Here is a 461,373-nt window from a genome sequence, read left to right on the forward strand (position 1 = left end):
TGCACCGAAGAAGTCGCGCTGACCCTGAATCAGGGCAGCTGGCAGACGCTCAGCACGCAGGCTGTCGTAGTAAGACAGGGAGGAAGCAAATACTGGGATTGGCAGACCAAGCTGGGTTGCAGCAACTACCACGCGGCGCCAGGAATCAACCAGTCCGGTGAGTTCTTCCTTGAAGTAAGGGTCAAGCAGCAGGGACTCTAGCTCAGCGTTAGCGTCATAGGCCTCAACGATGCGGTTAAGGAACTTAGCGCGGATGATGCAGCCACCGCGCCAGATGGTAGCGAGGTCACGAGGGTCAACATTCCAGTTGTTCTCATCGGAACCAGCCTTGATCTCATCAAAGCCCTGTGCATATGCAACCAGCTTGGAGGCGTAGAGCGCACGGCGTACATCCTCAACAAACTGATCCTTATCCACGCCAAGAGCTTCCAGGGTGGTGAGCTCGCCGGTAGGCAGGTTGCCCTGAGCTGCAGCGCGCTGGCTTGCAGCACCAGATAGTGCACGTGCAAAAACAGCCTCGCCGATGCCGGTGGTGGCAATGCCCAGGTCCAAAGCAGCCTTGACGGTCCAGCGACCGGTGCCCTTTTGTCCTGCAGCGTCAACGATGACATCGATCAAAGGCTTGCCGGTTTCGGCATCTACCTGAGAGAGCACTTCAGCGGTGATTTCAATGAGGTAGGAATCCAGGTCGCCGGCGTTCCATTCCTTGAACACCTCTGTGATTGCGGCTGGCTCCATGCCTGCGGCATAACGCAGCAAGTGGTAGGCCTCGCCAATAACCTGCATATCGGCGTATTCGATGCCATTGTGAACCATCTTGACAAAGTGGCCAGCGCCATCAGGTCCGATGTGGGTTACGCAAGGGGTGCCATCAACGTTTGCTGCGATGGACTCCAAGAGTGGGCCCAAGGACTTGTAGGACTCAGCAGGACCACCAGGCATGATGGAAGGGCCGTTTAGTGCGCCTTCTTCGCCGCCGGAGATGCCAGCACCGACAAAGTGCAGACCGCGAGCAGCGATTTCCTTTTCGCGACGAATAGTGTCGGTGTAGAGAGCGTTACCACCATCGATGATGATGTCGCCTTCTTCCATGGCGTCTGCGAGCTGGTTGATGACGGCATCGGTAGCGTTACCTGCCTGGACCATGATGATCGCGCGACGTGGCTTTTCCAAAGATGCAACAAATTCCTCGACAGTTGCAGAAGGGATGAAATTTCCTTCAGAACCGTGATCGGCGATGAGCTTATCGGTTTTGTCGGTGCTGCGGTTGTAGACGGCGACGGTGTGGCCGTTGCGTGCGAAGTTACGTGCGAGGTTGGAGCCCATTACCGCGAGGCCCACAACGCCAATCTGAGCGAGGTTATCTGCATTAGTCATGCCCTAGATCGTACTTGACCATGAAGCTGACTGTCAGCCAGATCCCATTAAAAGGTGTGATCATTTGGATTGTGAAAGTGTTTGTCCAGATAAACACCTATTTATTGCTCAATAATTTTCGAAGGCTAAGGTTAAAAATATGAATGGACACCAGGAACCACCAATGGATCTCTTTTCCCTTGCCTCCCGTGCAGCCACCCGAGCCCTCACCAACGATGAATTGGAAGAACTCAACAACCTCAACGTTGGACTCGATAGAAACCTCGGGCTGCGCTACACCTCCATTGAACCAGGCAAGGTTATTAGCGAACTCCACGTTAACTCCAAGCACCTCCAAGTAGTAGGACTCGTCAATGGTGGCGTTTATGCCTCCATCGCAGAATCCACTGCCTCAGTTGCTGGCATGGTGGCAGCCCCTGGAAAAGTTGTAGTCGGCGTAAACAACAACACCGACTTCATCTCCTCAGTCCGCTCCGGTGTCATCGTTGCCGAAGCAACACCCATCCAAGTAGGCGGCCGCACCCAAGTCTGGCAAGTACTGTGCACCCACCGCGGTGAACTCGTCGCCCGAACCACCCTGCGCACCATGGTGCTCGAGCGCTAGCACCTATCTGCACTCCCGCGGCGGGAGGGCGTCGCAAAGCACCACGGCTTATACTCGGAACCTATGGCTACCTGGAAAGAAATAACCTCCAACAACCCCGCCCACTCCGAAAACTACGCCCAACGCTGGCGTGATATGAAGGATGCAGGCGAAGACATCTACGGCGAAGCACGCCTTATCGACGCCATGGCACAACGTGGCTCCAAAATCCTCGACGCCGGCTGTGGGCAGGGACGTATTGGCGGATACCTGGCCAACCAAGGACACCACGTCCTCGGTGTAGACATTGATCCCATCCTCATCAACCACGCACGAACCGAAAACCCGCAGGCCCAATGGATTGTTGGTGATCTCTCCACCGACCCCATTCCCGATGACAACTTTGACCTCATCGTCAGCGCCGGCAATGTGATGGGCTTTTTAGCACCAGAAGGGCGCACTCCAGCACTCAAAAACCTGCACAACGCACTATCAACCACCGGTCGCGCCGTTATCGGCTACGGCGCCGGACGTGGCTGGGCCTTTGGAGACTTCCTCACCCAAGCAGAAGAAGTAGGCCTCGAACTAGAAAACGCCTTTGAGTCCTGGGAACTTCATCCATTCACCCCAGATTCCACCTTCCTAGTGGCGGTTTTCACCAAGAAATAACCCTTGTTGCCCCTTTATCGGCAGCGTAGATTAACCACTATGACCACCTCAACAGGGGTAAGCCCGCGCGCAGTAACCGCGCGCGGGCTTAACGTTTCCCTGGGCACCAGACACCGCACTCACATCCTCCGCAACCTCAGCTTCCAGATCGCGCCGGGGGAGATCACCGGACTACTTGGCCCCTCAGGCTGCGGCAAAACCACCCTGATGCGCACCATCGTCGGTGTCCAACGCTTTAGAGGCGAACTAGAGGTTCTTGGTGCCACACCCGGAAGCTCTGCAATTCGCGGCAAAATTGGATACGTCACCCAAAACGCCAGCGTCTACCAAGACCTCAGCGTTAAAGCCAACCTCCGATACTTCGCACAACTCGCCCCACAAACCGCGCTGACCCCGGCACAGATCATGCACACCCTGGAGCTAGACAACTTTGCCAATCGCAAAGTTTCCGAGCTCTCCGGAGGCCAACAAAGCAGAGTCTCACTCGGCTGCGCACTAATCGCCGCACCACACCTATTGGTGATGGATGAACCCACCGTAGGACTAGACCCACTTACCAGAAGCGCCCTCTGGGAAGAATTCCATCACATTGCCCGCGCCGGGGCAGCCCTCATCATCTCCAGCCACGTCATGGAAGAAGCAGCACGCTGCGACAACCTCATCCTCATGCGGGCAGGGCAGATCATCTGGCAGGGAACACCCATCCAACTTCTGGAGAGCACCAAAGCAACCAGCTATGAAGACGCTTTTCGGATAGCAATTGCAGCCACCGCCACCCAGGATCTGCCATGAACCCCACCTACCTCAGGGCCACCATTATCAGGGTGCTAGCTCAACTATTCGCCGATAAACGCTCACTAGCACTCATTCTGCTGGCACCGGTGCTGCTTATGTCCTTATTTGCCTATATGTACTCAGCAGACCCCATCCGCAAACAAATGTTTAACTCCATAGCCACCGTGATGACAGCAGTCTTCCCACTCATGCTCATGTTCCTGGTCACTTCAGTAACCATGCAAAGGGAAAGAAACGCCGGCACCCTAGAAAGGCTCTGGACCACCAAAATCCACCGCTTTGACCTCATCGCCGGATACGCCATCGCCTTCGCAATAATGGCCAGCGCCCAATCACTGATCATGGTGCTCACCCTGCGCTATCTGCTCAACGTAGAAAGCCAAGCCCCCTGGTGGATCTCAACCCTCATCGCAGCCATAACCGGCATCACCGGTGTCGCCCTCGGCCTTCTCAGCTCAGCCTTCGCCAGCAGCGAATTCCAAGCCATCCAAACGCTGCCCTTACTAATCCTCCCGCAATTTTTACTCTGCGGACTATTAATACCTCGGAGTGAACTCCCAACCGCCTTATATTGGATCTCCAATATGCTCCCGCTGTCATATGCAGTAGACGCCGCATTAGGGGCAGCCGATAATGGCGCCGGCACCGACGTTAGTAAAAACATCCTTATTTGCTTCAGCTTTGCCCTGGTCTTCCTCCTGATCGCAGCGTTGTCCATGCCTCGTCAAAGACGCTAGATCAAAGGCGCTAGCAACAGCCACCAGAAATGTGCCCACCAGAAAACCCGGCGCGCACTGCAGTTGTGGCGCGCCGGGTTATTTTAGTATCAGGACTTAAATCCAGCCCACGCGAGTGGCTTGATCAAAGAACTCCAGCTCGTACATAGAGGCGCTCAAAAAGGCGCGTGCAGCTGTTACTCGTTGTGCTGGCCCAGCTTGCTCCAGTGCTTGTTCCACGCGGTTGATTGCGGCTTGGGTGCCGGCAATAAATTCCTCACTGGAATAGGTATCCAACCATGCATGATAGGGGTGGTCAGGGTGATTTTGTGCGGCGAGATTAAGTCCGATCTCGGCATAGAGCCAATAACAAGGTAATACGGCTGCTGCACCGATGACATAATCCTGGTCCATCACGCGAGCCAGCAGGAAATCTGTATAGGCCATTGTGATAGGTGAAGGTGCTGAGCTTTCGGCGTCGTCCTTTCCGCCCAAGTAACTGCGGTGCAATTCAGCTTCCACAATGAGGCATTCCGCAGCGCCCTGTGCCCAGGCCACTTGAGCTGCAGCATCGGGTGCTTTAGCGGAAAGACCTGCTAGGGCGCGGGAATATTGGGAGAGATATTGGGCGTCTTGGTCAATATAAAAGCGGAAGTCACGGGCTGCAAGGGAGCCACTGCCCAAGCCTTTAATAAAGCCTGAGTCATTGATTTTGGCAATAATATCGCCACTTGCTTGCCACAAAGCTGCGGTATATGGACCTGCTGCAGCAATATGGGAGGTTGGGCTTTTAGTTTTAGCCGGTGCAACTAGGGCGTCTGGACCGTTGCCATTTAACCGCGGTTGGCGCAAATGCTCCCAGGGGGTGGTATCGGCAGCTGCAATTAGGCGTCGTTGGGCATGGAAGTGATCAACCGGGCCATTGCCTGATCCCACATGCAGGGCATCGGCACCACGTAGTGCCTCATTAAGCCAACGGGTAGCCCATTCCAAGGCAGACTCAACGGTGTGGCCAGCAGCAATGCGGGTAGCTAAGGCTGCAGAGAGCGAACACCCAGTGCCATGGGTGTTGTGAGTGTGTACTCGCCAATTTTCCACCTCAAAAACCTGGCCGTCGGGATGGACTACGGCATTATCTGCATTGCTGCCTTTAAGGTGACCGCCCTTGACAATGACGGTGGTGTTATAAGCAGCTGCAAATTCTTGTGCTTGGGCAATTGCTGCTTCCAAAGTAGTGGCCGCCGGTTTATCACACAGCACCGCGAGCTCTGGAATATTGGGGGTGATTACATCAACCTGGTGAGCTAATTCCCGCAAAGATTGCTCAGCAGCCGGGTCTAATAGCCGATCACCGCTGGTCGCGATCATGACAGGATCAAGAATCACTGGACCATGTTCCTGGCTTTCCAACCAGCGCGATACCACCGCGATGGTGGCAGCTGAGCCCAACATGCCAATCTTGATGGCATCAACTACAACGTCTGAAAAGACTGAATCAAACTGCTGCTCCAGAAAATCCAGAGGCGGAGTGTGGATCGCGCTGACACCGTGGTTGTTTTGGGCTACCAGGGAAGTAATTGCAGACATACCAAAACCGCCCGCGGCAGCAATGGACTTAAGATCTGCTTGTACTCCAGCTCCACCGGTGGGATCAGTTCCCGCAATGGTAAGAACCCGTGGCACAGCAGGGGAACGATGAGCCCGGAATGTGTGAAGAATTTCTGTTGCCGCCGCTGCCGGAGAAAGTGCTGTCATGATTTCAGAAACCACACAAAGCCCCGAGATGTCAGTTTCGGACAAGTCTGCAGCGTTGTCTAGCTTGACTCCGCCGATAGCCACAGAAGCAATACCAGCACGTTTAGCCAGCGCAGCAATTTCTGCTACTCCGGTTATCCCCAAAGCAGGAGCAGCATCCGGTTTAGTTGCTGTTGCGCGAACCGGGCCGATGCCAATGACATCTGGCAGAGCCACACCTGCGGCTTCACATTGTGCGATAACCTGCTGCAATTGGCTTATATTTTCAATGCTAAGACCCACCATGAGATCTGCTGCCAGGCGCTGACGGGCTTGTACATAGGACATATCTTCTTGTCCAATATGGAGGTGCAATCCAAGTTCTGCCGCGATGTCTACCCGATCATTAACAAATAGCGGCACCTGAAAACGGGAGCAGACTTCTTGAAGTTCTTGTGCATGGGTTCTAAAGAGGTTGTCGTCGACAAGCTTGTCTCTTAGCTGTACCACTGACACCCCGCCCTTAAGGGCGGATTCGACGATGCCGGCTACTTTGTCCGCGCCTCCGCCGAGGTCAGGGTCGGTAACTAGATATAGGGAAAAATCGGTCATTTTAGGCCTCTCGAATGCTGCACAGGGTGGCAATTGTTGCGAAATCTAGCTCATAAAGGGCATCAATAAATGCCACCGCAAAACTGCCTGGGCTAGAACTACGCTGCGCGGCAAGTTGGCCCGCCGCACCAATGTGGGCATGAGCTGCTAAAACAGCGTCGTGGGCGGAGATGTCCGTGCCACGGGTAGCGCCTAGATAAGCGGCGACCAGGGCGCCGAGGGAACAACCTGTGCCAATAACCAATTGCAACATCGGATCGCCGGATCGCAACCAGGTGGTGCGCTCGGTGGAAACAATGAGGTCCTCCGCGCCAGAAACTGCCACCACCGCACCGGTGCGCTGGGCAAGGAGCTGAGCTGCCTCCAGGGCGGCTTCGACGGTGTCGGTGGCATCAACTCCGCGCCCACCGGCGCCCAACCCTGCCAGTGCCACAACCTCGGAGGCGTTGCCACGGATTGCCGTGGGGTGCTTTTCGACGACACCCGCTGCAAATTCTGTACGTTGGGAAAGACCACCAACAGCAACAGGATCCAATACCCACGGTGTACCAGCAGCCTGCGCACCGGCAATGGCATTGTGCATACCTTGATATTGCTCAGTGGAGGGTGTGCCTGGATTAATCAGCACTGCATTGGCAATGCGGGCAAATTCTGCAGATTCTGCTGGAGTATCCACCATGGCTGGTGAGGCTCCCGCGGCAAGCAAAACATTGGCGCTAAATTGCATGACCACGGCGTTGGTCAAACATTGAACCAGGGGAGTGGTTTCTCTCAGGATATTAAGTGCAGATAGATATGAGTCAGCCATATGGGCCATCCCTTCGCTAGTACGAGCTAGAGCAGGTTCAACGGGTCTTATCTCAGCCGCGCTGCACAATGAGCTGCAGCCCGGCACCCCGTGCCTGATAGTTACCCTAGCAAAGGTCCTTGTGGGCGCTGTCACAAGGCACAAAAAAGCGCCTCCTAAGTAATCAGGAGGCGCTTATCTTAGGTCTTTAGAGCTTACTTGGCACCAAAACGGTGGGTGTCGCGCAGCTCGATTGGCTGATCATTATCAGTTGCGTGATCGTTTGCAAGCTTGGAAAGCGCAGTACGAGCGTGCAGCTGCTGGCGGGTGGTAGCCAGGTTCCAACGGTTGCGAGAAGTAGCGTTTAGGCCCCAGCTGATTGCGGAGACAAAACGGTTACGGAAGCCGACGAGGAACATAAGGTGAACTGCCAACCAAAGAACCCAACCGATGAAGCCGGTGACCTCGATCTTGCCCAGCTTCACCACTGCGGAGAAGCGGGAGACAGTTGCCATGGAGCCCTTGTCGAAGTATTCGAATGCTGGACGCTCGGTGTTGGAGCGACCCTCAACCTCAGCGGCGATCTGCTCTGCGACGTACTCGCCACCCTGGATTGCAACCTGTGCAACACCTGGAAGGTTGTTGTAGTTCATCATGTCGCCAACAACGAAGACGTTCTTCTCAGAACCAACGGAGAGGTCGTCGTTAACCATAACGCGGCCTGCGCGGTCGGTCTCAACACCGGTCTGCTCAGCAATGAGCTTGCCCAGTGGGGAAGCTGCCACACCAGCGGACCAGATCTTGCAGAAGGACTCGATGGTGTGCTCTTCGCCGTCCTTGGTCTTGTAGGTGACGGACTTAGCGTCAACATTGGTAACCATAGCGTTCAGGCGAACGTTAACGCCGATCTTCTCCAGGGTGCGCTGTGCATTGCGGCCCAGACGCTTACCGAATGGTGGCAGCACCTGAGGAGCACCATCAAGAAGGATGATCTTTGCGGAGTTGGTGTTGAAGTTCTTGTACTCACCAGCAAGGGTGCGGTGAGCCATTTCAGCCAACTGGCCAGCCAGCTCAACACCGGTAGGACCTGCACCGACAACAACGAAGGTCAGCAGGCGCTCGCGCTCAGCTGGATCTTCACAGATCTCTGCACGCTCAAAAGCGCCGACAATGCGAGCACGCAGCTCAAGTGCGTCATCGATGGACTTCATGCCTGGAGCGAACTCTGCGAAGTGATCGTTGCCGAAGTAAGACTGGCCAGCGCCAGCGCCCACGATAAGAGAGTCATATTCAAAGACGCGGGTGTACTCGCCGAGGGAAGCGGTCACAGTCTTGGACTCGGTGTTGATATCGGTAACTTCACCCTTGATAACGTTGACGTTTTCCTGCTTAGCAAGGATCTGTCGGGTGGAAGGTGCGATCTCACCGGAAGAAAGGATGCCGGTTGCCACCTGGTACAGCAAAGGCTGGAAGAGGTGGTGGTTGGTACGGTCAATCAGAGTGACATCGACGTCGGCCTTGGCTAGGTTTTTAGCAGCGAAAAGGCCACCGAAACCAGAACCGATGACGACGACGTGGTGACGGCCGCCTTCGGGGCGGGATGGGTTTACTGACATAGTTGTCAAAGTCTCCTGATCGTTTTGTACAGATGAGAGTCTGCGCTGAGTTTGCAGTTGTTTGGGCGCTGCCATAAAAAGAAGTGGCGCGTACCTGTTAAACAATAGTCCTTCCCACGGAAACAAACAGGATCGGGTCTAAATTCACTGTCTGTTAGGCAGAAATTGTGTGGTATTCGCACTCACTTTGAACCAGTATGCCCTTAAAGATGAGATATGTCACGTCTATTTTGAAGACTTCTAGAGATGTCTTTCTAATGTTTATTTCGACGCGCCTGCGCCGGAGTTTAGCTAAGCACAAGTACACTGCATGAGAGATAATTTTCTTAACTTTTGGTCTTGTGAATTTATGCCCTCGGAGGTGCACAAAACGTATGGTAGAGGCACGTTTGCGCCATCTGGAATCAATTGATATCGAACAGTGGCCGGGAGTGGCTACGGTACCGGCCTCCGCATTCATTGCAATACGTGCTCGCCAAGCCGAAGCGAGGTTCGCCAAAGCATGTGAAAACGCGGGTTTGGTATTAGTTGGAAATGCGCCCGATCTCACAATTGACCATGAAGAGTTATTTTCGCGTCTTGCCACCACTGGATGGCTCGGTCTTGCCGAAAGTTATATGGCAGGCGAGTGGCGTACAGAGAAGCTTTCCGATGTTTTGGTTGCGTTATTAAGCGTGGGTTATCGCCCGCGGGGCCGACTTAGTTCCGCCTTCCATCTGCCTGGTCAACAAGTAGATAATGGCGGCGCACTGCCACATGAACTAATCCGGCTCAGTTCTGGGGACGGCATGAGCGCCTTTGGCGGAATTTTTGCCTCAGGAGTGCCAACCACTTTAAGAACTGCGGTAAAGAGCTTTGTGCCAGGTGCTGGTCGTAATAGGGAACCCGGTACCCACTTTGTGGATATCACGCGGATCTCGGATCCTGTTGCGGTGGAAAGAGATGACCTTGGTGAAGCCCAGCGACGTGCAGTGGCCACCCTGCTTGATAGTGCCCGAGTTAAAGCTGGATCCCATGTACTGGAGTTTCCTAGCAGCGGCGGGGCAGTGGCAATCATGGCGGCGCGTCGACAAGCAACGGTTGATTCCCTCACTGCTGACCCCCAGCAGATTCGTGGACTGCAGGAAACCTTGGTTCTAGCCGGCGTGGAAAATGACGTCCAGGTGGAGGTTATCCCGCAGGCAATCCCTACCCAACGAGATTGGCAAGGGCACTATGACTCCATTGTGTCCATGGAAAAACTAGAGGTGGTTGGCGCATCCGGAGCCAAGCGATATGTGCGCAGCTTGGACCGCCTTTTGACCACAGGTGGTCACGTAGCATTGCAATCTTTGGTGGCTACCGAGCAATTAGGAGTGGTGGGTACTGAGGCAATTTCAATGCTTAAGGCCTATATTTGGCCAGCGTTGAAATACCCCACGGTGGAAGATGTCCATCAGCTGGTGGACCGTGAATCCTCCTTGCGAGTAGTAAAAGAAACCCATTTTGCAGGCCACTATTTAAGAAGTGTGCAATTGCAGCGGGAGGTTTTTGAGGGCCAATCGCGAGAAGCAGCAGCAGATGGCTTTGATGCCGTCTACCGCCGCATGTGGATTTATCACTATGCCTTGATTGAAGCCTTGTTAAGACTGGGCTGTCTAGATGCCGTGCAATTTGCTTTAACCACCCGGAATCGACGCGGGCGTCGCTAGTTTAAAAAACTAGCGACGCCCGGTGTTTAAGACTTTAGAGTTTAGACCTCGCGGAGATCGTTGCTCTTATTTTCCTTCATGGTCAATACTGCCACGAAGGTGATCGCAGTGACGATGATGAGGTAGATGCCCACCTGGGCAACACCATAGGAAGAAACCAACCAGGTAGCGATAAATGGAGCAATCGCAGCGCCCAGGATGGATGAAACATTGTAGGCAATTCCGGAGCCGGTATAACGCACATTGGTGGGGAAGAGCTCTGGAAGAATAGCCGACATTGGTCCAAAGATCAGACCCATGATGGACATTCCAACTGCTAAGAAGATAAACACAGAGGTATTGGAAGCAGTAGCTGGATCCAGGAACAGGCTAAATGAAGCGCCGAAGATCAGCAGCAAAATGGATGCCAGGATCAAGGTGTTGCGACGACCCCAAACGTCAGCTAACCAGCCAGAAATTGGGATCATGATGGCGAAGAAAACAATGGTGCCCAACTGCAACTGCAGGAACTCAAAATAAGGGATGGAAAGTCCAAGTCCCTTGCTGCGATCGCCAATGCCGTAGGAGAGAATCCACGTGGTCACCAGGTAGAACAAGGTGTAAGTGGACAACATGATGAAAGTTGCTTGAACCAGTGGTCCGGTTGACGTCTTAAACAGTTCCTTTAACGGAGACTTAACGCGCTTACCCTGATCAACAGCCTGCTTGAACACTGGAGTTTCCTCCAGGGAGAAACGAACCCACAGGCCAATGGCAATCATGATGGCAGATGCCAAGAATGGCAGGCGCCAGCCCCAAGACATAAAGGCACCTTCAGCATCGCCGGTCTCATGAGCCAGGACGGCTACCAGAATGAGGAAGAATCCATTGGCAATAAAGAAGCCGAATGGTGCACCTAGCTGAGGCCACATGGCGGCACGTGCGCGGTGGTTGTTCTCAGCATTTTCGCCAGCGAGCAGCGCGGCACCAGACCATTCACCACCAAGGCCCAAGCCCTGGCAAAAACGCATCAAGGCCAGCAGTGCTGGAGCGACGATGCCAACTTGTCCATAGGTTGGCAACAAGCCAATAAGAACGGTGGCGATGCCCATGGTCAACAAGGAGCCAATCAGCGTTGCTTTACGTCCAATGCGGTCACCAAAGTGTCCAAAAAGAATCGAGCCCAGCGGGCGTGCAATGAAGGCCAGACCGAAGGTGGCAAAAGAAGCCAGCAGGTTGACAGTGGGATCTTCGTTCTTTGGGAAGAACAAGGTGGGGAACACGGCAACTGCTGCGGTGGCATAGACGTAGAAGTCATAGAACTCAATGGTGGTGCCAATTGTGGACGCCGCTGCGACTTTACGCTTTGTCTTCTTATCGATGACAAATTTTTCTTGATTGCCATGATCAACTGCAACAGCTGATGATGGAGTGTTATCGGCTGGCAAAGCAGCCGATGAGTCCTGAGACATGATTTTTACTCGCCTAACACCTACTCATACGGATAAATACTCTTGTGATGTTTCCACAGCGTTTTCCGAGAGTCAATCTCACCATTTGGACTATTTAATCTCACGATCTCAGTAAGTGGGATATTCCTTGGTAAATCATGGAAAATTCCGGGGAAAATAGGCAAAAGAAACCTCCTTGCCGTAGCTACGGCAAGGAGGTTAAAAGGGGCGAGGATTTAATTGCTAGGCACTACTGGAGGCAAGCTTGACCAGGGGAAATTAATCCACTTTTCGGTTTCGCGCCATTTATAGTCAGGCTGGAAAGTGCTATTTGGCTTTTGGTAAATCACGGCAGTTCGAACTTCCTCAACGTGATCACCAAGGAAGTCCCGCACCAATTCCAGGGTCTTTCCGGTATCTGCAACATCATCGGCAACCAGGATGCGCATGCCGGTGAGATCAACAGCTTTGGGGGTTGGAGGGATCATCATTGGTTCTTCCAGATGCTCGCCAATATCGGTATAAAATTCCACATTCATCACTGAGACATTTTTGATGCCCAGTGCGTATCCTAAAGCTCCGCCAATGAGCAGTCCGCCGCGTGCAATCGACAACACACAATCGGGCTGATAATCATCAATAATTTCTTGGGCTAGCTCACGAATCGCAGTTCCAAATTGCTCATAGGTGAGAACCTCGCGTTCCTCTGTCATGCTTACTCATCTTAACCGTTTGTTAACCAACTGCGAGAACCAGGCTAAAAACCACGCTTTTCGACGAAAAACCGGACCAAATCTCACATGAAAGTTGATTTTCTCCCCGAGTTCATTAGAATGTCAAGGCAACAACTTCCAATCGAAGGGGAGTAGTTCCATACAAGGCCACAACACCTTGTGGGAGGCATGAACGACATACTGGTGTGTTTGAACCACACCCGGCATGCCACCTAATCTGCATACATCGGATTAGGCGAACGAGACCTTCGGCGTAATCATTCGCCGGGGTCTATTTTTTATGCCCAGGCACGGTCCCAAGGAGAACCATGCCCCTTGTTCAAGTCTTTTTGCTGTCTTTAGGCGTTTCCGCAGACGCCTTTGCCTGTTCTATTGTGCGCGGCACTGTCATTCGCGTAAACCTGCTTAAACGAGCTTTGGTGCTCGCTGCAGTCTTTGGCTTTTTTCAAGCAATCATGCCCCTTATTGGCTGGGTAATCGGCTATTTCTTTAGTGGAATTACCGTCATTGCAGCTATTGATCACTGGATTTCCTTCACTTTGTTGGCCGTTGTCGGAATCAAAATGCTGTGGGATGCTTTTCATGGCGAAGATGATGAAGAAGTCATTGACGATGGTCGGATCCAGCTACGTCCAGCCGTGATCATGGGTTTTGCCACTAGCATCGACGCTTTGGCGGTTGGCATGAGCTTGGCCTTTGTAGAAGTCTCAATTATTAACGTGGCCCTTGCTATGGGTGTGATTACTTTTATTATGTCTCTTGCTGGCGCTTGGATGGGCCATCATGGAGCTGGCAAATTAGGACGCTGGGCAACTGTTATTGGCGGACTAGTACTGATTGGAATTGGTGCCAATATCGTTGTCGAGCATGTTTTCGGCTAAAAACAAGGTCCTCAGCGCCACAGGCCGCGTCGAAAAGCGCCCTTAATCCCTACTTCTATCAGGAAACTTTCAGCAGTCGGGGAGACCCTGGGCAGTTCTATGGGATAGAGTAGAGCGGATACTAAATGGGATTAATGAATGTGGGAAGGTGGGAGACTGCACGTGAGTCTTTCAAATAAAGCTAAAGGAATTGTCGCAGCGATCATCGTGATCTGGATTGTGGCCATGGCAGGAATGGTGGCCATCGCGTCCAGCAACTCCGCAGAAAAGACCTTTGCCAACGCTGGAGCCTTGGAATCAACGGTTGCCGGCATTGATGCACAAGGCCTTAATGTCACTGCAGTTGCCTTGGCCGATATCTACGGTGAAGAGTATGTCTCTGCGGCAATTCTGTGTGAGGGAACTCCCACCGCAGACCTCGAGGCAGCTTATGGCGTAGACCTTTCCAGCCTCAACCTTGATGAGTCCGGCGTTGCCGCTGGTTCCTCTTATTTGGCCTTGCAGAAGCAAGATGGCCAGATCGACTACGACAAGATCGATCGCGCTAACGTTGATCTCTGTGCAACTCCTTTGAGCGGCGCTTTCAATGCTTATTCTTTGATGCCACTGGCAAAGGTTGGCGAGAACGCTTGGGCACTGGCTGCCTAAGAATTTCTTAGCGTCTTAGATTTAGAACCTCCGCATGGTGCGGCTCATAGCTTTTCAAAGTTATCGGCTGCACCGCGTGGAGGTTTTAGTTTTATTTTGTCAGTGTGACGTAAGGAGTGGGTTCAACAGTCGGGGCAAAACGGGGAGCTCAGAACCTCGCTGGGGATTTATCGCCAGTTTTATGAGAATCCCAGGCGCTGGACTGCCTAGGTGTCCAGCGCACTCAAAATGGCGTCTCCGATTTGGTCAATCAAATCTAAAGCCTTAGGGATTGGTAGGCGTTGATCTTGGAATTTCTAATGGATCCTGCATTCCTGAGTTCTCACATGGTTTAGGGGCGGTACAATACTCAACGTGCTGTAGGAAATTCTGGCAGGCGCCGATTATCCAGCAAGCGTGCCGAGCAGAAACCCCGGCAGTAAATGGGGCAATGTGTTGCAGGCCGGATATCAGAGCTCACTGGGCTTAAAGTGTCCGGCGGGGTATGAGTCCCCAAGAATAAAATGACATAATGTACATTATCGGACAATTACTGATAAAGCTGGGACTGGTAAATTGATGCCCATGACTGAACTCGCTGACTCCACCTTGGCAACTCTCCAAGAACTTGCCGATGACAAAATCTTGGCCGTCAATCAACGCCACGGCGACGAGCACGCCGTTAACCTCACCAAGCTGCGCGGCGTTGCCAAAGAACTTAAAAAGAATCAGCCACTAGCTATTGAGCTTTGGGATTCTAATGACTCTGCCGCCAGATTGCTCAGTCTGCTTATCTGCAAGCCGAAGGAATTTAACGCCGACGATCTAAACTCCATGCTGCATGAGGCGCGCACACCTAAGGTCACTGATTGGCTGATTAACTATGTGGTGAAAAAACATCCAGCCTGGGATGAACTCCGCCTGCGCTGGTTGGAAAATTCTAATCCCGATGTGGCCGCTGCCGGCTGGTCCCTAAACACTCACGCCATCCTTAAGAAGCCTGAGGCTTTGGATATTGATAACCTCTTAGAGGTCATTGAAGGTCAGATGCGAACTGCCGCGCCTCGCCTGCAATGGTCAATGAACGAATGCTTGGCGCAAATTGGTATCAAGTTGCCGGAATTTCGGGAACGTGCCATAGAAATCGGCGAACGCTTAGAGGTTCTCAAAGATTATCCGACACCGCCTAATTGCACCTCTCCATTTGCCCCAATTTGGATTAAAGAAATGGTCAAGCGCGAGACCTCCTAGCCACCTTTATTTTGTCACACTGACAAAATAATATGTACCCTCAGCTGCACTTATCTGAAACCTCTAAAAAGAAAAATGTGAGAAATCGTGACCCTAGCCCAATTGGAGAAGCCTGCTCCAACCGGCGTTTTAGCCTCCTTTAAATTTGCCTTTTCCACTCCCCAAAGGCTGCGCACTGAGGTGCTCGCAGGCCTTGTTGTTGGGCTTGCACTTATTCCTGAATCTATTGCCTTTTCAGTACTCGCCGGCGTCGATCCTCGAATGGGACTTTTTGCCTCCTGCATAATGGCAATGACCATAGCTTTTACTGGCGGTCGTCCTGCAATGATTTCAGCGGCCACCGGCGCTGTGGCGCTGGTGATTGCGCCCGTCGTCAAGCTCTATGGAGTTGATTATTTCCTTGCCACCATTATGCTGGCAGGAATTTTCCAAATCGCGCTTGCCATATTGGGCGTGGCAAAATTAATGCGGTTCATTCCGCGTTCTGTCATGCTCGGATTTGTAAATGCGCTGGCAGCGCTGGTTTTTATGGCACAACTCCCCCACCTTTTTAACGTTCCGTGGATGGTCTATCCGCTTTTTGCCGCCGGCATCTTGATCATGCTGGGCTGGCCGAAGCTCACCAAGGCAATTCCAGCACCGTTGATTGTGATCATTGCATTGACGGCGCTGGTGTGGATCTTTAATATCTCAATCCCAAATGTTGCTGACCAGGGAGAATTACCTCAAACACTGCCAGAATTTATACTGCCACAGGTTCCATTAAACCTAGAGACGCTGAGCATTATCACACCTTATGCATTGGGAATGGCCTTGGTGGGACTAATGGAATCATTGCTAACCGCAAAGCTTGTCGACGATATCACCGAAGTTCATTCCAATAAATCGCGCGAAGCTGCAGGTCAGGGCATTGCTAATATTCTCACGTCCCTTTTGGGAGGCATGGGTGGTTGCGCAATGATCGGCCAAACTATGATCAATGTGAAAAACTCTGGTGCACGCACTCGCCTCTCCACCTTCCTCGCCGGTGCATTTCTCTTGATTTTGGTGGTGGTGCTGGGAGATATCGTGGGGAAAATTCCGATGGCAGCGCTTGTCGCCGTGATGATCATTGTGGCCATAGATACCGCGGATTGGCACTCACTCAGCCCACGGACCTTGCGTCTTATGCCACTGAGCGAAACCTTGGTCATGGTGGTAACTATTGTGGCAACCTTGGGCACCAGTAATTTGGCCATCGGAGTTATCTCTGGAGTCCTAACCGCGATGGTCATGTTTGCGCGCCGTGTTGCTCATTTAGTAAGCGTTGAACACTCTTCATCTGGCGGCATAAGCACCTACGCAGTTAAAGGGCAGCTATTTTGGGCGTCTTCAAATGATCTGGTTTATAGCTTTAATTATTCAGATCCTGCTGCGGAGATCATCATTGATCTCAGTGCTGCAGAAATTTGGGATGCCTCCACGGTGGCCACCTTGGATAGCATTATTCAAAAATACAAAGCACGTGGCAAAAAAGTCGGCATAATTGGACTTGATGGTCCCAGCCTTGAGCGTTTGGAAAAGCTCACCGGAAAATTGGGCTAAAGCCACGACATAGAGAAAGGTCCTGTGAGACTGCACATTATTGCAGTCTCACAGGACCTTAAGCAATTTTTAGTTATGGAATTGGTAGAACTTCAGCGGTGAAGTTTCCGGATCCATCGCTGATCCAGTTGATTACAGCCTTAGTAAAGCTCTGGGTCCATCCATTATCGGTTTCTTTTTCAGGAGCAGTTGGAACACCAAACTCAGAACTAAAACCGCCACCGTTGATCCAGGTTTCAGCGATCTTACCAACCAAAGGCTGGGTGCTACCTTCCTCAGAGTTAACGATGTAGCCCTCTGGATAGGTCACCAAAAGCTCGCCATTAGGGCCTTCTTCAGACTTTTCTGGAACGGTGAATTCAGCATTCTCTGCTGCAATGACAACATCAGTTGGCAGCATCAACATTGAACCATCAGCTGCTTCAACCTCAGTGGTCTCGGCACCTGCGCCGGTTCCATCGCTAGCAGTTTCACTTGCAGCTTCGCTGCTGGAGGATTCGGAACCCATGCTGCTGGTTGCAGAGCTCACGGCAGATCCAGCGGCACTGGTTGCAGAGCCAGCCGCGCTGGTGGCTTCGCTTGCAGCGTCTTCCGCCTGGGAGCATGACGCGAGTCCAATAGACAAAGCAACAGCTGCAGTGCCGGCTAGGATTCGGTTGCGCAGTGGTTTATTGTTCAGGTTCATCTCGATCTGCCTTTCTTGTGGGCTATCTGATTTCCCCATTGTGCTTGGAAAAAATATCTAATTGCCACAAGTCGGCAAAATCTTATGCTTATGGTGACCCACTTGTTACCTTAATGAAATATAAGAAAAGTATAATAGACACTTATATTTTGTCTTTCAACAGCAAAAATGCGCCTTCTGCCTTTCTAAAGTGCAAAACACTAAAGGAAAAGCAAGAAGACGCATTAGCTATAAAAAAGACGAATCGCTATTTTTCGCTCTGGGCCTTTGTTTTATAGGCAGTCACCAATTGCCACACGGTAACCAATGTAAGAAGAAGGCCAATCACGGCCAGGATCCACATGGAATCCCACACCATAAAAGCGGTGAAACCAATAATTACGATCAACCGAAACCACAGGGCTGGGATCATTCGAGCAGCCATCATCAGTTATTTCTCCAAAGCAATTCGGACGTTAATCTGACCGGTCTCACTGATCTTTGCTGCTACAAACTCCGGTGTTTCTACGCCGTAGTCCAAGCGATTGATATCAATATCAGAGGCCACAATAGCCTGTTCACCGGTACGCAACACGTCAAAGGTCGGAGCAACGTCTTTGGTGACACCATGCACAGTTAATTTACCTGGAATAACTACCTGAGCGACCGTACCGGTATCTGGGATCTGGGAGAGATCTACTGCCTGGGTTACTTCAAAGGTGGCTTCGGGGAATTGTTCGGTGTGGAAAAGCTTCATGCGGACGTTAATATCGCGCTTTTCTTGATCGGTGGAAATGTTGGTCATATCCACAGTGATCAAACCAGAGCTAAGGGTATTATTTTCTACCACAACATTGCCGCTGACATCCGGGGTGGAACCAGAAGTAATCTTTTCTTCGCCAGGCAGAATTTCTGCAAAGGTAAAGCCCGCTGCTGAAGTGTTTGGAATGCTGCCGGGTACAACTTCCCACTCGCCGTTGAAATCAGTGGAGGCCGGAGCCGCGCCATCGGCGTGGATACCATCGGTATGCAGACCTGGACCCATGATGAGCTTATAAAGCACTGGGCCAACTGCAAGGGATGCTAGACCAACAATGGCGATCACAAAAACCGTGATAATCAAGGCGCGATACTTAATGAGTGGACTTTGCGCCTCTGGGTGGGAAGCGTTAGTTTGTGTGTTGCTCATGACCTCAACTTTTCAATATTTCGAGCCAATTCCACCATCTCCCGACAGAGGAAGGAGATTTCATGGGGGTCTTCCCCATCTTTAACGGCAGTAGCAATATCCTCGGCTGCACACCTTAGCTCAAAGAGTGAATCTTTAAGTTCACTGGCACGCTCGGGAGACATAATGACGGCCTCAGCGGGAATAGTCGTACCGGAGACATTGTTGCGCTGTTCATAGGCACGTTGTCTGCAAGCTTGGCTACAGTACTTCCGAGGTCGCCCACGACCTGTGGAGGCGAAGTCTTTACCGCACCAGGAACAGGTTGGTACCTGCTGGTTTGGAGTTAAATTCTGCACCCACATTAGCTTAGTCCATTGTTACGTATACAACGATTCTAGGGTTTTCGCTATACTTAAAGTCTGATCACATTTCAAGTGCACCTGCTGGGAGGCGGCGTGTAGTGTTTTTGACCCTCCGGGTAAACTATGTGAGAAATAATCTTTTGCGGCTTACTTGAAGGTCGCATTCTAAGGCAAAGGACTGATACCTAGATGGCAGATCGCGTTCTTCGTGGCAGCCGCATGGGCGCCGTGAGCTATGAGACGGACAGGGACCACGATTTGGCTCCACGCCAGCTCGTGAAGTACAGGACCGAAGACGGAGACATCTTTGAGGTTCCCTTCGCTGATGACGCGGAGATTCCTGAAGAGTGGATGTGCAAAAACGGTAAATTGGGCACCCTCATGGAGGGCGAAGGCGTTGAGTCTAAGCCAATTAAGCCTCCACGTACCCACTGGGATATGTTGCGCGAGCGTCGCACCATTGAAGAACTTGATGTGTTGCTAGAAGAGCGCATCGAGGCACTTCGTAAGCGTCGTCGCAATGCTGCAAAGCTACTCAAGGCTCAGCAAGAGGCTGAAGAAGCTGAAAAGGCTGCTGAATAAGCACAGCATTAAATAAAGCTAAAGCTCATCCCCACACCCTAAAGGTGTGGGGATGAGCTTTTTTAAACCCCGCCCCTAACCGTGAAGGCTGAGGGCGGCGTCGACAAGCGGTTTTTTAAAGCCAAGTGTTCTGCTTTTTGAAGTGATTCCACTCGTATTTAGCCAGGCCGGACATTTCTTTAAGCAATTCCTTGGCCTGCTCACCACGGTGGTTCAGACCCCACTTGGTGACCTCGAGGAGAGAATCCTTAACAAAGCTGCCATCCAACTTGGACTCACCGATTTCACGCTCGGTGAAGGTAATTGGCACCTCGCGGACATCAAAGCCCAGTTCAACCGCACGATAAGCAATTTCAACCTGGAAGATATAACCAGCGTTTGAAAGCTCATCAAGTGGCAAAGCCTCAAGCAGCTCACGACGGAACGCACGGTAGCCAGCGGTCATATCGGACAGACCAGCGCCGAGGGCAAGGTTGATATAAACATTGCCGCCCTTAGATAGCAGCCAGCGATTCTTTGGCCAGTTCACAACGCGGCCACCTGGTACGTAACGGGAACCGATGACCAAATCAGCGCCATTGGCAACTTCCTCGAGCAAAAGGTGCAACTGTTCTGGAGCGTGGGAGCCATCGGCATCCATCTCACAAAGCACGCTGTATTCGCGCTCTAGGCCCCATGCGAAGCCGGCCATATACGCAGCGCACAAGCCACCCTTGCCCTCACGGTGCATAACGTGAATCTGAGAATCAGCTGCAGAAAGCTCATCTGCGCGCGCGCCGGTGCCGTCCGGGGAATTGTCGTCAACGATCAAAATATCAACCTCAGGAGCGGAGGTACGTAGCCGATCGACGATCAAGGGCAGATTTTCCAGCTCGTTATACGTTGGAATAATCACCAGCGTTGAAGCATCTGCTGCCTGGTTACTCATCTAGGTTGGCCTCCTTGGCCCCAGAAGGGGCTGATAAATGAACAAAATACGCCTTTTAAGAAGCAATAAAAAAGCTTTTAAGCTTTTCGACGGCTCCCTGCCGCCTTCTTCGCACCAGTCCGCTGCGTCCGAGTTTGGGGTTTTTCGCTGTAGTGGATTTCTTTGAAGTAGAAATACCAGCGCGGGACGAGGAAAAAGCGGTGCTTCGAAGGGCAACAATTCCAGCTAGAACTCCAATGATAACCAAGACCAATTCAACATAGAAACCGGCCACCGCTGCAATGGTGACAGTTTGCTTTACCGGGATCTCTTGAGTCAGGGTTGCAGACTCAAAAATCTTGGTCTGTTGGGCCACCGAACCATCAGGGTTAATGATGGCCGAAACACCGGAAGTAGCTGCGACAACAACAGCACGATCAAATTCAATTGCGCGCATTCTGCTCATTGCCAATTGTTGGTATGTCATGTTGGTAAAGCCAAAGGTGGCGTTGTTGGTGGGTGTGGCCAAAAACTCGGCACCATTGGCAATAGCATCACGCCCTGCCCTATCAAAGGCAACTTCATAACAGGTTTGAATACCTACTGTGACTGCTCGCCCCAATTTGGCGGCATTCATACTTACCGTTCCGGTGCCATCTCCTGGCTGGAAGTTTCCAGCTGCATCAACATAGGAAGAAAAGATGCGAAAGAATTCGCGGAAAGGCATATATTCGCCAAAAGGCTGCAGGAATTTTTTATAGTGATAATCCCCTGCTCCAGATTCTGGATCAAAAACCTGCATAGTGTTACGCGGACCCACTTCGTCCTGGGTGATGGTACCCACCAAAATAGGGGCCTGCGCATGATCAACAGCCTTGTTAATCAGGGTTTGTGCTTGGGTATCCAAAAAAGGATTAACATCTGAAGAATTTTCCGGCCAAATCACCACATCAACCTGATGATCTAATTTGAGGGTTTCTCGGGTGTGATTAGCCAGGACTGCACGCCGCTGGGCATTAAAGTCCAATCCCATCCGTGGGACGTTGCCCTGGATAGCTGCAACCTCAATGTTCTCGGTGCTGGTTCCGGCACGGTCTACATATAGCGAACCCAATGCGCCAAATACAATGACCATGGCGCATACGAGCGCACCTTGAAGGCGCTTTTTGCTAATAAATACCAACGCCAATCCAACTGCAGCCAACACCGTCAGGCAAGTTACCAGCGCAACTCCGCCAAAGGCTGCCATATTGGCCAAGGGTCCATTAATTTGTCCCCACGCCAGACGACCCCAAGCAAACCCTCCAAAAGGCCAGTTAGAGCGCAAATATTCCACAGCTACAAACCAAGCGGGGAAAAGGTAGGCACCCCACTTTTTCCAGCGGCTTAGAGCTACGCCGCCAAGGCCCAGAGCAATGGAATACAAGGCCTCGACCACAGCGAGCGCGATATAGGGCAAATTGCCCACAAACTCCCCGATCCATGGCAAGAGGAAAAGGTAGGTCACCAAGCCATGGGCAAAGCCCAGCGACATACCCTGTTTGAGGGTGGGTGCTTGGGAGAGTCTTTCCAATAGAGGAATCGGGTCATTCTTTTTGCGGCGCTTTTTAGCAGAGGATATTTCCCAGGGTGCTAAAGATGCATAAAAAAGAGCTATTCCTATGATTCCGGCCCAAAACCAACCGATTGGCTCATAGGAGCCATAAACAAAAAGCCCGCCCAACATTGCGAGGGCGAGGCGAATAGCTAGAGTCACTTATCCCCACCGTGGTTTTTATCATCAGTGGAAGATCCTGGATTGCCAAAATCTTCTGGCTTAACATGCGAGGTCCATTCTTGGATTTCGTCCTCGTCAATAACGATGGGTCGTTGTGGGTTTTGGGAAGGGTGGTTGCTGGCATCAGGGAAGTTACCAAAGCTGCCATAGGAAGCGTGGGTCCGGTATCCATTAACAGCTTCGAAGCCTCGGACGCCGAGGTTTTCAATGGCACTGCGAAGCTTCTTGGCCAATAGCTTGCGGAATAGCGCACGGGTGGGCGGAAGAATAAACAGTAGGCCGATGATGGAGGTTACAAAACCGGGCATGGCTACCAAAATGGCACCGGCTGCGGTCAAGCCGATATTGCCCGCGATGGCACCGGCACTTCCGGCTCCGGAGGCTTGATGCTGGGCTGCGGCCTTACTAATGCGCTGCATTTCCAGGCCGGCCAAAAGAAGTCCGACAATAAAGAAAAGAGCTAGTAGACCAAAAGCCCAACCAAGACCGAGCCACATGACGACACCGATAAAGGCGAGGATTTCAACTATGAAATATGGGATTGCTATTACTGCTGGCACCCGCCCTACACTACCCTTTTGTCCTGACACGCTCAGTAGTAAGTAGCGCGAGCGGTGGTTTATCAGGGGGTGAAATTGCCCAGACGATCGATAAGCCATCCGGAATAGATATTGAGATGCCGGTAATAGGGGCCAAAGTGGTTAAGGCCAGTGCGTCCAGGGACCCGTGGAGCATGAGATTCATACCAGGTGATATCGCTACCGGCAGCTGCCCAATCATCTCTGAGTTGCCGAAGCGGTTCAATGGGGATCACATCATCGTGGATGGATCCCCAAAGCAACACGGGCATCGAGGGCGCAGTCTTGCCTAATTTTTGGCGTTCAAATTCAGCCAGCACGGTTGGGAGATCATCAAGGACGTCATCGAGTGCTTTGCCAGACGTCGTCCACTGATTTGAGCGCCGGTAGCCACTGTGCAGCAAAGTACCGCCCGCGCAGCTGGCTACATTGCTTAGAACCTCTTTAATTCCACGGGAATTGAGAGTGGGCATAATTTCTTCATAAAGTTCGGCGGAACTGGCGCACAGTCCGGCGACAGCATAGGCAATAACTCCGGAAAGCAGTCCCCCATCCACGGTGCGTAAAACTTCAAAGAGGTCAGTGGGTGGAGCACCAACGACTGCTGCGCGCGGAATGACATCGGGGGCATAATTCCTTAATTGGGTAGCCCAGCCAATCGCACCGCCGCCTTGGGAAAAGCCCCACAGCCCCAGCGGGGCCTCGGGTGAAATGCCGAGGGTACGCGCGGCGAGGACCGCGTCGAAAAGCGATTTAGCAGCGGCAATGGAATCGCAGTAGTACTGCACGCCGGCGCTGGGATCGCGAGGATAGTCGATAAAGACAATATCGATGCCTTGGGCGAGGAACCATAAAATAACAGGGAGTTCATAGGCAAAAATGGCGTCAAAAGGGCGGTCGTAAAAGATATTGAGGCCGATAGCGCAGGTATGGGAGGGATCGCAATGCGCGGCCACTCCCTGAGTGGAGGGTGCCATCGCAATCACCGGTCGTGGGCCGTGTGGCCATGGTTGTTGGGAAAAGAGCACGCCACCGGTCGCAGTAATGGATCTACCTGCGGAATCACCGCTGATATATTCGATGCGGTAGCAACTTGCGGGGTTTAACTCCCCCATGGTTCCCAAGACATTAAGCGGTGCGGCATTGACCAAGGTGCCGTGGTTAATGCCACCAGTGCGCACCGGAGCACCGAAATCCGGGACATCCTCCGGCGGACTTTGCCTGCCGGGACGGGTACTTTTACCAAGCACTCGTCGCATTACCGCGGTGCTGCCCTCAGCCAAGAGCGGGCTGAGGCTGCGGTGGAGGTTGCGTGTCACCCCGGCGCGAATGATGCGCCGGGGTTGCAGAATCTGATATCCACTTGCAGTCGCTGCCATGAGGACAGAATACTAATTTCCGATGCTAGCGGTCTAGGATTTAAGCCCATGTCTAGCAATGATGGTGCTTTTTCCTTTCAGCATGTTTATTCCGCAGCGGATGGTTTTGTCGGGCGGATGCATTTTCCAGGTGGTCTGGTTGCATCGTCTGTCTGGGCGGACTTGGCTGAGTTTGCCGAGCAGCACGGTGATGGTTTTGTGCACTTGACCTCGCGGGGCAATGTGCAGGTGCGTGGGCTGAAGCAAGCGCCTGAGGTGCGCGGCGGTGCTCAGGTCTTGGCAACTCCGGGGCATGCTGAGTTGGCGACGTTGGCCACCGAGCTTGCTGGCGCGGTGCGCCAGGATATTGTAATCGGGTTGGATGGCGGTCACGGTGAGATCTTAAGGTTGCGGCCTGATATTGGGCTGGTGCTTATCGACGAAACCCGCATGCAAGTGGTGGACGCAAGCTTGAATGCTGGCCCTATTGTGGATGTTGCGCAGGTCAATGAGGTGGTTTCTGGGATTGCTGCTGCTATGCCGCCTGAGTTTAGTGGTGCGGCGGTGGAGTTACCGGTGGCAGTTGGCCATTCAGCACCTATTGGATGGCTGGAGGATAAGTCTTCCGAGCTGGTGGCTTTGGGAGCGGGTGTGCCTTTAGGGCGCATGGACGCGCGTTTATCGCGGTTTTTGGCAGCCATCGAAGTTGATATCACGGTCACGCCGTGGCATTCCCTCTATATCCCGAATTTGCCAGCTGGGGTTGCTGAGCAAGTGGTAAAGGTTTTGGCTCCTATGGGGCTTATTTTTGACGCGCAGTCTCCGTGGCTGCGAGCTTCTGCATGTATTGGTGCCCCTGGTTGTTCCCATGCGTTGGCTGATGTGCGTGGAGATTTACTCTCTGCGGTTGCTAGTGGCCAGTTGGAGGTAAATTCTCCGGTGTATTTTGCTGGTTGTGCCAAACGTTGTGGTCATCCGCGCCGGGCCCATGTGGAATATCAGGCCACGGCTGAGGGGGACTATGAGATCTTCGAGCGATCTTAATTAGCTGTTGTTTAGATGCTGCTTGGGCTTAGTGGTTTGGTTGCGCGCCATTGAGTAACGCTTAAGGTTTCCGCCGTGTGGGAGCTACCCATAGTGAAGGATTTAAGTACTCCGCCATAGTGTGCGTGGAATTCCTCTAGCTTGGCTATTTCTTCCTTGTTTACGGCACTGGCCACCATGGTTCCGCCCGGTTTGAGCACCATCCACGCGGTTTCGGTAATCAACTCATTGAGGATCGCTTTGCCAAGGTAGATTGCATCCGGGCTAGCGGCGTCTGGTCCGGTGTTATAGCGAATGTCTTTAAGTGCCTTTGCATTGAGTGGCGTGGCATGGACAACTTTAAGCCATGGCACACCAGCTGCCGTGGCGGTGCGAGAAATTTGGGCAGCTCTATCTGCGGTTGCTTCAAAACAGATCGCACGTGCTCTTGTCCTGGTGCCGCCACTAGTACTTAGTCCGAGGACTCTTAGCCATTCAATGGCGATTGTGCCGGTGGGTTCGCCGACAGACCACAGGGTATCGCCTGGAATAGGTTTGAGTGCTGCGATGGTCATAGCCCGTAGGTCAGGATCGAGCAGGGTGGCTTCTTTGTCCACTTCCCCATAGTCGGCACCGGGTACGAGGGAGCGCTTGTGTTTTGGCGCATCGGGGGCTGGCTCGATGGCTATTACATTAAGGGCCGACACTGGTGCTGGAGGCTGTGCTGCTGTGCCGATAGAGATCTCTTCATCACTGCTGCCCAAGTCACTCAGCACCGTAATGCGCATGGTTCCTTGTCCCCTGGCGTTGAGCAATTCTGCAATTGCGGGTGCGCTAAATTCATCCTTGCCCAATACAAGAAAACGTGCGCCTGAATCGATAAAAGGAATAAGCGTTTCAACGGGGTCTGTTGCGAGCGAGGCGATAAGAGTGCGCTCTAATGGCCAACCAAGTCGTGCACATGCCAGGGAGGCTGAGGATGGTGCTGGGATTATTTCTAGGCGTTGCATTCCCAGGGCCTTGACTAAGGCGGGGCCAGCCCCAAAAAATAGTGGATCCCCAGATGCTAAAACTGCAACGTGGCGGCCATTAAACCCTTTGAAGAGGCTTTCCAAGTCTGGGTGTTGCGGTGCTGGCCAGGGATGACGTTCTGCATGGAGAGATTCCGGCAGAATATTAAGCTGACGCCAGGATCCAAGAATTACTTCGGCATTGCGCAGCGCGGTTTGAGCCTTAAGGCCTAGTTCTTCAAAGCCTCCAGCTCCAATGCCAATGAGCACGATGGTGTCCTGTGGGCCTTTGGGCTGGGTAGATGGTGCAACCTCAGGATTAAAATTTTCACCTACCACCCCGAACCGCGGTTGTGCGGTGGGGTGTGTAGGTTCTGGTGCAGACATCGGCTGGCTCATAAGTCCGATTCTATACGCGCAGGCTAGCGGGGCATTTTCCGCCATACCCCACGGGGTACAAGCTGCATAACCCAGGCTAAAACCTTTAGGCGCTGCGGAATCCAGATGGTGCTACTGGATTTCTTCTCACGGACTGCTTTGACAACCGCTCGTGCAACATCAATGGGATAAACCGACATCGGCGCCGGAGTCATACCCGTTGTCATAGATCCAATAACAAAACCTGGACGTGCGGTAATCAAACGCACCTGTGTGCCATGCAGCGCATCACTTAAACCTTGGCAGAACGCATCAAGGCCTGCTTTGGTAGAGCCATAGACATAGTTTGCCCGGCGCGCCCGCCATCCTGCGATGGAGGAGAAAGCAACAATGGCTGCTGGAGTGTCCTGTTTGTTCAGTTCATCTGCTAGCACCGTGAGCATGGAGATTTGTGCGGTGTAATCCAAGGTGGCGATTTCTGCCACATGCTTCTCGGAGGTTTCTGCCTTTTCTTGGTCTCCCAAGATTCCATAAGTCACTACAGCCAGAGTGATATCACCAGCAAGGTTTTGAGCTTGTTGGACTAGGGCACGGTGTTTATCTAGCTCGAGAGCATCAAAGGGCAGAATATGCACTGCCTTGGCTCCCAGGACCTCGAGTTTGGCAGCTAACTCCCCTGCTGCTTGCGGGCGTCGAGCTGCCAGCACGACGTTTTCACCAACGCAGCTGAGGCGGGCGATTTCTCCACCGATATCGGAAGTTGCGCCAAGGATCAAAATGCTCAACGCAAAGCCTTTGGTTCATTGTTGAGGGTTTCGCATCCGGTTTGGGTTACCACCACGATGTCTTCAATACGGGCGCCGAATTGTCCTGGGAAATAGATTCCGGGCTCGATGGAGAAGGCCATTCCTGCTTCGAGGATGAGCTCATTGCCTGCCATGATAAAAGGTTCTTCATGGGTGGATAGGCCAATGCCGTGTCCGGTGCGGTGAATGAAGTAATCACCGTATCCGGCAGCTGCAATCATGTTGCGTGCTGCAGCGTCGACGCTTTCTGCGGTTACACCCGGGCGGACTTGGGCGATTGCGGCGAGTTGAGCCTGGTGTAGGACTTCATAGAAGCGCTTAAATTCAGGATCTGCTTGGTTTTGATCGCCACTGACGATGTAGGTACGGGTGCAATCTGAGTGGTAGCCAGGACCATAGGTGCCTCCGATGTCTACAACAACGATCTCGCCGTTTTCGAGGACACGATCAGAGAAGCTGTGGTGGGGGTTTGCACCATTGGGGCCGGAGCCGACGATGATGAAGTCAACAGCTGAGTGCTCCTTGAGGATGAGCTCATTAAGGTCATCGGCTACTTCTTTTTCGGTGCGGCCAGCTTTTAACAAGCCCGGAACTGCAGCATGCACGCGGTCAATGGCACTGCCTGCACCGCGTAGTTGCTCAATTTCTGCTTCGTCTTTGGAGACAAACAATTCCTTGAGTACCTGCACCGCCAATTCCAAACGGCATTGTGCACCTAGCAGGTCGTGGAGTGGAATCAGGTGATCGGCAGTAATGGAGGATCCAATACCAACGGCCTTAAAACCTGCGGCGCTATCTACGTTAAGGGCTGCAACTGCTAGTTCATGGGCATCTTGGCTGTCTACCCAACCGACGGTGGTGATATCCAACTGCGGGATGGCAGATAGGGCGAGATCACCGCGGTCGACTGCCGGCAGAATGATGCTGGGAGTGCCGACTGCTGGGATTACTAGGGCGCTGAGACGCTCATGGCTAGAGATCCAAGATCCGGTGAGATATGCAAGTTCTGCGCCGGTTCCGATGATGAGGCCATCAAGTCCAGCGTTGGCTGCTCCTGCTTGAGCCTGGGCGAGGCGTTGGGCATAAACCTCGGGGGGAAAATTAGACGTTAAAGAATCACTCATAGTTCCCAACCCTAGTAGCCTAGGTTGGTGTGCGATCCACTCACACCGTCCGAATTTCATCTGGCCGTCACTATGCCAGTGGCATGTTGTTGACTAAGCGCCAGCTCATCGAGTCTTTTAAGCCTGCAGGTCTGGTTAATCACCTAAGTGATCGGGCAAGTTTTATCCTCACCGCCGATCACTTTTTACGCGATGTGGAAAAGGTCATTCGGGTGCGTGGACATAATTTCACGGCAACCGCTAGTACCTATCTTTCGGTCTTTGGCACTGATGTGGGAATCATTGCCCTTGATGTTAAGGCTCCAACAATGCAGCTTCCGCTGTTTTCCACGCAGGTACTTAAACCAGGCATGTTAACCACTACCTATGGTTTTGGAGGCAGACATGCGGGCCGTTTGCCCAGAGAAATCACAGGGCGAGTGATTACTCGGATTCCCTCCAGTTTGTCTAAGAACGGCATTACCAGAGTTACCCATGGAGCTTTGATTTATAACTCTCCTATTAAAGCCATCCGGGGTGATTCCGGTGGTCCACTCTTGGCTAATGGCCGCGTTTATGGTGTGCAATCCATGATTTTTGATCCTTTTAGGAAAACCACCCGGATTGCCACCATTGCCAGCACCGCAGAACACCTTGATTCCTTGGCGCGGGCTATCGATCAGCTTTCTTAGGAGCCGATTGCTACAACACCGCGTCGAATAGCATCAACAGCTTGACGGGCAGTGCGCGCCATTTCATCGTTATAGGCAGTTTTCGCTACTTGTTCTAAGAGGTCAATAACTTGACGACACCAGCGCACAAAGTCACCTGGGGTAAGTTCAGCACCATTTTCGGCAGCTGCTGCCATGCAATAACCCAAAGGGGCGCCGGCTGCCCATTGGTGGATTGCCATCGCAAAGCCAGCTTCTGGTTGTCGGGTTATTGGCAGCCTATGGCGGCGTTCGTTGTCGACAAGCTCCCCCCAGATACGCTCCACGTTGTTCATGGCTTCGGCCATGTTTTCGGTGACAGCCTCGGGTTCCCCGCCGGTCTCCCGGCGGTTTTCGAAGGTACACATACTCACCACGCCGGCCAGCTCTGCTGGATCCAAGCCATCCCAGATACCGCGCTTGAGGCATTGCGCCACCAGCAGGTCGGTTTCACTGTGGATCTTGGCCAGGCGCTCGCCTTCCTCGGTGATCACAGGATTGTCGGGATCGCTATAGTCCACATAATCCATCTCACTAAGCAGTGACAAAATGCGTTCAAAAGTGCGGCCCAGGGTTTCCCGTGCGCGGTCTACCTTGCCAGTCATCTTATGGAGATCGCGTTCTTTGCGGATGAGTCTTTCTGCGGTGCGAGCTAATTGCTCTCGGTCCGGCCAATTGTGGGCTTCGTGGTCGCGGATAAGGTGGCGCAACTCAGTGACCTTGGAGTTAGGACGTACACGAGCGAATTCGCGCATTTTAATGGGGCGCTTAAAGTGCTCTTTGCGCATCAGCTCTTGAACCCGGCGCGCATTGCGGCGCGGTTCTTCCACTGCTGCTCGTGGCAAGCGCATGGTGCCAATAACAATTGGTGGGTTGTTAAAAGATTCGGCGTCAATGCGTCCGGACCAGCCGGATTCGGTGGTTACCCAAGGGCGAGGGTCACGTGCCTGGTTTGCCGGGGTCATGACTACGGCAAGCACTGGGCGCTTGCGTCCAGGCATGGCGATAACATCACCGATTTGCAGTTTGGAGAGCACCCGCGTGGTTTCGAGGGTGCGTTCCTCGATGCTTTCCTTGCGGTTGAGTTTTTCTTCCTCATTAAGGGCGCGGCGCAGATCCATATATTCCACAAAGAGAGATACTGCATCCTGGTCTTCGCGAACAGCTGGATTAGTTGCCGAGATCTCCTTGTTAAGCTGCGCGCGCAGCTCTTCCACCTTTTTCTCCGCGCGTTCAATCTCGCGGATATCACCCACCACTGAACCATCGGCTTGGTACTGTGCAAAAGATTTTTCTAGCAAGCGCAGTGACGGTTCATAGCCAATGGTTTTCAGCAGGTTAACGGACATGTTGTAGCCCGGTTGGAAGGTAGAAATCAAAGGATAGGTACGAGTGGAGGCAAGACCTGCGACAAAGCGAGGATCCATAGCCGGTGCCCACTGCACCACGGCATTACCGATTGTGTCGATGCCACGGCGTCCAGCACGGCCAGTGAGCTGTGTGTATTGCCCTGGAGTGAGGTCTACATGGCCCTCGCCATCAAATTTCACCATCTTTTCCAGCACCACAGTGCGAGCTGGCATATTAATGCCCAAGGCGAGCGTTTCTGTAGCAAAAACGGCGCGCACCAATCCTTTAACAAAGAGTTCTTCCACAATGTGTCTAAAGGCAGGCAACATACCGGCGTGGTGAGCGGCAAAACCGCGCATCAAGGCAGCACGCCATTGTTTAAAGTTGAGGACCTGGAGATCTTCCTCCGGGATACCAACCACACCGGCGTCAATAATCCGAGCGATCTCCTCTGCCTCAGCTTGATCGGTGAGAATTAGGCGGGAGCGCAAACATTGATAAAGCGCTCCATCACAACCTGCGCGCGAGAAAATGAAGGTAATGGCGGGCAGCATATTCTGGCCCTGCAAGATGCTAATAACATCGGGGCGTCCCAAAGGACGGTGACGGTCTTGTTCGCGGTCTTTGCCAGATCGTCCCTGGGCACGTCGTTCTTCGCGGTTATTGCCACGATCGCGGGGGGAATCGCCCTTGGTTCGTGCTCTGAAACCGGCGCCGGAGCGATATTCGGAGCGTCCTTGTTCACTTTGTTTGCTGTTGAGGCGCTCGATTGTCTCCTCTAGATGCTTGTTCACACGACCATCGGTACCGGGTTCAAAAAGGGGCAGCACTTTGCGGTTGACCATCATCCACTGATCAAGTGGGATGGGCCGATGCTCACTGACGATCACACGGGTATCGCCACGCACGGTGCTCAGCCACTCACCAAATTCTTCAGAGTTGGACACTGTAGCGGAGAGTCCAATGATTTTAACGGACTCGTCGAGGTTGAGGATTACTTCCTCCCACACCGCACCACGGGAAGCATCGGCAAGGAAGTGAATTTCATCCATCACTACATGGCTGAGCCGCTCCAGAGCGAAGGAACCTGCGTAGATCATATTGCGCAGAACTTCAGTAGTCATGACGACAATTTCAGCGTCATGGTTGATAGAGACGTCTCCAGTAAGAAGTCCCACTGCATCGGCACCGTGTTTGGCAACCAGATCATGATATTTCTGGTTGCTTAGTGCCTTAATCGGAGTGGTATAAAAACATTTGGTCCCCCGCGAAAGTGCGAGGGACACTGCGAACTCACCAACAATGGTTTTGCCCGCTCCCGTAGGCGCACACACAAGTACGCCGTGATTATTTTCGACTGCCTGGCAGCCCTCGATTTGGAAATCATCCATCTCGAAACCCAGGTCTGCGATAAATTCTGACAGGTGGGTTCCTTGTTCGGCAGTAAAACTCATGCCCTAAGGCTACCCGGCGACGCGCTAGAGCACGTCACCGAAGTCCGAACCACCCTGTTTAAAGCTTGTCGACGGAGATGGTGTTACTGGTTCTGGAGCGGGAACAGGTGCCGGAGCATCCTCTCCACCAGCGGAAGTATCCAAAGGTGATGCAGTTAAATCATCTTGATCCAACCACTCTGGGCGCTTCTTATCGCGACGCTTGTCATTTAGACGACAGAACTGGATTGCAAGTTCCACCAACACAGTCAGAGACAGTGCCAGCACCATCATGGTGAAGGGATCCTGGCCCGGTGTCATAAACGCAGCAAAGAGGAAAAGCACCATGATAATAATGCGACGCTTACCCTTAATGGCCTCATAAGGCAGGATGCCTGCCACATTAAGCATGGCAATAACCAAGGGCACTTCAAAGCTCACGCCGAAGATAGCCAACAAAGCGAGCAAGAAGCCAAAGTAACGATCACCCGTCAAAGCTGCTGCTTGAGTATCGCCACCGATGGTGAGCAAGAATTCCAAGCCATAGGCAACAACGAAGTAAGCAAGCACTGCGCCGCCAACAAAAAGCAATACAGCAGTGGTCACGAATACTGCAGTGTAACGACGCTCATTTTTCATCAAACCTGGGGTAATAAAGCCCCACAGCTGGCTTAGCCACACTGGGGAGGCCAAGACCACACCAACCAGCGCAGATACCTTCAAACGCAGCATAAAGGGATCAAAAGGTCCGGTTGCTAGCAATCGACATTCATCACTATCACTGAAGGTATAGCGCGATTCTGCAGGCAGGGAACAATAAGGATCACGAAGAAGCTCGCCCAAGGTGGGAATATTCCAAAATGACTCTTGGTACCAAATAAAGCCGATGATGGTGCCGACCAGGACTGCAGCGAGAGCTATGAGCAATCGACGACGAAACTCTTTGATATGTTCGACAATCGACATATCGCCGGTGGGTGACTTCTTTTTTCTTTTGGTGATTCCGCGCCGGGGCACTTTAACGACCTCAGCGTTGTTAATATTTGACAATTTCTCAAACCTGCCGGCTACCGGGGTCTAGGTGTTGTTAGACCGAGTGAATAAACTGCGACGCACCGCAACGAATAGTTTAGTTGCGGTGCGCGGACATGATGAAACGAGTCTTCAATCACTTAGATGGTGCGGTTTGGATCCTCATAATTGGAACGGTAATCAGGCTGCTGTGGAGTTTGTGGCTGCACTGGCTGCACTGGCTGCTGAACCTGCTGGCCCTGGTAGTGCTGCTCAAAGTTTGGTTGCTGCACTGGCTGCTGCTGGATTGGCTGCGGTGCTGGAATCTGATTTGGTGCGATCTGCTGCTGTACGGGCTGCTGTGCTGGTACTTCGTCGTCCTTGTTCATCTCTTTAACTTCAGACTTGAAGATGCGCATGGAGCGGCCGATTGAACGAGCTGCATCTGGAAGCTTCTTAGCTCCAAAAAGCACGATGATCAGCAGGACGATGATTCCGATTTCCCATGGTCCTAGGGACATGTGGCTACTCCAAATTCACGTTGTACAAGCTAAGCCACAAACCACGGTGGTGGCTGGCCGTTTGTATGGATCGATAATTGTTGCTTTTACTGTACGTCAACATTATACGCTGACAAACCATGCGCAACCTTTTGGTTTATGGATTCCTGAAGATCAGCTGGCTCTATGCTTTTAATACTTTCGGCATGGCTTATGACAAAGCGAATAAACCATTCCCGAGAAAGCAAGGGGTAGCTAACTTTAAACCATTTTTTGCCGTCTGAATCCACCTGCACCGGGGTCTGCTCATCAATGGTCATTGCCATGTAATCGGCCAGCCAGATGGCATCTTCACACAAAAGGAAGGTTGCCACATCTGATTGTTTGGCTATATCAAAAGGATCATCAGCAGAGAACTTGAGGCGCATGGAATGTGGCTTGGATGCCACCTGCGTTAGCCCAATGTTGCTAATGCGATCGAGGCGAAAAGTACGGTGATCATTCACAGCATCTTCCCAGGCCGTAACGTAGGTTTCGCCCTCATTGGTAAAGATATGCGCTGCACTAACCACTCGCTGCGAGGTGTTATCCGAACTATAAGAGTGGTAGGTAAAAGCCACTTGGCGTTTTTGATCCATGGCATCACGAAGCACCGATAACACTCCGGCTGCGTCGCTATCCCCGGTGGAGTCAAATACCGCAGAGGAATAGTCCCCCATTATTGAGCGCAGTTTTGTCGCAGCGGAAATAGCTGCCTCTTGGTTGCTTAACCCGGGCAAAGATTCCAAGGATTCCAAGATAAGCAACAAAACACCAGCTTCGGTGGGTGTAAGCCGCAAAGGCTTATCCATTCCTTGGGCGTTATAGATCTTTACTTCTTTTAAAGAATGCTCTAATTCCACCATGTCGCCAGGAAGTAGACCTGGAAGTCCACATAACCACAGACGGTTAAGGTCAGCCATGATTTCTTGAGGTGGTTGCCCCAAATCACGAGCTGCTTCTATGACACTGCGTCCCTGATGCTTTTGGAAATAAGGCAACAGGTTAAGCTGGCGCGCGAGATCACTGACTTTTTGCGCGGATCGAGTCATTGTTAAACCACCTACCCTTGTGCTGCCTTAAGCAGTTCAATTACTTCATCAACAATCTCTGGTGGTTCTAAGACTATGGCCTCTGGAGCATGGGCTGCAGCGGTTTGCACCAACCAGGTTCTATCAACGTCTTTGAGGAACCACTGGTCTTTTTCTTTTTCTACCCCAGCGGCGCTGAGCTCCACTGCGCGGCCGTGTGTGATGCGCAGGGTGGCGTCGACAAGCTCACTTCTACGTCGAAGCTGCTGGCGCACCAACTCTTGGAGGTTGGTGCCAGCGGGCATCGGATGGGTGGCGGTGCCGATGGCGGTGACGTCGGTGATGCGAATGACGCGGAAACAGCGGGGCGCATTGCGGTCGATATCAAAACCTACCAGGTAGATGCGGTCGCGTTCGGGGACTAATCCCCACAAATCCATGGTGCGAGTAACTTTTTCGGCGGTGCGCGAGGACTCATAGCTAAAGCTAATGCGATAACCACGGTGCCGGGCCTTGAGGATGGTGTCGAAGGTTTTTGCAGAAAGGAACCTTAAATCCCCCGCATTAGTTACCGAGGCGGAACTGGAAAGATCTCTTTGGGCGCCACCGGCTGCTAATTTTGTCCAGCCAGAGCGGGCGAAGGCTCCAAGTTCTTGGCTTTGGCCCATTTCTCCCGCCATGCCCAGAACTGCGGCCTCTTCAGGGGTAAATTCTACTTCTTGGAGCTCATAGGTTTCAGAGCTCAAGCGATAGGCAAGTTGGCCCGCATCCATGCCGGTATTGAGGGTGAATTGCTCAATCGGTACTCCGACCCGGCGGAGATCTGCGAGGTCACGGGCGAGTTTTTTGCGGAATGCATCATCGGAAAGGTTTTGAAAACCACTAACATTTGTGCGAATCCAGGGTTGGGTGAGGAATTTCCTGGAATATGATTCCGCACTTAAAAATGCAAATGTGAGGTTGATCTGGCGCTCCAGATCTTCCTTGCGATCCGACATTCATCCTCCGATTAGTTGCGGTAAAACTCCGCGTTCTCCTCCATGTAGGCGATAAGCTGCTCCACCTCAGCATTGTGTACTTCGAAGGGATCACTTAGCTCAACCAACTGGGGTTCTGGCCTATTAACCTTGTGGCGCATCCAATCGATCGTCACAGCTGCACCTAGCTTATCGGCTGTAGCAAGGATCTGCCCACGTAAATGCGCACGAGTTGTCGCTGGAGCTTGCACAACGGCTAATTCGATAGCCTCATCGGTAGTCCAGCGCTTAATTAACCCCTTGGATTGCAATAGGCTAAAAAGGCCACGGCCGGGGCGAATATCGTGATAGGTGAGATCAATTTGGGCAAGACGCGGATCCCCTAATTCCATGCCACCACGCTGCTGATAACGCTCAATAAGCTTCTTTTTAATAACCCAGTCAATCTCGGTATCAACGGCAGAGAAGTCTTGGGTCTTAATAGCCTCAAGCATTCTGCCCCATAGATCAATAACCTGTGCCATTTCTGCATTGGAGGTGCCGGAGAACTCTGGTTCAGGACGAACCTCCAGCCACTTTTGGGCGTAGCTAAAAACCAACTGCTGGATTTCCAGCGCAGTAATAGTTGAGCCATCTTTAAGTGCAAGTGGAGTGCTGCCAGTGAAATCGCGGGAAACCTCTCGAATAGACGCAATATCATTGGCTAATTCCAAATTAGGCAGCCCAAATTCAGCCTCGATCATTTCCAATACCAATAGCGTTGAACCCATCTTGAGGGCAATTGTTGGCTCAGCCATGTTGGCATCACCAACAATCACATGCAGACGGCGGTAAGTATGGGAATCCGCATGTGGCTCATCACGGGTATTGATAATGGGGCGCGAGCGCGTGGTAGCACTAGATACTCCCTCCCATACGTGATCAGCACGTTGGGAAATGCAAAAACCTAGTGGGAAAGCCTCGCCCTTATGTAAAGGATTGGGATGATAAATTCGGCCCGCGCCGCAAATAAGTTGGCGGGTAATCAAAAATGGCATCAGCCTGCGGCCTAATGATTTAAGTGGCATACCGCGACCCACCAGGTAGTTTTCGTGGCAGCCATAGGAGTTGCCCACGGAATCTACATTGTTTTTAAAAAGATAAACTTGGCCGCCGATCCCCTCTTTTTCTAGGGTCTGCTCAGCGGCAACAGCCATGCGATCTGCGATAACATCGCCAGCTTTTTCATAATTGATCAGCTGGGTGAGGTTATCGCATTCTGCGGTGGCGTACTCGGGGTGGGAACCTACATCAAGATAAAGCCTGGAGCCATTGGAGATAAAGATATTGGAACTGGCATATTTGTCCACAACCGGCCGAAACATAATGCGGGCGATTTCATCGGGACGCAGTCGCCGTGCTTCCCCATCGGTACAGGTGATGCCAAATTCGGTTTCAACACCCATAATTCGACGGGTATAAACCTCCGGCTTGGTTGATGCGGTGTCCACGTCACTCACGAGACTTATTCGCCACCTTTTTGCACATAGGAACGCACAAATTCCTCGGCATTATTTTCCAGCAGTCCATCAATTTCGTCCAAGAGGTCATCAACACCGGTGGTATTGATTTGAACTTGGCCAGAGGTCTGGGTGAAATCCTCGTTATGGTCGTCTTCACGTCCGCCACCAGCAGAGACCTGGGTTTGCTTGGCACTCATTAGTTCACCTTCCTACGCATTAATGGGTGACTATGCACCTGTGGAGTCTCCACACCTACATAAACACCAACTGAGAGAACTTTAAACCTTGCTCTCCCCTATTTCACAATAATTGACCCCACGTTAGCGGAGTCACATCAGCTCCTCAAAGTGCTTTTCTGCACCATGGAGAAGTAATTGGGGAATACCCTGAGTCAGCATGCACCCTCAGGGCATTCACTAGGGATTCAGGTTACCCTAAGTAGTTTTGAGTTTTGCCAAGGAGGTCGCCCCGGCGCGCTCAAGTCCTGCAATAACCTCATCTATGGTGCTGGCCTTGTCCAGCAACTCCCCAATTACTTCTTGGGTCAGTCCATCTAATTCAGTAGTGGCAATACGGATGGGGTCTTCATGGCTGGCTTGGACAATGAGTGATTCCCAGTTGGCAGCAAGGACGGCCTCGCCAAATTTCTCCATCATCTGTCCACGGAAGAATGCTCGGGAATTGGTTGGCGGGGTTGCTGCAGCCTGTGCAATGGTTTCTTGGCTTACCAAGGTGCGCATTCTGCCCTTGTTCACTAACGCATGGTAGAGGCTGCGGGCTGGATCGATATCGCTATATTGCAGGTCAATAAGCTGCATTTTGGGGTTATCAATGCTTAAACCCCGGGTCTCAAAGGAACGAATCAGCGCGAGCTTTGCAGTCCAGTCCAAGATATGGGAGGTAGACAGTGGATCTGTGGCCAACAGCTGCATTACTTCATCCCATAGTTCAAGCAGCTCTCGCTCTTTGGCAGTGGTGGCGTATTTTGCCACCCGGTCTCGGTAAACCCCTAGCACTTCTAGTGCGCTGAGGCGGCGGCCGTCGACAAGCTCAAGTTTGTGGCTCAGTGTGAGGTCATGTGAGACGCGGGAGACTTCGGCCACCGCGTGGGCTAATCGCAGATCGCTGAAGTCTACGCCGGCTTCGATGGCGTCCAAGACCAGCGCGGTCATGCCAAATTTGAGGAAGTTGGAGCTGTGGGACATATTGGCGTCGCCGATGATCACGTGCAGGCGACCCCAGTTGTCGGCATTGGTGTGGGGCTCATCGCGGGTGTTGATAATGCCGCGGTTGAGGGTGGTTTCCAGCGAGATTTCTTGTTCGATATAGTCTGCGCGCTGGCTAATTTGGAAGCCTGGCTTATCGCCATGTTGGCCGAGCCCCACGCGGCCGGCCCCAATGATGACCTGGCGGCACACAAAAAATGGAATGAGTGCTTGGGCGAGGACATCAAAATCTAGGTCACGGGCGTATCGGTAGTTTTCATGTGCTCCGTAGCTAGCGCCCTTGCCATCAACGTTGTTTTTGTAGATTTTTAGCGGTGGGCACGGTGGGTGTCCATCCAAGACAGAGTGGTCTTGGCTGCTAAAACTGGCTACATCGGAGACTGCTTGCATGAGGATGTGATCGCCTGCGGCGTCATAAACCATGGCATCCCAGGCGTTGTTAACCTCGGGGGAAGAATATTCTGGGTGTGCGTGGTCTACATAAAAGCGTGCGCCATTGGAGACAAAAACATTTGCCACACCCATGGAGAAAGGATCAACTACCGGCGCTTGGTGGTAACGGCGCAGGTCAAAGCCACGGATATCGCGCAGTGGAGTTTCTTGTTCATAATCCCAGCGCACGCGGTGTTCGCCAAAGCCCCGGGCAATGGAGTACGCCACCACCGTATGTGTGGAGGTGACGATGGGGCTCAGCACTGGATTGCTGGGCGTGGAAATTCCATATTCTGTTTCTGCACCAATAAACCTATCCATGCCCACTAGCATATAGAGCCACCTTGCTGGGTGTGTGCTAAACACCCAGGACTAATTGGCGGCCTGCTCGCGGCGAAAGACTCGCAAGAGGCCAGCATGGGAGCGGCATGGAACCATCACAAGACCATGCACAAAACCGGCTGCTTAGGAGTTGACTACCTCAACTTCAACCACGCGCTTTCCTTGACGTCCAGTGATCCGAGACCACTCATCAGGGTTGGAGGTATTGGGCAGATCCTCACTTTGCTGATTTTCATCATCAATGGCAGCAATGAGCTGTGCAGCGCTTAGTCCTGCACCATCGCCATCAATATGGGTCTTAATAGCCAGCTTCTTGGCGCGGTCCACGATATTCGCGATCATCGCTCCAGAGACAAAGTCGTGGTAGTTCAAGGTGTCTTCTGAACCATCGGCGTAGCTCAGACGCACATAAGGACGCGGAGTAAATAGGTGTTTTACTGCCACATCAATAAGTTCTTCAGCTGGTTGCGCCAGCGGAATGGAATCGGTGATATACCGCGCAAAGATATCGCGAGCGCCACCCTGGTTAGGGCGATTGATGCGGATTTTAATGTCCAGGCGTCCGGGGCGCAGAATTGCTGGATCAATTAGTTCTTCGCGGTTGGTGGCGCCGATAACGATGACATTCGAGAGATCTTCCACACCATCGAGTTCTGCCAACAGCTGTGGCACCACGGTGGTTTCCATATCCGAGCTCACACCTGAGCCACGGGTACGGAAAATTGATTCCATCTCATCAAAGAAAATAATGACGGGACGGCCATCACCAGCAAGTTCGCGGGCGCGTTCAAAGATCACGCGGATTTGACGCTCGGTTTCACCCACATACTTATTTAGCAGCTCAGGGCCCTTGACATTAATAAAGTATGAGGTTCCAGCCTCACCAATTCGGGAAGACAGGGAGTTCGCCACTGCCTTTGCAATCAAGGTCTTGCCACAACCGGGCGGACCATAAAGTAATACGCCCTTAGGCGGGTGCAAGTTATAGGCCCGGTAGAGCTCAGGGTGCAAAAATGGCAGTTCAACGGCATCTTGGATCAATTCAATTTGATCATCCAAGCCGCCAATATCCTCATAGGACACATCGGGGGCTTCCTCCAAGGCCAACTTGGAAATCTCCGTCTTGGGGATTACCTCAAAGGCATAGCCCGCTTTGCGGTCTACCAAAAGGGTGTCACCGGGGCGCGGTAACTTTGCCGTGCGATCCATTAAAGGTCCGGCAAGCTTTACGACGCGTTCCTCCCCGGAACGATCCGACACTAGGGCTCGATCGCGACCGATCATTTCCATCAAGGTGGCTAATTCACCGGTTTGTTCATAATCGCAGGCTTCAATAACTTGGTTGCCCTCGCCCAGGCGCACCATTACACCTGGCATAAGATCTGCAGCGCACAGCATGGGAGAAACTGCTACTCGCATGCGCCGGCCACCGGCAAAGATCTCTGCGTTGGAGCCGTCTTTGGCGGTTTCTAAAAAGGTGCCATATACCGATGGTGGTTGCGCCATATCTTCCAGCTGCGCAAACATCATCGATAATTTGTCGCGAGAGGATTTCAGCATCTCCGCGAGCTTGGCATTGCGTGCCCCCAAATCTGAATTGGTGCGCTTTAGTTGACGCACCTCATCAGAAATTCGAGTTAATTCTTCCCGATTAAAATCCGAGAAAGAATTATTGGCAGCAGAATTAGTCGGTGAGCTCATGCCCACCACTTTAACCCTTCTGCGCTTGCTTCCTAAGAAACAGTATTAACGGCGTGCCTTACGCTGTGGACGAGGAGGCTCCACACCGTCAGCCAAGCGACGGGTAAGCACCAAAAACGCAGTGTGCGCATTCATGCGGTGCTCAGGTCGAGTAGCAAGGCCTTCGACTTTCCAATCGCGAACCAAGGATTCCCAAGCACGTGGCTCGGTGAAGCACTTTTGTTCGCGGATACCTTCCATAACCTTCATCAACTGTGGAACAGTCGCCACGTAGGTCATGAACACGCCGCCAGGGATCAGCAGATTCTTGCAGGTTTCAAGCATTTCCCAAGGCTCAAGCATGTCCAAGATGATGCGGTCTACAGGGCCACCAAGATCTTCGACGGTAACTTCCTTGAGGTCTCCCAAGCGTGGGTCCCAGGAATCTGGGCGCTTTCCGAAGTACTCCTCCACATTGGATACTGCATATTCCAGGTGGTCTTCACGGATCTCATAAGAGATGACATTGCCGTGCTCACCCACAGCTCGCAACAGAGCCATAGACAGTGCACCAGAGCCTGCGCCAGCCTCTAGAACACGCGCGCCGGGGAAGATATCTCCCTCGACCAGAATCTGTGCAGAGTCCTTAGGGTAGATCACCGCTGCACCACGAGGCATGGAAAGCACGTGGTCAACCATGAGGTGACGGAAACAAAGGAAATCTGATCCCATGGTGGACTGCACAACGGTGCCTTCATCGGAGCCGATGATGTCATCGTGAGCAATTTGGCCACGGTGGGTATGGAAGGTCGTACCAGGTTCCAAAATGATGGTGAAGTGGCGGCGTTTGGCGTCAGTTAGCTGGACGCGGTCGCCTGCCTGGAAGGGACCGGAGTAGGGCATGTGCCCTCACTTTCTCAAAATCTATGAATCGTGCGTGAACTCGGCGTTAATTTACCAGATAACTCTCCAAGGCTTTTTCAAACCATAGAAGATCCTTCACTCCCGCCATCTCACGGGCTGAATGCATGGACAACAACGGGATGCCCACATCGACAGTAGAAATACCCAAACCAGTGGCACTAATTGGCCCAATCGTGGAGCCACAGGGCACTTCATTATTACCTGCAAACACCTGGTGTGGCACTCCCGCCATTTGGCAGGCACGCAGCCAGACGCCAGAACTTAAAGCATCAGAGGCATAACGCTGATTGGCATTAACCTTCAGCACTGGTCCTCGGCCAATAACTGGATAATTCACGGGATCATGTTTCTGCGGGAAATTCGGGTGAATGGAGTGCGCCGCATCGGCAGAGACCATTGAAGAACGCTGGAACATTTGACGTCGAGTTTCTTCATCTGCACCTAATGCAGTGGCAGTGCGGATGAGGACATCCTCCAAAAGAGGACCTGCGGCACCAGTTGGAGAGTTACTTCCCACTTCCTCGTGATCAAATGCAGCCATGATCAAAATATCGGAGCTATTATCCTCACCGCTTGCGGCCTTAATAAGAGCCTTTAAAGAGGGATAAACACTGCTGAGATTATCCAGGCGGCCCGCAGCAAAGAAGTCTCCATGCGCACCAAAGACTTCAGCTTCTTGGACATCTACGGTGATCAGATCGTGGCTTAAGATATCAGCGCTTTCCACATCTGCTGCTTCCGCAATTACTTCCATGATGGAAACGTGAGGATCTCCAACCGCAAAGATGGGTTGCAGGTGATGCTGCGGATTAAGAGCAAAGGTGGAGTTGAGGGTGCGATCTAGGTGAATAGCCAAGTTCGGGATGCGCAAAATTGGGCCGGTGTTAAGCAGACGCACTGAACCATCTGCCAGTACAACCCGACCTGCCAGGCTGAGTTCGCGGTCCAACCAGCTATTAAAAATAGGGCCACCATAAACCTCAACGCCAGCCTGCTGGAAATGTGCATTGGGCAGATCTCCCTTGGGCTTTAGCTTAAAACCAGGGGAATCTGTATGAGAGCCAATAATCCTGAAGCCGGAATCTACCGAGGCATCTTCTGGAACCCACCAGGCAATAATTGCACCACCGCGGACCAGAAAATGTCCACCAGGGGTGGCATCCCAGGTTTTGGTTTCATCTTGACGAATAAACCCTACTGTTTCCAGCTCGGTGGCTACCGTGTCAGCTGCGTGATATGAGCTGGGACTATGGGCGATAAAACTCCGGAAATCGTCAGTTGCATGCATGGTTCAAGAGTAGCTAACTCCCCCACCGCTGCGCAGGAAGTCCACCCGAGCAATTAAGGTGTTGATCATTATGACCAGCCCTTCAGAAACGACTCCGAAAAAACCAAAACCACTTGCACTCTCCCCTTCGCGCGCCGGGGACTACCAACAATGTCCACTGCTTTACCGTTTCCGTGCTATTGATAGGCTGCCTGAGCCTAAAACTGTGGCACAGGTGAAGGGAACCTTGGTGCACGCAGTGTTGGAGCATATGCATAAGCTGCCCCGCGAGGACCGCCAATATCCGGCAATGGTGAAGCAGCTAAAGCCCACCTGGTCTCAGATGTGCCAAGAGGATGCAGAGCTAGAAGAACTCGTTCCCGCAGAGCAATTAAATGATTTTTTGGTGGAATGCCGCTCTTTGCTGCGGGGCTATTTTGAGATGGAAAATCCGCAGGGTTTTGATGCGACCGAGTGTGAAATGTACGTAGATACAGTACTTCCCAATGGTGTGCCGGTACGCGGATTTATTGACCGGGTGGACACTGCTCCAACTGGTGAAGTGCGAGTTGTCGACTATAAGACCGGCAAAAAGCCCAAACCACAATGGAGCCAGCAGGCTCAATTCCAAATGCTCTTTTATGCCTTGGTGTACTGGCGACTTTTTGATTCCATTCCAGCCCAGCTGCGCCTGATGTATTTGAAGGTTAATGATTCCATGTTCCTTAGCCCTTCCAAGGAACAACTGGAGTTTTTTGAGCGTGATTTAGCTGAGCTCTGGGCCAAAATTGAGATGGACGGCAAAGCCGGACACTTTAGGACCAAAACCTCGAAGTTGTGTGGCTGGTGTCCACATCAGGCTTTGTGTCCTGAATTTGGTGGAGTGCCACCGGAATACCCTGGTTGGCCTGGCAGCACTGCCGATTAAGAGGGGGGTATTCCAATTTGCGAGGGTGAAAAATAAGGCTATTCTTAAGTAGAACCTTTTTCAATTGAATTTTTGATAAGTTTTAGCCATATTACTAAATGAATTCCCCGAAAGGATTTTTTCGTGGACACCCCGCAGCACCCTGGTGAGATTTTGCACCAGCAATTTATGGAACCCCGCGGAATCAGCACCTACGCATTAGCCAAGTCTTTACATGTCGCAGAATCCAGCATCACCAATGTAGTAAATGGACAACGGCCTATAAGCCTGGAACTTGCCAAGAAATTGGAAAGGGCTTTTGGCTTAAGTGCTCAAGATTGGTTGGCTTTACAGCATAATTTTGAGCAATCACAGCGACTTTCTGCATAAAAGAGTGGCGCCTGGCCTTGAGGAAAAATTCTTAAAGCCAGGCGCCACCAGTTTTTCGTCGAAAAGCACTCTTTTAATGCTTGTGGGTTAACCAGTAAAATACGCCAGCAACCAGCACCAATGCAGCCAAGACGCTGTACATCACGCTATAACCAGTCGCGGTAACCAAAATGCCCAAGAGAATTGGGCCGAGGCCAATACCAAGATCCATAAATAGGAAAAGCGTGGAGATGCCAGAGCCCACCTGATGGCTGGGCACATTGCTGACCGCCACTGCCTGAGCTGCAGGCATCAGCGTGCCATATCCCAAACCGGTAAAAACGCCGGCGAGCACCACATGCCAATTTTCGCCTGCAAAAGCCATAATCGTCAGCGCGATCGCAAAGTTTGCCAGGCCAAAAAACATCACCGGATTAGCGCCGTGTTTATCCTGCACCTTGCCCAAGAATGAACGCATAATCAACATCGCAACTGCATAAGCAATAAAGAAGAGTCCCGCTCCGGTGCTAAGGCCACGTTCCTGCGCAAAACCGTTGATATAGGTAATAATGCCGGCATATGCCAGGCCAATCATGAGCATAAAGCAACCAATAGTCACCACATCTGGGTGCAACACAGACTTCAAGGACCATGCAACCTTAGGGCGATCCTCTTCAGCAGCGCGCAAATGCGCGGGCTTTTTCAAGAAAAAAGCCAGAACCAGGCCGGTACCGCTAGCAGCCACAGTCACCCAAAACAGGGCGTTATAACTAAAACTATCGACGACAAACAGTGCCAATGCTGGTCCAACAGCAGTAGCAAGAGTTGATCCCAGAGCGAAATAACCAGTTCCCTCTGCCCTACGTCCAGCAGGAATAACCGATTGCACCAGTGCCATGACGGCAGTTGAAGCCATGGAATAAGACAAACCGTGAATCAAACGGACCACAATCAGTGCAGTCAGTGAGTTAGCCGGAATATAAAACAATGCCGCGAAGGTGCCGAGGGCGACAAAACCGATAAGAATCTGCTTTTTGCCAAAACGGTCAGCTGCCCATCCGGCAAAAAGACGAGACACCGTTGCACCAATAACAAAGGCACTGGCAGCAAATCCACCAGCGGCCTCAGAAACGGAAAATTGTTGCATGGCATAAAGCGCCATGACGGTAATCAAAAAATAAAAGCAAAGGTACTGCGAAAGGTTAACCAACCAACCCAAAACGAAGGCTGGAGTAAATAAAGGGGCTTGTGCACTACTGTTTAGACCAGGCGCCGCGGCTGTGGGTGTTGCCACCAAATGACTCCTATTCAACTATGAGATTTTGTCTCCACGATATATGATGAAAACTTTAAACAAGCTTGACTTTTGTATTATACAAATGGCTGTTTATGAATACACATTCAGCCCGTAGAAAATTTTTTAAAGAAGGAAAATCGTGACTGACGCAGTACCGGAAAATACCTTTGCCCAAATTGCTTATGAGCAAATGTTAAATTCCAGGTATGCCTTACAAAATCACCCAGCGCATAGATTTTCTGCCGGTTTAGATCGCAGCGCGACTGTTCTTTTGGCACGATTGTCCGTCGCAGAACCCATGACCATTGCGGAGCTTGCCGAGGCTTTTGGCTTAGATATCTCCACTATTCACCGTCAGGTGGCTGCTGCTATTAAAGCGGGACTAATTGAGCGAATCGACGATCCAGCCGGTGGACAAGCTAAAAAGCATCAACCAACCGCCGAAGGCAGTCGCCTCTTGGCTGCAGAATTTGCCTACCGCGAAGCCACCACCCGTGAAATCATGCAAGGCTGGTCCGAGGAAGATACTGCCGACTACCTCCGCTTGGTGGAAAAATTTAATCGCGGAATTGAACATCTCCGTAATCAGCCTTGGCCACGCTAAAGGTTTTTGCCCTTTGCGATAGCAAAAGGAGCTCTCCCCTATTTTTGGGGGCGAGCTCCTTTTTGATCTTTGATTTATGAAACGGTGAATCTATGAGCCTTTATGGCTCAAGGTAGAGCTTGCCGCGGAAAATTGGGTGCATCAGGTTTTCCTTGGACAGCACGGTATCAAGGGTTTTTTCATCCATGAGTTTTCTTTCTAGCACGAGCTCGCGTACAGATCGGCCGGTTAGAGCTGCCTCTTTACCAATTTCATCTCCAATATCATGGCCCAGGAATGGGTTGAGGTAGGTGATGATTCCGATGGAGTTGTCTACATAGGCACGGCATACCTCTGGGTTTGCGGTGATACCCACAACACACTTTTCACGCAGAGTCTTTGCTGCATTGCCCAAAATGCGCAGGGACTGGAAGAGTGATTCACCGATGACTGGCTCCATAACGTTGAGCTGCAGCTGGCCAGCTTCAGCTGCCATGGTGACAGTGAGGTCATTGCCAAAAACTTTAAAGCAGACTTGGTTAACTACCTCAGGAATAACTGGGTTGACCTTTGCCGGCATGATGGAAGAACCAGCCTGACGTGGTGGCAAGTTGATCTCATTAAGACCAGCGCGTGGGCCAGAAGAAAGCAAGCGCAAATCATTACAGATCTTGGACAGCTTCATTGCTGCACGCTTTACCGCAGAGTGAGCGAGCACATAAGCTCCGGTATCAGACGTAGCCTCAATAAGGTCACGAGCGGACTTGATCTCTAGACCGGTGACCTCTGACAAGGCTGCGGTGACCTGGTGGCGATAACCCGCAGGGGTGTTCACGCCAGTTCCAATTGCGGTTGCACCAAGGTTGATCTCGAGCAAGCGATCAGCTGCAGAGCGCAGTACAGATTGCTCTTCAGCGAGGTTGTGAGCAAAGGCTTGGAATTCCTCACCTAAGCTCATTGGAACAGCATCTTGCAGCTGGGTGCGACCCATCTTGATGATGTCTACAAACTCATTGCCCTTTTCACGGAAAGCAACCTGAAGCTGTTCAATCTCACCAATGAGGGTTTGAATGCCGGCATACACACCAAGACGGAAGCCGGTTGGATAAGCATCATTAGTGGATTGGGACATATTGACATCATCCATGGGGTGCAAGATGTCATAGCGGCCTTTTTCATAGCCCAGGAATTCCAATGCCAGGTTTGCGATAACTTCATTGGTGTTCATGTTGAGGCTGGTGCCAGCACCGCCCTGGAAAACGTCAATTGGGAATTGGTCCATGCATCGACCTCCCACCAAAACCTGGTCACAGGCCCACACAATTGCTTCTGCTTTTTCAGCAGGCAGAGTGTGCAGGCGACGGTTGGCCAAAGCTGCAGCCTTCTTCACCTGCACCATGCCCCGAATGAAATCAGGAACGTGATTGATGGTGGTGCGAGAAATTTGGAAGTTATCTACTGCGCGCAGGGTGTGCACACCGTAGTATGCTTCACCTGGAACTTGGAGCTCTCCGAGGAGGTCAGACTCAACGCGGAATTTGGGCTTTGCAGCTGGGGTTGCGCTTTGTTTTTCTGAACTCTTAGCTGCAGGTGCTTGATCCTTTTTGGTAGCTGGGGTTGCGCTATCCGCTGAAACTTCCGATTTTGGTGTTTCGGAAGCCTTGTTGCTGGTCTTTGACATGAAAATGCCTCTCACAAGTAGGTGCTGAAAATCACGATTGTGTTTTCATAATCCTACGGACTTATGAGAGGCGAGGTGGCGAACCTAGTCCCTCAAATGGGGCTAGGTATCAAAATTAGATGCGGGCGATGCGGATTTCAGAAGCCAAAATAGCCTCTGCACCAATGCCAGCCAACTTATCCATGATGGAGTTAGCAGAACGGCGTGGAACCATTGCACGAACTGCAACCCAATTATCGCGAGCCAATGGAGAAACCGTGGGGCCGGAAAGACCTGGGGTCACAGCAGTGGCTGCAGCAAGATTGTCACGATCAACGTTGTAATCAAGCATGAGGAAATTCTGTGCGTGCAAAATGCCCTGGATACGACGGAGCAAAATCTGCTGCTCGGGGGTGACTTTTTCATTGCGGCGACCCACAATAACAGCCTCGGAGGTGCACAGTGGCTCACCAAAAGGCTCTAGGCCTTGTTGACGCAGGGTGCGACCGGTAGAAACAACGTCGGCGATGGCATCTGCCACACCCAACTTGATGGAAACCTCTACTGCTCCATCAAGACGCAACACGTCAGCGGTGATTCCGCGAGCAGCGAGGTGGTCACGCACCAAGTTAGGGTACGAGGTTGCAATACGCTTGCCATCAAGCTTTTCGACGGTCCACTCTTCGCCTGCTGGAGCGGCATAGCGGAAGGTGGAGGATCCAAAACCAAGAGACAAAACTTCATGCACGTCGGCGCGAGAATCCTTAGCTAGATCACGACCGGTAATACCGAGATCTAGCTGGCCACCCGCGACGTAAATAGCGATGTCTTTAGGACGCAGGAAGAAAAACTCAACCTTATTAGCCTCATCCAAGACGTTTAGGGACTTTGCGTCACCACGACCGGCATAACCTGCCTCGGAAAGGATTTCCATGGCGCGCTCGGATAAAGATCCCTTGTTAGGGACTGCAATTTTCAACATGATTGCTTAAATCTCCTACAGATTCTTGTAGATGTCTTCGGGCTTGAGGCCACGGGCAACCATGATGACCTGGGTCCAATAAATAAGCTGGGAGATTTCTCCTGCTAGCTCTTCATCGGTTTCATACTCGGCTGCGATCCAGACTTCTCCGGCTTCTTCGATGACCTTCTTGCCCACATGATGGATGCCCTTGTCCAAGGCAGCAACAGTTCCAGATCCCTCAGGGCGAGTCTGGGCGCGGTTAAGAAGTTCTTCATACAGCGAGTCAAATGTCTTCACTCGGTACATTCTTCCACATCACATCTGTGAATGCGCCTTCGGGGGAGCGATAAATTCGCTCCCCTACTTTTGATTGACTTAGGAGTTCACCTTGGCAGCACGAATTTCTGCAAACCACTGCTGCACCATCTCTGCATTAACTCCCTCAAAGGAGTTAGAACTATGAAGGTCCCGCAGTGCTACCACGCCTGCAGGTGGCTCCACATCTTCTGGATGCAGGCCAATAACGGTACAACCTGCTGCAATAGCGCCAGTCATGCCATTAAAAGAATCTTCAAAAACTAAGCATTCAGCTGGCTCAAAACCAACCCGGCGCGCTGCTTCCAGGTACATATCGGGGGCAGGTTTTGGCGAAGCTACTTCATCGCCGGTGATGGAATCGACAAAAAATTCTGTGCCCACTGCAGCAATTGAGCGATCAGCAAGTTCACGCTCGGTATTGGTGGTGACAACCATTGGCATATTTTGGGCTTTGAATTCCCGCAAGAGGTCCGTGACCCCGGGATTGGGCTCGAGGGTTTCGTCGAAAAGCTCATTAACCCGGGCGAACATCGCAGCGCGGTAGCGCTCGTAGTCGGCGGCTGAGACCTCGATGCCTGCGTGCTCCGCGCACAGGCGGATGGTGCGTGGCAGGCTCGAGCCCACAGTGAGCTCTCGGAGCTCAGGGGTGAGGCGGCGCCCCATGGATTCGCTGAGCTCGTAGGTTGCAATCCCCCACTGTGGCTCAGAGTCCACCATTGTTCCATCCATATCCCAGAAAATCGCCTTGATCATGCCGTCAACCTTAATGACATCTAAGCAAAGTGCAACGTTGTGGGTAAATGAACTTAAACGTTGAAGTACTTTGCTTCTGGGTGATAGAGCACAAAGGCGTCCGTCGATTGCTCTGGGTGAAGCTGCAATTCCTCAGACAAGGTGACACCAATGCGTTCTGGTTCCAGCAATTCCACCAGCTTGGCGCGATCTTCCAGGTCCGGGCAGGAGCCATAACCAAAGGAGAATCGTGCGCCTCGGTAATCCAGGTCAAAGAATTTCTTCTTATCATCTGGATCATCGTCCCCGGCGGTGCGGCCATCGCTGAGTTTTAGTTCGCTGCGGATACGTGAGTGCCAGTATTCGGCCAGTGCTTCAGTGAGCTGCACGCCCACTCCGTGAACCTCAAGGTACTCGCGGTATTCATTAGCCTCAAAGAGCTGATTGGCAAATTGAGCAATGGGATCGCCCATGGTGACCAATTGGAATGGGAAAACATCTACTTGGCCGTCTTTGATGGCCTGTTCACGAGGGCGGATGAAGTCTGCGATACACAGGAAGCGACCGCGCTGCTGGCGTGGGAATTTAAAGCGCATGCGAACTGGAGCATCTGGTTCTGGGGATTCCAAGATGAGAATCTCATCGCCTTCTGCCACAGCTGGGAAATAGCCATAAACCAGCGCAACGTGGTCCAAAATTCCCTCGGACTTCAGGCGATCCAGCCAGTAGCGCAAACGCGGGCGACCTTCAGTTTCCACCAGGTCTTCATAGGTAGGACCTTCTGCACCGCGGGTGGCTTTAAGTCCCCACTGGCCCATAAAGAGTGCGCGCTCATCCAGGTTTCCGAGGTACTCAGCTAGTGGCAGACCCTTAATAATGCGGGTTCCCCAGAATGGTGGCGCAGCAATGGGAGTCTCGAGGGAAACATCGGAACGTTCTGGCACTACAACAGGCTCAGCGTTGGCTTTACGTTCAGCTGCGATCCTGCGTGAGCGCTCATTTCGAGCCTTACGCTCCGCTTTCTTTTCAGCGGCTGCAATTGCTTCTGGGGAAGTCGGATCAATACCTCCTCCTCTCTTTTCTGCCATGATTTCATCCATGAGACGCAAGCCTTCAAAGGCGTCGCGGGCATAGTAAACATCGCCTTGATAAACCTCAGAGAGGTCATTTTCCACGTAGGTGCGAGTTAGTGCCGCACCACCAAGAATGACGGGATAGTCTGCGGCTTGAGCATTGTTGAGCTCTTGGAGGTTTTCTTTCATCACCACAGTGGACTTCACCAAAAGTCCAGACATACCGATAGCATCTGCGCGGTGGGTGCGCGCTGCTTCCAACATGGCAGATAGTGGCTGCTTAATGCCTAAGTTCACCACGTCATAGCCATTGTTGGACAAGATGATGTCCACCAAGTTCTTGCCGATGTCATGCACATCGCCCTTAACGGTGGCCAAAACAATACGGCCCTTACCATCGGATTTTTCTTCACCGTTGGCTGCAGCTTCCTCTTCCATAAAAGGCTCAAGATAAGCCACGGCAGCCTTCATGGTTTCCGCAGATTGCAGCACAAAAGGCAGCTGCATTTGGCCAGAACCAAATAGCTCGCCCACGGTCTTCATACCGTTGAGTAGGTCTTCATTGATGATTGCCAATGGAGACTTTTCCTTCATACCTGCTTCCAGGTCCTCATGCAGGCCCTTTTTGTCACCGTCGATAATGCGCTGAGATAGGCGCTCAAATAGTGGCATGGCAGCGAGTTGTTCTGCGCGAGCGTCTTTGGCGTCGGCGGCAGAAACACCTTCAAAAAGCTGCATAAATTCCTGGAGCGGATCATAACCTTCGCGTCGACGGTCATAAACCATGTCCAAAGCAACTTCGCGCTGGCGCTCGTCGATGCGGTTCATCGGCAAAATCTTGGAGCTGTGCGCAATTGCAGAATCTAGACCTGCCTGAATGCACTCATGCAGGAATACCGAGTTCAGCACCTGGCGTGCTGCTGGGTTAAGACCAAAGGAAATATTGGAGAGGCCAAGGGTGGTGTGGATATCTGGATAACGCTTCTTAAGCTCCCGAATCGCTTCAATGGTCTCGATACCATCGCGCCGGGTTTCTTCTTGACCGGTTGAGATTGGGAAGGTGAGGCAGTCCACCACAATGTCATTGATGCCAAGGCCATAGTTGGTGGTGATGTCTTCGATCAGCCTTTCCGCAATGCGGATTTTGTGTTCAGCAGTTCGTGCTTGGCCTTCTTCATCAATGGTCAAGGCAACTACTGCAGCACCATGCTGCTTCACCATTGCCATGATGCGACGATAACGAGATTCAGGTCCGTCACCATCTTCAAAGTTGACGGAGTTAACGATGCTACGGCCCCCCAGGTGTTCCAGGCCTGTTCGGATGACTTCCGGTTCAGTGGAGTCAATCATGATGGGCAAAGTAGAGCTAGTTGCCAAAAGTGATGCTAGCTGCGCCATATCAGCTGTGCCGTCACGTCCGACATAGTCCACACAAAGATCCAGCATGTGTGCACCGTCGCGGGTTTGCTGTTTTGCAATATCAACGCACTTTTCCCAGTCGCCCGCAAGCAATGCCTCGCGGAAGGCTTTGGAACCATTGGAGTTGGTGCGCTCACCGATCATGGAGATACCGGTTTCTTGGCTCAATGGCACGGAGGTATAAAGCGATGCTACCGCGTCTTCGACCTCAATGGTGCGCTCACCGCGAGCAACTGGTCCTTCCGGAACCTCGTGCAGGGAGTTGCTCTCAGTTTCGGGCACACCAACAACAGCGTCGCGAACAGCACGGATGTGTTCAGGGGTGGTACCACAGCAGCCACCAACCATGGACAAGCCGTATTCAGTTACAAAGCCAGCTAGTGCCTTAGCTAATTCTTCAGCCCCAAGCGGATATTCAGCACCGTTTTTACCTAATACTGGCAAGCCTGCGTTAGGCATAACAGAAACAGGAATATCTGCATGCTTGGATAGGTAACGCAGGTGTTCACTCATCTCATCTGGGCCGGTGGCACAGTTGAGGCCGATCATGTCAATGCCCAATGGCTGTAGTGCAGTTAATGCTGCACCGATCTCTGAGCCCATGAGCATGGTGCCGGTGGTTTCCACGGTGACGTGGCAAATAATTGGCAGGTAGGTGTCTAGTTCTACCATTGCTTCTTGGACGCCATGTACTGCGGCTTTAACCTGCAGCAAGTCCTGTGCGGTCTCAATAAGGAAGGCATCTCCGCCACCTTCAATGATTCCCAAGGCTGCTTCCTTGTAGTGGCCCTTGAGATCTGCATAAGGTGCATGTCCCAGGGAAGGCAATTTGGTGCCAGGTCCCAGGGAACCCACTACAAAGCGACGCATGCCATTGCGGCCTGGCCCCATTTCATCGGCTACTTCACGAGCGACGGCAGTACCTTTATAGGCAAGTTCACGGCAGCGATCTGCGATGTCATAATCTGCCAGGTTGGGCAGGTTACATCCAAAGGTATTGGTTTCTACGAGGTCAGCACCGGCCTCAAAATACGCGCGGTGGATTTGCCTCAGCACATCTGGACGAGTGTGGTTAAGGATTTCATTGCAACCCTCAAGGTTGAGAAAGTCGCTTTCAACATCAAGGTCAAAACCTTGCAATTGGGTGCCCATGGCACCGTCGCCGATCAAAACATGATTCTTTAGGGCTTCGAGAAATTCAGAGTTCGAAGGCGCAGTTGAGACTGGGGTAAAGGCTGAAGTAGACATTGGATAGACAGCTTAGTACGGATTGCTCATTTCCTTTAGTTTTTGGGCAATTTAACTCGCCCTCACCCCGATCACAACCCCTCAACCAGGACAGTGCTAACAGCAGAGTCATGGGCAATTGATCAAAAGCCTGCACACTCCCCCGAATCCATGCAGAGTTATTAAGCTGCACCTAAAAGCTCAACATCTCAGTTTTCCTGCATTGTGAAAGGCTAAACCACCATGTCCGACTCCACTCCTGCTGCTGATCCTGCAAAAACTCCAGGAATGTCTCCAGCGGCGATTCTCAAAGGCACCGGCAAATCATGGGCAGAGTGGCTTGAACTTTTGGATAAGGCACAAGGCACAACCATGACTCACACTGAACTTGCAGCATATATTGCCAAAAACTTCGAGGTCAGTGGCTGGTGGGCGCAAGGCATTGCCATTGGCTATGAATATGACCGCGGTATGCGAGATCGTGGCATGACCAGTGATGGTTATGCCACAAATGCCTCCAAGACATTCAATATTCCAGTCTCAACCTTGTGGCAGTTTTTTGCCGATGACCAGCTGCGATCCCAGTGGCTAGAACCGGACCTTTTAAGCCCCACCTCAGCTACAGAGCCCAAAACCTTTAACGCCAAATGGAATGCCGATAATTCGCGAATCAGCGTGAATTTCCAGGCCAAAGGCGAAAATAAAAGCAGTTTTGGTTTGCAGCATCGCCGGCTGCCAAGCCAGGAGCACATTGCACCCACCAAAGCGATGTGGAAATCCAAAATTGCCGTGTTGGCGGAGCTCATCAAAAACAGTGCTGGCTAAGTGCATCTGCGCATAAAAAAATGCGTTCCTGCAAGCCACTCGAAGCAGTTAGCAGGAACGCATTTTTAGTTTATTTACTCAAATTCAGGGAAAGCTTCCTCGGAGAGGTCGCTTGCACCGGTGAGCTTGGCGGCGTCAAACATCAGTTGGGAAATTTCTTCTTTTTCCTCTGGTTCAACCACTGCACCATGGTGCTTGGTGTTAAATTTTTCCAGCTCATCAAGGGTATTTTGGGCGATGGAGTTTACTGCATCAAGTTCTGGAGCTTCACCGACATTATCAAGTGAATCCAGGTAACTTTCCAAAATCTTGCGAAGATCTGGCAAGACCTTTGCATCAAAAGGCTCGTCCCAGAAATCTTTTTCATCATCTTTGAGGTAAGAACCAGTAGCAAATTCTTCGAGGGTGGAGATGAACTCATCAACTGAAGGCTGGAAAGTGGCGCGAATGCTCATAGCTGTTATTGTTCCTGAATTCTCTTAGAGGCGCACGCCAAGGAGTGCGTCAACGGCGGCTGCAATGATTTTTCCAGCCCCGGACCAATCTTGATTTTCGTCAATTTTATCGTCGTGAGCTGCAGTTACTTGTTCAGCCCAGGCATCAATTTCAGCCAAGGCCGCAGGCGTATCTAGATCATTAGAAAGATGAAAACGCAGCTTTTCGACGGTTGCCACTGCGACTCCCGCACGTTGTGCGGTACGTACAGCCTTGCGCCACAGAGCTAGGCGCTGCTCTGCAGCGCTGAGTACTTCATTGCTCCAGTCGCGGTTGCCACGATAATGGCTGGCATATACACCCAAACGGATTGCGGCTGGTTCATGGCCAGCTGCGGTGAGTCGTGAAACAAATTCCAGGTTGCCCAAAGATTTGGACATCTTCACGCCATCCTTAGAGATCATGCCAGCGTGCACATAGTGCTTGGCCATACGCTCAACACCATGTGCGGCCTCAGCGTGTGCTGCAGAAAACTCATGGTGCGGGAAGATCAGGTCAGAGCCGCCACCTTGAATATCAAAGGTGTGTCCCAAACGGTTGGTGGCAATTGCCGAACATTCAATGTGCCAACCAGGGCGTCCTGGACCAAAAGGTGAATCCCAGCTGGGCTCACCCTCACGAGCTGCACGCCATAAGAGTGCATCAAGTGGGTTGCGCTTGCCCGGACGCTGTGGATCTCCACCACGTTCTGCAAAAAGCTCTTCCATGGTGGCGCGATCATAATTGGATTCATAGCCAAAGTTCTCGGTGGCATTTACAGATGCGTAGACGTCTGGGAATTCAGCGTCATCAACCACATAGGCTGCACCCTCATCAAGCAAGGACTGCACCATCTCGATGACCTCGTCAACGGATTCAATCGCGCCAATATAATCCTGTGGCGGAATGATGCCGAGGGCCGTCATATCACTACGGAAAAGATCAATTTGGCTGCTGCCCAATTCGCGCCAGTCAACACCATCACGAGCTGCTCTTTCAAACAGTGGATCATCCACATCAGTGATGTTTTGAACATAATGAACCTGCTGGTCATTGTCCAAAAGCACGCGGTAAATCAAATCAAATGCGAGGTAGGTGGCAGCGTGACCCAAGTGGGTGGAGTCATAGGGAGTAATGCCACAGACATACATTCCTACGGGGTCTCCAGAGCCACTGGGTGGAGTTTCAACCGGGCGCACCTCCTGATTAGCGGTATCAAATAACCTCAAGGGCACTGGTGTGCCGTCTAGAGCAGGGATTTCAGGGGTGGGCCAAGATTGCATGGAGTTAACTCTATCTTCTTTCCGAGACTATTTCCGTGACAAGTGATTAGAAAGGCGCTTTAAATGCATAAACACTTAAAGCGCCACATCTCACTGCATCGTCCAACCTTTAAGACGTAGGCAATATTCCACTCTACAAAAGTTGATACAGCAATTATAAAAATTCTTAAGGGGTGAGGTACCCCAATGCCAGGAGCAACATAACGAGCAGACCAGCTGGAATGCGATAAGCAGCAAACCAGCTAAAGGAGTTATTAGCCACAAACTTCATCAACCATGCAATGGAAATATAACCCACCACAAAGGCCACCAAGGTACCTACTGTTAACTGCATTCCGGTTGCTGCTTGACCAGCCTGTGGAGCAAAAGCATCGGGCAATGAGTACAAGCCAGATCCAAGGACGGCGGGAATAGCCAGCAAGAAGGAGAACTTCGCTGCAACTTCGCGGTTAAGTCCCAAGAACAAACCTGCGGAAATGGTGCCGCCGGAACGAGAAACACCAGGGATCAAGGCCAAGCACTGTGCCAAGCCCATGACGATGGCATCTTTCATATTGAGCTCTTCATATCCGCGGTCTTTTTTGCCCATCTTCTCCGCCAAAATAAAGACGAAGGAGAATAGGACGAGCACAGTGGCGGTAATCCACATATTGCGCAGAGATTCTCGAATAAGGTCCTTGCCCAAAACGCCTAGGACCACAACAGGGATGGTGCCGACGATAATCATCCAGCCCATCTTGTATTCGCGGCCACGCTTTTCTTTATTAAGCAGACCTGCGATCCAGCCAGTGATAATTTGCCAGATTTCCTTGGCAAAAAACACCAGAACCGCTGCTTCAGTACCTAGCTGAATAACAGCGGTAAAAGAAGCACCGGCATCGGCACCCCAGAATAATTCTGAGATGATGCGAAGGTGACCACTCGAGCTGATGGGTAGGAATTCAGTGAGGCCTTGGATTATCGACAAGACAATTGTCTGAACCCAGCCCATACTTTCTGGCGTTGCAGGCTCCACTGCGGAAGCGAGAAGATTTATCTGTTCGTTCACCCGATCTACCGTACTATTATCTGCCGTCAGTAGTGTGGTTGGCGTGAAACAGCGCATGGTGGGATCAAGTGGCCTAAGGGTCTCCCGACTTGGTTTGGGAACCTCAACCTGGGGGTCGGGAACTGACCTTCAGGAAGCCGGGGATATCTTTAATTCCTTTATTACAGCTGGGGGGACGTTGATTGACGTCAGCCCTACCTATACTTCTGGCACCGCGGAATCGATGTTGGGGACTATTTTGCAGTCTCATGGGCATCGTTCCGAGGTCGTTATTTCCTCCAGTGCCGGTGTTAACCCTGCGTTGCCAATCGGCCGCCGCGTTGACTGTTCGCGTCGCAATCTTATTGCCCAGTTAGATGTCACCCTCGAAGCGCTGGGAACCGATTATTTAGATTTGTGGTCGGTGGGCTATTGGGATGAGGGAACTCCACCGCATGAGGTGGCCGATACCTTGGATTTTGCCGTTCGTACTGGTCGAGTGCGTTATGCCGGAGTGCGAGGTTATGCCGGGTGGCAACTAGCCGTAACCCATGCTGCGTCCAATCATGCTGCAGCTTCAGCACGTCCGATTGTGGTTGCACAAAATGAATATAGTTTGCTGGTGCGCCGCGCTGAGGAGGAATTATTGCCGGCCACCCAGCATTTGGGCGTGGGCTTTTTTGCCGGCGCTCCCCTGGGCCAAGGTGTATTAACGGCGAAGTATCGTTCGGAAATTCCGCAGGATTCTCGTGCTGCCTCTTCCGGCCGAGATGCTGAGGTGCAGGGTTATTTGGATTTGCGTTCCACCAAAATTGTGGAGGCTTTGGATACTGCCGCGACGGGTTTGGGGATTAGCCCAGCTGTGACAGCTACCACCTGGGTTCGCGATCGCCCGGGAGTCACAGCGGTTATTGTCGGTGCTCGTACCTCAGCACAACTGGCTCAACTGCTGAAAGCAGAGGACGTTACCTTGCCTGCGCCCATTACCCAGGCTTTGGATGATGTCTCCCTGTAACTTGGTATGTCTGGGTTGCCTGGTAACCTGAACAATTGTGAATATGCGCCGTCAATCCCGTGTTTACCGTCGACTTTCTGCCACTGCATTGCTGGCATCAGCTGGACTCTTAATCAGCTCTTGTTCCCAGCCAGTAGCGGATACTCCAGACATGGGTAAGGCAACTCCTTTCGCTTCCCCAGTATCAGAAAACCCCGATGGCAAGGTTATTGCGCTGCCTGCGGGCCAAGATGAGGTTATTGATATGGAGGTCGCCACCGGCGACATCCTGGGTCTGCGCACCGCGCAGACTTTAAGCATCGGTACGGTTACCCAAATTGAAAAGGGTGAGGCCCAGCAACTTGACGTCGATAAGCAATGTGGTGATCTGACTGCAACGGGTGACACTTTCCTGCTGCCTTGCGCGGATGGGGTCTATTTTATTGATGCGGCGCAGCCGAATCTGGATAATTTACATGCCACGGAAACTCCAGTCACTGTTGCAGCCTTGACTACTGATGGTGAGCTGTTGGTCGGCAATGACCAGGACGCTTCCTTGACGATTTATCGCGAGGGTGAGGATCCAGAAACCTTTAAGGTTGATGCTCCAAATACCCAGCTCATCGCCGTTCCGGTTAATGAACGCCACGATGCGGTAGTGCGTACCTGGAATGAAAACACCACCATCCAAGATATTGATTATCCCAATGACAAAATGGGTGCCACCCTGCGTGTTGGCCTTGGCGTTGGACAAATGGCTGGTGGCGAGGATGGATTGCTGGTGGTTTCAGATGAAATCGGCGGCCAAATTGCCATCTACAACGCCGATGATGTCATCCGTTTGCAAATGACCGCCCCCGTTGATGATCACCCATGGGCAGTTGCCTGGGATTCCACCAATGCTTTGGCGTGGATCACTTCCCTCGCTGAAAATTCCCTGGTTGGATACAAGATTTCCGCGGGTGTGCCAGAAGAACAGCAGCGTTTTAGCACCGTCTCCGATGCCCAAAACATTGTTGTGCTTAGCGACGCCACCCTGGTTGCAGCCTCCGCTACCGGCGCGGGCCTGCAGGTTATCAACACTCAAGCTTCATAAATAAGGACTAAAAACAATGAGCAAGCCCACCACAGCCCGCCGCCTTCGCCAAGTTGCCTATGACGCCAGCTTGAAAGCCATGTTCAAAATCCGCCCTGAACGCATCCACGGAATCATCAACAATGGCCTTGGCATTGTACATTCTGTAGCTCCGCTAAACCGTGGCATGGAAAAGTTCATCGCCGTGCACGATGACGTGCTTTCCCAAGAAGTTTTTGGCATCACCTTCCCACGCCCACTGGGTCTAGCTGCAGGTTTTGATAAGAATGCCTCCATGGCCGATGCCTGGGGCGCCGTTGGATTTGGTTATGCAGAACTTGGAACTGTTACCGCTTCCCCACAGCCTGGCAATCCCACCCCTCGCCTTTTCCGTTTGCCAGCCGATAAGGCAATTTTGAACCGCATGGGCTTTAACAACCTGGGCGCTGCAGAGGTGGCAACCAACCTGCGCAATAGGAAGTCCCAGGATGTCATTGGCATCAACATTGGCAAAACCAAGGTTGTTCCTGCCGATGAAGCTGTAGACGATTACCGCCGCTCTGCGTCCCTACTTGGTGACCTGGCTGACTACCTGGTGGTTAACGTCTCTTCCCCCAACACCCCAGGTTTGCGTGATCTCCAAGCCGTCGAGTCCCTGCGCCCCATTCTGGCTGCAGTGCAGGAATCCACCACTGTTCCTGTCTTGGTAAAGATTGCCCCTGATCTTTCCGATGAAGATATCGATGCCGTTGCTGACTTGGCTGTGGAATTGCAGCTAGCGGGCATCGTGGCCACCAACACCACTATCTCCCGCGAAGGACTAAAAACCCCAGCAGCGGAGGTTCAGGCCATGGCTGCAGGTGGAATCTCTGGTGCTCCAGTAGCTGCCCGCTCTTTGGAAGTGCTCAAGCGACTTTATGCACGCGTGGGCGATGAGATGGTGCTTATTTCTGTCGGTGGCATTAGTACACCTGAACAGGCCTGGGAGCGCATTACCTCGGGAGCTACCCTGCTGCAGGGTTACACTCCTTTCATTTATGGTGGCCCCGATTGGATTCGCGATATTCACCTCGGCATTGCCCAGCAGATTAAGGCGCATGGCCTTCGCAATATCACTGAGGCAATTGGCAGTGGCTTGGCTTGGAAGAACTAGCGGTGTTTTAGCCCGAACATATTAAAAGCACTACTCCTTATTTGGAGTAGTGCTTTTGTTTTTGGAACTGCTTTAGCTGGACTGCTTTTGCCGGACTGCTTTAGTTGGACTTGGGGATCTGGGAACGGCGAATAACCAAACCACAAATCAAGGCCGCCACGCCCCACGCGCTGAGCCAGAACTGCTCCACTACATAAAGCTCTGTGGTGGGCAACAAACGGCTTGCAATCACCATCAAAACCGCAATGCTCAAAGAAATAATCTGAGCTTTTGAACTCGGTTCATACTTACTGGTGGTGGCGAAGGCACCCAAGATAATAGCTGCACACAAAATAAGCAGGAATCCCGGAGTGACCACAAAAGGCTGCAAAAGGCCTGAAGTAAATAGCTCAATGGCAGCAAACACCAGAAGAACTAGCCCCAACGCCATAAAAGCACCGCCAACGCGAATACCAGTGGGAATTTTACGCCAGGTAGCTCGATCATCGAGGTTGCTGATATTTTTGAGAAATTTACCTTTTGCTGCACTCATAATGTGAGTTAGCCTACTAGTTCTCGTACCATCCCCACACAATAGAACGCCCAAGAGTATGGAAATAGAGGTTGAAACCAAGGACAGTGGGGGTAGCACTGGGGTCAATTTCCAACTTTTCTACGTCCAAGGCGTGGACTGCAAAGAGATAACGGTGTGGTCCATGGCCCTGTGGTGGCTCTGCGCCATAGTACCCACGCTTGCCGGAATCACCTTTCAACGTAACTACGCCCTCAATACCACCTAGGGTCTCATCACCTGCGCCGGTAGGGATTTCAGAAACGGTGGCTGGAATATTAAAAACAGCCCAGTGCCAAAATCCCGCAGCAGTTGGCGCGTCAGGATCAAAGCAGGTAATTGCTAAGGATTTGGTGCCGGCTGGGAGATCAGACCAGGCTAACTGGGGTGATACGTCATTTCCGCCCAGCTGTGGACTCTTAAGCTTTTCGCCATCGGAAAAATCTGTGGAGCTCAAAGGGAAGCTAGGGTGCTCGCCCAGGGGCGCATAGGGGTCGGGGCCAGGAAACTTGGGATCTAGGTAGTTAGTCATGCCATCGTTTCTACCTGACTTTTTCCGTGTGCGCCGTCACATTCCAAAATCATTTAGTTTAGAAAGTATCCAAGTCACACCAATGTAAGTTCTGCGGGCTTTGGCGACAGCTCTGCAATCCCGCTTTTAAGGAATTGACCTGCAGATTTGTAAACATTCGAGGCTTCGGGCTATTGTTTATCTCGTGCAAAGGGCAATACGCCCCTAAACACACACCCAGCCCGGGTGGCGGAATGGCAGACGCGCTAGCTTGAGGTGCTAGTGTCCTATTAACGGACGTGGGGGTTCAAGTCCCCCTCCGGGCACACTGTGTTGAGACAGTACCCAAAGCCCTGGTCTTACAGGTCAGGGCTTTACCTTATGCCTTTGAGTTAATTTTTTAACTTAAACACTCACACACCCAGCCCGGGTGGCGGAATGGCAGACGCGCTAGCTTGAGGTGCTAGTGTCCTATTAACGGACGTGGGGGTTCAAGTCCCCCTCCGGGCACAACTTTTAATCTCCGGTACTTTTTGTACCGGAGATTTTTTCGTTTAAGGGCACCGCTGGGTGCCCCATGTTAAACGCTTATCGACGCAACAACCAGCAACACAAAACCAACCAAAAATCCCAGTCCAGCCTCTTTATTAGTATGGTGCGCCAACTTAATGCGAGACCACCACACCAGTGGTGTTGCAGCTACCGCCAAAAACCACCACGACGACAGACTGATGGCCAAAAATCCATAAACACATACCCATAGTCCCACATGTACAGACAGTTTTATGCCAATCACCTTGGTTATAAAGGCATAGACGGCAATAAAAACTACTGCCGCGGCAAAAATCACCCAGATTTCTCGGGGAGTATCTACCAATGCCAGATAAAGGCATAAGATCCCAAGCAGAACTGCGATGATGAGGAAAACTCGGCTGCGTTGCTGTGCTTTAGTTACGTGATGATCGCTTACTTGCCCGCGACGCTGCATCCACACAATTGCCACCATGGGCAATACACCGCTAAAAAGTGCAGCACCGAGCCCTGCTGGCACCGCATCCAACGCCAACCCCAAGGTTAAGAACAAAACGATATTACTTAGCCATGGGGCACTGATTTCCGTAATAACCTTCGCGATCTGCAATCTTTTATCCAATCTTTACTGCGAAGTCCACCCACCTGGTGTGAGACCTCTAGCTATGGTGGGAAATATGAGTCCCATTATTATTCCAGCCACACCAGCTCACTACCCAAGGATTCTAGACATCTTGGTTGATGCCTTCGCTAAGGATCCAGCGTTTTTAAGAATGATCCCCCAACCAGATCCTGCCAATCATAAGCTGCGCGCGCTTTTCCAATTAGAGATTGAAAAACAGTTTGCTAACTCCGGACACATCGATATAGCCGTGGATGATCGAGGAAATGTTTGTGGTGTTGCGCTCTGGGACTTTTATCAAGGCCGTCCTTCATCCACCGACTTGCTGCCCATACTCCCCGATCTTTTGAGGATCTTTGGCACAGGAACCGCGCAAATAGTTAAAGCCGAAATTCATTCGGCGTCTTTTCACCCACATTTCCCTCACTGGTATCTCTATACGCTGGCAACCCCTGCATCTGCGCGAGGTCAAGGAGTTGGAAGCACACTACTAGAACATGGAATTACTCGCGCGGCGGAATCTGGAATTTATCTAGAGGCCACGACCACAAGAGCAGCTCAGCTTTATCACCGTTTGGGCTTTACTCCCCTGGGCTATATTCCTACCGAGGATGACAGCCAGCCAGAACTAGCCATGTGGAAACCACCCGCAATGCCCCAAGCGTAGAAACCTAGGTGTCTTAATGTCCGGTGGGAATCTAGTTGTAAGCTGTCAGGAATGGATCAAGAAAGTGGGCATCAAGAAGACCGCGCGGAAATTTCAGCTCGGCTAAATACTCGTTTGAGTACCTTTTTCCATTTTCTCTCCACAACTTTTATGGATGCGCTGCATCATATTCGTGCCTGGAGCCGGCTCAAAAAGGTCATCGTCGCAGTAGCTCTGATCGCGTTTGTGGCAGTAACTTTTTTGGTGGAATTACCCTCCATAACAGTGCTTAGAGATTGGGCCGCAGATGCCGGCGATGCCTTCATCTTCTTGTTCTTTGTCCTTTATATTGTGATCACCCAATTCCCCATACCTCGCACATTCCTTACCTTGGCCTCAGGCATCCTTTTTGGTCCTGTGCTTGGCAGTGTGTTGGCTTTAAGCGCCACCACTATTTCTGCACTTGTTTCGCTTTTGATCGTGCGTGGCCTACTTGGTGAATGGATGGCACCGCGACTCAAGCATCCAGCGGTAGAAAATATCAATGTTCGTTTGGAGCAACGGGGATGGTTGGCAATTGCTTCGCTTCGTATGATTGCAGCAGTGCCTTTTTCAGTACTTAATTATGCTGCCGCACTCACCAGCGTCCCGGTTCTAGCCTTTACTATTGCCACTTTTTTTGGATCTGCACCTGGCACAATTGCCACTGTAGTTTTGGGCGATGCCGTAACCGGATCAGGCAATTGGTTGGCGATTGTTTTTAGTGCACTTTTGGCCGGGTTGGGTCTGTTTGGAATCTATTTGGATCAAAGGTTGCCAGTCAAGTCTGGAAAATAGACAATTTGGGGTATCATGAAGATACTTAAAGGTAGTTCAAGTTTTTGAGGCAGCAAAAGTATTAAAGGGGGACGCCATCCATGTGGGCACTTCACGCCAGATACCGGGGCCGCGATACACGTCGGGCTGAATTAGTAAGGCGATTTGCCGAGGCCTTGTCCACGTTGGAAGGTGCTGGTGAATTTGAAATCATTGGCGTCGAGGAAATCCGCGCACACATTTCTTCTGCTGTAACCACCTGTGATGTGGTCATGGCATTGCTAGCAGCTGGCGATTGGGCAATCGGAATTGGAATTGTCCCCCGTGCGGAAAATCCCTTAAGTGATGTCGCGGCTACTCCCAAGGCAGCAGCCAAGCTTGAAGCTGCAAAAGAATCTGCCAAGAAGTCAGCTTCCGCAGCGCTGCGTCCCACCGCTAAGTCTGGAACCGTAAAGGTCCGGATTGCTGGCACCAAGCGCGATGATCCCCGCGCCTTTAATATCTCTGCAGCTTTTACCCTCATGGGTCAGGTTCTTTCCAAGCGCACCCAAGAAGGCCGCGAGGCTACTTCCCTAGTTCGTTCTGGGCTAAATCAAAATGAGGCAGCCGAGGAGCTAGGTATTTCCAAGCAGGCCATGTCTCAACGCCTCCAGGCTGCTGGTTGGCAGGCAGAAACCGCCGGTTGGCAACTAGCCGTTAACCTTATCGAAGAGGCCGGAAGGCCCTAAGACGAAAAGTGGGGCTCAGTGTCAAAAACACTGAGCCCCACTTTTTGCTATTTTTTACTGCTTATCCGTTGTTGGTATCCGGATAGTAATCGGCAGTGAGATGCTGCGACTGTGCCGGAGTTTCTGGTTGTGCTGAAATCTCTGGCTGCTTTTCGCGTCGCTTTCCAATCAACAACTCCGAGGGATCGGGATCTACGGGCTTATTTGCTACCGCATTTGCGGCAGCAACCGCTGCTGCGATCTCTGGATCAGACTCCGTGGAGAACCACTGGTCTACGTCATCGGAATTGGCTAGATCACGAGTCTCTTCATCAACACTTTGAGGCTCGTATCGGAAAACACCTTCAGCATCCTTGGAAGCAAATTGCTTGGCAAAGCCTTCCAGAGAATCAGTGAACTGGCTTGGAATAACCCACATCTTCGAGGCCTTACCCTCTGCAATCTGTGGTAGCTTTTCCAGGTATTGATAGGCTAAAACCTCAGGGGTCAGCTTTGCAGCCTTGATTGCAGCATTTACCTTTTGGATAGCACGAGCTTCACCCTGTGCTTCCAAATAACGCGCTGCTCTTTGACCTTCAGCACGTAGGATCATTGCTTGGCGTTCTGCCTCTGCATTCAAAATGGCGGCGTGCTTTTCACCCTCCGCCTGCAAAATCTTGGCCTGCTTTTCACCCTCTGCAGTTTTGATATCAGCTTCGCGCTGACCTTCTGCAGTCAAAATGGTGGCACGCTTCTCGCGGTCCGCCTTCATCTGCTTTTCCATGGACTGCTGAATGGAAGGTGGCGGATCAATCGCCTTTAGCTCCACGCGGCTAATACGCAGTCCCCACTTGGTAGTGGCGGCATCCAGCTCACCACGCAGGCGGCGGTTAATTACCTCGCGGGAAGTAAGGGTTTCTTCCAAGGTCATGCCACCAACAACATCGCGCAAAGTAGCCACAGAAATCTGCTCCACACCAACGATGTAATTGTCCACGCCATAAATGGCGCGTTCAGGTTCATTAATTTGGAAAGTGACCACAATATCGATTGCCACTGTCAGGTTGTCTTGGGTGATCACTGCCTGAGGTGGGAAAGACACCACACGCTCACGGGTATCAATTTTGGCGCGCACCCGGTCAATAAAAGGCACCAACAGTGTCAGGCCACCAGATACGGTGCGGGTATAACGTCCCAGTCTTTCAATAACTGCCGCTTCGCCCTGAGGAATCAAGGCTATGGACTTAATTACGACGATCGCTATGAATACTAGGAAAACTACGGCAAGGATTAGTCCTGTCATGGTTACTCCAATTTAGTTCGTTTAAGCTGCGTCAAACGTGGTTAAGGTAATGGCTATCACGCTTCTTTCCACACCACTGCGGTTGCGCCGTCAATGCTGATAACACTGACAAATTCACCTTGTTCAAAGGTGTGTGCTGGGTCGAGACTGCGCGCTGACCAGATTGAGCCATCTAGCCTAATCTGGCCCTTGTGTGCGGTGATATCTTCTAGAACTTCGGCGCGATGGCCAATGAGAGCCTTAATTGAAGTATCTAAGGCAGCAGGTTTATGGAGTCGCTTTTTTAAAGCTGGCCGCAAGAAAAGTAGCAGCGCCAATGAAGCAAGGGCGAAGCTTAAAAGCTCCGCCCATAATGGCACACCAATTAGGGAAACGCCGGCAGTAAAAAGTGCCGCTCCGCCGAGCATTAGCAGGGTAAATTCACCCACCGCTAATTCCAAGCCTGCGAGTACCAATGCGCCGATAAACCAAATTATTGCTCCCACGCAGGCCAGCCTACAGAAACTTAAATTTATCGGCAGCGTTATTTATTAAGCCAATACATCTTCTTTGCTTAAATCATGGTTGGTGACAAAATCCACCAGGCGTTCCACGGCACCAATGAGCGTGTAATCCAGATCCCTAAAGGAGTTCACTGCGTTATAGACGCGGTGCCACCCTTCCTTAGGGTCGGACCAGCCCACACGCTGGCAAATTCCGGTTTTCCAGTCTTCCCCATAGGGAACGTCGGGCCAGGCTTTAAGGCCTAAACGCTCAGGCTTCACTGCAGCCCAGATATCAATATAGGGGTGTCCGGTTACTGCCACATCGGCAGGCAGTGAGCGAGTCATGCGGGTTTCTTTGGAGCCTTCCACCAGGTGATCGGCAAGAACCCCGACGCGGCGTCCTGGACCGGGCTGAAATTCAGCGAGCCTTTCTGGCAGGTTGTCTAGACCTTCGAGGTATTCCACGACAATGCCCTCAACACGCAGGTCATGGCCCCATACCTTTTCCACGATGGCAGCATCGTGGATACCCTCCACCCAAATTCTGGAAGGGGCTGCAACTTTTGCTTGAACATTGGCCACGCGCCTAGATCCAGAATTGGATTTTTGGGGGGCTTGTTTTTCTACAAATCTGGTGAGGTTCACAATTTTTCCCTCCACCATAAAGGCACCTTTGCGCAGCTTATATAGCGCTTCCCTGCCACGTCGGTCCTCCAGGCGGACAAAATCCCCATCATAAGTGCGCTCAAATCCAACAACTGCACCAACAAAACCATCACCGCGAACTTCTACAACCAAGCCGGGTTCTGCTGGAATATTAGGGTATTCCGGAGCTCGGCTTCGAGAATGGCCACCAAGGATATCGCCTGCATAAGGATCAGAGAAACTCATAGTTGTTAACCCTAGCGAATTGCTGCGCTACACTACCCAATCACTATGGATATTCGTGCACAGGTCTACTCGCCTTTACAAAACACCGCCGTGTGGCTCGGCGCGTGGATTTATGAGTTAGTCCCCACCGAGGATGTTATCGATGCTTTTGTGGATCTCGGCGGACCTCACACCTTTGAAGGTGGTGGATTACTTGATTTATTAAGAACCATTAAAGAAACCACAAGAGAGCTTGTCGACGCCCCCTTCCGCGGGCCCGTCATCACTCTTGCGCTTAGCGGGCCTGGCGATGCGCCGGCTGTGCCGGCAGGTACGGAAGCTGCACGCCGGGTAAGCCTCTCACAAGAGGGTGCCCTGCTGCTACGTAGCGTCGACAAGCTTAAAAGTTTTGCCCTGATTCCTAGCCGCGGCAAAGATGCCACCGATTGGGCCTGGATTGAGGTTGAGGGTTTGTTGCCAGCGGGCGCGGAAGTCTCGCCTGGCGAGGCCGATCGTTTGCTGTCACAGGCAACTGCGGATGCAGCGAACATTATCGAGTCAAGTGCATATGCTTCACTTGCGCCGAAATCTTTGAAAAATCCGCGTTTGAAAGTGGGCTCTTTATCTGACTTTTATGACACACCGGGCCTGCCCTATGCCGTGCCGGATCGCAGTGCCAAGCTTTTTGCGCGTGCGGATCGAGTGGCGGCAATTATTGAAACGGTGCAAGACACCATTGGTGATCACAGCTTGGATCCACAATTAATCGCCCTGTGGAGGTATATCCGTACTGCGCGTATCGCCGGAGTTAGCTATGCCCTCGCAGAATTTGCGAGGGCATAGGATCCTAGTTAGCTGCGGGGACTGACTCCGCATTCGGGTTTACGCGCGAAGTTGGGCGCTTGGCAGCCGTACAGCAACCTTCCGCACATGGCACACCATTAACGGTGCAACCACGCGCGGGGAGCTTGCCAAGCTTTTCGATGGTGCGCTTAAGCTCCACCTCTTCAATCAAGTCAGCCACCATCGCGGCAAATTCTGGGGATGGGCCGACGGTGGCCACACGCTCGACCACCATATTGCGCTTCTGGGCTTCTTCCATAAGTTCTGAATCAAGATCCCAGATTACTTCCATATGGTCGGAAATAAAGCCCACAGGGCAGACTACGATGGCTTTCTGGCCGTTCTCATTGAGTTCGACAGCGTGATCGACAATATCTGGCTCAAGCCATGGAATGCTTGGGCTGCCCGAACGCGACTGCCACACTAGATCAAAATCTTCTATGCCTGCAGCTTGGGCGATAAGCTCTGAAGCCTCGCGCACCTGCTGAGAATAAAGTGAACCATCTTCCGGGGTGCCAGAGGCTTTATCAGCAGCCAGCGGAATGGAGTGCGCCGTAAAAACAAGGCGAGCCTCTGCTCGCAGTTCGGCTGGCATCTTCTCAAAAGATTCACGTACAGATTGCGCCATCTGACTAATAAAACGTGGGTGATCATAAAATTGGCGCAGCTTTGTAAAGGTGATTTCCTTATCCTGGGCGCCAAGGTGGGCAACCATTCCCTGAATATCTTCCTGGTACTGCTTACAACCAGAGAATCCACCCCAGGCGGAAGTTGCCAAAACTAGGGCATTTTTCACGCCATCGGCAGCCATAAGATCTGCTGCCTCATTGCCAAATGGAACCCAATTTCGATTGCCGAAATAAACTGGCAAGTCCATGCCTCGGTTAGCTAATTCACGCTCCACGTTGGCAATGATTTCACGGTTGAGCTCATTAATGGGGCTCACACCGCCGAAGTGGTGATAATGTACCGCTACCTCATCAAGGCGCTCTGGCGGGATGCCGCGGCCGCGGGTGACATTCTCCAAAAATGGACGAACCTCCTCATGTCCTTCGGGGCCACCGAAAGAAAGCACGAGGAGGGCGTCATAAGAATCCGAAGATCGAACATTCATGCCAAGCAGCTTACCAACTTTTGATTGATAGTGCACTTAGCATGTATCGACTATGAGATTTCTTGGATTTTAAAGTAGGCGAACCACATTAGGCGTCATGCCAGACCAGCGGACTGGGGAAACCATAACAGTTGAACCTGAGCTTGGAGCCTCCAGCATTTGACCGTCTCCGAGGTAGATCGCAACGTGCTGAGATGCGCCTGGACCATAGAAAATAAGGTCACCGCGTTCCATCTGTGCTGCTGGAATCTGAGTTCCATATTGGTACTGATATCCGGTGTAGTGCGGCAATGCAATTCCCACACCTGCAAAGGCATAAAGGGTTAGACCAGAGCAGTCGAATCCGACCTTGTTGTAATCGCCGTATGAGTCAGCGACACCACCATCGCGAATACCTAAGGTTGGACCATTAGCGTTACCGCCACCCCAGGCATATTGCACACCCAGCTGGCTCATACCGCGGGCAATAACTGCCTCAATCTTTGCTTCGCGATCCCCGGTGACAATGGTGGACGCTCCGGAGGTGACATCTTCTAGATCCTCGAGGGAACTGTCTTCACCTGCGTAAACGCTGTCATCATAATAATCATCTTCGGTGTAGAGAGCGTCACTTGAATCAGAAGTGGAGCCGGTAACCGGAAGCTCTGCAGCAGGGGTTGGAGTCGCGGTGGTGGAAGGTGCAGACTCAGCTTCTGTTACCTCTGTGTCTTCTGCAGATTCGGTGGATTCCGCAGGAGCTGCAGTGCGTGCGGTTGCAGGTCCCTGAATTGCTGCGATCTCTGCAGCTGCTTCATCCTCGCCTGTTGGATAAGGATTTTCCGTAGTTGCGTGATCAGCCTGGGAGGCTGCAATCACGGCGGCGGCAGCAACTGTTGCAGCTGCAAGTGCTTGGTTTTGCAGCTCCTTTGCGGCGGCATCATCTGCTGCAGCTGCATCGGCTGCGGCCTGTGCTTGTTCAGCGGCCGCCTGGGCTTCAGCGGCCTTTGCCTGTGCTGCGGCACGATCGTTTGCTTCTTGTTCTGCAGCTTGTGCAGCCTGGGCAGCTGCTGCTTCCTGAGCTGCCTTAGCCGCAGCTTCCTCAGCTTGGCGCTTTTGTTCAGCAGCTGCAGCAGCTTCCGCTTCAGCCTTCTTACGTTCTTCTTCAGCGCGCTGGAATTCCTGGTACTCCGCACGATCACTATTTAGTTGCTGTGCGGCAGTACGAGCCTCAGCGAGGCTTTGCTGAGCCTGATCACGCTGAGCAACCAAGGTGGTGCGACTGTTGTTGAGCTCATTAATTTGCGCAGAGTTAGTTTCAATAGCACTTTGGGTCTGCTGCTGCTTTTCAGTAGCTTCAGCTTCCCGCTTTTCTGCCAGGATGCGAGCCTCACGCAGCTCAGATTCCTTATTGGCATTTTCGGTGCGCAATTTATCAAGCTCCGCAACGGCAGCTTGTTCTTTTTCTGCGGTGGTACGCAGATAAGTCTGGCGATCTAGTGCATCTTCACTGGCCTCAGTACCTGCGAGTCCAGAAATGCCCTTGGTGGTGCCATTTTGGCGATAAGCAGCGCGTGAGATCTCATTTAGACGCTCTTGAGCTGCATCAATTTGGCGTTGGGACTCTTCCAATGCAGCTTTGGCAGCGCTGGCGTCTTGACGGGCCTTTTCCGCTTGAGCCTGGGCATCGTGGAGGTCGACAAGATCCTTGTTCACAGCTTCACGCAGAGCGCCCATCTCAAGTTCCAGGCGGTTAATTTCCGCCTCGGTTGCAGACAACGAACTTGCTAGGCGGGCGACTTCCCCATCGCCGGCCTGCACATTTTGCTCTGCTTGAGCAATAGTTTCATCGTCTGGATTAACAGGTTGTGCCACTGCTGGGGCAAGCCCAGAGATCAAGCTGCCACCAATTGCTACTACTAAAAGTGCCCTCGAGACGGCACCGATGCTTGCCACCTTTTGGGTACGGTTCAGCCCAGCTCGTGCGTCTCGAAGACTTGATTCTCGTTTGGCCACGTGATCTCCTGTTCAATCCAATTCTTTTCAAAGTCCAGTACCAAAACTTGATAATGCGGTTTAGACATTGAAAAGCCTGCAATCCATGCAAGCGCGAGTTACCCTTCCCAACTCCACACATATCCAATCTGCAGTGTGATCCACATTCCGCGGCAAGCTTCCCCGTTTGCCCGAAAAACGCAGTGGAATCTGCCCAAAAGTTAAAGTTTCAAGGCTTTAAACTTGAGAACCACTGTGACTGAACATGTCTAAAGTTTTAAAAGACGACCCGTGAGTCGATATCTGAACCTTAAGTCACCTAGATAACTTTTGATACATTATTAACATCAGTTACATAACAAAAGGCCAGCACGTGCAAGTGTTTGCATGTGCTGGCCTGCGGTTTTAATGATTTCACAAATTTATGTGAGCTTCATCACAAAGTTGGACTTAGTATTTTCTTATCAGATTTACAGCTTGAAGAATTTCCCGATTTATCCAGTTTTCACATATCAAGCCTAAAGGCTTGATAATTGCGCTTTTCGACGCAAACCCCACTGCGCTAGCGCTATCACCACCAATAGGACGGTTAGCACTACGAGTCCCATCACCGTGACGGCAGTCCAATCAATAGCACCCACACTTGATTGCGTTACATCTTCTATTAAAGCCTGGGCACCAGCTGCATAATCAGGAGTTGCCAGCATATCGCCTTGACCAATTTCCAACACTGCACGCGAATGAATATCACTTACCACCGCGCCAGATTCCGGCGAACGGACAACCACAGTTTCAAAGTCGGTTGTATTTAATAGCTCTTGCGCAATATCGCGCAGATCAGAGGTCATCGGCGGAGTCTTATCTAAATAGACCAACCCTACGGAGCCGAAGTCTCCCGCCTGCGCCTGCTTAGCCACTCCCACTAAGTCATGTTCAAGTTGAGGATATTCACTAGCAGTATGGGGCCCCACCATTACGGCGTCCTTATTAAGGTCCTGGGCCAAATCTGCAATATCAATATCTTCAGGAATCAAGGGTGAACCTTCCACGGAAAATTGGATCTTAAGAGGCGGGATACGACGGTCCCCAATATTGATTGGGGGTAATTCAGGGGGTGGAGAGAAGTCACATTCCGCCCCTGGGGGAAGCTTTAAATATTTGCATATCCCCAGCCTGGAGACAACTAACAATGTATCAGTCTGTCCTTGTGTGCCGACACTCAATTAATAAACTACCCATCTTGCACAACAGAACGCCCGTACTGTTAGGATAATTGAGACGTAGGGTTCTTTAATGGCATGTCCGCCGGAAGAATCTGAAGTTTTTCCCTTATCGACCCCGCCCACAGCAAGGCCGAGGGGAATCTCACCCTGGAAAAGTTAGAATTGGAGCTCACTGTGACTGAAAGCAAGAACTCCTTCAATGCTAAAAGCACCCTTGAAGTTGGCGACAAGTCCTATGACTACTTCGCCCTTTCTGCAGTGCCTGGCATGGAGAAGCTGCCATACTCCCTAAAGGTTCTTGGAGAGAACCTTTTGCGCACTGAGGATGGCGCAAACATCACCTCCGAACACATCGAAGCAATTGCTAACTGGGATGCCTCCGCTGAGCCAAGCGTTGAGATCCAGTTCACCCCTGCTCGCGTTCTTATGCAGGACTTCACCGGCGTTCCTTGCGTCGTTGACCTTGCTACCATGCGTGAAGCTGTTGCTACCTTGGGCGGCGACCCTAACGGCGTTAACCCACTTAACCCAGCGGAAATGGTCATCGACCACTCCGTTATCGTCGAGGCTTTCGGCCGTCCAGACGCTTTGGCTAAGAACGTTGAGATCGAGTACGAGCGCAACGAAGAGCGTTACCAGTTCCTTCGTTGGGGTTCCGAGTCCTTCTCCAACTTCCGCGTAGTTCCTCCAGGAACCGGCATCGTTCACCAGGTCAACATCGAGTACTTGGCACGCGTCGTCTTCGACAACGAGGGCCTTGCATACCCAGATACCTGTATCGGTACCGACTCCCACACCACCATGGAAAACGGCCTTGGCATCCTCGGCTGGGGCGTTGGCGGCATCGAGGCTGAAGCAGCAATGCTCGGCCAGCCTGTCTCCATGCTTATCCCACGCGTTGTTGGCTTCAAGCTGACCGGTGAGATCCCTGTTGGCGTAACCGCTACCGACGTTGTTTTGACCATCACCGAGATGCTTCGCGATCACGGCGTTGTTCAGAAGTTCGTTGAGTTCTACGGCTCCGGCGTGAAGGCTGTGCCTTTGGCTAACCGTGCAACCATCGGCAACATGTCCCCAGAGTTCGGTTCCACCTGTGCAATCTTCCCAATTGACGAAGAGACCACCAAGTACCTCCGCCTGACCGGCCGTCCAGAAGAGCAGATCGCTCGCTCTTGTTGAGGCTTATGCAAAGGCTCAGGGCATGTGGCTCGACGAAGACACCGTTGAGGCTGAGTACTCCGAGTACCTCGAGCTCGACCTGTCCACCGTTGTTCCTTCCATCGCAGGTCCAAAGCGTCCTCAGGACCGCATCCTGCTTTCTGAGGCTAAGGAGCAGTTCCGTAACGATCTGCCTACCTACACCTCCGATGCTGTTTCCACCGACAACTCCATCTCTGCAAAGCGCATGGACAACGAGGGTGGCGCACAGGATCAGGGCGAAGTTCTTGACAACTACAACTCTTCTTGGGCTGGACACGGCGAGTCCCTGTCCACCACTTCTGAGGGTCGTCCTTCCAACCCTGTAACTGTTACCTCCCCACAGGGTGGCGAGTTCACCATCGACCACGGCATGGTTGCAATTGCTTCCATCACCTCTTGCACCAACACCTCTAACCCTTCCGTTATGATCGGCGCTGGCCTGATCGCACGTAAGGCTGCAGAAAAGGGTCTGAAGTCCAAGCCTTGGGTTAAGACCATCTGTGCTCCAGGTTCTCAGGTTGTTGACGGCTACTACCAGCGTGCAGACCTCTGGAAGGACCTAGAGGCTATGGGCTTCTACCTTTCCGGCTTCGGCTGCACCTCCTGTATTGGTAACTCTGGCCCACTGCCAGAAGAGATCTCCGCTGCTATTAACGAGCACGATCTCGCTGCAACCGCCGTTTTGTCCGGTAACCGTAACTTCGAGGGACGTATCTCCCCTGACGTTAAGATGAACTACCTGGCTTCCCCAATCATGGTTATTGCTTACGCAATTGCCGGCACCATGGACTTCGACTTCGAAAACGATGCTCTGGGCCAGGACCAGGACGGCAACGACGTCTTCTTGAAGGACATCTGGCCATCCACCGAGGAAATCGAAGACACCATCCAGCAGGCTATTTCTCGTGAGCTTTACGAGGCTGGCTACGCTGACGTCTTCAAGGGTGACAAGCAGTGGCAGGAACTTCAGGTTCCTACCGGTGACACCTTCGATTGGGACGAGAACTCCACCTACATCCGTAAGGCACCTTACTTCGACGGCATGCCAGTCGAGCCTGAGGCTGTTACCGACATCAAGGGCGCTCGCGTTCTTGCAAAGCTCGGCGACTCTGTCACCACTGACCACATCTCCCCAGCTTCTTCCATCAAGCCAGGCACCCCTGCTGCGCAGTACTTGGATGAGCACGGCGTTGAGCGTCAGGACTACAACTCCCTCGGATCTAGGCGTGGTAACCACGAGGTCATGATGCGCGGCACCTTCGCCAACATCCGCCTCCAGAACCAGCTGGTTGACATCGCAGGTGGCTACACCCGCGACTTCACCCAGGAAGGTGCTCCACAGGCCTTCATCTACGACGCTTCCGTTAACTACAAGGCAGCTGGCATCCCACTGGTTGTTCTTGGTGGTAAGGAATACGGCACCGGTTCTTCCCGTGACTGGGCTGCAAAGGGCACCAACCTGCTTGGTGTTCGCGCAGTAATCACCGAGTCCTTCGAGCGTATTCACCGCTCCAACCTCATTGGTATGGGCGTCGTCCCACTGCAGTTCCCTGCAGGCGAGTCCCACGAGTCCCTCGGACTTGATGGCACCGAGACCTTCGACATCACCGGACTGACTGCTCTTAACGAGGGCACCACTCCTAAGACCGTCAAGGTTACCGCTACCAAGGACAACGGCGATGTTGTTGAGTTCGACGCAGTCGTTCGCATCGACACCCCCGGTGAGGCTGACTACTACCGCCACGGCGGCATCCTGCAGTACGTTCTGCGTCAGATGGCAGCTAGCTCTAAGTAATTAGAAGTTCGCCAAGTGTTGGTGCTGCAGGAAGTATTCCGTAAGCACCAACAACACAAGGGCCCCATCATTTACAGGCCATGATTGCTAAGTGGTCATGATCTCAAGTGGTGGGGTCCTTAGTGCTACGCCCATTTTCGCTGCCCATTTTCACCCAATCCCCCGTCCCAAGGAGTCAATCGTGACCGTTGCAAGCGGTGATAAGCCCACTAATAGTCGACAAGAAATTCTCGAAGGCGCCCGTCGGTGCTTTGCAGAACACGGCTATGAAGGCGCAACCGTTCGACGATTGGAAGAAGCAACGGGTAAATCCCGCGGCGCAATCTTCCATCACTTTGGAGATAAAGAAAAGCTCTTTTTGGCCTTAGCTCGTGAAGACGCAGCTCGAATGGCTGAGGTGGTATCGGAAAATGGTCTCGTTGAAGTAATGCGTGGCATGCTCGAGGATCCCCAACGTTATGACTGGATGTCTGTGCGTTTGGAGATTTCGAAACAATTGCGCACTGACCCGGTATTCCGTGCGAAGTGGGTGGATCACCAAAGTGTGCTTGATGAGGCCGTAAGGGTGCGCCTGGCCCGCAATGCAGACAAGGGACAAATGCGTACCGACGTCCCCATTGAAGTACTTCATACCTATTTGGAGACTGTAATGGACGGTTTTATTTCTCGTCTAGCCACCGGTGCTCCCACCGATGGGCTTTCTGAAGTCCTCGATTTGGTAGAAAATTCAGTTCGACGCACTGATTAAGAATAGCCCCAGTTCGGCAATTTGGTATATAGGAACTAGACTAAGCGGTATGGTTTCAGTTCTATTAGTCCAACCCCGTCAAGGTGAAGCAGTTGCGGCTGCTGAACGTAGAGACTTTCTCCAGGCAACTGGACTTAAGCCCACAGAACTAACCTCCCGAATGCTTGATAGCACGGACACTGTTATTGGAAGCCTTGCAGGCTTTGATGGCGTGATCGTGGGCGGTAGTCCACTAAACGCCACCAACTTTGAATACAGCCCCTGGCAGCGCCATGTCCATAAGGAACTTAGTTCCTTAATCGATCAACCTCTGCCCACCTTCTTTATCTGTTATGGCAATACCTTTCTCACCTATGTTGAAGGTGGAGAAATTGGTCGAACCCATCCCGAGCCATCCGGCCCGACCACGGTATTTCTTAGCGAAGCCGGCAAAAAAGATGTGCTCACCCGAGATCTCCCAGATAGCTTTACCTCTTTTACGGGACACACAGAAAACGCCATAAAAGCAGCTCCTGGGCACCGCGTACTAGCTACTGGACCAACCTGTCCGATTCAGATGATTCGCGCCAATAAATCCACCTGGTCAGTGCAATTTCACGCTGATATGGACGCAGTGGGAATGAAAAACCGAATGGACTTCTATGCCAATTACGGCTACTTCTCCCCTGCGGATTATGACGATATCATTGCAAGTTTGCCCAGTGTAGATTCAATTTATGCAAACCGAGTACTGCGCAATTTTGTCGAAGTTTGCGCTGGCACCCGTCCTGCTGATGGCGCAGAACACCAGGATTAGAAATTACTGGATGCTTTTTACATCTTCCACGCCATCGACAAATGGCAATACCCGCGCCTGTGGGAAGCTGTCACGAGCGGCAAGTTCTGCAAGAACTTGAGCCACCAAGATTCTTGAAGTGCTACGTCCAGCAGCAGCTTCTTGGGTATCGGCAACAACTTCTACGCCTGTGACTTCATCCATGGTCAACGCACTAGGACCAAGAATTAGGTAATCAAGGCCAGATGCAGCTAAGTGCTCATCTGCTGCCTTCTTCGCTTCTGCATAGGCATAGAAAGAGTTCTCAGGGGCAATAGTATGCTTTGTGGCTCCAACGTAGCTGACCATCATATAACGAGGGGCTTGCTCACCCAGGCTTGCTGCTCCGTCAATGGAGGCAATCGCTGCATCACGATCAATGGCATAGGTAGCATCTGCACCACCCTTGCCACCATTACCGGCACTCCACACCACTACATCGAAGTCTTTGAGCAGTTCCGCCCAGTCGTTTACAGATAGTGCAGTGACATCGCGCTCTAGGGGCGTAGCCCCGAGCGCCTCAATCTCGGAGCGGTGCTCCGGGTTGCGGTAGAGGGAGGTGACTTGCTGGGCCGCGTCGACAAGCAAAGGGGTTGCCAACAACGCAACCCTGCCGTGGCCGCCAATGATAAGGATTTTGGAAGATTTAGTCATAACTCCCCACCGTAGCGCCGACTATTTCTTTCTGCCGAAACTCCAGTACAAGGTGGGTCCGATGCCGTTGACAAACGTCAAAAGGAACCACATCCATTTAGGTCCACGGATCTTTTCGGCGGGGCGACGGTAGAGGGAAATCCAGGTGGCGATTTTTCCGCTGAGTTCCGCAACAACCGCGCCAATAATAGGAAAGCGCTGCTCAGTACTAAGATCTAGCCAATCAGCGCGCAGTGATCGAATGGTGCCAGGCAAGCTATCAAACTTTTTGCTCATGGGGTTGATGATACGCCCAAAGTTTCGTGTCCGCCTCAGGATGTAGCATGAACTTATGTTCGCAATCATGACTGTCACGGGACAGGATCACACCGGAATTATCGCTGCCGTTTCCACTGCTCTGGCTGAGCTTGAGGTTAATATTCACAACGTTTCTCAGACCATTATGGACCAATGGTTCACCATGATTTTGCATATCGCATTTGATGAAAATCAGGTTGATATTGCCACCTTGCAGGAAAAAATGAAGCCTGTTGAGGCAGCCCAGGGCTTGATTATTCGAATCCAGTCTGAGGCTTTGTTCTCCGCGGTCAACGAGATTTAGGAAACACCGATCTACATGGCAAATTTTATGACTTCCTCAAATTTTAATGATCGCTCCACCAAGGGCATTTTGGACACCATTGAGATGATTGAGAAATATCGTCTTGATATTCGCACCGTGACCATGGGTATTAGCCTGCTGGAATGCGCGCGCAACACCATGGAAGAAACCTGCCAGGCTGTTTATGATCGTGTAACCACCCAAGCTGCTCGCTTGGTTGAAGTCTGCGAAGGCATTGAGCGTGAGCTGGGCATTCCGATTGTCAATAAGCGCATCTCCGTTACTCCAATTTCTTTGGTTACCGCAGGTTGTAAGGGCAATCCTGCTGATGTTGCCCATGCGCTTGATAAAGCAGCAAAAGAAGTTGGCGTGAACTTTATCGGAGGTTATTCTGCACTGGTAGAAAAGGGTGGCACCACCTCTGATATTCGCCTCATCCGCTCCATTCCTGAGGCACTGAGTCAGACCGATGTGGTCTGCGGTTCGGTCAACGTGGCTTCCTCCCGCGCTGGTATCAATATGAATGCCGTTAAGGAAATGGGCAAGGTTGTTAAGGAAGCTGCTGCCTTGACCGCTGATTCTTCTGCCATTGCCTGCGCCAAGCTGGTGGTTTTTGCCAATTCCGTGGGAGATAACCCATTTATGGCAGGTGCTTTCCACGGCATTGAGGAACCAGACTGCGTGGTCAGCGTCGGCGTTTCTGGACCGGGCGTCGTCAGTCGCGCACTGGGCAACCTGGAAGGCGCAAGCCTTGACCAAGTTGCCGAGGAGATTAAAAAGGCTGCCTTCAAGATCACCCGCACCGGCCAGCTCGTCGGCGCAATGGCCTCTGAGCGCCTCGGCGTCCCCTTCGGCATCGTTGACCTCTCACTGGCCCCCACCGCCGAGGTCGGCGATTCAGTGGCCAATATTCTAGAGATCATGGGCCTCGACCAAGTAGGCACGCACGGCACCACTGCCGCCCTGGCTTTGCTTAACGACGCCGTGAAGAAGGGCGGAATGATGGCATGTTCCCGCGTCGGTGGCCTTTCCGGATCATTTATTCCCGTCTCTGAAGATAAGGGCATGATCGACGCAGTTCGTGCCGGCACAATTTCCATTGACAAACTTGAGGCCATGACTGCAATCTGCTCCGTGGGCCTCGATATGATCGCTATCCCCGGTGACACCCCAGCGGAAATCATCTCCGGCATGATTGCAGATGAAGCAGCCATCGGCGTGATGAACCATAAGACCACTGCAGTACGAGTCATCCCAGTTCCGGGCACCGTCCCTGGCGATGAGGTCGACTTCGGTGGACTCTTGGGCTACGCCCCAGTAATTCCAGTTAATACTGTTTCCAACCGAGACTTTATTAACCGTGGTGGCTTTATTCCGGCACCGGTTCATGGTTTTAGAAACTAGTTTTTCTGATCCGTGTTACCTGGGTTACCTGGCGGGATCATGCCCTCCAGGTAACGCTGGGTGATCCATAGCTGTATTGGCCGGACTACCCCATTTCCCAGCCAAGCCCACCACCGTGCAGGTTTAGAAAAGGCTACGATTCGCCCTTCTACCGTGTCATCATCATTAAGGGTGATTTCAAAGGCTTCTTCGCCCTTTTCTACATGCCCCGCCAAGGTGCCATAAACCAACACTGTTTTTGTTGGATGGTGGATGAATTCGAGGATCACGCACTTTGACGTGGTGCCGGCAAATTTCAGAGTAACGATCTCACCCTTTTCGATTTTCCCTAAAAGCTGCATCTTCGCATTGGCGTGGACTTCCCCACTGTGCAGCCGCCTCGCTGCTTCGGCATAACACTCATCACCCTGGCCGATATTGATGGAACGGTCGACCATCTGCCAACCTTTTAGTCCCAGCTCTTCAGGGGTTTCTCCGTCCAAAAGGCGCAGAGTTAGGCGACGTAAATTATGCGGATAAGACAACTGCAGGGGGTGCATGAGTTAAGGGTATATCACGGTAAAAGTATTGGAGCTTTATTGCTCGAGCAGTAAAAGCAAAACCGCGCCCCTTTTCGATTGAGAAAAGAGACGCGACTTCAAACCTAAAACTGTTTTCCGTGGGGGGATCCGGAAAACTATGCGGGATATTTGCGGGATAGAACGGTCAAAAATGGCCGTTTTTGACACATTTCCGCAGGTCGTGTTAGGCCAATTCCACGATTTCCATGAACGAGGTCAGGCGGTTTGGCCACCTGGGGAAACGTAAAACACCAGGTCAAGACCGTTCATGATGTTCGCTTTGTTTGCCCTATTGTTTGAGTTTGAGACCTGGGAAAAGATTTTTGTGGATTTGGTGCCCAGACTTTCGGGCTTGAGTCCACACCATCCACACTGGACAACCAGGCCTTATACCCTCGAACTCACTGCACGAAATCTGCTGTTTCTATATGGCCGCAAATCCGGACAAGGTTGGTTAGAACAAAGTTCCTAAAAGTAGTTTCGGAATCCAAGGAACCATTTGGGTGGGATTGCAGTCTAACCAGTTATGACTATTTTCCTCGACGCAGATGACAAACACTGGATCCTCGCCCGCGACCGCCGAGAGCTTGACAACGTCCTCCTGGAGCGCATCGACTCCGACGATGACGATCACCTTCTCCGGCTAGCCGTAGCATGCCTCGGATGTGAAGATGAGGACGTGATGTGGGTCGAGGGATGAAATATCCCCAAACTAATTAGGCCCGCTCTCTTCTTATTTAGAACAAAATTAAGAACAAGAAATGAAACCCCTCACTTTCGAAGTGAGGGGCCATATACTTCAAAGGAGTTTCATTTATTGAAAAATATTAACTATTTATCTGGGAATGTGATAACACCTCTAAATCGAGGCTTTCAGTCTGTTTGTACATTCGAAGATTCATTTCCGTATCAGCCAGGACAACAGCTTGAAATGAGTTCACTTCCCTACCTTCATCCATGATGAGCAAAGTCGACTGGAGCACGTCCTCAAACCGGTTCCATAGCTTGGTTAAAGCGTTCGGATCAGAATCCAAATTGTTAAGAATTAACTCACAGATCCGGTCGAGCGTAAGCTTATTGGTCTCATCATTAACTTGAGCCCCCTTTATAGCTTCAGCATTCCATTCCCACTCGTCGTCCAGATCTTCAATCGGACTGAGTAGCTCTTCCGAAACAATTACATATAGTGTCAAGTTTCTTCCTGGTCTCTCCCACTGATCGGCGGAGACGCGAATGTCTTGAACTAAATCAAGCACTCTGGAGAAATTTCCATTTTTACCTGACGAGGACTGGACTTTTTCTCTAAGCTTTCTGAAGGCTGGATAAACTTCATCTGGAAATGGAAACCGCCCGAAAGCGCGAGTAATTCTCCACGAAAGCTGCCTAGCGGCCTTACCGCTCGCTCCACCATCTATTCGAGAAGTAACAGGTTGACCTTCAAGCTGGACCTTGGGTATAGAAATCGCTTTCTCAAGATTCACCACCTGTTCTATACCGTCGCTATTTTTTAGATATAGATGAAGTGGCTTACGTCCTTTGTCTGCATCTTTCTTGGCTCTGTCGGAAAGATCTATTAAAACCGGGGCTACTAGACAATAAGATTTCGACGATTGCACGACATCGCAGGTTTGACTTATTATAGCAACGCCCTCGGGGGTTTCTAATTTTTCACTTCTCCCGATTTCTTCAGCAGGTATTAAGAGCTCGGGAAGAAGAATAATATCGCCCTGACGTAAGTTAGCGCACCCCTGTGTCACTTTTAAACCAGCGGATTGCTTCACAGCTGGATTAACTCTCTCGGACTAAGCGCGCTCACCTGCAGAGTGGCATTTTCATGTAATTGCGCGAGTAGTGCATGAAAGATGCTCTTCCCTTCACGTGAAGCTAAGAGGTGAGCCCGCCTCTCCTGGGGAGTAGTGCCAGGCAAAGTATTTATAATGCCCAAAACCAGTGATGCACGTTCTTCATGTTGTGGAGCCATGCTTTTGCCGTTAATCCAGTTATGAACTGACCTTCTCGAAACCCCGAAAAGTCGTCCAAGCTGATCAATGGTCAAACCTGAACGCTCACGAAGTTCTGATATCTGAGAAGCTGAGGTCAAAACACCGGCATTTGCGGTGGACTTATAAGTGGCTTGGGCACCAGTTGAGGAGAATTTTTCCACGGACATCCCCCCGTGCCCCTGATTGAATGTACGACTGGGACCAGCTGTAGTTGTCGCTGTATGCGTTAACAACGGCACACCGGATGTTGTAGTTGTTAGCATTAACGCGCCCGCAAGGAGCATGCCTGAAGCGCTCGCCGAGCCGTGGCGACGCTCAAGAACTGCACCTGAGGTGGTGACCATTATTGTTCACTCCCAAATTCTTTCAAAAAACCCTCACTGGTAACGTATTTAAAGAAATCATAATTGATATCTGCAAGCTTTCCGGCGGAAGCTAACACATTATTCACATCAAATGATGTCTGCTGATGGATTGTCGCATCAAGATCGAGGACCCAAGACTGTCCCGAATGAGGCGGAATCGCTGGATCAACTGTTTTCCCGGGAGGTAGAAGACCAGAGCGAACTTGCATTACAGCATCTTCCACTCGAATCACGACTTGGTTCTGATTCTCCTCCAATTGCGCTTGACCCGTAGCAAAATCGATTCCAGCAAAACCTAACACCTGCGGGTGGATGTATTCAGATAGATTTTCGATCAGATTGGATTCTATTACCTGATTCACATACCGGACACCGACTCTTTCGACTAGGGGAACTTTTACAACAGCCGCCAACTCTTTTAAGATTTTTTCGAGTGGGAGGCAGAAATCTTTAAAGGTGGAGTATGTAGTGCAATAGAAAGATAGAAAACGGTGACCTAGGATGACGTGCCAATTGTCATCGATAGACCGCCATTGGTAAACCTTTTCCGATGGCCCCTGGGACGCACCCTCTGGTGATATCACGACGTTAGCCTGGGTATATTCTGAAAAAATTGGATAATCAGCTATTGCTAAACCAAATTGTCTGGCTATTTCATCAATGTTGCCCTGAAGCTGAACCAGCTCTGGCCAGCCCAATTGACACAAAACAAGACGAAGTGGCGGGTTAGCTAGCTTTACCCGGTTTTTACCATCACCGGTGAAGGGACGCAGTCTTTCTCTTTCGCTCATGCTTCACACTGTACTTCACAGTTTGGCTCACCACACAACAAGTCACCCCCTTTTCTAGTCACAAATCTTTAACGCATCCTGCAGGGAAAGCCTCAAGTCTATTTTTCTCAGGGTCGTTAACGTTTCCTGGTCTCTATGGCTTACCGTCATAAAAAATGAGGATCCTGCAGAGTAGGGTGATCGAATTTAATATTTCTTCTTAGAGGGGCATTTTTAGGGGTAGCACTTTCGAAAACGCCTTCATCGACGCCGCACAAGTGTTAGCTTACGAGTAATTAGACTCACTTCTACTTATCGAGGCGCCATGACAACCCCATTTGAAGACCCCATTTCCCCTACCAGTGGACAATCAGGAGAGCGCAAATCAGGATGCGTTAAATGGGGCGCTATTCTTGGCGCTGGTTTCATCGCACTAATGATTGTCGTTCCATCCTGTGGATCAAACTCTGAAGAGGCGGAAGCCCCAGTTACGACCATTACTCAGACAGTGACTCAAACAATCACTTCTACTCCCCAAGCTAAAACAGTCACCCAAACCTCAACAATAACCGCAGCTGAGATAGCTTCTTCAGTGGAAACTTCGTCAGAAATCGCTGAACCTGTTGTCCAAGAAGATGACTCTTACCTGTCTACCAGTAATAGTGCACCCCAGAGGTTCGCTACGATACCGGATCCAGAACCAGCAACTGTTCCTCAATCCGCCAATTATGCAAGCTGTGCCGAGGCACGTGCGGCTGGAGTAGCTCCAATTTATGCAGGGTCACCTGGCTACCGGAGCGGCCTTGATCGTGATGGCGATGGCATCGCTTGTGATAAATAGCAAAACATAAAAATCGCCCCACCCGCCAATTAAGGAGGGTGGGGCTAAGGTTTAGGTAGGGTCTCGGATGCGGTTTTCCAACCACTCTGTGTAGCTCAAAAATGGTGGGGGTGGGAGTGACAGTCCGAGGTCAGCAGCCCAAATCTCAATCTTCCGCAGAGTGCTAGTGACCTCCACAATGTACTGGTGTTTTTGCTGCTCACTACGGCGCAACGCATCCACCTCCGCACGATGCTGAGCCAAAAGCTCTTCACGCTCCACTCGGCGGGCTTCACGCTCCCGGTCAAGATCAATACGCAGCTCCTCCACCCGCTCTTTCAGTCTCTCCATATCGGCATGGAATTCCTCCCACACAATGGAGGTGCGCTGCTTGACGGCTTCCTCGATCTGCGTATCCAAGCTTTTACGGCGCTTTACCGCGTTGATTTGGCGATTATTCCAGAACCTGGCGGGTGCACCCCACACGCCACCAAGCTTGGCGGCTTTCTCGGAAAATGTGAGGAATATCAGGACTATGGTGGCCACCGTGGTAAGCCAGATCGGTGTCCCCGGTGGCAAATTAGGGTCAATCAATAGGATCACCTCGGATTGGATCACACCCGGTAGCCATGATTTTTTCCTGACGTAGGCGACTAGCTGTGCCGATTCCCAGGAGGGTGTGGATCACGCATGAGGTGACCAGAGCAATGGCGCTGCGGATGCCGTCTAATTCTAGGCTGGCAATGATGATTGCCAAGACGATGCCCGCACCTAAGACTGCTCCGCCCATGTATTCCCAGTCGCTGATCTTGCGCGCTGCACAGCTCGCCAATATTGCGAGGGCGATTAATGCCGCTGGAATGTAGATGATTTCCAGCCCTACCCCCGTGCGAACAATGACATCGGTGGCCACCCCTACGCCTAGGCTGGCGTAGATCACAGCATCAATGAGGTGAGCTGCGAGCACTCCCCTGCCGAATCTAGTCACAATGGAGATTAGGCCTAGGAGGCTTCCGCTGAGTAGTACTGCGCCCCATAGCCACAGGGGTGCTGCTGCTTCCACAGTCGATAGTCTCCATGAGGTTTCGGGGCTATCTCCCACCAGGTAATCAATGCCACGGATCGCACCCGCGCCAAGGATTGTGATTTTGACAGCCATGGTTATTTCAGGTGGGAATCCTCCTGGCTGCCACCTGCCTGGCATTATCCCTGCTCAGGGTTGACGGTCACACCCGATACGCTCGCCCGCTCCAGGTGCGCGTCGCTCCCGGCCTGCTCCAAACGCTGCGCCATAGATGGGGTGATAGCCCCCTTAGTGCCAGCATGGATAGCAATCTGCGCAGCGCCGATAACCACAGCGACCAGAATATTTGCCCACTCAGGCAAGTCGGAGGAGGACGCCACAAGCACGTTTGCAAGCTGCAGGACAGTACCAGCTACGGCTGTGATGGAATCTTTACGGCGCATATACCACGGCTGATCAGCAATAGCTTGAGCTACCGTGGATTGAAAAAGACTAGCCATGATTTACACACTCTCTTTCTTGAAAAGTTCCTGAATTTTAGTGATGACACCAGGCAGCATGTGCGCGTGCATAGCCTCCACCTTTTTATCGACCTGCAGCATCATGCCCACCAAAGTGCCGCGCCATGTGGACTGCTTGCCGTTTTCATCAGTGACTAGTGATTGGAATTCATGAGTCAGCTCGTGATGGATAGCGTCAATCTTTGCCGCTAGTTCCTCTTGGCGTTCTGGTGATAGAGCCATGAAAAGCCCCTCCTCTTTTTGAGGCACCACATCGAGGGTGCCGTATTGGTTGAATTTGTCGATTCGTGCTTGCACTTCTGTGCGGAATGGCCCCATCGGCATTGGTTTGCCGTTTAATCCCGGGTCCCATTTCCCCTGAGCAGCCATGGAGTACTCCCAGTGGCTGATGCAGCGTGACGCTGGCAAACCTAAATACCAGAGGATTGCAGCGACTGTGCGGTAATAAGCTTCCATTTCCTCTGGTGGCCAGGTCTGACCATCGCCCTGTGCCTCAATACCAATGGTGAAGAAGTTGGCGTTATTGGTTGGTAGGCCTGGGTATGAGCCTTTTCCTGCGTGCCATGCGATACCGGCACCTACGAGGGTGACGACACCTTTTCGGGAAAGATGAATCTGACTTGAGAGCGCATATTCGAGGTTGGGATTCCAGCGGATAGTGTTTGTGCTCGTGTTATTTGCACCGGTATGGTGGGCGATGACACCCCAGATGGTGTCAAAGTCGCCCATGCCCCACTCGGTCCAGCCTTCATCCTCAATGACGGTCACACCGAATGCGCGCAGCACGTCCGGTAGCCAGGTGGGGTCTCCCCTACGTCCCGGACTTTTAGTAAAAGCCATAATGGCACCTCCTTTCAATAGGAAAACCCCAGCCATAATGACTGGGGTTTTAGTAAAAAATGCTTTCAATATAGTCGCGCCGGGAACACTTCGAACCTATGAGCGAAGTTTTAACGTCACACCGAGAGTCTGGGCGCCCCTGTTTACTGTGTGTATGGTGCCCTACCTGTGTGTGCGGTTAGGGCGGGGCTACTCGCTTAGCTGCTCTTTCAGCTCAGCGTTTTCCGCCTGCAAAGCCCTCACCTGACTGTTCAGATCAGCGATAAGTAGGGCGAGGGATTCCAATTCGTGCATGTGTTTCTCCTAAGTGGTCTGGAAAGCAATCTTTTTACGGACGTTGCCGATGGTGAAATACAGGTCAGTCCCGTCATATTCCATATTTCCGGATAAAGCCGTATCCATGAGCGGGCCGGGCGAGAACCGCAGCGGTGCGCTTCCCGGCGCACCGCTAGAGGCCATGATGTGCAGGTGCGCGGCAGGGTATTCCACACCAATGCCCACATTCTTCTCCGAGCGTCTGCCGTAAATGGTATTTGCGATATTCAGCCACCCCGTCACATCTGGATTCTCGGAGTACGGTACACCGCCGACGATGATGCAGTTATCTCCAGAAACCTTACCGCGTGCGACGTCATACCCGATGAGGACATTGTTGGCACCGCTGGCGAGGGTAGGTGCTGCTAGATTACCCATCACGATATTGGTGCTACCCGTGGTAATCTCTCTGCCTGCCTGGTGTCCGACGAGAGTATTCCTGCGTGCGGTGGTGATTGAGTATCCGGCACGGTAGCCAATAGCGATGGTCTCCGTGGCATTTGCCCCTACTGCACCATGCAGCGCCTCCGCGCCGACGGCGACGTTGTAGATACCCGAGTTTTCCCGCGCAGCGTAATTTCCCACAGCCACGTTGTGGTCGTAACCAGCGTTTTTGCTCAGCGTCCCCCGCCCGACAGCGACATTACCGCTACCTGGATTGGTGGCCTGCATAGTGTCGTCACCGATCGCGATATTCCACGCGCCGGAGGTGGCGAAAGAGGCAGCGCGGCGACCAATAGCAATCGTGTCATTAGCGCCGTCCGCCTTGTCCATGGCGTACATGCCAATGGCAATATTTCTCGACCCCTCGCCCTGCCACAGGCAGTCCACGCCCATGATCACGTTCTCACGGCCCGAGATAATGTTGTGCCCTGCGAATGGGCCGACGGCAACATTCCGGTCCCCTCCCCGGTTGCGCATGAGAGCCTGGTGGCCGATGGCCACATTTCTGGACACCCGCCTAGAGTCCCGCAGAGCCTCTGTACCTATGGCGACATTGAAAAATCCGCTTACGTCACGCATCATGACGGCCCGACCGATACCGATTGAATCGGAGCCGGAATGCTCCTCACCTGCCCGTCTGCCGACGAAAAGGGACGACCCGGCTGTACGCACATGAGTGTCGGTCTCGCCCTGCGCATCTTTGAGTGCCATGGTGGGGGGTAATGCCCCGACCACCTGATACAGTTTCACCCCGGTGACCTGCGTCTGATTTGAGGTCAGAGGGGTGATCTTGAGCGGGTCTGATGTTTTCGGAGTGAAGCCAATCTGGTAGGTCTGCGTGTCCAGGCGGAGCGATTTATAGATAGGATCGAGGCTAACGCCAGCAATCGACACGGAAATTTCCCCCGGGAATGTGTTATTTACACGATAGGGGGAGAGCGTAAACTCTAGTACGTATGTCTCGCCGGTGGTCAGGGCAGGTATTGCCCAGGTGAGTGATTCCCCGGATAGCGGTCCACTGTAACTAAATCCGGTATCGTACGTGCCAGACCAGCTCGCAGGAAGTGTCCATCCGGTAGCAGTAGCAAGATTTTGCCCGAGGATAGTGCCCGGTGGCGGCGCTGTAGTCGTTGCGTAGACCTCTCCGAGCCGCTCCTCCACCGCATCGGGCAGGCCGGTGCCGGGCTTTGTGTCGTCGTATGAGATAAGTTTCTTTGCCATTGTTTTAGGCTCCAATCAGGTAAGGGAATTTAGGCCACGTGGAAGACCACAGTCATACCCCTGAAAATGGGGTGCGGAAAAGCCCCGATCCAGGAGGGTCCTCCTGAAAAAGTTGATTGACAGCAGCACGGGTGAGCGTAGATGGCTGGGCGATCAGATTAGCAGTCTGCCCATCCACCGGGGACTCAGGAGACAATCCCTCACGCTCTTCTAGCGCAGCTACGCGATCATCAACATTCCCAGCCGTTGACAATGCGGTCGTAGCTTTCGTTTCAGCCCGCGTAGACTCGGAGCGTGCAGAATTAGCTATTGATAACGCCTGTGCCGCGGTGGTTTCCGTCGCCTGCAAGCCTGACTCAGCACCCCCCACCCGCGCCTCATGATCCTTTAGTGCTGCATGAATTACCTGGTGAGAATCTAGATGCCCGGTCTGACCATCACTGACATTGGTGGGAAGATTATTAATTTCGTCCATACTGATCTCCTAGTGATCGTCTACAAAAGTGTCTTTGAATTGGTCGAGCCATGACCAGCGGAATCCGTCGCCATCCCAGAGCAGCCCCATGCCCTCCCGGGCGGTTTCCACAGGGAACCAGGCGTGCATTTGGGCATCAAATTCGCCCTCCACGTCAGCCACAGCATCTGCACGCGCATCTTCGATATCTTCTAGGGCACGATTTACCACCGGGGGTGTGTAAATGAAAGCGCTTCCCAGCACATCGATGAGGGTAGCCGTCTCCGTATCTGGCACCGCACCCTGCTTTTCACCCGTGTCAGCAATGCCCTGACACTCAAAACGCACCATCACCGGCCCCGGCTCAAGCTCGACCGTGGCGATACCATTGACGAGCTGCACTGGCTCAGGCGATGTGGAAATCACAGTGCCTGTGGTGGACTCGCGAAAATGTGGCGCATAGAAAATGAGTCGGTCATCCGGCCCCGTAGAGCTAGCAATATTCGTAATGTCAATATTGATTGTGGTCATAGCGTCCTCTCAAAAGAAAAACCCCACACAGTGTGGGGTTAAGGCTGGTCGATGTCCATGTTTCCGGTAACTTCATCAGGGGCAGCGCCGGTGGCATCATCTGATGATTTAATGACGGTTAACCCCGACCATCGGGCACCGCCTGGCCACCATCGGGGGCGACCGGATTTACCGGCAAGGGTGACGTACCAGCCAGCCTCCGGGACCACAAACGGCTGGCTCAGGGACAAGCCCTGTTCCTTGGCGCCCGGTGAGGATCTTATGATCTTCTCAGACTGCAGCGCACCGTCAGCGTTGAATAGGCGCATGAACATTTGCAGTTCGTCCGATCCCGCACCATCCGAACCGTTGCCATTGAGCAGCCCGTGGACAGTCCACGTGCCGGGTTCCTCGAATACAATGCCGTCCTTCGCAACATCCACATAGGCACCTTTTGCGGGTCCGTTCTGGGTACGGAACGGCATAGTGATCGTCGCGCCTGTCCATCTCATTTGGACGTTATAGCTCATGACCGCCGAACAGTACGGCGGGATGAGATCAAGGCGATCAATCAGGGTGTTCTGGCTATCAGTGATCGCCTCAGTGATCGGGGCGAATGCCTCGGTGGTAAACACGCCCCGAATCGCGTCAGCGACGCCACTCAGCAAAGACGTGACACCATCAGCAACCCACGCTAAAGCCCCAATACCCAGCTCAACCGCGCCCCCAATGATCTTGCCGATGCTTTTCAACAACCCATTCATCAGCTGATCCCACGCCCCACCAAACGCGTCATCAATAGGCGCACGCATCGCCTGCTTCGCAGACTCCTCAGTCATAGACTGCAGCGTCGATACCGACGCAACATCACTCGGAGTATTCCGCCCCGGATCAATCGCCATGACTACCCACCTCCGCACTATCCTCAGCAGAATCCACCACAGCACCATCAGGAATAAAACCCTCAGCCTGCAGCTTCTTTACCAACGCTTGCTTCTCAAACCGCGTCAGATGGTCAATCGCTGGAGTTGCCTCCAGCTCAGACAATGGCTCACCCAAAGCCACCCACCTACCACTGCCTGCATACAAAATGCTCGACCCCTGCGCAGGTGGAATATATTTAATGGTTTGTTCTTCTGGGTGGAACCTTGCCCCTGCGTCGAACATCCTTTTCGACCACTTCCGCGCCCACGCAGGCGGCACTAACATCGGAGCCTGCTCCTCCATCCCCGGCAACGCAGTAAACATCCACAGGAACATCTCCTCCGGATCCGACAAATTACAGTCCTGCTGCAAAGGAATCCCACTCATCGCACACCCAATTGCTGAATCGCTGACGTCATCTTGCTGACCTCTCTCACAACTCTGTCCAACCCCGACTCTCCACTACGTGGATCACCAAGATCAATGTCCCACCCCATAGAATCTCGATCCCACGCATATGTCAGACCGTGTACCTGCTCCACGATCATCTCCCCCTCCGGCAAACCAATCACAGTCGACGCAATACGATCACCCAGAAAGAAATGCCCCTGACCGTTCTCACCGATGAACCACGGCGCACCATCCTGAACCGATAGTTGGTGGGAAACTTTTTCTCGGGTCTCCCAGAAACCAGCGCGCATCGCAATGATCCCCGCCAAGGTGTACGCCTGGTCAGATCCACGAGCAAAGAACTCTTCGTAGTGTGACCAGCCAGATTCCATCGACCTAATTGGGGATTTCACTGCCATAAATGCAGCTATCGTGTCCTCATAAATCGGCTTCAAAAACGTATCTGCGATGGTGCCAGCTGTTGGCACGAAAATTGCGGTACCCAAAATATTGCCAATAGCTTGAATACCCGCACTGATCGTCTCATTCACGCCAGGCGCCGAATGCCCACCACCTGTAACTTGCACAGCTTGCGATGGCTCCCACACGAACTCAGCTGCTTCAACACCAGTCACTGCCCCATCACGATAAGTCACATACGGACGCTGAGGGACAGTACCCAACCACCCCGCAACTCCGTACTCCGGGATCGTGTCAGGCACACTGACCATGGACTCCTCATTGTCGACACCATTCTCAGCAATCGACGTGACAGTGTTCCAAATGCCAGTCAATATATTTCCGCCAGCACCATGCCCATCAGGAGACCACCTGCCGGACTTATCCACAATGTCAATGACCAAGCACCCATTGCGGAGATCCGCTCCAGGCCACGGAGGAGGATCCCCGGTGAGCCATCTGCGGCACTCCACCATCAGCTCCGCATCTCCAAGAGTGTCCTCTGCCATTTCATGCCACGTCTTAAAGCGCGATGACGCAATCGTCCATGGTGTGCCATCCCCCAGGAGCGAGCTAGGCTTGATGACCTTCGACCAAGAATTCATATCCCACGTATCAGTCCATGAACCAAGGTCAAGAGGATCATCCGGCAGTGCCCACAGTGACCCTTCGGTGCGCCAAAGGTTCATCAGCAGCATTGTTTTCAGCACCCACCTAGATGGGCCCGCCAAGATAGACACTCTGGGGAACTGCACGACAGCGGGCAAGAACGCATTCGACCACATATAAATGCGTTTCACTTCTTCATAGTCATGCAAGAACGGCATAACTACAGTACGTTTCCCATCCTTGTCTTTGACAAGGCGAAATCGGCGCATGCGCCCACCCCACCTAGCACCGTCTTTATCGACGGTGACATGCACGTTCTTCTTCCGGTCTTTATACGCTACGACCCACTTGGAAATGTAATGATCCAAAGGCAGGACGAGCTCACCAGTCCCAGTGTCGTTCATTTTCCAAGAGAAGGTTCCTGAGATTTCACCATGGACAACGCCGATGAAATTCCAATCACCGTCCCAAATCCTCACCAAAGGTGGGGTGCGACGGGCACTTCGTCGAGCATCACGCTTTTCCTGCGCGTCATCCCAGGAAGCATTTAGTCTTTCTAGCACCGAGTTGCTCATGTGACATCACCGCCACGAGGCCGGCGCCAATTCCTCGGCATTCGCAGCATGCACGACGCACCAATAGTTCCGCCCTCCACTTTGACTGGGATTTGAGTCGGTGGGGTATGAGGAGGGATCGGATTGACGAACATCACGCCGCCAAACCGTCCAGCGATATTGCTTCCATCTGCTGCGACATAAGGTTCATTCGCAGGGTACGTATCAATCGTCAAAGTCTGCCCACTGCCAAGGGTAGGTGTGGAGATCACTCGGTCATGTTGGGCATCATCTCTCCAAGAAAAATCGGGCAATGTCCATTTACCGGGCGCTTCCACCACCCATTGAGGGTACAGCCAAGTATCAGTCGGATTCGACACTGTGACAAAACCCTGATCGTTAGGCCCAGCAGCCGTAAACACCGACTCCCCCGGCGCGCCAACCCACCGAGGCCACCCACCACGAGCCTGCACAATCAACCGCGTGTAATGATCCACCGAAGAATCCGTCTCACGAACATTCACCGGCGTATCCGTAATCTTCAACTCAAGCTCACGACGCCCCGACTCACTAACCGCAACAAGCGTGAACCCCGTGTCTGGATCACCCAAATCCTGACGAAACATCGAGTCATTCCTCGACCACGCCAAATACGAATCGCCCTTGATACCAATAGGCAAAATCACGTCCAGTGGCTCAGTCTTGAACCCCAGGTACGTCGCTCCCTCCTGAAAAGCACCCTGGAGCCACACGCTCTTTATCGGCGCCTCCCAAAAACCATCAGCACCAGTCAATAAAGCGACACCCTCAGCACCGGCCTGAAAGCCATGAATGTGCCACACTCGGCCACGAGAAGAGTGCAACTGCAAATCCATCATCGAGAATTACCCTCCCATCATTTGCATAGTTTTCGTCATCATTTCAACCTTCATTCGACGAATCACCTCACCTGGGTCAGCGCCTGAAATATTGAAGGTGTCCCCACCTGCAACAGCACCGGACAAACCCCCACCTGCGTTAATATGCTCAAGCAGACTTCGATTTCGGGACGCTGCGTCAGCATTGACCACAAACTCGGAATCACTCAGACGAGCAAGACCTAAATCATCCTGTGGCCCTCCTGGTGCGCTCACCCACCCACCATTACGGAAAGCAGGAATCATCGCGAGCATGTCAGCCACCGCAGGAGGTAACGCCGAAGGCGCTGGCCTGTCCCCCACCACAGCAAGAACAGCATCATTAATCGCATTGCCCAACCCCTGCAGATTAGGGTCATACTTTTGTGTGTTGTCAGGACCGACAATGGTCTCTTTAACCTCGGCACCCAGGGTGCCATCTTGGTTTATTTCGTAAAGTTTGCCCTTGCGGGTTTCCTCAATCTCGGCATTTAACTCGTCAATCTTCCGCTCCGCTTTCGATACTGCGAGATTCGCAGATTCACGAGACGACTCAGAAGCGTCGGGGCTCAACTCACCAACTTTCAAGTGCTTGATTCGAAGATCATCTTGCGCATCCTGCAGGTTTTTCTCAAGGTCGGCTAGTTTTTCCTCGTCGACTTTATTGATCCGGTTTTTAGCCTCGACTGTGGTTGCATCGACCCACTGGCCATAGGCATCGAGGAAACCTGGTGAGTCAGAAATTCCGAACACACCAAGGGCATTACTGACTTGGCCTGCCACCATAGTTTGCGCTGCGTTTCCTGCAAGCTCAGACCACGAGGTTGGGGTTTTGGACGAGCTGCTGGACTTTCCAGAAGAGGAGTAAATATTGCTTCCTGGTGTATTGTAGCTGGCTTCCCAACTCTCACCCGGATCATCAGCATTCCATACGTCACCCAAGGAAGAACCTAATGGTAGGTGTGCGTGGTTAGTGTATTGCGAGTGTGAAGCAGGTGCCGCTCCTCCCCCGATTTGCCCGTTGCCACGAGATCCACCCATCTCAACATTTACCCCGCCGATGGTGCCTGAGGTGTGTCCGCCCCATGCACCGCCGTTAAACCAACCGATGTTGAAATCATCAGGGCCGCCCAAGCCTGGCGAGAACCCGAGAGAAGCGAGAGATTCTTTTTGATTCATGGTGGCGAAACGCGCCGCGAATGGGGCAAGGCCCACTGCGAACCGCGCTAAAGCAGCGATGGCTCCTGAGCAGTCTCCCCAGTTAATGCCACCCCACACGTAGTCTGCGCCTTCAAGTGAGCGGGACGCTACCCACCCGTCGACGTTTTCGCCACGAGCAAACGCCAAAATGTCTTCAGCAGAACGCCCTCCCAATAGTTCGTCAGACTCACCACCTACCCTGCCACCGTCAGCAAACGCCGCCAAGTGGCGAACAGAAGGATCATCACGGTTGATCAATGACAACGCACGGTTGTACTTTTCCGAACTCTTCCCGTTAATTACCCATTCGTCCGTGTCCAGGCGAGCAATCGGCATACCCTGAGAATCCACGGCAAGGAAACCATCAGTCCGGTCAGTCCCAGGCCCCGTAGCAGGAAGCTGATACCCCCCGTGACGAGCACCGTCAGCATGCCCCGGGAGATACGCAAAACCATCCTTCGGATTAAACCGCCCACCCGTGGCACCACCAACATACGGCCCTTGAATCTGCGCAGCTTGAGATGCCGACAGGTTCGGATTAATCGACTGGAAATACTCCACACGATTCGTCCGAATGGTGACCGTCTTATCTTTCACATTGGCAATCTGGTTGATCACGTTCTGCAAATCGGTCATTGCGGCTTCAGTCGTAGCACTGACTAACACGTTGTCAGAATCAGGAATGTCATCAATCTTGAAGCCATAAGCCTCAAGCTTTGCAACCGCTTCCTCTGTCATTGCCGTCATCTCAACAGCTTGCCCCGGAGGAATAGCCTGCAACGCAGCCCACACATCACCTAGCTGCTGCTCAGCTTCGGTAGCGCCCTCCAACGCCAACAACGTATTAATCTCAGACGGCACATATCCCATCGACTGCGCCAACTGGTCAACCTCACCACGAGTCAACCCATATTGTGCCGCCAACGCATCAAGCGCTACAGACTGCTGCTCCACAGTGCCCTGCACATCACCGCCATTAACGGCAACATTTTGCAGATCTCCAGCCATGCCCTGCAGCGTCTCAGAAAGATCACGCCACCCCTGATGAGACCAATCACCTGCCTCAGCAGCAGCCATCAACCCAGCCCCCATATTCTCCAGGGGAACCTCAGCCTCAGTTGCCGACTGCACAATCTCATCGACAGCTTCCGCAGCATCACGCATCGCAAGATCAGCATCTTTCGGAGCCAACCCCATAGCCTGCAATGCAGACTGCAACGCCCCAAGCTTGTCATCAGCACCAGACGCAGAATCAGCCAAAATATCAATCGCAGCAGCGGTCTCAGCAACTGCAGGATCAAGCCTGCGCGCATCCTCAACAATCTGCTCAATCTTGGAGCGCGCACCCTCCAACTCACCGGCAGCTACAGCACCAGAATCACCCATGCCACGCAGTGAACTGATCAAAGATTGGTACTCCGGCCCACCCTCGGCAACAATCCGATTCAAGTCAGACATCGGCAAGCCGAGATCTTTCATCGCATCACCGAGAGTCTTGTAAGACTCACGCAGCGCACGAGTCGCCTCAACGTCTTCTCGATAATTCTCACTATCAAACATGCGCTCAAGCGCTGAAGCATCAGTCTGAACTTTGTAGATCATGCCGGAGACCGCTTCACCCTGACTGACAAAATCCGCCAAAGCATTCCCTGCAACCTCAGCAGCGGTAGCAATAGCCTGCTCATTCAACATGCCAGTCGTACCAGCAACTGCGACACGCAGTTCGCCCTGGGCACCCGCTGAATCACGCGCAGCTGCTGCCATCTCCTCCTGCGCAACCTTAGCTTTTTGGTTCGCCTGAACCACGGAAGTAATAGCAAAGCCAGCTGCAGCCAACGCCACACCCCACGGGCCACCAAGCAACCCCATCGCCCCAGATGCAGCACCCTTAAGCCCTGTGAACCCAGCAGACAACACTGAATTAGCGCGGTTGAGCTTACCTCCTTCAACCGACGCATTATTTAGCTTCGTGCCCATCTCCGCCAACGTCGCATTACTCGACATGCCAGCGGACTGCATCACAGCCTCAAATGTCGAAATCTCACGACCAGTAGACTTGTAATACTCCTTCAGATCACCTACCGTCGCACCCCACTCAGACACTGTCTTGCTCATCGGCAGCGACACCGCAGAGATCTTCTCAAGAACTTCAGGGATCGTCTTAAAACCCACGTAAGCCGCAACCGCAGCGGTCACAATGCCCGGATGTTCTTCCATCAACCCGGTAAGCATCTCCAGAGGAGGTGTCGCCAACTGCGCTGCAGCACCAATTCCCTCAAGCCCAACCAAAGCTAACTGCCACGACCCAACGCCTAATGCTGCAGCAGCTTGGGAGACCGCAGACCCCGCCTGCATCATCACAGGCGCAAGTTCAGAACCAGTATCAACTAGATCCCGAACCACCACACCAGTCTGAGCCATCAAGGACTGAACCCGCTCCGACCCACTAAATGACGCCCACGCTTCCTGCGCATTCTCACCAAACGCCACTAACCCAGGCACCGCAGTATCCTGCAGCCATTCAGACGTCGACGCAGCCAAAGGCTTTAGCTTCGCATTCAAGCCGTCAAGTGCAGTCGTTGCAGCGCCAAACCCATCTTTCGACAGATTAAAAAACGGTTCCAAAGCAGTCGCACCAACACGCCCCAGTGCAGCGCCCATATTCGACAGCGCACCATCAAACGTGTTACCAGCCTCAAGAGCTGCACCACCAACACCCTTTTCCAGAGCTGTTTGGAAAGTCTCAAAGCTAACCTTGCCATCAGATGCCAGCTTCCTCGCTTCTGCCGCGGTGACACCCATCTCGTCACCAACCATCTGCAAAATGGGAATACCCGCATCCATGAGCTGGTTCGCATCATCCATCTGCATCATGTCAGAAGTCGCAACCTGGTTGACGATACGGCCCATATCGGCCATGTCAACACCCGCAATCGTTGCAGCGTCACCCACAAGCTTCAAAGTGCGCTCAAGATCTTCACCAGGCTTAATACCAGCGGCAACAGTCGAAGCCGCAACGCCAGCAGCAGCATCCAACCCAAACGCGGTACCAGACACTGCAGCCAACGCATTATCCATGATCGACTGCACAGACTCCGCATCATGCCCCAGGCCCCGCAAAGAAGCCTGAGCATTCTCAATGCCCGTCAACCTGCCCATGCCCTTAGACAAAGCAGTCGCGATCACACCACCTGCAGCCAATCCAGCACCAGCGACAGAAGCCTTCAGCGTGGTGCCGAGTGCAGCAGATAGCTTCCCTCCCATTGACTGCCCAGATTTGTCTGCGACTGGATCCAACCCATTCAGGGCAGCTGCAACAGTCGGAGAAATCTTAGAAACCTCTGGGAGGATACTAATGTACCCAACGCCAAGTTCTGAAGCCATTGTGTGACCGCCTTTCAGACAGCAAAAAGCCCCGACCGGAATCCACATCCAATCGGGGCTAAAACATTCTTACCAACTAACCGCTTGCTTCACTCCTGAGCTTCTCAGCAACGCTGCGCGCCTGACCATCACGATCAACCACCTCCGGAACCGCCACAGACGCGCCACCTTCAATGCGCCCTAACAATTCCTGCAACAATCTTTGAGGGCGATGATCAGACCCAGCCGACGCATAAGCGGTATCCCATACAGCGTCATACACCATCATCAACAGCTGATTATCAATCTTCATCAGCTCGGCACGACGCCGAGCACGAGCAGTCACCTCAGGAGCAACTGCAGCCCAAAAATTAGACTCCACACCCAACGACCCTAAAAATGCCCGCAAGTCAGTCCATCGCAAAGACCTACCCAACTCCGACAGTGACCTACCAATATTCAGCAGGTCAACCCTCACCGCATCGGTTATTCGCTGATCTCGGAAGATGAGTCCGTGGAGTCGTCGGATTTTCCCGAATCAATGCCCGACTGTGACTCCCACTCACGCGCAATCTCATTGATGTAGCGAGATACCAACCCATCAATTGCTTCAGACTTAGCCTTAGCAGGATTAAAGAACTTGAGGAGGAAGCGGTTCAACTCAACGGGGTTATTGTTCGGGCTCAACGCAATACGCGCACGATGATCAGCTAACGCCTTAGCTGCACCATCAATAACAGCCTTATCTTCCTTACGGGAACGAAGAAGGTCAAGCTCATCAAGAAGTTCCTTCTCGATCTCAGCATCTTCTTCACGACGCTGCGCCAAAGTCGAGTTTATTTTCTCAATGTCCCCCGCAGTCCAGCAGTCCATTGGAGGTAGCTCAATCGTCTGAAACCTCCCCTTTCCTGTGGGGATTTCAAATTCGATCATCTCAAAAGCATCAATACGAATAGCCATGTGGACCAGACCCTTTCAAAAAAAATTTAGTTATCAGAAGTATCAGACCGAGCCATGAAGTTTAAGCCCGCCTCAGCAAAATAGGCGGCCCGGTCCAAAGGGAAAAACCCATTAAGCCAAGGCGAGAAAAGGTGGCAGAAAATTTTTAACCCCTGCTGCCACACCAGGGATTAGGAACTCTTAGCCACCAGAAGCAAGAACCGCACCATCATTGCGGTACTCCACAATGTGACCACCCTTTAGAGCAGTGTTCAAAGGCTTAAACGTCTTGATGGTCAAAGTGCGCTTAGTAGACGCACCATGCGCATCAGGAGTGGTTACGACGGTAGACACACGCCCACGCTCAATGACGTAAGTCTTCTTCTTGTCACCAGATGCCGTACGAATCACGAAAGAACGAATCGGAAGCTGCTCATCAGTGTGATAAATCGTGCGAGTAGTGCCAGATGAATCAGTTGCTGCAGTCTTCACGACATTCGCATCACCAAAAGAAGACTTCAGGACCGCGTCGTTATCATCTTCCATAAGGACAACTTCAACCGTCTCATCAAACTCGGTCTGGAGATCAACGAACACTCCACCGCCGAACATGCGCTCATCAGAAGTTGAACGGTTCTGGGTGACGTTGATGCCGTCAGGGCCAACCGCCCCATGATCTTCAAACTCCGCACCCGGCAAAGTAGTCGCATCGGTAGGGAGTGCAGCGCCGGCAGGGCCGGCATAAAACACGCCACCTTCAATAGGTGGGCGACCAACAAAGGCATTCATTACATTAACGGTCATGTGAACATTCCTTTCAAGAGTGTTGACCAGGTAAAACAAAAACGGCCTACAAAATAATTTGCAGACCGCCAGTGAATTGATATCGGACATGTGATGTATCCGGTGCTTCAAAAGGTTGAAGATTGAAATCGGACGTTGTGAAATTCACCCCATGGGTACGCAGCTCCAACCACACCTGCTGAACCTTTTCGGCCAGTCGCTCAGTGGCGAGCTCAGTCGCACCATAAACCTCAATCAAAAATCGAGGCATCGACGTCCCAAACTCAGGGCTACTACTACCAATACGAGACACAACAATGTGCTCGGCTGGCCTGTTCTGTGTTGGAATCTTTGTCGACACCAACACCGGAGACAGCGCCTGGGACAAGGCCTGCACAGCAACCAATTGCGCGGAAGGAGGAACAATCATCCAAGCACCCGCACTAACGTATTCTGCTTCGCATTCCGAGCTTTCGCAGACCACGTGTCAGCAAAAACAATCCCACGGAAACGCGACTTACCCTGCTGATAGTTTGCAACAAACCCATCACCAGCAGCAGCAGCCAAACGTTCCGTATGGTCCACGACAAGTTGCTTCGCGATTGAACCACGAGCAAGCTCCTCAAGCCCCGCACGATTAGACTTGTACGTCGCCATCCTCAGCCCACCTCGCTCTCAACCACCCACCAGGCCCAAACGCCACCTTCACCACACGCATATCCTCATCGTCAAAGCAGATCAACGACCCACCATCAAACGACAAACACACGCACTGCACAGCATCCTCAACGTTGCCGCCAGAATCAGCATCAACATAAGGACGTTCAACCAGAAGCCACCTCATGACACACCACCCAGATTGACAACCTCAAGGCCCGGATCCCACCCGAACGGCCCATGAGAATAATTTTCAGGCTCGCCAACGACCTCCAGCGTGTCTTCACGATCAGGGAGCTTTACCGCATCCTCCAACCGAAACACACCAACAGGGGCCAGCAACTCAACGTCGACAGTGCGACGATCATGCCCCGCAAGCTTCGGTTCATCAGCCGATGGCACAGACCACCCAGCAACCAACACCGCCTCCGGGAACTCCTCATCGACCCACACCTCATTGTTCAGCTCATCAAGCTCCATCTGCCGAACACGCCGGATCAACGTCACCTCATGAAGCAAAGGAAACTTATTTGAGCGGGATCGAAAACGCGCCACCACGCCACCTCCGCAGCATCTTCCGATCCACCTTCGTCAACCAAGCCCCACCATCAGTGGAACCCGACTGCATCTGCAGCGTTTGACCAAACGGGCCGGCACTGTTTTGCACACTGTCCAAACCCGTAGGCAACCCACTAGAACTCACATCCAGCGCACGCATCACCATTCGGCGGCACACAAGCTGAATAACATCAGGCACAGGGTTAGGAACCCCCCGGGTGCAAAAAGACTCAATCAGCGCAGAAGCGTCCTCAATCAAATCCCTGATGACAAGAGTTTCCCCCTCATCAATTGCCCCTACCCTGGCCTCAATGTCACTTAGCGGTATTAACATCCTCATCGTTTGCCTCCCCGACTAGATTCGGATCAGCCTCCCCGGAAGCTTCTGCAGCTTGCTCTGAATGAATCAAATGTGCGCCAACTTTCACACCACGCGGAATCACCTCACCAGCACGCAAAACAACAGTTCCACTCTTGGCATGGACATGAACCACACCCTCAAAATCTTCACGAATTTTCGCCATCTTATGCCAACACCTTCGCAACCATAGAAGCGTTCGGATTCTCCAGGACAGGAAGCGCAACAGCATTCGCACGCGCCCAAATGCCATAAGGATCATCCTGCTTCAAAGTGCCAGCAACAATACCCGGCGCCTCCCCAAGCGAATACGCAGGATCATTGGACTCCGCAGTACGACCCCAAACAGTCTTACCAAGCTCAGCAGTCTCAGCCTCAGGGAGGAAAAGAACATTGCTGGAATCAAGCAGCAACTGAGTCGTGCCACCAACATTGACACGACGGTCATAAGTGACGATGTTCTGCAGACCAGCAGCACGCAGAATCTCAAACAGAGTCGCATCAGAAATGATCGAAGGTGCTGCCAAAGTACCAACAACAGCTTCACGAATCTGCTTAGAACGCTTCAGCGTGGAGACAACATCACGAGTCAAAATAGTGGTAGCAGGAGCCGTACCATTCACAGCGATGTAATCATTCACCCACGCCTCAATATCCACCAAAGGAACGGACAGATCAGCATCAGACCACAAAACAGCAGCAGTCTTGGAATTCTCAGTACGACGCCCCATCGACGCATTCACAATGAACCCATTGTCATTGATCTGAATCCTGCCGGTCTGAATAACACGTGCACGCTCAAGCTCAACACGGTCAGACACAGAACGCACAACACGCTCAACAGTCTTCAGAATGCTCTTCTTCTGAGCAAGCTCAACACCAGGGTTAGACGCCGCAAAAATAGTATCAAGCTCACCAATGCGCTCCTTACGAGACACAGGAGGCAGATCAATGGTGACACGCTCACCCTTCACGCCACCACCAATGGAGGACTCAGCATCAAAAGCACGGTATTCCGCAACCTCAGGAAGACCATTATCCACACGAGTGAAACGCACAGACACAGAGTCCACAGTCTCATTCGGAAGGAAAGAAGTCAGGCTGCCCTTCGCATTCGCAGACTCAGTCTCTTCGAGAGTTTTACGGGCAAATTCAGTCAGATCCGCAGGATCAAAAACATCAGTCCAAAGCTGCATGATTACTCTCCACTCTCTACAAGATTAAACAAACCCTTAACACCAGCAGTCATCACTGGCGCCTGGTCAGGAAGACGATCAACACGCACACGACCATGATCAATCATCGGAGCAACAATGTCGTCACCTGCATTTGGCTGATCAGTCAAAAGGAAACCCGCAAGAGTATCCAACGCTGCATCAGTCAACGGAACAAACTTCCCGCCAGTACCTACCTTCAGCGGAATACCAGCCTTCACAATGCCTGCATACTTCACATCAGTGATAGACGCAGCATCAATGGTCACAGTGCGAGCATTCTCAACACCATGGCGAGAACCCAACCAGGACTGGTCACCAGACCCCAGGGTTTCAATCTTCGGAATAAAACTCATTTACTTTTCTCCATTCTTTTTCTCACCGTGCAAAAGCGCATAAAGCTCATCCCCACGGCTCGCTGGTTTCTTATCAGAAAATCCCTCGACCTTCGGACGGAAGTTTTGCAAGACCCCCACCGAGATCTTCCGCAACGCCTCACCAAACCCCTCATCAGAAGGATCAAGCTCAGCAACCGCAGCATCAAAAGACTTCGAATCCAAAAGAACCCCAATCTCCTTACTGTCAGCATCCAACGCCAACAGACCCCGGAAAACAGCATTCTCTTTCTGCATCTTTTGAAGACCCATCCGCGCCGCTTCAAATTCATCGACCTTTGGGCGGGAAGCAAGCTCCGCCTGAGCTGCCTCTAAATCCTTGAGGTTTTTACGGGCACGATCCTCCCACTTACGAGAATGCGCCTTCCACGCATCATCACCAGAGGCATCATCCCCATTACCTCGATCACCCTTACCACCATCAACATCCCCCTTAGGGGCATCAAGTGTTGGGTCTTCCTGCGGAGAAGCAATTTCTCCATCCCCCACCAGGCCACCATCAACGGCACCTTCAATGAAGCGGAGCCATGGGCGAGTGTGTGTAAACATGCAAAACTTCCTATTCTCACGCATTCCGCGCGTCAACCAAGCCCACCCCGTGCGGCATGGGCACAACAAAACCCCTCAAGGACAATCCCATGAGGGGCACAACAAAAAGCTCTAACTACTTCCGCAACTCACGCATGGCACGAGTCACCGCCTGCATCGTGATCGGCTCACCATCAGGAAGCATCTTCACCGCAGCTGCATACTCCTCCTGAAAACGCTCCGTGTAATCCGGCAAGCCCAGCTCCAAAGAACCACCAGCAGGAGCGACAACACACCTGCAATGATCGTGATATTTCTCCGCATGCTGCTGCTCACCCCGCACACGACCAGACTTCAACCGACGACCACGCAAGGTACCGGCATCACCCACATAATGGTTCTCCATGCCAGCCATACCCACGCGCAGCGCCCTCGACTCCGACCCATACACAGCTCCACGAGAAGCCAACACTCGGCAAAACTCACACGAATCAAGACGCGCGATCCGCCCCCACCGCAAACCAGTATCCACACTGAAAGCCTTCACAGTGTCACGCTGTGCACCAAAAACATGCTGCTGAACCACACTCGACAACCGCACCAACGAATTACCGACGCCGGTAAACATCGGAGCAGTCCCCCACCCCACCTGCGCAGTGATCTGCTCAATCGACGGGGCAGCAGGAATCGTCTGAGGAACATGCCCCGGTAACAAATCATCCAACCACCCCTCAGTCAACACCCGAGAATCCCCACCGAATGCAGCCACAATATCAGCCACGGCCTCCTCTAAATACCGCTGAGCAGCACGAGGATCCATCTCCAACGACCGATTAAACACAGCATACAAATCCTGCATAGCCATCGTGTTCAACCAATCAAGCTGACTCCGCAAAGTCTCCCAATCAACACGACGAGGAACATCAACAACCGGCGCAGTCATACCTAATCCTCAAGCCCCTCAGCAGCCGTCTCCGGCTGACGCAACGATGTTGGAACAGCACCAGTGAACTCAACATCACCCAAACCAACACGCGCTGCAGCATCCTCTGGCTCAACACCTGCACGAATCAACACACCAAGCGCATCAGCCTGCTTCTTCACATCATCAGCATTAATACTCACCGCACCAGACGCATCACCAGAAGCAGAAGCCAAAGCCACACTCTCCGCAGACACCGTCTGACCATTCGACGCTTGCTGCGCCAGCAGACGATAAGACAGCCGACGATCGTCAGCCTCAAGCCTCGCAATCTCAGCAGGAGCCAACCCCACACGCTCACGCGCAACACGAGACGTCGCACTGAAGAAACCAGCAGACGCAAGCTTCGTCGCAGCATCAGCATCAGCAGCCTTCGTCGGCGAAGAAGCATCACGCCACTGAGGAACAATCCCCGCAAAAGCCCGACGATCAACTTCAGACGAACCCACAGACCCCGCACCCTCAAACATCGAATGCAACAAAATACCAATGTTCATCAAATCCGGATTCGCCAACTCCTGCATGTTCTCCACAGAACGAACCAAACGCTCCTGCCACGCACGCAACGAATCACCCGAAGGCAAATTCGCAGTCTCAAAACCCAAATACGCAGCCGGAATACCAGTAGCAGAAGACAACATCTGCGAATACACACGCAACTGCTCAGCAAAAGGAGCAGGAGAAGCAGAACTAAACTCCCCCACCTTAATCTCAGGATCACCAGGCTCAGGAGGAGGAAACGCCAACATCTCACCAGCAGCAGCCTTCAACTGAGCAGCTTTCTTCTCCGCCTGAGAAGAATTTTCATCCAACCCAAAAAGCTCCATGTCAGCATTCATCGCCCACCGCTTCGGCATGATGTAATACTCACGATTCACCTCCATGCCAAGCATGGTGCGCACCGCAGCATGGGTGTAATACACCACAGCAGGAGTGATCTCAGAAGCCCCCGACCACTTCTTCGGAGACAGTCGATTCCGAATCCGCGAAATGCCCAACATCCCAGCAGGAAGCTTCAACCGAGCAATAGTCGCAGACTTCCCACCAGACGACTCAATGACCACCGTCTCACCAGGCAAATACAAAAACTCCCAAAAAGAACCATCCCAATTAGGATCAGTGCGTCGATACCCCGCAACCGGACGGTTCCTCCGGTTGTCCCACAGGATCGTCGCCATCGATGGGTGCGCAGCAGTCAACTCCGGAGACTCCAAATTATCCGCAGCAACAAACGCCACACCACAAGTCATTGAATCCAACGTCGCTTCCGAGATCGCCAAAGCAGCACGAGAATCAGTAAACACCTGATCCATGCCCAACTTGCCGTCATCCGCCCACCCACGGAACTGCATCCGTTCATGGCGAATATCAACAACAGTCTTCGGCCAATCCGACACCACCCCAATGTCAGCCAACGCAGGAGGAACCGCTATCTCAAGATTCCGCACCCGCGCCTTACCGTCGTACAAAGCAGACTTCAAACGATTCCGATAAGCATTCCGAGCAACCTGCATCCGCGCAGCCGCCAACAAATCATCCTCAGAAGCAGAACCCGAAGAAAAAAGATTCGTCAAACTCATATAAACGCCCCCTTCTTCCTCTTCGAACGACGCCTACCAACACCCGCTGAAATCGCATCAATACACGCCATATACGCCAACATCGACGCATACACAGCATCAATCTTGTCCGGCGAATCCGGATAATCCTTATAAAGCAAATAACCTGACCTGGTGGCACGACGACGCGCATTCAAAAAATGGCGCAGCAACGCAGCAGACGACGACATCGAAACCTCACCAGCCACAATCGCCTCCCTCAACTTCTCCACCATCTCACTCACACGCGAATCCTTACCACGAGGCCACGCAGCAATCGGCTCAGAGCGAGAAGCCCTCACCCGCAAAAACCGGTGATACTTCGCCTCCCACCCCGCAACCTGCCCAGTCCACCCCGAAGGATCAGCATAAAAACCAACAACATTAAAACGCTCAAAACAATCCGCAACACGAGCATCAACATCCAAAACATTCGGCTGCCAATCCTGCCCATCATTCGGACCAGCCTCCCACACACCAACCTCAAAAAGATGCTTATCCTCAACACGCATCCCGGTCAGTGCAGTCGCATCAGCCTTACCACGGACACGACCACGAGAACCATCAAAACCAAGCACAATCGTGTCACCATCATGAATCTTCTTCGACGGATCAATAATCCCCCTCAGCTCAGGCTGCGACACATAAGAATCAGCAGCATGCGTAATCTGATTCAGAAAATACTGCCGAGCATGCTGTGGATTCATACGAGGATTCAAAATATCGTCAATGATTGGCTCCAGATCACGCCACCCACCGTTCTCGATCGCAGAATCCCCATAGGCATACACCAACCCGGCGCGCAACGACTCACGATCAGAAAGATCAGTATCAGCAGGAGCCTCCCGATGATCAACCAAAATATTGGCGACCTGCGTCTTCCCCTCATCCATCATCTCGGCAACCTTAAAGGATTCCTCAGCAACCGAGTTGGAACCAGGAACATAAGAGTTAGGCGTTTCAAGAGACCGCCCACCAGTACCAGAAAGATTACGACGCACAACCTCAGCCAAATACCGGGACTGCGCATTGTCCCATGACTCCGTCTGATCCAACGCCACAAAAACCGGACGCTGCCCCTCTTTAGACCGACCAGCAGAAGTAATGTACTCAATCCGGCCACGAGGTAAAGCCACAAAAGAATCCATCGGATCCACATCGTAATAATCCATCACAGGCCCCAAGCGAATCATCTCCAACATCGGATTGAACGCATTCAACGCCTGCCCCTCCTCTGTCGCAGCGAACTGAACCAAAGGAGTCATCACATCCAACCAAGGCTTCCCCACTGGACGGCCTTTAGAATCCCATCCGTCAAACAACACCGGTCCCAAAGCTTCACCAATGCCAACAGCACCGGTCAGTGGAGACTTGCCCCACTTCTTAGCCCTCGACAAAATCGCCGAACGATAAACAAACCGCCCAGTCCGAGGATCAAGCCGATAAAAATCAAGAACAAACTTCGCCTGCTCAGGGGTCAACACCAATGGCTCATACTCACCACGGTCAGGCCGAGCAAGCATGTCTGTATACCAATCAAGCATTTCCCAACCCAACGTTGGAAACTCGCCCTCATATTCCGGTTTCCAGGGCACAAATATCTACCCCTTCCCGAAAATTAATCGACCGCCTTCAAACCCCCATACGGGCCACGACGATCAGCACCAGACTTAGAAGAACGACGACGCTCATCAGCCACATCAGCCTGAGCAAACACAATCTTCAAACGAGCACGATCCTCCGGAGTCGCACCAAACTTAGCCGCACGAATCCGAAGCTCCGCAGCAGCCTTCGAATCACCTGACCAATGACGCGCATGAACCAACGCAGTGTCCAAAAGCTCCGACCAGTCATTGTCCGTGAAATCCCTAGACAATGGGGACTCTGCCCACATTGCCCACCAACGCTTCGTTGCAGCAGGCCACACAAACTTTTTCTTCTTCACGTTGCCGTCATCATCAGTGACATCAACATAAAACGTTGGCAGCGCTGGCTGTTCCGTTGGATTGATTTGAATGATGCGAGTGCCGGCCTGGCGTTTCTTACGGTTACTAGGGCGAGAAGCTTTCTCAGCGTCACCGGGGGCGGGGCCTCTGCCTGCCATCTCCCACCTCCTGCGAAGTTCCATTTTTCGACGGGTTTAAAGCTCTATATTTAGTTATCTGCCTGGCCTATTAAAACGTGTGTATTGTTTGCTGCCTGAAACGCCAGACTGTTGCAGACTGCGAGCAACATTGCCTTCCGCGCCAACTTTGACCGCGCCAAGGGGGTCTCCCCCTGGGTGTTCAAAAAGTTTTCCCTATATGTTCGCTATGCGATCAAACCTGGGTGCTTCTCAACTGGATACAACCCACGCGCCCGACGAGCAGCACGCGCCTCCGTAGCCTCACGCTGAGTCTTCACCTTATGACACACCGGACACACAGCCTGCTTGTTGCTATCGCGCCAATAATTCGCATTCCGAGTGTTATCAATATGATCAACCTCGGACGCTTCGCCAAGACACCCAATACCTCTGATCTGGCACTGATATTCATCACGAGCAAGGATCCGATCACGCTCCGGCTTCGACGTATGCGCCTTATTCCCCTTCACCCAAGCCATAATCAGTCCCCCATTTCTCATGCGTCAACGCATACGTCGTGATGTACTTAATCCATGACAAACTTCAAACCTGCAGCAGCTACTGCCCTGGCCGTAGCTATGACACTCTCGGCCTGCTCTACCGAATCTCTCGATGGTGAGCTCACCTCGACAGGCGCCGACGCTGGCTTCCGGCTTGAAGCATGGTGTGATGATGCCAGTGCCCTCGCTCTCGGGGTGAAGTGGGGAGATAATGACAAGATGGAGGATGTGCTGATCTCGAGTGACCTTGGCGGCGCAATGGGCGATGTTGAAAGCTACAAGCATTCTTATGGCCTTGCGGACTTTCCCTCTGCCACATTGACTGTCTTTGCTGTACCTACTGATGGGACGTGCCACATCACCTTGCGTGATGATGTATCCGGGACGGCTCTTGAGCGTTCGTTTGATGAGGACGCTGAGGAGTTCACTCTGATTGGCTACGCCTCAAAGAGTTAAGTTGTGCGTGCCCAGGCCTTGCACCTGGGGGGATGCTTGTCACGCTCCGCCAGCACCGTGCCGGTTATGTAGTTGTCCTGCTCACTGGGCAGCGTGAAACCAGATGGAATGGCGGAATTGCCTAAAATGTGTCCACCCAGTGAGCAGAAGATAGAGCCCACACACCACGCTAATAAGCCCATTAGTCATTTGGCGGGATTGCCATGTGATGTGTGGAAGATCAGCTGGGCAGCATCACCAGCCCCATGTGCGGATGGGGCTACCCGAGGGTGACGCTTGTGGAAGAAGCGCGAAGACCATTTAACCCAGGCATAACAAAACCGCGCTGCCCGAATTGTTTTCGAGTGCGCGGTATCGTCGTCGTCGAGTATACCACACTTTCGGACAGTGCAGGTCAGGAAGTTTCCACAACTTCTCGCGCATACAAATACCCCATCACCTCAGTCAGCAAATAACCCCCACGCTTTGACGGCAGCTCCTGGCGAGTAATGTGCCCACGCTCCGCCCACTTCCTCACCTGATCCTCACTGATCACCCACCCACGGTTACTCATTCTCCGGACGATATGCGCGGCATCCTGACGCTTCTCCGGAAGCTTCGCCAACTCAGCAGCATCCTTGCCTCTACCCACAAGGTCTTCGACTTGGTGAATCCAATGCCGAAGATCACCAAAGAAAGCCTCACCATCGAAATACTCAGCGATGTAATACGGGTACATCAACAACCACTCCACAAGATGGACACAAGGCGAATCTTTAACCGGTATTGGTTTCGGGTCATCGACGCTATCAATGATGGTGAAACACCATGCCCGGATCTCTTTCTCCACCAACCAATTCAAATCCATGGCGTCGATGTTTCCTGGTGTCGATGGGCGGCCCCCAGTGTTGTGCATGTTCCTGATCTCAGGACTTGCCTTCGACAGATGCTTTGCTTCCTCCAGTTCGTAGAGGAGTTGCTCTAGCCAGGTGAGGTCTTTGCGAAGCGTGTTTTCATCAATCATTAATCATTACCTTTCTTGTGTGCGTTGGCGAGGGTGACTGCGTGATCCCAGTCGGTGGCATGGTCGCACCACCCGCAGGAGCAGTTGAGTTGGTAGTCGTCTGCTTCTGGGGTGAGAACAATCCAGTGCGCGAGAACGTTAGGTGTGGTCATGGTGAGATTCCTTCGAGTTGCGCTTTGACTGCTTTGATGAGTGCTGCTTGGGTGACGTCTTTCTTTTCCAAGGCTTGGGTGACATGTTCGTCGATGGTGTTTTTGGTGATGATGCGAATGATGGTGACTGGCTTGTCCTGCCCCTGTCGGAACAACCTCGCGTTGGCTTGTTCGTAGAGTTCCAGTGACCAGGGTGTGGTGAGCCAGACCATGATGTGCCCTCCGGATTGGAGGTTAAGGCCATGGCCTGCCGAGGCTGGGTGGATGAAGCCGAGGAGAATGTTTCCGGCTTTCCAGTCCGCCATGTCCTGATCGGTGTCGAGAAGCCTGCCCTGGGGGTATCTGGCTTTGAGTCGGGCGAGTTCATGTTTGAACCAGTACGCCAGGAGGATGTTGTCGCCTTGGGCTTCCTCGATGATGTCGTCGAGGACGTCGAGCTTCGCATCATGAATGATGGTGTGGCTGCCGTCGTCGTTGTAGATTGCGCCACTGGCGAGCTGGAGGAGTTTTCCAGATAGTACTCCTGCACTGTCGGCAATGATGGTGTCGTCGCCGATGTCGGTGACCATGTCGGTTTTGAGTTGGGTGTAAGTGGTGTGTGCTTTTTTGTCCATAGTTGCGACACGGTCGATGTGTGTGAGGGGTGGCATGGTGAGGTGGTCGAGTGCGGTCATGGACAGGGTGATGTCGGAGATGCGTTCGTGGATTGCTTTGTCGGCGCCTGGTCTGAGTGTCCATTCGAAGATGACGTGACCGTTTCTGCGTCCTGGTTTGAAGTAGGTGTCTCGGTAGGTGCCGATGGTTGTGCCGAGGCGTTTGCCTTCGTCGAGGATACGAAAAGGCGCCCATAGGTCGAGGAGACTGTTGGGCGCCGGGGTTCCTGTGAGGCCGATGATTCTTGTGATTTTGGGTCTGATTGCTTTGAGTGCTTTGAAGCGTTGGGATTGGTGGGATTTGAAGCTGGAGAGTTCGTCGATGATGACGGTGTCGAACGGCCAGTCAGTGCCCACTTCTTTGACTAGCCAGGGGATGTTTTCTCGGTTGATGACGTAGATGTCTGCTTTGGTGTTAAGCGCTTGGGCGCGTTGGGTGGGGGTTCCGACGATGGTGGACATGGTGAGGTGTTGGAGGTGGTCCCATTTGTGGAGTTCTTCTGGCCAGGTGTCTCGTGCGACGCGGAGTGGGGCGATGATGAGGGGGCGGACCACGGTGAAGTGGTTGTTCATCATGGTGTTGAGGGCGGTGAGGGTGATGATGGTTTTGCCGAGTCCCATTGATAGGAATAGTGCTGCTATGGGTTTTTCTTGGATGTAGTTGATGGCGTGTTGTTGGTAGTCATGTGGTTTGTATTTCATTGAGGACTTTCTCGATTTGGTGCGCACCATCGATGGTGTAGACGCGTTGGCCGAGTTGTTGGAGTTGTTTGTGGCGGGCTTGTTGGAGTGGGCGGGGTTTTTGTCCGGGGGCTTTGAGTTCGATGAATGCGAGGTGTCCTCCGGGGAGGCAGACCATGCGGTCGGGCATGCCTGCGGTTCCTGGGGAGGTGAGTTTGTAGGCTTTTCCGCCGCGTTTTCGTACTTGTTCGAATAGTTGTTTTTCGATCTTTTGTTCTAGCATTTTTCTTTCCAAAATGGGGTGTGGGACAGACAAGATCGAAAAAACCCTATAGAGGTCTCTGGATTAGGGACTGTCCTGGTGTTTTGTAATATGTACAGTCCCCTAAAACGCTCTACCAATTGTGCTAGTAAATTCTTGTCCGCTTGTCCCAAAAGGGTTATTTTTATAGGTTTAGCTGGGCTAACGCCTGGGACAAGCTCCTGGGACAAGCCTTGGACAAGATTTTGGGGTTTTATCTTGTCCAGGGGTGGACAAGATCTAAATCCATGTTGTCCCGCACTTTGTCCCAGGTTTTCACCCAGTCGCGAGTTTTCGGATATCGACGCCTACTTTGTCGAAGACTCGCTGCCGTCCGTAGGGGCCGACTCGCTTGCGTGTGCCGTTGTCTTGCCATCCGTCGATCTGCGCCATGATGGAACTAATTGCGTGGGAGTCTGCGCGTTCCATGTCTTCTGGTCTGCGTTTGAAGCACTCTGCCCAGATTTCAATTTTGGATACGCTGTCGCGGGCGATGACGCCTTTATTCCAGTCGATGCTGTTGTCGTACATTGATGGCAGGCTTTCTGAGTCAAGCCATTGGATTCGTGCCGCGAGTGGGAGTTCTTCCCATGAGGGTGGTAATGCTCTTGCGAGGTAGTCCATGACGAGTCCTACGCGATCGTCTGCTTCGATGGCTTCTTTTTGGTGGTGCATGGCTGTTTCTGCGATTTCGCCTTCGAGGTAGAGGACTTCTCCTTTCTTTTCATGGGTGATGGCTTCTGCCCAGATTTGGTCGATTGTGTAGGGATCCATGTCCCAGGTTTTTTGGATTCCGTTGCCTGTGACGTCTGCTACCCAAAATCTGCGGCCTCCGGTTGCGTCGCGGAGGAAGCCTTCTTTGGCGTTGGTGGAGCCGACGATGATTCCTTGGCGTGGGTGTTCTTCAACGGTGCGTCCGAATGCAGGGCGGTATTTATCGTCCGTGCGGGAGATGAAGCCTTTGAGTGTTTCGGCGTCCATTTTTCGCATGCCGGCGAGTTCGGCGAGTTCCATGATGAGGACTCCGGCGAGTTTTTCTGCGCCGGTTTTGTCTTTCATGTCGGTGATGGTGAGTGAGTCGGAAAACCATTCTCCGGCGAGTTTGGCGAAGATGGTTGATTTGCCTGCGCCTTGGGGGCCTGCGAGGACGAGGACTGTGTCGAATTTGGTTCCTGGTCGGAAGGTTCTTCGGATTGCTGCGATGAGGGTTTTTCTGGTGATTGCTCTGATGTAGGGGGTGTCTTGTGCTCCGAGGTAGTCGATGAGGAGGGTGTCGAGTCTGGGTATTCCGTCCCATGTGAGGAGGTTGTTGAAGTAGTCGCGGACGGGGTGGAATGATCTGTCGCTGGCGGTTGCGAGGAGGGCTGTTTCTACTTTTGTGGGTGCGTAGAGTCCTTTGTAGTTTTCTTCGATGCTTGTGTGGAGTTGAGCTAGGTCGTTGGTTGTCCATCCTGGTTTTGTTTGTTTCCAGGGCAGTGCTTGGGGGTCTTGGACTGTGAGTGTTTCTTTGTGTGCGTTCCAGCTGAGGTGGTTGTAGCGGGGGTCGTGGGTAAAGATGGTCGTGAAGTTTTTGAGGGTGTCGGCGAATCCTCCGTCGCGTTTGGTGTCGAGGGTGGTGAGCCAGTCGAAGGTGTCATTGGTTGGTTCTTCATCTTCTGCTGTCAGGGGTTCTGTGGGTGGCTCCTTCGCCCCTGCTGTTGGTGTTTGTTGCGGGATTGGGGTGAACATGCTGCGGATTTTTTGGGCGGTTTCTGCGGCGTTTTCTTGTTTTGTTTTGTGGTCTCCGAGTGCGTGGTCTGTCATGGCTTGGTATGAGGGGAGTTTGTTGATGGGAGTGTTTGGTTTGGTGTCAGTGTCGAGATGTCCGTGGAGGTGGATTCTGACGAGGTCGAAGGCGTTGACCATCTGCTCTGATGCGGGGTCGGTGGCGTGTTGGGAGTAGGCGTGGAGTCCGTTGTCGTAGATGATGAGGCCGTTGCTGCTTGAGCCACCGGTGTAGGTGTAGCGGTTTTTGGTGGTGCCTGGTTTGTAGATTTCGGGGAGGAATGTGTGGATTGCTTGGGTGATTGTGTAGGCGCGGTTGAAGGCTCCGATGATGCCGGGTTTGGTGCGTGGGTCTTCGACGTGGGTTCCGGCGTGTTGGATGCGCCTGGCTTCTTCTGTGGAGACTCCTGGCCAGGTGGTGAGGTCTTGCCAATTGTCGTAGGTGTTGAGGATGGTGTCTGGGTCGAGGTCGGCAGCTTCTTTTGGGCTGGTTGCTGTGAGGAATTCGCCGTCTGTGCAGGTGGCTGACCAGTACATGAATCGTTCTGCTTGGTAGGTGGTGGGGTCGATCCAGGTGAGGTCGGGGTTGATTTGTTGTGCGAGTTTGCGTGCGATTGCGCTGTATTCGTCGCTGGTGATGTCTCGGGTGAGCCAGATGATGATGCGCCAGCGTGGGTTTTGTGGGGTATGTGAGGCTGTGGTGGTGGCGAACCATGCGTGGCTCCAGGTTGTGTGGAGTTTGTCGATGAGGTCTAGGGGTGCTTCGTCGAGGTCGAGGGTGATGAAGCTGCGTGTGTAGGCGTGGCCTTTTCTGCGGATGCCTTCTTTGAGGTGTCCGCCGACGTATCCTCCGACGTCTTTTGCTTGGTCTTTCTCACCTTTGGGTAGCGAGTGGTATTGGTCAACGGTGTGGTTGATGGGTTGGGGTTGGCAGAGTTGGTTGATGAGGGCTTGTTTGTCGGTTGTTTTGTTGTTCCAGTGGGTGCTGGTGCGCCGTGGTGCGGTGCTGATTTTTAGTTCTCTTTGTTGGCGCATTGTGGTGCCTCTTTCTGGGTCGGTGGGTTGGGGTGTATTTAGTTGTGGGAAGTTTGGGTAAGGCCCCGCTGGTGGGAGTAGTCACTGGCGGGGCCTTAGATGTTTTAGAACTTTTAGAACTTAGGTACCGGTTTAGAAGCCGAGGTTTCCGGCAGCGGGTGGGGCTTGGCCGCCGAGGGTGGAGAACACATCGGTCGCTTCGAGTGCTGGCCCGCCGAGGCGTTCGCCGTCCTTGGCTTTTTGCACTCCGATTAAGGATGCGGAGATGCCTTTGTTGCCGGAGTTTTCGTAGCCGTAGAACTGGATGGCGAAGTTGCAGTATGCGCCGGAGTAGATTTCTGATTCGTCGATGATGGGCTGGAGTGCTCCGTCGACGACGAAGGGCTTGCGCTTGGTGGAGGCTTTCGCGGCGATGAAGTAGTGACCGGCGAATTCTGGGCCTCGTGCTTCCCCACTGTCGGTGAGTGAGTCTCCGTCGCGTAGCGGTGGGTATTTGGTGTGTGCTGGGTCGATGGGTTGTTTGAAGGTGCGTCGGTCGACGGCGTCGGTGACGGCTGCTTGGATCGCAGCTTGGATGCGTTGGATTGTTTCGGTGTCGGTTTTGGGGATGAGGATGGTTGCTGAGTATTTGGGTTCTGCTTGGTCATTGGGCGCTTGTGGGGTGAAGAGGTGTGCGAAGCTGAGGCGTCCGTAGATGGTGACGTCGCGGTTGGTGGTTGCCATGTGGGTGTGTCCTTTCGGGACGTTGAGGGTTGAGAAAAACCACCTCACGGGTGCGGGGTGGTTTCGGGGTGTGGTGCCGGTTAATCTTCATCGACCAGCGGCGTGGATTGTGATTATTTGTTGATGATTGTGTCCAGCAGGTGGTTCCAGGTCGGCTCATGCATTGAGCCTTGGTGTTGACTTGCTGCGTGTTCTGCTTGGATTTTTGCTTCTACCAGTAGGTAGGCAAGTCTCCCTGCTTCTTCTGGTGTGAGTTGTTGGACTCCATCTTCTTGGAATCCAAGCAAGATGTGGTCACCTGTCTGTTTGACGATGAAGGGGGTGGGCATTGAGTTCTCCTCCTGCTTGCCGTGAGGCATCGTAGATTTTTACGGCGAGGCGTTCCGCTGCTTCAGGTGTGAGCCGGTACGCCTTTTCTCCGAAGCGGACGTATACGCGCCCGAGTCTGGTGGTGATGGTGAATCCGGTCATGGTTAGCGCATTATTTTGTGGAGTGAGTCGACTTTTTGCCGCATTTGTTTGAGGGATTTTTGGTGGATGCGTGAGAGCTTGTGTTCGTCGAAGTTTTGGAGGAGTCGGTAGCCTCCGTTTTGTCGGATGATGGTGTAGTCGCCGCGGATGATGTTGCCGTTTGTGGTGAGTGTTTCTCCTTCTTGTAGGTCGTCTTCGGTGAATGAGTGTGCGATGGTCATGCTGGGGTATCTCCTGATGTGTCGGTGATATTGATTGCGTGGCTGTCTTGAATCATTGAGATGGCCAAGTCGTAGGCAGCGTCGTGTAGGTTCTCGTCGATGAAGAGGTTGATAGTGGCGTGGACGAGGTTGCAGACTCCCCTGAGGATGTCGATCTGGGCAAGGCCTGTGACGTCGCCGTTGAGGTTGAATTCTTCGGGGTTTTCGAGGTCGAAGGTGATGGTGAGATGTGCCATGTGAGGGTTCCTTTTATGCGGCTTCGATAGCGACGAAGTACGTTTCGGCATTGTCTGGGGTGAGTGCAGGCCTAGGGTCTGACTCTGGGACGAGGGTGGGTGCGCCTTCTGGTTTGATCAGGCAGTCCCCTAGCTGCTCAGTGAATTCTTTTTTGCCCATGAGTTTCGTCATGTCAGTGATACCGATGAGTTTTTTCTGCCATGGGTCAATGCCGTGAGCTTCGGCGATTTCGGCGACTTTGTGTTCGTCTTTCCACTTCCGCACCGACCTACCCTCGACCAATTTCAGGCCTGGGTAGGTGTGGCCGTTATGGGCTTGCGTGAGCGCGTGCTTTTCGACACTGGTGAGCCACTTCTTAATCGCAGCGGAGTGCTCAATGACCTGTGCTATTTGCTGGTCAGTGAGAGTGTCCGGTGCAGGTGTTGTTGGTTCCAGGCTGGTTGCGCTTGTGGTGGGGATTGCTTGGAAGTGCTGGGCAGCCAGTGCGGTGCATTGTGGTGCATGTTTGCAGAAGCCGCACCAGCTGCCCGGGGTAAGTTGCCCCTCCCCTGCCATGGCGAGCTCGGCGGTTGGTTTCACTACAGTTTCTGCCCAGGTGAGGAGGTCTGTGACGGTGGTTTCGAAGATGCTGGTGTTGTTTCTTCGTGGTTGGAAGATCACCATTTTGATTTTTTGGATGTTGTAGATCATGCCGTAGAGGTGCAGTGCGCCGAGTGCGTAGAGCTTCATCTGGGGATTCTCCACCGCTGAGACTTCGACGCCTTTGCCGTATTTCAAGTCGATGATGATGGCTGTGTCGTCAGCGATGATGACGGCGTCTCCGGTGCCGAAGCCATCTGGGACGATGTGGGAGAAGTCGAGACGTTCTTCAATGGAGAGGAACGCTGCGGGGCTGTTTTGCTTTGCTGCTTCGAGTTCTGCCATGACACAGTCGGCGTAGGCGTCGGTGTAGTCGTCCATTTCTTCGTCGTGCCACGGTGACTTTGGCCTTGTGGTGGGCAGGCCTTGGAGTTGGCGGAGTTTGTGTTCTGCGAGTTCGTGGGCTGCTGTTCCTTGATCGGCGGCGTCGCTGGTTGTGTCGGGGTGGTGTTCTTCGAGGCGTGCTGAGGGTGGGCAGTTGAGCCAACGTGATGCGCCACTGGCGGAGAGGATTGCGTGAGCCCGGCCCCCATGCTGTGGTGAACTATTCGGAGATTCCGAATCGTTGACCTGCTGGGTAGGGGCAACTTTTTCATGTTGTGCAACAGTTGCCTGCCCTGCTGCTGGCGTCTCAATAGGGCTGGCCCCTGTGACACGCTCAACCGAGTTGGCGACGGCTTGAGTGACCTCTCCTAGCGCTCGGTGTGAGCTGGGGCTGATAGTGATGGTTACCCCACTGTCAGTGAGGTCTTTGACGACATCGTCGAGAGCAGATTCCGCTTGTTTTTGTGTGATGCCGAAGGACTCCACCTGCTCATAAGTCACCCGGGTTTTACTGGGTGGTGCTGACGCATCATTGAGAGGGACTGATTTTTCATTCAGTGGAGTGCGGACTCGCCATACATCACCGGCTTTGGTGCGGACGTGGGTGAGGTGGTGGATGGCGATGTTGGTTTGGATTGTTTCGCGGTCTGCTGGGGTGAATGACCCCGACAGCTGAGGAAGATAGGTCATGGGTAGGTCTTTCTTTTATGCGGCTTGTGGGAGGTGACTGTCGGCCATGGTCACAACCTCGGAGAGTCGCTCTTCTGGGATGTCGTTGAGGGATTTCACTCCGAAGTGTGGGAAGAGCGTGTTGGTGATCCAGGTGGTGCCTTCGGTTTGTGCGATGGTGCGGAGGCTGGTTTGGGCTTGGGTGAGAAGCTTTTGTGTGTCGATGGCGTCGATGGCTTCTTGTTGTTCTTGTGCGATCTCTGGTGGGAGTGGTTGCACTGGTGTGGTGGGTGCTGCGGGGGTTGGTTCTGGAGCAGCAACCGCTGGTGCAGCTGCCGGTGCTGGGGCTTCGGTCTGTGCAGGCCACGGAGAAACACTGTCCGGCTCCGCGTTGATACGGTCAAAAACCTTCGTTAGACCGTCGATGGTGATGGCCAAGATATCAAGGGTGAGGCTTTTAGAAATCCAAGATGACATGGGTTAGTTTCCTTCGTGTTGTGTGAGGTGGAGAAGTCCTTCGGGGGTGACTTCGGCGTTGTTGATCAGGCCACTGTCTTTGAGTTCTTCTATTTGGCGGGGTTTGAGTTTCCCGCCGCGGGCATAGATCTGGAGAAGCTCAATGAGCATCGGTGAGAGCTGCCTCATAGGATGGTTCCGTAGATTGCCCAGCAGAAGAGCGTGAGTCCTGCGAGTGAGAGGATCCAGGGGGTGGCAATGGAAAAGACCCTCACCATGGTGTCGTGAGGGTCTTCATCGGAGTGTTCTAGCCGGTGTTTAGGAGGGGTCAAGTTTTGTGCTCCTGATTAGTTTGATTTTGGTTTCATCGACCGCGAGAATCTTCTTCCCTGAGGGGTGTGCGGTCATGGTCACTTCGGTGCGCTCAATACGATAAAGCGCCCCATCAACGTCGATGACCCCGGTTAAATACCGGGGCTTCTGTTCAATATCACGATGAGTACTCATACGTTTAGTCCTCGGGTAAATGGTCAATAGTGATGGCAGTGAGATCAGTCGCAGTCTCTGTATCAAGACCGTGCTGGGTGAAGAACGTGAACGCTGTGAGGACTTCCTGTGCGGTGTCCACGACGTATCCCATTTCTTCTGGCATAGGGGTGAGTTTGTTTCTCAGGCGGTACATGTCCAGTGGGGTGATTGTCATTGGCCATCACCGCCTCTGGTGTAGAGGAGTGTGTGGCGGGCTGCGCGTCGGCGTTCGAGGTGTTGGGCTTGGCTCATCATGTCTTTGATGAGGGCGCGGTCTTTGAATGTCCAGCCTCGCCAGCGGATGGAATTGGTGAGGGTGTTGATGATGGTGACGTAGCTGCTGTCTAGGTGTTGTCCTCCGGCGAGGGTGGGTGGTGTGGTGTGGGTGATGGCGGTTTCGAGTGCTGTGCGTGCGATGGTGCTGATGTCGCCCGTGTAGTGGTCGAGGAGGTATTTCAGGTCTGCGTGGAGTTCTTTGTCGCGGGTCAATTTATGCCGTCCAGAGGAGTAGGGTGCCGATGGTGCCGCCGAAGAGGAGGGCGGTGTTGTAGAGGGCGAGGGTGCGGTAGTGGTGTTTGGCTTTGAGGAGGTGGTCACGTTCGGTCGTGTCGAGGTGTGCGAACCGTGTGGCGTATTTCAAGTCATCATCAGAAAGAGTCAACATGATTCCTTTAGTTCTTCTAGGTATGTTTGGTCGTTCCTCGCTCATTTTTCTACGCCCCATTCGTATTGTTCATCGCAGTTACAGGGGTTGTTTTCGCAGCATGCACAGGGTTCCGCATCGTCGTCGTAAACCCCGGCGCGGTGTTCTGCTTCCCATACCGTGTAGTCGATCACCACGTTTTCTCCAGTGGTTCCTCAATCCCGACGATGGTGTCCACGGGAAGCTCAGTGATCTCTGCGTAGTGAGTAGTGTCGCGGTCGTGGGGTGCCACACCAATCGTCACAGTGTCGGAATTGAAGTAGATGCTGCGTAGCTCCGCAACGATCGTCGTGTGGATCAAATCATCGTCGCGGTAGGTGAAGCTGATGGTGTCGCCAATGTTTTTGTGGGTGAGTTCACCCAGCAGTGTGTATGTTGCGTTCATAGTGTCGTTCCTTCGGTGATGATGGCGGTGACCCACTGCCCCATGGCTGTGAGCTCATAAGGAACTGTCGGGGTTATTAGTCCGCGCGCGGTCAGTAATGCCAAGGGTATGGGGGTGAGAGTGTCGCAGCCGTAGGTTGCTGCGGTGAGGAGGTCTGCTCTGCACTCTGGTGTCATGTGGTACGCAATGACATGCGCGGTGGCCAGATCGTGGATGTCAGTTTTGATGCTCATGCGGCATCCTCGATCCCTAAATGTTCGTCAATATCCTTAGCTACGAAGCGAACCGCTCCACCAACACCACCGACGCGATGCCAACGAAACGGAGGTTCTAAGCTCCCCGCATACGCATGCTTCAACAAAGTTGATTTCGCAATCCCCAGTAGTTCTGCAGTTTCACCTGCGCTGTAGGTCAACTTCCTAGACACTGAGCTTCACTCCCCTAATGTCTGTGATGGCCACCAGATCGATGACTTCACGGCGAAGCTCGGTACTCCACACCTTGGCAATCGCATAGGCTTCGTCGCTCTCAGATTTCTTGCCGGCTCCAACTAGCTTCGCCATCTCGGATTCTCCCCATAGCTCTAGATCCACGGGTCCAACTTCGAGCAGATCCAGTAGCAGCTTTGGCGTTATTGTTTTCTTCATTTCCTGACCTCCTTTACTTGGAGAAGTGCTAATATTCACAATGATTTCCTTTCCTGAAATCATTAATGCCCGCCACCTGGTCAAGAGGTGACGGGCTTTACATATGTATGTGGTTTGATATTGGGTATGGCAAACCCAGCAGAACTACTCCACCAACAACTGTCCCTGTGGAATTCAAATCAAGACGCGAAAACTTCACGGAAGTTAAATCCTCCTGACTCGGATTCTCTGATGAAGCTTAGAATCTCAGTACTTCATCTTGAAGCCATTAGAGAAACCGTTCAGCGCATGGAACAGGCAGGACAAAATGTACAAACCTGGAAAGATGCTATTGATCGATGGACTAAAGGAATATTTCTGATCCCTAATGGCCCCGCAGCACCTCAAAGTTCTTCACTCGCCCCAACAGACCTTTTGCTGTTAGAAGCCTTTGGCCAGATCATGCAAAACTGGGTACGCGTTATCAAGCCCGAAGGTGTCGCTGATCTGAAAAAATTCGTTGCTGAAATCCGCTCAACTGCCAAAACTGGTGTCGATGATGCTCAACTGGCAATGCACCTTGATAACGTCCTTAACCATGTTGAGTGGTGTCTTAACAATTTCGCTCAGTTGGGTGAATTTGAGCTAGATAAGGCACTAACCCAGTTAGCTGCTACTGTCTCCTTGATTGACAGGAATGAATCCACGGAAGAACAACCTTCACGGTTCCGTCGGTTCATGGAGCACTGGGTTAACCCTTTCACAGTTGGGGCGCTCGCCGGAATGACGGGCAACCTAGCCTCAAATGTTCTCATTGCTAGCGTTAGCATGCCCATGCTTGGGCCAGGCCCCGGCAGCAGCTAGACACTCTTCAAGTGCTTGGTCAATGATTTGTCCTGACGGTTGTCCCGTCAGGATTTTTGTTTTCACAGCAGCTAAAACCCAATTAACTGCCGCTAATTCCATAAGGGATAGTCCCTCTGGGACAAGATGCTCTGACATCATTGCTCCTTTCTTAGTTATGTGTTTTTGGGTGGTGCAGCCTGACCAGCCCGCAGGGTGGACTTCACAGGGGTCAGGCTTTAGCGGGCGACTTCTCATGACGATTCCCGCTGTTCACACCACAGTGCCGGTGCCAGGTATCGAACCTGGGTATCCACCAAGACATAACCTTTTCCAAAAAATGATTACACCGGCAATCTGTCGTATCTTTTCCGCCTCAGCTGCATGTGGCAGCCGTGCCTAAATGGAGGGTTCGAGGCGGGGTTCCATTGGTCGAGCTCGCCACCCGCTGATACTCCGATACGACAACAAATTTTCTTCTATTTAGTTTTCATATATCGCGCTTCCGCCCCAGCTCCACACCGTTTTGCGGTGGCTAGTTCTTCGAAAGCTCAGTGCCCGCCAGGTGGCTCGCACACCTGCGCCTGCTAGTCGGGCATTTAAATTAAGCTGCGTTTTGCTCTGCGTAGTAGAGCTTGAAATAGGTATCAAAGGGGGTGCTAAATGCTGCGCTAACTTTGGCTACTGTGAGCGGACTAACAAGCCCTCCGGATACTGCGTTTCTCCATGTGAGCCGGTCACATTTGATGTGGTCAGCCATTTGCTGGTCGCTAAATTTGAGTGCTTTTTGGAGGGCTCTTAACTTTTCTGCCTTCGCTACGATTCCCGCTTGTGTCATGTGGGCTCCTTCCGTTTGTGGTGTGGCTTAATCTTGCGCCAAGTTGGCGCGTTTATCAACCATTTACACCCATGCGGGGGTGGCTTATTTATAATCCACGCTGGTAACCATTGTTTAGAGTGGCTTATTTCTGTACCATCAGAGACATGCAAAACATGAACGCGTTAAACAATTGGGTAGCGCAAGTGACCGGAGATGACTCCTGGAGAGTCGTAGCCGAAAAGCTCCGCACCACCCACTCGACAATCCAACGCCGGCTAAAAAACCACGACTCCGACGCCATCATCGAAATCGCACGCGCATATGACGTAAACCCGATCGAAGGCCTCATTGCCTCCGGAGCGCTCACCCCCCTTGATGCACGCGCATACTCTGCGGTCTGGTCAGTCTCAGACTTCAGCGATGTAGAGCTCGCCCAGATCATCGTCAGCCGACTAGAAGAGCGAGAAGCGTTCGAAAAAGAATCCGACGATGTCCACCCAGTGCGCTATGTTGCTGATGACACCGACACTGAGCCAGGGATGGGAGATGAGGGCTATCACGACGGACCCTAACTACTGGGTGATCAAAGAAAAGCTCATAGTCCTCACCCATGAGGGTGGGGAGAAAGGCCGCCGATACCCAGGAGGAATAATCACCCTCCGTTCAGATCTCACCCACATCAATCGACGCTGCACCCTCATGCACGAAATTGGTCACCACATCTATGGCGACATACCCACTCGAGACACTTGCCGTAGTGCTCGGCAGGAGCAAAGAGCCCACAAGTGGGCTGTAGAGCACCTAATATCAGAGCAGGCCTACCGAGCCGCCGAGCGCTTGGTAGGTGTGCACCCTGGAGCGTTAGCTGCAGAGCTGGAAGTCACCACAAATTACATAGAACTCTGGCGCGATATTTACCGTCGCGTCCCCTACTAGACAGGACACCTCATGACTGACCAGAGTGATAAAGACCGCAGGGCGAAGATTAAGATTCTGAAAATTCTCGGAATTATTATCGCCGTCATTTTTGCTTTTATTATTTTCGTTTCCGTTGTTGGCAGCTCAGGAAGTGACGATGAAGCCACCACCTCCGAAACCCCCACCTCCGAAACCCCCACCAGCGAAGCTGCCACCAGCGAGACTGTCGCAGCACAGGAAACCACGAGCGAAAACGTCATGCCGTGGACTCGCCACGAAATGTGCCAACCAGATGACGGCACCGCAGCCATGCTTACCGGTGTGCTTCATGATCAATCACTGACGCTTGCTAACGCTCAGCTGATCAAAGACGGCTCCGACACATGGATTGGTGCCTCACTCGTCCGTCCTGATGGTGAGTTTGAGTCCCGCTCCGATGTGTGGCTACTGCAAGACGGTGCGCTGTATTCAGTGTCCAGTGGTGCTCAGAGCAATTCATGGGCAGTGCAAAATCCAGATTCCACCTATGGCATGGCTAATGAGTACGCAGCAGGTGTGGATCGATGCGTAGTCGCTGAATCTATGGGCAAATAAAAAAGAACCCCCTCTTCACCCGAGGCCTAGGAACCAAGAGGGTGAAAAGGGGCAAAGGTTTAATCGCTGAGAGCAATACCATAAACCACCAAGGAGCCTACCATGGCCAGCATCAAGAAGTACGCCGCGAAATCCGCCAAAAACAGGCTACATGTGGCGCGTCCTCTACCGCGATGGACTGTCCCACGCCGAGCTCGTGTGTGCCGTCGCCCATGAGTTAGGCCACGCATACCACGAAGATGATTTTGTCGATGATCATATCCGTGATGCACGTCAAGAGGCCAGGGCTGACAGATGGGCAGTGAGGGCACTCATCACCGCAAAAGCCTACGAACAGGCAGAAGCCCTCGTAGGATCACATGCAGGTGCGTTAGCAACAGAGCTAAATGTCACTGTCGAATACGTGGATGTGTGGAAAGCTCTCCACGAAAAAGCACTAATCCAATAAACCCCAAAATGAAAGTAGGAAATCATGGCACTCTTTAGCCGAAAGTCAGACGAAGAAAAGATACAGAAGAAGCAACTCAAGGAGGCGCGCGACCGCAAGCGAAAAGCAATCGCCGCGATGGTGAGAGGATCTGAACGTCTCAGCTCCGCGTACCCTCTCAACGTGGTCTCGGATGAAGTCAGGCTCGATGAAGAAGCGCTCTTCGTGGCCACTGGAACCTTAGACTCTGAGGACGCCAATGCTGCACTAGTTGCCACGAATGAGCGAATCATCATCGGATGGATGAAGGGCATCTCCTTTGGGCACCTTGAAATCCGGTACAGCGACATTGATCAAATCGATGTGGGCATGAAGCTCTCTGGCTCATGGGTGACTCTGCACCACGGGTCGCATAAGAGGACTCTTGAAAAGTCCGTGACGAAGGATCTGGAAAACCTCAAGCAGGTTGTGCGTGAGCAGCAGGAAAAGCTTGCAGGAACCTCATCTGCACCTGTTGTCGAATCATCAGGCTTGGATGATCTCGCAAAGCTTGCTGACCTCCACCGGCAAGGAATCCTGACAGACGACGAGTTTGCAGCAGCTAAAGCCAAGGCGCTAGGCCTTTAAACAAATAAAAGCCCCTCCCCACCCAACAGTTTGGCGACCACGGGTGAAGAGGGGGACAGTATCTAAGAAAAAATTAATTCCCTAGACACAGGAGAAGTGTATCAAGATGGCACAGAAGCCACGTAAAAGAATCCTCAAATCAGGAAAAGTCTCATGGGAAGCTCGCTACATAGACCCATCAGGCAAGATCCGATCAAAGAGTTTCTCGACGAAAAAAGAAGCCGAGATTTGGATCGACGAAGAAAACCGAAGCGTCCGCCGCGGCGAATGGATTGACCCAAAGGATCAAGAAGTTACTATCGGGCAGCTTGTTCAAGCATGGGCTGATAGATCAAACCGTGAAGGCACGCGCCAAGCCTATCTCCTCACAAAGAAGAATCTCGGTCGGCTAGAGCACATGCCTGCTGGGCACCTTGTACGGACTGATGTTTTCGCTTGGCATCGCCAACTTCGTGACGGCCGGCCGTGGATGGGTAAAGATGACAAGGGCTTAGCAGCTTCCACAGCACGTGAGCACGTCGTCCGACTATCCGTGGTTATGAACGGCGCAGTCGAAGACGGCATCATCTTGCGCAACGTCGTTAAACTGCCAAAGCAAGATTCCACTGCCCAAGTACTTCGCTCTGATATTCCACCGATGGAATCAGTCCACAAGATTGTCGAGCAGCTCAATGCTGGCGGTGCCAGATTCCACACCAACCTCCGAGTGAAGGGCAGTCGAACCAAATGGGAACCAGGAGTAAGCGCCCAACTGCCCCAGCCGGTCATCGCAGCGATGGTGGGAGTCGCGCTAGGGTCGGGTATGAGACTGTCCGAATTATGCGCACTACGGCGGGAAGATATTGACTTCCTCCGAAGAGAGATCAGAGTGGACGCTCAGCTCTCCCCTGACGGGAAGTCACGCGTGCCGACTAAGACCAAGAGTTCCATTCGGGTCATTCCTATCGCGGATGACCTTTTGGAGCTGCTGGACTATCAAGTATCCCAGTCGGTGAACGGGTGGATCTTTGAGACCAATCGAGGGACACCGTACCGGGCCGCTTCCGCTGGAGCTGAATTAAGAAAGACCGTTAGGCATTTGACCTTTGAGGTCACATTCCACACTTTCAGACATATGTTCGCAACAACATTGATTTCGTCGGGCGTGTCTGTGAAGCAGGTTCAGACGCTAATGGGACATGCTTCGGCGGCTACAACATTGGATGTTTATTCGCACTTTTTCCCCGGCGATGATGACGTTTCGAGGAACGCTATTTTTGGTGTCGTAGAATCCCTGAAGATTTTGAGAAGATTTTCCGATAATTCTGGCGACACGGACGGCGATGACCTGCAGAAACAGGCCTAAATACTACGCTAGTTCCACGATTTCCATGTATTGGTCATTCCATAGATCCTCAGTGCCATCAGGAAGCACAATCACACGCTCTGGCTCCAAAGCCTTAACTGCACCAGGGTCGTGTGTCACCAGGACAACGGCACCGGTGTAGGTGCGTAGCGCATCCAAAACCTGTTCACGAGAAACCGGATCAAGGTTGTTGGTCGGTTCGTCGAGAAGCAAAACATTGGCGCGGGAGGAGACCAACGTTGCCAAGGCCAGGCGGGTCTTCTCACCACCGGACAGGGTGCCGGCTGGCTGGGAGAGCTGTTCACCAGTGAACATGAAGGCACCAAGGAGGCTGCGGAGGTCCTGTTCATCGGCATCTGGACAAGCGTCGATGGTGTTTTGCCAGACGGATTTATCCGGATCGATGGTGTCGTGCTCCTGCGCGAAGTAACCGATCTTCAGGCCGTGGCCGGTGACAATGCCACCTTCGCCGTCGGTGCGTTCCACACCGGCCAAAAGCTTGAGCAAAGTGGTCTTACCCGCACCGTTAAACCCAAGTACAACCACGCGGGAACCCTTGTCAATGGCGAGGTCAACACCTGCAAAGACTTCCAAAGAACCGTACATCTTGGTAAGGCCCGTGGCATTAAGCGGAGTCTTGCCACAAGGGGCGGGCTCTGGGAAGGAAATGTGCGCCACGCGGTCTGCCACGCGAATCTCATCCAAGCTGCCCATCATCTTCTCAGCACGAGCAATCATCTGCTTTGCAGCGGCTGCCTTGGTAGCCTTTGCGCCCAGACGCGCAGCCTGGTCCTTTAGGGCACCAGCCTTCTTCTCAGCATTGGCGCGCTCACGACGACGACGTGCTTCATCGGTTGCACGAGCATCTTTGTACTTGGCAAAGCCCATGTTGTACACATCGGCTTCAGCGCGGACTGCATCGAGGTACCAAATCTTGTTACAGACGGCCTCCAGCAATTCCACATCGTGGGAGATCATAATGAGTCCGCCCTCGTGCTTTGAGAGGAAACCACGCAACCAAGTGATGGAGTCAGCATCAAGGTGGTTGGTTGGTTCGTCGAGAAGCAAAGTGGTTTTGGACTTACCTGAGCCGTTGGTGGCGGCGAAGAGGATCTGCGCCAGCTCCACACGACGGCGCTGGCCACCGGACAAGGTCTTTAGCTTTTGATCCAAGATACGCGCTTCGAGGCCCAAGTTATCGCAGATCTGCGCAGCTTCGGAGTCAGCTTCATAACCACCAAGTGCTTGGTATTGCTCTTCCAGGCGGGAGTATTTGCGGATGGCGGCATCGCGCTTGCCGTCATCGCTGGTGGTTTCCATAATCTCTTGCTGACGCTCAATATCTGCACGCAGCTGATCAAGGCCACGTGCGGAAAGAACGCGGTCACGAGCAGTTTGCTCAATATTGCCCTCGCGGGAGTCCTGCGGGAGATAACCGATTTCACCTGAGGTGGTGACAGATCCTCCAAAAGGCTGGGTTTCGCCGGAAAGGATCCTCATGGTGGTGGTCTTGCCCGCACCATTTCTACCTACCAGACCGATACGGTCGCCAGGCTGCACCCGCAGCAGTTGGCCGGGGGCGTCGAGAAGGGTACGTGCGCCAACGCGCACCTCTAAATCATTGGTGACAATCACAACCTGTCAGTGTATCAACTAAGTTGGTGTGGTCAATAAACGGGCAATACTCCCCTCGGATATATCCGTTTTAGGCAGTACTTTATGCAGCTTTGCCCGTCCAAACCGCAAAACTTTGTCTATGGTGGGCTTATGGAGTTTCCACAGCGCAAGAAACCCAACCGCAAGGCACAAGCAGGCGATGTCACTGCTGGATCCGAACATGGCACCGACTTTCACGTTGCCTACCAATTAAATCAATTTCAAAAAGGCAGCTTTGTGATGCGCTTTCCGCATCAGCCCTCTAAGAACGAGTTGCTGACGCAGGTGGCAAAATACGGCCTTGTTGCTCGCGACATTAAAGAAATTACTGCGACTCCCCTGTCGCTCCACCCCGCCGCCCGCGCTCGTCCAGCAATCACTCCGCTTCCCGCAAGCACCCACTGGGCGAACCCTACTGTTTCGCCTGCAGAGCCCACAGCAGCGCCTAATGTGACCTATGAATTTGATGACGTAGACGGTCCTGAACCCTCCACCTGGTTGCCTGGCCCACCTCAAACCTATGACGCCAATCAGGCGTCGCTAGCTCGACAGCGGACATCCAAGAAGCGGATCGGCTGCCTGCGTCCGCTTTTGGGGTTAGCGATTGCCATCTACCTTGGCTTCGCATACCTATCTGACGCTACCTATTTTGACGGCCAGCTGAGCAATTACGCCGTTTCCAATGATGCGGGTTTTATCCAGAAGATCTCGGAATGTAATGATCTGCGGAGTGAACAAGCCTCCATCAATGAAGACATTTGGGGCGAGGCACCCGGTCTATTTGACGATCGTGCCTCCACCTTCGCCCTGCACCCCGCTAATTTAGCCTTTGTTGTTGGCTGCGTTAAAGGCTAAAAAGAGCGCTTTTCGACGAAAAAACCCACCACTTACCTTTAGCAGGTATGCGGTGGGTTTAAAGATTGCTTTACTTAGACAGCAAAGCCAAGAGCCTGCAACTGAGCACGGCCTTCTTCGGTGATCATATGTGGACCCCATGGTGGCATCCAGACCCAGTTGATAGATAGCTTCTCAGTGATGCCATTGCCAACAACTGCAGTACGAGCCTGATCTTCAATAACGTCAGTCAAAGGACACGCTGGTGAAGTCAGAGTCATATCAATATGTGCCTCATTGCCATTGATGATGTAGATATCATAAACCAGGCCGAGGTCAACAACATTGATTCCAAGCTCTGGGTCAATAACGTCGCGCATGTATTCCTCGACGTCACTAGCCTTTGCAAGATCTTCCTCAGACTGCTCTGGACGCTCAGCGCCTGGAGCCTCAAAAGTAGCAGAGTTCTGCTCTTCAGCCTCTACCTGATCTTGGCGATCTTCTTCGTACTCGCTCATTTTTCCTCCATTGCTTCAGCAGTAGCTGCTTGAAAAGCCTTCCAACCGAGCAATGCGCACTTCACGCGTGCCGGGTACTTTGACACACCGGAGAAAGCAACGCCGTCTCCAATAATGTCCTCATCGCCCTCGAGCTGGCCTCGAGAAACAATCATTTTCTCAAATTCTTGCAGCTTGACCATGGCTTCTTCAACCGGCTGGCCAACAATCTCCTCTGCCATCACTGAAGTTGAAGCCTGGCTGATGGAGCAACCGACTGCATCATAAGAGACGTCCTCGACGGTCTTGCCGTCTGCGGAGAGCTTGACGCGCAGCGTCAATTCATCACCACAGGAGGGGTTCACATGGTGGACCTCTGCATCAAAAGGATCGCGCAGACCCTTATGCTGGGGATTTTTATAATGATCCAGGATCACCTCCTGGTACATCTGCTCTAGTTTCATGATTCAACTCCAAAAAACTGCTTCGCCTTTGCGATTGCTGCCACCAGGGCATCAACCTCTTCAAAGGTGTTGTAGAGGTAGAAAGAAGCACGTGCCGTTGATTGAACATTCATGCAACGGTGTACTGGCCATGCACAGTGGTGTCCAACACGGATACAAACGCCCTGGTCATCGAGGACCTGGCCAAGATCATGGGGGTGGATACCATCAACGCTAAAGCTGATTGCAGCGCCACGCATTTCTGCTTCAAGTGGGCCTACAATGTGCAGGCCACTGATCTGCTGCAATTTCTCCAGCGCATACTCGGTGAGAGCATGCTCATGAGCGCTAATTGCGTCCATGCCGATTTCCTCAAGGAATTCCACTGCTGCACCCAAACCAACAACTTGGCTGGTCATCTGGGTACCTGCTTCAAAACGCTGCGGTGCCGCTGCGTAAGTGGAGCCTTCCATGGTGACAACCTCAATCATGGATCCACCAGTTAAGAATGGTGGAAGTTCATTCAAGATATTGCCCTTGCCATAAACCACACCAACACCGGCAGGGCCCAACATCTTGTGTCCTGAGAATGCGGCGAAATCTACATCAAGTTCATGGAAATCAATACCCATATGAGGCACAGACTGGCAAGCATCGAGCACAACAAGTGCGCCCACTGCCTTGGCACGACGTACCAATTCTGGAACGTCAGCCACAGCGCCGGTCACATTGGACTGGTGGGTGAAGGCAACAACTTTTACGGTGTCGTCTAGTTCCAAAGAATCCAGGTCAATGCGGCCGTCCTCGGTTACCTTGTACCACTTCAGGGTGGCGCCAGTACGGCGGCACAATTCCTGCCATGGGACGAGGTTTGCGTGGTGCTCAAGTTCGGTGACTACAACGGTGTCCCCAGCTTTAATCTGGTACTTACCCGAGCGGTCATCGCCAAGAGTGTAGGCAACAAGGTTTAGGGCTTCAGTTGCATTCTTAGTGAAGGCAATTTCTTCCTGGTTTGCGCCGACAAAAGCTGCGATCTTTTCCCGTGCACCTTCATATGCATCAGTAGCTTCCTCCGCAAGTTCGTAGGCTCCGCGGTGTACTGGTGCATTGGTGTGAAGGACAAAGCGTTCTTCTGCGCGCCACACTCGTTCAGGTCGCTGTGAGGTAGCACCTGAGTCCAAATAGACCAACGGTTGGCCTTCCCGCACAGTGCGGCTAAGGATGGGGAATTCTGCCACCACCTTAGCCACATTGAGGGTTCCATCTGCGTTGAGGAAATCGGACATATTACTTGATGAACTGGTCGTAGCCGTCAGCTTCGAGCTTGTCAGCGAGCTCAGCACCACCGGTGGTGATGATGTGGCCGTCGGCAAAAACATGGATGAAGTCTGGCTGAACGTAGTTAAGGATGCGCTTGTAGTGGGTGATCATCAAGATGCCACCGTTGGTCTCCTCCTTGTAGGAGTTGATTCCTTCGGAAACAATGCGCAATGCGTCAACGTCGAGGCCGGAGTCGGTCTCGTCCATGATGGCGAACTTAGGCTTAAGCAGGTTAAGCTGCAGCACCTCATGGCGCTTCTTTTCGCCACCGGAGAAACCTTCGTTAACAGAGCGGTTGGAGAACTCTGGGTCGATGGACAGTGCGTCCTGTGCAGAGCGAACTTCCTTGACCCACTCGCGCAGCTTTGGTGCCTCGCCGCGGGTTGCGGTTGCAGCAGAGCGCAGGAAGTTTGCCATAGAAACGCCAGGGATCTCGGTTGGGTACTGCATAGCCAGGAAGAGGCCAGCGCGGGCGCGCTCATCAACTTCCATGTCGAGAACGTTCTCGCCGTCGAGCAATACTTCACCGGAGGTTACTTTGTAGCGTGGGTGACCGCCGAGGGTATAAGCCAGGGTGGACTTTCCGGAACCGTTAGGGCCCATGATGGCGTGGATTTCACCGGAGTTAATGGTGAGGTTTACGCCCTTGAGGATTTCCTTTGGCTCTGCGGACTCGTCGGAGGGCAGGACCTGTGCGTGCAGGTTACGAATTTCAAGAGTGCTCATCTATGACAATCTTTCAGGTTTTAAGCGGACTTGTACTTTTATGAAGTGAATGTGCCAGGGCAGCTGCTCACATCGTGGCGACTGCCCCGCGGACTACATTCCGAGAACTGCGAGTTCCGAGGTAACGCGGTTTTCCAATTCTTCACGGATGGAAGCAACAGGAACCTTGTTGATGACCTCGTTGAAGAAGCCACGAACAATTAGGCGACGTGCTTCCTCAGCAGGGATGCCACGTGCTTGTAGGTAGAAAACGTGCTCGTCATCAAAGCGACCCACGGTTGCAGCGTGTCCTGCGCCAACGATCTGACCGGTTTCAATTTCCAGGTTTGGAATTGCATCGGCGCGAGCGCCTTCGGTAAGAACCAAGGAGCGGTTAGCTTCGTAGGTATCGGTGCCATGTGCATTGGAGCGGATGAGCACATCGCCCACCCAACAGGTGCGAGCATCTGGCTTATCAGAGGTCTTATCACCCTGCAGCGCACCCTTATAAAGGACGTTGGAGCGGCAATTTGGAACTGCGTGATCTACCAGCAGGCGCTGCTCAAAGTACTGTCCGTCATCTGCGAAGTACACACCGAGCATCTCAGCGTCGCCACCAGGAGCGGTGAAACGAACACGAGGAACGATGCGGACTACTTCGCCACCGAAGGTTGCCACAGTGTGGCGCAAAACAGCGTCGCGGCCGATCTTTGCAAGCTGGTTGCTCAGGTGAACTGCGTCATTGTTCCAGTGCGTATCGGTGATCACGGTGAGGCGAGCATTGTCACCCACGATGAACTCGACATTGTCAGCGTGTGTACCAGAGCCAACATATTGCAATGCGACGATGGCGTCGGCGTTGTCTTGTACCTCAATGGAGATAGCCCCGAAGGAGGTAACACCCTCGCCCTTACCAGTGACGGTGATGGTCACTGGTGAAGGGTTGTGGGAGTTCTTGGCGAAGGTGACAACGTCACCCTCCTCCATAGAAGTCCAAGCTTGAGCGGCCACACGATCTACTGGTGCACCAGCGCGGCCGAGGCGCTCGTCATCGCGGGAAACACGCTCGTGAGTTACTGCTTCTGCGTCTGCAGGAATATCTACAGAGACATCAGCGGCGGTTGCTGGTGCAAATTCGCCATTGTGGAGTCCACGCAGACGACGTAGAGAGATAAAACGCCATACTTCATCGCGTCCGCGAGGGATCTCAAAATCTTCCACGTTAAAGGAAGTAAAGAGATCTCCCTTGGTGTTGTGCGGGGTTGCGGCCTTAACAGTTGCTACTTCAGACATTGGGCTTAGCCCACCGATCCTTCCATCTGCAATTCGATCAGTCGGTTGAGCTCGAGGGCGTACTCCATTGGGAGTTCCTTCGCGATTGGCTCAACGAAGCCACGGACGATCATGGCCATAGCTTCTTCTTGGGCAAGTCCACGGCTCATGAGGTAGAACAGCTGCTCCTCAGAAACCTGGGACACGGTTGCCTCGTGACCAAGGGAAACGTGATCATTGCGGATGTCGTTGTATGGGTAGGTATCGGAACGAGAGATGTCGTCAACCAATAGCGCATCGCACTCAACGTTTGAGGTGGAGTGGTGTGCATTTGCGTTGATCTGCACCAAACCACGGTAGGCTGCACGTCCGCCGCCACGAGCGACAGACTTGGAGACAATGTTGGAGGAAGTATAAGGAGCCATGTGAGTCATCTTGGCGCCGGTGTCCTGGAACTGTCCCTCGCCTGCGAAAGCAACGGAAAGAACTTCGCCCTTAGCGTGAGGACCGGTCATCCACACAGCTGGGTACTTCATGGTGACCTTGGAACCGATGTTGCCATCGACCCATTCCATGGTGCCACCCTCTTCAACCTTGGTGCGCTTAGTCACCAGGTTGTAAACGTTGTTGGACCAGTTCTGAATGGTGGTGTATCGGCAACGTCCACCCTTCTTCACAATGATCTCAACTACTGCGGAGTGCAGGGAGTCAGACTTATAAATAGGAGCGGTACAACCCTCGACATAATGCACATAAGCATCTTCATCAACGATGATCAGGGTGCGTTCGAACTGACCCATGTTCTCGGTGTTGATGCGGAAGTATGCCTGCAGTGGGATGTCAACGTGAACACCCTTTGGCACGTAGATGAAAGAGCCACCGGACCATACTGCTGCGTTAAGTGCAGAGAACTTGTTATCGCCAGCAGGGATAACGGTGCCGAAGTATTCCTGGAAGATTTCCGGGTGTTCCTTCAGCGCGGAGTCGGTGTCAAGGAAGATAACGCCCTTTTCTTCCAGGTCTTCGCGGATCTGGTGGTAAACAACCTCAGATTCATACTGAGCTGCCACACCAGCAACGAGACGCTGCTTCTCAGCCTCAGGAATACCTAGTTTGTCATAGGTATTCTTGATGTCGTCTGGAAGGTCTTCCCAGCTCTGAGCCTGCTTCTCGGTGGAACGGACAAAGTACTTGATGTTGTCAAAGTCGATGCCGGAAAGGTCTGCGCCCCAGGTCGGTACTGGCTTCTTTTCAAAGATGCTCAGTGCCTTTAGACGCTGCTGGAGCATCCATTCTGGCTCGCTCTTCTTGGCAGAGATGTCGCGTACAACATGTTCGCTGAGGCCACGCTGGGCAGAAGCGCCCGCAGCATCAGAGTCGTGCCAACCGTAGTTGTAGGGACCAATGGACTCAATAATTTGGTCATCGGTCAAGGGCTCAGTAACCCCTGGGTTCGTAGTTGCCGAAGTCATGATCCGCTCCTTTCATCAGGAGTGTTTGATGGGTGTCAATGGGATATTTGTTGTGCAGATGCCGTGGCCATCAGCGATAGTGGCTAATGGCTGTGTGTGCTGTCCGAGAAGTTCAGAAACCGCCTGATGCTCTGCCTCACATAACTCGGGAAATTCCGAAGCCACGCTTGAAATTGGGCAGTGATGCTGACAGATTTGCAAACCATTTCCGACAGTTTCGACTGTTGCTGCATAACCATGCCGACTAAAAGCCTCAACTAAGGATTTGGCTGTGTCCTCAATTGATTGATCACTCTCGTGTCCAGGTGTTACCCCTTCCACGATCGTCGCGATCCGCTTTTGGGCAAATTTCCTTACAGCCATATCCCCGCCCACATCACGAAGGGTGTGGAGGGCTGCTACTGCAAGAAGGTCATATTCATGGCCAAAAATTGAGCGACCTTTATCGGTAAGCCGATAGGATTTTGCCGGCCTGCCACGGGTCTTAGGCTCATAAGGATTTTGACGAGGCGCTGCCGCTTCCGCCAGCTCCTCCTCAACCAGATTGTCTAAGTGTCTGCGCACTCCTACTGTTGAAAGCTGAAGCTCATCCGCAATCTCGGAAGCAGTAACAGGGGCGCGTTCCAGCAGGATGAGCAAAATTTTCCGACGTGTATCGCCATCAACGGCATGTACATCTCGATCATTTAAAACTCTTTCCACTGGGTGTCACCTCCTGCTTTCATTTCTTGAGATTGCTTATGGTGTTCCACTTACATCTTTAGACAACACAAGTGTTCCCTAATTCTATTCCCTTGTCCAATCTCTGCCCTTCAACCTGCGGAAATAGCACCCACCACAAGGTTATAAATAAAGCTTTAATTAACTCGGAATTAAGTTAAGGTTCCCTTATTTAGCCTGCGTATGGAATTAGATTCACAGCCAAGCTCAAACCTCCACAAAACTTAATAAATTTTGTGAAATAGCTCTCACCGCCATGCGAAACCGAGGCACCCTCTCCCATTGCGTAGAATATGGCGCGTGACTAAGGACGAGCAGATAATAAATGACACCGAGCACAAAGGAAATCAACCTCGATTTTCCCGGCTCCCCCGTCCTTTGCGCAGCATTGCCCAAGCATTTCCACGCATCGGAAGTGCTGGTTCGCGCTCCGCTAGCCTGCATATTGAAACGCTTTTCGACGTCGCGAACGATGCGAACCCCAGCACTCACCGCGCGCTCAGCGCCGCGGAGCTGCGCCGCTTTGCCTTCCTTAGATATATAGGAACAATTGGCACCTTAATGATTGCCTTTGGAGCCTTGGGCGCAGGCGCCCTGCCGGTAGTAAATAATCCTTATGCCACCTTCCCTGGCGGCAATCTCATGGCCCGGATGTTGCAGTCATCGTCCATGGTGGTGCTCATCGGCGTGGGATTATTGGTACTGGCCTGGGTGATGATGGCGCCTTTATTGGGTGATTTTTTTAAAGCCTCGGCAGACAATAGGCCCGCTTTAACTCTGTCCATGTTGCGCCGCACCTTTGCCGCTTGGGTAGCACCTTTAATGCTCACTGCCCCACTTTTTACTCAAGATATTTATTCTTACCTGGCTCAGGGCTCTATTGTTTCCCATGGCATGGACCCTTATTCCGGTGGACCTTTGGAGCTTTTGGGTCCCGATAATCACCTGGCACGTTCCGTGCCCTTTATTTGGGCCCAGTCACCCTCGCCCTACGGTCCGGTGGCGCTCGGCATCGCGTCGTCGATAAGCACTATTACTAATGACAGCATTGTGGGTGGAGTTTTTGCACACCGCATCGTGGCGCTGCTGGGTGTGCTGGCCGCGGGTTGGGCTGTGACGATGCTGGCGCGACGCTGCCGAGTGTCGGCGGAGGTGGCGTTTTGGCTCGGCATCCTCAATCCGCTGCTGATCCTGCACTTGATTGGCGGAATTCATAATGAATCCGTACTACTGGGCTTTATGCTGGTTGGACTCGAGCTTGGCTTGCGCGGCGCCGATCGGATCCGCACAGGCTGGTGGAAGCCTGCCGCAGTTTACCTGCTCGCCAGCGGGATGCTTATTAGCTGTGCGGGACTAGTCAAGGTAACAGGCTTTATTTGTTTGGGCTTCGTAGGCATGGCTGTGGCGCGAGAATTTCATGCCCGCGGGTTTAAGAATTACTCTTCGCTAGGCTTAGCCATTCTCATTCAAGTCTTCACACTTGTCTTCACGGTGGCCGTTATCAGTGCCCTTAGCGGAATTGGGCTCGGTTGGATTACCGGTCAAGGTGGTGCTGCCACCATTCGCAGTTGGATGTCTATCACCACAAACATTGGCGTTATCTTTGGATTTTTGGCCATGAATTTAGGGCTAGGCGATCACACCGCAGCAATGCTTTCAGTGACACGCGCGGCTGGAATCTTGGTGGCAGGTGCCTTTATGGTGCGCATGCTTTTAGCAACTTATCGTGGACGAATTCATGCTATCGGCGGTCTGGGAGTATCCACCTTTGTGCTAGTTATTCTCTTCCCGGTGGTGCACCCCTGGTACATGCTGTGGGCGATTGTTCCCCTAGCTCCCTGGGCAAACCGCCTGCTCTTCCAAATTGGTGTTATTGCCTATTCCACGGCCTTCAGCTTCTTTGTGCTGCCACGCGGCCTCGCGCTACCTCCCATGACTGTTTTTAATATTTATTTTGGTGCAGCCCTGGGTTTTGCAGCCTTGCTCACAGTTGGATGGTGGAGGTTGAAAAGAACTACAACCTTAGGTCTACACTGATCATTTGTGACTTCTGAGTTTTCCGCGGAAAATACCCCACTTGAGGTGCTACAAGGCAGCTCTGCAGCTCAAGCAACGATACCGCCCCGTGATCCGGCGATTGTCCTAAAAAACGTCATCAAACGTTATGGGCCAACTACTGCCGTGAATGGTTTATCTTTTAGCGTCGAACGTGGTTCAGTGCTCGCATTACTTGGGCCAAATGGTGCAGGCAAGACCACCACCATTGAAATGTGCGAGGGTTTTACCGCACCCACCGCTGGTGAAATTGAGGTGCTGGGCATAAATCCCACCACCCATCCAGACCAGGTCCGTCGCCGCATCGGCATCATGCTGCAAGGTGGCGGTTCCTATAGCGGAATTAGGGTGCTGGAAATGCTAAAACTTAGCGCCTCCTATAACGCCAATCCGCATGACCCAGAATGGCTACTGGACCTGGTGGGGTTACGCGAGCAGCGCAACACCACCTACCGCAGGCTCTCTGGCGGACAACAACAACGCCTATCTCTCGCACTTGCACTGATTGGCCGGCCTGAGGTGGTTTTCCTCGATGAACCCACCGCCGGCATGGATGCCCAATCACGCAATATGGTGTGGGAACTGGTCAGCAACCTCAAAAGGGATGGCGTCACTGTTATCTTGACCACCCACCTGATGGATGAGGCGGAGGCCTTGGCTGATCAAGTAATCATTATTGATAAAGGTCAGATTGTTGCCAGTGGCACTCCAGCGGAACTAACCAGCCAAAATAAGGAAAGAGGGGGAAATATCTCCCTGGAGACAACTACTCCCCTTGATCTAAACGCGCTCCTGGAAAAACTACGGACTGCAGGCATTGAGAATGTGCAGGTACGCGCCAGCAGGCCACTGTCTTATTCCATCAAAATTGATCCAACCCCGGTCTCAATTGCGCAAGTCACGCTGGCCATTGCAGAACAAGGTGTGTTGATCAATGCACTCAATACCGGACACCGTTCTTTGGAAGATGTCTTCCTGGAAATTACTGGCAAAGAACTAAGGAGTTAATCCCCCATGTCTAAAAAGCCTGCAGCTACCCATACCGCCAACTCGGCCCCGGTACAACAGAGTTATGCTCCTGGAACCTTTGCGCCGGCTCCGCAGCGCGCTACTCCAGCTCGTATGCTCGCTGCCCAAGGTAAGGTGGAGTCCCTTCTTTTCCTGCGCCACGGTGAACAACAACTGCTAAATATCATCATTCCTTTTATTGGATTGATTGCTCTAGCAAAATTTGATCTAGTACCCGGCGAACATTCCCTGGACAAGACCTTCCCCTTTGTATTGGCTGTGGCTTCAATGAGTTCCGGGTTCACGGGTCAAGCCATCAGCCTTGCTTTTGACCGTCGATATGGCGCTCTTAAAAGAACTGGCGCCAGTGGAGTTCCAGCCTGGACGATTATCTTTGGCAAGGTCATCGCCGTGGTGGCAGTAACGGTGGTTCAAGTCATCATCTTGGGCACCACCGCACTGCTCTTGGGTTGGAGTGCTCCACTGGGCGGTGTGATCTTTGGTCTTTTCACTCTCTTTGTGGGTGTTGCTACCTTTACCGCCATGGGCCTCTTAATGGGTGGCACCTTATCTTCAGAATTAGTGCTTGCACTTGCCAATCTCATTTGGATTACCTTGACCGGACTTGCCGCATGGGCTGTCTTTTCCCCCGAGGTTGATGCTGGTGGAATCCTCTCCATCATTCCTTCCATCGCACTGGGTCATGGGATGGTAGAGGCCTTTAATGGTCACCTGCCATGGATGCAATTAGGAATTTTACTGTTGTGGCTGCTTGGTACCTCCTTTGCTGCCAATAAGCTCTTTAGCTTTACCGCCAAGTAATTCCCGAACCTTTCCTGACCGGTCTCCGCAAGAGGCAGGCAGGTTGTCGGAAAAATCCCCCAAAAGTTCCCCAGTTTCTTAGTGGTTAATCCCACTGCCACTGGGGCTTTTCCAATTCCCAATATTGTCCTATGAAGGGATAAGGTTGTCGCTGTGTCTACTTCGATTGTGCCATCTGATCAGTCATTAAAGATGGGTCCGTTTGCCAAATGGGCTCCCACCATGAAGCTGCAGCGCTTGCTCGCACTTTTGCTGCTGATTTTCCAGGGTGGCATTACTGTCACCGGTTCCATTGTGCGTGTTACCGGCTCTGGCCTTGGTTGCGATACCTGGCCACTGTGCCACGAGGGCTCCCTGGTTCCAGTTGCAGGTGCAGCACCCTGGATTCACCAGGCCGTGGAATTTGGCAACCGCATGCTCACCTTTGTGCTGGTAGCTGCTGCCCTTGCAGTGTTCCTCTCAGTTTTGGCTGCTAAGAGGCGCAAAGAGATCGTGATCCACTCTTTCATCCAAGGTTTGGGCATCATCGCTCAGGCGGTAATTGGTGGTATCACTGTTTTGGTTGATCTGCACTGGTATGCCGTTGCGCTGCACTTCCTGCCGTCTATGATCTTGGTCTTTTTGGCCGCAGTGCTTTATACCCGCATCGGTGAACCAGATGATGGCACCGCGACTGTTGCTTTCCCAGGTTGGATTCGCGTAGTTGCGGTTATTGCAACTATTGCTATGGCAGTTGTCCTTATCACCGGCACCATGACCACTGGCGCTGGTGTGCACTCCGGAGATGATGGCGTGGGTATGCAAGGTCGTCTCAACGTAGATATTGATTGGATGGCACATGTGCATGGTTACAACATGTACGTCTACCTCTTCTTTACCCTCATTGTGGTCTTTGGCCTTTATCGGGCTAAAGCGGCAGCAAAGACCCAAAAGCTGGGCTTCGCGCTGATTATCTTTATTCTGATCCAAGCAGGCATCGGCATTATGCAATATCGCCTGGGTGTGCCGCGTTGGAGCATTCCTTTCCACATTGCGATGTCTGCCGTGGTCGTGGCCTTCACTTCCCTTTTGTGGGCGCAGGGCCGTCCCCGCTTGGGCGGACAAGCCCAGGTAACCGGTTCACCCGCAGGTGATCTCAAGCACCAAGCACTTAGTGCTGCATAAACTTCAGACTTCCTTAGTCTTCCAGCCCCCGGCGCAGAATTTACTTCTGTACCGGGGGCATTTTGGATATTTTTCCAACTCTGGCGAGGAGTCGGGTTAATCTGGGCTTTATGAAAGCAATTACTGTCTCACGCACCGGTGGACCCGAAGTCCTGGAACTCACTGAAGTTGAAGCTCCACAACCAACCGCTGATCAAGTGCTCGTCAGCGTAACTATGGCAGGTGTTAACTATATTGACACCTATTATCGCGAAGGCATCTACCATTCTCGGTTGCCTCTTATCCCTGGATTTGAAGGCACGGGCCGTGTGCTCCATGATCCCCAAGGTCTTATTGCTGAGGGCACCAAGGTGGCGTGGTGTGACGCGATGGGTTCCTATGCCCAGCAGGTCTGTGTGCCCCGTGACCGACTAGTTGCCGTCCCGGAGGGTGTGAGCCCAGAAATCGCCGCTTCAATGCTGATGCAGGGTATGACTGCCCATTTTCTCACCCATGGTGTGTATGAACTCAAAGAGGGCGATAGCTGCCTTATTACTGCCGGTGCAGGTGGTGTTGGTTTGCTCGCCACCCAAATGGCAGCGGCCCAGGGCGCGCGCGTTTATAGCGTGGTGTCCACCGACGAAAAGGCAGAACTGGCCTTTGATGCTGGTGCTACCGAAGTTTTCCGCTATTCCGATAATTTGGCTGAGCAGGTGCGTCGCCACAACGGCGGTCATGGCGTTGATGTAGTTTATGACGGCGTTGGCCAGGCAACGTTCATGGAGTCTTTGGAGGCAGTGCGCCCTCGCGGCACAGTTTGTCTCTTCGGCGCAGCCTCCGGCCCCGTTGAACCCTTTGATCCACAGTTGCTCAATTCCCACGGTTCCATCTTCTTAACGCGACCCTCACTTGGCGCCTGGACCTCCGAAGAGGGTGAATTTGCCAAGCGCGCGCAGGCAGTTACCCAGGCTATCGTCGAGGGCACCTTAAGGGTGCGAGTCACGGGTACTTATGAGCTTGTCGACGCCCCCTCGGCGCATCGCGATCTGCAGTCCCGGGCCACTAGCGGTTCAATTGTGTTAAGCATTCCACAAGATTAAAAAAGATCCTGGCCCTCACTGAAAACAGTGAGGGCCAGGATCTTTTCGTCGAAAAGCACTTTCTTTTTAGAAGAAAGTAGTGGTCCAACCGAGCATCTCGCCAACGGTCTGGAGACCCAGCACCGCATCCACAGACAATGCCACGAAGAGCACTGCCAAGTAGTTATTGGAGAGAATAAAGAGCTTGAGTGGCTTAACCTTGCCGCCATTCTTGATGCCAATGTGCAGCTTGATGGCCATAAAGAGGAAGGTCACGCCGGAGAGTACCGCGACCACGGAGTAAATCCAGCCGGTGGCTGGGATCAGCAAGAATGTGGTCAAAACGGTGGCTACGGAGTACCACACAATTTGTGAGGTGACCTGTACTGGTGTACGAACCACCGGCAACATTGGCACACCTGCAGCTTTGTAATCTTCGCGGTACTTCATTGCTAGCGCCCAAGTATGAGGTGGGGTCCAGAAGAAGATCACCATAAAGAGCACAATCGCCTGCCACCACTGCTGTGGCACACCAGCTGGGAAGCTATCAACAATAACTGCCCAACCGACGAGCACTGGCATACAGCCGGCGGCGCCACCCCACACAATATTCATATGGGTGCGACGCTTAAGCCACTTGGTATAAACAAAAATATAAAAGAAGATCGTGATCATCACGAAGATCGCCGCGGTGAGCGAATGACACAGCAGCCACAGCCACAAGAAGCTTGCAATAGTGAGCACCCAAGCAAAGATTGAGGCATCCCGATTACTTACTGTGTGGCGCACTAATGGTCGAGCCCTGGTACGTCCCATCTGCTGGTCGATATCAGAATCGGCAACCATATTAAAGGTATTGGCAGCAGCAGCTCCCATCCAGCCACCAAAAACGGTAAGCAAAATGAGAACAATATTATTCTCCCCACGCTCAGCTTGCAGCATGGTGGGAATTGTGGCGACTAATAGGAGTTCGATCACCCTGGGCTTCGTTAGCGCAATATAGGCCTTGATCGTCTCCAAGGATTTTCCTCCACAACGTTGCATTTTTAAATCATCATGTACTTAAGAAGCGCACCTAAACCATATTTGGTGCTTTCACATGCCTTGGATAAAGCACTGTGCCACCACACCTGCCTTAGGAAGTCAGGATGCGCATAGCTCAGTTGTCGGATGAGAGTGGAGAAAAGTTCCCAGAAAACATTTTTAAAGCGTTTTGCTCTCATGTGGCATGCAGATCGCAGCGTGAAATTTATTTAGATCTCCCACTTTGACCAGACTTTGCCATGCTATCTTTAAACGCTCTAGTTTGAGTAATCGTGATGAGGTATTTCACCTTTTCTCCCCCACCTGCTGCGCGGGACACTCCCACCTGGAAGACCAGCAAAAAGAGCGAGCAAAAACATTCGGGCCATGAAATTGGGAAAATTATTCTTGGCAGTCCCAAAAAATTTCCCAAAAACACCCGAAAAAGCCCTGCATATGCTTGAATTGGTCATATCTTATAGCTGTTAGGAACACACTCAGTTATAAAATGAGGGCGACATCACTAAGCTATAAGTGTTGAAAGCCCACAATTCATTATCGGTAGATCCGGGTCACATATTCGGAGCTACCACTTTGTTATGAATGTAGGCTGAATAACTAGACGCGGACCGAACCTCGGATCCACGTATATGAACTCCAACTTCATCCCGGTTTAACCCAGGAAGGATTGACCACCTTGACGCTGTCACCTGAACTTCAGGCGCTCACTGTACGCAATTACCCCTCCGATTGGTCCGACGTGGACACCAAGGCAGTAGACACCGTCCGTGTCCTCGCTGCCGATGCGGTAGAAAATTGTGGATCTGGCCACCCCGGCACGGCAATGAGCTTGGCTCCCCTTGCCTACACCTTGTACCAGCGTGTGATGAACGTTGATCCGCAGGACACCAACTGGGCTGGCCGTGACCGCTTTGTTCTTTCCTGTGGACACAGCTCCCTCACCCAGTACATCCAGCTTTACTTGGGTGGATTTGGCCTCGAGATGGACGATCTTAAGGCTCTTCGCACCTGGGATTCCCTCACCCCGGGTCACCCTGAATACCGCCACACCAAGGGCGTTGAAATTACCACTGGCCCACTTGGCCAGGGTCTTGCTTCTGCAGTTGGTATGGCCATGGCTTCCCGCCGTGAGCGCGGTCTTTTTGACCCCACCGCAGCAGCTGGCGAATCCCCATTCGATCACTACATCTACGTTGTAGCTTCCGATGGAGACCTGCAGGAAGGCGTTACCGCCGAGGCTTCCTCCCTTGCTGGCACCCAGCAACTGGGCAACCTCATTGTCTTCTGGGATGACAACCGCATCTCCATCGAAGATGACACCGAGATCGCCTTCAACGAAGACGTCATCGCACGTTATAAGGCATACGGCTGGCAGACCATCGAAATCGAGGGTGGCGAGGACGTAGCAGCTATTGAGGCTGCCGTTGCAGAGGCAAAGAAGGACACCCAGCGTCCTACCTTCGTCCGCGTTCGCACCATCATCGGCTTCCCTGCTCCAACCATGATGAACACCGGTTCCGTACACGGTGCTGCACTGGGTGCCGCAGAGGTTGCAGCAACCAAGCAGGAACTCGGATTCGACCCTGAGGTTAACTTCGCAATTGATGATGAAGTTATCGCACACACCCGCAAGCTTGCTGATCGTGCTGCTGAGAAGAAGGCAGTATGGCAGGAAAAGTTTGACAAGTGGACTGCTACAAACCCAGAGAACAAGGCTCTCTTTGACCGTCTGACCGCTCATGAGCTGCCTGCTGATTTCGCAGCTGAGCTACCAGTATGGGATGCAGATCCAAAGGGTGTTGCAACCCGTAAGGCTTCCGAGGCTGCACTGCAGGCCCTGGGCAAGACCTTGCCTGAGCTTTGGGGTGGCTCCGCTGACCTCGCAGGCTCCAACAACACCGTGATCAAGGGATCCCCTTCCTTCGGTCCAGAGACCATCTCCACCGACGCTTGGACCGCCGAGCCTTATGGCCGCAACCTGCACTTCGGTATCCGTGAGCACGCAATGGGCTCCATCCTGAACGGCATCGCACTACACGGTGGCACCCGTCCTTATGGCGGAACCTTCTTGATCTTCTCCGATTACATGCGTCCTGCAGTTCGTTTGGCAGCACTCATGGGCATCGACACCTACTACGTCTGGACACACGATTCCATCGGTCTGGGCGAAGACGGCCCAACCCACCAGCCAGTGGAAACCTTGGCAGCACTGCGCGCGATCCCAGGTTTGTCTGTCCTGCGCCCAGCTGATGCTAATGAGACTGCCCAGGCTTGGGCAGCTTCCCTGGAGCACAAGGAAGGTCCTAAGGGCCTTGCTTTGACTCGCCAGAACGTTCCTGTCCTTGAGGGCACCAAGGAAAAGGCCGCCGAGGGCGTCCGCCGCGGTGCTTACACTCTGGTTGAAGGTTCCAAGGAAACCCCAGACGTTATCCTCATGGGCTCCGGCTCCGAGGTTCAGCTTGCAGTTGAAGCAGCTCAGGCTCTGGAAAACGACGGCGTTGCAGCTCGCGTTGTATCCGTTCCTTGTATGGACTGGTTCCTCGAGCAAGATGCAGACTACATCGAGTCCGTGCTTCCAGCAGCTGTAACCGCTCGCGTTTCCGTTGAAGCTGGAATCGCAATGCCGTGGTACCGCCTCATCGGCACCCAGGGTCGCGCTGTCTCCCTCGAGCACTTCGGTGCTTCTGCTGATTACCAGACCCTGTACGAAAAGTTCGGCATCACCACCGAGGCAGTTATTGAAGCTGCCAAGGCTTCTATCGGTGCCTAAGCTTTTTTAAAAAACACCCGCTGTACAGCGCTTCGGCCCGGGGCTTGAAATTCTCCGGAATTTTTGGCCCCGGGCTTTGTTTTGTCAAGGGTATAAAGGACTGTTAGAACCTACCCTCCCAACGCTTTATTTGGCGGCACGCTTGGTGTCGCCGCGGTGGGAAAATAACTTAGAGGAAAATTAATACACATGTCACATATTGACGATCTTGCCCAACTTGGTACCTCCACCTGGCTCGATGACCTTTCCCGTGAACGCATCACCTCCGGAAACCTGCAGGAAGTAATTGATAAGAAGTCTGTCGTTGGTGTAACCACCAACCCAGCTATTTTCGCTGCCGCAATGTCCAAGGGCGATTCCTACGATGCTCAGATCGCTGAGCTCAAGGCCGCAGGCGCCTCTGTTGACCAGGCTGTTTACGCAATGAGCATCGACGATGTCCGCAATGCTTGTGACCTTTTCACCGGCATCTACGAGTCCAGCAATGGTTATGATGGACGCGTTTCCATCGAGGTTGATCCTCGTATCTCCGCTGATCGTGATGCTACCCTGGCTCAGGCCAAGGAGCTGTGGGCAAAGGTTGATCGACCTAATGTCATGATCAAGATTCCTGCTACCCCAGGTTCCCTGCCAGCAATCACCGATGCATTGGCTGAGGGCATCAGCGTTAACGTCACCTTGATCTTCTCCGTAGCACGCTACCGCGAGGTCATCGCTGCTTACGTCGAGGGCATTAAGCAGGCTGCAGGCAATGGCCACGATGTTTCCAAGATCCACTCTGTCGCTTCCTTCTTCGTGTCCCGCGTTGATGTTGAGATCGACAAGCGCCTCGAAGCAATCGGCACCGAAGAAGCACTTGCTCTCCGTGGCAAGGCAGGCGTTGCCAACGCTCAGCGCGCATACGCTGTATATAAGGAGCTTTTCGACGCTGCTGAGTTGCCAGTCGGCGCTAACACCCAGCGCCCACTGTGGGCGTCCACCGGCGTTAAGAACCCTGCTTACCCAGCAACCCTCTACGTTTCTGAGCTTGCTGGCCCACAGACCGTCAACACCATGCCAGAAGGCACCATCGACGCAGTTCTGGAATTGGGTAACCTACACGGCGATACCCTCTCCAACACCGGCGCTGAAGCTGAAGAGGTATTTGTTAAGCTCAACAACCTTGGTATCGATTTGGCTGATGTCTTTGACGTCCTCGAGACTGAAGGCGTTGAAAAGTTCGTGGCATCTTGGAGCGAACTCCTTGAGTCCATGGAATCCCGCCTGAAGTAGAATCAGGGAAAGCAAGCAGCAAGCTGCATTTGTAACGGCACCGAGAACCACTTAGAACCACCGTGGTCCTCGTGGCCGTTACACATATTTCACCAAAGAAAGGATCGTGACGCTTCCATCGTGAACACGACTCCCACCTGGACTAATCCACTTCGTGATCCCCAAGACAAGCGACTCCCCCGAATTGCTGGACCTTCCGGCATGGTTATTTTCGGTGTCACCGGCGACCTTGCCCGCAAGAAGCTCCTTCCTGCCATTTATGACCTCGCCAACCGTGGTTTGCTTCCTCCCGGATTCTCCCTCGTTGGTTATGGCCGCCGTGAGTGGTCCAAGGAAGATTTTGAAAAGTATGTGCGTGAAGCAGCTGTTGCTGGAGCACGAACTGAGTTCCGTGAAAATGTCTGGGAGCGTCTCGCCGAGGGCATGGAATTTGTCAGCGGCAACTTTGATGATGATGTAGCCTTCGACAACCTTGCTGACACCCTAAAGCGCCTCGACGAAACTCGTGGCACCGCCGGCAACTGGGCATTCTACCTGTCGATTCCACCAGATTCCTTCGCCGCAGTTTGTTATCAACTGGAACGCTCCGGCATGGCAGAATCCACCGATGATGTCTGGCGACGAGTCATCATCGAAAAGCCTTTTGGCCATGATCTTGAGTCCGCACATGAACTCAACCGCCTGGTCAATGCTGTTTTCCCAGAATCAAACGTGTTCCGCATCGACCACTACCTGGGCAAAGAAACAGTGCAAAATATTATGGCGCTGCGTTTTGCCAACCAGCTTTTTGAACCACTGTGGAACTCTAATTATGTGGACCACGTCCAGATCACCATGGCTGAAGACATCGGCCTAGGTGGCCGTGCTGGTTATTATGATGGCATCGGCGCTGCCCGCGATGTTATTCAAAACCACCTCATCCAGCTTTTGGCTTTGGTTGCCATGGAAGAGCCAATCTCCTTTACTCCAAAGCAGCTGCAGGCTGAAAAGATCAAGGTTTTGAGCGCCACCAAGCCTTGTTACCCCCTAAATAAGACCTCTGCTCGTGGCCAATACGCCTCCGGTTGGCAGGGCTCTGAATATGTAAAGGGCCTGCGTGAGGAAGAAGGATTTGATCCTAATTCCACCACCGAAACCTACGCTGCCTGCACCCTAGAAATTACTTCCCGCCGTTGGGCTGGAGTGCCTTTCTACCTGCGCACCGGCAAGCGTTTGGGACGTCGCGTAACCGAGATTGCAGTGGTCTTTAAAGACGCTCCACACCAGCCATTTGATGAGGGCATGACTGCTTCCTTGGGACAAAACGCCATTGTGATCCGTGTACAGCCTGATGAAGGTGTGCTAATCCGCTTTGGTTCTAAGGTCCCTGGTTCTGCCATGGAAGTCCGCGACGTCAACATGGACTTCTCCTACTCAGAATCCTTTACCGAGGAATCCCCTGAGGCCTATGAGCGACTCATCCTCGATGCTTTGTTGGATGAATCAAGCCTCTTCCCCACCAACAAAGAGGTGGAATTGAGCTGGGAGATTCTCGATCCAGTTCTCAAGGCCTGGGAAACCGCTGGTCAGCCTGAGGAATATGCAGCTGGCACCTGGGGTCCCAAGAGCGCCGATGACATGCTTGCCCGCAATGGCCACACTTGGCGCCGGCCATAATTTAGAGGAAGTTAGGTAATACACATGATCTTTGAGCTTCCAGATACCACTACTCATCAAATTTCCAAGACGCTTTCCAGGCTGCGCGAGTCCGGCACTCAGGTCACCACTGGCCGTGTGCTGACCCTAATTGTGGTCACCAATTCAGAAAGCGACGTGGCGGCAATTACCGAGTCCACCAATGAAGCTTCCCGCGAACATCCATCGCGTGTGCTCATCTTGGTGGTTGGTGACAAAGCTGCAGAAACCAAGGTTGATGCCGAGGTACGTATCGGTGGCGACGCCGGTGCATCAGAGATGATCATTATTCATCTCAACGGTCCAGTGGCCGATAACCTGCAGTCAGTAGTGACTCCCCTGTTGCTTCCTGATACCCCAATCGTTGCTTGGTGGCCAGGCCAATCCCCAGAAGATCCTTCCAAGGATCCCATTGGAAAAATTGCCCATCGCCGCATTACCGATGCTCTTTATGATCGCGAAACCGCACTGCAGGACCGTATCGAAAATTACCGTCCTGGAGATACTGATATGACCTGGGCGCGTATTACCCAATGGCGTGGCCTTGTGGCCTCCTCCCTGGACCACCCACCACACGGTGAAGTTACCGCGGTGCGGGTGCGGGGCTCGTCGACAAGCACTTCAGTTGACCTCGCTGCAGGTTGGCTGGCACGTCGCCTCAATGTCCCCGTTATTCGTGAATGCACCGATTCGCCCACTGTGGCCTGCGATGAAGCCGGAACTCCGCTGCTTTCCGTGGAACGTTTGGAAATTGAACGCGCTACTGGCTCTATCGTGATCAGTATTCAAGATGCCCACACCCTGCGTGTGGAGATGCCAGAGAAGGGCACTGCTCCAGCACTAGTTGCTATTGGACGCCGCAGCGAGGCCGATTGTTTGGCTGAGGAGCTACGTCATATGGACCCAGATTTGGGTTATCAGCATGCACTTGCTGGACTTTCCAGCGTTAATCGCATTGATGTCTAAGGAGTTTTTTTCGTGGTTGAAGTAGTTTCTGCAGTTGATACCACTGATTTGGTAGATCAGGCTGCTGCCCGTTTTATTGATGTTGTTACCGAGGCAACTCAGGATAATGGCACCGCTCGAGTTGTCCTCACCGGCGGTGGAGCTGGCATTAAGTTGCTGGAAAAACTCGCTGTTGATGGCGCTGACCTGGCATGGGACCGTATTCACGTTTTCTTTGGCGATGAGCGTAATGTCCCGGTAGATGATCCAGAGTCCAATGAAGGCCAGGCTCGTGCAGCTTTGCTTTCCAAGGTGGCAATTCCGGCCGAAAATATCCACGGTTATGGCCTCGGATCTGCTGATTTGGCGGAGGCTGCCGCAGCCTATGAAGCGGTGTTAGAGGAATTTGCCCCTAACGGCTTTGATTTGCACTTGCTGGGCATGGGTGGAGAAGGCCACATCAACTCTCTCTTCCCTCATACCGCAGCTGTTGCCGAGGCAGACCGCAAGGTTATCGCGGTTTTTGATTCTCCAAAGCCACCAGCTGAGCGTGCAACCCTGACTCTGCCAGCGGTACTCTCCGCAGATCGAGTTTGGTTGTTGGTTTCTGGTGCAGAAAAGGCTGAGGCTGCTGCTGCAATTGTGGCTGGCAAGCCTGCTGTAGAGTGGCCAGCTGCTGGCGCCAAGGGCAAGTCCGAGACTTTGCTATTCCTGGCTGCTGATGCTGCCACTGAACTTGCTTAGTTAATTTCCAAGTTCTAGCACTGCAAAAATCCGGGTGTAGTTTTCAAGCTTTTAAGAAGCTTGAAAACTACACCCGGATTTTTTACTAGCTGCGTGCTAGTTTGATGTCCGCCGAATGGCTGCCCTTACCCTGGAGAAGTGTGGCAGCATGTTCTGCAAAATTGGTGTCTATAACACCACCTCCTCTTTGATATTTTGGTGCGAGCTGATGCGGAAATCCTCACTATATAAAGGTGAGGTCTGACCCACTGCCAAATGTGCGGCTAGCTCGCCATAGGCAGGGGAAAGTTTGAAGGCGTGGCCGGAACCGCCGGTGAGAACAACGACATTGTCAATAGCATCAATCAGCGGAGCTTTATTGGCAGTGTAGGTATCGTAGTGCACGCTAAAGCGGTTCGGCTCTGGATTAACGCCGGGGAAAAGATCGTGGGTTTTGCGACCAAATTCAGAGATCGCTTCGCGGTCGAGGCGTAGATCCTCATCTTCCACATGTGCCCCCAGTGGCACTCCCCAATCGTCGAGACCAGAAATCTTAATGCTATAGCCATCAACACACGGTGCACCAAACACGTGGAAACCATCGCGGTCGCGGATAAAGCAAGGCAAGTTTTCTGGCTGGAAGTCCTCAAGCTTATAGGGCAGGAACCAGGTTAGTGCGAGGCGACGAACCTCTAGCAGTGGTGCAACCTGTGGAAGCAACTCACCCGTCCAGGCGCCGGTGGTGACAATAACGCGGTCAACCTGAGTGACTTCTTCACCTGCTTGAATGAGGACGTGATCGCCCTTGTCTTCAATATTGGTGATCTTTTGGTGCTCCCGGATTTCTGCACCGTTTGCGCGTGCTTCTTCAATGGCACTTAAGACTGCGAGCTCGGGGCGCAAGGCACCGCCTTGCTTATCAACAATGCCGGCCTCCTCATCACGGAAATCCAAGCCCGGGTAGCGCTGACGCATTTCTGCTGCAGTTAGGCGCTCATGAGGCAGATCATAACGTTCTACCGATTCCACCAGTCGCTGAAATGGTGCTTCATCTTCTTTACCAGTACTTAAGACGCCAAAATTATGGAAGAGTTCGCGGCCAGAGGTCTCACTAATCTCAGACCACAGATCCTTAGCGCGCTTGAGCAGTGGAACATAAGTGCTGCCCTCGTGATAAGCCATACGGAAAAGTCGGGACTCTCCGGTGAAGGCGCCATATCCGTGGGCGATACCAAATTGTTCAAATCCGATGGCTTCGACACCAGGAATTTTGCTCAAGTGCCATAAAGCCATAGAACCTGTGGCTCCAAGACCAATAACCGCTACCTTCATTATTTTGTGCTCCTTAGGCGAGTAAGAACGATGTGGCTAAAGTTGAAAAAAGGGCCGGTAGTCCGGGAGCGGGTTACCGGCCCGCTTAGCGTTTTTCAGGGGTTATGCAGGGGGGTAGATCTAGCTAGGGATTTGCCGAGCTTAGGCGAGGTCTGGCTTTTCCCACAGGTTAAGGGAGGTGCCGATACCCTTTTCCAGTGCGTTTTCATAAACCTGTGTAGCCCAAGCGACGTCTTCTACTGGCATGCCACCGACAGAATAAAGAATGATTTCTTCATCGTTGGTGCGGCCTGGCAGCTTGCCGGAGCAGATATCGCCAATCTGGGAAATCTTGGCTGGATCCAGCTGGCCGGAGCTAGCAAGGTCATGCCAGTGGGTGCCCGGAATGCCCAGCAACTGATAAGCCTGTGGGCCGTACTCCTCAGCCCACGCATCGTAGAGGCCCATGTAGTCAACGACGAGGCGGGCGTCGTCAAGCAAATAAGAATCATCAAAGCGAGCTGCAGCTGGAAGCAGGAGCAAAGCGCCTGGCTTGAGCCATTCCTTCTTGAAGTATGGGAATGCGGAGGAGCCGGCGGCATCGGTGGTGGTAGCTGCGATGATGATATCGGCATCTGCTGCTGCCTCTTCTTCTGAAGCAACGGCAATGACATCAACCTGTGGGAACTTCTCTAAAGCCCAAGAAGCAAAAGCTTGAATGCCGCGGTCGCTGCGGCCCTTAACCTTGATGGTGGTAATTCCGGGGCGCTGCGACAAAACAGCCTCAGTGATGGTCTTAGCCATCACACCTGGGCCAACTACGGCCAGGGTGGTTGCATCGGCAACGGCCAAGTGCTTGACACCAACACCAGGCACGGCACCGGTGCGGTAAGCGGAGAGCAAGTTAGCGGACATAATCGCCTTTGGCGCACCAGTGACGGTGTCATTCAGCACAAAGGTGTGGATGGAACGTGGCAGGCCAGAGGCCTTATTTTCAGCGTTGGAGCCGTACCACTTAACTCCGGTGTTCCTAAAACGACCACCCAGATACGCCGGCATTGCCATGAATCGACGGTCTGGACCATCCTTTGGCATACCTTCAAATTCCGGATTCTCCGGGAAGGTGATCATCGCACCGTGGGAGTTGGAATTTAGTCCAGCCATCTTATAGTCACCTTGTGCAAGCAGCACCAAGGTTTCTTCCATAACGTCTACACATTGTGCAACATCCTTAACACCTGCAGCGATCATGTCTGGCTCGCTCAGGAAAAGGAAATCAATGGCAGTTGCGGAGGTCTGAGTAGTGGTCATTTCTTATGCCTTTCGGTTTTCTACTACGTGCTTTTCAACTACGGGCTTTTCGACGCCCACCTGCTGGGCGCGGGGTGCGGGTTCTTCGGGGATGCTCGGACCGAAGTTGGAGCGGGAAGCCATGCCAATTCCTGCGGAATTGAGCTGGTAGGCAGATTCTGCGTGCTCAGCGTGGTCAATACCCTCATACTCAGCCTCAGGGCTAATACGGATTGGCATAACCTTGCTCAAGAGTGTTGCGATCAACCAGGTCATACAGAAGGCGTATGCCAAGGTGACGATGGAAGCCAGTGGTTCCCTCCACAGCAGTGACAGCTCTCCACCAGCAAAGATGCCGGCAAGTCCTGCAGGAGCGGCTGGATCAGCGAAGAAGATGATAAACAATGCGCCTGCGATTCCGGCCATACCGTGTACTGCAAAAACATCGAAGGAGTCATCAACGCGGTGGGTGGTCTTCCAGCTAATTGCCCAGAAAGCGATGATGGCACCAAAGGCACCAACTGCAAATGCTCCAAGTGGGTTAACTGCGTCCGCTGCAGGAGTAATAGCTACCAGACCGGCGATGGTACCGGTGATCAGACCGAAGAAAGTTGGCTTGCCACTGAAGATGCGCTCCACCAGAATGAAGCCCATCATGCCGCCACCAGCTGCAAGCAGTGAGGTAACAACTACATAGCTTGCAAGGAAGTTTGCGCCACCTGCGGTACCACCGTTAAATCCGAACCAACCAGCGATAATCATTCCGGAGCCGATAATGAGCAGTGGCAGGTTGTGTGGACGAACCGCCATTGTGTGGCGGCGTCCCAGCACCATTGCCAGAGCCAGGCCGGATGCACCAGCGTTCATGTGAACTGCAGTGCCACCGGCGAAGTCATGGAATTCAAGGATATTCTTCATCCAACCACCCACGTATCCAGATTCTGGATCAGAGATTGCGAAGACCCAGTGTCCTAGTGGAGCGTAAACGAGGGTGAACCACAAAACTCCGAATACCAGCCAAGCGCCAAAGCGCATGCGACCAGCAGCTCCAGATGAAACGAGGGCTAGTGAGATGGCGGCGAAAAGGATATAGAATCCTGCCCACATCATTCCACCCGAGCCATCGTCTGCCATGACGCTGCGGAATCCGAAGTATTCAAGGGGATTTCCGATAATTCCCCATCCCCCGATGGAGTTACCTACGACTAGACCGTGGCCATAAAGAATATAAACGAATGTGATGAGTCCAAGAGAGCTCATAACCATCATGAAGGTGTTAAGTACTTGGTGTCCGCCAAGCATGCCACCATAAAGGAGGGCCAAACCAGGGAACATCATGCTTACCAGCGCGAATGATGTGAGAATCCAGGCTAGATCTGAGGGGTCCATTTTAGAGGCCTTTCAGCTATGTGGAGCTACCGTGCGAAGTATTTTCTATTTCGCTATAGATAAACAAAGCCCAGTTTTTTAACTATCATTCAATAGAATTGCCTTTTATAATGAATGTCACTTTCTTTAGGTGTTGTGGCAGTTTCAAATTCACTTTTAACGCCAAAAAAACGGCCTCCGAAGAGGCCGTTTATTTGAGCGTGAAGAATCTTAGGAGTACGCCTGAATCAGATTGAGTGCAATGATGCACACGATCCAAATGAGAGCTACCAAGATGGTGACGCGGTCCAGGTTCTTCTCAACCACAGTGGAGCCCGAAAGATTGGACTGCACACCGCCGCCAAAAAGGCTTGAAAGTCCGCCACCCTTGCCCTTATGCAACAAGACGAAAACCGTCATGAGCAAGCTGGCGACGACGAGGATAATTTGAAGCGTCAATGCCATATGGAAACTTTTCCTAACCTGATTTTGAATAACTCTAGATAGTATACATGAGGCCACAAGGCCTAGCAGGCTAACCTGAGTTTCGCAGTGCCGTTGCCAGGCCATTCATAGTCAATTGAATATTGCGCGATACTCCCTTGCTTTCATCACCCGCGCGGTAGCGACGCATCATCTCTACCTGAATGACGTTAAGTGGCAAAAGATAAGGGAATCGACTGCGGACCGAACGCGCCAAAAGCGGATTTTCATCCAGCAAATCAGTGGATCCCGTGATGACACAGAACATTTCCTTAGTCAGGAAGTATTCATCAAAAATGACATCATAGATCCGCTGGGCTACTTCCCTATCAGGAATAAGCTCCGAATAAAGCTTGGCTAAGCGTAGTTCAGCCTTGGACATCACCTGTGCCATGTTATCGAGCACAGAGGTGAAGAATGGCCAAGTCTCATTAAGCTCCTGCAGCTCCTTAATGCGCTCGGTGGCCTGTTCCCCACTGCCAATCCATTGCTGCAACGCAGTGCCAACACCAAACCAACCTGGCAACATCACGCGAGATTGTGACCAGCTGAGAACCCAAGGAATAGCACGTAAATCTTCCACCGAAGATGTCTGCTTACGAGACGATGGTCGAGAACCAATATTGAGTGAGCCGATTTCACGCAGTGGTGTGGACTGGGTGAAGTAATCAATGAAGCCAGGATCCTCATGCACCAAAGAGGAATATTTCTGCAGGCTGAGCTCAGAAATCTCGCGCATAATCTCATAGGCGCGTTCTGGATCAGAAAGATCAGAAACATCCAACAAGGAAGCCTCAAGCGTTGCAGAAACCAATGCCTCCAAGTTGCGACGAGCTGTTTCTGGGCTGCCGTACTTGGCGGAAATAATTTCACCTTGCTCGGTGATTCGCAGCGATCCGCGCACAGCCCCCTTGGGCTGTGCCAGGATTGCGTCATAGGAAGGTCCGCCGCCACGGCCAACCGTACCTCCACGACCGTGGAATAAGCGCAACTTAACCCCGGCTGATCGGCAAAGATCTACCAGCTGCAGTTCCGCGTCGTAAAGCGCCCAGTTTGCCGAGAAATATCCGCCATCCTTATTGGAATCGGAATAGCCGAGCATGACTTCCTGGACATTGTCGCGCTGCTGGAGGTAGTTGCGATAAAGATCAATCTTCCAGAGATCTTCGAGGATTCCGGCGCCAGCTTGTAGATCATCGATGGTTTCAAATAGCGGAATCACGTCGATGCTTCCCACTGGAGTATCGCCCTTAGCCTTGATTAGGCCAAATTCCTTGAGCAATACCATGGGCTCGAGAACGTCAGTGACCGAAGACGCCATAGAAATAATGCAATGAGGCACCATGTTAGGGCCAAACTTCTCGACGGCATGCGCTGCCATCTTGAAAATGCCCAGCTCACGCTCGGTAGGCTCAGTGAAATCCCAGCCACCATTAGGGATCAATGGGCGCGGGCTGCGCAGCTCCTTGAGCAAAAGCTCAGTTTTAGCAGCCTCGTCGAGGTTGCGATAATCCGCGGTGACCTGCGCGTTTTGGAAGAGCTCAGTGAGCACATCCTCATAGCTCTCGGAGTTTTGGCGCAGGTCCAAAGAATAAAGGTTAAAGCCAAAGCTTTGAACCGCAGCGTAAATTGCCGCTAGACGATCATCTGCAATGAGCTCATCGTGAGAAGCTCGGAGAGAATCATCGACAATTTTTAGTTCGGCGGCAAATTCTTCAGGGGAGGAATATGGCTCAAAGATCTTAAACCAGGTGCCTTCGACGGCATGCTCACCAATGAGATGTGCAGTGGTTGCTAGGATGCGGCCACGAATTCCGTGTACAGCGCGACGATAAGGCTCATCCACGCGGCTTGGAACGTCGTTTTTGCCAGCGTCGGCCAGCTCACGCAGTTCTTCAGTAACCGAGCTCATACGGTCAGACAAGCTCAGCTCATGTTCGAGAGTGTGCAGCTGGCGGCCATAGTACTTCAGTACAGTCTCTGCAGCGCGGCTGGTGGAATAAGCCACGACGTCCGCGGTGACATATGGATTACCATCATGATCTCCACCAATCCAGGAACCTGGCTTGATTACAGCCTTCGCCGGAATGACCTTGCCATAACGTGAACGCAATTCCAAAACCACATCACGGTTAATACGTGGGATTTCTTCCAACAAGCTGAGCTTGTAATAACGCAAGCCCACCTCAATTTCATCTTCAATGCGAGGACGTGCCACACGAATCAACGCGGTCTGCCACAACACCGAGATACGACGATGAATATTCTTTTCAATCGCATCAAGCTTTGCCTGGGTACGTGCATTTTTTGGAGCAGCCAAAAGCAGCTGACGTTCCTGCATATATGCAGTGATCCACTTCTGAGCATCAAAAACTGTGCGACGGCGAGTTTCCGTGGGGTGCGCGGTAAGAACAGGCGCAACCTGGGCATTGCGTAAGACATCGGAAACATCCGAGGCCTTAACTTCTGCCTCATCCAATTTCAGCCAGGTTGATTCCAAGGTGCTCTCAGGTGGGGTTTCACCAGAATCAAGAGCTTGCTCTCGAGCCTCCGCATCATGGAGATCCTCTGCCAAGTTAGCCAGCAGCGCAAAGTGAGTAAAGGCGCGGGCAACTGGGGTAGCTTTTTCAGGGTCGATTCCCTTAAACACCTCTACTAGGGTGTCCATTTCCAGATTTCCCTTGGCAATTTGGAAAGAGGTTTGGCGAGCGCGCTCAACCAACTCATAAACTTCCGAGCCTTCTTGCTCGGAAATTACCTTTCCTAGGATGCGCCCGAGAAAGCGGATATCGTCTCGCAAAAGATCATTCACTGTACTTTTTACTCCTCGAAGAGTGTCTTGCAATGATGTCCTGAAAGCGCTTAAGAAGATGCGCTTAAAATAAAACAGTCGTCCAGCACTATAAAAGAGATACTGGGCGACTGTTGAGGTTTGAAGAAGCTCGAAAACCTTAGTTAAACGAGCACTCAAAGTGGCCGGGCACCTGGAGGTGTGCTTTTAAGAGCACTAAAACCTGGCAGCGATACCTAGCCGTGCCGAGCCAATTAAGGCTCAGCGTTGTTAAAGCTAGGTTTAGGCTACGGTTGCAGCATTGGCTGCCAGCTTGGCGAAAGCTTCACCATCGAGGGAAGCGCCACCTACAAGACAGCCATCAACGTCAGGCTGTCCGACGATCTCTGCAACGGTTTCTGCCTTTACGGAGCCGCCATAAAGGATGCGCAGACCGGAAGCGATGTCCTCGCCTGCCAGCTCAACGATAAGTCCGCGAATAGCTGCGCAAACTTCCTGAGCGTCAGCTGCAGATGCAACCTTTCCGGTGCCGATTGCCCACACTGGCTCATAAGCAATAACAGTGTTGGACAGTTCCTCAGCGCTAAGACCAGCCAAAGAAGCGCGGGTCTGCTCTACGACGTAATCAACGTGGGTGCCAGCTTCGCGGATTTCCAGTGGCTCGCCAACGCAGACGATTGGGCTAATGCCCTTGCTCAGAGCTGCCTTTGCCTTAGCAGCAACCAACTCATCAGATTCGTTGTGGTACTCACGACGCTCGGAGTGACCCACCACTACCCAAGAGCAATTTAGCTTTGCCAACATGGAAGCAGAAACTTCGCCGGTGTATGCGCCAGACTCGTGCTCGGAAACATCCTGAGCACCGAAGGTAACTTCCAATTTGTCGCCTTCAACCAAGGTCTGCACGGAGCGGATGTCGGTGAAAGGAACGGTAAGTGCGACGTCAACCTTCTCGTAGTATTCCTTTGGCAATGCAAAAGCGAGCTTCTGAACAGTACCAATGGCCTGCTGGTGATCGAGGTTCATCTTCCAGTTGCCGACGATAAGTGGCTTACGTGCCATGTGTGACACACCTTTCTAATGGGTAGTGCGTGGGGTGCAAGAATCTGCAAAGAATTGTTGTCTCAGTGCGCCTTGAGTCTTCGTGTTGTTTTCGAAAAGTCCAAGGCGCTTAATTGAAACTCAATTGTGAGTCCTGTGAGACGGTGACCTACTGCCCTATTGGTTTAGGGGCAAGCAGGTTGTCAACCAGTTTTAGCTGGCGAGAATTGCAACGCCTGGGAGTTCCTTGCCCTCAAGGTACTCCAGGGAAGCGCCACCACCGGTGGAGATGTGGGAGAAGCCGTCTTCGTTGAGGCCCAATACGCGAACGGAAGCTGCAGAGTCGCCACCGCCGACGACAGAGAATGCGCCGTTGTTTGCAGTTGCGTCAATGATTGCCTGAGCTAGGCCGCGGGTGCCCTCAGCGAATGCTTCGAACTCGAAGACGCCCATTGGACCATTCCAGAAAATGGTCTTTGCGGAAGCGAGAACCTCTGCAAACTTCTTGACGGACTCTGGTCCGATGTCAAGAGACATCCAGCCCTCTGGGATGGAATCGAGATCAACGATCTTCTTCTCTGCATCCTTGTTGAACTCGGAGGCTGCAACGAGGTCTACTGGCAATTCAATCTTGTCGCCAAAGCGCTCAAGAAGGTCAGAGCAGGTCTCCTTCATCTCTTCCTGCAACAGGGACTGCTGAACATTGTGGCCCTGAGCAGCGAGGAAGGTGTAGCACATGCCGCCACCGATAACGATCTTGTCTGCCTTTGCAGCAAGCGCCTCGATAACACCAATCTTGTCGGAGACCTTAGATCCACCGAGTACCACTACGTATGGAGCCTCTGGAGCATCTCCCACCTTTTGCAGGACGGAAATCTCAGTTTCAACAAGGCCACCTGCATAGTGAGGAAGACGCTTTGCAATGTCATAAACAGAAGCCTGAGCGCGGTGAACAACACCAAAACCATCAGAAACAAATGCGCCATTGTCAGCTGCAAGTGCTGCAAGCTGATCTGCGAACTCGCCACGCTCTGCTTCATCCTTAGAGGTTTCGCGAGGATCAAAACGAACGTTTTCCAGCAGCAAAATATCGCCCTCGGTTAGGCCATTTGCACGCTCGTGAGCATCTTCGCCGACAACGTCAGCTGCAAGTGCTACATACTGGCCAAGTTCCTCGGAGAGAGCTTCGGCAACAGGTGCAAGAGAGTACTTCTCGTTGACTTCACCCTTTGGGCGACCAAGGTGAGCCATAACGATGACCTTTGCGCCAGCTTCGCTGAGTGCCTTCAAAGTTGGAAGTGAGGCGATGATGCGGCCCTTGTCGGTGATCTCGCGGTCATCGTTGAGTGGAACATTGAAGTCGGATCGAACGATAACGTGGCGTCCGTCGACGCCTTCGTCGAGCAGGTCCTTGAGGGTCTTAACAGCCATGCCGTACTCCTTGGAGTTAGAAAGAGAAAGTTTGTATGTGCCAGCACTGTGAACAACATTGCATAGGCATTTGCCTAAAACTTTGAGAGTTACTCACTGTGATGCTGGACCGTATTCAATTGTATTGATTTAGAACAGAAATAGCCCGGAGTGCGCCGAGGCACACCCCGGGCTATTGGGATGTCACATCACCTGAATATGAAATTCAGGGCTTTGACGTGATCTTTTTTAGAGCTTGGAAGCTACGTGCTCGGTCAGGCGGAGCAACTGGCAGGTGTAACCCCACTCGTTGTCGTACCAAGAAACAACCTTGACGGTGTTGCCGGAGACTTTGGTCAGGCCAGCGTCAAAGATGGAGCCGTGGGAATCGGTGATGATGTCGGTGGAAACCAGTGGCTCTTCGGAGTAAGCCAGGGTGTCGCCGAACTCGCCGGTAGCAGCTTCCTTGATAGCAGCGTTAACTGCCTCAACGGTGACCTCAGACTTGGTGGTGAAGGTCAAGTCGGTTGCGGAGCCGGTGATGACTGGAACGCGAAGTGCGTAGCCATCAAGCTTGCCCTTGAGCTCTGGAAGAACCAAGGCGACAGCCTTAGCAGCACCGGTGGAGGTAGGAACGATGTTCACAGCTGCTGCACGTGCGCGACGCAGGTCCTTGTGAGGTGCATCGTGCAGACGCTGGTCACCGGTGTAAGCGTGGATGGTGGTCATCAGACCGTTTTCGATGCCGAACTTATCGTTAAGAACCTTAGCGATTGGAGCGAGGCAGTTGGTGGTGCAAGATGCGCCGGAGATGACGTTGTGGTTCTCAGCATCGTAGGTGTCGTGGTTAACGCCGTAAACGAAGGTCGCGTCCTCGTTGCTTGCAGGAGCGGAGATGATTACCTTCTTCGCGCCAGCTTCGATGTGAGCCTTTGCAGCCTGAGCATCGGTGAAGAAGCCGGTGGACTCAATCACGATGTCAACATTGTGAGCTGCCCAGTCAAGGTTCTTTGGATCGCGCTCTGCGTAAACTGCAATGCGCTTGCCACCGACGGTGATGGAATCATCATCGTATTCAACCTCTTGACCCAGACGACCCAAGATGGAGTCGAACTTCAGCAAGGTAGAAAGGGTCTTGTTATCGGTGAGGTCGTTAACTGCGACAACCTCAAGATCTTCGCTGCGCTGCAGAACTGCGCGGAAGAAGTTACGTCCGATGCGGCCAAATCCGTTAATGCCAACACGAATGGTCATGTTGTTGCTCCTCTAAAGATTGTGGGAAATCCAATGTATGAAGATGATGGGTCCGCGGGGGCATAACGCCCCAAATTGGCCAAAACTGCCAATCCACGGTCAGGTGCACTCAAAGTTGATTCGAGAATAAACCTGCTACCCAAACCTACCGACAAAGGTCATTTCGTCGAGTCAACTCGTTGTTAACCTGCTTTCGATTTTAGCGAGAAAACACAGATTCCGCACGAGTTGCCAAAAAGAATCAAACATAATCAAAAATTGAGGCTCAACCCCTATGGGGGTAATTCCCACACTGCCATGAAATACTTTTGAATATGAACGAATTTTTTCCGCAGCACAATTCCCCAAACACACCCTAATGGGGGTAATAATGAAGTGAACTACATTAAAGCAAGTCCAACGACCTTAGTCTCAAGGAAGCCGAGCATGTGATGTAACTCACATGCTCGGTTGAATAGATCTAAATGGATAAGGTTTACCAGGTGTCGTTTTAGGACCCTGCGAGCCTCTACATCTCTTCTAAAAGGTCTTCCGTTACCGCTGAATTGGTATCAGCAATTCCCAACTCCCCTGCCCGTTTGTCTGCCATTGTCAATAAGCGACGGATCCTGCCAGCAACTGCATCCTTGGTCATTTGTGGATCAGCCAGGCGGCCTAATTCTTCCAAGGACGCCTGCCGATGTTGCACGCGTAGCTGACCGGCCTCTGCCAAATGTTCTGGAACGTCATCACCGAGAATTTTCATGGCTAATTCAACTCGGGCTGCAGCAGCAACCGCAGCGCGCGCAGATCGTCGTAAATTGGCGTCATCAAAATTAGCTAAGCGGTTTGCTGGGGTGCGTACCTCGTGCTTAAGGCGTTTTTCCTCCCACAAGATTCGAGACTTTTGGGCACCAATTCTGCTAAGCAGTGCTCCAATTGCCTCTGCGTCCCTAATAATCACCCGGTCAGAGCCTCGTGAGTCCTTGGTTTTTGCCACCACCCCAATTCGGCGAGCACAGCCAACCAATGCCAAAGCTGCCTCTTGACATGGGCATACAACTTCCAAAGATGATGAGCGCCCCGGCTCGGACAACGTACCGCTTGCCAAAAACGCTCCGCGCCAAGCAGCTTCCGCATCACTAATCGTTCCTGAGACAACTTGTGGAGCAAGCCCGCGAACTGGATACCCTGAGCGCGTTACCAATCCCACCCTGCGCGCAACTTCATCGGCATTATCAATGATCCGAACCAGATAACGCGGAGTTTTTCTACTGACAGTGGGATTAACTGTATGCAACCCCACATCGGTTCCATACAAGGTATGAATAAACTCTTGAAGGCGCTGGCCAACTTTAAGGCTGTCTAAATTGGCCTCAATAACAAGGTGTCCATGCACCGCTTGCATTTCACCGGCAAAGCGCAGCATCGCTGAAACCTCAGCAGCTTTAGAACTTTGTCTGCTAACTGCCACCTTGGTCAGTTCTTCTTTAATGTCCTTGGTCAATGACATGAATAGTCCTCCTCAAAGCACCATGTGGTCGCAGGATTTGTCTCGCTGTGACACAACTTCTCAGTCGTGTCACAGCACCAAACATGCCAGCAAATAATAAATCGGTTTAGCCAGGTAAATACCGAAGCCAAGTTGGCCCACCTCTCCCCGCTTGATGGACTCAAAAACTGCCAAACCGGAAAAGACAACCAGAAAAGACTTAGCGCTGACGGGATTGCTTATAGCTCTCCAACAATGCAGCCCCCAGTTTTACGGGGTCGTGCACACTGGTAAATCGGCCCCGGCCATCTTCTGCACGAAGATCGAGAAAAGAGATCTCAGCACCTAAGTTTGCAGCTGCGCGCTCCAAGTGGGTGCGTTCAGAAGGCGTGGTAATGGTGCTGGAATCTACAATTACTTGATCCACCTGCAAATTGCGGGCATGTTGACGCAGCACATGAATATGACGTTCGGCGGAAAATCCAGCGGTTTCACCTGGCTCTGAAGTCAGGTTAAGAATTACTGCCTTAGTTGCCTTGGTTTCAGCCAGTGCTTGCACAACCTCTGGTACCAAAATATGAGGAATCACCGAGGAAAACCACGATCCTGGCCCCAAGGTCACTAAATCTGCGTTGTAAATTGCATCAATGGCAACAGGATTAGCAAGAGGAGCTTCTGGAATAACTCTCACTCTTCTCACCTGGCCAGGAGTGGCAGCCACTGCAACCTGGCCACGAACTTGGCGCATAACGCGTGGATCGGTGTCTAGGCCAGAAACCTCTGCTTCAATATCAAGTGGCTCGGAGCAGACTGGAATGACACGCCCTTTAGCGCCAATAATATTGGCAACTTTATCCAAGGCATTTTGAGAAGTTCCCAAGATATCGGTGAGCGCCACAATTACCAGATTGCCCAAGGCGTGGCCGGCAAGCGCGCCGTGCCCACCAAAGCGATGCTGCAAAAGCCTTTCCCACACTTCCCCAGCTTCATCATCAGAGGTCAACGCTGCGAGAGCCATGCGTAGATCTCCCGGGGGAATCTGTCCCAATTCGCGGCGAATACGTCCGGAGGATCCGCCGTCGTCAGCAACAGTAACGATGGCGTTAATTTGTTCGGCGGAACAGCTGCGGGCTGCTCTCAGCGTTTGGAAAAGACCATGCCCGCCACCCAGGCTCGTAATTGTGGCTGGTGTGTCACGAAGCACCGAATTATCAGAAACGTCAGTCAAAGCATCGGCCGAATTCACCGCATCAGCTAAGCCCCCCAATTCAAAATCGAAAGATTCAGGGTCACCAAAACCATCAATATCACGTGAAGTAGACATTGGTTTTCTCCTACTCCTCTAATGGCGGTTGATGTCGCGGTGTACCACGGAGACATCAAGATCGGTGGCTTCGCCAAGGCGACGTGCCAATTCTTCAGACACTGCTACAGAACGGTGGTGACCGCCGGTACAACCAATAGCGACGGTGATGAAGCTCTTGCCCTCGTGACGGTAGCCAGGAAGCATATCTTTCAGCATTTCCACAAAGTTCTTTAGAAACTCTTGGGCTCCACGTTGGGCTAGAACGTAGTCAGAAACTGGCTTGTCTACACCGCGGAAAGGCTTAAGCTCTGGAATCCAAAAAGGGTTAGGCAAAAAGCGCACATCCACCACAAAGTCCGCATCGCGTGGTGAGCCATGTTTAAAACCAAAGGACTCGATGGTGACATGCTGCACGCGGCTGGCAATGGATTTGAAGGAAGATTCAATTGCACGGCGCAGGTCATGGACCGAGAGTTCGGAGGTATCGATAACTACATCGGCATCCTCTCTGACCTGGGAAAGCATAATGCGCTCGCGTTCAATTCCTACCTGCAGGGTTTGGCTGCCCTGCAGCGGATGGGTGCGGCGGACGTTATCAAAACGCTTGATCAACACATCATCGCGGGCATCCAAAAAGAGCACAGTTGGTGGCAAATCTTTGCCAGTTAGTTCTGCAACCACCTGCGCTAATCCACCGTTAAATTCACGGGAGCGTACATCGCACACTACGGCGACTTTATCTACTGGAGAGGCCTCTACTGCGCAGAGATCTACGAGGTCCAGGATGAGCTGTGGCGGAATATTATGTGCCACATACCAACCGAGATCTTCCAGAACTCGAGCGGCAGTGCTCAAACCTGCACCTGACATTCCCGTGATGATCACTGGGGTGAAGTTTTCTTGGTACTTCAGCGGTTCAGCCGGGGCAGACTGTTCAGAAGGCGTTAACCCAACAGATTGAATCATGCCTATATACTAGCCAGCTTAAAAACTTCGCGTCGCAACAAGCGCCTAAAATCAAGACTCCGTCGGATGCAATCCCTCATAGATGGCCTCGGCGAGCTTGGGGCCAAAGCCTTTTAGCTCAGCGATCTCTGCCACGCTTGCCTCTTTAAGTTTGGCCACGGAGCCAAAGTGTTTGACCAATTCAGTGCGGCGATTTTGGCCTAGACCCTTGATATTGTCCAATTCCGATACTCGCATGCGCTTGGATCGTTGCTGGCGGTGATAGGTGATGGCAAAGCGGTGGGCCTCATCACGGATTTGCTGGAGCAAAAATAGGGCCTGGGAATTACGGGGCAAAATTACCGGATCGGGATCGCCTGGCACCCAAATTTCTTCGAGGCGCTTGGCCAAACCGACGAGCACCACGTCCACAATGCCGAGTTCATCAAAAACCTTTTGAGCAGCAGCAACCTGGGGCGCACCACCATCGACAATAAAAAGCTGAGGTGGATAGGCAAAGCGTTTATTATCAGTGCTCATCTCCTCAATATTTTCATCGGCAAAGGTAGATCCATCAAATTCTTCAGCTGCCGGAACCGCCAACTTATCCTTGTTATGACGCAAGAAGCGGCGGCGTGTAATTTCCGCTATTGAAGCCACGTCATCAGAATGGCCATCACCTGCTGCTTCTTTAACGCGGTAGCGTCGATAATCCGATTTACGAGGCAAACCATCTTCAAAAACCACCAAAGATGCCACCACATCCGTGCCTTGGATATGGGAAATATCGGTACATTCAATACGCAAAGGCGCCTGTTCCATATCCAGAGCCTCTTGCAACTCCTGCAAAGCCGCCGAACGCGCAGTGAGATCCCCAACGCGTTTTAGTTTGTGCTGTTTTAGCAGCTCCTTGGCGTTTCTTTCCACGGTTTCCATTAGGGCTCGTTTATCGCCTCGCTGGGGCACGCGCGCATCCACCGCTGCTCCGCGCAAATCGCTCAGCACCTGCAAGGTTTCCTCGGTCTCATTGGGCAGCACTTGCACCAAAATTTCGCGGGGTAAAACTAAAGGAGCAGGACGCTGTTGAGAGAGCTTGTCGACGCCCCGACGCTCGATTAACTCGGCGTCTTCACGGGCCTCAGAGTCCGCACGTTCCACTGCGTCTCCATAAAACTGCACCAAAAAGTTCTGCATCAGATAAGGCAGCGCGGGGTCGAGTTCGCCCTGCGTGGGGGCGTCGATAAGCGCCTCGTCCCAGTCCCCGGTCTTTTCTATAACCCAGCCGCGCTGACCGCGGATTCGGCCACCGCGGACGTGGAATACCTGGACGGCAGCTTCTAGGTCATCGCTGGCGAAGGCAATCACATCAGCATCGGTGCCATCACCGAGCACCACTGCTTGCTTTTCCATGACCTTGTTGATGGCTTGGAGGTCATCACGCAGCCGTGCAGCGCGTTCAAAGTCGAGGTTTTCCGCGGCTTCTTCCATGTCAGCGGTCAGTTTTTTGGTCACTTTATCGGTGTGACCGGACATGAAGGAGGTAAATCCCTCCACAATTTCGCGGTGTTCGGCTTCATTTACCCGGCCCACACAAGGTGCCGCACATTTATCGATATACCCCAAAAGGCATGGCCTGCCAAGGTTCTCGTGGCGGTTAAATACGCCCTTTGAACAGGTGCGCATGGGGAATACTCGGGTGAGCAGATCAAGGGTTTCGCGCACTGCCCAGGCATGCGAATAAGGCCCAAAATAACGCACGCCCTTACGACGAGGTCCACGATAAAAATAGGCGCGCGGAAAACGCTCGCCGGTAGAAACGGCAAGCATGGGATAGGTCTTATCATCGCGATACTTAACGTTGAAGCGTGGATCAAACTTCTTGATCCAGGTGTATTCCAGCTGGAGGGCTTCTACCTCACTGGATACTACGGTCCATTCCACCGATGAGGCGGCAAACACCATTTGGCGGGTGCGGGGGTGCAGCTGGGTGACATCTTGAAAATAATTGGACAGACGTGAACGCAGGTTTTTAGCCTTGCCCACGTAAACAACGCGGCGCGAATCATCGCGGAATTTATAAACACCCGGCTCCGTAGGAATAGTTCCAGGGGCCGGGCGGTAAGTGGTTGGATCAGCCATTAGCCGTTAATCCTCAGGCATATACTTGTTTTCGAGCTCGCGGAAGGCTTCCACAGCCTGAACTACATCCTGACCATCACGGGACTGATATGCCCACATGGGAACATACTCAAAATCCGGAAGTTCAAGGCGAGCTACTCGGCTGCCCTTGGGGAAAGACATGCCATAGATAACAACCCAAGGATAAAAGCGAGTTCCGATGAAGTTGCGGATCTCTACCCCATCCTCATTTGCACGGACTCGAGCACGAGTCAGGCCGAGGTATAGGAAGAAAGAAATCACCAAACCAATTCCAGGAAAAGCAAGCTTATCGATGGATGTCACGGCAGCACCGGTGAAATCCACACCCACCACAGCACCCATAAAAATATGAACTGCCATCACGACAACAACACTGATCCACGCCAGGCGTTTCATCGTCTTGGAGGTAACCACCAGTTCCCAGGGCTTTGCGGTAGTAGTGTCAGCAAAAGCTGCGGTGTATTCCTGCAGCTCTGCGTCGCTTAAGCCCCCGGTGGTGTGTGCGTTTCGCAGATCGTCCGGTGCTCCGTCGGGGGCGTTGATTGCCACGTTCTCACAAATCCTTCGGTCTTAAAATTTCGCTAAAAGTGTTCGGGAAACAGTTTAACCCTTGGTGCCACGAATGCGAGAAAGCACCAAGGCGGTATCAATCGCTGCAACCATAGCCTCAGCGCCCTTGTCCTCTACCGAACCCGGTCCACCGGAACGCTCAATAGCCTGTTCCTCGGTATTGGTGGTCAAAACACCATTGCCAATGGGAGTGGAGGTATCAAGCGCAATGCGGGTAAGTCCTTGGGTGACAGAATCACAGACATAATCAAAGTGTGGGGTGCCACCGCGAATAACGCAGCCAAGCGCCACAACTGCATCATGCGTGCGTGCAAGTTCTTGCACTACAAGGGGCAATTCCAAGGCACCCACCACACGATATTCATCCACGGTGGCACCTGCTTCACGGCCTGCGGTAACCGCGTGGTCATGGAGACGATCGCAGATCTCCGCATTCCAGGTAGCAGTAACAACAGCTACCTTGAGGCCACTAGCATCGGGCAGCTCGATTTGTGGCAAACCTTCTTTAGGCATTTTTATTCTCCTACTTTATGAGAGAGTTCCCACTCAGCTACGGCTGGGAGATCATGGCCCATGCGATCACGCTTGGTCTTGAGGTATTTCACATTATCCTCATGGACCTGCACTGGAATTGGAGTACGGCTGGCTACGGAAATGCCATGGCCCTCCAAACCAACCTTCTTGGCAGGGTTATTGCTGATGAGATTGAGGGAACGCACACCCAGGTCATAAAGAATCTGGGCACCGGTGCCAAATTCACGAGCGTCAGCAGGCAGCCCCAAAGCCAAGTTGGCATCGACGGTATCGGCGCCCTCGTCCTGGAGCTGATAAGCGCGCAGCTTTGCCAAAAGGCCAATTCCACGGCCTTCATGTCCGCGCATGTAGACCACAACACCACGGCCGGCCTCATTGATCATGCGTATCGATTCGTGGAGTTGTTGACCACAGTCGCAGCGTCGAGAAGCAAAAACGTCGCCGGTCAGGCACTCGGAGTGCACGCGAACCAGCACGTCCTCGCCACCGTTGGAGGCGACATCGCCGGCCACAATGGCAACCAATTCGGTGCCATCAACCTTGGAGCGGTAGCCCACTGCCTTGAAGGTGCCATAGTCGGTGGGCAGCTTGGTCTCTACCTGACGCTCCACCAGAATCTCGTTCTTGCGGCGCCATTCAATCAACTGTGCAATGGAGATGAGCTTAAGGCCATGCTCATCGCAGAAACGACGCAATTCCGGAACGCGAGCCATACCGGTTGGGTCTTCCTCACTGACAACCTCGCAAATCACGCCTGCTGGCTGCAATCCAGCAGCTCGTGATAGGTCAACGGCAGCTTCGGTGTGACCGGCGCGCACCAAAACGCCACCTTCGCGTGCCCGTAGTGGAACTACGTGGCCGGGGCGGGTGAAATCCTTAGGCTGCGCATCGGGATCTGCCAGCAGACGCAAGGTTTGTGCGCGGTCGGTGGCAGAAATACCGGTGGAGCCGGTGTTGGCATCAACCGTGACGGTATAAGCAGTGCCACGGGCATCCTGGTTTTGCGCGGTCATGGGAGGCAGGTCGAGACGATCTGCATCTTCTGCGGTTAAAGGAGCGCAAATATAACCGGAGGAATAACGCACCATAAAGGCCACGAGCTCAGGTGTAGCGAGCTCGGCGGCGAAGATAATATCGCCTTCGTTTTCGCGGTCTTCATCATCAACTACGACGACAGCCTTACCGTCGGCGATATCGGCGATGGCTTCCTCGACTGGATCGAGAGCGCTATTTTTAGTTTCTTGTGCAATCACAATGATTAAACCTAGTCCTTTGCCTGATCTTCGCCCGAATTGGTGCCCATCATGCGCTCGACATATTTGGCGATCACATCTACTTCGATGTTGACTTTGTCACCAACAGCGAGTTCACCGTGGGTGGTATCACGCAAGGTGGTGGGAATGAGTGAGACCTCAAACCAGTCCGCGCCCAGGTTAGAAACTGTTAATGAGGTGCCATTAAGTGCAATGGAGCCCTTCTCTACGACATAGCGCGCCAAGTTCTCTGGGAGGGAGAAACGCAGTACATCCCAGTGTTCGGAGCTCGTGCGGGCAAGTAATTCCGCAGTGGCGTCAACGTGGCCTTGCATAATGTGTCCGCCGAGGCGACCTGTTGCAGCCATGGCACGTTCCAAGTTCACATGGCTGCCCGCTTTGAGCACGCCTAAGGTGCTGCGGTCGAGGGTTTCCTGCATGAGGTCTGCGCTAAAGCTATTTTCTTTAAATTCCGCAACAGTCAAGCACACTCCATTGACTGCAATGGAATCTCCGAGGTGTACATCAGACAACACAGTATCCGCTGCGATTTCTAAGCGCACTGAATCGCCGAGGTTTTCCACCCCTGCAATTGTGCCTTTTTCCTCCACAATTCCGGTAAACATTTCTAAAGTCCTTTTCTTTGCATTTCTATTAATACGTCATTGTCCAGCTGCCGAATTGTGGTGATATCAAAGCGCATAATCTCATCCATACTGGTCGTTTCCCGCCAATTTAGAAGCGATTTTCCTGCTCCCAACAACGCTGGCGCAATGTAGGCCTGAATATTGTCAACCACTTCTAGGCGCAAGGCAGCTGCTGCTAGGGTCGGTCCGCCTTCAATAAGCACGTCACGGCATCCTGCTTCCCATAGCACAGCCAGCGCCTCCGGTATTCCCGAGTACTGTTCAAAGCCCAAATGGTGCAGGTTTGTGCCACTCGGCACGGAACGCTTTCCGACGACTACCCGCCGCGGTTGGCGGGGGTACAGCTGGTCACCGGAGCGGGCGGTGAGCGAGGGATTATCGCTTAAAGCAGTGCCCGTTCCCACCAGAATGGCATCGCGACGACTGCGGTCTTCATGAACATGGGCGCGTGCTGCTGCCCCAGTAATCCACTGACTGCTGCCATCTGTTGCTGCGGCAAATCCATCAATGGTGCTGGCAAATTTAAGAGTCACATTGGGCCGGGAACGACGTACCGCATTAAGCCAGGGCTGCAAAGTGGGAACGGTGGTATCCAAAAAGTGGGTTTCCACGCCTTTGAAGGCCAAGTATTCCGCTCCCCCAGCTGCTGCTGGGAACGGATCGGCTTGGGCATAAAAGACTCGCGCAATCGCGGCGTCGAAAAGCGCTTGGGAACACGGACCCGTGCGGCCAGTATGGTTGCAGGGTTCAAGGGTGACCACCGCGGTGCCGCCTCTGGCACGCGTACCGGCAGCCGCCAGCGCCATAACTTCGGCGTGGGGGCCGCCTGGTGGTTGGGTGGCGCCGATGCCGGCAATCTGACCTGCCGCGTCAAGGATGACGGCGCCTACTGCGGGATTGGGGCTGGTTGTGCCGCGGACTTCGGCAGAAGCAGCGATTGCTTGAGCCAGTGCCTCTGCGATTTCCCGAGGTGTCGTCATTTACTTGCTTGCGAGTGCTCTCAAAGTCTGGACTGCTGCGTTAGGATCTTCGGCGCCATACACAGCAGAACCTGCCACAAAAGCATCACAGCCAGCTTCAGCCGCTGCCGCAATGGTCTTCTCCCCAATGCCACCGTCGATTTCGATGATGGTGTTGAGGCCACGCTCATCAATGACGCGGCGGAGGGTACGGACCTTCTCCAATTGCTCTGGCATGAAGCTCTGTCCGCCAAAACCTGGCTCCACGCTCATGACGATAACCTCATCAAAATATTCCAGGTCATCAAGGTAGTCCTCGATGGGAGTGCCAGGGCGCAGGGAAAAACCAGCACGAACCCCCTGGGAACGAAGGTACTTAGCCAGTTCAACATGGTCGTCTGTGGCTTCCACATGGAACACAATGCAGTCTGCGCCAGCCTTGATGTAGTTGTCCACCCACTTTTCAGGGTTTTCAATCATGAGGTGCACATCCAGGTCCTTTTCTGTGACCCGGTTAATTGCCGCCGTAATATCAGCGCCAAAGCTGAGGTTTGGAACAAAATGTCCATCCATAATATCGACGTGGATCCAGTCCGCGTCGGGAACTGCTGCTACTTCTGCGCCGAGTTGGGAGAAATCTGCGGCCAAAACGGATGGGGCGATCTTTGGAGTATGTTGTGCCATGTCCTAGATCATAGCCCGCCATAAAAGGCGGGCTCCAACACTCTCCCCTTTGGTGGCTATTTTTTACGCAAAACCGCAAAGAACATAGCGTCCGTACCGTGGCGATGTGGCCACATCTGCACTGACTTCTCAGTTCCAGTGTCTTCCATGCCTGGCACAAATGGGCGTGCGTCTAGTTCCTCTACCTCGAGGGTTTCTAGCGCTTTATTAACCACACCGCGGGTTTCACGCAAATCAGGTGAACAGGTGGAATAAACCACAATGCCACCAGAACGTGCCTTCTTAATTGCTGATTCCAAAAGCTCAAATTGCAAAACGTTGAGCTCTGCAATGTCACTTTCTTGTTTACGCCAACGAGCTTCTGGACGGCGACGCAATGCGCCCAGACCAGAACAAGGTGCATCAACCAGCACGCGGTCATAATTATTCTCGAGGTTGATGGAACGGCCATCGCCCACATGAATTTTGACTGGCAGGCCGCGGACTGACTTCTCAATCAAGCGTGCACGGTGTTCAGAGATCTCCACCGCATCCAATTTGGCACTTTCCATACGTGCCAAAGAACCAACCAGCGCTGCCTTGCCACCTGGGCCTGCACAAAGATCAAGCCACTTGCCTTGATCATCGTTAACAGGAATCTCTGCGAGCGCGCGGGCAATCAGCTGGGAACCTTCATCTTGAACGGCTGCTAAGCCCTCCTTGATGGGTTCAATATCGGCAGGGTCGCCACCTTCCAAATAAACGGCATAAGGAGAATACTTTCCTTCTTCGCCGCCTACGATTAGTGCTAATTCTTCAGCGCTGATCTCACCTGGACGAGCCACCAGGTGGACAACTGGACGCTCGGAGTCTGCTTCTAGAGCAGCTTCCAATTCTGCCGCTGGCAAAAGCTGCGCAAAACTACGCGCAATCCACTCTGGGTGCGCGGTACGGAAAGCAACCTTGGCGATTTCCTCGCTTGGCTCCAACTTATCCAACCAAGCTTCAGGAGAGGTACGAGTGATATTGCGCAGGATGGCATTGGCAAAACCTGTGGCCTTGAACTTCTTCAGGCCACCCACCATCTTTACCGAGGTATCTACTGCGGCGTGATCCTCCACGCGCATAAAGAGCACCTGATAAGCGCCCAAACGCAAAATATCAAGGATTTCTGGGTCGATATCAGAAAGCTCACGGCCCGATGCTGCCTTGATAATAGAATCCAACAGCCCCTGCTTACGCAAGGTGCCATAGGTGATCTCCGTAGCAAATGCTGCGTCACGGCCACTGAGATTGTGCTTGCTCAACAGGCGTGGCAATACCAAGTTGGCATAAGCACCGCCGGTGCGCACACGGTCAAGCACCTCAAATGCGATTTCGCGCGGCTTATCTACACCCAGGGAACGTAAGTGGCGGATTTCTCCGGAGGCATCGCGGCCATAAAGCTGTTTCTTGGCAGGACGCCCAGGTCCCTGGGGTCGCTTATTTGGCATATTCTTATTTTGTGCGCCACGCTTAGGTGCACTACGACCGGGAGTCTGACGCTGCTGTCCGGACTTCTGAGCTTCAGGTTCTGGACCTTTGGCACTACGTGAGCGGAAGCCGCCCGATTTATCAAGGCTCATAGAAATTTCGCTTCCTGTTCAAGATGGACGCCACGCGCCCAGTCTGCTGCTTTCATCATTTTTTTACCTGGTGGCTGAATCTCCACCACTTCTACGGCAGTTGTGCCTGTTCCTACATAAACGGCAGATTTACCTGCGCTAATAACGCCCGGTTCTAGAACCGGTGCCTCGCCTGAGAGCTTGACTGGCGCAACCTTGAGGCGCGCGTCGGCAAGCGTGGTCCACGCGCCCGGGGCTGGAGTATGTGCCCTGATGTGGCGGTCGATGACCTCCGCAGGCTGTGTCCAATCAATGCGGGCATCCTCAGTGGAAATTTTTGAGGCATAGGACGCCTCGCCGACCTGTGGCTGCGGGGTGATGCTGCCATTTTCTAGGCCAGTCATGGTCTCAACCAACAAATCACCACCGCTATATGCCAAACGCTCAAGGAGATCGTCGGCGGTATCGGTGGGCAGAATTTGCTCTTCCAAGGTGGAGAGGATCACTCCGGTATCGAGGCCTTCATCAATACGGAAGGTTGTGGCACCAGTAACCTGATCACCCTCGCGAATCGCAGCCTGTACCGGCGCAGCCCCACGCCATGCTGGGAGCAGGGAAAAGTGCAGATTTACCCAACCGTGTGGTGCAATTTCCAGCAAATCTTTAGTGATCAACTGCCCAAAAGCAACCACCGGCAAACAATCGGGAGCCAGTTCTTGCAAGCGCTGGCGCACTGCTTTTCCATCTTCACTATCAGCTTTTAATGTTGCAGGCTTTAACACCTCGATGCCGTGCTGAGCGGCAAGTTCCGCAACTGCCGAAGGATGCAAAGTCCTTCCACGTCCGCGACGAGCATCGGGCTGTGTCAACACAGCCACCACCTCATGCTCTGAATCAATTAATTTTTGCAGCGCAACAACTGCGGGTTCGGGAGTTCCGGCAAATACCAGGCGCATATGGTTTCCTTCCTACTGGGACTGTCCTACAAGGGCTGTCCTACTGGGGGCGATCTTGGGGCTAGCTATTAAACCAGGTGGATGCACGGATTACACCCATTGCTGCCTTACGTTCCGCAGGCTCCAGTCGCTTGAGGAAAAGCACCCCATCAAGGTGGTCAGTTTCATGCTGAATGCAGCGCGCCAACAGTCCATTTGCCACAAATCCAATGGGATTGCCATCTTTATCTCGGCCGGAAAGTCGTACAGTCTCATATCGTGTGGTTTCCGCAGAAACCTCCGGGATGGACAAGCATCCCTCATTACCGGTCTGAGTTTCCTCATTTACTGGCTCCCACACCGGGTTGACTACATGGCCACGCATGCCACCAGGCTGGTGGGAAGTATCAAACACAAATACGCGGCGCAGCACTCCAACTTGGTTGGCAGCAAGGCCAACTCCCCCGGCGTCTTCCATGGTGTCAAACATGTCTGCAATCAGGGTTGCCAAAGATTCATCAAAATCGACAACCTCATCGGCGCGGCTCACTAGAACGGGGTCGCCAAACAATCTGACATCACGAACAGTCATAGTGGGTGAAAAGCTCCTTGCATAAAACGATGGAAATAAACTCTTACTCTTATCCTATCGTCACCGCTTGGAACTTCCCTACCCCGCGTCTGATCGGACATAAGTATCTGCAAGCATTAAAGCAAAAATCAGGGAGATCCAGGCTTCCGAGCGAATTCGAGGTGAACCTGAGGTCCTCACTTAACCGATGTGCAGCGGATCCATTTGTACCCGCAAAGGCAAATCATTTTTCCGTGCCGCCCGCGCCACCTGCGCTGCTCGTAGTGCATGGCCCAACTCAGCCCGCGGTCCCAAAGGTGTACGAATCAAAAGACGCTGCACCGGACCAAATTTTTGTTCATCATATTCGCCAGGCAAAGTCACACCCGGTGGCAGATCAACTGGCCCCAAAACTTCGGCTTGGGCTGGTAACTCCACCAATTCCAAGAAATTGTCCAAAGCAGCACTAGCACCATCAACTGCTGCCATATGCACTGAAGGCGGAAACATTACCTCCCGGCGGCTTTCCAACTCCGCAGCTGCTGCTCCCACAACATCCCAGCGGATCAGCGATTGCACCACCGGGAAGGCAGCGTCAGCAACCACAATTACCTGTCCCCCATGCAAATGGGAATGCACCATGGTGGCAGCTGCCGTCCACTTGCTCAAAGTATCTTCAGTGGCACGCAGATCTTGCCGCCCCATCAATGCCCAAGTATCTAGCAACAAACAGGCGCCATAATAACCATGGGATTCCGGGCCGGAGTATTGCTGGGAACCATTAAGAACCCGCGGTTCAGCACCAGGAGTTGCCACCACAATTGCTGGACGGTTGGGAATAGTATCCACGATCTTATTTCCGCCCGAGGTAATAATGCGCACTGCTGGAAAAGCGCGACCAAGCTCCTCAGCAGTTCTTTCCGTACCCAACACCACCGCGCGCAGCTTTGGAGAACCACAGCTTTGACAGCGGAAATTAGAATCCGGGCGTCCACACCACCGGCAGGTCGGCACTCCGGCGTGCGTGGGGCTGCCCTGTGGCAACCCCAGTGGCCCATTACAGTGCCGGCAGCGCGCCGGGGTTCGGCAATTTCCACAAGCCAGCGTGGGTACATATCCTTTGCGGGGCACCTGAATCAGCGCTGGTTGTTCGCGATCCAGAGCGTCTCGCAGTGCCTTAAACGCCACCGCAGGCAGGCGTGCCGAACGCGCCAAAGGATCACGTTCCAGCTCAAAATCGGAATCGGCCACCGCTTGAATTCGAGGCATGCGGGTGCGCAGCGTCTCACGCGGAGCCACCAAATTATGCATCCACCCAGATTCCACCAGCAGCTCAGTCTCTGCGGTACGCGCATGGCTGGCAATAATAAGCGAGCATTTTTCCAGCGCCGAACGTGTCGTCAAAACCTCCCTGGCGTGCACATAAGGCGCGCGCGGATCAACCAGGTTATCATCCCCATCACCGACAATGATGGCCAATTTAAGGTCTTTAACCGGCGCAAACGCCGCGCTGCGAGTACCGACCACCAGGCGCCCCTGCCCCTGCAGCACGGACAAAAACCGCCGATAGCGGGCCTGTGGCCCGAGACCAGAATTTAAAACGGTGATCTGCTTAGCGGCAACGAGGGTGCGTAGTGCGGCTTCAAGCTTATCGACGTCTCGTTGATCGGGAAGCACAATTAAGGCGCCAGCTCCATCAACCACAACTTTCACTGCCAATGATGCAAGTGCCAAAGCCCAATCATCACCTGGAGCAATCTGCCACGCAGCACGCGCAGTAGTGCCAGCTAAAACCGCATCGACAAAAGACTGTCCATGCTGATAAGCAGACCAGGAAGAAAGATCTGGTTCCAGGGCAGTGCCCAATTCTTCCCAGGTACTTTCCAATTGAGAGTCCTCTGCTCCCGCATGACGTGCTGGTATCGCTGACCGAATCAAATCCGAGCGCACCCCGCTATATCTTTCGGCAAGGGCTTCAATCAATTGAGAAAGCTGTGGTGGATAAACCACAAAGGGTGAAATTACGCGATCCAACCACGCCAAGTTTCCTTTATGTGTGGTGGAAGCAGTGCGTGAGATGAGTATTGCGTCGACAAGCCTGCCTGCAAACCGGATCCTGACCCGCACACCTGGTTGGGCATCGCGGTCTTGATCCGCGCTGATGCGATAATCAAAAAGGCGGTCCAGGTGGGGCAACCCTAGCAATGGAAGAACCCGCGCCACTGATAACTCTGGAGCGGGGACGCGGGTTGATGCCATAAATCCGAAGATACTACATAGCCGTTTTAGGCCAGATTGAGGGTGGAGCGAAGCGCCTCAACACGGTTGGTTGCTTCCCAAGGAAGATCCACATCGGTACGACCAAAGTGGCCGTATGCTGCAGTCTGCGCATAAATTGGGCGCAATAGATCAAGCTCGCGAATAATTGCTGCTGGACGCAGGTCGAATACCTCAAGCACTGCTGCCTGAATTTGCTCGTCGCTTAGTCCTTCTTTATTAGTGTCGAAGGTTTCAACATAAAGTCCAACTGGCTTTGCGCGACCAATTGCATAAGCAACCTGTACCTCAGCACGATCCGCCAGGCCTGCAGCCACAATGTTCTTGGCTACCCAACGCATTGCATACGCCGCGGAACGGTCAACCTTGCTGGGGTCCTTGCCGGAGAATGCTCCGCCACCGTGGCGAGCCATTCCACCATAGGTATCAACAATGATCTTGCGGCCAGTCAAGCCAGCATCGCCCATTGGTCCACCCAAGATAAAAGAACCTGAAGGGTTAATCAGCACATTGATTTCCTGGGTGGCAAGGTGCTTAATATTGGCATCCTTGATAACCCAATCGATAACATGCTCACGCAGCTGAGTTTCCAGCCAGCTACGGTCTACTTCTGGATCATGCTGCGTGGAAATGACCACGGTGTCCAGGTGAGATGGCTGATCCTGCGCGTCATATGCGAAGGTGACCTGGGTCTTTCCGTCTGGACGCAGGTGCGGAACGATGCCCTCTTTGCGAACCTGGGTGAGACGACGAGACAAGCGGTGCGCCAAAGCGATTGGCAGTGGCATAAATTCCGGGGTTTCGTTGGTGGCATAACCAAACATCAGGCCCTGATCGCCGGCACCTGCGCGGTCATCTTCATCCACGTCATCATTGGCGCGAGCCTCATCAGAATTATCCACGCCGTCAGCAATTTCCTGGGACTGCTCACCGATGGACACAGAAACGCCACAGGTGCGGCCATCAAAGCCAACCTCAGAGGAGTTAAAGCCGATCTCAATGAGCTTATTGCGGACCAGCTGTGGGATTTCCACATATTCACTGGTACGGACTTCTCCGACGACATGCACAATGCCGGTTGTCACCACGGTCTCTACGGCAACGCGAGATAGCGGATCTTTGCTGAGGAGAGCATCGAGGATTGTGTCTGAGATTGCGTCGCAGATTTTATCCGGATGCCCCTCGGTCACAGATTCACTGGTGAACAAACGGACGGCAGTTGGCTGAGCCACAAATACCCTTCTTTCGAAGAAAATTAACTAATAAGTTTTGAATACTTAAAACAATATAGACCAAGCTGTCTAATTGTGCAATTGGGCTAGTCTACTGCTGAAATGCAGTGGCCCTATCCCAGATCGCCGCAGCCACCTCAAGCTTGCTACCCTGCTTAACTTCTTCGACTCCCCCATGGGCATCCAAAATCCAGCCTTGGTTGTCATCATGGCCAAATACCTTGCACACCCCAACCTCATTACACATGAGCAAATCGCAGCCCTTTTTATGAAGTTTGGCCTGCGCATATTCCAAGGCACTGGTTTTTTCATCGCCAGTTTCCGCCGCAAAACCTACAATGACCGGGGTTTTTGACAATTCTCCTGCAGTACGGCGCTGCACCGTGGTGGCCAAAATATCTGGATTTTCAAGCAGATGAATAACACTTAAGGCATCTTCATCAGAACCCTTCTTTAGCTTTGAGCTGGCTTGGGTATCTGGACGAAAATCAGCCACTGCTGCAGCCATCACGATAAAATCAGCATCTGTAGCGCGGGCTTGTACTGCCTCAAACATGTCGCGCGTAGAGGTGACTTTAATAACCTCAGCTCCTGCTGGAGTGGATAGCTCTACCGTATTTCCCGCCACGATGGTGACCTTTGCACCGCGTTGAGCTGCGATCTCCGCAAGTGCAAAGCCTTGTTTGCCAGAGGAACTATTGCCAATAAAACGCACCGGATCAATATGTTCCTGGGTTCCACCAGCAGTAATGAGAACCTGTTTGCCCTCGAGGTCGCGTGGCAAGGTAACGCCAGAAGCGATGGCATTGGCGATATCTACAATTTGTTCTGGATCAGGCAAGCGGCCTGGACCAGTATCCTTGCCCGTCAGCCGGCCGTGTGCTGGTTCAATAACGGTAATGCCGCGTTCCCGCAGGGTGTTGACATTAGCCACAGTAGCTGGGTTAAACCACATCTCTGTATGCATGGCAGGGGCAATTACTACCGGACAAGTGGCAACCAAAATAGTGGCAGCCAAAAGATCATCTGCACGCCCCGCCGCCAAACGCGCCATCAAATCTGCGGTAGCCGGTGCAATCACAATGAGATCAGCTTCCTGGCCAATTTTGACATGTTGCACCCTGTCCACCTGGTCAAAAACGGTGGTGGACACTGGATTTCCAGATAATGCTTCAAAGGTTGCTTTACCTACAAAATTGAGGGCTGCTGCGGTGGGGACCACTCTTACGTCATCGCCGACCTCTTTAAATGCCCGAATGATCTGGCAAGCCTTATATGCTGCAATACCTCCGGCAACACCGACGACAATTTTGCGGGCTGGAGTGGTCTGTGAAGACATAGACAATGATCCTTAAAGGTCTGGAGAGATTTAATCCTCCACCACTCTAGTGCTGAGTCTTTTAAACTCGCACAGAAGCCTGCCCTCAGGCATGCCAAAAACACCCAACCGCAGCACAACGGTGCTCAGTGGGTGTTATTGGCGTGTGAAATTTTAGGCCACTTAAGAAGCTAAAAGCTTCTAAAAGTTTTAGCCTTCCTCGTGATCCAACAGACCTGCGTTGATTTCACGCAGTGCGATGGACAATGGCTTCTCACCTGGCTGTGGGGTTACGAGTGGTCCGATGAACTCGAACACTCCCTCATCAGCCTGCTGGTAGAAGCTGTTGATCTGACGCGCGCGCTTAGCGGCGAAGATCACGAGCGCATATTTGGAAGTGACCTTATCCAACAGCTCGTCGATCGGAGGGGCAGTAATGCCCACTGGCGGATCGAAGACGGCCTTGGTGGCGTTGGTCTCGTTGCTCACGTTGGTCACTGACACCTTTTCAAAAGTTTGTAGACAGTAGTTAAAGAGCGGAAAGGATGCTCAATCGACAAAGCATACCTTACCTCCCTGCTATTTGGCTAAGCGCCGAGGAGCACATCCTCAATTGCCTTCACGGCTTTTGCCACATCATCATTAATGATCACGTGCTTAAACTCGCTTTGTGCAGCCAATTCCTCGCGTGCGGTTTCCAGCCTGCGAGCAATGACGTCTTCACTTTCAGTACCTCGCCCAGTCAATCGATCGACCAAAACTTCCCATGACGGTGGTGCCAGGAAAACGGTTTCAGCCTCGGGCATGAGGCGTGCAATATTTCGAGCACCAGCGAGATCAACCTCAACTAGTACTGGACGACCAGCCTGCAGTGCCTCATTTACTGGCCCTGCGGGAGTGCCTGATCGTTGCAATCCACCATGAATATCTGCCCATTCGAGCATTTCACCACGGTCGATCTTCGCCTGAAATTGTTCAGCGCTGACATAGAAATAATCTTTGCCTTCTACTTCCCCAGGACGTGGAGCCCTGGTGGTCATAGAAACACTGAAATACAGGTTTGGAACGTCATTGCGGAGGCGATCAACCACAGTCGACTTTCCGACTGCCGAGGGGCCCGCAAGAATTACGAGCCGGCCTTGTTGGTTATCGCCCGACACTGAGAATTAGCCTTCGAAGCCGAAGCGCTCGAGTAGGGCGCGACGCTGACGGTCACCCAGGCCACGCAGACGGCGGGTCTGTGCAATTCCGAGCTCGTCCATGATCTCTTTTGCCTTGACCTTGCCAACCTTTGGAAGAGCCTCGAGAAGAGCGGAGACCTTGGTCTTGCCGATGATCTCATCGGACTCAGCCTTATCCAGAACGTCCTTGAGGTTGGTGTTGCCGCGCTTCAGGTTCTCCTTGAGCTCTGCGCGTGCCTTGCGTGCTTCTGCTGCCTTAGCAAGAGCTGCTTTGCGCTGCTCATCAGTCAACTGTGGAAGGGCCACGGGGTTCCTCCGTAATCGTAAGTTTCTAGTTACCAACGGACACTTTAAGTATCCGGAAATCGAGGGTACACGTGGTGAATGCCAAGCATGTCAGCCTGCGATTTTCGAATAGTCTAGCACTACTTGCACAAACACAAAGGTGGCACCGCCCCTTTCTTGTAAAACCGCTGGTCACAGCGTTACAAAGGAGGCGGTGCCATTTCTTTATGACCTGGGGAAACCTGGAAAGTCTGTTGCAGTTTTTGCTACAGAATTCCGCAAATTTTCCACATCTGGGCCTTGGGAGAGGACGGATCTGGACACATTTGGGAATGCCAGATGGTTCATATCTCCGGCAATTTCTGCAATGTCCGCAGCGGTGCCGCCTTGTGCTCCCACACCCGGCATGAGGATGGGTCCATTAAGCGCTGAGAGCTGTGGAGGATTGCTCAAGGTAGCTCCCACCACCACGCCCACGTTGCCAGCCTTGCCATGAGCTGCATGCCCGGCATTTACCTCTGCTACTGCGTCGATAATCTGCTGGGAAATGCTGCGTCCATCTGGCCCGACCTGGTCCTGCAACTCCCGTGCTTCAGGATTTGAGGTGGCAGCAAGGACAAATACTCCCCTGCCATGTTCCTCCGCAAGTTCCAAAACTGGAGCTAAAGAACCAAAGCCGAGATAAGGCGACACGGTTACAGCATCACTAACAAGCGGTGAGGCTGGATCAAGCCATGCAGTGGCATAACCGGCCATCGTGGAGCCGATATCGCCGCGTTTGGCGTCTGAGACCGCCAAACAGCCCTTTTCACGCAAGGTTCCGATGGTTTCTTCCAGCACGGCGAAACCTTGGGATCCAAATTGCTCATAAAAGGCAACCTGTGGTTTTACCAATGCCACCGTGTCTGCAAAAGCTTCCACGCAGATGCGTGAGAACTCCGCAAGACCAGCCACGTTCACGGGCAGCCCCCAGGCCTCCAGCAGGCTTGCGTGAGGATCAATTCCTACGCAGAGCCTGCCCTTCAGCGCAGCGGCGTCGAGAAGCTTCTCGCCGAATGTCAAGGCCCTAGGCCTTCTTTGCGTGGTCGAGCTCTTGGAGCGCGCGGACGCTGACGATGCCGTTCTTAACGGCCTCGATGCCCTGTACTGCAGCAGTTGCGCCCTGCACGGTGGTGATCAAAGGAACACCTACGGTGACAGCCGCTGCGCGGATGTCGTAGCCGTCGTGGCGGGCACCTGCAGAACCTGCAGGGGTGTTGAGGATCAAATCAACTTCACCCTCGCGGATGCGGTCGACGATGGAACGACCCTCCACACCGTCACGGATATCGGAAGCCTTGAGGACAACCTCGCAGTCGATGCCGTTACGACGCAGCATGCCGGCGGTTCCCTCGGTAGCCATGATCTTGAAGCCCAGGGAAGAAAGACGCTGGATTGGCAGGATCAGAGTGCGCTTGTCGCGGTTAGCAACAGAGACGAAGACGGTTCCCTCGGTGGGAAGTGCACCGAAAGCGCCAGCCTCAGCCTTGGCATAAGCCGCACCGAAGTTATCGGCCAAGCCCATAACTTCACCGGTGGACTTCATCTCTGGGGAGAGCAAGGTATCGAGGGTCTTGCCATCAGGACGACGGAAGCGGTTGAAAGGCAGGACTGCTTCCTTCACGGCGATTGGAGCGTCCATTGGGAGGGATCCACCGTCGTAATCGGTTGGGATCATGCCCTCAGCGCGCAGTTCAGCGATGGTAGCACCCACTGCAATGCGAGAGGCTGCCTTTGCCAGGTTCACGCCAGTTGCCTTGGATACGAAAGGCACGGTGCGGGATGCACGAGGGTTAGCCTCGATGACGTAGAGAATGTCATCCTTGAGGGCGAACTGCACGTTCATCAAGCCCTTAACGCCGATTCCCATTGCCAGCTTCTTGGTGGACTCACGAACGTTGGCGATATCCTGCACACCCAAGGTCATTGGAGGCAGTGCACATGCGGAGTCACCGGAGTGAATGCCGGCTTCCTCAATGTGTTCCATGACGCCAGCGAGGTAAACTTCTTCGCCATCGCAAAGTGCGTCGACGTCGATTTCAATGGCGTTGTCAAGGAAGCGGTCAACAAGCACTGGGTGCTCGGTGGAGAGCTCAGTTGCACGGTTGATGTAATCCTCAAGGGATGGCTCATCATAAACGATTTCCATGCCACGGCCGCCCAGCACATAAGAAGGACGAACCAGCACTGGGTAGCTGATCTCATTAGCTACGGTGCGCGCCTCTTCGAAAGAAGTTGCAGTACCGAATGCAGGTGCAGGGAGGTTCTCGCGCTTGAGCAAAGCACCAAATTCGCCACGGTCTTCAGCCATGTTGATAGCTTCTGGAGAGGTACCGATAACTGGGACGCCAGCTGCCTTGAGGCGCTCTGCCAAGCCCAGTGGGGTCTGGCCGCCAAGCTGGACAATAACACCAGCGACGGTGCCGGACTGAGACTCAGCGTGGTAGACCTCCATGACGTCTTCGAAGGTCAAAGGCTCAAAGTAGAGGCGGTCTGCGGTGTCGTAGTCAGTGGACACGGTCTCTGGGTTGCAGTTAACCATGACGGTTTCATAACCCACACGGGATAACTCCAGCGCAGCGTGGACACAGGAGTAGTCAAACTCGATGCCCTGGCCGATGCGGTTTGGACCGGAGCCAAGGATCAAGACCTTTTCACGCTCGGTCTGTGGTGCAACTTCAGACTCTGCAGCTGGATCTAGCTCATATGCGGAGTAGTGATAAGGAGTCTTAGCCTCAAACTCCGCTGCACAGGTATCAACGGTCTTGAATACTGGGCGGATACCCAGGGACAGGCGCAGACGACGCACGCCATCTTCGCCAGCAAACTCAGGGCGCAGCGCTGCGATTTGTAGGTCGGAAAGACCCATGAATTTAGCTTCGCGGAGCAGGTTCTCATCGAGGAATGGGGCGTCGACAAGCTTCTGGCGGAAGTTAACCAGGGACTCCAGCTCGGCGAGGAACCACGGATCAATGGAGGATGCCTCGTGGAGTTCTTCGACGCTGGCACCCAGGCGCATAGCTAGTTCGACGTCGTACATGCGGCCTTCGGTAGGACGCTTGAGGTCTTCTAGCACTGCGTTCTTATCAAGAGCGCGGTCGCCAGCAAAGAACTCGTCGGACTTGGTCCAGAAACCCTGCTGCTTGGTCTCGAGGGAACGCAATGCCTTGTTCAGGGCTGCGATGTAGTTACGGCCCAGGGACATAACCTCGCCCACGGACTTCATGGTGGTGGTCAGGGTGTCGTCAGCGCCGACAAACTTCTCAAAAGCAAAGCGTGGAGCCTTGACTACTACGTAGTCAATGGTGGGTTCGAACGCTGCTGGGGTCTCACCGGTGATGTCGTTGTTGATCTCATCAAGGGTGTAACCAATAGCTAGCTTCGCTGCCATCTTGGCAATTGGGAAGCCGGTTGCCTTGGATGCCAATGCAGAGGAACGGGACACGCGTGGGTTCATCTCAATGGTGATGATGCGGCCGTCGTCAGGGTTGATAGCGAACTGGATGTTACATCCACCGGTATCAACGCCAACTTCGCGGATAATGGCAATGCCCTGGTCGCGCATCTTCTGGAATTCGCGGTCAGTTAAGGTCAGTGCAGGAGCCACGGTAACGGAGTCGCCGGTGTGAACACCGAGCGCGTCAACGTTTTCGATGGAACAAACAACAACTACGTTGTCAGCGCTATCGCGCATCAGCTCAAGCTCAAATTCCTTCCAACCAAGGATGGATTCTTCGATGAGGACGTTTGCTTCTGGTGAGGCTGCAAGTCCGCCACCGGCGATGCGCTCCAGGTCTTCGGTGTTATAAGCCAGGCCAGAACCCAGGCCACCCATGGTGAAGGAAGGACGCACAACAACAGGCAAGCCAAGCTCTGCCACAGTCTCGTGTACTTCTTCCATGTTGTGGCAGACGCGGGAACGAGCTGACTCGCCGCCGATGGTTGCCACGATGTCCTTGAACTTCTGACGGTCTTCGCCACGCTCGATTGCTTCAATATCAGCACCGATGAGCTCTACGCCGTACTTGTCCAAGATGCCTAGACGATCAAGCTGGATAGCTGCGTTAAGTGCAGTCTGTCCACCCAGGGTTGCCAGGACAGCATCGATTGGGTGACCCTGCTCGATTTCCTTGGCGAAAATCTTGTCAATGTATTCCGGCTCGATTGGCTCCACATAGGTGTGGTCAGCCATCTCAGGGTCGGTCATGATGGTTGCTGGGTTGGAGTTGATCAGGGTAACGCGCAGGCCTTCTTCTTTAAGGATGCGGCAAGCCTGGGTTCCGGAGTAGTCAAATTCACAAGCCTGACCAATAACGATGGGGCCGGATCCGATAACGAGGACGTGGTTAATATCTGAACGCTTTGGCATTGTTTTTATGCGCCTTTCTTCTGAGCGTCGGCATCCATCAGTTCAACAAACTGATCAAATAGGGGGCTTGCATCGTTGGGGCCAGCTGCGGCCTCTGGGTGGTACTGGACGGAATATGCACGTCCGGACTTCAATGCCACACCTTCTACAACGCCATCGTTGAGGCAGGTGTGGGTAACAATTGCGGTGCCAAAGTCAGTCTCGAACTCTTGGCCAGCCTCACCCTTAAGTGCAAAGCCGTGGTTCTGCGCAGTGATATCAATCTTGCCGGTGACGTGGTTCTTCACTGGTACGTTGATGCCGCGGTGGCCGAACTTCAGCTTGTAGGTTTCCATTCCGAAAGCACGGCCCAGGATCTGGTTGCCGAAGCAGATGCCAAAGAAAGGAATATCTTCGGCCAGGATCTCACGGACAATGTTGACCATGGTGTCAGCGGTAGCAGGGTCACCAGGGCCGTTGGAGATAAACACACCCGATGGGTTGTACTGCTTAATCTCCTCATAAGGCGTCTCAGCAGGCACAATCACGGTGCGTACACCGCGAGCTGCAAATCGACGCGGGGTGTTCTGCTTAATGCCCAGATCATAGGCAACAACAGTGTGGCGAATTTCGCCTTCAGCCTCGATAATGTAGGTCTCCTTGGTGGACACCTCGGTTGCAAGATCTGCACCAGACATTGCAGGCTGGTTCTTTACGATCTCAATGAGTTCCGCTACTGGACGCTCTGCATCGGTGCCGGAGAAAATGCCTGCTGCGATGGAGCCTTCCTGGCGAATGTGGCGAACCAAGGCACGGGTATCAATGCCACCGATGCCGACAACACCCTGGTCGGCCATTTCCTGCTGCAAGGAGGTGGTGGCGCGCCAGTTGGATACGCGAGCGGAAAGATCTCTAATAACGAGGCCTGCAACCCAGATCTTGCCATCGCGGGATTCGTCATCTTCTTCATTCCAACCGGTGTTGCCGATTTGAGGAGCGGTAGAAATCACGATTTGGCGGTGATATGAGGGGTCAGTCATGGTCTCTTGGTAACCGGTCATGGCAGTGGTAAATACTGCCTCGCCCAGAGTGGTTCCCACGGCGCCGAAGCCGAAGCCGCGGAAAGTGCGTCCATCTGCAAGGACTAGGTAAGCCGGAACGGATCCGATCTCGGTTACTCCTTGGTAGCTGTTCTCATTGGTGTTAGTACTCACGGTGACTACTGTCGCCTTTCGTGTGTGTGCCCCTTTATCAGGGGCGGGTTGAGAATTCTCTGAATGAAGTTTATTCAATACTTTGCATGATATGCAATGCAGTGTGGAGTTGGTAAATACGCCCCCACAGAAGCGAAGCCCTAGGCGTTAACCGGCACTTCCCCATTCTCACAGGTAATCTTGCCGCGCAAAATGGTGTGGGTAACTTTGGCACTGAATTCCTGGCCTTCAAAAGGAGTGTTATCTGCCTTGGAAGCAAATTCCGCTCCATGAGCAGTCCAAGCGCGACCAGGATCAACAATAGTGAGGTTTGCAGGTTCACCGGCGGCAATTGGACGGCCGTGGCCTGGCAAGCGGGTGATTTCTGCAGGCTTCTCGCTCATTACGCGAGCCACAAAGCGCCAGTCAGCAAGGCCAGTGGCAATGAAAGTATCCACGATGATGGCCAAGGAGGTTTCCAAACCGAGCATGCCCGGCTTCGCATTTTCAAACTCACAGCACTTATCTTCGGAACCATGCGGAGCGTGGTCGGTGGCAACAACGTCGATGATGCCGTCGAGAAGCGCCTGCTTAAGTGCTTCGGTGTCGCGGCTTTCGCGCAACGGTGGGTTCACCTTATTAACCGCATCGTAGGTGGCCAGACGCTCATCGGTGAGGGTGAGGTGGTGCGGGGTTACCTCGGCGGTAATTGGAATTCCCTGGCCCTTAGCCCAGCGCAAAAGTTCCACGGTGCCCTCGGTGGAAGCGTGGCAAATATGCACGCGGTTGCCATAGTCGCGCGCCATAATGGCGTCGCGGACCACAATTGATTCCTCAGCAACACGTGGCCAACCACGTAGTCCCAGGCGAGCGGCGTTTTCACCCTCGTGAGCGGTTGCGCCCTGGGTAAGTCGGTGATCCTCGGCATGCTGCGCAATAAGCACATCCATACCCTTTGCATATTCCAAAGCGCGGCGCATAACTAGCGGATCGTCAACGCACTTTCCATCATCGGAGAACATGCGAACCTTAGCCTCGGAACGAGCCATCATGCCAAACTCGGTCAATTCCTTGCCACCAAGGCCCTTGGTTACAGAACCAACTGGGTGTACATCACAAAGGCCGATATTTTGGCCCTTAAACCACACAGACTCAGCAATAACTGGCTGATCCATCACTGGCTGGGTATTTGCCATGGTAAACACTGCGGTAAAACCACCCTTGGCAGCAGCCGCAGAGCCGGAGGCAATGGTTTCAGTATCCTCACGGCCAGGCTCTCGCAAATGCACGTGCATATCGACGAATCCAGGTAGCAGCACTCCGCCTTGCGCGTCAATCGCACGGTCTACAGAATCGCGGTCTGCGGCGGTGATCTCTGCAGCAATTTCCGCAATGACACCGTCTTTCACCAAAACGGAAGTGGGCTCGCCCTCTCCATATACCAAGGTGTTTTCAATAAGGAGGGTTCCTGCTGCAGCTGGTGCCAATGCACCGGTAGCTGGGTACTCGGCTGGGTTGTGAGCTTGATTTTCCATCACTCTTAAGTCCTTTTCACTAATTTTGCACTGTCATTTTTTGCTGGCCATTCCGGTCATACAGGCCAGCCTGGTCAGACCAGTGAGTGGATTAGATAGTGGCGTCTACGCCAGCAACGAGCGCAAAAAGTACTGCCATGCGCATATGAACACCGTTATTAACCTGCTGCAATACTGCAGTACGTGGAGCATCTGCCACCGCGAAATTGATTTCCATGCCGCGCAGCATTGGGCCGGGGTGCATAATGATCGCAGAATCTTTGAGGCGAGCTTCGCGGGCCTTGGACATGCCATAAAAAGTGGCGTATTCGCGGTGAGATGGGAAAAATCCGCCCTGCATACGTTCCTGCTGCACGCGCAACATCATGACTACATCGGCGTCAGCAATTTCCGCATCCATGTCATAGGAGAAGCGCACTGGCCAGTTTTCTACACCCATTGGCAGCAGAGTTGGAGGAGCCACCAGAACAACCTCAGCGCCCAGCTTGGACAGCAGATCCACATTGGAGCGCACTACGCGGGAGTGCAGACAGTCGCCAACGACGACAACTTTAAGACCTTCGATGCGACCCAAACGCTGGCGAATGGTCAGTGCGTCAAGCAAAGCCTGGGTTGGGTGCTGGTGTGCACCATCGCCGGCGTTGATCACACTGGGGCCATGTCCACCGGGAGCCACATACTCGGCTAATTGCTGGGCTGCACCTGATGCAGGGTGGCGCATAATAATGGCGTCTGCACCGATGGCGGTAAGGGTTAGGCCGGTGTCTTTAAGGGATTCGCCCTTTTTCACGCTGGAGGAAGAAGCGGAAATGTTGATCACATCTGCACTCATCCACTTGCCTGCGGTCTCAAAGGATGAGCGGGTGCGGGTGGAGTTTTCATAAAAAAGTGTGAAGATGGTGCGACCACGCAAGGTCGGCAGCTTCTTTACTTCCCTGCCCTCCAGCACCTCCTTAAAACGATCTGCCTCATCCAAAAGGCCAGTGATCTCATCGCGGGAAAGATCCGCAATAGAGAGGAGGTGCTTCATTTAGTTTTCCCCTTCGGTCAGACGGGTCAGGGTCACGGCATCGCGACCGTCAATTTCTTTAAGCAGCACAGAAACATCTTCAGCGCGCGCAGTTGGCAAGTTTTTGCCCACATAGTCGGCGCGAATAGGTAGTTGGCGGTGACCGCGATCAACCAGCACGGCTAGCTGCACATTGCTGGGGCGTCCGACATCGCGCAGTGCATCAAGAGCAGCGCGAATGGTACGGCCGGAGAAAAGTACATCATCAACCAGGATGACGGTGGCATTATCAATTCCACCTTGGGGAATTGAGGTAGCCTGCAGTGCGCGGTGTGGTTTATTGCGCAGATCATCACGATAAAGGGTGATGTCAATGGCGCCGGTGGCGATACGCACACCGGAGAACTCTTCGATTTTTTCGGCGAGCCTGAGGGCCAGCGGGACTCCACCTGAGGGGATTCCTAGCAGCATGACCCGATCCGCGCCTGCTGAATCAAGCGCGGTCTTTTCTATAATCTGGTGCGCGATGCGTGCGATTGTGCGACTGACGTCGTCTCCATTAAGGAGTTCCAACTCAGTGCTTAAACCTTCGCTCATCGTGACCTCCTTCCCCGCCTCTCTGTGCGGTCCTTTAAAGGATGTCGAAATTTGCATTAAATTCTGCAACAACCACCGAGATGGTTATTACCTAAAAATCATGGCACAAAGTGGTGCTTTCAAGCTACCCACTCTCTTTACACCTGCCACACCGCGTTCTCATAAGCTGACTATGATCTTTAACCAACGCCCTGAAAAACGTGATAGCAGTGGTGCAACGTGAAGTGGAAAACCCAGCGTCACCAAAATGCTAAAGCTGATGCTACATCATGGCAGCCAAAACTGTCATAATTGTTTGATGTAGGGCACCCCGGTTGTTCAAGCCGGAACCAAAATCCACCGATTGGGAGAAGCACCTGTGAGTCTTACCACCAGCCATTTTATCCCTTTTCCCCGCGAAGAGGTGTGGGATTGGCATACTCGCAAGGGTGCCGTCGCGCGTCTAACCCCTCCTTTTGTTCCGCTTACCCCCATCGCTCAGGCCTCGCGTCTAGCAGATGGCACCACCATCTTCAGTTTGCCGGCCGGGCTTAAATGGGTGGCGCGCCATGATCTCTCCGGTTATATGGCCGGCACCCGCTTTACCGACGTCTGCCTCACCGCTCCCGTCAAAGCACTTGCCAATTGGCGCCACGTCCATAACTTCATTGATCAAGACGGCGGCACTCTCATCACTGATTCGGTGAGCACTCGCCTACCAGCAAACACACTCACCGGTATGTTCGCCTACCGCCAAAATCAACTTCTTAAAGATCTCACCTTCCTTAACAGCACCAAAGCGCTTTTCGACGGCGCCCCCCGCAGGATTGCGCTGACGGGGTCACGCGGGCTGGTGGGCCGTGCCCTTATGGCACAGCTCCAGACTGGTGGCCATGAAGTCATTCAATTAGTGCGCAAAGATCCTAAACCTGGACAAAGACTCTGGAACCCCCAAAGCCCGGCAACAGATCTCCTTGAAGGTATTGACGTTCTCGTGCATCTTGCCGGCGAACCAATCTTTGGACGCTTTAACGAATCTCATAAAGAAGCCATCTCTCAGTCCCGCACCGAACCAACCAGGTTATTAGCGGAATTGGTAGCCACTTCCCCATCCTGCACCGCTCTAATCTCTGCCTCAGCAATTGGTTTTTATGGCCACGACCGCGGTGACGAGATTCTTGATGAATCCTCTACTTCCGGCGATGATTTCCTGGCGCAGGTATGCCGTGAATGGGAAGCAGCCACTACCCCTGCCAGCGCAGCTGGCAAGCGGGTGGCATTAATCCGCACCGGTGTCGCGCTCAGCGGCGGCGGGGGCATGTTGCCCTTGCTCAAAACCTTGTTCTCTACTGGACTGGGTGGCAAGTTTGGTGATGGAACCTCGTGGTTTAGCTGGATTGCCCTGGACGACCTCACTGATATCTACTACCGAGCCATCGTCGATAAGCAAATTAGTGGTCCGGTCAACGCGGTTGCGCCCAACCCGGTGTCCAATGCGGAGATGACCAAGGTTTTGGCCAGTAGTTTGCACCGTCCGGCGTTTTTGCAGATCCCTTCGCTGGGGCCGAAGATTTTGCTGGGCAGCCAGGGCGCGGAGGAATTGGCTTTGGCTGATCAGCGCACGGCGCCTGCAAAGTTGCAGGAACTTGGCCATAGCTTCCGTTATACCGATATTGCTGCTGCGATTGCCCATGAATTGGGCCTTGAAAAGCTTGCCGACGCCGCCCAGCAATTAGAGATCGAAGCCGAACGTAAACAGGAACGCGCCGATCAAAAGGCTGCCCGCAAAGCCTTAAAGCGTGCTGCTCCAACTGAGTCGAATCTGGTAGATCCCGAGCAGATTGAGCAAAGCATCCTGTCCTCAATCCTTAATTTCCGACGGAAGCGCAATGACTAAGTTCGGTATCTGTAGTGTGGTGGCAAGTAATAAAACCCGTTTTTGGAAGGACTGAAACTCCCAGTGCCTGATGCCACCTCATCTCAGCTTGTCGAGGACTTTAGCCTCGACATGGTGGTCACTATTCTTCAAGATGAAAAACTTGATTATCGAATTGAAGAAGTAAGTGACTCCACCGTTATTCGAACCGGCTTTGTCAACGCCGCGATTAGTTTTATCAACGTAGATGGCACCCTCACCATGGAAGCCATGTGGCGCGGCGCCCCCACCACCGAGCAAGCCGCAGCCGTGCTCGCCGCCACCAATGAGTGGAACCTCACCCAGTTTGCCCCCACCCTGCGCTTTTTTGAACTTGATGAAGGCACCCTAGCCATCAACGCGCTGCGCAATATCACCACCTCCCAGGGTCTTAGCCACAATCAGGTTGGCTCTTTTGTGATGAGCTCCATTGACGCCACCGTGCACTGCTTTGAGTGGTTGGAAGAGCAATTCCCTGACCTTGTTGACTGGAAGGACGACCACCATGAGCACTAATCACACCGCGCCTATTCCGGTAACTATCGACCGTGTTGCTTTGATCATGAAGGAATTCGGTATCGATCTTTTAGTCAACAATGATCACAGCTCTGGTGCGCAGGTTGCCAGCGCAAACCTCAACGGCACCAACGTCATGTTCGCCGTTATTGGATCCGTGCTCATCGTGCGCGCCGATCGCCCGACCGAAACCGCAGTCTCCGAGGGCAATCCCCTTTGGCACCTTGCCTGCAACCAGGTCAATTGCTTTAACTTTGCGGCCAAGGCCGTCGTGGTGGACCGCAGTGAAAAGGCCATCATCCGCGCGGAGAAGGACATTCTCATTGCTGCCGGCCTTAACAATGCGCAGCTGTCTGCGAGCCTGAAAACCGCCATCGACCATGTGTTGGCAATTCAAGACGCAGTAGCCAAAGCCGCCGGCGAACTGAGCCAGGCTTAGCCGATTCAAAAAGGAGGGGTTGCTACACCATGTGGTGTAGCAACCCCTCCTTTTAAACCCGATTCCTATGCTTGCTCAGGTGCATCCTCTGCAGCAACCTCAGTGACTTCAGTGACTTCATCAATGGAGTCATCCCATGGTGCAACAGGGGCATCCTCATCATCCATAAGTGCAGCAGCAGCCTGCGGATTTTGAGCGCGTTCGCGCAGTGCCTCTACCTTATGCGCCATGGAATCCAGCGTTGCATTGATATATGCGCTGGAATTGTCGGTTGAGTACTGGGAGGCAATCTCCACAGCTTCAACAACGGCGGTGGTAACAGGGACATCAGAGTTGTAGATCATTTCCCAACATGCCACACGCAAGATTGCGCGGTCCACAGAAGGCAAGCGTCCCAGCGTCCAAGTCTCAGCGATATGCTCTTCTAGAAGCTCATCAATGGTGTCCAATTCAACTGCCACACCATTGATAATTGCCTCGGTGTACTCCGCTACGGGGGCAACAACAGGCTCGATGGCGGTGGCTAGCTTGTGGCGGTCTTCAATAATTGCCACGGGATCAACATCACGGGATTCCGCTTCAAAAAGGATATCTACCGCACGCCTGCGTGCCTTATAGCGGGATCCATGGCGCTTGTAGTCGTGTTGACGCTCGCTCACGTTGAGTTCTCTTAGTTCCTGTCAGAATAGGTACAAGCCACACTAAAAAATGTGGCTCGTGGGTGTCGGGTGAATCTTTAAAAAGAATCTTAGCTGTTCACGCGGGAAAGGTATGAACCGTCGCGGGTATCAACCTTGAGAACGTTACCAGTTTCGATGAACAATGGGACCTGAATTTCAGCGCCGGTCTCCAAGGTTGCCGGCTTGGTGCCACCGGTGGAGCGGTCACCCTGCAGGCCTGGATCGGTGTGCTCAACACGCAGATCAACAGAAACTGGGAGCTCTCCGAAGAGTGCTTCACCCTCGTGGAAGGAAACCTGAACGCGCATGTTCTCCAAGAGGAAACGGCCTGCGTCACCAAAAGCATCTGGGCTGAGCTCATACTGCTCGAAGGTCTTATCGTCCATCACAATGTAGGAGGTTCCATCATTGTAAAGGTAGGTGACGTCGCGACGGTCAACAGTTGCGGTCTCAACCTTGACGCCCGCGTTCCAGGTCTTGTCAATGGTCTTGCCGGAGACAACGTCCTTCAGCTTGGTGCGTACGAATGCTGGGCCCTTGCCTGGCTTGACGTGCTGGAACTCGGTGATCTGCTGGAGCTTGCCATCGATCTTGAGCACAAGACCGTTCTTGAAATCAGCGGTGGTTGCCACGGATGTGATCTCCCTCATGGATAACGTGATGTGAGCGCTTTTCCCGCGGCCCAAATCGAGGGCTGGGCGGAAAAAGACTGTTTAGCTCACCCAGATTACACTATGCGAAGGTCCTTGCTTACTTTGGTAATGATTTCCGGCGCACCTTCGGTGATGATCAGCGTATCTTCGATGCGCACACCACCCTTTCCTGGAACATAAATTCCCGGCTCAATAGTCAAGGTAGAACCGGCATCCAAAACGCCAGGGGCATTTTTTGCAGCACCCGGAGCCTCATGAACTTCCAGACCAATTCCGTGTCCGGTGGAGTGCACAAAATACTCACCATATCCAGCATCTTCAATGATGGAACGGCACGCAGCATCAATATCAGCAAGCGGGGTGCCAGCATAAGCGGCCTCCACACCAGCCAGTTGGGCGCGCAGCACCACATCATAAATCTCAGCTTCAAAATCTCCCGCCGAACCCATTACCAAAGTACGGGTCATATCGGAGTTAAAACCACGAGAATGCGCACCAAAATCAATAGTCACCAAATCGCCGTGAGAAAGTACTCGGTCTCCAGCGCTGTGGTGAGGCTTTGCGGAATTCAGACCGGAAGCAACGATGGTGTCAAAGCTGGTGCGCTCGGCACCAAGCATGCGCATGCGATATTCCAAATCTGCTGCGACCTGACGCTCGGTGCGTCCCTCGGCCAACTCGCCGGCGGCCAACAAATCCTCAAAAGCTTGGGATGCCAAAGCTGCAACTTCACGCAGGCGATCTAACTCAAAATTGTCCTTGTGCAGGCGAATTGACTCCACCACACCAGTTACCGGCACCAAAGTGACATCTTCTTGCAACGCATCTTTGAGCGCATCAAGTTCCGCGATGGTGGTTTGCGAAGCTTCAAACGCTATACGACGCGGCCCTGCAACCTGGCTCAACAGCGCCACGGCCGAGTTACGTTCCATCAGTGCCTCAATATCAGGCACTTCTTCCGCAATTTGGGTGGTATAACGTCCATCGGTGCAAATCTGTGCGGAAAGATCCTTATTCACAATCAAGGCTCCATTGGAACCAGTGAATCCGCTGAGATAACGCACGTGGATGGGGCTGGTCACCAGAATTGAATCAATACGCTGGGCTGCCAGCTTTGCAGCAAGCGCACGCCTTCGAGTTGCAAATCGGGTATCTGCCAAAGCCATTTTCTCTCCTTTGTTTAAACCATTTATACCTATTTTGCGCTGATAGCCTCATATGAAGCAATCAACGCCTCGCGGGAAGGACCCTCAATGCGGGTTACCTGGGCAACATCAGTTAGCGCTACAAAGCGAATATTGCCATCGCGATTTTTCTTATCACGGGTCATGCCCTCATAAAGTTCTTCGAAGGCACCGCCTTCGTAGGTGGTGGGCAGCCCGATGGACTCCAGAATCGCACGGTGCCGCCCGAGCAGGGAGGTGTCGATAAGCCCCAGGTTGTGAGAAAGATTGGCGATAAACATCATGCCCACCGCAACGGCATTGCCGTGGCGCCACTGGAAATGCTCGCGCAATTCCACGGCATGGCCGAAGGTGTGTCCATAATTAAGAATTTCACGGAGGTTGGATTCTTTAAGATCTTGGCCCACCACGGAACCCTTGACTGCCACCGAACGCCAAATCAACTCAGGCAAATGTGAACCCTCAGTTTCTTTTTGCAGGCAGGCCTGGGGGTTTGATTCATAGAGCGCAAGGATTTCAGGATCGGCAATAAAGCCTGTCTTAATAATCTCCGCAGAACCAGCAATAAGTTCTGCATCAGGCAGGGTCTGCAGACGCTCAGTATCAATGAATACTGCATCTGGTTCGTGGAAAGCACCCACCAAGTTCTTGCCGGCTGCGGTATTAATGCCGGTCTTGCCACCGACGGCAGCATCAACCATTGCCAACAAAGTGGTTGGCACCTGAATAACCTTCACCCCGCGCATCCATGCGGCTGCCACAAAACCTGCAAGGTCCGTTGCTGCCCCGCCACCGAGTCCAATGACGATATCGCGGCGGCCGAATGCGGCGTCGCCAAGCTGATCCCAACAAGCACCGGCAACCTCTAAGGTCTTGGCAGCTTCTGCATCTGGCACATTGAGGTGCAAAACCTTAAGGCCACGCGCCAGCAACTCATGATCCAGCTGCTCAGCGATGCTATTGAGAGGCTCTTGGTGCACAATTGCGACCTGCTCGGCACCGGAGTTGCTAATGCGCTCGACGATGAGCGAACCCAAGTTAGCGCCAATGGTCACATCATAAGGTGAGGCGCTATTAACGTGGACGGTGTTGAAAATTTGCGGGGCATTCACAAGTGCACAACCTTTACTGTGTTTAAATTTCTTAGCAAAATCGGGCGGACGCACACCTCGCGACCACCCGATATTTATTAATGATTTTCAATATGATGCAATACCGCAGCTACTACCTGCTGCGGGCTGCGATCCTTGGTACGCAATCGAAAAGTTGCCACCTCTTCATACAAAGGCGTACGTACCTTCACCAGATTACGATAGTGCTCCGCAGGATCGGCTGCCTGTAAAACGGGACGAGTACGCTCACCTGCAGTTCGGCGAATGCCCTCCTCCACCGGTACGTCAATCCAGATCACCTCATGATCCTTTAATAACTCACGGGTAGAATCGGTCAACACTGCCCCACCGCCCAAGCTCACCACGCCGGTGGTCTCCAAAGCCTTGGCAACATATTCAGCTTCCATCACGCGGAAAGCTGGTTCGCCCAGTTCACTAAATACAGCACCACAAGCTTTGCCGGTTGCTTGCTCAATTAGCTCATCAGAATCCACCAGCTCGGTATTCAGGGCGCGCGCCAGGCGACGGCCAATGGTGGTCTTGCCAGCCCCCGGCAACCCAATCAGTACCACGATTGGGCGATCGCCACAGTTTTGGCTTGCAAACTCCGGTGCCTCCGGTGCCTCCGGTGCCCCTGGAGCCTCGGATACCTCTGGGAGTTCTGATTCTTTAGAGCTCATCAGAGAACTCCATACGCTCCTGAAGTCCCTTAACGTAGCTGGCAATATTATTTTTGGTTTCCGCGAGAGAATCGCCACCGAACTTTTGCAGTACAGCGCGCGCCAGCACCAGTGCAACCATGGCTTCAGCAACCACGCCAGCGGCTGGAACTGCGCACACATCAGAACGCTGGTGAATGCCAGTGGCCGCTTCACCGGTTGACATATCCACAGTCTTCAAAGCACGCGGCACAGTAGAAATTGGCTTCATCGCAGCACGAACACGCAGGGCTTCCCCATTGGTCATGCCACCTTCAAGGCCACCTGCACGGTTACTGCTACGGTGCACGCCGTCCTCATCGCGGTACATTTCATCGTGGGCTTCAGAACCACGACGACGCGCTTCCTCAAAGCCATCGCCGATTTCAACACCCTTAATTGCCTGAATGCCCATCAATGCAGCGGCAATCTGCGCATCCAAGCGATCTTCGCCAGAAATGTGGGATCCCAAACCGATAGGCAGGCCCTCGACGATTACCTCCACAATGCCACCGAGAGTATCGCCAGCTTTCTTAGCAGCTTCAATCTCCGCAATCATTGATTCCTCAGCTTCTTTGCCAAAGGCGCGCACTGGGGAGTTATCAATGTTTTCAATATCGGCAAAGCGTGGATTTGGGCCCTCATAAGGAGCAGAGCGCCCGATAGAAATGACATGAGAGAGCACCTCGACGCCGAGGGTCTCGCGCAGGAAGGAACGTGCCACGGTTGCAGCAGCTACGCGAGCTGCAGTTTCACGGGCAGAAGAACGCTCAAGCACATTGCGTGCGTCATCAAAGCCGTATTTCAGCATGCCAGCGTAATCAGCATGTCCAGGACGGGGGCGGGTGAGCTTGGCGCCGCGTCCCGAAGACATGGCAGCAACATTTTCTGGATCAGACATATCAAGCGCATCTGAAGACATGATGGTGGTCCACTTTGGCCACTCAGAGTTGCCGATCATAATGGCGATGGGACTACCCAAGGTGAGGCCATGGCGAATTCCGGTGAGGAAGGTGAGTTCATCCTGCTCAAACTTCATGCGCGCGCCACGTCCATATCCAAGTCGGCGGCGAGCCAATTGATAGGAAACCTCATCCTTGGTCACGGGCACGCCCGCAGGCATGTGCTCAACTGTGGCGATTAACGCCTGGCCATGGGATTCACCAGCTGTAGTCCATCGAAGCATGCCTAGCATTATCGCACGAAACCGCGATTGTGCCGCATACAGCCCGCGCTAACTCACATAAAAATCACATAAGCGCAGGTAGAGGCAATGGACATGCTTGGTCCGTGGGGAATATATACCACCCCTCGCCTACCCTTCATCACCCGAAGAATTCCACCCAGTAAGACAGAAATTAATGATGATCCCACAATTGCCAGCACTAAGGCCTCTGCCCCCAAGCTAAAAACGGCCGTCCCCAACCCTGCTGCAAATTTCACATCTCCCCCGCCGATCCCGCCAAAGAGCACCGCCGTTAGAAAATACAGCCCCGCCCACAACAATCCGCCGCCCATCCACAACGGATCCTGCAGCGCAGCCCACAGATTTATAAACAGCGCTCCGGATAATGTTAGCCAGTTCGGCAGCCGCCGCCACCGCAGATCCCAAAAGACCAAAAGCGCGCACCACAGTGCGAAAATAAAGTGCCCCATACCCTGTTTGACTGCGTTTTAGGCCCCCAGGTTCCCTGCTTTGCGACGCAACCCCAGCTTAAGAATGGGCGTGGGTGCCCCCAAGATGATGCAGCAACTTATGGGTGGCCTCATCTACTAAGCGATATCTAGTAACTCGGCCTTCTTTGAAAGATTCCACAATATTATTCTCTGCCAAATTCACCAACGCAGCCGAAGCCGTTGGAAGGGACACTCCAACAGTTTCTGCCAGCTCTGAGACCGTGGCTTCCCCAGGTCCGCGGTGGTGCATGGCAAGAAGCAGGCTGAGCCGAGTGCGATCACCCATGAGCTTAAAAAGTGGCGCCCATTGCTGCGCCAAACTCAAAAGTTCTTGTTCCTCCGCCATGTCCTACCCCATCGTTAATAGTCAATTACTTGTTTGAGTGTTAAGGTTTTTCCATGCTCCTCAAGGCACAACCCGATGTTTCAGCGCTTGGTCTTAATACTCAAAAACACCAAGCCCTTTGGTGGACACTGTGCCTCGGTGTAATTCTAGCTTTAAGCATGGGGCTCGGAATTCTTATCGGCGCCTCAGAAACTTCACTTTCCCAAGCTTTATCTATCTTGGGTCACCACCTATTTGGCATGCCGCTGACCAGGCTGGATAACGCTCAACTTCATGACGCCGTTGTCTGGGATATCCGCACCCCGCGAGTAGTTTTAGCAACCGCTATCGGTGCAGGCCTTGCACTGTCCGGCGTCATTCTGCAGGTACTTGTGCTTAATGTACTGGCAGATCCATATGTTTTGGGGGTGAATTCCGGTGCTAGTTGTGGGGCTGCTGCTGCCCTCCTATTTGGACTCGGTGCAGGTTTTGGCGATTATGCTCTCCAGGGCAGTGCCTTCCTGGGGGCGCTGGCCGCCAGCATCTTAATCTTTAGTGTTGCACGCGCCGCGGGGAGGTTGTCGTCGATACGCTTATTAATGTCCGGGATGGCCGTAGGTTATCTGCTTTCCGCAGCCACCAGCTTCCTGATTTTTTCTTCGAGCTCTGCCGAGGGCAGTCGCTCGGTGATGTTTTGGCTGCTGGGCTCGCTGGGGCTGGCCGCCTGGGATGGGCCTTTGGCCATAATCACCCTTGTGGTGGCTGGATCACTGGCCGCGGTGATGCTGCTTGGTCCGCACCTTGACGCGCTGAAGTCCGGGGATGAAACCGCACTTACCCTCGGCATCTCCCCTGACCGCCTGCGCCTTGGACTTTTGCTCATTGCCTGTTTATTGGTTGGCGCCATCGTTGCTATGGCGGGCAGCATTGGTTTTATTGGCCTTGTTGTACCACACCTGGCACGGCGAATTGTAGGCGGAACCCACCGCCTGCTTGCCCCTATCGCTGCACTTCTGGGCGCTATTTTGCTGATCTGGGCAGATATTTTGGCACGCACTTTACTTGCCCCGCAAGAAATCCCCATTGGTATTATCACTGCCCTAGTTGGAGCGCCTTTCCTGCTGATTCTGGTGCGCAAAATGGCTGCAGCCTAACCCTAGAAAGGATAAAACTCCGTGAAAAAATCTGTTCTCGCTACTGCACTTGCCGGTAGTTTGCTGCTCAGCGCATGTGCAAAGCCGGCAGAAACTAGCGATAAAGCAATCACTGTAGAAAACTGCGGGGCCACCGTTTCATTTGACAGCGCGCCAGAAAAAGTAGTGCTGATGGATAGCGCAGCTGTACCCACCCTTAATGGCCTCGGTGTGTTGGACCGAGTAGTTGCCAAAGCTGGGGCATTTCCGGCAGGTTATTATCAAGAGCCTCTGGCCAGCACGGTAGCTAATATTCCCAGCCTTAGTGAGCGAGTGGATGCTACCGGCCATGTGCTGATTTCCAAGGAGGTGGTGGTTGCCTCCCAACCGGATTTAGTTATCGGCGAAACCGACACCATTAATCGCGCCACGCTAGCCAGCAACGAAATCCCGGTGGTTGATGAGCCGGCCTTTTGCGGCAGCCTTAACCATGACGTCACTTTTGCAGATGTGTGGTCTCAAATTGATACCTATGGCACTATTTTTGACCGCAAAGACGAGGCCACAGCCTTGACTTCATCACTCCAGCAGCGTTTGGCAGAACTTGAATCCCAGGCCTTAACCGAAAATAAAACCGTGGCTATTGTTTATCCCACCCTCGGCGGAGGCGTGATGTATGCCTATGGGCGCGGCTCAATGTCCAATCCGCTGGTGGAAGCAGCTGGCCTAAATAATGTTTTTGGAGATCAATCGGAAAGAGTTTTTGAGATCACCGCCGAGGAGCTAATTTCCCGAAATCCGGACTATATTATTGTGCTCCACAGCGAAGGTGATCCGGCTGCACATATTCGAGAGGTAGCCAATCTCCAGGGATCAGATGCTCTCCAGGCCCTACACTCTGGCCACGTCCTCCCGCTTTTCCTTAACTTTGCCGAGCCTCCTTCCCCTCTAGCACTAGACGGCCTGGAAAAGATCCTGGATTTCCTAGCTGAGCACCCATGATCACTGCCACAAACCTGCACCACTCCTTTGACACTCACCCGGTAATCAATGGCGTCTCTGTTGAAGTCCCAAACCACGGCACTCTCGGACTCATCGGCCCCAATGGCAGCGGCAAAACAACCTTGCTACGCGCGCTTTATGGAGCTTTAAATACCGATGCTGGCCAGGTAACGCTAGATGGCACAGCCCTCCAGCAAATTCCCCGCAAGAAAATTGCGCAAACAATGGCAGTAGTGGTGCAAGAACATCACGCGGAGCTCGCCATGACCGTGGCCGAACTGGTTCTTCTCGGTCGCCTGCCCTATCAGCGATTCCTTGCCAGCGGCAAAGATGACCAACAAAAAGTGCAGGCAGCGCTAAAAAAGGTGGGCGCCCTCCACTTAGCCACCCGACAATTTGGCGAGCTGTCCGGTGGCGAACGCCAAAGAGTTCTCATCGCCCGCGCCTTAGTACAAGAAGCCAGCCATATCCTCCTTGACGAGCCCACCAACCACCTTGATATTCGTTATCAGCACGAGGTGCTTCATCTGGTACGCACGCTCGACACCAGCGCAGTTGTGGTGCTCCATGATCTAAACCTGGCGGCGGCTTATTGCGATCGGCTCATTTTGCTGGACCACGGCCACATCACAGCGCAGGGCACTCCCGCTGAGGTCTTTACAGCAAAAAACCTGGAGGCAGTCTATGGCGTCCAGGTTAAAGTGCATGAGGTAGATGGGGAAATTCTGCTACATTTCCGGCGTCAGGCCTAAGGATTCTTCCAAAGCCGCGCGCATGCTTTCCCGCGGCGCCCCGTGGCCGGTAAATTGCTCAAATTGTCCAAAAGATTGATAAGCCAACATCACATAGCCTCCGACTGCGGGAAATCCGGCCGCGCGCGCTGCCTGCACCAAAGGTGTGGGCCACGGATCATAGATCACATCAAGCACCGGCGCCTGCGCGATCGTCTTTTCTAAGCCGACAATTCCTGCCGAAGGAACCGTGGAAATAACCACTGCTGCCTGCGACACTGCCGCTGCAATATCGCCGTCAAAGCCAATAAATTCCAAAACCGTGGGTTTTTCGTCGAAAAGCGGGGCTAGTTCGGCACTGCGGTCTGAACGGTTGACCACCGCAATATGTGCCACGCCCGCCTCTAAAAGTGCCCAGATAGCTGGGCGGGCGGTGCCACCGCCGCCAATTACCACCGCATGCTTGTCGACGAGTTCCTGGCCGTCTAAGAGCTCACTAAGAGCTCCCTTAATACCGTCAACATCGGTATTGTCGGCCCGCCACCCATTATCGGTCCGCACCAAGGTATTCGCAGCCCCAATTGCACGAGCACGCTCTGTAACCTCATCTGCGAACTTCAGCGCCGCAAATTTCGCCGGCATCGTCACCGAAAAGCCTCGGTAGCTCCCATCCACGGCACCAACCAGCGCTGCCAGCTGCTCGCCCTCGCACTCAAAACGACCATATTCCCACTGGTCCAAACCAAGTGCGCGGTAACCGGAATTATGCAAAATGGGCGAACGAGAATGTTCAATGGGCAAACCGAGAACGGCGGCGCGGTGGGTGATCTCCAATTCTTGCTCCCTGCTGCGGTTGGAATCTAGCGTTTAGAATCTAGCGGTTGGAATCCAGCACGCCACTGTTTAGCGCGCGCTCGGTATCTGCCTGGTGCTGCTCAAAGGTCTCATTAAAGACAGTCGTGCCATCGGTATCAATGGTCACAAAGTAGAGCCAATTGCCCTCTGCAGGATTTTCCATTGCCTGCAAAGCCTCAGTGGAAACCGCAGCAATAGGAGTCTGCGGCAGACCATCCATCGCGTAGGTATTCCATGGGGTCACAGTTTGGCGATCCTCATCAGTGGTAGCAACTTCTTGCTCCGACAGGCCATAGTTCACCGTGGAATCGAACTGCAGCTGCATCGGTGCTGCCAAGCGGTTCAAAATAACGCGTGCGACCTTATCAAAATCGCCTGCAGGAGCCTCGCGCTCAATGAGGGAAGCAGCAGTCAGCAACTCATAAGGAGTCAGACCAATCGCCTGCGCACGGCCCGTAATATCAGTCTCCGCCAACTGTGCAGCAGAACGAGTGATCAAATCAGTCAAAATGCCCTGGGCATCATTAGAAGGATTAACTACATACTGACCCGGCATAATCAGGCCTTCGAGGCGCTTAGGATCATTACCGCGTGCTTCAACCCCAGCAATAGCCCACTCAGGAACACCCAGCACTGCTGGATCAACCGTGGAAGCTACCTGCTGTAGATCCTCGACGCTAATACAATTTTCCGAGCCCTCAGTACAGGTCACCGCGGAAATCTGAGAATAGATTCCCTGGCGGGTATCCCCACCAACCACCGTGACATCCATCAACGTTGCACCGCCGTGGATATCAAGCAAATCCACCTGGTTATCAGGGTTTAGCAAAGCCTCCACCGCAGCGGCAGCACTCATCTGCTCCTGCAAACGGAAGAATCCTGGCTGCACATTTCCGGCGTTGGCGTTATTACTAGCCGCGGTTTGGAAAGCCTCATTGGTGGCCACAATATCGCGTTCCACTAGCTCTGGACCAAGCTCAGAAATTGAGGAACCCTCAGGAATCTCCACCAGCTGAGTCACGCCATTCCCCTCGCCTTGATAATCCTGCCCACCCCTATTGGAGGTTGCAACACCGATATAAATGACGGCGCCGATAATCAAGATAAGCGCGGCAATAACCACAGCAATAAAACGCTGACGCCTCTTTACATATACAGGTTCCATCCGGCGGTTTCGGATATTTGTCATCCTGGGAGGTTTCCCTTCTCGTCAGAGCTATTTTCTAAATAAGTACTATCGGCTGGTTCTAATTTGGCTGTGCGTCCGTCCAGCCAGGTTTGTAAAATCTCAACCGCGGCAGCCTGGTCGATAACCTTGCGCCCCGCTTTTTCGCTGATTCCCGAAGACCGCAACGCTTGTGTGGCAACCACTGTGGTCAGGCGTTCATCACCGAGGCGAACGGGAATTTCTTTGCCTTCGGCGCTGAGAATGCCCTCGTTTTTTAAACGACGACGAACCCTAAAGGCAATTTCCTTAGCCTGCTTTACACTTGCCGAACCATTGCCCTTGAGATCTGTCGGCAAACCAACAACCACCTCGACTACAGAGTATTCCTTAATCAGCTGCAGGAGTCTGTCAACATCGGCCAGATCAGGTCCCTTTAATCCAGTTTCCCGCTTAATGGTTTCCACCGGCATTGCCAAACGAGCTTCACGATCAGATGCCGCTACACCAATCCGCACGGTGCCAACATCCACGCCAAGTCGCCGGCCGAGACCGGGGTCATCCACACCGGGAGTATCAGGATTCACCTTCATAAGGGTCCGGTTTACCTTTCTGGAAAACTCTGTTTTAAAAAAACCTTTTATTTATTAACTTGGTGCGAGCTAGGTTCGAGCTAGGTGCAATCTAGATGCAATCTAAAGGCGCCACCTTGTGTCCCAAGGCACATCATCAAATTTAGCCGGTCACAGCAGCAGAAAGTTTATTTCCGCATGTGTTGAGCCAAAGATTTGCTGAGAAACTCTCAGTTTACCCCGCAGCCGAGCCTTAACTTTTTTCACGCAACTGTGGCCTTTATCAAAACTATATAGAACCAATATCAAAACTATATAGAAAACCGGGGTCCTCTGGAAAGAGAACCCCGGTTTTAACCAGGCTCAAAGATGAGCTTAGAGGCCTTCAATTTCTGCGCGAACGGCAGCGAATCCGGCTTCCAGGCCAGCGATATTAGCGCCAGAGCCCTGTGCCAAATCAGCCTTTCCACCGCCACGGCCATCAATGTAGCCGCCAACCAGCTTGACCAAGTTGCCGGAATGAGCGCCACGCTCTACAGCAGCCTTGGTTGCAGCAACCACAAATGGAACCTTGTCGCCATCAGCGGAGGCCAAGACCAAAACGCCCTCACGAGCACCCAACTTATCCTTCAAGTTGGTTGCGATGGTGCGCAGATCGCCTGCGGAAGTACCATCCTTAACACGCAGCAACAAGGTGCTAACACCCTTAATATCCTGCGCATTATTCAACAGATCAGCGGTCTGAGCCATAAGCTGCTGACGGTGCAGTGCCTCAATTTCCTTCTCTGCTGCCTTGAGCTTGTCCACCAGCTGAGCAACGCGTTCTGGAAGTTCCTCGGAAGGAGCCTTCAGGGAGCTAGCCAAGCCTTCAGCCAGTGCACGTTCCTTGGAGAGGTAGTTGAAGGAGTTCAAACCGGAGTATGCCTCAATACGACGCACGCCTGAACCAACCGAAGCCTCACCAAGCAGCGCAACTGGGCCAATCTGAGAAGAATGTGACACGTGGGTACCACCACAAAGCTCCATGGAGAATGGTCCGCCGATTTCCACCATGCGCACAGTGCTGCCGTAGTTTTCACCGAAGAGCGCCATTGCACCCATAGCCTTAGCTTCCTCCAGGGAGGTCTCAATGGTGTGCACGGGCCAGTCGGTATCCACCGCTTCATTGGTGATGACCTGAATCTGCTCCAGTTGCGCAGGGGTGAGTGGCTCTGTGTAGTTAAAGTCGAAGCGCAGGTAGCCCGGCTTATTCATAGAACCTGCCTGCACTGCAGTCGGCCCCAGGACCTGACGCAGCGCCGCATGGATCAGGTGGGTTGCGGTGTGTGCCTGGCGTGCCGCATGGCGCCATTGCTTATCGACGGATGCAACGACCTTATCTCCAACTGCAAGGCCGCCATTCGCCACAACTGCCTTGTGGACCCACAGCTTCTTACCGATCTTCTGCACATCCTGGACATCCAACACAGTATCACCCATGAGGATCTGTCCGCGGTCACCCAGCTGTCCACCAGACTCTGCATAAAGTGGGGACTGATCCAAAATGACCTCAACCTCTTGGCCTTCTGCAGCCTCATTGATCTTGACGCCTTCAGAAAGCAAGCCCAATACCTTGGAATCCGACTCCAACTCGCTGAAACCGGTGAATACGGTTGGGTTATTGTCCACCCACTCGCGGTAGATAGACAGATCTGCGTGACCGTGCTTCTTAGCCTGGCTATCAGCCTTTGCGCGGGAGCGCTGTTCCGCCATGAGGGTTTCAAATCCCTCTACGTCAACCTTGAGGCCAGCTTCTGCCGCCATTTCCAGGGTCAAATCGATTGGGAATCCATAGGTATCGTGCAGCGCAAATGCCTGTGCACCTGCGACGGTGGCCGAACCTGCAGCCTTAATGCTCTCGGCAGCCTCTTCAAAGAGGTGAGTGCCGGAGACCAGAGTCTTCAAGAAAGCACGCTCTTCAGTGATAGCAACGCGGAGGATGCGCTCGCGGTTCTGCGCGATTTCGGGGTAAGAAGGAGTCATGGTGTCCATGATGGTGTTCATGAATTGCTCCATGGTCTCACCGGTTGCACCCAGCAGACGAGCAGAACGAATAATACGACGCAGCAAACGACGCAGGATGTAGCCACGGCCCTCATTGCCCGGGGTGACTCCATCAAGAATAAGCATCATGCCGGTACGGGAGTGATCAGCAATAACGCGGAAACGCACGTCAGCGGTGTTATCAGAACCGTAAGTAGTTCCGGTCAGAGCTTCTGCTACTTCGATAACTGGACGCAAAAGGTCAGTTTCATAGACGTTTTCCACGCCCTGCAGGATGCACGCTACGCGCTCGACACCCATACCGGTATCGATATTCTTCTTTGGCAGGTCGCCGACGATCTCGAAGTTATCCTTGCCGATACCAGCGCCGCGTTCCTTCTCCATGAAGACCAGGTTCCAGATCTCCAGGTAGCGGTTATCGTCTGCTTCTGGTCCGCCATCCTTACCGTACTTCTCACCACGGTCATAGTAGATCTCAGAGCAAGGTCCACAAGGCCCAGGGATACCCATGGACCAGTAGTTATCAGCCATTCCGAGGCGCTGAATGCGCTCTGCAGGAACACCAATCTTCTTTTCCCAGATCTCGGCTGCCTCATCATCGTCCAAGTAGACGGTAACCCAGAGTCGCTCCGGATCAAGGCCATAACCGCCATCTTCAACCTTGTCAGTCAACAAGGTCCAGGCGTGGGTAATTGCACCTTCCTTAAAGTACTGACCAAAGGAGAAGTTGCCGGCCATCTGGAAGAAGGTGTTGTGGCGGGTGGTGATGCCAACCTCTTCAATATCAAGAGTACGAACGCACTTCTGAATTGAGGTAGCGGTGCCATTTTCAAAAGGTGGGGTCTGCTGACCAAGGAAATATGGCTTGAATGGAACCATGCCTGCATTGACAAAGAGCAGGTTTGGGTCATCGAGAATCAACGACGCGCTTGGTACAGCCTGGTGACCGGCCTTAACGAAGTGATTAGTGAAGCGCTCCCTGATCTCATGGGTCTGCACAGCGGTATCCTGCCTTAGAACTTCTCGAATAGTTTCAGCGCACGCAAAATCGCACGCCGTTATTTGGACAAGAGTTAACTTTACCTGCCATGTCTACTTCATGAGCAACCCGGGCTATTTGCCACCCCGAATGATTCGTCGCAGCCTGCCAATAAACTCACTAATTCGCTTCTCACCACCATGTTCGCTGGGCTGATAATACACCCGGTCCCGCAGGTTTTCGGGCAGATAATCCTGGCGCACCACTCCCCTTGGATCATCATGCGGATAGACATATCCCACGGCATTCCCCAGCTTTTTTGCACCCTCATAATGCCCATCACGCAGGTGTGCTGGGACCGTACCGATATTTCCTTGTTTAATATCAGTCAAGGCGCTATCCATTGCCATTATCACCGCATTAGATTTTGGTGCCAACGCCAAATGAATGGTGGCCTGAGCCAGATTGATTCTTGCTTCTGGCATACCAATAAGTTGAACCGCTTGAGCTGCAGCAACAGCTACCTGTAGTGCCGTTGGGTCGGCCATCCCAATATCTTCACTGGAATGCACCACCAATCGTCGAGCGATAAACCGAGGATCCTCACCAGCATCGATCATGCGCGCTAGATAGTGCAGAGCGGCATCAACATCTGATCCTCTAATTGACTTAATCCAGGCGCTCACCACGTCATAGTGCTGATCACCATCACGGTCATAACGCACAATTGCGCGGTTAACGTTTTCTTTAACGGTGGTGAGATCAAGCTCTTCCCCATCAGCCACAGCTTCTGCTGCTGCTTCAATATAGGTAAGACCGCGCCGAGCATCTCCACCAGCAAGCAGTACCAGCTGATCGATTGCCTCCGCGCTGGCGGTGATGCGCCCTGCGAGCCCGCGCTCGTCGATAAGCGATCTTTCCAGCAGGGTCTTGATTGCCTCTTCAGTAAGTGGCTCCAACTGCAGGATCAGCGATCGTGACAGTAACGGCGCAACCACTGAGAATGAGGGATTTTCAGTGGTCGCCGCCAGTAGCAACACCGTCCGGTTTTCGACGGCAGAGAGCAGTGCATCCTGTTGAGTTTTGGAGAAACGGTGTACCTCATCGATAAATAGCACTGTTTTTTGACCCAATTGCAGGTCCGTGCGAGCCCGTTCAATCACCGAGCGAACTTCCTTCACCCCCGAGGACAGCGCGGACATCGCCACAAAGCGATCACCAGCTGCTGCAGAAATCAACGAAGCGATCGTAGTTTTTCCAGTTCCGGGTGGCCCATAAAGAATGACGGAGGCTTCTCCGCTACCTTCAATAAGTCTGCGCAGCGGCCGACCAGGTCCTAGAAGATGCTGCTGCCCGACAACTTCATCAAGGGTACGAGGCCGCATTCGCGCAGCTAATGGAGCATGCCCACCCGGATGGAAATATTGATCAGCTGCTTTTGGGCTTCGCCACCCTACCGAGCCGGAATTTCCCGCTTGTTCTGAGGTGTCTGAAGCTTCGGGTGTTTCAAAGAGCGAATCCTGGGCCATATTGGTCAGGTTAGTCCCTTCTTGCGTGTGACTTCGAACCAGGTACAACAGCCGCCCAGCCAAAAATTGTGGTGGGCATGGTTATAAGCCCAGTGCAGACCCCCACACCAGGCACCACCAACCACACACACCCACCTCCCCAAACAACCCCAACTGCCCCCCACCCGGCGGATCCGGCGGATCAGGAACATCCGACATACCCGGCGGATCAGGTGGATCAGGCAGATCCCCTTCCCTCAACTTCTGATGCTTCGCCCGCGCCCACGCACCACCCGACAACCCAGCTGCAACACCATCATTAAACACCACCCCACCACCAACAACCCGCCGCCCCACACGACCCGTCACCTCATCACGAACCATAAACCCCTTCCCATTAACCCCACCACGAGAATCATCATTACGCGGATGATCCCCAAAACACTGCGGCGTCAAATTCACCACATCCGTCAACCCACCACGCACCCACGGATCTACATGATGAATCTCACAATCAATCAACGCCCGCGAACACCCAGGAGCAGAACACACCAACTCCGACGCCAACAACGCCACCTTCTGCTCCAACGACGCCGACCGACTCATCCGACCCAAATGCAACGCCCGACCAGACTCACCATCCAACACCACCCCAAAGTCATACTTCGCAGCCCCCAACAACAACACCTCACCCAACGTCAACCCAAACCCCGTATTCGTCGGATACCGATGCCCCAACCCCCGCTTTTCCACCAACTCCACATCATCAGTAGTCATCGACACCACAATGCTGCCAATCCCACGACGCCCCTTGACCGTAAAACCCTGATGAAAACGCTCAAACACATAATGCACCGCATCAGCCAACCGCTGACCAGCACTACGACCATCCAACTCCACATCCCCACCAACCAAACTGCCCTTCGTCGACAACGGCGCACACGCAGCCTTCATCAACGCCGCCGTCGCAGATGGCACCAACCCCGAAATACGCACCAACCCATCAGCATCAGCCTTACTAAAAGCAACATAACGGTGAGCCATCGCCGCTACCGGATCAGGAGCTATCCCATTGGCTTTGACCACCTGATCACGCACCCACAACCCCAGATCATCCACCCCACGCCACTTCGCCTGACTAACAGCCTGCGCAAACAACACCTCACGAGAATCCACCGCCACCCCAGACAGTCTGTCTAACTCACGGTTAATCACCACCAACCGATCAGGACTGACCACCACCGATCCTGAACGATGAGAGCCGATAACCTCAGCCACCACATCCACCTCAGGAACAGACACCGCGGGCGCATCACCATCGGCCACCTCAGCCTCAGCATCAACCACCGGCAAAGCCTCTACGACAGCGGGTTTATCCTGCGGGAACAATGACTTACCCAACGCCACCCTGTTAAACGCCTCTACGCGTGACACTCCTAAACGCTCAACGAGATAATCAGTGGTTTTTGCAGACCCCACCCTCGTGCCGGCGTGGGCTAGTTCAGCCATCACAGCCACCGCAGCGTTAATCACCCCACGTTGGTTAAACACATGTTCCAACCGCACAAGGTCTGCTTCGTTGTCATTAAATACCTGTGCTGACAGGTCAGTGGATAAGGCGGTGATGATGGCTTTGATATGGGTGTCTAATGCATCAACGTGGTGTGTTAATGACGCCATCATCTCCCCCTTTGGTGTTTGTGTGTTCCCCGTGGTTTTCTGCTTCTTATTTTAGTGGCTCATGTGTTCGATAGCAATAGTGGTTGCGAACATTTTTTCGAACCTTAAACCAGAACTTTAGACACCACCCAAACCCTCAAAAAATAAGTAAACCCCTGGTCATTAGCCTAAACCAATAACCAGGGGCACATTCGCCATAAAACCAAACAGCTAATCCCGCGCAGCGATTGCTTTGATTACATCGTCAGCAAAGCGTGCAACTTCTGGAAAACGGGGATCCATGCCACGGGCTGCAAATCTCTGCAAGGCTTCAAAGGTTTCACCGAGGTCGCGACGACCCAACTGATCTCCATCCAGAGCATGAGGGGCGGTGTATTCTTCCAATTGCTCAAAATCCAAGGTCGTGATTCCGTCCTCGGAAGTGCGCAAAAAATTGACCACGGAAGAAATCGAACCCAGCTTCATCAAGGCAATGCTGGAAAGCGCCCAGCCAATCAATGCGGTGACAACTCGGGCCTGCAAACGCTCTTCATTGTTGACATTGGGCCAAATGCCTCGAACTTCTTGCACCCAAGAATCAATAAGCTCATCGGCTTCATCGTCAGTAATTGGATGACTGAAAATAAATTGCGGGAAACCGGCGATAACACTTGCAATATCAAAGGTCGCATCACGGAACCCAGCCACCTCATAGTCCAAAAAGTGGGTTTTTTCAGCGACGATAATATTGTCAGGTGAAAGATCAAAAGGCGTAAATGCGCGGTGACGGCCTGAGATGAGGCGTCGTTTAGCATCGCGCGCAAAGTCATTAACTACCGCCGGGATCTTAATTCCGGCATCTTCAAGAACCTTTGCTCCGACATCAATTGCTGCTGGCAGCAACCTATCGCGCTGTTTTTGCATGGTTGCGGTAGCTGGATAACGGGCCAGCATGCGCGCCATCAGCACATCAAAGTCGGCTTCACGGTCTGCGGTTGCAGCATGCAAACTACCCAAGGACTGGCCGAGGTTGCGCAAAATTTGCATGCGCTGATCGCCAGTGCGTTGCTCCAAAAGCTCGGCAAAGGTATCGCCATTGCCTGAATCTGAAAGCACGATAATCCGCTTATCAATGTCATAAGCCAAAATAACGGGTCCGGGCCGCACGTCTTCAGTTAATGAGGTGGTGAATTGATAAGAAACAACCTCGCGAACCAACGCGGAATCATCAAAAACATCGCCAGTTGCTGGCACATATTTCAAAATGACGGAGCGCTGTTGTAAAAAGGGAGAATTGGCCACGCGCGCCCGCAGGACGGTGGCAGTGCTCGACCCACCCAATTGCTCAATCTCAGAAAGCGTTTGGGTTCCGCCATAGCGTTTCGTCAACAGCATTTCGGCAATTCCAACGATTTCTTCGTGGCTTAGCATGGGTTTCGTCTCCTTCTATGTCCACTTAATACAGCTAGACCTTTTTCTATGGTACAGATCACCCAACAAAGCGGGGGTGATATAGGTTACTTCACCCCCGCTGGTTGGCCGGGTACCGTGGGTGCCAGGCGGCGTCGAAAAGCGCTTTTCGACGTCTTATTGCTCGGATTCAGCTGCCTTCTTAGGCTTCGCGTCAATTCCGGCTTCCTTACGCTGCTGCGGAGTAATCGCTGCAGGTGCGTCGGTCAGTGGATCAATTCCACCGCCGGACTTAGGGAAGGCAATGACGTCGCGGATGGATTCAAATCCACCTAGCAGAGACACAATGCGGTCCCAACCAAATGCGATTCCGCCGTGAGGAGGAGCGCCGAAGGCGAAGGCATCAAGCAAGAAGCCGAACTTTTCACGAGCTTCTTCACCGGTAATTCCCATTACTTCAAATACGCGCTCCTGAACAGCACGCTGGTGGATACGGATGGATCCACCACCAATCTCATTGCCGTTGCAGACGATGTCATAAGCATAAGCCAGAGCCTCACCTGGGTTCTTATCGAAAGTATCGAGGAACTCAGGCTTTGGAGAGGTGAATGCATGGTGCACTGCGGTCCACTTGGAGTGGCCCAACGCAACATCGCCGGAGGCAGTTGCATCTGCAGCAGGCTCGAACATTGGAGCATCAACGACCCAGGTGAAAGCCCAGTCGCCTTCCTTGATCAGGTCCAGCTTCTTAGCGATCTCGCCACGAGCTGCACCCAAAAGCGCACGGGAAGACTTGGTCTCACCAGCAGCGAAGAAGATGCAGTCGCCTGGCTTAGCGCCAACGTGCGCAGCAATGCCAGCGCGCTCTTCTTCGGTGATGTTCTTAGCAACTGGTCCGGACAGCTCGCCGTCTTCGCCAACAAGAATATATGCCAGGCCCTTAGCGCCGCGCTGCTTTGCCCATTCCTGCCAAGCATCCAGCTGGCGACGTGGCTGGGAAGCACCACCCTCCATGACAACTGCGCCAACATACTCATTCTTGAACACACGGAAAGAGGTGTCCTTGAAGAAGTCAGTGCACTCGGTGATCTCAATATCAAAGCGCAGGTCTGGCTTATCAGAGCCGAAACGGCGCATCGCATCTGCGTAGGTGATACGTGGGATGGGAGTCTTGATCTCATAGCCGATCAGCTTCCACACTGCAGAGATGACTTCTTCAGCCAGAGCGATAACATCATCCTGGTCAACGAAGGACATTTCCACATCCAGCTGAGTGAACTCAGGCTGGCGGTCTGCACGGAAATCCTCATCGCGGTAACAACGAGCGATCTGGTAGTAACGCTCCATGCCTGCAACCTGCAGCAACTGCTTAAAAAGCTGTGGAGACTGTGGCAAAGCGTAGAAGGTACCTGGACGCAAACGAGCGGGCACCAAGAAGTCACGTGCACCTTCTGGGGTCGAGCGAGTCAAGGTTGGGGTCTCGATTTCGGTGAAATCGTGGCTATCCAAGACAGTACGAGCTGCCTTGTTAGCTGCAGAACGCAAACGCAGAGCGTTGGCTTGCACTGGACGACGCAGATCCAGGTAGCGGTACTTTAGGCGAGTCTCTTCGCCGACCTCACCAGCAGAGGAAGAATCCTCAATCTGGAATGGCAGTGGAGCAGATTCGTTGAGGACCTCAAAGTCGGTAACGCTAACTTCAATATCACCGGAAGCGAGGTTAGGGTTCTGGGAACCTTCAGGACGCTCTTCGACAACGCCGGTAACCTTGAGAACAAACTCGCTGCGCAGTGCGTGTGCACGCTCAGCAACGTCCTCATTGCGGAAAACTACCTGGGCGATTCCGGTGCGGTCACGAAGATCGATGAAGATCACGCCACCGTGGTCACGGCGACGGTTAACCCAGCCAGTCAGGGTTACTGACTGGCCTGCGTTTTCTTTACGAAGCTCGCCAGAGAGATGAGTGCGCAGCACGTTGTTGGAAGTCCTTCCACTTGAGAATGTCAGTCGATGGTTTCTGATTCAGGCCCGGGCCGATCCATAGATCACCCACAGATTATCCACGGATCACCCAAGGATTTCTCCCGGGCGCACGCGACAAAAGGCATGCAAACTGCCCAGAAACAGGCAACACTGGCATTGTACCCGCCCGCGCCCGCCCCTAGAACTATTAGGACAACTAAAAGAACCCGCAGCTGTGGCCAAAATGTATAAGCTCTACCAATTTGTTATGCTCAATCCCCGCTATTCCCTGTTTATTGTGTAATGATTTCCTCATGACTTTTCGTGACGATGTAACCCGTTCCGGCGGAAATGCCCGCAAAGGTGGCGGCGGTAAAGGTATGGCCATGGGCGGCGGCATCGGTGGCCTATTGCTGGTAGGCCTCTTCATCCTGCTCGGTGGCGACCCCGGCCAGGTGGATGACCTGCTCGGCGGCAGCACGGATCAAAGCCAAGTTGAATCCGCTCCAGGCTCTGGCTTTACAGAATGCAAAACCGGAGCAGATGCCAATGCCAATGATGACTGTCGCCTCTATTACACCTCATTCTCAGTTAATGAGACCTGGGCGTCTATCCTGCCCGCCCAGGCAAATATTCAGTACGTCGAACCTACGTTGACCATTTTTGAAGGTGGCACAAACACTGGTTGTGGCGCTGCATCATCCGCAACTGGACCTTTCTACTGCCCAAGCGATCAAAATGCCTATTTTGACACCAGCTTCTTCCAGCAGATGGAACAATTCGGTGGCGAAAACGCTCCGCTTGCACAGATGTACATCGTGGCTCATGAGTATGGCCACCACATCCAAAACCTCGAAGGCACTCTGGGTCTGTCTGACTACAACAACCCCGGCGAGGATTCCAATGCGGTGAAGATTGAGCTGCAGGCTGACTGCTACGCCGGCGTGTGGGCAAGCTACGCCGACAAGGGCGAAAACGCCATGCTCGAGCCGATTAGTGATGCACAACTCGATGACGCTCTCACCACAGCGGCTGCCGTGGGCGATGACAATATCCAGAAGCAATCCGGTGGAGAGGTCAACCCTGAAAGCTGGACTCACGGTTCTTCTGAACAGCGCAAGGCATCCTTCTTGGACGGCTATAACACTGGCCAGATGAGTTCCTGCGATTACCTTGGCCGCAACGCCTACCAAAACAGCTAAGACGCTTTTTGACGAACCCCCGCCCCAACAATTTAGGTGAATAATGGGCTTATGACCTATGAAGCACTCATTGTTGGCGGCGGGCAATCTGGTTTAGCGACGGCCTACTATCTTTTAAGAGCTGGCGTAGACACCCTGGTTCTTGATGATCAGCCCGAACCCGGTGGTGCTTGGCTGCATGTATGGCCTTCAATAACTCTCTTTTCCACCGCGGAGTTTTCAAACCTTCCAGGCTGGCCCATGCCAGCCTTTGATGGCTTCCCCAACTCTGAGCACGTGGTTAATTACCTCACTGCCTATGAAATGCGCTATTCCATTCCTGTGGAAAGGCCTGTTCGAGTAACCAAAGTTAGCCAGGATGGTCAAGCTTTTAGAGTTGACTCCCCCACCAAAAGCTACAGCGCACAACATGTTATTGGCGCCACCGGAACCTGGTCTGCACCTTTTATCCCAAGCTTCCCCGGCACTTTCACAGGCACCCAATGGCATGCCTCCACTTACCGTGGCATCGCAGAATTTCGTGGCTCCTCAGTTGCCGTGGTGGGCGCCGCAAACTCCGCTGCCCAAATCGCTGCTGAGCTAAGCTCCGTTGCTGATGTCACCTGGTATACCCGCCATGAACCTCGTTGGATGCCCGATGATATTGATGGCCGAGAGCTTTTTAGACGCAACCGCTTACGCGCTCTCGCCATTCAGCGAGGCGAGGAAGATCCCGGTGCAGACTCCAACTTGGGCGATATTGTCATGCTGCCCGAGGTCTTAAAAGCTCGCGATTCCGGCCGACTTAAAGCAACCCCGCTTTTTAAATCCCTCAATGAAGTCCACACTGATCACCTCATTTGGTGCACTGGTTTTAGGCCAGCTCTTAAACCTTTTAGAGGCACTGAAGGCATCCACTACGTGGGTTATGGAGACTGGGTTGGGCCAGGCGCTGCCACCATCACCGGTGTTGGTCCTTATGCCAAAAGAGCGGCTGCAGCAATTGCCGCAACTGTGGGAAAACGGGTTAAGTAATGCCCAATCGCGCCCGCTCTGCGTCGATAATGCTGGCTGCCAATTGAGACTCGGTAATATCCACGGCATCGGGTACCTCGGCGGATTCTGAGAGTCGGGCATAAACGTCAAAGATTTCCTTTTTGCCAGCCAAGATCTCCAGCATTCTTTCATCGGCGGTTTCATCACCAATTAGGCGGTGTACCTGCACAGTCGCTGTTTGTCCCATGCGGTGCACACGAGCCACGGCCTGCTGTTCGATCGTGGGCTTAACCTGGGGTTCGCAAATAATGCACAAGGAAGCTGCTTGAATATTCAGCCCCACTCCACCGGCACTAATCTGCGCAATCAAAGCTGAACCCGCTGGAGCCTGGCTCAGTTCGTCGACAAGCTCTTGTCTTTTTAGGGCCGGCACCTCCCCAGAAATGCGGCCGACCACCCGGGCCCCGAGGTGTTTTTCCAGCTCGTCGAGGACATCGAGGAAGAAGGTGAAAATGAGCGCCTTGCGGCCGTGTTCTTCTGCCTCCTCTAGCAGTTCTTGGATGCGTGCCATTTTGGCGGATACGCCCTGTTCTGGTGGGCTAATCATGGCGACTCGGCGCATACCCATCCAATTTCCGGCGGCAACTTCTGCTTCATAAGCGGCGCGATCGGCTGGGGTTAGTTCAATCCAGTCGATTGAATCGGTGCGCTCTGGAAGTTCGTCAAGGACATCAGCTTGATTACGGCGCAAATAGGCTGGCGCAATGCGTCGCCTAAAATCCTCCGCACCCATGGTGGACATACCAGGCACGATGAGATCTGGCTGGATGTAATTGATGAGGTTAATAAACTCACCCACCCGATTCTCCAAGGGAGTGCCTGTCATCAAAAGCGCATATTCAGCATCCTTAACCAACTGAGCCAGCGCTTGGCTGCGTTTGGTGGCGGGATTCTTTATCAAATGCGCTTCATCAGCAATGATCAATCCCGGCGCGGGAATGTCCATGCTGCGGGCACCATCGTAGGTGCAGACCATAATTCCATTGCTTTTGCTCCAGGCACTAAGCGCCTCAGTTTTGGCATCACCATGGGCTACAAATACCGGCAAGTCACTAAAGCGGCGACATTCGCGCACCCAGTTAACAATCACAGAGGCCGGGACCACGACCAAAACTCGGAAATCATTTTTGGTGGCTACAAGGTGTGCCGCCACAGAAATTGCCTGCACCGTTTTACCCAGGCCCATGTCATCGCCAATTAAGACCTTTTCACGGACGAGGGCGAAACGTGCGCCATAAGACTGGTATCCACGCAGATGTAGATCTTTGATGTGGGTGGTATCCAATTTAAGCTCACGGATACGTTTGAGGGTATCCGCATCCAGCAGTTCCTCATCTGCCTCAAAATCGCGGCCCAAGAGGTTGGACAACAGAGCCTGGTAGTGCGCTGGGCGGGCGAGGTAGTCTTCCCACACGTCGGCAGCAGGTTCTGTGATGGATTGAGGATAGAAGAGATTGGGATTGGCATTGACCCAGTCCAGATCGGAACTAAATTGTTCCCAGATCCGAACTCCGCGGTCTGCTCCGCTGCCCACCACAATATAAGGCTGCGCGCTAGGAGTGATGTTTTGAACATAGTCAATAACCCGTGCCCGGCGCGCGCGTTCGTCTGGGCTTAGTGTTTCTGCCTGGCCAAATTTGCTCAAAATCTTGATGAGCTCCATGGCTGGAGGGGAAGGTTCGGTGCCGATAAAGGTGGTTTGCCTATTTAGTGCTTCGGTCTCCAGGGTTTGGGCTGCCGCTTTCATTCTTTGGGCAGTCTGTTCACCGATTCCAGAGACGGTGGTAAGCAAGGAAACATCGGCGCGCAGCACATCGGCCACGGTGGAAACCCGGATAGAATCTAAGGAACCAAAGCGCAATCGGTGGTCAGTTGCGGTGCGTAGCGCATCAACGGGCAGTTCTGCCATCAGGATCTGCACTCGACGCCTATTAAGTTCCTCGAGGCAGCGTTTGGCCTCGCCGTATAAGCGGAATTCTGAATTGGGATCTTGGGCATAGCGTTGGACTACCCGGCGCGCCTGCACAAGTGATTGTCCATCCCATTGTTGGAAGGCTGGATCAGATAACCCAAGGCTGGTGGCAAGAGCAGCGCGTGCGGATTCAAGATAGTGCTCGCCTAGTCCATGGACTCCGGGGAAAAGTTCCACGCCTTTTTGTTGGCGCTCACGCGCAAGGTCCGCCACTTCTAAAAGGCGTCCTACTTCCCTGCCAACTGGATCAGTTTCATCTAGTTTGACCATGAGGTCAAAGGCAGCCTGGTCACCAGCTTGAACCGCGGAAGGGCTAAAGAGCCTTTTAAGAAGTCCTCCTTGGCCAGCGCGTACCTGCTGTTGCAAACCAGGGATAACGGCAACTGATGCCACATAGGAGCTGAGTTTTTCCGGCGCTCCCAAGCCATCCAAAAAGAGTTGGATATAAAAATTTACCGGCCAGTTCACTGCTGTTGGCGCAAAAAGGTGCACAGCGGATTCCACATCACCAAAGGTGGTGGGGCTTTGCACACTGACTTGCCCCTGCGTCTGTAAAAGACGATGTAGCTGAGAGGCTGACTGTGCAGTGTTTAAAGCCTGCTGTGCACGACCAAGCAGGTTAGAAATCTGGGCGGTGTCCATGGCGTCGATTCTGCCATGTCCACCGCCCAGGTTTGCGTAATACCTAGGGAATACCTAGGGAATACCTAGATTTTCAGCTCTGGGTGATAATCCTTCATGCGAACCACCTTGTTCACGCGGTTGGCGATGGTGGAGATAATTAGCATCAAAGCCCAAATCAATGCCAAAACCCAAATTGCTTGCAGGAAGCGGGGATCGTCATTAGGGGTTTCATTGAAGATCATTTGGCGGATGAGGTTGACCGCATATGTGATGGGGTCATAGGTATGGAACCATTGGAAGAACTTTGCCTGAGTTTCCACGGGATATAGGCCACCAGATGCTACTAGCTGGAAAGACATCATCACGATGGAAAGCACACGCCCCACTGGTGCACCGCCCACGTTATTAAACATATGGGTGATGGAGATGAAGATCCAGGAGATAACCACCATGGCAATCCAGAGCCCGAGTGGGTGTGCTGGATTGAGGTCTAGCAGGTAGTTAAGAACTACCCACATGAGAGTTGCTTGTCCAAGTCCGAGCACCATTGCTGGCAGGTAGGTTGCCAAGGTGGCACGGAATCCACCGAGGCGGGAATCGATAGCGCGACGGCTATGTGGTCGCAGGATCATCCAGGATACTGTCGCTCCCATAAAGAGACCCACGCACATAAAGAATGGTGCCAGGCCAATGCCAAATAGTGGCAGAGTGTCACCTTGGTGCTCAGTTCCAACAGGGGTAGCAATAGTGGTTTCTGCTCCATCGGCGAAGGTTGGAAGTTTTTCCGCACCATCGCTGATTTTTAGGGCCAGCTCATTAGAGCCTTCATCGAGCTGCACGGTGCCATCACGGAGTGCTGTTGCACCGACAACAAGTTGTTCAGATCCGGCTGCTAGTTGGCTAGTGCCATCGGCAAGGGTGCGGGCACCTACGCTGAGCTGGCTGGAGCCATCTTTAAGTTGCTGCAGGCCGGAAGCAAGAGTCTGGGAGGCTGTTGCTGCATTATCAATGCCGGAGCGATAAGTGCTGGAAGGGTCTGAAAGCTGGGAAGCAATCGTGGCTGCTCCATCACGCAAGGTAATCAATTGGGTATTGATATCTGGTGCGAGAGCAGTCAGGGGTGCTACCTGGTCAACCAATTGGCTAACACCATCGGAAACTTGCGTGGCACCATTTCCCAATTCCTCGGTGCCGGCTTCTAGCTGGCTCATGCCATTAGCTAGGGTCTGGCTACCTGTAGCCGCCTCGCCGATCTTGCTATCGAGCTGGCTGACGCCGTCGGCAAGCGTTTGGGCTCCCTCGTTGGCCTGGTTGATGCCGTCATTGAGGGTGACTGCGCCGTCGGCAAGAGCAATGGCGCCATCATTGGCGGTGTTCATACCTTCGCTGAGCTGGGTGGCACCGTCGGCTGCCTGGGTCATGCCTTCATCGATGGTGGAAAATCCCACGAGCATATTGTCCACAATGCGCGCGCCGAACTCATTGTCCATGCTGTTGACAACGGTATTTACTACCTGGTTACCAAGCATGGAAGCAATAAAGCCATTGCTATTATCAAAAACAGCATTAACCGTGGCAGGTTGCGGGTTATCCGTTGCCACGCTGGCAATAGAATCGCTGAAGTTTTCCGGAATTTCGATACCAAAATAGTAGGTGCCATCATTGATGCCTGTGCGCGCTTCTTCGGCGCTGACTTCAATAAAGTTAATACTGTCCTGGTTGAGTAGGGTTTCAACTACCTGCGAGCCTGCATCAAGCTCACCCTTATCTTCATTGACCACTGCGACCGGCAACTTGGAGAGTCCGCCGATGGGGTCATAATATGCCCACACAAAAACGCCGCCAAAGAGCAGTGGCATCAACATGACCACCAAAAAGCCCAGGGGTGGCAGTTTTCCGCGGCCAAATCTTTTTAGTTCAGAACCAAAGTGAATGAGCGCCATTAGTTGGCCTCCTTGATGGACCTAGTTGATGCAGCGGAGTCGGTGATCGGCAGGTAGAAATCGGCGATGTCGTCAAAATCTGGGTTTGGCGAAACCACAACTACAGGCACACTTTCTGAAAGTTCTTTGAGGCTTTCCAAAATCTCGGCCCGCAAAGTCATGCTGCGTACCTGGTCAGGATCGTCCACAATCAAGGCTGCGGCCTGTGGTCGCGCCACCAAGCTCAGAGCAACGCGCAGCTTAAAACGCTCAACCACGCTCAACTCGCCCACCGCTTGGCTCGGATCAAGGTTTAAAGAAAGGTGCTTTGCGACGCTTACCCACTGCTCGTAGGTGTCAATGTTTCTGGGTGTGGGACGGTACCAGGGGCTGGCCCACGCGATTTGCTCGCGCACTACGGTGCGCACATTTACCAGACGTTCCAGGGAGTCAATCTCGGAGACTCCCGCGAGCGCAATATTTTTTGCAAGGGTGGATGTTTTTGCCGGCTGGCCAGCGAGTTCAATGCTTCCGGCTTTTGCCTTCATGCGTCCACTCAAAACCATGGAAAAGGAGCTGGCGTGGGATTCACGGCCAGTTTCTAGCAGAGTCAGCCCGCGGGCTGCTGGAATCTCAACATCGGCGAAGTCGGTATCGCGGATGGTGATTCCAAATGTTGTCAAAATTGGAGTGTTCATTTGTCTTCTTCCCTAAGTGGAGGGAACACTATCACTTAATGCTGTAATATCATACGGACTAACCAACCCCCGCTGTCAACCTGACATCGAAGTACCTGGAGGAGGCCCCAGTTTATGCGCACTGATGCACTTGTTCGGCGACAAAAAATCATCATGACCGCCTGCGAGCTTTATCGCAGCAAGCATCACGATTCATTGACCATGGAAAACATCGCGGAAAAGGCTGGAGTTGGCATTGCCACGCTTTATAGAAATTTCCCAGATCGCTTTTCTTTGGACATGGCCTGTGCGCAATTTCTTTTTGAGGGCGTCATTGGTTTAGAGGAAGAAGCCGTGGCTGCCTTTGACAACAATCCCCGCGAAGTCTGGATCTCCTTCAATAAGGCACTTATCGATAAAGGCCTAGGGTCCCTCGTGCCGGCCCTTGCACCTCGTAGCCTTGATGAACTTCCCCCCGAAGTTTCAGTGCTGCGTGAAAAAACTAAAGTGCTAACCGAGGCCCTTATTGAACATGGGAAAAAGCACAAGCTCGTACATGCAGACATCGATGCTCGCACTTATATTGTGGGCTTAATTACCGTCTCCCGAACTCCTTTGCCAGCACTTGCCGCTGTTACCGAGAACCTTTCCACCACCCTGCTTGGTATTTTCCTCGCGGGCCTAGAACACGGCGGCCAGCCGGTGTAGCCCAATCTCACTAAAGTCGGGCGTATGACTCCCAACATCGACCGAGCTACGCAATTCCTCGCAGCCTTTAACGATATTGAATCCCACCTAAGATTCCGCCTTAATGCCGATATCTCCGATTCTTTTCGGTGGATGGTGGGACAAGCTGCAAACCGGCGCCTCATCAATCCAGCCCAGGAAGAAGTCCTGAAGTCTTTTAGTGAGTTAAGAAACGCCATTAGCCACGGCACTTATCACAACAATAAGCCCATCGCGGACCCCCGACCAGACACCGTGGCCACCATTGAAAAGATCCGCGACGTACTACTTAATCCACCCCTAGCTTTAAAAGTTCTGCCAGCACAACAGGTAAAAATCTTCTATAGCAATAGCTCCATCGCCGAAGTCTTGGAGCTTATCCGCACCACTGAAATTTCCCAGTTCCCCATCTATCAAGATGGCGAATACCTCAGTTTGCTCACCACCAACACCATTGCCCGCTGGATTGCCGCTGACCTTAAAGACAACGCGAAGATCAACGCCAAGACAATCAAAGATGTATTGAGGTTTGCAGAAAGCTCAGATACTGCTGTCCTACTTCCTCGCTCCGCCACCGCCCAAGAGGTGGTAGATGCCCTAACTAGCCCCGAGCTGCCATGGTCAGTGATCATTACCGAAAACGGCACAAAGCACCAAAAGCCACTGCGTCTAATAACGGGTTGGGACCTCCGTCTCCTCCTTGAAAAGCTGGAAAACCCTTAATGTAATGCCTTTTTAATCATTTGTTGCACGCGTCAACAAAATGTTTTAGAATGGTGACATATCAACAAACTTTAGTTAGCAGCCTCCAGAAAGAAGCGCATATCATGCAATTCGGAATTTTCACCATCGGCGATGTCACCGTAGATCCCAACACCGGCAAGGCTCCCACTGAGGCCGAGCGCATTGAGGCAATGACTCAAATTGCCCTCAAGGCAGAAGAAGTTGGATTAGATGTTTTCGCCACCGGCGAGCACCACAACCCTCCCTTCGTTCCTTCTTCCCCAACCACTCACCTGGCTTATATCGCAGCAAAGACCGAAAAACTGCTGCTTTCCACCTCTACCACCCTGATCACCACCAATGACCCAGTGAAGATTGCCGAGGACTTCGCGTTCTTGCAGCACCTTTCCGGCGGCCGTGTTGATTTGATGATGGGACGCGGAAACACTGGCCCGGTTTACCCATGGTTTGGCAAGGATATCCGTCAGGGCATCCCACTAGCTATTGAGAACTACCACCTACTGCGTCGTTTGTGGCGTGAGGAAGTAGTGAACTGGCAGGGTAAGTTCCGCACTCCATTGCAGGGTTATACCTCTACCCCAGCTCCACTTGATGGTGTTGCGCCTTTCGTTTGGCACGGTTCCATCCGCTCCACCGAAATTGCAGAACAGGCAGCCTTCTACGGCGATGGCTTCTTCCACAACAACATTTTCTGGAACAAAGAGCACACCGCGCAAATGGTAAACCTCTACCGTCAGCGTTTTGAGTACTACGGCCATGGCCAAGCTGATCAGGCCATCGTTGGTCTGGGTGGACAGGCATTTATCGGCGACACCGAAGCAGAGGCCAAGAAGTTCTTCCGCCCTTACTTCGACAACGCTCCGGTTTATGGCCACGGCCCATCCATGGAGGACTTCACCCGCATGACACCACTGACCGTGGGTACTGCGGAACAAGTCATCGAGCGCACTATGGAATTTGCTGACTGGGTGGGCGATTACCAGCGCCAACTATTCTTGGTTGATCACGCCGGTCTGCCACTTGAGGTTGTCCTGGATCAGATCGAACGTCTGGGTCGCGATGTTGTTCCTGAGGTCCGCCGTCGCATGGAAGAGCGTCGCCCAGATCACGTTCCTTCCGATCCTCCAACCCACAGCTCCCTGTTGGCTAACCCAAATAGCCCACACTTCAAGGTAAACCCCGGCCAGCCATCCGATGAGAAATAAGGAGAGACAATGCGCAAGCTCACTGTAGTTACTGCAGGTCTATCCAATCCTTCAACCACTCGCTCTGTTGCTGATCAGCTCACCAAAGCAGTTAATGCTGCGGTGACTGCTCGTGGAGAAGCGCTAGACATCGAAGTTATTGAGATCCGCGATCTCATCTTTGATCTCTCTACCTCCTTCACCAGCGCCGGTATGAGCTCACCAGCACTTGACGCTGCCAAGGAACGCCTGGCTAACTCCGATGGTCTTATTGCGGTGACCCCAGTCTTCACCGCTAGCTATTCCGGCATCTTCAAGATGTTCTTTGATGTACTTGATCCCAAGACTATTGTGGGTCTGCCTACCATCATTGCGGCATCGGCTGGGTCAGCCCGTCACTCCCTCGTACTAGATCATGCCATTCGCCCGCTGTTTAACTACCTGCGAGCAGTGGTTGTCCCCACCGGTGTCTTTGCCGCCACCGAGGACTTTGGTACCGAAGCAGGTGCAGATTTTGAAAGGCGAGTTAATCGCGCAGCCGGCGAACTAGCAACCCTTATGCTGCAGGATTTCAGCAGCGTGGAGGGTCTAGGCGGCGCAACTGCCAATCAGGACGCGGATCTATCCTTCCGTCGCAATCGCCACACCGGCGTAACCCCTGGTGAGAACTTCAGCAGCTTCGCTGATCTTCTCAAAGGCCACGACGGCGCCAGCTAGAAACTGAACACAATGCCCGTCACCCCGTGTAAAAACACACAGGGTGGCGGGCATTTTTCACTTTCCGCGTGGGAAAACCACCTAAACAAAACTAGATGGCTAAAATCGGGCGAATCCTATTCAGTTCAAATTCTATTTTGCACCTAAAGTAAAGGCCCACCTTCAGCCATGGCAATTAGCGTTGTAGATCTTTTTAGTGTCGGTATCGGACCATCATCCTCCCATACCGTCGGCCCCATGCGAACGGCATTGGAGTTTATCAAGCACTCCCCCAGTGAGCATGTGGATATTGTGCTGCACGGTTCGCTGGCTGCAACAGGTAAAGGCCACAGCACAGATCGTGCGGTGTTATTGGGTCTGGTGGGATGGGAACCCACCACCGTGCCTATCGACGCGGCCCCCATCCCCGGCGCACCGATTCCAGCCGAGGGAACAGTCAGCGGTCCCCTCGGCACAATAAGTTATTCACTCACCTTTGATCCAACGCCTCTTAAAGAACATCCAAATGCAGTTACCTTCAAGGGCAGCAGCACCCGCACTTATCTTTCAGTGGGCGGTGGCTTCATTCTGAGCCTTGAGGAACTGCTAGATCGTGGACCGCTCGGCTCTGGTGCATCAACTGTTCACCCAGAAGTGGTTTTGACCAAACCTTTTAAAACTGCAGCCCAGTTACTCTCCTTTGAAGAAGACTTTGCAAAGGTCATGGAGGTTAATGAAACCGCCATTCATGGCGACATTAATAAGGTTTATGCGCACTTGGATCACGTATGGAAGATTATGCAGGACTGTGTGGCTCAAGGCATCGCAACTCCTGGCACCTTGCCTGGTGGGTTGAATGTCTCCCGGCGCGCGCCGATGGTGCATGACCTGGTCAAAGGTAAGCACAATATCGCATTGGGTTCTTCCCTCGACGCCATGGAGTGGGTCAACCTTTATGCCTTGGCTGTCAATGAGGAAAATGCTGCCGGTGGTCGCGTGGTTACCGCACCAACCAATGGTGCTGCCGGAATTATCCCGGCTGTCATGCATTATGCACGCGATTTCCTGGCCGGTTTTGATGGAGAAAAAGCTCGTATTTTCCTTATGACCGCAGGTGCAGTGGGCATTATCATCAAGGAAAATGCCTCAATTTCCGGCGCAGAAGTAGGATGCCAGGGTGAGGTTGGTTCTGCGTCCGCTATGGCAGCTGCCGGCCTTTGTGCGGTGCTAGGTGGAAATCCGCAGCAGGTGGAAAACGCCGCGGAGATCGCCTTGGAGCACAACTTGGGGCTTACCTGCGATCCAGTCGGCGGCTTGGTGCAGATTCCATGCATTGAGCGCAACGCTATTGGCGCGGTCAAAGCTATTAATGCCGCACGCCTGGCTCGTATCGGCGAGGGAAATAACCGCGTGAGCTTGGACGATGTAGTGGTGACCATGGCGGCTACGGGTCGCGACATGCTCACCAAATATAAGGAAACCTCCATGGGTGGTTTGGCAACCACCCTCGGTTTCCCCGTCAACTACACCGAGTGTTAGGGCGAGGGGCGCGTCGAAAAGCGCTTTTCGACGCAAACCTCTAGCTCTCTAGTTTGTCCTGCAAGAACTGCAAAACTCCATCAAGGGCAACATCGTACTGCTCATGCGCGCGCATGTTCTTGATAGCGATGGAGTCATTCTCCAGCTCCTGCTCGCCGAGCACGAGGGTGTAGAGCGCGCGGGAGCGATCAGCGCCCTTCATCGCGCCCTTTAGACCTCGGTCACCATAGGACATATCGGCAGAAATACCTGCCGCACGCAGCTGATTAATAACCACAGCTAGAACTTCCTTGGCTTCGGCGCCAAGTGCGACACCATAAACATCAACACGACGCTCAGCGCCTACGGTGACACCCTCGGCTTCCAAAGCAAGCAAAGTGCGATCCACACCGAGGCCGTAACCGATGCCGGAAAGGTCCTGTCCGCCAAGCTGTGCCATGAGGCCGTCATAACGACCACCACCACCGATGCCGGATTGTGCACCCAGGCCATCGTGAACAAACTCAAAACAGGTCTTGGTGTAGTAGTCAAGACCGCGCACCATGCGTGGGTTGACCTCATAAGGCACACCCATATCGTCCAGTAGACCGGTGACAGTCTCGAAGTGCTCGCGGCAATCCGCATCCAGGTGATCAAGCATCAATGGTGCATCCGCAGTCATTTCCTTGACCTCTGGGCGTTTATCATCAAGCACACGCAGTGGATTGAGCTCCGCACGCTTGCGAGTCTCCTCATCCAATGGCAAAGCAAAGAGGAAATCCTGCAGCTTCTGGCGGTAGGCCGGACGGCAGTTACGGTCACCAAGGCTGGTGAGCTCCAGACGGAAACCCTTTAGTCCGAGGCTGCGGTAGGAACGATCCGCCAAGGCAATGATCTCAGCATCTAGTGCTGGATCATCGATACCAATGGCCTCGACACCAACCTGCTGCAGCTGGCGGTAACGGCCAGCCTGTGGACGCTCATAACGGAAGAAAGGACCTGCATAGTTGAGCTTTACGGGAAGTTGACCGCGGTCCAAGCTGTGTTCAATAACTGCACGCATGACACCAGCGGTACCTTCTGGACGCAGGGTAACGGAACGATCACCGCGGTCAGCAAAGGTATACATTTCCTTGCTCACCACGTCGGTAGATTCACCAACGCCACGGGCAAAAAGTCCGGTGTCTTCAAAGATTGGCAGCTCAATGTGCTCAAAGCCAGCATTATGTGCCTGCTGAATAAAGTTATCGCGTACTGCTAGGAATGCAGCAGACTGTGGAGGGGTGTAATCAGGTACACCCTTAGGGGCAGTAAAGGGCTGAATCTTCTCGGACTTTTTCTGTTCACTCACGATTATTAACGATACCTATTCACTGTGTTGGTGTAGTACTTGCCTGGTTTTTTAAGAGTTTAGGGCGCGCAAATAAGGGTTGCTCATACGCTCGGCTCGCATCGTGGTGGTTGGACCATGTCCAGGCAGGATTTGTAAAGCATCATCAAGGCCCAAAACTACGGTGCGCAAGGATTCTTGCATGGCTGCGTCATCGGACCATTCCAAATCGGTGCGACCAATTGATCCCTTAAAGAGCACATCACCTGAGAAGCAATATTCCTTGCCAACCAACAAAGTACAACCAGGGGAATGTCCTGGTGCATGAGCCAAGCTAAATTCTTCGCCTGCCAGCGTGATGGTTTCTCCGTCGACAAGCTCCTGCAGTTCTTCTGGAGTTGGTGAGATCATATTGGCAGCGTCAAAAAGCAACGCGGACTTGGATCCCGAAGCTTTATAGGATTCCAGGAAGAAGGCATCTGCAGCGTGGATATAGACCTGTGCATTAAAGCGCTGTGCCACTGCACCAGCGTCCCTGATGTGGTCAATATGGCCGTGAGTCAGCACAACCTTATCTACCGTCAAATCATTACTGGTGATGTATTCCACCAGGTTGTCATATGAGTGCATACCCGGATCGATGATGGCTACTTCATTTCCACCGCGAACCACATAACAATTGGTCTTATAAGGACCTGCTGCAAAGCCGAGAATCTCCATAGGCCACTAGTCTAATGCTCCCCTTCCCAAAATTAAGAACACGCTGCAGCTTCCTCCAATCTTCACACGGTAGAGTGGCTCAAGTTAGTATGGTGAAGATTTTTGACTCAGGTTAAAAATGACCAAAGACACTGAATGAGGCAAGGGATCAAACTCTGTGAGTACAAATAAGGATCGCCGCCAAAAGGCGCTCTCCCAGCTTGAAAAAGAAATCAAGAGCCGGGATTTGAAAGAAAAAACGAAACCATTGACAGTTGTTTTTGCTTCTTTGGCTGTCATCCTCGTTGTCGTTGGCGGAATCTGGTACGCCTCAACTCGGGGAACCGAAGATGAGGCAATCACGGCAGAAGAAACTTCAGCTACCACCACTGAAGCACCAAGCTATGAGACCTTGTCTCTTGCCCGCACCACCCCACTTGCAGACACTGTCACTTGTGAATACACCGACGCTGGCGAGGCTTCCCGCACGGTTTCCAAGCCTGCTACCGAGAACATCCCAGCAACTGGCACTGTGACCGTCAATTTGGCTACTGCTCAGGGCAATATCGGTATGGAACTCGATCGCTCTGTATCCCCTTGTACCGTTAATGCCGTTGAGCACTTTGCAGCTGAGGGCTACTACAACGACACTGTCTGCCACCGCATCACCACTTCTGGCATCTACGTGCTCCAGTGTGGCGATCCTAGCGGCACCGGCGCTGGCGGACCTGGTTTCAACTTTGCCAATGAGTACCCCACCGATGAAGCAACTGATACCACCAATCCTGTGATCTACTCCCGCGGCACCATTGCAATGGCTAACGCCGGCGTTGGCACCAACGGTTCCCAGTTCTTCCTGAACTACCAGGATTCCCCACTGCAGCCTAACTACACCTACTTCGGCAAGATCACCGATGAAGGTCTAGCAACCTTGGACTCCATTGCAGCAGCCGGCGCTGCTGACGGTGCCAGCGATGGCGCCCCAGCTACCGAGGTTCGCATTAGCACTGCTACTGTGAGCTAGTTTTTCCCTTGAGCCGTGATCCCCTGCGGGGTATCACGGCTTTTTCATGTCTACAACAGGGTGTGCGACCTAGAGCTTTTAAAGAGCTTTTCGACGGGTGACTGCCAGGAAATTATTAGATAGCACTATCTTTTCGGAAAGTGAATATTTGTCTAGAAAAATACTGCAGTTGCGGCTCCCTTGCAGGGAAAATTGCAGTTGAATGCAATACATACCCACATACATAGCTAACCCCGAAAAGGGGTGTTAATTTCTTCCAATTCTAATGCAAAGGCATGAAAATCTCAGCTTTTACCTAATAAAGAGTGAACTTTGGCCTCTTTGGTTCACAGACTGAGAGTTTTCGTCATATTTCATCACGTAACCCTTGCACGTAGATAACACCACGGTTAAGGTGATCAGAGAAAATTATATTTCCCTGAAACGAAGGACCCAGGACATGAAGCTCTTCTCCCGTACCTCCCTGGTTGCACTTGGCACTGCAGCAGCAATTTCCGCCTCTGCACTCTCTGTTCCTGCTTTTGCTCAGGATGTCTCCACCACTGCAACCACCACCGAGACCACCTCTGCGGCACCAACCACTTCTCAGACCAGCACCCCTGCTGCTCCAATCACCGTGACCGAGACCAAGACCTCCGTTGTCACTGCTACCCCTACCAAGGAAGCAGAGTCCGGCTCTTCTGACACCAAGAACATCACCGCTTGGATCAGCATCATCACCGCAATCATCGGTGCGCTCTCCACCGTCTTGTCCTTCACCAGCAAGCTGGATACCTTCTTCAAGTAAGTCTTTACTTTAAGAACTCTAAAATCCCAGTGTGATTCTTGCTCACACTGGGATTTTTCCTATCTTCAGCACAAATGCCCGGGACCACTAATGGTCCCGGGCATTTGTCGTGTTTTACTTAACCGCCTGAGGTTACGCGGTATACATCAAAGACGCCTTCTGCATTTCTCAATTGAGTCATCAACGATCCCAACTGCTTCGTATCAGATACTGCAAAAGTAAAGCGCACGGTGGCTACTCTATCCTCCGATGAGTGCGAGTGCATCGCAGTAACAGAGACCTTTTGCTCACTGATCACCCGGGTGAGCTCAAAGAGCAGACCTTCACGATCAAGTGCCTCCAATTGCAGGGTGGCAGAAAATATGGAGCCCCTACCTTCGGAAGCCCAAGCCACTGAAACCATACGTTCTGGCTCTTCGCGGAGCTTTTCTGCGTTGGTGCAATCGGTACGGTGCACCGACACTCCACCACCACGGGTAACAAATCCAAAGATCTCGTCACCAGGTACTGGCATACAACACTTAGCGAGCTTAGCCAACACATCTTGGCTGCCCTCGACAAGGATTCCCGTCTCGCCATCGGTATTGGCACGAGAATTCACTAGCTCGCTAAATGGAGTGCGAGCAACCAGAGCATCTTCGGCATCTTCGAAATCGCCAAAAATAGCCATGAGACGATTGACCACGTGCTGCGCCGAGACCGAACCCGAGCCGATGGCGGTGTACAAGGCATCAACATCCGGATAGTGCAGCTCTGTTGCCACAGTCTTCATAGAGGTGGCGTTAAACAGGCGGTGCATTGGCAAGCCACCACGCTGAATAACTGCTGCGAGGGAATCTCGACCAGCCTCCAAGTATTCTTCGCGACGTTCCTTAGCAAACCATTGGCGAATCTTCGCCTTGGCACGTGGGGACACCACAAAGTCTTGCCAGCCACGGCTAGGTCCGGCGTTTTGATCCTTCGAGGTGAAGATCTCAACACGATCACCGGACTTCAGCTTGGTTTCCAAAGCAACCAGCTTGCCATTAATTTTGGCACCAATGCAGCGGTGACCAACCTCCGTGTGAACAGCATAAGCAAAGTCCACAGGGGTGGACTCAACCGGGAGGTTGACCACATCTCCCTTCGGAGTAAAGACGAAGATCTGCTTTGAGGTCAGGTCATAACGCAAGCTGTCAAGGAACTCATTAGGATCGGCAGCTTCTTTTTGCCAATCCAACAGCTGACGCATCCACGCCATCTGATCAACCTCAGCTTGCTCACCGTTGTGGCTGCCTTTGGTTTCCTTATAACGCCAGTGCGCAGCAATGCCGAACTCCGCGTTGTAGTGCATCTCATGAGTTCGAGCTTGCACTTCTAGTGGCTTACCACCAGGCCCCATGACCGTGGTGTGGAGAGACTGGTACACCCCAAAGCGAGGTGAGGAAATATAATCCTTAAAACGACCAGGCAAAGCGTTGAACAAGGAGTGCACCACGCCAATGGCTGCATAACAGTTATTAACGTTATCAACCAGGATGCGGATACCCACCAGGTCAAAGATGTCGTCAAAGTCGCGGCCTCGCACGATCATCTTTTGGTAAATCGACCAATAGTGCTTTGGTCGACCAAGAACCTCTGCGGTAATGCTATTTTCCCGCAGACCATCGGTTACTTGATCAATAATCTCTTTAAGGTAGCGATCACGGGATGGTGCACGATCTGCCACCAAACGCACGATCTCTTCATATTTCTTGGGATAAAGAATGGCGAAGGAAAGATCTTCCAACTCCCACTTCACGCTGGCCATACCCAAACGGTGGGCTAGCGGAGCAATTACTTCCAAAGTTTGGCGGGCCTTTTTGGCCTGCTTTTCTGGCGGCAGGAAGCGCATCGTACGCATATTGTGCAGACGATCAGCCACCTTGATAACCAATACGCGAGGGTCTTGGCTCATGGCAACGATCATTTTACGAATGGTTTCAGCCTCGGCGGCAGCACCCAATGCGACCTTGTCTAGCTTGGTCACGCCATCAACTAGCCGGGCCACTTCCCCACCAAAATCATTGGTGAGGTCGTCGAGGGAATAATCAGTATCCTCCACGGTGTCATGCAGCAGAGCTGCAACCAAGGTGGTGGTATCCATACCAATTTCAGCCGCGATGGTCGCTACAGCCAAAGGGTGAGTGATGTATGGGTCGCCCGATTTACGGACGACGCCCTCATGCAATTTCTCAGCAGTGTCATAGGCACGCTCAAGTACTGCAGCATCAGCTCGAGGGTGGAACTTGCGATGGATGCTTAGCAGCGGATCCAAAACTGGATTAGTTCTTACCCTGTTACCGGTAAGACTGCGGGCAAGCCTGGCTGACATGCTGCGCATGCCAATGGAAGATTTCTGCGGATTACGCTCCAGACTCATTTTCCTGCCGCCTTTCTTGATCCCTTATTTAGGATCTCTGACCACGATGACTGGCTTGTCACCAAGACGCTCACGTCCACCGAGGCCTTCGACCTCAATGGCAAGAACGTATCCGGAGACTTCGCCGCCACAGGATTCAATTAGTTTACGTGCTGCACCCAAGGTTCCGCCGGTAGCAAGCACATCATCTACCAGAACAACCTTTTTATCAGCTAGTTCAATACCTTCAGATGGCAGTTCCAAAGCTGCTTTTCCATACTCCAATTCATACTCTTGGGAATGCACTGGAGGTGGAAGCTTGCCCTTTTTGCGGATTGCCATAACACCGAGACCCAGCTTGTATGCCACAGCAGAGCCCAACAAGAAGCCACGAGCGTCAAGGCCACCAATGACATCGGCGCCCAGCTTTTCGGCTGCTTCTGCCATGGCATCAACAACTGCAGCAAATGCCTTTGCATCTGCCAACACCGGAGTGAGATCCTCAAAAAGCACGCCCGCCTCTGGGAAATCCTGGACATAGCGGGTCTTTTCTTCAAGAGCTTGGCGAGCCCTGTCGAAGGTGCTTTGAGTTGCTTCGGTCACTACTTAATCCTCACTTCTAGACCAACGGTCCATGTTCCATCCGATACCGGAAAGATCTGTATTTACAACAACGTTACCGACTGTGCGGTCTATCACAAACACTCGGGGCTGCGCGGCCAAAGGAATCGAGGGAACTTGCTCCCACAATTCTTCCTCGGTCTGCCTCGTAGCTGCTGGATCTGAGCCTAGAGAATTAGCACTTCCATATTCCCTATTAGGATCTACAGCTCGTAGTACTGCATCGAGCGTGCCCTCAAAACTCTGCTCATATCCCCACTCACTAACTACAGTTCGGCTGAGATCACTCAGGCTTACTTCGCCTTCAGAGGCATCTACCACGGTAATACCGGCAGGTTCACAACTAACTCTAATTGCTTCCACCATGGCAGCCTTGCGCTCATCAGGGCCGTCATATCCAATGCGAATGGTTTGACCTGCTAGCGCAGAAGCCGCATTAATATCTACGGCTAAATGCTGAGCTGGTAAGTCACCTAATTGTTGCGCAACAGGATTTTGATGGCGCACTGAATGCACCCCAACTGCGGGCACTTCAATTCCAGAGACCCTAGATGAAGCTTGTGCAACGGCTTGTTGGTCTACACAGGCTGCAAAAGCTTGACGAGCCTCAGGGGAATACAACACTCCTGCAGAAGCCAAGGTCAACTGCTCCGTGAGCACACCAACTTCTTCTTTAATGTCATAAGGATTAAGCGGATCGTCGCGATTAACCCACGCTTCACTTTCCCAGGCGCCTACATCTGCAATTTGCAGGTTGCCATTGGTGGCAATTGCGTTGAGATCAGAACCTTTAGGCCAGACAGTTACTTCTTCCTCGATGGCCTTATCACCGCTATAAAACTCATTGGGAATTAGTTTTACTTCCCCGAATTCGCCTACGGAATCGATTTTATAAGGGCCAAATGAAACCTGGAGAGCAGGGTTAAAGCTTTCGAGTTGGTATCCGTCATTCCAAATTTGAGCAACTGTTTCTAGCGCTACGGAATCTTTGTTATGCAAAGCCGTATTAAGCGCGTCCAAAGTTATACCAGCTTCTGCCGCGATAGCGTGGGCTGGCAACACTGTGCCCTGATCAAAGAGATAACGCCAGCGCTCCCCCTGATCTTCCTTGAATACCACGGTGGCAATATTGGAACCAGAGACGCAGTCGACTCTTTCGATTTGCTCTGCCAAAGGGACCTGAGATTTAAAGGTGCCAGGCATCTGAGCAGCAGTAGCTGCTAAGAGGAAGTCATCACAAACCACTGGCTGACCATCAGAGTATTTGGCATCGGGATTAATCGTGTAGATAACCTGACGGTTAATTCCAGGTAGCACCTGCGCAGAGGCGAGGTCAGTATTGGGAATCATTTGGCCAGATGGACCTTGGACATAAACGCCTGGGTAAAGACGTGCTGAAAGCAGGCCGGCTTCTGTTGCTACACCCCTTAAGGAAGCAGCATTTGTGGTGGAGAGCGATGAATTAACCGCGTAGCCAAATTGGCTGGTTTGGTGGCTTGTGGGTTGTTCCCCTGCCTCACCGCAGCTAGCCAGCAACAAGGATGTCGCTATAAGTGTCACTACACTGCGTGACTTAGCAAACCTCATGTGCGCAGTACCCAGCCTTTCCAAAATTCTATTAGATCCGCAATTATACGGATGTCGCCCCAGAAAGTGGCAAATCCCGCCGGCAGTGCTGAAACTGCTGACGGGATCTAAAAAAGAAAGATTAACTTCTACCAGGTCGCCACGTACCACCGGAACGGTGATCATCAATCACTGGCTTGGTGATGTTGCGCTTCTTTGGCGCTTCATCTGCAGCAGGGGCACTCTCATGCTCCCCAGTGACCGCGCCGAGTGGCACGGCAGGGGTGGCGTCGATAAGCGCGTTCTTTTCCTGCCTGGAAGCAACAACCTCAGCGGTGTGCTTCTTGGTTTTGGACAGGCGGGTCTTGAGGCTGACCAGCAATGGGGTCGCGAGGAATACGGAGGAGAAGGTGCCTTCGATAACGCCGATGAGCTGGATCAGCGCAAGGTCCTTCAAGGTGCCCACGCCCATCATCCATACTGCAACAACCATCAAGGCGATAATTGGCAGCGCGGAAATAATGGTGGTGGAAATAGAACGCATGAAGGTCTGGTTAACCGCCAGGTTTGCCTGTTCGGCATAGGTGCGACGGTGACTACCCTCGTAACCAGCAGTGTTTTCGCGGACTTTGTCAAAAACCACCACGGTGTCGTAGATGGAGAAGGTCAGCACCGTCAGCAAACCGATAACAGTTGCTGGAGAAACCTCAAGGCCAATCACTGCATAGGTGCCGGCGATAATAATGCCGTCAACTACCAAAGCGAGCATGGCCGCGATTGCCATTTCGCGCTCCAGGCGGAAAGCAATATAGATTGCTGCAACCACCAAGAAAGCGATGAGAGCAAGGACCATACGCTGAGTGATGGTGGAACCCCAGGACTCCGAAACAGTGGAGTTACCGATAGCATCGGGGCTGGGCTGGCCCTCAGCGTTGAGAGGTTGGAATTCCTCATAAATGGCCAGGCGAGCTTTTTCAATCTGCTCATCGCTAAGGCGCTCGGAATGGATTTCCAGAGTACGGGACTCGCCGGAGCCAACGATCTGCACGGTTTCCGGCTCAACGCCGGTAGCTTCGACGAAGGTTTCTTCAACTGCCGTGGTGGAATAATCCGCCGCTGGCATGTTCATCTTGGTGCCGCCCTCAAAGTCGATGCTCAGAGAGAATCCGCGCAACGCAATGAAAAGGATAGACACAATCAGCAGAGCTGCAGTGATCCAGTACCAAATTTTTGATTTTCCAATGAAGTCAATGCCACCGTCACCGGTGTAAAGACTATTAAAAAGGCCACCTTTAGACTTCACTTGTGGTTTCTCCTGAGAAACTTGGGAAGCTGATGATTCAGTCATTGCTCTTAATCCTCCTTCTTCTCAGAGTCCACTGATTCCACTGATTGCCCAGCGCTTGCAGAGCCCGCCGGCGCTGTGGCGCCCGCAGAGCCCGCAGTAGCAGAGCTTGCAGAAGCTGCCTCGCTAGCGTGGATCTTCTTCAAAAACTCTGGCTCGTCAAGTTCACCATTGGCACGGCGCTGCTCAACCAACTTATAAACCCGGCCCATGCCGTTGACTGATGCCTTTGCAAAGAATGGATTACGTGAAGCCAGAATAACCAAAGGAGCGGTGACAAAGAAGGTGACCACCAAGTCGAATACGGTGGTCAAACCGAGGGTGAAGGCAAAGCCCTTAACCTCGCCGACGGCCAGCAGGTAGATAACAATAGCGCCCAAAAGGGTGACCATGTTACCGGTGACAATGGTGCGCTTGGCGCTGTCCCATGCCCGCGGTGCGGCGGAACGGAAGGAACGGCCCTCGCGAATTTCATCCTTAATGCGCTCATAGAAGACCACAAAGGAGTCCGCGGTGGTACCAATACCAATGATCAAACCAGCGATGCCGGCTAGATCCAGGGAGTATCCAATCCAACGTCCCAGCAGAATCAGGGAGCCATAAACCAGCACGCCAGCTGCAAAGAGGGTGAAGAGGGAGATAAATCCGAAGAAGCGGTAGTAAGCAAAGACGAAGATAGCAACCAGTGCCAAGCCGACAAGACCTGCAATCAAACCAGCCTTCAGCGATGCCGCACCCAATGAAGGTGGCACGGTAGTGGTTGTACCGCCACGCTCGCCGTTTTCACCGGCAAAGCTCAATGGCAGAGCACCATAACGAAGGTTGTTAGCCAATTCCTGTGCTTCGGTTTGAGTGAAGTCACCAGTGATAGAGGTGGCAGAACCAACTGGAGTTGCGGACTGAATAACAGGCGCGGAAATTACCTCGGAGTCCAAGGTGATGGCAATCTGCTGCTGCAGGTACTGGTTGGTCAGTGCAGCCCAGGTAGCAGAGCCCTGCTCACCCTCGCCGGACTTGAAAGCAAAGCTGATTTCCATCTGGCCAGTCTGAGTATTAAAGCCACCGGTGATCGGACGATCGGTGTCAATCTCATTACCAGTGAGGCGGGCACCGTTTTCTTCGTCGGTTTCACCATTTAGCAGCGGCACTGGATCAAGAATGTAGACGCCACCCGCTGCTGGATCACAGGCCACCAAAGGCAGCTTGGGATCATCGGTACCAGCGATGGGATCAAGACCATCAGCATCACACTGCATCAAAGAACTTGCTGCAATCTGAGTGGTGGGGTCAGTTGATTGACGATCCCCACGCAGCATTTCAGTGGTTTCTTGACGGCGCTGTGTGGCTTCAATGGAGTTTGCTGGCTCTGCCAAAGGAGTTGCAGAAACGGTTGGTGCCTCAGTTGCTGCTGGTGCTTCAGTGCCTGCCGCCTCGGCTTGTGCTGTGGCAGATTGGGCTACTGCGGTGTTCATCTCGCTCAATGCGGCATTTGCCTGCTCAGCGGTGATCACACCATATTCCACCCAACGATTGGCCATTTCCTGCAATGCTGGCATCAACGTGGTGGTATCTGGCATGCCAGCTTGTCCCACCGGACGGAAATTCAGCTGCGAGGTCTGACCAAGTGCCTGGGCCTGCGAGGTGTCCTCGCCAGGAACGGTGATGACCAGGGTGTTTCCATCAGCAACGACACTTGCACCACTAACACCCATGCCATTAACACGGTTTTCCAAAATGGTGCGAGCTTGATTGAGCTGATCCTGCGTTGGCTCCTCACCCTGAGGAACCAGGGTGACACGAGTTCCGCCCTGGAGATCAATACCCAGCTTTGGAGTAGCTGAACGATCACCTGTAAATAGTACGAGCGCATAAACACCGACAACGATGAGCAAAAACACTGCAATTGCACGTTTTGGCCATCGTTCCCAAGCACTAGCGGCACGCTTTTTCTGCCGAGCCAAGTAACTCTCCTTTAAAATAGTGGTCTTTTTCAACCCCAAAAAGCTAAAGCGCTTTTCGACGCCCACCTGCGTGGGTGCCCCACAAGGTAACCAGGGGTTACCTGCAGTCACGGCACCCCGGAAGAACTCCGAGGTGAGCTAAAAAATTTCTGGCGCTTACCGTCGAATATGGTACGCCATCGGTGTTGTTTTGCATTGGGATGTCCCTGTGAGTCCCCACTCTTTTTTCAGTGGTAGCAACCCGCAAGAATTTTTCAGCCAATAGGCCAAAAGAAAACACCTTCCTGGCAGGATTTTATTAATCCCACCCGAAGGTGTCCATATTATCTAGAGATTTTCAGGGTGCCCCTGACCACGACCATCATTATCTTCTTCGATATCGCGTTCAAGGTTTTCCTCAGCCACAATCTGTGGTGCTGCTGCCTTGGTCAAAATACGAACCACAGCGAGCTTCTCAAAAGTGCTGCGCACACCTGGTGCGATTTCCAGATCAACGGTTTCCGGGGTGGTTGCTACCACGGTTGCGTGCTGTCCAGAAGTAGTAACTACCCGATCACCGGGCACCAATGATTCCTGCAGTTTATGAATCTCCGACATCTTGGCGCGCTGACGGCGGCTCATCAAAAATGAGGGAATGATAAGGATGGCAAGGAGAATAATCAGAAACAGGATGTCCATGCTTAGCTAGTTTGCCAGACGATAGCTAAATCTTCTCGCCCGGGTGTACTAGCAGCCCATTTAATAATCTCCGATGGTGCCCTCTGGTGGCTCCAAACCAAGGTGTCGCCATGCTGTTGCAGTAGCCACTCGCCCACGTCCAGTCCTGGCAATCATCCCGGCGCGCACCAAATAGGGTTCGCATACTTCTTCCACAGTTGCTGCTTCTTCACCAACTGCGACCGCCAAAGTATTAACACCTACCGGCCCACCACCATGTCCACGGATAAGTGCATCTAGTACCGCACGGTCCAAGCGGTCTAAGCCCAACTCATCAACGTCAAAAACAATCAGTGCTGCATTAGCTGCACCCATATTGATGTGTCCATCGGCATGGACCTCTGCAAAGTCGCGGACACGACGTAACAAGCGGTTGGCAATACGAGGTGTGCCACGGGAACGTGAGGCAATTTCTACCGCGGCGTCATCATCAATGCCGACGTTGAGGATCTTGGCGGTGCGCTTGACTACTTTGGTGAGGTCTGCAACATCATAAAATTCCATTTGGGCGGTAAAGCCGAAGCGGTCACGCAAGGGGCCGGTGAGCATGCCCGAGCGAGTGGTTGCTCCCACCAAGGTAAATGGTGGAATTTCTAGTGGAATGGAGGTAGCGCCTGGTCCCTTGCCCACGATGACATCGATGCGGAAATCTTCCATGGCCATATAGAGCATTTCTTCGGCCGGGCGCGCAATGCGGTGGATCTCATCAATAAATAGGACATCACCCTCCATAAGGTTGGATAACATCGCTGCCAAGTCACCAGCACGTTCAAGAGCAGGGCCAGAGGTCATGCGCAGGCTGGTGCCCAGCTCTTGGGCAATAATCATGGCCATGGTGGTTTTGCCCAAGCCGGGTGGACCAGACAGCAACACATGGTCTGGGACGACGCCGCGCTTTTTGGCTCCGGTTAGTACCAAACTGAGCTGATCACGAACCTTCGGCTGGCCAATAAACTCCTGGAGGGACTTTGGGCGCAGGGTGGTTTCAGCTTCATGCTCATCAGGCAAGATATTGGCTTCCACGCTGGCATCAAGTGCACGGCCTACACCACCATTGCGGCGTGGTGGAATGCCACCGGGAATTTCAAATTCCGTCTTCTCAATATCTGACATCTTTTAAGCCCCGCCTACTTTCCACTGAGTTTCGCCAAGGCGGCACGCAGCGCGCCACTGGTGTCTAGGCCAGGATCAACACTAAGAACAAAGGTGACGGCTTCTTCTGATTGCTTCTCGCTAAAGCCTAATCCGATTAGTGCTTGAGTGACTTGTTCAACCACTACTACCGACGCAACTGGAGTATCGCCTAGTGAAAGCTGTGGCTGGTTGGGGTCAACCACTCCAGCGCTAAAGGCAGCTACCTTGTCTTTTAACTCGACAATCAAACGATCTGCCATTCGCTTGCCCACACCAGGCACCCTTTGCAAGGTCTTAGAATCACCATTGCCTATTGCTTGGGCGATTTCCAATGGACTCAACACTGATTCGCAAGCCAAGGCGAGCCGGGGGCCAAGACCAGACACCGTTTGCAGCACTGCAAACATCTCGCGGGATTCATTGTCGATAAATCCATAAAGCTTCATGGCATCTTCACGTACCACCATGGTGGTAAGAATTAGTGCTTCTTCACCTCTGATAAGGCGCGACAAGGTATTGGGGGTGGTGGTTACCTCATAGCCAACTCCCTGGCATTCAATTACCGCAGAGCTCAGCCCAATATTAATAACGGTGCCACGGAGTGAAGCGATCATGAAAACTCTCCTGAATTCTAGAAATATGCAGCTTAAAGGTTTATCAAAGGTAGATCTGGTTATTGCTCAGGGCTATGTGCCTGTTTGGAGTTAAATACCGATTTAGCTTTGCCAAGTCTGCCCTGTTGCTGGCGTCGGTGGTTTTCCAATTCTTTAACAGAGACTTTGGCCCGCATCAGCATCGGCGCTCGCCAACAGTGACATACTGCCAGGGCTAGTGCGTCGGCAGCATCGGCAGGTTTTGGAGCTTCTGCCAGACCCAAAATTCTGGTGATCATCACCGTCATTTGTTTCTTATCTGCGCGACCATTGCCTGTGATGGCCTTTTTCACCTCACTGGGGGTGTACATATGCACTGGTAGACCACGTTCTGCAGCTGCCAAAATCAGTACACCCACCGCATGTGCGGTGTTCATTACTGTGGAGACATTGCCACGCTCAAAAACTCTTTCAATGGCAATGACATCGGGGCTGTATTCATCCATCCACTCGCCCACTGCTTTGTTAAGGCGCAGCAGTCGTTCGGCTAATTCTGCTTCTGAGGGTGTACGTACCACTCCTACGGAGACTGGATAAACGGTGCGACCACGACCGGCTTGGACAACGGAAAGTCCACAGCGAGTTAGGCCTGGGTCAATCCCCATCACCCTTAGTCCCTCATGGTTCATTTGCGTTTATCCATTCTCACAGCACCCGGTAACGCAGAATTCTGCGTACCACTTCCTTCCACCATTTTTAGCACACAATTGCGAGAACCCCGCCATTGCCTGCGTTTAAGCACAGATAATGCGGGGTTTCGCGGGAAAATCGACGTGATGCTTAGTCGTTTTCTAGCTCAGCAAGAACCTCATCAGAGAGGTTGATGTTGGTGTAAACGTTTTGTACGTCATCGGAATCTTCCAAAGCGTCGACGAGCTTGAAGATCTTACGAGCACCTTCAGCGTCCAGTGGAACCTCTACAGATGCACGGAAATCAGATTCGGAATCTTCAACTTCAATGCCAGCTTCAGTCAAAGCTGCACGCACTGCAGGCATATCAGTTGGTGCACAGGTGATCTCAAAAAGCTCGCCGGTATCGGTTACTTCTTCAGCACCTGCTTCGAGTACTGCCATGAGGACGTCATCTTCGGTGAGTTCACCCTTTTGTACGGTGACAACACCGGTACGAGTGAACATGTAGGAGACGGAGCCGGACTCGCCGAGGTTGCCACCATTTTTGGTCATGGCGGTACGAACCTCGGTTGCTGCGCGGTTACGGTTATCGGTCAAGCACTCAATGAGGACTGCCACACCGTTAGGGCCATAACCTTCGTACATGATGGTGGCCCAGTCTGCGCCACCAGCTTCTTCGCCCGAGCCACGCTTACGTGCACGTTCGATGTTGTCATTGGGCACAGAAGCCTTTTTGGCCTTCTTGATCATGTCATCAAGAGTTGGGTTGGCTGAAGGGTCGCCACCACCGGTACGTGCTGCAACTTCGATGTTCTTGATCAGCTTGGCAAATTCCTTGCCGCGCTTAGCATCGTTAGCTGCCTTCTTGTGCTTGGTGGTAGCCCATTTGGAGTGGCCTGACATATGCTCCCTTTCGTCGTCTATCTTCCATAAACCACCAGCGAAAACACCGAGTTTTTCACGGATGATATCTCTCGTCTCTACCGCCTGTAGAAGGTGGGAGCGAGGTTATTCAATCTGTAGTGGCGAAGCCGGGGCAGCTTCTCTGGAAGCGGAGTTGGTAGTTGGAACTGTTTCGAGTATACGCAATGGTCAATCGCGAAATCCTAAAGGTAGGCAGTTTTTAAAGCTAAACCTTTAGTGACTAAAAGCTACTGCTCTTTCATAGGGATACTCTGAGCATTCATAGGGATACTCTGAGCACCGTCACGCAAATAACGAGTCAAGCCTTCTTGGTTGACAATGGCCACAAGTTCACCCTTTTGATTAAAAAGTCGACCATGAGTTAATGCCCTGCCATCAGCAGCTGAAGGTGAACGCTGATCATAAAGCAACCATTCATCTACCCGGAAAGGTCGTAAAAACCACACTGCGTGGTCAAGTGAGGCCATTTGCACTTCTTCGCCGGGGTGTGGGCCTAAAGATCCATGTAACAATGTCATATCAGACATATAGGTCAGCGTGCACTGATGGAAGGTGGGATCATCAGGCAGCTGTGCTTTACAACGAATCCACACCACCTGTTCGGTTGCGGTGAGTTCGTTTGGCTCCAATTCTGCTGGCGGCACCACACGAATATCCCATTCGGACCATTCATCAAGCAGACGACGGTTACTGAGCGGCAGCCTTGCAACGGTGCCTTTAATCTCATCCGGGCCTGGAACCTTACGCATTTGATCCATATGCTCAATGCCTTTGTCACCGCGGTGAAAACTGGCTTGCATGCTGAAAATAACTTCGCCATCTTGAATACCGCGAACCGTGCGGGTGCAAAAACTCCGACCATCACGCAGACGATCAACCATATAGATGGCTGGCTTAGTGGGATCTCCAGGGCCGACAAAATAACCGTGGAGGGAGTGCGCAGTGTATTCATCATCCACAGTGTGGATTGCTGCTACCAAGGCTTGGGCAGCAACCTGCCCACCAAAGGTGCGGGCAAGGACGGACTCTACAACTGGACCGCGGTAGATATCGCGGTCTATTTCTTCCAAATTCAAAATGTATTCAATGGACTTCACTAAGTTTTCGCTTTCTTTTGCATATCCACCATCACAAACTGTTATGGTGAGGTTACTCACAAAGCCTAGTATGCAGTGGCCACCCGGTGGCGTGTTACTCACCTTTTTGCGATAGCCTAGGTGTTCATGACACCTAAAGGTCTTCACCGTGGCGCCGCTCTCCTAGAGATGGTCACCTGGACATTGTTGATTATTGGCATGATTTTGAAATACAGCGGAGTAACCGAAGCGGTGGTTCCAATCGCTGGTGGCATCCATGGATTTGGATTCCTCTGCTTTGCTGCAATCACCATCACCGTGTGGGTAAATAATAAGTGGACATTCACCCAGGGACTTATGGGACTTGTTGTTTCCCTCATTCCATGGGCTGCCTTCCCCTTCACTTTGTGGGCAGATAAGAAGGGTATCTTGGAAGGTGGCTGGAGGTTTAGTACTCCGGAGGAAACCCCAGGAAATATTTTTGACAAGATTTTGGCTCAGTTGGTGCGCCACCCTGTGCGCTCCATTTTGATCATTGTGGTTCTCATCGTCATCATTTATATCGCACTGTTGACCATGGGCCAGCCCTATGATCCAGATGCCATTGCAAATAACGTTAAATAAGCAAAAACCTCTCAGCCATCAAATGGCTGAGAGGTTTTTTAATCCACCATGTCGGTATCAAGCAATTCAAAATACTCTGGCAAAGGCGCTGTTCCGCCGAGTCTGAATATCCGCACGGCATAACGAGTGCGCAGGTCACGGGTGTCAGAAACGGCATCATTATAAAAACGATGAGCTAACTCCACCCGGGTTGCAGCATCAATGAGAGGTTCTGGGACCGGCTGTTGCTGGCGCAAAATCACTCCGGATACTTCCCTTTCTACCCTTGCGCGATCCTCAAAGCGCGAATACACCAGCGGAATTGCTTCAGCGCGCCGGGCCAGTTCTAAAGTGCCTGGCAACAATGCTCCAGCCAGTGCAGCGCGTCGATCAAGTGCAGCTTGGAGAGCTTGGCGTGCAGAGTCGGTGCGAATATGCAGCCTATTTAGCCGCTGAGCCGTAAAATATGCCCATAACACCAGCGCAGTGAGCACCATGGCAAGGAGTACATAAACTACCATCATGACAGCGTTACCTTGGAATTTGAGATTGTTTCATAAACGGTCATCACCTGGGCTGCCACGGTATCCCAATCAAAAATGCTAGCTCTGTGCGCGCCGGCAGCAATCAGCTCGGAACGCAACTGCGCGTCGTCGCAAAGCAGCTGTATTTTGCTGGCAAGCTCGGGGGCAGATCCGGTTTTAAAAAGCAGACCGGCGGGATGCTCGGATTCAGCGTCCACAACCAGCGAAAACGCCTCAAGGTCACTGGCAATCACCGCGCATCCGGCTGCCATGGCTTCAACGAGCACAATGCCGAAGCTCTCGCCGCCGGTATTGGGGGCCACATAAATATCGGCGCGCCCCAGAATCTCGGCCTTTTCAGCATCGCTAACACGCCCGACATAGTGCACTCCCGCCTGCTCACGCGGGGTTCCGCCACCAATAACCGTGCAGCGCAGCGGACGTTCCACCAGCTCCAGGGCCGCTAATAAAATATCCAGCCCTTTGCGCGCTTCATCGATTCGACCTAAGAAAACAAGCTCCAAGGGATCTTGAGCGCTTTTCGACGTTCCAACGCCGGCGCTAGTCCAGGCCTGCGCGAAGGCGCGGGTATGTACCCCATTGGGGATCAAAACCGGATCGCCACCTACTTGCTCCACCTGCCAACGGCGTGCCATTTCAGAGACGGCAATACCAGCGCGTACCTTCTCCAGCAACGGATTGAGGATCGGCAAGAAGGTTTTCAATATTTTTGAGCCACTACTGGAGGCATGATAAGTAGCAACAATGGGACCTTCGGCAAAGTAGAGCGCTGCCATGGAAAAGCTCGGCGAATTGGGCTCATGAATATGCAGCACATCAAAATCACCATCGCGGATAAACGCACGCACAATTTTCACCATGCGGGGGCCAAAACTTAGGCGTGCCACCGAACCGTTATAAGGAATCGGCACACTGGCACCACCCTTGACGACAAAGTCTGGCACTGCTGTCTCTGGACTACATGGACCAAGCACACTCACACTATGGCCTTGATCAATAAATACCTGCGCCAGATCAAGGATGTGTGCTTGAACTCCCCCAGGTTCATCAAAAGAGTAGGGGCATACCATTCCAATACGCACCTATTAAATCTCCTTTTTTGGCTGGGTTTTGTGGCGGCGTTGCGGGTCCAAATCGTCAAACCACAAGGGCTGAAGCATATGCCAGTCCGCGGGATGCTGGCGAATATTTCCCTCAAAAAGACTAGCGATGCGCTGCACCGTGGAGCTGAGATTATCTACCTCTACAGGCGAGGAAACGCTTAATCCCCAACCATCTTTCTCGAACCACGAGTGCACCACATGCAGGGCTGCTCCGGTTTCAATTGCTAATTGTGCAGGTCCGGCGGGCATGGAGGTTTGCTCACCAAAAAAGGTGGTTTCTACTCCTGATTGGCGGAGATCGCGTTCACCCATAAGGCACACGATGCCTCCGTCGACAAGCGTGCTTTTAAGCTTTTTAAAAGGCGGGGTCTCCCCGCCGCTGAGCGGAATTACCTCGAAGCCTAGGGATTCGCGGAATTCCACAAAGGCCTCAAAGAGGCTTTCGGGTTTGAGCCTTTCGGCGACGGTGGTAAAACTGCCGTGATAATTGACCAAAAAGGTGCCAGCCATATCCCAGTTTCCGGAGTGTGGCAGCGTTAAAATAACGCCTTTAGCGGCAGCGATGGAGGCATCAAGGTGTTCAAGTCCGCGGACTCCAGCATGTAATTGCTGCTGCAGGTCTGGGTCGCCGGCAATTGCGGGCAGCCGAAAAGCTTCCATCCAATAACGGGCATAACTGCGCATGGAATCGCGCACTAGCTCGCGGGTGACGTTTTCCGGGCCAACTACCCTACTGAGATTGGCTCTTAACTGATCCATCCCGGCCCCTTTATGAGAGGCCAGGTCAGCACCATAATTAAAAAGCGATTTCGCTACCCGCGGGGGAAGTAGCCGCACAAAACGCCAACCGGCCTTATAACCTAGCGCCGCTAGGGTTTCGCCAAGGTTAGTTTGGTTGGTGTTCATACGCTGGCACCTCCGCTTTTGTCCTTGTTGTTAATGCGTACCGCTCAGGTCCGAATAATCAGCCTTAGCACCTGCTGGAGCCTTGGTGTGCTCGCTGGCCAGTGGAGACTTTCCAGCCATCACTAGCCTTTGGATCACGGTAAACACACTGCCTACTGCCAAAACCCACAAAGCCACATCGATGGCATAAGGAACGCCCAAGCCGGTAAGCCCCAAGCCAACCAAGCTGATGATCAAACGTTCAGGGCGTTCCACCAGGCCACCATCCATGGTAAATCCAGAGGCTTCACCCCTAGCTTTGACATAGGAAATCACTTGGGAAGCAACTAGACATACCAATGATGCTGCTACCAGTGCTTTTGGTGCGCCATAGGAGTAGAACAACCACCAGGTGATGGCACCAAAAAGAGCACCATCGGTGAGGCGATCGCAAGTAGCATCCAAGGTGGCACCAAATTTAGTGCCACCACCTTGCATTCTGGCCACAGTGCCATCAATCATGTCGAAGGCTGCAAAAAGCCCCGTCAAGATCGCAGCCCAGACCAAGTGACCGGTAGGAATAAGCACAATTGCCACAGCAGCTGTAAGGATCGCACTAACCACCGTTAGTTGATTGGGAGTTACTCCCAATTTGATCATGAATTTAGCTACTGGTTCCACAATCACTTGCGCCGGCTTGCGGCCATGTACTCCCAGCATTAGTTCTCCTTAGGTGAAGCTGTCTGGATGGGAGACGTCAAGGTGGGATCACTAACTCCTGGCGCATCCTCAAGTTCGCCCCAAGCACTGGCAAGCAGCGCACGTGTTTGACGCAAGGTTTGAGGCAAAACCTTGGTGCCATCAATAACGGTCATAAAATTGGAATCGCCCGACCAGCGGGGAACCACATGCACATGCAAATGATCCCCCACTGATCCACCCGCTGCTTTGCCAAGATTGAGACCAACATTGACGGCATCTGGTGTGGATACCTTTTTGACAACCTTGATGGCAGTTTGGACAAAGAGCATCAGCTCCGCTGATTCCTCAGGGGTAAGATCCTCCAAGTTTCTTTCCTTGCGGAAAGGCACCACCATCATATGTCCGGCGTTATAGGGATACAGGTTCAATACACAAAATACTGTTGTACCCCTAGCAACAATGAGGCCATCCTCATCGCTCATTTTAGGAACCTCGAGGAAAGGATCCCTTATAACTGCCTTTACATCCCCCGCAGCACCACCAGCAGCATCGCCGCTGGCGGGGCGGGTTTTGATGTAGTTCATCCGGTAGGGTGCCCAAATGCGTTCGAGACGATCTGGAGTACCCACGCCGGAATCAACATAAACCTGATGCTCTATGGCAGTTTCTGAGCTGGAATTACCTGCGGGCTGCAATGGTTTCCTCGCTTGGTTGCTCATTAATGCGATCGCCAATCCAGCTGGAGATCAGCGCAATAGCCTCATCGACTGGCACACCATTAACCTGAGTGCCGTCCAAGAAGCGGAAGCTTACCGCGTCTGCTTCTACGTCACGAGCACCGGCTAGCAGCATAAAAGGAACCTTGCCGGTGGTGTGGTTACGGATCTTCTTTTGCATGCGGTCATCAGAGGTATCAACATCGGCGCGAATACCCTTTTCACGCAGCTTTGCAGAGATTGCCTCCAGGTGTGGAATGCAATCATCAGCCACTGGGATGCCCATGACCTGGTGTGGAGCAAGCCATGCTGGGAAAGCGCCAGCGTAGTGCTCAAGCAGCACACCGAAGAAACGCTCGATGGAGCCGAAGAGCGCGCGGTGAATCATAATTGGCTGCTTCTTGGATCCATCAGAGGAGGTGTATTCCAAGTTGAAGCGCTCTGGCATGTTGAAGTCCAACTGCACGGTGGACATCTGCCAGGTACGACCAATTGCATCACGAGCCTGAACGGAGATCTTAGGACCGTAGAATGCAGCACCCTCTGGATCTGGAACGAGCTCCAGGCCGGAGTTGGTTGCCACACGGCTCAGGATTTCGGTGGAACGCTCCCAGATTTCATCAGATCCCACAGACTTCTTAGGATCGCGGGTGGAGAGCTCCAGGTAGAAATCATCGAGGCCATAGTCACGCAGCAGGGACAAGATAAAGTCCAAAACGGAGGTGAGCTCAGCTTCGAGCTGATCCTCGGTGCAGTAGATGTGAGCATCATCCTGGGTGAAGCCACGCGCACGAGTCAGACCATGGATAACGCCGGACTTCTCATAGCGGTAGACGGTACCAAACTCAAAAAGACGCAGGGGCAGCTCACGGTAGGAACGTCCACGAGAATCAAAGATGAGGTTGTGCATTGGGCAGTTCATGGGCTTGAGGTAGTACTCCTGCCCCGGCTTGGTCTCATTGCCCTCTTCGTCATATTCCGCGTCCACCTGCATTGGAGGGAACATGCCATCCTTGTAGAAGCCCAGGTGGCCGGAACGCTCGTAGAGATCCTGCTTGGTGATATGTGGGGTGTTCACAAAGGAGTAACCCGCAGCGATGTGGCGGCGACGGGAGTGATCTTCCATCTCATTGCGCACGATGCCACCATTGGGGTGGAATACTGGCAAGCCAGAGCCAAGATCATCAGGGAATGAGAAGAGGTCAAGCTCAGTGCCTAGACGGCGGTGATCGCGCTTTTCAGCCTCAGCAAGCATGGTCTGGTAGGCATCGAGGGATTCCTTGTCCTCCCACGCAGTGCCATAAATACGCTGTAGACCAGCATTGTTTTGATCGCCGCGCCAGTAGGCAGCAGAAGACCTGGTCAATGCGAATGCTGGAATATAACGAGTGGTTGGGATATGAGGTCCGCGACAGAGATCTGACCACTCAACTTCATTGGTGCGAGGGTTGACATTGTCATAGGCGGTCAGTTCTCCGCTGCCAACCTCAGTTGCTTCATCGGAGTTGGGGTCAACATTGCCCTTATCCTGAATCAGCTCAAGTTTATAAGGCTCATTGGCAAGTTCTGCAGCTGCAGCCTCAGCGGACTCATAAACGCGGCGCTCAAACTTCTGGCCGGTCTTGATGATCTTCTTCATCCGCTTCTCAATGGTCTTGAGATCTTCTGGGGTGAAGGGTTCTGCGACATCAAAGTCGTAGTAGAAGCCGTTTTCAATGGCAGGACCAATGCCCAACTTGGTGCCTGGGAATTCTGCCTGCACGGCCTGTGCCATCACGTGAGCGCACGAGTGGCGGATTACAGCGCGACCGTCTGGGGTATTGGCTGGCACTGCAGTGAACTTTGCAGTGGTAGCTGGGACGTGGGACAGATCCTTCAGGTTGCCTTCGGCATCCTTGGCACAAACGATGGCCTCTGGGCCCTTGTTTGGAAGCTCAAGCTCTCGCATGGCAGTACCAATAGCGGTACCTGCTGGAACCTCAAATTCAACGAGGTTTACTGCTGCGATATTAGGGGTGTTCACGAAATGTGCGCTCCTTCGTGCGCTCACGTGGACCAACGGCATACCTGGCCGCCGTCCACTAGTTCAAGGTGCGCAGTTGACCCAGCTCTCCCCTGCCTTTCACATTAAAAAGGCAGCGAAAATCGCCGTGGCATGTTCGGATACCTGGGGCATTATCTCTTATTTACTATGTGGCGCCGTACCGATGGCGCGTTAATAGTTAAGGAATAAAGCCCGATGGTCAACTGTCTTGTCATATCCTACCGTGTATACCTAGCTGGCAAGGAGTCTGGCTCCCCAGAATTCATCAGCCTCTGAATCTGCAGGGTTGGTTCCAGGTGGGATAAAGAAAACTGCAGAACCGATATGAGTAATCCACTGGTTAAGGCGATCTTGTTCATCCAAACGGGCTTGAATTGGGGTGAATTGCAGGTCAGGGTTCTTTTGGAAACAAATAAACACCAAACCAGCATTTGAGAGCTGTTCCGAAGTTGGATCAGGAGGCAGATCATAGTTAAAGACACGCCTTAAGATCCGCTGTTCAGGATGCCCCTCCGCAGGTTGCGATCGCGCCATGTGGCTTGCGGGATCAATAACGGGCAGTCCAACTGAATCGGTGGCGGCAAAATCGGCGGTATCAAATTCCGAAACACCAGTTAGCGGAGCACCCGTATCCAAAGTACGACCCACCGACACCTCCCGTGATCCACGATCCAGCTCTTCCCACGTGTCAAGGTTCATGGCAATGCGACGCACCACCATACAGCTACCATTGTGCATCCAGGCCGGACCCGCATCAATCCAGGCTACATCCTGGAATTCTTGGTCGGTACGCGGGTTTATGGTGCCATCTTTTTGGCCAAAGAGATTTCGCGGCGTCTCATCCTTATCCAGGACACCCTGGGCATTAACAAACCCCTGTTGAATCCACCGTGTAGCCACATAATCCACACCTGCGCGAATCATATGGCGCATGGCATGACTCAGAGTCACTGCATCATCACCGCAAATCTGCAAAACCAGATCCGCCTCGCCCCACTGCTCCTGCAGTTGATCCCGCTGAAAAGCCGGAATGGGGTGCAACCACTCAGGCCTTTGTGATGCAAGCCCGGCGACGTCGAAAAGCCGAGCACCAAAACCACAGGTTATGGTCAAGTTGGCCGGCGAGGTTGCCAGTTCAGGTTCCAGGCTGCCCAGGGGCGTTTGCCCGGCGCAGAGCGCGCGGGCGTCCTCGGTCCACAGCCGCATCAGGCGACGAATGCCAGCCCGATCAGCTCCCGCACGCAGGCTAAAAGCAACCAAATTAAGATGCGCCTGGTGTGGGGTGTCAATACCTGCTTGGTGGCGGCCATCAAAGGGTACAACCTGGCCTTTTAAGCTTGTCGACGCGCCCTCGGTGGTTGCCGCTTGTGGTTTTTCAGGCGAGCTACAGGCCGCAACGGCCGAGGCGCCAGCAAATACGCTGGCGCCAGTCAGGAAACCCCTGCGGGTAACCATAAAATACTCCTATTTTAGTGAGCCATCTCGCTGTGATCCATGCTCATGCCATATTCTTCATCGCCAGCTGCGATGGTACGAGCAGGAGTTGGTTCCAGTTCCACAGTGGTGCCATCTTCTAGCACCAAAGTGATGGTTACTTTTTCACCAGCCTGGATTGGAGCAGCCAGACCAAGAATCATCATATGATCGCCACCGGGTGCCAATTCCACGCTCTCACCTGCAGGGATAACCAATCCCCCAGCCTTTGGCTGCATCATGCCATTAACAACCTCATGGATTTCAAAGCTTTGAGCATCCACGTTGGCGCTAAAACCGGTGACATGAACTTCTTGTTCAGTGTTGTTGACGATGGTGCCAAACACCGCAGTCATATCGCTGCCCTCAGCTGAAGCGCGAACAACCGCATTGTCCATGCTCAAAATGGCATTGGAATCAGAGGCTTTGGTGGAAGTTGAAGTTGAAGCACTTGGAGTCATGCTCATCGCAGTTTCCGCAGTACTGCCGGTGGAATCATTTTGATTGGCTGGGGAACATGCAGCCATAAGCAATGCTCCGCTGAGTAGGACACTTGCGCCAAGAATCTTCTTCATGGTTTTTCCTTCTACTTCTGATTACGGTTTTTGGCGATCATCATGACAATGGCAGCTGCTACCACCAGTACTGCAGCAATGCTGAGTACCCACTTCCAAGGACCTGCCACACCGGAGGTTTCCTCAGCGGTGTTGGTGGACTCTGCAGGTGTTGCCTCTGAGCTAGGAGCTGCTGCGGTGGTTTCTACAGCCGTAGTGGCGGATGGCGCAGCTCCGGTTCCAGCTACCTCAAATGCAATTGAGCCTTTGGTGGCGTGCCCATCAGAGGAGGTGATTTGGAAGCCCAGCACATAATTGCCAGCAGCTGGTTTTACCTCAGCAGGTACTTCATAAGTAATGTGCTGGTCCTGCAGCGTTGGAGTGCCGGAGCTTAAAACTTCACCGGTGTCGGCATTGCTTAATGCCACAGTGGTGAAAAGATCTTGCGGTAGACCAGAGAATTCAAGGTCAATAGTTTGGGGGAACTCTTCCACCACGCTGCCGTTTTCCGGGTTGGAGGAAACAACAACGTCATGGGCTTGAGCGACTGGAGCGGCGAGGAAACTCAAAGCTCCAACGGTGGCTGCACCAGCAAGTGCAGTTGCAGCGCGGAGTTTCTGCATAGCCAATCCCCCACTATTAACTTCTTTATCTCTTGCTAAAGCCACGTTCAACCTTTCATCTGCTGGCGATTCAGACATCATTCGCCACGATCAGTCCCCGATGTTTTCGGGTTCAGATAGTTGTCGAAAATCCTGCCTATTTAGTTCCCACCTGTATTAATTTCCATAAATCAACACGTAGGTTAATAACTAATGAACTCAGTGTAGGAAGGTTCGAGATGAATTTCAGGCACTGTGAGCAGCGCAACGCAAGTCTAACGCACAAAAACAAAAAAGCTCTGCACTTTTCAGGACAGAGCTCTACTTGAGCGGATGACGAGATTCGAACTCGCGACCCTCACCTTGGCAAGGTGATGCGCTACCAACTGCGCTACATCCGCATAAATCATTTTTTAAGAGGTGACTCACCCTCTTTGTGCGCGATACTGGGATTGAACCAGTGACCTCTTCCGTGTCAGGGAAGCGCTCTCCCGCTGAGCTAAACGCGCCCGCTAATGCGAGGTGGAAACGGGAATCGAACCCGTGTGCACGGTTTTGCAGACCGTTGCCTCACCACTCGGCCATTCCACCGTGGCGGGATTCCCGCCTCAGGTACATGGTAAATGTACCAGAGCGGATGACGAGATTCGAACTCGCGACCCTCACCTTGGCAAGGTGATGCGCTACCAACTGCGCTACATCCGCATAAATCATTTTTTAAGAGGTGACTCACCCTCTTTGTGCGCGATACTGGGATTGAACCAGTGACCTCTTCCGTGTCAGGGAAGCGCTCTCCCGCTGAGCTAAACGCGCGAGACATTTCAACGATTGGCCCGGTGAAATGAGAGCGGATGACGAGATTCGAACTCGCGACCCTCACCTTGGCAAGGTGATGCGCTACCAACTGCGCTACATCCGCATGCACTGCAGTGAACTTGTTTTCTTAAGTTCCGTTCTGTGCGGTGCCTGAATAACTTTAGACGGAAGCCCTCTCACAACACAAATCCCCTGATAGAACTCAAAAACGAGGGTTTTAAAGCCCCTCCCAAAGCGCCTTTTGAGAATTACAGCTTTGTATTTCAGATGTTGGGTTGCGCAACATTATTCAGCCCACACAAGTAAGGGGGAGGCAATTATGAACTTCGAATTAAGGCGTGTTAACTTTTAAACACACCACTTGAGGTCCTATGGCTCAGTGGAAGAGCGTTCCGTTCACACCGGAAAGGTCGCTGGTTCGATCCCAGCTAGGACCACCATTAAGAAGATCTCCCGATCAGCAGCTTGCTGATCGGGAGATCTTCATTTTGCCAGTGTTGAGCTCAAAAGCCTTCTATTCTTTTAAAGATGGCGAACATCAAAGACCTCATCGGCCCACTCCAAGAGCCCACAATTCCTGAATTGCGCTGTGTTTTGGTCAGCACACTCCACGGATCAACCACAGTTAATGGAACTTCTGGAGATCTAGGCAATAACACTGACACCGCTCTCCTATTGGGACTGCGTCAATGGAGTGATGTCGTTTTAGTGGGTTCTGGCACGATCAAAGCAGAGAACTACGGTGGCGTGCAGATTCCTTTAGAGATTCAACAACAACGCCTTACAAATGGTCAATGCGCTATTCCCCCCATTGCGGTTATCTCAAGTTCGCTGAAATTTGATACGGAGTCCCGCTTCTTTAAAGAAGCACAAACTCGCCCCCTCATCTTTACTGATAACAAAGATGCTGAGCTTAAAGCCGTGCTGAAAAATGCGAGTGCAGAAATTATTGAGATGGAAGTGCTCAGTGTGCGAGGTGTCGTCGACAAGCTCCGGAATGCGGGCTACGCACGCATCACCTGTGAGGGGGGCGCGACCCTTTACGCGCAGGTTTTAGATGCCGGCATAGTAGATGTATGGCATCAGACCGTGGATCCCACAATCTCAGGCACCGTTGAGCACCCCATGGTGCAAGGCGGAAATGCAGCCCCACAACGTTTTAGGTTTGATCACTTTTACGCTGATGCCGATAGTACGGTGTTCCTGCGTTATGTTCGGAGCTAAAAGGGGTGTTGGACAACGTGGAGGTTAATCCCATTGGCTAGATTAGTTGTGTGAGTTTCTCCCCGGTTTTACCAAGCCCAGTTAGCAATGAACTCGAACAACCCCGTCGCAGCAGGTGGGATCATATTGGCAATGCTATAGGTTGGCCGTTGGCTATTTTGCTGATGGCTCACCGCTTTTTTGTGTTGGCTATTAATGGTTCCGTCACCGATGACTTCACCACTGTTTATAGTGCGTTGCGCAGGTTTATTGAAGGGGTTCCGGTATATAACGAGGTCTATCATTTTGTTGACCCTCATTACCTCTATAACCCAGGCGCCACTTTGCTACTTGCACCGTTGGGCTATATCGCGAATTTCACTCTGGCGCGCTGGGCATTTATTGCTGCCAACCTGCTTGCCATTGTTATTGCTTTGGGGCTTTTAACGCGAATGGCTGGTTGGGCACTACGCAGCATGGTCTGGCCACTGGCAATTGCGGTTGCCATGCTGACCGAAGCAGTACAAAATACCCTGATCTTCTCCAATATCAATGGCATTTTGCTGCTCATGTTGGTTCTCTTTTTGTGGTGCGTGATCCATAAGAAATCCTGGGTAGGTGGTCTAATCATCGGTTTAGCCATCTTGGTAAAGCCGATGTTTTTGCCATTGCTCTTTTTACCGCTGGTGAAAAAACAATGGGGAGCACTAGCTTTAGGCATCCTCACACCAGTGATTTTTAACGTTATCGCCTGGCCTTTGGTACCAGGAGCGGCAGATTACATCACCCGCACAATCCCCTACTTGGGTGAAACTCGAGACTTTGCCAATAGTTCCCTGCCGGGCTTAGCTATTTACTTCGGCATGCCGAAACAATGGGAGATGCTGTGGTTCCTCATCTTCGGTGGCATGGTTGGTGTTGCAGTTTTGGCACTGCTGCGTTTTAGAAATACTGAGCCTTTCTTCTGGGCTGCAACTACTTCTGGTGTGCTGCTTACTGGCGTATTCTTCCTATCTTCGCTGGGACAGATGTACTACTCCATGATGATCTTCCCCATGATCTTTACCGTGTTGGGCCCACGCTCTGTATTCCACCAATGGGCAGCCTGGGTAGCAGCGTACTTCTTCCTTACTCCAGATACTTTCGAGTCCACACGCTGGCCAGATATTGCGCGCTGGGTGGAATTTTTCCGGGCGACAGCTGGTTGGAGTCTATTGATCGTCGTAACTTTTGTGGCGGCGCTATTCTGGTTCGTAGGTGACATTAAGACCAAGCGCTCCTTGGCCACACAGGCATCACAAGAACCAGAGCACATGAGCACTCAAGTAGATCTGGATTCTCAGCCAATTACTGAAACTCCCTAGATCTTCTGCAAGATATATGCTCAACAAATTTTTGAGAGGACAAAATGACTGACTTTAAGTTCATTAGCGATGCAGAATGGCGCGAGCGCCTAACCCCGCAGGAATTCCATGTACTGCGTGAAGCAGGCACCGAACCTCCACATATTGGTGAATACACCAACACCACTACCGAGGGTGTCTACTCTTGCCGTGCCTGCGGCGAAGAACTATTCCGCTCCACCGAGAAATTTGATTCTCATTGTGGCTGGCCTTCTTTCTTCTCCCCACTTGCTGGCGACAAGATCATCGAGAAGGAAGATCTTTCCCTAGGAATGCGTCGCGTTGAGGTGCTCTGCGCAAAGTGCGGTTCCCATATGGGCCACGTTTTTGAGGGCGAGGGTTATGACACCCCCACTGACCTGCGCTACTGCATTAACTCCATCAGTATCAAGCTCGAAGAAAAGCCTATTTCCGAATAAGTTTTTACTGGCACGCATCAAGCCCCGCCCAGCCTTAATTGGCTGGGCGGGGGCTGTTTTTCGTCGACAAGCGCCTTATGGCAAGACGTTGATCAGCTCTGCAATATCTGCGACGCGGCGGCCGGAAACGAATGGCAGCTCCTCGCGGACATGCAGGCGAGCCTCGGTGTAACGCATCTTGTGCATGAGGTCAACGATGCGGTGCAGCTCATCAGCCTCGAAGGCGAGCATCCACTCATAATCGCCAAGCGCAAAAGCACTCATAGTGTTGGCCCGCACGTCTGGGAAATCAACGGCAGCCTGGCCGTGCTCACGCAGCATACGAGAGCGCTCCTTTGGATCATTGATGTACCACTCATAACTGCGGACGAATGGGTACACAGTCATCCACTCACGTGGCTCTTCGCCCATGATAAATGCTGGCAGATGAGCTTTGTTGAACTCGGATGGGCGGTGAATAGCATTACCAATCCAGAAAACCTCAGAAGCCTGACCAAGCTGGGTGAAACGGCGGAAGTTATTAAACACCTCTTGGAGCTGCTGGAATTCTTCAGCATGCCACCAGATCATGTAGTCAGCATCAGCGCGCAAGCCAGTGGCATCATAAATGCCACGCACAACTACATTGCCGGCAGCTTCAATGTCAGCGAAGAACTGGCGTGCTTGCTCGATGGCCTCAGTGCGGTCATCATCAAGAATCCCCGGAACGATGCGGAACACTGCCCACTGGGAGTAGCGCTGCACCCGATTGAGCTCTTTAATGCTTGGGTCGCTCATAAAATGATTTCCTTTCATGGTTCACCGCTGTTTATTAAGGTGAACCTCGTGCTTGAGGTAAACCTCATGCGGATGAATCGCGGATAAAGCGTAGTGCGGGTGCATTTCGGGTATGTCTTGAATCTGCCTAGGGTTCCCTGGTGGATTATCTTAATTTCTTATTTAAAATTCACTCGGAAACTTTAAGGCTTAAACCTCACATACTTACACCAACATATCCATCATAAGTTTGATCACCCGCCGGTGTGGCAATAGCCCCAAACTTAGGCTACATTTCACACCCCCTTGCTTCATCATCGCTTCACCATGCTCAAAAATGCTGACTGTTTTTAGCCGAAATTTGAGCTCTTGAGAACAAGGCAGAACACCGCTGGATGGGCAAACAAAGGGGTACGTCGAAAAGCTCAGAACGGTAATTCTCACCAACTCAAGCGAAACCGGGCATCTAAAACCAATCTAGTTAGCCTAGTTACTCAGCCACTCGTCCGTCTGTTGTTTTATTTGCACAAATAAACCCCTGCTAAGTCACCTCTTTTGTGCAGCCCTCTTATGAATTCGTTAGATTTCTTTGATCTTTCTCGAATATTTTCTTAAGCCACCAGACTTTTAAAAATTAACGGCGCGCCTCCCCCGCAGATGTAATCGCTATTAGTAAGTTTCACAGTGTGATCGATTCTGAAGCGACCTCTCAGCACCAGACCTCATCCACCCCGGCGGAGAGTACTCCCGTGGAGTTTTCCGAAGCGGTTGAGTCCATGCATAGAGCGCGCCTGCGCCCAGAACTTGCTTTGGGCACAATCAGACCACCGCAGCGCCTTGCACCCTTCTCTCATGCCATCGGCCTCGAGGTAAACCACCACGAAGAATCCGACGTTGTTGCTACCAACAGTGAAGGCGATTCTTTCGGCCGTCTTATTTTGCTCCATGATCCAGGTTCAGAGGATTCTTGGGAAGGCACCATGCGCCTTGTCGCCTATATTCAGGCCGATATGGATCATGCTGTAGCCTCCGATCCACTGCTTCCAGAAGTTGCATGGCAGTGGCTAAATGAAGGCCTAGAAGAAGCAGGTGCTGGTTTCACTAACCTAGGTGGCACCGTTACCTCCACCAGTTCTGTTCGCTTTGGTGAAATTGGTGGCCCACCCAGCGCTTATCAGGTAGAAATGCGTGCTTCTTGGACTGCCACCGGCAATGACCTCACCTCGCATGTCGAGGCATTCGCAGCGGTACTTGCTTCCGTTGCAGGACTCCCACCGGAGGGTGTCACCGAGCTGCACAGGTAGATTGGTATTTATGGTTTCCGATCTTCTACAGCCGCGTGATGGCACGCCTCCCCTGCTTTCAACTCCCGCAGAATTTGAGGCTGCAGCCGAAGTCCTCGCCAATGGAACCGGCCCTTTTGCCATTGATACTGAACGCGCTTCAGGATTCCGCTATGACGATCGTGCCTTTCTTATCCAAATTCGACGCCGTGGCAGTGGCACTGTTTTGCTGGATCCTGAGTCTTTTCGGCCGGAATTAACCCGAGCTTTGGGCCCGGTGATCAACAATCAAGAGTGGATCATTCACGCTGCAGCCACTGATTTACCCAGCTTGGCATGGCTGGATCTCCACCCTGGCATGCTTTTTGATACTGAACTAGCAGGGCGTTTAGCTGGCTTCGAGCACGTCAATCTTGCTGCCATGGTGGAACAGATCTTTGAACTCCACCTGCTTAAAGGCCATGGTGCAGAGGATTGGTCTAAGCGCCCGCTGCCTGAATCTTGGCTTACTTATGCCGCCCTTGATGTGGAAATGCTGCTTGAACTGGCAGATGTGATGGCAGAAATTCTGGATTCCCAAGGCAAACTTGCCTGGGCGGAACAAGAATTTCGCTATATTATGTCGCAATTTGCGGAGGTCTCTGAACCTGCAGCCACCACGTGGACTGATCTCAAAGGAATTTCCACCCTCAAACGCCCAGATCAATTAGCCGTGGCGCGCGAATTGTGGATGGAAAGAGATTCTTTTGCTTCTTCCAGGGATCTAGCTCCTGGCAAAATCTTGCCCAATAAGGTGATTGTGGAAGTCGCGCGAACTCTTCCACGCAGCCCCGCAGATTTGGCGCGAACCAAGGGCTTTCCGGGACGCAATCCGGCAGCTGTGAAGCGCTGGTTCCGGGTAGTTATGCGTGCTCTAAAAAGCGCTAAAAACACCTGGCCAACTCCCCTGCCACGCAAAGACGGCATTCCTGATCGTCGCATGTGGAGCACCTATTATCCCGAAGAATATGAGGTCTTGCAGGAGGTCCGGGCCAGTATTGATGATCTCGGGGCGGATTTAGCCATCCCCGGCGAGAACCTCTTACAGCCCGCAACTTTGCGAACCATGGTGTGGATGGCCGTGCATACGCAGGAAATTGGCGATCCCGAAAGTCTCTTTGAGGCTTTAGCCGATTATGAAGCTCGCCCGTGGCAAATTGAGCAGGTGGGCGCGCTGCTAAGCAAGGCGCTTTTCAAAAACTAAAAAAGGAGCCACGCAAGGTGGCTTCTTAAGGGGACGGATTCAGGTTTGTGTGCTTTGCGACGCAAACCCGGTCGCTTCTAGTCTTTATTCGCCAAAAAGATTATCCATCCACCCATTAATGCTTGCTTCTACTGCATCAAGATCAAGGCTATGATCAGCCAAAACTTCATTGCGGGAAGCATGATCGAGGTATTTCTGAGGTACCGCAACTTGACGGCGTGGAGTATCTATCTCTGCTGCATTCAGCGCGTCAGAAAGCAGTGAACCAACACCGCCGTGGATCACGCCATCTTCAATAGTGACAACCAAATCGTGATCATCTGCCAAGGCAACCAGCGACTGCGGAATTGGGATAACCCAGCGAGGATCAACAACCGTGACATTCACACCACGGGCGGCGATACGCTCTGCCACCTTTAGTGCAATGGAGGCACGCTCGCCAACAGCCACGATCAACACCGACGGTGCAGAATCTTCGGTTTCGCTTTGATCTGCTGCATCAATGTAGCCAATGAGGTCAACGCCATCCTCAAAGGTCTGCAAAGCCTCAACCGGAGTTGGCAATTCTCCCTTAGGGAAACGGATCACAGTCGGACCATCATCGATTCCCACTGCTTCATTAAGCAATTCCCGCAGTGTGATTTCATCACGAGGAGCTGCAACGCGAATACCAGGCACGATGGAGGTTAATGCAAGATCCCAGACACCGTTGTGGCTGGCTCCATCAGAACCGGTCACACCAGAGCGATCCAACACAATCGTTACGGGCAGGTGGAGCAATCCGACATCCATTAGCAACTGGTCAAATGCCCGGTTGAGGAAGGTGGAGTAAATTGCCACCACTGGGTGCTTGCCGCCTAGTGCCAGGCCAGCAGCGGAGGTCAACGCATGCTGTTCTGCAATTCCCACATCAAAAAAGCGGTTGGGATAATTAGCCGCAAATTTTGCCAAACCAGTAGGTCCGGCCATTGCTGCAGTAATCGCAATAACATCTTCATTCTGGCCACCAATTTTGGTGAGCTCATCACTAAAAACAGCAGTCCAACCTGGTTTGGACACAGATTTTGGCTCACCAGTTACGGGATCCATAATGCCGGTGGAGTGCATTAGCTCATCAAGGTCTTGTTCAGCCGGTGCATAACCGCGACCTTTTTCCGTCACCATATGAACGATGATGGGACCTTCATAGTCATGGGCATATTTCAAAGCATTTTCTACTGCCTTGAGGTTATGGCCATTTACTGGTCCCACATATTTCATACCCAGTTCTGGGAACATCTCAGTGGGAATAACGGTGCTTTTTACGCCTTCTTTAAAAGCGTGCAATGCCTCGAAAGTACGCTCCCCGACCCAGCCCATGGACTTCAAAGAGGTCTTTCCCTTTTCCATGACGCGGTCATAAAAAGGTTCCATACGCAGTTCTGCCAAGTTTTCGGCAAATCCGCCGATGGTGGGAGAATAGCTGCGCCCATTGTCATTAACAATGACCACAACATTGCGGTCTTTACCAGCAGCGATGTTATTAAGAGCTTCCCAACACATGCCACCGGTAAGGGCGCCGTCACCAACTACAGCTACCACGCTGTGCTCGCTATCGCCATTAAGCTGCATGGCTTTGGAAAGGCCATCTGCATAGGACAATGCTGCGGAGGCATGAGAGGATTCGGTCCAGTCGTGCTCACTTTCGGCGCGGCTGGTGTAGCCAGAAAGTCCATCTTTTTGGCGAAGGGTATCAAAATCGCCAGCGCGTCCGGTGAGGATCTTGTGCACATAGGACTGATGCGAGGTATCAAAGATGATCGGATCAGCTGGGGAATCAAAGACTCGATGCAACCCGATGCTGAGTTCAACAACTCCCAGGTTAGGACCAAGATGTCCACCGGTTGCTGCCACCTTATCTACCAGGAAGGTGCGAATTTCCTCGGCCAACACCTCAAGATCTTCATCTTTAAGGGCTTTGAGGTCAGCAGGTGTTGAAATTGAGTTTAGGATTCCCATTGGCGTGAGTCAGACACCTTTGCTTCTCGGAAAATGAACGTTTTCAAAAAATGTGTACCGGGCTGGCGATACTAAATAGGCAGGTGGTCGCGGAACCCACCTGCGTCGTTTGAGCTATCTTACTCTGTAATTAAGCACCGTGTTTAATTCTGAGTTCCGCAAAGTACTTAATAAATAAACTGTGATTTAGCCCTTAGGGATAAAAACACCGATGGTTTCAAAGTGGTGAGTACCAGGGAAAGCATTAAATACTGCCAGGCGTTCCAGGGTGTATCCATTGGTATTCCAGTCTGCAACATCACGAGAAAATGTCGCAGGATCACAGCCAATATGGATCACAAGCTGGGGGTTTGCCTCGGCAATGCTCTTCAAAACCTCAGCGCCAGCACCGGTACGTGGAGGATCAAGAACCACCACATGTGGGGAATTGAGCTGAGAGGTCACACCTTCAACACGGCCAGTGTGGAAGGTAACAGGCAAGCCTTCGAGGGCGATCTCGCCGGCCTCTGCCGAACCGGCAGAAAGCTCCACCGAGTGCACACGTGCACCAAGCTTGTCGACGATTACCGGCGCGAACAACCCAACGCCGCCATAAAGGTCCCAGGCCACAGGGCCACGCTTATCGACGTCGCTAAGCTCCAGGCCCTCTAGCACCTCGGCGATAAAACCTGAATAGGCAGCAGGAGCAGCAGAATGGGCCTGCCAGAATGAGGACACTGGGAAAGTCCAGGTGTAGTTGCCTACTGTTTGCTCCACATTGCCGGTTCCTTCCAGAACCTTCAGTACAGTCTCCGTGCGGCGACCACGAGGAGCCTTATGAGCTTCAATAACATGGCGCTGGCCCTTGTCGTCGATAGCCGCAATGATCTCTGAACCTGGGGTGAAGCGCTGTGCGCCCTCCCCCATCAGCCCGTCGAGAAGCGCTGGTACTACCTGTGAGCAGGTGACCTCGGTGACGAGGTCATTGCTCTTAGGCTTGCGGAAACCTGCACGACCGGAGGCATCAACGCCCAAACGCACGCGGGTGCGCCAGCCGGAAGTAGGCTGCAGATCAAAAAGTTCTGGGGTGCCGAGTCGAGCCAGGCCACCAATTCTTTCCAGCTGGTCAGTCAGCACCTGAGTCTTAAGACGCAGCTCAGCGGCTGGATTTAGTTCTGCATAGTCACAGCAACCAGCACCGGCAGCAGCTGCTGCACAACGGGATTCCACGCGATCAACAGAAGGCTTATTTACTTTTACTACCTGGCCGCGCGCCCACTTTTTCTTGAGCTGGGAGATTTCTACATCCACGTCATCGCCAGGGAATCCACCCTGTACAAAAATAACGCGTCCATCATGGTGGGCGATTCCTTCTCCACCGTGTGCAGGCCTAATGACCTCTACAGAGATGACGTCGCCTTTGGTTAATTCAGCGGTTTCAGTCATGAGACTGTTTCCTCATTCTTTCTCATTCACACCCACAGCCTGTGGCGCAGTGGCCTTTTGCGGTCTGTGGGTGCAGTCACGGATCAAGATCGGTATGAATTGGCGGCCAGATCCGTTAATGGCCACCCCGGAAGATGATGCGTGTGTGGCTGAAATCCCGCAGGCGCAGCACACCATATCTATGAAATATTTAACGCAGAGAACTTAACCCTACCCGGCGTTGCCCGTATTTCCCTGATCCGGTGTTGCAGTAGGGGCTTGACCTGGGTTTTTAGCGGCTGCCTCCTGGGCACGCTTAGCCATTGCCTGCTGTACTTGCTCTGCCAGCTGCTTCGGCAAAGCAACTGGCAAGGGGTTACCTGCCAAGATGGGTGCTTCGCCACGATTAACAAAAGTGCGTGCAATAACTTCACGGCCCAAATCACGCATTGCATCAGCACGATCGGCCGGCGCAATCATGGTCATACGCAGCATCCAGCGTGGTCCATCAACACCTGCGATACGGATTTGGCGATCATTTGCCTCACCGACTACTTCGCGACCCCACGGACCCTTTTCTACGCGCACGCTCAGGCCATCGCGACGCATTCCAGCAGCGATCTCCTTTGTAGATTCACGCCACTGGCCTGCAGAGGTTGGTGCTGCAAAAGCAACCGGGGTGATACGACCAAACTCGGTGACGATGTGGAGCATTCGAGGACCTTGCTCCCCCATTTCCACCTGAACCTCTGAATTAACAGGCAGCGGAATCTGCAGGGATCCTAGGTCAAGGACACCTTTTGCAAAGTCGGAAAAATCAAAGTCGTCGATGCTAACAGCGCCAGCATCAAAGGGGCCGGTCTGGCCGTTGAAAGCATCGTGTACTGGGTCTGGTTCGCCAGCGGCAGGATCTTGGTCTAGATCTACTGCTGCTTCCACTTCCGCTTCTGCTGGAGCGCCCAAGTTGGACAGGGCTGCAGGGGCGTTAACGCCTTCCCCTGTTCCCTCACCGGATTCATCTTTAGTCTCGTTCTTTTTGCCAAACGGCCACAGTGCCATGAGCTACCTTTAGGTCCCTTCTATCAGAGATGTTGTGTTGGGCTGGACAAATAAATCGAGCTGAGGAGTGAAAACCCTGCCCCACAATTTTTAGATCTGTTCCAGTGTAGGTCTATTGGGAAATCTTGCCACCAAAATGGGTATTTAGCTGGAAGTTTTTCCAGTGGAGCCATAACCTTGGTCGCCGCGAACTGTCTCATCAAGTTCTTCGACTTCTGCAAAATCAACCAATTCCACCTTTTGGATGACCAGCTGTGCAATACGGTCACCGCGCTTAATGGAAATGGGGGTCTCAGGGTCAAGGTTGATCAGGCACACCTTGATCTCACCGCGGTAATCGGCATCAATGGTGCCTGGAGCATTAACAATGCTCAGGCCCTCGCGAGCGGCCAAACCAGAGCGAGGGTGCACTAAACCAACGGTGCCCAATGGCAAGGCAATTGCCACTCCAGTGCCCACTACTTCGCGGTGACCCGGCGCGATTACTACATCGGTGGTGGCGTGAAGATCTACGCCTGCATCACCGCGGTGTGCCCTTTTGGGCATTGGGAGTTCTTTATCTAGGCGAACCAATTTGATGGGGTCTAGGGAAGAGTAATTTTGCTCAGTCACAGGTTTAGATTACATAGCTTGTGCCAGCACCTTCATTCTCCCCCTAGTGCCACTTGTATGCCTGCATTGCTATTTATGGCCTTGATTAGCGGAGCTCTTGGCTATGAGCATGGAAAATGATCTCTCTGGAGGCGTGGGATAGGATTACCTATTGTGACTGATTCCCAAGGCTTAGATTCTGCTTCTTCAAATTCCTCACCAAACCAGGGCGGTGCCCCTCGCGTAATTTACCGCGAGCGCCAGTGGGTGCCGTGGTATTGGTGGTTAGCGATGGCCTTTGTGGTGGCGCTGCTCACCGCCCAATTTGGACTTAACCGCAGTGCCCTTTGGATCTATATACCAGCGGTATTGCTTTCCATCGTCGGTGTATGGGTGCTACTGAATATGTCATCAACTGTTGTGGCAGTAGAAGAAGACGCAGATGGTACGCGGTGGCTAATTGCTGGCCAGGCCAATCTGCCTGCTGATGTGGTGTCGCGTTCTTTGGCGGTTCCAGCTACTGCAAAACGCAATGCAATGGGCCGTCAATTGGATCCAGCTGCATTTGTGGTCTCTCATGGTTGGGTACATGAGATGGTGATGCTGGTGCTTGATGATCCAGAAGATCCCACTCCTTATTGGCTGGTGGGCACCAAAGATCCTGAGGCTTTATTGCGTGCATTCTTGCCGTCCCAGGCTGATGCAGCACTTGCAGATTTCCGCTAATTAGCCCTTTTTAAGCCCTGGACCAGGCGAATTTCCAGGGGAGTCAAAACCCCGTTAACCGGCATTTTGCTGGTTAACGGGGTTTAATACTTCTCAAAGCTCGGGAAGGCTATATCAATCACGTGGGGTTAAACCCCGCAGATCAAGGCGATCTCGGTACTACTTCACAATGCTTTTAAACAATGCTCAAAAATGCTTATGCGCAGTCTAGGCAGATGATGGAGCCATCAGCCTCAACGTGGGACTTGCGGTTGTTGCGCTGTACCAGGAAGCAGCTTGCGCAGGTGAACTCATCAGCACGACGTGGCACCACATCTACGTTGAGCTCTTCACCGGAGAGATCAATATTGGGAATCTCGAATGCCTCAACGATTTCGCCATCGTCATCCATATCGCTATTGGCGCTTTCTACGGCCTTAAGACCTTCGAGGGAGTCGGTCTCTAACTCGTCTTCTACACGGCGACGGGGTGCGTCATAGTCGGTAGCCATCTTAATTTCCTCCCGAGTGGGTATAGTTCGCTTGCTTTTGCACAGGCTTAAGAAAATCTAGTGCAGCATTTAGCGCGCATAGTAAAGGAGAATTTGACGCTTGTCATACCGGCAGGTCAGAGGCCTAAAATCGAGAGCCCTTTGAGGCTTAAAAAATGCGCTTTTTTAAGCATTTAGCGCTTTAAAGCCTCCGAATGAGTTAAAAAGTTCCTGTGCGACATCAAAAATGCTCTCTGGTGCCGCAAAAAATACCTCGCCCGAAGAGCCTGGAATAGACAATCCCGGAGCCACGGTAATTGCACCAGCTTCCTCAGCGATGAGTGAACCAGCGGCATAATCCCAGCAATTCAGACCATGCTCGTAGTACAAATCAACCTGGCCATCAGCGAGGTGGCATAAATCGAGCGCCGCGCTTCCCAGACGTCGAATATCACGAACCTGAGGTAACACCTTGGTCAATAACTGCGCCTGTTGTTCACGGCGAGTCGCAGAATAACCAAAGCCGGTGGCCAATAGTGCTTGGCTCGGGTCGTGGATTTTGTTCACTGATAGCGACAGTATTTCGTCGTTCGCCGGCAAATATTTAGTGGCACCCTCGCCGCGCGCGGCGGTGTACAGCACCCCGGTTTCCACGTTAATAACCGCGCCTGCCACGACTTCCCCGTCAATCGCTGCAGCGATTGACACCGCATATTGGGGTAGGCCATAAAGAAAGTTGACGGTGCCGTCAATGGGGTCAACAATCCAGGTAACACCGCTTATCGACGAAGTACCAGTGCCTTCCTCCCCGATTAGGCCATCTTCTGGACGCAATTCCTGGAGGCGATTGGCAATAAAATCCTCTGCCAAGGTATCAACAATGGTCACAGGGTCAACGGAGGAGCTTTTGGTGTTGGTGTATTGCCATAAATCCCCAAGTTCAGCGCGCTTTTCTAAGATGCGAGCTGCCGCCAGGGTGGCTGTTTCAGCGGCAATGGCACGAAGTTCATTAAAAGATTCTATTCCCTGTTGCATAGTCTCCATCATGGTTGTTTTTTAGAGATCCTGCCGTTGAAAAGGGAAAATTTTAAAGAATCAGTGCCGAATGCACATCTGATTTGTACACTTGGGCGCATGACTGAGACCGGATTTGGAATTGATGTCGGTGGTTCCGGCATTAAAGGCGCTCGTGTGGATCTCACCACGGGTGAATTTATCGGTGAGCGAATTAAAATCGCCACCCCGCAACCTGCAACCCCTGAAGCCGTCGCAGAAGTAGTAGCTCAAATTTTGGCAGAGGCAGAGTGGGACGGCCCAGTAGGCATTACCCTGCCGTCTGTGGTGCGTGGCCAAATTGCTTTGTCTGCCGCCAATATTGATAAATCGTGGATCGGCACCGATGTTCATGAGCTTTTTGCTCGACATCTAGGTGAGCGAGAGATCGCGGTGCTCAACGACGCCGATGCAGCTGGTATCGCAGAGGCAACCTTTGGTGATCCCGCAGCCCGCGAAGGTGCCGTCATCTTATTAACCCTGGGCACTGGCATCGGCTCAGCGTTCCTGGTTGATGGCACCCTTTTCCCCAACACTGAGTTAGGCCACCTTGTTGTTGATGGCGTCGAGGCAGAACACCGCGCTTCAGCTGCAGTAAAGGAGAATGAGGATCTCTCCTGGAAGAAGTGGAGCAAGCAGCTCAACAAGGTGTTGCAGGAATATGAAAAGCTCTTCTCCCCTTCCCTATTCATAATGGGTGGTGGCATTTCCCGAAAGCATGACAAGTGGATGCCACTTTTGGAGCTTGACACCGAGGTTGTACCAGCACAACTGCGCAATCGTGCAGGAATTGTCGGTGCCGCGATGGCAGTGTCTAAACACCTCAACCCTTAAGAGGATTAAAGCGTCGCGTATTTATCCCGTTTGAGCACTAACTTTGTCTTCGGGTCTTGATTCACAGCCACTATTGAGGTATCGGAATTTTGACCCCTTTGTGACAGCAGCCCGGTCTTTGAACTATACTGGGCTGCTGATCGTGGACAAAGAGTTAACCATGAGATTGATTCACCCTTTTGGCCTCCAAAGAAGTACATGACTCAACGCACTCCGAAACGCATTCGGGGGCAAGTGAGACTTTCCGGGAGCAGGCACCAGGGACATGGAACAATTGATCGGCTGACCATCCCAAAAGATGTACCCAAGTTCGGGGATAACTTTTCGGCGTTTCAGGGGAACAAATAAGTTTTCCTGTTGTTGGATATAGATATTCGCACTTTATACATCTCTTTGGAAGAAGCTAGGCGAAAGGGCGTAAGTACTTGCCATTTAATCCTCAGCATCGCTCGGATCAGTCGGAGATGTCGATGAAAATGCACCAGGAGCCGTGGAGAGCAGCATGGTAGAAAACAACGTAGCTAAAAAGGCGGTCGCTAAAAAGACCGCACGTAAGACCGCACGCAAGGCAGCGCCTCGCGTCGCCGCGCCTTTGGGCAGCCAGGACACCCCGGTTGTTGCAACGGCGCCTGAGTCTGCGCGCACCATTGACGCAACTGTGTCTTCCCCAGCCATCGAGGTTGTAGAAGACGATGCTGCAGAAACCAGCACCGCTCCCCGCAAGACTGCTGCTAAGAAGACAGCGAAGAAAGCTGCCAAGAAGACTGCCCGTAAGGCTCCAGCTAAAAAAGCTGCTGCCAAGAAGGCCGCTCCTAAGGCTGCGCCTGAGACTGTTGCAGATGAGGAACCTCAGGTTGTCGCAGATGAGGATGATCTCATCACCGAAGACGATCCAGATTTCGTACCCGATGATGATTTTGTTGATGATCTCGGCGAGGAAGATGACGAGGACGGTGTCGAAGCGCTTGGTGAAGAAGCTGTAGACGAAGAGGACGATGACGGGTCCTCAGTTTGGGATGAAGATGAGTCTGCAACCCTGCGTCAAGCTCGCAAAGATGCCGAGCTAACTGCTTCTGCTGACTCCGTTCGTGCTTACCTGAAGCAAATCGGTAAGGTCGCGCTGCTTAATGCTGAGCAGGAAGTCTCCTTGGCTAAGCGCATTGAAGCTGGTCTTTATGCCACTCACCGTATGGAGGAGATGGAAGAGGCTTTTGCTGCTGGCGATAAGGATGCAAAACTTACCCCAGCTGTAAAGCGCGATTTGCGTGCGATTGCTCGTGATGGCCGCAAGGCTAAAAACCACCTACTTGAAGCTAACTTGCGTCTGGTTGTGTCCTTGGCAAAGCGTTATACCGGTCGCGGTATGGCTTTCCTTGACCTCATCCAGGAAGGCAACCTTGGTCTAATCCGCGCTGTGGAGAAGTTCGACTACTCCAAGGGTTATAAGTTCTCTACCTATGCAACGTGGTGGATTCGCCAGGCAATTACCCGCGCTATGGCGGACCAGGCTCGTACCATTCGTATTCCGGTTCACATGGTCGAAGTTATTAATAAGCTTGGTCGCATTCAGCGTGAGCTGCTGCAGGAATTGGGTCGCGAACCTACCCCACAGGAACTCTCCAAGGAAATGGATATTTCCGAAGAGAAAGTACTGGAAATTCAGCAGTATGCGCGTGAGCCAATCTCCCTGGATCAAACCATCGGTGATGAAGGCGATAGCCAGCTTGGGGACTTCATTGAAGACTCTGAGGCTGTTGTTGCAGTTGACGCCGTCTCCTTCACCCTCTTGCAGGATCAGCTCCAAGATGTTCTGGAGACCCTTTCTGAGCGTGAAGCTGGCGTTGTGAAGCTGCGCTTTGGCCTTACTGACGGAATGCCTCGCACTTTAGACGAAATCGGTCAGGTCTACGGTGTTACCCGTGAGCGTATCCGCCAGATTGAGTCCAAGACTATGTCTAAGCTGCGCCACCCATCTCGTTCCCAGGTGCTGCGCGATTACCTAGACTAAAGGTTTTATGCAGCATAAGAGGGGCAGGGACTGTGATTATCACAGTCCCTGCCCCTTTTTTCGTGGCTTAGTTTAGTGCGCGTTGCGGTGAAACATAGGGATCTTGCAAGCCTTCTTTGCCATATGCAAGATAACGATGAGCCGCCTCAAAAGGTCCGCGTTTATGGGCCAACTCAAGGGCAAATGCCCCAAGAAGCGTAAACAGCCACACACCACCGGCGATCGCAGCTGAGACTAAAATACCGCCTCCGATGCCAACTCCCAGCGTGAATTTTTGGGTAAGCACCAAGAAGATGATGGATTGCGCAACATATCCACTCATCGAGCGTGCTCCCAACGCCGCCACCATCCGAACTGGCCACGCAATCTTATAGCCCTGCCCTGTCGCCGAAGCTTGATCTAAACGACGCTGCAAAGGCTGCACCGCAAGAGCAACAACCGCGACAATGCCGGGTCCACTAAATGGCCCAAAAGCTTGATTGAGGTAATAGAAGGTGTTGGCGTAACTATTGGGCAAAACCCCAATCTCAGCAAGCCCCCACGGCAGACCAATTAGTAGGGCAATTGCCAAGAACACGGCTACAGCAATCCACAGTGGCTTCTTAAATTCATCTACACGAGACAACACCCGGTGCCGTGCGGCAATAAAACCCACGATCATTACTGGCATGAGCATCATCAATTCAGAGGGGATTGCAGCGAACTGCGCCACCAAAATAATCAAGCCCAAGAGTACGTATTCACCATAAGATTTGGTGCTGAAGTCAACCGCCCCGGAGCTGAGAGAAACTTCCGGTATATCGACCAAAAATGGCAAAATAACGGTGGACCCGAGGGTGAAGAAAATAGATAACACCGCCAATAATCCGGCAAGCATCCATAGGAATTCATCTTTTAGAGTGATAATCAGCGCAAAAAGTACACCGGCCACACCATAGAAAAACATGATGTCACCCCAAAAAAGGAACACCATATGGATTAGACCCAGCAGTGCTAAGAATGCATATCTGCGCATTACTACTGCACGGGCTTTAGTAATCGGATACTCACGGCGCCACAGGCTCAAAACAATCATGCCCACGCCATAACCCAAGAGGGTTGAAAACATCGGCAATCCGCGGACATGCACAAACATTGCTGCAAAAAGTGCATAACTGCGCTCCCAAATGGAATCATGCATAATTCCACCTAGTCGGGCACTGCTATACACAATTGTCGGGGTAAGCCATGCAGTTGCTACATTCGCGAGAGCAATGCCCAATAGCGCTAGTCCACGCGCAATATCAGGTGCCAAGATTCTATGGGAGGATGCCGAACGCTGAGGTCGAGCGTTATCCTTCGGCAATACTTCAGACACTGGGTTTCCCTATTTCTTTTGATAGACATCAAAAGTGCCCAGACCTTCGAGGCCTGGGCACTGTGCAATTTTAGAATGAGTTGTTGAGGGTTTCTTCAACGCATAGCTGCTGCGCAGTAACGTCTGCATTTTCGCCGTTAAAGCAATCAAGTATTCCGGAGTTGCTGACTAGGACAGTGATCGCGATAACTGACACCACAATTATTACCAGGGTGACAATAGACAGTGTCAGTCCGGTAATGGAGAATCCGCGTCGTTTTGCAGCTCCAGTAAATTTACGTCCCTTAGCCAGTGCAATGATGGATACAATGATGCCCGCAATCGCCAGGATAGGGGAAAGCAAGGAAAGAATTGCTAAAGGTCCCCCGAATGCAGCAAGCAACGTAATTAAAGCGGCGATACCTAGGCCAAGAGCCCATTTGGCAATTTTATTGTCACCAACATTTAGTGGAGAATTTTCAAAACCACCGGCATATGCACTCCCATTAATCTGGGGAGTCTCCCCCGCTCCGCCACCGTAGTTTCCAGAGTAGGAGCCGTAGTTGGGGGTGTTTCCCTGTGGCTGGGGATCGTTTGGCTCTCCGTAGGGGTAATTAGGAGTGGTCATATCGTGGCCTTCCTCGGTTGATTTTTGTATCCAAACAAGGATACCCTCACGCCCCTATTCAGGGAGTGAGGGTATGTATTTTGCAATGAAAACGTTACGTTACCATTTGCGCAGATAAGCAATTCTTTCCCGCAATTGCTCAGCAGTACACAGTGCAGTGGGTGGGCCACCACAGTGCTTGCGTGCCTCGGTGTGGATGGCACCATGTGGACGGCCAGTCCTACCAGAGGTAATAGATACTAAGGTATTAAGTTCCTTGCGCAGCTTCGGAATCTCATCACTTGCTACCGACTCTACTGGCTTTTCCAGGATTTCTGCCTCGCGCTGTTTTTGTTTCTCCAGCTCGCGGCGTCGCTTCTCCTCAGCTTCTCGGGCATCAAGTTGTTCTTCTTGACGCTTACGCAACAACTCACGCATCTGTTCTGCGTCGAGAAGCCCCGGTAGGCCGAGGTAATCGGCCTCCTCGGCGGAACCGCTGAAGGTTCCCGTGCCGTAGGTGGAACCATCATAAATCAGGGAATCTAGCTCAGCCTCAGCGCCCAGCGACTCATATTTGGGCAACAGGTCCGGCTCAGATTCCTTGCGGTTGGCATCTTGAAGCAGCTCATCATCCCAGCCTTCCTTGGGGCGATGTGGTTTGCCCAGCACGTGATCGCGCGATACTTCCAACTTTTCAGCCAATTCCAGCAGTACTGGAACTGAAGGCAGGAAGACAGATGCGGTTTCACCAGGCATACGAGAACGCACAAAACGTCCAATAGCCTGCGCAAAAAACAGCGGAGTGGACGCCGAGGTGGCATAAACCCCCACCGCCAATCGCGGCACGTCCACGCCTTCAGACACCATGCGCACCGCCACCATCCACTCATCTGTGGAAGCAGAGAACTCATCAATGCGCTCAGAGGCACCGGCTTCATCAGAAAGAATCACGGAAACTGGCGTGGAGGACATTGTGCCCAAGATTTTGGCATAGGCACGCGCCGTCTTGGTATCAGAGGCAATAACCAAGCCGCCAGCATCGGGAATATTCTGACGCAGCTGCATAAGCCGGGTATGTGCCGCTGAGAGCACCGCCGGAATCCAGTCGCCCTTAGGGTCCAGTGCGGTACGCCAAGCCTTGGCGGTTTGCTCAAGGTTGAGCGGTTCACCAAGTCGGGCGGCGTATTCTTCGCCAGCGCTATCTCTCCACCGAGCTTCACCGGAATAGGCCAAGAAGACCACCGGGCGGACTACGCCATCAGCAAGAGCTTCGGAATAGCCATAGGTATGGTCCGATTGGGACACCATATGCCCTTCGGAATCCTCCTGATAACGCACAAAAGGAATCGGAGAATCATCAGAGCGGAAAGGAGTACCAGTTAGTGCGAGGCGGTGTTCCGCATCGCGATAAGCCTGGCTAATACCCTCGCCCCAGCTCTTGGCGTCACCACCGTGGTGAATCTCATCGAGGATCACCAAAGTACGGCGTGCCATGGCCAGCTGATAATGCTTAAAAGGATGCATTGCCACCTGGGCATAGGTCACGCAAATGCCGTCATAAGCCGGGTTGATGCTGCCTGAGTTTTTAAACTCTGGGTCAAGCGCCAATCCAACTCGAGCTGCAGAATGAGACCACTGCACTTTCAGGTGCTCGGTAGGAACCACCACAATGATGCGGTCAACTGTGCGGGAGGCCTTCAATTCCGTGGCCACGCGCAACGCAAACGTGGTCTTTCCTGCGCCGGGGGTTGCCACAGCCAGGAAGTCACGGGGCTTTTCCGACAGGTATTTATCTAGAGCTGCGCGCTGCCACGCTCTTAGATTTGAACTCACTTCCTACGCAGACCCTTAAAAATTCTCTCGCAGTCCGGGCACACAGGTGAACCGGGCTTGGCTTGTTTGGTCACTGGGAATGTTTCCCCGCACAGGGCAACAACCATGCGACCACTAACGGCTGATTCCACGATTTGATCCTTTTTCACATAGTGAAAAAACTTCGGGGTGTCATCGCTAGTCGCGTTATCTTCCCTGACATCGGGGCGTTCAATGGTCTTCGTTGTCGTTCTCACTTAATCTATAATGCCCCAAATTCCTCGGTTGCCGCTAAACGGACTACCCTGTTCCCTATGAACCAGCGGAAACACCGTCAATCCGGGGACACCGGTGCGTCGGAAAATTCCTCTTCCAAACGCTTTAAAGGTATTTTTCATCGCCCCGAAGTGCTGTTAATTACCGATAAAAAGCGCACCCCCATGCAAGATTTACGCCATCGCAAGCGGCTATATAATGTGATTCAGGCTGCGCGTATTCCGCTGCTTATTGTGGCTGGTTTGTCCTGGATGGTGTGGCACCTGTGGTTTTTGGCGGTCATTCTATTTATCATCTCGGTGCCTTTGCCATGGGTTGCTGTGGTGATTGCCAATGGCCAGGGTGAACCCCGGGATAAGCGGGAAAAGAATGTCTATAAACCAGCGCTGGTGCGCGAGCAAAATGAACAAGCTCGTTTAGAGGCTCGTCGCGCCGCGGAATTAAAACAGAATAATACTGCAGCACTTGATGCACCCCGACCTTTTGAAGGTCTCATTATTGATGCCGACACCAACGAGGATTCCTAAAAATTTATGAGTGATCGATCCCCTCTCACCGCTGCTGCGGCTGATCTTAAACAAACCTTCAAAAGGATTGGCTTTAGCTCCACCGGTATCAACAACTTGCTGGGCCCTGATTACAGCCAAGCTTTGTACGCCGGTCAGCCGGCGGCGGTGCGCTACTACCTCGACTCCCAGGATCCTTCGGACCTGAACTTCGCCCTACGGGCGTTGGTGTTACGCGACCGGGTGCGCGTCGATAAGCTTTCAGGTTTGTTGGGGGCACAGACCTTAAAGGCGCTTGTCGACGCCGACCTCATCGCAATTGATGGGGACAAGGCGCAAGTGTTGTTTGATGTGCGTCCACATTTAATTGCTGGACGCCAGCAATGGGTATTTTCCGATGCTGATGCGGCTATGACCCAGCACATTCCCGGTCCTGACCACGTTTTGGGAGTGGGAGCGGCAAGTTTGTCTTTGCTGCAGGCCACTCCGACCTCCCCTACTGGCAGTGTGTTGGATCTGGGCACCGGTTCTGGCATTCAGGTGCTTGGTCAGGCTGGGGTCGCCGAATCTATTACTGCTACTGATGTGCACCCTCGCGCACTGGACTTTGCCGAGGCCACCTTAGTGGATTCTGGCATCGAAGTAGAGCTTTTGGAGGGCAGTTGGTTTGAGCCAGTTGCTGGCCGCAGCTTTGACCGTATTATTGCCAATCCTCCTTTTGTAGTAGGTCCGGCGGAGATTTCCCATGTGTACCGCGATTCCGGCATGGATTTAGATGGTGCAACCAAATTGGTTGTCGAGGAAGCTTGTACCCACCTTGCTCCCGGTGGCACCGCTCACCTCTTGGGTGCCTGGGTGCATTCTGCCGGCCAGTCTTGGCAAAACCGCGTGGCTGAGTGGCTGCCTGATGAGGGTTTTGTGGCCTGGATTATTGAACGGGATGCCGTAAGCCCCGCCCAATATGTGGCAACCTGGCTGGCCGATGAATCCTTGGATCTGCGCAGTGAGGAAGCTGCCGCGCGTACTACTGCCTGGCTAAAGCATTTTGATAACGCTGCAGTGACTGGAGTTGGCTTCGGATTTATCGCGATCCAGCGTTTGGCTGGCGACGAGGCAGAGTTGAAATCCGACATTTTGGCTGAGTCTATGACTCAATACTTTGAAGATCCGCTCGGCCCGGAGGTGGAAGAATATTTTGCCCGCAATGAATGGTTGCGTGCGCAGACTCGCTCTTCGATTCTCTCCAGCACCTTTAGTGTGCGCCCCGGTGTAGCCCGCGAAGATATTAGCCTTTCGGACGTGGAGGAAGGTATGGGCTTTAAAGCTATGACCAAGCGCCTAACCCGCACCGATGGGCCACGCTGGAGCCACGATATTGATAGCCACATTGGCGCTATTGTTGCTGGCCTTCATCCGCAGGGATTGGCTTTGGAAGAAATAATTGAGATGTACGCGATGTCTCAAGGCGTGGAGGGTGAAGACCTACACAATGACGTGATTTCCGCGATTGTTGATCTCATCCGCCACGGCCTTGTACTGCCCGCAGATCTCTTGGAGCGCTAAGCAATGAAAGCAGTATTAACCCGCGTTAGTTCCGCCAGTGTCACCGTAGATGGTGAGATTGTCGGCGCGATTGATTGCCCAGATACCGGCGGTATTCTCGCGCTTGTTGGTGTTGGTACTGCAGATAAAGACGACGCTTGGGAAACGATGGTGCGCAAGATCGCAGAGCTGCGAATTTTAGATAATGAGCTCTCTGTCAGTGATGCAGGTGCACCGGTCTTGTTGGTTAGCCAATTCACGCTTATGGGACGCACCGCCAAAGGCCGCCGACCTTCCTGGTCCGATGCTGCGCCAGGCGAGGTGGCGGCTCCGATTATTGAGCAAATCGCCACCGGGTTGCGCGCCCGCGGCATTGTGGTTGAACAAGGACGCTTCGGAGCGATGATGAAAGTTAGCTCCGTTAACGAAGGTCCTTTTACTGTGCTGGTTGAGTGCTAGATCACTTTTAGCTGAATTTTATTCAAAAGTCTTTTTCCTAAATTCTTTCAATAAGTCAAGCTTGAAGACTTGTTAATTTATAACATTTGGCGAATATTTTAAATTTGTCATTTACGGGGAACTATTTCTATAGAGGAACCGTTGAACCTCTTGAACAGCGAAATTAGGAGGCCAGTTATGACAGCACCGTCCGCACAGGATCTCGCCGCAACTGAACGGGAGGTTGACCCAGGTAGCCGTAGAGGTCAAACCAACGACAATCCTTCACAGGACCTTGTTCGCGTTTATCTCAACGGCATCGGCAAGACTGCTCTGCTCAGCGCAGAAGATGAGGTTGAGCTCGCACAGACCATTGAAGTTGGTTTGTATGCAGAGCACCTACTTAAGGATTCCGAGGAGCCACTAACTCGCGCTATGAAGCGTGACCTCAAGGTTCTTGTCAAAGACGGCAAGAAGGCTCGCGCTCACCTTTTGGAAGCCAACCTACGCTTGGTTGTCTCCCTGGCAAAGCGTTATACCGGCCGTGGTATGCCACTGTTGGATCTCATTCAAGAGGGCAACCTCGGACTAATTCGCGCCATGGAAAAGTTTGATTATTCCAAGGGCTTTAAATTCTCCACCTATGCAACTTGGTGGATCCGTCAGGCCATCACTCGTGGCATGGCAGACCAGTCCCGCACTATCCGCCTCCCGGTCCACTTGGTGGAGCAGGTAAATAAGCTCTCCCGCATCAAGCGTGAGATGTACCAACACCTTGGCCGTGAAGCCACCAATGAAGAACTCGCTGAAGAGTCCGGCATTGATGAATCCAAGATCGAGATGCTGCTGCGCCAATCCCGCGATCCAGTAAGCCTGGATATGCCTGTTGGTGCCGATGAAGAAGCTCCTTTGGGTGACTTCATCGAGGATTCTGAGGCAACTGATGCAGAATCTGCAGTGGTAGCGTCCATGCGCCACTCTGATATCCGCGCAGTCCTTGGCACCCTAGAGCCACGTGAACAAGACGTTATTCGTCTGCGTTATGGCCTTGACGATGGTGTTCCTCGCACCCTTGATCAGATTGGTCGTCGCTTCGGACTCTCTCGTGAGCGTGTCCGTCAAATTGAGCGTGAAGTTATGAGCAAGCTGCGTGATGGAGAGCGTGCCTCCCGCCTTCGCGAGTACGCACAGTAAATTCCCCCTGTGTTTTTAAACTAAGCGCCGAGTGCTTTTGCACTCGGCGCTTTTTATCCCCTATATACGGACACAGAAGCTCTCAGCTAAACTCCATGATGTCCCTAACTCAATTATTTGAAGATCTTGATATTTTTCTCTACTCAAGTTCGATGCCACGTCCCACATTTTCACAAAACCTATAATTAGGCGTCTGACTATTTGGAATAAACATTGGTAGAATGCGTTAGACAAGTGCATAAACACTAAAACTTAACCTTGAAGCTCACTCACCCCATAGCTGTCTTGGATCAGGGGTGCATCGCTTCCTTATAGGTCGCGTTTAAAAGAGTTTGAAAATTATTTAAGGAAGGCAGTCTCCTGTGAAGGATCTGGTCGATACCACCGAAATGTATCTACGCACCATCTACGAGCTTGAGGAGGAAGGCATTATTCCACTACGCGCTCGTATCGCGGAGCGCCTAGAGCAATCCGGCCCAACCGTCAGCCAGACTGTTGCTCGAATGGAACGCGATGGACTTGTCCATGTCAGCACCGACCGTAGCCTCGAGATGACCGAAGAGGGTCGTGCACTTGCTATCGCGGTGATGCGTAAGCACCGTTTGGCTGAGCGTTTGCTCACCGACATTATTGGACTAGATATTCACAAGGTCCACGAAGAAGCTTGTCGCTGGGAACACGTGATGAGTGATGAAGTTGAGCGTCGCCTAGTTGAGGTGCTTGACGATGTTCACCGCTCCCCCTTCGGCAACCCAATTCCAGGTCTTTCCGACATCGGACTGGCTCAGGAAGTTGACTCTGATTCTGGCGTTCGCGCTATCGACTTGCCACAAGGCCAGCAGCTGAAGGCTCGCATTGTGCAGCTAAATGAAATCCTGCAGGTAGACCAGGAGCAGTTCCAGGCATTGAGCAATGCTGGTGTGACCATCGGAACTATCGTTGACATCATCAATGAAAATGGCCGAGTTGTCATCAGCCATAACGACAGAAGCGTCGAGCTTATTGACGATCTGGCGCACGCAGTTCGAGTTGAAAAGGTAGAAGGCTAAAACGGATGAAGCTTCTGGTCACTGGTGGAGCAGGATATGTCGGCAGCGTTGCTGCTGCAGTCCTTGTGGAACGCGGACACGATGTCACCATTATCGATAATTTCAGCACGGGAAATCCAGAGGCAGTACCAGCAGGTGCCACCCTGGTCGAAGCTGAAGTTAGTGAAGTTGTAGACGAGGTTCTTAGCCAAGGTGGCTACGAAGGCGTGGTCCATTTTGCGGCACGTTCCCTCGTGGGTGAATCCGTCGAAAAGCCCGCAGAGTACTGGCAGCACAATGTTGTGACAGCACTGACCTTGTTGGATGCTATGAACAAACATGGTGTTAAAAACCTGGTGTTCTCCTCCACAGCTGCAACTTATGGTGAACCAGAAGTTGTTCCCATCACTGAAGATGCGCCCGCGACCCCTACCAACCCTTATGGTGCAACCAAGCTGGCTATTGATCACGCAATCACCTCATATGCGAAGGCATATGGACTTGGTGCTACCAGCTTGCGCTACTTCAACGTTGCTGGAGCCTATGGCAATATTGGCGAAAACCGCGCGGTAGAAACCCACCTCATTCCTTTGGTATTGCAGGTAGCAACCGGTCACCGCGAGAAGATCTTCATGTTCGGCGATGACTGGCCTACCCCGGATGGAACCGCAGTTCGCGATTACATCCACATTTTGGATCTAGCTGAGGCTCATGTCTTGGCGTTGGAATCTAATATCTCTGGCACCCACCGCATTTTTAACCTCGGCTCCGGCGATGGTTATAGCGTGAAGCAAGTTGTGGAAATGTGTCGAGAAGTTACTGGACATCCAATTCCTGCAGAGGTTGCTCCCCGGCGCGCCGGCGATCCAGCAACTCTTATCGCGTCTTCCGAAAAGGCAAAGCGCGAACTCGGTTGGAAGCCACAACGCACTGATCTACGTACCATTGTCGAGGATGCGTGGGCATTTACCTCCCAATTGGGAGATAAGGCCCACGTGGCTCGTCGCAAGTAGTCTTTTTAAGCAGCCTCAGCAGATTTCTTCTGTTGAGGCTGCTTTGCTTTTCCCTGTCGCTTATTCCCCCCTGCTGGTGAAAATTGCTTTTTGACGGCGCGATTACCTTTCATACAGGCGTCGATTAGCCCCTTAGAATAACCTTCCATCATACCACGACGAAGCAAGTCGCTTAGATTATGCCGCGGCGCAGAGCGCAAAGCTGCATCCAGTGCTGGAATAGCTTTCATACCCAGGTCAAGTGCAATTACCGACAGTGCATAAAGGCACAATGCATTTGCTCGAATTTCCCCGCTAAAGGTTCGGCCGATTGCTAAGCACAGTGCGGCAGTTTGACGTGGGGATTCAACGCAGTGGTGCAAAATTGAATCTCTCAAGATTATTCGTGAGAAAAATGCTCCACCATCTCGTAGCAGCTCAGGCTTTTGCATAATCATTTCAGCTGTGAGGGAATCTTCATAAGTTTTTAATTGATCAATGAGTTCTTGGAATTTATCTAGTGCTGCTTCATATGCTCCTCCAAGAGGATCACATTCTATTGCTTCCTCAATATCGTGTCCCAATCTGCTGGCTCTTTCTCGGAGATCTTGAATTTCTTCTAGGGAGAGGAATTCAGAGGTCTCTTCAAAAACTGAATAGGCGTCGCTGCGGCTTGCCTCAGGTAATTGGCCGTTCTCTAGCAACTTAGAGGTGGCAATGGCGCTCATAATGGGTGCAATGGTTCCAGCTTCCCACTTTGAAATGCCATAGTCACAGACATCCAGAGCTTCTTCGGTTGGGCCAAAAACTAGTTGATAGGGCTCGCCACTGAAAATTCCTTTGGTGTACCAACAACCAATGATTTCCGGTGCGTCTTTTTTGTTGATTCTAAATAAATGTTCTGCAATCTCTTCGATCTTGTCGAGGGGATGATCTGCAGAAACGATAAAACAAAAGGTGAGATCAGGATTAAGATGAGTGAGAGTTTTTCCGACTTCATTAAGCAATTGTGGATGATCAATATCGATGCGGAGTACCGGGCCGAGATCAAAGCGGGTTGCGGTTTGTTGATGGAAAAGTGTGATGAAAACCAAGGATTCTGAGGGGTAAAAACCAAGGATTCCAGGAACGTTGGCGAGGAGTTCACCAGGAGTTTTGAGGGTGGAGAACTGTGGGTTTTGTGAGTGATTTTCTGGCATGGTGCTCAGTATGCAGGGCATTTTTCAGCGCGTCTCCTACTGGTAGTGTCAGAAGACTGATTTTCTGTGGATAGAATTTTCTATCCACAGGCTCTTGGAGTTTCCTGCTTAAAAGTCCAGTTCACACGGGTTCCTGGCAGTGCAATATTGACACTTTTTAAGGGCTACCCACTATGATCGACCCAAGCGCTTTAGGCGGCCCCTTAGGCGTTAGTAAGATAATCCTTCACTCACATGAGAAGAACCTAACATTGATGTAATTTTGCGGGATTATTTTTCACCAAGGTTGCGTTGAAGTAAACAGTTGCCTTTAAAGTGGCGGTACCACCGTAATTCCGAGGCAAAAAGAACTGAACTAAAGAAGTTGTGCACAGCAAGATCTGAGAAATATTAATCAGCTGTCTATCAACCTTCTATCGGTAGAGTTCTCTCTTCTATGAGACTGGTGTAAAAGGAGGAAAAAATGTCGGATAACAATGATCGTATGTACGAGCTTGAATACCCGTCACCTGAGGTGAGCGGAAGCAACGCTGAGGGTCCCACTCTCATTGTTGCTCTCCAGGGTTACGCAGATGCTGGACACGCAGTAGAGGCGAGTTCCTCTCACATGCTGGCGGCACTTGATCATCGATTGATTGCCTCCTTTAATAACGACGAACTTATCGACTATCGTTCCAGGCGACCAGCGGTTGTTATTGAGCACAATGAGGTCACCGAGATTGATCCCCTCAACCTCGGTCTTCATGTTGTTCGTGATACCGACAACAAACCATTCCTTGTCTTGGCTGGCCCTGAACCAGATCTCAGGTGGGGTGCCTTTAGCAATGCTGTTGCGGACCTCGCCGACAAATTCGGCGTGGAAAACACGATTTGCCTCTATGCAGCTCCAATGACGGTGCCTCATACTCGCCCAACTGTGGTTTCTACCCATGGCAGCTCCGCACATCGTCTAAAAGATCAGTTCACCATGGATGCGCGATTGACCGTGCCAGGATCAGCATCGTTGATGTTGGAAAAGGTTCTTGCTGAACGCGGAAAGAACGTTGCGGGTTATACCGTCCATGTTCCTCACTACGTTGCAGCTTCTGCTTACCCAGCTGCGACGTTGAAGCTGCTGCAGTCCATCTCAGAGTCCGCGAATCTTAATCTGCCTTTGATGGCGATTGAACGAGATGCTGAAAAGGTACACCGCCAGCTTATGGATCAGACAGCCGAGTCTGCCGAGATCCAGCACGTTGTTGGAGCGCTAGAGCAGCAATATGACGAAGAGCTGGAGCGTTACCGTGATCGCCATCCTCAAGCGGTTATGCCTGGCGAATCAGATCTACCGAGCGGTGATGAGATTGGTGCCGAGTTTGAAAAGTTCCTCGCAGGACTTGATGACAATGGTGGCTCTACGGAATCTGATTCTGCCGAATAATTAGCTTATTTAAGATCCTATAAATCTTGCATTTCAGGTTTATAGGATCTTTTCTGTGGGCCCGAAACTCGACTTGAGCCAACTTTCAGCTGCATCTTGCTGCCTGGTTCTTCTAATAGACTTACCCCCACCTGCCGTTTCTGAGGCAAAACAGGTGGAGGCTAGTCATCTATTTTCTATGCTCGCCCTACTCCAGACTTAGGGCCAGCACAGTTCACACGTTGAGCTTATTTGTGGGGCGATCAAAATTCCGGCGACCATGATGCCTCACACCGTTGACGCTTGAACAGATGGTGTAACCAGCTACTGGATATGGACGTTTACCTGTTACGCCAATCCAACAAATGGTCACACTATGTATTTAAAAAGCCTTAGGTTTGAGATTCCAGATTTTAAGCTGTGATATTGATCATCTTTTTCATTAAAGTTAGACGAAAGGTTAGCGGGGCCGGCAAATTGTGCCACAAATAAGCCTCCCACCCCGACGCAAGAAGAGGTGGGAGGCACTCATGCTTCCTCCCATAAGGCGAAGTGTCAAGAACTCCTTATAGAAAGGACTAGCCAACTACCAATGCAGGGAAAACCTTCTACAGCCAAGTGAAAAGAACTTTCCCTCACGATGGAATTGTCTAGCTAAATTGCCTCCCCCGCTCCAGTGAGGAGACACCATGTATTTTAACGGTCTCCATCGCCTCAAGTCGAGCGTTTTTGACAAATATTTTCATTAATATTTAATTTCTATTTAACCCACAGGTTACCCACAATTAACGGTGGTCGACCCCTTTCTCCGCCCTTTTAGTCGAGGAGAGCTATACGACGCTTTGCCAGTGTGAAGCCCTGCAATTGAGTCACTAATAATGTCCCTTTAGCTGCCAATGCGATCAGACGCCTATCCCCCACACTCCTCGGTTACCCCCGATGTCCACTGGGTTAGCTACGCTAGTTAATTGTGAACCTTTCTCAAATGTTGCCGGATCTTTCAGACGTCCCCGAAAGCCTTATGGATGAATCCATTTTTGATAGCTTTTTGGCGTGGACCCGTGAACGTGGGATCTCCCTTTATCCTGCTCAGGAGGAAGCTGCGCTCGGCATCCTCGCTGGAGACAACGTCATCCTTGCTACCCCAACTGGGTCGGGCAAATCCATGGTCGCAATCGCTGCACACTTTATTGCGATGGCCCGTGGAGAACGTAGTTTTTATACCGCTCCCATCAAAGCCTTAGTAAGTGAAAAATTCTTCGCCCTGTGTGAAATCTTCGGCGCAGAAAATGTCGGAATGATGACAGGCGATGCCACTGTCAACGGCAAAGCACCCATCATTTGTGCCACCGCTGAAATCGTGGCAAATATTGCACTCCGAGACGGCGCCGCAGCGGCCATCGATCAGGTAGTAATGGATGAATTCCACTACTACTCGGAGCCAGATCGTGGTTGGGCCTGGCAGGTCCCGCTGCTCGAACTTCCACGTGCTCAGTTCTTGTTGATGTCGGCAACCCTGGGTGATACTGAATGGTTGGAAAAAGACCTTAGCCAGCGCACCGGGCGTACCACCAATTTTGTGGGTGGAACTGAGCGTCCTGTGCCCCTGGAATTCTCCTATGTCTACACGCCAGTTCACGAGACCATCGAGGAACTGCTGAAATCCTCTAAAGCCCCAATTTATGTGGTGCACTTTACCCAACGCGATGCCATTGAAAGAGCACAATCTCTTACATCAATGACCATCATTAATAGCGAGGAAAAGGAGCGCATTGCAGCTGAGATCGGAGATTTCCGATTCAGCACCACCTTCGGAAAAACCTTGTCGAGGTTGATTCGTCGTGGCATTGGTGTCCACCACGCAGGCATGCTGCCAAAGTACCGTCGTCTCGTCGAAAAGCTCTCTCAAACTGGCCTATTGAAGGTTATTTGCGGAACTGACACCCTGGGTGTTGGTATTAACGTGCCAATTAGAACGGTTTTGATGACCGGCCTGGTTAAATTTGATGGCTCCCGTGAGCGCGTTTTGAAGTCTCGTGAATTCCATCAGATTGCAGGCCGTGCTGGTCGCGCAGGTTATGACACCATCGGTACCGTGGTGATTCAAGCACCTGAGCATGAGATTGAAAACCACCGCCTTCGCGAAAAAGCTGGCTCAGATCCAAAGAAGCTTAAGAAGCTGCGCCTAAAGGCCACTCGTCCTGGTGAGGTTACCTGGACTAAGAAAACCTATGAGCGCCTAACTACCGCTGAACCTGAACAGCTGACCAGCTATTTCAAGGTCAGTAACTCCATGTTGTTAAATGTCATTGCGCGCGATGGTGATGGTTTTGAGCATATGAAGCATTTGCTGCGCTCAAATCATGACACCAGAACCAAGCAGAATAAAGATATCCTCACCGCAATTGAGCTTTTCCGTGGCTTGCTCAACGCCGGCATTGTGGAAAAGGTACCGGATGGCCCGGATACACATGGTCGCTACTATGCATTGACCGAGGATTTGCAGCGCGACTTCGCCCTCAACCAGCCACTTTCTCCTTTTGCTCTAGCAGCATTAACCTTGTTGGATAAAGAGTCGGATACCTACACTCTCGATGTCATCAGTGTGTTTGAGGCCATCTTGGAAGATCCACGCCAAATTCTTATCGCCCAGCAAAAGGCCAAACGAGGTGAGGAAATCGAAGCGCTCAAGGCAGAGGGTGTGGAATACACCGAAAGAATGGCACTAATTGAAGACGTCACTTGGCCAAAGCCTTTGCAGGATGAACTAGAGCAGGCTTTTGAAACTTTCCGCGAGGGTCACCCTTGGGCGAAGGAATTTGAGATCAAGCCGAAGTCTGTGGTGCGAGACATGATCGAGCATGGCATGACGTTCTCTGATTTGGTGGCAACCTATGGAGTGGCACGTTCTGAAGGTGTGGCGCTGCGCTATCTCACTGATGCCTGGCGCACGCTGCAACATTCACTGCCCCAAGAAGCAACCACCGAAGAGTTAAATGACGTGGTCGTATGGCTGGGAGAGCTCATCAAGCAAGTTGACTCTTCCTTGGTTGATGAATGGGCACAAATGGCGGATCCTGATGCACCAATTTCTAAGGAGGCCCTCGAGCGTGAATTGGCCTTTGGTGTAGAAGATCCCACCGCATTGAGCGCCAACCGCAGGGCGTTTAGCATCATGATCCGAAATGCAATGTTCCGCCTGGTTGAGCTCTTTGCTTATGAGAAGGAAGATCAGCTGGGCACCATGACGGAATATTTGGATCAGGCACCTGATTTCGGGGCTGCCATGGATGCATATTTCGAAGAGTATGCGGACTTGGATACTGGTCCGGCTGCTCGCGGACCAGAGTTTTTCAAGCTGGAACAAAATGGCAGAATGTGGCAGGTCAGGCAGACTATTAAGGATCCAGAAGGCGATAATTCCTTCGCCTTTGTGGCAACAGTGGATCTTGATGCCTCTGATGAGGCAGGAGAAGTTCGCTTCGCTAGCCTCGAAATTGATTACCAATAAGCAGCGCGCCGGGGCTGCACCCCGGCGCGCACGGGTAAATTTCTGAGGCAGGGCGCGTCGATAAGCAGCGTTTAAGATGTTGCACTAATGTGCAAAACCTATAGTGCCAGCTTAAACAAATGTGACTTCGTGCTTTTCATTACCCTTTTTAAAAGAACCTGGATATTATTATAGGCATGAGCAATAAAGAGTACCGGCCTACACTTGCGCAGTTGCGTACATTCGCTACCATCGCCGAATGCAAACACTTCGGTACTGCTGCGGCAAAATTATCCATTTCACAGCCTTCTCTATCCCAGGCACTAGTTGCTTTGGAAACTGGTTTAGGCGTGCAGTTAATTGAACGCTCCACTCGAAAAGTTATTGTCACCCCTGCTGGTGAAAAGCTGTTGCCTTATGCCAAGGCCACGCTTGATGCCGCAGAATCCTTCCTTTCCCATGCTCAGGGTGCGAATGGTACCCTCACCGGCCCGCTGACTGTGGGAATTATTCCGACCGCGGCGCCTTATATTTTGCCTTCAATGCTTTCAATTGTGGATCAGGAATATCCCGATCTGGAGCCACATATTGTGGAGGATCAAACCAAGCATCTACTAGCCTCCTTGCGTGATGGTCGCATCGATGTAGCCATGATGGCGCTGCCTTCCGAGGCTCCCGGTATGAAGGAAATTCCGCTATACGAGGAAGATTTTATAGTCGTTGTCCCAGCTGATCACCAATTTGCCGGCCGTCAAGATTTGCAGCTTTCCGCACTTGATGAGCTTGATCTTTTGCTATTGGAAGATGGTCACTGCCTACACGATCAGATTGTGGATTTGTGCCGTCGGGCAGAGATTAATCCAATTAGCTCTACTACCGCAGTCACTCGCGCTTCCAGCCTGACCACTGTGATGCAACTTGTTGTAGCAGGTCACGGCTCTACCTTGGTGCCTGTAAGCGCAGTGCCTTGGGAATGCACCCGCCCGGGGCTAGCAACCGCGAACTTTAGCAGTGACGTAACAGCTAACCGTCGAATGGGATTGGTTTATCGATCTTCTTCCTCCCGCGCTGAAGAATTTGAGCAATTTGCTCGGATTTTGCAACGCGCTTTTATGCGTTCCCTGGAGCATGCACGGGAAACAGGTATTGAGCTAAAGACAACATCACCTCTGGTCAACAGCATTTAGAAGCGTTAAGAGTTCAAGTAACGTCATAGGAAAAGAGAGTCTTTCCTACACTTTTACAGTGTGGGAAAGACTCTCTTTTTAGCGCTGTACTGATGCCCCTGATACGGGCCCTGCCCGATGCCGGTCTCCGCTCAGGCCCCGCTTTAGCTCCAGTCAATTGCGCGGAGCTGCAGGAATTACCCCGCCACTCATCTGACGGTAAAGGTGAGCACTTGTTAAGAAGTATGCCGGAGCCAGCACGATTAATCCGAGGAAAATTGTGAGGACACCGATAACAATCATGACAAATCCACCGAGGACCTGGAAGAGCAGCAATTTTGGATAGTTACGCGCTGCGTCTTTAAGGCCATGGCTAACGGCGCTTGCCGCAGAGTGCGTGCCATCAGCTGTATAAAAAGTCCAAAAGCTATACAAAGGGCTAATAAGCACCATAGCTAGCAGGCCAAAGAGCACGAGTCCAAGGCTTGAATTATTCACATCAATGGTGCTCAGCGTTTCATCTACTTTGATAGCTTCTGCCATTACGTTGGAAGTTAATCCTCCAACCACCAGACTGAATACGCCAAGCACAAAAATTAAAGTAACTGTTTGAGCTACATTTTTTGGCTTAAAGAAGTCCCCCAGCACAGTTTTGCGTCCATCAACAGAGACCAAAGCGCCCGCCAGCACTGCAATTGTTACCGCAGCGCTGACCACAAACATGATCACATTCGTCACGATATTAGGTGTGGAAAATAGATTATTTGCAGCTGCGCCAGTGGGGTCAAGAGAATAAGCAATAAATCCTGCAATTCCGCTTAGCAGAATAAAAAAGAGTCCAAGTGCAATGGTTCCCAAAAGCCAAATCGTGGGATTGGAAAAGACAGTTCTAAAGCCAAATTTCACAGCTCGCGTTAGATCTACGCGACCACTGCCCTTTTCCAATGGACCTTGGCCGGCACCTTCAAATCCCGCAGCGCCCCCGAAACTCTGATAACCTGCTGCCCCATTGCCTTGAGGGCCTTGGGAGCCTTGGGGATAAGGCGAGGTTCCGTAGTTTGGCGCAGATCCCTGGCTATAGCCCTGATATGGGTCTTGATTCTTCCACTGGCTCTGTCCTTGGCTTCCAGCTTGCCCATCAACTGGCCCCTCATAAGGCCGAAAACCGCCAGGTGCATCCTCCGGATGGGAGGTTGGTTCATATTTTGGGCGAGAACCTGCACTCCACTCATTTTGCCCAAAATGCTGAAAACCATCCTCATCAAAACGGTCCTCAGAGTCATCATGACCATTGCGTGCGCTGTTGTTATCTTCGCTCATGGTTTCTTAGATTCTCCCCTTGCTAAAACTCACCGGCCCATCGGCGCTGCGTTTCCGGTGCCAAAATCACTGAACGTTCAGTTATCCACCATACCTGCCCACCAGGCTACAGAGTCGTAGTATCTTTCCCGAGCTAGTAGAATATTCCCCTAGTCATGACTACTTCTGAATCCAGCCTCTCCAAGGCAGCACTGTACGAACTCCTCGAGGGAGTCTCCCTAAGCGACGAACGCACGTTTAGGCGCCGATTGTCCAAGGCCCGCGCCCCCAAGGCGCTCAGTGCCATTAAGGCTGACATCGATAAAGCTAGTTTGCTTATCGACGCAAAAACGCAGCTTATTCCCGAAATCTCCTACCCCGAAACACTGCCAGTTAGTGCGCGTAGAGACGATATCGCCGAGGCAATTCGCAATAACCAAGTTGTGATCATTGCTGGTGAAACCGGATCCGGTAAGACAACCCAGATTCCTAAAATTTGTTTGGAATTGGGCCGCGGCCGACGTGGATTAATTGGACACACCCAGCCGCGTCGTTTGGCTGCGCGTACGGTGGCCGAGCGTATTGCAGATGAACTTGGCCAGGAAATTGGTCAGACCGTAGGTTATGCCATTCGCTTTGATGATCAGGTGTCTTCCAAAACTGCTGTGAAGCTGATGACGGACGGCATCTTGCTTGCTGAGATGCAGCGCGACCGTTTCCTCAATGCTTATGACACCATCATTATCGATGAGGCCCACGAACGCTCTCTCAACATTGACTTCATCTTGGGATATTTGCGTCAGCTTTTGCCCAAGCGCCCTGATCTTAAAGTCATTATTACCTCCGCAACTATTGATCCTGAGCGCTTTGCCGAGCATTTTGCCGATGCCGACAATAAGCCAGCACCAATCATCGAGGTTTCCGGACGTACCTTCCCCGTAGAGATCCGCTACCGCCCCTTGGAAATCCAAGAAGGCGATAAAACAATTGATATTGATCCTCTTGATGGCCTGTGTTTTGCGCTGGAGGAACTCATGGAAGAAGGCGATGGAGACATTCTCTGTTTCTTCGCCGGCGAAAGAGATATTCGCGATGCCATGGAAGCTATCGAAGGTCGCCGGTGGAAGGGTGTGGAGGTCACCCCGCTCTTTGGTCGTCTCTCCAATGAAGAACAGCACCGAGTTTTCAGCCCCCACTCCGGGCGTCGCATCGTGTTGTCCACCAACATTGCTGAAACGTCTTTGACGGTTCCCGGCATTCACTACGTTGTAGATACTGGTACAGCCCGTATTTCTCGCTATTCTGTGCGCACCAAAGTGCAACGCTTGCCTATCGAGCCAATCTCCCAGGCCAGCGCTAATCAGCGTTCGGGTCGCTGTGGCCGCGTTGCCGATGGTATTGCTATCCGCTTGTACTCCGAAGAGGACTTCGCCTCCCGTCCAGAATTTACTGACCCCGAAATTCTGCGCACCAACCTCGCGAGCGTCATTTTGCGCATGGCCTCCTTGCGCCTGGGCGATATTAATAAATTCCCCTTTGTGCAGCCTCCTGAGCAGCGCTCCATTCGCGATGGCGTGCTGTTACTTCATGAACTTGGCGCTCTGGCAGAAGAATCCTCTGAAGACGGCTCTCCTCGCTTAACTCCTATTGGCCGTGATCTAGCACTTATACCTGTTGATCCGCGTATGGCTCGCATGTTGGTGGAGGCCAATAAACTTGGATCCCTCTACCCTGTCATGGTCATTGTTGCAGCCATGACTATTCAAGATGTGCGCGAAAGGCCTCTGGAATTCCAAGCTCAAGCCGATCAAGCCCATGCTCGTTTCAAGGACACCAACTCTGATTTCCTTGGCTTCCTGAAGCTGTGGGAATACATTTCTGACCAGCGCGAACAAAGTAGTGGCAACGCTTTTAGAAAGCAGATGAAAAAAGAGTTCCTACACTACATGCGAATTCGCGAGTGGTGGGATCTGGTGCGTCAGTTGGAACAAGTTGGCCAGCAGCTCGGCTGGGCTAAAAAAGAAAATGTAGCCAATGATGCCGCACCTGAGGTTATCCACCAGTCATTGCTTTCTGGTCTGCTTTCCCAAATCGGCGCGCGTGATGGTGAAAGCCGCGAGTTCTCCGGTGCACGTGGCACCAAGTTTATGGTTTTCCCTGGCTCCGCTCTTGCCAAGAAGCCACCTCAGTTTGTCATGGCCGGACAATTGGTCGAGACGTCTCGTCTTTGGGCTCGCGATGTAGCCAAGATTGAGGCCGAATGGGTAGAAAAACTTGCTGGCTCCCTGCTGAAATATCAATACTCCGAGCCTTATTGGTCCTCTAAACGAGGTGCTGCGATGGTGCACCGCAAGTCAACGCTTTATGGCGTCACCATCATCGCCGACAAGGTGGTTCCCTACCATACCGTTGATCCAGTAGCCGCCCGTGATCTCTTCATCCGCCATGCGCTGATTGAAGGCGATTGGACTACTCACCACCGCTTCTTCCATGAAAATGCCGAGAAGCTAGAAAAAATTGGTGAGCTTGAAGCTAAGGCACGCCGCCGCGACATCGTTGTTGATGAAGACGCCCTCTTTGCTTTCTACGACTCCAAGCTGCCAGACAACGCCACCACCTCCCGGAACTTTGACTCTTGGTGGAAGAAGACTTCTAGGCAGCAACCGGATCTCCTCGACTTTGATCCCGAGAAACTCATGAATGAGGAAGCCAGTGCCATTAGTGAGGAGGCCTTCCCAGATAAGTGGCACAAGGGGAATCTCGTCTTTGATCTCACCTACCACTTTGAACCTGGCCACCGTGATGACGGCGTGACGGTCCTTGTCCCCATTCCTGTTCTTGGTGGTTTGGACGCCCAAGGCTTCGACTGGCTGGTTCCAGGTGTGCGCCTTGACTTGGTCACAGAGCTGATTCGCACCCTGCCTAAAGCTTTGCGACGCACAGTGGTACCTGCCCCCGAGTTTGCCCAGCGTGCACTGGCTCTTTTGCACCCATATGGTTCACCGCTAACTTCTCAACTAGCCGATGCTTTGCGCTCTTTGGGCGGAACTGGGATTAACTCTTCTGATTTTAATCCCTCCAAACTTCCCGACCATCTGCGCATTACCTATGCTGCAGTGGATAGGCACGGCAAGATCGTTGACCGCGATAAAGACTTGGACAAGCTAAAGCAACGTCGAGCAAATCAGATCAAAGCCTCTGTATCCAGCGTCGCTAAAGCCTCAGAACAAGATGAGACTAAGGAATGGACCGCTCAAACCCTAGGCACCATTGATGAGACCATCGAAACCGTCGTCGATGGTCAAAAGGTTTCTGCTTATCCAGCGCTTGTTGTCTCCCCTACAGGAGTCTCAGTAAAGGTACTTCCGACTAAGGCCGCAGCTGATGCCTCGATGATCACGGCAACCTTGACTCTTTTGATGCGCGAGATTGAGGTTTCTGCAAAGCAAATGGTCAAGGGCCTGCCGCTGCAGCAAAAGGTAGCGGTTGATAACTATCCTCATGGTGGCTCAGAAGGTTTAGTTGGTGATGCCCGTATCGCTGCCATTAGAGACTTGATGATTGCCAATGGAGGTGCGGTTCGCTCCCCTGAGGAATTCCAGGTGCTTTTGGAAAAGGTGAAGCCGGCAACACCAGCTGCTGTACGACGCACCGTAGTAGATCTCGCCCCTGCGTTGGTGCACTATGCAACGCTGAAATCTGAGCTTTCCAATTGGACTGGCGCAGCAATTGAAGATATGAAGTCTCAGCTGAAGTTCCTCCTACCTAAGCAGGCTATTAGCATTCACGGCATTAGCCGATTGCGCCATTTACCTCGATATCTCCATGCCATGGAAATTCGAATGGAGGAGATGAGCCAAAATCCCGATCGTGATGCAGACCGTCAAGATGAGGTTAATGGTGTCGAGGAATACCTTGAGTCTCGTCTAAATAAGCTGCCGAGCCAAAGACGCAACACTCGCGAGGTAAAGGATATTTTGTGGCAAATCCAAGAGCTGAGAGTAAGTCTTTTTGCTCAGCGTTTGGGAACCCCGCAGCCTGTTTCTCCACAGCGGATTAGAAAAGCCGTGGACAAACTGCGCTAAGTCTCCTCCCACATCAAAAACCTCGATTGGCACCTAATAAAAGGTGCCAATCGAGGTTTTTCTAGTTTTAGAACTTGATTTCTCTAATATTGGTTATTCCCGACCACGGCGTCGCATTAGCCTGATCTCTTTTTCAAAGTCATCTGCGCTCTCAAATGATTTATACACTGAAGCAAAGCGAAGGTATGCAACTTCATCAAGTTCGCGCAGCGGATCAAGAATGGCTAAACCGATTTCATTGGCTCGGATTTGGGAGCTGCCACTACTTCGGACAGTCTCCTCTACTTGTTGAGCCAACCGTTTCAGCGCGTCGTCGGAGACATCTCGGCCTTGGCATGCCCTACGCACACCGGTGATAACTTTTTCACGGCTAAAAGCTTCTGTCAGCCCATTTCTCTTCACTACCAGCAGAATTGCCTTCTCGACGGTAGTGAATCGACCGCCACATTCATTACATTCTCGCCGGCGCCTAATGGCACTTCCACCATCAATTACTCGGGAGTCAATTACTTTTGAGTGGTCATGCTGACAAAAGGGACAGTACACGTGCAGACTCCTTTAATTTGCAATGCTTTTACAACACTGCGTTCAAAAATTTGCTCATGTCAGTCTATGCCAGTAATCCCCGGATCAAACTAATCTCGGAGAGATACACCCACCATTTGAGTCTCAGGAAAGGTAGGAGTGATCTCTTCCTCGCCAGACTGCGACCACAACAAGCAAACAAAGACAACCATTCCAAATACCGCGCCACCAGCCCATTGCTTTAGTAGTTCTTTAATCGAACGTCCGTCGGGATAGTTCTTCAAATCTTGAGCACTTTCCGAGCTGGAATTTATTTCTATCCGTGGCCGATAAATCGGTGGATGATGTCGCTTTATTTGATCACTTTCCAGGCTCTGAGGTTTACCCTTATTCGAACTGTCAAGCGTTCGAACATTAACTGATCGAGCAACCTCAACACCTGGAACCTCAGCCATCCAAACAGCTGCTGAAGGTACCACCATTCCACGCACCTTTACTGGATCATTATGCATGTCAACCACGGGATTACTCATTTCAAATCACCTTTCACTTTAAACTGCCCACATCATAAGACTTACCTACGACATCTTCGAACAAAGTTACCGTTCACATGTTCGAGCAAGTTTCTATGTTCGATTTATATCACCCAGTTCGAACATTGTCCATACTTCTTCAAAAAATCTCGAACACTCGTACCATTCCCGCTGGAAAACATGTATGGTTAGGAATTGAGATTGTTTACAAAAGTTCGAATAGCTATTGAGCTGCAAGCAGATTTTTAGATCCGCAGGTACCAGCAGTGATCTAAAAGGGCTTTGACGGCTTTTAAGACCTAGAAATTTAGAGACTTTGATGAGAGGAACACCCCATGGCCGCTGAAAAGAAAAGTGGAATTAGAGGAAGTCGTGGCAGCCGCACTGCCAAAACCCTTCCTAATGGCAGGCCCGATCCAGCCAGCTTGTCCGATAGGCAACGTCGCATTCTAGAAGTCATTCGAGACGCGGTTGTTCTGCGCGGCTACCCGCCAAGCATCCGAGAGATCGGAGATGCTGCTGGACTACAGTCCACTTCCTCCGTGGCTTATCAGCTCAAAGAACTTGAGAAGAAGGGTTTCCTCCGTAGAGATCCCAATAAGCCTCGCGCAGTGGATGTTCGCCATTTGCCGGAAACTGAGTCTCGCACCCCTAAAGCGGATTCGAAGGCGAAGGCAGCGGCTGAGACTCCAGCGGGCTCCCCTACCGAATTTGCCGCCCAAGCATCATTTATCCCAGTTGTTGGAAAGATTGCAGCGGGTAGCCCAATCCTGGCTGAGCAAAATATTGAAGAGTACTACCCACTTCCCGCAGACATTGTCGGCGATGGTGAGCTCTTTATGCTCCAGGTTGTTGGAGAATCCATGCGTGATGCTGGCATTCTTGATGGAGACTGGGTTGTCGTGCGCTCTCAGCCTGTTGCGGAACAAGGGGAATTTGTCGCAGCAATGCTCGACGGCGAGGCAACTGTGAAAGAGTTCCATAAGGATTCCACGGGAATCTGGCTTCTTCCACATAATGATTCCTTTGCCCCAATCCCCGGAGAAGATGCTGAGATTATGGGCAAGGTCGTCTCAGTCATGCGAAAGCTTTAGCCCGCAGTCTATAAATTTTTAGGTCATTTTTAAGCCCCGACTTTTGGAGTGTTTCACGCAAACACTCTGAGTCGGGGCTTTTTTCTACCTCTTTTGGGGGTAAAGTCCGATTTTCCCTAATGGGATCACTAATAGTGGTTTTACCTGTGGGTTTTCCACTCCAATTTGTGAGATTTACTAAAATTGCTGCCCACTTTTGTGAATTTCAAGATTTTTGATCGCCACACACAAAAGAAAAAAGCCTATTCGGACGTTATTCAATGAAATACTAGGAGTATAGGTCGGACATACTCAATAGATTGTCTTTTTGCTTTAAGGGAGTGACATGTACGCAGAGGAGCGTCGCCGCCAGATTGCCTCATTAACGGCGGTAGAGGGACGGGTAAATGTCACAGAGTTAGCAGGACGTTTTAACGTCACTGCAGAAACCATTCGACGAGATCTCGCAGTTCTAGATAGAGAAGGCATCGTGCACCGCGTGCACGGTGGCGCAGTAGCAACACAGTCTTTCCAAACCACCGAGCTAAGCTTGGACACTCGTTTCCGTTCAGCTTCATCTGCCAAATACTCCATTGCCAAGGCAGCCATGCAATTCTTGCCAACTTCTCACGGTGGGTTATTCCTAGATGCTGGCACCACCGTAACTGCGCTGGCAGATCTTATCGCAGACCACCCAAATTCCAAACAATGGTCTATCGTGACAAACTGCCTACCAATTGCGCTTAATTTGGCGAATGCTGGCCTCGATGATGTACAGCTCCTCGGTGGCAGTGTGCGTGCCATTACCCAGGCAGTGGTCGGCGATATCGCACTCCGCACCTTGGCACTAATGCGCGCTGATGTGGTGTTTATTGGTACAAATGCTTTAACCCTTGATCATGGGCTTTCCACCGCTGATTCACAAGAAGCGGCAATGAAGTCCGCGATGATCACTAATGCTCACAAGGTGGTGGTCTTGTGTGACTCCACCAAGATGGGCACTGACTACCTGGTAAGTTTTGGCTCCATTGATGATATTGATGTCATCGTCACGGACTCCGGTGCGCCTACAAGTTTTGTGGACCAGTTGCGCGAACGCGGCATAGAGGTTGTGATTGCAAAGTGATCCTAACTGTTACAGTCAGTCCCTATTTGCTCAGCACCAATGAAGTCAGCGGTGACATCAACATAGGTGAGGCAAATCCCATCACTCAAGTCTCTACCGTTGCTGGCGGTTTCGGCACTGGTGTAGCCGCCACGCTGTTTTATGGCGGTGTAGAAACCTTCACGGTATTCCCCGCTCCAGAAATTTCACACTATCTGCGCCTGGTTACCTTGGCAGGTCTCCCCCATGAGATCATTCCCGTTCCAGGTCCCATCCCGATGCATCTGACCATGAGAGATTCCACCGGCCATGAAACTCGCTTTAAGCATTCACCTATGCCTTTGGATATTTCACAACTAGCTATTCTGCGCGATCTAGTGGTGCGTCGAGCTGAAGATGCTACTTGGGTTCTCTTAGGCGGTAATCTGCCCGCTATCGCTCCAGCAGCTTGGTATGTGGACGTGGTACGTTCCTTGCGCCTATATCACCCAGATGTCAAAGTTGCGATCGCTGCCACTGGTGCTGCTTTGCGTGCGGTAGTGCGCCAGCTGGCAGCCACTGCGCCGGACACTTTGATTATTCCCTCTGAAGAACTTGAACTCAGCGGTGGCCATACTCCAGGCAGCTTGCGCGATCCGTGGGCTCATGGCGATCATGCCCCACTTCTTAATGCCGCCAAGTCCTTGGTTAAGAAGGGTATTAGGCAGGTCATAATCACCAACAAGCGCACCGAGGCAATCTTGGTCTCCGAAGATGAAGCACTGCTATGCACTTATACTCAGGCTTCCGGAAAACAAGGTGTCAATTGGCGGGAATCTTTCACGGCGGGTTTCTTGTCTTCCAATTTGGAAGTTGATGATTCGGCAGTAAATCTTGCTCGCGCGGTGGCTTATGCCAATGCTGAAGGCAGTGAGTGGGATAACTTCATTCCCACCCCAGACCGCTTGCAACCACAATTTGTGGAGATCCGTGCTCTGACTTAGCACAAAAACACAACAAAAAGTGGCTCGAAGTTCAACAGAACTTCGAGCCACTTTCACATGTGGGCCTTAACTCCTAAGTGTTAAGGCTCCAGGTCTTACTTATTTGCTGCTTCGATTACTGCGCGGACAGCGGCACGAGCTTCGGTTGCGCCTTCTGCATCCAAAGCTGCCTCGGCAGCCTTCTTACAGGTCTCCAAGTCAACTTCAGCCAGCTGAGCGCCGACTGCAGCAAGTGCAGTTGAAGCGGCTGACAGGGAGTTAACTCCCAGGCCGGTCAAAACAGTTGCCAACAGTGGATCAGCGGCTGCTTCGCCACAAACACCAACTGGGGTGTCAAAGCGCTGACCCTCATCACAGGTGTGCTTGATCAAACGCAGAACCGCTGGCTGCCAAGGATCAGTCAGGTATGCCAATTCTGGGGACATGCGGTCTGCAGCCATGGTGTACTGGGTGAGGTCATTGGTACCGATGGATACGAAGTCCAGGTGTGGCATGATCTTATCGGCCATGAGGGAAGCTGCTGGAACTTCGATCATTGCGCCGGCAATAAGTCCGCGCTCGCGACACATATCAGCAAACCACTTGGCTTCATAAGCGGTGGCCACCATTGGTGCCATAACCCAGGTTGGAGCTTCGTCGCCACGGCCAAGACCTGCAACAGCCTTGGCAATTGCATCAAGCTGACGGGTGAGCAATTCAACATTGCCGCGGGCAATACGCAGACCACGCACGCCCAAAGCAGGGTTCATTTCATCTGCCATAGAAGCAAATGGAACTGGCTTATCGGAACCGGCATCCAAGGATCGAACCACGATCTTGGATTCTGGGAATGCTGCCAGCACCTGGGAGTAAACCTCTGCCTGCTCTTCTACAGAAGGCTCTTCAGTGGCAGAAAGGAAGCACAATTCGGTACGGAAGAGGCCAATGCCTTCAGCTTCAGTTTCTGCTGCCTGACGTGCGGTGTTGCCATCTTGGACGTTGGCAAGCAACTGCACACGGTGACCGTCCTTAGTTTGGGCTGGGCCCTTCCACTCGGCGATACGAGCAGCCTGCTCCATAGACTCAGCAACCAACTGGGTTGCCTCAGCTTCGTCCGCGTTACGGGTGATAGTGCCGAGGCTGCCGTCGATAAGCACCTTTTCGCCGGACTTGATGTCCTTGATCTTGGGGCCGGTGGCGACAATACAAGGAACGTTTAGCTGGCGCGCGATGATGGCGGTGTGGCTGGTTGGGCCACCGAGCTCAGTAACCAAGCCTACGAAGAGCTCGGTATCAAGCGCTGCGGTATCTGCTGGGGAAAGGTCATCAGCAAAGAGCACAACCTGGCCAGAAACATCAGGCAAGCCTGGCTCTTCTTCGCCGCGGAGCTCTGCGATAACGCGGTCACGGATATCGCGCAGGTCGGTGGTGCGCTCTGCAATGAGGCCACCAGCAGCTTCAAACATGGAGATGAACTTGGTGGTTGCTGCAACTACGGCGTATTCCGCAGGGTGTCCACCCTTCACGCCCTTAATAACAGCTTTGCGCCAACCACGGTCATTAACCATGCCTGCAGTCGCCTTGAGGACCTCAGCAGCTGGGCCCTCAGCATGTGCTGAGCGCTCCAACAGGCGGGCAGAAACGGTTCCTGCTGCCTGATCAAATCTTTCGAGCTCAGCATCGCGCTTTTCTTCCGAAACTACTTCGCCTGCGGAGGGAAGTTCGGGGCGCGGAGTGATCCACACTGCGCTTGCATAACGAACTCCACCAACAACGCCAGTACCCTTCAGTACGGTGTCCTGAATCACATCGGCCACTATAGCCACCTTATCCTCACAGTCTGAGACTTGTTTCCCTCAAGATCACCACAAAATCAACAGTTGTGCAACTAATCAAACATAATCATATTGACAAACAAACACATATCAACATAGCGTGTTGTTATGAGGGCACAATATTTCTAAGGATGAGATGCTGCTCACATTTGAAGTTTTCGCAGTTTAACTTGGTTTTTGGGAGTTATTTTTGCGATAACACCATTCTAGTGACGCGAGACACATTGTGCGAAAAATGCCTTAAAAAGGGCTATTTTTCCGCAAGGATCTCAAACTTTTTCACCACAACTGAAAATTTAGAAATCGGAAATAAACCAACATTTTCCTGTTCCTCTTGTCACAACTAATGTCACAACGTTCCGTCGTTGTGCACCTGTTTAAGCCAAAGGAGCCAAGATGACTCAAACTGAGCGTCAACACAATATCTTGGCTTTGCTATTGCCCACTGGTCGCGTTGGCGTTGCAGAATTAGCGCAACACTTTGATGTCACTTCGGAGACAATCAGGCGAGACCTGCGGATAATGGAGTCCCACGGCTTAGTTCAGCGTGTGCATGGCGGGGCTATAACCCCAGAACCCGATGGAACTTCATCGTCAACACTTAAGCCGTTGAAAGTTCCAGGCCTACCACCTGATCCGACCTTGTTGCATTTGGTGGAAAAGGCAGCCCAACTAATTGATCCTCAGGTACGCAGTATTTTCCTCGACGCAGGGATAGCGTGTACCGCATTAGCCACTGTGCTGGGAGATCCTCCCGAAAATGCACGGTGGACGGTAGTCACCAACTCCCCCGGCGCGGTGATTGCACTTTCGGATTCCGGCGCTACAACCGCTGCGATTCTCGGAGGATATGTCCACGGGGAAAGCCAATCAGTTATTGGTCCGGAGGCCGTAAAAATGGTTTCTCAGCTGCGCGCCGACATCGCCTTTGTCAACGCAGATTGCTTTGATTCCAGAGCCGGACTTAGCACCGATTATCCAGAAACTATTCCGATCAAAAAAGCAATGATCGCAAATTCACGCTTCACGGTGGCAGTTCATTCAGCATCTGCACAACAACCACGCTGGCATCATGGATTTGCTTCACCCGCTGATTTTGATGTTTTAGTGACAGATTCAGACGATATCCACGCATTACCCAATCAAGATTTCCAGGTGATTAACCCTTGATCATTACATTCACCCCCAACCCGAGTATTGATTCCACGCTCAGCTTGGGCGAGCAGCTTAATAGAGGTGCTGTCCAGCGCCTCACCTCGGTTACCTCAGTAGCCGGCGGTAAGGGCATTAACGTGGCCCATGCTGTGCAGCTGGCTGGACTTGAAACCCTTGCCATCTTCCCAGCTGGCAAGTTGGATCCCTTCATTGCGCTCGTGCGCGATATCGGACTACCTGTCGCATCGGTCGGCATTGCTTCCAATGTGCGTACCAATACCACCATCACCGAGCCTGATGGCACCACCACCAAGCTCAATGGCCCCGGTGCTCCACTGAGTGAAGCAAAGCTTAAAAGCTTGGAAAAGATGCTTGTCGACGCGCTGACGCCCGAGGTTGTTTGGGTTGTGCTGGCGGGCTCCCTGCCCCCAGGGGCACCAAAAGACTGGTATTCACAGCTTACTGCGCTAATCCATGAGGCTCGTCCTGATGTGCGCGTGGCAGTGGACACCTCCGATCAGCCGTTGATGGAAATCGGGAAGAATCTAGAAAGGCCAGGTGCTGCCCCAAACCTCATTAAACCCAATGGTCTCGAGCTTGGACAATTAGCTCAAACCGATGGTGAAGAACTTGAAGCTTTGGCGCTTCAAGGTGATTACTCCGCCATCATCTCTGCTGCTGAAGTTCTGGTAAACCGCGGAATCGAACAGGTTCTTGTCACCCTCGGTGCCGCTGGAGCTGTCTTGGTAAGCGCAGCGGGTGCGTGGGTTTCCTCCACGCCAAAGATTGAAGTTGTTTCCACCGTTGGTGCTGGCGACTGTGCTCTTGCAGGTTTTGTGATGGCACACACCAAGGGCGCAACGATTGAAGATGCACTTCTGCAAGCAGTTTCTTATGGTTCCGCCGCCGCGGCTCTGCCCGGCACCACAATCCCACGTCCTGACCACGTCACCGCAGCTGGTGCAGAGGTCACCCAGGTTAAGAATTCGAAAGAGTCATCATGAGTAGCGTTATCAATACCTCTCTTGTCAGGTTGGATGTCGATCTCGGCAGCTCCACCACTGATGTCATCAACGGCCTAGCTGCCGTCGTCCATGCTGCAGGTCGCGCCACCTCTGCTGAAGCACTTGCAGAAAACGCCCTTGAGCGTGAAGCAAAGTCCGGCACTGGTGTTCCCGGCAAAGTAGCAATCCCCCATTGCCGCAGTGAGGCTGTATCCGAGCCAACCTTGGCCTTTGCTCGCTTGACCCGTCCCGTTGACTTCAACGGACCAGACGGCGATGCAGACATCGTTTTCCTCATTGCAGCACCAGCAGGTGGCGGCAAAGAGCACCTAAAGATCTTGTCCAAGCTAGCGCGTTCTTTGGTTAAGAAGGACTTCATTCAGGCTCTGCACGAGGCTAAGACTGAAGAAGAAATCGTCAACGTGGTGGACGCAGTTCTCAACCCAGCACCTAAGGATCCAGTTGCTGCCGCTCCTGCGGCTGCAACCCCGGCGACGTCGTCAAGCGTTACTCGTATCGTGGCCATTACCGCCTGCCCTACCGGTATCGCGCACACCTATATGGCTGCAGATTCCCTGACGCAGACCGCAGAGGGCCGCGATGATGTGGAACTTGTTGTGGAGACTCAGGGCTCTTCTGCCGTGACTCCAATGGATCCTAAGATCATTGCAGCTGCCGATGCTGTTATCTTTGCTACCGACGTCGGAGTGAAGGATCGCGAGCGTTTTGCGGGCATTCCAGTTATCGAATCTGGCGTCAAGCGCGCAATCAATGAGCCTGCCAAGATGATTGACGAGGCCATTGCAGCGTCTAAGAACCCTAATGCCCGCAAGGTTGCAGGTTCTGGACAAGCTGTCGCTGCTGAAGAAGTTGGCGAAAAGCTCGGCTGGGGCAAGCGCATCCAGCAAGCTGTCATGACCGGCGTTTCCTACATGGTGCCTTTTGTGGCTGCCGGTGGTCTACTGCTCGCCCTTGGTTTTGCCTTCGGCGGTTATGACATGGCCAATGGCTGGCAAGCAATTGCTACCCAATTCTCCCTGACCAACCTGCCTGGTAACACCATCGACATCGATGGAGTTGCTACTACCTTCGATCGTTCGGGCTTCCTGCTCTACTTTGGTGCTGTCCTCTTTGCCACAGGCCAGGGCGCCATGGGCTTTATCGTCGCCGCGTTGTCCGGTTACACCGCCTACGCCCTTGCTGGCCGTCCAGGTATCGCACCGGGCTTTGTCGGTGGTGCAATTTCTGTCACCGTCGGCGCTGGCTTCATCGGTGGTCTGGTTACCGGTATCCTCGCTGGACTTGTCGCACTGTGGATCAGCTCCTGGAAGGTCCCACGCGTTATTCAGTCACTAATGCCCGTGGTAATCATCCCGCTGCTGACCTCCCTGGTCGTTGGTCTTGTGATGTTCTTGATCTTGGGTCGTCCACTGGCTGCCATCATGGTTGGTCTGCAGGATTGGCTGGGCTCCATGTCCGGTTCCTCTGCAGTGCTGCTCGGTATCATCCTCGGCCTCATGATGTGCTTCGACCTCGGTGGCCCAGTTAACAAGGCTGCTTATCTATTCGGCACCGCTGGTCTTTCCACCGGTGACGAGGCTTCTATGCAGATCATGGCCACTATTATGGCCGCTGGTATGGTTCCGCCAATCGCAATGTCTATCGCTACCATGCTACGCAAGAAGCTCTTCACCCCTGCGGAGCAGGAAAACGGCAAGTCTTCTTGGTTGCTTGGTCTGGCGTTTATCTCCGAAGGCGCGATTCCTTTCGCAGCGGCTGACCCACTGCGCGTTATCCCAGCCATGATGGCTGGTGGCGCAACCACCGGTGCTATCTCCATGGCTCTTGGTGTGGGTTCACGTGCACCACACGGCGGCATCTTCGTGGTCTGGGCTATTGAGCCTTGGTGGGGCTGGTTGATCGCCCTGATCGCCGGCACCATTGTCTCCACTGTGGTTGTTATTGCGCTTAAGCAATTCTGGCCAAATAAGGCCACCGCTGCTGAGGTCGCAAAAGCTGAAGCTCGCGAGGTTGCAAACGCTTAACGGGATGTCTGTACGGACATTGTTTTTGAGTCCGGTATCGTGGCATTGCACTCCAAGTCTCAGTAGACTTGAAAAAGGTTAAAACAACTCCCCGCCGTTGGTAGGGATTTGGAACACAGTGCTCTCGTTCACATAGAGTGAGAGCCCAAAGAAAGGAAAACTAGAATGGCTTCCAAGACTGTTACCGTTGGTTCCTCCGTCGGCCTGCACGCTCGTCCTGCATCCATCATCGCTGAAGCAGCTGGCGAGTACGATGATGACATTTTCCTCACCCTCGTTGGTTCTGACGATGATGAAGAGACCGATGCCTCTTCTTCCCTGATGATCATGGCTTTGGGCGCAGAGCACGGCAACGAGGTCACCGTAACCTCCGATAACGCCGAGGCTGTTGAGAAGATCGCTGCTCTTATCGAGCGCGACCTAGACGCTGAGTAATCACCTAAAAGCTAGTTTCCCTAGCTGATTCAAAAAAATGCTGTTAGACCTTCTGGTCTAACAGTATTTTTCTTTTGCCACCGACTACCAAAAAGGTTACTGAGGCGGTGGCGCCCAGCGTCGACAAGCTCTGGTACTTAAAAAGGTGTGTCCAGGTAACCTGAACACACCTCTAATTTGTGGATTGGTGGGCTTTAGACAGTTGCGGGAACCTGGCACACCTGCACAAAAACTTGGGTAACCAAATCTTTGCGCTCTTCTACGCTGACGGGACCATCAACATATTCTTCCCAACCAATGGTGTTCATTGGCAAGGTGCAGCCGGTCTCGGCGACACCATCGAGGATTTCCTCCCAGGTTTCATTCAAATCCTCAGAGAGACCCTCATGACGGCTACGCATGGTCTTCATATCGCGGAAGTGATGCAGCGCCACATCGTCGATATCGCCACCTGATTGGCTCAGCGCACCACGACGCAGCTTTTCAGCCTGCACGGAGGTAACGGGAAAACCAATAAGAATATCTACGGTGTCCGAAACATCGCCGAAGTAATAAGAGCGCGCCGGGCCGGCTGGCTCAATACCTTCAAAACGCAGGAGTTTTTTGATCTCTGCATAGCCTTGTTGAAAAAGCTCTGGCAGCTCCTCAGGCTGAACGATTACCCTAATGCCCACAATGTCATGGGCCGGGATCTTTTCAAACTGGGTATCAACTATCAATGTGGGGTTCCTAAGAAAGACTAAACACTTGCCACGCGCAAAATGCGTGGACTGAATCGCGACGTTCTAGAACGTTGCGTTTTTGCCTTCACCAATGGAGGTATAAAGCTTTTTCATGATGGGGTACAAAACGATAATTCCGACTGAACCCCAGGCGATGCCTTCAAGAGTAACGCCAAAGACGGTTAAGGTGAGATTACCAATTCCTGCAACCAAAGCAACAGCAGCCATGGTCAAATTAACTGGATTATTAAAGTCAACCTTATTGTCCTGCCAAATGCGAATACCCAACATACCAATCAGGCCATAAAGAACCAAACACGCGCCACCGAGAACACCGGTTGGAATGGTGAAAATCAAAGCGCCGAATTTTGGAATGAAGGCGAGTGCAATCGCAGTAAACGCCGCAACCCAATACGCAGCAGTAGAATACACGCGGGTAGCTGCCATGACGCCAATATTTTCGGCATAGGTCGTGGTACCAGATCCGCCAAAACCACCAGCGAGCGTGGTCGCGAGACCATCGGCAATAAGAGCGTCTCCAGCTAGATCATCCAGGTTTTCGCCGGTCATCTCAGAAACGGCCTTAACGTGTCCGACGTTTTCCGCGATGAGCACGATAATTACTGGCAAAGTCACCAAGATTGCTGAGAGCTGGAATTGTGGAGTGTGGAATTGTGGAATTCCAAACCACGCTGCTGCTTCAATGGTTTCTACTGAACCTGGTGCCAGGTTGCCGCTAAGTGCTGCAAAAACCCAGCCCACGATAACGCCGATGAGAATGCCCAATCGTGCCACCATTCCGCGGCCTGCCACGGTGGCAAGCAAGATAGCAAAGAGGGTCACAGCTGCAACTAAGGGCTGGCTGCCAAAGTTGGTAGCTGCAGTAGGTGCCAGGTTCAAGCCAATAAGCGCCACAATGGCACCAGTAACAGTTGGTGGCATGACAGCATCAATTACTTGACGGCCGGCGGCCTTCACTGCGAAACCAATGGCAATTAGTACCAGGCCAGCGACCAAAATGCCGCCGATTTGTACGCCAATGCCCTGCGCCTGAGTGGCGGTCAGTGGTGCGATGAAGGCAAAGGAGCTGCCCAGGTAAGAAGGTAGGCGGTTGCGAGTAATCAGGAGGAACAGAATTGTTCCCAAGCCTGAGAAGAGCAAAGTGGTATTTACCGGAAAACCGGTGAGTGTGGGAACCAGCAGAGTTGCGCCAAACATGGCGATTACGTGCTGCATTCCGATTCCGATTGTGCGTCCCCAGCTCAGTCGCTCTTTAGGAGAAACTACTGCGCCGGGTGCGATCTTTTTGCCGTCTCCATGGACGGTCCATCCCCAAGTTGAAGTCACGAACGTTCATTATCATCCTTGAACTGCCCTTTTGGGAAATCAAAAAGCCCACATTCAAAAGAATGTGGGCAAATTGTTACTGTTCGGAACGCTCTACAGCGAACTCTTTCAGCTCTTGCGCGAGCTGCTCGGGGATACGCACATCAATTAGTGTGCCTTCCTCTGCATACTCCTCGGACAAGACGGTGCCGTGCTGGTGCAAACGTGACACCACATCACCGCGGGTAAAAGGAATCCGCAGCAAGAGGTGGGTATCACGAGCATTTAAGAAGAGCTCAATACGAGCCTCGAGTTCCTTAATTCCCTCCCCTGTTAATGCAGAAACAAAGACCACATCATCTAACACATGGCGCAGTTCAGCTAGTGCCAAAGGATCAGCTTGGTCGATCTTATTAACCACAATAATTTCTGGAGGTGGGGTTGCACCGGTAGAGCGGATGATATCGCTAATGACCGTATTCACAGCTTCAATTTGCTTGAGAGGGAAAGGATCTGAACCATCCACCACATGCAGCATGAGGTCTGCTTCTACAACTTCTTCCAACGTGGACTTAAAAGCTTCCACCAAAGAGGTAGGCAGGTGGCGCACAAAACCGACAGTGTCGGTAAAGACCACATTGCGGCCATCAGCTAATTCAGCCTTACGAGTGGTGGGATCCAAGGTGGCGAAAAGCGCATTTTCCACCAGCACACCAGCACCAGTCATAGCATTAATTAACGAGGATTTACCGGCATTGGTATATCCGGCAATAGCAATCTGCGGAACTAAAGAACCAGCGCGCTGCGCGCGTTTAACGCTTCTCGACGTATCCATGCCCGAAAGTTCCCGACGTAGACGGGCCATATCGGTACGCAGGCGACGACGATCCGCCTCGATCTTGGTTTCACCAGGACCACGCAGACCCACACCACCATTAGAACCAGCACGACCACCAGCCTGACGAGAGAGGTTGCCACCCCAACCACGAACGCGGGAGATTAAGTATTCCATCTGGGCCAGTGCGACCTGGGTTTTACCCTCGCGGGACTTTGCGTGCTGGGCAAAGATATCCAGAATAAGCATGGTGCGGTCAATGACCTTGATATTGAGGTCACGTTCCAAAGCCACCAACTGGGAAGGGCTAAGTTCACCATCAATAACAACGGTGTCAGCACCGGTGGCCTCAATGATTTCTTTAAGCTCTTTTACCTTGCCGGAGCCAATATAGGTGCCGGGGTCTGGTTTATCGCGCTTTTGATACAGGGTTTCAATAACTTCTGCACCAGCGGTATCGGCTAGGGCAGCAAGTTCTGCCAGGCTCGCATCAATCTCAGCGGTGGTACCTTCGGTCCACACGCCTACCAAGATCACGCGCTCTAGACGTAGTTTTCGGTATTCAACCTCATATCCATCCGCGGCTTCATCCGCGTGGATTTCGGTCTCGCGACGTCGACTAGCATCACGGTCTTCTAGGTCGAGCTCGCCCACAGACGGTGCCGTGACATCAGCGCGTAATAATCCGCTGAGATCAAAGCCGGTGCTTTCTTCAGGCTCTGGTGTGACATGATCGCGAAAGGCCTGAGCCAAGAGGTCTTCATGATTAACAATCTTTTTTTCATCCATTGTTCAACCATTGTTCCACGTCATCTGCCTACCTGCATAGACCTTATTCAACGCTCTAAGCGATCACAGCAAAAACGCTTGCCCTCAAACACCACAATGCACCGTCCTATTCCCCACTGCCACCCAGCTAAAAATCACCCCGAGGCAAGGTGACTGGGCAACTGCCATAGCGCTACACTATTGGCCATGACTAGCGACCTTAAGACAATTGGTATGGATTTCGCCCGCTGGCAAGACGCAGTTGAGGCCGCTATTGCCTCGGAGCGCCTTGAGGTAACCGGCGAGGTCCGTGGCGGACAGCTCATTCAGTTCTCTGATGACTCTGGTGCCCAAATTAATATTCTGGCAGTTGAGCCTTTTGCCACCTACGCCGGTTTTAAATCAGCAACAGTAGCTTATGGCCACGTCAGCATGATCAATGATGTGTTGGCTCTGGTCGATATTATTGATCCTTTTGGCAACCCTGTTACCACCATTACCTGCAACCTCGCACAGGGTCCGCTGCTGGTGGATGAGCCACTTCAGCGCTGGCAGCAGCTACAAATCACTGCCCTTGGTGTTGATGTAAAGGTTTATGCCGATAGCACTGATTACCTCCTCAACGGTGGTGAAACTGTGGGCACTCTTGTATCCGAAGGTGCTCAGAAGGTTTCCAGTGGCAGTGGTGCAGTTGTTCCAGATGCTGCTGCAGAGTTCTCGGCGCGAGTGCTCTCTGCGGAATACCGCACCAATGCATTAACTGGACAGCGCTTTATCCATGCCACGGTTGATGGCATGTTTGCTTTTGATGTGTGCCTGCCAGATGCTCCAGAATTGCCTGCCCGCGATTCTGTGCTCGCCGGCAAGATTATGCTTGCAGGTTCTGTTATTGAACAAGCAAGCAGTGGCTGCGGTGGCGGTTGTAGCTCAGGTGGCTGCGGCTGCGGTGGCCACTAGCCCCAACTAAGCAAAAAAGTTCGAGGCTTCCATAACTTTGGAAGGCTCGAACTTTTTATTTTGGTGGTTAATTTTTAGAGGGAAATTTCACCCAGGGCCAAGATCTTGGCAGGGCCGGTCAGCGTGGAAGTATCTTCCATAATCTCTACGGTTACTTCACCGCCAGGAACTTTCACCTGAACCACGCCTTCGCCCTGGCCAGCATCGGCTAAAGCTGCACGGGCTGCGGCCACAGTGCCGGTACCGCAGGAACGGGTCTCGCCCACTCCGCGTTCCCACACACGCATGGACACTGCACCATCTTCAAGCTCGGTAAGAATTTCCACATTGACACCCTCCGGGAAAAACTCGGTATCAAAGGTAGGAGCTTGGAGTGGGAATTCTGCCAAAGCAGCAGCAGTAAGACCGGGCACCACGCTAGCCAGGTGCGGGTTGCCCATGTTAACGCCCAAGCCTGCGAAATTCTGTCCGCTAATCTCACAGGTGGAAAGACCGGTTACCTCTGCAGGGCCCATATCTACGCGCACCACAGCGTCATAATCATCAAAAGACAGAACGTCTACATGGCGCAATCCAGCGCGGGTACCGATATCAAAGCTATCGGAATCCACTAAGCCACGGGAACGCAACCAGTGGGCAAAAAGGCGCACGCCATTGCCACACATTTCAGCTAAAGAACCATCTGCATTGCGATAATCCATAAACCAGAGATCTGGATCAACGGTGCTATCAGCAATCTCAGAGGACTTAACTACGCGCAAAATACCATCTGCACCGATCCCGGCGCGGCGATCACAAAGCGCTGCGACAGTCTCGGGGCTGAGATCAAATTTTGCCTGCTCATCGGAGATAATGATGAAGTCATTTTCGGTGGCATGGCCTTTGGCAAAAGGAATAACAGTTTTCACGTGGACTATTCTAACCCCAAAATGGTGTAGGCCTGTGCGACGGTATCACCGGAAGCTTCAATCCACTGCACACGTTGATCGCGGTTAAACCAACTGCGTTGGCGGCGCACATAACGGCGGGTACCAATGACGGTGCGTTCCTCCACATCTTCCCAGGGCAACTCTCCTGCCATTGCTGCTAGGACCTGGGCATATCCAATGGCTCGGCCAGCAGTTGAGGCAGCAATAAGACCGTGGTTTTCCACGAGGTTTTCTACCTCGGCGACAAAACCGCGCTCAAACATCAATCGGGTGCGCAGCTCAATACGAGGATTAAGCCATTCCGGGGTGGTTTTTAAGCCCAAGATGGTCGTACCCCAACGCGGAGGTGCATCTTTTGGTGGTTGGCTGGCCTGGAAAGGTTCGCCGGTAAGTTCAATTACCTCCAAAGCACGCACCGTCCGGCGAGGATCACGATCTTCAATAATGGCAGCTGCTTGGGGATCAATCTCAGCCAAGTGCGCATGAAGTTTTTCAATGCCCACCTCATCAAGTTTGTCCTGCCAAGCCTGGCGTACTGCCGGATCGGTGGGTGGAAATTGCCAATCATCCACCAAGGACTGCACATAGAGCATGGATCCACCCACCAAAATAGGAGTTTTGCCACGGCTCATAATCTCTTCAACATCCGCAATCGCTTCTTGTTGATAACGCGCCACAGAAGCTGTTTCAGTGACATCCAAAACATCTAATTGGTGGTGTACTACTCCTTCGCGCTCCTCCATGGTGAGCTTGGCGGTACCAATATCCATGCCACGATAAAGCTGCATGGAATCCACATTGACTACTTCCCCATCAAGTCGCTTGGCCAACGCAATACCAAGTGCTGATTTTCCAGAAGCTGTCGGTCCAACCACCGCAATCGGTGTCACCACTTATTTTTCTCCTTTATTTATTGTCCACCGTGCGACATAACGTCCAACACCTAGTGATTCATCAACCTCAAGCAATTCCGCACTTTCGACCAGCGGCAACAGCTCGTATAGGTCCAGCCATAACTGAGGCTCGCGGAGGGAGGCGTCGAAAAGCGCTTGAGCAGTGCGTGGTGTCGCGCTGCCACGCAGCACCTCCTGACACCACTGGTGTGCTGCGGGCGCGCCGGGTACCAGCGAGGACGGCGCGCGCGGGGTGAGGCCGGTGGGTCCGTCTAAGGCCACCAGGGTTAAGGTTTCTGGGCTTATCGACGCCACCCCCTCGCCAACGTTGCGAACACGCTCTTGGGCATCTCCTAAGACATAGCGCTGCAAAATCTCGGCGAGGTAGTTTCCTGCTCCGACCTGGACCTGTGGGGCTCCCCAAGCGCGCAAACTACCGGTATGGGCGCTAAACCACTGCTGATCGCGGGATCCGACGAGCTCTATCGGCCAGTTATGGGCGTTAAGCTCTTGGCTCAGTACCTCTTTAAGAGTTGCCATGAGGCGTTGCCCAGCATGGTCTTGGGGCGCGAGTTCGGCGACCAAGGCGGGGCTTGAAGGCATGAAGATCAGCGTTGCTTTCACCTGATCCACCCTATCGTGAATGTCCTCTCACCATTGCCAAGCCCCTATCTTGGTGAATTCAATGAAGATAGTGCACCCTATCTGGCTGACACCTTAGGGGGCACGCTGTATGTTTAGAATACGTAATTTGAGTTTCGGCGGCCGTGTCGCGCGGCCAGGACGACGCAAGTAAAAGGACCGATCATGACTGAGAACCAGACCTCTAGCTCCACCCCAGCCCCGAAGCCGGGCCCAAGGCCGGGACCCCGCCCTGGTGCTCAGGCAGCAGCAAATAAGGCAGCTGCTACCATCACCCCTGCTCCGCTGGCTAAAACCCCAAATGATCCCGCCAAATTTGGTCGGGTGGAAGCTGATGGTTCTGCCTATGTCACCACCTCTCAAGGTGAGCGTTTGATCGGTTCCTGGCAGGCTGGCACTCCTGAAGAGGGCTTGGCTCACTTCGGATCTCGATTTGATGATCTGGCGACTGAGGTTGCTTTGATGGAACAGCGTCTGGTCTCCCACCCAGATGATGCTCCCACCATTCGTGCCAAGGCTGAGGAAATCAAGGCGACTTTGGCAACTGTGGCTGCAATTGGTGATCTTGATGGCCTAGAAAAGCGCCTAAGCAAGATCATTGATAACTCCGAGGTAGCCAATGAACGCGCCAAGGAAGAAAAGGCAAAGCGCCGCGAAGAAGCTGTGGCTCGCAAGGAAGCTTTGGCTACTGAGGCTGAAGGTCTGGCAGAAAACTCCACCGATTGGAAGGTTGCCGGCGATCGTATCCGCGCCATCCTGGATGAGTGGAAGTCTATTCATGGCATTGATCGCAAGACCGATGATGAGCTGTGGAAGCGTTATTCCCGTGCCCGCGATGCCTTCAACCGTCGCCGTGGTGCACACTTCGCAGATCTGGATCGTGGTCGCGCTACTGCCCGCAAGGTGAAGGAAGCACTGGTTGAGCGCGCTAATGCGCTCAAGGAATCCACCGAGTGGAATGAGACCGCGCGTGCGTTCCGCGATTTGATGAGCGAGTGGAAGGCCGCTGGCCGCGCTCCTCGCGAGATTGATGAGAAGCTGTGGGCTGTCTTCAAGGACGCTCAGGACTTCTTCTTTGATAAGCGTAATTCCGTTGCCAAGGAACGCGATCAGGAATTTGAGTCCAATGCCGCTGCCAAGCAGCAACTGCTTGAAGAATACGATGCTCAGATTGATCCTGCCAAGAACCTCGAAGGTGCTCGTACCAAGCTGCGCGAGCTGCAGGAAAAGTGGGAAGAAATCGGATATGTCCCACGTGGTCAGGTTCGTGAATTTGAGGACAAGATCGGTGCTTTGGAAAAGCGCGTAGCCCAGGCTGAAGAGTCTCAGTGGCGTCGCACCGATCCTGAGGCACAGGCACGTGCAGATCAGTTCTCCGCCAAGGTTGCCGAATTTAACGCTCAGGCAGAAGCTGCCGAGGCTAAGGGCAACACCAAGAAGGCTGAGAAGCTGCGCGCCCAGGCTGCCCAGTGGGAAGAGTGGGCTCGTGCCGCTCATGAGGCAGTGGAACAGCTCTAAGTGAGATTTTTTAAGTTAGCGGAGCAGATTGCTGGTCAAGAGCCTGATGATCTGCTCCGCTCTTTTGTGTTCATGTCCAATATGGCGGCCCAAGAAATCTCTGGCGACCGCGATGTATCCATCTCACTCGAACGAATCCAGCGCGATCTGCTGGGCACGACCGAGATGGCCTCCTTTTTGCATATTGCCACCTTTGATCCCCCAGAGGAAGAGTGGATTGAGCCCGAGGGCTGGGTGAAGATCAACCTCCCATTAGTTGATGATCGCCACTCTGCAAGCCTCGATATTGTGCTCGACGCTGGCCATCAGCCGCTCCCCGGCTCCGAGTTGAGCGAGGAGGCAAAAGTGCTTATCGACGCGCTACTGCAGCACGGCGAAAGCACTGCGGCGAGTCCGCCGTGGCAGCGCACTATTTTCCACACCGCCCATATGCACCCAGCGGGCGGATTGAATGCGTGTGACTATTGTGCCGTGCTGCAAGCACGTGGTTATAAGCTTGCACACGAGGATATCCAGCAGACTTTGCCACTAGTGGGTCAACCCTGGTCACTAGATTCTTCCACCTTGCACGCAGTGGTGGGGCCAGAATTTCCGAGTCATTTAATCCCCGGAATTATTGAGCTCGAAGATATGGCCGCCGTTGATAATCCCCATGGCAGCCTGAGTGTGGAGCCTGAGCCATGGACTGCGCAACGCCTGGCTGCACAAGCTAAGCGAATCACTGCTGCTGGCACCAAGCTTTTCACTGTCATTAGTGAGGATGAGCTGGGTGTTAACGGGATATCTTCCATTGGCTTGGCACCGGGGTCAAACCCAGATGTCGCAGAACAGGGTTTGACCGTGGTGCACCGCCGAGCCCGTGGCCAAGGGCTTAGCCGCCACCTCAAACTTGCCTGCATGGAGCTAGTGCACCAGCATCTTCCCCAGGTAAAAAGGGTTGCAACGGCAAACGCGGTTGATAACCAGGCAATGCTAGCTATCAACCGCGCTTTGGGGGCTGAGGAGATTTCCCGAATTACGCTTTGGGAAAAGCGAATTTAAGAATCCTGCTCGGCCTCGCGCTGCCGACGTCGCGCCACGCGGGCGCGGCGATCGTCGACAAGCAAAGGGTTGTTCTCGGGGCTGTGCTGTTGCTGCTCTAAAAGTGCGCGCTGCGCGCTGGCAATATGATCAAGATCTTTGTTCTCGGAACGGCGCTGTGCAATATCGGCCTGCGCATCACTGCGCGCCAAAATGGTGTTAGACAATCCCCACACGGCGGCAATGGCACCAATAATGGCTACCATCATGCCGATATTGACAAAGTTAACCTGAGTGCTCGTGGTGGTTTGACGCATCCAAATCGCAAAAACAGCAAACACCACAGTGACACAGCTGAAAATCCAGGCCACCCAAGCTACCCAGGTGCGCTTGCTAATGACCGTGCCGAGGCTGAAAATCACCACGCCAATCATGCCCAGATAATAAAAGACATATTCCGCCAGCGTAATTCCGGCGTCAGCGGCCACATCTGTCCGGGTAAGAACCTGATAGCCCATCACTCCACGGATATGTGGCAAGAAAAGCGATAGTAGGAAAAGTACTCCGCCGGCGATGAGAAACCACTTCTTATCGCCCAATTCGAGTTTCCGAGCGGCCTCTTTTTCCAATGTTGCTAGCTCTTTGCCACTTAGCTTTTCTTCGCTCACTCTAAAGCTCATTTCCTCTTGGGGTTGATGGGTCTATCCTATACCGCGTAGTTAGACCGTCACTTCTTAAAAAACTTGTCTTAATTAACGGAACAACATGCGCTTTCAGCAGCTGGAGCTACCTTTGGCGCACCGATGCTAGGCAGACCCAATCCCACACCAATTGGTGCGGTGGTTGGAACCTTTCCAACTGAAGAGTTATCTCCAGCCTTGGTGCGGCGATGTACCTGTACGCCAGCATCTGCAGTAAGGAAGAACGGCGTTGCGGCAGTTACTTCAACCTCTACATAGTCACCAGGACGGATCTCTCCATCCAGATTGCCTTCTGGAGCGAAGTGCACCAAACGACCATCGCGAGCACGGCCGCTGAGACGGTGAGTCTCGTTATTTTTACGGCCGCCACCAGCCTGGACCAACAGCTCAACGGTTTGGCCGATGAACTTCTTGTTTTCTCGCTCGCCTACTTCTTCTTGGAGCGCCATCAAACGTTCATAACGTTCCTGGACAACTTCTTTAGGAACCTGGTTTTCATATTCTGCAGCTGGGGTTCCCGGACGTGGGCTGTACTGGAAGGTATATGCAGAAGTAAAGCGTGCTTGCTTGACAACATCCAGAGTTGCCTGGAAATCTTCCTCCGTCTCACCTGGGAATCCGACAATAATATCGGTGGTGATGGCAGCGTGTGGAATCTTCTGGCGAACTTCTTCCAAGATGTTGAGGAACTTCTTGGAACGGTAGGAACGGCGCATTTCCTTCAAAATACGATCCGAACCGGACTGCAATGGCATGTGCAGCTGAGGGCAAATATTTGGAGTTTCAGCCATGGCGTCAATGACATCAGAGGTAAATTCTGCTGGGTGTGGGCTGGTAAAGCGCACGCGCTCGAGGCCTTCAATATTGCCACAGGCGCGCAGCAACTTGGAGAAAGCTGAACGATCGCGCTCGAGTTCAGGGTCCACAAAGTTCACACCATAGGCATTGACGTTTTGGCCGAGCAGGGTGACTTCACTAACACCTTGTTCAACCAAGGCTTGTACCTCAGCCAGGATATCGCCAGGGCGACGGTCTTGCTCTTTACCGCGTAGGGAAGGCACGATGCAGAAGGTACAAGTGTTGTTACAGCCAACAGATACTGAAACCCATCCTGCATAGGCAGATTCGCGCTTTGCTGGCAAGACAGAGGGGAACTGCTCGAGGGAATCTACAATCTCCACCTGAGCTTTGTTGTTGTGCTCTGCGCGGTTAAGCAATGTTGGAAGTGATCCGATGTTGTGGGTACCAAAGACAACGTCAACCCATGGCGCCTTCTTAACCACAGTGTCTTTATCTTTTTGCGCCAGGCAACCACCCACTGCAATTTGCATGCCAGGGTTCTTTTCCTTAACGCTGCGGAGATTACCGAGGGTGCCGTAAAGGCGCATATCGGCATTTTCGCGAACTGCGCAGGTATTAAAGACAACCAGGTCTGGGGTGGCATCCTTGTCGGCTGCTACATAACCAGCCTCCTCGAGCAGACCAGAAAGGCGCTCAGAGTCATGGACGTTCATTTGGCAGCCAAATGTCTTGACCTCATAGGTACGCACAGCACCCGCCTCTCCCTCGTTTGTGGCCTCAGAGTTGTGCTCAAAATTCTCCGCTAAGAGGTCCGCTGCAGAGTCGGGGTGGATATTTACCTGATGATGTTTAATTTGCTGCGTCACGATTGGTAATTGTATCGCCGCGCTTGCGCCTAACATAAACGCGATTTTTTCGCTGTTCTTTGAGCCGTTGATTTTAGGTTCCCAAGCTTATTTTTAGCCCCCAAAATCATAATTTTTCGACATGGGTTTCTATCGGTAGATAGTTATAAACCGGAAGGAATCGGTAATTACCCCCTAAAAATGCCCCCTAGCGACCAGGGGAAATGTGGAATTCTACCCATTTGTTTATTTCAAAATGGACTCATTCACACAAAAACGAACAAGTTCCCCTATCCCTGACTTATGCTTTGCCTTATGACGCAGACCACAAGCTCTCCGATGGTTAAGATGATGGGAGTTCAGAAGTTCTTTGATGACTTCCACGCTTTGACCGACATCAATCTTGAAATCCCCCGTGGCCAAGTTGTGGTTGTCCTAGGACCATCCGGCTCTGGAAAATCGACCTTGTGCCGCACGATCAACCGTTTGGAAACGATTGAGGAAGGCACCATCGAAATTGATGGGCAGCTCCTTCCCGAAGAGGGCAAAGGCTTGGCGAAACTTCGCGCCGATGTGGGAATGGTGTTCCAATCATTCAACCTCTTCCCCCACCTCACCATCCGTGACAATGTCACCCTCGCGCCAATGAAGGTGCGCAAGATGAAAAAGGCTGAGGCAGAAAAACTAGCCATGGATCTGCTCGAGCGCGTGGGCATTGCAACCCAGGCTGATAAGTACCCAGCTCAGCTGTCCGGTGGACAGCAGCAGCGTGTGGCTATCGCCCGTGCCCTGGCCATGAACCCCAAGGTCATGCTTTTCGACGAACCAACCTCAGCTCTTGACCCAGAAATGGTCAATGAGGTCCTAGACGTCATGGCAAGCCTTGCTAAAGAAGGCATGACCATGGTGTGCGTTACCCACGAAATGGGCTTCGCACGAAAGGCAGCAGACCGTGTGCTCTTCATGGCAGAAGGTTGCGTCATCGAAGACACCACGCCAGAGGCCTTCTTTAGTAATCCCCAAACGGATCGCGCTAAAGATTTCCTCGGAAAAATTCTTGCCCACTAAATTAAGCTTTTTCAAACTTTTAGGAGACACAATGTCCAACAAGTCTATGATCACCAAAATCGCCGCAACCCTCGGCGCTACTGCCCTAGCTGGCGTCACCCTTACCGCTTGTGGAGGCTCCAGCAGTGGTGGAGATGAAGGTCTACTCGCTGCAATCGAAGGTGGCACCGTCACTGTAGGTACCAAGTTCGATCAGCCTGGCCTTGGCTTGCGCAACCCAGATAACTCCATGAGTGGTCTAGATGTTGACGTTGCAGAATACGTGGTTAACTCCATCGCTGATGACAAGGGTTGGGAGCACCCAAGCATCGAATGGCGAGAGACCCCTTCCGCACAGCGCGAAACCCTCATCCAAAACGGTGAAGTAGACGTTATCGCAGCTACCTATTCCATCAATGCGGGCCGTTCCGAGTCCGTTAACTTCGGTGGCCCATACCTGCTCACCCACCAGGCACTTTTGGTACGCCAGGATGATGACCGCATCAAGACCTTGGAAGACCTCGCAGATGGCCTGATCCTATGCTCCGTGACCGGTTCCACCCCAGCTCAGAAGGTCAAGGATGTTCTGCCAGGCGTTCAGCTACAGGAATATGACACCTACTCTTCCTGTGTTGAGGCACTTGATCAGGGCAATGTCGATGCAATGACTACTGACGCCACCATCCTCTTCGGATACTCCCAGCAGTACGAGGGCGACTTCCGAGTTGTTGAGATGGAAAAGGACGGCGCACCGTTCACCAACGAGTACTACGGCATGGGTCTGAAGAAGGACGACACCGAAGCTACCGATGCAATCAATGCAGCTCTTGAGCGCATGTACGCCGATGGCACCTTCCAGCGACTGCTTACCGAAAACCTCGGTGAGGATTCCGTCGTAGTTGAAGAAGGAACCCCAGGCGACCTTTCCTTCTTGGAAGCTAGCTAACTTCCCGGCCACTACCCCGGCTTAATTAGTCTGCGTGGCACTTCACGCCCGTGAGGTGCCATGCATTGTTCATCTTTCTAAAGATTTTTCAATCCTTATCGAGGGGAACCTCCACATGAGCACATTGTGGGCAGATCTGGGTCCGTCGTTACTTCCAGCCTTTTGGGTGACAATCCAACTCACCGTATACGCAGCTATCGGCGCCATGATTCTTGGAACAATCCTCACCGCAATGAGGGTTTCACCAGTAAAGATTCTGCGAACCCTATCCACGGCCTATATCAACACAGTCCGAAACACCCCACTAACCCTTGTGGTCTTGTTCTGTTCTTTTGGTCTTTATCAAAACCTCGGCTTCTCATTGGCAAACCGTGAGAGCTCAACCTTCCTGGCTGATAATAACTTCCGTCTGGCAGTTCTAGGTTTCATTCTTTACACCTCAACCTTCGTGGCTGAGTCCCTACGCTCCGGTATTAATACTGTGCACTTTGGCCAGGCCGAAGCCGCACGATCCCTCGGACTTGGTTTTAGCGATACTTTCCGCTCGATCATTTTCCCCCAGGCCCTGCGTGCCGCAATTGTTCCACTGGGAAATACACTGATCGCACTCACCAAAAACACCACCGTTGCCTCGGTAATTGGTGTTGGTGAAGCATCCTTACTGATGAAATCCACCATTGAAAATCACGCCAACATGCTTTTTGTTGTCTTCGCGATTTTCGCAGCTGGCTTTATGATCCTCACCCTGCCCATGGGCCTTGGCCTTGGCAAACTCTCTGAACGCTTGGCGGTGAAGAAATAGTGTCTACCTCTACTCGTGCCACCGTTCTCTACGATGCACCTGGCCCAAAGGGTCGACGACTCAACCTGATCATTACAGCAGTCACCGGCCTAGTAGCCCTGGCTGTGCTGTATTGGATTGGCACTGTCCTTTTTGCCAATGGTCAATTAGATAGCGCCAAGTGGACCCCCTTTATTAATAGCCAAACCTGGACCACCTACATCCTTCCCGGTTTATGGGGCACCCTTAAATCTGCAGTAGTATCCGTCCTGCTTGCACTTGTGATGGGCACTGCTCTTGGCCTGGGCCGCATTTCTGAATCCCGCGCTTTACGCTGGTTCTGTGGCGTTATCATTGAAGTTTTCCGCGCTATCCCAGTGCTGATCCTGATGATCTTCGCTTACCAAATGTTTGCGCGTTACCAGATCTTCCCTTCCAAGCACCTTGCTTTTGCAGCAGTGGTCTTCGGACTCACCATGTACAACGGATCTGTGATCGCCGAGATTTTGCGCTCTGGCATTGCATCTCTGCCAAAGGGTCAGCGCGAGGCTGCAACTGCCCTTGGTTTGTCTCCTCGTCAAACCACCTGGTCAATTCTTTTGCCTCAGGCAGTAGCTGCAATGTTGCCAGCGTTGATTTCTCAGATGGTTATTGCCCTCAAGGATTCTGCACTTGGCTACCAGATCGGTTACATCGAAGTGGTTCGCTCCGGTATTCAGTCTGCGTCTGTTAACCGTAACTACCTGGCTGCGCTCTTCGTGGTTGCACTGATCATGATTGCTTTGAACTTCTCACTTTCCGCTTTGGCTTCGCGTATCGAGCGCCAGCTGCGCGCCGGTCGAGCTCGCAAGAATATCGTGGCAAAGGTTCCAGAGCATCCTGATCAGGGTCTTATCACCAAGGACCAAGTCAATGCCGATTGGCACGACCCAGATTATAAGGATCTCAAGACCCCTGGTGTGCAATAACATCAATCTTTAAGTTCTAAATCAATAAGAAGTGCCTGATACAAGATTTTTGTATCAGGCACTTCTTGTTTTTAATCTTTGAGTTCTGCTATTCGTTCATCTAGAGCTTCACGGGAGAGCTGCATTGATAATCCTGCAGGAAATCCTCTTCTGGCTAATGCTCCAAGGACTCGTCGCAAAGCTTTGTCGTATTCGGCCCGGTCTTGGGGCACTTTAGTTTCCGAACGAGCCTTCTTGCGGGCGACGGCCCTGGCCGTCTCCCGCTCTTTGTCACCATCAATTTGTTCCAAAGCGACGGTGCGAAGTTGTTGGGAAATTCCCTTTTCTCTCAGCTCTTGATCCAGAGCCCGAGATGATTTGCCACGGCGCTGGCTTCGTTGACGCACCCATTCAGAGGCAAATAATTCATCATCCAGCAACTTAGAATTGAGGAAATCCTGAATCACCTCTTCAATGATGTCGGCTTCAAATTCTAATGCTTGGAGCCGAGTCCTTAATTCCGAGGTTGAGCGAGCACGCTGATCAAGTAAGAGCAGTGCACGCCGGCGTACCGTTGACTTCTTTTCTTCTTTTTCTTTATCAAAGAAGCTGTTTTCTCCTGCTGCTTTTTCGCTTTGGAATTCAGCTAGGGCTTTTTTAAGCTTTTCAATTTTTCTTAGCTGTGCCGCATCGGTGGTGGTAGCCACGCTAAGCCTCCATGTGTTTTGCAGATTGAGACAACAAAAGGGAGTAATCCGCTAAGGATCTAGCAGTTACTCCCCTGGTGCGAGGTGTTTTTTAAAGCTTAATCCTCAGCCTCGTCATCAAAGTCAACGTTGGGGACAAGCTCTACAGGATCATCGGTGAGTTCATCAGAAACGGCTGCGAATTTACCAACACCAAGCTTCTTGAAGATCTTCTCTTCAACCTCATCGGTCAGGGCTTGGTTGTCCTTGAGGTAGAGGCGCACCTTTTCCTTACCTTGGCCCAGTTGGTCGCCTTCATAGGTAAACCAAGAGCCGGACTTCTTAATGATGCCGTGGTCAACAGCCAGGTCAATAACGGAGGATTCACGGGAGATTCCTTCGCCATACATGATGTCGAATTCTGCAATCTTAAAAGGTGGGGACACCTTATTCTTAACTACCTTGAGGCGGGTTCGGTTACCAATGGCGTCCTGGCCGTCTTTTAGGGTTTGGATACGGCGCACATCACAGCGCACTGAAGCGTAGAACTTCAAGGCTTTACCACCGGTGGTGGTTTCTGGTGAACCGAACATTACGCCGATCTTCTCACGCAGCTGGTTAATAAAGATTGCAGTGGTGCCGGAGTTATAAAGTGCACCAGTCATCTTCCTCAGCGCCTGGCTCATCAAACGAGCCTGTAGGCCGACGTGGCTATCGCCCATTTCGCCTTCGATTTCAGCCTTAGGGGTCAATGCGGCGACGGAGTCAATAACGATAATGTCGATAGCGCCAGAACGCACCAACATATCGGCAATTTCTAGAGCTTGCTCACCGGTATCAGGCTGAGAAACCAAAAGGGCATCAGTATCTACGCCAAGGTTGCGGGCATAATCTGGGTCAAGCGCGTGCTCGGCGTCAATGAAAGCTGCGATGCCGCCAGCTTTTTGTGCCTGTGCAATGGCATGAAGTGCCACAGTGGTCTTACCTGAGGATTCTGGGCCATAGATCTCTACAATTCGTCCACGGGGGAATCCACCGATACCAAGTGCAATGTCAATTGCAGTATTGCCAGAGGAAATAGTTTGGATTGGCGGACGGTTTTCATCACCCAGGCGCATAACTGCACCCTTGCCAAAGTCTTTCTCAATAAGAGCAAGGGCAGCGTCTAAGGCCTTTTGGCGGTCATCGCCTTTAACATTGGCGGTTTTTGAGGTTGTTTTCTTTGCAGCCATTTTTGTCCTATTCCTTGTTAAATCTGGCAGTTGCCAGCGGTATTACTTTTGTCCCTAGCCTAAAAGGATTTCAGGTCCTACTTTTGTTAGACCGTGAAAGATGAAGATCGGATCCCCAGCACTTCAATTTGGTGCCTCTGTGGATAGACGATAGAACATGACTGGGACTTAGAATTCCTAAACACCACTTTACACGCACAACTGTTCGAAACTCGAATCTAAACCGAAACTTTTTTAGAACAATTAAAAGTTAATATCTAATTTCATCAGATCCGAGGCGCCGTTCCTCAGGAATGCTGAAATCATCACATAGCTGGATCCAAACTTCCCTTAGATCTTCCCCGTTTTCTACAGCTGCATTAACGGTGACGCCGAACTTTCCCAGGACGTGAGAATGGGCAATCCACTCCCCTTTTGTTTGGCCAAATTCATCGGCAATAAGCTGCCGGAACTCCGATAAACGCATGCGGACAATCATACATGGCCATTTTTAGCTAAAGCGCTGTGAGAATTGTGCCATCAAAACAAAAATTGTGTTCTAGGTTGCTTTTGAACAGCGTTCAGTAGTACAATTCATCCATGCACACTGATTCCCAGTCTCCAGCGCAGGTTTCTGCCAAGAAGAAGCCATCTTCCGCAAAGCGCCTCCAAGATCTCGCCCTCATCGCAGTTTATGCTGCCCTCATTATCGTTTTGGCCTTTGTGTCCATTCCTGTCGGAACTGCCGGCGTACCTATTGTTTTGCAAAATGCAGCAGTTGTTTTGGCTGGATTGGTTCTCGGTGGCCGTCGTGGTTTCTTGGCAGCGCTGCTCTTCCTTGCGCTCGGTTTGATTGGACTTCCAGTGCTCGCCGGTGGACGCACCACCATCGCAGCGCTTGCTGGCCCAACCGCAGGCTATATCATTGGCTACCTAATTTCCCCACTTCTGGCTGGCATTATTGCCTATTTGGCACCACGTAAGCGTGGCGCAGGCATGTTTATCGTATTGGGTATCGCAGCTCTAGTTGGCCTTTTCACTCAGTACCTCTGTGGCACCATCGGCCTGGTTCTACGAGCTGGCATGACCTTCAACGCCGCAGCCGCTGCCCAGCTTCCATTCATCCTGCCTGACCTGGGTAAGTTCGCACTCATGGTGATCATCGCTGCTGGTGTTCATGCAGCCTTCCCTGATCTGCGCGCTAAGATATAATCTCATTTGCTCTACACCCTTTGAACAGTTTTCTTTGCACTGTTCAAAGGGTGTAACTATTGCTGCACCTACCCCAATCACTTCACCTAGAATTGCACGATATGCCTGAAATCATCTTTGAAAATGCCGCCGTCAGCTACGAGGACACCCTCATTTTGGAGCCGGTGTCCCTAAGTTTGAGGGAACAACGCATCGGAATTATCGGTGCCAATGGCGGTGGAAAATCCACCCTCATCAGAATGATTAATGGCCTAGGTGAACCCAGCAGTGGCCGAGTATTGGTTGATGGCCTTGATGTTTCAGAAAAGGGCCGCGAGGTTCGTAAAAAGGTGGGCTACGTTTTTTCCGATGCGGAAAACCAAATCATTATGCCCACTGTCCGCGAAGATATTGCCTTTTCACTGCGCCGCCAAAAGATGCCAAAAGAAGAAAAGAATAAGCGTGTCGACGAGATGCTCGCGCGCTTTAATCTCAGCGATCATGCAGACCAATCTCCCCATACTCTTTCAGGTGGACAAAAACAGTTGCTCGCGCTGGCAGCAGTGCTGATTTTGGAACCGGAACTCATCATTGCTGATGAACCAACTACCCTGCTTGACCTTCGCAATCGCTTGTTGATCAAAGAGGTCTTCGGCGGGCTGGAACAGCAATTAATTGTGGTGAGCCATGATCTGGATTTCCTCAGCGATTTTGAAAGAGTGATTTGCATTAATGATCATAAGATCGTCGCTGATGGGCCCGCGCAGAGCAGCATTAACCACTACGTTTCCCTGATGACAGAGTCCATTCGATGAAAAGCATTCCTTTAGGTGTTTATGTTGACGCCCATTCACCAATTCACCGCCTACCCGCCATGTGGAAATTCCCCCTACTGCTGATCTTTATCGTGGGCGGCGCAATTATCGCAGATACTCCTGCTGTTTCGGCAGCTCTAGTTTTCTTTATGCTGGTGCTATATGCGGTAGCTCAGATTCCAGTCCGCACTGCCTGGCAACAGATTTGGCCCGTGCTTCCAGTCTTAATCTTCTTAGGTGTTTTTCAAGTATGGCAACAAGGTTTTGATTTTGCAGCCACCACTGTTTTAACACTGCTTTCTGCGGTAATGGCGGCCATGTTGCTCACTCTCACCACGCGCTTGGAAGCATTGATGGATGCCGTGGAGAAGATGTTGCTACCTTTTGAGCGCTTTGGGTTGCCGGTGGAAACCATTACCTTGGCTATCTCCCTCACGCTGCGGCTCATCCCCTTACAATTAGCCACCGTCAATGAGGTTTTGGATGCAAGAAAAGCACGTGGAGCTGGATTTTCTATCGTCGCTTTTGGCACTCCGGTGATCATTCGATCTATTCGCAGAGCTCGCAACATCGGTGATGCTCTCCTGGCGCGTGGAGCCGGTGACTAAGACTCCAAAGCGATCAGGTTTTCGTCGAAAAGCACAAAAGGATGAGGGGCAGGTAGTTGTACCTGCCCCTCATCCTTAAATTTTTAGCTGTTAAGCTTCGCCGCGCAATTCGCGCATGCGCTGCGCCACGGCGTCATCAGCGACGGTGGAATCAGTGGTTGGAGCTGCAATGGAATCCTGTTGCTGAGGTGCAGTGAGGGAATTTCCGGCCATTTCAGCGCGGATCTGCTCAAGGCGGGAGTGACCAGCCAACTGCACGCCAGCCTGCTCAACCTCAGCCATACGACCCTCAACAGAGTTCTGTGCCAACTCTGCCTGGCCCAAAGCATTAGCGTAACGACGCTCAATCTTCTCGCGGACCTGATCAAGGTTAGGAGAGCTGCCATTGGTCATGGAGTTCATGGACTTCAAAGACTCAGAAACCTTCTCCTGCATCTTTGCCTGCTCTAGCTGGCTAAGCAGCTTGGTGCGCTCAGCAACCTTCTGCTGCAAAGCCATGGAGTTACGCTCCACTGCCTTCTTAGCCTGGTCAGCCTGCTGCAAAGCCTGGTCATGCAGCTGCTTGGTGTCATCAACGGACTGCTCCGCAGTGACCAACTGTGCAGCAAAAGCCTCAGCAGCATTTTCGTACTCAGTTGCCTTCTGCACATCGCCAGCAGCACGAGCCTTATCAGCCAACTGAATTGCCTGACGAGTATTGCCCTGCAGCTTCTCAATCTCAGCCAAACGGCGGTTAAGCTGCATTTCTAGCTGGCGCTGATTTCCGATAACAGCAGCTGCCTGCTGGGAAAGCTCCTGGTGCTGGCGCTGCGCATCTTCGATGGCCTGCTGGATCTGCACCTTTGGATCGGCATTCTCCTCAATCTTTGAGTCGAACAATGCCATCAGGTACTTCCATGCTTTGGAGAATGGATTAGCCATATTGAAAATGAGCCTTCCTAAATATCTGAAACAGATGAATTCGCTGAGTTCCGTGGAACTTCGTCGCAGTCCATAATAGCCACACTTTAGGGGCAATGGTGGCTATAAAAACTACCACCAAAGCTTTTCGACGTGTGCCCGCAACGTTCCTGCACGCTGGGCACCCCACGGGCCAACAGGCCCGCAGGGATTACCCCAAAAACTAAACGCGAGCGAGATCTTCTTGAGCGGCGCGCACAGCCATTGATCCAGCAGCCTCAATCAGCACATCTGCAACACTGGCTCCAAGTGCATGGCACACGGCGGACAGAAGTTCCGAGGAAACTTCTTTACGTCCACGTTCCAGCTCGGACAAATAACCAGGTGAGACCCGTGAAAGTTCGGCTAGCTCACGAAGGGTGACGCCTTTATCTGCGCGGAATGATCGAAGTGCAGCTCCCAGTGCCTCGCGCAGGAGAGGCTCAGGAGTCTTTCTGGTAGCCGCTTCTGAAATCGGCTTATCTAAAAGGGTTGTATAAGTAACCATCGTAAGGTTCAACTCTCTTTCCCTTGAATTTGTTCCCAGTTTACCCAGGAACTTGAGTCAGTCACACTCAATTTGTTTAATCAGCAGGCGGAAGGATTGTGCAACAGCTGCCTCCCGGATGAAATTCCTACCTTGTTCAGCCAAGATTACCTGTTGTTCACTTTCAAACGCACGAAAAGTCTGAATTGTTCCCGTCAGGTTTTCCAAATGGTAATTTTCTTCAGATCGAGTTGCCGGGCCAGCAATTCCAATCCACACTTCACCTACCGCCTTACCGTCTTGCATCTCAGGACCAGCCACTCCAGTAAGCGAAATAGCCCACACTGCTTCGCATTGTTTCTGAGTTCCAAGTGCCATTGCAGCAGCACACTCCGCCGAGACCACACCAAAACGATCCACTACTTCTTGCGGCACCCCCGCCAACTTCACCTTGAGCTCAGTTGCATAAGTAACCAATCCCCCACGCAACACTGCCGATGCTCCGGGAATCCCCGCAATCTGAGCACTGGCCAAGCCAGCGCTTAAAGATTCACAAAAGGCAAGGGTTTGGTGTTTTGCTTTTAACAACTGCACCACCTTTGCCGCTAACTGCTCAATGGTGTCAGTTGGCTGCTGCAGATCCGAAGCTTCACTCATGGTTTTTAACTTACTTAGCGGATTGCCCAGCGGTGCGGGAATCCCAGAGATATTGCACACCGGTGACTACGGTGACGATAAGCGCAAGGTACATAACGGCCTGGCTCGGAATATCCATCCAAGATGGCAGTGGGCACAAATAAAGGGCTACAGCTACGGTTTGCAGCACAGTCTTAAGCTTGCCGCCCTTAGAAGCTGGCACCACATTTCCATTGCGCAATTGGAAGAAACGCCAGATGGTGATGCCAAACTCTCGGATCACAATGAGAATGGTTACCCACCATGGCAAACTTCCGATGATATTAAAGGATACAAAGGCGGTAGTCATCAAAGCCTTATCCGCAATAGGATCGGCAATCTTGCCAAAATTGGTGACCAAACCGCGGGCACGCGCAATATCGCCGTCAAGCTTGTCGGTGATCATTAGCAGAATAAAGACAATCAGCGCCCACCAGGCGAAGGCATTATTCTCCGTTTCGCCCTTTAGAGTCAGCCAGGCAAAAAGTGGAATGACGATGATGCGCAAGCTTGTGAGAAAGTTAGGCAGATTCCAATTAGAAGGCTGAGTCGACGAAGACTGGCCTGTTTGAGTCTTTTGGGTTCCTTGAGGATCCTGTGCGCCATGAGCGCCTGCTGATGCATCATTCACGATTTCTTACCCTACCTGCCTTGTTTTAAGACACAACGTTTAGCTGAGCTGAGTGCACTGCCTTAATCGCTTGCGTTGCCTTATTCCACCGTAGGTTCCACGATAGGCCTCAAAATACCTGGTGTCTTGGTAGCACGACAGCACTCACACTCTTTTTCTTTCTTAGCTTGCCACTAGGTTGTCAAACTAAGCCCCATCTTCTCGAGCTTTACGCAGTTTTCTGCGTACTTAAACAGATTCGATGCGCAGGAAATAACCCGAAATAAATAGCCCACCTTGCTTTGTCGCGGCTTAAACTAAGTGATTATGACTTACTTTGCAGTTACTTATAGCTATAGCCCTGATAGTGAAGCTGTTGTAGAGCTTCGCCCCACCCACCGCGAATTTATTGCCACCCTGCTTGCAGAGGGCAATATTGTTGGCTCTGGACCTTTCACCGATGGTGAAGGTGGAGCACTAATCGTTATTGCACTTCCAGAAGGCTCCAACTTGGTTGATGCTGAAACCTTGATGAACAATGATCCTTTTTATAAGGAAGGCGTGCTGGAAAACCGCACCATCCAGACCTGGAACCCAGTTTCCAAGATCTTCTAAATTTAACTTTCCAGCGCAACCTTGATAATGAAAAAGGAGGACCGCAAGCCATATTCGGCTTGCGGTCCTCCTCTATTTTTTCGCTTTTACTGCTTAGTGCTTATCTTCTGCAGTTCCCGCAACTGGGCCGGACTGCTCTGCGTTTTGTGCAGCTGCTTCTTCAGAATCCCACTTGTCGCCATCGTTCTTGGATGGGTTCCAACGAGGAGGAATAGCGTTCTGGTTCTCATCACGCTTGTTCTTAATGATGGAAGCAACAACGGTAATAACCAAGACACCGACGATGAAGATCAAGGAGAAAACGGTGGAAACTTCAGGTACTGAGACAGGCTCGCCACCATTGATGAATGGAAGCTTGTTTTCATGCAGTGCGTGCAGACCCAGCTTTGCACCAATGAACAGCAGGATTAGACCCAAGCCATAAGGCAGGTAAACCAGGCGGTCCAGGAGGCCGTCAAGCAAGAAGTACATCTGACGCAAGCCAAGCAAAGCAAAGGCGTTGGTGGTGAATACGATATAAGGCTCAGCGGTAATACCGTAGATCGCTGGGATGGAGTCCAAAGCGAACATCAGGTCAACCATGCCGATAGAAACCAAAGCCACAAACAGTGGGGTCAGGTGTAGCTTGCCACCGGCGCGGTGGGTGAGCTTATCGCCGTGGTAGCCCTCGGTAACCGGGATAACCTTGCGCAACATCTTAATGACGGCCATGTCATTAGGATCGATCTCTGGGGTTTCACGAACTTCATCCCAGATCAGCTTCACAGCGGTGTAAATCAACCAGATGGAGAAGATGTAGAAGACATCGGACCAAGCTTCAATAACTGCGGCACCGAGCAAAATGAAGACCAAACGGAAGACCAGAGCCAATGCGATACCAATAAGCAGTACCTTCTGCTGGTACTTGCGAGGAATCTTGAAGGCACCCATGATCAAGGCGAAGATGAAGAGGTTATCAACACTCAATGCCTTTTCAGTGACGTAGCCGGTGAAGAACTCGACGCCGTGCTGGTGGGGATTACCCGGCTCACCCCAGGTGAACCACAGGAAGATACCGAAAACACAGGCCAAACCAACGTAGAAAAGGCTCCAATAAGCGGATTCTTTAAGGGTTGGCTCGTGCGGGGTGCGCACGTGGGTATAAAAGTCGAAAATAAAGAACGCAGCAACCACTGCAATGGTGATCACCCAAGTTAACATGTTTACTTCCATGTAAAAAGAACCTCCGGTTCTCGGTCGTTGAAAAAGAACCAGAGGTCTCCCCCACCCTTTTGCGTCTCACGCAGCCTTTAAGAATCAAAAAATGCGGAAGCGAAGTTGGGCCAGTGTGACCGGGAACCCCGACTTTAATAGTTAGGAATTAAGAAAGTCATTGTGGATTCCGTGTTGACGATCAACGCTGCTTATGGGGTACTCCCCTCCAATACGGGAAAACTATAACCTAAATCGACTAATACCGCCAGCTGCAAAAGTGACAGCTGGGAACCCATTTGTTCCTAGGTGTCACCTTTTAATTGCATCTCACCACGCCTCACATCACTTAGCCAGGCTTTTTGCCAGCCGGCTTGTATGAAGGCCTTAGAAGGCCCCGCGTGAAGGATCAGCGCGAACCACATTGGTTTCTGCAGCCGCTGAATCAACCTCGGAATCTAGCTCAGTATCAGTGCCTTCTACACCCTGATCCCAATTATCGTCCTTTGGTGCATCTGCAGGATCTGCACCTTTGAGCATCCAAATAATGGTTTCGAGTTCTTCAGGCTTTACTAAAACCTCACGAGCCTTGGAGCCTTCCGAAGGCCCAACCACACCGCGAGATTCCATCAAGTCCATCAAACGACCAGCCTTGGCAAAACCAATTCGCAATTTGCGCTGCAGCATGGAGGTGGAACCCATCTGAGAGGTCACCACTAGTTCTACTGCTTCCAAGAGATCTTCCAAATCGTTTCCGATATCGGCGTCAACCTTCTTGGCTTCAGCAGCCTTATCCTCGGTAACACCTTCGGTGTATTCCGGCTGGCGCTGTGCCTTGGCCGATTCCACCACCGCTTGGATTTCTTCGTCGGTGACGAAGGCGCCTTGGATACGTTGTGGCTTGCCGGCACCCTGCGGAATAAAGAGTGCGTCACCCATACCAATGAGCTTTTCTGCACCGCCCTGGTCCAAAATAACGCGGGAATCAGTCAGAGAAGAGGTTGCAAAGGCCAAACGTGAAGGCACGTTGGTCTTAATCAAACCGGTAACAACATCCACGGAAGGACGCTGCGTTGCAAGCACTAGGTGGATACCAGCCGCACGGGCCTTCTGCGTGATGCGCACAATCGACTCTTCAATTTCCTTCGGAGCGGTCATCATCAAGTCGGCGAGCTCGTCAACCACGCAGACAATATATGGGTAGGGACGGTATTCGCGCTGCGAACCTGCGGGAGCCTGAATCTCGCCGGATTTCACCTTGCGATTGAAGTCCTTGATATGACGCACACGAGTCTGCTTCATATCCATATAGCGGTGTTCCATCTCCTCCACCAACCACTGCAAAGCAGCTGCGGCTTTCTTTGGCTGGGTAATAATCGGAGTAATCAGGTGTGGAATTCCCTCATAAGGAGTTAATTCCACCATCTTCGGGTCAACCAGAATCAGGCGAACTTCTTCTGGACGCGCACGAGTTAGCAAAGACACCAGCAAAGAGTTCACAAAAGCAGACTTACCGGAACCAGTGGAACCAGCAACCAAAAGGTGTGGCATCTTCTGCACCGAATAGGAAACAAAGTCTCCCTCAATATCCTTACCCAAACCAATGAGCATGGAATCTTTATTGTCCACCGTGGCTGGAGCATTCAATACATCGCCGAGGCGCACCATCTCACGATCAGAGTTTGGCACCTCAATACCCACTGCTGATTTACCTGGAATTGGTGTCAGCAGACGGATATTTTCGGTCGCTGCTGCATAAGCAATATTGGACTGCAGGTTGGTGATCTTAGAAACCTTGACACCGGCTCCCAGCTCAATCTCATAACGCGTCACTGTTGGGCCACGTGAGAATCCAGTTACCGCAGCATCAACGTTAAATTCGCGGAAGACATCAGTAATCGCTTCAATCATGCGATCGTTAGTCTCAGAGCGCAGCTTCGCTGGCTCACCTGGGATCAACAAGTTCGCACTTGGCAGCACATAAGTACTATCGCCGTCGCTAACAATTTCCGCCGGTGCGGGCGCTGCGGGCTTTTCTACCTTGGCTGGCACTGGATCCATTCCAGAGCGCTGAATGATCGCCTGGCGCATGCTTTCCCGTGAAGCAGCCACCGCATCGCGGGCCTGAGTCTTGGCTACAGGCTTGACATCTTCATCAGTGATAGCCGGGAACTCATCGGTTTCGCTAACGCTTGGCTTAAAGAGGCTTTTCGACGCCTCCCTCGGCGCTGGTACAGGTTCAGCGACAGGGGTTGGGATTTCCTCTTCAACTGGATAACGATCCAAAGGCGCCGCCGGGCGGCGCGTAGAAACCGTTGGAGCTGGTGCAGGTGGCGGGGTTACCGGCACACGACGCCTCGGAGTACGTGACGTGGAGCGAGTCGGAGCCGGTAGTTCACGGCCCGTCGCCTTCGATTCAATGACTTTTTCAACATGACCGTATAGGTCATCATCTTCTTCAAACTCTTCTTCTCTAGCCGATCCTGCAAAGCCAAAGTAGGTACCAATAAATTCGCCGAATTCCCGAATGCTAATTCCAGTGGTTTTAAGTGCTCCCCAAAAAAGCACCAAGATCAAAATTGGAACTGCCAAATAGACTGAAAAGCCCATCTCCAGGGGACTGCCAATCCAAGCACCAATGGCGCCACCGGCTGCCTTTCGGCCTTCCCAATCAACTGGGTTTCCGGCAAAAAGATGAATCAAGCCCAACATGCTGATAATGATGACTGCAATACCCAGGCTTACCCGGCCCTGGTGCTCGCGCTCTGGGGTGTAATGAAGCATTAAGGCAAAAGCACTGGCGATAAGAGCCAATGGCAAAATCCATGCTCCAGCACCGATAGTCAAGTGCACAATATCCGCAATGAAATTGCCGATTGGTCCACCGATGCCAAGCCACACGGCAGCACCCAAAACGATAGCTACACCAACCAGACTGAGAGCAATTCCATCGGCATGCTCGTCGGTATAGTCACTTACCCGATTGCGCAGCGGTACCTGATCTACGTCATCGTCAATATCCAGATCCAGTTCAGGTTCTGCAGCCTTGGTTCGCGACTTTCGAGCAGCGGGTTTCGTTGAGATCTCCTCCTCGAAGTCATCATCTAAATCATCATCAAAATCACCCCGGCGTGAACGACCGAGGTCTGCAACTGAGCGGGTAATTTTTCCCATACCACTGGCAGTTGCGCTAAAGATCGTGCCAATTCCAGTACCGACAGCCTTAAAGGCACTGCCGGTCCTTTCTTCTGATGTATCAGCTGCACGGCGTGCAGTCATCGAGGAAGTAAATACGGCAGTATCGGTGCTATTAGTTCTGGAGGCAGGTTTGCTTCTCCGGGGAGTCGCGGTGGTTTTAGGCCCCGTCGACTTTCCGGAAGATCGAGAGCTCCCCCGCTTGGGTGCGCCGTTTCTGACAGTCATGGCTTTAACACTAGTCGCTCAAACCACTCTATTCACAGCGGCACCACGCGGTTTTAGCGATTCTTTTAGAGACTCGAAAGCTTAAGGTTGGAAGTATCACCCGTAATGTCAACGTTGACAACTTTACGACCGTAAATCCAGAGAATTAGCTCCCCTACCCCACCTTGAACACGAATTACTGATTCTCCATCAGCGGAGACTCCAGATTTATCATTGTGCACAATTCTCGGCATACCGGTTGGTGCCAAGATTACCGGACGATCTGCCTTAATAAAGCGTGGTGCCGAAAGCTTCAGCAAACGATGTAGTTCACGAGCGTGTTCTGGCGAGATTTCACGTTCTTCCACTGGCTCGCCAGGGGTGAGGGCACCGCGACGCACGTCTTCATGATGAATGAAGTGCTCCATCGCATTACCCATGGTGTCAAGGGCACGCCATGGATTTAGCCCCTTTGGGCCTGCTGCCCACTGCTCTACAACCTCTTCATATGGGCGCTGCAATGCTTCTTGAGTCAGCTCTTCCGCTGGGTCACCGCCGACCGGCAACTGGGAACGCAGGAAGGATACTGGGTACTGTTCACGAACCAATAGATGTACGGCCAAGTCGCGAGTCTTCCACTCGCCACACAGAGTCGGAGCCTCAGGACCTTTTTCTAGAAGGGAGTTCTTTAGTGCTTCTCTTTCAAAAGCCGAAAGTTTCATAACAACGAGCCTAGACATTTTTCTTCCGAATGGTATAACCGGCACCGTAGAAACGGATCAAAAAGGGCCAGCATCTCCCATTGAGATGCTGGCCCTTAAATCTTTTCGTCGAAAAGCGCGGATTTAGAGGGATTCCCTAGAAGCGCGAACTTCGTCGTCATCAATGCTTACGGTGTCCGAGGTCATCGGAATAACGGTCGGCATGATCACTGGCTGACGCTTCCACTTCTGCTCCACAAAGCGGGAGATCTTGCGGCGCATCTGCTGAACCATGCGATAAGGATCGTTTTCGCCTTCGGCGGCCAGATCATTCATCGTGGTCTCTGCAAGCTCAGTGACCTCAGACATCATGGACTTCGCATCATCTGAGAAGCCACTGGTCTGAACGGTTGGGCGCTCCAGCAAACGGCCAGTGCGGTTATCAATCACGGAAGTGATGGAGATAAGTCCGCCCTCACCGAGGGAGGTACGGTCAGCCAGAATGTCAGCATCGATATCACCCATGGTGACGCCGTCGACGTAGAGGTTACCCACTGGAATCTGGCCAACAACCTTGGCGTGACCATTAACAAGGTCAACAACAACACCGTTTTGTGCAAGCACAACGTTATCGCGCTCAACACCGGTGGAGATTGCCAATTCCTTGTTGGCGCGCAGGTGGCGCCACTCACCGTGCACTGGCATTGCGTTCTTTGGACGAGCTGCATTGTAAAGGAACAACAGCTCTCCGGAGTAGCCGTGGCCAGAGGTGTGAACCTTGGCATCGCGACCGGTCACCACAGTGGCACCAATCTGAGCCAACATGTTGATAACACCGAACACAGCTTCTTCGTTACCTGGCACCAAGGAGGAGGACAGGATGATCAAGTCGCCGTCACGGACGGTGATCTGGCGGTGTTCACGACGTGCCATACGAGAAAGTGCAGCCATTGGCTCACCCTGGGTACCGGTGGTAACCAAAAGCACCTTATGAGGAGCCATACGAGCCGCCTCATCCATGGTGATGATGGTGCCACGAGGTGCCTTGAGGTAACCAAGCTTCTCTGCAATTTCCATATTGCGGATCATGGAACGGCCGTTGAAGGCAACCTTGCGGTTGGCTGCAACTGCTGCATCCACTGCAGCCTGCACACGATAAACGTTGGAAGCGAAGGAAGCGAGAATAACGCGCTGCTTGGCCTCGGAAATCAGACGCTTCAAGGTCGGTCCAACTTCAGCTTCGGAACCAGAAACACCAGGGGTGGTGGCGTTGGTGGAATCGCACAGCATGAGGTCGACGCCCTCGTCACCAAATCGGGACAAGGCTGGAAGGTCGGTTGGACGTCCATCGGTAGGAGTCTGGTCGAGCTTGATGTCACCGGTGTGGATGACAAGACCTGCAGGGGTCTTAATTGCAAGGCCCAGGCAATCTGGGATGGAGTGGTTAACAGCCCAGAAGCGGATGTTGAATGGTCCACGGTTTTCGTTGGACTGCTCATTAACCTCGATCAGCTTTGGACGCTGACGGTGCTCTTTACACTTGGCGGCAATAAGAGCCAAGGTGAAGCGAGAAGCCAAGATTGGGATATCGTGGCGCAGCTTAAGCAGCCAAGGGATAGCGCCAATGTGATCCTCGTGGCCGTGGGTAACAACCAAAGCCTCAACGCGGTGCAGGTGATCTTCGATTGGGCCGAAGTCCGGCAGGATCAAGTCCACGCCTGGCTCGCCGGAAGATGGGAAGAGCACACCACAGTCAACGATGAGCAGACGGTTGTTGTACTCAAAAACGGTCATGTTACGGCCGATTTCAGAAATACCACCAAGTGCGTAAATACGCAGGCCACCAGCTGGTGCCTTTGGTGGTTCTGGCAGACGCTGAGTCAGATCAGCACCCTGCATGGACTTCACAACGTTGCGACGACCACGGTTTCCACCCTGGTTGTTGCGGTTGCCACCTTGGTTGTTGCGATTACCGCCCTGGTTGTTGCGGTTTCCGCCTTCTTGGCGTGCAGCACCATCTTGGTTCTGTGCAGCGCCGGCACCGCGGCGGTTGCGGCCACCACGACGATTAGCGGTGTTGCGGTTACGGTTGTTGCCACCGTTGCCGTTGTTGTTGCCTTCTGCAGCATTGTCATTTGCGGATGCAGAGTCACCGGACTCAGTGGACTTGGCGGAGTCCCGATTGTCGTTTCCGGCGTTGTTTTGCTTCTCGGTACCCTGAGCTGCAGGTGCTTCGGGAGCCTGGAAAATTGGGGCTTCCACAGTGTTTTCCTGACCAGCCTCTGGTGGGCCAGCCTTGCGGGTAACCTTCCGGGCGCGATTTCGGGATTCATTCATATTTATAGAACTCCAGCTTTTTTCATGTTTGCTCGGAGAGACTCAAGTTCCTGCTCATTTGGAGCAACAATTGGAAGACGTGGCTCTCCTACGTTGATGCCCTGCAATTGCAGAGCAGCTTTTGCCATACTGACGCCACCCAGGCGGGCCTGAGATGCTGCCAGTGGTGCTAATTTGGCGTTTATTTCCCGCGCACGGGCGAGGTCGCCTTCCTCGAAGCTTGTGTACAGTTCGCGCAACTCATTGGGGGCTGCATGTCCAATAACGGAAATGAAGCCGGATCCACCCAATGCCAGCCAAACGAGGTTGAGCGGGTCATCGCCTGAATACCAGGCAAGACCCGTTTCTTGGATCAGTGGCGCTGCTGCGACGAGATCACCTTTGGCATCCTTAACGGCTTTAACCGTTGGCAACTCGCTTAGACGTCTAATCGTATCAGACTCAATAGGAATGCCGGAGCGTCCTGGAATGTCATAGAGACAGATGGGCAGATCAGTTGCCTGGGCGACTTCACGGAAATGCCGGTAAACGCCCTCCTGATTTGGCTTGGAGTAATAAGGAGTTACAACCAGTAATCCATCTGCACCAGCAGCTGCAGAGGCCTTGGCCAATTCCACAGAAGTACGGGTGTTGTTGGTGCCGGCGCCCGCGATGAGCTTTGCGCGATCACCGACTTCCTCACGAACAGCTTTGAGCAGCTCGAGTTTTTCAGCAGTAGTTGTTGTGGGTGACTCACCAGTGGTGCCCGCAAGAACTAAGGAATCTATGCCATTGTCCACCAGATGTGCTGCTACCTGGCGGCCGGCGGCGATATCGATCTCGCCTGATTCCTTAAATGGAGTAACCATTGCTACTCCAACAGTGCCAAAGTGCTCTACTCCGGTCTTTGCTGTTAAACCTGTGCTCATGGAGACCAAGGTTACCTTCTTCCTTGCCTCGGGGGTTTCACCACCCCTCGAATCTGCAACTTCTTTCACATAATTTTAATCCCAAGCTGTCCCTGCTGGTACTAGCTTGATATTAAATTTGCCCCTTGGGCTTCTAATCAAAAATGAATTGAAACCCAATAGTCATTCACTAGGAGCGCAGTGCCAAACATCATCAAAGCAGCGGTCTACTTCAAAATGTTTATTTTTTAAGATCTTTTCAAACTCCACCAAGTACCGGCTTTTATCTCAGATCTTAGCCATGACCTGCTATTTTAGAGCTCTGGTGGAGCAAACTTCAACGCGGTTTTTAGAAGTTATTTAATTAAAAGTCTGTCACATATGGACTGGTGGCCATTAGTGATCCATCGGCGAGTTCTTCAATTTCAAAATCACCAAAGACTGTGGGAGCTGCTGTCTGTAGCTTCTTTAAACACTCTACAGCTACCGAACGGATTTCAACGTCTGTATGTTCGCTGGCTCGCATGGCAATAAAATGGCGCCAGCTTCTGAAGTTTCCAGTAACCACAATTCGCGATTCTGTCGCATTAGGCAATACTGCACGTGCAGCTTGACGGGCTTGTTTTTTACGCAATAGCGCATTTGGCTCCCCCACCAGCTTTTCTTCTAAGCTTTCGAGCAACTCATTGTAGACAAATCGAGTGTCGTCCATGGCCTGCATAAAAAGTGCCAGCAACTCCGGGTCTTCTTGAATGACCTCAGGAACTACTACTGCTTGTTGCCCGCTGTGTACAAAACGCTGAGACAGTTGTGAGAAAGAAAAGTGGCGGTGTCGCACCAATTCATGAGTAGCTGAACGCGAAATTCCGCGAATATACACAGTAGCGCTGGCATGTTCTAGGAGCGCACTGTGCCCAACTTCCATAATGTGACGTAGATAAGCAGCATTGGAAGCAGTCCGAGGATTTGGCTTATCAAAGGTTTCATAACAAGCGCGACCGGCAAATTCCACCAGGGCTTCCGGCCCTTCGGCGTCGGTAGACCAGTCAATTCCTGCCGGTGGCGTAAATGCGGTGCACGCAATCAGCTCCACATCTAATTCGACCTGTTCAGCCATGTCCTTCTCACTCTTTCTGCTTCCACCGAAGATTCAAACGCGGACCCCACATCGGGCGCGGCCCCGCGCTGACAGTTATTGACCTAGTGGCCACTAAGGGGCCGATTAAAGGCCGAGGTAGTTTTCCAAACCGATTACGAGGCCTGGGTGCTCAGCAATGCCACGCACACCGACCAACACGCCTGGGGCGAAGGAATTACGATCATAGGAATCCTGCTTAATGGTGAGGGTCTGACCCTGAGTTCCAAAAATCACCGCTTCATGAGCAACCATGCCGGACATACGAACAGCATGCACAGGGATTCCCTCTACATCGGCTCCACGAGATCCTGGCAAGGACTGCTCAGTAGCATCCGGTTGAGCATCCATTCCAGCCTCTTTACGTGCTTGAGCGATACCCTGCGCGGTGTGGATAGCAGTACCTGAAGGTGCGTCAAGCTTATTAGGATGGTGCAGTTCCACAATTTCAGCAGATTCAAAGAAGCGTGCTGCTTGCTTAGCAAAAACCATGGTCAATACGGCAGAAATAGCGAAGTTAGGAGCAATGAGCACGCCCACGCCATCCTTTTCGGAAAGCCAGCTGCGTACCTGTGCTAGGCGCTCCTCATCAAATCCGGTGGTGCCTACAACTGCGGAGATGCCGTTTTGGATGCAGAATTCAAGGTTGCCCATCACTGCATTTGGGGTGGTGAAATCAACAACAACCTCAGCACCTGCTGCAACAAGAGCATCTAGGCTATCACCGCTATTAATCTCAGCTACCAATTCCAGATCGGTTGCTTCATTAACGGCAGTAACAATTGTCTGACCAACGCGGCCCTTGGCTCCTAGGACACCAACCTTGATTCCCATTTTTCTCCTACGGGTTCTTTTGCTTTGTGCTAACCCTTTCTAGTCTAGACATCACCCACCCCAAAAGATTTAAACCACCCTAAAAACCGCTTTTCGACGCACGGCTGCGCCGTTTTTTCCTGGCTTAGGTGGAGAAATCTAACAATTGATTATCGTTTCGCCCGAAGTTGCACTAAGCATGGTTTTCGCCCCTAAGTTTTAAGTTATGAAACATCGAGTCTTCGCCTTAGTCGCATTTTGTGGCGCTGCCACCATTTTTCTCAGTGCTTGTAGCGCCACCTCCACCCCGGGCCCCTCGGCAAGTAGTTCTCCTGTCATCGTCACTGAAACTGCTGCACCAGTAACCTCCACTCGTGTTCAAGAGAGCAACTCCCCTGTGGACACCCCAACTTCGACAACGGTCTCCCCGACTATCTCGACTCCGCCTTCGGCCACGACCGCCCTGCCACCTTTGGGTACCCCTGATACAGCTGTCAAACAGCGCAGGCCAGAGGGAGGAGATTTGTCAGTGACCGATGTTCGTCTGGCAGAGCATGACACCTTTACCCGCATTGTTTTTGATATTGCAGGTAACTCTTCACCCGGATGGTGGGTTGATTGGACAACTGATCCACTCCAACAAGCCTCCGGATTACCGGTGGATATTTCCGGTGAGAACTTCTTGGATGTCAATATCGAAGGCATTGGCTATCCCGGAGATGCAGCTGGTGAAAGCGTTGCCAATGGCTCTTTTGGCGGCGTAGGCATTGTTGAGGATGTCCAATTAACCAGTATCTTTGAGGGCCGCGCACAATTTTTGATCGGAGTTAGCGGTCCGCCACGCAGCTACTCAGTGTCATTGTTGGAAAACCCCACACGCGTAGTTGTTGATATTGCGCATTAGGCCCCGCAACGCCAAAAGGTGGCTTTCCCAAATTTAGGGAAGCCACCTTTTAGTGTTTTCTAATTAGTCCTCTTCAACAACAGGAACCAAAGAGATCTTGCCACGGTTGTCGATATCGGCAATTTCAACCTGGGTCTTGTCGCCTACCTTGACGACATCCTCAACCTTCTCAACACGCTTGCCATTACCAAGCTTGGAAATGTGAACCAAGCCGTCGCGGCCTGGCAGCAAGGAAACGAATGCACCAAAGGCGGTGGTCTTAACCACCGTGCCCAAGAAGCGCTCGCCAACCTTTGGCAGCTGTGGGTTAGCCAAGCCGTTGATCTTTTCAATCGCAGCTTCTGCAGCTTCACCATTAGCAGCGGAGATGAAGACGGTGCCGTCATCTTCGATGGAGATATTTGCACCGGTTTCTTCGGTCAGGGCGTTGATGTTCTTGCCCTTTGGTCCAATAAGCTCACCGATCTTGGAGACTGGGATCTTAATGGTGGTGATGCGAGGAGCGAACTTGCTCATCTCATCTGGAGCGCTAATGACCTCGGACATGGTTTCCAAGATGGCCAGACGTGCGTCGCGAGCCTGCTCCAGTGCGTCGGAAAGCACCTTAGATGGGATGCCATCAAGCTTGGTGTCCAACTGCAGTGCAGTAATGAACTCAGCAGTACCTGCAACCTTGAAGTCCATATCGCCGAAGGCATCTTCAGCGCCCAGGATATCGGTCAAGGCGACATATTCGGTCTTGCCATCAACTTCGCCGGAGACTAGACCCATTGCAATACCTGCAACAGCAGCCTTCAGTGGCACACCGGCGTTGTACAGAGACAAGGTGGAAGCGCATACAGAACCCATGGAGGTTGAGCCATTGGATCCCAAAGCCTCAGATACCTGACGGATAGCGTATGGGAATTCATCGCGGGAAGGAATTACTGGCAAAACAGCACGTTCTGCAAGTGCACCGTGCCCGATTTCGCGACGCTTTGGTGAGCCCACACGACCGGTTTCACCGGTGGAATATGGTGGGAAGTTGTAGTGGTGCATATAGCGCTTTGAATCGCCTGGTGCCAGGGAATCAATTTGCTGTTCCATCTTGAGCATGTCCAGGGTGGTGACACCAAGGATCTGGGTTTCGCCACGCTCGAAGAGAGAGGAACCGTGTGCGCGTGGGATGAGTTCAACCTCAACACCAAGGTCACGGATATCAGTGATGCCACGGCCATCGATGCGGAAATGATCGGTGAGGATCATACGACGCACAATTGCCTTCATGACGGAGTTATAAGCAGCGCGGATTTCCTTGGAAGCCTCAGCTGCAGATGCGTACTTGGCTTCGAAAGTAGGCAGCAACTGTGCCTCGATCTCTTCCATGTATGCGTTGGTAGCTTCGTCGCGATCCTGCTTTGCCTTGATGGTCATCAAGGTAGACAGCTTCTGAGCGGCCTTCTTCTCAACTGCTGCAAATACCTCATCGGTATATGCAGGGAACAGTGGGAATTCCTTGGTTTCCTTGGCTACGCGCTGTGCCAGGCCTTCCTGTGCGCGGCACAGGGTATCAATGAAAGGCTTTGCAGCTTCCAGACCCTCGGAAACGATCTTCTCGGTTGGTGCTGGTGCACCACCCTTGACCTGCTCCACAACGGTTTCGGAAGCGCCAGCTTCAACCATCATGACGGCAACGTCGGAGAAGGTCTTGTTGCCGCGCTTACGCTCGACCAAACGGCCGGCTACGACGAGCTCAAAAACGGACTTCTTGTGCTGCTCATGGGTTGGGAAAGCCACCCACTGGCCGGCTGGGTGCTGTTCATCAACAACCAAAGCCATACGAACTGCGCCAACAGCGCCGGAAACTGGCAAACCGGAAATGCGGGTTGCGGCAGATGCACCGTTAACTGCAACTACGTCGTAGTAATCCTCAGGATTCATCGACAAAACGGTGACAACAATTTGAACTTCATTGCGCAGGCCCTTAACAAAGGTTGGGCGCAATGGACGGTCGATCAGGCGGCAAGCCAGGATTGCTTCGGTGGAAGGACGACCTTCACGACGGAAGAATGATCCGGGAATGCGGCCAGCTGCGTACATACGCTCTTCGACATCAACCGTTAGTGGGAAAAAGTCAAAGCCCTCACGAGGTTGATTGGATGCAGTGGTGGTTGCCAGCAGCATCGTCTCATCGTCGAGGTAGGTGGTAACTGCACCATCAGCTTGACGGGCCAACTGGCCGGTTTCAAAACGGATGGTACGGGTTCCGAAGTCACCGTTGTCAATAGTTGCAACAGCCTCAATTAGGCCAAAATCGGTGTCTTCGAAATATTTTACTTCGCTCATATGCGAGTAATTCTCCTCTTATTAGTTCTGCTCGACGATCATCGGTGTCATCGCGAAAATTTCTGTTTCAAGAACGATCCTGAATTCTACCAGTTAATAGACATTTTCCCCAGTATCAGTTTTTTCGAACTTCAACAGCATTTTATTCAAGCAAAACGGAGTGAGAATGCAAAAACCCGCTTGCTGATTAAAAATCAGGAAGCGGGTCAAAGAACCGAAGACTAGCGACGCAGGCCGAGGCGAGAGATCAGGTCACGGTAACGATCAACGTTGTTGTCAGCCAAGTACTTCAGCAGGCCACGACGGCGACCAACGAGAAGCAGCAGGCCACGACGGGAGTGGTGATCGTGCTTGTGGAACTTGAGGTGCTCGGTCAGATCGTTGATGCGCTTGGTGAGCAAAGCGATCTGTGCCTCTGGGGATCCGGTGTCGGTCTCGTGCAGGCCATACTCGGAAAGGATGGACTTCTTCTGCTCAGAAGTTAGAGCCATGGGGTGTCTCCTGTTGTTATTTCAGTCCGTATGAAAAATTTTCATTCTTAAAGAATGTACTTTTCGCAACTGCTACGGACCGCAGTCGCAAAACCATCGATCAGCTTAACAGCAAGAGACACCTAAACCAAACTAGTTAGCTGCAGCAACTCGGCCGATGCGAGTCATGAACTCATTGAGGAAGCGATCAACATCAACTGCAACAGCAGCGCGGGAGGTGCGAACTTGATCATTGAGGCGGACTTCATCACCAATAGTGCGACCACGGGTCTCCCCTTCTACATCAACCTTGAGATTGATGGGCAACAAGGTAACCAGGCTTGGATCAACGGCAACGCCCACTGCTAGTGGATCGTGTAAGCCACAGCCACCCAGGTGAGGCGCGGTGGTGTCATAAGCCTTGATGTAGTAATCGGTCATATCAGCAAGGGCAATTGCTGCTGGGGTACCAAGTTCGCGCCACTGTGCAGTGTGCTTTTTGGTCAATAGGGTCTGCAGGGTGACGTCCAGGCCAATCATGGTGACCTCTGCGCCGGAGCGGAAAAGATCATTGGCGGCATCGGGATCCTGGTTAATATTTGCCTCGGCCCAAGGGCTGACGTTGCCTGGCACAGTCAAGGCACCACCCATGATGACGATGTGGGCATTGTCTGCAAAGGTTTCATCCTTGGCAATTGCAGCAGAGAGGTTGGTCATCGGACCAGTTGCAATAATGACCAGATCATCGCCATGTTCTTTGACGGAGGAGATGAGGAAATCCACCGCACCTGGCTGCGCAGCTGCAGCAGCTTTTGCTAACTCAACTTCGCCAATGCCATTTTGGCCGTGAATGAAGGCAGAAATTTCTAGTACTTCAAAGCCATCTTTGGTTTGTGCGTGTGGTTCGCCCAAATAAACCGGAACCTCAGGAGCTCCAAAGAGCTCAAGGAGGGCGAGATCATTGGCAGCACCAGTTTCCAAGAGCACATTGCCATAGGTGGTGGTTACACCAATGACCTCTAATTCTGGAGAGCCAAGTGCATAGGCCAAGGCCAACGCATCATCGATGCCGGTATCCAAATCCAAAATGGCTTTTTTCTGCATGTTTTTCATCCTTTATTTGTGCTCGGGGCCCGGTGGGGCCTAGTTTGCTGGCTGGCTCGCGGCGTCGAGAAGCGCCTTATCTTTGGTGAGAATCTCGCGGGCTTTGTTGACGTCATTTTCCATAGCCTCGAGGAGTTCCTCGACACCATTAAACTTCACCATGTCGCGCAAATGACCCACAAATTCCACCATAACGTGATGTCCATAAAGATCTGCTTCATGGTCCATCACGAAGGCCTCAACACTGCGACGTTGATCGCCAAACGTGGGGTTGGTGCCAACCGAAATTGCGGTGGGGTAACGCACGCCAGGGACCATATTTCCGTCAATATCGCGGGAAATACCAGCATCAATACTGCGGTCATCGGTGATGGTAAACCAGCCTGCATAAACGCCATCAGCAGGCAGCGCAATGGAATCTGGGAGATAAAGATTGGCGGTGGGATAACCCAATTCCTTGCCACCACGCCCAGCACCACGTACCACTTCCCCGCGTACGGCATAACGCCTGCCCAAGGCCCAGTTTGCGCGCTCTACTTCACCTTTATCAAGGAAGTCACGGACCAAAGTGGAGCAGATTTTCAAGGAGTCATCAAAAAGCAATGGCACGATGGTGATTTCCACCCCGTATTTTTGACCCAAGGCGCGCATATCGTCCACATTGCCGGAGCCGTTCTCACCAAAGGTGAAGTTCTCCCCCACGATCACCGATTTTGCCTTGAGACCATCAACAATCAAAGTGGTGAAATAATCTTCCGGGGAAAGGCCCGCGAGTTCCTTGGTGAAATCAATAATGACAGCTGAATCAATGCCACTTTCAGCAGCCAAATTGAGGCGATAATCCAGGGTTGCTAGACGCCGAGGCTCTTGACCTGGCAAAAAGACTGCAATTGGGTGCGGGTCAAAAGTAACCATGACACAAGGCACACCTAGGTCTGCACTTTGTGCAGCAGCCTGCTCAATGAGAGTGCGATGTGCGCGGTGCACACCATCAAAAACGCCAATTGTCACCACGGATCCCGCAAGATCTTCCGGAATGCTCTTTAATCCACGCCAAATATCCACCGTCTTAGACTACGGCATAGACTTCATTGATATGAATGCTCTAGCCGAAACTTCCGGTCTGGTGATTGTAGACAAGCCAGCAGGGATGACCTCTCATGACGTTGTTTCCAAACTCCGTCGCGCTTTTTCCACCCGCAAAGTTGGCCATGCCGGCACCCTTGACCCCATGGCCACCGGCGTTTTGGTTGTCGGAATTGAACGCGGCACCCGCTTTTTGGCACACCTGGTGGCCACGACCAAAGCATATGATGCAACTATTCGTCTAGGTGCCGCCACCACCACCGATGACGCTGAGGGCGAGGTTATTTCACAGACCAACGCCAGCGGCCTGGATCACCTGGAAATCCTGCGCGAAATTGGCCATCTGACCGGCGATATCATGCAAAAGCCCACCAAAGTCTCTGCCATCAAAATCGACGGTCGCCGCGCTCATGAGCTGGTACGTGCCGGCGCTGAGGTTGATATTCCGGCACGCCCGGTGACCATTAGCCTTTTTGAGGTGTTGGATTTCCGTGTTGACGGTGAATTTTATAATCTGGACGTGCGCGTGCACTGCTCCTCCGGCACCTACATCCGCGCGCTAGCCCGCGACCTCGGCGCAGCATTGCAGGTGGGCGGTCACTTGACCGCCTTAAGGCGCACAGAGGTCGGCCCTTTTAAGCTTGACGACGCGATCCCTTTGGCGGATCTGCAAGAAAACGCCCGCCTCTCCCTCACATTGGATGAAGCTCTCACCCGTTCCTACCCAATTTTGGAAATCACCGAAGAACAAGGTGTTGATCTTTCAATGGGCAAGTGGTTGGAGCCACGCGGACTTAAAGGTGTGCACGCTGCTGTCACACCTTCGGGCCACGCAATTGCGCTGGTAGAGGAAAAGGGAAAACGTTTGGCAACCGTGTTCGTAGCGCGCCCAAATACCCTTTAGGTCCACTTCAAGTAACGGCTGTTGTGGCGATAACATAACCATCGCGCAACACCCACTTGCCGGAGATAAACGGCACTGGCGTTGGTCGCACCAACAAATAAGACACAAAAGTGCCATCGTCGCGTAGATCAATTTCTGCTTGCTCAAAGCCTAACCAGCGATGAGTAAGCGGGAACCACGCTTTATAGGTTGCTTCCTTGGCACAGAAGAGCAACCGATCAGCGCACTCGATGCCCATATCTTCCAGCCTTTTCAGCTGTGGCAATTCGCCCACGCGGGCAATTGATCCCAACACGTCCTTGGGCAAAGGTTCCGCTGGTTCTGCATCTAAGCCCATGGAGCGCACCAGCAAACGTGGTGCTACGACTGCGGCCCGGAAACCATCGGTGTGGGTTAGCGATCCCGAAACTGAAGATGGCCACAGTGGCATTCCCCGTTCGCCTCTTAAAATCGGTTCGCCTTTATCTCTGCCAAGTTGGGAAAGTGCCTGGTGTGCGCACCAGCGAGCATCGCCAAATTCTGCTTTGCGAATATCCACCGAGTGCGCCACCAACGCCTTTTCCAAGGGATGCAGGCGGTGGAAATTATCTAGGTTTGCGCCTTTTTCAGCAGTCTTAATGAAGGAGAAGCGTGCTGAACTTGGGAATAGCGATTCATCCAGCATTTTCCACCTCCATTACTGGGACTGGCCACACGTGGCCACTTCCCCATCGTTCCCACTCACGTGGGTATCCCAAAGACACCTCAATGTGCTTAATGCCATTGATGGTGGTTGTACCAGGCATATGCAAATGCCCATAAATCACAGCCTGTGCTTGATAACGCTCAGCCCAACCGCGGGTGTGCCTCGTTCCACACCACAAGGCAAGCTCCTGCCAGCGCATTTGCTGGGTAGGTTCCACCACTAAAGGCCAGTGATTAATCAGAATAGTTGGCCCATTAGTTTTGCTCAGGCGTTTGATGGAATAAGCCAATCGATCCCAACACCACGCTCGAATATCCACAAATGGCGCGATAGAAAATTCATCAGTCATCATTACTTGACGATCTCTAGCCGCCTGAATGGCTTGTTCCACCGTAAAGCCAGGACGACGGAAAGAATAATCATAAAGCGTAAAGAGAGGCACAATAGTCACTCCCCCAAAGGTGAGATAAGGATCTTCGGGAGTTAAGACATCAATTTTGCGGCAGCCATCTACTAATTCCGTATATTTATCCCGGCCTTGGTGACGATCAGCGGAGCGGGAAAATAATTCATGATTTCCCGGCACCCAAATAACCTTGGCAAATCGACGTCGCAGACGCGCCAACACTTCCAACACCAATTCGGTACGTTCTGCAACGTCTCCAGCCACAATAAGCCAGTCTGAGGGATCTCGTGGTTGAATCTTCGCTATTGCATCTGCATTAGCTTTTACCGCTGCATGGAGATCAGCAACCGCCCAAAGTGTTGTGGTCACCGTTCACCTCTACCTTCACCACGCAGTTTCTCACCACGTGCATTCCCAGCGTGCCCCAAATTTTTAGCACATAACTTTTGTCCATTATGCCTTGCTTCAGGCACAGATGTTTTATGTACGCGCCCATTTCATCGATTGGAATCTGATTACCACTGCCACCAGGCGAATAAGAATAAAGGCCAGCAGACCACACCACACGCCAGTCAAGCCGGCGCCGATAGCATAAGCGATCCACACGCCTGGCAAAAAGCCCAGCAAAACTGCAGCGATAGAAGCATTACGCAAGAATACGGCATCTGAGGCACCCAATAAGACGCCATCGATTGCAAAAACAATGCCACCCAATACGATCATTAAAACCATGATCCACCAGGGGGTAGCAATGGCATCAAGCACCTGGGCATCGGTACTAAAAATACGCGAAATCTGTTGTTGAAATAGCGCAAAAATTACACCTAAGGCCACTGCAAAGACCATCGAATATCCAATAACTTTAAGACCAACAGTCCGCGCAACTTGGGCACTTTTCGCTCCCAGTGCAGCGCCGGTAAGAGTTTGGGCAGCTATAGCCAAAGAGTCCAAAACTAAGGTGATGAAATTCCACAGCTGCAGCAAAATCTGGTGGCCTGCTAGAGAGGCTGTGCCAAAGCGCGCCGCCACCGCTGCTGCAGAGATAAAGGCCACTTGGAAAGACAGGGAGCGCAAAATAAGATCGCGCCCCATTGTCAGCTGCTGCCGCATCACGGTCCATTGAGGACGCCATGGCCCTTGATGGTTTTTAAATAATGCAATCAGGAACAACGAGGCAGTTATGGACTCTGCCACCACATTGGCCCAGGCCGAGCCAATGAGCCCAAAATGTGAGACCAAAACCGGAATGAGAATAGCTCCCGGAATCACGCCCGCCAAGGTGAAATACAGGGGTAATCGAGTGTTTTGAATTCCCCGCAACCACCCATTTCCCGCCATGACGATCAGTACCAGTGGAACCGCAATGGCCGCCACTCGCAACCACTGCGCTGCAGCCTGAGCAACTTCTTTGTTGCCACTGAGCCAAAAACTAAATAGCGGTGCCCCAGCCAACATGATGCAACTAATAAGGAGTCCAACAAAAATGGCCACCCAGGTCGCTTGGACCCCTTCGGCTATGGCTTCTTTTTTCTTTCCGGCACCAAAAAGGCGTGAAGCACGCGCTGTAGTTCCATAGGACAGGAAAGTTAACTGGGTAGTTATCTGGGCTTGGATGGTGGTTGCAGCGCCTAGAGCTGCTAACTCAAAACCACCCAAACGCCCCACTACAGCAGTATCAAGCAGCAAATAAAGCGGCATTGCTGCCAGCACACCTAAGGCTGGAAAAGCCAGGCCAAAGATTTGACGTGCGGTTACCGTATTTGTTGCAGTTGGGCTCATCTTTAATTGGTAGCTGGGCTGGTTCGCTGCAGGGACTCACCCAAAGTAACGGTGGCGGAAATAAGAGTATCCAAGGCCTCAAATTCCGAGCCACGAGCAGTATAACCAGCAGCTGGGATATGGCCGCCTCCACCCAGGTGCACTGCCAAATGTCCCACGCTTAATTGCGCAGAACGTAGGGAAACAGTGAATTCACCCGGAGTATATTCCTTAAATACCGCACCAAAATCGGCGCCATCAACTGCGCGAACCATTTCAATGAGTCCCTCAACGACAGCCTTGGAACGGCCATTGATGGTGTCATAATCTGCCACCAAAACCGCCAAGGTATAAGGGCCAGCTTGGTGCAATTCAATTTTGGAAATGATTTGGCCCACCAAGCGTAGATCATCCACAGAGGTCTGATCCAAAAGCTCTGCCGAAATGGAACGGATATTCAGGCCAAATTCCATCAGCTCTTTGGCCATATCATGCATAATTGGCCTACCCCACCTAAAGCAGGCGGTATCAGTTAACAGACCAGCATAAAGACCATGGGCAATATCTGGTGTGATCTGGATTGATAGAGAATCAAACCACTCATACAAAATTGTGGTGGTGGATTCAGCCTCAATATCAAGCAGATTAACCTTGGCAAAACCAGGGTTGGTGGCATGGTGATCCACCACGATCGTGGACTCCGCACGAGCTGTAAGAGCCTCTTGGAAGGCGCCGGTGCGCTCGATTGAGCCACAATCACACACCACATAGAGATCTGATTCTGGCAGGCTGGTGCCAAATTGAACCTCTGCAGCACCTGGGATAGTGAGCAGATTCTCTGGCATCGGATCTTCTTGCCCAATGTAGCCCTGAGCATCTTTGCCCATTTGGCGCAGTGCCGAAACTGTTGCGCATACGCTGCCAATGGCATCAGCATCTGGACGCAAATGTCCAATGACACTTACGGTCTGAGCTGCTTCAAGCAGCTGTGCTGCTTGGTGAAATTCCGATTTCAGAGACACGTCAATTAGGCCTTTGGTTCTTCGTCTACTTCAGTCTTATAAGGATTTGGATCGCCAGCAGGAACTGCAGATTCCTTAAGCTTTGCCAATTCCTCATCGCGCTTACGAGCGCGTTCCAGCAATGCTTCCATATGCGCAGATGCCTCTGGCACGGTGTCAAGGCGGTAGGTCATGGTTGGGGTAAAACGCACGCCCAACTGTTCTCCTACGAGCTTGCGGAGTTGTCCCTTGGCACGGTGCAACGCTTCTGCAGCTGCTTCGTGGTCTGGCTTATCCTCGATGGTTGCGCCGCGGACGGTGTAAAAAACGGTCGCGTCATGCAGGTCGCCGGTCATGGTGACGTCAGTGATGGTGACAAACTCCAGACGACGGTCTTTAATCTCACGCTCAATGGCGCTGGCAACAATGGTCTGAATGCGCTTAGCCATTCGAGCTGCGCGTGCGGTATCCACCATATGGACCACTTCCTTAATCTTTTATTCTTAGTAATTCCTGAAAAATTCTACCTTGCAGAGCCAACAAATGAATAAGCGTCTGGGCCGAAACCACTCAAAAAATTAGTGCAAGGTATAAGCCGGTTCCTTAACAAATCTCCCCTTTCCCCAGGAACCACAGGGAAAGTTAAAAATCGGGCTTATTGGGCGGGCAAGAACTGCCTCCCAATAAGCCCGATCTTTATGATCTTTTAGTTCCGCTTAGCTTTCGCGGGGAACCTCAACCATTTCATAAACTTCGATCTTGTCATCTACGGAGATGTCTGGGTAGGACAGAACCATGCCGCACTCATAACCTGCAGTGACCTCGGTGACGTCATCCTTCTCGCGACGCAGGGATTCGATCTTCGCGTTTTCGGCAACAACGTTGCCATCGCGGGTGATACGAACGGTTGCGTTGCGGCGAACCTTGCCGTCCTCGACCATACAACCTGCAATGAGGCCAATGGAGGAAGCCTTGAAGAGTGCACGGATCTCAGCGTGGCCGATAACGCGCTCTTCGTAGATTGGCTTGAGCATGCCCTTAAGAGCAGCCTCAACTTCTTCAATCGCACGGTAGATGACGGTGTAGTAACGAACATCTACGCCCTCAGCATTAGCTTCTTCAGTTGCCTTGCCCTCAGCGCGAACATTGAAAGCAATGATCACAGCGTCGGAAGCGGCAGCCAAGGAAACGTTGGTCTGAGTAACTGCACCTACACCACGGTCAATGATGTTGAGCTGGACTTCATCATCCATCTCGATCTTGAGCAGTGCTTCTTCCAGTGCTTCAACAGAACCAGCGTTGTCACCCTTAAGAATAAGGTTGAGGTTGCTGTGTTCCTTGAGTACTGCATCGAGGTCCTCGAGGGAAACGCGCTTGCGGGAGCGAGCTGCCATTGCATTACGCCTACGAGCATTACGCTGGTTGGCGATCTGACGGGCAATACGGTCATCTTCCACAACCAAGAGGTTGTCGCCAGCGCCAGGAACGCCGTTAAGGCCCTGGACCTGAACTGGACGGGAAGGACCAGCTTCTTCCACATCGCGACCGTATTCGTCAACCATACGACGAACGCGACCATAAGCGTCACCGGCGACAATGGAGTCACCAACACGCAAGGTACCGCGCTGGACGATAACAGTTGCAACTGGGCCACGACCGCGGTCGAGGTGAGCTTCAATTGCGACACCCTGTGCATCCATTTCTGGGTTAGCAACAAGGTCTAGCTCAGCGTCAGCAGTCAAGCAGATAGAAGCCAGCAAGTCATCGATGTTGGTACCCATCTTTGCAGAGATGTCAACGAAGATGGTGTCGCCACCGTACTCTTCTGGAACCAATCCGTATTCAGTCAGCTGACCGCGGATCTTATCAGGGGAAGCACCTGGCTTATCAATCTTGTTCACTGCAACGACGATTGGTACATCGGCTGCCTTAGCGTGGTTGATTGCTTCAACAGTCTGTGGCATAACGCCGTCATCTGCTGCAACAACAAGAACCGCGATATCGGTGGACTTTGCACCACGGGCACGCATTGCGGTGAAGGCCTCGTGACCTGGGGTATCAAGGAAGGTAATGGTGCGCTCGTCGCCTTCAACATCAACCTTGACCTGGTATGCACCAATGCCCTGGGTAATGCCACCAGCTTCGCCGGAGCCCACATTTGCCTTACGGATGGTATCCAGCAAACGAGTCTTACCATGGTCAACGTGACCCATGACGGTGACTACTGGAGGACGCTTAGCAAGGTCATCCTCGCCGCCTTCGTCTTCACCGAACTGCAGATCGAAGCTTTGAAGAAGCTCACGATCCTCGTCCTCTGGGGAGACAACCTGAACCTTGTAGTTCATTTCATCGCCCAACAGCATCAAGGTTTCGTCAGAAACAGATGCGGTTGCGGTGACCATTTCGCCAAGGTTGAACAATGCCTGGACCAATGCTGCTGCATCTGCGCCGATCTTCTCAGCGAAGTCAGACAGCGATGCACCACGTGCAAGACGGATTGCCTCGCCACGGCCATCTGGCAAGCGTACGCCGCCGATGACGTTTGGTGCCTGCATTGATTCGTATTCATTGCGCTTTTGACGCTTGGACTTGCGCCCACGACGAGGAGCGCCACCTGGACGTCCGAATGCACCTGCGGTGCCGCCACGACGTCCGCCGCGACCTGCGCCACCGGCTGCTCCGCCGCCGCCACTGCCACCACGGTTAAATCCGCCTTGGCCGCCGCCAGCGTTTCCGCCGCGTCCACCCTTGCCGCCAGCTGCCTTAGCAGGCATCTGACCTGGGGTCGGAGGCATCATTGCTGGTGATGGACGACGTCCGCCACCTTGACGCTCCTGGGAACCTGCACCCTGAGATGCATTACCCTGTGGGCGTGCGCCACCCTGTGGACGAGGACCGCCGGAACCAGCGCCTGGACGCTGTCCACCACGGTTGCCCTGGCCACCTTGGCCTTCACGCTGACCTTCACGTTGTCCACCTGGACGTCCGCCACCCTGCGGGCGGTTTCCGCCGCCGGGACGAGGAGCGCCACCTGGACGAGGAGCTGGACGCTCGCTGCCACCGGTGGAGAATGGGTTATTTGCTACACGAGGTGCACGAGCGCCTGGCTTTGGAGCTGGCTTGCCCATTGGGCGTGGCATTGCACCTGGACGTGGAGCTTCGGATGCAGGCTTAGCTGCATCAGTCTTCTTTGCCGCTTCACCTGGGGTTGGTGCGGAGAAGGTTGGCTTTGCAGCTGGTGCTGGCTTTGCAGCTGGTGCTGGCTTAGCAGCTGGTGCAGGCTTTGCCGTAGCTGGCTTAGGTGCAGCAGCAGGCTTTGCAGCTGGTGCAGGCTTTGCCGTAGCTGGCTTAGGTGCAGCAGCAGGCTTTGCAGCTGCAGCTGGCTTTGGAGTTGGCTTTGCGGAAGGTACTGCTCCAGGGGTTGGGGCAGGCTTCTTTTCGGCGCCTGGCTTAGGAGCAGAAGCTCCTGACTTAGGGCCGGGGGTTGCTGATTTTTCAGCAGAATTTGGAATTACGGCGGACTTTTCAGAACCGTTCGATCCGTAGTGTTCCTTCATCTTTTTTACCACCGGGGGTTCAATGGTTGAAGATGCGGTTTTAACAAACTCGCCTTTGTCTTTAAGTGTGGCAAGTAGTTCCTTGCTGGTAATACCGAGCTGCTTTGCGAGCTCGTGTACACGTAGCTTTCCGGGCACTTCTCTCCTCTAGTTTTTGCTAGAGAATCGAAGGCCCATGAAAGGGTCCCTGATCTCTAGCGGTGGTTATTGACGTTCATCGCTGATGCTTCATCGTGTGCTCATCAGTGTTCAGTCTTCCTTATAAATATCGGGTCCGGCGGCTGTTCCCGCCAGGTACGTGCGTACGTGACCTGTATCCACTTTCGTGGACACCCTTAGCGCTCTGCCAAAGGCACGACGCTGTTCAGCAAGGTCCAATGCGGCAATGGAGGGTGTCAACCATGCTCCCCTTCCCTGCATCCGACGATTCGGATCAGGAAGGATCACTCCGGGGTTATCCCGGTCTTCAACTACACGTAGCAAGGCCGTATCAGGCTGGTGCTCGCGAGTAGCGATGCAGGTTCGGATCCGGATTGTTGCGCTTTTTAAAGATTCCACATGTGCAGATACTTCAGCATCTGTTTGGTGAATCTCTGGCATTCAATCCCTTTCGCATTTAGCACTTAAATAATGTCCGATCGGACACATATCCTCAGCCCGCATATGGGCCTTGTTCAATGTTACGCTATCTGACCCCAAAATTGGAACCCGCTTGGTATTTAAACCAAGCGGGTTCCTTTTTAAGAGCGTCAAAAGATGCTTTTCGACGCCGCCCTTGCAGGGCTATTTAGGCATCAAGATCGGAGTGAATGTCGATCTTCCAACCGGTAAGACGTGCAGCAAGACGGGCATTTTGACCCTCTTTGCCGATCGCCAAGGACAGCTGGTAATCAGGTACAACCACACGCGCAGTCTGTGCTTCTGCGTCGGTGATTTCCACGTTCACAACCTTGGAGGGAGCTAGTGCATTTCCCACAAAAGTTGCAGGATCCTCGGAGAAATCGATGATGTCGATCTTCTCGCCACCAAGTTCGCGCATGATATTGGAAACACGCTGACCGCGTGGTCCGATGCAAGCGCCCTTAGCGTTGAGATTCTTCACGGTTGCCTGCACAGCAACCTTGGAACGGTGGCCGGCTTCGCGAGAAATTGAAACAATTTCTACGGAACCATCAGCAACCTCAGGGATTTCCAGTTCAAAAAGGCGACGAACCAACTCTGGGTGGGTACGGGACAGATTGATCTGAATTCCGGTGGTGCCTTTACCAACGCCAACAACGTAGCTCTTGATACGGTCGCCGTGCTTGAGCTTTTCACCTGGGATTTGTTCTGCTGGAAGCAGAATGCCGTCCTGGTTGTCAGCTTCGGTGCCCAATTGGACCACGATGATGCCGCGCTCTGCAGCGCGAGCATCAGCCTGTACGATGCCAGAAACGACAGTGCCTTCGTAGTCTGCATAAGCATCAAAGGCGCGGGATGCTTCTGCTTCGCGGAGCCTCTTTACGATGGCATCACGAACTGCGCGGGCGCTGATGCGTCCGAAGTTATCTGGAGTGCCGTCATATTCGGAGGAGATTTCTCCATCCTCGTCGAATTCGGTAACGATGACAGCGACGGCGCCGGTGGAGGTATCGATGTCCACGCGTGCTCTGGAATTTTCATCTACCTCAGATTCGCGGTTATCCAAGTAGGAGTGCAAAAGTGCGCTCGCAATGGTGCGGACCAGATCTGAGACGGGAATTCCCTTTTCAGACTCAATGGCTTTTAGAGCCTGGACATCAATATTCACTTGTCTTCCTCTCAAGCATCCACCGCATTCTTTAAGCGGTGGCTTCGTCGAATGTGCTATCCGCGAGGTCTAGTTCTTCCTGCGCAGGTTTCGCGAATTCAATTTCTACCACTGCTTGGGGTGAATTTGCTAATTCTAGAACTGTGACCTCCAGCAACTTCTTGTTTCTGGTGATGAGTACAACAGCAGTTTCATCTTCGTTGAGGGCACCAATGCGCGCCACTCGCTTTTTGCCATCTTCAGTTAAAGCGACAAGACGGCCACGATTTCGACGCCAGTGGCGTGGCTCGGTCAAAGGATTATCCACACCCGGGGTAGAAACCTCAAGCGTATAACCCGCCCCAAAACTTAAGTCACCGCGCGCTTCGGCGGCGTCGAAAAGCTCCCCAATTTCTTGACTGACAACCTCGAGCAAATCAAGGTCAGGGCGTTGATCGGAATCTAGTTTGATTGCCACTGCGGACTTTGGGCCTGCTTTGTTCACGCGCAGACCTTCAATATCAAGGTGATGTGATGCTGCAAGCGGAGCGATCAACGCGGTGAGTTCTTCACTGGTAGGAAATGCCATGTCTAAAGGATAACCTGACTCAAACCCTTTGCTTAGCATTAGACTATTAATCCATGCACGTGCGCACTAAATCTTTCCTAGGCATTTCTTTGCTGGCAGCCACCCTAAGTGGCTGTACGCCCTCCCCCGATCCAGATCCGGTTTTGGTTGAGATGTTGCAGGATGCGCAATTGGATGCACAAGCTTTGGCTGATTCTGCCCCGGAGGTAGCCACTTTAAGGACAAAGCATGCCACTGAAATTCAAGCTGAAATTGAGCGCCAATGTGGCTTTGATGATGACGGAAATGTTCCCGATTCCTGTGCCGTGGCGCTCACTGACATTGGCGCAGCCCCAGCAGCTGATGCACAAAGCTATATTCTGGAAAGTCAATCCCTGATCCTGGATAAATTAGATGAGATTCCATCAGATTCAGTGTCTTTAATCAGTGGTCAATATATTGACCAAGCGCCTTTTGTGGAGACCGAATCAGAAGCACAGTTGCCCGCCGATCTGGCTTTGACAGATGCAGAGAGCTCAGTAGCTAAAGAACTGCTGGAGCGCGAATATGCTGCAGCTTGGGCCCTGGGAGTAGCACTTGCTTACGCCTCCTCCGAGCAACAATCTGCAATTGAAACAGCAATTAGCAATCATCAACAGCGTGCCAGCCTGTTGAGCTCAATCTTGGGCGAAGTTTCCGATAGTGAATTTTCCCCTGGTTACCGCAGTGAAATGCCCGAACCTACCGACGCTCCCTCCGCACTTACAGCAGTAGAAACAGTGCAGGATAATGCAGTAGCCGCTTGGCACGCTGCGGCTGCTGCCGCCACCACCGATTCTTGGCGCGTTTTTTGCACTGAAATGGCTGGCGCAACCGCCAGCGAAATCTAAAAAATAACGCTTTTCGACGCCGCCCCGCGGGTTGCCACTTGGCCACCCCGGGGCGGTTTTGCTGTTTTTTGCGCAATCGATTTCTATACCCCCACCTGCCAACACTAAATTATTTACACCCTTTCAGGGGTGAGCTAGATATCGATTAATCGACAGGTATACTGATAGAATTCTCAGGGTTGATGGAAACTCCCAGCTCAAATCCAAGAAGCTGTGATTTTTGTTAATTTTTGCTTACAAACATGTGCATTGTAGATCTCGACTGGGTTTTGTTGTGACCCACATCGCACATACTATTTAAACCACCAGAGCCCACAAGGTGAGACAATCCTGGTGGACTACTCATAACAACGGAGGTCAATCATGACTTTGAAGAAGTCTCTCGCCGTTACTACGGCAGCTGCACTTGCACTCAGCCTCGCTGCTTGCTCCTCGGATTCCTCATCCGAAGGAGAATCAGCAGGTGGCGAGGGTGAAGCCAACTACATCCTCGTAAATGGCACCGAACCTCAAAATCCACTAGTCCCAGGTAATACCAACGAAGTTGGCGGCGGACGTATCGTCGACAGCATCTTTGCTGGCCTGGTTTATTATGATGTGGACGGCTCTCCGGTAAATGACGTCGCAGAGTCCATCGAACTTGAAGGTGACAAGACCTATCGCGTCACCCTGAAGGATGGACAGACCTTCACCGACGGTACCCCAGTCAAGGCAGAGAACTTCGTCAACGCATGGAACTACAACGTTGCCAATGCCACCCTCTCCTCCTACTTCTTTGAGTCCATCCTGGGCTACGAAGAGGGCAAGGAATCCATGGAGGGCCTCAAGGTCATTGATGACAAGACCTTCACCATTGAGCTCAACCAGCCAGAAGCTGACTTCCCACTACGTCTGGGTTACTCCGCCTTCTACCCACTTCCTGATTCCGCATTCACCGACATGGATGCTTTCGGCGAGAACCCAGTGGGCAATGGCCCATACAAGCTTGCTGAGTGGAACCACAACCAGGACGCCACCATCGTTCCTAATGAGGACTACACCGGTGGCCAGACTGTTCAAAACGACGGCGTGAAGTTCATCTTCTACCCTACTTTTGATGCTGCTTATGCAGACTTGCTCTCCGATAACCTCGATGTTTTGGACTCCATCCCAGACTCCGCTTTCTCCTCCTTTGAGGATGAGCTTGCAGGCCGCTCCATCAACCAGCCTTCCGCAGTCTTCCAGTCCTTCACCATTCCAGAGAGCCTCGAGCACTTTGCTGGCGAAGAAGGCAAGCTGCGCCGTCAGGCAATTTCTTTGGCAATTAACCGCGAAGAGATCACCGACACCATCTTCCAGGGCACTCGTACCCCAGCCACCGACTTCACCTCTCCGGTTATCGATGGCCACTCCGATTCCCTGGCTGGCGGAGAAGTACTAACCTACAATCCTGAGCGCGCCAAGGAACTATGGGCACAGGCTGATGCCATTAGCCCATGGAGCGGTGAATTCACCATCTCCTACAACGCAGACGGTGGCCACCAGGCTTGGGCAGACGCTACCGCCAACTCCATCCGCAACACTCTGGGCATTGATGCACTTGGCAACCCATACCCAGACTTCAAGTCCCTGCGCGATGACATCACCAACCGCACTATCAAGGGCGCTTTCCGTACCGGCTGGCAGGCCGACTACCCATCCTTGGGCAACTTCCTCGGACCTTTGTACGCAACCGGCGCAGGCTCCAACGATGGCGACTACTCCAACCCAGCATTTGATGCCAAGCTGACCGAAGCTTCCGCAGCGACAGATATTGCTGCAGCAACCCCGTTGTACAACCAAGCACAGGAAATCCTGCTGCAGGACCTGCCTGCAATCCCACTGTGGTACGCCAACGCAGTTGGTGGCTACTCCAACAACGTTTCCAACGTTGAGTTGCAGTGGAATTCCCAGCCTGCGTACTACAAGATCACCAAGTAGTAAGTCCGTGATTTCTGCTTCACCACTTAGCTTTTTAAAGAGCTAAAACTAAGGCCCAGGACACTGTCAACCAGCACCTGGGCCTTCTGGCTTTTCTAATAATCCCAGTTTCCACCGGGTTTTTCGTCGAAAAGCGTCAATCCTTTTATCCAACCCAAGCAAGCAAGGACACCCACGCTCATGCTTCGTTATGTCGGGCGCCGTTTGCTCCAAATGATTCCGGTCTTTTTTGGTGCAACCCTGCTGATTTACGCCCTTGTTTTCCTCATGCCTGGTGACCCAGTCCAGGCACTCGGCGGTGACCGCGGCCTTACCGAGGCGGCGGCTGAGAAAATCCGTCAGGAATACAACCTAGATAAACCTTTCTTGGTGCAGTATCTGCTCTATATCAAGGGCATTTTTGTACTCGATTTTGGCACCACCTTCTCAGGCCAACCCGTGCTTGATGTGATGGCCCGTGCATTCCCTGTCACCATCAAACTTTCCATTATGGCTTTGGTTTTTGAAGCAGTACTTGGCATCGTTTTTGGTGTTATTGCCGGCTTCCGCCGCGGTGGCATTTTTGACTCCACGGTGCTGGTTATTTCCCTCATCGTGATTGCTGTTCCGACCTTTGTTATCGGCTTTGTGCTGCAGTTCCTTGTCGGTGTGAAATGGGGCCTATTGCCCGTTACCGTGGGCTCAAATACTAGCTTCACAGCATTGCTCATGCCTGCGATTGTGCTGGGTGCGGTGTCATTTGCCTATGTGCTGCGCCTGACCCGCCAATCTGTGAGCGAGAACCTCCGTGCCGATTATGTTCGCACTGCGCGTGCCAAGGGCATGTCTGGATTTTCCGTAATGAACCGCCACGTGCTGCGCAACTCCCTCATCCCGGTTGCCACCTTTCTGGGTGCTGACTTAGGTGCACTGATGGGTGGCGCAATTGTCACCGAGGGCATCTTTGGAATCAACGGTGTGGGTGGAACGCTTTATCAAGCAATCCTTAAGGGTGAGCCCACCACGGTTGTCTCCATCGTCACCGTCTTGGTGATCGTCTACATTGTTGCCAATCTCGTCGTGGACTTGATCTACGCCGTGCTCGACCCAAGGATCCGCTATGCCTAATAATGAATTTCCCGCAGGCCGCGATCAGAGCCTGGAACATGGCTTGAGTCAACCGACCAATGATCAGGCTCATTTCTTCCCCGGTGGCCGTGATCAAGCACTAGTCCGTCCCGGTCAAGAGCACTTCATTGCCGAGACCGACGAAACCGGACTTGGAGCTGTTGACGCAGTTGCTGATGACTCCGCCCCAACGTCCATGTGGGGAGAAGCTTGGCGCGATCTACGCACCCGCCCGCTCTTCTGGGTTTCTGCTCTATTGATTTTGTTGGCCCTAGCGCTTGCCGTGGTACCACAGCTTTTCACCAGCACCGATCCTTCATTCTGTGAACTGGGTAATTCCCTCAACGGACCAGAAGCAGGGCATCCTTTCGGCTTTGACCGCCAAGGTTGCGATATTTATGCCCGCACTGTTTATGGTGCCCGCGCCTCGGTGTCTGTTGGTGTATTAACCACCTTGTTGGTTGTCCTCATCGGTACCGTCTTTGGCGCTTTGGCTGGTTTCTTCGGTGGCTTCATGGATACCATTCTTTCCCGCATCACCGATATGTTCTTCGCCATTCCTTTGGTTCTGGCTGCCATCGTGGTTATGCAGATGTTCAAGGAACAGCGCACCATCATCACCGTGGTTTTGGTCCTGGGACTTTTTGGCTGGACCAACATTGCGCGTATCACCCGTGGTGCCGTCATGACCGCTAAAAACGAAGAGTACGTAACCTCCGCCCGTGCACTTGGTGCTTCCAAGGCAAAGATGCTGCTTTCCCACATCATGCCTAATGCTGCGGCACCAATTATTGTGTACTCCACCGTGGCATTGGGAACCTTCATTGTTGCTGAGGCCACGCTGTCGTTCTTGGGCATTGGCTTGCCACCATCAATTGTGTCCTGGGGTGCAGATATTGCAAAGGCACAGACTTCCTTGCGTACCCAACCAATGGTGCTCTTTTACCCTGCTATGGCACTGGCACTAACCGTATTGAGCTTCATCATGATGGGCGATGTCGTCCGCGACGCTCTTGATCCTAAGTCGAGGAAGCGATGACCGATAATTCTCTAAACAACCAGCCATTGGCAGATCATGCCGGCGAAAAACCACTGCTGCAGCTTAAAGATCTAAAGATTTCCTTCACCTCCTCCACTGGTGTGGTTGATGCAGTCCGTGGCGCGAACCTCACCATCTACCCTGGCCAGTCTGTAGCCATCGTTGGTGAATCTGGATCGGGCAAATCCACTACCGCGATGTCTATCATTGGACTTTTGCCTGGTACTGGCAAGGTGACCGAGGGTTCCATCATCTTTGAAGGCGCCGATATTACTGGCCTGAACAATAAGCAGATGGAGAAATATCGCGGCTCCGAAATTGGTCTGGTTCCCCAGGATCCTATGACCAACTTGAACCCGGTATGGCGCATTGGAACCCAGGTCAAGGAATCCTTGCGCGCCAACCATGTGGTGCCAGGTTCTGAAATGGATAAGCGAGTTGCCGAGGTGCTTGCAGAAGCTGGCCTACCGGATGCAGAGCGCCGCGCCAAGCAATATCCTCATGAGTTTTCCGGTGGTATGCGCCAACGTGCGCTCATTGGCATTGGTCTGGCAGCGCGCCCAAAGTTGCTTATTGCCGATGAACCTACCTCTGCGCTGGATGTCACCGTGCAGCGCCAGATCCTGGATCACCTGGAAACGTTGACCAAGGAGCTTGGCACTGCAGTGCTCTTTATTACCCACGATCTAGGTTTGGCTGCTGAACGCGCCGAGCACCTCGTGGTTATGCACCGCGGACGCATCGTTGAATCCGGACCGTCATTGAGCATTCTGCGTAATCCTCAGCATCCTTATACCCAGCGTTTGGTAAAGGCAGCTCCCTCACTGGCATCCGCGCGCATTCAAAGTGCACAACAACACGGAATTGAATCTTCTGAATTGCTAGCTGCAACGGCTGGCGATGATGCGCAGCCAGAAGAACGCGTAATTGAAGTTAAGAACCTCACCAAGGAATTTGATATCCGTGGTGCCCGCGGAGATAAAAAGAAGCTCAAAGCTGTTGATGATGTCTCCTTCTTTGTCCGCAAGGGAACCACCACTGCTTTGGTGGGAGAATCTGGTTCTGGTAAATCTACCGTGGCCAATATGGTGTTGAACCTGCTTGAGCCAAGCAGTGGCCAGGTGCTCTATGAGGGCACAGATCTCACCGGTTTGAGCTCCAAAGAGATCTTTAATATGCGCCGGAAGCTACAAGTGGTTTTCCAAAACCCCTATGGTTCCTTGGATCCGATGTACTCCATCTACCGCTGCATCGAAGAGCCTCTGGTCATTCACAAGGTTGGCGGAGACCGTAAGGCTCGAGAAGCTCGCGTTGCTGAGTTATTGGATATGGTTTCCATGCCTCGTTCCACCATGCGCCGCTACCCCAATGAGCTTTCCGGTGGTCAGCGTCAGCGTATTGCGATTGCCCGTGCATTGGCTCTTAATCCTGAGGTCATTGTGCTGGATGAAGCAGTTTCTGCACTGGATGTTTTGGTGCAGAACCAGATCTTGCAGCTCTTGGCTCAGCTGCAGCAAGATCTGAAATTGAGCTACCTCTTTATCACTCACGATCTTGCAGTGGTTCGCCAAACTGCAGATGATGTGGTGGTTATGCAAAAGGGTCGCATCGTAGAAAAGGGTCGTACCGACGACATCTTTAATAACCCTCAACAGGACTACACGCGCGCTTTAATTAACGCCGTTCCTGGTTTGGGAATTGAGCTAGGCACTGGTGAAAACCTAATTTAACCACCTGCTCCCCACTTAACCCCTGCATCTTAAGGACGTTCCAGTCTAAAAGGTGCAGGGGTTGAGTGCTTTTCCGCCCACAAACAAGCACTGCCCCGATCAAAGGAATTTACCTTTAATCGGGGCAGGAATGCTAACTGATCTAGCGAGTTTTAGACGCGGGCTTGAACAACCATCTCAACGATGTGAGCAACAGCCTCATCGGCATTAAGTTCGGTATTTTCGCCACCGCGCACGCGCAGCTCAACCTTGCCATCTGCATAACCACGGCCGAGGATCAACGCGAAAGGCATGCCCAAAAGTTCTGCATCCTTAAACTTCACACCGGGGCTGACCTTGGCACGGTCGTCGAAAAGCACCTCGAGGCCAGCGGCAGACAACTCTGCGGCGTAGCGCTCTGCAGCCTCAATAGCGGCGGCGTCCTTATTAGCTGCAACCACGTGGACCTGGTAAGGGGCAACCTCAACGGACCAGTTCAGACCAGCGTCATCGTGGCGCTGCTCAGCCAGCACAGCCAAAAGGCGGGAAACACCAATGCCATAGGAACCCATGGTTGGGATTGCGCGCTTGCCGTTTTCGTCCAAGATCTGCACGTCAAAAGCTTGGGTGTACTTGCGGCCCAATTGGAAGATATGTCCAATTTCAATACCGCGAGCCAAGGTCAAAGTGCCCTCGCCTTCTGGAGCTGGATCGCCTTCCATGATTTCGGCTGCTTCAATAAAGCCGTCTGGAGTGAAATCGCGGCCCGCAACCAGGCCTACCACGTGGCGTTCCTTCTCATCAGCACCGGTGATCCAGGAAGTACCGTTTACAACGCGAGGATCAGCCAAAACCTTCACGCCATTCTTTGCCAAACCAACAGGTCCGACATAACCCTTGACCAAGAATGGATTCTTGGCAAAGTCAGCTTCCACAGCCAACTCAACTTCAGCAGGCTCAAGGGAAGCTTCCAAACGCTTCATATCAACTTCGCGATTGCCAGGAAGCAGGATGCCGGTAAGCTCCCACTCCTCCGCACCAGGCTGGCGGACCTTTACAACGATGCACTTGAGGGTATCGGCTGCAGTTACTTCGCGGCCGTCAATGCGCACGTCAATGGAGTTTGCCCAATCAACCAAAGCATCAATGGTTTCAGATGCTGGGGTCTCATGGATCACTGCCTCTGGCAGGCCTTCGATTGAACGCTCCACACCAGGCTGGGTGACAACTGCTTCGACGTTTGCAGCGTAATTACCAGCGGTGGAACGCACAAAGGTGTCTTCGCCATTTTCGGAAACGGCGAGGAACTCCTCGGATGCAGAACCACCCATGGCGCCAGAAGTTGCCTTACAAATTACGTATTCGATGCCGAGGCGATCAAAAATACGCTGGTAAGCGCCACGGTGACGCTGGTAGGACTCTTCCAAACCAGCATCGCTCATATCGAAGGAGTAGGAATCCTTCATCACAAATTCGCGGCCACGCAGAATTCCGGCACGAGGGCGTTCCTCATCGCGGTACTTGGTCTGGATTTGGTAGAGGGTGACCGGGAAGTCTTTATAGGAGTTATAAAGATCCTTGACGGTGGAGGCAAACATTTCCTCGTGGGTTGGTCCCAGGAGGTAATCGCCGCCCTTGCGGTCCTTCAGGCGGAAGAGTGAATCGCCATATTCGGTCCAGCGCTGGGTGGTTTCATAAGGCTCACGTGGCAAAAGTGCTGGGAAGAGCAGCTCCTGGCCACCGATCTCATTCATTTCCTCGCGGACAACTGCTTCAATATTGCGCAGGGCACGCAGTCCAAGTGGCAACCAGGAATAAACGCCGGGTGCTACTCGGCGGATATAACCTGCACGAACAAGCAGCTTGTGGCTGGGTACTTCAGCATCGGCAGGGTCTTCGCGCAGAGTGCGCAAAAAGAGCGTGGAAAGACGAGTGATCATGAGTGATAAATATACCCCCTCACTTCCTATTCAACCGCCCAACCCCCGGTTTTAACTTCTGTGCCTTTAGCCCTCAAGTATTCTCACACTCATGCTTATTGTGTTGCCCCCTTCTGAAACCAAAACTCCCGGCGGCAAAGGGAAACCTCTTGCGCTGGATAAACTAAGCTTTCCGCAGCTTAATGCGGTACGCGCGCAACTAATTGAGGATCTTTCCGCACTCGAGGTAGATGAAGCGATGCAGTTGCTGGGAATTTCAGAAAACCTGCGCGCCGAGGCAGAGGCCAATAAGCAACTTTTCACCAGCCCCACTATGCCGGCGATTTTCCGCTATTCCGGCGTACTTTATGATGCCCTCGACGCCGCTTCCCTACCCAAGTCCGCCCTGAAACGCCTGGCCATCGGGTCCGCACTTTTTGGCGTGGTGCGCGCCACCGACCAGATTCCGCATTATCGTCTTTCCGGGGGCACCAAAGTGCCCACCAAAACCGGTGAGCTGCCAACGCTCAAGGCCCGCTGGGGTACCTCCATCACCGAGGCGCTTTTCGACGCAAACCCGCTGATCGTGGATTTGCGCAGTGGTACTTATCAACAACTGGGAAGAGTCAAAACCGCAGTAACTGTGCGAGTTGAATCTGTCCTGGAGGATGGCTCACGCAAGGTGGTCAGCCACTTTAATAAGCATTACAAAGGCGAGCTTGCCAGGGTGTTGGCAAGCTCACCAAAGTCTGCAAAAAATGCTGCTGAGGTGGCAGAAATCGCGCGTTCTGCGGGCATGATCATCGAGGAAAATCCTGCGCACAAGGAAACTTTTACGCTCGTCGTTTAGGCATTGATCACGAACTTAATATGCTCGGAATTCATATCGCGCAATCTAATACACACACCATTGAGCATTTCTGCTAGTACTGCTGCTTTTTCTTTACGGACCTTCAATCTGCCTTCACAGTCAATGACCAAATTTCCGGAAAGCCCAGATTTCACCACCAACTGAGCTGCCGTAGCGATGCCCATTTCACCTGCCGATGACGTATCTTGACCATCGGTCATGACAATCATCAACGCGCGACGGCCCGGTTCTTTGCGACGTTCACGTTCCATTAGATCTTTGGCCATGAGCAATCCCTCAGCTAAAGGAGTGCGTCCACCCATCGGCATATCTTTAAGACGCTGTTGCGCAAGTTCCACCGAGTTGGTGGGATTAAGCACCAGTGTTGGTTTATTGCCGTTGACCGCGATGACCGCAACTTTATCCCGGCGCTGGTAGGCGTCGGAAAGCATGGAGGTAATCGTGCTGGTGACAGCGCGTACTCGTGATAGCGCGGCCATAGAACCCGAAGTATCAACCACAAATACGATGAGGTTTGCTTCTTTGCCTCGCCTTAAAGATCCACGCAGATCCTCGGGACGGAAATCAACAATTCCTTCCACAATTCCGGCTCCACGTTCGCTGGCCGCCATGAGCGTTCCCACCAAGTTAATTCCGTGCCCATCCTTTTTGGGACGCACATCAGCGCCCTGTCGAGAATAGGCTTTGGAACGGCGCCCCGGAGTGGATTCCTCCGAACCCATGGTGGACAGACGCAGGTTTCTAGGAACGAAAGGGCTCGCCGGAGCCGGCAGTACCTACCTTTCCGGTGGTCTGTGCCTTGGCTTGGGCAGTGCCTTGCATTCCATCTTCGTCGGTGGGATTTTCGGTATCCGTTAGGGCTTGCGCACCAGTTTCTTCATCGGTGATTTTAGCAGCAGGACCTTGTTTTTCATGATCTTTGAAGAAGTTGCGCGCTTCTTGCAGTGTTTCTTGGAGCCTACACTCTTCCATTTCTGGCGCGTCAAAAGGATTGCGACGTCGACGGTGTGGCAGGGCCAAGCGCGCTGCAGTTTCTACGTCGTCATCGGTAACTACGGTGCGACCTTCCCAAGCTGCATTGGCCAGGGCGGTGCGAGTAATCACGAGGTCTGCGCGCATGCCGTCAACTTCGATGCGCGCACACAGCCAAGCGATGTGGTTGAGGATCATATCGGGAAGTTCTACCGATGGAAGCAGCTCTTTTGCTGCGACAATACGTTCAACAGTTGCTGCATCTTGATCCGCCCACTGTGCCATAAATTGCTCAGGATTATTTTCATAAGCTAGGCGGCGCTTGATAATCTCAACACGAATTTCAGGATTAGTCGAGGCGGACACATCAACGGCTAGCCCAAAGCGGTCCAGGAGCTGCGGGCGCAGTTCCCCTTCCTCTGGGTTCATGGTGCCCACTAGCACGAAGTTTGTTGAGGAAGAATGCGAAATGCTATCGCGCTCGATATTGACGCGGCCGCTGGCTGCAGCATCCAAAAGTGCATCAACCAAGTGGTCAGCTAGCAAGTTGATCTCATCTACATAAAGCACGCCGCCGTCTGCCTGCGCTAGCAGGCCCGGCTGGTATTCTGCGCGACCGGTGGTAAATACGGTCTCCATATTTAGTGATCCCACAACGCGGTCCTCGGTTGAGCCGAGCGGGAGGTTGATCAGAGGCGCGTCGCCAAGCAAAGCCACAAAGGCGCGCACTGTGGTGGTTTTGGCGGTGCCCTTTTCGCCGCGGATAACCACACCGCCGATGCGTGGTGAGATTGCGGTCAAGATAAGAGCTAGACTCAGCTCATCTTGGCCAACCACTGCTGAAAATGGGTACCGAATAACGCTTTGGGGAGACACGCTTTTCTTCTTTCCACCTTAAAAACACCCACGCTTGGATGCTCCATCACATATTTTTCGCTCCAGTGAGTAGATCACACCTGTGTGTGGATACCTTAGTAGTGCAGCGCTACTACAACGAATTTATAAGGTGGAATTTGACCGACTTGGGGGTAGGTTTTATTGGCATCTTGCCCCCGCTATAATCCCGCGACGTCACCAATGACGTATACCGCTGGCGCCTTAATATCCTGGGCGATTATGGTGTCTCCCAGGGTTGCCAAAGTGCATCGAATAGAGCGCTGGCTTTCAGTCGTACCTTCTTGAATCACCGCAGCCGGTGTATCTGCTGCCAGACCACCAGCCATAAGTGCATCGGCAATAGGCGCGGCATTTTTTACGCCCATGATGATTGAAAGTGTGCCACCAGATTTTGCCAAAGCATCCCAATCAAGCAGGGATTTTTCATGGCCTGGGGGAAGGTGACCAGAGATGACGGTAAAACTATGCACAACTCCCCTGCTGGTGATGGGAATTCCGGCAGCAGCAGGCACTGAAATTGCACTGGTCACACCTGGTATAACCTCACAGGCAATGCCATGTTCGGCTAAGTATTCCAATTCCTCAAAGCCTCGGCCAAAGACATAAGGATCGCCACCTTTAAGGCGCACGACCTTTTTGCCTTGTTGTGCGTATTCCACCAGCATTTCATTGGTACGGGACTGTGCAACTTGGCGACCATAAGGAAGCTTGGAAACATCGACAAGTTCCTTTGAGCTAATATCGCACAACTTCTCCAACTCATTTGTTGGCCCCAGATGATCCGCCAAAATAACATCTGCTTCTTGCAAACGATTCATGCCGCGCACCGTGATTAAATCCCAAGCCCCGGGGCCTCCGCCAATAAGACTTACTGGCTTGATGGTGGCAGAGGTCTCTGATTGCTTACTATTCATGGAAAGTTATCCTAGTCGGTGCAAATCGCTAGGCTGGCAGTATGAGTACCACAAGCGAACAATCCCCCACTTTTGCGCCTTTTAAGCTTGAGGCTCAATTTGCTACCGAACTTCCCGAACTTGCCGTTCCTGGACACGGAGAAGATACGCCAGATCCAACATTATTGCTGCTCAATGAGGTTTTAGCCGAGGAACTGGGACTCAATCCAACGTGGCTCAAAAGCGATGATGGCATTCAATTCCTCCTCGGACACAACTCCCAACCACTCACCCAAGCAGTGTCCCAAGCTTATGCAGGCCACCAATTTGGCCAATTTGTTCCACGACTTGGAGATGGACGTGCCCTGCTCTTGGGAGAAATCCAGGACAAAAGTGGCCACTGGCGTGACATTCACCTTAAAGGCTCAGGTCGTACCAGCTTTTCCCGTGGCGGTGATGGCCGCGCTGCCTTGGGCCCCGTGCTGCGCGAATACCTAGTTTCCGAAGCAATGTTTGCGCTAGGTGTTCCCACTAGCCGAGCGTTGGCCGTGTTAACCACCGGCCGAAAAATCCAGCGCGAAACCGCAGTTCCCAGTGCAGTATTGGTTAGGGTATCAACAAGCCATATACGAGTTGGTTCCTTTCAATATTCCAACCTGACTGGCGGAATTGAACTAACGAAACGCTTGGCAGACTTTGCGATAAAACGACACTATCCTGCTCTGGCGGTGCGGTTGAATACACCAACTCCACAACTTTATGTCGATTTTTTCCGGGAGATCCTAAAACGCCAGGCGCATACCGTTGCCAAATGGACACGACTGGGCTTTATCCATGGAGTGCTCAACACTGACAACACTCTGGTTTCTGGAGAAACAATCGACTACGGTCCCTGTGCATTTATGGAGGCTTATCGCGAAAACACTTTCTTCAGCTCCATCGATACCCAAGGTCGCTATAGTTTCGGCAATCAACCTTCCATAATTGGCTGGAATTTGGCCCGTTTGGTAGAGACCCTGCTTCCTTTATTGGGTGAAACTCCTGATGAAGGAATGACCCAAGCCCAAAACCTGATGAATGAGTTTGGTGAGCTCTACCACGGTGCATTGCTCGAGGAATTTGCTCTTTCATTAGGAGTAGATAACTCACATAAGGAATTGTTTGAGACTTTCCAAAACCTGCTGACTCTCAATTCCCCAGATCTCACCACTTTGATGCGTACTCTAACCGAAGGTGCAACTCCTCCACCTGGATTTGAGTCCTGGGTTGCTCAGTGGCAGGAGCTCAATCCCAATTATGAACAGATGGCGCAGGTTAACCCGGTTTTCATACCCCGAAATCACCTCGTTGAAGAAGCTTTATCCCAAGCTTTAGAGGGAAATATGCAGAATTATCTGCAACTACTGCGCGCTGTGACACATCCATTTGATCGCACAGCCGGCAGTGCTTTCCTTACATTGCCGAGTGCACCTGGTTTTGAAGACGATTTCCGTACCTTCTGTGGTACCTAAAGCGCTTTTCGACGCCCACCACCCCGGCATTCACGCCCGGCAGGGGATGTGCGGGGGGCACGTCGACAAGCGTGGTTTTGGGGCTAAAATTCGTCGTTTTGAATTTTGCCCATTCCCATAAGTTTTCAAATGCGCCAGGCTTCGCCATAAGCTCACTCAAATTATTGGGCACAATCTGCTAACTCACGCCGAATTCGTCCTTGAGCCAACCGCAAACCTCTGCTTCTGGTACTGCGGAAAGTGCGTACCAGACCGCATCTAATTCTTTTTAACCGTGAGCCTGGTACATCAGCGAAACCCCTTCATTGAAGGTGAAGTTCTGCTCCATTCCGGCATCACGGGCACTAAACCATTGCCCTGCAATCTGGACGTCAGAAAACAACAGCGCACCATTCTCTGCAGGTCCGGTTGCCTCAGAGAACTCGACGGTACTGCCGAGCTGAGAATCTGGAAATATACTCAAATACTTCTCTTGAGCAGCCTTTGCGCGATTTTGCGCCACATGCCAAACATTAGCGAAGGGATAATAAATGGCCGAGGATCACTATCCACATCGGCTAAATGAAGCTGCCAGCTGACTCCATACCAATCCTCCACCCACGCCCAATAGGAAGAAAACGGGTATGAATCTAGTGGCATCAGGGTTTTACCGGTGGGGCTTAGCTTTTGCCACATTTATTCCAAATCGGTTTTGCAGCAGGATTCAAAGCTGAATCAAAATTCAGCATGAAGCTCAATGCTGGATTGGGAAGAAATTCCTCCCCTGCATTAAACAAAATAAATCAGGTTCCTGCGAGTTAACCTTCAGCAGTTAGCGTTTTGCCAGCTAGACACTCTTGAAAATCCATTAAGCCCGCAGATGGATAGGTAATAGTCTCATGGACATGTGAGCTCTGAGGCATGTGGGAGAAGAGGTCAACGTAGTATTCAGCGGCTTCATCAGCGATACCTAGGCACCAAATATTCGGAATAATCTTATGCATAACCGCGAGGATAGAGCATACACGGGACATGTGTAATGTAAAGCACAATTTCATAGAAAACATCTTCGAATTAAGGACACTTTTCCCTGTATTAGATACTAAAGGGCACCTCGGATAAATCCGAGGTGCCCTTTAGTGAAGTGCAGATTTTAAGCTTCGAGCTTCAGGGTCTGCTGGGTACGCTCCCACTGCTCAGCGAAAAGTTCAGGCTCATTAGCCAACTTCTTGCCATAAGAAGGAACCATTTCCTTTAGCTTGTCGCCCCAAGCGATCATGCGATCGCCGAAGCAACGCTCAAGAAGTTCGAGCATTGCGGAAGGAGCAATGGAAGCTCCAGGAGATGCACCAAGAAGGCCTGCGATAGTGCCCTCAGAGTTGTTGATCAAAGTGGTACCAAATTCCAGGGAACCAAACTTGGGGAAGCCAGTTGGCTTAATTACCTGGACGCGCTGACCCGCAACGATGGTCTCCCAATCGCCATTTTCGGCCTCTGGCATGTATTCACGCAAAGATTCCATACGCTTGTCCTGGTTCTTGAGAACTTCGGTAACCAGGTACTTGGTGAGGTCAAATTCCTGTGCAGCAACACCCAAGTAGGAAGGAATGTTGTCTGGGCGGATGGACTTGAAGAGATCCAAGTAAGAGCCCTGCTTCAGGAACTTAGGAGTCCAACCACCATAAGGTCCGAAGAGTAGACCCTTCTGGCCATCGATGACGCGGGTATCAAGGTGAGGAACAGACATTGGAGGAGCTCCAACGGATGCTTTGCCATAAACCTTGGCAGCGTGCTGCTCGATAAGCTCTTCATTGGTGCAACGTAGCCACAGGCCAGATACCGGGAAACCAGCAAAGCCCTTTACCTGTGGGACGCCTGCGCTGCGCAGCAAATCAAGTGCATATCCGCCAGCGCCAACAAATACGAAGTTAGCCTTGACAGTCTTGGTGTCGCCGGTGTGAACGTTCTTAACGGTCACAATCCACTTTGCACCATCAGCCTTGATGTCCTTAACTTCGTGACCGTAGCGGATTTCAGTGCCGCCAGCCTGGGCTGCAGCGAGGAACTGCTTGGTCTGTGCACCGTAGTTAATATCGGTGCCTTCTTTAATCCAAGAAATAGCGACTGGGTTAGAGAAATCCCTGCCCTTTGCCATCAGAGGAAGCTTTTCAGCAAAGGTCTCTGCATCATCTGCATAAGACATTCCCTGGAAAAGTGGGTGATCCTTTAATGCGTTAAAGCGATTCTTGATGTATTCAACCTGGTCCGCGCCCTGTCCGAAGGAAACGTGAGGAACTGGGTTAATGAATTCGCTTGGATCTGAAAGGATTCCATTATCCACCTGGTGAGACCAGAATTGGCGAGAAACCTGGAACTTTTCATTAATGCCAATAGCCTTGGTGATATCCACCTTGCCATTGACCTCAGGGGTGTAGTTCAACTCACATAGAGCAGAGTGTCCAGTACCTGCATTGTTCCACGGTGAGGACGACTCTTGGGCCGGTCCATCCAAACGCTCAAAGATGATCTGAGACCAGGTTGGCTCCAGCTGGCGCAACATTGCACCAAGAGTAGAGCTCATGATTCCGGCACCGATAAGGACAACGTCTGCCTCATCGGTAATCCTCTGTGCGTTCTTCGGGGAATCTGACATGTTCAACTTCCTTTTATCTCCGCGAGTTGTCTGCCGAACACAAAAAACAGGCGCCACAAGCCAAATTCTGCCCTCAACAAACCACACTTGATGGCAGAAAAGTAAGCCGACGCTTGAAATTGCACCCCCTCTTGACTCTTGCAAGAGATCATGGGTACACGTTGTCCGTAGGTTAATAGTGTACGCCTGCAATGCAAGCGCCAGGAAACAGCCTCCGAATATTAGCCAAACATCACTATAATCCTCCCCCTATTTACCCCCACCCCCAAGTTGCCAACCTTGCAAATGTGATCTTTGCAAAATCTTGGCAGCTGGGAGCAATGCCAGAACTTGCCAAAAGACTTCCACGGAAGAGAAATTACCCGTCAAAAACCGGCACTATTAATTTTTATTTGGTCTCCTCGCAGCGTTTTCAGAGGTTTGCTTCTATCTTTAGAAGTATGAACGCTCAAAGCACCCCGATGCCCCTTATCGACGAACGAGAATGGGCCATTGACATCCTGGGCGCTGGATACGAATTTCACACCATTGAACTAGGCAATGATCCGGATGGCGAGACAGACGTTGTAGCAACGGTAGTTCGTTTTAATCCAGCAGCCGCTAACTCTGCCGATCATGAATTTTTCCGCCGGCCCGCCTTATTGTGGGTGCACGGCATGACCGACTATTTCTTCCACACGGAGTTTGCGGAATATTTTCATGATGCAGGCTTTGCCGTTTATGCGGTAGATCTCCGCAAATGTGGCAGGTCCCACCGACCGGGCCAACAATGGCATTTTGCTACCGATCTCCGTTTTTATTTTCCAGATCTTAATGCCGCCACGGAACTAATTGCTACTCTCCATCCTTCGCTGATACCAGCAGCCCATTCCACCGGAGGACTAATTGTTCCGCTGTGGCTTTCTGAACTCAAGGATTCAAATCCTCTAAGGCACTCAAAGATTTCCGGGCTAATACTAAACAGCCCATGGCTTGATCTCATGTATCCACGTGTGGTAGTCCGGCTACTGACACCCGTCATTCAATTTTTGGGACTCAAAAAACCTCAAGCCCTTTTACCTAATGATGGTTTAGGCCCCTACGGTAGATCAATCCACAAAGATCATTTTGGTGAATGGGATTTCGACACCGTATTAAAACCAGTTGAAGGGCACAAGAAAAACCTCGGCTGGTTGCGTGCCATACTTTTAGGTCACCATGAAGTTCATAAAGATCGCGTCAATGTGGGAGTTGATGTTCTGACAATTTGTTCTGCTCGGTCCTGGTTCAACCGGGAATACTCCCCTGCAACCGATTCTGCCGACGCGGTATTAGATGTAAAACAAATTCAAAAGTGGGCTCCACACCTTTCCTCACCTGCCTCTAGGGTCACTGTCATTCCAATTGAAGATGCCCGCCATGACGTTTTCCTCTCAACGCAAGGGGTTCGTCGAAAAGCAATGGAAATAGTCCATAATTGGCTAAAAGATCATGATTTAACTGGCGGGGAAGATTTCTCCTCAAATTAGTGTTAGCTCATAGAGAGTCAGTTTTTTCAAATAATGTTCGTCTAGGAGTCCTTTTAAATGTCCGAGCAGTCCGCAGCAATCAAGCACTACGACCTCATTATCATCGGCACAGGTTCCGGAAACTCTATTCCGGGTCCAGAGTTTGAAGATAAGTCAATTGCCATTATTGAGAAGGGTGCTTTTGGCGGAACCTGCCTCAACGTAGGTTGCATCCCCACCAAGATGTACGTTTACGCCGCAGATGTGGCCAAGGAAATCCAGGAAGCTTCCCGCTATGGCATCGACGCTTCCCTAAATGGTGTTGATTGGCCCTCAATTGTGAACCGCGTGTTCGCTGACCGCATTGACCTCATCGCACAAGGTGGAGAGGCTTATCGACGCGGCCCTGAGACTCCAAACATTGACGTTTACGATATGCATGCGCAATTCGTTGGACACAAGACTATTTCCACCGGTATTGCCGGCCAGGAACAGGTAATCAGTGGCACGGATATTGTGATCGCAACAGGTTCTCGCCCTGTTATTCCACAGGCTATTGCAGAATCCGGCGTGCGCTACTACACCAATGAAAACATCATGCGTCTACCTGAGTTGCCAAAATCGATGGTGGTTGTCGGTGGCGGATTTATCGCCATGGAATTTGCCCATGTTTTCCAGTCCCTTGGAACCAACGTCACCATCCTGAACCGCTCGGAAGTGATGTTGCGTGGTGCGGATGCTGATATCTCTGCAAAAATCTTGGAGCTTTCACAGCAGAAATTCAACGTCCACCTCAATACTTCAGTGACTGCTGCACAAAATAATGAGGATGGCAGCATCACCCTCAACACCAACACTGGTGGAGAAATCACTGCGGATATCCTGCTGGTTGCTACCGGCCGTATCGCCAACGGCGATCAGATGAACCTTGCTGCTTCCGGAATTGAAATGGAAGGCACCAAAGTCAAGGTTGATAAATTTGGACGAACCAACGTTGAAGGTGTGTGGGCTTTGGGTGATGTATCTTCCCCATTCCAGCTCAAGCACGTAGCAAATGCTGAAATGCGCGCGGTGCGCCATAATCTTTTGCACCCTGAGGACCTTCGCCAAATGCCTCATGATTTTGTGCCTTCTGCAGTCTTTACCAATCCTCAAATCGCTCAGGTTGGACTAACAGAAGCTGAAGCACTTGCGGCTGGCCACAATATCACTGTCAAGATCCAGAACTACTCCGATGTTGCATATGGCTGGGCGATGGAGGACAAGGATGGCTTTGTCAAACTAATTGCAGATACGGATTCTGGACAACTTTTGGGCGCCCATATTATCGGCGCTCAAGCTTCCACTTTGATTCAACAGCTGATTACAGTGATGGCTTTTGGAATTGATGCCCGTGATGCCGCCAGCAAACAATATTGGATCCACCCAGCTCTCCCTGAGGTCATTGAAAATGCCCTTTTGGGTCTGGAATACTAATTTTTGAGGCATTAATTTCACCTTAAAAATAATTCCGTGTCAAATAAAACAGCCCTTTTGACTACGAAAACCAGCTCAAAATTAAGAAAATTTAAGAATACTTAAGTTTTCGCAGCACATTACTACCCCCAGGGGTAGTAATGTCGATTGAACCTTGTGAGAAGCCGTATAGACTTTTGTTCGTTAGATCACTGAACCATAAAAAGGTTTGGGGAATCTAAGCGCAGTAATTAAAATTGAGACCAGTTTCACCCGTAACGATTGGTAGAAACTGTTCGATATTTGGATTGCTGAGTAATTGTTTAAGTTTCGCCTGGTTTTTCCTGGGAAACTCTAAACAATAACTAATAGCTAAATACGTTCTCCCTTCGTCCGAGGGGAGTTGCTCCAACTAATTTCAAAGGACTTTTCTCATGCGTTCTTTCCGTACTGCTGCTGTTGCAGGCATTGCCGCAATTGCTCTTTCCATGGGCTCCACCACCATCGCTTCTGCTGAGGAATCTGAGCAGAACCTTTCCTCCGGCTTCTCCGCCCTTTCCTCCGGTGGCGCTGCAGCTGTTGGCGAAGACTGGGATGCCGATCAGCCTGCTACCGGTGAGGAAATCTTCGGCGAAGAAGAATCCCGCGATGAGCAGCCTGCTTGGGTTCAGAACATGTACGACCTCACCTGGATCGGCGGCATTGCTTCCCTTCTTGGCATGATCGTATTCCCTGCGTATAACTACCTGGTTTACACCGGCGTTATCAAGTAAAACCCTCCTCATCTCCTTCTTCACCAACTGAAAGGTTCGCATTCCAATGCGTAAATTCCGCAACTCTGCAATCGCACTTGTTTCTGCAGCAGCCATCACCCTTGGTAGCGTTACCGCTGTTTCCGCTCAGGAAACCACCGCTCCTACCACCACCGCTTCCGAGTCCGAGTCCGGCTCCACCGTTGGATCTTCTTGGTCTGACTACAACGAGCCTTACGAGGGTGACCAGGAAGGCTACGGCATCGATGGCTTCGGCTCTTCTCGTGATGACTCCGGCGAGGATGTTCCACGCTGGCTCTCCACCTGGGGCAAGGTATTCGACGTTCTGACCGTCGGTTCCGTCCTCGGCATGATTGTCTTCCCTGTAGTTAACTACCTGAAGTACAACGGCATCATCAAGTAAGTCATCTGACTTAACTCTTTAAGGCGCTCACGATTACCGTGAGCGCCTTTTTGCGTTTCACAAAGTTTTTCTAAGTCATTTCTTGGGCCATCTAGCCGTTTTACCACAGCTTCTTCATAAACTTAAGAATCGAATAAATGCTTGAAATATCCCTTGATTCATGTCCCCTACACCAGGCACACTAGACCTAAAGCACATCAGGTTTTCAGGGGAAAAACATGATCACCAAAGTCTATTTTAGCCACCTCAACCCAACTGACCCACTAGTCCACCTCCACATTGAACTCATCAAGACCACGCATCAAATGTGGGTAAATCTCCTTGCGGAGTCTGAAGAGTTCGATTCTGACTCACTAATTAGTGAACTTATGCGAATCACCGGCAACTCGAGGCACGAGATAAATTTGGGCATCAATGCCATAGCGGCCATGCAAAACTTACCGTTGCTTCGAGATATCCAGGAGCGCTACTACTTTCTTAATATCCGATACCTTGCTGCCATCATGTTGGCAGTTGCCAAGGGATCTAAAGAAATCTGGCCAGAACTCGATCGCCGCATCGTGGATGCCCTCACCCCAGTGACCGCAGACGAAGCTATGATGCAATCATCTACCTTGGCACGGCATATCAAGAAGTGGATTAAGGAACTTGATCCTACTCCGCCCAAGCCACCTGATGAAAAACTTGACTATGTGCGCACGCGCATCAATGACGACGTCACCTACGCCCAAATTCGACTCAGTGGGGCCAACAGACAGCGCTTTAACGACCTGCTTCAGCATTGGTCTGATAAAGGCATCGACCTGGTCACAGGTTTAGTAGATATCCTCAAGGCCAACAGTAAAGTCACCATTACCAAGTACCTCTACACCACGCATGAAGAAGAAAACAACGGTTGGAATCCAGATAATGGCTTTTGCGTCATCAGTGATTACATCGATTGCGAAATCACCAAGACTAAAGACCTCGACAGGTACAAGGGAGTCGTGGAAAACAACTACCGCCCCAGCGAAGGTCTAGTAGCACTGGTACGAGCCAGAGATGGACACTGCAGATTTCCCGGCTGCTGTGTGCCAGCTAGTAAATGCCAGGTGGATCATATTGTGCCATGGAAGGAAGGGGGAAAAACCGTGGACTGGAATCTCCAGCTGGTATGCCAACGCCATCACAATATGAAAACCGATGCCCGCTTTACTGCAGAAATCAATGGAATGGCGGAAGTGAAGTGGGTGGGTCCTATGGATGTTCCCATGGTGACTAGACCTGATGGGCCATTGGCGTTGAAAATGCCACGGGGAAAATGGGGCCAATATTTAAGAGATAGAATGCAGGCGCGGTTTGAAAGAATCCGAGACCGCTACCGCGAAGACTAGCCTAACCACCGCGCGCTAGTGTTTTTCGTCGAAAAGCGTTAAAAAACCAGTTGCCCCGCAGGGCAACTGGCTGCTAAGCAAACCTAAAAGGCTTAGACGCTCTCATCTGGAAGCGTGAGGATCTCATTGCCGTCTTCGGTGATCACAATAGTGTGCTCGAACTGGGCAGAGAATTTGTGGTCCTTGTTTTGCACAGTCCAATCGTCTTCCCAGATCTCATAATCAAGGGAACCCAAGTTGATCATTGGCTCAATAGTCAGAGTCATTCCAGGAACCAGCAGGTCACGGTATTGAGTGTTGTCATAATGCAATACAACTAGCCCATTGTGGAAGGTTGGTCCGATGCCGTGTCCAGTGAAATCTCGAACCACGTTGTAGCCAAAACGCTTGGCATAGGATTCAATAACGCGGCCAATTACGTTGATTTCACGGCCAGGCTTTGCTGCGCGAATTGCTCGCATCATCGCTTCTTCGGTGCGCTCTACCAAGAGACGATGCTCCTCAGAAACGTCGCCAGCAAGGAAGGTAGCATTGCAGTCTCCATGAACTCCATGTTTGAAGGCCGTGACGTCGATGTTAACGATGTCGCCTTCCTCAATCACAGTGGAGGAAGGAATGCCGTGGCACACGATCTCATTGAGGGAGATGCAGGAAGACTTCTGGAAGCCGCGGTAGCCCAAATCGGAAGGATAAGCACCCATATCGCAGGTGTACTCGTGGATAATGCGGTCAATTTCGTCGGTGGTAACACCAGGCTTAACGGCTTCACCAGCGATTTTAAGAGAGTTGGCTGCGATGCGGGAGGTCTCACGCATCGCTTCAATCACCTCAGGGGTTTGTACAAAAGGCTCACCAATGGCCTCTTGGACTTCGTCTTTCCACACATATTCTGGACGTTCGATATGCGCAGGTACCTCCCTAATGGGAGAAAGTTTTCCAGGGACAATCGGTGCACGCAGACTAGACATGTTCCCCATGCTAGTCCCCTCTAATGAAAGCCACGAAAATTGGGAGGTCTATTCGGTAGATTCTGCTGGCACCTCTGCAGGTACTTCTCCTTGTGCCCGCAATTCATCAAGCCGGATGAAGAACTGATCGGTAACAGCAGTTGCTGCCTCAGATCCACCACCGAGCACAACCAAGGTAGCAAACGCGATGTCATCTTCACGGTAACCGGTAAACCACGCGTGGGAGCCCCCGTTAATTTCAGCCTCACCAGTCTTGCCACGAATCTGAGGCCCAGTTTGTTTCATACCGCGCGCAGTACCATCAGTAACAACCGACTGCATCATCGACTGGAGTGAACTTAACACTGCCGGGTCAAGGGGAGGCACGGTGGTACTGGCTTTGGTTTCATGACCAGAAATTAATACTGGAGTAGGAACCTTGCCGGTAGCAGCGGTGGAAGCCACAAGAGCCATGCCAAAGGGGCTCGCCAAGTCGTAGCCCTGGCCGTAGCCGGATTCAGTGCGATCAAGGACTACCTCTCCCTCCGGCACGGAGCCAGTAATGGTATCTAGACCTGGGATTTCATAGTCAATGCCCAGGCCAAATTGCATTGCTACAGTTTTAAGTTGTCCGGGCTGCAATTCAGTAGAGATATTGGCAAAGGTGGTGTTACAGGAATTGGCAAAGGCATCATCTAAGGAGGTATTACCCAGTGAGAAACTGTTATAGTTGGTAACAATGCGGCCATAAATATTCATGGTGCCAGGACACGGAACGATACTGTCTGGACTTAGCCCCTCGTTGGCAAGACCAGCAGCTGCAGTGATGATCTTGAAGGTCGATCCTGGTGGATATTGGCCAGTAAGTGCAACATCGCCGTCTTTGTCAGCTTCTGCAGTTTGAGCGATCGCCAAAATTTCACCGGTTGAGGGGCGCATCGCAACCAGCATGGTTTTATTTCCTGAACGTAGTTCCACTGCTTCTTCGGCTGCTCTTTGCACATCGTAATCCAAACTAATGCGCACACTGGGGGCAAGCTCAGGGGCGTTATAGGCAACATCACTAATAATCGCCCCATTGGAGGTCACAATGGATGCGCGCCAGCCATTGGATCCATCAAGTTCTTCGTCGACAATGTTTCCTACCCGGGAGACAATGTCAGGGGCAAAGGTAGGATCTGTTGCCACCATTGCGGCTTCCTCATTAAAGACCAAACCTGGAATGCCCGCGAGATCCTGTTGCAGCTTCTCCCCTACCTGAGCATTTACTACGGCGAGGGAATAAGTGGAATCACCGAGGTTGCTTAAAACTTGGGCAGTATCAATGCTAGGCACAGTGGCATCATTAGCCCTCGCTGCATCAAGGTCTGCTGCCACACGTTTTACGGCAGATTCTGCATTATCAGCAGCTGCTGGATCGATAAGAATGCGGTAGACACTTCCCGGCGCCAAAATAGGTGCACCATCTGAGGAAATCACATTGGCTCTTTGAGCTTCAATAGAGCGCAATTCCAAATGCTGGTTAGCACCCAATTGTGGGTGCAGCAAAGAAGGTTCCCAACGCACTGTCCATTCATTATCCATTTTGGTCAGTGTCATGGTGGCTTCATATTGCAGCTCACGATCACGTGGCAAATCCCAGTTCACAGCGTATTTCGCAGTGGCAATTGTGTCCCGGGAATCAACCGACTCCAGGGTTAATTCCACGCCCTCCGCTTGCAAACCAGTAAAGGTACTTTCCAAAGCTGTGGTGGTGGTATCTGCTTGGTCGCTGATTTCGGAGATAGTCTCATAATCTTGCGCTGCCCAGGCACTAAGAAATTCTTGGGCAACTGGATCAGCGGTTTTCGGCCGCGGGGTGCACGCACTAAGTCCACTGACGGTGATGGTCGCCGTCACGCAGAATGCCAATAATGACTTGCGCTGTGACTTGTTCATGGCAGCATATTAACAACCCACTCGGACATAAACTGGCACCCACTCCGCAAAGCAGTTAAATGATGCCCCGCTGCTTCGCTTCTGCCACCGCCGCAGTGCGGGAAGTGACATCCAATTTATTAAAAACATGGCCCATATGACTTTTAACCGTCGCCTCCGTGAGCACCAGTTTCTTGGCAATTTCCCTATTACTCTTACCTTCAGAGACCAGTAGCAGTACCTCCAATTCACGGGGACTCAGCGCTGTCATGGGGTTATTCATGCGCCCCATGATTTTGCTGGCAACCTGCCTGGATAGGACGGATTCTCCTCGGGCAGCATCGCGGATTCCGGTAATAAGTTCCTCAGGTGAGCTATCTTTAAGCAAATACCCCACTGCACCTGCAGAAACAGCTCCGACAACATCGCCATCGGTGGAATAGTTGGTTACCACCAAAACCTGTGGCGGGTTCTCTAGAGCTCTAAGCTGGCGGGTAGCTTCCACACCTGCAGCTTGGGTATTGCTGGGTGAATCACCAAAGCGCAGATCCATAAGAACCACATCTACCCCGCCTTGAGCTGCAATTTTAATGGCCTCGGCGGGGCTGCCCACCATATCGACAATGTGGAAATCAGCTTCGGCGCTAATCAAGGAAGCCAACCCGGCGCGCACCACGGGGTGGTCGTCGGCAAGCAAAATTCTAATCATTGTTGGTCCTTTCGAGGTGGGGAATGCACACAGAAATACCAGTACCAACTCCCGGTGCCGTTTCGATTGTGAGGGTACCGCCGTATTTTTCCGCACGTCCCTGTGCCGTGGGCAATCCTACTGAGCTTTGACGCCTCACTTCGGCTGCAGCAAATCCAATGCCATCGTCCAATACATCAAGCAGCACTTGATCAGGTTGATAAGTGAGGGTCATTTTGGCATGTTCCGCGCGAGAATGGCGCAGGACATTTCCCACCAGTGTTTGAGCAATTCGCACAATATCGGCTTCCATTTGATCAGGAATTTGTCTTGCGGTCCCATCAACGGCAAAGCTCATGCGCTCCCCCATTGGCGTATTAGCCGCTACTCGGGCCAAGGCGACTGGCAGCGTTGCTCCTACCAAAGGATGTGGTTGCAGGGCTGCAATAATATTGCGGGTTTCTGCAAGGTTATCCGCAGTGGTGTGCCTCGCTAATTGAATTTGCGCCAGGGCTTGCGGGTCAGTTACGCGCTTTTCCGCAGCATGCAGCAGCATTTGAATCGAAGATAGCCCCTGCGCCACCGTATCGTGAATTTCGCCCGCTATGCGGGCTCTTTCTGCCAACTCGCCGGCGCTTTTCGACGCCCGGATCGCCGCGGTGCGCGCGTCGACAAGCTCCTTTAAGGTGGTTGCCAATAACTGAAAACAAGTACCCAGGATCCAAGCCACTGCGGCGCCCAAGATGGGGCCGGTGACCACGCCGATGGAGAAACCGAGGTGCATGGCCAGGCTGCCGATGGCGATGGCTGTGATCGCCGCGATGATTAGTGCAGAGCGCAACGGTGTGGTGTGCATAACGATGATAAAGAACATTGGAAAGGCCAGGTAGGCAGGTTCTGGGCCGTCCCAAATAAGACCCACCCAGATCAGGCATAGGAGTCCAATCCAGATGAGGCGATGGTTGCTAAAGGGGCCACGGGGAACAAAGCCCAGCAGATAAACCACTGCGTAGGCGCCTGCTAAGAGCCACATGCCCCAATGGTCGGCTCGCCACATCACCAAGATCAGCAGCACTGCAATAAGCAGATGTAAGCCCCAGGTTAGAACGGATTCAATACGGCTAAGGGTCATTTGGCTGGTGCTCACAGATTCAACCTAGTCGATGAAAGGGCGATCCCGAATCCGACTTAGGTCGGAGTCAGAGTATCGACTCCAGCCCGATTTTTAGCAGGTTCAAAAAGGAGAGACTTGAAATATGTTTCAAGGAATTAAAGAACTCTCCGCAGCGAAGGGTCGCACGCTGCTCATCACCATTACGGTCGGACTCATTGCCATCATGGTCACCTTCCTCTCCTCGCTCACCGCGGGGCTCAGCCATCAATCTGTTTCTGCCTTGCAATATCTTGCAGGTGATAAGGATCTAGTGCTCGCTGATTCAGGCTCTACTTCCCTTTCCGCTTCTACTCTTGATTCCGCCGCCTCTGCACAATTGGAACAAGCTGGCGCACAGCCACTATGGCAGCTTCGTGATCGTTTAGGCGATACTCCGGTCATGGTGTTAAATTCCCCGGATCTTAAACCTGGTGAGATTTCCCTGCCGGCTGAAATTGATAGCACCCAAGCCCTGGCACAATTTGGTGCCGAAGCTGCCGTAAATACCTCCAATGACCTCTATCTAGATCACCTACCTGTGGTTTTGCTAAATACCGATGACCTCAGTGCGCTGGCTCAGACCCGCGGAGTGCAGGGTCCAGCCGCTGCCTTTATTGATTCTGCAAACACTGAATTGCCCAGCGGAACAATTGCTTTGGAAGGTAAGGATCGCTGGCAGGCATCTGCCTCCTACCAGGGCGAAAAGATGGCCTTGAATCTCATGATCCTAATGTTGTACATCATTTCCGGGCTAGTCCTAGGCGCTTTCTTTATGGTGTGGACTATTCAGCGACTGCGCGGTATCGCCATTTCCAGTGCACTCGGTGCTGCCCGCCGCGTTCTTATTGCAGATGCAATTGGCCAGGCACTGATCGTGCTGGCCATCGGAATTGTTGTCGGTGTCTCCTTCACCATTGCGCTAGCACTTGGTCTAGGTAATGCACTGCCAGTTGTCATCTCTGCCGCCACCACCCTCTACCCCGCACTAATTTTGGCCGCTTGTGGACTTGTTGGCGCAGCGCTTTCCTTGGGCCCCATCTTGCGTATCGAACCCCGCAGTGCACTTATGAGCGCTTAATTCTCCAGCACAAACCCCGCATAACCCCAGCTCAAAAGAAAGAAAAACCACCATGTCTTTAACAGCCAAAAATATCAGCCTGACCGTCGCCGATGGCACCAATTCCCGCACTTTGCTCAATAATGTGTCTTTGGATATTAAATCCGGCGAAGTTGTTGGCATTGTTGGACCATCTGGCTCTGGTAAATCCACTCTCTTGGGAGTGCTGGGATGTTTGCAGGACGCAGATGCCGGCACTGCAATTCTGGAGACTGCCACCTCTTCGGTAGACCTGCTCAATCTGAAAAATGCGCAGCAGGCTGCGTTATTGCGACGTGAACACATTGGCATTGTGTTCCAGCAGCCTAATCTTTTGCCATCGCTTCGGGTTATTGATCAGCTCATGCTGATTCCACATTTGGGCCGCGTGCTTCCACTTAGCCGCTCCACTAAGAAGCGTGCTGAAGCTAAGGCATTGGAGCTTTTGTCAGCCATTGGGCTGCCAAATATTGCCAAGCGCAAAGTAGGTGAACTTTCCGGTGGTCAGCAGGCGCGCGTTAACCTCGCGCGAGCGCTCATGAATGAGCCAGACCTTTTGCTTGTCGACGAACCAACCGCTGCGCTTGATCAACATTCAGCCCGCGAGATCACTCAGTTAATTGTGTCTATGGCTCATGAGTTTTCGGCAGCAACCCTCTATGTCAGCCATGACATGGAACAAATTAAAGCACTCGACCGCTATATCGAACTAGTCGACGGTCGAGTGCTTGATCAAGAGAAGGTTGGAGCTACTTTGTAACCTTTACTTCTGCTTTCATTCCTTGTGCGTTGGCAGCTGCGAGGACCTCTGGGTCCATCTCTTCTGCCAGGCGCATTGCCTCTTCAATAAGGGTCTGCACGATCTGAGATTCAGGGACAGTCTTAACAACCTCGCCCTTAACAAAGATCTGACCCTTGCCATTGCCAGAAGCAACGCCAAGGTCAGCGTCGCGAGCTTCGCCTGGGCCGTTAACAACACAGCCCATTACAGCAACACGCAATGGAACTTCCATGCCATCAAGTGCCTCGGTGACCTCTTCAGCCAAGGAATACACATCAACCTGGGCACGGCCACAGGAAGGGCAGGAAACGATTTCCAGCTTGCGAGGACGCAGGTTCAAAGACTGTAGAATCTGGTCTCCAACCTTGATTTCCTCAACTGGATCGGCAGAGAGGGAAACACGGATGGTATCGCCAATGCCCTGGGACAACAGTGCACCAAAGGCTACGGAAGACTTGATGGTGCCCATGAACTTTGGACCAGCTTCGGTAACGCCCAGGTGTAGTGGGTAATCGCTAACTTCAGCTAGCTGACGGTAAGCCTCAACCATAAGAACTGGGTCAGAGTGCTTAACGGAGATAGCGATATCACCAAAACCGTGCTCTTCAAAGAGGCTGGCTTCCCACAGTGCAGATTCAACCAAAGCCTCTGGGGTGGCCTTGCCGTTGTACTTATCTAGGATGCGCTTATCCAGGGAACCGCCGTTAACACCGATTCGGATTGGGATATTCGCAGCGCCAGCAGCCTTAGCTACTTCTTGCACACGGCCATCAAATTCCTTGATATTGCCGGGGTTCACACGCACAGCTGCACAACCTGCATCAATAGCAGCGAAGATGTACTTAGGCTGGAAGTGAATATCTGCAATCACTGGGATTGGAGACTTCTTGGCAATAATTGGCAGTGCTTCAGCGTCCACAGTCTTTGGACAAGCCACGCGCACAATATCGCAGCCTGAAGCGGTGAGCTGAGCAATCTGCTGCAGGGTTGCGTTGATGTCATGGGTCTTGGTGGTGGTCATGGACTGTACCGAGATGGGGTAATCAGAACCAACGCCTACCTTGCCCACCATTAGCTGGCGAGTCTTGCGACGAGGCGCCAAAACTGGTGGTGGAGTTGGAGGAAGGCCAAGGCCAATTGGGGTAGACAAGTTACATGCTCCTAGAAGTGGCAGTGGCGACCAGAGGTTTCCTGTGCCCTGCCGGAAAATGTTCTGGGTGAAAGTCAGTTATGTGAAAAGTGTATCACCGACTTCGAGTCCAACCATTTCCAGCAGCTCACAATTCCCCGCTAGCCGAAAAGTCGAATGGGATTCACAATATCTGCCACAATCACCAGGCCACCGACTGTCATCAAGATGGCAGCAACAGTAACGGTGATGGGCATTAGTTTGGTGTAGTCAGCAGGACCCGCAGGTGCCAGGCCACGCATCTTGCGGAAGAGGTCTCGTACCTTTTCATAAAGCACCACGGCAATATGTCCACCATCAAGAGGTGGCAGTGGAACCAGGTTAAACAGGGCAAGGAAGAAGTTTAGGCTGGCCAGCATCATGAGAAACATGTCCCACATGGAGCGCTCAACAAATTCGCCACCAATACGCGATGCACCAACCACACTCATGGGGCTTTCCACATCACGCTCAGCACCAAAGATAGATGCGACAACACCCGGGATCTTAGCGGGGAATTCTTTCAGTCCTTCCAAAGTGGACTGCAACATATCACCGCTAAATTGTGCAGTTGCCCCTAAACCTTCCACTGGGCCATATTTTTTATACACATCAGTAGGCGGCAGGCTGGTCATACCAACGGCACCAACTGTTACTTCGCTGCCATCAGTTGTCAGTCGAGTTACTTCCGCCACCTGCAGGTCGACGTCGAAAAGCTCCCCCTCGCGCTCAACGGTCAAGGTCGCAGTTTGGCCCGGCAGGCTCATAACAGCATCGCGGACCGCGGTGAAGTCCGCGGTTTCCTCACCGTTGACGGCCAGGATGCGGTCGCCAGATTTAATGCCGGCCTCACCCGCTGGGCCGACACCGGTACAGCTGGAAAGCTCAGTTTGGGAAAGCTGGGTGGCCGGGACACACTGCACGGTGTCCACAGTTGCGGTGGTATCCACATTGGGGTTGGGAATTCCCGAGCTCACGGCTACGGCATAAAGCACCAAAAAGCCGATAATAACGTTCATAATTACGCCGCCGGAGAGCACAATAATGCGCTGCCACCAGGGCTTTAGGTACATAGCACGGGCCTGATCGGCGGGATCAAGCTCATCTTGGGCGGTCATTCCAGCAATGTCACAAAAACCGCCCACCGGCACAGCTTTGAGGCCATAAACAGTCTCACCACGCTGTTTAGAATAAATGGTGGGCCCAAAGCCGATGAAGAAGCGACGCACTTTCATACCGAAAGCCTTCGCCGTGATGTAGTGCCCCCACTCGTGAAGTGCAATTGTTAAAGCGATGCCGAGAAAAAACAGTACGACACCAAAAAGATAGGCTGCCACGAGAGGGAAGCTCCTTCATTTTCTATTTTGTAGTGATGGCCAAACGATCGATCAAAGCATTGGCACGCAGGCGCGCTTCAGTTTCCGTGGCCAGAATCTCGTCGACGTTTGAGGGTACACCAGCAAACTGAGAAGCTCCTTGGAGGACCTCATCGACAACATCAACAATTTGCGGGAAACGAATCCTCCCATTCAGGAACGCAGCAGCTGCTTCCTCATTCGCCGCATTATAAATTGCCGGATAAGTACCTTTTTGCTTTGCGACGTCCCGAGCCAGTTGCACGGCAGGGAAAGCACGGGAGTCAACGGGTTCAAAAGTCCAGGAAAACGCTTGACTAAAGTCAAGCGCCGGCTGCGCCTCTGGAACCCGGTGTGGCCAGTCCAACGCTAAGGCAATGGGCAACTTCATCGAAGGTGGTGAAGCCTGCGCAATGGTCGCTCCATCTTTAAAAGTGATCATTGAGTGAATGATGGACTGCGGATGCACAGTGACATCAATGAGATCAGCATCGGTATCAAAAAGCAGCGTTGCTTCGATGAGCTCTAATCCCTTATTAATTAATGTCGCAGAATTTAGAGTATTCATCTGCCCCATTGCCCAAGTTGGGTGCGCGGCAGCTTGCTGCGGGGTTACCTCCCACATTTGCTCGCGCGTCCAGCCACGGAAAGGGCCACCTGAGGCTGTCAGCACAATGCGTGCGACCTCTGCTGAGGTACCTGCGCGCAGGCATTGCGCCATAGCTGAATGTTCAGAATCCACCGGAATAATCTGCCCGGGTTTTGCCTGCGAGATCACATAATCACCGCCGGCTACCAGCGATTCTTTATTAGCAAGAGCCAGATAAGCGCCAGATTTCAAGGTGGCAAGCGTAGCTGCGAGACCTAAGGAACCGACCAAAGCATTAAGGACAGTATCCGCCGAGGTTTCTTCCACCAAGATTCTGGCAGCATCTGCCCCGCTGATAACTTCCCCACCCAGGGCTGCACTGATCTCGCGGGCTGCTTGTTCTTGTGCCACGGCTACCTGTTGTGGCTGTAGTCCAAGAGTGCGTGCTTGTTCAATAATTAGCGCTGGATTTGAACCGCCGGCTGCGATGCCAACAACCTCAAAAAGCTGTGGATTATCTGCGATAACTTCCAAAGCTTGGGTTCCGATGGACCCGGTACTACCTAAGATGAGAATTTTTTTAGTCACGACATCTATTCTTACACCCATTTGGGGCAATCCAAAGTGATGTGATTGGGCGCTTTTCCTGCTTAATGCACTATTGCTCGGGTGAGTTTTCGCTTGACCGCGATAAATGTGAGAATATAGAGAAAGTTAAACAAGTTCTGTAGGTGCGCACGCGATTCTCCAGGTCCTGGATCGAATTGGGTACGCGAATAAAGGAGTATGACGTGGCTGGTTCCTCCCACACGATTGAGCCCGAGATCTACCGCGGTGTATCCACCCTTGACGAGCCTTCGGCTGCCTGGGGCTGGCATGGTCTGAAGCGCCAAACCACTCAGATCGCTGGCTGGATCTCCGTGTTGTTCCTACTTGGATACCACTTTGGTAACCACAAGGGTCACGTTGAGACCATTTGGCTCACCGTAATCACTGTCCTGCTTGTCATCGGCTTGCTGATCCACCTTTTCGAGCCAAAGCTTTCACAGGTTCGCACCGTCACGGCTCGTAACAAACCTGTTGGTCACGTTGAACCTGACTGGACCTACGACCAGTCCACCCTGACCGGCACCTGGGGTAACCTTTCCGATGCCCAGCTGCGCTCCATCAACGTTGCTCCAGAGCGCGTTGCCCACCTGCGTAGCGTTGATGCTGATTCCTCCAAGGAACTGCACAACTAAGTTCTTTAAATAGAATGAGGCGGACCGAAAATAATCGGTTCGCCTCATTTTTGGTTTTATGACACCGGGGTTTTCACCTTCTCAAAAATCTCCGGCAGCCTCTGCTCCACTCTGCGTTGGCACACTCTAATAATTGCCAGGTAAGTCAGCGCTGGAATCAGCACTGCCAAGCTTTGGCCCAGAATTAACATCCAGCTGATGTCTTGCCGATACCCAAAGAAGCTCAGCAAAATTCCGGGAAGCGAGGGAATCCAGCCCAAGAAGAGTGATCCGAAAGCTCCTACAAATGCTGCGGCGGAATATCCACTGCGATCACCCCAGGGGCTGGTGCCTGGTTTAGCTGTGGCATAGGGGTTGAAGGTTGTCATCAGCAAAGACGTTCCCGCCGTGGAAAATAGAATGCCCAGCGCGATAATTGCAATCACTGCTGTTAAAGAATTATTTTGGGCAATGACAAACACAATGGGAATGTATGCCAAGAAGATTAGAGCGCCAGGCAGCATTGAAGCCCAGTGCCTAGCCAGGAGCAATTTCTTGACCGGCACCCCGGAGACCATATTTAGCCAAGTAGCAGGGCCGTCATAGCCAAAATCATTAGTAGCCAGCACACCAGAAAATGCTGCCAATAAGATAAAACCAAAATAGACCATCGTCGAATCAATAGTGATTCCTTGAAAAGCAAAGATCACCGCAAAAACTGGCAGCATAATCAGTGATGCGAGCAGTCTGGAATCCCGCACTAAATAACGCAGCGCGCGGGAGAAAACTGCACCTGCTGGTGACCACGCAATTCCAGGTAGAAAGAGAACCTTCTTACCGTCCTGCTGTTTTTGATCTTTGCTTGCACGATTACTGCCGCCTTGATCAAGCGGTGCAATTAGCCCGCCACGAATCAAAGCAATCCATGCCCAGATTCCAAGGGCAACATAGGCACAGGCCAAAACTGTGAGGGTGATGGCCTCTATCCAGTTGTGGTGAGCCGTTGCTTCAATAGCGCCAGCCGCTGCACCCAAAGGTGTCCATTTGGCAATATCGCCAAAAACTTCAAGGCGCCCTAAAGAACCCGAGCCAATAAGCAGGTTGTAGCCGATGATGACGATGACAAATCCGATTGAGGCAATCAGACTCATTCTTTCTTTGCTGATTCTAGAAGATGAGCTCGAAGCCATCAGGCTGGTGATTTCTCCCAGCGTCAAAGTGGTTAACAAGGACACTGCCAACATGATCCAAATTAGCGGAATCAGCGCTGCCGAATAAAAGATACTTGCTACAACTGCAGTGGTGATTGTAGAGATTACGGCGATAATTCCCCGTGATTGCATCAGGGTGCTGATGGCAAAACCTGGCAATAGTTCCATGGGCTTTAGGGGCATCGTGGAAAAGGAGGACACTTGCAATTGTCCTTCTCCTGAAGGCCACATTATTGCTGCAACAACATAGGCAAGCATGCCAGTTGCTACTACCCCAGCCAGTACACCTTGTTTATCTTCCTGGAGGCCCAAAGCCAACATGGCACTTAAGCCAATAAGACCAATCAAACTGTAGATGCTGATGAAGATGATCATCGTGATTACAGCACCATTTCCTTTGATGCTGCGCTTCCACAAGGTGGCCTGGAGTTTTAATAACGTGGAGGTCATTATTTTTCTCCCCCACCCAACCAGGCGAGGCTGCCCTCTGCCAATGCAGCGCCGCCTACAATATCGACAAAAAGGTCGGTAAGAGACTTTTCCGAAGGAATGTCCTTAACGTGGGAAGCTAATTCAACGACACCCTTGTTGATAATCGCTACGTGATCACATAGCCCTTCCACCAATTCCATCACGTGGGAGCTGAGCACTACAGTGCCACCTGCGGCAGCGAAATTACGCAAGATTTGTTGAATAAGACGCCCTGAAACAGGATCTACAGCCTCCAAAGGTTCGTCTAGGATCAATACTTTGGGATTATGCAACAGGGCTTGAGCTAGCAAAATTTTCTTGGTCATGCCCGCCGAGTAGTCGACGATGCGCTTATCCCCCGCCTCAGCAAGCCCTAGCGCCTCTAACAGCTCGGCACTGCGAAGCTGGACCACATCCTCGTCTAATCCACGTAAGGCTCCCACATAGGTGAGCAATTCCCTGCCGGAGAGACGATCAAAAATAGGCAAACCATCTGCCAATAAACCCATTGCCTTCTTTGCTTCTAAGGGTTCATCCCACACATTTGCGCCTGCAATCCAGGCACTGCCTTTAGTTGGCCGCAAAAGCCCAGTAGCCATGGATAACATCGTGGTCTTACCTGCACCATTGGGCCCGACGATGCCGTAGATGGCGCCGATTGGAATATCAAGGAAAATATTATCGACGACCACCGTCCCGTTGTATTCCTTGGTGAGCCCGCGCAAGGCCACTGCTTGGGTACTCGGATCTACGGGGCAGACCTTTGTATCCTCTTGATTAGTTTTTGAGGTCGGCGGAGTATCAGTCACTTTGGTTCTCCTTTGAGCTGTATTGTGCAGGTTTTCGCCATTGCGAGAACTATCGGTTTCGACTCGACGCTACCAGAAGAAAAATAGTGGTTCATGGAGTTTATGGAAAAGTAATAGGCCTATCCCCCAAGAGGGATAGGCCTATTTATGAAGCTTTATTATTTTTGTTCTGCAGTTTCCTCGGCAGCCAGCTGACCACAAGCAGCCGCAATCTCTTGGCCCTTAGTATCACGAACGGTACAAGGAACACCCTTGGCAATAACACGACGAACAAACTCGTCCTGGCGTGCCTTTGGAGCAGCATCCCACTGGGAACCTGGAGTTGGGTTAAGAGGGATGAGGTTGACGTGAACTCGGGAACCCAAAGCCTTGTGTAGCTTCTCGCCGAGCATATCTGCACGCCAGTCCTGGTCATTAACATCGCGAATGAGTGCGTACTCAATGGAGACACGACGTCCAGACTTATCTGCGTAATAGCGCGCAGCATCCAACACCTCAGCAACAGACCAACGATTGTTAACCGGCACGAGGGTGTCGCGCAATTCATCATCAGGAGTATGCAAAGACACTGCGAGAGTCACGGACATCTCTTCGTCGGCAAGCTTCCTGATTGCAGGCGCCAAGCCGACAGTGGAGACGGTGACACTGCGCTGAGAGATTCCGAAGCCCTGTGGGGAGGGCTGAGTAATCTGACGGACTGCAGAGACCACACGCTTGTAGTTGGCTAGTGGCTCGCCCATACCCATGAACACCACGTTGGAAAGGCGACCGCCTTCTGCCTGCATGGTGGCCGCAGCGTTGCGAACCTGATCGACAATCTCACCGATGGAGAGGTTACGATCTAGTCCACCCTGGCCGGTTGCACAGAATGGACACGCCATGCCACAACCCGCCTGGGAGGAGATACACAGCGTGGAGCGATCGCGGTAGCGCATCAGCACAGATTCCAGCAGGGTGCCGTCGTGCAGCTTCCACAGTGTCTTCTGCGTTTGATCATCATCGGTCTGGATGACTTTCAAAGGCTCCATCAAGGTTGGGAAAAGAGCATTCTTGACTTCTTCACGGGCACTTTCCGGAAGATCTGTCATTGTTGTTGGGTCAGCCTCAAGACGGCCATAGTAATGGCGAGCAATTTGATCGAGGCGGAACTTGGGAAGTCCGAGCTCTTTGAGAGCCTCAATGCGGGCCTCATTAGTAAGGTCAGCAAAGTGAGCCGGGGGCATGCCGCGCTTCGGAGCGTTAAAAACCAGGGGTACAGGTGTAGCCATAATGTCCCTATTCTTTCAGATGTTATGGAATTGTTGAACTTGAATTTGGCCAATAAGTGGCGAAACTTGCGTCTGGCTAGTTCAATGGCTGTATGAGCAATAAACCAGTGGAACCTACTGCGTCCCATTCACAAGACCTTCCCACCGGTTTTGACCCAGCGTATGCGGGTAACGGTGAGTACAACGAGTTTGAAGCTCAAGAAATTTCAACAAACACAGAAGTGTCTGCAAACACACCAGCCATTCGTGAAGAGATCGACCACTCTCAGACTAAAAAGCAGCAAGAAGTGGCATCCGGCAAGACCGTAGCGGGTGGAACTTGGGTGGCTTTGATCATTGGTGCAATCCTACTCATTGGACTTCTGATCTTCATCATGCAAAATCAGACCAGCGTAGAGCTTAATCTCTTTGCTTGGTCCTTCCAATTCCCAGCCGGAATCGGATTCCTGCTTGCTGCTGTCACCGGAGCCTTAATTATGGCTTTGGTCGGTGGCGTTCGCATGTTTGAATACCGTCGCCAGATCAAGAAGCTGCGCAAATCACTCTAAACAGTTTCTGCTAGTTTTTCCCACATAAAAAGTGGCGTTGTACTTTAAATCCTCATAATTGGAGGAAACAAGTACAACGCCACTTTCATTTGTTTAGTTAGGCAATTTGCGGTGATCCAACTCTATACCGGATAGGAGCTGCTGACCACGCTCAAAATCAACCAGGTGACCATCGCTGCTGGCAGCATTCCATCGAGGCGGTCCATGATGCCACCGTGTCCGGGCAGCAAATTGGACATATCCTTGATACCCAAATCACGTTTGAATTGAGACTCGACGAGGTCGCCCAGAGTTGCGCACACCACGAGTGCGCAACCAAGGATTACTCCCAGCCACCAATGATGCTCCAATAAGAAGTGCACGTTCAATGCACCAGTTAACGCGCCCAAAGCGATGGAGCCAGCAAATCCTTCCCATGACTTCTTTGGGCTAACCAAAGGTGCCATTGGATGGGCGCCAAAAAATACGCCGGCTGCGTAGCCACCAACATCGGAACCAACTACGCACAGCATAAAGGTCAAGATGAAGAAAGTGCCTGGTACATTGTTGTTTTCCATAAGCGAGAGCATCGCTGCAAAACTGCCAAAGAGTGGAATCCAGGTCAGGACAAAAATGCCGACGGAAGTATCTCGCAAATAATTGCGAGCCTCTTTATCTGCGCCATTATAAAAAATGCGGAAGTACATTAGAACCAAGACGGTGGCGACATATGAAGCCAAGATGCCAACTGTGCCAAGTGGCCACGACGCCCAAACAATTGCTTGTCCACCAATAAGCATGATGAGCATGGGCAAGTGATAGCCGCTTTCTTTAAGTCGGCTTCCTACTTCCCAGGTACCAGCGGCGACTGCACCTGCAACAACGATGTACCAACCCCATGGGCTGAGGATAATTCCCAAGAGAACCAAAATGGCCAAACCAATGCCGACTCCGACTGCGGCCTTTAGATTCCTGCCCGCATTGTTTTTGGGTTTGGGCATCCTCATGGACCGGTGATGTTGCTCCGGTTCACTCATGGGTTCTCCTTGATGTTGGGGTCAATCTCACTTCGATGTTGCCAGCTTTGTGCCTGCGCTGCTGGGCAACGATCGTAAACAGAAGAAAGCGTCGTTCCTCCGCCAGGTTGACGATGAAACGACGTTTTCATTTTCAAACCAATGTCCGTCTTTAGACGTCCATCAATTCCTTTTCCTTCTTTGCTACGACTTCATCAACCTGCTCGACAAAACGTGCGGTCACCTTGTCTAGCTCTTTTTCTGCCGCCTGGACTTCGTCCTCGCCAGCGTCGCCATCTTTTTGTAGCTTCTTCAGCTGGTCCATGCCCTTGCGGCGCACGTTGCGGATAGCGATCTTTCCGTCTTCGCCCTTGGACTTAGCCATCTTGACCATTTCCTTACGGCGCTCTTCGGTGAGCTGTGGGATGGTCACGCGCAGTACCTGGCCATCATTGGTGGGGTTAACACCGAGGTCAGAGTTACGGATTGCGTTCTCGATGACCTGCATTGAGCTCATCTCATAAGGCTTGATGAGCAGCATGCGTGGTTCTGGAACGGAGATGGAAGACATCTGAGTAATTGGGGTGGGAGTACCGTAGTACTCTGCCATCACGCCATTAAACATAGATGGGTTGGCACGGCCGGTGCGGATGGTGGTGAGGTCATCGCGGGTGTGCTCAACGGAAGAGGTCATGCGCTCTTCAGCTTCAAAAAGGATCTCATCAATCATAAATTTTTGCTCCTGTGCTCTCGCAGCTGAGACTTCCTGCGGAAGCCTTAGTGTTATATATGTAATCTATCAGGACTCGACAAGAGTACCGATACGTTCGCCATTAACTGCACGGGCAATGTTGCCCTCAGTAAGCAGGTTAAAGACAAGGATTGGCATCTTATTGTCCATGCAGAGACTGAATGCGGTAGCGTCAGCGACCTTTAGACCCTTTTCGATTACTTCCTTTGGAGTGATCTCGGTGAATAGCTCCGCATCTGGGTTGGTGCGAGGGTCATCGCTATAAACACCATCAACTGCCTTAGCCATCAACAACACATCACAGCCGATCTCGAGGGCTCGCTGTGCAGCGGTGGTATCGGTGGAGAAATATGGCATACCCATACCTGCACCGAAGATAACTACACGTCCCTTTTCCAAGTGGCGCTCTGCACGCAGTGGCAAATAAGGCTCTGCAACCTGCGCCATGTTAATTGCGGTCTGTACACGGCACTCAACGCCATGCTGACCCAGGAAGTCCTGAAGCGCGAGGCAGTTCATTACAGTGCCCAGCATGCCCATGTAGTCAGAGCGAGCGCGATCCATGCCACGCTGCTGCAGCTCTGCGCCACGGAAGAAGTTGCCGCCACCAATAACGACGGCGATTTCTGCACCGCCCTTAGCAACTTCAGCGATTTGCTTGGCGACGTTGTCTACAACGTCAGGGTCGATTCCGACTTTTCCACCACCAAACATTTCACCTCCGAGCTTCAACATCACTCGTTTAAAGCCGGTACGGGGTTGTTCACTCGAGGTGGTCACCGTGGTGTTCTCCTTCGGTAGGGGTATTAGCAGCCGCTTAAATCGGCAGGAGGTACTCCGCAATATTCTGAGGTACAGAATTTATCGACGAAGCATCCCTATTCCTGGATTCCGATCTTACATCGACCTGTTAGATCGCTGCGACAAGACTTGGCTATTCTCAAATTTTCTTGGTTTTAGAGCCACCGTCACACTGGAGTGCGGGCAACTCTGGACAAAACTAACCCCACGCATCCAAGAAAATTGATACGTGGGGAAAGTTGATTTAATCTGTGCCGCGGAAGTTAATCAGCTTCATGCACAGAATTAGATCTTTAGAGGCTTAAAACTTAAGCCTGGCCAACCTCAAAGCGTGCGAAGGAGGTGACGGTAACGCCAGCCTCGTCCAGCAAAGCCTTAACGGTCTTCTTGTTGTCAGCTACGGAAGCCTGTTCGAGCAGAACGTTCTCCTTGTAGAAGCCATTCAGACGACCCTCAACGATCTTTGGAATAGCCTGCTCTGGCTTTCCTTCTTCGCGGGTGATCTGCTCAGCGATGGAGCGCTCCTTCTCAACAACCTCAGCAGGAACATCTTCGCGGGTGAGGTATGCAGCCTTCAGAGCAGCAACCTGCATTGCAGCCTGACGAGCAGCAGCCTCAGCAGCTTCACCTTCGCCGGTGAAAGCAACCAAAACGCCAACTGCTGGTGGCAGGTCAGCGGAACGCTGGTGCAGGTAAACTGCGGTCTGGTCGCCCTCGAGGGTGACTGCGCGACGAAGCTCAAGCTTCTCACCGATCTTTGCGGAGAATTCCTGCAAAGCCTTGTCTGCGGTCTGGCCGTCAAGGTCAACAGCTGCCAGCTCTTCCTGAGAGTTAGCCTTTGCAGCAGAAGCAGCGTCAGCAACCTTTGCAGCGAATTCCTTGAATTCTGCGTTCTTAGCAACGAAGTCGGTCTCGGAGTTAACCTCGATCATGGTGTTGCCGGAAACTGCAATAAGACCCTCGGTAGCGTTGCGCTCAGCGCGCTTTCCGACGTCCTTTGCGCCCTTGATGCGCAGGATCTCAACAGCCTTGTCGAAGTCGCCAGCGGACTCCTCAAGTGCCTTCTTGCAGTCAAGCATGCCGGAACCAGTGAGTTCGCGGAGCTTCTTAACATCCGCAGCGGTGTAGTTCGCCATTAGGGGGCGATCCTCCTTATGTATGGATAATTAATGCTTTACAAGCCTAGGTTAGGGCACAAAGGCCCTACCCGCCCGTCTAAAAGCAGATGGTACATGCAAATTTAGTTTGACGTAGCGGGGTGGCTGCCCAAAAAGCCCCCACAGCGTGAAATTTTATAGTTAAAGTTCCATCGTCGTGGGGGCTTGGTGGTCAGCAAAACTGTAGCGGTTTACAGCAGCTTATTCAGCTGCGGTCTCCTGCTCAGCCTCTGCCTCAGCAGCAGGTGCTTCTTCAGTCTTAGCCTCGCCTGCAGCTTCCTTAGCAGCTGCTAGCTGACGCTCTTCGCGAGCCTTCTTGCCCTCTTCCACAGCGGTGGAGATGACGCGAGAAAGCAGTGCGGTGGAGCGGATTGCATCGTCGTTACCAGGAACTGGGAAGTCGACAACATCTGGATCACAGTTGGTGTCCAGAATTGCAACAACAGGGATGTTGAGCTTGTGAGCTTCAGCAACCGCGATGTGCTCCTTGTTGGTGTCAATGATCCACAGTGCGGAAGGCACGCGGGTCATCTCAGCGATACCGCCGAGGACGCGCTCAAGCTTGATGCGCTCACGGGTAAGCATGAGGATTTCGCGCTTGGTGCGACCCTCGTAGCCGTTCTCAGCCTCATCCATCGCCTGAAGTTCCTTCATGCGGTTCAGACGCTTGGAAACGGTCTGGAAGTTGGTGAGCATACCGCCGAGCCAACGGTGGTTAACATAAGGCATGCCAACGCGGTCAGCTTCAACCTGTACAGCTTCCTGAGCCTGCTTCTTGGTACCAACGAAGAGGACAGTTCCGCCGTGAGCGACGGTCTCCTTGACGAACTCAAACGCCTGGTCAATGAAGGTCAGGGTCTGCTGCAGGTCAATGATGTAGATGCCATTGCGCTCGGTGAAGATGAAGCGGCGCATTTTTGGGTTCCAACGGCGGGTCTGGTGGCCAAAGTGCACACCAGCGTCGAGAAGCTCTCGCATGGTTACAACTGCCATGGTAAGCCCCTTTCATTAAGTCTAAGGGTTTCGGTTTTGGAAATTTGTGCAGGTTTTTATCCTGCACCCTAGCGATGGTTTCCCAGTTCAACACCCTAAAGTTCAGTGAACTTTCGGGACCTAGTTGTTCCAGAGTCGTAGAAGTTTAAAGTTCCGCAACGCCATCGCGCGTAGTCAATGGTTTTATTTGTTTCTTTACTGAGAAAGATTCAATTAAGACACACTGCTAGGGACAGTTTACATACTTTAGGCTGCCAGCCAAAACCTAGATGGAATCACTGTGGATAACTTCAGTCAGGTGTCAATATCTTTATTCACTTCTTTAACTTTCTCCACAAGCTCTCCACACAGCAGATCTCACCATTGAAATATTGGGCACACTACATTCATGCAACCAACTCAACGGATCCCATTTCTGGTTTTTGTTCTTATGTTTTTGTGGATACAGATCCCTACCGTCGCTCTTGCTTATGTCAGTCCGGCCATAGGGGAACCCCGTGCCGGATTAGTTTTGCGCAGTTTTGAGAAACCTGAGCAAAATTGGCTGCCAGGCCATCGCGGTGTTGACCTCTCCTTAGATATTGGCGACCCAGTGATGACAGCCGGAGATGGAGTTATTGCTTTTAGCGGAATTGTGGTTGGCACTCCCACTATCTCAATTGACCACCCCGATGGTGTGCGTACCACCTACCAGCCTGTTCATTCCCACGTCTCAGTGGGCCAAGTCGTTTCAGAAGGAGAAATAATTGGAACTCTCGGCCACCCCACCACCGCTTTCTCCGGGCTACAGTGGGGTGCCAAAGTCGGCGAGGATTATCTCAATCCAATTTCCCTTTTACCGAGACCAACCATCAGAATCAAGCCGTTGAGCTAGATTAGGCGCGTGGATGAGCGTTCTTAAAGGCCTCCAAAAGGCGCTTATTGCTCACATGGGTATAAATCTGTGTGGTCTGCATTGAAGAGTGTCCGAGCATTTCTTGAACTTGCCTTAAATCTGCTCCCCCATCTAATAGATGCGTAGCAGCGGTATGCCTTAAAGAGTGTGGAGAAAGATGCTCGGTGCCAGTAATTTGTGAAGCTTTATCCACAATGCGCCTTACTTGACGAGCATCAATCCGCTGTCCCCGAATTCCTACAAATAGTGCATCACTGTCTTTGGCAATCTCTGTACGCACCTTTAACCAATGTTCAAGAGCGGTGAGAGCAGCGCTGCCAAATGGAATAACCCTTTCCTTATTACCTTTGCCCAATACTCGAACCATCTGCCGCTTTTGATCGATGTCTTTAACATCCAATCCACACAGTTCCGCCACTCGCATTCCTGTGGCATAAAGCAATTCTAAGATTGCGCTATCTCGGAGAAACTCTGTTTCCGTGGCAGATCCAGCATTTCCCACAAACCTGCCAGCCTGTTCTTCACCCAAAACCTTGGGCAATGCCCTCGTCACTTTTGGCGAGACCAGACGCGCAGCTTCATCTGAATCAAGGTAAGAATTTTTAACTGCCCATTTGGAAAATGCTTTAACAGCTGCTGTACGACGCGCCAATGTGGCGCGTGATTTGCCCGCCGTAACGGCTTCACCGAGCCACGCGCGCAGGTTATTGAGAAGAAAACTGTCTAAACCTTCAATGAAGTCAGCCAAGGAATAAAGATCAGATCGATACCCTCGCACCGTCGCCGGCGATCGCCCCAGAACCAATTCGAGAAAGTCGCAAAAATCATCAATCGCGATTATTAACTGCGAAGATTCTCTATTTTGTGAAATGCCAGAAGGTGACGCGTCCCGCCCGGAACGCGCCACCTTCTTTTCTGACTCACCCATAGTGCTCACCCTAGTACCCAAGCTCCCGAGGCGGGAAAACTTAAACACACATTAATCAAGGAACCAGCCCGAACCTTGAAGAAATCTACTTAGGCTTGCCTCACCTACACTAGCGAGGGTTCTAAAGGTGCGCAACCCTTTTTGGAAAAAAATTCAGCACTATTTTTAACCAACCACGCCATCCGACTTAGGGGCTCGCTTCCAATCGGTACCATCTCGCAGAATAAGTCCTCTTCGCTGCAATTCCACTAGTAAATGAATAACCAAGGCTAAAGGTAATCCTGCATCTGTGGCCACCTCCCCCGCTTGCCTGCCGATTAAGTTAAGCGCATCAAAAACTCTTAACTCATTTCTGCTCAGTCCTTGTATAGGGCTGGCGGAAAAGTTGAGCTCATATTGTTCGTTAGCATCGAGTGATCCAATCGCACCAAGCAAGGAGCGCACGTCATCTCCACTAGTAACCATCTGTGCGCTGCCATTTTTTATCCTTTCATGACAGCCCAATGAACCGGCTGTGGTCACTGGACCAGGTACTGCCATAGGTACTCTGCCCAGTCCAGCACACCAGCTCAAGGTATTTAGTGCTCCTGATCTCCAAGCTGCCTCCGTAACCACTGTTCCTTGAGAAATTGCCGCAACGAGCCGGTTTCTCGTCAAAAAGCGGTGTCTTTGCGGCGGGGTACCTGGAGGGTACTCACTGGCTATCACCCCAGAATCCGAGGCTGCGATCCTTTCAAAAAGGTCCTTATTGTGCGCTGGATAGGAACGGTCAAGCCCGCATGCTGCAATCACAACTGTGGATCCACCACCCCTTAAAGCTTCAGAATGTGCAACAGTATCCACGCCCAAAGCTCCACCCGACACGATGGTCCACTGATGGGAAACCAAATTGTTGGTAAATTGCTCTGTTACTTCGGTGCCATAGTGGCTGATTGCGCGAGTTCCCACAATGGTTACCGATTGCGCGCTTAAAGCTCCTAAATTCCCTCCCCTAATCCACAGTGAATGCGGTCCTACTGCATCTTCTTGATAGGTGCGTACATGGTCACTCATCCCCGAGGCCGCAAATCCAAAGGCGTGATCAAATTCTTCGCGCGGCCACTCAGCATCCTCGGCGGTAATTAACCTGCCACCCAAGCGTTTAATAATTTCTAGATCTTTATGCGCGGTATCCCAGGTGTGGCGTGATTCAGTTTCACGTAAAAGTTGGGTGCCAATCCAAGATTCTCGCTGCTTAATTCCGCTGGCTATCTTCTCCGCTTCGTGCCCTTGCGCAATAAGCTGATTAAGGTGAGCATTTGGGCCTTCTACCACCCGGGATAGATAAGCCCAGGCCTCTAGATTCTTATCCATTATGCAGCTCGTTTCATCACAGCACGGCCACGTAATTCAATCGCTTGGGCGACATGATCCAGATTGGGCTGCTCGGTGCCAGCCAGATCACTGAGGCTCCAACTCAATTTCAGCGCTCGATCCACACCTCGTTGAGAGATACTGCCCTGTGCCAAAAACACTCCCAGGTAAGCCATCGCATCTTCGGTAGCGGGAAATTCACGACGTAATTGATGCGGATCTACATGAGCATTTATCCGAGCGCTTAACCCGGCGCGGGTCCACCGAGCAGCAGCACGCTCCCGAGCTGCTGCCACTCTTTCAGCAATCGGAGCAGAGGGCTCGGTATCTGCACTGTGCAAAATTGATCCTTGAGAATGAGTTCTTACCTGGATGTCGATTCGATCACGCAGCGGACCAGAGAGGTTATTAAGGTAGGTCGCGCGGGCTGCACCAGAACACGTGCATTTTTGAGGCTGTTCTGCTCCACACCTACAGGGATTGGAGGCCAAAATTAATTGAAACTTTGCCGGGAACTCTATTTGCTGTTTTGCCCGAATTAAACGGACAGTGCCACATTCCAAAGGAGTCCTTAGAGTATCGAGGGTTGCGGCAGGGATTTCGCTGGCTTCGTCAAGGAACAACACTCCGTGGTGAGCCAAGCTGACAGCTCCGGGCAGCGGGTTTCCAGCTCCCCCTCCCAATAAGGCGGCACGGCTCAGGCTATGGTGTGGGGCTACAAAAGGAGCGCGCACAATTGGGCCATTGAAAGTTTTTCCAACCACGGAATGTACTGCCGTTGCTTCAATTTGCTGAGTCTTAGTCAGTGGTGGCAATAGGCCTGGTAGACGCTGCGCAATCATGGACTTTCCAGAGCCAGGTGGGCCCAACATCAGCATATGGTGACCACCCGCAGCGGCTACTTCTGCAGCAAAGCGTGCTTGAGATTGTCCCACTACATCTCGCATATCGGGTTGTTTTTCTGCCTGCGCGGGTGGATAAAACCCCACGTCATCAAGTTGGGCTTCGCCATATAGCCAAGCCTGAACCTCAAAAATCGTAGATGCCACCAGCACGCGTGGACTATCGACCAGCCCGGCTTCTAAGGCATTTCCAGCAGGGATAACTACGGTGGGGATTTCCTCACGTCGCGCAGCCAAAAGTGCAGGCAAAACTCCGGTTATCGGAATGAGTGTGCCGTCGAGCGCAACCTCTCCAAGGAAGAGGCAGTGCTCGGCTTTTTGTCTCACTCCGGCATCTTTGCTTTGAGAGGCCAGCACGCACATGGTCATGGCGAGATCAAAGTGAGAGCCATGCTTGCGCAAAGATGCTGGCGATAAGTTGATAATCACCTTGGTTTTAGGCCACTGCAGGCCACTATTTTGTACTGCGGTTTTGATACGATCGCGTGATTCTGAGATGGCAGCATCGGCAAGTCCCACAATGTAGGTGCCTGGTAAGCCAGGTCCGATATTTGCTTCAACTCTAACGATTGTTGCATTCACCCCGGTTTGAGCAGTGGTTAGGGTTCTAGCGAGCGCCATGATCGACTCCTTCATAAGAATCAATCTCAACCTCACCGGTGAAAGCATCCATTTGTACTACAAGAACATCAAACCGCAGGTTGAAATAAGGCTTGCCCCTAAGCCAGAGCGCAGCGGCTTTTTTGATTCGCGCCATTTTGCTGCGCCCCACCGCTTCAGCCCCGCCAAATGATTCACCCCGGCGCGTTTTCACCTCAACAAAAACCACTGTTCCATCAGGTTCTTGGACGATAATGTCGATTTCGCCATTTGGGTAGCGGAAATTTCGCTCGAGTATTACCCCTCCCCTGGATGAATAATGGCTGGCTGCAATATCTTCGCCAAAAGCTCCGAGCTGTTGTTGTGATGTGGTCATGTAGTCCCCCGTGTGCTGGTTTTATCTGATGTGATTCAGATTCAACCTGCTAGGACACCACTGCCACAAGGACATGACAAAAGCCCCTGTGCATAACTGTGTTTTCCAAAGCCAAAGGCTTTAGTTATCCACAGTCAGCCATATCAGGGGCTTGACAATTAGCGGAAAAACTATTCCGGCATCAAAATATCGGGCTTGTCGAGTTCTTCGATATTGACGTCCTTGTAGGTAATAACGCGGACATAACGCACAAAGCGCGCTGAGCGGTACATATCCCAGACCCAAGCGTCAGACATACGGACCTCGTAATAGACGTCATTGCCACTGTTATGAGGGATAAGTTGGACGGCATTGGCCAGGTAAAAGCGGCGTTCCGTCTCTACAACATAAGAAAACTGGCTCACTACATCGCGGTATTCGCGGTAGAGCGATAGCTCGACTTCTGCCTCGTAATTGTCGAGTTCTTCAGCGCTCATGCTTCACCTTCCGTCGTTTCCCTACTGGAACTTTGCAGCCACTGCTGATGCGCTGCAACTACATTTGCATAACTATATCTGTGCTGTGGACTTGCGCCGTGCTGGCGCACCGCATCCATATGAATCTTAGTGCTATATCCTTTGTGGATTTCTAAACCATAGTGCGGATAATCCAAGGCCATCTCCGTCATAATGTCATCGCGAGTTTGTTTAGCGAGCACACTGGCTGCGGCTATACAACGTGCACTGGCATCACCTCCGATTACCGGCAAATGTGGCATGGCAAAGCCAGGAACGCGCATGGCATCGGTCAACACATATCCTGGGCGCACGGAAAGTTCGGCCACTGCGCGCCTCATACCGGAGATATTGGCATGTTGGATGCCAAAACGGTCAATATCAGCCGCTGAAATTAAAATGACGGACCAGGCTAGCGCATGTTTTTTGATGACCGGCATTAACTTTTCACGAGTAGCTGCAGAAAGTTTCTTAGAATCAGTTAATTCAGCCAGTTCCGCGATAGGTTGATCCGGCAAAATACAGGCGGCAATTGAAATCGGGCCACAGCAAGCCCCGCGGCCTGCTTCATCAACTCCGGCAACGGGCCCTAGCCCGTTGCGCGACAAGGTGACCTCGAAGGTCCGCAGCTGCTTTAAGCGCCGCATAACAGGGGCACGTCGAGAAGCATCTTTTTAACCCTGGATGTCATAATCCGCAACGCCACCGATGCGGCTAAATGGCAGGACGATCGCTTGGACCTTGCCCTTAATATTTTCCTCCGGGATGGTGCCCTGGTACTGATCACCCAGGTGGTAGCGCGAATCCATGGAGTTGGTGCGGTTATCACCCATCATGAAGTAATTGCCCTCTGGCACGGTAATCGGGCCAAAATAGTTGCCACCGCACTCGGTGGAACCAGAAGTCTCATCAATGGGATACTGCGCCGGCTGCAAGGTGTAGCTATCATCTACTTCCTTGCCGTCAACCATGATTCCAGGGTCGCCCTCTTGGCAGGAAACAGTCTGGCCGCCCTCTGCAATAATGCGCTTAACCAGGTCATTTTCATCAGGTGCAACCAAGCCAACATAAGAGCCGAGGTTCTGTAGACCACGGATGACAGAATTTTCCGAGCGCTGGGTAGTAAAACCAACATTCCAGGAATCGGTGCCCTTAAATACAACGACGTCACCGGGTTCAGGATCGCTGAAATAATAGCTGACTTTTTCCACCAAAATGCGGTCGCCAGTGCAGCCCTCACAGCCGTGCAGCGTTGGTTCCATGGAGCCACTGGGGATCATGTACATGCGACCAACAAAGGTCTGCAACACAAAAATCAAGGCCAGAGTCAGGACTACAACAACTGGAATCTCGATATACCAAGGAGTTGGTGTGGATTCCTTTTTGGATTTTCCAGCACCTCTACCCCGTCGCGAGCCTGCGCCAGAGTCAGGTTGGGTGGGGTCCTCAGCATTTGATGCACTCGAAAAATCACTCACGAGGATTCACTCTAGCAGCACCTTTCACGTCTTAAGGGCGGAGCCACTCATCCGAGGCGGGAAAATTTCCCGTGGTTACACCGGAAAACCAATGCGCTTTTCGACGAGTGACTGCCGCACCATTCAGGTACCTTCAGGTTGATGCTTTTAGAGGAATCGGAAACTTCCGGCGATTGTTTCCAGCACAGTGGTCAGCTCATATTCGCTTTGCAATTGCACAATGAGCACCAGCGTTCCGGTGACCTCATAATCTTGGGTGGCCAGCACCGCTAACGTTGTACCTGCACAGTCATATTGGACATAGTCTCCGCGATAGTAACCATCATCCCATGGCCCTTGGTCTGTCGGATTACAACTGCCAGATGCATCAAATTGCTCCATCGCAGCTGCAGTTGTGAGGGAGGGGTCAGTTCCCATCAACATCAAACCAGGAACATCATAGGAGCTGTAGAAGGCTTCAAGGTCTGGCGCAGCTGCAAGCGAACTCCAATTGCGGCCACTGTCATCCACAAAGGCGCTACCATCAACTTCCGCCCATTCAACAGGAACGGTTACAGCGATGCTATTGGAGTCATCGCTCAGATCTACAGTGTCTCCGCTATATCCTTCGGCAGCGACGGCTGCAGATCCGTCTGTGACATTTTCTCCTGTTACTTCCAGCTCACGGCCGTTAATTTGACCAGCCATCAAAGAACCATCAGAAGGGCGCAAAATCTCCACGTCCATGGTGCCATCGCTGCCGTGAGTATCAAGCACCTGGCAATAACTTGCCAGTGTTCCTTGATCGCCAACACTAACGCCAGCTAGCTTCAGAATCAGGTCACCGGGTTTAATGCCAGCCTTATCTGCAGGACCACCTGGTTCTACCGAGCTCACCCACACTCCGAAGAATTCTGGATCACCGCTGTCCCATGCCGATGCGTTAATTCCGATTGAAGATATCCGTTCACCATTTTTAGGCCTTCAAAAACTTTTTGAACTTCATCACGGTGAATTGCAAAGCTATAGTCCAGGGAATCATCACCCGCGTAGTTCACACCTAGAACCTTGGCATCCGAGGTGACCAGTGGTCCGCCTGAGTTTCCACCACGAATGCGTGCATCATGTTCAATAACCTGGTCCAGCGAAGCCCATAGGGTATCAAATTCAAAATCAGCTTTTGAGACGATGCCGCGAGTTAGAGTGAATTCCTCCGCAGCACCGACCGGATAGCCAGCAGAAAATACATCAAGACCAGTGGTGATATCGCCTTCATACCATTCATAATGTGGCAAATCATCGACATCGAGCTGCACTACAGCCAAGTCGAGACATTCTGAGGCACCTAGAACTTTGACGCTTGCTTTTTCTTTTCCATCTTCACCAAAAGTTGCATCCAGCCGGCCTGCTCCAACCACCACGTGGTTATTGGTGATTGCGATTCCAGAGGAATCGATGATAAATCCCGAGCCTTGCCATGCAGCTTCTGATGCCGTTGTTTGACCAGGTTCAATAAACGTGCCTTGACCACTTATTCGAATGGTGGCGTCCACAATATTGTCAAAGCCAACTGCCGAAATAGATGCGCTTTGCGATGCTTCCACGGTGTTACTAGTTGTGGTTTCATCCGAGGAGGAAGAGCAGCCAGCCAAGAAAATGCTGAGGGTGCCGATGATTACGCAACCGGCCTTAAGTTGCCTTCTATTAACTCGGTCTCTTAGAAATTTTCGTGCCATGACGAGCTCCTAGTTCCCTTGAATGCCCGCTGCGAAGCGACGAAAAACTCAAGATTTCACGCCATTGTGTGCGGGGCAACAGAATCGATAAATAGGAACTAGCAGTGTGTTAATGCAGATACAGCACTTAAGGGAAACAGGTTTTTAAGGTTTTTTCTTAACAGTTAAATCTAAGTGAATTGATAGAAATTCTACTATATTTTTCCCCAAAACTATATAGCTCTTTTTATGCCCCCTCGATTTCAGAGGTATTTATATAAACTTCAATTGACATTTCGTTTTAGGTAAGGCTAACTTTCTTAATATGCAAAAGAACATTAGCCGTCGCTCCTTCCTGGGTGCGATGATCGGAGCTTCCGCCCTCGTTGTCGCAGCCTGCGCCAATAGCTCGAAAGACTCCACAGCTTCTAGCTCCACCACAGCAACTACCGACACCGAACAGAAACAGCGCGTTGTAGCCCTTAACACGGGGCAATTGGACAACCTGCTCAATCTTGGCATCTTGCCAGTGGGTGTCGCTGCAGCTAAAAATGCAGATCTCATCCCACAGTTCCTCCGAGAGCGTTTTGGCGATAAATTTGACCTTGATTCTATTGCTGATTGTGGATTACGCGCAGAACCTGATGTTGAGGCGATTGCAGCCCTTAACCCCACCCTCATTTGTGCAAACTCTCGCGCCGAGGAAACCGTGCTAGAAAAACTGCGGGCAATTGCGCCTGTAGTCACAGGTGCCGGAGGTGGCGAAAACTGGAAAGAAGATTTGGTCACTATCGCGGCTGCCGTAAATAAAGAAGCGGAAGCAAAAAACCTGCTCGCCGCTTATGAGGCAAAAGCTGCCGAAGTCGCAGCTGCTCAGCCAGCAACTCCCCCAACGGTCTCTTTCCTCCGCACCAACGATGATGCTTTCCAAATGTATGGCCTGGAGTCAATGACTGGAACTGTGGCCGCAGATTGTGGTTATGGACGCCCAGCCGCTCAGCAATTTACCGACAAAGCTGGTCATGACCTTTCTGCCGAACTCCTTGCTGAAGCCGATGCTGACTGGATCTTCTACGGTGTCCAAACTGGAGCCCCAAGCCCGGTAGATACCGCACTATGGCCTTCACTGACAGCCGTGCAAAATAATAAGGCCGTAGAAGTTGATTATGACCCCTGGTTTGTTAATGCTTCTCTCGTTTCTGCCGAGATCATCCTCGAGGGTCTTAGCTCCACTATCAAAGCTTAATTAACTCGCTAAAAAGCCCTTGTACACTTCCGCTGAAATGTACAAGGGCTTTTTAGCGGGCAAATTGCAGGATAAAGATGGGAAAACCCCCTAACTCACACGCTAGGTGAAAGTTAGGGGGCAGGTCAGCGGGGTTTAATTCCGCAACCAAGCGATAATAATTATCGCTTCTCCTTGATGCGGGCAGCCTTACCGCGCAGCTCGCGCAGGTAGTACAGCTTGGCGCGACGAACGTCACCACGACGGATGACCTCGATCTTCTCGATGTTTGGGGAGTGTACTGGGAAGGTACGCTCAACACCGATGCCGAAGGAAACCTTACGGACGGTGAAGGTTTCGCGAACTCCGCCACCCTGGCGACGAATGACAACACCCTTGAAGAGCTGGGTACGGGTGTTGGCACCTTCGATAACCTTGACGTGAACGTCGAGGGTATCGCCGGGACGGAAAGCAGGAACGTCGTCGCGCAAGTATGCGGAATCGACCTTATCCAAAAGGTTCATAAAAAATCCTTTGACTAGTAGGGAAAGAGGACCCTGGCGGCACTTCCCCTTTTGGGGCGCTCGGCCGGTTCGTATCCGTTTCAATTATGCGCCGCTGCTACCTGTCCCCCATTACTGCGGGATACGTAGAGTCAACCTAGGTATTCTTTCACATTTACCCCCGATTGACAAACCCAATGCCATACCCGTTGACAAAATAGCTTCCACCGACTTAACTGGCTGCCACTACCCCACGGGTGCCCAAAGCATTGGGCTGAGATTGTGCACTACTGCTGCGCCGGACCGTCTGAACCTGTCTGGTTAACACCAGCGAAGGAAGTGAGGACTTCATAGTTGTGCCTATTCAAAATTCCCCTACCCCACTTGACCTGCGATGTTATGTGGTCACCGGCAGTGGATCCCCTGAACATATTGTGCGTGTAGCCCAAGAAGCCGCAGCAGGTGGCGCGGGTGTTGTGCAGGTGCGCTCCAAACCTATAACCGCCCGCGAGCTGCTGGAATTGGGTGAAAAGGTGGCAACCGCAGTTGCGCTTGCCAATCCGGACACCAAGACGCTTATCGACGACCGCCTCGACGTTGCAGCTATTTTAATGCGCCGCGGACTCCCCGTTCACGGCATCCACCTTGGTCAAAGCGATATTCCAGTTGCAGCTGCTCGTGAATTGCTTGGAGCTGGTGCCATCATTGGGCTAACCACCGGAACCGCCGACCTAGTACACGCTGCCAATGAATATGCCGAGATTATTGATTACATCGGCGCTGGCCCATTTCGGCCAACTCCCACCAAGCAATCGGGACGGCCACCACTCGGATTTGATGGTTACCGAGAACTAGTTCAGATTTCCAAGCTCCCCATTGTCGCCATTGGCGATGTCCAACCTGCAGATGTCTTCGAGCTAGCTGCTACCGGAATTGCTGGTTGTGCCATGGTACGTGCCTTTATGGAGGCGGAATACCCCCGCAGCATTTCAGAAAGCGTAATCACCCAATTTATTGCAGGATCACAAGCATGAATGATCAGGCAATTGTTATTGGTGGCGGCATCATTGGGCTGAGCACTTGTTTTGAATACCAAGAGGCCGGTTTTCAGGTCACGCTTATTGATCGCGATCCGATCTCCGGAGCCACCCAACATGCTGGCGGCATGTTAGCTCCCATGTCAGAGGTGCAATATCAGCAATCTGAGCTGCAAGGATTAATGAAAGCCTCGGCACGGCTCTACCCAGATCTCATTCGTCGAGTACGTCGCCACACAGATCTGCCCACCGGTTATCGAACCAACGGCACCTTATTGGTCGGAGCAGACCGAGCCGATGCCACCCACTTGGGAAATCTGCTGCGCCATATGGAATTTGAGGATGCCGCAGTAGATCCCCTCACGATTCGAGAAGCTCGTGCCTTGGAACCAGCTCTTTCACCACGCATCTCCAAAGCCCTCAGTATCGAAGGAGATCATCAGCTTGATCCCCGACTTTTTGCTAGAGCCTTATTGGACGCAGTTATCAGCCGGGGCGCTGAGCTGATTCAAGATTCAGTGTTGTCTATTGACGGCCACAACCCCTGCCGGACCTTGACTTTGGCCTCGGGGGTGAGGGTGGCGTCGAAAAGCACTGTTGTTTTAGCGGCGGGCCTGGGGGCCGCCAAGATACCGGGCTGGTTTAGTGCTAAAAATCCGCTGAATCTCAGGCCGGTTTATGGCGATATCATGCGGGTTCGAGTGCCGGAATCAATGCAACCATTAATTTCGAAGGTGGTGCGTGGCTTCGTGGAGGATCGCCCTGTTTATCTCATTCCACGCGAGGACGGCAGCTTAACTATTGGTGCGAGTAGCCGCGAGGACAGCCCGCAACCGCGTACCGGTGCAATCCATGACCTGTTGCGCGATGCAATTCGCCTAGTGCCTGGCATTGCAGATACCGAATTTATGGAGGCTACCTGCGGTGCGCGTCCCGGCACCCCGGATGATATGCCCTATTTGGGGCGGGTGGGATCCAACCTGATTATTTCCACCGGCTATTTCCGGCACGGCATTCTTTTAGCGGCACTGGCTGCCAAAACTGCCGTTGACCTCACGCTCGAGAAGCAAACGCTGACTTATATTAATGCCTGCAATCCACTGCGGCATGCTCCTGAATTTTCAAGGATGACACCATGATCACTTTCACCCTTAATGGCACCACCACCTCCCGTGAAGTCACCACTGTGGAGGAATTAGTACAGCAACACGTTGGCACCACCGAGGGTGTAGCTGTGGCAATTAATGCCACAGTATTGCCCCGTTCGCAGTGGTCACAGCCACTTTCCGCGGGCGCTAACGTAGATATTCTCAGCGCCGCGCAGGGAGGTTAAGATGCTCACAATTGCCAATAAAACCTTTGATTCCCACCTCATCATGGGTACTGGTGGTGCTTCTTCTCAAGCGCTTTTAGAACAATCACTTAAAGCTAGTGGCACCCAATTAACCACGGTTGCCATGCGCTATCACCATGCCACTGCATCTCAAGGGGAATCAATCTTTGAGCTGCTTAAACGCCTTAACATTGATTTACTTCCCAATACCGCAGGTTGTCGCACGGCTCGTGACGCAGTGCTTACCGCTCAGCTGGCCCGCGAGGCTTTACAAACAAATTGGGTCAAAGTAGAGGTCATTGCGGATGAACACACCCTGCTTCCCGATACCACTGAACTTTTAGAGGCCTGTGAGTTGCTGGTTGATGATGATTTCACGGTCTTGGCCTACACCTCTGATGATCCAGTGATTGCTCAGCGCCTCGAAGATCTCGGAGTTTCAGCCGTTATGCCCCTGGGATCTCCCATCGGCACCGGGTTGGGAATCCTCAATCCGCACAATATTGAACTCATCACCAGCCGTGCCGCGGTACCAATAATTTTGGATGCGGGTATCGGCACAGCCTCCGATGCAGCTCTAGCCATGGAACTTGGTTGTGATGGTGTGCTTTTGGCTTCTGCTATCAATCGTGCTGAAGATCCCGTGGCCATGGCTCAAGCAATGGCCCATGCTGTCACCGCGGGACGCCTGGCTGCTGGCGCGGGTCGGATTCCCAAACGTGAGCACGCGGTAGCATCCTCCAGCTTTAGTGGCTTGGCATCGTGGTCTGAGCAGGTGTTATAAATGGCTTTGCCCCAGGCAGAACTTAAAAGAACAGCCCGCCACCTCTCCCTCCCCGGGTTTGGCATCGAGCAACAAGAACGCCTCCACAATGCTCATGTACTGATGGTTGGCGCTGGCGGATTGGGTTGCCCGGCTTTACAGTCGCTTGCAGCAGCAGGTATTGGCACCATTACCATTATTGATGATGACACCGTGGACTTAAGCAATATTCACCGCCAGATCCTCTTTGGTGCCGCGGATATTGGAAAGCCCAAGGTTGAGGTGGCAGCTGCGCGCCTGCGTCAACTCCAACCCGGTATCACCATTAATACGCTGCAAGAACGCCTCACCGTGGACAATGCCGTTGAACTTATTGCAGCAGCAGATATTGTGCTGGATGGCTGCGATACCTTTGCCACCTCTTATCTAATTGCCGATGCCGCCGAGCTCACCGGAACTCCCCTGATCTGGGCCACAGTGCTGCGTTTTCATGGCGATCTAGCCCTCTTCCACTCAAGCAACACACAGCGCGGAGTGGGGCTAAGAGACCTCTTCCCCACCCAACCACCAGCGAATTTAGTACCAGATTGTGCAACAGCCGGAGTACTCGGTTCCACCACTGCAGTGATGGGTTCTTTAATGGCAACCCACACCATCGGGTTTTTAGCAGGTCTAAATGGCATCACCCCAGGCACCTTGCTTAGCTATGATGCCTTCCCTGCCAACACCCGCAGCTTCAATATTTCCGCTGACCCGGCGCGAGCAATGGTCACCCGCCTCGCCCCACATTATGGAGCCCCACAGTGCACAGTTAAAACAGATTTTTTGGAGCGAGTGCGCAGCGGTGAATTCCTGGCCCTTGATATTCGGGAGAAGCATGAGGTGCTGATCAATGATCTGCCTGCTGATATCCCCACGGTTAAGTTGCCACTCAGCCGCATTAGCACCGCAGAGCAGGTCAATACAGCGATCGGCACTCACCAAAAAGTGCTGGTCTACTGCGCCTCTGGGGTGCGCAGCGCCAAGTTCATCAAGGATTTCCAACACCTTAATGCTGAGCTTTTTAGTTTGCCCGGCGGTGTCAACGCCTTAACTACCTAGGCTTTGCGACGCCGCCTCGGCGCCTGCCACCCACCGTGTGCTGGCGGGAGGCGGGGCGAGTGGGCGTCGACAAGCGTTATTTTAGACCGGCACGGCGCAGGGCTTCTGCCATGGAACCTGCAGCGGCCGGTTGGCGTTTTTCGCTGCGCTTCGGTGCGGAGGTCTGCGGTTTCTTTTTAGGAGCAGCAGCGCCGGGTTCATCATTAAGGCGCAGGGAAAGGCCGATGCGCTTGCGCTCTACATCAACTTCCATCACTTTCACCTTGACCACCTGGCCCGAGCGAACCACCTCGTGGGGATCGCTGATGAACTTATCGCTCATCGCGGAAACGTGCACCAGGCCGTCTTGGTGAACTCCGACATCCACAAAGGCGCCAAAAGCTGCCACATTGGTAACGGTACCTTCCAAAATCATGCCGGGCTTAAGGTCAGAGATTTTCTCCACACCTTCTTTAAAGCTTGCGGTCTTAAATTCTGGGCGCGGGTCACGTCCAGGTTTATCCAGCTCAGCGATGATATCGCTAATAGTTGGCACACCAAAGCGCTCATCAGCAAACTCTGCTGGCTGCAACTTTGAAAGCACCGCAGTATTTCCAATTAGCCCTGCTACCTCCAGGCCAGTTTTTTCGGCGATGCGGCGCACCACCGGATACGCCTCGGGGTGCACGGCAGAGGCATCCAAAGGATCCTTGCCACCATTAATGCGCAGGAAGCCAGCACATTGTTCAAAAGCCTTTGGTCCCAGGCGGGGCACCTTATTAAGTTCTTTGCGGGAGTTAAAGCCTCCGTTTTCATCGCGGTAGCTCACAATATTCTGCGCCAAGGTGGAGGTCACGCCAGCAACTCGGCTTAACAATGGTGCAGAAGCAGTATTGAGGTTCACGCCCACTGCGTTTACTGCATCTTCTACTACGCCATCAAGGGTCTTGGCGAGCGCAAATTGGTTAACATCGTGCTGATATTGGCCCACACCAATGGCCTTGGGGTCAATTTTTACCAGCTCAGCCAAAGGATCCTGCAAGCGGCGAGCAATGGAGACAGCACCGCGCAAGGAAACATCCATATCTGGGAATTCTGCTGCTGCCAGCTCTGAAGCTGAGTAAACCGATGCACCGGATTCTGAAACAACAACTGGAGTGGGTCGCTTGCCACCTGCAGTCTTAATGAGGTCAGCCACTTCGCCGGCTAGCTTTTCAGTTTCGCGGGAGGCGGTGCCATTGCCAATTGCCATGAGCTCCACCGAGTGGGTGGCACAGAGGTTGGCTAGTTCTTGGACTGCATCCTGCCAGCGGTTTTGGGGTTGGTGAGGGTACACAATGGTGGTTGCCAGTGGCTTGCCGGTTTGATCCACCACAGCTACCTTCACACCATTGCGAAATCCTGGGTCCAAACCAATGGTGGCGCACTGACCAGCAGGTGCTGCCAACAAGACATCACGCAGATTGGTGGCAAAAATATCCAGCGCACCCTCCTCGGCCTTTTCTTTTAGGCGCATTCGCACATCAAGTCCGGAGGAAACATAAAGCTTGGTGCGCCAACCCCAGCGCACAGCCTCTGCCAACCAGCTGGAAGTATGGGTATCAAGCTCAAAACGCTGCGCAATCATGCCTTCATAAATGGAGTCATCGCCAGCATCCAAGTTCAGGCTCAACACACCTTCATTTTCACCGCGCAGCAATGCCAAAATTCGGTGGGAAGGCAAGGATTTAAAAGGCTCATTAAATTCGAAGTAGTCCTTGAACTTGGCGCCTTCAGTTTCTTTACCTTTGACCACGCTGGCACCCATGGAACCGGTGCGATACATTTGCTCGCGCACCTCGCCCACCAAATCTGCATCCAGCGCAAAACGGTCAATCAAAATGGCGCGGGCGCCCTCAAGCACCTTTTTAGAATCTTCAAATCCCTCAGTCTTAAAGGCCTCTGCTACAGCTGCGGCCTCAGCACCTGGGTTTTTAATAAGCTTGTCGACGAGTTCCTCAAGGCCTGCTTCCCGCGCGATATCCGCTTTGGTTTTGCGGCGCTTTTTGAATGGCAGGTAGAGATCTTCGAGTCGAGCTTTGGTGTCACAATCTAAAATCAGCGCACGCAGATCATCGCTGAGTTTTCCTTGTTCCTCAATCGCAGCCAGGATTGTCTGCTTACGATCCTCCAGCTCACGCAAATAGGACAGGCGTTCTTCGAGTTCACGCAGCTGTGTGTCATCCAAGCCGCCGGTGACCTCTTTGCGATAACGAGCAATAAAAGGAACAGTATTACCTTCGTCCAAGAGCTTAATTGTGGCTTGGACTTGTTCTTCTCTTACGGCTAGTTCGCGGGCAATCTGTGCAGAAATTAATGACATTTAGCTAATTCTAGCGAAGCCCGTGCTACAAGGGAGGTTATGGACGGTGCTGCCAGGCGCAGGCAGCGTTTACTCCAGGCTCGGTGACACCCGCATAAGAACTGCCGTACCAGTACAAACCCTTTGGCAAGGCCGCGACCACTACCTTGGTCAGCTCCTTTAACTCCAGCTCTGAAGTGCCGTTAATAACCACGCGGTAGAGGACTTCCACAATTGGTGGGTGGCCCTCCATCTGAGAAAACTGGGTGACCAACATATTGTCTGGTTCACAGGTGAGATCCACAATCTGCGCATGGATTTCTTTAGCCTCGTATCCCGCTGCGTTGAGAGCCTCAGGCAAGCCTTCTAAGGCGCGCTCCCACTCGGTGGGAGTAATTAGGATATTAAGGTCTGTTGAAACTTCAGTCATGAGTGTTCCTCTATTTCTTCATTTGTTTGCTGGCGCGATAGAACATGATGGCCAGCAAGGCGATGGTAATCCACAGCATATAGCGGTTGATCACATTAACGATGTCAAGCACCTCTTGGCCGAAGGTATAACCCAACCAGATAAAAAGGCCATTAATAGCCAGCACGCAGGCAGCATTTAACGCCAGCATGATGAGGAAACGGATTTTGAGCAGGCCGGCAATCGCATTGAGGACAGTGCTGGGAACTGGGCCAGGCAGATATCCGAAGGGTAAAAGGCCAAGTACCCAGGCATAAAGGCTGGTGGATTCATTTTCCACGGCCTTTTTAAAGAAGCGGTGAGCGCGGGGCGAATACTGCAGGGACATATCAATAAATTCCATGCCCCAGCGTTTACCCATTAGCCAGTACACCGGCATGAATTTCAACGCGCCAACTAGGGTGCACAGCCAAAAGATCCACCAGGTGCCGTTTCCTATTGAAGCATTTGCACCAGAAACCACGGCACTGGTGTAACCACCCACAATCAAGGTATAAGCCAATGGTTGAGTAAGCAGCCAAGCGCGCAGGGGAATCATGCACAGTGAGAAAATACCCATGGCAATAAGCAGCACAAAAAGGACAATGTCCATCTTTTCTGGCTTGGTTAAAAAGGACGGTAACTCCGGCTCTGTTTTTTGGGCAGGTGCCTGGTTATCTAGTGGTTCAGTCATTTAGTCAAGCCCTAATACTTTGCGGTCAGCGGCGTCCAGCTGGGTTTCGTCGATAAGCTCAGGCCGAACAGCCTGAGTACGCAACAGCGCCTGATCGCGTCGCCAACGGTCAACCTTTGCGTGGTTGCCCGAGAATAGCACCTCGGGCACATCCAAGCCGCGCCAGCTACGGGGTTTGGTATAGGAAGGGCCTTCAAGAAGCCCGTCTGAGAAGCTGTCTTCCTCGTGGCTGCGGCGATTTCCCAACACGCCGGGAATCAGGCGCACCACTGCCTCAGCGATAACAAGCACTGCCACTTCACCGCCGATCAGGACATAATCGCCGATGGAAACTTCGCGCACGCGGTAGCGCTTGGCAGCATCATCAATAACGCGCTGGTCAATGCCTTCATAACGGCCACAAGCAAAGACAATATGGCGCTCATTTGACCATCCCTGAGCATCAGTTTGGGTAAAAGGTTTACCCGCAGGAGTCGGAACCAACAGCAAGGGCAATTCCTTATCCCCTGCCGCTTCGACCTCATAGGCGCGTTTTTCCACACCCTCAATTTCATCATGGCGGGCGCTCTTTAGGTGTGGGGAGGCAGATTCCAGCTCATCGCCAACTACATGGCCAGCTGCAATATCATCTAGTGCTGGTCCCCAAACCTCAGGCTTCATCACCATTCCAGGGCCACCACCATAGGGGGTATCATCCACGGCCTTATGTCCGCCGGTGGCCCATTTACGAAGATCATGCACTCCTACTTCGAGGATGCCATCTTCAATTGCCTTGCCCAGCAGCGCGTGGCGCAGTGGGTCAAGGTATTCCGGGAAGATGCTTATGACATCTAGGCGTAAACGGTGTGCATCAAATTCTTGGGAGCTACTCACCGCACTAAATCTACCAAGTCCACGGAATCCATACACCATCCATATACCGTCCATATACCCAAGACTTGGTCAAGCGGGATTAAAGATCCAAAAGTCCCTCTGGCGGAGTGATGGTGGCGGTACCTGCCTCGAGATCAACCTCGGGAACAATTGCATGCACAAAGGGGATGAGTACTTCTTTGCCGGTATTTAGTTCCACCTCGAGGATTTCTCCAGCGGGACCGTGCATAACGCCGGTAACAACACCAATATCTTCGCCTTCATTAATAATGTGCAGGCCTTCTAGCTCATGGTCATAGAAGCCATCTTCATCATCTTCAATGTCCAAAGGTGCTGCGAAAAAGCGGGTGCCGCGCAAGGAGTCTGCAGTGTTGCGGTCTGGTACTTCGGCAAATTTAATAAGCAGGCGCCCTTGGTGGAAACGTGCTGCATCAATGGTGAGAGTGTGCTCTTTGCCAGCCTGTTTGCCAGTGAGTGTCTCCCCCACTTCATAACGAATCTCTGGTTCATCGGTGGTGACTTCTACAACCACTTCGCCTTTGATGCCGTGGGATTTAATGACCCGGCCAATTTGCAATTCTTGCTCAGTACTCATGGGTAGAAATTCTATGTTACTCAGCGCCTATGCCCCAGTTCGGGGCAAGCAAAATACCCCGACAAACCGCCTCGGGAGTTGGAAATAAAGAAAACCACCTAGTGATCAGATCACTAGGTGGTGTGCTTGTTCGCTGCGTTTTAAGTTTTAAACGCCGGAACTAAAAGAGACTTAAGCCTCTTCTGCAGCAGCTTCCTCAGCAGGAGCTTCTGCTTCTGCTTCAGCTTCAGCAGCGGCAGCCTTCTCAGCAGCAGCCTTTTCAGCTGCAGCCTTAGCTTCCTTCTCCTCGCGAGCCTTCTTCTTCTTCTCGGTGATAGCCTCTGCGGTTGGGCCGTTGTTAGCCTCGGAGAGTGCCTGGTTGAAGAGCTCGAGCTTGGATGGCTTAGGCTCAGCAACCTTAAGGGTGCCTTCCTGGCCATCGATGCCCTTGAACTTCTGCCAATCGCCGGTCACCTTAAGCAGTGCTGCAACAGCCTCGGTTGGCTGAGCGCCAACGGAAAGCCAGTGCTGAGCGCGCTCAGAGTTGATCTTGATTACGGAAGGCTCGGACTTTGGCTCGTAGATACCGATGTTCTCGATAACCTTGCCGTCGCGCTTGGTGCGTGCATCAGCGATGACAACGCGGTAGTGCGGGGTACGGATCTTGCCGAGGCGCTGGAGCTTGATTTTAACAGCCATGTGAATTTTCCTCACTGGTCACTGGGCAGTACAGACACTCACCCTGTGCTGGTGAGCCGGTTCAACCCTTTTTGTTTTACCTGCGCGTGACTCCTCCGGACGACCATGGTCGTTGGCGGCATTACGCAGGAAAGTCTTTTAAAGTTGCCACACCCATACGAGTGCAGACAACCTTTAATATTTTAGCCACCTGCCCTTCAAAAAGGAAATCGCTACTTAACCTGCACACAAAGCCACCTCCCAGACCTGCAATCTGGGAAAGTATGCGGAAACTTCAAAGAGGAGTAGATTAAACAACCGTGCTTCCGATTACATCCGGTAATAGTGACCGGAATTTGATCAGTTATGTTGACGGTGGTCGCTTTGATGAGATTATGCTCACCGGCGACCTCACGGGAATCAACAAGTTCCTTAATAATGCAGGCCCTAATGCCCGCGATGCGCATGATCGGCCAGTGCTCAATCGCGCTGCCGAAGCAGGCAATCTCATGGTTGTCGCGCGCTTACTGGATTTGGGGGCAAACCCCAATATTGCAGATCCCCAAGGAGCTACTGCCCTCCATCGTGCTGCCGTTATTGGCGATGATGGCATCGTGGAATGCCTCATCAATGCCGGCGCCGAGGTAGATGCATTGGACTGCCAGATGCGTACTCCCCTGTGGTACGCCGCCGCCAATCACCTTCCTGATTCCGAGGTGGTTGATGTGCTCTTGCGAGCTGGCGCAAATACCCATCACCGCGATGTTAATGGCGTGAGTCCAGAAGACCTGCTTTAAAAAACCAAAAAGGCGCTTTTCGACGAAAAACCGTGCGGGTTTGCGTCGAAAAGCGTCTTTAATCTTTTTATTTCTTGCCGAAGTCCAAGTTATTGAGATCGATATTCTCCATACCCTTAGGCAACTTTGGCATGCCACCCATTCCTGGCAGGCCTCCGCCAGCACCGCCAAGTTGCTTTTGCAGCTCAGCTAGATCCGGCATTCCAGCGCCACCCATACCGGGAAGTCCTGGCATACCTGGCATTTTAGGCTGGGTTGGGCCCTTCTTCACTGGTTTACGCTTACCGTTTTTACCCTTACGACCCTTGGCCTGCTTCTTGGTAGCACTGCGGCTTCCGCCACCCATGCCAAATTGGCCGGCCATCTTGCCCATCATCTTCTTGGCTTCAAAGAAGCGCTCAACAAGCTGGTTAACCTCGGCAACGCTAACACCAGAACCATTAGCAATACGCTTGCGGCGGGAAGCATTAAGAATCTTTGGATTATCACGCTCGGTTGGAGTCATACCGCGGATAATTGCCTGGATGCGGTCAAGTTGCTTTTCATCAACCATGTCCGCCATCTGGGACATCTGCTTGCCGCCGGGCAGCATCTTCAAAATATTGCCGATTGGACCCATGCGGCGGATCATCAGCATCTGATCGAGGAAGTCCTCCAGGGTCAGCTCTCCACTGCCCAGCTTCTGAGCTGCAGCTTCGGCCTTTTCCTGGTCCATTACTGCTTCAGCTTGCTCAATCAGGGTGAGCATATCGCCCATGCCCAGGATACGGCTGGCCATGCGCTCTGGGTGGAAGATATCAAAATCTTCCAACTTCTCGCCGGTGGAGGCGAACATGATTGGCTTGCCGGTAACTTCACGGATGGATAGTGCAGCACCACCGCGGGCATCACCATCAAGCTTGGTGAGTACAACGCCGGTGAAATCAACGCCATCACGGAAGGCTTCAGCGGTATCCACTGCATCCTGGCCGATCATGGAGTCAATAACAAAAAGCACTTCATCAGGGTTGATGGCATCGCGAATATTACGTGCCTGAGTCATCAGGGTTTCATCAATACCGAGGCGACCTGCGGTATCGACAATGACGATGTCATGCTGGGTGCGCTTGGCTTCTTCAATACCCGCGCGCGCTACCTCTACGGGATCACCGTGGGAGGTGCCCATTTCATGCTCGAGGGAATCAATGCTGGTGCCTGGATCAGGTGCGAAAGTTTGGACTCCAGCACGTTCACCAACAATTTGCAGCTGCTGCACGGCGCCGGGGCGCTGCAAGTCACAGGCCACGAGCATTGGGGTGTGGCCCTGTTTAACCAGGTGCTTTGCCAATTTACCGGCCAGCGTAGTTTTACCTGCACCCTGCAGACCAGCCAACATGATTACCGTTGGAGGGTTCTTGGCTAACTGTAGACGACGGGTCTCACCACCGAGGATCTGAACCAGTTCCTCATTAACAATCTTGACGACCTGCTGTGCAGGATTGAGCGCCTGGGAGACTTCCGCGCCAACAGCACGCTCTTTGATGCGGTTGATAAATGCACGGACAACCGGCAATGAGACGTCGGCTTCTAAGAGCGCGAGGCGAATCTCTCGAGCTGTTGCATTAATGTCAGCCTCGGTGAGCTTGCCTTTGCCACGTAGGCCTTGAAGGGCATTGTTCAACCGATCGGACAGTGACTCAAACACGAATGAACTCCCAGTAGGTTCTAGAGTGCGGGGTTTCTAATCCCCCTATGGTAGCTGGTTACCCCCAGCAAGGTCACGTTAGCTACCCGCCAGGGCCCTAATCACGGCACGTTCTACCTGTGCTCGATCAAATCCTGGCTCCAACGCAGCTTGCACAATCAGTGTTGCACCGCGGGTAACAGTACTAAACCACAAAGCATTGGGCAGGGTATTTAGCAGCACAAATATCGGTCCAGCACGATGTTCCGTGCGGACTTCAATAGTATTGCCATGCCAAAAAGTTGCTGTTAACCCAGGAGCCGGAACGGGTACCTCAGAGTAAATTCCTGATTGATAGGCCTGCACAAATGACAGCGGATTAAAATCCATGGGCCCGGTGGCACGCACATCAAATTCGCCATGCCACTCCCCATTGTGAATCATCCGCGCATTATCAATTGTCCAACCTTTGGCTGCAATAACGCCAAGGATCCTCCGTACTTCCTCGCCGTGCCAATAGACCGTGTACACACCTTCATGCTCTTTAAGTGCAATCTCAGACTTAATAGGAACCAGTGGCGCAGTGGGGCGAACTTCCACCAAGCGAGTACGAGCCCCACGCAAAACAGTTGCCAGCGAACTTTCCAAGCGTGTTGACCACACTCCCGGCCCTGTAGCTTTGGCATCGGCCTCGGTTAATACCTCTAAGAGATTAAGGGTTACTAGGTCATAACGAACTGCATCAAGGAGCTTGTCGACGGCCTCCTCTGAGTGCGGATCAAGGCGGGCGGCAATGCGGGCGATTGTGGTGTGCTCGGCTACCAGCGTTTGTACGCAGGCTCGATCGCGCAGGTTAAGGCCCATGCGGCTCGCTGCACGAGCCACCATTTCTGCACCAACCTGCTCATGGGGACGTGATTGCCCCTTACCCATGTCATGATAAAGCGCACCTAGCAGGAGCAAGTCCGGGCGTGCCACGGTAACGGTTTCTAAAGCACAGCCGGCAACTGTATTGAGGCTGTGTTCATCAATGGTGGAAACGTGGTTGGGTTCACGAGGCATCAAGCCACGAATATTGTCCCACTCCGGTACAAAACGTGACCACAAACCATGGCGATCCATTTGTTTAACCACGCGACGTGAATGCTCAGGGCTAGACAACACCCGGAAGAAATCTCCGGCGGCGTTGGCTGGCCACGGATCCGGCAAAATTGGGCATTCCCGAAGGCGTTCCCAGGTGGAGTCGGCTACTGGTAATCCGGTTTTGGCAGCGGCAGCTGCGACCCTCAAGATTAGGGCCGGATCGCTAAGATCCGGTTTTCTAGACAGGGCCACTGTTCCTTGGGCATCCACCACATCCACGTCCAGTGGCCTGCGGTGTGCATTTCTAAAGGCAAACCCAGAACGGCGTGGCAGGACTGCGCGAGCAGTTGCCAAAGCAGCAGTGAGAGCATCATCAATGGCGCGCGCTGCATCTGCAATTTCGCGACCCAAATGATAGCGGTCCACAAAGCCAAGATCGATAGCCACGTCAACTGCAAACTCTGGATCCAAAACGTCCCTGGAACGACGTGCGTGTACATGCAACAAAGTTCGCGTATCCAGCATTAGCTGATGTTGTTTATCTAATCTCGGTGGATCACATAGATGGCCAAGGGCAAGTGCTGAGATGAGTTCATAATCGCGGAGCCCTCCCCTGCCATGTTTGAGATCTGGCCGAGTCATGGCTACTACTGGGCCAGAACGACGCCAGCGCGCAATGGCAGTATCCACCACTGCATCAAAATTCTTATTTAGTTCTTGACGCCATTTGCTTAAAATTCTTTGGCGCGTGAAATCAAAAAGTTCTTGGTCGCCTGCAATAAAGCGCATATCCAGCATGGCGAGGGCCGCCGTGGAGTCTGCGGAAATCATGCCGACACATTCCGATGGTGTGCGTACGGAATAGTCGAGGCGCTTTTTTGCATCCCAAATGGGGTACCACAGGTCTTCAATCCCGCTGGGGACTTCATTTTCCGGGTGGATTAAAAGGAGGTCCAAATCTGAAAATGGGGTCATCTCGCTACGGGCGAGGGATCCGGTGGCTGCGAGTACGGTACCTGCTGGTAAAGACAGAGAACCCAGCAACGCTAGGGCCTCGTTTTCGGCCTGCTGGCGTAGCTGGGTTGGATTATTCATCTGCAAAATCTTTTTGGAGAGTGTTTAGAGGGCGGCTTCGCCGTGTTCACCGGTGCGTACACGCACTAGTTCTTCGACGTTAGTAACCCATACCTTGCCGTCGCCAACCTTGCCGGTGCGGGCAGTATCGACGAGGACAGAGATAACTTCTTCAGCCTGAGCATCAGAAACGATGACCTCAATCTTGACCTTTGGCACAAAGTCCACTGCATATTCCGCACCGCGGTAAACCTCGGTGTGGCCTTTTTGCTGTCCAAAGCCCTGAGTTTCGGTAACGGTCATTCCCTGGACACCAACTTGCTCCAAGGCTTCTTTGATATCGGTAAGGGTAAAAGGTTTAACGATCGCGGTGATGAGTTTCATGGCGTCTCCTTAGGACGTTAGGACGTTTGCACGTTTTCTTTTAAACTTAACGAATTTCTGGGCCGGTGGTGTCATATGCTGACTCACCGTGCTCGTGCGTGTCGATGCCCTGCATTTCCTTTTCATCATCGATACGCCATCCCATAGTTGCCTTGAGGATATAAGCGATGACTGCGGTAATAACACCTGCGAAAATCATAGCAACCAGTGCGATAACAACCTGAACTACGAAGAGTTTAAATCCGTCTGCGCCGCCACCGGTAAGCAAGCCAGCGTCTGCTGCGAAGAGACCCACACCGATGGTGCCCCAGAGGCCAGCGACCAAGTGCACACCAACTACGTCGAGGGAATCGTCAAAACCGAAGCGGTACTTCAGTCCAACACCGAGGCAAGCCAAGACGCCGCCGATTGCGCCGAGGATGATGGAAGTTAGTGGGGTAAGAGAGCCTGCTGCTGGGGTAATTGCGACCAGACCAGCAACGACACCGGAAGCAGCACCAAGGCTGGTTGCGTGTCCATCGCGAATCTTTTCCATTAGCAACCAACCGAGCATTGCTGCTGCAGTTGCAACCGTGGTGTTAAGCCAAGCAAGACCGGCAACACCGTTTGCACCGAAAGCGGAACCACCGTTAAAGCCGAACCAACCGAACCAAAGAAGTGCTGCACCGAGCATTACCATTGGCAGGTTGTGAGGACGAGCAAAGCTCTTGCCGAAGGTACGACGCTTGCCGACGATGAAGGCTAGAACCAATGCAGCAGTACCTGCAGAGATGTGAACTACGGTGCCACCTGCGAAGTCGATTGGGGAAACATTTGCTTCACCATCGGTTGCGCCGAAGATCCAGGCTGCAAAACCGTTTTCGAAGTGGGAAAGAAGGCCGCCACCCCACACCATATGAGCTAGTGGGAAGTAAACGAGGGTTGCCCACGCACCGGAGAAGACCAGCCAAGTGGAGAACTTAACGCGCTCTGCCAATGCACCGGAAATAAGAGCAGTGGAGATAACTGCGAAGGTGAGCTGGAATCCGATATCAATGATGTTCGGGTAGCCGGCAAGTCCTTCAACATAGTTGCCTTCTGCATCTACGATGGAGTCTTTAAGTCCAAAGAATTCAAAAGGATTGGCGAAGATGCCACCGATTGTCTGAGTTCCGTAGGACATTGACCAGCCCCACAAAACATAAACAATGGTCACCACACCGAGTGAGCCAAATGACATCATCATCATGTTAAGTACGGACTTTTGGCGAGACATTCCGCCATAAAATAGAGCCAGTGCTGGTGTCATTAAAAGCACCAACGAAGCGGACATTAGCATCCAGGCGGAGTTACCTGAAGCGGCTGCGATCTGATCTGCGGTCATAGCGTGGACGACCTCCTTTTAGGTGAAGTTTTTGCTCTCTAAGCTTTAGTGAGTTCACGGGGTATCTTCTGGGATTGATACCCCGTGAACCGAATTCAACTATAGACCTACAGAAACCATTTTCGATAGCTCAATAGAATTAACTTCGATTTACACCCTGGCCTGCCAAGTCATTTTCAATAGCTCAACAGGTACTTTTCAGGACTTGTTAGGTGGATCACACAGTGTGATCGGGGGTAAATTCGGGTGTAGCGGAGAGTCCTTCGATACAGCTCAGAGTGACCTTTTTCGGTTATAGAACTTGTGCAGTTGGCCACTCAAAAAGTAATTAAGCCAGAGGCCTTACAGTGTGTCAATCACAGGAAAATAGAAAACTCCCTCGACACAGGCTGAATTTTCACCCTGTGCTGAGGGAGTGCGTTTCGACGCTGCTAATTAACCAAGCAAGGCGTCAACAAATCCTTCAACTTCAAACGGTGCCAAGTCATCGGCACCCTCTCCAAGGCCAACCAGCTTCACTGGAACACCCAGCTCTTCTTGTACCTGGAAAACAATGCCACCCTTGGCAGTGCCATCTAGCTTGGTGAGTACCACTCCGGTGATCTCTACAACATCGCGGAAGATACGAGCCTGCTGCATACCGTTTTGCCCCACAGTGGAATCCAAAACCAGCAAGACCTCATCTACGACGGCCTTCTTCTCTACAACACGCTTAACCTTGCCCAACTGATCCATAAGGCCAGTGGAGGTATGCAGACGTCCTGCGGTATCAATAAGCACCACATCTGCCTGGCGTTCAACGCCCTTAGCCACTGCATCAAAAGCTACTGATGCGGGATCCGCGCCTTCGGCTCCACGGATGGTTTCTGCACCAACACGACGGCCCCAGGTTTCTAGCTGATCAGCTGCTGCTGCACGGAAAGTATCGGCTGCACCCAAGATCACCTTATGCCCCATGGAAACGAGCACGCGAGCCAGTTTGCCGGTGGTGGTGGTTTTGCCGGTGCCGTTGACTCCAACAACAAGAACCACGGCTGGTTTGCCCTCATAAGGCATGGCCTTAATGGAACGGTCGAGGTCGGGGCGGCAGGCGTCGATAAGCGTTTGACGCAGCATGGCACGAGCCTCAGCCTCGCTGGCCACGCCGTGCGCCGCAATCTTTTCGCGCAAATCATCAACCACGCGGGCGGTGACCTTGGAGCCAAGGTCAGCCTTGATCAACATTGCTTCAATGTCTTCCCATGCGTCTTCATCAAGATCGCCGGCGCTCAAGATACCAAGCACTGACTTTCCAAAGACGTTCTGGGAACGGGAAAGGCGACCACGCAGCTTGCCAATACGACCGGCAGCAGGAGCAATTTCATCAAGTGGTTCTGGTGCAGGAGCAGGTGCTTCATCTGGAACTGGAGTCTGCTCACGAGCTGCTTCTGCAAATTCAGCCGTCACCTGTGCTGCTTCAGCAGCCTCAACAGCCTCAGTTTCAGCTTCCTCCAAAGCCTTAACTTCTGCATTTTCTGCAGCTTCTGCACCTGCGATGGCTACTGGCTCTGCAACATTATCGACAGTTTCTTCAAAGATTGGAGAATCATTGTCAATTGGTTCATCGGCGATGATTGGCTCTTCAACAGCAACATCCTCAGCAATTGGAGCTTCTTCCAAAACTTCAGCGGTCTGCTCGGAGATTTCGGCTGGAGCCTCAACCTCTTCTACTGCTGGTTCCGCCACTACTGCTGGCTGTTCAGCAACCGGCTCTGCTGCTGGCTGCGCTGCAAAGATATCGGTGGCGGATTCCTTTGCCACTTCTTCCTTAGTTGGCGCTGATTCTTCTGCATTAACTGCGTCATCTTGGACAGTGCTTGGTGGGATAACCGGCGGGATTACCTGCGGAGCAACTGGCTGTGCTGCTGCTTGCTGTGGCTTTTCAGCAGGCTTTCCGGACAGCTCTTGCCCCTCCCGCAGAACAGGCTCAGCCTCCTCTTTCTTGGCCGGTGCAAAGTTAAAGCCACCTTGGGCTTGGTAGTTGCCTGATTTTTCCTGTTGGGTTAGTTCCTTCTTTTCCTCTTCAGGCTTTTCAAAACTAACGGTTTTTGATTTTGCTCGTTGATTGCCAATGATCAGCACAATGATGATCGCAAGCACCACGAGGACGACTAGTCCAATAATCCACATTGTCGGTTCCATACCCTCTATAGTGACAGGTTTGGTTGACTCATACATCGCTAGCCCATGATTATTTGGCAAATTTAGCCTTAAAAGCCCAAAATTCAGGTTGAATGTTCACCCAAAAGCAACTGCAACAGCAAAAAGCAGCTACCACTACCCCACTTCGGGATAACGGCAGCTGCTTTGCGTCGCGGCAAAAAGTCGTGGCAAAACCTAGTCGCTCGCCTTAATGCACTGTATTAATCAACCAAACCTGGGTGCCGCACACCCAAGACCATGGCCTCTGCGGAGATAAGGTCACCGGTCACTAGATCTGGGACGATATCGGCAATTCTGCCCCAGCCGCCTGCAGCGCGGTCAAGAGTTCTGGTCTTGCCGATCATCTCATGTGCATGGAGGCGAGATGACAGTGCGAAGACCAAGGAGACTACGGGAGTCAAGGCCCAAACATTGTCTGGATTGTCAGTGTTGACGCCATCAAGCTTGTCAAAGCGGATACGTGCAGAGGAATATAGCTGACGCTGCGTACCGCGCATGGCACGGAGCAATTCCACGGCAGTCTTGATCAGACCTTCAGTCTGAAGAACCTCGCGCAACTCATCGCGCTTTTTGAAGGTTTCAAACACAGCCATCAAGCGGGTGTTATCTTCCATCAATGGTCCAGGCACGATGTCAGCATTGCTAAAGAACATATCCAGCAATGCCTTCTGCTGGGCTTCGTTCATGCTGGCAATAGCCACAGTGGACTGATCGATGCAGGCAGTATCCAGAGTTGAGTCACGTCCGGTGGCCAAAGTGGACAAGATATTCTTGCCGGCTACTTCTTCCAACTGACCCAAAATAGGCAGCAGAGGAGTCCTATTTCCTAGTTCTTCAGCTTCCTTAAAAGCATTGGGAAGTAGACCAAGTAGCTGCAAGGTGCCAATCCACGCGGTGCGATGAACTTCGGTGGCAGGCGCGTCGGTGGTAAATGGTGAAGCAGCCAGGCCGGAAGAAATAACCTTGCCGGGAAGTGCCTGAGCTGGAACCAAAGAAGCGGAAAGGCCCTTGAGTGCTGCTGCTGGGGAAGAACGCAGTGCGGAGTGAACAACTGGCAAATGCTCAGTGTTTCCTTGTTCAGTCCAAATATGGGAAACATCCCAGAGTGCTGGAACTACGGCATCGCTAATTGGTGGTTCTTCAACCTGGCCACCAAAGAATGCAGACAGCTGCGCAAATTCCTCAGACTGTGCTGAGTAGTAGCCCTCTTGCTCCACGGTGATCGCTGCCTTGCCAGGAGACAAAGGAGTAATCAAAGTGGTGAAAGGATCAGCAGTGTGAAGCTGGACGATAAGGTTTCCGGCACCCACCAAGTTTTCCGGCAAGGTGATTTCACTGGCACTGACCGGCAATTCCACGGCGCGGATCCATGGCGCGGTTTGTGGCCAGATCCAAGCGCCGAGGTTTCGGCCTGCTGCAAGACCTGCAAAAACCAGCTTGTCATCTGCGATGGTGATTTCTTCACTGTGCGGGGTCTTATCAATAACAGCGATGGTCACGGATACACGGCGGTCCACGCGGCGATCAGTCCACTCAAATTCAATGGAACCACGTGGCATCACAAAGGTGCTGGCAGCAATTTCTTTCATGCTGCTCACCCAGGTACGGCCATTATCAGGGGTGGTCATCTTCACGGTGCGCAGTGGAGAACCGTGGTGGTTTCGCACACTGACCTTAGGATCGCCAACATTAACACCGGTGCGAATACGCAGTTCACCAGCACCGTCAAGGTCACGTGGACCACAAACGGTACGGGTAACACGCCACATCGCAGGCTCGGTAATTAGTGGCAACTCGATAGAAATCTGCGGTGGCACAAAACGAAGTGGCATTTGGTCGCCTTCATCAGTGGTGACAATGAAGGATGCGTTGGGATCGGTGGCACCTACTCCCACCAGACGAGGTTCAGCAGTGAAGTGCTTTTCACCGGAGCGCACACGCAAAGTTGCTTCGCTCAAACCAGTGGTGGTTGGAATACGGAAGGACGCACCGGACGCGATTTCTAGCTCGGTGGTCATGCCCTCCACAATGGCGAACTCATGGCGGAAGGATTCATTACGTGGTCCGCGCAGGCGCACCAGGTATTCACCAACCCATGGAGCATCGTAGATTTCTGGGTCAAAGATATAAAAGACGCCACCTTCGGCAGGTACTTCCAAAGGCTCTGGCTCAGCAATTTCTTCACCGGCTGCTCCCACACCTGCAAAAGCAGAGATAGAAAGCATCCAGGTTTCATCACGGCCACTAATGGTTGGCGGGAATTCCGCTACCAAAGATTGTGCGTGCACTGGCAGACCAGAGGTGGAACGAACATGTGCCACCAACTCTGTCGGGTGGTGGAATGCCACACGGCGACGTGGATCAATGCAGCGTACTTCTTTGTTGACCTTTAGGGAGGAAAGTCCACGTGCGTCAACACGGGAACATACCCATGAAGTCCAGCCTTCAACCTGGAAAGTTTCAAGTACTGGAACTTCCTGGCCGGTCACCATATCTTCTAAAACTGCCTCTGCAGGAGCCAGCACGTAGATTTCCTGGTGGTGTAATGAGACCTTGTCGCTGAGGTTTTCGCCGCGCTTGGAGAACACCAAAACTGGATCATTAAAGTCCACCACTGGCACAACCCAAGTGATTTGGTTGGCAGTGTCGGTAACGGTGGTCTCGCGTACCTGTCGTTCCAAGGTGATATCTAGAGCTTGGGAATAACCGGAGGTATCGCCCCAGGCCCGACGGGTGGAGTAAATGCGGGTGGTGCCTTCAAGGCTTACACGCCAGTTAATTTCCTCATCATTAACCTTTTGCTCCGGCAAACGCAGGCACACCTTGCGACGCTCTGCATCAAGGATCAAACGGGGACGCAATTCACGTAACGCCACACCCACGGAGTTTTCACGATCAGCAGTGCCAACTGGGCGTTCACGCAGTTCAGCAACCACCAGCTCGTCGATCATGGCAGGCAGACTGGACTCGCGCTCACGGTCAGGCCAAGAAGTAGGATGCAGGCTGGCAAATTCAATTAATTGCGCAACTCCAGCGAGCAGGGACGCAGCCCATTCCGGCGCCAAACGCTGCGCGCTATCAAACATGAATGGGAACTCGGTGGTACCAGCCTCCACCTCGGTGAGCACGGCAGCAACCTCACGGTTGCTAATTCCGGCGTGGACACTCAAAATCTCCAGCGCCGATGCCGACTCTGCGGGTACTGCCAAACCAGCTTGGACAAAAAGCTTTTCGACGTTGCCCTCCAGCACTGCGGCATGTTCAGCGCCGAGCCCTAAACCGCCGAAATATTCACCGAAGAAGTCACTGGGATCACCAATTTGGGAAGCCCGGGACACCAAGGATGCAACGGTTAGACAAGGGGTCATCTCAAAGAGATCAATGAGGGAAGCACCCGCAGCAAGCTGACGGGAGAGGAAGGTTCCAAAAAAGCGATCGATTCTTTCCAGTTCATCTCGACGGAGTTGAACTTGAGGGAAGTAATCAACGCCTGCCAGTCGCTGGTTGAGATCCAGCTCAGTTTGTGATGCCCATCCGAGCAATGAATCGGTCATGTCTGCGATGCCAGCCGGCATTTATACACTCTCCCCGCGCATTATGCGTTTTCTACTAGAAGCAACTTAATTCTCTCACACTACCCCACCGAGGGGGCGATAACTTCTATGCCTAACCTCGCGCTCCTGCATAGCGCAGCAAGCGGTAACCAAGCCCACATTTAAGACTGGTTGAGAGCTGCTGCGCGCTCCATTCTTTGGGAGATTACCCTGGTAACGCCATCCCCGCGCATGGTCACACCATAAAGCACATTGGCCACATCCATGGTGGGTTTTTGGTGGGTGATCACAATGAGCTGAGAGTCCTTGCGCAGCTCCTCAAAGAGCGCGATGAGGCGACGCAAATTCACATCATCAAGTGCAGCTTCCACCTCATCCATGACATAAAAAGGACTAGGGCGCGCACGGAAAATTGCTACCAGCATAGCCAAGGCCGTCAAAGACTTTTCGCCACCGGAAAGCAGCGACAGTCGCTTGACCTTCTTTCCTGGAGGTCGAGCTTCCACCTCAATACCGGTGGCCAACAAATCCCCTGGTTCAGTCAAAATCAGGCGACCTTCACCACCAGGGAAAAGTGTATTAAAGACCTTGGGGAATTCCGCTTCCACATCATTCCACGCGTCAGTAAAGAGCTGCAGAATCTTGGCATCAACTTCTTCGATAACATTGCTCAAGTCCGCACGAGCCTGCTGCACATCAGCCAATTGGGTAGACAGGAACTCATAACGCTCTTCCAGCGCTTTGAACTCCTCCAAGGCCAAGGGATTCACCTTACCCAAGGCTGCCAAATCCTTTTCGGCTTGTTTCAGGCGAGCCCTTTGGAACTTCTCATCAAATTCTTCATCCGGGGTGTATTCCCGCATCAAATCTGGCAAAGAAACAGCCAATTGCTCAGTAATCTTTGTAACGGCCTCCTCCATACGAACCTGCGCCTGACTGCGCGCTAATTCCATGGCATGGGCGTTGTCACTAAGGCGGTTTAGCTGCTGGCGCGCAGCATTGACAGTGTCTTTGGCACGTGCCACCTGAGTGGTTAACAAAGCCTTTTCCTGATTGCGGGCATCTCGCTCGGCAGCCGCCTGAGTCAAAGCAGCAGCTACCCTCTCAGAAACATCACGCGCACCGCGATAAACCACAGAAGCAAGTTCGACACGGCGCCGTCGTGCCTGCATGGCTTGTTCATGGCGAATCTTGGCTTGGCGTTCGTGTTCAGCTTGGCGCCTTAAGTTATCACCATGTCCACGTTGCTGCCCGGCGCGCTCCTCTGCGGTGCGCAGCGCTAAGCGAGCCTCCATTTCCATAGCTCTAATCTGGGCTAACACGGTCTGAGCCTCATCACGTTCTTGAGTTGAAGGCTCGGCAACATCGTCTTCATCCTCCACGCGGGAGAGTCGATCAAGAATTTCAGCAAGCTGGGCACGTAGTTCTTCGCGTCTATTCTCAGCTTGGTTAAGCCGCGACATATGGCGTTGGCGTTCACTCTCGGCGGCCTGTTGCTGTTTTTCCACTCGCGCCAAATCACGCTTGAGGGAATCGCGCGCCAAATCGAGCTCGCGCAGTGCAGCCTTATGTGCAGCTACATCAACGCGGGTATTTTCGGTGGCTTTGAGAGCACCGGCGAAGGTGCCGGCACTGTCTTTGAGATGTTGTTGTACCGAGTCCAATTCAGCATGAGCAGCCTCAATTTGTGAAGTAATTTCCACCGTGGTGGTACCACTTCCCAATTGCACCCAACCCGCACCAATCAACACTCCACTTTTGGTTACCGCGCGCAGACGTGGGTCCTCTTGCACTATGTCGCGTCCTTGCTGGGTTTCGTCGACAAGCACAACGTCAGCCAGCACCCGGTTAACCGGGCCAGCAATGGCCAGATCAAGGCTCACATGGTCTAATAACCAGCTGCTACCTGCAGGTAGCACGGCATCCAGGCGCCACGCTGCGGGTGCAATGGAGTGATCAACGATGACGGTGCGCGGCACACCAGCTTTAAGGAGCTTGTCGACGAGTCCTTCCCCGGCGTCGCCGGCAAAGGCTTCGGCGTGCGCGCCCAAGGCCGCAGCAACAGCCTTTTCGATATCTGGCTGTACGCGCAACAAAGTGGCCAGCTTGGGATAGTCGATCTCATCTTCCACGGCGGAACGTGGACGGTTTTGGCTTAAAGTCTCAATGCGAGACTCCAGGCGAGAGACATCTTTTTCCAAATTTCCACGAGTGCTTCGCAACTCCTCCAGGCGAGTTTCTGCAGCTTGGGCCTCATGGGTGGCCTCTGAAAGGGCAGCTTCCAAAGGTTCGCGCTCGCTATCAAGCTCCTGTTGCTTTTGGTTTAGCAAACGGGTTTCACGCTCTACATCGAGAATGCGTCCAATAAAATCTTCTAATTGCTCAGCGAGGCGTTCTGCCTCTTCCTCTGCTGCCTGCAACTGGGTGCGCAAAGATTCCTCACTGGCAAGCAGTCGCACCACACCTTCACGGCGGTCAGCAATGGCACGAACCTGAGCGAGGTGTTCTTGTTCCGCTTCTCTAGCCAAGGTGGCTTTTTCTTCCACATCCTCGCGAATGGACTCCAAGCGCTGGGCTGCCATCTCCACCGCCATTTCGAGTTCTTCCAACTCTTGATCGGCCTGTGCTGCACGTTTGAGCAGCTCTTCAGGATCTTGACCAGCATAAGCGGTATCTACTGCCCCAGTATTAGCGCGGTCTTGGGCAATGCGCATTGTCGCAGAAACTCGCTCGGCCAATGATGAGAGCTCAAACCACAGGTGCTGGGCGGCATCGGCGCGCGGAGTAAGTTCTGCAAGCGATTCCTCCAGCTCCATTTGGGTGCCGGTGGCTTCTTCAAGTTGTTCTTGGGCTGCTTCAGCCTGCTGTTTAATAAGTTTTTCGCGCTCGCTGGAGGTTTCAAGTTTTTCCGAAAGCTTCACAATTTCAAAGCCGGCGATCTTAAAACGCGCATCGCGCAGATCGGCCTGCACGGTAGCGGCGCGCTGAGCGGCTTCAGCTTGGCGAGCAAGCGGTTTAAGCTGCTTAGCCAACTCATGGGTGAGATCCTGCAATCGATCCAAGTTAACCTGCATGCCTTGGAGTTTGCGCTGAGCTTTTTCTTTGCGACGCCGATGCTTTAATACGCCAGCAGCCTCTTCAATATAAGCACGGCGTTCTTCAGGGCGAGATTCCAAAATATCGGCCAGTTTTCCTTGCCCGACCATAATGTGCATTTCGCGGCCGATGCCGGAATCTGAAAGCAGCTCCTGAATATCCATCAAGCGCGCCTTGGCACCATTGATTTCATATTCACTAGCGCCATCACGGAACATTCGACGAGTAACAGAGACTTCCGAATATTCGATCGGCAGTGCACCATCGGAATTATCGATGGTCAAGGTAACTTCTGCGCGACCGAGCGGTTTACGATCACCAGCACCAGCAAAGATGACATCTTCCATCTTGCCGCCGCGCAGGGTTTTTGCCGAGCCCTCGCCCATTACCCAGGCCAGAGCATCCACCACATTGGATTTGCCAGATCCGTTGGGACCAACAACGGCACAAATTCCAGGTTCAAATTTTAGGGTCGTCGCAGACGCGAAAGACTTAAACCCCTTGAGCGTCAACGATTTCAAATACATAACGGGGATAAAGTCTAGCGTTTCACAAAACCCTCAATGCCACGAGACTCGCCCCATTGCGCGATTACTGTGTCAACGTTGCCTACTCTTTGATGCCTGCTTGGCTGTTCCTGCAGCCTCTTGAGCATTTCTTCGCATTTATCTTGTGGCCCTTCGGCCACCACACACACTCTGCCATCGTTGAGATTGGTTGCCGAGCCCTGCAGTTTTAGCTCTCTGGCTTGTTTCATAGTCCACCAGCGAAACCCCACTCCTTGGACATGACCGTGCACAAAAGCAGTTAATCTGACATTTTCCATAAGTGGGGTCTCCTTCAAAGTTTTTTAAGGCCTATTTTATCGACTTAAAAACTTTAATTTTGGCTTATTGTTAGCTGCCTCTAATTCTTTAAAGATTCCAGGTTCCAAGCCTTGATGCGACATAAAGGACAATGCCTTTTCAACAGCTTTAAGTTTGCGCTTTACGCCTGCGACCATTGGTGATTTTTCATCTGAAATATTTTCCAAACGGGTTAGTTCACGCCGTAGATTTCTTTCCGATTCCACAAAGTAATTCCAGGTCTCATCATCAATTTCTAGTTGTTGAGTTTGACTCAAGATCACCACTGCTAGCTTTTGCGCCACCAATGCTTCCACCTCTTCTGCAGTGGTGCTGGATTTGAGCACTCCCACTGCAATTCCTCCGCTACCTGCAGAAATTAGTGTTCCCGCGGTAAGGAGGCCACCAGCTAAACCACCTGGCCCAAATCCTGCCAAGGCGCTAGAAATTGCGGCAGCTCCTGCCACGCCTGGTGCTACGGCAAGAGCCAATCCGCCGCTGGCAGCAGCCAAAGCCGCGGTACCAAAACCTAGAGCACCCCATTTTAACCAACGTGCTTTACGGCCAGAGGAGATAAGATCCTCGGCTTTCCGCAGGGAGTTCATCACATCTGCGCCAAATTGGCTGCCTAATTGGGATTCCTCCGAGAGGTCCTTCATAGCTTCTAGGCGTGCATTATCGTCAACTTCGATTTCAAAAGGATGCAAAAGATTAAGCCCAGCTAGGTCTACAAAACGACGTGCTGCCTCATACTTATAAAGATAGGGGCTTGGCAAAGGAGTAGGTGCGATGGCATCAGCATCTGCAAAATCAAATTCTAGATGCCTAATTTCCGCTGGTATTGGCCGGTTTTCCGCCTCATTATGCGCCATAATTTCTTGATAAAAACGCGCCTGTGTTTCCCGCAATGCAAGATTAAACCGCTGTTGCTTCTCCCCCTGGAGACGCAGTGAAATAAGGTAGGCAAATCGCAGGGCTTGAACAACAAAGAGCTCAGCCTCATTTAGTGGCAAGCTCAAGTTTTTCTCAGACACCACGATTTCTTTGGAGCGGGACCCAAAGAGGCCAAAGCCAATAGCTTCGCCTACTGCTGGGTCTGCACAATAATGCTTGGAAGAATGTGCAGTTCCGGGGATTAGTGGAGTTTTAATGCGGTAATCCAAAACCCAGGGAATTACTCCCGATACTCCCCTTTTAGCCGCTACAGGATCAGTGCCACTCCAAAAATTCACCCACCAGCGCATATTGCTTGGTGGTTGATGTAGCTCGTTCTCCAAACGATCTACATTAAAGCTGCCATTGGCCAGCGGGCTACCAATTGTCACCAAACCAGCCACCTTTAAACCTGCCGGCAATCGACGCACCACGTCGGCAGCAATCACCGATCCAAGGCTATGGCCAAGAATGACAAGCTCACCTTCCTCAGGTAATTGAGCGAGAATTCTATTAAGCACCTGTGCTCTTACCTGTTCACTACTTAAGTAATTACGAGCTTGATAAAACAACGGCAGCTCTACACTGAGCGAAACCACAGTGGTAGGCATTTTGCCACCGACACCGCTATCGTGGCGGCCGAGACGAAACTCCATGGCGGAAATCCGCCGTTCAAATTCAATGCGGTTGTGGCGCGCCACGTCCTTGGTTAAGGCAGCGATAGTAAGCGGTGGAAGTTCTGCTGCCACTTCAAATTCTTCAAAAGCGTCGGCATATTTAGGGGCGATGATTTCGACGTCGTCCAGGCTTGGATATCCGATATCAGCCAGTGTTTGAGAAAGCTGAAAGCGCCATTCTTGGGCTAAATCTCCTTGTCCCACACCATGCAAATACAGCAACACTGGTGCTTTATTCATCAAAAACGTCACTCCCCTATTTGTGCTTTATTACACATACAACGCCTCGCTTTTGGCTAAGGTTCCACCATTTCCAATTACTCAGCATATGTTCAGCTAACTTCATAAAAGTTTTTGTGAAATAAAAAACTGCACCCCACTCAATGCTTCTGAACATTTTCAGAAGTACCAAGCAAGGTGCAGCGTTTTTGAGAGGCTAGCTAGGTTTTAAGAATTCTTGGAGATTACTTGCTGATCACGATGGGTAATTGGATCAGAGCCATCCCAGCATTCCATGCCATCCCAGCCACGGATGCCCTTAATTTCTTCATCTTCACGGTTAAAGACCGGGTTCAAACCAGCCTTGCGCTGACGGGTGTAGTTGCGCAATACGGCCAAAGCAACACCGGTCAATGGAACAACCGCCACCAGGTTGGTGATAGCCATTAGGCCAGAGAACACATCGGCTAGGGCCCACACCAGTGGAACAGATCCAATTGCGCCACCAAAGACACAGAGCACAACAAGAGCGCGGAAGCCCTGCAGGAAGGAGCGGTTCTCCGTCATGTACTCAATATTAGATTCACCGTAGTAGTAATTTCCGATGACGGAAGAAAACGCCAGGAAGACAATGACCACAGTAAGGAAGTGAATACCCCAGGTGCCAACGCTCGTTGCCAGAGCACTCTGAGTGAGTTCCATGCCACCTTCAGATCCATAAAGATCCGGTTTTGCCAGCAAGATGATAAAGGCAGTGATGGAACAAACAATGATGGTATCGAAATACACACCGAGGGTCTGGATCAAGCCCTGCTTTGCTGGGTGTGACACAGATGCGGTAGCTGCAGCGTTAGGAACAGAGCCCATACCTGCTTCATTGGAGAAAAGGCCACGGCGAACACCCTGCATAATGACGGTGCCAAGTGCAGCACCAGCAAATTCACGGATACCAAAAGCGTGGGTGACGATGGAGGTGAACATTGCTGGAACCTCGGTGATGTTGAGACCAACCACAATGAGACCAACAAAGATGTACATGGTTGCCATAACTGGCACCAGGTACTGGGTGACACTAGCAATGCGCTGCACACCGCCGAAAACGATAGCTGCGGTAAGAGCTGCCAAAACAAGTCCCACAATAACCTTGATGATCATGGCATCGGAGTCAAAAGAGGTGGCAACCGAAGAAGCAATAGAATTCGACTGCACCGCATTAAACACAAATCCGTAGGTTACGGAAATGATGATGGCGAAGAATAGGGCAAGACCACGCCAGTTCAGCGCTTTGGTCATGTAGTAGGCAGGACCACCACGGTAGGAGTCCTTATCACGAACTTTGTAGACCTGAGCCAAGGTGGATTCAACGAAACTGGTTGCACCACCAATAATGGCGATCATCCACATCCAGAACACTGCACCGGGGCCACCCATAGCCACCGCGATGGCAACACCGGCGACGTTACCGGTACCTACACGGGAAGCTGCTGAGATGGTGAATGCTTTGAAAGCGGAGATACCGTCTTTGCCTTCAGAGATTTCTGAGGGCTTTTCAACGATAGCCTTGAACATGTCGGGGATAAATCGGATCTGTACCAAGCGGGTAGTGGCGCAGAACCATATTCCTGATCCAATAAGGATGACGATAACCACAAGCCACAGCTTGTCATTAACCATTCCAATGGCATTTAGTAGGGATTCCATAGGAAAAAACGTACACGACAGTGCTTGTGAAAAAAATCACCTGTTACAACGATTGCATAACCTTGTTCCACGTAGGAAAATTTTTGCCCCAGCTTTTAGCGGTATCCCAAACGCAATTTTTTAACCAAACCCTAGTCAAATATTATTTGCGCCTAGTGGCGACGCTGACACTTAGAGCAGTAATGAGTACCTCGGCCTCCCACCACAATTTTGGAAATTGGGGTGCCACAACGTGCACATGGCTCATCGGTTTGGCCATAAGCATTGAGGGAAAGCGAAAAATAACCAGAATTTCCGTTGACATTGACATACAAAGCATCAAAGGAAGTACCGCCCTGAGCTAAGGCCTTGATCATTACTTTGCGGCCACATTCCAAAAGATATTCCAGGCGTTGTAAAGACAGCCGATCAGAGCGCTGCTGCGGGTGAATCTGGGCTGCCCACAGCATCTCATCGGCATAAATATTGCCTATCCCTGAGACAATTTGTTGCTCTAGCAAAAGACGTTTAATTTCTCGACCACGAGCTTTAAGCTGCAATGCAACCGCTGGAGAATCGGCAGCATCTTCCAAAAGGTCGGGTGCGATATGTGAAATCTTGGTGGGGACACCTTCGTGGATATCACCAAGCCACCAATATCCAAAGGTGCGCTGATCCACAAACCACACTTCATGACCATCATCAAGCTGCAATTTAGCGCGCAGATGAGGGCTAATGGGAGAATCTGGATCCTTAATGAGCATTTGGCCACTCATCCCCAGGTGTACCAATAGTCCAAGGTTTGTGGGTTGGTTTAAAGCATCTGCCAATTCCAACCACAAAAATTTGCCACGGCGCTTAGCTGCGGAGATCTTTAAACCTCGGAGGTTTGATTCCACCTCTACTGCCCCACCTAGTTGGTTGCGAACCACTCGAGGATGATAGATCGCAGCCTGCACAATGGTGTGACCCGCCGCGTGTTCAGCTAACCCACGGCGGACTACTTCTACTTCAGGTAATTCAGGCACGCCACTGTCTCAGCTTGCGGAAAGCCTGATGCGCTGCTTCTTGCTCGGCTATCTTCTTATTGGGTCCTACTCCACGGCCCATTTCTTCACCATCAAAGGAAACAATGGCAGTGAACTCAAGGTCGTGATCTGGGCCAATAGAGGTAGAAGTGTACTGTGCCATTGGCTTTTTGAGATGTGCCAACTCCTCTTGCAATGTGGTCTTCCAGTCTTGGTGGAAGCTCTTTGCAGAGGCATGTTCAATCTTGTGGCCAAAAAGTCGCAAGACCACATCGCGCGCTACTTCAAAACCATGCTGGCGGAAAATCGCACCAAGCAAAGCTTCAGTGGTATCCGCCAGAATGGAATCCTTGCTGCGTCCCTCAGTTAAGAGCTCACCCTTGCCCAAGAGAATGTACTCACCCAAACCGATCTCACGAGCGATGTCTGAAAGTCCATAGCGGCTCACAATGGAGGCGCGCATTTTAGACACTTCAGATTCAGGGCTGGAGGGATAACGCTCATAAAGCTTGTTGGCCACCGAAAGACCCAAAACGGCATCGCCCAAAAACTCGAGGCGCTCGTTATTAGGCAGCATGCCGTTTTCATTGGCAAAAGAACGGTGAGTCAGTGCCAGAATAAGCAGATCCCGCTGGATGTCTACGCCAAGGCTTTCCAACAACGGTGCATGATCAACACTGTCGAAGGCCTCGTTGAGGGCATCTACTCCGGTAACGCGTGGCTTTTTGCGACTCACAGGAACTTCTCCAGTCCTGCCCAACGAGGATCGACCTTGGTTTCCTCAGCAGTTTCGGAGTCTCCATCAGGAGCCGGGACATCTCCCTCATCGCAGGCACCATAACCCAGCCTTTGGCAGGTTGGATTAAAAGGCAAGCTCAGGCCAGCTTCATCAATGACGGATTGCAAAAGATCAATCTGGTCCTGGTGAACCATTGGGATTTCATCTTCATCTTCAGCTTCTTCACCAGTGATGAAATCTGGGTCAGCAGCAAAAACTTCAGAGACATGCAGGGTACGGGTAGGAGTGAGCTCACGCAGGCAGCGGGAACACTGACCAAGGAGCTGCGCTTCAATATCGGCTTCAACTGAAAGACCGCCACCGAGTGGGAAGATCTGAGCTTCTACCGTGACGGTACCGCCCTCTGGGATGGCAATCATTTCTGGCCCAATACGAGTTGGGCTGGGGCCGGACTGTTTAATAGTTTCCGGGACTGCGCTACCGCGCAGCAAGGCTGCGACATCAAATATAAAAGGTGATTTCATGACCTGGGAAATCCTACTCGTACCCCCTGATGTAGTGAAACATCAGAGGGGGGTTGACTCGATGACGATAAAATTTTTATGAAATATCTAGCGAGCTAGGTATTTAGTATTCGCGTTCGTAGCCGCGTTCCGGGCGCTCGAAATCGCGATCGTACTCTCGCTCATAGTCACCGCGACCTGCTGCCCCTTCTTCACGACCCTTAGCTCCCGCTCCCCTGCGCAGCGCAGTGCGGTCTGCAGAAACGGAACGCAAGGTGGTAGAAAGTGAGGTTTCAAATTCAGCCAGCTTGGAATCTACATATTCATCACATTCATTGCGCAGCTTATTGGAATCAGCGTGCGCAGAATCAACAATGCGGTGAGCTTCCTCAGTGGAACGGCGCACCACCTCAGACTCACTGATCAAGCGCTCCTGCTCGGCTTGTCCTTCCGCAACGGCGCGACGGTAGGAATCATTACCGGAGGTAATAAGACGCTCAGCCTCAGCCTGGGCACGCTCAGTGGTGGTGGCAGCTTCACGGCGAGCATCAGAAACGATGCGGTCGGCGGAGTCATTGGCCTTGCCCACTACAGAGTTTGCATGCTTGGTGGCATCTTCCACCATGGCATCGGATTCTTCAGCAGCGCGGGCCAGCAAATCGCGGGCTTCATTTTCAGCGTCTTCAACAATGGCGGCGGCTTTTTCTTCAGCCTCACGAATAACTGCGTCACGGTGATCCAAAACGTCTTGGGCGTCGTCAAGTTCAAGAGGCAACGCATCACGGAGATCATCCAAGAGTGCGAGCATATCCTGACGCGGTACTACGCAGTTGGAGGTCATAGGTACGCCATATCCGCGTTGAACGGTATTGACTAATTCATCGAGTGCCTCAAAAACCTTGTACATGCGTTTAATCGTACTTAGACAGCCACTTGTTTGCTTTAATTAGTGCTTATTGGGCGTGTTTTCCAGATCCACCGGAGGAACTCGTCGAAAAGCGGGGTTTAAAAAACCCTGATCACCGCACCCCTTAAAGGGCAGTGACCAGGGTAATTTTTGGGGCTCTTAGATAACGCCCTGTGCCAACATGGCGTCGGCGACCTTCTTGAAGCCGGCAATGTTTGCGCCGACTACATAGTCGTGCTCGTGGCCGTATTCAGCTGCGGTCTCTGCACAGGTCTTGAAGATGTTCTTCATGATGCCGTGCAGGCGCTCGTCGGTGTACTCGAAGCTCCAGGAATCACGGGAAGCATTCTGCTGCATTTCTAATGCGGAGGTTGCAACGCCACCTGCATTGGCAGCCTTGCCTGGTCCAAAGCGCACGTCGCGGGCACGGAATACCTCGACAGCCTCTGGGGTGGAAGGCATGTTTGCGCCTTCTGCAACAAAGCGGCAACCATTGTCTGCCAGGGTCTTTGCGTGCTCACCGTTGAGCTCATTCTGGGTTGCGCAAGGCAGTGCAATATCGCACTTGAGATCCCAGATGGAACCGTCGGTGTGGTAGGTAGCACCCTCAACCTCGTCAACATAAGCAGATACGCGTGCGCGGCGAACTTCCTTGATTTCGCGCAGCTTCTCTACGTCAACACCATTTGGAGTGTGGACCCAGCCGGTGGAATCGGAGAAACCGATAACGGTTGCGCCAAGTTCCTGAGCCTTCTTGGTGGCGTAAATAGCCACGTTGCCGGAACCGGAAACGATAACCTGCTTGCCGGAAATGGTCTCACCAGCAGCCTTGATCATTTCATCAACAAAGTAAACAGCGCCATAGCCGGTTGCCTCGGTGCGGACCAAAGATCCACCCCAGGTCAGGCCCTTACCGGTGAGAACACCGGACTCGTGCTGGTTTGCCAAACGGCGGTACTGCCCAAAGAGGTAACCAATTTCGCGGGCGCCCACGCCGATGTCACCGGCAGGAACGTCGCGGTACTCACCGATGTGGCGGTGCAGCTCGGTCATAAAGGACTGGCAGAAGCGCATGATCTCCAGGTCAGACTTGCCCTTAGGGTCAAAGTCGGAGCCACCCTTGCCGCCACCAATTGGCAGGCCGGTGAGGGAGTTCTTGAAGATTTGTTCAAAGCCCAAGAACTTCACAATGCCGAGGTTGACGGATGGGTGGAAACGCAGACCACCCTTGTATGGACCAAGTGCCGAGTTGAACTGCACACGGAAGCCACGGTTGACCTGAACTTCACCCTGATCATCAACCCAAGGAACGCGGAAAATCAGCTGGCGCTCAGGCTCACAAAGCCTTTGAATAAGGCCGTAGTCGGCGTAGTGAGGATCCTTTTCCAAAACGACCTTCAAGGAATCTAGGACCTCTGCGACAGCCTGGTGGAACTCTGGTTCCCCAGCGTTGCGCTTTAGCAGCATGTCGTAATAGTTGGAGACCTGTTCGTCAACAGTCATGAATTCCACGTTCCCATCTCGGCTTAGAGCGCAGTGGGATTATTGGAACATCCTCTAAGAAAATTGAAAATATTTATAAACTCACTGCGCACAAACCGGCTTAAATTAACTAACGGTTAATAGTTTTAAAGCACTGAGGTGTCTGAGAGCAACTTCATTTCAAGAGACTTAACTCACAATGAAAGTATTAGCTGGTCAGTACTCACTATCGATTATGTCAGCGATCCTTCAATAAGACCAGAATGAATTAAAACTCCACCCCAAGATAAAGATCACATCAAGAAAATCTTAATTTTCTGGGGGAAATTTTAGGTGTTTTCCGCGCTTAATCCATACGCCACTCCCCCTGTGCTGGAATCGATATCTCAACGCAGGTGCGTTACTAAATACAACCACTTCTGAAACTGGTTATATAACCAGTTAAATTTTAGGAAAGCCTAGATCCACTCCGCCCACAACGCCCAACCTTCCACCCACTAGGATGAGGGAGATAATCTCCCCAATTTGGCGGGGATCCCAGCTTCAGCAACCTAAGCTCAAGCCACTCAAGCGTTAATTTTGCGTACCCCCAGTGCGCACAACTTGGAAAGGCACCACTACCTCGTGAGCAGCACCGCAAATATCATCATTGCGCCGGATTCTTTTAAAGGAACTGCCACCGCCAACCAGGCTGCAGAATATTTAGCTGCCGGGGTCCGCGAGATCCTCCCCGACGCCACCATCACGCTTGCACCCATGGCTGATGGCGGCGAAGGCACTTCCGCAGTTTTTGGTGGCCAATTAATCACCCTGCCAACAACCAACGCAGCCGGTCGCCTCACCGAAGCAAGTTATACCTTCGATCCATCATCAAACACCGCATATATTGACGTCGCAGCAGCTTCTGGACTGCCAGCCGTTGCCGGTTTGGAGATTGCCACTACTGCTGATACTTATGGCACTGGTGTTTTGATCGCCGATGCCGTCACTCGTGGCGCCACCCGCATCACTCTCGGTTTGGGTGGTTCGGCTACCACCGATGCTGGCGCGGGAATTTTGGTTGCTTTAGGTGCGGTACCTCGTAATAAACAAGGTTATGCCCTTAATAAAGGTGGTGCTGACCTGATCAATCTGGATTATATTGACACCGCAGAGCTCAACATCCCAGCTGCTGCTGTGGAATGGATACTGCTCACTGATGTCACCTCACCGGCGACAGGCCCGCAGGGCGCGGCCGCTGTCTTCGGCCCCCAAAAGGGTGCCACCGAAAAAGAAATTGAGCTTCTCGACGCCGCACTGCAGCACACCTGCGAAGTATTGGATATCGATAGCAACTACCCTGGCATGGGAGCAGCTGGCGGAATTGCCATCGGCATCAGCTGGTTATCCACCCTCATGCACGGCAGTGCTGCACACGTACATATTCTCCCCGGAGCTCCTGTGATTGCCCGTGCAATTGGGGTGGAGGAACTACTCACCGAGGCCGACCTCATTATTAGTGGTGAAGGTCGCCTGGATTCCCAGTCCTTTAGCGGCAAGGTAGTAGGTACCCTCCACACCCTGGCCACGGCAGCAAACGTCCCCCTCGTGGTTGCTGCGGGGCAGGTTGCAGCAGATATCCCTGCTGGTATCAATGCTGTGGAATTAGAAAAATCCACCGATGTGGCCGCTCAGCTGCGTGCTGCTGGCCGCACCATCGCGCAGAATTTTCTAGCTAGGTCCTAGCGAATAATTTCCACTGTCCAAGGATAAACAGCAGGAATTTCATAGGCTAATTCCTGCTCCAAAAGGAAAGCGTCCTTGGGCAGTTCTGCTGGTGGGGTGAGCAAACGGGAGAAAATCATGGTGATTTGGTTAATAGAACCTTTAACACCATCAACTTCAATGAGATAGCGGTTTACTGAAGCGTTTTCCATATCCGCATCTTCGTGCTCATCACGGTAGGTTTGGCGCAGCTGCGAATCGATGAACTCATGAATTTTAGCTTCTGGATCATGGATAACCAGGCCCGAATCCATCAGGCCTTTTTCTACGATGAGTTTGGCTACTACAGAAAACCTTCCTGCAAGATCGATAGCATCGGAGTCAGGAACAAGAACATCAAATTGAATCTTCGGCATGACTACACAGTAGACAATTACATAGCCGCGGTGAATTCTCCCCCGGTACTCTAAACCTCTCCCCCGGTACTCTAAACCTCTCCCCTAGGCCTGATATGACATTCACTGTCGACTGACGCTAAAAGCCGCGGGTTTTTAGCGGTGGAAATCACAGGGATTCTCAGCACCGCTGCGTGGCTTTGTGCTGCAGTGATCTAGTATTTACACCATGAGCCCCATTTCAGAACTCCTCAAAAATCACGGCGTTGATTTGTCTTGGCAAGAGGCCGTCTACCAGGATCTACATGAGCACCCCGAGCTTTCTGGATTTGAAGCGGAAACCGCAGATATTATCTTAAAACACCTCAAGCGATTTGATTGTGAAATCATCCCTAGCATTGGTGGCTATGGCATTGTAGCGATCTTCCGCAATGGTGAAGCAGGACCAGTGGCATTGATGCGCGCTGATTTTGATGGCTTGCCCGTTAAAGAAACCACCGGTGTAGATTTTGCTTCCACCCGCGTGCGTCCCCATGATGGTGTCAACGTTCCGGTTATGCATGCCTGTGGCCATGACGTTCACGTCACTGCCCTGCTGGGAGCATGTGCGGTAATGGATAAGCGCCGCGATGCTTGGCACGGCACCTTCATTGCACTATTCCAGCCCTCTGAGGAAAATTCCCAAGGCGCAAACAAGATGGTGGCTGGCGGATTAGTGGATCTTATCCCCCGCCCTGATGTGTGTTTTGGCCAGCACGTAGTGCCGGGACCAGCAGGAGCAGTAATGTCCATGCCGGGTGGTGCTTTGGCTGCCTGCGATTCTATTGAAATCAAAATCAAGGGCCGTAGTGCTCATGGTTCCATGCCCCATAATTCCATTGACCCCACCTATGTGGCGGCTTTGATTGTGGTTCGTTTGCAGGCAATTGTAGGCCGCGAAGTTTCCCCGGAGGATTTTGCTGTTATCTCAGTGGGCACCTTGGAATCGGGCAATACCAATAACACCATTCCAGCTGATGCTCGCCTCGTGCTCAATTGCCGTTTTTATAATGACAAGGTCAAGCGCAAGGTCTACCGCGCTATTGAAAGAGTAGTCCGCGGCGAGTGCCTGGCCTCGGGAATTGAAGAAGCTCCGAAACTAAAGTACTTTGCCCATGGTGATCTCACCGATAACACTCCCGAGGTCTACTCCACCGTGCGCCCCGTCTTTGATGAGGTATTTGGCGAGGATTCCCTCGATGCCCAGCGCTGGACTGCCTCTGAGGATTTCCCCTCTATTCCCAAGGCTTTTAATAGCCCTTATCTTTATTGGACTGTGGGCGTTACCCCTCGTGAGCAGTGGAATCAGGCAGTAGAAAAAGACCGCGTGGCTTTGGATATTCCTTCCAATCACATGGGTAATTTCTTGCCTGATTATCAGCCCACCATGACTGCTGCAACCAATGCTGCAGCCGCCGCTGTCCTCACCTATCTGCAGAAGTAGGTGCTCAGCCCAGTTTCGGCTGGGCTCAGCAACAATGGATGTGCCGGAACAATGCGTGCGTTTATGCCTAATTCACCAGGGATTTCACTACTTATTGTTCCGGTATAAATGCCGTCAGCTGCAGCTATTAAGTGCATAATCTGTGGGTTTTCAATCTCTCCACTGGCGCCAATTGGTCCAAACAGGATTTCCACCGCAATTTCTTCGTCGATAAGCGTTCCAAGTTTGGCACGCACACTGGCTTTTAATGGCTGGCCGGTGTGCGCCGGCCCACTAAGCTGCAGGTCATCCACGCTAACTTCAGACCACGCACCTTTTATACGCTCCAGCCACGCAGCAAAATCCGTGGCGGTATTGGCATCGGAAATGGTCTGGGCCTGTGGCACAGCGCGGCGATAAAAATTATCGGTGTATTCGCGCACCATCCGGGTGGAACTAACCTGCGGTGAGAGCGTAACCCAAGAATGGCGCACCTTTTCCAGCCACCGCTGCGGCACCCCATTTTTATCGCGCTCATAAAATAGCGGGACAATATCATTGGAGAGCAGATCATAAAGCGCCTCGGATTCCGCGGCATCGCGATATTCGCCATCTCCAGAGGCCACCGTTGGAATGGTCCAACCTGTCTCAGCCTGCGGCATTTCATCCCACCAGCCATCAGAAATAGACAAAGTCAGGCCGCCGTTCATCACGGCCTTCATGCCAGAGGTTCCCGAGGCTTCCTGCGGACGCACCGGATTATTGAGCCAAATATCAGCACCAGCAACCAACGTGCTGGCCAAAGTGAGATCATAATCAGGCAAAAAGAGGAAACGATCGCGGACCCCAGCGTGGTCAGCAAAGTGCACAATTTCCTGCATTAGTTTTTTGCCACCCTCATCATTGGGGTGTGCTTTACCTGCAATAACAAATTGCACGGGGCGAGATTCATTCAGCAAAATCGCGCGTAACCGCTCCGGATTGCGCAGCATTAATGTTAAACGCTTATAGGTAGACACACGGCGCGCAAAACCCACGGTAAGTACTTCAGGATCTAATACGCGCTGGGTCCAAGCCAGTTCCGCAGCGTTGTGTCCGCGCGCTTGCCAAGACTTGCTCGTTGCAGTTCTAGCTACCTCGACCAACTCGGCGCGCAATTTATTTCGCACTTTCCACAGCTTCTCAAGTTTCACTGCTTCCGGGTGCGGCCAACTATCAGCCACTGCCACCGCAGCACCATCGGCAGCCTTGTCCACCAGTTTCTGCATTTCAGGCTTAATCCAGGTGGGCAGGTGAACGCCATTAGTGACGTGCCCGATGGGCACCTCAAAAGCCTCAAATCCGGGGTACAGGTCCGCGAACATATTACGGCTGACCTCACCATGAAGCTTTGCGACGCCATTTGCCAGTTGACTTACGCGCAATCCTAAATGAGCCATATTAAAGCGCTGGGGATCGCTTTCACTGCCTAGGTTTAGAGCCTGCTGCAGGGGAATTTCAGGATCAGCGCCCACATATCTGGCCACTAAATCTTTTTCAAAACGATCAATACCTGCCGGTACTGGAGTATGAGTAGTGAAAATACTTGAGGCTCGAACTTGAGCTAACGCTGCCTCAAAACTCAAGCCCTGCTGCATTCTTTCCCGGATGCGTTCCAGACTAGAAAAACCAGCATGCCCCTCATTAAGATGCGCCAGCGGTGGAGTCTTAATTCCTTGCGCCTGACAAAACGCATGAACAGCCCGCACTCCCCCAATACCCAATACCAATTCTTGTTGAATGCGGTGTTCACTATCTCCACCATAAAGCCGGTCTGTCACCGCACGCAGATGCTCAGGGTTCTGGGCAATATTGCTATCAAGCAGTAATAAGGGCACCCGGCCGACCTGTGCCACCCATACAGCCAAGGTGACTTCTTGGTTTTCGGGGAATGTCACCGTGACAGAGACCGGAGCCCCCTGAGAATCTTTAAGCTCAGTTAGTGGCAGCTGCGATGGATCGTGATACTCATAGTTTTCTTGTTGCCAACCATCATCGCTTAAAGATTGCTGGAAGTATCCCTGACTATAAAGCAGCCCCACTCCAATCAGCGGAACCCCCAAATCAGAAGCTGATTTAAGGTGATCTCCAGCTAAAACTCCCAACCCGCCCGAATAGATGGGCAGACTGGGGTGGATTCCAAATTCCATGGAGAAATACGCAACCAATGGATCTTTGCCTGTGCTCTTGGCCGATGCCGTTTTTTGATACCACAGCTTGGCAGACAAATAAGTGTGGAGGTTGTTGGTTTCCTTTTTTAGACGCCCCAAAAAGGCTTCATCACTGGCTAGGTGATGAAGCCTTGAAATACGCACATGGCGCAACAGCTGGAGTGGATCCTCAGCAAGGTCTTCCCAAAGCTGGGGGTCAATCTCCTTAAATAGCTGCTTGGTTTCCGCCCGCCATGACCAGCGCAGATTTTGTGCGAGTTCTAATAGAGGTTCAAGTTGGGCGGGCAGCTGATTGTGCAGCTGAACTTTTTCCACGGCTTTCACAAGGCCAAACCTAGCCGGTCAAATGGCTCCCGGCTACTGGAAAAAGCACTTTATTTATTTCTAGCTTTCAAGCAGCTCTTCAGTGGAAGTTGGCTCCAGGGAAACGGTGAGCTGAGTGCCCCATGGATCCTTGGTGACCACAGAAGTGCCATTATCAGAGAACTCCCAATCACCAAGGCGGCTAACCAGCATGTCCAAGTCTTCGCGGCCAGGTACAACCACAGCAACATTGGCAAGACCCAGGGTGGCAGCACGAGGGCCTGCTCCACCGGAGTTCCAAGTGTTCATGGCAACGTGGTGGTGGTATCCACCTGCAGAGGCAAAGAGTGCACCAGGGATGGAGGTCGTTGCATCAAAACCGATCTTGCCTACATAGAAGTTGCGAGCTTGCTCAACATCGCCAACCTGTAGGTGCACGTGTCCGATGTTGGCAGGCAGGATTGCGGTGTTGTTAAGAACGGTTTCGCTCAAGTGAGTCTGCAGGTACTTATTTGGATCTAGGTAGATGGTGTCCATGCGAACATCACCATTGGCTGCATACTTCCATTCACTGCGAGCGCGGTCAACATAAAGCTCGATGCCATTGCCCTCTGGGTCAGTGAAGTAAAAAGCTTCAGAAACTAGGTGATCGGAGGATCCAACAAAGCGGGAACGTGGTTCTTGAGCTGCGCGGTAAACGGTAGCAGCGAGACTTTCCTGGGTATCAAAGAGGAAAGCAGTGTGATAGAGCCCCGCCTGGCGTGGATCTACAGCAGGAAGACCTGGGGTGGAAATAAGGCATAGCAAAGGAGTGCCGTTGCGGCCGAGTACACGGTGAACTTCCTTGCCACGTACCTTTTCTTCCATTGGCTCCAGGGAAAGAATATTGGAGTAATAGGAAGTCATGCCTTCAAGATCGCCAACGCGCAGGGTGACGGCGTCCATAAAGGTGTTGTTGTTGATGCTTTGTTCCAAAGTAGCCATGTTGATCATCCTTGTGGTGTGGGGCTGTTGTTTATGTATCTCACTTTAAAAGTATTTACTTGATATGTCAAGTAAATACTTTTAAAGCTTCTCCCCTGTTTAAAAACACAGTTTAAGGTGCACAAACACCAAAGGCGCTAACTCCCAAATGGAAGTTAGCGCCTTTATCAACGAATCTTACTTAGCGATTCGAGTGTCATCACCAAGGAGGTGAACGTGGATCATGTTGGTGTTACCGGTAACTCCTGGAGGAGAACCTGCGACAACAACCATCATGTCATCCTTGTTGTACTCAGGCATTGCCAAAAGTGCACGGTCAACTTCACGCATCATGTCATCGGTATCGGTGACCTGAGGAGTAAGGAAGGTGGTTGCACCCCAAGTCAGCGCCAATTCGGAGCGAACTGCTGGATTTGGAGTAAAGACCAACAAAGGAAGGTGGCTGTGCAAACGAGCCAAACGCTTTGCGGTATCACCGGAGGTGGTGAATGCAACCAAAGCGCGAGCGTTCAAACGCTCAGCGATATCGCGTGCGGAGTAAGAAATCACGCCACGCTTGGTGCGGGGAATGTGAGTCAAGTCTGGGACACGACCATCGGTTTCTGCAAAGCGAACGATACGAGACATGGTGCGAACCACGTTTTGTGGATCTTTACCAACAGAGGTCTCACCGGAAAGCATGACAGCGTCTGCACCGTCAAGCACGGCATTAGCAACGTCAGAAGCTTCTGCACGGGTTGGGCGGGAGTTCTCAATCATGGAATCAAGCATCTGAGTTGCCACGATGACTGGCTTTGCGTTCTCACGAGCAATTTGGATTGCGCGCTTTTGAACCAAAGGAACCTCTTCCAAAGGAACCTCAACACCGAGGTCACCACGGGCGACCATGACAGCGTCAAAGGCCAACACGATGGACTCGAGGGAGGAAACTGCCTCTGGCTTCTCCAGCTTGGCAATAACAGGGAGTCGACGTCCCTCTTCGTCCATGATGGCATGTACGAGTTCAATATCCGCTGGGGAACGGACGAAAGACAAAGCGATGAAGTCTACGCCTAGCTTCAATGCGAAGCGGAGGTCCTTGATGTCCTTTTCGGACAAGGCAGGAACGGAGATGTCCATACCTGGCAGGGAAACACCCTTGTTGTTTGAAACTGGGCCACCTTCGGTGACCTCACACACAACGTCATTTCCCTCTACGGAAACACAGACGAGGCCAACCTTGCCATCGTCTACCAGAAGGCGATCGCCAGGCTTTGCGTCCTTGGCGAGGTTTTTATAAGTGGTGGACACACGGTCGTGGGTGCCATCAACTTCGTCTACGGTAATACGGACAGTTTCGCCGGTTTCCCACACAGTGGCACCGTCGATAAATCGGCCCAGGCGAATCTTTGGGCCTTGGAGGTCGGCGAGGATACCAACAGCTTTACCTGTTTTGTCTGAGGCCTCGCGGACCCAGTTGTAGTTTTGCTCATGATCGGGGTGGTCACCATGGGAGAAATTCAGGCGGGCAACATCCATGCCATCCTGCACCAATCGCAAAATTCCATCTGCGCTGGCAACCGCTGGGCCTAGGGTACATACAATCTTCGTTCGTCTTTCCACGTTGCCTAGCCTAGTACTTCGGCCACCACCAGGCCACAAGTAATATCTTTAACTTAACCAAAATACCCCTTTAAGCTATTTATGACCCCCACCACAACCAGTGTTTGAAACCCGGTTGACGTGCTCAAATCAGAAAAAACCGGGCACCCGCACAACAATACGGACACCCGGAATATGCCTAGGTAAATTTTTAGCTGCTCTGTTTCCTCGGCCTAAGGTTCAGTTCGCTCAGTCGTTTCTGGCTTCTTTGCGGTTTTCAGATCCAGTGATTCAGCAGCGGATTCACCATCTGCTGCAGCCACGCTGGCAGCAAATGTCGGATCAACTTCCGCCAGCTTTTCGCGGCCTGGTTTGAGCAAGAAGAACACCACTACTGCGCCGATGAATACTACAGCAGAGACCAGTGTGTTGATGCGCATTCCAAACACCATCGTCGCTTCGTCGACACGCATCTGTTCAATCCAAAAACGCCCCAGGGTGTAGCCGGCGACATAGAGCGCAAACACTCGGCCGTGGCCGAGGGTGAATCGCTTATCCGCCCACATTAGGAAGGCAAAGACCAACAGGTTCCACAGCAATTCATAGAGGAATGTGGGGTGCACTGTTGCCATAATTTCACCGGTGGAAGTGCCGGTAACGGGGGCAAATTTACCCTGCTCGTCTACCCGGTAGTAGATCTCAAGTGCCCACGGGGCATTGGTTTGCGCACCATAAAGCTCCTGGTTAAACCAGTTACCAAGGCGACCAATACCCTGCGCCAAAATAACGCCTGGAGCAACAGCATCAGCAAAAGGTGCTAGTGGCAGCTTCTTATAACGGAAATAAGCTGCGACTGCGAGGCCACCTAGAATCACCGCGCCCCAAATACCCAAACCACCATTGGTGATTTTCAGCGCGTCAACGGGATCACAAGTATCACAAAAATACTTCTGATTATCGGTAATGACGTGATAAAGGCGTCCACCAATAATACCGGCTGGAACAGCCACAATGGCAGCATCAAGCACCAGCTCAGGATTGCCACCACGGGCAGCATATCGCTTTCTGGTGAGCCAAATAGCCACCACAATGCCGGTGATAATGCACAGTGCATAGGCTCTAATTGGAATGGGACCCAAGAACCAAACGCCTTGGGGTGGTGAAGGGATAGCGGCCAAAGTCATTACATCCACTGCAGCTTTTTACCTAACGGTGAGGCGGACAACATTGCCCCTTAATCTAGCAACTCCCCTGCCCTTCCGAGATGTTGGCCACCTACCCAGCCGTGATTCAAGAGAATTTAGCGGGAGGGACAAGCAGGATGCATACCCGCACTCACCAGCGATTTAGTGGAAGCTAATTTGGTATGTGGCACAAATACAGCATCGGCAGAATAACGTGCAAAGGTCATTAATTCCTTTGGCGTCCAGCAACCACCCAGCACAATGCGGGCAATTTCAGCCGGCAATAGTTGGCAGATCTTGGAAAAAGCCTCTGGCAGCGTCATCGAACCGGTATAACCGGTGACATCAATGGCAACCACAGATGCTCCAGAAGTTACTGCACAATGTGCCTCAGCCGGGTTTCTTACTGAAACAATCGCTGTCATCCCCAATGATTCAGTGCGATCAATGAGGGATTCTAAGCGAGGTTGGTCCATCGCCCACACCGGCAGTTCCAGTGCATCCACGCCCATAACTCGGGCTTCGTGGATTTGATAGGGATCGATGATGAGGTCACCTAAGAAAATAGGAATATTGACCTTGGCTTTGATATCGCGGATATCGCGAATTGCCCAGTCAAATTGACCACGCCGCACGGTATAGGCCAACATGGCAGCCCCGCAGGCTGCTACCGCGTCGGCGAAGTCAACATGGTCACGGTGATCTGACCAGTCGGAGGAAAATCGGTCAAAGGCTGCGACAACATTGCAGCCAGAGGAGAAAAAGACCGACCTGACATCAACAGCGGCAGGCAGATGGGAAGATCTGGATTTTGCCTTAACTTCTTGAAAAGGAAGTTTTGCCTCACGCGCGGAAATTTCCGCGGCAACTTCTTTGAGGATGCGATTATCTGTCGCAACCATGCCGCACCTCCTTCCTCCTAATGCATCTTCAAGATTAACCCGAAGTCATAGGGTGAAAGAAATCAAGGCCGCATTTTCTAGCTCTGACCTGCTGATTTATTTGTGCTGTCAGGCTTGTCAGTGAAGTCAATATCTTCATCTAATGCGTCCCACATCACACGTCCTGATTCCGGAGATTCTTCCAAATCGGCGTGGATGCGTTCCGCACGAGCCTGACGGCGTTCATATTGGTTGGCACGCGGGGTGTCTACCCCAGGACGCATCGCCAGGAGGATGCCGCCTACCAACGCGAGCGCACATCCCACCATGGCCACCACTGCAGCCAGCGGATGGGAAGTAATAGAGGTAATCTCAGCCCAATCTGAGAGCAAGGTTCCTGAGTTAGCCTTTTGTGAGGCCACACCAGAGGTCAGCAGAGTGCGTGCGCGCTCGGCATCGGGATCTTGGGTCAGTAGGTTTAGTGGCGACAAGCTAGCACCAATAGCCAAGAGCGCTGCCACCACGCCAATTACCCGGCGACCAATGCGTTTGAGAACCAGTGCTGCAGCAAAGGCTGCCAGCAGAGCTAGCGCCAGGGCCATGATCTCGGTTGACCAGGTGGCTCCCACCAAAGACTGAGTGGTATTGCCTGATTTATCATCAAAAGCCTCGATGGTAATCCAGTTCATGCGTGAGCTGATCCACACTACCAAGGCGCCAGCTCCGATCATCAGTGCTGACAACACACGTGGCTTCATAAAAAATCTTTCCTTAATCGCTAGGAATTAGAGCAATACATCATTGTCAAAGCAGGTACGCGAGCCAGTGTGGCAAGCTCCACCCGTTTGCTTCACCGTAACCAGGACGGTGTCGCCATCACAATCAAGTGCAACAGCAATTACCTCTTGAACATTTCCCGAGGTTAGTCCCTTGATCCAATATTCATTGCGGGAGCGGGAAAAGTAGGTGCCTTGACGGGTTTCCATGGTGTACGCCAACGCGTGGGTATCCATCCACGCCATCATGAGCACCTCCTTGCTCCCGTCGGCTTGGACGACTGCTGGGATCAGGCCGGCGTCGTTAAGCTTTAAACGCTTTTCGACGGCGGGGTCAAGGTTGTACTCGGCAGGGTTAGCGCTCATTAACGGACCTCAAATCCTTCTTCTCTAATTGCTTCTTTGACCTCAGAAATGCTGACTTCACCGAAGTGGAAAATGGTGGCAGCCAACACGGCATTAGCACCTGCAGCAACAGCCGGTGGGAAGTGCTCTACTGACCCTGCACCACCGGAAGCGATAACTGGAATGCTCACAGCCTCGCGAACCTTATGCAATAGCTCAAGGTCAAAGCCATTCTTAGTGCCATCGCCATCCATGGAGTTAAGCAGGATCTCCCCCACTCCCAATTCTTCACCGCGACGTGCCCATTCAATGGCATCCAAACCGGCGGACTTGGAACCACCGTGGGTGGTGACCTCAAAACCTGAAGGCTGTGGTTTTTCTCCGGCAGGCACGCGGCGCGCATCTACAGAAAGCACAATGCACTGCGCACCAAAGCGCTGGGAAAGCTCTGAGAGCAATTCGGGGCGTGCAATAGCAGAAGTATTAACCGATACCTTATCGGCACCGGCACGCAGCAGCTGATCAACATCTTCTTCGCTGCGGACTCCGCCACCGACGGTTAATGGGATAAAAACTTGGTCTGCGGTACGGCGCACCACGTCAAGCATGGTGCCGCGTCCGTGCTTGGAGGCGGTGACATCGAGGAAGGTCAGTTCATCTGCGCCTTCTGCGTCATAACGCTTGGCTAGCTCTACTGGATCTCCGGCATCACGAAGATTTTCAAAGTTAACGCCCTTAACAACTCGGCCGTTATCAACGTCGAGACAAGGAATAACCCTAATTGCCACGCCCATAAAATTTTGCTCCTTGAATGAGGATTAGTCCTGCACCGCGTCAGCGTGCTCAGACCTAATTTTGTCAATGGTACCCAAGAGCACATCATGTGCCTTAGGCGTACCAGCGATAACACCTTTGCCAGGCTGCCATTGCTGTCCATCGGTATCAGTTACTACCGCTCCAGCTGCCCGCAAAAGCATGACACCTGCAGCGTTGTCCCAAATATGGGGACTAAAAGAAACACAAGCTCCAAAAATTCCCTGTGCGGTAAATGCAAGATCAACACCAACTGAGCCGGTAATGCGTGGTCGCAAATAAGACTCTGTTAGTTCCGCTAAAAGGTCGCGGCGTACCTCCACCGGGAAGGTGGATTCGCGGGGCGAGGCCATGGAACTAAAACCAATGTGGGCGACCAAATGTGATTGATCCTCCAATGGTTTTTGGGCCTGACCATTGATCATCAGTGGCGAACCCTCAAAAGCTGAGAGTCGCTTCCCCAGCATGGGCATGGCAGTAATGCCCAATACCGGCTGTTCATCAACCACCAAAGACACCAAAATTGCGCTCATCGGATTGCTGGCTGCAAAATTTGCGGTGCCATCAATAGGATCAATCACCCAGCGGGTGCCAGAGCTAGCTCCGCCCGCTTCCTCACCAATTACTGGAATGCCCGTCATCATTTCCAACATGGAACGCATATGAGATTCGATCTCAAGATCCACCTTGGTAGCAAAGTCCCCAGGGGACTTCATGTGGGCAGGCGAAGCACCGAAGCCCTTGATAAAAAGAGCCTCGGCATCATCTACGACGGCCTCAGCAATGGCCAACATCCCGCGCGCATCCATGTTTTAACCGAGCTTTTCGACGGCCGCAAGCGCCTCAGCAAGGGTGAATTTGTGCTCATATAGTGCCTTGCCGATGATGACAGAATCAATGCCCTCATCCTGGTACTTGGCAAGTTCAAGAACATCTTCCAGCTTGGAGATTCCACCAGAAGCCACAATTGGTGCATCAGTGGCAGCTGCAACATCGCGCAGTAACTCCACATTGGGTCCACTCAGGGTGCCATCTTTGGAGACATCGGTGACTACAAAGCGTGCACAACCTTGGGAATCAAGACGCTCGAGCACCTCCCAGAGGTCTCCACCATCGGAAACCCAGCCATTGCCACGGGTGCGCCATTCGCCTTCTTCCAGACGCACGGCAATATCCACGGCGATCTTATCGCCATAGCGGGCAATAACATCGGCAATCCACTCTGGTTTTTCCAATGCAGCGGTACCAATATTGACGCGGCGTGCACCTGTCGCAAGGGCACGCTCGAGGGAGGCATCGTCGCGGATACCACCGGTGAGCTCAACATCGATATCAAGCTTGCCCACGATTTCAGCCATCATCTCGTGGTTGGAGCCACGGTTAAATGCGGCATCAAGGTCAACAAAGTGCAGCCATTGAGCACCCTGTTCCTGCCACTTAAGGGCGGATTCTAAAGGGGTGCCATAGTTCTTTTCCGTTCCTGCTTCACCTTGGTCCAGACGCACGGCCTGGCCATTAACTACATCAACTGCGGGAAGAATATTAAAAGTCATATGTATTGGTCCTTACGTTTAGATATAGCTAATCCAGTTGCGCAGCAATTGCGCGCCGGCATCGCCGGACTTTTCGGGGTGGAATTGGGTAGCCCACAATGCCCCATTTTCTACTGCCGCTACAAAGCGGTCATCTTCGTGCTGGCTCCACGTCACCTTTGGAGGTGTGGTGAGGTCATCAGTTTCTAAAGTCCACTTGCGCACACCATAGGAGTGCACAAAGTAGAAGCGTTCATCTGCGCTAAGACCTGCGAACATATCAGAGCCGGTGGGCACCTCAACGGTATTCCAGCCCATGTGCGGCAGGATTTTGGTCTGTAGCTTTTCAACTTTTCCAGGCCATTCGCCACAACCTGCTGCCTTAATACCGTGCTCTTCGCCCTCTTCAAAAAGGATCTGCATGCCAACGCAGATGCCCATTACAGGACGTCCGCCGGCAAGTCGCTGCCCGATAATTCGATGCCCATAAACGGCATTGAGGCCTTTCATACAAGCATCAAATGCTCCAACGCCGGGGACCAAAAGGCCATCGGCGTTGGTTGCGATATCAGGATCGGAGGTCACGATAACCTCGGCACCAGCGCGTTCAAGGGCACGCTGGGCGGAGCGGAGATTACCGGATCCATAGTCGAGAAGGGCGACGGTTTTGGTCATATCGATAGTTTAGGACACAGGTCAAGAGCGACAAGCACCGCAACCTATTTTCATGCTCAAAAGGCTTAAAACCCTACTTTTCCATACCTTCTTAATGCTGCGGTTTTTCGTCGAAAAGCTCTGGTTTGCGCTTGCCAACCTGCCTAAAACTCTGAACCGCTTTGCGGGCCACTGGGACTTGGCGCAGGCGGGCGCGGGTGTTGTTGAATTCGGTGATGCGGTATTTGCCCACAATGCGGTCAGCCACGGTGAGCACAATGCCAAAGGCAATCACTGCGGCTCCGGCGGCAAAGGCACCGCTATAAGCCAAGGCAGCGACCACAATTCCCAAAATAAAACTGCCCAAACCGGTGCCTGCGTCATAGGAAATATTCCACATTGCAGAAGCTTCCGAGACCCTTGAACGAGGCAATCTGAAGAACATGGACAACAGCGCTTCATTTTGCACCATGCCAAAACCACCGCCAAACATGATGGCACCAAGCACCAATAGCCACACTGACCAGCCCTGATAGATTGTCGCAGCAATAAGGACTACTCCAATAAAGCCGGAAATCTGCGCTGGAATCATGGTGGTTCCTGGAATGCCACGACGATCGGAAATCACACCGGATAAATAGCGGAAGACCATGGCAGATCCGCCGGTGAGCGACAAAATAATGCCGGCTAGGGCGGCTCCCAAAGCGGGGTCAAGTTCAATAACGGCAGCTGGCAGGAAGGAAGAAACCGCACCAAAGGTCATGGACAATGAGGTCACGGCTAATGCAGGGATAAGGACCAATTTCCAGGTAGGCACCTCTGCTTGAGGTTCTGCTGCGGCGCCCTCGAGGGGTTGCGGTGCAGCTTTGGCAGCAGCTTTAATGCGTGGAATACGCAGGCACATGAGCGCAGCAATTAGCGCAATTCCCGCGCCGATGAGATACACCAGGTCATAGCCAAATTTAGCGCCCAGAGCTAGACCGGTGGGTAGGAATAGCATTTGAGAAAGTCCAATATAAACGCCCAACATGCCAGAGGCCTTGCCCAAAAAGCGCGCTGGTACGAGCTCTGCAATGAGCGCAGACTCGGCGACAGTTAATGCACCGAAGCCAATGCCTCTTAGTGCTGAAACCAGCAGCACTGGCGCTGGCTCCATGCTGAAAATATAGCCAATGGCCGGCACACCCAACATAAATGCTGCGAAGGTCATCACTGGGGTATAACCAATTCTGCGCAGTGCTGCGGGTGTAAAAATTTGGGTGACAACAGTTGCTGCCATAAAAATGCCAGTGGTGGCACCAGCCAATGCGCTGGAGCCATCTGCGCTAAGCACTGCCAAAGGAACTACTGGCAATAAGAGAGACCAGCTGCCAAAGGCTGCGGCAACCGCAACCATGACAGCTACAAACCCTGGGCTTTGCCACATGCTGGGTAGTTGTTCGATCTCAGCGCGTGTTAAAGCCCTAGATTCCAATTAAGTCATCTCTCCGATCATCCATAAAATTCCGCCGACTATAGCTGCAATGGCGATGATTCCAGCTAGCACCATCAACAAGGTGTTTTTTGCTTTATAAGCAGACCAGGCACCGCCCGCAAAAAGTCCGGCAATGATAAAAAGTGCATAAATCATCCAACGGTTACTGCCGTCGGTGGTGGTCTGCATTGACGCAGTGACCATATCAGACACTGTCAAGGATTTCATCTGCTAAAGCGCACCCTTCGTGGATGGGATACCAGTTTGGCGAGGGTCCATCTCCACTGCTCCCCGGAGGGCGCGAGCTACAGCCTTGTATTCCGCCTCAGTGATGTGGTGTGGATCGCGACCATAGTGGCAGATCACATGCAGGGTGATCCGAGAGTTTAGTGCCAAGGTTTCAAAGAAATGCTCATTAATCACGGTGGCATAGTGTCCGCCGATAACTGAGGTGATCATATGATCTGGTTCACCAGTGATCACAAAGTAGGGGCGTCCGGAAATATCCACCACGGATTCCACCAACGCCTCATCCATTGGCAATTGGCAAGAAGCGAAGCGTCGGATGCCCTTCTTATCACCAATGGCATCAAGCAAGGCTTGGCCTAATACAATCGCGGTGTCTTCTACCGTGTGGTGGGCATCAATTTCGATATCCCCCTTGGCATGAACTTTCAGGTCAAAGCTGCCATGCACACCAAAAGCGGTAAGCATGTGATCAAAAAATGGCAAGCCAGTATCAATATCTACTTTTCCGCTGCCATCGAGGTTAATTTCAACGGAAATATCAGACTCACTAGTGGTGCGGGAAGCGCGACCAATTCGAGGGGTCATAAGGGATTCCTCTTCCTAAAGATTCTTATCAAAAACGGTCTGCGCGGCTGCCAAGAAAGCATCATTTTCCTCAGGCAATCCAATGGTGGTGCGCAAATGTCCAGCTACACCCACATCACGAATCAACACACCCTGATCCAAAAATTCCTGCCAGGCAACATGCTGATCCGCAAAACGGCCAAAGAACACAAAATTAGACTCACTTGGCACAACCTCAAAACCGATTTCCAGCAGGGCAGCTACTACCCTGTCGCGTTCTTGAGAGAGCTTTTCGACGGTGGCCAGCGTGTCAGCACTGTGGCGCAGCGCCACGATTGCGGCTGCTTGGCTCAGCGCTGAAAGATGATAAGGAAGACGGACCAGCATGACGGCCTCAATAAAGGCAGGTGCTGCCACAAAGTAGCCAAGGCGACCACCGGCAAAGTCAAAAGCCTTACTCATGGTGCGAGAAACCACCAGCTTAGAAGGATACTTTGCAATCAAAGTGGTAGCCGAAGGTGAGGGAGAAAACTCCGCATAGGCCTCATCCACAATGACGATTCCCGGCGCGACCTGCACCAGGCGCTCAATATCAGCCAAGGAAGTGACATCACCGGTGGGGTTATTTGGGGTGGTCACGAAGATGATATCGGGCTGGTGCTTTTCAATCGCAGCAAAAGCTGCATCAAAATCAATGCGGAAATCTGCGCCGCGGGCGACTGCAATAAATTCCGTTTGGGTGCCCTGCGCCAAAATGGGGTGCATGGAGTAACTGGGCTGAAATCCTAGTGCTGAGCGTCCCGGTCCACCAAAGGCCTGGAGTAATTGCTGCAAAATTTCATTGGAGCCATTGGCTGCCCACAGGTTGTCCTTGGTGACAGCGACTCCTGTTTGTTTGGTGATATACGCAGCCAAGGATTCGCGCAGCTCTACCGCATCACGTTCTGGATAACGGTTAAGTTCAGTGGCAATCTTATCCACCGTGGCAACAAGGTCTTGGACCAATGCCGCCGATGGTGGATAAGGGTTTTCGTTGGTGTTAAGTCGGACATCAACGTTGAGCTGTGGTGCGCCATAGGCGGTTTCACCACGGAGTTCCTCACGCAAAGGCAATTGAGCCAGCGTGGTATCAGCAGCGAGTGTTTGTTCAGTCATGATTTAGGCCTCATCAGTGGTGGGAAGAGTTTCAAAGCGAGCACGAATTGCCTCACCGTGGGCAGGCAAATCTTCTGCATTGGCAAAGTTAATCACCACATCAGAAACTTCCTTCAAGGCTGCTTCATCATATTCAATGAGGTTTACCGGGCGTAGGAAGGTGTGGGTGGAAAGACCTGCAGAAAAACGCGAGGTGCCCGAGGTTGGCAGCACGTGGTTAGAGCCTGCGGTGTAATCACCGAGTGGGACTGGGGAAAAATCGCCAACAAAGATAGCGCCAGCATTGGTGATCTTTTCCGCAACTGCACGCGCATTTTCGGTGTGCACCTCAAGGTGCTCGGCGCCGTACTGATCGGCAACCTGGATGCCTACGGTGATGTCGTCGACAAGCACAATTCCGCTTTGTTTCCCTTCCAGTGCTTGAGCTACACGATCCGCGTTGCGGGTAATGGAATAGCGGGCCGCAATTTCGCGATTGACAGCTGCTGCCAGCCCTTCAGAATCGGTAATCAAAACCGAGGCGGCCATAACATCGTGTTCGGCCTGGCTGATCAGGTCATATGCCACATTGACCGGGTTGGCGGTGCCATCTGCCAAAATTGCGATCTCTGTGGGGCCTGCTTCTGCATCGGTTCCCACTACACCGCGGACCAAACGCTTTGCCGCGGTGACAAAGATGTTTCCCGGGCCGGTGATCATATCAACTGGATCCAGCCCTTCAGCCTCATCGCCATAAGCCAATAGTGCGACCGCTTGGCCACCGCCCACTGCCCACACTTCGGTCACACCCAAAATAGAGCAGGCTGCCAAAATGGTGGGGTGTGGCCAACCGCCGTGCTCAGCCTGTGGTGGAGATGCCACAACCAGGCTAGATACCCCAGCTTCTTGGGCTGGAACGGTGTTCATAATGACGCTGGATGGGTAAACGGCATTACCACCTGGAACATATAGTCCCACGCGGTCGATGGGTAGGAATTTCTCAGTGACGGTGCCACCAGGTGCCAGCTCGGTGGTGTGTGACTGTGGCTTTTGCTCAGCGTGGACTTTGCGTACCCGCTTAATGGATTCCTCGATGGAGGCGCGTACCAAGGGATCTAGAGCAGCTTCAGCACCAGCCAGAACCTCTGCAGGAACCCGCACCGAAGCGGGGCGAATATGATCAAATTTCTCGCCATATTCCAAGGCAGCATGGGCGCCGCGTTCTTTTACGTCATCCACCACAGGCTGCACGATGGGAAGTACGGACACTACGTCCGTGCCTCCGCGTGGCAGTGCGCGTCGGATATCGCTCTTGGATGGTGTTTGACCGCGCAGGTCAGTGACATTCAACATGGCGAGGTTTTCTCCCTGAAGGTTGGGGCGAGAGTATTGGACTACTGCACGGGTGTGACTTGTTCAGTTTCACACCACATAGTTTTCTATTGTATTCCCCACTAATCCATTTTCTGATTCGGGTACATTCCGGGGCATGTGGTTTAGGCTGGAAACTTAAAAGACCTCACTATTCTAAGTTGAATGAAAAGCTCTACTCGGGCATATTTAAGTCCTTTCCGAGGACAAAAAGAAAGGCCGCTTTCCCCACTGTGACTGATAGCAATTCCAGCACTTTTGATGCCTCCTTCCCCACTCCAGTTGATCTGGATCGGGTGAGGAATATTTTCCACACTTTGCCTTATCACTTCATTGATGATGATGACCGTGTGTTGGTTCCCCAATCCCAGCATTTCAGCACGGTCTATTTCAGCGATGAGGCTAGCTTGTGTCTTAGCGTCCTTTCCCAAATTCGTATGCCTTTGGAAATGTTCACTATTAATGAGGTAGCGCGTGCCATCACTTTGTGGAATGCCGAATATCTCGGGGCCACTGCACTGCTGCATATGACTGATGAAGGCAGCATTGAGGTACGCTTTCGCTGCAGTATCAGCGTCGAAGAAGGACTCGGTGTCCAGCAATTAGAAAAGTTCCTCACCAGCGCTTTGGGAGCCACCGAGATGGCGGTGAACTTTATGATCGAGCGCTTTGGGGATCTGCTCATTAATGGAAAAGGCGCCGATGAGCTCCGCGAAGTCCAGGATGTGATCCTTAGTTCCCAAGAAATTCCAGGTCTTTTAGTTCCCATGGATATTAACGCTGAAGCGGAAGAATATGAAGACTTCCAGGAGGATGATGACGTGGAATCTGAACACCAAATACAGGCCGTCACCCTCAAGCGTGTTAATGACCTCCTCGTTGAAAAAGGAATCTCATTCACCACGGGAGATAAGGAATTCCTGGGTGCATGGATCAATGAGGTCTTCATTGGTTTTGTGGTGGACAATGGCCCCACCTTGGTGATCAAAGGAGATTGGGATCCCAATCTTGATCCCGCCCGCGATTTCATGAAAGTGTTCATGACCTGCAATCAGCACAATGAACGCGCCTTGTTAACCAAGGCATTTTGCCATGAAAACAGCGATGGCCTGCAGGTAAGAGTGGAGTTTTCCATTGTGGTTGGTGAAGGCTTGAGCACCATACAGCTACGCCGCAATATTGACCTAGCAATTCACCACATCTTGATGGCAATTGACACTTTAAGTAGGGAAATCACCGGGGAAACTGCGGTTAATTGGCCTCTTGAAGATTAAGACCTAACCTCAGCTGTAGCTACATCTGCAGATTCCTCTGGTTGCGCTGCATAGATAGATTCAGCGTCAGTGGTTTCAGCCAGCTCTTCCTCAGGAGTGACAAAGGTAGCGCACCAGTACATACACACCGACAAAAATGGCGCGGCTACCAATGCCACACCCGGTTGCATGGTGGGTGCAACTTGGAAAGATTGGCCAATGGCATTGGCATAATCAGCGGGCACCCCATGCAACAAGGTGGAGGCATAAGTTCCAAAAACCAGGAACACCACTGCCCCAGCTGCAGCAAGCATTCCCAACCACGCCATCATGGATAGACCTCGGGTTTGTGGGGACTTGAGGAAGATTATGAGGGCAATCGCTGCAGCAATAGCTCCGGTGGCAATGCTAAACCAGGCATAGCCAATAAATTCCACATTTTCAGCAACGGCGATGGATGCAGTTTCAGCGTCTTCTACAAAGGCAGTATAGGTGGGACGAGTTAAACCCCAGATCACTCCACCAAGGGCAAAGAGCACCAGGGTTAATGCCAGCGCCCCGGCAAATGCACCTACGGCTTTGTTGATTTTCATCCGTGATTTCTTCGGTGCAGATTCCTGTGCAATCTCTGCAGCGGAATATCCTTCATAAGGGCTTGCGTTAACGGATACGCCAGAGGTGGTCATGACAATTGAGAATACCCCCGTACATATTGTCCTTTCCAAAACCCCGCCGCGCTGCACTGGAATTTGGGTATAAAAAATCCCTGCTAAAAAACGAAAGTTTTCAGCAGGGAAGGAATTTCAAGCGATGATTAATCGCAGAACTTCCACTGGCCACCTTCGCGGAGGAAGCGCTGGGTACCAGAGTCAGTCTGACCACCGGCAGTAGCAACAACCCAAGCAGATGCAGTATCGCCGCTGACAACAACGTCAGAAATGGAATCCACAGTGCCGGTGCCGTCGCCACTGAGTGGGACATCAGGGACGGTATTTAGATCAATTGCGCCAGTTCCGCCACTTTCCTCCAGCACTCGGCCACAGGTGTTGTTGAGCATATATGCCAGAGAGCTACGCAAGGTGGTGGGCTCAGAAGCGCCACGAATCAAGGTTTCCAAAGCAGCGGCGTCCTCAGGGGATGCAGCCTGGCCATCTTCTACCGGTGCTAGTTCAGCAAAGGTAATTGGGTTCTCAGAAAGCTCCTGGGAAAGCTCTTGAATTTGGGACTGCTGTGCAGCAGGATCGGCAGGATTAGCTGGTTCTGCAGCTG

433 protein-coding genes, 9 tRNA genes, 3 pseudogenes and 2 riboswitches (2 of these 447 cut by a window edge) are annotated in these 461,373 nt (G+C 52.3%); of the genes and pseudogenes, 133 read left to right on the plus strand and 312 right to left on the minus strand.

The features are described 5' to 3' along the window. Positions 1 to 1,377, minus strand: the 5' portion of a protein-coding gene (gene gndA / locus H924_RS06755) for an NADP-dependent phosphogluconate dehydrogenase (RefSeq protein ID WP_015651212.1). The gene continues 78 nt to the left of window position 1, outside the view; the window shows 1,377 of its 1,455 coding nt (coding positions 1-1,377); its start codon is at positions 1,375 to 1,377; the stop codon falls past the left edge of the window. A gap of 139 nt (positions 1,378 to 1,516) precedes the next feature. Here gndA and H924_RS06760 point away from each other — a divergent pair, with 139 nt between their 5' ends. From H924_RS06760 to H924_RS06775, 4 genes are all read left to right on the plus strand, one after another. Next, positions 1,517 to 1,981, plus strand: a complete 465-nt coding sequence (locus H924_RS06760; protein ID WP_015651213.1) for a PaaI family thioesterase — start codon at positions 1,517 to 1,519, stop codon at positions 1,979 to 1,981. Between the two features lie 63 nt (positions 1,982 to 2,044). After that, positions 2,045 to 2,629 (plus strand): class I SAM-dependent methyltransferase, encoded by a 585-nt coding sequence (locus H924_RS06765; RefSeq protein ID WP_015651214.1) that lies wholly within the window; start codon positions 2,045 to 2,047, stop codon positions 2,627 to 2,629. Positions 2,630 to 2,668: 39 nt separating this feature from the next. After that, positions 2,669 to 3,421, plus strand: a complete 753-nt coding sequence (locus H924_RS06770) for an ABC transporter ATP-binding protein (RefSeq protein ID WP_015651215.1) — start codon at positions 2,669 to 2,671, stop codon at positions 3,419 to 3,421. Further along, a complete protein-coding gene (locus H924_RS06775; protein WP_015651216.1) occupies positions 3,418 to 4,161 on the plus strand; it encodes an ABC transporter permease in 744 nt (247 codons plus the stop codon). The genes H924_RS06770 and H924_RS06775 overlap by 4 nt, the downstream gene beginning before the upstream one ends. A 96-nt stretch (positions 4,162 to 4,257) precedes the next feature. On the opposite strand, the gene H924_RS06780 is transcribed toward H924_RS06775, so the two are convergent. The 3 genes from H924_RS06780 to H924_RS06790 form a co-directional block, all read right to left on the minus strand. Beyond that, positions 4,258 to 6,486 carry a bifunctional hydroxymethylpyrimidine kinase/phosphomethylpyrimidine kinase gene (locus tag H924_RS06780; protein ID WP_015651217.1) on the minus strand — a complete coding sequence of 743 codons (2,229 nt, stop codon included), beginning with the start codon at positions 6,484 to 6,486 and terminating at the stop codon, positions 4,258 to 4,260. 1 nt (position 6,487) lies between these two features. Next, positions 6,488 to 7,294, minus strand: a complete 807-nt coding sequence (gene thiM, locus H924_RS06785) for a hydroxyethylthiazole kinase (protein ID WP_015651218.1) — start codon at positions 7,292 to 7,294, stop codon at positions 6,488 to 6,490. Beyond that, a riboswitch (TPP riboswitch) is annotated at positions 7,285 to 7,395 on the minus strand. (Overlaps the previous gene by 10 nt.) 93 nt (positions 7,396 to 7,488) lie before the next feature. Next, positions 7,489 to 8,889, minus strand: coding sequence for an NAD(P)/FAD-dependent oxidoreductase (locus H924_RS06790; protein ID WP_015651219.1), 1,401 nt, complete (start codon positions 8,887 to 8,889; stop codon positions 7,489 to 7,491). 374 nt (positions 8,890 to 9,263) lie between these two features. Between H924_RS06790 and H924_RS06795 the strand changes: the two genes are divergently transcribed. Further along, complete coding sequence (locus H924_RS06795) at positions 9,264 to 10,580, plus strand: class I SAM-dependent methyltransferase (protein ID WP_015651220.1); 1,317 nt, start codon at positions 9,264 to 9,266, stop codon at positions 10,578 to 10,580. Between the two features lie 41 nt (positions 10,581 to 10,621). Here H924_RS06795 and H924_RS06800 read toward each other — a convergent pair whose 3' ends face one another. Then, the gene (locus tag H924_RS06800; RefSeq protein ID WP_015651221.1) at positions 10,622 to 12,031 is read right to left on the minus strand and encodes an MFS transporter; all 1,410 of its coding nucleotides are present in this window, start codon (positions 12,029 to 12,031) and stop codon (positions 10,622 to 10,624) included. A 215-nt stretch (positions 12,032 to 12,246) separates the two neighbouring features. Beyond that, positions 12,247 to 12,723, minus strand: coding sequence for a phosphoribosyltransferase (locus H924_RS06805; protein WP_015651222.1), 477 nt, complete (start codon positions 12,721 to 12,723; stop codon positions 12,247 to 12,249). Positions 12,724 to 13,052: 329 nt separating this feature from the next. Here H924_RS06805 and H924_RS06810 point away from each other — a divergent pair, with 329 nt between their 5' ends. The 4 genes from H924_RS06810 (at position 13,053) to H924_RS06825 (ending at position 17,087) form a co-directional block, all read left to right on the plus strand. Next, positions 13,053 to 13,625, plus strand: a complete 573-nt coding sequence (locus tag H924_RS06810; protein ID WP_015651223.1) for a manganese efflux pump MntP — start codon at positions 13,053 to 13,055, stop codon at positions 13,623 to 13,625. A 162-nt stretch (positions 13,626 to 13,787) separates the two neighbouring features. After that, positions 13,788 to 14,273 carry a hypothetical protein gene (locus H924_RS06815; protein WP_015651224.1) on the plus strand — a complete coding sequence of 162 codons (486 nt, stop codon included), beginning with the start codon at positions 13,788 to 13,790 and terminating at the stop codon, positions 14,271 to 14,273. A 564-nt stretch (positions 14,274 to 14,837) separates the two neighbouring features. Next, the gene (locus H924_RS06820) at positions 14,838 to 15,503 is read left to right on the plus strand and encodes a DNA alkylation repair protein (protein ID WP_015651225.1); all 666 of its coding nucleotides are present in this window, start codon (positions 14,838 to 14,840) and stop codon (positions 15,501 to 15,503) included. Positions 15,504 to 15,590: 87 nt separating this feature from the next. Beyond that, entirely contained in the window at positions 15,591 to 17,087 is a 1,497-nt protein-coding gene (locus H924_RS06825; RefSeq protein WP_015651226.1) for a SulP family inorganic anion transporter, read from the plus strand. Positions 17,088 to 17,160: 73 nt separating this feature from the next. On the opposite strand, the gene H924_RS06830 is transcribed toward H924_RS06825, so the two are convergent. The 4 genes from H924_RS06830 to H924_RS06845 form a co-directional block, all read right to left on the minus strand. After that, positions 17,161 to 17,772: an LGFP repeat-containing protein gene (locus H924_RS06830; protein WP_015651227.1), complete on the minus strand. Its 612-nt coding sequence runs from the start codon at positions 17,770 to 17,772 to the stop codon at positions 17,161 to 17,163. Positions 17,773 to 18,019: 247 nt separating this feature from the next. Beyond that, a complete protein-coding gene (locus H924_RS06835) occupies positions 18,020 to 18,199 on the minus strand; it encodes a hypothetical protein (RefSeq protein ID WP_015651228.1) in 180 nt (59 codons plus the stop codon). Positions 18,200 to 18,202: 3 nt separating this feature from the next. Beyond that, positions 18,203 to 18,940 carry a YceI family protein gene (locus tag H924_RS06840; protein WP_015651229.1) on the minus strand — a complete coding sequence of 246 codons (738 nt, stop codon included), beginning with the start codon at positions 18,938 to 18,940 and terminating at the stop codon, positions 18,203 to 18,205. Next, on the minus strand, positions 18,937 to 19,284 hold the full coding sequence (locus tag H924_RS06845; RefSeq protein WP_015651230.1) for a hypothetical protein: 348 nt from the start codon (positions 19,282 to 19,284) through the stop codon (positions 18,937 to 18,939). Before H924_RS06845 ends, H924_RS06840 begins: the two co-directional genes overlap by 4 nt. A 189-nt stretch (positions 19,285 to 19,473) precedes the next feature. Between H924_RS06845 and H924_RS06850 the strand changes: the two genes are divergently transcribed. Then, a complete protein-coding gene (locus H924_RS06850) occupies positions 19,474 to 19,866 on the plus strand; it encodes an RNA polymerase-binding protein RbpA (RefSeq protein ID WP_015651231.1) in 393 nt (130 codons plus the stop codon). Between the two features lie 115 nt (positions 19,867 to 19,981). Here H924_RS06850 and H924_RS06855 read toward each other — a convergent pair whose 3' ends face one another. From H924_RS06855 to H924_RS06870, 4 genes are all read right to left on the minus strand, one after another. Next, entirely contained in the window at positions 19,982 to 20,794 is an 813-nt protein-coding gene (locus tag H924_RS06855; RefSeq protein ID WP_015651232.1) for a polyprenol monophosphomannose synthase, read from the minus strand. 55 nt (positions 20,795 to 20,849) lie between these two features. After that, a complete protein-coding gene (lnt, locus tag H924_RS06860) occupies positions 20,850 to 22,529 on the minus strand; it encodes an apolipoprotein N-acyltransferase (RefSeq protein ID WP_015651233.1) in 1,680 nt (559 codons plus the stop codon). Further along, entirely contained in the window at positions 22,526 to 23,110 is a 585-nt protein-coding gene (locus H924_RS06865; protein ID WP_015651234.1) for an FxsA family protein, read from the minus strand. The genes lnt and H924_RS06865 overlap by 4 nt, the downstream gene beginning before the upstream one ends. A 62-nt stretch (positions 23,111 to 23,172) precedes the next feature. After that, a complete protein-coding gene (locus H924_RS06870) occupies positions 23,173 to 24,507 on the minus strand; it encodes a lipase family protein (protein WP_015651235.1) in 1,335 nt (444 codons plus the stop codon). Between the two features lie 48 nt (positions 24,508 to 24,555). Here H924_RS06870 and H924_RS06875 point away from each other — a divergent pair, with 48 nt between their 5' ends. Next, complete coding sequence (locus H924_RS06875; protein ID WP_015651236.1) at positions 24,556 to 25,530, plus strand: hypothetical protein; 975 nt, start codon at positions 24,556 to 24,558, stop codon at positions 25,528 to 25,530. 11 nt (positions 25,531 to 25,541) lie between these two features. Here H924_RS06875 and cbiE read toward each other — a convergent pair whose 3' ends face one another. Genes cbiE through H924_RS06890 form a run of 3 tightly spaced genes read right to left on the minus strand, consistent with a single transcriptional unit; the run spans position 25,542 to position 28,827 of the window. Beyond that, positions 25,542 to 26,918 carry a precorrin-6y C5,15-methyltransferase (decarboxylating) subunit CbiE gene (gene cbiE / locus H924_RS06880; protein ID WP_029703331.1) on the minus strand — a complete coding sequence of 459 codons (1,377 nt, stop codon included), beginning with the start codon at positions 26,916 to 26,918 and terminating at the stop codon, positions 25,542 to 25,544. Positions 26,919 to 26,941: 23 nt separating this feature from the next. Continuing rightward, complete coding sequence (locus tag H924_RS06885; protein WP_015651238.1) at positions 26,942 to 27,682, minus strand: SDR family oxidoreductase; 741 nt, start codon at positions 27,680 to 27,682, stop codon at positions 26,942 to 26,944. Then, positions 27,679 to 28,827, minus strand: coding sequence for a M24 family metallopeptidase (locus H924_RS06890; protein WP_015651239.1), 1,149 nt, complete (start codon positions 28,825 to 28,827; stop codon positions 27,679 to 27,681). The genes H924_RS06885 and H924_RS06890 overlap by 4 nt, the downstream gene beginning before the upstream one ends. Positions 28,828 to 28,856: 29 nt before the next feature. On the opposite strand from H924_RS06890, the gene H924_RS06895 reads away from it, so the two are divergent. After that, a complete protein-coding gene (locus H924_RS06895; RefSeq protein WP_015651240.1) occupies positions 28,857 to 29,498 on the plus strand; it encodes a trypsin-like serine protease in 642 nt (213 codons plus the stop codon). Here the strand turns inward: H924_RS06895 and H924_RS06900 are convergent. The 11 genes from H924_RS06900 to H924_RS06950 all read right to left on the minus strand — a co-directional run bounded on the left by H924_RS06900 (position 29,495) and on the right by H924_RS06950 (position 43,251). Further along, on the minus strand, positions 29,495 to 32,320 hold the full coding sequence (locus H924_RS06900; RefSeq protein WP_015651241.1) for a DEAD/DEAH box helicase: 2,826 nt from the start codon (positions 32,318 to 32,320) through the stop codon (positions 29,495 to 29,497). The two genes, H924_RS06895 and H924_RS06900, sit on opposite strands and share 4 nt — an antisense overlap. A 24-nt stretch (positions 32,321 to 32,344) precedes the next feature. Continuing rightward, complete coding sequence (gene tatC, locus H924_RS06905; protein ID WP_035107818.1) at positions 32,345 to 33,265, minus strand: twin-arginine translocase subunit TatC; 921 nt, start codon at positions 33,263 to 33,265, stop codon at positions 32,345 to 32,347. A gap of 206 nt (positions 33,266 to 33,471) precedes the next feature. Continuing rightward, the gene (tatA, locus tag H924_RS06910) at positions 33,472 to 33,831 is read right to left on the minus strand and encodes a Sec-independent protein translocase subunit TatA (RefSeq protein WP_015651243.1); all 360 of its coding nucleotides are present in this window, start codon (positions 33,829 to 33,831) and stop codon (positions 33,472 to 33,474) included. Positions 33,832 to 33,917: 86 nt separating this feature from the next. Then, on the minus strand, positions 33,918 to 34,901 hold the full coding sequence (locus H924_RS06915; protein ID WP_015651244.1) for a helix-turn-helix transcriptional regulator: 984 nt from the start codon (positions 34,899 to 34,901) through the stop codon (positions 33,918 to 33,920). 11 nt (positions 34,902 to 34,912) lie between these two features. After that, on the minus strand, positions 34,913 to 35,878 hold the full coding sequence (locus tag H924_RS06920; protein ID WP_015651245.1) for a helix-turn-helix transcriptional regulator: 966 nt from the start codon (positions 35,876 to 35,878) through the stop codon (positions 34,913 to 34,915). Positions 35,879 to 35,889: 11 nt separating this feature from the next. Next, entirely contained in the window at positions 35,890 to 37,302 is a 1,413-nt protein-coding gene (gene pafA / locus H924_RS06925) for a Pup--protein ligase (RefSeq protein WP_042392930.1), read from the minus strand. A 59-nt stretch (positions 37,303 to 37,361) separates the two neighbouring features. Continuing rightward, positions 37,362 to 37,556: a ubiquitin-like protein Pup gene (locus H924_RS06930; protein WP_015651247.1), complete on the minus strand. Its 195-nt coding sequence runs from the start codon at positions 37,554 to 37,556 to the stop codon at positions 37,362 to 37,364. A gap of 237 nt (positions 37,557 to 37,793) precedes the next feature. After that, the gene (gene dop / locus H924_RS06935; protein ID WP_029703336.1) at positions 37,794 to 39,338 is read right to left on the minus strand and encodes a depupylase/deamidase Dop; all 1,545 of its coding nucleotides are present in this window, start codon (positions 39,336 to 39,338) and stop codon (positions 37,794 to 37,796) included. Positions 39,339 to 39,482: 144 nt separating this feature from the next. After that, complete coding sequence (arc, locus tag H924_RS06940) at positions 39,483 to 41,069, minus strand: proteasome ATPase (protein ID WP_211208094.1); 1,587 nt, start codon at positions 41,067 to 41,069, stop codon at positions 39,483 to 39,485. 36 nt (positions 41,070 to 41,105) lie between these two features. After that, positions 41,106 to 41,942 (minus strand): tRNA (adenine-N1)-methyltransferase, encoded by an 837-nt coding sequence (locus tag H924_RS06945; RefSeq protein WP_015651250.1) that lies wholly within the window; start codon positions 41,940 to 41,942, stop codon positions 41,106 to 41,108. 46 nt (positions 41,943 to 41,988) lie between these two features. Further along, positions 41,989 to 43,251, minus strand: a complete 1,263-nt coding sequence (locus H924_RS06950; protein WP_015651251.1) for a M18 family aminopeptidase — start codon at positions 43,249 to 43,251, stop codon at positions 41,989 to 41,991. A 70-nt stretch (positions 43,252 to 43,321) separates the two neighbouring features. Here H924_RS06950 and H924_RS06955 point away from each other — a divergent pair, with 70 nt between their 5' ends. After that, positions 43,322 to 44,158: a RecB family exonuclease gene (locus H924_RS06955; protein ID WP_015651252.1), complete on the plus strand. Its 837-nt coding sequence runs from the start codon at positions 43,322 to 43,324 to the stop codon at positions 44,156 to 44,158. A 123-nt stretch (positions 44,159 to 44,281) separates the two neighbouring features. Further along, a complete protein-coding gene (locus tag H924_RS06960; protein ID WP_015651253.1) occupies positions 44,282 to 44,527 on the plus strand; it encodes a HigA family addiction module antitoxin in 246 nt (81 codons plus the stop codon). Positions 44,528 to 44,600: 73 nt separating this feature from the next. Here H924_RS06960 and H924_RS06965 read toward each other — a convergent pair whose 3' ends face one another. After that, positions 44,601 to 45,800, minus strand: a complete 1,200-nt coding sequence (locus H924_RS06965; RefSeq protein ID WP_015651254.1) for an MFS transporter — start codon at positions 45,798 to 45,800, stop codon at positions 44,601 to 44,603. A gap of 142 nt (positions 45,801 to 45,942) precedes the next feature. Here H924_RS06965 and H924_RS06970 point away from each other — a divergent pair, with 142 nt between their 5' ends. Continuing rightward, positions 45,943 to 46,407, plus strand: coding sequence for a MarR family winged helix-turn-helix transcriptional regulator (locus H924_RS06970; RefSeq protein WP_015651255.1), 465 nt, complete (start codon positions 45,943 to 45,945; stop codon positions 46,405 to 46,407). A 100-nt stretch (positions 46,408 to 46,507) separates the two neighbouring features. On the opposite strand, the gene aspA is transcribed toward H924_RS06970, so the two are convergent. The 5 genes from aspA to metH all read right to left on the minus strand — a co-directional run bounded on the left by aspA (position 46,508) and on the right by metH (position 53,800). Beyond that, positions 46,508 to 48,067 carry an aspartate ammonia-lyase gene (gene aspA, locus H924_RS06975; RefSeq protein ID WP_015651256.1) on the minus strand — a complete coding sequence of 520 codons (1,560 nt, stop codon included), beginning with the start codon at positions 48,065 to 48,067 and terminating at the stop codon, positions 46,508 to 46,510. Positions 48,068 to 48,182: 115 nt separating this feature from the next. Further along, positions 48,183 to 49,028, minus strand: coding sequence for an ATP phosphoribosyltransferase (gene hisG, locus H924_RS06980; protein ID WP_015651257.1), 846 nt, complete (start codon positions 49,026 to 49,028; stop codon positions 48,183 to 48,185). A gap of 15 nt (positions 49,029 to 49,043) precedes the next feature. Beyond that, positions 49,044 to 49,316 (minus strand): phosphoribosyl-ATP diphosphatase, encoded by a 273-nt coding sequence (locus H924_RS06985; RefSeq protein ID WP_211208095.1) that lies wholly within the window; start codon positions 49,314 to 49,316, stop codon positions 49,044 to 49,046. 69 nt (positions 49,317 to 49,385) lie between these two features. After that, the gene (locus tag H924_RS06990) at positions 49,386 to 50,081 is read right to left on the minus strand and encodes an HAD family hydrolase (RefSeq protein WP_015651259.1); all 696 of its coding nucleotides are present in this window, start codon (positions 50,079 to 50,081) and stop codon (positions 49,386 to 49,388) included. Between the two features lie 53 nt (positions 50,082 to 50,134). Next, positions 50,135 to 53,800 carry a methionine synthase gene (gene metH / locus H924_RS06995; RefSeq protein WP_015651260.1) on the minus strand — a complete coding sequence of 1,222 codons (3,666 nt, stop codon included), beginning with the start codon at positions 53,798 to 53,800 and terminating at the stop codon, positions 50,135 to 50,137. A 222-nt stretch (positions 53,801 to 54,022) separates the two neighbouring features. On the opposite strand from metH, the gene H924_RS07000 reads away from it, so the two are divergent. Then, complete coding sequence (locus H924_RS07000; protein ID WP_042392583.1) at positions 54,023 to 54,604, plus strand: hypothetical protein; 582 nt, start codon at positions 54,023 to 54,025, stop codon at positions 54,602 to 54,604. Positions 54,605 to 54,678: 74 nt separating this feature from the next. Here the strand turns inward: H924_RS07000 and H924_RS07005 are convergent, their stop codons facing one another. The 3 genes from H924_RS07005 to H924_RS07015 form a co-directional block, all read right to left on the minus strand. Then, positions 54,679 to 55,059, minus strand: coding sequence for a hypothetical protein (locus H924_RS07005; RefSeq protein ID WP_015651261.1), 381 nt, complete (start codon positions 55,057 to 55,059; stop codon positions 54,679 to 54,681). A gap of 24 nt (positions 55,060 to 55,083) precedes the next feature. Next, entirely contained in the window at positions 55,084 to 56,361 is a 1,278-nt protein-coding gene (gene mshC, locus H924_RS07010) for a cysteine--1-D-myo-inosityl 2-amino-2-deoxy-alpha-D-glucopyranoside ligase (protein ID WP_015651262.1), read from the minus strand. Positions 56,362 to 56,527: 166 nt separating this feature from the next. Further along, positions 56,528 to 57,352 carry an undecaprenyl-diphosphate phosphatase gene (locus tag H924_RS07015; RefSeq protein WP_015651263.1) on the minus strand — a complete coding sequence of 275 codons (825 nt, stop codon included), beginning with the start codon at positions 57,350 to 57,352 and terminating at the stop codon, positions 56,528 to 56,530. A 112-nt stretch (positions 57,353 to 57,464) separates the two neighbouring features. Here H924_RS07015 and H924_RS07020 point away from each other — a divergent pair, with 112 nt between their 5' ends. Genes H924_RS07020 through H924_RS07030 form a run of 3 tightly spaced genes read left to right on the plus strand, consistent with a single transcriptional unit; the run spans position 57,465 to position 60,610 of the window. Next, positions 57,465 to 58,403 (plus strand): aldo/keto reductase, encoded by a 939-nt coding sequence (locus tag H924_RS07020; RefSeq protein WP_029703344.1) that lies wholly within the window; start codon positions 57,465 to 57,467, stop codon positions 58,401 to 58,403. Positions 58,404 to 58,446: 43 nt separating this feature from the next. Then, positions 58,447 to 59,478, plus strand: coding sequence for a YncE family protein (locus H924_RS07025; protein WP_245533852.1), 1,032 nt, complete (start codon positions 58,447 to 58,449; stop codon positions 59,476 to 59,478). Between the two features lie 16 nt (positions 59,479 to 59,494). Next, positions 59,495 to 60,610 (plus strand): quinone-dependent dihydroorotate dehydrogenase, encoded by a 1,116-nt coding sequence (locus H924_RS07030; RefSeq protein WP_015651266.1) that lies wholly within the window; start codon positions 59,495 to 59,497, stop codon positions 60,608 to 60,610. A 100-nt stretch (positions 60,611 to 60,710) separates the two neighbouring features. Here H924_RS07030 and H924_RS07035 read toward each other — a convergent pair whose 3' ends face one another. Next, positions 60,711 to 61,142 carry a hypothetical protein gene (locus tag H924_RS07035; protein ID WP_015651267.1) on the minus strand — a complete coding sequence of 144 codons (432 nt, stop codon included), beginning with the start codon at positions 61,140 to 61,142 and terminating at the stop codon, positions 60,711 to 60,713. Positions 61,143 to 61,158: 16 nt separating this feature from the next. Next, the gene (locus H924_RS07040; protein WP_015651268.1) at positions 61,159 to 61,692 is read right to left on the minus strand and encodes a YbhB/YbcL family Raf kinase inhibitor-like protein; all 534 of its coding nucleotides are present in this window, start codon (positions 61,690 to 61,692) and stop codon (positions 61,159 to 61,161) included. A gap of 219 nt (positions 61,693 to 61,911) precedes the next feature. On the opposite strand from H924_RS07040, the gene H924_RS07045 reads away from it, so the two are divergent. Together H924_RS07045 and H924_RS07050 are read left to right on the plus strand one after the other, a co-directional pair. After that, positions 61,912 to 61,997, plus strand: a tRNA-Leu gene (locus tag H924_RS07045). Positions 61,998 to 62,095: 98 nt separating this feature from the next. Next, positions 62,096 to 62,181: transfer RNA gene (locus tag H924_RS07050), tRNA-Leu, on the plus strand. A gap of 70 nt (positions 62,182 to 62,251) precedes the next feature. On the opposite strand, the gene H924_RS07055 is transcribed toward H924_RS07050, so the two are convergent. Then, positions 62,252 to 62,812 carry a hypothetical protein gene (locus H924_RS07055; RefSeq protein ID WP_015651269.1) on the minus strand — a complete coding sequence of 187 codons (561 nt, stop codon included), beginning with the start codon at positions 62,810 to 62,812 and terminating at the stop codon, positions 62,252 to 62,254. 67 nt (positions 62,813 to 62,879) lie between these two features. Here H924_RS07055 and H924_RS07060 point away from each other — a divergent pair, with 67 nt between their 5' ends. From H924_RS07060 to H924_RS07070, 3 genes are all read left to right on the plus strand, one after another. Next, entirely contained in the window at positions 62,880 to 63,491 is a 612-nt protein-coding gene (locus H924_RS07060; protein ID WP_015651270.1) for a GNAT family N-acetyltransferase, read from the plus strand. Positions 63,492 to 63,542: 51 nt separating this feature from the next. Next, positions 63,543 to 64,307, plus strand: a complete 765-nt coding sequence (locus tag H924_RS07065) for a TVP38/TMEM64 family protein (RefSeq protein ID WP_015651271.1) — start codon at positions 63,543 to 63,545, stop codon at positions 64,305 to 64,307. Between the two features lie 80 nt (positions 64,308 to 64,387). Further along, positions 64,388 to 65,014: a hypothetical protein gene (locus tag H924_RS07070; RefSeq protein WP_029703348.1), complete on the plus strand. Its 627-nt coding sequence runs from the start codon at positions 64,388 to 64,390 to the stop codon at positions 65,012 to 65,014. A gap of 61 nt (positions 65,015 to 65,075) precedes the next feature. Here the strand turns inward: H924_RS07070 and H924_RS07075 are convergent, their stop codons facing one another. From H924_RS07075 to H924_RS07085, 3 genes are read right to left on the minus strand one after another with little or no spacing between them, the layout of a single operon-like run. Further along, on the minus strand, positions 65,076 to 66,296 hold the full coding sequence (locus H924_RS07075; protein ID WP_015651273.1) for an SPFH domain-containing protein: 1,221 nt from the start codon (positions 66,294 to 66,296) through the stop codon (positions 65,076 to 65,078). A 56-nt stretch (positions 66,297 to 66,352) separates the two neighbouring features. Further along, positions 66,353 to 66,781, minus strand: coding sequence for an NfeD family protein (locus H924_RS07080; RefSeq protein ID WP_015651274.1), 429 nt, complete (start codon positions 66,779 to 66,781; stop codon positions 66,353 to 66,355). Positions 66,782 to 66,826: 45 nt separating this feature from the next. Continuing rightward, positions 66,827 to 67,672: a DUF3097 domain-containing protein gene (locus H924_RS07085; RefSeq protein ID WP_015651275.1), complete on the minus strand. Its 846-nt coding sequence runs from the start codon at positions 67,670 to 67,672 to the stop codon at positions 66,827 to 66,829. A gap of 45 nt (positions 67,673 to 67,717) precedes the next feature. On the opposite strand from H924_RS07085, the gene H924_RS07090 reads away from it, so the two are divergent. Continuing rightward, positions 67,718 to 68,494, plus strand: coding sequence for a hypothetical protein (locus H924_RS07090; RefSeq protein WP_015651276.1), 777 nt, complete (start codon positions 67,718 to 67,720; stop codon positions 68,492 to 68,494). A gap of 4 nt (positions 68,495 to 68,498) precedes the next feature. On the opposite strand, the gene H924_RS07095 is transcribed toward H924_RS07090, so the two are convergent. From H924_RS07095 to H924_RS07105, 3 genes are all read right to left on the minus strand, one after another. Further along, the gene (locus H924_RS07095; RefSeq protein WP_015651277.1) at positions 68,499 to 69,608 is read right to left on the minus strand and encodes a ferrochelatase; all 1,110 of its coding nucleotides are present in this window, start codon (positions 69,606 to 69,608) and stop codon (positions 68,499 to 68,501) included. Positions 69,609 to 69,677: 69 nt separating this feature from the next. Beyond that, a complete protein-coding gene (locus H924_RS07100) occupies positions 69,678 to 71,600 on the minus strand; it encodes a DIP1281 family NlpC/P60 protein (protein WP_015651278.1) in 1,923 nt (640 codons plus the stop codon). A gap of 497 nt (positions 71,601 to 72,097) precedes the next feature. Then, positions 72,098 to 72,613, minus strand: coding sequence for an Rv1476 family membrane protein (locus H924_RS07105; protein WP_029703352.1), 516 nt, complete (start codon positions 72,611 to 72,613; stop codon positions 72,098 to 72,100). A 363-nt stretch (positions 72,614 to 72,976) separates the two neighbouring features. Between H924_RS07105 and can the strand changes: the two are divergent. The 3 genes and pseudogenes from can to H924_RS07120 all read left to right on the plus strand — a co-directional run bounded on the left by can (position 72,977) and on the right by H924_RS07120 (position 77,341). Next, positions 72,977 to 75,797: pseudogene (can, locus tag H924_RS07110) on the plus strand (aconitate hydratase). 181 nt (positions 75,798 to 75,978) lie between these two features. Continuing rightward, entirely contained in the window at positions 75,979 to 76,545 is a 567-nt protein-coding gene (locus tag H924_RS07115) for a TetR/AcrR family transcriptional regulator (RefSeq protein WP_015651280.1), read from the plus strand. A gap of 49 nt (positions 76,546 to 76,594) precedes the next feature. Next, complete coding sequence (locus H924_RS07120; protein ID WP_015651281.1) at positions 76,595 to 77,341, plus strand: glutamine amidotransferase; 747 nt, start codon at positions 76,595 to 76,597, stop codon at positions 77,339 to 77,341. Between the two features lie 3 nt (positions 77,342 to 77,344). On the opposite strand, the gene H924_RS07125 is transcribed toward H924_RS07120, so the two are convergent. Both H924_RS07125 and H924_RS07130 read right to left on the minus strand, forming a co-directional pair. After that, the gene (locus H924_RS07125) at positions 77,345 to 78,013 is read right to left on the minus strand and encodes an NAD(P)H-binding protein (protein ID WP_015651282.1); all 669 of its coding nucleotides are present in this window, start codon (positions 78,011 to 78,013) and stop codon (positions 77,345 to 77,347) included. A 21-nt stretch (positions 78,014 to 78,034) separates the two neighbouring features. Beyond that, complete coding sequence (locus H924_RS07130; protein WP_015651283.1) at positions 78,035 to 78,289, minus strand: PLDc N-terminal domain-containing protein; 255 nt, start codon at positions 78,287 to 78,289, stop codon at positions 78,035 to 78,037. A gap of 55 nt (positions 78,290 to 78,344) precedes the next feature. Between H924_RS07130 and H924_RS07135 the strand changes: the two genes are divergently transcribed. Further along, complete coding sequence (locus tag H924_RS07135; protein ID WP_015651284.1) at positions 78,345 to 78,614, plus strand: ACT domain-containing protein; 270 nt, start codon at positions 78,345 to 78,347, stop codon at positions 78,612 to 78,614. 27 nt (positions 78,615 to 78,641) lie between these two features. Next, positions 78,642 to 80,018: a PFL family protein gene (locus tag H924_RS07140; protein ID WP_035107831.1), complete on the plus strand. Its 1,377-nt coding sequence runs from the start codon at positions 78,642 to 78,644 to the stop codon at positions 80,016 to 80,018. Here the strand turns inward: H924_RS07140 and H924_RS07145 are convergent. After that, positions 80,015 to 80,557: a DUF1990 family protein gene (locus H924_RS07145; protein WP_042392590.1), complete on the minus strand. Its 543-nt coding sequence runs from the start codon at positions 80,555 to 80,557 to the stop codon at positions 80,015 to 80,017. The genes H924_RS07140 and H924_RS07145 overlap by 4 nt on opposite strands. A gap of 547 nt (positions 80,558 to 81,104) precedes the next feature. On the opposite strand from H924_RS07145, the gene H924_RS14365 reads away from it, so the two are divergent. Beyond that, complete coding sequence (locus H924_RS14365) at positions 81,105 to 81,278, plus strand: hypothetical protein (RefSeq protein ID WP_015651288.1); 174 nt, start codon at positions 81,105 to 81,107, stop codon at positions 81,276 to 81,278. Positions 81,279 to 81,405: 127 nt separating this feature from the next. On the opposite strand, the gene H924_RS07150 is transcribed toward H924_RS14365, so the two are convergent. The 3 genes from H924_RS07150 to H924_RS07160 all read right to left on the minus strand — a co-directional run bounded on the left by H924_RS07150 (position 81,406) and on the right by H924_RS07160 (position 83,737). Beyond that, positions 81,406 to 82,359 (minus strand): hypothetical protein, encoded by a 954-nt coding sequence (locus H924_RS07150; RefSeq protein WP_015651289.1) that lies wholly within the window; start codon positions 82,357 to 82,359, stop codon positions 81,406 to 81,408. After that, positions 82,356 to 82,748, minus strand: coding sequence for a helix-turn-helix domain-containing protein (locus H924_RS07155; RefSeq protein WP_015651290.1), 393 nt, complete (start codon positions 82,746 to 82,748; stop codon positions 82,356 to 82,358). The genes H924_RS07150 and H924_RS07155 overlap by 4 nt, the downstream gene beginning before the upstream one ends. A 176-nt stretch (positions 82,749 to 82,924) precedes the next feature. Then, complete coding sequence (locus H924_RS07160) at positions 82,925 to 83,737, minus strand: TIGR04255 family protein (RefSeq protein WP_015651291.1); 813 nt, start codon at positions 83,735 to 83,737, stop codon at positions 82,925 to 82,927. Between the two features lie 304 nt (positions 83,738 to 84,041). Between H924_RS07160 and H924_RS07165 the strand changes: the two genes are divergently transcribed. Continuing rightward, on the plus strand, positions 84,042 to 84,557 hold the full coding sequence (locus tag H924_RS07165) for an excalibur calcium-binding domain-containing protein (protein ID WP_015651292.1): 516 nt from the start codon (positions 84,042 to 84,044) through the stop codon (positions 84,555 to 84,557). A gap of 51 nt (positions 84,558 to 84,608) precedes the next feature. Here H924_RS07165 and H924_RS07170 read toward each other — a convergent pair whose 3' ends face one another. The 27 genes from H924_RS07170 to H924_RS07310 form a co-directional block, all read right to left on the minus strand. Next, positions 84,609 to 85,130 carry a hypothetical protein gene (locus H924_RS07170; protein WP_015651293.1) on the minus strand — a complete coding sequence of 174 codons (522 nt, stop codon included), beginning with the start codon at positions 85,128 to 85,130 and terminating at the stop codon, positions 84,609 to 84,611. Then, on the minus strand, positions 85,123 to 85,695 hold the full coding sequence (locus H924_RS13660) for a hypothetical protein (RefSeq protein WP_015651294.1): 573 nt from the start codon (positions 85,693 to 85,695) through the stop codon (positions 85,123 to 85,125). The genes H924_RS07170 and H924_RS13660 overlap by 8 nt, the downstream gene beginning before the upstream one ends. Before the next feature lie 44 nt (positions 85,696 to 85,739). Continuing rightward, entirely contained in the window at positions 85,740 to 86,060 is a 321-nt protein-coding gene (locus H924_RS07180) for a hypothetical protein (protein WP_015651295.1), read from the minus strand. 3 nt (positions 86,061 to 86,063) lie between these two features. Then, positions 86,064 to 86,921 carry a peptidoglycan recognition protein family protein gene (locus H924_RS07185; RefSeq protein ID WP_015651296.1) on the minus strand — a complete coding sequence of 286 codons (858 nt, stop codon included), beginning with the start codon at positions 86,919 to 86,921 and terminating at the stop codon, positions 86,064 to 86,066. Between the two features lie 303 nt (positions 86,922 to 87,224). Further along, positions 87,225 to 88,193 (minus strand): hypothetical protein, encoded by a 969-nt coding sequence (locus H924_RS14145; RefSeq protein ID WP_155861937.1) that lies wholly within the window; start codon positions 88,191 to 88,193, stop codon positions 87,225 to 87,227. 760 nt (positions 88,194 to 88,953) lie between these two features. Beyond that, positions 88,954 to 89,376 (minus strand): hypothetical protein, encoded by a 423-nt coding sequence (locus H924_RS07195; RefSeq protein ID WP_015651298.1) that lies wholly within the window; start codon positions 89,374 to 89,376, stop codon positions 88,954 to 88,956. Positions 89,377 to 89,385: 9 nt separating this feature from the next. After that, on the minus strand, positions 89,386 to 89,886 hold the full coding sequence (locus H924_RS07200) for a hypothetical protein (protein ID WP_015651299.1): 501 nt from the start codon (positions 89,884 to 89,886) through the stop codon (positions 89,386 to 89,388). A 38-nt stretch (positions 89,887 to 89,924) separates the two neighbouring features. Then, on the minus strand, positions 89,925 to 90,767 hold the full coding sequence (locus H924_RS07205; RefSeq protein ID WP_015651300.1) for a hypothetical protein: 843 nt from the start codon (positions 90,765 to 90,767) through the stop codon (positions 89,925 to 89,927). Further along, a complete protein-coding gene (locus H924_RS07210) occupies positions 90,757 to 91,176 on the minus strand; it encodes a phage gene 29 protein family protein (protein ID WP_015651301.1) in 420 nt (139 codons plus the stop codon). The genes H924_RS07205 and H924_RS07210 overlap by 11 nt, the downstream gene beginning before the upstream one ends. Next, the gene (locus tag H924_RS07215; RefSeq protein WP_015651302.1) at positions 91,173 to 92,822 is read right to left on the minus strand and encodes a Gp37-like protein; all 1,650 of its coding nucleotides are present in this window, start codon (positions 92,820 to 92,822) and stop codon (positions 91,173 to 91,175) included. The genes H924_RS07210 and H924_RS07215 overlap by 4 nt, the downstream gene beginning before the upstream one ends. Continuing rightward, a complete protein-coding gene (locus tag H924_RS07220) occupies positions 92,819 to 93,664 on the minus strand; it encodes a phage tail protein (protein ID WP_245533853.1) in 846 nt (281 codons plus the stop codon). Before H924_RS07220 ends, H924_RS07215 begins: the two co-directional genes overlap by 4 nt. Positions 93,665 to 93,685: 21 nt before the next feature. Next, positions 93,686 to 98,281, minus strand: coding sequence for a tape measure protein (locus tag H924_RS13665; protein WP_015651304.1), 4,596 nt, complete (start codon positions 98,279 to 98,281; stop codon positions 93,686 to 93,688). Between the two features lie 76 nt (positions 98,282 to 98,357). Continuing rightward, positions 98,358 to 98,642, minus strand: a complete 285-nt coding sequence (locus H924_RS07230) for a hypothetical protein (protein WP_015651305.1) — start codon at positions 98,640 to 98,642, stop codon at positions 98,358 to 98,360. A 104-nt stretch (positions 98,643 to 98,746) separates the two neighbouring features. Then, on the minus strand, positions 98,747 to 99,220 hold the full coding sequence (locus H924_RS07235; RefSeq protein ID WP_015651306.1) for a hypothetical protein: 474 nt from the start codon (positions 99,218 to 99,220) through the stop codon (positions 98,747 to 98,749). A 180-nt stretch (positions 99,221 to 99,400) separates the two neighbouring features. Further along, positions 99,401 to 100,003: a hypothetical protein gene (locus H924_RS07240; RefSeq protein ID WP_015651307.1), complete on the minus strand. Its 603-nt coding sequence runs from the start codon at positions 100,001 to 100,003 to the stop codon at positions 99,401 to 99,403. Between the two features lie 46 nt (positions 100,004 to 100,049). After that, positions 100,050 to 100,412, minus strand: coding sequence for a hypothetical protein (locus tag H924_RS07245; protein WP_015651308.1), 363 nt, complete (start codon positions 100,410 to 100,412; stop codon positions 100,050 to 100,052). A gap of 207 nt (positions 100,413 to 100,619) precedes the next feature. Beyond that, positions 100,620 to 100,826, minus strand: coding sequence for a hypothetical protein (locus tag H924_RS07255; RefSeq protein WP_015651310.1), 207 nt, complete (start codon positions 100,824 to 100,826; stop codon positions 100,620 to 100,622). Further along, positions 100,823 to 101,194, minus strand: a complete 372-nt coding sequence (locus tag H924_RS07260; protein ID WP_035107821.1) for a hypothetical protein — start codon at positions 101,192 to 101,194, stop codon at positions 100,823 to 100,825. The genes H924_RS07255 and H924_RS07260 overlap by 4 nt, the downstream gene beginning before the upstream one ends. A gap of 317 nt (positions 101,195 to 101,511) precedes the next feature. Next, a complete protein-coding gene (locus H924_RS07270; protein ID WP_015651313.1) occupies positions 101,512 to 101,721 on the minus strand; it encodes a hypothetical protein in 210 nt (69 codons plus the stop codon). A gap of 1 nt (position 101,722) precedes the next feature. Beyond that, positions 101,723 to 102,751, minus strand: coding sequence for a major capsid protein (locus H924_RS07275; protein ID WP_015651314.1), 1,029 nt, complete (start codon positions 102,749 to 102,751; stop codon positions 101,723 to 101,725). 2 nt (positions 102,752 to 102,753) lie between these two features. Then, positions 102,754 to 103,125 (minus strand): hypothetical protein, encoded by a 372-nt coding sequence (locus H924_RS07280; protein ID WP_015651315.1) that lies wholly within the window; start codon positions 103,123 to 103,125, stop codon positions 102,754 to 102,756. Then, positions 103,126 to 103,713, minus strand: coding sequence for a hypothetical protein (locus H924_RS07285; protein WP_015651316.1), 588 nt, complete (start codon positions 103,711 to 103,713; stop codon positions 103,126 to 103,128). A 115-nt stretch (positions 103,714 to 103,828) separates the two neighbouring features. Further along, positions 103,829 to 104,635, minus strand: a complete 807-nt coding sequence (locus tag H924_RS07290) for a VG15 protein (RefSeq protein ID WP_015651317.1) — start codon at positions 104,633 to 104,635, stop codon at positions 103,829 to 103,831. Between the two features lie 2 nt (positions 104,636 to 104,637). After that, the gene (locus H924_RS07295) at positions 104,638 to 106,254 is read right to left on the minus strand and encodes a hypothetical protein (RefSeq protein WP_015651318.1); all 1,617 of its coding nucleotides are present in this window, start codon (positions 106,252 to 106,254) and stop codon (positions 104,638 to 104,640) included. Continuing rightward, entirely contained in the window at positions 106,251 to 107,867 is a 1,617-nt protein-coding gene (locus H924_RS07300) for a hypothetical protein (RefSeq protein WP_015651319.1), read from the minus strand. The genes H924_RS07295 and H924_RS07300 overlap by 4 nt, the downstream gene beginning before the upstream one ends. Before the next feature lie 23 nt (positions 107,868 to 107,890). Then, positions 107,891 to 108,376 (minus strand): phage terminase small subunit, encoded by a 486-nt coding sequence (locus tag H924_RS07305; protein ID WP_015651320.1) that lies wholly within the window; start codon positions 108,374 to 108,376, stop codon positions 107,891 to 107,893. A 206-nt stretch (positions 108,377 to 108,582) separates the two neighbouring features. Next, positions 108,583 to 108,876, minus strand: a complete 294-nt coding sequence (locus H924_RS07310) for an HNH endonuclease (RefSeq protein WP_015651321.1) — start codon at positions 108,874 to 108,876, stop codon at positions 108,583 to 108,585. Between the two features lie 54 nt (positions 108,877 to 108,930). Here H924_RS07310 and H924_RS07315 point away from each other — a divergent pair, with 54 nt between their 5' ends. Then, positions 108,931 to 109,353, plus strand: a complete 423-nt coding sequence (locus H924_RS07315) for a hypothetical protein (RefSeq protein WP_015651322.1) — start codon at positions 108,931 to 108,933, stop codon at positions 109,351 to 109,353. 394 nt (positions 109,354 to 109,747) lie between these two features. On the opposite strand, the gene H924_RS07320 is transcribed toward H924_RS07315, so the two are convergent. From H924_RS07320 to H924_RS07400, 20 genes are all read right to left on the minus strand, one after another. After that, the gene (locus tag H924_RS07320; protein WP_015651323.1) at positions 109,748 to 110,356 is read right to left on the minus strand and encodes a hypothetical protein; all 609 of its coding nucleotides are present in this window, start codon (positions 110,354 to 110,356) and stop codon (positions 109,748 to 109,750) included. Continuing rightward, complete coding sequence (locus H924_RS14150) at positions 110,356 to 110,508, minus strand: hypothetical protein (protein ID WP_155861938.1); 153 nt, start codon at positions 110,506 to 110,508, stop codon at positions 110,356 to 110,358. The genes H924_RS07320 and H924_RS14150 overlap by 1 nt, the downstream gene beginning before the upstream one ends. Continuing rightward, complete coding sequence (locus H924_RS07325; RefSeq protein WP_029703367.1) at positions 110,505 to 111,863, minus strand: SNF2-related protein; 1,359 nt, start codon at positions 111,861 to 111,863, stop codon at positions 110,505 to 110,507. The genes H924_RS14150 and H924_RS07325 overlap by 4 nt, the downstream gene beginning before the upstream one ends. Next, positions 111,844 to 112,158 carry a PDDEXK family nuclease gene (locus tag H924_RS07330; RefSeq protein WP_245533854.1) on the minus strand — a complete coding sequence of 105 codons (315 nt, stop codon included), beginning with the start codon at positions 112,156 to 112,158 and terminating at the stop codon, positions 111,844 to 111,846. The genes H924_RS07325 and H924_RS07330 overlap by 20 nt, the downstream gene beginning before the upstream one ends. Before the next feature lie 261 nt (positions 112,159 to 112,419). Beyond that, on the minus strand, positions 112,420 to 114,942 hold the full coding sequence (locus H924_RS07335; RefSeq protein WP_015651326.1) for a virulence-associated E family protein: 2,523 nt from the start codon (positions 114,940 to 114,942) through the stop codon (positions 112,420 to 112,422). A 132-nt stretch (positions 114,943 to 115,074) separates the two neighbouring features. Beyond that, positions 115,075 to 115,665 carry a DUF2815 family protein gene (locus H924_RS07340; RefSeq protein WP_015651327.1) on the minus strand — a complete coding sequence of 197 codons (591 nt, stop codon included), beginning with the start codon at positions 115,663 to 115,665 and terminating at the stop codon, positions 115,075 to 115,077. Between the two features lie 113 nt (positions 115,666 to 115,778). Then, entirely contained in the window at positions 115,779 to 115,994 is a 216-nt protein-coding gene (locus tag H924_RS07345; RefSeq protein WP_015651328.1) for a hypothetical protein, read from the minus strand. A gap of 144 nt (positions 115,995 to 116,138) precedes the next feature. Continuing rightward, positions 116,139 to 116,357 (minus strand): hypothetical protein, encoded by a 219-nt coding sequence (locus tag H924_RS07350; RefSeq protein ID WP_015651329.1) that lies wholly within the window; start codon positions 116,355 to 116,357, stop codon positions 116,139 to 116,141. Continuing rightward, positions 116,354 to 116,593, minus strand: coding sequence for a hypothetical protein (locus tag H924_RS07355; RefSeq protein ID WP_015651330.1), 240 nt, complete (start codon positions 116,591 to 116,593; stop codon positions 116,354 to 116,356). The genes H924_RS07350 and H924_RS07355 overlap by 4 nt, the downstream gene beginning before the upstream one ends. A gap of 13 nt (positions 116,594 to 116,606) precedes the next feature. After that, positions 116,607 to 118,247: a DUF2800 domain-containing protein gene (locus H924_RS07360; protein WP_015651331.1), complete on the minus strand. Its 1,641-nt coding sequence runs from the start codon at positions 118,245 to 118,247 to the stop codon at positions 116,607 to 116,609. A 15-nt stretch (positions 118,248 to 118,262) separates the two neighbouring features. After that, positions 118,263 to 118,703, minus strand: coding sequence for a hypothetical protein (locus tag H924_RS07365; RefSeq protein ID WP_015651332.1), 441 nt, complete (start codon positions 118,701 to 118,703; stop codon positions 118,263 to 118,265). Between the two features lie 3 nt (positions 118,704 to 118,706). Then, positions 118,707 to 118,871, minus strand: a complete 165-nt coding sequence (locus H924_RS14155) for a hypothetical protein (RefSeq protein WP_155861939.1) — start codon at positions 118,869 to 118,871, stop codon at positions 118,707 to 118,709. A gap of 129 nt (positions 118,872 to 119,000) precedes the next feature. Next, positions 119,001 to 119,189, minus strand: a complete 189-nt coding sequence (locus tag H924_RS07370; RefSeq protein WP_015651333.1) for a hypothetical protein — start codon at positions 119,187 to 119,189, stop codon at positions 119,001 to 119,003. A gap of 4 nt (positions 119,190 to 119,193) precedes the next feature. Next, positions 119,194 to 119,385: a hypothetical protein gene (locus H924_RS07375; protein ID WP_015651334.1), complete on the minus strand. Its 192-nt coding sequence runs from the start codon at positions 119,383 to 119,385 to the stop codon at positions 119,194 to 119,196. After that, the gene (locus tag H924_RS07380; RefSeq protein ID WP_015651335.1) at positions 119,382 to 119,699 is read right to left on the minus strand and encodes a hypothetical protein; all 318 of its coding nucleotides are present in this window, start codon (positions 119,697 to 119,699) and stop codon (positions 119,382 to 119,384) included. The genes H924_RS07375 and H924_RS07380 overlap by 4 nt, the downstream gene beginning before the upstream one ends. Before the next feature lies 1 nt (position 119,700). Further along, positions 119,701 to 119,874: a hypothetical protein gene (locus tag H924_RS14160; protein WP_155861940.1), complete on the minus strand. Its 174-nt coding sequence runs from the start codon at positions 119,872 to 119,874 to the stop codon at positions 119,701 to 119,703. Positions 119,875 to 120,043: 169 nt separating this feature from the next. Then, on the minus strand, positions 120,044 to 120,298 hold the full coding sequence (locus H924_RS07385) for a hypothetical protein (RefSeq protein ID WP_015651336.1): 255 nt from the start codon (positions 120,296 to 120,298) through the stop codon (positions 120,044 to 120,046). Then, complete coding sequence (locus H924_RS07390; RefSeq protein WP_015651337.1) at positions 120,295 to 120,531, minus strand: hypothetical protein; 237 nt, start codon at positions 120,529 to 120,531, stop codon at positions 120,295 to 120,297. The genes H924_RS07385 and H924_RS07390 overlap by 4 nt, the downstream gene beginning before the upstream one ends. Continuing rightward, a complete protein-coding gene (locus H924_RS14800) occupies positions 120,528 to 120,725 on the minus strand; it encodes a helix-turn-helix domain-containing protein (RefSeq protein ID WP_015651338.1) in 198 nt (65 codons plus the stop codon). The genes H924_RS07390 and H924_RS14800 overlap by 4 nt, the downstream gene beginning before the upstream one ends. Beyond that, positions 120,718 to 120,945, minus strand: coding sequence for a hypothetical protein (locus H924_RS07400; protein WP_015651339.1), 228 nt, complete (start codon positions 120,943 to 120,945; stop codon positions 120,718 to 120,720). The genes H924_RS14800 and H924_RS07400 overlap by 8 nt, the downstream gene beginning before the upstream one ends. A gap of 126 nt (positions 120,946 to 121,071) precedes the next feature. Here H924_RS07400 and H924_RS07405 point away from each other — a divergent pair, with 126 nt between their 5' ends. Then, entirely contained in the window at positions 121,072 to 121,788 is a 717-nt protein-coding gene (locus H924_RS07405; RefSeq protein ID WP_155861941.1) for a hypothetical protein, read from the plus strand. Between the two features lie 583 nt (positions 121,789 to 122,371). Here H924_RS07405 and H924_RS07410 read toward each other — a convergent pair. Continuing rightward, entirely contained in the window at positions 122,372 to 122,605 is a 234-nt protein-coding gene (locus H924_RS07410) for a hypothetical protein (RefSeq protein WP_015651341.1), read from the minus strand. Between the two features lie 155 nt (positions 122,606 to 122,760). On the opposite strand from H924_RS07410, the gene H924_RS07415 reads away from it, so the two are divergent. From H924_RS07415 to H924_RS14565, 6 genes are all read left to right on the plus strand, one after another. Continuing rightward, positions 122,761 to 123,159 carry a hypothetical protein gene (locus H924_RS07415; protein ID WP_015651342.1) on the plus strand — a complete coding sequence of 133 codons (399 nt, stop codon included), beginning with the start codon at positions 122,761 to 122,763 and terminating at the stop codon, positions 123,157 to 123,159. Beyond that, positions 123,134 to 123,523, plus strand: coding sequence for an ImmA/IrrE family metallo-endopeptidase (locus H924_RS07420; RefSeq protein WP_015651343.1), 390 nt, complete (start codon positions 123,134 to 123,136; stop codon positions 123,521 to 123,523). Before H924_RS07415 ends, H924_RS07420 begins: the two co-directional genes overlap by 26 nt. A 12-nt stretch (positions 123,524 to 123,535) precedes the next feature. Beyond that, positions 123,536 to 124,099 carry a hypothetical protein gene (locus H924_RS07425; protein WP_015651344.1) on the plus strand — a complete coding sequence of 188 codons (564 nt, stop codon included), beginning with the start codon at positions 123,536 to 123,538 and terminating at the stop codon, positions 124,097 to 124,099. A gap of 151 nt (positions 124,100 to 124,250) precedes the next feature. Then, positions 124,251 to 124,547: an ImmA/IrrE family metallo-endopeptidase gene (locus H924_RS07430; protein WP_015651345.1), complete on the plus strand. Its 297-nt coding sequence runs from the start codon at positions 124,251 to 124,253 to the stop codon at positions 124,545 to 124,547. Positions 124,548 to 124,571: 24 nt separating this feature from the next. Next, positions 124,572 to 125,153, plus strand: a complete 582-nt coding sequence (locus H924_RS14560) for a PH domain-containing protein (protein WP_015651346.1) — start codon at positions 124,572 to 124,574, stop codon at positions 125,151 to 125,153. Between the two features lie 397 nt (positions 125,154 to 125,550). Next, on the plus strand, positions 125,551 to 126,498 hold the full coding sequence (locus tag H924_RS14565; protein WP_245533855.1) for a tyrosine-type recombinase/integrase: 948 nt from the start codon (positions 125,551 to 125,553) through the stop codon (positions 126,496 to 126,498). A gap of 3 nt (positions 126,499 to 126,501) precedes the next feature. Here H924_RS14565 and H924_RS07445 read toward each other — a convergent pair whose 3' ends face one another. Next, positions 126,502 to 128,133, minus strand: coding sequence for an ABC-F family ATP-binding cassette domain-containing protein (locus H924_RS07445; RefSeq protein ID WP_015651348.1), 1,632 nt, complete (start codon positions 128,131 to 128,133; stop codon positions 126,502 to 126,504). A 132-nt stretch (positions 128,134 to 128,265) separates the two neighbouring features. On the opposite strand from H924_RS07445, the gene H924_RS07450 reads away from it, so the two are divergent. Next, the gene (locus H924_RS07450) at positions 128,266 to 129,009 is read left to right on the plus strand and encodes a hypothetical protein (protein WP_015651349.1); all 744 of its coding nucleotides are present in this window, start codon (positions 128,266 to 128,268) and stop codon (positions 129,007 to 129,009) included. A 74-nt stretch (positions 129,010 to 129,083) separates the two neighbouring features. On the opposite strand, the gene H924_RS07455 is transcribed toward H924_RS07450, so the two are convergent. The 7 genes and pseudogenes from H924_RS07455 to H924_RS07485 form a co-directional block, all read right to left on the minus strand. Beyond that, positions 129,084 to 129,506 carry a metal-sulfur cluster assembly factor gene (locus H924_RS07455; RefSeq protein ID WP_015651350.1) on the minus strand — a complete coding sequence of 141 codons (423 nt, stop codon included), beginning with the start codon at positions 129,504 to 129,506 and terminating at the stop codon, positions 129,084 to 129,086. Continuing rightward, positions 129,503 to 129,949, minus strand: coding sequence for a Fe-S cluster assembly sulfur transfer protein SufU (gene sufU / locus H924_RS07460; protein WP_015651351.1), 447 nt, complete (start codon positions 129,947 to 129,949; stop codon positions 129,503 to 129,505). The genes H924_RS07455 and sufU overlap by 4 nt, the downstream gene beginning before the upstream one ends. Beyond that, positions 129,946 to 131,214, minus strand: coding sequence for a cysteine desulfurase (locus H924_RS07465; protein WP_015651352.1), 1,269 nt, complete (start codon positions 131,212 to 131,214; stop codon positions 129,946 to 129,948). Before H924_RS07465 ends, sufU begins: the two co-directional genes overlap by 4 nt. A 1-nt stretch (position 131,215) precedes the next feature. Further along, positions 131,216 to 131,974 (minus strand): Fe-S cluster assembly ATPase SufC, encoded by a 759-nt coding sequence (sufC, locus tag H924_RS07470; protein ID WP_015651353.1) that lies wholly within the window; start codon positions 131,972 to 131,974, stop codon positions 131,216 to 131,218. A gap of 93 nt (positions 131,975 to 132,067) precedes the next feature. Then, a complete protein-coding gene (sufD, locus tag H924_RS07475; protein ID WP_015651354.1) occupies positions 132,068 to 133,246 on the minus strand; it encodes a Fe-S cluster assembly protein SufD in 1,179 nt (392 codons plus the stop codon). Between the two features lie 5 nt (positions 133,247 to 133,251). Continuing rightward, entirely contained in the window at positions 133,252 to 134,697 is a 1,446-nt protein-coding gene (sufB, locus tag H924_RS07480; RefSeq protein ID WP_015651355.1) for a Fe-S cluster assembly protein SufB, read from the minus strand. Next, a pseudogene (locus H924_RS07485) lies at positions 134,694 to 135,399 on the minus strand (helix-turn-helix transcriptional regulator). Before H924_RS07485 ends, sufB begins: the two are co-directional and overlap by 4 nt. A 318-nt stretch (positions 135,400 to 135,717) precedes the next feature. Here H924_RS07485 and mptB point away from each other — a divergent pair. The 5 genes from mptB to H924_RS07510 all read left to right on the plus strand — a co-directional run bounded on the left by mptB (position 135,718) and on the right by H924_RS07510 (position 141,545). Continuing rightward, on the plus strand, positions 135,718 to 137,454 hold the full coding sequence (gene mptB / locus H924_RS07490; protein ID WP_015651357.1) for a polyprenol phosphomannose-dependent alpha 1,6 mannosyltransferase MptB: 1,737 nt from the start codon (positions 135,718 to 135,720) through the stop codon (positions 137,452 to 137,454). 6 nt (positions 137,455 to 137,460) lie between these two features. Next, positions 137,461 to 138,480 (plus strand): ABC transporter ATP-binding protein, encoded by a 1,020-nt coding sequence (locus tag H924_RS07495; RefSeq protein ID WP_015651358.1) that lies wholly within the window; start codon positions 137,461 to 137,463, stop codon positions 138,478 to 138,480. 6 nt (positions 138,481 to 138,486) lie between these two features. Beyond that, a complete protein-coding gene (locus H924_RS07500; RefSeq protein WP_015651359.1) occupies positions 138,487 to 139,302 on the plus strand; it encodes an ABC transporter permease in 816 nt (271 codons plus the stop codon). Between the two features lie 192 nt (positions 139,303 to 139,494). Beyond that, the gene (locus tag H924_RS07505; RefSeq protein WP_029703389.1) at positions 139,495 to 140,466 is read left to right on the plus strand and encodes a COX15/CtaA family protein; all 972 of its coding nucleotides are present in this window, start codon (positions 139,495 to 139,497) and stop codon (positions 140,464 to 140,466) included. Positions 140,467 to 140,576: 110 nt separating this feature from the next. After that, positions 140,577 to 141,545 carry a quinone oxidoreductase family protein gene (locus H924_RS07510; protein ID WP_015651361.1) on the plus strand — a complete coding sequence of 323 codons (969 nt, stop codon included), beginning with the start codon at positions 140,577 to 140,579 and terminating at the stop codon, positions 141,543 to 141,545. Positions 141,546 to 141,611: 66 nt separating this feature from the next. Here H924_RS07510 and H924_RS07515 read toward each other — a convergent pair whose 3' ends face one another. Continuing rightward, on the minus strand, positions 141,612 to 142,544 hold the full coding sequence (locus tag H924_RS07515) for a heme o synthase (RefSeq protein ID WP_035107823.1): 933 nt from the start codon (positions 142,542 to 142,544) through the stop codon (positions 141,612 to 141,614). A gap of 700 nt (positions 142,545 to 143,244) precedes the next feature. Between H924_RS07515 and tkt the strand changes: the two genes are divergently transcribed. The 5 genes from tkt to pgl all read left to right on the plus strand — a co-directional run bounded on the left by tkt (position 143,245) and on the right by pgl (position 149,973). Continuing rightward, a complete protein-coding gene (tkt, locus tag H924_RS07520; RefSeq protein ID WP_015651363.1) occupies positions 143,245 to 145,338 on the plus strand; it encodes a transketolase in 2,094 nt (697 codons plus the stop codon). A 189-nt stretch (positions 145,339 to 145,527) separates the two neighbouring features. Then, the gene (gene tal / locus H924_RS07525; RefSeq protein WP_015651364.1) at positions 145,528 to 146,610 is read left to right on the plus strand and encodes a transaldolase; all 1,083 of its coding nucleotides are present in this window, start codon (positions 145,528 to 145,530) and stop codon (positions 146,608 to 146,610) included. 120 nt (positions 146,611 to 146,730) lie between these two features. Further along, entirely contained in the window at positions 146,731 to 148,266 is a 1,536-nt protein-coding gene (gene zwf, locus H924_RS07530) for a glucose-6-phosphate dehydrogenase (protein WP_015651365.1), read from the plus strand. A gap of 24 nt (positions 148,267 to 148,290) precedes the next feature. Next, complete coding sequence (locus H924_RS07535) at positions 148,291 to 149,250, plus strand: glucose-6-phosphate dehydrogenase assembly protein OpcA (protein WP_015651366.1); 960 nt, start codon at positions 148,291 to 148,293, stop codon at positions 149,248 to 149,250. 12 nt (positions 149,251 to 149,262) lie between these two features. Further along, complete coding sequence (pgl, locus tag H924_RS07540) at positions 149,263 to 149,973, plus strand: 6-phosphogluconolactonase (protein ID WP_015651367.1); 711 nt, start codon at positions 149,263 to 149,265, stop codon at positions 149,971 to 149,973. Between the two features lie 168 nt (positions 149,974 to 150,141). On the opposite strand, the gene solA is transcribed toward pgl, so the two are convergent. The 33 genes from solA to pyrR form a co-directional block, all read right to left on the minus strand. After that, a complete protein-coding gene (solA, locus tag H924_RS07545; protein ID WP_015651368.1) occupies positions 150,142 to 151,284 on the minus strand; it encodes an N-methyl-L-tryptophan oxidase in 1,143 nt (380 codons plus the stop codon). Positions 151,285 to 151,425: 141 nt separating this feature from the next. After that, positions 151,426 to 152,574 carry a tyramine oxidase subunit B gene (locus H924_RS07550; protein WP_015651369.1) on the minus strand — a complete coding sequence of 383 codons (1,149 nt, stop codon included), beginning with the start codon at positions 152,572 to 152,574 and terminating at the stop codon, positions 151,426 to 151,428. A gap of 3 nt (positions 152,575 to 152,577) precedes the next feature. Next, the gene (locus tag H924_RS07555; RefSeq protein ID WP_015651370.1) at positions 152,578 to 153,942 is read right to left on the minus strand and encodes an ammonium transporter; all 1,365 of its coding nucleotides are present in this window, start codon (positions 153,940 to 153,942) and stop codon (positions 152,578 to 152,580) included. Positions 153,943 to 154,152: 210 nt separating this feature from the next. Then, positions 154,153 to 154,386 carry a preprotein translocase subunit SecG gene (gene secG / locus H924_RS07560; RefSeq protein WP_015651371.1) on the minus strand — a complete coding sequence of 78 codons (234 nt, stop codon included), beginning with the start codon at positions 154,384 to 154,386 and terminating at the stop codon, positions 154,153 to 154,155. A gap of 70 nt (positions 154,387 to 154,456) precedes the next feature. Continuing rightward, positions 154,457 to 157,216, minus strand: a complete 2,760-nt coding sequence (ppc, locus tag H924_RS07565) for a phosphoenolpyruvate carboxylase (protein ID WP_015651372.1) — start codon at positions 157,214 to 157,216, stop codon at positions 154,457 to 154,459. A gap of 261 nt (positions 157,217 to 157,477) precedes the next feature. Beyond that, on the minus strand, positions 157,478 to 158,257 hold the full coding sequence (gene tpiA, locus H924_RS07570) for a triose-phosphate isomerase (RefSeq protein WP_015651373.1): 780 nt from the start codon (positions 158,255 to 158,257) through the stop codon (positions 157,478 to 157,480). 192 nt (positions 158,258 to 158,449) lie between these two features. Next, the gene (gene pgk / locus H924_RS07575; protein ID WP_015651374.1) at positions 158,450 to 159,667 is read right to left on the minus strand and encodes a phosphoglycerate kinase; all 1,218 of its coding nucleotides are present in this window, start codon (positions 159,665 to 159,667) and stop codon (positions 158,450 to 158,452) included. Positions 159,668 to 159,895: 228 nt separating this feature from the next. After that, positions 159,896 to 160,900: a type I glyceraldehyde-3-phosphate dehydrogenase gene (gene gap, locus H924_RS07580; protein ID WP_015651375.1), complete on the minus strand. Its 1,005-nt coding sequence runs from the start codon at positions 160,898 to 160,900 to the stop codon at positions 159,896 to 159,898. Between the two features lie 508 nt (positions 160,901 to 161,408). Beyond that, a complete protein-coding gene (whiA, locus tag H924_RS07585) occupies positions 161,409 to 162,392 on the minus strand; it encodes a DNA-binding protein WhiA (RefSeq protein WP_015651376.1) in 984 nt (327 codons plus the stop codon). Between the two features lie 199 nt (positions 162,393 to 162,591). Further along, entirely contained in the window at positions 162,592 to 163,695 is a 1,104-nt protein-coding gene (locus tag H924_RS07590) for a gluconeogenesis factor YvcK family protein (RefSeq protein ID WP_015651377.1), read from the minus strand. Between the two features lie 18 nt (positions 163,696 to 163,713). Further along, positions 163,714 to 164,643, minus strand: coding sequence for an RNase adapter RapZ (rapZ, locus tag H924_RS07595; RefSeq protein ID WP_015651378.1), 930 nt, complete (start codon positions 164,641 to 164,643; stop codon positions 163,714 to 163,716). Between the two features lie 51 nt (positions 164,644 to 164,694). Continuing rightward, a complete protein-coding gene (uvrC, locus tag H924_RS07600; RefSeq protein WP_015651379.1) occupies positions 164,695 to 166,761 on the minus strand; it encodes an excinuclease ABC subunit UvrC in 2,067 nt (688 codons plus the stop codon). 6 nt (positions 166,762 to 166,767) lie between these two features. After that, complete coding sequence (locus H924_RS07605; RefSeq protein WP_015651380.1) at positions 166,768 to 167,331, minus strand: PH domain-containing protein; 564 nt, start codon at positions 167,329 to 167,331, stop codon at positions 166,768 to 166,770. Positions 167,332 to 167,385: 54 nt separating this feature from the next. Then, complete coding sequence (gene ribH / locus H924_RS07610) at positions 167,386 to 167,865, minus strand: 6,7-dimethyl-8-ribityllumazine synthase (RefSeq protein WP_015651381.1); 480 nt, start codon at positions 167,863 to 167,865, stop codon at positions 167,386 to 167,388. A gap of 2 nt (positions 167,866 to 167,867) precedes the next feature. Continuing rightward, positions 167,868 to 169,139, minus strand: a complete 1,272-nt coding sequence (locus H924_RS07615; RefSeq protein WP_015651382.1) for a bifunctional 3,4-dihydroxy-2-butanone-4-phosphate synthase/GTP cyclohydrolase II — start codon at positions 169,137 to 169,139, stop codon at positions 167,868 to 167,870. 11 nt (positions 169,140 to 169,150) lie between these two features. Next, complete coding sequence (locus tag H924_RS07620) at positions 169,151 to 169,765, minus strand: riboflavin synthase (RefSeq protein ID WP_015651383.1); 615 nt, start codon at positions 169,763 to 169,765, stop codon at positions 169,151 to 169,153. A gap of 2 nt (positions 169,766 to 169,767) precedes the next feature. After that, the gene (ribD, locus tag H924_RS07625; protein ID WP_015651384.1) at positions 169,768 to 170,766 is read right to left on the minus strand and encodes a bifunctional diaminohydroxyphosphoribosylaminopyrimidine deaminase/5-amino-6-(5-phosphoribosylamino)uracil reductase RibD; all 999 of its coding nucleotides are present in this window, start codon (positions 170,764 to 170,766) and stop codon (positions 169,768 to 169,770) included. Further along, positions 170,767 to 171,429, minus strand: coding sequence for a ribulose-phosphate 3-epimerase (gene rpe / locus H924_RS07630; RefSeq protein ID WP_015651385.1), 663 nt, complete (start codon positions 171,427 to 171,429; stop codon positions 170,767 to 170,769). It lies immediately after the preceding gene. 56 nt (positions 171,430 to 171,485) lie between these two features. Next, positions 171,486 to 173,033 (minus strand): RsmB/NOP family class I SAM-dependent RNA methyltransferase, encoded by a 1,548-nt coding sequence (locus tag H924_RS07635; RefSeq protein ID WP_015651386.1) that lies wholly within the window; start codon positions 173,031 to 173,033, stop codon positions 171,486 to 171,488. After that, a complete protein-coding gene (fmt, locus tag H924_RS07640) occupies positions 173,030 to 173,968 on the minus strand; it encodes a methionyl-tRNA formyltransferase (RefSeq protein WP_015651387.1) in 939 nt (312 codons plus the stop codon). Before fmt ends, H924_RS07635 begins: the two co-directional genes overlap by 4 nt. 61 nt (positions 173,969 to 174,029) lie before the next feature. Then, on the minus strand, positions 174,030 to 174,539 hold the full coding sequence (def, locus tag H924_RS07645) for a peptide deformylase (RefSeq protein WP_015651388.1): 510 nt from the start codon (positions 174,537 to 174,539) through the stop codon (positions 174,030 to 174,032). 180 nt (positions 174,540 to 174,719) lie between these two features. Then, positions 174,720 to 176,777 carry a primosomal protein N' gene (locus H924_RS07650; protein ID WP_015651389.1) on the minus strand — a complete coding sequence of 686 codons (2,058 nt, stop codon included), beginning with the start codon at positions 176,775 to 176,777 and terminating at the stop codon, positions 174,720 to 174,722. Positions 176,778 to 176,803: 26 nt separating this feature from the next. After that, a complete protein-coding gene (metK, locus tag H924_RS07655) occupies positions 176,804 to 178,027 on the minus strand; it encodes a methionine adenosyltransferase (protein ID WP_015651390.1) in 1,224 nt (407 codons plus the stop codon). Positions 178,028 to 178,118: 91 nt separating this feature from the next. Then, positions 178,119 to 179,366 carry a bifunctional phosphopantothenoylcysteine decarboxylase/phosphopantothenate--cysteine ligase CoaBC gene (gene coaBC, locus H924_RS07660; protein ID WP_015651391.1) on the minus strand — a complete coding sequence of 416 codons (1,248 nt, stop codon included), beginning with the start codon at positions 179,364 to 179,366 and terminating at the stop codon, positions 178,119 to 178,121. 189 nt (positions 179,367 to 179,555) lie between these two features. Continuing rightward, positions 179,556 to 179,843 (minus strand): DNA-directed RNA polymerase subunit omega, encoded by a 288-nt coding sequence (rpoZ, locus tag H924_RS07665; RefSeq protein WP_029703399.1) that lies wholly within the window; start codon positions 179,841 to 179,843, stop codon positions 179,556 to 179,558. Positions 179,844 to 179,932: 89 nt separating this feature from the next. Continuing rightward, positions 179,933 to 180,505, minus strand: coding sequence for a guanylate kinase (gmk, locus tag H924_RS07670; protein WP_015651393.1), 573 nt, complete (start codon positions 180,503 to 180,505; stop codon positions 179,933 to 179,935). 6 nt (positions 180,506 to 180,511) lie between these two features. Then, a complete protein-coding gene (mihF, locus tag H924_RS07675) occupies positions 180,512 to 180,832 on the minus strand; it encodes an integration host factor, actinobacterial type (protein WP_015651394.1) in 321 nt (106 codons plus the stop codon). Positions 180,833 to 181,036: 204 nt separating this feature from the next. Continuing rightward, the gene (gene pyrF, locus H924_RS07680) at positions 181,037 to 181,873 is read right to left on the minus strand and encodes an orotidine-5'-phosphate decarboxylase (protein ID WP_015651395.1); all 837 of its coding nucleotides are present in this window, start codon (positions 181,871 to 181,873) and stop codon (positions 181,037 to 181,039) included. Between the two features lie 4 nt (positions 181,874 to 181,877). Further along, complete coding sequence (carB, locus tag H924_RS07685; RefSeq protein WP_015651396.1) at positions 181,878 to 185,219, minus strand: carbamoyl-phosphate synthase large subunit; 3,342 nt, start codon at positions 185,217 to 185,219, stop codon at positions 181,878 to 181,880. A 5-nt stretch (positions 185,220 to 185,224) separates the two neighbouring features. Continuing rightward, positions 185,225 to 186,412, minus strand: coding sequence for a glutamine-hydrolyzing carbamoyl-phosphate synthase small subunit (gene carA, locus H924_RS07690; RefSeq protein WP_015651397.1), 1,188 nt, complete (start codon positions 186,410 to 186,412; stop codon positions 185,225 to 185,227). Between the two features lie 140 nt (positions 186,413 to 186,552). Further along, positions 186,553 to 187,926 carry a dihydroorotase gene (locus tag H924_RS07695; protein WP_015651398.1) on the minus strand — a complete coding sequence of 458 codons (1,374 nt, stop codon included), beginning with the start codon at positions 187,924 to 187,926 and terminating at the stop codon, positions 186,553 to 186,555. Positions 187,927 to 188,017: 91 nt separating this feature from the next. Beyond that, positions 188,018 to 188,956 carry an aspartate carbamoyltransferase catalytic subunit gene (locus H924_RS07700; protein ID WP_015651399.1) on the minus strand — a complete coding sequence of 313 codons (939 nt, stop codon included), beginning with the start codon at positions 188,954 to 188,956 and terminating at the stop codon, positions 188,018 to 188,020. Beyond that, complete coding sequence (gene pyrR, locus H924_RS07705; RefSeq protein WP_015651400.1) at positions 188,957 to 189,532, minus strand: bifunctional pyr operon transcriptional regulator/uracil phosphoribosyltransferase PyrR; 576 nt, start codon at positions 189,530 to 189,532, stop codon at positions 188,957 to 188,959. Between the two features lie 358 nt (positions 189,533 to 189,890). Here pyrR and H924_RS07715 point away from each other — a divergent pair, with 358 nt between their 5' ends. The 3 genes from H924_RS07715 to H924_RS07725 all read left to right on the plus strand — a co-directional run bounded on the left by H924_RS07715 (position 189,891) and on the right by H924_RS07725 (position 192,381). Then, positions 189,891 to 191,408: a TIGR01777 family oxidoreductase gene (locus H924_RS07715; RefSeq protein WP_015651401.1), complete on the plus strand. Its 1,518-nt coding sequence runs from the start codon at positions 189,891 to 189,893 to the stop codon at positions 191,406 to 191,408. 111 nt (positions 191,409 to 191,519) lie between these two features. Continuing rightward, complete coding sequence (locus H924_RS07720) at positions 191,520 to 191,942, plus strand: YbjN domain-containing protein (RefSeq protein WP_042392955.1); 423 nt, start codon at positions 191,520 to 191,522, stop codon at positions 191,940 to 191,942. After that, on the plus strand, positions 191,932 to 192,381 hold the full coding sequence (locus H924_RS07725) for a YbjN domain-containing protein (RefSeq protein WP_015651403.1): 450 nt from the start codon (positions 191,932 to 191,934) through the stop codon (positions 192,379 to 192,381). The genes H924_RS07720 and H924_RS07725 overlap by 11 nt, the downstream gene beginning before the upstream one ends. A 65-nt stretch (positions 192,382 to 192,446) precedes the next feature. On the opposite strand, the gene nusB is transcribed toward H924_RS07725, so the two are convergent. The 8 genes from nusB to H924_RS07765 form a co-directional block, all read right to left on the minus strand. Then, positions 192,447 to 193,040, minus strand: a complete 594-nt coding sequence (nusB, locus tag H924_RS07730; protein ID WP_015651404.1) for a transcription antitermination factor NusB — start codon at positions 193,038 to 193,040, stop codon at positions 192,447 to 192,449. Between the two features lie 89 nt (positions 193,041 to 193,129). Then, positions 193,130 to 193,693, minus strand: coding sequence for an elongation factor P (efp, locus tag H924_RS07735; RefSeq protein ID WP_015651405.1), 564 nt, complete (start codon positions 193,691 to 193,693; stop codon positions 193,130 to 193,132). A gap of 95 nt (positions 193,694 to 193,788) precedes the next feature. After that, a complete protein-coding gene (locus H924_RS07740; protein ID WP_015651406.1) occupies positions 193,789 to 194,880 on the minus strand; it encodes an aminopeptidase P family protein in 1,092 nt (363 codons plus the stop codon). A 29-nt stretch (positions 194,881 to 194,909) separates the two neighbouring features. Beyond that, positions 194,910 to 196,010, minus strand: coding sequence for a 3-dehydroquinate synthase (gene aroB / locus H924_RS07745; RefSeq protein ID WP_015651407.1), 1,101 nt, complete (start codon positions 196,008 to 196,010; stop codon positions 194,910 to 194,912). Between the two features lie 77 nt (positions 196,011 to 196,087). Then, positions 196,088 to 196,690 (minus strand): shikimate kinase, encoded by a 603-nt coding sequence (locus H924_RS07750; RefSeq protein ID WP_015651408.1) that lies wholly within the window; start codon positions 196,688 to 196,690, stop codon positions 196,088 to 196,090. Beyond that, entirely contained in the window at positions 196,680 to 197,894 is a 1,215-nt protein-coding gene (gene aroC / locus H924_RS07755) for a chorismate synthase (RefSeq protein WP_211208097.1), read from the minus strand. The genes H924_RS07750 and aroC overlap by 11 nt, the downstream gene beginning before the upstream one ends. A gap of 53 nt (positions 197,895 to 197,947) precedes the next feature. Continuing rightward, on the minus strand, positions 197,948 to 198,364 hold the full coding sequence (locus H924_RS07760; protein WP_015651410.1) for a prepilin peptidase: 417 nt from the start codon (positions 198,362 to 198,364) through the stop codon (positions 197,948 to 197,950). 58 nt (positions 198,365 to 198,422) lie between these two features. After that, positions 198,423 to 198,731, minus strand: coding sequence for an ArsR/SmtB family transcription factor (locus H924_RS07765; RefSeq protein ID WP_015651411.1), 309 nt, complete (start codon positions 198,729 to 198,731; stop codon positions 198,423 to 198,425). A 53-nt stretch (positions 198,732 to 198,784) separates the two neighbouring features. On the opposite strand from H924_RS07765, the gene H924_RS07770 reads away from it, so the two are divergent. From H924_RS07770 to H924_RS07780, 3 genes are read left to right on the plus strand one after another with little or no spacing between them, the layout of a single operon-like run. Next, on the plus strand, positions 198,785 to 199,864 hold the full coding sequence (locus H924_RS07770; protein ID WP_015651412.1) for a FecCD family ABC transporter permease: 1,080 nt from the start codon (positions 198,785 to 198,787) through the stop codon (positions 199,862 to 199,864). A gap of 21 nt (positions 199,865 to 199,885) precedes the next feature. Next, positions 199,886 to 200,845, plus strand: coding sequence for an ABC transporter substrate-binding protein (locus tag H924_RS07775; RefSeq protein WP_015651413.1), 960 nt, complete (start codon positions 199,886 to 199,888; stop codon positions 200,843 to 200,845). Beyond that, positions 200,842 to 201,597: an ABC transporter ATP-binding protein gene (locus tag H924_RS07780; protein ID WP_015651414.1), complete on the plus strand. Its 756-nt coding sequence runs from the start codon at positions 200,842 to 200,844 to the stop codon at positions 201,595 to 201,597. The genes H924_RS07775 and H924_RS07780 overlap by 4 nt, the downstream gene beginning before the upstream one ends. Here the strand turns inward: H924_RS07780 and H924_RS07785 are convergent. The 8 genes from H924_RS07785 to aspS form a co-directional block, all read right to left on the minus strand. Continuing rightward, a complete protein-coding gene (locus H924_RS07785) occupies positions 201,574 to 202,410 on the minus strand; it encodes a shikimate dehydrogenase (protein ID WP_015651415.1) in 837 nt (278 codons plus the stop codon). The genes H924_RS07780 and H924_RS07785 overlap by 24 nt on opposite strands. 40 nt (positions 202,411 to 202,450) lie before the next feature. Then, positions 202,451 to 203,620, minus strand: a complete 1,170-nt coding sequence (mltG, locus tag H924_RS07790; protein ID WP_015651416.1) for an endolytic transglycosylase MltG — start codon at positions 203,618 to 203,620, stop codon at positions 202,451 to 202,453. Next, complete coding sequence (gene ruvX / locus H924_RS07795; protein ID WP_015651417.1) at positions 203,617 to 204,189, minus strand: Holliday junction resolvase RuvX; 573 nt, start codon at positions 204,187 to 204,189, stop codon at positions 203,617 to 203,619. Before ruvX ends, mltG begins: the two co-directional genes overlap by 4 nt. Positions 204,190 to 204,543: 354 nt before the next feature. Next, a complete protein-coding gene (gene alaS, locus H924_RS07800) occupies positions 204,544 to 207,210 on the minus strand; it encodes an alanine--tRNA ligase (protein WP_015651418.1) in 2,667 nt (888 codons plus the stop codon). A 114-nt stretch (positions 207,211 to 207,324) separates the two neighbouring features. Next, positions 207,325 to 208,719, minus strand: coding sequence for a replication-associated recombination protein A (locus H924_RS07805; RefSeq protein ID WP_015651419.1), 1,395 nt, complete (start codon positions 208,717 to 208,719; stop codon positions 207,325 to 207,327). A gap of 81 nt (positions 208,720 to 208,800) precedes the next feature. After that, positions 208,801 to 210,378: an HNH endonuclease signature motif containing protein gene (locus H924_RS07810; RefSeq protein ID WP_015651420.1), complete on the minus strand. Its 1,578-nt coding sequence runs from the start codon at positions 210,376 to 210,378 to the stop codon at positions 208,801 to 208,803. Positions 210,379 to 210,588: 210 nt separating this feature from the next. Beyond that, positions 210,589 to 211,788, minus strand: coding sequence for a phosphotransferase (locus tag H924_RS07815; RefSeq protein ID WP_015651421.1), 1,200 nt, complete (start codon positions 211,786 to 211,788; stop codon positions 210,589 to 210,591). 156 nt (positions 211,789 to 211,944) lie between these two features. After that, the gene (gene aspS, locus H924_RS07820) at positions 211,945 to 213,741 is read right to left on the minus strand and encodes an aspartate--tRNA ligase (RefSeq protein ID WP_015651422.1); all 1,797 of its coding nucleotides are present in this window, start codon (positions 213,739 to 213,741) and stop codon (positions 211,945 to 211,947) included. A 302-nt stretch (positions 213,742 to 214,043) separates the two neighbouring features. Between aspS and ypfJ the strand changes: the two genes are divergently transcribed. Together ypfJ and H924_RS07830 are read left to right on the plus strand one after the other, a co-directional pair. Then, a complete protein-coding gene (ypfJ, locus tag H924_RS07825; protein WP_015651423.1) occupies positions 214,044 to 214,931 on the plus strand; it encodes a KPN_02809 family neutral zinc metallopeptidase in 888 nt (295 codons plus the stop codon). A gap of 51 nt (positions 214,932 to 214,982) precedes the next feature. Further along, the gene (locus H924_RS07830; RefSeq protein ID WP_015651424.1) at positions 214,983 to 215,945 is read left to right on the plus strand and encodes an FAD-dependent oxidoreductase; all 963 of its coding nucleotides are present in this window, start codon (positions 214,983 to 214,985) and stop codon (positions 215,943 to 215,945) included. On the opposite strand, the gene H924_RS07835 is transcribed toward H924_RS07830, so the two are convergent. The 3 genes from H924_RS07835 to H924_RS07845 form a co-directional block, all read right to left on the minus strand. Next, complete coding sequence (locus H924_RS07835) at positions 215,938 to 218,580, minus strand: DEAD/DEAH box helicase (protein WP_015651425.1); 2,643 nt, start codon at positions 218,578 to 218,580, stop codon at positions 215,938 to 215,940. The genes H924_RS07830 and H924_RS07835 overlap by 8 nt on opposite strands. Positions 218,581 to 218,645: 65 nt before the next feature. Then, complete coding sequence (locus H924_RS07840; protein WP_015651426.1) at positions 218,646 to 220,505, minus strand: YhgE/Pip domain-containing protein; 1,860 nt, start codon at positions 220,503 to 220,505, stop codon at positions 218,646 to 218,648. Further along, positions 220,505 to 221,182, minus strand: coding sequence for a hypothetical protein (locus H924_RS07845; RefSeq protein WP_015651427.1), 678 nt, complete (start codon positions 221,180 to 221,182; stop codon positions 220,505 to 220,507). Before H924_RS07845 ends, H924_RS07840 begins: the two co-directional genes overlap by 1 nt. Before the next feature lie 114 nt (positions 221,183 to 221,296). Here H924_RS07845 and H924_RS07850 point away from each other — a divergent pair, with 114 nt between their 5' ends. From H924_RS07850 to H924_RS07870, 5 genes are all read left to right on the plus strand, one after another. Beyond that, a complete protein-coding gene (locus H924_RS07850) occupies positions 221,297 to 221,869 on the plus strand; it encodes a TetR/AcrR family transcriptional regulator (RefSeq protein ID WP_015651428.1) in 573 nt (190 codons plus the stop codon). 24 nt (positions 221,870 to 221,893) lie between these two features. Then, positions 221,894 to 222,610 (plus strand): hypothetical protein, encoded by a 717-nt coding sequence (locus tag H924_RS07855; protein WP_015651429.1) that lies wholly within the window; start codon positions 221,894 to 221,896, stop codon positions 222,608 to 222,610. Positions 222,611 to 222,714: 104 nt separating this feature from the next. Further along, positions 222,715 to 223,836, plus strand: coding sequence for a CE1758 family FMN-dependent luciferase-like monooxygenase (locus H924_RS07860; RefSeq protein WP_015651430.1), 1,122 nt, complete (start codon positions 222,715 to 222,717; stop codon positions 223,834 to 223,836). A 9-nt stretch (positions 223,837 to 223,845) separates the two neighbouring features. Continuing rightward, a complete protein-coding gene (locus tag H924_RS07865) occupies positions 223,846 to 224,532 on the plus strand; it encodes an FMN reductase (RefSeq protein WP_015651431.1) in 687 nt (228 codons plus the stop codon). Between the two features lie 168 nt (positions 224,533 to 224,700). Further along, positions 224,701 to 226,050, plus strand: a complete 1,350-nt coding sequence (locus H924_RS07870; protein ID WP_015651432.1) for an L-serine ammonia-lyase — start codon at positions 224,701 to 224,703, stop codon at positions 226,048 to 226,050. Between the two features lie 40 nt (positions 226,051 to 226,090). On the opposite strand, the gene hisS is transcribed toward H924_RS07870, so the two are convergent. Together hisS and H924_RS07880 are read right to left on the minus strand one after the other, a co-directional pair. After that, positions 226,091 to 227,380, minus strand: a complete 1,290-nt coding sequence (gene hisS, locus H924_RS07875; protein ID WP_015651433.1) for a histidine--tRNA ligase — start codon at positions 227,378 to 227,380, stop codon at positions 226,091 to 226,093. 51 nt (positions 227,381 to 227,431) lie between these two features. Further along, on the minus strand, positions 227,432 to 228,079 hold the full coding sequence (locus H924_RS07880) for an MBL fold metallo-hydrolase (RefSeq protein ID WP_015651434.1): 648 nt from the start codon (positions 228,077 to 228,079) through the stop codon (positions 227,432 to 227,434). Positions 228,080 to 228,236: 157 nt separating this feature from the next. Between H924_RS07880 and H924_RS07885 the strand changes: the two genes are divergently transcribed. Beyond that, positions 228,237 to 229,082: a peptidylprolyl isomerase gene (locus H924_RS07885; protein ID WP_015651435.1), complete on the plus strand. Its 846-nt coding sequence runs from the start codon at positions 228,237 to 228,239 to the stop codon at positions 229,080 to 229,082. A 439-nt stretch (positions 229,083 to 229,521) separates the two neighbouring features. Further along, positions 229,522 to 229,869 carry a hypothetical protein gene (locus tag H924_RS07890; protein ID WP_015651436.1) on the plus strand — a complete coding sequence of 116 codons (348 nt, stop codon included), beginning with the start codon at positions 229,522 to 229,524 and terminating at the stop codon, positions 229,867 to 229,869. Positions 229,870 to 229,987: 118 nt separating this feature from the next. On the opposite strand, the gene H924_RS07895 is transcribed toward H924_RS07890, so the two are convergent. The 11 genes from H924_RS07895 to H924_RS07945 form a co-directional block, all read right to left on the minus strand. Beyond that, positions 229,988 to 232,270 (minus strand): RelA/SpoT family protein, encoded by a 2,283-nt coding sequence (locus H924_RS07895; protein ID WP_015651437.1) that lies wholly within the window; start codon positions 232,268 to 232,270, stop codon positions 229,988 to 229,990. Positions 232,271 to 232,294: 24 nt separating this feature from the next. Then, on the minus strand, positions 232,295 to 232,852 hold the full coding sequence (locus H924_RS07900; protein ID WP_015651438.1) for an adenine phosphoribosyltransferase: 558 nt from the start codon (positions 232,850 to 232,852) through the stop codon (positions 232,295 to 232,297). Positions 232,853 to 232,855: 3 nt separating this feature from the next. Further along, on the minus strand, positions 232,856 to 234,457 hold the full coding sequence (locus tag H924_RS07905; protein WP_029703208.1) for an ABC transporter substrate-binding protein: 1,602 nt from the start codon (positions 234,455 to 234,457) through the stop codon (positions 232,856 to 232,858). 121 nt (positions 234,458 to 234,578) lie between these two features. Continuing rightward, on the minus strand, positions 234,579 to 235,784 hold the full coding sequence (gene secF / locus H924_RS07910; RefSeq protein WP_015651440.1) for a protein translocase subunit SecF: 1,206 nt from the start codon (positions 235,782 to 235,784) through the stop codon (positions 234,579 to 234,581). 5 nt (positions 235,785 to 235,789) lie between these two features. After that, positions 235,790 to 237,742, minus strand: coding sequence for a protein translocase subunit SecD (gene secD, locus H924_RS07915; protein ID WP_042392958.1), 1,953 nt, complete (start codon positions 237,740 to 237,742; stop codon positions 235,790 to 235,792). Positions 237,743 to 238,069: 327 nt separating this feature from the next. Further along, entirely contained in the window at positions 238,070 to 238,420 is a 351-nt protein-coding gene (gene yajC, locus H924_RS07920) for a preprotein translocase subunit YajC (protein ID WP_015651442.1), read from the minus strand. Positions 238,421 to 238,480: 60 nt separating this feature from the next. After that, positions 238,481 to 239,572: a Holliday junction branch migration DNA helicase RuvB gene (ruvB, locus tag H924_RS07925; RefSeq protein WP_015651443.1), complete on the minus strand. Its 1,092-nt coding sequence runs from the start codon at positions 239,570 to 239,572 to the stop codon at positions 238,481 to 238,483. A gap of 14 nt (positions 239,573 to 239,586) precedes the next feature. Continuing rightward, on the minus strand, positions 239,587 to 240,207 hold the full coding sequence (gene ruvA, locus H924_RS07930) for a Holliday junction branch migration protein RuvA (RefSeq protein ID WP_015651444.1): 621 nt from the start codon (positions 240,205 to 240,207) through the stop codon (positions 239,587 to 239,589). A gap of 59 nt (positions 240,208 to 240,266) precedes the next feature. Continuing rightward, positions 240,267 to 240,875, minus strand: a complete 609-nt coding sequence (gene ruvC / locus H924_RS07935; RefSeq protein ID WP_029703212.1) for a crossover junction endodeoxyribonuclease RuvC — start codon at positions 240,873 to 240,875, stop codon at positions 240,267 to 240,269. Positions 240,876 to 241,026: 151 nt separating this feature from the next. Beyond that, positions 241,027 to 241,782: a YebC/PmpR family DNA-binding transcriptional regulator gene (locus H924_RS07940; RefSeq protein WP_015651446.1), complete on the minus strand. Its 756-nt coding sequence runs from the start codon at positions 241,780 to 241,782 to the stop codon at positions 241,027 to 241,029. Between the two features lie 248 nt (positions 241,783 to 242,030). Then, complete coding sequence (locus H924_RS07945; protein ID WP_015651447.1) at positions 242,031 to 242,900, minus strand: acyl-CoA thioesterase; 870 nt, start codon at positions 242,898 to 242,900, stop codon at positions 242,031 to 242,033. 126 nt (positions 242,901 to 243,026) lie between these two features. Between H924_RS07945 and H924_RS07950 the strand changes: the two genes are divergently transcribed. Continuing rightward, a complete protein-coding gene (locus H924_RS07950) occupies positions 243,027 to 243,503 on the plus strand; it encodes a DUF3817 domain-containing protein (RefSeq protein ID WP_015651448.1) in 477 nt (158 codons plus the stop codon). A 38-nt stretch (positions 243,504 to 243,541) separates the two neighbouring features. On the opposite strand, the gene H924_RS07955 is transcribed toward H924_RS07950, so the two are convergent. The 15 genes from H924_RS07955 to H924_RS08025 form a co-directional block, all read right to left on the minus strand. After that, positions 243,542 to 244,006 (minus strand): hypothetical protein, encoded by a 465-nt coding sequence (locus H924_RS07955; protein WP_015651449.1) that lies wholly within the window; start codon positions 244,004 to 244,006, stop codon positions 243,542 to 243,544. Beyond that, entirely contained in the window at positions 244,003 to 245,109 is a 1,107-nt protein-coding gene (locus tag H924_RS14170) for a glycosyltransferase family 4 protein (RefSeq protein ID WP_015651450.1), read from the minus strand. Before H924_RS14170 ends, H924_RS07955 begins: the two co-directional genes overlap by 4 nt. 3 nt (positions 245,110 to 245,112) lie before the next feature. Then, positions 245,113 to 246,036, minus strand: coding sequence for a phosphatidylinositol mannoside acyltransferase (locus H924_RS14175; RefSeq protein ID WP_015651451.1), 924 nt, complete (start codon positions 246,034 to 246,036; stop codon positions 245,113 to 245,115). A 30-nt stretch (positions 246,037 to 246,066) separates the two neighbouring features. Continuing rightward, entirely contained in the window at positions 246,067 to 246,735 is a 669-nt protein-coding gene (gene pgsA / locus H924_RS07970) for a phosphatidylinositol phosphate synthase (protein WP_015651452.1), read from the minus strand. After that, positions 246,735 to 247,301, minus strand: a complete 567-nt coding sequence (locus tag H924_RS07975; RefSeq protein ID WP_155862009.1) for an HIT family protein — start codon at positions 247,299 to 247,301, stop codon at positions 246,735 to 246,737. The genes pgsA (H924_RS07970) and H924_RS07975 overlap by 1 nt, the downstream gene beginning before the upstream one ends. A 94-nt stretch (positions 247,302 to 247,395) precedes the next feature. Then, positions 247,396 to 249,498 (minus strand): threonine--tRNA ligase, encoded by a 2,103-nt coding sequence (gene thrS / locus H924_RS07980; protein WP_404825318.1) that lies wholly within the window; start codon positions 249,496 to 249,498, stop codon positions 247,396 to 247,398. A gap of 210 nt (positions 249,499 to 249,708) precedes the next feature. Beyond that, entirely contained in the window at positions 249,709 to 250,932 is a 1,224-nt protein-coding gene (locus tag H924_RS07985) for a Dyp-type peroxidase (protein ID WP_015651455.1), read from the minus strand. Between the two features lie 14 nt (positions 250,933 to 250,946). Continuing rightward, the gene (locus tag H924_RS07990; protein ID WP_015651456.1) at positions 250,947 to 251,525 is read right to left on the minus strand and encodes a copper chaperone PCu(A)C; all 579 of its coding nucleotides are present in this window, start codon (positions 251,523 to 251,525) and stop codon (positions 250,947 to 250,949) included. 11 nt (positions 251,526 to 251,536) lie between these two features. After that, positions 251,537 to 252,127: a copper resistance CopC family protein gene (locus H924_RS07995; RefSeq protein WP_029703215.1), complete on the minus strand. Its 591-nt coding sequence runs from the start codon at positions 252,125 to 252,127 to the stop codon at positions 251,537 to 251,539. Positions 252,128 to 252,434: 307 nt separating this feature from the next. Next, positions 252,435 to 252,507 (minus strand) — tRNA-Gly (locus tag H924_RS08000). Between the two features lie 36 nt (positions 252,508 to 252,543). Then, positions 252,544 to 252,615: transfer RNA gene (locus H924_RS08005), tRNA-Val, on the minus strand. Positions 252,616 to 252,626: 11 nt separating this feature from the next. Next, positions 252,627 to 252,697, minus strand: a tRNA-Cys gene (locus tag H924_RS08010). 41 nt (positions 252,698 to 252,738) lie between these two features. Then, positions 252,739 to 252,811: transfer RNA gene (locus H924_RS08015), tRNA-Gly, on the minus strand. A 36-nt stretch (positions 252,812 to 252,847) separates the two neighbouring features. Further along, positions 252,848 to 252,919, minus strand: a tRNA-Val gene (locus tag H924_RS08020). A 33-nt stretch (positions 252,920 to 252,952) separates the two neighbouring features. Beyond that, positions 252,953 to 253,025, minus strand: a tRNA-Gly gene (locus tag H924_RS08025). A 262-nt stretch (positions 253,026 to 253,287) separates the two neighbouring features. On the opposite strand from H924_RS08025, the gene H924_RS08030 reads away from it, so the two are divergent. The 4 genes from H924_RS08030 to msrB all read left to right on the plus strand — a co-directional run bounded on the left by H924_RS08030 (position 253,288) and on the right by msrB (position 255,947). Next, a tRNA-Val gene (locus H924_RS08030) sits at positions 253,288 to 253,362 on the plus strand. An 88-nt stretch (positions 253,363 to 253,450) separates the two neighbouring features. Then, positions 253,451 to 254,146 carry a pyrimidine reductase family protein gene (locus tag H924_RS08035; RefSeq protein WP_015651458.1) on the plus strand — a complete coding sequence of 232 codons (696 nt, stop codon included), beginning with the start codon at positions 253,451 to 253,453 and terminating at the stop codon, positions 254,144 to 254,146. Positions 254,147 to 254,196: 50 nt separating this feature from the next. Next, entirely contained in the window at positions 254,197 to 255,489 is a 1,293-nt protein-coding gene (aftC, locus tag H924_RS08040) for a glycosyltransferase family 87 protein (RefSeq protein WP_211208098.1), read from the plus strand. Between the two features lie 44 nt (positions 255,490 to 255,533). Further along, positions 255,534 to 255,947, plus strand: a complete 414-nt coding sequence (gene msrB, locus H924_RS08045) for a peptide-methionine (R)-S-oxide reductase MsrB (protein WP_015651460.1) — start codon at positions 255,534 to 255,536, stop codon at positions 255,945 to 255,947. Positions 255,948 to 256,022: 75 nt separating this feature from the next. Here the strand turns inward: msrB and hemQ are convergent, their stop codons facing one another. After that, positions 256,023 to 256,724 (minus strand): hydrogen peroxide-dependent heme synthase, encoded by a 702-nt coding sequence (gene hemQ, locus H924_RS08050; RefSeq protein WP_015651461.1) that lies wholly within the window; start codon positions 256,722 to 256,724, stop codon positions 256,023 to 256,025. Between the two features lie 665 nt (positions 256,725 to 257,389). On the opposite strand from hemQ, the gene H924_RS08055 reads away from it, so the two are divergent. Both H924_RS08055 and H924_RS08060 read left to right on the plus strand, forming a co-directional pair. Next, positions 257,390 to 258,007 carry a DUF3000 domain-containing protein gene (locus tag H924_RS08055; protein WP_015651462.1) on the plus strand — a complete coding sequence of 206 codons (618 nt, stop codon included), beginning with the start codon at positions 257,390 to 257,392 and terminating at the stop codon, positions 258,005 to 258,007. A 10-nt stretch (positions 258,008 to 258,017) separates the two neighbouring features. Next, complete coding sequence (locus H924_RS08060; RefSeq protein WP_015651463.1) at positions 258,018 to 259,229, plus strand: HRDC domain-containing protein; 1,212 nt, start codon at positions 258,018 to 258,020, stop codon at positions 259,227 to 259,229. Positions 259,230 to 259,313: 84 nt separating this feature from the next. Here the strand turns inward: H924_RS08060 and dxs are convergent, their stop codons facing one another. The 4 genes from dxs to dut all read right to left on the minus strand — a co-directional run bounded on the left by dxs (position 259,314) and on the right by dut (position 264,302). Next, positions 259,314 to 261,227: a 1-deoxy-D-xylulose-5-phosphate synthase gene (gene dxs, locus H924_RS08065; RefSeq protein WP_015651464.1), complete on the minus strand. Its 1,914-nt coding sequence runs from the start codon at positions 261,225 to 261,227 to the stop codon at positions 259,314 to 259,316. A 186-nt stretch (positions 261,228 to 261,413) separates the two neighbouring features. Further along, positions 261,414 to 262,652, minus strand: a complete 1,239-nt coding sequence (locus tag H924_RS08070) for a class I SAM-dependent RNA methyltransferase (RefSeq protein WP_015651465.1) — start codon at positions 262,650 to 262,652, stop codon at positions 261,414 to 261,416. 210 nt (positions 262,653 to 262,862) lie between these two features. Then, positions 262,863 to 263,690, minus strand: a complete 828-nt coding sequence (locus tag H924_RS08075; protein ID WP_015651466.1) for a DUF3710 domain-containing protein — start codon at positions 263,688 to 263,690, stop codon at positions 262,863 to 262,865. 144 nt (positions 263,691 to 263,834) lie between these two features. Then, on the minus strand, positions 263,835 to 264,302 hold the full coding sequence (dut, locus tag H924_RS08080) for a dUTP diphosphatase (protein ID WP_015651467.1): 468 nt from the start codon (positions 264,300 to 264,302) through the stop codon (positions 263,835 to 263,837). 153 nt (positions 264,303 to 264,455) lie between these two features. Here dut and H924_RS08085 point away from each other — a divergent pair, with 153 nt between their 5' ends. Further along, positions 264,456 to 265,007, plus strand: coding sequence for a DUF3093 domain-containing protein (locus tag H924_RS08085; RefSeq protein WP_015651468.1), 552 nt, complete (start codon positions 264,456 to 264,458; stop codon positions 265,005 to 265,007). 196 nt (positions 265,008 to 265,203) lie between these two features. On the opposite strand, the gene H924_RS08090 is transcribed toward H924_RS08085, so the two are convergent. Both H924_RS08090 and H924_RS08095 read right to left on the minus strand, forming a co-directional pair. After that, a complete protein-coding gene (locus tag H924_RS08090) occupies positions 265,204 to 265,497 on the minus strand; it encodes a DUF4193 domain-containing protein (protein WP_015651469.1) in 294 nt (97 codons plus the stop codon). A gap of 165 nt (positions 265,498 to 265,662) precedes the next feature. Next, on the minus strand, positions 265,663 to 266,523 hold the full coding sequence (locus tag H924_RS08095) for an inositol monophosphatase family protein (protein WP_404825319.1): 861 nt from the start codon (positions 266,521 to 266,523) through the stop codon (positions 265,663 to 265,665). 87 nt (positions 266,524 to 266,610) lie between these two features. On the opposite strand from H924_RS08095, the gene ppgK reads away from it, so the two are divergent. Together ppgK and H924_RS08105 are read left to right on the plus strand one after the other, a co-directional pair. Further along, complete coding sequence (gene ppgK / locus H924_RS08100) at positions 266,611 to 267,363, plus strand: polyphosphate--glucose phosphotransferase (protein WP_015651471.1); 753 nt, start codon at positions 266,611 to 266,613, stop codon at positions 267,361 to 267,363. Between the two features lie 502 nt (positions 267,364 to 267,865). Next, positions 267,866 to 269,371 carry an RNA polymerase sigma factor gene (locus H924_RS08105; protein WP_015651472.1) on the plus strand — a complete coding sequence of 502 codons (1,506 nt, stop codon included), beginning with the start codon at positions 267,866 to 267,868 and terminating at the stop codon, positions 269,369 to 269,371. 67 nt (positions 269,372 to 269,438) lie between these two features. Here the strand turns inward: H924_RS08105 and H924_RS08110 are convergent, their stop codons facing one another. From H924_RS08110 to H924_RS08125, 4 genes are all read right to left on the minus strand, one after another. Continuing rightward, on the minus strand, positions 269,439 to 270,728 hold the full coding sequence (locus H924_RS08110; RefSeq protein ID WP_015651473.1) for a DUF418 domain-containing protein: 1,290 nt from the start codon (positions 270,726 to 270,728) through the stop codon (positions 269,439 to 269,441). Positions 270,729 to 270,798: 70 nt separating this feature from the next. Next, positions 270,799 to 271,335, minus strand: a complete 537-nt coding sequence (locus tag H924_RS08115; protein WP_015651474.1) for a hypothetical protein — start codon at positions 271,333 to 271,335, stop codon at positions 270,799 to 270,801. Between the two features lie 99 nt (positions 271,336 to 271,434). Further along, the gene (locus H924_RS08120; protein WP_015651475.1) at positions 271,435 to 273,147 is read right to left on the minus strand and encodes a DEAD/DEAH box helicase; all 1,713 of its coding nucleotides are present in this window, start codon (positions 273,145 to 273,147) and stop codon (positions 271,435 to 271,437) included. Beyond that, positions 273,144 to 273,383, minus strand: coding sequence for a DUF3039 domain-containing protein (locus H924_RS08125; RefSeq protein ID WP_015651476.1), 240 nt, complete (start codon positions 273,381 to 273,383; stop codon positions 273,144 to 273,146). The genes H924_RS08120 and H924_RS08125 overlap by 4 nt, the downstream gene beginning before the upstream one ends. A gap of 57 nt (positions 273,384 to 273,440) precedes the next feature. Here H924_RS08125 and H924_RS08130 point away from each other — a divergent pair, with 57 nt between their 5' ends. The 6 genes from H924_RS08130 to galE all read left to right on the plus strand — a co-directional run bounded on the left by H924_RS08130 (position 273,441) and on the right by galE (position 279,123). After that, entirely contained in the window at positions 273,441 to 273,929 is a 489-nt protein-coding gene (locus H924_RS08130; RefSeq protein ID WP_015651477.1) for a DUF3099 domain-containing protein, read from the plus strand. A 6-nt stretch (positions 273,930 to 273,935) separates the two neighbouring features. Next, positions 273,936 to 275,471, plus strand: coding sequence for a DUF7782 domain-containing protein (locus tag H924_RS08135; protein WP_015651478.1), 1,536 nt, complete (start codon positions 273,936 to 273,938; stop codon positions 275,469 to 275,471). Between the two features lie 3 nt (positions 275,472 to 275,474). After that, entirely contained in the window at positions 275,475 to 275,909 is a 435-nt protein-coding gene (gene dtd, locus H924_RS08140; protein ID WP_015651479.1) for a D-aminoacyl-tRNA deacylase, read from the plus strand. Between the two features lie 177 nt (positions 275,910 to 276,086). After that, positions 276,087 to 277,082 carry a sigma-70 family RNA polymerase sigma factor gene (locus tag H924_RS08145; RefSeq protein ID WP_015651480.1) on the plus strand — a complete coding sequence of 332 codons (996 nt, stop codon included), beginning with the start codon at positions 276,087 to 276,089 and terminating at the stop codon, positions 277,080 to 277,082. A gap of 362 nt (positions 277,083 to 277,444) precedes the next feature. Next, on the plus strand, positions 277,445 to 278,131 hold the full coding sequence (locus H924_RS08150; protein ID WP_015651481.1) for a metal-dependent transcriptional regulator: 687 nt from the start codon (positions 277,445 to 277,447) through the stop codon (positions 278,129 to 278,131). Between the two features lie 5 nt (positions 278,132 to 278,136). Continuing rightward, positions 278,137 to 279,123, plus strand: a complete 987-nt coding sequence (gene galE / locus H924_RS08155; protein WP_015651482.1) for a UDP-glucose 4-epimerase GalE — start codon at positions 278,137 to 278,139, stop codon at positions 279,121 to 279,123. 5 nt (positions 279,124 to 279,128) lie between these two features. On the opposite strand, the gene H924_RS08160 is transcribed toward galE, so the two are convergent. After that, positions 279,129 to 280,301: a DUF4192 domain-containing protein gene (locus H924_RS08160; RefSeq protein WP_042392627.1), complete on the minus strand. Its 1,173-nt coding sequence runs from the start codon at positions 280,299 to 280,301 to the stop codon at positions 279,129 to 279,131. A 463-nt stretch (positions 280,302 to 280,764) separates the two neighbouring features. On the opposite strand from H924_RS08160, the gene H924_RS08165 reads away from it, so the two are divergent. From H924_RS08165 to H924_RS08175, 3 genes are all read left to right on the plus strand, one after another. After that, positions 280,765 to 281,721 (plus strand): proteasome assembly chaperone family protein, encoded by a 957-nt coding sequence (locus H924_RS08165; RefSeq protein ID WP_015651484.1) that lies wholly within the window; start codon positions 280,765 to 280,767, stop codon positions 281,719 to 281,721. A 949-nt stretch (positions 281,722 to 282,670) separates the two neighbouring features. After that, entirely contained in the window at positions 282,671 to 285,211 is a 2,541-nt protein-coding gene (locus H924_RS08170; RefSeq protein ID WP_015651485.1) for a DEAD/DEAH box helicase, read from the plus strand. Positions 285,212 to 285,387: 176 nt separating this feature from the next. Further along, positions 285,388 to 286,377: a hydrogen peroxide-inducible genes activator gene (locus H924_RS08175; RefSeq protein ID WP_015651486.1), complete on the plus strand. Its 990-nt coding sequence runs from the start codon at positions 285,388 to 285,390 to the stop codon at positions 286,375 to 286,377. A 153-nt stretch (positions 286,378 to 286,530) separates the two neighbouring features. Here H924_RS08175 and H924_RS08180 read toward each other — a convergent pair whose 3' ends face one another. Then, a complete protein-coding gene (locus H924_RS08180; protein WP_015651487.1) occupies positions 286,531 to 287,676 on the minus strand; it encodes a DUF2189 domain-containing protein in 1,146 nt (381 codons plus the stop codon). Between the two features lie 155 nt (positions 287,677 to 287,831). Here H924_RS08180 and hrpA point away from each other — a divergent pair, with 155 nt between their 5' ends. Then, positions 287,832 to 291,740 (plus strand): ATP-dependent RNA helicase HrpA, encoded by a 3,909-nt coding sequence (hrpA, locus tag H924_RS08185; protein WP_015651488.1) that lies wholly within the window; start codon positions 287,832 to 287,834, stop codon positions 291,738 to 291,740. Positions 291,741 to 291,833: 93 nt separating this feature from the next. Here the strand turns inward: hrpA and nrdR are convergent, their stop codons facing one another. After that, the gene (gene nrdR, locus H924_RS08190; protein WP_015651489.1) at positions 291,834 to 292,286 is read right to left on the minus strand and encodes a transcriptional regulator NrdR; all 453 of its coding nucleotides are present in this window, start codon (positions 292,284 to 292,286) and stop codon (positions 291,834 to 291,836) included. Between the two features lie 89 nt (positions 292,287 to 292,375). After that, the gene (locus H924_RS08195; protein WP_015651490.1) at positions 292,376 to 292,798 is read right to left on the minus strand and encodes a hypothetical protein; all 423 of its coding nucleotides are present in this window, start codon (positions 292,796 to 292,798) and stop codon (positions 292,376 to 292,378) included. Between the two features lie 335 nt (positions 292,799 to 293,133). On the opposite strand from H924_RS08195, the gene lexA reads away from it, so the two are divergent. From lexA to H924_RS08210, 3 genes are all read left to right on the plus strand, one after another. Further along, positions 293,134 to 293,892 carry a transcriptional repressor LexA gene (lexA, locus tag H924_RS08200; protein WP_015651491.1) on the plus strand — a complete coding sequence of 253 codons (759 nt, stop codon included), beginning with the start codon at positions 293,134 to 293,136 and terminating at the stop codon, positions 293,890 to 293,892. A gap of 325 nt (positions 293,893 to 294,217) precedes the next feature. Then, positions 294,218 to 294,997, plus strand: coding sequence for a DeoR/GlpR family DNA-binding transcription regulator (locus H924_RS08205; RefSeq protein ID WP_015651492.1), 780 nt, complete (start codon positions 294,218 to 294,220; stop codon positions 294,995 to 294,997). Next, positions 294,994 to 295,959 carry a carbohydrate kinase family protein gene (locus H924_RS08210; RefSeq protein WP_015651493.1) on the plus strand — a complete coding sequence of 322 codons (966 nt, stop codon included), beginning with the start codon at positions 294,994 to 294,996 and terminating at the stop codon, positions 295,957 to 295,959. The genes H924_RS08205 and H924_RS08210 overlap by 4 nt, the downstream gene beginning before the upstream one ends. 95 nt (positions 295,960 to 296,054) lie before the next feature. Here H924_RS08210 and ptsP read toward each other — a convergent pair whose 3' ends face one another. Next, entirely contained in the window at positions 296,055 to 297,755 is a 1,701-nt protein-coding gene (gene ptsP, locus H924_RS08215) for a phosphoenolpyruvate--protein phosphotransferase (RefSeq protein WP_015651494.1), read from the minus strand. A gap of 414 nt (positions 297,756 to 298,169) precedes the next feature. Between ptsP and H924_RS08220 the strand changes: the two genes are divergently transcribed. From H924_RS08220 to H924_RS08235, 4 genes are all read left to right on the plus strand, one after another. Then, positions 298,170 to 298,943, plus strand: a complete 774-nt coding sequence (locus H924_RS08220) for a DeoR/GlpR family DNA-binding transcription regulator (RefSeq protein WP_015651495.1) — start codon at positions 298,170 to 298,172, stop codon at positions 298,941 to 298,943. Next, a complete protein-coding gene (locus H924_RS08225) occupies positions 298,940 to 299,932 on the plus strand; it encodes a 1-phosphofructokinase (RefSeq protein WP_015651496.1) in 993 nt (330 codons plus the stop codon). The genes H924_RS08220 and H924_RS08225 overlap by 4 nt, the downstream gene beginning before the upstream one ends. Then, on the plus strand, positions 299,929 to 301,977 hold the full coding sequence (locus H924_RS08230) for a PTS fructose transporter subunit IIABC (protein ID WP_015651497.1): 2,049 nt from the start codon (positions 299,929 to 299,931) through the stop codon (positions 301,975 to 301,977). Before H924_RS08225 ends, H924_RS08230 begins: the two co-directional genes overlap by 4 nt. 165 nt (positions 301,978 to 302,142) lie before the next feature. Next, positions 302,143 to 302,412 (plus strand): HPr family phosphocarrier protein, encoded by a 270-nt coding sequence (locus tag H924_RS08235; protein ID WP_015651498.1) that lies wholly within the window; start codon positions 302,143 to 302,145, stop codon positions 302,410 to 302,412. A gap of 194 nt (positions 302,413 to 302,606) precedes the next feature. On the opposite strand, the gene H924_RS08240 is transcribed toward H924_RS08235, so the two are convergent. The 3 genes from H924_RS08240 to hflX form a co-directional block, all read right to left on the minus strand. After that, entirely contained in the window at positions 302,607 to 303,131 is a 525-nt protein-coding gene (locus H924_RS08240) for a hypothetical protein (protein ID WP_015651499.1), read from the minus strand. Between the two features lie 66 nt (positions 303,132 to 303,197). Beyond that, on the minus strand, positions 303,198 to 304,481 hold the full coding sequence (locus tag H924_RS08245) for a uracil-xanthine permease family protein (RefSeq protein ID WP_015651500.1): 1,284 nt from the start codon (positions 304,479 to 304,481) through the stop codon (positions 303,198 to 303,200). A gap of 76 nt (positions 304,482 to 304,557) precedes the next feature. Continuing rightward, positions 304,558 to 306,084, minus strand: coding sequence for a GTPase HflX (gene hflX / locus H924_RS08250; protein ID WP_015651501.1), 1,527 nt, complete (start codon positions 306,082 to 306,084; stop codon positions 304,558 to 304,560). A 186-nt stretch (positions 306,085 to 306,270) separates the two neighbouring features. Here hflX and H924_RS08255 point away from each other — a divergent pair, with 186 nt between their 5' ends. Next, positions 306,271 to 307,020, plus strand: coding sequence for a hypothetical protein (locus tag H924_RS08255; protein WP_029703225.1), 750 nt, complete (start codon positions 306,271 to 306,273; stop codon positions 307,018 to 307,020). A 74-nt stretch (positions 307,021 to 307,094) separates the two neighbouring features. Here H924_RS08255 and dapF read toward each other — a convergent pair whose 3' ends face one another. The 3 genes from dapF to H924_RS08270 are packed head-to-tail and all read right to left on the minus strand — an operon-like array spanning position 307,095 to position 309,445. Further along, entirely contained in the window at positions 307,095 to 307,928 is an 834-nt protein-coding gene (dapF, locus tag H924_RS08260) for a diaminopimelate epimerase (RefSeq protein ID WP_015651503.1), read from the minus strand. Between the two features lie 5 nt (positions 307,929 to 307,933). After that, a complete protein-coding gene (miaA, locus tag H924_RS08265; RefSeq protein WP_015651504.1) occupies positions 307,934 to 308,842 on the minus strand; it encodes a tRNA (adenosine(37)-N6)-dimethylallyltransferase MiaA in 909 nt (302 codons plus the stop codon). Further along, positions 308,843 to 309,445, minus strand: a complete 603-nt coding sequence (locus tag H924_RS08270; protein ID WP_245533856.1) for a hypothetical protein — start codon at positions 309,443 to 309,445, stop codon at positions 308,843 to 308,845. A gap of 204 nt (positions 309,446 to 309,649) precedes the next feature. On the opposite strand from H924_RS08270, the gene H924_RS08275 reads away from it, so the two are divergent. Together H924_RS08275 and H924_RS08280 are read left to right on the plus strand one after the other, a co-directional pair. After that, complete coding sequence (locus H924_RS08275; RefSeq protein ID WP_015651505.1) at positions 309,650 to 311,002, plus strand: DUF349 domain-containing protein; 1,353 nt, start codon at positions 309,650 to 309,652, stop codon at positions 311,000 to 311,002. Then, on the plus strand, positions 311,003 to 312,043 hold the full coding sequence (locus tag H924_RS08280) for a hypothetical protein (RefSeq protein ID WP_015651506.1): 1,041 nt from the start codon (positions 311,003 to 311,005) through the stop codon (positions 312,041 to 312,043). On the opposite strand, the gene H924_RS08285 is transcribed toward H924_RS08280, so the two are convergent. Then, positions 312,040 to 312,702: an Rv2732c family membrane protein gene (locus tag H924_RS08285; protein WP_029703229.1), complete on the minus strand. Its 663-nt coding sequence runs from the start codon at positions 312,700 to 312,702 to the stop codon at positions 312,040 to 312,042. The two genes, H924_RS08280 and H924_RS08285, sit on opposite strands and share 4 nt — an antisense overlap. 68 nt (positions 312,703 to 312,770) lie before the next feature. Then, the gene (gene miaB / locus H924_RS08290; RefSeq protein WP_029703231.1) at positions 312,771 to 314,390 is read right to left on the minus strand and encodes a tRNA (N6-isopentenyl adenosine(37)-C2)-methylthiotransferase MiaB; all 1,620 of its coding nucleotides are present in this window, start codon (positions 314,388 to 314,390) and stop codon (positions 312,771 to 312,773) included. A gap of 318 nt (positions 314,391 to 314,708) precedes the next feature. Between miaB and gluA the strand changes: the two genes are divergently transcribed. The 4 genes from gluA (at position 314,709) to H924_RS08310 (ending at position 318,111) form a co-directional block, all read left to right on the plus strand. Beyond that, positions 314,709 to 315,437 (plus strand): glutamate ABC transporter ATP-binding protein GluA, encoded by a 729-nt coding sequence (gene gluA, locus H924_RS08295; RefSeq protein WP_029703232.1) that lies wholly within the window; start codon positions 314,709 to 314,711, stop codon positions 315,435 to 315,437. A gap of 31 nt (positions 315,438 to 315,468) precedes the next feature. Beyond that, entirely contained in the window at positions 315,469 to 316,362 is an 894-nt protein-coding gene (gene gluB, locus H924_RS08300) for a glutamate ABC transporter substrate-binding protein GluB (RefSeq protein WP_015651510.1), read from the plus strand. A gap of 115 nt (positions 316,363 to 316,477) precedes the next feature. After that, entirely contained in the window at positions 316,478 to 317,164 is a 687-nt protein-coding gene (gene gluC, locus H924_RS08305; RefSeq protein ID WP_015651511.1) for a glutamate ABC transporter permease GluC, read from the plus strand. A 68-nt stretch (positions 317,165 to 317,232) separates the two neighbouring features. After that, a complete protein-coding gene (locus H924_RS08310) occupies positions 317,233 to 318,111 on the plus strand; it encodes an amino acid ABC transporter permease (protein ID WP_404825333.1) in 879 nt (292 codons plus the stop codon). Between the two features lie 71 nt (positions 318,112 to 318,182). Here the strand turns inward: H924_RS08310 and recX are convergent, their stop codons facing one another. The 3 genes from recX to H924_RS08325 all read right to left on the minus strand — a co-directional run bounded on the left by recX (position 318,183) and on the right by H924_RS08325 (position 320,474). Then, positions 318,183 to 318,797 carry a recombination regulator RecX gene (recX, locus tag H924_RS08315; protein WP_015651513.1) on the minus strand — a complete coding sequence of 205 codons (615 nt, stop codon included), beginning with the start codon at positions 318,795 to 318,797 and terminating at the stop codon, positions 318,183 to 318,185. Positions 318,798 to 318,895: 98 nt separating this feature from the next. Next, positions 318,896 to 320,008 carry a recombinase RecA gene (recA, locus tag H924_RS08320; protein WP_015651514.1) on the minus strand — a complete coding sequence of 371 codons (1,113 nt, stop codon included), beginning with the start codon at positions 320,006 to 320,008 and terminating at the stop codon, positions 318,896 to 318,898. Positions 320,009 to 320,258: 250 nt separating this feature from the next. Continuing rightward, positions 320,259 to 320,474, minus strand: coding sequence for a DUF3046 domain-containing protein (locus H924_RS08325; RefSeq protein ID WP_029703233.1), 216 nt, complete (start codon positions 320,472 to 320,474; stop codon positions 320,259 to 320,261). 113 nt (positions 320,475 to 320,587) lie between these two features. Here H924_RS08325 and H924_RS08330 point away from each other — a divergent pair, with 113 nt between their 5' ends. The 3 genes from H924_RS08330 (at position 320,588) to H924_RS08340 (ending at position 322,601) form a co-directional block, all read left to right on the plus strand. Further along, on the plus strand, positions 320,588 to 321,199 hold the full coding sequence (locus H924_RS08330; protein WP_015651516.1) for a biotin transporter BioY: 612 nt from the start codon (positions 320,588 to 320,590) through the stop codon (positions 321,197 to 321,199). 101 nt (positions 321,200 to 321,300) lie between these two features. Then, the gene (locus H924_RS08335; RefSeq protein WP_029703234.1) at positions 321,301 to 321,993 is read left to right on the plus strand and encodes an energy-coupling factor ABC transporter ATP-binding protein; all 693 of its coding nucleotides are present in this window, start codon (positions 321,301 to 321,303) and stop codon (positions 321,991 to 321,993) included. Further along, complete coding sequence (locus H924_RS08340) at positions 321,990 to 322,601, plus strand: energy-coupling factor transporter transmembrane component T family protein (RefSeq protein ID WP_015651518.1); 612 nt, start codon at positions 321,990 to 321,992, stop codon at positions 322,599 to 322,601. The genes H924_RS08335 and H924_RS08340 overlap by 4 nt, the downstream gene beginning before the upstream one ends. A gap of 90 nt (positions 322,602 to 322,691) precedes the next feature. Here the strand turns inward: H924_RS08340 and H924_RS08345 are convergent, their stop codons facing one another. The 4 genes from H924_RS08345 to pgsA (H924_RS08360) all read right to left on the minus strand — a co-directional run bounded on the left by H924_RS08345 (position 322,692) and on the right by pgsA (H924_RS08360) (position 325,333). Further along, complete coding sequence (locus H924_RS08345) at positions 322,692 to 323,522, minus strand: PspA/IM30 family protein (RefSeq protein ID WP_015651519.1); 831 nt, start codon at positions 323,520 to 323,522, stop codon at positions 322,692 to 322,694. 202 nt (positions 323,523 to 323,724) lie between these two features. Then, a complete protein-coding gene (locus H924_RS08350; RefSeq protein WP_015651520.1) occupies positions 323,725 to 324,048 on the minus strand; it encodes a helix-turn-helix domain-containing protein in 324 nt (107 codons plus the stop codon). Between the two features lie 57 nt (positions 324,049 to 324,105). Further along, positions 324,106 to 324,684 (minus strand): CinA family protein, encoded by a 579-nt coding sequence (locus H924_RS08355; protein ID WP_015651521.1) that lies wholly within the window; start codon positions 324,682 to 324,684, stop codon positions 324,106 to 324,108. A 10-nt stretch (positions 324,685 to 324,694) separates the two neighbouring features. Then, positions 324,695 to 325,333 carry a CDP-diacylglycerol--glycerol-3-phosphate 3-phosphatidyltransferase gene (pgsA, locus tag H924_RS08360; RefSeq protein ID WP_015651522.1) on the minus strand — a complete coding sequence of 213 codons (639 nt, stop codon included), beginning with the start codon at positions 325,331 to 325,333 and terminating at the stop codon, positions 324,695 to 324,697. A 306-nt stretch (positions 325,334 to 325,639) separates the two neighbouring features. On the opposite strand from pgsA (H924_RS08360), the gene H924_RS08365 reads away from it, so the two are divergent. Then, positions 325,640 to 325,927, plus strand: a complete 288-nt coding sequence (locus H924_RS08365) for a YciI family protein (protein WP_015651523.1) — start codon at positions 325,640 to 325,642, stop codon at positions 325,925 to 325,927. A 93-nt stretch (positions 325,928 to 326,020) separates the two neighbouring features. On the opposite strand, the gene H924_RS08370 is transcribed toward H924_RS08365, so the two are convergent. The 7 genes from H924_RS08370 to dapB form a co-directional block, all read right to left on the minus strand. Then, on the minus strand, positions 326,021 to 327,139 hold the full coding sequence (locus tag H924_RS08370) for a TerC family protein (protein ID WP_042392635.1): 1,119 nt from the start codon (positions 327,137 to 327,139) through the stop codon (positions 326,021 to 326,023). Between the two features lie 366 nt (positions 327,140 to 327,505). After that, positions 327,506 to 330,541 carry an FtsK/SpoIIIE family DNA translocase gene (locus tag H924_RS08375; protein ID WP_211208099.1) on the minus strand — a complete coding sequence of 1,012 codons (3,036 nt, stop codon included), beginning with the start codon at positions 330,539 to 330,541 and terminating at the stop codon, positions 327,506 to 327,508. A 65-nt stretch (positions 330,542 to 330,606) separates the two neighbouring features. Next, positions 330,607 to 331,242, minus strand: a complete 636-nt coding sequence (locus H924_RS08380; protein WP_015651526.1) for a TIGR03085 family metal-binding protein — start codon at positions 331,240 to 331,242, stop codon at positions 330,607 to 330,609. 123 nt (positions 331,243 to 331,365) lie between these two features. After that, positions 331,366 to 333,558 (minus strand): ribonuclease J, encoded by a 2,193-nt coding sequence (locus H924_RS08385; protein WP_015651527.1) that lies wholly within the window; start codon positions 333,556 to 333,558, stop codon positions 331,366 to 331,368. A gap of 2 nt (positions 333,559 to 333,560) precedes the next feature. Beyond that, positions 333,561 to 334,466, minus strand: a complete 906-nt coding sequence (gene dapA, locus H924_RS08390; RefSeq protein WP_015651528.1) for a 4-hydroxy-tetrahydrodipicolinate synthase — start codon at positions 334,464 to 334,466, stop codon at positions 333,561 to 333,563. A gap of 343 nt (positions 334,467 to 334,809) precedes the next feature. Beyond that, complete coding sequence (gene thyX / locus H924_RS08395; RefSeq protein ID WP_015651529.1) at positions 334,810 to 335,562, minus strand: FAD-dependent thymidylate synthase; 753 nt, start codon at positions 335,560 to 335,562, stop codon at positions 334,810 to 334,812. Between the two features lie 105 nt (positions 335,563 to 335,667). Next, positions 335,668 to 336,414 (minus strand): 4-hydroxy-tetrahydrodipicolinate reductase, encoded by a 747-nt coding sequence (dapB, locus tag H924_RS08400; RefSeq protein ID WP_015651530.1) that lies wholly within the window; start codon positions 336,412 to 336,414, stop codon positions 335,668 to 335,670. Positions 336,415 to 336,619: 205 nt separating this feature from the next. Between dapB and H924_RS14180 the strand changes: the two genes are divergently transcribed. Next, positions 336,620 to 337,297, plus strand: a complete 678-nt coding sequence (locus H924_RS14180; protein ID WP_029703238.1) for an AMIN-like domain-containing (lipo)protein — start codon at positions 336,620 to 336,622, stop codon at positions 337,295 to 337,297. A gap of 63 nt (positions 337,298 to 337,360) precedes the next feature. Here the strand turns inward: H924_RS14180 and H924_RS08410 are convergent, their stop codons facing one another. The 4 genes from H924_RS08410 to H924_RS08430 form a co-directional block, all read right to left on the minus strand. Continuing rightward, positions 337,361 to 339,622 (minus strand): polyribonucleotide nucleotidyltransferase, encoded by a 2,262-nt coding sequence (locus H924_RS08410; protein WP_015651532.1) that lies wholly within the window; start codon positions 339,620 to 339,622, stop codon positions 337,361 to 337,363. A gap of 221 nt (positions 339,623 to 339,843) precedes the next feature. Further along, positions 339,844 to 340,113 carry a 30S ribosomal protein S15 gene (rpsO, locus tag H924_RS08420; RefSeq protein WP_015651534.1) on the minus strand — a complete coding sequence of 90 codons (270 nt, stop codon included), beginning with the start codon at positions 340,111 to 340,113 and terminating at the stop codon, positions 339,844 to 339,846. 132 nt (positions 340,114 to 340,245) lie between these two features. Then, positions 340,246 to 341,196: a nucleoside hydrolase gene (locus H924_RS08425; RefSeq protein WP_015651535.1), complete on the minus strand. Its 951-nt coding sequence runs from the start codon at positions 341,194 to 341,196 to the stop codon at positions 340,246 to 340,248. A 39-nt stretch (positions 341,197 to 341,235) separates the two neighbouring features. Beyond that, positions 341,236 to 342,261, minus strand: coding sequence for a bifunctional riboflavin kinase/FAD synthetase (locus H924_RS08430; protein ID WP_015651536.1), 1,026 nt, complete (start codon positions 342,259 to 342,261; stop codon positions 341,236 to 341,238). A gap of 31 nt (positions 342,262 to 342,292) precedes the next feature. Between H924_RS08430 and truB the strand changes: the two genes are divergently transcribed. After that, entirely contained in the window at positions 342,293 to 343,186 is an 894-nt protein-coding gene (truB, locus tag H924_RS08435; RefSeq protein WP_015651537.1) for a tRNA pseudouridine(55) synthase TruB, read from the plus strand. Between the two features lie 7 nt (positions 343,187 to 343,193). Here truB and H924_RS08440 read toward each other — a convergent pair whose 3' ends face one another. From H924_RS08440 to rimP, 9 genes are all read right to left on the minus strand, one after another. Further along, positions 343,194 to 343,850, minus strand: a complete 657-nt coding sequence (locus H924_RS08440) for a 4'-phosphopantetheinyl transferase family protein (RefSeq protein ID WP_015651538.1) — start codon at positions 343,848 to 343,850, stop codon at positions 343,194 to 343,196. Beyond that, the gene (locus H924_RS08445; protein WP_015651539.1) at positions 343,840 to 344,646 is read right to left on the minus strand and encodes a metallophosphoesterase family protein; all 807 of its coding nucleotides are present in this window, start codon (positions 344,644 to 344,646) and stop codon (positions 343,840 to 343,842) included. Before H924_RS08445 ends, H924_RS08440 begins: the two co-directional genes overlap by 11 nt. Positions 344,647 to 344,757: 111 nt before the next feature. Next, positions 344,758 to 346,056, minus strand: a complete 1,299-nt coding sequence (locus tag H924_RS08450; protein ID WP_015651540.1) for an MATE family efflux transporter — start codon at positions 346,054 to 346,056, stop codon at positions 344,758 to 344,760. Between the two features lie 2 nt (positions 346,057 to 346,058). Further along, positions 346,059 to 347,057: a DHH family phosphoesterase gene (locus tag H924_RS08455; RefSeq protein WP_015651541.1), complete on the minus strand. Its 999-nt coding sequence runs from the start codon at positions 347,055 to 347,057 to the stop codon at positions 346,059 to 346,061. 5 nt (positions 347,058 to 347,062) lie between these two features. Next, positions 347,063 to 347,512, minus strand: a complete 450-nt coding sequence (rbfA, locus tag H924_RS08460; RefSeq protein WP_015651542.1) for a 30S ribosome-binding factor RbfA — start codon at positions 347,510 to 347,512, stop codon at positions 347,063 to 347,065. 240 nt (positions 347,513 to 347,752) lie between these two features. Next, positions 347,753 to 350,731, minus strand: a complete 2,979-nt coding sequence (gene infB / locus H924_RS08465; protein WP_029703240.1) for a translation initiation factor IF-2 — start codon at positions 350,729 to 350,731, stop codon at positions 347,753 to 347,755. A 111-nt stretch (positions 350,732 to 350,842) separates the two neighbouring features. After that, complete coding sequence (locus H924_RS08470; protein WP_015651544.1) at positions 350,843 to 351,193, minus strand: YlxR family protein; 351 nt, start codon at positions 351,191 to 351,193, stop codon at positions 350,843 to 350,845. A 187-nt stretch (positions 351,194 to 351,380) separates the two neighbouring features. Further along, positions 351,381 to 352,382: a transcription termination factor NusA gene (gene nusA / locus H924_RS08475; protein WP_015651545.1), complete on the minus strand. Its 1,002-nt coding sequence runs from the start codon at positions 352,380 to 352,382 to the stop codon at positions 351,381 to 351,383. Between the two features lie 31 nt (positions 352,383 to 352,413). Next, positions 352,414 to 352,950 carry a ribosome maturation factor RimP gene (rimP, locus tag H924_RS08480; protein WP_015651546.1) on the minus strand — a complete coding sequence of 179 codons (537 nt, stop codon included), beginning with the start codon at positions 352,948 to 352,950 and terminating at the stop codon, positions 352,414 to 352,416. Between the two features lie 53 nt (positions 352,951 to 353,003). Between rimP and H924_RS08485 the strand changes: the two genes are divergently transcribed. The 5 genes from H924_RS08485 to H924_RS08505 all read left to right on the plus strand — a co-directional run bounded on the left by H924_RS08485 (position 353,004) and on the right by H924_RS08505 (position 359,654). Further along, positions 353,004 to 353,819, plus strand: a complete 816-nt coding sequence (locus H924_RS08485; RefSeq protein WP_015651547.1) for a DUF4439 domain-containing protein — start codon at positions 353,004 to 353,006, stop codon at positions 353,817 to 353,819. Between the two features lie 363 nt (positions 353,820 to 354,182). Then, positions 354,183 to 355,778: a peptide ABC transporter substrate-binding protein gene (locus H924_RS08490; RefSeq protein ID WP_015651548.1), complete on the plus strand. Its 1,596-nt coding sequence runs from the start codon at positions 354,183 to 354,185 to the stop codon at positions 355,776 to 355,778. Positions 355,779 to 355,958: 180 nt separating this feature from the next. After that, positions 355,959 to 356,885 carry an ABC transporter permease gene (locus H924_RS08495; protein ID WP_015651549.1) on the plus strand — a complete coding sequence of 309 codons (927 nt, stop codon included), beginning with the start codon at positions 355,959 to 355,961 and terminating at the stop codon, positions 356,883 to 356,885. Continuing rightward, a complete protein-coding gene (locus H924_RS08500) occupies positions 356,878 to 357,924 on the plus strand; it encodes an ABC transporter permease (protein ID WP_015651550.1) in 1,047 nt (348 codons plus the stop codon). The genes H924_RS08495 and H924_RS08500 overlap by 8 nt, the downstream gene beginning before the upstream one ends. Beyond that, a complete protein-coding gene (locus tag H924_RS08505) occupies positions 357,921 to 359,654 on the plus strand; it encodes a dipeptide ABC transporter ATP-binding protein (protein WP_015651551.1) in 1,734 nt (577 codons plus the stop codon). The genes H924_RS08500 and H924_RS08505 overlap by 4 nt, the downstream gene beginning before the upstream one ends. Positions 359,655 to 359,806: 152 nt before the next feature. Here the strand turns inward: H924_RS08505 and H924_RS08510 are convergent, their stop codons facing one another. Next, positions 359,807 to 361,573 (minus strand): proline--tRNA ligase, encoded by a 1,767-nt coding sequence (locus H924_RS08510; protein ID WP_015651552.1) that lies wholly within the window; start codon positions 361,571 to 361,573, stop codon positions 359,807 to 359,809. A gap of 91 nt (positions 361,574 to 361,664) precedes the next feature. Between H924_RS08510 and yaaA the strand changes: the two genes are divergently transcribed. Further along, positions 361,665 to 362,402 (plus strand): peroxide stress protein YaaA, encoded by a 738-nt coding sequence (gene yaaA / locus H924_RS08515; RefSeq protein ID WP_015651553.1) that lies wholly within the window; start codon positions 361,665 to 361,667, stop codon positions 362,400 to 362,402. On the opposite strand, the gene H924_RS08520 is transcribed toward yaaA, so the two are convergent. From H924_RS08520 to cobA, 3 genes are all read right to left on the minus strand, one after another. Beyond that, positions 362,399 to 363,145 carry a vWA domain-containing protein gene (locus H924_RS08520; RefSeq protein WP_015651554.1) on the minus strand — a complete coding sequence of 249 codons (747 nt, stop codon included), beginning with the start codon at positions 363,143 to 363,145 and terminating at the stop codon, positions 362,399 to 362,401. The genes yaaA and H924_RS08520 overlap by 4 nt on opposite strands. Before the next feature lie 19 nt (positions 363,146 to 363,164). Next, entirely contained in the window at positions 363,165 to 364,271 is a 1,107-nt protein-coding gene (locus tag H924_RS08525) for an ATP-binding protein (RefSeq protein ID WP_015651555.1), read from the minus strand. Between the two features lie 179 nt (positions 364,272 to 364,450). Further along, positions 364,451 to 365,206 carry a uroporphyrinogen-III C-methyltransferase gene (gene cobA / locus H924_RS08530; protein ID WP_015651556.1) on the minus strand — a complete coding sequence of 252 codons (756 nt, stop codon included), beginning with the start codon at positions 365,204 to 365,206 and terminating at the stop codon, positions 364,451 to 364,453. 41 nt (positions 365,207 to 365,247) lie between these two features. Between cobA and H924_RS08535 the strand changes: the two genes are divergently transcribed. After that, entirely contained in the window at positions 365,248 to 366,696 is a 1,449-nt protein-coding gene (locus H924_RS08535) for a protein adenylyltransferase SelO (RefSeq protein ID WP_015651557.1), read from the plus strand. A 178-nt stretch (positions 366,697 to 366,874) separates the two neighbouring features. Here H924_RS08535 and H924_RS14570 read toward each other — a convergent pair. The 3 genes and pseudogenes from H924_RS14570 to mqo all read right to left on the minus strand — a co-directional run bounded on the left by H924_RS14570 (position 366,875) and on the right by mqo (position 369,328). Next, positions 366,875 to 367,198: pseudogene (locus H924_RS14570) on the minus strand (VOC family protein). A 295-nt stretch (positions 367,199 to 367,493) separates the two neighbouring features. Then, entirely contained in the window at positions 367,494 to 367,679 is a 186-nt protein-coding gene (locus tag H924_RS14575) for a VOC family protein (RefSeq protein WP_245533857.1), read from the minus strand. Between the two features lie 149 nt (positions 367,680 to 367,828). Further along, on the minus strand, positions 367,829 to 369,328 hold the full coding sequence (gene mqo, locus H924_RS08545; protein ID WP_015651558.1) for a malate dehydrogenase (quinone): 1,500 nt from the start codon (positions 369,326 to 369,328) through the stop codon (positions 367,829 to 367,831). 440 nt (positions 369,329 to 369,768) lie between these two features. On the opposite strand from mqo, the gene H924_RS08550 reads away from it, so the two are divergent. From H924_RS08550 to H924_RS08570, 5 genes are all read left to right on the plus strand, one after another. Further along, positions 369,769 to 370,836 carry an alpha/beta hydrolase gene (locus H924_RS08550; protein WP_015651559.1) on the plus strand — a complete coding sequence of 356 codons (1,068 nt, stop codon included), beginning with the start codon at positions 369,769 to 369,771 and terminating at the stop codon, positions 370,834 to 370,836. 57 nt (positions 370,837 to 370,893) lie between these two features. Further along, positions 370,894 to 372,291, plus strand: a complete 1,398-nt coding sequence (gene mtr, locus H924_RS08555) for a mycothione reductase (RefSeq protein ID WP_015651560.1) — start codon at positions 370,894 to 370,896, stop codon at positions 372,289 to 372,291. A gap of 413 nt (positions 372,292 to 372,704) precedes the next feature. Beyond that, on the plus strand, positions 372,705 to 373,043 hold the full coding sequence (locus H924_RS08560) for a hypothetical protein (RefSeq protein ID WP_015651561.1): 339 nt from the start codon (positions 372,705 to 372,707) through the stop codon (positions 373,041 to 373,043). Between the two features lie 46 nt (positions 373,044 to 373,089). Then, positions 373,090 to 373,446 carry a hypothetical protein gene (locus H924_RS08565; protein WP_015651562.1) on the plus strand — a complete coding sequence of 119 codons (357 nt, stop codon included), beginning with the start codon at positions 373,090 to 373,092 and terminating at the stop codon, positions 373,444 to 373,446. A gap of 218 nt (positions 373,447 to 373,664) precedes the next feature. After that, entirely contained in the window at positions 373,665 to 374,819 is a 1,155-nt protein-coding gene (locus tag H924_RS08570; protein ID WP_015651563.1) for an HNH endonuclease signature motif containing protein, read from the plus strand. Positions 374,820 to 374,911: 92 nt separating this feature from the next. Here H924_RS08570 and map read toward each other — a convergent pair whose 3' ends face one another. The 4 genes from map to H924_RS08590 are packed head-to-tail and all read right to left on the minus strand — an operon-like array spanning position 374,912 to position 379,518. Then, positions 374,912 to 375,796 carry a type I methionyl aminopeptidase gene (map, locus tag H924_RS08575; RefSeq protein WP_029703248.1) on the minus strand — a complete coding sequence of 295 codons (885 nt, stop codon included), beginning with the start codon at positions 375,794 to 375,796 and terminating at the stop codon, positions 374,912 to 374,914. A 39-nt stretch (positions 375,797 to 375,835) separates the two neighbouring features. Further along, complete coding sequence (locus H924_RS08580; protein WP_029703250.1) at positions 375,836 to 377,704, minus strand: penicillin-binding transpeptidase domain-containing protein; 1,869 nt, start codon at positions 377,702 to 377,704, stop codon at positions 375,836 to 375,838. 55 nt (positions 377,705 to 377,759) lie between these two features. Continuing rightward, the gene (locus H924_RS08585) at positions 377,760 to 378,392 is read right to left on the minus strand and encodes a response regulator (RefSeq protein ID WP_015651566.1); all 633 of its coding nucleotides are present in this window, start codon (positions 378,390 to 378,392) and stop codon (positions 377,760 to 377,762) included. After that, entirely contained in the window at positions 378,385 to 379,518 is a 1,134-nt protein-coding gene (locus tag H924_RS08590) for a sensor histidine kinase (protein WP_029703253.1), read from the minus strand. Before H924_RS08590 ends, H924_RS08585 begins: the two co-directional genes overlap by 8 nt. A gap of 109 nt (positions 379,519 to 379,627) precedes the next feature. Between H924_RS08590 and H924_RS08595 the strand changes: the two genes are divergently transcribed. Next, positions 379,628 to 380,602 carry an FtsX-like permease family protein gene (locus tag H924_RS08595; protein WP_015651568.1) on the plus strand — a complete coding sequence of 325 codons (975 nt, stop codon included), beginning with the start codon at positions 379,628 to 379,630 and terminating at the stop codon, positions 380,600 to 380,602. Positions 380,603 to 380,654: 52 nt separating this feature from the next. Next, positions 380,655 to 381,380 (plus strand): ABC transporter ATP-binding protein, encoded by a 726-nt coding sequence (locus H924_RS08600; protein WP_015651569.1) that lies wholly within the window; start codon positions 380,655 to 380,657, stop codon positions 381,378 to 381,380. Here the strand turns inward: H924_RS08600 and ispG are convergent. The 3 genes from ispG to dxr all read right to left on the minus strand — a co-directional run bounded on the left by ispG (position 381,370) and on the right by dxr (position 385,122). Then, complete coding sequence (ispG, locus tag H924_RS08605; protein ID WP_015651570.1) at positions 381,370 to 382,551, minus strand: flavodoxin-dependent (E)-4-hydroxy-3-methylbut-2-enyl-diphosphate synthase; 1,182 nt, start codon at positions 382,549 to 382,551, stop codon at positions 381,370 to 381,372. The genes H924_RS08600 and ispG overlap by 11 nt on opposite strands. Before the next feature lie 140 nt (positions 382,552 to 382,691). Then, the gene (locus H924_RS08610) at positions 382,692 to 383,906 is read right to left on the minus strand and encodes a M50 family metallopeptidase (RefSeq protein WP_015651571.1); all 1,215 of its coding nucleotides are present in this window, start codon (positions 383,904 to 383,906) and stop codon (positions 382,692 to 382,694) included. Positions 383,907 to 383,928: 22 nt separating this feature from the next. Continuing rightward, a complete protein-coding gene (dxr, locus tag H924_RS08615; protein ID WP_081602482.1) occupies positions 383,929 to 385,122 on the minus strand; it encodes a 1-deoxy-D-xylulose-5-phosphate reductoisomerase in 1,194 nt (397 codons plus the stop codon). A 182-nt stretch (positions 385,123 to 385,304) separates the two neighbouring features. Between dxr and H924_RS08620 the strand changes: the two genes are divergently transcribed. After that, positions 385,305 to 385,754 (plus strand): DUF2631 domain-containing protein, encoded by a 450-nt coding sequence (locus tag H924_RS08620; protein WP_015651573.1) that lies wholly within the window; start codon positions 385,305 to 385,307, stop codon positions 385,752 to 385,754. Between the two features lie 56 nt (positions 385,755 to 385,810). On the opposite strand, the gene H924_RS08625 is transcribed toward H924_RS08620, so the two are convergent. From H924_RS08625 to rlmN, 3 genes are all read right to left on the minus strand, one after another. Continuing rightward, positions 385,811 to 387,394, minus strand: coding sequence for a hypothetical protein (locus H924_RS08625; RefSeq protein ID WP_015651574.1), 1,584 nt, complete (start codon positions 387,392 to 387,394; stop codon positions 385,811 to 385,813). Continuing rightward, positions 387,394 to 388,224, minus strand: a complete 831-nt coding sequence (locus H924_RS08630) for an ABC transporter ATP-binding protein (RefSeq protein WP_015651575.1) — start codon at positions 388,222 to 388,224, stop codon at positions 387,394 to 387,396. Before H924_RS08630 ends, H924_RS08625 begins: the two co-directional genes overlap by 1 nt. Before the next feature lie 158 nt (positions 388,225 to 388,382). Next, positions 388,383 to 389,492, minus strand: coding sequence for a 23S rRNA (adenine(2503)-C(2))-methyltransferase RlmN (gene rlmN / locus H924_RS08635; RefSeq protein WP_015651576.1), 1,110 nt, complete (start codon positions 389,490 to 389,492; stop codon positions 388,383 to 388,385). A gap of 92 nt (positions 389,493 to 389,584) precedes the next feature. On the opposite strand from rlmN, the gene H924_RS14375 reads away from it, so the two are divergent. Further along, positions 389,585 to 390,040 (plus strand): LapA family protein, encoded by a 456-nt coding sequence (locus H924_RS14375; protein ID WP_015651577.1) that lies wholly within the window; start codon positions 389,585 to 389,587, stop codon positions 390,038 to 390,040. Between the two features lie 122 nt (positions 390,041 to 390,162). Here the strand turns inward: H924_RS14375 and H924_RS08645 are convergent, their stop codons facing one another. From H924_RS08645 to rpsB, 5 genes are all read right to left on the minus strand, one after another. Then, the gene (locus H924_RS08645; RefSeq protein ID WP_015651578.1) at positions 390,163 to 391,056 is read right to left on the minus strand and encodes a phosphatidate cytidylyltransferase; all 894 of its coding nucleotides are present in this window, start codon (positions 391,054 to 391,056) and stop codon (positions 390,163 to 390,165) included. A 151-nt stretch (positions 391,057 to 391,207) separates the two neighbouring features. Then, entirely contained in the window at positions 391,208 to 391,765 is a 558-nt protein-coding gene (gene frr, locus H924_RS08650) for a ribosome recycling factor (protein ID WP_015651579.1), read from the minus strand. A gap of 69 nt (positions 391,766 to 391,834) precedes the next feature. Then, complete coding sequence (pyrH, locus tag H924_RS08655) at positions 391,835 to 392,566, minus strand: UMP kinase (RefSeq protein ID WP_015651580.1); 732 nt, start codon at positions 392,564 to 392,566, stop codon at positions 391,835 to 391,837. A gap of 329 nt (positions 392,567 to 392,895) precedes the next feature. Continuing rightward, positions 392,896 to 393,723 (minus strand): translation elongation factor Ts, encoded by an 828-nt coding sequence (gene tsf / locus H924_RS08660; RefSeq protein ID WP_015651581.1) that lies wholly within the window; start codon positions 393,721 to 393,723, stop codon positions 392,896 to 392,898. A gap of 222 nt (positions 393,724 to 393,945) precedes the next feature. Then, positions 393,946 to 394,737 (minus strand): 30S ribosomal protein S2, encoded by a 792-nt coding sequence (gene rpsB, locus H924_RS08665; protein ID WP_015651582.1) that lies wholly within the window; start codon positions 394,735 to 394,737, stop codon positions 393,946 to 393,948. A gap of 430 nt (positions 394,738 to 395,167) precedes the next feature. On the opposite strand from rpsB, the gene H924_RS08670 reads away from it, so the two are divergent. Then, positions 395,168 to 395,611 (plus strand): M23 family metallopeptidase, encoded by a 444-nt coding sequence (locus H924_RS08670; RefSeq protein WP_042392640.1) that lies wholly within the window; start codon positions 395,168 to 395,170, stop codon positions 395,609 to 395,611. 1 nt (position 395,612) lies between these two features. Here H924_RS08670 and H924_RS08675 read toward each other — a convergent pair whose 3' ends face one another. The 9 genes from H924_RS08675 to H924_RS14585 all read right to left on the minus strand — a co-directional run bounded on the left by H924_RS08675 (position 395,613) and on the right by H924_RS14585 (position 403,478). Further along, positions 395,613 to 396,560 (minus strand): tyrosine recombinase XerC, encoded by a 948-nt coding sequence (locus tag H924_RS08675; protein WP_029703258.1) that lies wholly within the window; start codon positions 396,558 to 396,560, stop codon positions 395,613 to 395,615. A gap of 165 nt (positions 396,561 to 396,725) precedes the next feature. Next, complete coding sequence (gene dprA, locus H924_RS08680; RefSeq protein WP_015651585.1) at positions 396,726 to 397,913, minus strand: DNA-processing protein DprA; 1,188 nt, start codon at positions 397,911 to 397,913, stop codon at positions 396,726 to 396,728. Continuing rightward, entirely contained in the window at positions 397,913 to 399,436 is a 1,524-nt protein-coding gene (locus H924_RS08685; protein WP_015651586.1) for a YifB family Mg chelatase-like AAA ATPase, read from the minus strand. Before H924_RS08685 ends, dprA begins: the two co-directional genes overlap by 1 nt. Next, entirely contained in the window at positions 399,423 to 399,791 is a 369-nt protein-coding gene (locus H924_RS08690) for a YraN family protein (protein WP_015651587.1), read from the minus strand. The genes H924_RS08685 and H924_RS08690 overlap by 14 nt, the downstream gene beginning before the upstream one ends. 170 nt (positions 399,792 to 399,961) lie before the next feature. Then, complete coding sequence (locus H924_RS08695) at positions 399,962 to 400,267, minus strand: DUF2469 domain-containing protein (RefSeq protein ID WP_015651588.1); 306 nt, start codon at positions 400,265 to 400,267, stop codon at positions 399,962 to 399,964. Next, positions 400,264 to 400,932 carry a ribonuclease HII gene (locus H924_RS08700; protein ID WP_015651589.1) on the minus strand — a complete coding sequence of 223 codons (669 nt, stop codon included), beginning with the start codon at positions 400,930 to 400,932 and terminating at the stop codon, positions 400,264 to 400,266. Before H924_RS08700 ends, H924_RS08695 begins: the two co-directional genes overlap by 4 nt. A 27-nt stretch (positions 400,933 to 400,959) precedes the next feature. Then, positions 400,960 to 401,763, minus strand: a complete 804-nt coding sequence (gene lepB / locus H924_RS08705) for a signal peptidase I (RefSeq protein ID WP_015651590.1) — start codon at positions 401,761 to 401,763, stop codon at positions 400,960 to 400,962. A 147-nt stretch (positions 401,764 to 401,910) separates the two neighbouring features. Continuing rightward, complete coding sequence (locus H924_RS14580) at positions 401,911 to 402,639, minus strand: PDZ domain-containing protein (RefSeq protein WP_245533858.1); 729 nt, start codon at positions 402,637 to 402,639, stop codon at positions 401,911 to 401,913. Continuing rightward, positions 402,636 to 403,478 (minus strand): S1C family serine protease, encoded by an 843-nt coding sequence (locus H924_RS14585; RefSeq protein WP_245533859.1) that lies wholly within the window; start codon positions 403,476 to 403,478, stop codon positions 402,636 to 402,638. Before H924_RS14585 ends, H924_RS14580 begins: the two co-directional genes overlap by 4 nt. 304 nt (positions 403,479 to 403,782) lie before the next feature. On the opposite strand from H924_RS14585, the gene H924_RS08715 reads away from it, so the two are divergent. After that, the gene (locus H924_RS08715; protein ID WP_015651591.1) at positions 403,783 to 404,703 is read left to right on the plus strand and encodes an ABC transporter substrate-binding protein; all 921 of its coding nucleotides are present in this window, start codon (positions 403,783 to 403,785) and stop codon (positions 404,701 to 404,703) included. 161 nt (positions 404,704 to 404,864) lie between these two features. Here the strand turns inward: H924_RS08715 and rplS are convergent, their stop codons facing one another. Further along, positions 404,865 to 405,206 carry a 50S ribosomal protein L19 gene (rplS, locus tag H924_RS08720; protein ID WP_015651592.1) on the minus strand — a complete coding sequence of 114 codons (342 nt, stop codon included), beginning with the start codon at positions 405,204 to 405,206 and terminating at the stop codon, positions 404,865 to 404,867. A gap of 222 nt (positions 405,207 to 405,428) precedes the next feature. Then, positions 405,429 to 405,542: riboswitch (TPP riboswitch) on the plus strand. Between rplS and H924_RS08725 the strand changes: the two genes are divergently transcribed. From H924_RS08725 to H924_RS08745, 5 genes are all read left to right on the plus strand, one after another. After that, positions 405,542 to 406,219: a thiamine phosphate synthase gene (locus tag H924_RS08725; protein WP_015651593.1), complete on the plus strand. Its 678-nt coding sequence runs from the start codon at positions 405,542 to 405,544 to the stop codon at positions 406,217 to 406,219. (Overlaps the previous riboswitch by 1 nt.) Further along, positions 406,216 to 407,361, plus strand: coding sequence for a glycine oxidase ThiO (gene thiO, locus H924_RS08730; protein WP_015651594.1), 1,146 nt, complete (start codon positions 406,216 to 406,218; stop codon positions 407,359 to 407,361). Before H924_RS08725 ends, thiO begins: the two co-directional genes overlap by 4 nt. Further along, a complete protein-coding gene (thiS, locus tag H924_RS08735; protein ID WP_015651595.1) occupies positions 407,358 to 407,555 on the plus strand; it encodes a sulfur carrier protein ThiS in 198 nt (65 codons plus the stop codon). Before thiO ends, thiS begins: the two co-directional genes overlap by 4 nt. 1 nt (position 407,556) lies before the next feature. Then, positions 407,557 to 408,339, plus strand: a complete 783-nt coding sequence (locus H924_RS08740) for a thiazole synthase (RefSeq protein ID WP_015651596.1) — start codon at positions 407,557 to 407,559, stop codon at positions 408,337 to 408,339. After that, positions 408,340 to 409,419 carry a ThiF family adenylyltransferase gene (locus tag H924_RS08745; protein WP_015651597.1) on the plus strand — a complete coding sequence of 360 codons (1,080 nt, stop codon included), beginning with the start codon at positions 408,340 to 408,342 and terminating at the stop codon, positions 409,417 to 409,419. 76 nt (positions 409,420 to 409,495) lie between these two features. On the opposite strand, the gene H924_RS08750 is transcribed toward H924_RS08745, so the two are convergent. From H924_RS08750 to rpsP, 6 genes are all read right to left on the minus strand, one after another. Next, the gene (locus H924_RS08750) at positions 409,496 to 411,760 is read right to left on the minus strand and encodes a Tex family protein (RefSeq protein WP_015651598.1); all 2,265 of its coding nucleotides are present in this window, start codon (positions 411,758 to 411,760) and stop codon (positions 409,496 to 409,498) included. 37 nt (positions 411,761 to 411,797) lie between these two features. Further along, positions 411,798 to 412,169, minus strand: coding sequence for a hypothetical protein (locus H924_RS08755; RefSeq protein ID WP_015651599.1), 372 nt, complete (start codon positions 412,167 to 412,169; stop codon positions 411,798 to 411,800). 10 nt (positions 412,170 to 412,179) lie between these two features. Beyond that, entirely contained in the window at positions 412,180 to 412,881 is a 702-nt protein-coding gene (locus tag H924_RS08760; RefSeq protein WP_015651600.1) for a DedA family protein, read from the minus strand. Beyond that, the gene (gene trmD / locus H924_RS08765) at positions 412,882 to 413,793 is read right to left on the minus strand and encodes a tRNA (guanosine(37)-N1)-methyltransferase TrmD (protein WP_015651601.1); all 912 of its coding nucleotides are present in this window, start codon (positions 413,791 to 413,793) and stop codon (positions 412,882 to 412,884) included. Between the two features lie 40 nt (positions 413,794 to 413,833). Continuing rightward, complete coding sequence (gene rimM / locus H924_RS08770) at positions 413,834 to 414,349, minus strand: ribosome maturation factor RimM (protein ID WP_015651602.1); 516 nt, start codon at positions 414,347 to 414,349, stop codon at positions 413,834 to 413,836. Positions 414,350 to 414,520: 171 nt separating this feature from the next. Further along, complete coding sequence (rpsP, locus tag H924_RS08775) at positions 414,521 to 415,027, minus strand: 30S ribosomal protein S16 (RefSeq protein ID WP_015651603.1); 507 nt, start codon at positions 415,025 to 415,027, stop codon at positions 414,521 to 414,523. A gap of 299 nt (positions 415,028 to 415,326) precedes the next feature. On the opposite strand from rpsP, the gene H924_RS08780 reads away from it, so the two are divergent. Then, complete coding sequence (locus tag H924_RS08780; protein WP_015651604.1) at positions 415,327 to 415,803, plus strand: ankyrin repeat domain-containing protein; 477 nt, start codon at positions 415,327 to 415,329, stop codon at positions 415,801 to 415,803. Positions 415,804 to 415,870: 67 nt separating this feature from the next. Here H924_RS08780 and ffh read toward each other — a convergent pair whose 3' ends face one another. From ffh to gdhA, 15 genes are all read right to left on the minus strand, one after another. Further along, a complete protein-coding gene (gene ffh, locus H924_RS08785; RefSeq protein ID WP_015651605.1) occupies positions 415,871 to 417,487 on the minus strand; it encodes a signal recognition particle protein in 1,617 nt (538 codons plus the stop codon). 78 nt (positions 417,488 to 417,565) lie between these two features. Further along, entirely contained in the window at positions 417,566 to 419,644 is a 2,079-nt protein-coding gene (locus H924_RS08790; RefSeq protein ID WP_015651606.1) for a [protein-PII] uridylyltransferase, read from the minus strand. Positions 419,645 to 419,668: 24 nt separating this feature from the next. Then, on the minus strand, positions 419,669 to 420,007 hold the full coding sequence (gene glnK / locus H924_RS08795; protein ID WP_015651607.1) for a P-II family nitrogen regulator GlnK: 339 nt from the start codon (positions 420,005 to 420,007) through the stop codon (positions 419,669 to 419,671). A 46-nt stretch (positions 420,008 to 420,053) separates the two neighbouring features. Then, a complete protein-coding gene (locus H924_RS08800; protein ID WP_015651608.1) occupies positions 420,054 to 421,370 on the minus strand; it encodes an ammonium transporter in 1,317 nt (438 codons plus the stop codon). Positions 421,371 to 421,805: 435 nt separating this feature from the next. Continuing rightward, the gene (gene ftsY, locus H924_RS08805; RefSeq protein WP_029703265.1) at positions 421,806 to 423,551 is read right to left on the minus strand and encodes a signal recognition particle-docking protein FtsY; all 1,746 of its coding nucleotides are present in this window, start codon (positions 423,549 to 423,551) and stop codon (positions 421,806 to 421,808) included. Between the two features lie 221 nt (positions 423,552 to 423,772). Further along, positions 423,773 to 427,147, minus strand: coding sequence for a hypothetical protein (locus H924_RS08810; RefSeq protein WP_015651610.1), 3,375 nt, complete (start codon positions 427,145 to 427,147; stop codon positions 423,773 to 423,775). Positions 427,148 to 427,287: 140 nt separating this feature from the next. Next, positions 427,288 to 430,749, minus strand: a complete 3,462-nt coding sequence (gene smc, locus H924_RS08815) for a chromosome segregation protein SMC (protein ID WP_029703266.1) — start codon at positions 430,747 to 430,749, stop codon at positions 427,288 to 427,290. A gap of 14 nt (positions 430,750 to 430,763) precedes the next feature. Then, a complete protein-coding gene (locus tag H924_RS08820; protein WP_015651612.1) occupies positions 430,764 to 431,048 on the minus strand; it encodes an acylphosphatase in 285 nt (94 codons plus the stop codon). Between the two features lie 36 nt (positions 431,049 to 431,084). Then, positions 431,085 to 432,917: a lipase family protein gene (locus H924_RS08825; protein ID WP_015651613.1), complete on the minus strand. Its 1,833-nt coding sequence runs from the start codon at positions 432,915 to 432,917 to the stop codon at positions 431,085 to 431,087. Between the two features lie 207 nt (positions 432,918 to 433,124). Further along, complete coding sequence (locus H924_RS08830; RefSeq protein WP_015651614.1) at positions 433,125 to 434,597, minus strand: alanine/glycine:cation symporter family protein; 1,473 nt, start codon at positions 434,595 to 434,597, stop codon at positions 433,125 to 433,127. Positions 434,598 to 434,749: 152 nt separating this feature from the next. Beyond that, on the minus strand, positions 434,750 to 435,604 hold the full coding sequence (gene mutM / locus H924_RS08835; protein WP_015651615.1) for a bifunctional DNA-formamidopyrimidine glycosylase/DNA-(apurinic or apyrimidinic site) lyase: 855 nt from the start codon (positions 435,602 to 435,604) through the stop codon (positions 434,750 to 434,752). Continuing rightward, positions 435,597 to 436,340, minus strand: coding sequence for a ribonuclease III (gene rnc / locus H924_RS08840; protein ID WP_015651616.1), 744 nt, complete (start codon positions 436,338 to 436,340; stop codon positions 435,597 to 435,599). The genes mutM and rnc overlap by 8 nt, the downstream gene beginning before the upstream one ends. Further along, positions 436,337 to 436,867, minus strand: a complete 531-nt coding sequence (locus H924_RS08845) for a YceD family protein (protein WP_015651617.1) — start codon at positions 436,865 to 436,867, stop codon at positions 436,337 to 436,339. Before H924_RS08845 ends, rnc begins: the two co-directional genes overlap by 4 nt. A 103-nt stretch (positions 436,868 to 436,970) precedes the next feature. Next, positions 436,971 to 437,753, minus strand: coding sequence for a DivIVA domain-containing protein (locus H924_RS08850; RefSeq protein WP_015651618.1), 783 nt, complete (start codon positions 437,751 to 437,753; stop codon positions 436,971 to 436,973). A 159-nt stretch (positions 437,754 to 437,912) separates the two neighbouring features. After that, positions 437,913 to 439,256: an NADP-specific glutamate dehydrogenase gene (gdhA, locus tag H924_RS08855; protein ID WP_015651619.1), complete on the minus strand. Its 1,344-nt coding sequence runs from the start codon at positions 439,254 to 439,256 to the stop codon at positions 437,913 to 437,915. A gap of 603 nt (positions 439,257 to 439,859) precedes the next feature. Between gdhA and H924_RS08860 the strand changes: the two genes are divergently transcribed. Beyond that, on the plus strand, positions 439,860 to 440,960 hold the full coding sequence (locus H924_RS08860) for a glycerate kinase family protein (RefSeq protein WP_015651620.1): 1,101 nt from the start codon (positions 439,860 to 439,862) through the stop codon (positions 440,958 to 440,960). Here the strand turns inward: H924_RS08860 and H924_RS08865 are convergent. Further along, positions 440,957 to 441,355, minus strand: a complete 399-nt coding sequence (locus H924_RS08865) for a hypothetical protein (RefSeq protein WP_015651621.1) — start codon at positions 441,353 to 441,355, stop codon at positions 440,957 to 440,959. The two genes, H924_RS08860 and H924_RS08865, sit on opposite strands and share 4 nt — an antisense overlap. 208 nt (positions 441,356 to 441,563) lie before the next feature. On the opposite strand from H924_RS08865, the gene H924_RS08870 reads away from it, so the two are divergent. After that, the gene (locus H924_RS08870) at positions 441,564 to 442,817 is read left to right on the plus strand and encodes an amidohydrolase (RefSeq protein ID WP_015651622.1); all 1,254 of its coding nucleotides are present in this window, start codon (positions 441,564 to 441,566) and stop codon (positions 442,815 to 442,817) included. Here the strand turns inward: H924_RS08870 and glgP are convergent. From glgP to hisD, 16 genes are all read right to left on the minus strand, one after another. Next, positions 442,802 to 445,330: an alpha-glucan family phosphorylase gene (glgP, locus tag H924_RS08875; RefSeq protein ID WP_015651623.1), complete on the minus strand. Its 2,529-nt coding sequence runs from the start codon at positions 445,328 to 445,330 to the stop codon at positions 442,802 to 442,804. The genes H924_RS08870 and glgP overlap by 16 nt on opposite strands. A gap of 60 nt (positions 445,331 to 445,390) precedes the next feature. After that, positions 445,391 to 446,293, minus strand: a complete 903-nt coding sequence (locus H924_RS08880) for a VOC family protein (RefSeq protein WP_015651624.1) — start codon at positions 446,291 to 446,293, stop codon at positions 445,391 to 445,393. Between the two features lie 177 nt (positions 446,294 to 446,470). After that, positions 446,471 to 447,895: a pyruvate kinase gene (gene pyk / locus H924_RS08885; RefSeq protein WP_015651625.1), complete on the minus strand. Its 1,425-nt coding sequence runs from the start codon at positions 447,893 to 447,895 to the stop codon at positions 446,471 to 446,473. Positions 447,896 to 448,107: 212 nt separating this feature from the next. Beyond that, positions 448,108 to 449,058 (minus strand): prolipoprotein diacylglyceryl transferase, encoded by a 951-nt coding sequence (gene lgt / locus H924_RS08890; RefSeq protein ID WP_015651626.1) that lies wholly within the window; start codon positions 449,056 to 449,058, stop codon positions 448,108 to 448,110. A gap of 116 nt (positions 449,059 to 449,174) precedes the next feature. Next, positions 449,175 to 449,960: an indole-3-glycerol-phosphate synthase gene (locus H924_RS08895; RefSeq protein ID WP_015651627.1), complete on the minus strand. Its 786-nt coding sequence runs from the start codon at positions 449,958 to 449,960 to the stop codon at positions 449,175 to 449,177. A gap of 77 nt (positions 449,961 to 450,037) precedes the next feature. Next, positions 450,038 to 450,697 (minus strand): TIGR02234 family membrane protein, encoded by a 660-nt coding sequence (locus tag H924_RS08900; RefSeq protein WP_015651628.1) that lies wholly within the window; start codon positions 450,695 to 450,697, stop codon positions 450,038 to 450,040. Positions 450,698 to 450,724: 27 nt separating this feature from the next. Beyond that, a complete protein-coding gene (gene hisI / locus H924_RS08905) occupies positions 450,725 to 451,081 on the minus strand; it encodes a phosphoribosyl-AMP cyclohydrolase (protein ID WP_015651629.1) in 357 nt (118 codons plus the stop codon). Beyond that, a complete protein-coding gene (hisF, locus tag H924_RS08910) occupies positions 451,081 to 451,854 on the minus strand; it encodes an imidazole glycerol phosphate synthase subunit HisF (RefSeq protein WP_015651630.1) in 774 nt (257 codons plus the stop codon). Before hisF ends, hisI begins: the two co-directional genes overlap by 1 nt. Positions 451,855 to 451,878: 24 nt before the next feature. Continuing rightward, positions 451,879 to 452,682 carry an inositol monophosphatase family protein gene (locus tag H924_RS08915; protein WP_029703269.1) on the minus strand — a complete coding sequence of 268 codons (804 nt, stop codon included), beginning with the start codon at positions 452,680 to 452,682 and terminating at the stop codon, positions 451,879 to 451,881. Positions 452,683 to 452,685: 3 nt separating this feature from the next. After that, a complete protein-coding gene (gene priA, locus H924_RS08920) occupies positions 452,686 to 453,426 on the minus strand; it encodes a bifunctional 1-(5-phosphoribosyl)-5-((5-phosphoribosylamino)methylideneamino)imidazole-4-carboxamide isomerase/phosphoribosylanthranilate isomerase PriA (RefSeq protein WP_015651632.1) in 741 nt (246 codons plus the stop codon). Between the two features lie 18 nt (positions 453,427 to 453,444). After that, a complete protein-coding gene (gene hisH, locus H924_RS08925) occupies positions 453,445 to 454,080 on the minus strand; it encodes an imidazole glycerol phosphate synthase subunit HisH (protein ID WP_015651633.1) in 636 nt (211 codons plus the stop codon). A 91-nt stretch (positions 454,081 to 454,171) separates the two neighbouring features. After that, positions 454,172 to 455,485: an MFS transporter gene (locus H924_RS08930; protein ID WP_042392646.1), complete on the minus strand. Its 1,314-nt coding sequence runs from the start codon at positions 455,483 to 455,485 to the stop codon at positions 454,172 to 454,174. A 48-nt stretch (positions 455,486 to 455,533) separates the two neighbouring features. Then, the gene (locus H924_RS08935) at positions 455,534 to 455,761 is read right to left on the minus strand and encodes a hypothetical protein (protein ID WP_015651635.1); all 228 of its coding nucleotides are present in this window, start codon (positions 455,759 to 455,761) and stop codon (positions 455,534 to 455,536) included. A 3-nt stretch (positions 455,762 to 455,764) separates the two neighbouring features. Then, complete coding sequence (gene hisB / locus H924_RS08940) at positions 455,765 to 456,367, minus strand: imidazoleglycerol-phosphate dehydratase HisB (RefSeq protein WP_015651636.1); 603 nt, start codon at positions 456,365 to 456,367, stop codon at positions 455,765 to 455,767. Positions 456,368 to 456,382: 15 nt separating this feature from the next. Further along, entirely contained in the window at positions 456,383 to 457,501 is a 1,119-nt protein-coding gene (locus H924_RS08945) for a histidinol-phosphate transaminase (protein ID WP_015651637.1), read from the minus strand. Between the two features lie 3 nt (positions 457,502 to 457,504). Continuing rightward, a complete protein-coding gene (hisD, locus tag H924_RS08950) occupies positions 457,505 to 458,833 on the minus strand; it encodes a histidinol dehydrogenase (RefSeq protein WP_015651638.1) in 1,329 nt (442 codons plus the stop codon). Positions 458,834 to 459,084: 251 nt separating this feature from the next. On the opposite strand from hisD, the gene H924_RS08955 reads away from it, so the two are divergent. Then, positions 459,085 to 460,125, plus strand: a complete 1,041-nt coding sequence (locus H924_RS08955; protein WP_015651639.1) for a YbjN domain-containing protein — start codon at positions 459,085 to 459,087, stop codon at positions 460,123 to 460,125. Here the strand turns inward: H924_RS08955 and H924_RS08960 are convergent. Both H924_RS08960 and H924_RS08965 read right to left on the minus strand, forming a co-directional pair. Beyond that, positions 460,122 to 460,790, minus strand: coding sequence for a hypothetical protein (locus H924_RS08960; protein ID WP_015651640.1), 669 nt, complete (start codon positions 460,788 to 460,790; stop codon positions 460,122 to 460,124). The two genes, H924_RS08955 and H924_RS08960, sit on opposite strands and share 4 nt — an antisense overlap. Positions 460,791 to 460,918: 128 nt before the next feature. Then, positions 460,919 to 461,373 carry the 3' portion of a hypothetical protein gene (locus H924_RS08965; protein WP_015651641.1) on the minus strand. The gene runs 217 nt beyond the window's last position, so the window shows 455 of its 672 coding nt (coding positions 218-672); its start codon lies off the right edge, out of view; the stop codon is at positions 460,919 to 460,921.

It is taken from the genome of Corynebacterium callunae DSM 20147 (genome assembly GCF_000344785.1).
Taxonomy (GTDB): Bacteria; Actinomycetota; Actinomycetes; order Mycobacteriales; family Mycobacteriaceae; genus Corynebacterium; species Corynebacterium callunae.

Excerpts from the sequence above, each read along its gene's own strand:
- H924_RS06760 (WP_015651213.1), top strand. The coding sequence starts at position 1,517 with ATGAATGGACACCAGGAACCACCAATGGATCTCTTTTCCCTTGCCTCC.
- H924_RS06765 (WP_015651214.1), top strand. The coding sequence starts at position 2,045 with ATGGCTACCTGGAAAGAAATAACCTCCAACAACCCCGCCCACTCCGAA.
- H924_RS06770 (WP_015651215.1), top strand. The coding sequence starts at position 2,669 with ATGACCACCTCAACAGGGGTAAGCCCGCGCGCAGTAACCGCGCGCGGG.
- H924_RS06775 (WP_015651216.1), top strand. The coding sequence starts at position 3,418 with ATGAACCCCACCTACCTCAGGGCCACCATTATCAGGGTGCTAGCTCAA.
- H924_RS06780 (WP_015651217.1), bottom strand. The coding sequence starts at position 6,486 with ATGACCGATTTTTCCCTATATCTAGTTACCGACCCTGACCTCGGCGGA.
- thiM (WP_015651218.1), bottom strand. The coding sequence starts at position 7,294 with ATGGCTGACTCATATCTATCTGCACTTAATATCCTGAGAGAAACCACT.
- H924_RS06790 (WP_015651219.1), bottom strand. The coding sequence starts at position 8,889 with ATGTCAGTAAACCCATCCCGCCCCGAAGGCGGCCGTCACCACGTCGTC.
- H924_RS06795 (WP_015651220.1), top strand. The coding sequence starts at position 9,264 with ATGGTAGAGGCACGTTTGCGCCATCTGGAATCAATTGATATCGAACAG.
- H924_RS06800 (WP_015651221.1), bottom strand. The coding sequence starts at position 12,031 with ATGTCTCAGGACTCATCGGCTGCTTTGCCAGCCGATAACACTCCATCA.
- H924_RS06805 (WP_015651222.1), bottom strand. The coding sequence starts at position 12,723 with ATGACAGAGGAACGCGAGGTTCTCACCTATGAGCAATTTGGAACTGCG.
- H924_RS06810 (WP_015651223.1), top strand. The coding sequence starts at position 13,053 with ATGCCCCTTGTTCAAGTCTTTTTGCTGTCTTTAGGCGTTTCCGCAGAC.
- H924_RS06820 (WP_015651225.1), top strand. The coding sequence starts at position 14,838 with ATGACTGAACTCGCTGACTCCACCTTGGCAACTCTCCAAGAACTTGCC.
- H924_RS06830 (WP_015651227.1), bottom strand. The coding sequence starts at position 17,772 with ATGAACCTGAACAATAAACCACTGCGCAACCGAATCCTAGCCGGCACT.
- H924_RS06835 (WP_015651228.1), bottom strand. The coding sequence starts at position 18,199 with ATGATGGCTGCTCGAATGATCCCAGCCCTGTGGTTTCGGTTGATCGTA.
- H924_RS06840 (WP_015651229.1), bottom strand. The coding sequence starts at position 18,940 with ATGAGCAACACACAAACTAACGCTTCCCACCCAGAGGCGCAAAGTCCA.
- H924_RS06845 (WP_015651230.1), bottom strand. The coding sequence starts at position 19,284 with ATGTGGGTGCAGAATTTAACTCCAAACCAGCAGGTACCAACCTGTTCC.
- H924_RS06850 (WP_015651231.1), top strand. The coding sequence starts at position 19,474 with ATGGCAGATCGCGTTCTTCGTGGCAGCCGCATGGGCGCCGTGAGCTAT.
- H924_RS06855 (WP_015651232.1), bottom strand. The coding sequence starts at position 20,794 with ATGAGTAACCAGGCAGCAGATGCTTCAACGCTGGTGATTATTCCAACG.
- H924_RS06870 (WP_015651235.1), bottom strand. The coding sequence starts at position 24,507 with ATGGCAGCGACTGCAAGTGGATATCAGATTCTGCAACCCCGGCGCATC.
- H924_RS06875 (WP_015651236.1), top strand. The coding sequence starts at position 24,556 with ATGTCTAGCAATGATGGTGCTTTTTCCTTTCAGCATGTTTATTCCGCA.
- cbiE (WP_029703331.1), bottom strand. The coding sequence starts at position 26,918 with ATGAGCCAGCCGATGTCTGCACCAGAACCTACACACCCCACCGCACAA.
- H924_RS06890 (WP_015651239.1), bottom strand. The coding sequence starts at position 28,827 with ATGAGTGATTCTTTAACGTCTAATTTTCCCCCCGAGGTTTATGCCCAA.
- H924_RS06900 (WP_015651241.1), bottom strand. The coding sequence starts at position 32,320 with ATGAGTTTTACTGCCGAACAAGGAACCCACCTGTCAGAATTTATCGCA.
- tatC (WP_035107818.1), bottom strand. The coding sequence starts at position 33,265 with ATGTCGATTGTCGAACATATCAAAGAGTTTCGTCGTCGATTGCTCATA.
- tatA (WP_015651243.1), bottom strand. The coding sequence starts at position 33,831 with ATGTCCCTAGGACCATGGGAAATCGGAATCATCGTCCTGCTGATCATC.
- H924_RS06915 (WP_015651244.1), bottom strand. The coding sequence starts at position 34,901 with ATGACTCGATCCGCGCAAAAAGTCAGTGATCTCGCGCGCCAGCTTAAC.
- H924_RS06920 (WP_015651245.1), bottom strand. The coding sequence starts at position 35,878 with ATGTCGGATCGCAAGGAAGATCTGGAGCGCCAGATCAACCTCACATTT.
- pafA (WP_042392930.1), bottom strand. The coding sequence starts at position 37,302 with ATGGGTGTTGAAACCGAATTTGGCATCACCTGTACCGATGGGGAAGCA.
- H924_RS06930 (WP_015651247.1), bottom strand. The coding sequence starts at position 37,556 with ATGAGTGCCAAGCAAACCCAGGTCTCTGCTGGTGGCGGACGTGAAGAC.
- dop (WP_029703336.1), bottom strand. The coding sequence starts at position 39,338 with ATGGATAGGTTTATTGGTGCAGAAACAGAATATGGAATTTCCACGCCC.
- H924_RS06945 (WP_015651250.1), bottom strand. The coding sequence starts at position 41,942 with ATGCCCTACTCCGGTCCCTTCCAGGCAGGCGACCGCGTCCAGCTAACT.
- H924_RS06950 (WP_015651251.1), bottom strand. The coding sequence starts at position 43,251 with ATGCATGCAACTGACGATTTCCGGAGTTTTATCGCCCATAGTCCCAGC.
- H924_RS06955 (WP_015651252.1), top strand. The coding sequence starts at position 43,322 with ATGACCAGCCCTTCAGAAACGACTCCGAAAAAACCAAAACCACTTGCA.
- aspA (WP_015651256.1), bottom strand. The coding sequence starts at position 48,067 with ATGTCAAAGACCAGCAACAAGGCTTCCGAAACACCAAAATCGGAAGTT.
- hisG (WP_015651257.1), bottom strand. The coding sequence starts at position 49,028 with ATGTTGAAAATTGCAGTCCCTAACAAGGGATCTTTATCCGAGCGCGCC.
- H924_RS06985 (WP_211208095.1), bottom strand. The coding sequence starts at position 49,316 with ATGTACCGAGTGAAGACATTTGACTCGCTGTATGAAGAACTTCTTAAC.
- H924_RS06990 (WP_015651259.1), bottom strand. The coding sequence starts at position 50,081 with ATGATCAAGGCGATTTTCTGGGATATGGATGGAACAATGGTGGACTCT.
- metH (WP_015651260.1), bottom strand. The coding sequence starts at position 53,800 with ATGTCTACTTCAGCCTTTACCCCAGTCTCAACTGCGCCTTCGAACTCT.
- H924_RS07000 (WP_042392583.1), top strand. The coding sequence starts at position 54,023 with ATGTCCGACTCCACTCCTGCTGCTGATCCTGCAAAAACTCCAGGAATG.
- H924_RS07005 (WP_015651261.1), bottom strand. The coding sequence starts at position 55,059 with ATGAGCATTCGCGCCACTTTCCAGCCTTCAGTTGATGAGTTCATCTCC.
- mshC (WP_015651262.1), bottom strand. The coding sequence starts at position 56,361 with ATGCAATCTTGGCCCACCCCTGAAATCCCTGCTCTAGACGGCACACCA.
- H924_RS07015 (WP_015651263.1), bottom strand. The coding sequence starts at position 57,352 with ATGGGCTGGGTTCAGACAATTGTCTTGTCGATAATCCAAGGCCTCACT.
- H924_RS07020 (WP_029703344.1), top strand. The coding sequence starts at position 57,465 with ATGGTGGGATCAAGTGGCCTAAGGGTCTCCCGACTTGGTTTGGGAACC.
- H924_RS07025 (WP_245533852.1), top strand. The coding sequence starts at position 58,447 with ATGCGCCGTCAATCCCGTGTTTACCGTCGACTTTCTGCCACTGCATTG.
- H924_RS07030 (WP_015651266.1), top strand. The coding sequence starts at position 59,495 with ATGAGCAAGCCCACCACAGCCCGCCGCCTTCGCCAAGTTGCCTATGAC.
- H924_RS07035 (WP_015651267.1), bottom strand. The coding sequence starts at position 61,142 with ATGAGTGCAGCAAAAGGTAAATTTCTCAAAAATATCAGCAACCTCGAT.
- H924_RS07040 (WP_015651268.1), bottom strand. The coding sequence starts at position 61,692 with ATGACTAACTACCTAGATCCCAAGTTTCCTGGCCCCGACCCCTATGCG.
- H924_RS07060 (WP_015651270.1), top strand. The coding sequence starts at position 62,880 with ATGAGTCCCATTATTATTCCAGCCACACCAGCTCACTACCCAAGGATT.
- H924_RS07065 (WP_015651271.1), top strand. The coding sequence starts at position 63,543 with ATGGATCAAGAAAGTGGGCATCAAGAAGACCGCGCGGAAATTTCAGCT.
- H924_RS07070 (WP_029703348.1), top strand. The coding sequence starts at position 64,388 with ATGTGGGCACTTCACGCCAGATACCGGGGCCGCGATACACGTCGGGCT.
- H924_RS07075 (WP_015651273.1), bottom strand. The coding sequence starts at position 66,296 with ATGACAGGACTAATCCTTGCCGTAGTTTTCCTAGTATTCATAGCGATC.
- H924_RS07085 (WP_015651275.1), bottom strand. The coding sequence starts at position 67,672 with ATGAGTTTCTCTGATCCTTATGCAGGCGATATCCTTGGTGGCCATTCT.
- H924_RS07090 (WP_015651276.1), top strand. The coding sequence starts at position 67,718 with ATGGATATTCGTGCACAGGTCTACTCGCCTTTACAAAACACCGCCGTG.
- H924_RS07095 (WP_015651277.1), bottom strand. The coding sequence starts at position 69,608 with ATGAATGTTCGATCTTCGGATTCTTATGACGCCCTCCTCGTGCTTTCT.
- H924_RS07120 (WP_015651281.1), top strand. The coding sequence starts at position 76,595 with ATGGTTTCAGTTCTATTAGTCCAACCCCGTCAAGGTGAAGCAGTTGCG.
- H924_RS07125 (WP_015651282.1), bottom strand. The coding sequence starts at position 78,013 with ATGACTAAATCTTCCAAAATCCTTATCATTGGCGGCCACGGCAGGGTT.
- H924_RS07130 (WP_015651283.1), bottom strand. The coding sequence starts at position 78,289 with ATGAGCAAAAAGTTTGATAGCTTGCCTGGCACCATTCGATCACTGCGC.
- H924_RS07135 (WP_015651284.1), top strand. The coding sequence starts at position 78,345 with ATGTTCGCAATCATGACTGTCACGGGACAGGATCACACCGGAATTATC.
- H924_RS07140 (WP_035107831.1), top strand. The coding sequence starts at position 78,642 with ATGACTTCCTCAAATTTTAATGATCGCTCCACCAAGGGCATTTTGGAC.
- H924_RS07145 (WP_042392590.1), bottom strand. The coding sequence starts at position 80,557 with ATGCACCCCCTGCAGTTGTCTTATCCGCATAATTTACGTCGCCTAACT.
- H924_RS14365 (WP_015651288.1), top strand. The coding sequence starts at position 81,105 with ATGACTATTTTCCTCGACGCAGATGACAAACACTGGATCCTCGCCCGC.
- H924_RS07155 (WP_015651290.1), bottom strand. The coding sequence starts at position 82,748 with ATGTCCGTGGAAAAATTCTCCTCAACTGGTGCCCAAGCCACTTATAAG.
- H924_RS07160 (WP_015651291.1), bottom strand. The coding sequence starts at position 83,737 with ATGAGCGAAAGAGAAAGACTGCGTCCCTTCACCGGTGATGGTAAAAAC.
- H924_RS07165 (WP_015651292.1), top strand. The coding sequence starts at position 84,042 with ATGACAACCCCATTTGAAGACCCCATTTCCCCTACCAGTGGACAATCA.
- H924_RS13660 (WP_015651294.1), bottom strand. The coding sequence starts at position 85,695 with ATGGCTGTCAAAATCACAATCCTTGGCGCGGGTGCGATCCGTGGCATT.
- H924_RS07180 (WP_015651295.1), bottom strand. The coding sequence starts at position 86,060 with ATGGCTAGTCTTTTTCAATCCACGGTAGCTCAAGCTATTGCTGATCAG.
- H924_RS07185 (WP_015651296.1), bottom strand. The coding sequence starts at position 86,921 with ATGGCTTTTACTAAAAGTCCGGGACGTAGGGGAGACCCCACCTGGCTA.
- H924_RS07195 (WP_015651298.1), bottom strand. The coding sequence starts at position 89,376 with ATGGACGAAATTAATAATCTTCCCACCAATGTCAGTGATGGTCAGACC.
- H924_RS07200 (WP_015651299.1), bottom strand. The coding sequence starts at position 89,886 with ATGACCACAATCAATATTGACATTACGAATATTGCTAGCTCTACGGGG.
- H924_RS07205 (WP_015651300.1), bottom strand. The coding sequence starts at position 90,767 with ATGGCGATTGATCCGGGGCGGAATACTCCGAGTGATGTTGCGTCGGTA.
- H924_RS07210 (WP_015651301.1), bottom strand. The coding sequence starts at position 91,176 with ATGAGTGGGATTCCTTTGCAGCAGGACTGTAATTTGTCGGATCCGGAG.
- H924_RS07215 (WP_015651302.1), bottom strand. The coding sequence starts at position 92,822 with ATGAGCAACTCGGTGCTAGAAAGACTAAATGCTTCCTGGGATGACGCG.
- H924_RS13665 (WP_015651304.1), bottom strand. The coding sequence starts at position 98,281 with ATGGCTTCAGAACTTGGCGTTGGGTACATTAGTATCCTCCCAGAGGTT.
- H924_RS07235 (WP_015651306.1), bottom strand. The coding sequence starts at position 99,220 with ATGGCTATTCGTATTGATGCTTTTGAGATGATCGAATTTGAAATCCCC.
- H924_RS07240 (WP_015651307.1), bottom strand. The coding sequence starts at position 100,003 with ATGACCGTTAATGTAATGAATGCCTTTGTTGGTCGCCCACCTATTGAA.
- H924_RS07245 (WP_015651308.1), bottom strand. The coding sequence starts at position 100,412 with ATGATTGTTCCTCCTTCCGCGCAATTGGTTGCTGTGCAGGCCTTGTCC.
- H924_RS07255 (WP_015651310.1), bottom strand. The coding sequence starts at position 100,826 with ATGAGGTGGCTTCTGGTTGAACGTCCTTATGTTGATGCTGATTCTGGC.
- H924_RS07270 (WP_015651313.1), bottom strand. The coding sequence starts at position 101,721 with ATGGCGAAAATTCGTGAAGATTTTGAGGGTGTGGTTCATGTCCATGCC.
- H924_RS07275 (WP_015651314.1), bottom strand. The coding sequence starts at position 102,751 with ATGCAGCTTTGGACTGATGTTTTTGATCCTGCGGATCTGACTGAATTT.
- H924_RS07280 (WP_015651315.1), bottom strand. The coding sequence starts at position 103,125 with ATGAGTTTTATTCCGAAGATTGAAACCCTGGGGTCTGGTGACCAGTCC.
- H924_RS07285 (WP_015651316.1), bottom strand. The coding sequence starts at position 103,713 with ATGTTTACACACACTCGCCCATGGCTCCGCTTCATTGAAGGTGCCGTT.
- H924_RS07290 (WP_015651317.1), bottom strand. The coding sequence starts at position 104,635 with ATGACTGCGCCGGTTGTTGATGTTCCTCGTCGTGTTGATTGGGAGACT.
- H924_RS07295 (WP_015651318.1), bottom strand. The coding sequence starts at position 106,254 with ATGAGTTTGACGAATCTTTTTTCTTCGGGTTCTGCTTCTGAGGATGAT.
- H924_RS07305 (WP_015651320.1), bottom strand. The coding sequence starts at position 108,376 with ATGGCAGGCAGAGGCCCCGCCCCCGGTGACGCTGAGAAAGCTTCTCGC.
- H924_RS07310 (WP_015651321.1), bottom strand. The coding sequence starts at position 108,876 with ATGGCTTGGGTGAAGGGGAATAAGGCGCATACGTCGAAGCCGGAGCGT.
- H924_RS07315 (WP_015651322.1), top strand. The coding sequence starts at position 108,931 with ATGACAAACTTCAAACCTGCAGCAGCTACTGCCCTGGCCGTAGCTATG.
- H924_RS07320 (WP_015651323.1), bottom strand. The coding sequence starts at position 110,356 with ATGATTGATGAAAACACGCTTCGCAAAGACCTCACCTGGCTAGAGCAA.
- H924_RS14150 (WP_155861938.1), bottom strand. The coding sequence starts at position 110,508 with ATGACCACACCTAACGTTCTCGCGCACTGGATTGTTCTCACCCCAGAA.
- H924_RS07325 (WP_029703367.1), bottom strand. The coding sequence starts at position 111,863 with ATGAAATACAAACCACATGACTACCAACAACACGCCATCAACTACATC.
- H924_RS07335 (WP_015651326.1), bottom strand. The coding sequence starts at position 114,942 with ATGCGCCAACAAAGAGAACTAAAAATCAGCACCGCACCACGGCGCACC.
- H924_RS07340 (WP_015651327.1), bottom strand. The coding sequence starts at position 115,665 with ATGGCAACCACCAACCGCGACGTCACCATCTACGGACGCCTCAGCTTC.
- H924_RS07345 (WP_015651328.1), bottom strand. The coding sequence starts at position 115,994 with ATGCCCACCCCCTTCATCGTCAAACAGACAGGTGACCACATCTTGCTT.
- H924_RS07350 (WP_015651329.1), bottom strand. The coding sequence starts at position 116,357 with ATGACCATCGCACACTCATTCACCGAAGACGACCTACAAGAAGGAGAA.
- H924_RS07355 (WP_015651330.1), bottom strand. The coding sequence starts at position 116,593 with ATGGCACATCTCACCATCACCTTCGACCTCGAAAACCCCGAAGAATTC.
- H924_RS07360 (WP_015651331.1), bottom strand. The coding sequence starts at position 118,247 with ATGACCTATCTTCCTCAGCTGTCGGGGTCATTCACCCCAGCAGACCGC.
- H924_RS07365 (WP_015651332.1), bottom strand. The coding sequence starts at position 118,703 with ATGTCATCTTGGATTTCTAAAAGCCTCACCCTTGATATCTTGGCCATC.
- H924_RS14155 (WP_155861939.1), bottom strand. The coding sequence starts at position 118,871 with ATGAGGCAGCTCTCACCGATGCTCATTGAGCTTCTCCAGATCTATGCC.
- H924_RS07370 (WP_015651333.1), bottom strand. The coding sequence starts at position 119,189 with ATGAGTACTCATCGTGATATTGAACAGAAGCCCCGGTATTTAACCGGG.
- H924_RS07375 (WP_015651334.1), bottom strand. The coding sequence starts at position 119,385 with ATGACAATCACCCCACTGGACATGTACCGCCTGAGAAACAAACTCACC.
- H924_RS14160 (WP_155861940.1), bottom strand. The coding sequence starts at position 119,874 with ATGTTGACTCTTTCTGATGATGACTTGAAATACGCCACACGGTTCGCA.
- H924_RS07385 (WP_015651336.1), bottom strand. The coding sequence starts at position 120,298 with ATGAACGCAACATACACACTGCTGGGTGAACTCACCCACAAAAACATT.
- H924_RS07390 (WP_015651337.1), bottom strand. The coding sequence starts at position 120,531 with ATGAGCATCAAAACTGACATCCACGATCTGGCCACCGCGCATGTCATT.
- H924_RS07400 (WP_015651339.1), bottom strand. The coding sequence starts at position 120,945 with ATGAAGAAAACAATAACGCCAAAGCTGCTACTGGATCTGCTCGAAGTT.
- H924_RS07405 (WP_155861941.1), top strand. The coding sequence starts at position 121,072 with ATGGCAAACCCAGCAGAACTACTCCACCAACAACTGTCCCTGTGGAAT.
- H924_RS07410 (WP_015651341.1), bottom strand. The coding sequence starts at position 122,605 with ATGACACAAGCGGGAATCGTAGCGAAGGCAGAAAAGTTAAGAGCCCTC.
- H924_RS07415 (WP_015651342.1), top strand. The coding sequence starts at position 122,761 with ATGAACGCGTTAAACAATTGGGTAGCGCAAGTGACCGGAGATGACTCC.
- H924_RS07420 (WP_015651343.1), top strand. The coding sequence starts at position 123,134 with ATGAGGGCTATCACGACGGACCCTAACTACTGGGTGATCAAAGAAAAG.
- H924_RS07425 (WP_015651344.1), top strand. The coding sequence starts at position 123,536 with ATGACTGACCAGAGTGATAAAGACCGCAGGGCGAAGATTAAGATTCTG.
- H924_RS07430 (WP_015651345.1), top strand. The coding sequence starts at position 124,251 with ATGTGGCGCGTCCTCTACCGCGATGGACTGTCCCACGCCGAGCTCGTG.
- H924_RS14560 (WP_015651346.1), top strand. The coding sequence starts at position 124,572 with ATGGCACTCTTTAGCCGAAAGTCAGACGAAGAAAAGATACAGAAGAAG.
- H924_RS14565 (WP_245533855.1), top strand. The coding sequence starts at position 125,551 with ATGCCTGCTGGGCACCTTGTACGGACTGATGTTTTCGCTTGGCATCGC.
- H924_RS07450 (WP_015651349.1), top strand. The coding sequence starts at position 128,266 with ATGGAGTTTCCACAGCGCAAGAAACCCAACCGCAAGGCACAAGCAGGC.
- H924_RS07455 (WP_015651350.1), bottom strand. The coding sequence starts at position 129,506 with ATGAGCGAGTACGAAGAAGATCGCCAAGATCAGGTAGAGGCTGAAGAG.
- sufU (WP_015651351.1), bottom strand. The coding sequence starts at position 129,949 with ATGAAACTAGAGCAGATGTACCAGGAGGTGATCCTGGATCATTATAAA.
- H924_RS07465 (WP_015651352.1), bottom strand. The coding sequence starts at position 131,214 with ATGTCCGATTTCCTCAACGCAGATGGAACCCTCAATGTGGCTAAGGTG.
- sufC (WP_015651353.1), bottom strand. The coding sequence starts at position 131,974 with ATGAGCACTCTTGAAATTCGTAACCTGCACGCACAGGTCCTGCCCTCC.
- sufD (WP_015651354.1), bottom strand. The coding sequence starts at position 133,246 with ATGTCTGAAGTAGCAACTGTTAAGGCCGCAACCCCGCACAACACCAAG.
- sufB (WP_015651355.1), bottom strand. The coding sequence starts at position 134,697 with ATGACTTCGGCAACTACGAACCCAGGGGTTACTGAGCCCTTGACCGAT.
- H924_RS07500 (WP_015651359.1), top strand. The coding sequence starts at position 138,487 with ATGTCTAAAAAGCCTGCAGCTACCCATACCGCCAACTCGGCCCCGGTA.
- H924_RS07505 (WP_029703389.1), top strand. The coding sequence starts at position 139,495 with ATGGGTCCGTTTGCCAAATGGGCTCCCACCATGAAGCTGCAGCGCTTG.
- H924_RS07510 (WP_015651361.1), top strand. The coding sequence starts at position 140,577 with ATGAAAGCAATTACTGTCTCACGCACCGGTGGACCCGAAGTCCTGGAA.
- tal (WP_015651364.1), top strand. The coding sequence starts at position 145,528 with ATGTCACATATTGACGATCTTGCCCAACTTGGTACCTCCACCTGGCTC.
- H924_RS07535 (WP_015651366.1), top strand. The coding sequence starts at position 148,291 with ATGATCTTTGAGCTTCCAGATACCACTACTCATCAAATTTCCAAGACG.
- solA (WP_015651368.1), bottom strand. The coding sequence starts at position 151,284 with ATGAAGGTAGCGGTTATTGGTCTTGGAGCCACAGGTTCTATGGCTTTA.
- H924_RS07550 (WP_015651369.1), bottom strand. The coding sequence starts at position 152,574 with ATGACCACTACTCAGACCTCCGCAACTGCCATTGATTTCCTTTTCCTG.
- H924_RS07555 (WP_015651370.1), bottom strand. The coding sequence starts at position 153,942 with ATGGACCCCTCAGATCTAGCCTGGATTCTCACATCATTCGCGCTGGTA.
- secG (WP_015651371.1), bottom strand. The coding sequence starts at position 154,386 with ATGGCATTGACGCTTCAAATTATCCTCGTCGTCGCCAGCTTGCTCATG.
- tpiA (WP_015651373.1), bottom strand. The coding sequence starts at position 158,257 with ATGGCACGTAAGCCACTTATCGTCGGCAACTGGAAGATGAACCTCGAT.
- pgk (WP_015651374.1), bottom strand. The coding sequence starts at position 159,667 with ATGGCTGTTAAGACCCTCAAGGACCTGCTCGACGAAGGCGTCGACGGA.
- gap (WP_015651375.1), bottom strand. The coding sequence starts at position 160,900 with ATGACCATTCGTGTTGGCATTAACGGATTTGGCCGCATCGGACGTAAC.
- whiA (WP_015651376.1), bottom strand. The coding sequence starts at position 162,392 with ATGTCATTGACCAAGGACATTAAAGAAGAACTGACCAAGGTGGCAGTT.
- H924_RS07590 (WP_015651377.1), bottom strand. The coding sequence starts at position 163,695 with ATGTCTACTTCACGTGATATTGATGGTTTTGGTGACCCTGAATCTTTC.
- rapZ (WP_015651378.1), bottom strand. The coding sequence starts at position 164,643 with ATGATTCAATCTGTTGGGTTAACGCCTTCTGAACAGTCTGCCCCGGCT.
- uvrC (WP_015651379.1), bottom strand. The coding sequence starts at position 166,761 with ATGGCTGATCCAACCACTTACCGCCCGGCCCCTGGAACTATTCCTACG.
- ribH (WP_015651381.1), bottom strand. The coding sequence starts at position 167,865 with ATGCCTAAAGAAGGTTTGCCACAAATCGAGCTGCCCGATGCTAGTGGC.
- H924_RS07620 (WP_015651383.1), bottom strand. The coding sequence starts at position 169,765 with ATGTTTACCGGAATTGTGGAGGAAAAAGGCACAATTGCAGGGGTGGAA.
- ribD (WP_015651384.1), bottom strand. The coding sequence starts at position 170,766 with ATGACGACACCTCGGGAAATCGCAGAGGCACTGGCTCAAGCAATCGCT.
- rpe (WP_015651385.1), bottom strand. The coding sequence starts at position 171,429 with ATGGCACAACATACTCCAAAGATCGCCCCATCCGTTTTGGCCGCAGAT.
- H924_RS07635 (WP_015651386.1), bottom strand. The coding sequence starts at position 173,033 with ATGAGCCTTGATAAATCGGGCGGCTTCCGCTCACGTAGTGCCAAAGGT.
- fmt (WP_015651387.1), bottom strand. The coding sequence starts at position 173,968 with ATGCGCCTGGTATTTGCCGGAACTCCCGAACCCGCAGTTGTTGCGCTG.
- def (WP_015651388.1), bottom strand. The coding sequence starts at position 174,539 with ATGACTGTTCGTGATGTCAGATTGTTTGGCGACCCCGTTCTAGTGAGC.
- H924_RS07650 (WP_015651389.1), bottom strand. The coding sequence starts at position 176,777 with ATGGCATCAACCCGCGTCCCCGCTCCAGAGTTATCAGTGGCGCGGGTT.
- coaBC (WP_015651391.1), bottom strand. The coding sequence starts at position 179,366 with ATGTCTTCACAGACCACTCCAGCCCGCAAAATTGTCGTCGGTGTTGCC.
- carB (WP_015651396.1), bottom strand. The coding sequence starts at position 185,219 with ATGCCAAAGCGTTCAGATATTAACCACGTCCTCGTTATCGGATCCGGC.
- H924_RS07695 (WP_015651398.1), bottom strand. The coding sequence starts at position 187,926 with ATGGAAAATCAAGCTCACAACCCAGCCGAGTACCCAGCTACCGGTGCA.
- H924_RS07700 (WP_015651399.1), bottom strand. The coding sequence starts at position 188,956 with ATGAAGCACCTCCTCTCTATTGCGGATCTTTCCCGCGATGAGATCACT.
- pyrR (WP_015651400.1), bottom strand. The coding sequence starts at position 189,532 with ATGAGCGAAGGTTTAAGCACTGAGTTGGAACTCCTTAATGGAGACGAC.
- H924_RS07720 (WP_042392955.1), top strand. The coding sequence starts at position 191,520 with ATGGTGGTCACTATTCTTCAAGATGAAAAACTTGATTATCGAATTGAA.
- H924_RS07725 (WP_015651403.1), top strand. The coding sequence starts at position 191,932 with ATGAGCACTAATCACACCGCGCCTATTCCGGTAACTATCGACCGTGTT.
- H924_RS07740 (WP_015651406.1), bottom strand. The coding sequence starts at position 194,880 with ATGGCTTTGGCAGATACCCGATTTGCAACTCGAAGGCGTGCGCTTGCT.
- H924_RS07750 (WP_015651408.1), bottom strand. The coding sequence starts at position 196,690 with ATGAGCTCTAAAGAATCAGAACTCCCAGAGGTATCCGAGGCTCCAGGG.
- aroC (WP_211208097.1), bottom strand. The coding sequence starts at position 197,894 with ATGCTTCGATGGACTACAGCTGGTGAATCCCATGGCCAGGCGTTAATC.
- H924_RS07760 (WP_015651410.1), bottom strand. The coding sequence starts at position 198,364 with ATGGGGCACTTTATTTTCGCACTGTGGTGCGCGCTTTTGGTCTTTTGG.
- H924_RS07765 (WP_015651411.1), bottom strand. The coding sequence starts at position 198,731 with ATGGCGGAGGAACAAGAACTTTTGAGTTTGGCGCAGCAATGGGCGCCA.
- H924_RS07770 (WP_015651412.1), top strand. The coding sequence starts at position 198,785 with ATGCTCCTCAAGGCACAACCCGATGTTTCAGCGCTTGGTCTTAATACT.
- H924_RS07780 (WP_015651414.1), top strand. The coding sequence starts at position 200,842 with ATGATCACTGCCACAAACCTGCACCACTCCTTTGACACTCACCCGGTA.
- mltG (WP_015651416.1), bottom strand. The coding sequence starts at position 203,620 with ATGACAAATATCCGAAACCGCCGGATGGAACCTGTATATGTAAAGAGG.
- ruvX (WP_015651417.1), bottom strand. The coding sequence starts at position 204,189 with ATGAAGGTGAATCCTGATACTCCCGGTGTGGATGACCCCGGTCTCGGC.
- H924_RS07805 (WP_015651419.1), bottom strand. The coding sequence starts at position 208,719 with ATGGCCCAGGATTCGCTCTTTGAAACACCCGAAGCTTCAGACACCTCA.
- H924_RS07810 (WP_015651420.1), bottom strand. The coding sequence starts at position 210,378 with ATGGCGTCATTAACACACCACGTTGATGCATTAGACACCCATATCAAA.
- H924_RS07815 (WP_015651421.1), bottom strand. The coding sequence starts at position 211,788 with ATGCTAAGCCACGAAGAAATCGTTGGAATTGCCGAAATGCTGTTGACG.
- ypfJ (WP_015651423.1), top strand. The coding sequence starts at position 214,044 with ATGACTTTTCGTGACGATGTAACCCGTTCCGGCGGAAATGCCCGCAAA.
- H924_RS07830 (WP_015651424.1), top strand. The coding sequence starts at position 214,983 with ATGACCTATGAAGCACTCATTGTTGGCGGCGGGCAATCTGGTTTAGCG.
- H924_RS07835 (WP_015651425.1), bottom strand. The coding sequence starts at position 218,580 with ATGGACACCGCCCAGATTTCTAACCTGCTTGGTCGTGCACAGCAGGCT.
- H924_RS07840 (WP_015651426.1), bottom strand. The coding sequence starts at position 220,505 with ATGGCGCTCATTCACTTTGGTTCTGAACTAAAAAGATTTGGCCGCGGA.
- H924_RS07845 (WP_015651427.1), bottom strand. The coding sequence starts at position 221,182 with ATGAACACTCCAATTTTGACAACATTTGGAATCACCATCCGCGATACC.
- H924_RS07850 (WP_015651428.1), top strand. The coding sequence starts at position 221,297 with ATGCGCACTGATGCACTTGTTCGGCGACAAAAAATCATCATGACCGCC.
- H924_RS07855 (WP_015651429.1), top strand. The coding sequence starts at position 221,894 with ATGACTCCCAACATCGACCGAGCTACGCAATTCCTCGCAGCCTTTAAC.
- H924_RS07860 (WP_015651430.1), top strand. The coding sequence starts at position 222,715 with ATGCAATTCGGAATTTTCACCATCGGCGATGTCACCGTAGATCCCAAC.
- H924_RS07865 (WP_015651431.1), top strand. The coding sequence starts at position 223,846 with ATGCGCAAGCTCACTGTAGTTACTGCAGGTCTATCCAATCCTTCAACC.
- H924_RS07870 (WP_015651432.1), top strand. The coding sequence starts at position 224,701 with ATGGCAATTAGCGTTGTAGATCTTTTTAGTGTCGGTATCGGACCATCA.
- H924_RS07880 (WP_015651434.1), bottom strand. The coding sequence starts at position 228,079 with ATGGAGATTCTCGGCTTTGCAGCAGGTCCTTATAAGACCAATTGTTAT.
- H924_RS07890 (WP_015651436.1), top strand. The coding sequence starts at position 229,522 with ATGAAGCTCTTCTCCCGTACCTCCCTGGTTGCACTTGGCACTGCAGCA.
- H924_RS07895 (WP_015651437.1), bottom strand. The coding sequence starts at position 232,270 with ATGAGTCTGGAGCGTAATCCGCAGAAATCTTCCATTGGCATGCGCAGC.
- H924_RS07905 (WP_029703208.1), bottom strand. The coding sequence starts at position 234,457 with ATGAGGTTTGCTAAGTCACGCAGTGTAGTGACACTTATAGCGACATCC.
- secF (WP_015651440.1), bottom strand. The coding sequence starts at position 235,784 with ATGACTGAATCATCAGCTTCCCAAGTTTCTCAGGAGAAACCACAAGTG.
- yajC (WP_015651442.1), bottom strand. The coding sequence starts at position 238,420 with ATGGACATCCTGTTTCTGATTATTCTCCTTGCCATCCTTATCATTCCC.
- ruvB (WP_015651443.1), bottom strand. The coding sequence starts at position 239,572 with ATGTCAGATATTGAGAAGACGGAATTTGAAATTCCCGGTGGCATTCCA.
- ruvA (WP_015651444.1), bottom strand. The coding sequence starts at position 240,207 with ATGATCGCTTCACTCCGTGGCACCGTTATTAATATTGGGCTGAGCTCT.
- ruvC (WP_029703212.1), bottom strand. The coding sequence starts at position 240,875 with ATGAACCATGAGGGACTAAGGGTGATGGGGATTGACCCAGGCCTAACT.
- H924_RS07940 (WP_015651446.1), bottom strand. The coding sequence starts at position 241,782 with ATGTCAGGCCACTCCAAATGGGCTACCACCAAGCACAAGAAGGCAGCT.
- H924_RS07950 (WP_015651448.1), top strand. The coding sequence starts at position 243,027 with ATGACACCTAAAGGTCTTCACCGTGGCGCCGCTCTCCTAGAGATGGTC.
- H924_RS07955 (WP_015651449.1), bottom strand. The coding sequence starts at position 244,006 with ATGATGGTAGTTTATGTACTCCTTGCCATGGTGCTCACTGCGCTGGTG.
- H924_RS14175 (WP_015651451.1), bottom strand. The coding sequence starts at position 246,036 with ATGAACACCAACCAAACTAACCTTGGCGAAACCCTAGCGGCGCTAGGT.
- pgsA (WP_015651452.1), bottom strand. The coding sequence starts at position 246,735 with ATGCTGGGAGTACATGGCCGCAAGCCGGCGCAAGTGATTGTGGAACCA.
- H924_RS07975 (WP_155862009.1), bottom strand. The coding sequence starts at position 247,301 with ATGAACTACATCAAAACCCGCCCCGCCAGCGGCGATGCTGCTGGTGGT.
- thrS (WP_404825318.1), bottom strand. The coding sequence starts at position 249,498 with ATGCCGTTGGTCCACGTGAGCGCACGAAGGAGCGCACATTTCGTGAAC.
- H924_RS07985 (WP_015651455.1), bottom strand. The coding sequence starts at position 250,932 with ATGGTTACCCGCAGGGGTTTCCTGACTGGCGCCAGCGTATTTGCTGGC.
- H924_RS07990 (WP_015651456.1), bottom strand. The coding sequence starts at position 251,525 with ATGAAGAAGATTCTTGGCGCAAGTGTCCTACTCAGCGGAGCATTGCTT.
- H924_RS07995 (WP_029703215.1), bottom strand. The coding sequence starts at position 252,127 with ATGCAGAAACTCCGCGCTGCAACTGCACTTGCTGGTGCAGCCACCGTT.
- H924_RS08035 (WP_015651458.1), top strand. The coding sequence starts at position 253,451 with ATGGCGAACATCAAAGACCTCATCGGCCCACTCCAAGAGCCCACAATT.
- msrB (WP_015651460.1), top strand. The coding sequence starts at position 255,534 with ATGACTGACTTTAAGTTCATTAGCGATGCAGAATGGCGCGAGCGCCTA.
- hemQ (WP_015651461.1), bottom strand. The coding sequence starts at position 256,724 with ATGAGCGACCCAAGCATTAAAGAGCTCAATCGGGTGCAGCGCTACTCC.
- H924_RS08060 (WP_015651463.1), top strand. The coding sequence starts at position 258,018 with ATGGTTTCCGATCTTCTACAGCCGCGTGATGGCACGCCTCCCCTGCTT.
- dxs (WP_015651464.1), bottom strand. The coding sequence starts at position 261,227 with ATGGGAATCCTAAACTCAATTTCAACACCTGCTGACCTCAAAGCCCTT.
- H924_RS08070 (WP_015651465.1), bottom strand. The coding sequence starts at position 262,652 with ATGACTGAAACCGCTGAATTAACCAAAGGCGACGTCATCTCTGTAGAG.
- H924_RS08075 (WP_015651466.1), bottom strand. The coding sequence starts at position 263,690 with ATGGCACTGTGGCCGTTTGGCAAAAAGAACGAGACTAAAGATGAATCC.
- H924_RS08090 (WP_015651469.1), bottom strand. The coding sequence starts at position 265,497 with ATGGCTACCGACTATGACGCACCCCGTCGCCGTGTAGAAGACGAGTTA.
- H924_RS08095 (WP_404825319.1), bottom strand. The coding sequence starts at position 266,523 with ATGATGGAGACTATGCAACAGGGAATAGAATCTTTTAATGAACTTCGT.
- ppgK (WP_015651471.1), top strand. The coding sequence starts at position 266,611 with ATGACTGAGACCGGATTTGGAATTGATGTCGGTGGTTCCGGCATTAAA.
- H924_RS08105 (WP_015651472.1), top strand. The coding sequence starts at position 267,866 with ATGGTAGAAAACAACGTAGCTAAAAAGGCGGTCGCTAAAAAGACCGCA.
- H924_RS08115 (WP_015651474.1), bottom strand. The coding sequence starts at position 271,335 with ATGACCACTCCTAATTACCCCTACGGAGAGCCAAACGATCCCCAGCCA.
- H924_RS08130 (WP_015651477.1), top strand. The coding sequence starts at position 273,441 with ATGAACCAGCGGAAACACCGTCAATCCGGGGACACCGGTGCGTCGGAA.
- H924_RS08135 (WP_015651478.1), top strand. The coding sequence starts at position 273,936 with ATGAGTGATCGATCCCCTCTCACCGCTGCTGCGGCTGATCTTAAACAA.
- dtd (WP_015651479.1), top strand. The coding sequence starts at position 275,475 with ATGAAAGCAGTATTAACCCGCGTTAGTTCCGCCAGTGTCACCGTAGAT.
- H924_RS08145 (WP_015651480.1), top strand. The coding sequence starts at position 276,087 with ATGACAGCACCGTCCGCACAGGATCTCGCCGCAACTGAACGGGAGGTT.
- galE (WP_015651482.1), top strand. The coding sequence starts at position 278,137 with ATGAAGCTTCTGGTCACTGGTGGAGCAGGATATGTCGGCAGCGTTGCT.
- H924_RS08160 (WP_042392627.1), bottom strand. The coding sequence starts at position 280,301 with ATGCCAGAAAATCACTCACAAAACCCACAGTTCTCCACCCTCAAAACT.
- H924_RS08165 (WP_015651484.1), top strand. The coding sequence starts at position 280,765 with ATGTCGGATAACAATGATCGTATGTACGAGCTTGAATACCCGTCACCT.
- H924_RS08175 (WP_015651486.1), top strand. The coding sequence starts at position 285,388 with ATGAGCAATAAAGAGTACCGGCCTACACTTGCGCAGTTGCGTACATTC.
- H924_RS08180 (WP_015651487.1), bottom strand. The coding sequence starts at position 287,676 with ATGAGCGAAGATAACAACAGCGCACGCAATGGTCATGATGACTCTGAG.
- hrpA (WP_015651488.1), top strand. The coding sequence starts at position 287,832 with ATGACTACTTCTGAATCCAGCCTCTCCAAGGCAGCACTGTACGAACTC.
- H924_RS08195 (WP_015651490.1), bottom strand. The coding sequence starts at position 292,798 with ATGAGTAATCCCGTGGTTGACATGCATAATGATCCAGTAAAGGTGCGT.
- lexA (WP_015651491.1), top strand. The coding sequence starts at position 293,134 with ATGGCCGCTGAAAAGAAAAGTGGAATTAGAGGAAGTCGTGGCAGCCGC.
- H924_RS08205 (WP_015651492.1), top strand. The coding sequence starts at position 294,218 with ATGTACGCAGAGGAGCGTCGCCGCCAGATTGCCTCATTAACGGCGGTA.
- H924_RS08220 (WP_015651495.1), top strand. The coding sequence starts at position 298,170 with ATGACTCAAACTGAGCGTCAACACAATATCTTGGCTTTGCTATTGCCC.
- H924_RS08230 (WP_015651497.1), top strand. The coding sequence starts at position 299,929 with ATGAGTAGCGTTATCAATACCTCTCTTGTCAGGTTGGATGTCGATCTC.
- H924_RS08235 (WP_015651498.1), top strand. The coding sequence starts at position 302,143 with ATGGCTTCCAAGACTGTTACCGTTGGTTCCTCCGTCGGCCTGCACGCT.
- hflX (WP_015651501.1), bottom strand. The coding sequence starts at position 306,084 with ATGGATGAAAAAAAGATTGTTAATCATGAAGACCTCTTGGCTCAGGCC.
- H924_RS08255 (WP_029703225.1), top strand. The coding sequence starts at position 306,271 with ATGACTAGCGACCTTAAGACAATTGGTATGGATTTCGCCCGCTGGCAA.
- H924_RS08270 (WP_245533856.1), bottom strand. The coding sequence starts at position 309,445 with ATGCCTTCAAGCCCCGCCTTGGTCGCCGAACTCGCGCCCCAAGACCAT.
- H924_RS08275 (WP_015651505.1), top strand. The coding sequence starts at position 309,650 with ATGACTGAGAACCAGACCTCTAGCTCCACCCCAGCCCCGAAGCCGGGC.
- H924_RS08285 (WP_029703229.1), bottom strand. The coding sequence starts at position 312,702 with ATGAGCTTTAGAGTGAGCGAAGAAAAGCTAAGTGGCAAAGAGCTAGCA.
- gluA (WP_029703232.1), top strand. The coding sequence starts at position 314,709 with ATGGTTAAGATGATGGGAGTTCAGAAGTTCTTTGATGACTTCCACGCT.
- gluB (WP_015651510.1), top strand. The coding sequence starts at position 315,469 with ATGTCCAACAAGTCTATGATCACCAAAATCGCCGCAACCCTCGGCGCT.
- gluC (WP_015651511.1), top strand. The coding sequence starts at position 316,478 with ATGAGCACATTGTGGGCAGATCTGGGTCCGTCGTTACTTCCAGCCTTT.
- recA (WP_015651514.1), bottom strand. The coding sequence starts at position 320,008 with ATGGCTGCAAAGAAAACAACCTCAAAAACCGCCAATGTTAAAGGCGAT.
- H924_RS08325 (WP_029703233.1), bottom strand. The coding sequence starts at position 320,474 with ATGCGTTTATCGGAGTTCCGGCAGCTTATTGCCGATGAATTTGGCCAA.
- H924_RS08330 (WP_015651516.1), top strand. The coding sequence starts at position 320,588 with ATGCACACTGATTCCCAGTCTCCAGCGCAGGTTTCTGCCAAGAAGAAG.
- H924_RS08335 (WP_029703234.1), top strand. The coding sequence starts at position 321,301 with ATGCCTGAAATCATCTTTGAAAATGCCGCCGTCAGCTACGAGGACACC.
- H924_RS08340 (WP_015651518.1), top strand. The coding sequence starts at position 321,990 with ATGAAAAGCATTCCTTTAGGTGTTTATGTTGACGCCCATTCACCAATT.
- H924_RS08345 (WP_015651519.1), bottom strand. The coding sequence starts at position 323,522 with ATGGCTAATCCATTCTCCAAAGCATGGAAGTACCTGATGGCATTGTTC.
- H924_RS08350 (WP_015651520.1), bottom strand. The coding sequence starts at position 324,048 with ATGGTTACTTATACAACCCTTTTAGATAAGCCGATTTCAGAAGCGGCT.
- H924_RS08355 (WP_015651521.1), bottom strand. The coding sequence starts at position 324,684 with ATGAGTGAAGCTTCGGATCTGCAGCAGCCAACTGACACCATTGAGCAG.
- H924_RS08365 (WP_015651523.1), top strand. The coding sequence starts at position 325,640 with ATGACTTACTTTGCAGTTACTTATAGCTATAGCCCTGATAGTGAAGCT.
- H924_RS08370 (WP_042392635.1), bottom strand. The coding sequence starts at position 327,139 with ATGGAAGTAAACATGTTAACTTGGGTGATCACCATTGCAGTGGTTGCT.
- H924_RS08375 (WP_211208099.1), bottom strand. The coding sequence starts at position 330,541 with ATGACTGTCAGAAACGGCGCACCCAAGCGGGGGAGCTCTCGATCTTCC.
- H924_RS08380 (WP_015651526.1), bottom strand. The coding sequence starts at position 331,242 with ATGAAACTTTCGGCTTTTGAAAGAGAAGCACTAAAGAACTCCCTTCTA.
- H924_RS08385 (WP_015651527.1), bottom strand. The coding sequence starts at position 333,558 with ATGAATGAATCCCGAAATCGCGCCCGGAAGGTTACCCGCAAGGCTGGC.
- dapA (WP_015651528.1), bottom strand. The coding sequence starts at position 334,466 with ATGAGCACAGGTTTAACAGCAAAGACCGGAGTAGAGCACTTTGGCACT.
- thyX (WP_015651529.1), bottom strand. The coding sequence starts at position 335,562 with ATGGCTGAACAGGTCGAATTAGATGTGGAGCTGATTGCGTGCACCGCA.
- dapB (WP_015651530.1), bottom strand. The coding sequence starts at position 336,414 with ATGGGAATCAAGGTTGGTGTCCTAGGAGCCAAGGGCCGCGTTGGTCAG.
- H924_RS14180 (WP_029703238.1), top strand. The coding sequence starts at position 336,620 with ATGAAACATCGAGTCTTCGCCTTAGTCGCATTTTGTGGCGCTGCCACC.
- H924_RS08410 (WP_015651532.1), bottom strand. The coding sequence starts at position 339,622 with ATGAGCGAAGTAAAATATTTCGAAGACACCGATTTTGGCCTAATTGAG.
- rpsO (WP_015651534.1), bottom strand. The coding sequence starts at position 340,113 with ATGGCTCTAACTTCTGAGCAGAAGAAGTCCATCCTTTCCGAGTATGGC.
- H924_RS08425 (WP_015651535.1), bottom strand. The coding sequence starts at position 341,196 with ATGCAGAAAAAAGCCATTTTGGATTTGGATACCGGCATCGATGATGCG.
- truB (WP_015651537.1), top strand. The coding sequence starts at position 342,293 with ATGAATGCTCTAGCCGAAACTTCCGGTCTGGTGATTGTAGACAAGCCA.
- H924_RS08440 (WP_015651538.1), bottom strand. The coding sequence starts at position 343,850 with ATGCTGGATGAATCGCTATTCCCAAGTTCAGCACGCTTCTCCTTCATT.
- H924_RS08450 (WP_015651540.1), bottom strand. The coding sequence starts at position 346,056 with ATGAGCCCAACTGCAACAAATACGGTAACCGCACGTCAAATCTTTGGC.
- rbfA (WP_015651542.1), bottom strand. The coding sequence starts at position 347,512 with ATGGTGGATACCGCACGCGCAGCTCGAATGGCTAAGCGCATTCAGACC.
- H924_RS08470 (WP_015651544.1), bottom strand. The coding sequence starts at position 351,193 with ATGCCAGAGATTCACCAAACAGATGCTGAAGTATCTGCACATGTGGAA.
- rimP (WP_015651546.1), bottom strand. The coding sequence starts at position 352,950 with ATGGCATTTCCTACCAGTGAAGAACTCACCGCGTTGATCGCTCCGCTT.
- H924_RS08485 (WP_015651547.1), top strand. The coding sequence starts at position 353,004 with ATGCACGTGCGCACTAAATCTTTCCTAGGCATTTCTTTGCTGGCAGCC.
- H924_RS08490 (WP_015651548.1), top strand. The coding sequence starts at position 354,183 with ATGACTTTGAAGAAGTCTCTCGCCGTTACTACGGCAGCTGCACTTGCA.
- H924_RS08495 (WP_015651549.1), top strand. The coding sequence starts at position 355,959 with ATGCTTCGTTATGTCGGGCGCCGTTTGCTCCAAATGATTCCGGTCTTT.
- H924_RS08500 (WP_015651550.1), top strand. The coding sequence starts at position 356,878 with ATGCCTAATAATGAATTTCCCGCAGGCCGCGATCAGAGCCTGGAACAT.
- H924_RS08505 (WP_015651551.1), top strand. The coding sequence starts at position 357,921 with ATGACCGATAATTCTCTAAACAACCAGCCATTGGCAGATCATGCCGGC.
- H924_RS08510 (WP_015651552.1), bottom strand. The coding sequence starts at position 361,573 with ATGATCACTCGTCTTTCCACGCTCTTTTTGCGCACTCTGCGCGAAGAC.
- yaaA (WP_015651553.1), top strand. The coding sequence starts at position 361,665 with ATGCTTATTGTGTTGCCCCCTTCTGAAACCAAAACTCCCGGCGGCAAA.
- H924_RS08520 (WP_015651554.1), bottom strand. The coding sequence starts at position 363,145 with ATGGGTTCGGAGGAATCCACTCCGGGGCGCCGTTCCAAAGCCTATTCT.
- cobA (WP_015651556.1), bottom strand. The coding sequence starts at position 365,206 with ATGAATAGTAAGCAATCAGAGACCTCTGCCACCATCAAGCCAGTAAGT.
- H924_RS08535 (WP_015651557.1), top strand. The coding sequence starts at position 365,248 with ATGAGTACCACAAGCGAACAATCCCCCACTTTTGCGCCTTTTAAGCTT.
- H924_RS14575 (WP_245533857.1), bottom strand. The coding sequence starts at position 367,679 with ATGCATAAGATTATTCCGAATATTTGGTGCCTAGGTATCGCTGATGAA.
- mqo (WP_015651558.1), bottom strand. The coding sequence starts at position 369,328 with ATGTCAGATTCCCCGAAGAACGCACAGAGGATTACCGATGAGGCAGAC.
- H924_RS08550 (WP_015651559.1), top strand. The coding sequence starts at position 369,769 with ATGAACGCTCAAAGCACCCCGATGCCCCTTATCGACGAACGAGAATGG.
- mtr (WP_015651560.1), top strand. The coding sequence starts at position 370,894 with ATGTCCGAGCAGTCCGCAGCAATCAAGCACTACGACCTCATTATCATC.
- H924_RS08560 (WP_015651561.1), top strand. The coding sequence starts at position 372,705 with ATGCGTTCTTTCCGTACTGCTGCTGTTGCAGGCATTGCCGCAATTGCT.
- H924_RS08565 (WP_015651562.1), top strand. The coding sequence starts at position 373,090 with ATGCGTAAATTCCGCAACTCTGCAATCGCACTTGTTTCTGCAGCAGCC.
- H924_RS08570 (WP_015651563.1), top strand. The coding sequence starts at position 373,665 with ATGATCACCAAAGTCTATTTTAGCCACCTCAACCCAACTGACCCACTA.
- map (WP_029703248.1), bottom strand. The coding sequence starts at position 375,796 with ATGGGGAACATGTCTAGTCTGCGTGCACCGATTGTCCCTGGAAAACTT.
- H924_RS08580 (WP_029703250.1), bottom strand. The coding sequence starts at position 377,704 with ATGAACAAGTCACAGCGCAAGTCATTATTGGCATTCTGCGTGACGGCG.
- H924_RS08585 (WP_015651566.1), bottom strand. The coding sequence starts at position 378,392 with ATGATTAGAATTTTGCTTGCCGACGACCACCCCGTGGTGCGCGCCGGG.
- H924_RS08595 (WP_015651568.1), top strand. The coding sequence starts at position 379,628 with ATGTTTCAAGGAATTAAAGAACTCTCCGCAGCGAAGGGTCGCACGCTG.
- H924_RS08600 (WP_015651569.1), top strand. The coding sequence starts at position 380,655 with ATGTCTTTAACAGCCAAAAATATCAGCCTGACCGTCGCCGATGGCACC.
- dxr (WP_081602482.1), bottom strand. The coding sequence starts at position 385,122 with ATGGGTGTAAGAATAGATGTCGTGACTAAAAAAATTCTCATCTTAGGT.
- H924_RS08625 (WP_015651574.1), bottom strand. The coding sequence starts at position 387,394 with ATGACCTCCACGTTATTAAAACTCCAGGCCACCTTGTGGAAGCGCAGC.
- rlmN (WP_015651576.1), bottom strand. The coding sequence starts at position 389,492 with ATGGCTACACCTGTACCCCTGGTTTTTAACGCTCCGAAGCGCGGCATG.
- H924_RS14375 (WP_015651577.1), top strand. The coding sequence starts at position 389,585 with ATGAGCAATAAACCAGTGGAACCTACTGCGTCCCATTCACAAGACCTT.
- H924_RS08645 (WP_015651578.1), bottom strand. The coding sequence starts at position 391,056 with ATGAGTGAACCGGAGCAACATCACCGGTCCATGAGGATGCCCAAACCC.
- frr (WP_015651579.1), bottom strand. The coding sequence starts at position 391,765 with ATGATTGATGAGATCCTTTTTGAAGCTGAAGAGCGCATGACCTCTTCC.
- tsf (WP_015651581.1), bottom strand. The coding sequence starts at position 393,723 with ATGGCGAACTACACCGCTGCGGATGTTAAGAAGCTCCGCGAACTCACT.
- rpsB (WP_015651582.1), bottom strand. The coding sequence starts at position 394,737 with ATGGCAGTTGTAACCATGCGAGAGCTTCTCGACGCTGGTGTGCACTTT.
- H924_RS08670 (WP_042392640.1), top strand. The coding sequence starts at position 395,168 with ATGTTTTTGTGGATACAGATCCCTACCGTCGCTCTTGCTTATGTCAGT.
- H924_RS08675 (WP_029703258.1), bottom strand. The coding sequence starts at position 396,560 with ATGGGTGAGTCAGAAAAGAAGGTGGCGCGTTCCGGGCGGGACGCGTCA.
- dprA (WP_015651585.1), bottom strand. The coding sequence starts at position 397,913 with ATGGATAAGAATCTAGAGGCCTGGGCTTATCTATCCCGGGTGGTAGAA.
- H924_RS08685 (WP_015651586.1), bottom strand. The coding sequence starts at position 399,436 with ATGGCGCTCGCTAGAACCCTAACCACTGCTCAAACCGGGGTGAATGCA.
- H924_RS08690 (WP_015651587.1), bottom strand. The coding sequence starts at position 399,791 with ATGACCACATCACAACAACAGCTCGGAGCTTTTGGCGAAGATATTGCA.
- H924_RS08695 (WP_015651588.1), bottom strand. The coding sequence starts at position 400,267 with ATGAGCGCTGAAGAACTCGACAATTACGAGGCAGAAGTCGAGCTATCG.
- H924_RS08700 (WP_015651589.1), bottom strand. The coding sequence starts at position 400,932 with ATGCGGCGCTTAAAGCAGCTGCGGACCTTCGAGGTCACCTTGTCGCGC.
- H924_RS14585 (WP_245533859.1), bottom strand. The coding sequence starts at position 403,478 with ATGGCACGAAAATTTCTAAGAGACCGAGTTAATAGAAGGCAACTTAAG.
- H924_RS08715 (WP_015651591.1), top strand. The coding sequence starts at position 403,783 with ATGCAAAAGAACATTAGCCGTCGCTCCTTCCTGGGTGCGATGATCGGA.
- rplS (WP_015651592.1), bottom strand. The coding sequence starts at position 405,206 with ATGAACCTTTTGGATAAGGTCGATTCCGCATACTTGCGCGACGACGTT.
- thiO (WP_015651594.1), top strand. The coding sequence starts at position 406,216 with ATGAATGATCAGGCAATTGTTATTGGTGGCGGCATCATTGGGCTGAGC.
- thiS (WP_015651595.1), top strand. The coding sequence starts at position 407,358 with ATGATCACTTTCACCCTTAATGGCACCACCACCTCCCGTGAAGTCACC.
- H924_RS08740 (WP_015651596.1), top strand. The coding sequence starts at position 407,557 with ATGCTCACAATTGCCAATAAAACCTTTGATTCCCACCTCATCATGGGT.
- H924_RS08745 (WP_015651597.1), top strand. The coding sequence starts at position 408,340 with ATGGCTTTGCCCCAGGCAGAACTTAAAAGAACAGCCCGCCACCTCTCC.
- H924_RS08750 (WP_015651598.1), bottom strand. The coding sequence starts at position 411,760 with ATGTCATTAATTTCTGCACAGATTGCCCGCGAACTAGCCGTAAGAGAA.
- H924_RS08755 (WP_015651599.1), bottom strand. The coding sequence starts at position 412,169 with ATGACTGAAGTTTCAACAGACCTTAATATCCTAATTACTCCCACCGAG.
- H924_RS08760 (WP_015651600.1), bottom strand. The coding sequence starts at position 412,881 with ATGACTGAACCACTAGATAACCAGGCACCTGCCCAAAAAACAGAGCCG.
- trmD (WP_015651601.1), bottom strand. The coding sequence starts at position 413,793 with ATGGTGTATGGATTCCGTGGACTTGGTAGATTTAGTGCGGTGAGTAGC.
- rimM (WP_015651602.1), bottom strand. The coding sequence starts at position 414,349 with ATGAGTACTGAGCAAGAATTGCAAATTGGCCGGGTCATTAAATCCCAC.
- rpsP (WP_015651603.1), bottom strand. The coding sequence starts at position 415,027 with ATGGCTGTTAAAATCAAGCTCCAGCGCCTCGGCAAGATCCGTACCCCG.
- H924_RS08790 (WP_015651606.1), bottom strand. The coding sequence starts at position 419,644 with ATGAATAATCCAACCCAGCTACGCCAGCAGGCCGAAAACGAGGCCCTA.
- glnK (WP_015651607.1), bottom strand. The coding sequence starts at position 420,007 with ATGAAACTCATCACCGCGATCGTTAAACCTTTTACCCTTACCGATATC.
- H924_RS08800 (WP_015651608.1), bottom strand. The coding sequence starts at position 421,370 with ATGACCGCAGATCAGATCGCAGCCGCTTCAGGTAACTCCGCCTGGATG.
- ftsY (WP_029703265.1), bottom strand. The coding sequence starts at position 423,551 with ATGGAACCGACAATGTGGATTATTGGACTAGTCGTCCTCGTGGTGCTT.
- H924_RS08810 (WP_015651610.1), bottom strand. The coding sequence starts at position 427,147 with ATGCCGGCTGGCATCGCAGACATGACCGATTCATTGCTCGGATGGGCA.
- smc (WP_029703266.1), bottom strand. The coding sequence starts at position 430,749 with ATGTATTTGAAATCGTTGACGCTCAAGGGGTTTAAGTCTTTCGCGTCT.
- H924_RS08820 (WP_015651612.1), bottom strand. The coding sequence starts at position 431,048 with ATGGAAAATGTCAGATTAACTGCTTTTGTGCACGGTCATGTCCAAGGA.
- H924_RS08825 (WP_015651613.1), bottom strand. The coding sequence starts at position 432,917 with ATGAATAAAGCACCAGTGTTGCTGTATTTGCATGGTGTGGGACAAGGA.
- H924_RS08830 (WP_015651614.1), bottom strand. The coding sequence starts at position 434,597 with ATGGAATCCCTACTAAATGCCATTGGAATGGTTAATGACAAGCTGTGG.
- H924_RS08845 (WP_015651617.1), bottom strand. The coding sequence starts at position 436,867 with ATGAAATCACCTTTTATATTTGATGTCGCAGCCTTGCTGCGCGGTAGC.
- H924_RS08850 (WP_015651618.1), bottom strand. The coding sequence starts at position 437,753 with ATGTACAAGGTTTTTGAGGCACTCGATGAATTAGTCAATACCGTTCAA.
- gdhA (WP_015651619.1), bottom strand. The coding sequence starts at position 439,256 with ATGACTGTTGACGAACAGGTCTCCAACTATTACGACATGCTGCTAAAG.
- H924_RS08865 (WP_015651621.1), bottom strand. The coding sequence starts at position 441,355 with ATGCCGAAGATTCAATTTGATGTTCTTGTTCCTGACTCCGATGCTATC.
- H924_RS08870 (WP_015651622.1), top strand. The coding sequence starts at position 441,564 with ATGAGCCCCATTTCAGAACTCCTCAAAAATCACGGCGTTGATTTGTCT.
- H924_RS08880 (WP_015651624.1), bottom strand. The coding sequence starts at position 446,293 with ATGGCTACTTTGGAACAAAGCATCAACAACAACACCTTTATGGACGCC.
- lgt (WP_015651626.1), bottom strand. The coding sequence starts at position 449,058 with ATGACTTTGGCCGCTATCCCTTCACCACCCCAAGGCGTTTGGTTCTTG.
- H924_RS08895 (WP_015651627.1), bottom strand. The coding sequence starts at position 449,960 with ATGGTTGCGACAGATAATCGCATCCTCAAAGAAGTTGCCGCGGAAATT.
- H924_RS08900 (WP_015651628.1), bottom strand. The coding sequence starts at position 450,697 with ATGAAGCCACGTGTGTTGTCAGCACTGATGATCGGAGCTGGCGCCTTG.
- hisI (WP_015651629.1), bottom strand. The coding sequence starts at position 451,081 with ATGAGCGCTAACCCTGCCGAGTACAACCTTGACCCCGCCGTCGAAAAG.
- hisF (WP_015651630.1), bottom strand. The coding sequence starts at position 451,854 with ATGGGCGTGGCAATTAGGGTTATTCCTTGTCTCGACGTTGATAACGGC.
- H924_RS08915 (WP_029703269.1), bottom strand. The coding sequence starts at position 452,682 with ATGGATGCGCGCGGGATGTTGGCCATTGCTGAGGCCGTCGTAGATGAT.
- priA (WP_015651632.1), bottom strand. The coding sequence starts at position 453,426 with ATGACTTTTAATATTCTTCCCGCAGTTGATGTAGTTAATGGCCAGGCC.
- hisH (WP_015651633.1), bottom strand. The coding sequence starts at position 454,080 with ATGACCAAAACCGTCGCCCTTCTCGACTATGGATCCGGTAATCTCCGC.
- H924_RS08930 (WP_042392646.1), bottom strand. The coding sequence starts at position 455,485 with ATGTGGCAAAGCCCAGGGTTTGTAGCTGTCATGGTTGCGGTTGCCGCA.
- H924_RS08935 (WP_015651635.1), bottom strand. The coding sequence starts at position 455,761 with ATGAAATCCTTGACAGTGTCTGATATGGTCACTGCGTCAATGCAGACC.
- hisB (WP_015651636.1), bottom strand. The coding sequence starts at position 456,367 with ATGACCCCTCGAATTGGTCGCGCTTCCCGCACCACTAGTGAGTCTGAT.
- H924_RS08945 (WP_015651637.1), bottom strand. The coding sequence starts at position 457,501 with ATGACTGAACAAACACTCGCTGCTGATACCACGCTGGCTCAATTGCCT.
- hisD (WP_015651638.1), bottom strand. The coding sequence starts at position 458,833 with ATGTTGAATGTCACTGACCTGCGCGGTCAAACACCATCCAAGAGCGAT.
- H924_RS08960 (WP_015651640.1), bottom strand. The coding sequence starts at position 460,790 with ATGACCACCTCTGGCGTATCCGTTAACGCAAGCCCTTATGAAGGATAT.